Source organism: Thermus sp. CCB_US3_UF1 (assembly GCF_000236585.1).
Lineage (GTDB): Bacteria > Deinococcota > Deinococci > Deinococcales > Thermaceae > Thermus.
Map to the genome: position 1 here is coordinate 1,341,937 of NC_017278.1, position 434,620 is coordinate 1,776,556.

The window sequence follows — 434,620 nt, forward strand, 5'->3', positions numbered from 1 at the left end:
GGGGTTTGGGTTGTGGGGGTTAGGGCGCTTCGCATAGGCTTCCCTCCGCCGGCATTACCCGGATCAGGTTCCAAGGGTTGCTGGGAAGCACCCAGCTCTCAGCCCCTCCCTTGGGGCACCCCTAGCCTGTAAGGCCACTATAGCACGCCCATCCGGGAAAAAGGGTGGAGGGGCACAAAGACCATATACCCTTTACTTTCATGGGCTCAATGGTATACCATACCGGCCAATCCCCGGAGGGGGGAGAAGGAGAGGGCTATGGCAGGGCTTCCTGAGGTGGTGGAAGCGGAGATCCGGTACCTGGAGGCCATGATCGCCCGCCTCGAGGCGGGAGAGGCCGATCCAGAGGACTTCCGGGTCTACCGCCTGAAAAACGGCATCTACGGCATCCGGGGCCGCCCCGAGCACCACATGATCCGCATCAAGCTCCCCGTGGGGCGCATCACCCCCGAGGGGCTCAGGGTCCTGGCCGAGGTGGCGGAGCGGTACGCGGAAAACCGCCTGGCCCACGTGACCACTCGGCAGGCGGTGCAGCTCCACCACGTGCACCGCCGGGATGTGCCCCAGGTTCTGCGGATGGTGAACGCCGTGGGCCTCACCACCCGCGAGGCCTGCGGCCACTCCATCCGGGCCATCACCTGCTGCCCCTACGCGGGCGTCTCCCCGGAGGAGGCCTTTGACGTGACCCCTTACGCGGAGCAGGCCTACCGTTACTTCCTCCGCCACCCCGTGGGGCAGAACCTGCCCCGGAAGTTCAAGATTGCCTTTGAGGGGTGCGCCTCGGACCACGCCCGCACCCCCATCCACGACATCGGCGTGGTGGCCGCCCGGGAAGGAGGAAAACGGGGCTTCCGCATCTACGTGGGCGGGGGCCTGGGGGCTGCCCCCATGGGCGCGGAGCTCCTGGAGCCCTTTACCCCCGAGGAGGACCTCCTCCCCACCCTGCTGGCCATCATCCGCCTCTTTGACCGCTACGGGAACCGCAAGGTCCTCACCCAGGCCCGGCTCAAGTTCCTGGTGAAGAAATGGGGCATCGCCGCCTTCCGGGAGGCGGTGCGGGAGGAAAGGCGCGTGGTGAGGCTCACGGCGAGCGGGGCGGACCTCGAGGCCTGGACCCCGCCCCAAGACCCTCCCCCGCCCCGCCTGCCCAACCCCCCGCGGAAACCCTTTTCCTTTGCCCCTGGGTTTGATGCCTGGCGGCGCACCAACCTCTTCCGGCAGAAACAAGAAGGCTTTTACACCGTCACCGTCCGCCTGCCCCTGGGGGACATCACCCCTGAGGGGCTCAGGGCCCTGGCCGACCTGGCCGAAACCTACGCCGGGGAGGTGCGGAGCGCCATCAGCCAAAACCTCCTCCTGCGCCACGTTCCGGAGGAGGCCCTGGGCGGGCTTTACGAGGCCCTTTTGCAAGCGGGGCTTGCCCATGCGGACGCCCACACCCTCCTGGACATCACCCGCTGCCCCGGGGCCGACACCTGCAACCTGGCCCTCACCCGCTCCCGGGGCCTGGCCCAGGCCCTAGAGGAAAGGCTAAGGGCCCTTCCCCTGGCCCAGGACCCGGGGATAAAGGCGGTGAGCCTCAAGATCTCCGGCTGTCCCAACTCTTGCGGACAACACCACATCGCGGACATCGGCTTCTACGGCTCCAGCCGCAAGGTGGGGGAAAGGGAGGTGCCCCACTACGTCCTCCTCCTGGGGGGGCGCACCCGCGAGGGAGAAGCCCGTTTTGGCCAGGTGGTGGGCCGCATCCCCGCCCGCCGGGTCCCCGAGGCCGTGGAAAGGATCCTGCGGCGTTACCTGGAGGAGCGGGAAAACGGAGAAGGCTTCCAGGCCTACCTGGACCGGGTGAGGGTGGCCTCCTTCAAGGCTATATTGGAAGAGTTTCAGGAAGTTCCCCCTTACGAGGAGGCGCCCGAGTTCTACCAGGACCTCGGAGGGGAAGGGGAGGCCTTCAGCGTGCGGCTTGGGCGCGGGGAGTGCGCGGTATAGGGGGTGGGGATGCGCATCGCCTACGCCGGCTTGAGGCGGCAGGAGGAGTTTAAGGCCTTAGCCCAGAAGCTCGGCTTCACGCCCCTTCTCTTCCCCACCCAGGCCACGGAAAAGGTCCCCGTGCCCGAGTGGGAAGACCACCTCCTGGAACTCGGCAGGGGGGTGGACCTCTTCCTGGCCACCACCGGGGTGGGGGTGCGGGACCTCCTCCAGGGGGCGAAGACCCTGGGCCTGGACCTTAGGGGGCCCTTGGCCGAGGCCCACCGCCTGGCCCGGGGAGCCAAGGCGGCCCGGGTCCTGCGGGAGGAGGGCTTACCCCCCCAGGCCACCGGGGACGGGACGAGCCCAAGCCTCATCCCCCTCCTCCCCCAGGGGGCGGGCAAGGCAGCCCTGCAGCTTTACGGCAAACCCTTGCCCCTCCTGGAAACGGCCCTGAGGGAAAGAGGGTACCAGGTCCTTCCCCTCATGCCCTACCGCCACCTGCCAAACCCAGAGGGCATCCGGGCCCTGGAAGAGGGCATCCTCGAGGGCGCGGTGGAGGCCGTGGCCTTCGTGGCCGCCATCCAGGTGGAGTTTCTCTTTGAAGGGGCCGAAAACCCCAAGGCCCTCCAGGAGGCCCTGAACACCCGGGTGAAGGCCGTGGCCGTGGGCCGGGTCACCGCCGACGCCCTGAGGGAATGGGGGGTGAGGCCCTTCTACGTGGACGAGAAGGAACGGATGGGCAGCATGCTGCAAGGCTTCAGGAAGGCCTTGGAGGAGGAGCCATGGGCTACTTCCCCCTGATGCTGGACCTCCGCGGCAAGCCCGTCCTCCTCGTCGGCGGCGGGCCCGAGACGCCGCAAAAGCTCAGGGCCTTGCTGGAAGCCGGGGCCGAGGTCACCGTCCTGGCCCAGGAGGACCCGGGGGACCTCGAGGCCCTGGCCCAGGAGGGCCGCATCCGGTGGGTGCGGCGGGGCTACCGAAGGGGGGACCTGGAGGGCTTTTTCCTGGTGGTAAGCCACCCCAAGGACAAGGCCATCCACCCCGAGGTGCGGCGGGAAGCAGAGGAAAGGCGCATCTTCCTGGTGGCGGTGGACGACCCGGAAAACGCCAGCGCCATCCTCCCCGCGGTGCTGCGCCGGGGGGAGCTGGTGGTGGCCCTTTCCACCTCGGGGGCCGCCCCCGCCCTGGCGGTGCGCCTCAAGGAGCGGTTTGCCGCCCTTTTGCCCCTGGCTTACGGGGAACTCGTGGCCTACCTCCGCACCCTAAGGCCCAGGATCGCGCAAATCCCGGACTTTGAGGCGAGGAAACGGCTTTGGTACCGCATCGTGGACCAAGCCCTGGAAGCATTGGACCTAGACCCTAAGGAAGGCCTGCCCAAGGCCATGGCCAAGGCTGAAGCCGCCCTGGAGGAGGTATGGACAAGGTAAAGGCCGTCAAGACCCTGGTAGGGGAAGCCCTGGCCCAAAGCCAGAACCCCTGCTTCACCTGCAGCTTCCAGGCCGAGGACGTGGCGGTGCTCCACCTGCTTCTGGAGCTCAGGCCCGACATCCCCGTCCTTTTCCTGGACACCGGCTACCACTTCCCCGAGGTCTACGCCTACCGGGACGAGATGCAAAGGCGTCTGGGCTTCTGCCTGGTGAACCTCACTCCCGCCCTTTCCCGGGAGGAGCAAGAGCGCCGCTACGGCAACCTCTACCAGAGCGACCCCCACCGTTGCTGCCAAATCCGCAAGGTGGAGCCCCTTTTCCAGGCCCTGGAGGCCTACGACACCTGGTTCACGGGGCTGAGGCGGGAGCAATCCCCCACCCGGGCCCACCTCCAACCCCTGGAGGAGGCCCTTCTCCCCTCGGGCCACCGCCTCAAGAAGGTGAACCCCCTTTACGACTGGAGCCTTAAGGAGGTCTTCGCCTACCTGGCAGTGCAAGGCCTCCCCTACCTGCCCCTTTACGACCAGGGCTACCTCTCCATCGGCTGCGCCCCCTGCACGGCCAAGCCCCTGGACCCCAATGACCCCCGCTCGGGGCGTTGGGCAGGGAAGGGCAAGCTGGAGTGCGGCATCCACCTGCACGGGAAGGAGGGATAGATGGCCTTTCTTCTGGGCTTTCTCATCGCCTTCGCCATCGGGGTCACGGGGGTAGGGGCAGGCACCATCACCGCCCCCCTCCTCATCCTTCTCCTGGGGCTTCCCCCGGAGGTGGCTGTGGGCACGGCCCTCCTCTTCGGCTTCCTGGTGAAGGTACCCGCGGGTGGGGTTTACCTCCTGCGGCGACAGGTGGACGCCCAGGCCCTTTTCCGCCTCCTCCTCGGGGGGGTGCCGGGGGTGCTTTTGGGAAGCGTCCTCCTCACGGGCCTCAAGGGGGCCAAGGACCTCATCCTCCTGCTGGTGGGGCTCACCGTGGCGGTCTCGGCGGGGCTCGGGCTTTGGCGCAGCCTCAAGGGCAACCCCAGGGGTCAGGAAAGGCCCGGGCTACTGCCCCCTGGGGCCTTTGGCATCGGCCTCGAGGTGGGCTTCTCCTCTGCCGGGGCAGGGGCTTTGGGCACCCTTCTCCTCCTTTACGCCACCCGCCTTTCCCCCCAGAAGGTGGTGGGCACGGATCTCCTCTTCGGCCTGGTCCTGGCCCTGCTGGGCGGGGGGGTGCACCTCCTCCTGGGCCAGGTGGACCCCGGCCTCCTCCTCGGCCTGAGCGCGGGCGGGGTCCTGGGGGCGGGCGCGGGGGCCCTTTTCGCCACCTGGCTCCCCCGGGAACCCTTGCGGCTGGTCCTCCTCCTCTGGCTCCTTTTCATCGGCGGGCAGCTGGTCTACCGGGGGGTGGCCCATGGGTAGGGTCTACCTGGTGGGGGCCGGCCCTGGGGACCCGGAGCTCCTCACCCTCAAGGCCCTCCGCCTCCTCCGGGAAGCCCCGGTGGTCCTCCACGACCGCCTGGTGGACCCCCGCATCCTGGCCCTGGCCCGGGGGGAAAGGATCTACGTGGGCAAAGAGGAGGGGGAAAGCGAAAAACAGGAGGCCATCCACCGCCTCCTCCTGCGCTACGCCCGCACCCATCCCCTGGTGGTGCGGCTTAAGGGAGGAGACCCCCTGGTCTTTGGCCGGGGGGGAGAGGAGATCCTCTTCCTCCTGCGGCACGGGATCCCCGTGGAGGTGGTCCCCGGGGTGACCAGCCTCCTTGCCCCCTGCCTCCCCCTCACCCACCGGGGGATCGCCCACGGCTTCGCCGCCGTCTCTGGGGTCCTGGAAGGCGGGGGCTACCCCGACCTCAGGCCCTTCGCCCACGTCCCCACCCTGGTGGTCCTCATGGGGGTGAAGCGTCGAGCCTGGATCGCCCGGGAGCTCATCCGGCTGGGGCGCGACCCTAAGGAGCCCACCCTCTTCGTGGAGAAGGCCTCCACCCCCGAGGAGCGCCGGGTCCAGGCCGCCTTGGAGGAGGTGGCCCAAGACGGGGTGGAGGTGCGCTCCCCTGCCCTCTGGATCCTGGGGGAGGTGGCGCGGATCTTCGCCCAGGCCCCTGGGCCCCTGGTGGACCTGGAACAGGTTTTGGCCTAAAGGAGGCGGCCATGCGGGAAACCCTCTTGACCCTTACCATCGGCGAGGACGAGCGGCTGGACCTGGAGAACCTGGCAAGCGGGGCCTTCCACCCGGTGCGGGGCTTCATGACCCGGGAAGAGGCCCTCTCTGTGGCCTACGAGATGCGCCTGCCCACGGGGGAGGTCTGGAGCCTCCCCATCCTCCTGCAGAGCCGGGAAAAACCCAGGGTAGGCCCGGGGGACACCCTAGGCCTGGTCCACGGGAAGGAGGTGGTGGCCCTTGTCCACGTGGCCGAGGCCTACGCCCTGGACCTGGAGGCCCTGGCGCGGGAGGTGTTCGGCACAGAGAGCCCGGCCCACCCGGGGGTGGCCCGGTTTTATGCCAAGGGGCCCTACGCCCTAGGGGGGCAGGTGGAGGTGCTCAGGCCCCGGGAAAGGGGCCCCCTGGAAAAGACCCCGGAGGAGGTGCGGGCCTTCTTCCGGGAACGGGGCTGGGGGAAGGTGGTGGCCTTCCAGACCCGCAACGCCCCCCACCGGGCCCACGAGTACCTGATCCGCCTGGGTCTGGAGCTGGCCGACGGGGTCCTGGTCCACCCCATCCTGGGGGCCAAAAAGGCGGACGATTTCCCCACGGGAGTGATCCTCGAGGCCTACCAGGCCCTCTTGGAGGGCTTCCTTCCCCAGGAGCGGGTGGCCCTTTTCGGCCTGGCCACCCCCATGCGCTACGCCGGGCCCAAGGAGGCGGTCTTTCACGCCCTGGTGCGCAAGAACTTCGGGGCCACCCACTTCCTGGTAGGCCGGGACCACGCCGGGGTAGGGGACTTCTACGACCCCTACGCCGCCCACCGCATCTTTGACCGGCTCCCCCCCTTGGGCATAGAGATCCTGCGGGTGGGGGCCGTCTTCCACTGCCCCCTCTGCGGCGGCATCGCCTCGGAAAGGACCTGCCCCGAGGGGCACCGGGAGAAGCGGCTTTCCATCAGCATGACCCGGGTCCGCGCCCTCCTCCGGGCAGGCCAGGCCCCGCCCCCTGAGCTGGTGCGGCCCGAGCTTATTCCCATCCTGCAAAGAGGCCTTTAGGCCCGGGGCGGTGCCCCCATCTAGAGGCTCAGGTAGGCCTCCCGCACCCTTGGGTCCTGCAGGAGATTGGTGGCGCTCCCCTTCAGGACGATGCGCCCGTGCTCCATCACGTAAGCCCTACCCGCCACCTCCAGGCTCAGGGCCACGTTCTGCTCCACCAGGAGGACCCCCACCCCCTCCTCGGCCACCCGGCGCAGGGCCAAAAGCACCTCCTCGGCCAGCCGGGGCGAAAGGCCCAAGGAGGGTTCATCCACCAGAAGGATGCGGGGGAAGCCCATGAGGGCCCGGGCGATGGCCAGCATCTGCTGCTCCCCCCCGGAAAGGGTGCCGGCCAGCTGCCGCCTACGCTCGGCGAGGCGGGGAAAGAGGGCGTAGGCCCGGGCAAAGCCCTCCCCCTCCCGCCCTGGGGCCAGGAAGGCCGCCCCCAGGCGCAGGTTTTCCTCCACGCTCATGAGGGGGAAAAGCTGCCGCCCCTCGGGGACGTGGCCCAAGCCCAGCCGGGCCCGCCGGGCCGGGGAAAGGCCCTGGAGGTCCCTGCCATCCAGCTCCACCCTGCCCTTCCAGGGCTTAAGGAGCCCGGAGATGGTCCGGAGCAGGGTGGTCTTGCCCGCCCCATTGGCCCCCAGGAGGGCCACCAGCTCCCCCTCCTCCACCTCGAGGTCCACCCCGAAGAGGACCTGGGCCTTGGCGTAGCCCGACTCCAACCCTTCCACCCGCAGCCTCATGCCCGCCTCCCCAGGTAGGCCTCCCGCACCCGCTCCGCCTGGGCCACCGCCTCGTAAGGCCCCTCGGCGATCACCTCGCCGTAGTCCAGGACCACCACGCGGTCGGCCAGGGCCTTGACCACCGGCATCAGGTGCTCGATGAAGAGGATGGCCACCCCGCTTTCGCGGATGCGCCGCACCAGGGCGATGGCCTCCTCCGCCTCCTTGGGCCGCAGACCGGCCATGACCTCGTCCAGGAGGAGCACCTTGGGCCGGGTGGCCAGGGCCCGGGCCAGCTCCAGGCGCTTGTCCTCCAAAAGGGTCAGCTCCCCTGCCAGGGCCTCGGCCCGGGGGGCCAGGCCGGTCAGCTCCAGCACCCTTTCCACCCAGGCCTCCCCTTCCCGCCTCGAGGCGCCCGGCTTGCCAAAAAGGGCCCCCACCAGGAGGTTCTCCCGCACCGTGAGCTCCGGCAGGGGCTGGACGATCTGGAAGGCCCGGCCCAGGCCGCGGTGGGTGCGGGCCTCCGGGGGCAGGTGGGTGACCTCCTCCCCCTGGAGGAAAACCCCTCCCCCATCGGGCCTGAGGAGGCCAGAGATCACGTTCAAAAGGGTGCTCTTTCCCGCCCCGTTGGGGCCGATGACCGCCAGGATCTCCCCCTCCTCGAGGTGCAGGTGCACCGCCTTCAAGGCCCAAAGGCCCAGGAAGCGCTTGCTAACCCCCTTGACCTCCAGCAGCCTAGCCACGCCGCCCTCCCCAAAGGCCCAAGAGCCCACGGGGCAGGAAGAGGATGACCAGGACCAGGATGGCCCCGTAGACCACCAGGTACCCCTCCTTGATCCACAGGCGCAGGGCCTGCTCCAGCCCCACCAGGACCACCCCGCCCAGCAGGGGCCCTAAGGTGCTGTAAAGCCCCCCGAAGATGGGGATGACCAAGGCCTCCACCGCCCGGCCCAGGCTGAAGGCGTCGTAGGGGGAAAGGAAAAGGGCCTTCATGCCGTACACCCCCCCGGCCAGCCCCGCCACCAGGCTCCCCAGGAGGAGGGAAAGGAGCTTCACCCGCACCACCCGCACCCCCAGGACCCGGGCCACGGCCTCCGACTGGCGGGTGGCGGCCTGGGCCAGGCGGAAGGGGCTCCCCTCGGCCCAAAGGCTGAGGGCCACCGCCAGGAGGAAGGCCCCAAAGCCCAGGTAATAGGCGGCCAGGGGCCAAGCACCCCCAAAGGGCGGGGGCACGGGCAGGCCGATGGGCCCCCCGGTGAAGGCCAGGCGCAGGGTGAGGGTGCGCAGGACCTCGCTGAAGGCCAGGCTGGCGATGGCGAAGTAGAGGCCGTGGAGCCTTAAGGTAACGGCCCCCAGCACAAGGGCCCCGGCCCCGGCCAGCAAGGCCCCCAGGAGGAGGGCGGGGAGGGTCCCCAGCCCGGGGGCCAAAAGCCCGGCCCCATAGGCCCCAAGGCCGAAAAAGGCCCCGTGGGCCAAGGAAAGCTGCCCGGTGCGGGCCACCAGGTCCCAGGAGAGGGCCAAGGCGGTGAAGATGAGGACGAAGAAGCCCACGTCCAGGAGGAAGGCCCGCCACACCCCCAGGGGCAGGAAGGGCAGAAGGCCAAAGGCCAGGAGGAACCCTCCCACCGCCCAGCGCCGCGCCGATCCCCTCATACCCCCCTCCAGGCCCGGCCCACCAGGGCCAGGAAGAGCACCAGGAAAAAGACCGCCTCCACCCACCCTCCCCCGCCCGGGACATAGGTGCTCACCAGGGCCTCCGCCACGGCCAAGACCATGGCCGCCGGCACCACCCCCTTGAGGTTGCCTAGGCCCGCCAGGGCCACGATGGCGAAGGACTTCAGGGTGAAGAGGAAGCCCACGGAGGGGCTGGCGTAGAGCATCACCGAGAGCATCACCCCCGCCACCCCCGCCAAGGCGGCGGAAAGGCCAAAGGCCAGAAGGTAGACCCCATCGGCCTCAATCCCCAAAAGCCCCGGGGCCAGGCGGTTTTGCGCCACCGCCCGCACCGCCAGGCCCAGGCGGCTCCGGGTGAGGAAGAGCTGCAAGACCAGGAGCAAGGCCCCCGAGAGCAGGAAGGCCCCCAGGGGTACCGCCCCCAGGAAGAAGGGCCCCAGGGTCAGGGTGGTGGCCTGGTAGGGCGGGGCCACCACCCGGGTATCCGCGCCGAAGAGGAGGAGGGCCAGGTTCTGCAACAGGACGGAAAGGCCAAAGGTGAGGAGCATCTGGTTGAGCTCTGGGGCCCTGAGGACGGGGCGGATCAGGCCCCGATAGACCAGGGCCCCCACCAGGAAGGCGGCCAGGAAGGCCAGGCCCAGGGAGAGAAGGGGGTCCATCCCCTGGAAGGCGAAGAGCAGGTAGGAGAGGAAGGCCCCCAGCATGAGGAACTCCCCGTGGGCGAAGTTGACGATGCCCACCACCCCCAAGGAAAGGGCCAGGCCGGTGGCCACCAGGGCGTAGACCCCCGCCATGAGGAGGCCGTTGAGAAGGGTCTGGAAGAGGAGCTCCATGGTCTAGGGGGCCTCGGCCTCAGCGCAGGTAGTACTCCCCAGGGTAGCGAAGGGGCCGGGCGGCCTTTTCCTTGGGGAAGACCGGGCGGCGGGAGCCCTCGAGGTACTGGAACTGGAACCAGATCTCCGGTCCAAACCCCTGGTACTTGGTCCGGCCGGTGTCCGAGGGCTTAAAGGCCAGGGGGCCAAAGGGGGTATTCATGCGCAAGCCCGCCAGGGCCTGGGCGATCTGGTTCTTGTCCGTGCTCCCGGCTCGTTCCACCGCCAGGGCCAGGCTCTTGACGATGGTGTACCCCATGGGGGCCATGTACTCCTCCGTGACCTCCCCGTACTTCTTGCGGTAGGCCTCCACAAAGCGCCGGGACTCGGCGTTGGGCACGGTGGGCAGCCAGGCGGTCATGCCGGCCACGTCGTTGGAAAGGGGGTTTTTCTCAAAGCCGATGGGCCAGGAGGGCGGGGCCCCGTAGATGAGCTTAGGCCTGAGGCCCACCTGCCGGGCCTGGGTGGCGATGGGCAGGGCGTCCACGTCGTAGCCGATCCAGTAGAGGATATCGGGGGCGAAGGCGCGGAAGCGGGTGAGGATGGGGGTGAACTGCCCGCTGCCCGCCTTGTAGGGTTCCGCCTGGACCTGGTAGCCGAGCCGCTCCAGCTGCTGCTTGTACACCGCGATCCCTGCCGAGCCAAAGGGGCCGTCCTCGTAGAGGATGGCCACCTTCTTGGCCCCATGGTCCTTGGCCAGGGACTGGAAGAACTGCAAGGCGGCGGTCACGTTGTGGTAGTCCCAGGGGTGGTAGTGGAAGAAGAGGGGGTAGCCCTCAAAGGCCTGCTCCACCACGGAGCTGGCAGCCCCGATGCACAGGAAAAGGGGCCCGTACTGCTTCACCGGCCCGGAAAGGGCAAAGGTGACCCCGCTGGCCAGACCCCCGATCACCACGTCCACCTTGTCCACGGTCATCAGCTTGGTGAAGGCGGGGACCGCCTTGGCCGCGTCCGTGCCGTCGTCGGCCACCACCAGCTCCAGCCTCACCTTGCCCTGGGCGTTCACCTCGTCGGCGGCCAGCTGGATGCCGTTGAGGGCCGCCTTGCCCGACACCGCCGAGACCCCGGAGAGGGGGAGGATCACCCCCACCTTCAGGGAGGTTTGCGCCAGGGCCAGCCCCATGGCGAGGACCAAGAACCCGATTGCCTTTCGCATCTTCCGCCTCCTTTATTCCCTAGGGCCTTCCGCCCTCAGGTTCCTCTTCCGCCTCGTACAGCACCACCGCCTCCCCCTCGAGGACCCTCTCCCCCCGCTGGTTCTCGCAGAAGGTGTCCAAGGTGAGGACCACCCCTCCCTTTTCCCGCTCCCGCACCGCCTTGACCACCGCGGTGGCGGTGACGGTGTCCCCCAGGCGGGTGGGCTTGAGGAAGCGCAGGGTCTGGGAAAGGTAGATGGCCCCCCGGCCCGGGAGCTTGGTGCCGATGACCGTGGAGATCAGGCCCGCCACCAGGATCCCTTGGGCGATGCGGCCGCCAAAGCGGCTCCTTTGGGCGTAGACCTCGTCCACGTGCAGGGGGTTGGTGTCCCCCACCGCCCCCACGAAGAGGGCCACATGGGCCTCGGAGAGGGTCTGGGTATAGCTGGCCTTATCCCCCACCTGGAACCTCATGCCGCCACCTCCTTGAGGAACTCCCCCAGGATCTCCCGGAAAAGGCCAGGATTTTCCAGGTTCACCGAGTGGCCCACCCCTTCCAGCACCCGAAGCCTCCCCCGGGGAAAGAAGGCCGCCGTGGCCTCGGCCATGCCCCGGGTGACCAGGGGGTCCAGGGCGCCGTAGACCACCAGGACCGGTCCCGGATAGGGCCTCCCCAGGCGCCAGGCCGCCAGGGCCCGGGCGTTGCCCTGGAAGTGGGCGGGGTGCATCCCCTGGGCCTTGGCCACCAGCTCGGGGAACCAGGGGGGCCTCCGGGTGGGGGCCATGGCCGCCAGGGCCTGGGAAAGGGCCTCGCGGTTCTCCCGGTAGCTCTCCAGGATGGGGTAGTAGGCCTCCGGGGTCTCTAGGCCCGAGGGCGGGGCCGGGTTGACCAGGAGGAGGCCCCGGGTCCCTTCCGTGGCCGCCTCCATGACCACCGCCCCGCCCAGGGAATGGCCCACCAGGATGGCCCCTTCCGCCCCTTTTTCCCGCAGGAAGGCCCGCAGGGCCTCGGCATAGGCGGGGATGGAGGGGGAAAAGCCTTCAGGGGCCGGGCTCTCCCCAAAGCCGGGAAGGTCGGGGGCCAGGAGCCAGGCTCCTTCCGGGGGGTCTTCCAGAAGCTCCCGCCACCACTCCTTGCAGGCGAAGTTGCCGTGCACCAGGACCACCGGGACACCCTTTCCGCTTTCCAGATGGCTAAGCATACACCTCCTCCAGAAACTGCCGTACCGCCTGGGCGAAGGCCAGGGGCGCCTCGAGGGGGGCGGCGTGCCCCGCGGGCAGGGCCTCCAACCGCGCCCCCAGGGCCTGGGCCAGGGCCGCCGCGTACTCCCCGGGAAAAAGCAGGTCCTCCTCCCCGTAGAGCACCCGGGCGGGAAGGGCGAGGGAGGCCAGCCGTGGCCGCAGGTCCCCCAAGGAGAGAAAGCCCAGAAGGAGCCTTTCCTGGGCGGCCTCCGTGGGGGCCTGGGCCAGGAGGGGGGCTAGGCCCTCGGGGGTGAGGAGCTCGGGGTGGGCGTTGAGGAACCCCTTGCCGAAGACCCAGGGCAGGGCCACGCGGAGGCGCAAGGGGGTACCCCCCGCCCGCAGGGCCCAAAGCCAGCTTTCCGCCTTGGCCCGCAGGGCCGCATCCAGGTAGGGGGTGGTGCAGCATAGGACCAGGCCGCGGAAGCGGCCCGGGGCCTGGAGGGCCGCGGTGAGGGCCACCACCCCGCCGTTGGAAAGCCCCACCAGGACGGGGTTCTCCAGGCCAAGCCCCTCCAAGAGCTGGAGGAGGTCCTCGGCGTGCACCCCAGGGGTGTAGGGGCCATGGGGGGCCTCGCTCTCCCCCTGGCCCCGCATGTCGTAGCGGAGGAGGGTGTAGCCGGAAAGGTGGGGAACCACCGGGTCCCAGCTCTCCAGCCGCTGGAAGAGGCCGTTGAGGAGGACCACCCCCGGCCCCTCCCCTTCCAAGCGGTACCTAAGCCTGGCCATGCCCCTCCTCCCAAAGCCGCTTTAGGGCCTCCTTCTGCACCTTGCCGGGGCCGGTCTTGGGCAGGTCCTCCAGGATGACGAAGTGCTTGGGCACCTTGTAGGCGGCCAGCCGCTCCCGCAGGAAGGCCCGCAGGGCCTCGAGGTCCAAAGGGGCCCGCAGGGCCAAAAACGCCACCCCCACCTCCCCCCAGCGGGGGTCGGGCACCCCCACCACCGCCGCCTCCCGCACCGCCGGGTGGTCGTAGAGGACCCGTTCCACCTCCACCGGGTAGACGTTTTCCCCCCCGGAGATGAACATCTCCTTCCTGCGGCCCACGATGTAGAACCGCCCCCCCTCATCCCGGTAGGCCAGGTCCCCGGTCCTAAGCCAAAGCCGCTCCCCGTCGTAGACGAAGACCTTGGCGTTTTCTTCCGGGCGGCGGAAGTAGCCCTGCATGACCACCCCTCCCGAAAGCCAAAGCTCCCCCGCCTCCCCCAACCCGGCCTCCCCCCCCCTCTTCCCGCACCAGGCGGGCCCGGAGGTGGGGCATGGGCCGGCCCACGCTCTCGGGGTAGGCCTCGGCCTCCTCCAGCTCCAAGGTGAAGCAGTTGACGCCGCACTCCGTGAGGCCGTAGCCCTGCTTGAAGCGCACCCCCTTCCTGCGGAAGGCCTCCCGCACCGGGGCCGGGCAGGGGGCCCCCCCAGAGATGGCGAAGCGCACAAAGGAGAGGTCGGCCTCCCAGAAGCCTGGGGTTTCCAGGAGCATCTGGAACATGGTGGGCACCAGGAAGAGGAGGGTGGGCCGGTGGGCCCGGACCAGCTCCAGGTACTCCTCGGGGCGGAAGCGCTCCTGCAGGACCACGCTCCCCCCCAGGTAGAGAAGGGGGGTGGCCAGGGCGTTGAGGGCGGCGTGGAACATGGGGGTGGCCAGGATGTAGCGGTCCTCCCGGGAAAGCCCCCAGGCGAAGGCCGTCTGGATGGCGTTCAGAAGGAGCTGGCGGTAGGGCAGGAGGGCCCCCTTGGGCAGCCCAGTGGTCCCCCCGGTGAAGAGGAGGAGGGCGGGGTCCTCCAGGCCCACCCGGGTGGCCTCCGGGGCCTCCTCCCCCTCCAGGAGGGCCTCGAGGGGAAGGGCCTTGGGGTCCAGGGCCAAAGCGGCCTCCGCAAACCCTTCCCCATAGAAGAGCACCCGGGGCTCGGCGTAGGCGTGGAGGGCCTTGAGCTCGGGCAGGCTCAGGCGGTGGTTGAAGGGGGTGAGGATGTGGCCCAAAAGGGGCCCGGCGAAGAGGAGGTCCAGGTAAGCGGGGTGGTTCCAGGCGATGAGGCCCACCCGGTCCCCTTTCCCCACCCCAAGCCGCGCCAAAGCCCCAGCGGCCCGCCGCGCCCGCCCGTAGACCTCCCCGTAGGCGAGCCACCTTCCCCGGAACCAGACCGCGGGCCTTTCCGGATGGTAGCGGGCCAGCTGCCCCAGCCAGTTGGCCTCAAGCATAAAGCCCTCCTTCCAGGCGGAGGACGGCCGCCCCGTAGAAGTACCCCACCCCCGCCGCCGCCAGGGCCACCAGGCTCCCCTCCCGCAGCCGTCCCGCCTCCCAGGCCAGCTTGAGGGAGAGGATGGGGTCCAGCTGCCCCAGGTGGCCGAAACGCTCCAGGTACAGGCTCTGCTCCGGTCCCAGGCCCAGGCCCTCCAGGACCGCCCGGTGGGCGGAGCGCTTCATGTGGAGGAGGGCCAGGTAGTCCAGGTCGGCCTCGGCGTACCCCGCCTCGGCCAAGGCCTCCCGCACCACCTCCAGGAAAGTGGGGATGGAGGTGGCGTCCAGACGGGCCTTCATGAAGGCCGGATCCTCCACCCGCAGGCGGAACTCCCCTAGGGTTTCCGGCGTGAGGGGGGCGCGGGTACCCCCCACGGGCACCTTGACGGAGAGGGCCAGGCTGGGGTCCATGCGGTGGGCCAGGCCCAACACCCTAAGCCCCGGCCCCTCCCGGGTGAGGAGGATGGCCCCACCCCCCGCGGCCAGGTCGTAGAGGAAGCGGGTCTGGGGGTCCTGGTAGTCCACCAGGTCCCCGTTGCGGTACCCGCCGGCCACCAGCACCGCCCCCACCCCCTCCCGGGTGGCGAAAAGCCCCCGGGCCACCTCCAGGGCCCCCATGAGGGAGGCGCACTTCTGGTTGAGGTCCAGCCCCCTGGCCCCCATGGCCCCCACCTGAAGGGCCAGGTAGGGCGCCGTGGCCCAGACCGGGTAGTCCTTGTACTCCTCCACCATGGAAAGCACCCAGTCCACCCGCTCCCCCGGGAAGCCCGCGGCCTCCAGGGCGGCCTTGGCCGCCCAAGCCGCCATGGCCGCGGGGTGGTCCGAGGGGCCGGGCACGGGCTTTTGCACGATCCCCAGCTTCTCCACCACCACCTCCCGCGGCAGGCCGGAGCGCCGGGCGATCTCCTCCGCGTCCATGCGCCCTTCGGGCAGGTAAACCCCCAGGCTTCGCACGTACATCTGCCCTTACCCTAGCCCCCGGGCGTTACCCGGACGTTACACCCCCGTTCCCGCCCGCCCTGGGGCAGAATGGAGGCGTGCCCTACCCGGTGCCGCCCTCGAGGCTCCTCCCCCCGCGCACGGCCAAGGAGGTACGGCGTTCGCGCCCCTTGCGCCTCTTGGAAGAGGCCCTAAGCCATAGCCCTGGGGCCGTCCTGGCCGCCGGGGCCGGCTTTGGCAAGACCACCCTGGCCACCGAGGTGCCAGGGGTCTACCTCTCCCTGGCGGAGGAGGCCCAGGACCCCGCCGTCTTCCTCTGGCACCTCCTGGCCGCCTACCGCTCCCGGGCCCCGCTGGCCCAGGTGGAGGAACTCCTGGAGGCCGGGGCCTGGCCCAGGGCCCTGGAGGCCCTCCTCCAAGGGCTCAAGCCCCTCGGTCCCCACTTCCTGGTCCTGGACGAGGCCCACCGGGCGGAAAGCCCGGGAACCCTCAAGGTCCTCACCGGCCTCCTCCGCCTCCCCCACCTCCGCCTCCTCGTTCTCTCCCGCCGCACCACCCCCTTCGCCTTCCTCACGGTCCTGGGGGAACGGGAGCTGGCCTTCGACCCCGAGGAGGCCTGCCAGCTGGCCAAGGCCCTGGCCCCCGAGCTGCCCGCCTTTGAGGTGGAGCGGGCCCTTTCCCTGGTGAAGGGCTGGCCCTTGGGCCTGCGGGTGGTCCTCCTGGCCATGCGCCGGGGGCTCAAGCCCGAGCTGGCCCTGGAAAGCGGCGAGGGCCTCCTGGCCTACCTGGCCCACAGCCTGCCCCTAGAGGTGCTGGAGGTGGCCTCGAGGCTGGCCCTCCTGGGCGAGGTGGCCGAGGACCAAGGGGAGGCCCTCCTCCCCTACGCGGAGGACCTCCTCCTGGAGCGCCGGGAGGGGCGGCTGGTCTTCCACCCCTTGGTGCGCAGCGCCCTCAAGGGGCGGCTAGCCGCTTCCGAGGCCCGGGTGCTCCTCACCCAGGCCGCCGAGGAGGCCCTGGCCCGGGGCGAGGGGGTGCGGGCGGCGGAGTACCTCCTGGAGGCGGGGCGGGTGGGGCATGCCGCCGACCTCCTCCTGCGGCAAGGAAGGGCCTGGCTGGAACGCGGGCTCACCTACACCGTCTTGCGCCTTCTCGGCCACCTGCCGGAGGAGGTGCGCCGGGGCCGGCGGGGCCTCCTCCTCCTCGAGGCCGAGGCCCTGCGCCAGGCGGGCCGCTACGGGGAGGCGGAAGCCGCCTACCGCAAGGCCCTGGAGGCCGGGGAGGAACGGGCTTACCTGGGGCTGGTGCGGCTTTTCCTGGACACGGTGGAGCCCGCCCGGGCCAAGCCCTACCTGGAGGAGGCCCTAAAGCGCTTCCCCCAGGAGGGGAAGCCCCTCCTGGCGGAAAACCTCCTCAACGAGGGCCGCGCCGCCGAGGCCGCGGCCTTGGGCCTGGAGGGCCCCCGGCTCCTCCTCCGCCAGGGACGGCCCCAGGAGGCCTTGGCCCTCCTCCGGGAGGCCAAGGACCCGGGCCTCCACCGCCCCCCCCAGAACCACCGGGAGGGAAGCCTGCTCCGGGCCCTTCTGGAGTGCGTGGCGGGGGATGCGGAGGAAGGGCTGCGCTGGGCGGAACGGGGACGCTTGGAAGCCGAAGCCCTGGGAAGCCCCTTCGGCGTGAGCCTGGCCGAGGCCCGGCGGGGGCACGCCCTTTTAGCCCTCGGGCGATGGAAGGAGGCAGAGGAAGCCTATCGTGGGGCCCTGGCCTTGGCCGAGGGCGGGCCCGCCCGGCTCCAGGTGGAGGCCTTAGGGGGGCTGGCCGCCTTGGGGGCCCCCGGCGCCTTCGCGGAGATGGTGCGGCTAGCCCGGACCGCAGGGGACCTCTGGGTAGAGGGGTTTCTCACCCTCATGGTGGCCACGGCCCGCCTGCGGCAGGGGGAGGGCTTTCCCCTGCCCGCCCTCCCCCCCTTGGACCCCTTCCTCCAGGCCTTGGCGGAGGCCTATCCCTTCGGCGACGGCTGGGAGGGGCTTTTGCAGCGCTACCCCTTCCTGGAGGGGCGCACCCTTTTCGCCCCTCCCCTACCCCGGGTGCGCCGGGCCCTTTGGCGGCTGGGCCGGCTTTCCCTCCCCTACCATCCCGGGGTGCGGGTGGAGGTAAGGGCCCTGGGGGGCTTCGCCGTCTGGGTGGAGGGCCGGCCCGTGCGCTTCCGCCGGGAAAAGGCCCGGCTCCTTTTGGCCCTCCTCTCCGCCCGGGACTGGGAAAAGGAGGACCTCCTGGAGGCCCTGGATGTCTCCCCAGGGGAGTTCCGGGTGCTCTGGTGGGAGGTGCTCAACGCCCTGGAGCCGGGCAGGCCCCGGGGGGCGGAAGCCTACTTCCTCCGGGTGCGGCCCTACGGCCTCCGCCTCGAGGCCCCAGAGCTCTACCTGGACCTCCTGGACCCCCAAGCCCCCTTCGCCCCCCCCTACCGCGGCCTGGACCACCCTGCCCTGGACGAACGGGCCCAGGCCTACACCGAAGCCCGCCGGCACGCCCTCCTGCAAAGCCCCCGCCCCCAGGACTGGCTGGAGGCCTTGCGCCTGGACCCCCTGGAGGAGGAGGCCTGGGCCCGCCTGCAGGGCACCCCCTGGGCCGAGGAGGCCTCGCGCCTGCGGCAGGCCGCCCTGAGGGAGTTGGGGCTCTGAGGCTTGGCCTTGGCCCAGGAGGCCCTAGGCAGCCGGCCCGGTCTTTGGGGGTAAAAAGGGCCCCGCCCGCGGAAGTAAGGGCGGGCGGTCCTGGAGCTGGCGGGCCCGGAGGGATTCGAACCCCCGACCTACCGCTTAGAAGGCGGCTGCTCTGTCCCCTGAGCTACGGGCCCATGGACGAAGCCGGGGTGGGCTTCCACCCCGGCCCTCTTGGAGCGGGAGACGGGACTCGAACCCGCGACCCTCGGCTTGGAAGGCCGATGCTCTACCAACTGAGCTACTCCCGCGTGGTCGGGGCGGCCCGATTTGAACGGGCGACCCCCTGCTCCCAAAGCAGGTGCGCTACCGGCCTGCGCTACGCCCCGGGGCCAACGGCCACCCCAGAGGCCACGATAACACCTGCTTTCCAGAGGGTCAAGGCGTGCTATAATGGTCCTATGCATTTAGGTCCCGTGGAAATCCTCCTCATCCTCCTGATCATCCTGCTCCTCTTTGGGGCCAAAAAACTCCCCGAGCTGGCCCGGGGCATCGGCCAGTCGGCGCGGGAGTTTAAGAAGGGGCTCCAGGAAGGCGAGGAGAAAAGGGAAGAGCCTAAGGCCTAGGAACCTGGCCGGCCACGGGCATCCCCCCGGGGGCGTACAGGCGGTAGCCCGTGGGGCGCACGTAGGTGGCAAGGGCCAGTCCGTAGCGGCAGGCCAAGGCCACCGCAGGAAGGGTAGCCCCGGTACGGCTGGCCAGGAGGACCGCCCCCATGCCGATGGCCTTGGCGGCCATTTCCTGGCTTACCCGGCCGGTGGTGGCCACCAGGACCGGGGGCATAATCCCCTCCAGGAGCATGAAACCGGCCAGGCGGTCCACGGCGTTGTGGCGGCCAATATCCTCGTTCAGGTAGAGGAGGTGGCCGGAGAGGTCAAAAAGGGCAGCCCCGTGGATGCCCCGGGTCCGGGCGTAGCGGGCGGTGCCCTGGCGGAGCCGGGCCAGGAGGACTAGGGGAAGCTCGGGGTCCAGGGGCACCTGGGGCAGGGGGGCCAGCCGGGGCTCCCCGTAGCGGAGGCCGGCGGCGCAGCCGCTATCCCGCACCCCTAGGCCCCGCTGGGGGGCCTCGGGTAGGTCCACCAGGACCATCCCCTCCCCCACCCGCAGCCGCACCCCCTGGGGATGGGAAAGCGCCCCGCTCAGGAAAAGGTGGCCCACGGCCAGGTAAGCCTCGTCCCCCGGGGTGTAGCTGAAGGCCGACCAGGGCTCCCCATTGACCACCAGGACCAGGCGCCCCTCCTCGGGCAAGGGGAAGTCCTCGGGGTAAAAACCTCCCCCCTGGTAGCGCCACATGCCCCCACCATAGCCCTCCGCCGGAGCAGAGGAAAGCCCCAGGGGCACAAACCCCTGGGGCAAGGGGGCCTTTTTGCGGTCTAGAGCCGGCGCAGGACCTCCTCCGCCTCCTTATAGCCCGGCCTGAGCTTCAGGGCCTCCTGGCACTGGTAGCGGGCCCCTTCCTTGTCCCCCAGCTTCTCGTTGGCCAGGCAAAGGTGGTAGCGGTACTCGGCCCTCTTGGGCTCGAGGCGCACCGCCACCGTGAGGCGGCTCTTGGCCTTTTGGAAATCCCCCAGGGCCAGATAGACCTGGCCCAGGTAGCCGTAGGCGGCGGGGAAGCGCAAGGGGGCCAGGGCCACGGCGTTCTCCAGGGCCACCCCCGCCTCCTTGACCCGGTTCAGGAGGAGGTAAGCCTGCCCCAGGGTGTACCAGCCCTCGGCCTCGAGGGGCTTCCGCTTATGCCCCTCCTCCAAGACCTTGGCCGCCTCCTCGGCCCGGCCCTTGAGGAGGAGGGCCGAGGCGTAGCGCACCCGTAGGTCCGCATCCGTGGGGGCAAGCTGCAGGGCCCGGGCGTACTGCTCCAAGGCCTCGTCCAGCCGCCCCGCGGCCAGGTAGAGCTCGGCCAAGGCGGCGCGCACCTCCGGGGTGTCCTGCAGGCCCAAGGCCTTCTTAAAGGCCTCCTCCGCCCTGTCCATCTGCCCCAGGAAGGCGTAGACCATGCCCCGCTGGGCGAAGAGGGGGGCGTACCTGGGGTTCACCCGCTCCGCATCCCGCAGGACGGTAAGGGCCTGCTCCAGGAAGGCCCTTCCCTTTTCCCGGTCCTCCGCCGCCCGGTAAAGGGCCACGTAAGCCTCGGAGAGGACCATGTAGCCCCCGATGTACCGGGGGTTGCGGGCCACCAGGCCCTTGGCGTTCTCCAGGGCCGGGTTGAGAAGGCCCACCTTGAGCTGGGCCCGGGCCAGCCAGTACAGGGCGTCCGGGTCCTGGGGCCTCTCCTTGACGGTGCGTTCAAAGAGCTCCAAGGCCGCCTCGTAGCGGCCTAGGGCGTACAGCTGCACCCCCAGCTTCAGGGTGTCCTGGGCCGTGGGGGCCGAAGGGGGGGGTGGGGTCTGGGCCAGGGTGGGAACCGCCAGCAAGCTCAAGGCCAAGAGAAACCAGCGCATATCCTTCCTCCTACAGCACGAACCGCGTGAGATCCGGCGAGGCGAAGACCGAAGCCAACCGCTGCTCCACATAGGCCCGGGTAATCTCCACCCGGCCCAGGTCCGTCTGGAAGCTCACCTCCTCCAGCACCCTTTCCAGCACCGTGGCCAGCCTCCGCGCCCCGATGTCCTCTAGCTCCTGGTTGGCCCTGTGGGCCGCCTCGGCGATGGCCCAAAGGGCGTCCTCATGGAAGAAAAGCTCGGTGCCGTCGGCCCTAAGGAGTTCGGTGTACTGGCGGATGAGGGAGTTCTCGGGCTCTTTGAGGATGCGGAAAAACTCCCCTGGGCCCAAGGGGGAGAGCTCCACCCGGATGGGAAAGCGGCCCTGGAGCTCGGGGATCAGGTCCGAAGGCTTGGCCACGTGGAAGGCCCCGGCGGCGATGAAGAGAACGTGCTCCGTGGAGATGGGACCGATGCGGGTGGAGACCACCGTGCCCTCCACGATGGGCAGGAGGTCCCGTTGCACCCCCTCCCCGGAGACGTCGGGACCCACGGTGCCTTCCCGGCGGGCCACCTTGTCGATCTCGTCAATAAAGACGATCCCCTCCTCCTGGGCGCGGCGCCGGGCCTCTTCCTTCAGCTCCTCCTTGTCAATGAGGCGCTCGGCGTGCTGGTTCTTCAGCACCTCCCGGGCCTCCTTCACCGTCATCCGCTTGCGCACGGGGCGCTTGGGGAGGAGGCCCTTGAGCATCTCCCCCATGCCGCCCATGCCCTCGCCGCCCAGAACCCCCATGAAGGGCAAGGAGAGCTCCTCCTCCACCTGCACCTCCACCGAGAGGCTATCCAGGCGGCCCGAGCGCACCTCGGCCAGGGAGGCCCGGAGGAGGGTGGCCAGCTCCTCCTCGGCCAAGGCCAAGGCCCTGGCCTCCACCTGCTTCTTCATCTCCTCCAGCACCAGCTGGTAGCTGGCCTCGGCCAGGTCGCGCACGATGCTGTCCACGTCCCGGCCCACATAGCCCACCTCGGTGAACTTGGTGGCCTCCACCTTCACGAAGGGGGCCCCCGCCAGACGGGCCAGGCGGCGGGCGATCTCCGTCTTGCCCACCCCCGTGGGGCCGATCATGAGGATGTTCTTGGGGGTAACCTCCCGGGCCACCTCTGGGGGGAGTTTTCTGCGGCGGTAGCGGTTCCTCAGGGCCACCGCCACCGCCTTCTTGGCCTCTTCCTGGCCCACGATGTGCTTGGAAAGCTCGCGGACGATCTCTGCCGGCGTGAGGTTCATGCTTCTCCCAGGGTGAGGACGGTGATCTGGCCCGAGGTGTACAGGTCCACCTCGGCGGCGATGCGCAGGGCCTCCTCGGCGATGGCCTTGGCGGAAAGGCCGGAGTGGCGGTAGAGGGCCTTGGCCGCCGCCAGGGCATAAGGCCCCCCAGAGCCCACCGCCAGGAGGGGTTCCTCGGGGGTGATGACCTCCCCGCTTCCCGAAAGCAGGACCAGGCTGTCCCGGTCAGCGGCGAGGATCATGGCCTGCAGGTGGCGCAACACCCGGTCGGTGCGCCAAAGCTTGGCGGTCTCCACCGCCCCCTTGAGCAGGTTGCCCTTGGCCTCCTTGAGCTTCTCCTCAAAGCGCTCCAAAAGGGCCAGGGCATCGGCCACGCCACCGGCGAAGCCCACCAGGACCCCCTCCCCCACCTCCAGCTTGCGCACCTTCACCGCCCCCCGCTTGAGGACGGTCTGGCCGAAGGTGACCTGGCCATCCCCCGCCAAGGCGGTCACGCCGTCCTTGCGCACGGCCAGGATGGTGGTTCCATGGATCTCCACGCCGCCAAGATACCGCCTAGGCATGAGAACGGCGTTAGCCTAAGAGGGGCCGCGCACACTCCTAGGGTGCAGGCTCCCCTAGACTGAAAGGGTGAAGGCCAAGACCCTAGGCGAGCTGCGCCGTACCTACCCCCTGGAAAGGCTACGGCGCACGGTGAAGGAGGAGGCCCGGGAGAACCTCCGGGAGAAGCTCCGCCGGGGGGAGCGGCTTTTCCCCGGCATCCACGGTTACGAGGACACGGTGATCCCCGCCTTGGTCCAGGCCATCCTGGCCAAGCAGAACTTCATCCTCCTGGGTACCCGGGGCCAGGCCAAAAGCCGGATCCTGCGCAGCCTGGTCAGCCTCCTGGACGAAGCCATCCCCGCCCTGCCCACGGAGCTGCGCGACAACCCCCTTTCCCCCATCTCCCCTGAGGGGAAGCGGCTTTTGGAGGAGGCAGGGGACGAGGCCCCCATCGTCTGGGTGGAGCGGGAGGAGCGGTACGTGGAGAAGCTGGCCACCCCCGACACCACCGTGGCCGACCTCCTGGGGGACATGGACCCCATCAAGGCGGCCCGGCGGGGCACGGGCATGGCGGACCTGGAGAGCATCCACTTTGGCCTCCTGCCGCGGGCCAACCGGGGGATCTTCGCCGTGAACGAGCTGGCCGACCTGGCCCCCAAGGTCCAGGTGGCCCTGTTCAACATCCTCGAGGAAGGCGATGTCCAGATCCGCGGCTACCCCATCAGGCTGCCCCTGGACGTCTGGCTGGTCTTCACCGCCAACCCCCAGGACTACACCGCCCGGGGCCGGATCGTGACCCCCCTGAAGGACCGCATCGGCAGCGAGATCCGCACCCACTACCCGAGGAGCCTGGAAGAGGGCTTGCGCATCAGCGCCCAGGAGGCCTACGTGCCCCAAGGGGTCCTGGTGCCCGAGTGGGTGCGGCTTTCCGTGGAGGCGGTGGCCTTCGCCGCCCGGGAGGACCGCCGGGTGGACCAGACCGCCGGGGTTTCCCAGCGCCTGGCCATCAGCCTCCTGGAGCTGGTGGCGGCCTCGGCGGAAAGGCGGGCCCTTCTCCAGGGCCTCCGCCCCGTGGCCCGGCCCCTGGACCTCTACGCCGGCCTCCCCGCCATCACCGGCAAGCTGGAGCTGGAGTACGAGGGGGAGCTGCAGGGGGCGGAGCGGGTGGCCAAGGAGGTGGTGCAACGGGCCTTCGGCCTGGTCCTCCCCCGCTACCGCCTGAGGACCGAGCCCATCGTGGCCCACTTTGAGGCGGGCAACCTCCTCACCCTGCCCGAGGCGGGCCCCCAAGAAGCCCTGGAGGCCATGGCCGAGGTGCCGGGGCTCCTGGAGGCCGCCCGCACCCTGGCGGGGAGCGAGGAGGCCGAGCTCCTCCTTTCGGCGGGGGAGTTCATCCTGGAAGGCCTGGTGGGGCGGCGCAAACTCTCCCGGGGGGAGGCCAGCTACCAGGCCGCGGACCGGAGCCGGAGCTACGGCAACTAGGAGGGAGGCGTGAAGGCCATCCGCTACGCCCGCTACGAAGGAGGCCTGGAGGAGCTCAGCCCCGAGGAGATCCTCTCCCTCCTGGAGGACTTCCTCCTGGACTCGGGCTTCTCCGACCCCTTCCAGCGCTACGATCCCGACCCCGAGCGCCAGCCAACCCTGGAAGACCTCTATGACGCCCTCCTCCAGGCCCTGTTGCGCAACGAGCTGGTACCCGAGGACTGGCTACGGGAGGCCCGCTTCGCCGAGCGCAAGGAGGAAACCCGGCTCTACCAGGCCATCCAGCAGATGATCCAGAAGCTTAGGGAGGCCGGCTACCTGCGCCTTCCCGAGGAAGACCCCACCCAGCCCGCCTCCGGCGGGTACCGGGGGGAGGCTGGGGAAGCCCGCCTGGAACTCACGGAAAAGGCCTCGGACTTCCTGGGCCTGAAAAGCCTGCGGGAGCTTCTGGGGGCCCTAGGGCGCAACGCCCCCGGCCTCCACCCCACCCCCCACCACGCCCCGGGGGTGGAGAAGACGGGGGAAACCCGGCCCTGGGCCTGGGGGGACCCTTTGGAGCTCAACGTGCCGGAAACCCTGAAGAAGGCCGCGGCCAAGGGGCTGGCCCACCTAAGCCACGAGGACCTGATCATCGATCTGGCCGAGTACACCGCCAGCATGAGCACCGTGGTCCTCCTGGACTGCTCCCACTCCATGATCCTCTACGGGGAGGACCGCTTCACCCCGGCCAAGAAGGTGGCCCTGGCCCTGGCCCACCTCATCCGCACCCAGTACCCGGGGGACCGGGTGCGCTTCGTCCTCTTCCACGACACCGCGGAGGAGATCCCCTTGGCCAAGCTGCCCCTGGCCCAGGTGGGCCCCTACCACACCAACACCAAGGCCGGGCTGGAGCTGGCCCGGACCCTGCTGCGCAAGATGGGGGGGGAGATGAAGCAGATCATCCTCATCACCGACGGCAAGCCCTCGGCCCTCACCCTGCCCAGCGGGGAGGTCTACAAAAACGCCTGGGGCCTGGACCCCCTCATCCTGGCGGAAACCCTCAAGGAGGCCACCCTGGCCCGGCGGGAGGGGATCCCCATCCACACCTTCATGCTGGCCCGGGAGCCGGAACTTCTGGCCTTCGTGAAGAAGCTTTCCCAGATCACCCGGGGAAAGGCCTACCTGACCCACCCCCGGAACATCGGCAAGTACCTCCTCCTGGACTTCCTCAACAAGAAGGTCCGGGCCAACTGAAGCCATGGGCAAGGCCCCCCCACCCAAGACCGCCCTGGCCCTTCGGCTGAGCCTCCTGCTGGAAAGGCTGCGCCACCCTAGGCTCCACCCCAAACCCCCGCCGGCCCTGGTACGGGCCCACCTCGAGGCCCACACCCCCTTGCGCCTGGACCTCCCCTACTACGCCGCCCAAGGGGAAAAGGGGTATACCCTGGTGCCCTGGGACCCCTACATGGCGGAGGCGGAGGAAACCCTGGCCGGGCTGTAGGGGCCGTGTGCGCCCGTCACCCCTGGCGGCCTCGAGGGGTGCAAGACTAAGGGCATGGCCAGCTGGACAGGGCCCAAGGCTTTCCTCACCGGCCTCCTCCTGGCCCTCCCCTGGGGCCTGGCCCAGGAATGGCGCCTCACCCGCAGCCAAAGCCTCACCGCAGGCGGGGCCCAGGCCTGGCGTTACACCCTTTCCCCCACGGGCAAGGAAGCCCAGGCCCTCTGGCGCGCCCTCGCCCAGGGGTACCAGGCCCAGCTGCGCTCGGGGTACCGGGTGGACCTGGGCGCCTGGCGGACCTATTTCCTCGGGGGGAGGCTTAGGGTAGAGCCCCACTGCCCCAGGGTCAACGCCGCCTGCTTTTCCTTCATCGCCCTTCCCTGGGACAAGGCCCGGCTGGACCGGTTCCTTTTGGAGCTCTCCGCCCTCCTGGACCAGGCCCTGGCCCAGGCGCGGCACACGGGGGGCGTGGTGGTGCTGACGCGGCTTTTCCGCCTGGAGCTTTCCAAGGGAAGCCCACCCCCTTACCCGGCCACGCCCTCGGGATGGCGGCCCTAGGGCTAGACTAGGGGCATGGCCTGGGTGCAGCGGCGGACAAGGCGGCAAGGCCCGGCCAGGAGGCCTGGGCATCCCCAAAGGGCATGGGCTTGGACGTGAGGGGGCTCCATCTGGGCCTGGTGGCCTACCCGGGCCTGGGGGGAAGCGGCATCGTGGCCACGGAGCTGGCGGACCGGCTGGCCAGGGCCGGCCACCGGGTCTACCTTTTCGCCACGGAAAGGCCCTTCCGCCTGCCCAAGGAGAGCCCCGTGGCCTTCGTGCCCGTGGACCTGCCCTTCTACCCCGTCTTCCCGGGGCCGCTTTACACCCTTTCCCTGGCGGGGGTACTGGAACGGGAAGCGCAAAGGCTGGGGCTGGACCTGGTCCACACCCACTACGCCATCCCCCACGCCGCCGCCGCCTACCTGGCCTTTGGGGAAGGCTTTCCCCTGGTCCATACCCTGCACGGCACCGACGTTTCCGTCCTGGGCATGGACCCGGCCTTCCACGGCCCCACCCGCCGGGCCCTCATGGCGGCCCGGGCCACCACCGCGGTGAGCCGGGCCCTGGCCCTGGAGGCGGAGCGGGCCTTTGGCATAAGGCCGCGGGTCATCCACAACGCCGTGGACCCCGAGCGGTTTCGCCCGCGGCCCGAACGCAAGCGGCTTTACGCCGAGGAAGGGGAGTGGCTTTTGGTCCACGCCTCCAACTTCCGCCCCATCAAGCGGGTGCCGGACCTGGTAAGGGCCTTCGCCAAGGTGCGGCGCCGGGTAAGGGCGCGGCTCCTCCTCCTGGGCAAGGGGCCCGAGGAGGCGGAGGTCCGCCGGGTAGCGGAGGAGCTAGGGGTCTCCCCCTACGTGGCCTTCCACCCCCCCACCCCCCACCCCGAGGCGGTCCTGGGGGCGGCGGACCTCTTCCTCCTGGCCTCGGAGGAGGAGTCCTTTGGCCAGGCGGCCCTCGAGGCCCTGGCCTGCGGGGTGCCGGTGGTGGCCACCGCGGTGGGCGGGGTGACGGAGCTGGTGCGGCCCGAGGTGGGGCGGCTGGTGGAGCTGGGGGACCTGGAGGGCTTGGCCGAGGCGGTGCTGGAGCTCCTCTATAGCCCCGAGCGGGAACGGATGCGGCGGCGGGCCCGGGAGTACGCGATAGCCGAGTACCACCCGGACAAGATCACCGCCCAGTACCTCCAGGTGTACGAGGAAGCCCTAGGCTAGGCCCGGGCCACCACCTCCTTCTTGGCCTTCCGGGTGGAGCGCTTGGCCTTCGGGTGGGCGGCGCGGGCCTCGAGGGCCCCCAACCCCCCCACCAAGGCCAGGTCCAGCACCTCGTCCAGCCCTTCCACGAAGTGGAAGGTCATGTTCTGGCGCAGGGGCTTGGGGATGTCGGAGAGGTCGGGCTCGTTGGCCTTGGGGAGGATCACCTCGCGGATGCCGGCCCGCCTGGCCCCCAGGACCTTCTCCTTGACCCCGCCAATGGGCAAGACCCGGCCCGTGAGGGTGATCTCCCCGGTCATGGCGATGTCGTGGCGCACGGGCACCCCCGTGAGGGCGGAGACCAGGGCGCTTACCAGGGCCACCCCGGCGGAAGGCCCCTCCTTGGGAATGGCCCCCGCGGGCACGTGGATGTGGATGTCCGAGGCCTCAAACCGCTCCAGGGGGATGCCGAAGCGCTCGGCGTTCCGCTTGGCGTAGGAGAGGGCCGCCCGGGCCGACTCCTTCATCACGTCCCCCAGCTGCCCGGTGAGGATCAGGTTGCCCTTGCCGGGCATGACGCTCACCTCCACGAACATGATGTCCCCCCCCACCGGGGTGTAGTACATCCCCGTGGCCACCCCCACCTGGGGCTCCCGGGCCTCGGTCTCGGGGAGGTGGCGGGGCGGGCCCAGGTAGCGCTCCAGGTCCTTTTCCGTGATACGCACCCGCTTCTTGCCCTCCTCCAGGATCTGCCGCGCCGCCTTGCGCAACAGGGCCCCGATCTCCCGCTCCAGCTGCCGCACCCCCGCCTCCCGGGTGTAGTGGGTGATGAGGCGCATCAAGGCGGCTTCCGTCACCACCACCTGCCCCTCGGCAAGGCCCGTTTCCCGCATCTGCCGGGGCAGGAGGTAGCGCTTGGCGATCTCCAGCTTCTCCTGCTCAATGTAGCTGGTGAACTCGATGGCCTCCATCCGGTCCCAGAGGGGGGCGGGGATGTTCTGGGGGAAGTTGGCGGTGCAGATGAACATCACCTCGGAAAGGTCAAAGGGCACCCCCAGGTAGTGGTCCACAAACTCCTTGTTCTGGGCGGGGTCCAAGACCTCCAGGAGGGCCGCGGCCGGATCCCCCTGGTAGGAGATGCCCAGCTTGTCCACCTCGTCCAGGAGGAAGACGGGGTTCTTGGTGCCCGCCTGCCGCAGGCCCTGGATGATGCGGCCCGGCATGGCCCCGATGTAGGTGCGGCGGTGGCCCCGGATGTCGGACTCGTCCCTCACCCCGCCTAAGGAGATGCGCACGTACTTGCGGCCCAAGGCCTCGGCGATGCTCTTGGCGATGGAGGTCTTCCCCACCCCCGGGGGCCCCACGAAGAGGAGGATGGGGCCCTTGTTCACCTCCTCGGGAGGGATCTCCCCCCGCTTGGCCCGCTCCACCTTGAGCTTGCGCACCGCCAGGAACTCCAAGACCCGGTCCTTCACCTTATCCAGGCCGTAGTGGTCCCGCTCCAGGATCTCCTTGGCCCGGGCCAGGTCCAGGTTATCCTCGGTGCGCCGGTTCCAGGGAAGGTGGACGATCCAGTCCAGGTAGGTGCGGATGACGCTGGCCTCGGCGGAATCGGGGTGCATGCGGGCGAAGCGGTTGAGTTCCCGCTCCACCTCCTGGCGCACCACCGGGGGGAGGTCCAGCTCCTCCACCTTTTTGCGGAACTCCTCCACCTCCTCCGCCCCTTCCTCCCCGTGGAGCTCCCGCTGGATGGCCTTCATCTGCTCCCGGAGGAAGTATTCCCGTTGGTTGCGGTCAATCTCCTCCTTGACCTGCTGCTGGATGCGGCGCTGGGTTTCCACCAGGTCCAGCTCCGCCTGCAACAGGACCAGGACCCGCCGCAGCCGCTCGGCCACGTCGGCGGTTTCCAGGATCCTCTGCTTGTCCTCCAGGCGGAAGTCCATGTGGAAGGCGATGTAGTCGGCCAGCTGGCTGGGGTCCTCGAGGTTCAGGATGAACTGGGAGGCCTCGGGGGCCAGGTACTTCCCCTCCTTCAGGAGGGCTTGGAACTTGTCCTTGACCTCCCGCACCAGGGCCTTGACCAAGGTGGCCTCCCCTGGCAGGTCGGCCACCACCTCCCCCTTGGCCTCGAGGTGGTCGTGAAGGTCCAGCCACTCCTTCACCCGCACCCGGGCGAAGGCTTGGACCAGCACCTGGACGGAGCCGTCCGGGTTTTTGCGCATCTTGAGGATGTTGCAGGCGGTGCCCACCTCGTAGAGGTCGGAGGGCTTGGGGACCTCCACCTCCTTGTCCCGCTGGCTGACGATGAGGAGCACCCGCTCCCGCGCCAGGGCCTCGTCGATGGCCCGGATGGAGATGGGCCGGCTGGCGTCGATGGGCATGACCATGGTGGGGTAAATGACCGACCCCCGCACAGGGCAGACGGGCAAGGTTTCCGGCAGCATGGTTTCCCTCCTTTCGCTTCTTTCGTCCATATCTAAGCCTACCTTTATCAAGTTTACTGCGAAATCTTGTTTAGCGCAAAGGCCTAGAGCCCGGGCGTATGCTAAGGGGCATGCGCCGCCTCTTGGTCCTCTGCCTGCTGGCCCTTTCCCTAGCCCTGGCCCAGAAGAGCGGAGGCGGCGTGGGGGGCCGGCCCTACACCCCAAGCCCGCCCCCCATGTCCCCCGGACCCGCCCCCACCCTGCCCCTTCCCGGGCCTGCCTATCCGGGACCGGTGGTGGTCTACCCCGGCCCTGGGGGAAGCTTGGGCATTTTACCCGTCCTGGTCTTCTTCGGTCTGGTCCTGGTGGGCTTTTGGATGGTGCGGGGCCTGCGCCAGGCCGGGGAAGGGCCTGGGGCGAGCGCAGCCCGGCTCCGCCTAGCCCTCCTGGTCCGGCCCGAGGCGCAACGGGCCTTGCGCCGCCTGGCGGAGGAGGCGGAAACCACCACCGCCAAGGGTCTGGCGGACCTGGTGGACGAGGCCGCCCTCCTCCTCCTGCGGGAGGAGCCCGCCTGGCGCTTTGCCGACTACCAGGTGGTCCAAGGGGGCGAGGAGGAGGTCCTGGGCCGCTTCGACGCCTGGATGCTGGAGGAGCGGAGCAAGCACCGGGAAACCTTCCGCCACTTTGAGGGGAGGAAGCGGGTGGAGGAGGGCTACCAGGCCCAGCCGGAGCCAGGGGGGCGCTACCTGGTGGCCAGCCTCCTCCTGGCCGAACGCCGCCCCCTCGCCCCCAAGGGGCCCCTGACGCGGGCTGGGGTGCGGGAGGCCCTGTTGGACCTGGCGGGGAGCAGCCCCTTTAGCCTGCTCGCCGCCTATCTCTCCTGGACCCCGGAGCGAGAGGGGGAGGCCCTAACGGAGGAGGAACTCCTCCTCCTCTACCCAGGCCTTTCCAAGCTTTAAAAGCCCAGGGAGGAGGCGGCTTCCTTCAGGATCTCGGCGCTTCGCCTTAGGGCCTGGCGCTCCCCTTCGTCCAGGCTGGGGTAGACGGTGGCCTCCACCCCTTCCGCCCCCAGGATCCGCGGCAGGGAAAGGGCCACCTCCCCCACCCCCTCCACCCCAGGGGTGAAGACGCTCACGGTATAAACCCCCTTCTCGTCGGTGAGGATGGCCCGCACCAGCCGGGCCAGGCCGGCCCCGATGCCGTAGTAGGTGGCCCCCTTGCCGGCGATGATGCGGTAAGCCGCCCGGCGCACCCCCTCATCGATGCGCCGCAGGTCCTCTGGGGTAAGGGGGGTCCCCCGGGCCTCGGCGAAGGCCAGCAGGGGCACGCCCCCCACCTGGGCCCCCGAGAAGAGAAGGACCTCCGAATCCCCGTGCTCCCCCACCACGTAGGCGTGCACCGACTGGGGGGCCACCCGCAGGTGCTCGGCCAGGAGGGCGCGGAAGCGGGCGGTGTCCAGGATGGTACCCGAGCCCACCACCCGACCCGGGGGCAGGCCGGAAAGGCGGTAGGCCACCTGGGTCATCACGTCCACGGGGTTGGTGGCCACCAGCAAAATGGCCTCGGGGGCCACCTGGAGCACCCGGGGCACGATCTGGGCAAAGACCTGGGCGTTGCGGTCCAAGAGCTGGAGCCGGGTCTCCCCGGGCCGCTGGGCCACCCCGGCCGCCAGGACCACCACCCGGGCCCCCGCCAGCTCGGGGTAGCCCCCCGCCCGCACCCACACGGGGTGGGCGAAGGGGGTGGCGTGGAGGATGTCCTCGGCGTGGGCCCGGGCCAGGCTCTCGTCCAGGTCCACCAGCACCACCTCCCGCACCGCCCCCGTGAGGGCCATGGCGTAGGCGGCGGCGCTGCCCACAAAACCTGAGCCCACGATGCCGACCTTCATGGGTAGAGTATACCCGTGGTTCGCGTGGGCCGACGCACCCTCACCTTCATCCCGCCCCCGGAGGCGGTGGCCCTGGTGGGCGATTTCACCGACTGGGAGCGGAATCCCCTTCCCCTTACGGGCCCCCTTACCCTGGAGTTCCCCGAGGGGGCCTATGTGGAGTACGCCTTCCTGGACCGGGAGGGAAGGCCCTTTCCCGACCCCGACAACCCCGAACTGGCGGATAACCCCTGGTGGACCTATCCCCGGGCCGTGCGCCTCCCGGGGTTCCGCTACGAAGCCCCTCCCGAGCCCCAGGCGGAGCCCCGGGTGGAGCGGCACCGCCTGGGGGAGCGGCGCTTTTACGTGGCCCATACGGGGGAAAAGCCCAAGGCCACGGTGGTGGCCCAGGACGGGGTGGCCTTCTACCGCACCGCGGGCCTGCACAAGGTGGCCCAGGCCCTGCTGGAGGCGGGGGAGATCCCCCCTGTGCGCTTGGTCTTCGTGGAGCCCCTGGAGCGGAACCGGGAGTACCGCTTTTCCGAGGCCTATGAGGCCGAGTTCCACCGGGTGCTGGAGGCGGTGGAGGGGGCCTATGGGCCCCTAGGGGAGGTGGTCCTGGTGGGGGCCTCCTTGGGGGGGCTTTTCTCCTTGTGGCAGGCCTGGCGGCACCCCGGACGGTTCGCCAAGGTCCTGGCCCTCTCCCCCGCCCTCAAGGCCCACCCCGGAGGGCAGGACGCCTACCGGGACCAGGAGTGGCTCCTTCAGCGCTACGCCGAGGCCGAGGTCCTGCCCCGGGTCTACCTGGAGGTGGGCCTTCTGGAGTGGCTCCTAGGGCCAAACCGCCGCTTCGCCGCCCTTCTCGCCGACCGCAAGGCCCCCCACGCCTACCGGGAAAGGCCCTCGGGGCACAACTGGGTGACCTGGAAGCAGGCCCTGGCCCCAGGGCTTCGCTACCTGTTGGGGGAGGCGTGAGCGAGGGGGTGCTGGTCTCCTTTCCGTGGCGGCCCTCGAGGCCCTCCTCTCCGGGGACAACGCCATGGTCCTGGCGGTGATGGTCCGCCCCTTGCCCCCAGCCTTGCGGCGCAAGGCCCTCCTCTACGGGGTGTTGGGGGCCTACCTCCTCCGGGGCCTGGCCCTCCTTTTCGCCGTCTACCTGGTCCCGCTCTGGTGGGTCCAGGTCCTGGGGGGGCTTTACCTCCTCTACCTGATGCGCCAGCACTTCCGGGACCAGGGGGCCAAGGCCCCACCCAGGGCCCAGGCCCATGGGTTCTGGCGGGTGGTCCTTCTCCTCAACCTGGTGGACCTGGCCTTCGCCGTGGACTCCATCCTGGCGGTGGTGGCCTTCTCCCAGGAGTTCCTCTGGGTCTTCCTCGGGGTCGCCCTGGGCGTCCTCTTCATCCGCCTCCTGGCGGGCTCGGTGGTGGCCTGGATGGAGGGCCACCCCGGACTGGAACGGGTGGCCTACGCCCTGGTGGGCTGGGCGGGGCTCAAGCTCCTCCTGGAAGGGGAAAACGCCCTGGCCCACCTCCTCCACCGGGCTGACCTGGCCTTCCACCTGCCCAAGCCCCTCTTTTGGGCGGGGACCCTCCTCATCCTCGTGGGAGGCGGCTTCCTCGCCTTGCGCAGGCATGCCTAGGGACTGGGACGCCTTCTACCGCAGGGCCCCTACGCCGGGGCCTCCCGCCTTCGTGGTGCGGGCCTTTGGCCCCTTTCTGCCCCCAGGGAGGGTGCTGGACCTGGCGGGAGGGCTTGGGCGCAACGCCCGCTACTTCCGGGAGCGGGGCCACCTGGTGGTGCTGGTGGAGCGGAGCCGGGAGGCCCTGCGCCAGCTCGCCGGCACCCCGGGCCTCACCCTCCTGGAGGCCGACCTCGAGGCCCCAGGGGCCCTGGCCCACCTCCCCCCGGGCCCCTTTGCCGGGATCGTCCTGAGCTACTACGTGAACCGCCCCCTCCTCCAGGCCCTCCCGCCCCTCCTGGCCCCCGGGGGGCTCCTGCTGGTGGAAGGGTTTAGCCGCCGGGAGGCCGAGAGGCGGGGCCGGCCGGAAAGCCCCTTTTACTGGGAGCCATGGGAACTCCTCACCCCTCCCTTGGGCCTGGCCCTCCGGGCCTTCGGGGAGGGGTGGATGGAGGGCTACCGGGCCTTCGCCGTCTACGGCAAGCCCTAGGCCTTGAGGGAGCGGGCCACCAGCTCGGCCAGGTCCAGCACCTCCGGGGGGGCTTGGTCCTGGGCCACCTCCACGTTCATCATGGCCATGCAGAAGGGGCAACCCGTGGCGATCACCTCGGCCCCAGTGGCCTTCAGCTCCCGGTAACGGTTCTCGGAAACCCGCATGGCCCCGGGTTCCTCCTCCTTCCAGAACTGGGCCCCACCCGCCCCGCAGCAGAAGCTTCCCTCCCGGTTCCGCGGGGGCTCGGCCAGCTTCAGGCCCACCCCCTTCAGCACCTCCCGGGGGGCCTCGTAGACGCCGTTATGCCGGCCCAGGTAGCAGGGATCGTGGAAGACCACCTTGCGGGTCTCCTCCGAAACCCTTAGCCGGCCCGTGCGCAGGAGCTCGGCGATGAACTCCGAGTGGTGCACCACCCGGTAGGACCCGCCGAAGGCCTGGTACTCGTTGCCCAGGGTGTGGAAGCAGTGGGGGCAGGTGGTGACGATGGTCTTGGGGGCCACCCCGTTCAGGGTTTCCACGTTTTCCGTGGCCAGCTGGAAGAACAGGTACTCGTTCCCCGCACGCCGGGCGGCATCCCCGGTGCACTTCTCCCGCCTGCCCAGCACCGCCCAGTCCACCCCGGCGGCGTTCAGGATCTCCACCATGCTCCGGGCGATCCTCTGGGCCCGGGGGTCGTAGCTGGGGGCGCAGCCCACCCAGTAGAGGACCTCGGGGTGGGGCTTCTCCTCCACCGTGGGCACGGCCAGCCCCTCGGCCCAGTCCAGGCGCTTGTCCTGGCCGATGCCCCAGGGGTTGCCGGAGCGCTCCATGCCGCGGAAGGCGTTGTTCAGCTCCTGGGGGAACTCCCCTTCCATGAGCACCTTGGCCCGGCGCACGTCCAGGATGTGGAGCATCTGCTCGTTGCCCACGGGGCAGACCTCCACGCAGGCCATGCAGGTGGTGCAGGCCCAAAGGGCCTCCTCGTTGAGGGCGAAGTCCATGAGGGGCCTGGGGCTTTCCGCCCCGCCGGCAAAGGCGGGAAGGATATCGTTCAGCTCGTAGCGCTCGGAGATGAGGATGGCCGCGGGGGAAAGGGCCTTGCCCGTGGTGTAGGCCGGGCAGACCTCCTGGCAGCGGTTGCACATGATACAGGCGTAGGCATCCAAAAGCCGTTTCCAGGAAAGGTCTTCCAGCTTCTCCGCCCCGAATTTCTCCTCCTCCTTCTCGAGGTCCAGGGGCAGGAGCGCCCCGGGCTTTTCGCTGCGGAAGGCCAGGTTGATGGGCCCCATCAGGAGGTGGATGTGCTTGGAGCGGGGGAAGTAGGGCAGGAAGAGGAGGATGGAGCCCAAGGCACCCCACCAGAAGAAGTGCTCCAGGAAGACCAGGGTCCCCGGGGAAGCCCCGGCCAAGGCCCCGGCCAGCAGGCTGGCCACGGGCTGGAAGGGATCCGGCTCGGTCTGGGCCAGGTGGGCGGACTTGGAGAGGAGGCGGCTGCCCACGTGGAAGGTGATGAAGGCCCCCACGATGGCCGAGTCCCGGGGAATGCCCTGGCGGACCCGCTCGTGCAGGGGCACCTTGGGGTTCCAGGTGAAGTCGTGGGGGGCGGCCAGGTAACGGCGCACCATCAGGCCCAGGATCCCCACCAGGATGGCCGCGGTGAGGAGATCCGCCACCAGATTGTAAGGGTTCCAAAGCCCCCCTCGGGCGTGCAGGGGGAAGAAGCCCTCCAGGAGGTCCACCAGGTTGACCAGGAGGTAGTAGACGAAGCCGTAAAACACGAAGGCGTGCAGGAGGGAAACCAAGGGCCTGCGCTTGAAGACGGTCTTCTGGGTCAGGGTGAGCCAGATGGCCCGGCCTATCCGCTCCGGCAAGCGGTCAAAGCGGTCCTCGGGCCGGCCGCGGCGGATGGCCAAGTAGACGCGGCGGAAGCCGGTGTAGGCGAAGTAAAGGCTTCCCGCCATGAGCAGGATGAAGAGGATTTTTTCCGGTAGGGTCAGCATGGATGCGCCCTCCTTATACTCGGTAAAAGTTTACCCCACTTCCCCACCCAAGCAAGAGCGTACAATGGCCCCTTGTGGAAACCGTAGCCCTGGCCGTTCTGCTCCTATTTGGGCTTCTCAACCTCTACGCCTTCCACCGCTTCCGCAAGCCCCTCCTTCCCCTCGTCCTGGCCCTTTTCCTGAGCTTCTTCGTCTTCTTCCTTTCCCCGGCCCTGGGGCTTCTGGTCTTCCTGGTGGGCCAGACCCTGGCCTTTTACGCCGCCGGGAAGAGGTGAAAGCTGAGGAGGGCCACCAAGGCCCCCAGGAGGGCCCCCACCAGGACCTCGAGGTAGGTGTGGCCCAGAAGCTCTTTCAGGGGCTCAGGGGCCGGGCCCTTCTCCAGCACCTTCTGCAATTCCTGCACCAGCTGGTTCAGGAGCTGGGCGTGGAGCCCCGCGGCCCGGCGGATGCCGGTGGCGTCGTACATGACGATCAGGGCGAAGACCGCGGCCACGGCGAAAAGGGAGGAGCCAAAACCCTCCTCCAGCCCCACCCCTATGGCCAGGGCGCTCACCGTGGCCGAGTGGGAGCTGGGCATCCCCCCGGTTTCCAGGAAGCGCTCCCATTGAAAGCGGCCCTCGAGGACGTAGTAGATGAAAAGCTTCAGGGTCTGGGCCAGGAAGTTGGCCAGGAGGGCTGTCCAGAAGATCTGGTTAGCGAGGAGGTCCATGCCGCCTGCGGATCGCCGCCTTTACCGTGTTGGCCATGAGCATGGCCACGGTCATGGGCCCCACGCCCCCCGGGACCGGGGTGAGGGCGGAAGCCACCTCCGCCACCTCGGGGTGCACGTCCCCCACCAGCCTGCCCTCCACCCGGTTCACCCCCACGTCCACCACCACGGCCCCGGGGCGGACCCAGTCCTTGCGCACCAGGTGGGGACGGCCCACGGCCACCACCAGCACCTCGGCCCGGCGGGCCACCTGGGGCAGGTCCTGGGTACGGGAATGGGCCACGGTCACCGTGGCGTCCTCCCGCAGGAGGAGGCCGGCTAGGGGTTTGCCCACGATGTTGGAGCGGCCGATGACCACCACCTCCTTCCCCCGAAGCCCCACCCCATGGTGCTGCAGGAGGCGGAGGATCCCCAAGGGGGTGCAGGGGAAAAGCCCCTCCCCCCCGCTCCATAACTGGCCCACGTTCACCGGGTGAAACCCGTCCACGTCCTTGGCGGGGGAGATGGCCTCCAAGACCCGTTCCGCCCGGATGTGGGGCGGCAAGGGCAGCTGGACCAGGATCCCGTCCACCTCCGGGTCCTGGTTCAGCTCCCCAATGCGCTCCAGAAGGGCCTCTTCCGGCGTGTCCTCGGGGTAGACCTCCACCTGGCTCCTAAGCCCCAGCTCCCGGGCCCTTTTGTCCTTCAGGCGTACGTAGGAAACCGAAGCCGGGTCCTCCCCCAGGCGGATCACCCGCAGGGAGGGCACGAAGGAGAGGGCCTTCAGGGTCTCGCGGAGCTCGCGGTAGACGGCCTCCGCCACCTCGTGGCCGGAAAGGGTGCGGGCCAAGGTCATCTCAGGCCTCCTTGGGTACGGTGGTCAACTCCCCCTCCTGGATGCGCCGGAAAAGGCGCCCCAGGACCCCGTTCACAAAAGCCCCCGAGTGTTCCCCGCCGTAGCGGTTGGCGATCTTCACCGCCACCTCGATGAGGGGGGCGAAGGGGGTGGGCTCGTAGAGCATCTCGTAGGCGGCCAGGCGCAGCACGGTGAGGTCGGTCTTGGACATCTGGCCAAAGTCCCAGCCCTCCACCGTCTCCCTAAGCGCCCGGTCCACCTCCTCCTGGCGGGCCTTATAGCCTTCCAGAAGCCGCCTGGCGAAGGCCACCCCTTCCTCGTCCAAGGGGTCGCCGTAGGGGTCATCCTCCCCGCCCATCTCCTCCAGGGTGTGGCGGAAGGCCTCCTCCAGGGGCACGCCCCCTTGGGTGTGGGCGAAGAGGGCCCGCATGGCCAGCTCCCGGGCGCGCCTAAGCATGGGCCTCCTTGCGGTACTCCACCTGGGCCACGGTGAGGTTCACCGCCCGCACCTTTTCCCCGGTGGCCAGGAAAAGGGCCTCGGCCACCGCCTTTTGCACCGCCTGGGCCAGCTCGGGGATGGCCACCCCGTAGTCCACGGAAAGGAGCAGGTCCACGGCGAGGCCCTCGGGGGTCCGCTCCACCTTGATGGGTTTGGCGCGCCGGAACACCTCCCCCAGGGAGCGGGGGGCGGTTTCCAGAAGGCGCACGCCCTCGAGGCCCGAAAGGGCATGGGCCACCAGGCCCTCGAGGGCGTGGTCGCTGATCTCATAGTCCACCATCACACGCCCAGTCTACAACTCCATGCGCCGGGCCACGAAGTTGGTGTAGACCGCCCCCCGGCGGAAGAAGGCGTTTTGCAGGACCTTCTGGTGGAAGGGGATGGTGGTCTTGAGCCCCGGCCCCTCGATCACCGTCTCGGAAAGGGCCCGCTCCATCCGCCGTATGGCCTCCTCCCGGGTGGGGGCCCAGGCGATGACCTTGGCGATGAGGCTGTCGTAGTGGGGCGGGATCTGGTAGCCCGCGTAGAGGTGGCTGTCCACCCGGATGCCGGGGCCACCCGGGAAAAGCAGGGTCTCCACCTTGCCGATGGAGGGCCTAAAGCCCTTCTCTGGGTCCTCGGCGTTGATGCGCACCTCAATGGCGTGGCCCCGGACCCCGATATCCTCCTGCTTGAGCCAAAGCTTCTCCCCCTGGGCGATGCGGAACTGGGCCTGGACCAGGTCCACGCCGGTGATCATCTCCGTGATGGGGTGCTCCACCTGGATGCGGGTGTTCATCTCGATGAAGTAGAAGTTCCCCTCCTTGTCCACCAAGAACTCCAGGGTGCCCGCGGACACGTAGCCCACGTGCCGGGCCAGGCGGGCCGCGGCCTCGGCGATGGCCTTGCGGGTTTCCAAGGGGAGGACGCTGGGGGCTTCCTCCAAGAGCTTCTGGTGCCGCCTTTGGATGGAGCAGTCCCGCTCCCAAAGGTGGATGACGTTCTCCCCATCCCCCAGGACCTGGATCTCGATGTGCTTGGGCTCCTCAATGTACTTCTCCAGGTAGACCGCGGGGTTGCCAAAGGCGGCCCGGGCCTCCTCCTGGGCCTGCTGGATGGCCCGCTCCAACTCCTCCTCGGTGTGCACCACCCGCATCCCCCGGCCCCCACCCCCGGCGGAAGCCTTGAGGATCACGGGGTAGCCGATCTCCGCGGCCGCCCGCTTGGCCTCCTCCACGCCCTGAAGCTCGTCCGTGCCCGGCACCGTGGGCACCCCGGCCTCCCGGGCCACCTTCCGGGCCGTGGCCTTGTCGCCCAGGGCCCGCATGTTCTCCGGGGTAGGACCGATGAAGGTGATGCCGTGCTCGCGGCACATCTCGGCGAAGGTGGCGTTTTCCGCCAGGAAGCCGTAGCCGGGGTGGATGGCGTCCGCCCCGGTCACGATGGCCGCGGAAAGGAGGTTGGGGATGTTGAGGTAGCTCTGCCCCGAAGGGGGCGGCCCGATGCAGATGGCCTCGTCCGCCAGGAGGACGGGCAGGCTCTTCTCGTCGGCGGTGGAGTGGGCCACCACGGTTTTGAGGCCCAGTTCCTTGGCGGCCCGGATGATCCTGAGGGCGATCTCGCCGCGGTTGGCAATCAGGACCTTCCTCATAGGGGCTGGATCAGGAAGAGGGGCTGGCCGTACTCCACCGGCTCCCCGTTTTGCACCAGGATCTTCTTCACGACGCCCGAAACCTCGGACTCGATCTCGTTCATCAGCTTCATGGCCTCGATGATGCAAAGGACCTGGCCCTTCTCCACCCGGTCCCCCTCTTTGACGTAGGGGGGGGCATCGGGGGCTGGGGCGCGGTAGAAGGTGCCCACGATGGGGGCCTTGACCTCCACGCACCCGGCGCACTCCTCCTCGGCCCGCTCCCTCTTGGGGGGCTCGGCTGGGGCGGGGGGCGGGGCGGCCACCACCTGGGGCACGGCCACCACCTGGACCTCGCCCCCCCGGCGGACGGTGAGCTTGTAGTCGGGGGTTTCCAGGGTAAGCTCGTTCACCCCGTGCTCCACCAAAGCCTGCAGGATCTGTTTTAGCTCCTTGGGCGTCATAGGCCTACCTCGTGGCATAAAGCTTACCCCAAAAGCCAAAGGGCGGGGCTTCTTTGGACTTGGTAAAAACCAGGGGGCCCAGGCGCACCTGGGCCCCCTCGGTCCCTCCGCCTAGGCCCGGCCCACGTACTGGCCGGTGCGGGTATCCACCTTGATGACCTCCCCCGGCTCCACGAAGAGGGGCACCTGCACCACCGCCCCCGTTTCCAGGGTGGCGGGCTTGGAGCCGCCGGAAACCGTGTCCCCCCGGACCCCGGGCGGGGTGTCCACCACCTTGAGCTCCACCACCGTGGGCGGGGTGATCTTCAGGGGCCGGCCCTCGTACATGTCCCCCAGGACGGTCATGCCTTCCTTGAGGAAGCGGGCCGCCTCCACCTGGTCCTTGGGCAGGTGGAACTGCTCGTAGGTTTCCAGGTCCATGAAGACCAGGTCCTCCCCCTCGGCGTAGAGGTACTGGAGCTCCCGGGTCTCCACGTAAATGTCCTCCAGCTTTTCCCCGGAGTTGAAGGTGCGCTCAATGGTGGCCCCGGTTTCCAGGTTCTTGAACTTGGCCACCACCTTGGCGCCGCCGCGGCCGATCTTCTGGTGCTGGTACTCCACGCACTCCCACAGGCCGCCTTCCATCCTTACCTTGGTGCCGGGCCGTAGATCGGTCACGCTGATCATGCTGCCTCCTCGAGGTCCAGGACCTGGGGCCTGAGCCCTAAGAGGTCAATATACCGGAGGTAGTCCTCTTCCCCAAGCTCCCTCCCCGCCAGGGCCACCAAGAGGGCCTCCATAACGTTGGTGCCGAAGCTGCGCCCACCCAGGCGGGGGGTGGTGGTGATGAGCCGCTTAGCCCCCCGCGCCTTGAGGAAGGCCACGTCCTCGAGGGTGGTGGTGTTGGTGAGGACCGTCTTCCCCTCCATCCTCTCGGGCATGTACCGCTTCAGGTAGTGCCAGTCCCCCGCCACCACGTCGGCCCAGAGGTAGTAGCGGCTCCGCCAGTCCACCACCCGCTTCTCCTGCTCCTTCCCCGTGGGGTAGAGGAGGTGGAAGGGGAGCTGGGTGAGAAGGGGCAGGAGCAAAAAGGCCAGCTTCTGCAAGAAGGAGAGGCTATAGAGGGGAATGGGGAGGCCCAGGGCAAAGATAAAGTCCCCGTAGAGCACCCGGGCCCCGGCCTCGGCCAGGGCCTCGGCCAGGCCGAAGCGGTCCACAGCCGAGGGCAGGAGCACCCGGGTATCCTTCCAGGGAACCAGGCCGGCCAGCTCAGCCACCGCCCGACGCTCCAGGGTGTGCTTGAGGCCCGAGCCGTCCACCACCGGGGTCAGCCTGGCCGCCTTCTTGAGGCGCAGGGCGTCGCGGATGGCGTAGCGGCGTCCCCCTGCCCAGAGGTAGAGGTCTATCCCCCCCAGGCCGATGGCGTCCACCTTTCCGTCCAGCTCCCCGATGAGGGCCAGGGCCTTGGCGAAATCCCCATCCGTCCCCCGCCGCTCCAAGACCACCCGCTCCCCTAAAAGCTCCACCTCGGCCACGGAATCGCGGCGGCTGGAGCCTAGGGAGACCGAAACCACGCGCTTGGCCACGAGGGGCTATTTTAGCCCGAAAAAAAGGCCAAGGGCCAAGAAGAGGGCGGCGAGGAGGAAGAAGGGCCAGGCCTGGCGTACCCCCAGGAGGCGGGCCAGGAGGCCGAAGACCAGGCTGCCGAAGGCCAGGGCCAGGAAGAGGGCCTCGAGGTTGGCGAGAAACGCCCGCATACCCCCCTAGGCTAGCGCAACACCCGTCCCAAGAAGGCCAAGACCCGCTCGCGAAACCGCCTCTCGGCCTCCCCGCGGAAGAGGTGGCCCGCCGGGTAGCTGAAGCACTCCACGGGCTTGCCCAGGGCCTTGAGCCTCCGGCAGAGCTCCCAGGACCACTCCGGGGGAACCTGGGCGTCCTGGGTACCGTGGTGGACGCTAAAGGGCAAGGAGAGCTCCCCCAGGTAGGTCCAGGCCGAGGCCTGTTCCAGGACCTTAGGGGGCAAGGTCAAAAGCTCCCCTCCCCGCCTGCCCTGGGACCAGAAGCGGATCTGCTCCAGGTTCCGCCGCTCGTCCCCGCTCATGCTCCCGTAAAGGACCACCCCCTTTAGCCCCCGGTCCACCAGGGCCACCACCTGGGCCACCCCGCCCCCCATGGAGTGGCCAAACAGGGCGATGCGCGAGGGGTCGGCCTGGGGGAAGGCCCCTTGGCGCACCTCGGCCAGGAGGTGGAGCACGTCCACGGCGTAGGCGTGGCGCAGGCCCGAGGCCGGCTCCCCTTGGGATGGGGGGTGGCCCCGGTAGTTGGGGTGGAGGGCCAAAAAGCCCCGCTCCGCCAGGAAGTCGGCGTAGGGGGTGGTGTAGGCGAGGAGGCGGTAGCGGCTCGGCTCCACGTAGCCGTGGAGGACCACCACCACGGGAAAGGGCCCCCGGCCCTTGGGGAGGTTGGCGAAGCCGTGGACCCGGAGGCCGTCGGAAAGGTAGGAGAACTGGACCCGGGTGAAGCGAGGCCCCTCCCCAAGCCCCCGCTCCACCCGGAAGCCCCCTTCCCCGTACGTCCTGGTCCTCAGCTCGGGCAGGGTGAGGACCTGGGCCAGGGCGGGAAGGAGAAGAAGGCCGAGAAAGGCCAAGCCCCTTAGCCCCATGGCCCAAGCTTAGGGGACCGCCCTCGGTCTAGGTGTGCTCCCGCACCAACCAGCCCGCCTGCAAGCCCTTGAGGCCGATGGCGTGGTAGACCAGCTGGGCCGCGGTCATCTCCGCGTGGAACTGGCCGTTGGGGGAAAGCTCCACAAAGTCCATCCCCACCACCTCCTTCTCGGCGAAGACCGCCTCGAGGAGGTCCACGGCCTGGCGGTAGGAAAGCCCCCCGGGCAGAGGGGTGCCCACGCTGGGCATCACCGAGGGGTCCAAGGCGTCAAAGTCAAAGCTGATGTAGACCCGCCTTCCCAAAGCGGCCAGGATCTCCCTAAGGGGCAGCCCTTCCCGGTGGAGGCGGTGGGCCGGGAAGAGGGCCACCCCCCTTTCCCGCACCAGGGCCAAGGAGTCCCGGTCCATGGCCCGGATCCCCACCTGCACCAGTTGGAAGCCCTCCCCCAAAAGGCGGTGGAAGGGGGAGGCGTGGGAGTAGGCCGAGCCCTGCCACTCGGGGTAGAGGTCCCCGTGGGCGTCAATGTGCAGGAGGGAAAACTCCCCCAAGGCCTCCCGGTGGGCCTGGACCAGGGGATGGACGATGGAGTGGTCCCCCCCTAGGCTCACCAGGAACTTTCCCGCCCGCAGGTGGCGCAGGGCCTCCTCCCGGATGAGGGCGTGGCTTTCCTGGGCAGACCCCGCCACCCAGGGAACGGGCTCGGCCCCGTGGATCCCCACAGCCTCCGGGGCCACCCCCAGCTCCAAGGAGAAGGGCTCCAGTTCCCGGCTGGCCAGGAGGATGGCCTCAGGGCCCCGCCTGGCCCCGGGAAGGAAGGAAAGGGAAAGGTCGTAGGGCACGGGCAGGACCACCACCCGCGCCTCCGCGTAAGGGGTATCGTGCTCGCCAAAAGGCAGGCGCATACCCCCCAAGCCTAGCAGAAGCCCGGCCTAGCGGCCCAGGAAGAAGAGCTCCAATAGGCGTAGAATGGCCAGGGTGCCCCGCTCAAAATCCCCGATGCGGATGTGCTCGTTGGGGCTATGGACCCGGCTTCCCGGGTACCCCACCCCCAGGCCCACCGCCGGGGCCTTGAGGTGGTGGAGGAAGGGGTGCATGGGACCCGAGCCCGCCATGTTGGGGTAGAGGACGGCCTTGCGCCCATGGGCCTCCTCCAAGGCCTTCCGGGCCAGGGCCACGAAGGGGTGGGAGAGGTCGGAGCGGGCCGGGCGCTCCCCCTTCTCCAAGACCACCACCTCCACGTCGTGGAAGCCCTGGGCCTCGAGGTGGCGCTTGAGGAGCCCAGGCACCTCCTCAGGGTCCTGCTCGGGCACCAGGCGGAAGTCCAGCTTGGCCCGGGCCTCGGCGGGCAGGACCGTCTTGGAACCCGGCCCGCCATAGCCCGCGTGGAAGCCGTTGAAGTTCACGCAGGGCTCGGTGTAAAGGCGCTGGTTGAACTCCAGGTTCCGGGCCCCACCCAGGAAGTCCCGCACCCCAAAGGCCTCCTTGAGGGCGGCGGACTCGTCGGGAATCTCCGCCAGCACCTCCATCTCCAAGGGGGTGAGGGGGCGGACCCGGTCGTAAAACCCTGGGATGAGGACCCGACCCTCCTCGTCCCGCAGGGAGGCCAGGGCCCGGCTCAGGCGGTAGATGGGGTTTTCCACCACCGCCCCGTAGGAGGAGTGGAGGTCAAAGGCAGCGGTACGCACCCTAAGCTCCAGGGCCACAATGCCCTTCAGGCCGGCGTAGAGGTAGGGACGGCCCTGGGCGTCCACCCCCCCCGCCTCCCAGAGGATGGCCTGGGCCTGAAGGCGGTGGGCCTGGGCGGCCACGTAGCCTTCCAGGTGGGGGCTACCCACCTCCTCCTCCCCCTCCACCACGAACTTCACCCGGGGGAGGAAGCCGTGCTTTTCTCGGAAAAGCCGCAGGGCCACCACCCGGGCCACCAGCTCCCCCTTGTCGTCGTGGACCCCCCGGCCGTACCAGGCCCCATCCCGCTCCGTGAGGGTGAAGGGATCCGTCTGCCAAAGCTCCAAGGGGTCTGGAGGCTGTACGTCGTAATGGTTGTAGAAGAGAAGGGTCTTCTCCCCCTCCCCCCCCTCGGCGTAGACCACCGGCGGCCCGTACCCCGGGTGGAGCTCGGCCTTCAGGCCCAAACCCTCCAGGACCTCGGCCACCTTGGCCGCCCCGGCCTCGAGGGCCCGGCCCTCGGCGCTCACCGTGGGCAGGGCCACCAGTTCCGCCAAAAGCCCCTTGGCCTCTTCCAAAAAGCCCGCCATGGTAGGATGAGCATACTATGGTGGAACCCTCCTTGGTCCTCTACGGGAGCCTGTACGAACGGGCCATGGACCTCCTGGAGGAAACCCTGCGGGAAACGGGAGCCCGCTACGGCCTCCTCATCGACCGCAAGGGCTTCGTCCTGGCCCATAAGGAGGCCCTATGGGCCCCCAAGCCCCCGCCCTTGGACTCCCTGGCCACCCTGGTGGCGGGCAACGCCGCCGCCACCCAGGCCCTGGCCAAGCTCCTGGGAGAGGTTCGCTTCCAGGAGCTGGTCCACCAGGGGGAGCGGATGGGCCTCTACGTGGATGAGGCCGGCGACCATGCCCTCCTCCTCCTGGTCTTTGACGAGAACGCCCCCTTGGGCAAGGTCAAGCTCTACGGCAAACGGGCCGCCGAGGCCCTGGCCCGGCTGGCCGAGGAGGCTTTAGCCAACCCGCCCAAACTCAACCTGGACACCCAGTACCGCGAGGAAGCCAAAGCCCTTCTGGACGAACTCTTCGGCAACTAGCATGAGCACCATCAACTTCGCCAACCGCGAGATCAACTTCAAGATCGTCTATTACGGACCAGGCCTTTCGGGGAAGACCACCAACCTAAAGTGGATCTACGGCAAAATCCCTGAGGGCCGCAAGGGGGAGATGGTCTCCTTGGCCACCGAGGACGAGCGCACCCTCTTCTTTGACTTCCTCCCCCTGGACCTGGGAGAGGTCAAGGGCTTCAAGACCCGCTTCCACCTCTACACGGTCCCCGGACAGGTCTTTTACAACGCCAGCCGCAAGCTCATCCTCCGGGGGGTGGACGGGATCGTCTTCGTGGCCGACTCCGCCCCGGGACGCTTGCGGGCCAACGCCGAGAGCATGCGCAACATGCGGGAGAACCTGGCCGAGTACGGCCTCAAGGTGGAGGACCTCCCCGTGGTCCTCCAGGTCAACAAGCGGGACCTGCCGGACGCCCTGCCCGTGGAAATGGTCCAGGCGGTGGTGGACCCCGAGCGCCGCTTTCCCCTCTTCGAGGCGGTGGCCACCGAGGGGAAAGGGGTGTTTGAAACCCTTAAGGAAGTGAGCCGCCTGGTCCTGGCCCGGGTGGGAAGCCAGGCCTAAAAGGCAGGCCTTCGGGCCGGGGGAAAAGTCCCCCGGCCTTTTTATACCCATCTGGGGTATATGAGAGGCCCTTAGAAAACGCCCGGGGTTAGGGACAAATGTACTTCATCCTTTTCCTCACCTTTGGCTAACATAACCCCCGTATACGGCAAACCGCCGTGAGGAGGGAAAGCTATGGAGGAAAAGCCGGTCGGTGCCATGGGAGTGATTGTGGTTCTCACCCTCACCATCCTGATCTTCTGGCTGGGGGTATACGCCATCTTCTTCGCAAGGGGGTAAGCCATGGTGGACGAACACAAGGCCCACAAAGCCATCCTCGCCTATGAAAAGGGTTGGTTGGCCTTCTCCTTGGCCATGGTCCTGGTCTTCATCGCCCTCATCGCCTACACCCTGGCCACCCACACCGCAGGGGTCATCCCCGCGGGCCAGCTGGAGCGGGTAGACCCCACCAAGGTGCGCACGGAAGGCCCCTGGGCGGACCCGGCCCAGGCGGTGGTGCAGACCGGCCCCAACCAGTACACGGTCCACGTCCTGGCCTACGCCTTCGGCTACCAGCCCAACCCCATTGAGGTGCCCAAGGGGGCGGAGATCATCTTCAAGATCACCAGCCCCGATGTCATCCACGGCTTCCACGTGGAGGGCACCAACATCAACGTGGAGGTTCTCCCCGGCGACGTCTCCACCGTGCGCTACACCTTCAAGAAGGCGGGCGAGTACCGCATCATCTGCAACCAGTACTGCGGCCTCGGCCATCAGAACATGTTCGGCAAGATCGTGGTGAAGGAGTGAGCCATGGCGGTGCGTGTAGCTGAAAGCCGCATTTATGAGGCCCATCCGGAGAAAAAGGCCACCCTCTACTTCCTGGTCCTGGGCTTCATCGCCGTCATCATCGGCAGCCTCTTCGGCCCCTTCCAGGCCCTGAACTACGGCAATGTGGACGCCTACCCCCTGCTGAAGCGCCTTCTGCCCTTCGTCCAGTCCTACTACCAGGGCCTGACCCTGCACGGGGTCCTGAACGCCATCGTCTTCACCCAGCTCTTCGCCCAGGCCATCATGGTCTACCTGCCCGCCCGGGAGCTGAACCTTAGGCCCAACATGGGCCTCCTGTGGCTCTCCTGGTGGATGGCCTTCATCGGCCTGGTGATGGCCGCCTTGCCCCTTCTGGCCAACGAGGCCACGGTCCTCTACACCTTCTACCCGCCCCTCCAGGGCCACTGGGCCTTCTACCTGGGGGCCAGCATCTTCGTCCTCTCCACCTGGGTGAGCATCTACATCGTCCTGGACCTGTGGCGGCGCTGGAGGGCCCAGAACCCCGGCAAGGTGACGCCCCTGGTCACCTACATGGCCGTGGTCTACTGGCTCATGTGGTTCATCGCCTCCATCGGGCTGGTGCTGGAGGCCGTCCTCTTCTTGCTCCCCTGGTCCTTCGGCCTCATCAAGGGCGTGGACCCCTTGATCGCCCGTACCCTCTTCTGGTGGACGGGCCACCCCATCGTCTACTTCTGGCTCCTTCCGGCCTACGCCATCATCTACGCCGTCCTGCCCAAGCAGGCGGGGGGGAAGTTGGTCTCCGACCCCATGGCCCGCCTGGCCTTCCTCCTCTTCCTCCTCCTCTCCACCCCGGTGGGCTTCCACCATCAGTTCGCCGACCCGGGCATCGACCCCACCTGGAAGATGATCCACTCCATCCTCACCATGTTCGTGGCGGTGCCCAGCCTCATGACCGCCTTCACCGTGGCCGCCAGCCTGGAGTTTGCCGGGAGGATGCGGGGAGGCAAGGGCCTGCTGGGCTGGATCAAGGCCCTGCCCTGGGATAACCCCGCCTTCGTGGCCCCGGTGCTGGGCCTCATCGGCTTCATCCCCGGCGGGGCGGGGGGGATAGTGAACGCCAGCTTCACCCTGGACTACGTTGTGCACAACACCATCTGGATCGCCGGCCACTTCCACCTGCAGGTAGCCAGCCTGGTGACCCTGACCGCCATGGGCTCCCTATGGTGGCTGATCCCCAACCTGACGGGCAAGCCCATCTCCGACGCCCAAAGGCGGCTTGGCCTGGGGGTGGTATGGCTCTGGTTCATCGGGATGATGGTCATGGCCCTAGGCCTCCACTGGCAGGGCCTCCTCAACGTGCCCCGGCGGGCCTACATCGCCCAGGTACCCGACGCCTACGCCCACAGCGCCCTCCCCATGGTCTTCAACATCCTGGCGGGCATCATCCTCCTGGTGGCCCTCCTCCTCTTCATCTACGGCCTCTTCAGCGTCCTGTTGGGCCGGGAGCGGAGGCCGGAGCTGGCCGAAGCCCCCGTGCCCTTCGCCGAGGTGCTTTCCGGGCCTGAGGACCAGCCCCTGGTCCGGGCCATGGACCGAATCGGCTTCTGGTTCGCCGTGGCGGTGATCCTGGTGGTCCTGTCCTACGGCCCCACCCTGGTCCAGCTCTTCAGTAACGTCAACCTGGTGCCTGGGTTGCGGCTCTGGTAAGGGGGCTTAGGCTCAAGGGCCGGGGCTTCCGGCCCTTGACCTTTTTCCGGGATAGGGGCAAGGCTATGGGGGTGGGCTTTGTCTCGGGCCGCGGCCTCCACGGGGTGGTGGGGCTAACCCTTCTCCCCTTTTTCCTTCAGTTCCTGGGCCTAGGGCTCGGCGGGGTGCTGGGCCAAGGGCTTTGCGGCAGCGCCTTAGGGGTTTCCGAGGTGGAAGCCGTGAGGTACGGCTTGGTGAGCGAGTACTACCTGTACGGCCAGCTCTTCCTGGCCCTTTTGGCCCTTAAGGTCACCTACGCCCTGGTCCTCATCAGCCTGCGCTTCATGTACCCGGAAAAGGACCCTCCCTTCGCCCCCCTGGTCTGGAGGGTGGGCGTGGGGCTTTCCGGGGTTTTCCTGGCCCTTTTCCTCCTCACCCGGACCCTGCCCCTCCCCTTCGCCACCCCCTTGGGGCCTGCCCTGCTTTCCCCGGCCCCCCTGGATCCCCTCTCCCTCCTCATGGTCCTTCCCGAGCCCGCCCTGCTTTGGCTTTACCTCCGCTACCGGCCATGAAGCTCTCCCCCCTGGTCTACCTGTTGGGCACGGTCAGTTTCCTCATGGACGTGGCCAGCGAGATGGTCTATCCCCTTCTGCCCCTCTTCCTGGCGAGCCTGGGAGCCGGCACCGGCACCATCGGGCTGGTGGAAGGGGTGGCGGAGGCCACGGCCAGCCTCTTCAAGGTGGTGGGGGGCAGGCTCTCTGACCGCATGGGGGCGCGGAAGCCCCTCCTCCTTTTGGGGTATGGCCTGCCGGGCCTCCTCCGCCCCCTCCTGGCCTTGGCCACCGGTCCTGGACAGGTTCTCCTCTACCGCTTCCTGGACCGGGTGGGCAAAGGCCTGCGCACCGCCCCCCGGGACGCCCTCCTGGCGGAGAGCGTCCCCCAGGAGGCCTTGGGCCGGGCCTACGGCCTGCACCGGGGCATGGACACCCTGGGGGCCACGGTGGGCCCCCTCCTGGCCTTCCTCCTCCTGCCCCACCTCGGGGTGCGGGGGGTGTTCTGGGCCTCGGCGGTACCCGCGCTTTTGGCCCTGTTGGTCCTCCTGGGGCTGCGGGAGGGGAGGCGGGCCTCCTCGAGGCCCACCCCCCTCCCCCCCCTCCGCCCCTCGGCCATGCCCCCCGCCTACCGCCGCTTCCTCCTGGTGTCCTCGGTGTTTGCCTTGGCCCTTTCCTCCAACGCCTTCCTCCTCCTGCGGCTGAAGGACCTAGGCCTTTCCGAAGGGGAGGTCACCCTGGCCTACACCGCCTACAACCTCCTGTATGCCCTCCTCTCCTACCCCCTGGGTAGCCTGGCCGACCGGATCGGCCTTCGGCGGGTGGTGGCCCTGGGGTTTGCCCTTTACGCCCTGGTCTACCTGGGCTTCGCCTGGGCCTATAGCCCCCTCTTGGGTGTGGCCTTTCTCCTGCTTTATGCCCTCTATTCCGCCGCCTTTGAGGGGGCAAGCCGGGCCTACCTGGCCACTTTGGTGCCCCAAGAGGCCAAGGCCAGCGCCATCGGGCTGTACCACACCGTGGTGGGGATCCTCCTCCTCCCCGCCAGCCTCCTCTTTGGCCTCCTCTGGGAGCACGGGAGCGCTCCCTTGGCCTTTGCCGCCGGGGCTGGCCTAGCCCTTTTGGCCCTCTTCCTCTTCCTCCTTGACGGGAAGAAGCCCCCGGCCTATCCTGGGTGAGGCCCCACGGGGCTTTGAGGAGGAAGGGGCAGAAAGCGCCTTCCCCCCTGACGGAGGAAAACATGCCCATCAGCAAGGAAGAGAAGCAGAAGGTCATTCAGGAGTTCGCCCGCTTCCCTGGGGACACAGGGAGCACCGAGGTGCAGGTGGCCCTCCTTACCCTGCGCATCAACCGGCTTTCCGAGCACCTGAAGGAGCACAAGCACGACCACCACTCCCACCGCGGCCTGCTGATGCTGGTGGGGCAAAGGCGGCGGCTTTTGCGTTACCTGGAGCGGGAAGACCCCGAGCGGTACCAGGCCCTGGTTGAGAAGCTGGGCCTTAGGAAGTAAACTAAGCTCAAGGTCGGGGGCGGGGCCGTGGGGCCCCGCCTTTCCTTTGAGGAGCGCCATGCCAGAAGCCACGCCCAATTCCCCCCAAGCCTTTCGGTACGAGACCCAGGTGGCCGGACGTCCCCTGGTCCTGGAAACCGGCAAGTACGCCAAACAAGCCTCGGGCGCCGTTTTGGTGCGCTATGGGGAAACCGTGGTCCTGGCCACGGCCCAAGCCTCGGAAACCCCCATTGAGGCCGACTTCCTCCCCCTTACCGTGGAGTTTGAGGAGCGGCACTACGCGGTGGGCAAGATCCCGGGAAGCTTCATGCGCCGGGAGGGGCGGCCTGGGGAGAAGGCCATCCTCTCCGCCCGGATGACCGACCGGCCCATCCGCCCCCTCTTCCCCAAGGGCTTCCGCCACGAGGTCCAGGTCATCGTCACCGTGCTCTCGGCGGACCAGAAAAACCCCCCGGACATCCTGGGGCCCACGGCGGCCAGCGCCGCCCTCCTCCTCTCCGACATCCCCTGGGAGGGCCCGGTGGCTGCGGTGCGGGTGGGGCTTATTGGGGGCCAGTTGGTCCTGAACCCCACCCTGCAGGAGCTGGAGGAAAGCGCCCTGGACCTGGTGGTGGCGGGAAGCCGGGAGGCCATCCTCATGGTGGAGGCGGGGGCCCAGGAGGTGGACGAGGAAACCCTGGTGCAGGCCCTGGAGTTCGCCCACCGGGAGATGCAGCCCATCCTGGACCTGCAGGAGGCCATGGCCCGGGCCCTGGGCAAGCCCAAGATGGCCTGGACCCCTCCGGAAACCCTCTCCGAGGAGGAGAAGGAAGCCTTCTACCGCCTGGCGGTGGCGCGGGGGCTTTCTCAGGTCCTGCAGACCGCCAGCAAAGGGGAAAGGAGCCGGGCCCTCGAGGCCTTTGCGGAAGCCCTCATCCTCGAGGCCCTGCCCAAGGGGGAGGACGGCACCCCCGAGGAGGCCAAAAAACCCCTCTACCAAAGCGCCTTCGGCGAGGTGGTGCGCCGGGAGCTCCGCCGCCTGGTGCTGGAGGAAGGGAAGCGGGCGGACGGACGGGGTCCTAGGGACCTGAGGCCCATCTGGATTGAGGTGGACGTCCTGCCCCGGGCCCACGGCTCGGCGGTCTTCACCCGGGGGGAGACCCAGGTGCTGGGCACGGTGACCCTGGGAACGGGCCGGGACGAGCAGATCATCGACGACCTGGGCATTGACGAGACGGAGAAGTTCCTGGTCCACTACAACTTCCCCCCCTTCTCCACCGGGGAGGTGAAGCGCCTCCGGGGGGTTTCCCGCCGGGAGGTGGGGCACGGCAACCTGGCCAAGCGGGCCCTGAAGGCGGTGATGCCCAAGGAGGCGGACTTCCCCTACACGGTGCGGGTGGTGGGGGATGTGCTGGAGTCCAACGGCTCCAGCTCCATGGCCACGGTCTGCGCCGGATGCCTGGCCCTGATGGACGCCGGAGTGCCCCTCAAGGCCCCCGTGGCCGGGGTGGCCATGGGGCTGGTGTGGGAAGGGGAACGGGCGGTGATCCTCACGGACATCCTGGGCCTCGAGGACGCCCTGGGGGACATGGACTTCAAGGTGGCGGGTAGCCGCAAGGGGGTCACCGCCTTGCAGATGGACAACAAGGTGGGGGGCCTTCCCCGGGAGGTGCTCAAGGAAGCCCTCCTCCAGGCCAAGGAGGCCCGCTTGCGGATCCTGGACCTGATGGAAAGCGTCCTCCCCGGCCCCCGGCCCGAGCTCAAGCCCCACGCCCCCCGCATCCTCTCCCTCAAGGTGCCCGTGGAGAAGATCGGCCTGGTCATCGGCCCCGGGGGCAAGAACGTGCGGGCCTTGGAGGAGCTTGGGGTGGAGGTGGACATCGAGGAAGACGGGACGGTGCGCATCTACTCCAGCGACATGGAGGCGGCCCAGAAGGCCAAAAAGCGCGTGGAGGAGCTCACCATGGAGGCCAAGGTGGGGGAGGTTTACGAGGGCACCGTCACCAAAATCACCCCCTTCGGGGCCTTCATCAGCCTCTTCCCCGGCACGGAAGGCCTCTTGCACATCAGCCAGATCGCCCCAGGCCGGGTGGAGCGGGTGGAGGACCACCTCAAGGTGGGGGACGTGATCAAGGTCAAGGTCCACCGCATTGACGAGCGGGGGAAGATCGACCTGATCCGCCCCGAGCTGGAGGGCAAGATCCCCCCCAGGCGGCGCGGCTAGCCCCCTGGGGGGTTCCCTAGGACGCATCCCGGCCCTACCGGGAAGATGGGAGGTTTATGGAAAACCAAGAACGTAAGCCCAGAAGGAGGCGGCGCCGCAAACCCCAGGAGGGGGCTTTGGGAGGGGGCCAGGACCTCCAGGACTTCGTGGAGATCATCCCCTTGGGGGGGATGGGGGAGATCGGCAAGAACATCACCGCCTTCCGCTACCGGGACGAAATCTTCGTGCTGGACGGGGGACTGGCCTTTCCCGACGAGGGGATGCCCGGGGTGGACCTCCTCATCCCCCGGGTGGACTACCTCCTGGAGCACCGCCACCTCATCAAGGCCTGGGTGCTCACCCACGGCCACGAGGACCACATCGGGGGCTTGCCCTTTCTCCTGCCCATGGTCTTCGGCAAGGAGAGCCCGGTGCCCATCTACGGGGCCCGGCTCACCCTGGGCCTCCTCAAGGGCAAGCTGGAGGAGTTCGGCCTACGGCCCGGGGCCTTCAACCTCAAGGAGGTCTCCCCCGACGACCGGATCCAGGTGGGGCGGTACTTCACCCTGGACCTCTTCCGCATGACCCACTCCATCCCCGACAACTCCGGGGTGGTCATCCGCACCCCCGTGGGCACCATCGTCCACACCGGGGACTTCAAGCTGGACCCCACGCCCATCGACGGCAAGGTCTCCCACCTGGCCAAGGTGGCCCAGGCCGGGGCGGAAGGGGTTTTGCTCCTCATCGCCGACGCCACCAACGCCGAGCGCCCCGGCTACACCCCAAGCGAGATGGAGATCGCCAAGGAGCTGGACCGGGTGATCGCCCGGGCCCCGGGGAGGGTTTTCGTCACCACCTTCGCCAGCCACATCCACCGCATCCAGTCGGTGATCTGGGCGGCGGAGAAGTACGGGCGCAAGGTGGCCATGGAGGGGCGGAGCATGCTGAAGTTCAGCCGCATCGCCCTGGACCTGGGCTACCTGAAGGTGAAGGACCGCCTTTACACCCTGGAGGAGGTCAAGGACCTCCCCGACCACCAGGTCCTGATCCTGGCCACGGGCAGCCAGGGCCAGCCCATGTCCGTCCTCTCCCGCCTGGCCTTTGAGGGGCACGCCAAGATGGCCATCAAGCCGGGGGACACGGTGATCCTCTCCTCCAGCCCCATCCCCGGGAACGAGGAGGCGGTGAACCGGGTCATCAACCGCCTCTACGCCCTGGGGGCCTACGTCCTCTACCCCCCCACCTACAAGGTCCACGCCTCCGGCCACGCCTCCCAGGAGGAGCTGAAGCTGATCCTCAACCTCACCACCCCCCGCTTCTTCCTCCCCTGGCACGGGGAGGTGCGCCACCAGACCAACCTCAAATGGCTGGCCGAGGGGATGAGCCGGCCCCCGGAGAAGACCCTGATCGGGGAGAACGGGGCCGTGTACCGGCTGAGCCGGAACGGCTTTGAGAAGGCGGGGGAGGTGGCCCATGGGGTGCTCTACGTGGATGGCCTGGGGGTGGGGGACATCACCGAGGAGATCCTGGCCGACCGCCGCCACATGGCCGAGGAGGGGCTGGTGGTCATCACCGCCTTGGCCGGCCAGGACCCGGTGGTGGAGGTGGTCTCCCGGGGCTTCGTGAAAGCGGGGGAGAAACTTTTGGGGGAGGTGCGCCGCATGGCCCTCGAGGCCCTACAAAACGGCGTGCGGGAGAAAAAGCCTCTGGAGCGCATCCGGGACGATATCTACTACCCGGTAAAGAAGTTTTTGAAAAAGGCCACGGGCCGCGACCCCATGATCCTGCCCGTGGTCATTGAGGGGTGAGCCATGTACAAGAGCCTGCTCCTGCCCACGGACGGCAGCGAGGCCGCGGAGAAGGGGGTAAGGGAGGGCCTCCGCCTGGCCAAGGCCCTGGGGGCCCGGGTGGCCTTCCTCCATGCCCTAGAACCCCTGGGGCCTAGGCTCCTCCTGGGACCGGAAACCCTCCCCTACTACCAGGCCCTCCTGGAGGATCTGCGCCGGGCGGGCCTCCAGGCCCTGGACCGGGCCACCCGCCTGGCCGAGGAACTGGGGGTGCCCTTTGAGGCCCACCTCCTGGAAGGGCGGGCGGCGGAGGCCATCCTCGAGGCCGCCCAGAGGCACGACCTTATCGTCATGGGCAGCCACGGGCGCACGGGCCTGGACCAGGTGCTCCTGGGCAGCGTGGCCCTGGAGGTGGTCCGCCGCTCGGCCAAGCCCGTCCTGGTGGTGCCTTACCGCAGGCTGTAAAGCCAGAGGAGGCCCAGGAGGTACAGGCCCAGAAGGGCCAGGGTGTCCCAGGAGAGGACCGCCAGCTTCCGCAGGGCCTGGTAGCTCATCCCCAGGAGGACCACCCCGTACATGGCCAAGGCCACCAGCACCGCCGCCAGGTGGCTTTCGTGGGCGGCAGGGAAGAAGGCCCCGGGGTAGAGGAGGTCGTCCCAGGCCAGGATGAGGGCGTTGAAGAGGTTGCTCCCCAGGAGGTTCCCCACCGCCAGGTCAAAGGCCCCCAGCCGGGCGGCGCTCAGGGTGACCGCCACCTCGGGCAAGGAGGTGACGGCCCCCACCAGGGCCGTGCCCACGAAGCTGGCCCCCAGGCCGGTCTCCTCCGCCAGGCGCTCGGCCAGGGTGGGCAGGAGGCTGGCCCCCAGGACCACCAAGGCGCCAAACCCCACGTACCCCCGCGCGGCCTGGGCCAGGGAGAGGCGCTCGTAAAGCCTTTCCAGCCGCTCCGCCTCCGCCTGGGGGCGCCGCCTCTCGTAGAGGAAGGTCAGGCGGGTGGCCAGGAGGTAAAGGGCCAGGGCCAAGGGGCTATACCACCCCACGGGGCCCCATACCGGCCCCCCCCAGAAGAGGGCCGCCCCCTGGAGGGAGAGGAAGAGGAGGGCAAAGCCCACCGCCAGGGCGTGCCCGGCGTGGAGCCGCCCCAAGAGGGGCACCCTTCCCCCCACGGCGTCCAGAAGGGAGAGGATGAGGAGGTTGAAGAGGGTGCTTCCCAGGACGTCGCCCACGGCGATGTCCACCAGGCCCTGCAGGGCGGCGCTGGTGCCGGTGAGGAGCTCGGGCAGGCTGGTGGTGGCCGCCACCAGGATGAGGCCCACCCAGGCCCGGCCCCAGCCCTTCTTCTCCGCTAGGGCGTCCCCGTAATAGGCCACCCGCTGGCCCGCCAGGACCACCAGGAGGGCCACGCCCAGGAAGGCCAGCCAGGTCATACCCGCTGGCGCAACAGCCTGAGGAGGTCAAAGCGGGAGATGATTCCCAAAGGCCTTTGTTCCTCGTCCACCACGGGGACGTGGTTGATGTCGTAGGCCAGCATCCGTTCCAGGACCTGGGCTAAGGGGTCCTCGAGGCCCACGGCGTGCACCGGGGCGCTCATGATCTCCTCCACCCGGGTGGACCGGGCCTCCTCCAAAAGGCGCTCCAGCCCCTCCCCGCCCAGGAAGCGCCCCAGGAGCATGGGGGCGCGGAAGGTGGAAAAGGGGATACCCCGCTCCTTGAGAAAGTCGCTTTCGGTCACGATGCCGGCCAAGCGCCCCTCCTTGTCCACCACCAGGACGCTCCCGATGCGCTTTTCCACCATGAGCCGGGCCACCTGGTCCAAGGTGGTGCCTAGGGGCACGGCCACCACCGGGCTCACCATGACCTCCTTGGCCTTCACCGCCGCACCTCCTTCCGCCATACTATCCGGTCCACCCCTTCCGCTATCCCCCAGGCGGCCAGGGCCAGGGCCAGGACCAGGGCCCAGGTCCACGGGGCCAGGGGAACGGCCTCCACCACCTGGGGGACCCCCGACCCCAGGAGGAGCTGGGCCAGGATGCCCAAGGCCACGGCCCCGTGCAGGTAGGGGTTGGGCTGGGGCATCAGGTGGGTGTGGCGGGCGGCGTAGGCGAAGAAAAGCTGGCCCACGGCCATGAAGTGGAAGGTGGCGCTGCGGGCGGCCTCGAGGCCCACCCACCCCGGCAGGAGGCCGAGGAGGAGAAGGGCGATCCCCGCCTTGACGCTCCCCGTGAGGAGGACAAAGCGCAGGGAAGGGGCATCCAAAAGGGGGCTTTCCTTGGGCCGGGGCGGGCGGCGCAAGACCCCGGGGTTCTGGTCCAAGGCCAGGGCCAGGGCGGGCAGGCCATCGGTCACCAGGTTGATCCAGAGGATCTGCACCGCGGTAAGGGGGAGAAGGAGGTGCCCCGCCGCGTCCCTAAGCCCCAGCCAGGCGGCGAAGACCATGCCCAGGGCCACCACCAGGACCTCGGAAAGGTTGGTGGAAAAGAGGAAGCGGATGAACTTCTGGATGTTCTCGTAGATGCTCCGCCCCTCCTCAATGGCGGCCACGATGGTGGCAAAGTTATCGTCCAGGAGGACCAGATCCGCCACCTCCCGGGAAACGTCGGAACCCCGCTGCCCCATGGCCACGCCCACGTCGGCCCGCTTGAGGGCGGGGGCGTCGTTCACCCCGTCCCCGGTGACCGCCACCACCTCCCCGGCCTTCTGGAAAGCCTCCACGATGCGCAGCTTGTCCTCGGGGCGCACCCGGGCGAAGACATCCACCTCCAGAAGCTCCTCGTCGGAAAGTCCGGCGATTTCCTCCCCCGTGGCCACCACCTCCGCGGGGATGCCCACGCGGCGGGCCACGGCCAAGGCGGTGGCCGGGTGGTCCCCGGTGATCATCACCACCCGCACCCCCGCCTCCTGCACCCGCCGCACCGCCTCCGGCACCTCGGGCCGGGGAGGGTCCAGGAGGAGGACCAGGCCCAAAAAGGCCAGCCCCTCCTCCCTTTCCCCTTCCCCAAAGGCCAAGGCCAGGACCCGGAAGCCCTTTTGGGCATGGGCCTCGGCCTCGGCCAGCCACCTGGCCCGCTCCTCCTCCCCCAGGGCCAGGCGGGGGATGAGGACCTCGGGAGCCCCCTTGAGGAAGCTCCCCTGGGGGGTGGTCACCCGCATGTACTTCCAGGCGCTGTCAAAGGGGCGCTCGGAAAGCCTGGGGTTTTCCGAGCGTACCCGGGCCACGTCCAGGCGTTCCGCGGCGTAGCGCAAGAGCCCAAGCTCCAAAGGGTCCCCGGCCCCCGTGGCCAGGTCGGCATCGTTGCAGAGGACCATGGCCAGGAGGGCCCCCTCGGGGTCCGGTCCCACCACCCCCTGCACCTCCATGCGGTTTTCCGTGAGGGTGCCCGTCTTGTCGGTGGCGATGACCGTCACGCTGCCCAGGGCCTCCACCGCGGCCAGGCGGCGCACCACGGCCTGGCGGCGGGCCATGCGCTCCACCCCCAGGGCCAGGGCCAGGGTGAGGACCGCGGGCAGGCCCTCGGGCACCGCGGCCACCCCCAGGGCCACGGCGAAAAGGATCACCTTGGCGGAAAACCCCTCCAGGAGAAAGCCCAGGAGGACCAGGACCAGGGCCAGGAGGATAACCCAGCGGGCCACCCGGTGGCCGAAGGCCTCCAGGCGCCGCTCCAAAGGGGTTTTCTCCTCCTCCATCTCGGCCAGAAGACCCGCGATCCGCCCCATGGCGCTCCGCAGGCCGGTGCGGGTAACCTGCAAAAGGGCGCGGCCCCGCACCAGCAGGGTGCCGGCGTAGACCTCGGCCCCCTCCTCCTTTTCCACGGGGACGCTTTCCCCGGTGAGGACGCTTTCGTCCACCAGGGCGGTTTGGGCCTCGAGGAGCACCCCGTCCGCCGGGACCCGGTCCCCGGCCTCCAGGCGCACCAGGTCCCCGGGCACGATCTCCCGACTCCTTAGGTGCTGGAAGCGCCCGTCCCGCAACACCCAGGCCATGGGCTCGGCCAGGGCCTTCAGGTGCTTGAGGGCCTCCTCGGAGCGCTTTTCCTGGAAAGCACCCAAGGTAGCGTTGAGGAGGAGGATGGCCAGGATGGCCAAGGACTCCAAGGGAAGACCCCTGGCGCCCTCCGCCAGCCACAGGCCCAGGTCCACGGCCAGGGCGAAGAGGAGAAGGTAGATGAGAGGGCTTTGGAACTGGCGCAGGAACTTTCGCCAGAAGGGCTCGGGGGGCTTTTCGGGCAGGGCGTTGGGACCGTACTCCCTAAGCCTCCGCCGCGCCTCTTCGGACGTGAGTCCCCGCATGGGCTACAGGATACCCCAAGGCGACGGGGGCCATTGTCCCGGAGAGGCGGGCGGGCCTATGATGGGGCCATGCTGCAGTACCCCGAGCTTCCCCTGGAAAGCCCCCTGGTGGACGCCGAGCTTCCCGACCCCCGGGGAGGGCGCTACCGCCTCTCCCAGTTCCAAGAGCCCCTCCTGGCCGTGGTCTTCATGTGCAACCACTGCCCCTACGTGAAGGGCTCCATCGCCGAGCTGGTGGCCCTGGCGGAGAGGTACCGGGGCCAGGTGGCCTTCGTGGGGATCAACGCCAACGACTACGAGAAGTACCCCGAGGACGCCCCGGACAAGATGGTGGCCTTCGCCCAAGCCCATGGCATCCCCTTCCCCTACCTCCTGGACGAGAGCCAGGAGGTGGCCAAGGCCTACCGGGCCCTGCGCACCCCCGAGGTCTTCCTCTTTGACGAGAGGCGCCTCCTGCGCTACCACGGTCGGGTGAACGACAGCCCCAAGGACCCCAGCCAGGTCCGAAGCCACGACCTCGAGGCGGCCATTGAGGCCCTCCTCCGCGGCGAGGAGCCGCCCCTCAAGGAGGCCCCGGCCATCGGCTGCACCATCAAGTGGCGCCCCGGCAACGAGCCCGAGGTGCGCATCGGCTGACCCCCGGCCCGCCTCCCCCGCCAGGAAGGGTATACTGGCGGGGGTTTTTGGAGGTTGCCCATGCGCGTCTTGGTCACGGGTGGAGCGGGGTTCATCGGCAGCCATATCGTGGACAGCCTGCTGGCCGAGGGGGTGGAGGTGGCCGTTTTGGACAACCTCTCCACCGGCAAGCGGGAAAACGTGCCCCAAGGGATCTACTTCTACAAGGTGGACCTGAGGGATCGGGAGGGGGTGGAGCGGGTCTTCCGCGAGTTCCGCCCCACCCACGTTTCCCACCAGGCGGCCCAGGCCTCGGTGAAGGTGAGCGTGGAAAACCCCTTCCTGGACTTTGAGGTGAACCTTTTAGGGGGGCTTCACCTCCTGGAGGCCTGCCGCAAATGGGGGGTGGAGAAGCTCCTTTTCGCCTCCACCGGCGGGGCCATCTACGGGGAGGTGCCGGAAGGAGAGGCGGCGGAGGAGACCTGGCCGCCCAAGCCCAAAAGCCCCTACGCCGCCAGCAAGGCCGGCTTTGAGGGATACCTCTCGGCCTACGGGCAGAACTACGGGCTCAAGTGGGTTTCCCTGCGCTACGCCAACGTCTACGGCCCCCGGCAGGACCCCCACGGGGAGGCAGGGGTGGTGGCCATCTTCGCCGAGCGGGTCCTGAAGGGGGAGGCCGTCACCCTTTACGCCCGCAAGACCCCCGGGGACGAGGGGTGCGTGCGGGACTACATCTACGTGGAAGACGTGGTGCGGGCCCACAACCTGGCCCTCAAGGGCCTCGAGGGGATCTACAACGTGGGCACCGGGGAGGGGCACACCACCTTGGAGGTCCTGGAGGGGGTGGCGGAGGCAGCCGGGAAGGCGCCCCTGGTCCACCCCGCCCCCCCGCGCCCGGGGGACCTGGAGCGGAGCGTCCTCTCCCCCCTCAAGCTCATGGCCCACGGCTGGCGGCCTGAGGTGGGTTTCAAGGAGGGGATCCGGCGCACGGTGGAATACTTCCGCGCCCGCCAGGATACCCCCTCGGCTTAGGGGGCCTTCGGGCCCTCCGGCACCGGGAGGCCCTGGACCAGGAAGCGCCGGGCCAGTCGCACCCGGGCGCGAAGGGCGTTTAGGGCCTTTCGCTCCTCCCGAAGCCGCCCTAAGGCCCTTTTCAGGGCCTCGGCCCGGGCCTTGGGCCCCACGCCCCCTAGGACCTCGCGGCGGGCGAAGAAGCCCTCGAGGCTCACCCAAAGGGCCAGCTCCCCCGCCTCCACCCCCAAGGCCCCGGGCTTAAGCCCGGGAAGGGCTTCTTGGACCCGGCGGTAGGCCTCCGCGAGGGGGACCCCCTTGCGCACCAGGAGGTCCACCGCCTCAGAGGCCAGGACCCCGGGGGTAAACCCCTCCAGGAGGAGCTCGGGGACAAAACGGCTCTCCTCCAAGGCCACCCGGGTTAGGGCCAAGGCCGCTTCCGCCTGCCCCAACACCTGGGCCAGGGGTTCCAGCACCCCGGTGGAGTGGTCGTTGAGGTCGGTGAAGGGAGTGTTGTGGTTGAGGTGGGCCAGGAGGCCAATCCCCCCCAGAAGGCCCGCGGCGTGGATGCGGGCGTGCTCCAGCACCACCGGGTTCCGCTTCTGGGGCATGAAGCTGGAACCCTGGGCCAGGCTTTCCCCCACCACGAAGCCTCCCCGCTCCGCCCAGAGGAGGAGATCCGTGAGGAAGCGGGAAAGGCTAGCCCCCAAGCCCGCCAAGGCCATGGCTAGCTCCAGGGCGTAGTCCCCGGCGGCCACCGCGTCCAGGGTGTTCTCCACGGGGCCGGCGAAGCCCAGAAGGGCGGCCAGCCGCTCCCGGCTCACCGGGTAGGGGCTTCCCGCCAGGGCGCTGGCCCCCAAGGGGGAACGGTCCAGGGTGCCCAGGGCCTGGAGGAGGCGCTGGTAGTCCCGCCCCAGAAGGGCCTCCACCCCCAGGAGGTAGTGGTCCAGGGTGGAGGGCTGGGCCGGTTGGTGGTGGGTGCGCAAGAGGATGGGCACCCCCCGGTGGGCCTCCGCCTGGCGCACCACCGCCCGCCTCAGGCGCCAGAAATCCCCCAGAACCGCCAGGACCCGGTCCTTGAGGTAGGCGCGGAACACCGTCAGGTCCAGGTCGTTGCGGGAAAGCCCCCGCCGCACCGCCCCCGCCACCTCCTCCCCCCAGTGCTCGGCCAGCTGGGCCTGGATGGAAAAAAAGACATCCTCCACCTCCCCGGTGAAGCTGGGCAGGGGCAGGGTGCGCAGCTCCCGCAGGGCGGCCACGGCCTCCCCAGCCCGAGGAACCCCCAGGCGGGCCAGCTCCAGGGCGTAGGCGGTGAGGGCATCAAAGAAGTGGGGCACTAGGGCCTCGCGGGCAAAGCGGTAGTGGCGGCCCAGGACGAAGCGGCGGTACACCCCGTGCCAGCGCATGCCTCCATCCTAGTTTGGGGACTTGCCGGGGCAAGGGTGGCGTGTTATCTTTGGCCCAAGCACAACCCGAAAGGAGGCTGCCATGAAACGCAGGGAGTTTTTGAAGAAGCTAGGCGTAGGTTCTTTGGCGGCGGTGGGGATGCCCTACATCGCCACCGCCCAGGCCAGGCCGGTGAAGCTGGCCACCCTCCTGCCCCTCACCGGCCCCTTCGCCTTCGCCGGCAACGCGGGACGGGAAGGCTTCGTGGACGGGGTGGACTACGTCAACGAGGTGCTGGGCGGCATCGGCGGAAGGCGACTGGAGCTCATCGTGGAGGACACGGGCTACGACGTGGCCCGGGGCACCGCGGCCTTCAACCGCGTGATCTCCCGCGAGCGGGCCGATGAGCTCCTTTTCGTCTACGGGGACTCCACCGGCCTCTCCAAGGCCCTGGCCCCGGAGATCGCCCGCATCGGCCTCCCCTACTCGGCCACCAGCTTCGCCAACGAGCTGGCCGACCCCAAGACCTACCCCACCATCTTCGTCTTCGGCCCCACCTACAACGACATGGTGGAGGCCCTGCTGCGGCAGATCCGCCTGCAGAAGGGCCGGGCCAAGATCGCCCTGGTCTACTCCAACACCGAGTTTGGCCGCGACCCCATCCCTTACGCCAAGGAACGGGCCAAGGCCTTGGGGATGGAGGTGGTCCACGAGGAGGTCACGCCCCCCGCCTTCACCGACGCTACCCCGGTGGTGCTGAACCTGCGCCGGGCCAACCCGGACTTCGTCATCCTCCAAGGCTACGCCCTCTCCGTGGAGCCCCTCATCCTGCGGGCGGCCCGGGAACAGGGCCTGCAGGCCCAGTTCATGGGCACCTACTACTCGGCGGAGCTGGCCCTCATCCAGCGGGCAGGGCCCGCAGCCGAGGGGTTCACCGTCACCTACCATAACGCCTACTGGTACGACACCCTGGTGCCCGCGGTGGACGAGATGCGCAAGTTCCGCCAGCGCAAGGGCCGGGACGCCTCCTACCGCCCCACCTACTACATGGGGAGCCTGGCGGTGGCCCTGGCCTTGGCCGAGGCCATGCGCCGGGCCGCGGCCGCGGGCAAGCTCACCCGGGCCGGGGTGGTGGAGTACCTGGAGAAGCTGGGGGACTACAACGGCCTCGGCCTGCAGCGGAGCTACGAGTTCGTGAACCACCGCCTGCCCTACACCAAGCTCTACCGGGCTAGCGTCAAGGACGGGCGCTTCAACGCCATCAGCGACTGGATCAAGCTGGCCTAGAAACCCCTCGCTCCCGGGCCGGCAGGGGCCGGCCCGGGGCTCACCGGAGGCAGCGTGTCCGACCTCTTGCCCTACCTGATTGGCGGCCTGGCCAACGGGGCCCTTTACGGCCTTCTGGCCCTGGGGTTCGTCCTCGTCTACCGGGCCACCAGCGTGGTGAACTTCGCCATCGGGGAGTTTCTTCTGGTGGGGGCCTACCTCACCTACTCCTTCGCCCTGTTCCTTCCCTTGGCCCTGGCCATCCTGGCCGCCTTGCCCCTGGCCTTCCTCTTCGGGGTCCTGGTGGAACGGGGGTTTGTCCGGCCCCTTCTGGGGCGGAACGTGGTGGCGGTGATCATGGCCACCATCGGCCTGGCCGCGGCCCTGGACGGAGGGGTGCAGCTCCTCTGGGGGCCCGACCTCAAGTACCTCTCGGGAAGCCTGCCGGACCTGGGCTTCCAGGCCGGGGGGGTCTTCGTCTCCTCCCGGGCGGTGTGGAACCTGCTCCTGGCCCTCTCCTTGGGCCTAGGCCTCCTTTGGCTCTTGCGCCGGAGCCGCTACGGCATCCTGGTGCGGGCCATTTCCGAGCGGGAGGTGGCCGCCTTGGCCCTGGGCATCCCCACCGCCCGCCTGCTGGCGGGGGTCTGGGGAATCTCCGCCCTTTTGGCCACCTTGGCCGGGGCCCTTTTGGCGGTGGCCAGCGGGGTAGGGCACAACCTGGTCTTCTTCGGCATGAAGGTCTTCCCCGTGGCCATCCTGGGGGGGCTGGACTCCGTGGGCGGGGCCCTCCTCGCCGGGTTTCTGCTGGGGGCCCTCGAGGCCCTCTCCCAACGCTACCTGGAGCCCTTCCTTCCCGGGTTCACCGAGGCCCTGCCCTTCCTGGTGGTCCTCCTGGTCCTCCTGGTGCGGCCCTACGGCCTTTTGGGCGAGCGGCAGATTGAGAGGGTCTGATGCTTTCCGTAGCCAACCTCAAGGTGGTCTACCGGGGGGTGATCCTGGCCCTGGACGGGGTCTCCCTGGAGGTGAGGGACGGGGAGGCGGTGGCCCTTCTGGGCCCCAACGGGGCGGGGAAAAGCTCCTTGGTGCGGGCCTTGGCCGGGCTTCTGCCCAAGTTTGAGGGACGGGTGCTGGACGGGCACATCCACCTCTTCGGCCAGGAAACCACCCACCTGGACCCGGTGCGCATCTCCCGCCTGGGCCTCACCGCCGTCCTCGAGGGCCGCCCCCTTTTCCGCTACCTCACGCCCGTGGAGAACCTGGTGGCCGCCGGCCACCGCCTCCCGCCAAGGGAGCTCAAGGAGGGCATGGAGGAGGTCTTCGCCCGCTTTCCCCGGCTCTACGAGCGCCGGCACGAGCAGGCGGGCTACCTCTCCGGGGGGGAGCAGCAGATGCTCCTTCTGGGCATGGCCCTCCTCACCCGGCCCAAGGTCCTGGTGGTGGACGAGCCCTCCTTGGGCCTGGCCCCCAGGCTGGTGGAAGAGGTGATGCGCACCCTGGATGCCCTGCGGCGGGAAAAGGGGCTCTCCCTCCTCCTGGTGGAGCAAAACGCCCGGGCCGCCCTAGCCGTGGTGGACCGGGTCTACGTGCTGGAGCGGGGCCGGGTGGTGTTTGAAGGGGACGCCAAGGCCGCCCAGGAGGACCAGGACGTGATGGAGTTCTACCTGGGCAAGGAGGAGGTGGGCTTCCGCCAGGCCCGGCGGTACCGCAGGCGGAAGCGCTGGGTCTAAAGGGGGACACATGGAACCAATCCTGGAAACCAGGAACCTCCACCTCTCCTTCAAGGGGGTCAAGGCCCTGACAGGGGTGGAGTTCGCCGTGCACAAAGGGGAGTTCTTCGCCGTCATCGGGCCCAACGGGGCGGGCAAGACCACCTTGCTCAACGTCCTTTCCGGGGTGTACGAGCCGGAGCGGGGGGAGGTCTTCTTCTTGGGGCAAAGCCTCAAGGGGAAAAGCCCCCAAGAAAGGGCCCGCATGGGCCTGGGACGCACCTTCCAGGGCCTGGAGATCTTCCGCGGGATGAGCGTCTTGGACAACGTGAAGCTGGGGGCGGAGCTGGCCCTGCCCGCCTACCCCCTGGCCCTTCCCCGGCGGGAACGGGAGGAAAGGCTCCGGGCCTGGGCCGAGGAGGTCCTGGACTACCTCCACCTTTCCCCCTTCCGCCACCTGCCCGCGGGGATGCTCCCCTACGGCCTGCAAAAGCGGGTGGAGGTGGCCCGGGCCTTGGCCGGGCGGCCCCAGCTCCTCCTCCTGGACGAGCCCATGGCCGGGCTTTCCCTGGAGGAAAAGCAGGACCTGGCCCGCTTCCTCCTGGACGCCCGAGAGGAGTGGGGTGTGACCCTGCTTTGGGTGGAGCACGACCTCCGGGCCGTTCTGGAGCTTTCCGACCGGGTCCTGGTCCTCTCCTACGGGGAAGCCCTCTACTACGGACCCCCCGAGGGGGTGCGCCGGGACCCCAAGGTGGTGGAAGCCTACCTGGGCCATGCGTGAGGGAAGATGAAAGGAACCCTGCTGGAACACCTGTACCGCCACGCCAAGGAGCGCCCCGAGGCCCCGGCCCTCCGGGTAAAGCGGCTTGGGGTGTGGCAGAAAACCTCCTGGAAGGACCTGCTGGACCGCGTCCTCCGCCTGGCGGGGGGCCTCCAGGCCCTGGGGCTCAAGGAGGGGGAGGTCCTGGCCATCCTGGGCCACAACGCCCCCGAGTGGGTGGAGGCCGAGCTGGCCGCCCAAGCCCTGGGGGCCTTGCCCATGGGCATCTACGCCGACGCCATGCCCGAGGAGGTGGGCTACTTCCTGGAGTTCACCGGGGCCAGGGGCATCGTGGTCTCCGACGAGGAGCAGCTGGATAAGGTCTACCCCCACCTGCACCTTTTGGACTTCGTCCTGGTGTGGGAGGAGGCGGGCATGACCCGGCACTTCCGCGGCAAGGTGCGGCGCTTCAGCGAGGCCCTGGGCGACCCCCGGGTGGGGGAGGAGGCCCTGAAGCGGCGCCGCCCCGAGGAAACCGCCCTCCTGGCCCCCACCTCGGGCACCACGGGCCGGAGCAAGCTGGCCATGCTCTCCCACCGCAACCTCCTGGCGGGGCACGAGGCCGTGGGCCGGGCCCTGGGCTTCCAGAAGGGGGCCTGGGTCTTCAGCTACCTCCCCCTGCCCTGGATCGGGGAGCAGATGCTCACCGTGGTGCAAAGCCTGGTGGAGGGCTCCACCGTCCATTTCCCCGAGGACCCCACCACCCTGCGGGAGGACCTGAAGGAGGTCCAGCCCGATTTCTTCCTGGCCCCGCCCAGGCTCTGGGAGGATATGGCCAGCCTCATCCAAAGCCGCATGGCCGACGCCGACTTCCTCAAGGCCTTCTTCTTTCGGGTGGGGATGGGCGCCCTGCTGGAGGGGGCGCAGCGGGAGTTCCGGGGGGAGAAGGTGGGCCTGTGGCTGGACCTCAAACGGGCCCTTTTCTACCCCCTCATCGCCCGGCCCCTGCGGGCCCGGCTGGGCCTGGCCGCTTGCCGCATTGCCGTCACCGGCGGGGCCCCCTTGGGGGGGGAGGTCTTCACCTTCTTCCGCGCCCTGGGCCTGGACATCCGCCAGGTCTACGGCCAGTCGGAAACCGCCGCCGCCACCACCGCCCACGCCACTGGGGACGCCCCCCCGGAGACCGTGGGCCCGCCCCTACCCGGAACCGAGGTTCGCCTGAGCGAGGAAGGGGAGATCCTGGTCCGGGGGCCCCAGGTCTTCCAGGGCTACTTCCGCCAGGAAAAGGCCACGGCGGAAAGCTTCACCGAGGATGGCTTCTTCCGCACGGGGGACGCCGGCTTCTTTGACGAGCGGGGCCACCTGGTGATCCTGGGCCGGGTGAAGGAGGTGGGGGCCCTTCTGGACGGCACCCGCTTCGCCCCGCAGTTCCTGGAAAACCGCCTCAAGTACTCCCCCTACATCCGCGAGGCCGTGGTCCTGGGCCACGGAAAGCCCTTCGTGAGCGCCCTCATTGAACTGGACCCGGAAAACGTGCAGAACTGGGCCCGCAAGCGGGGCATCCCCTTCACCACCTACCTCTCCCTCACCGAGCGCCCCGAGGTCAAGGCCCTCATCGCCGAGGAGATCCGCATGGTCAACCGGACCCTGCCCGAAAAGCTTCGCATCCAGCGCTTCGCCCTCTTGCCCAAGGAACTCCACCCCGACGACGAGGAGATCACCCGCACCCGCAAGGTGCGCCGCCAGGTGGTGGAAACCCGCTACGGCCCGGTGATCCAGGCCCTCTACGGGGAAGGGGGGCGGGTGGAGCTCACCCTGCCCATCCGCTACCTGGAGGGGGAAGGGCGGCTTTCCGCCAGCCTGGAAGTGCAGGAGGTGTGAGGTGTACGCCCTGGCCAAGCACCTGGCCGATGCCTTCAGCCGCCGCTACGCCCGGGCGGTGCGGGAAACCTACCGGGAGGACGAGGCCTACGCCAGCACCCCCCTGGGCCGGGTGGCCCTTTTCCTCTTCCTGGTCCTCCTCTTCCTCCTGCCCCTCTTCCTGGGGCCTTACCCCATGTACGTGGCCACCCTGGTGGGGATCGGGGCCCTTTCCGCCCTGGGCCTCCACCTCCTGGTGGGGGGGGCGGGGCAGATCTCCTTGGGGCATGCGGCCTTCATGGGGGTGGGGGCCTACGCCGCCAGCCACCTCTTCGGCCCCTTGGCCCCCTTGGGCATCCTGCTGGGCGGGGGGATCGCTGCCCTACTGGGGCTGGTCCTCGCCCTTCCCTCCTTGCGCATCAAGGGGGTCTACCTGGCCATCGCCACCTTAGCCTTCCAGTTCCTGGCGGACTACGTCTTCAAGAACTGGGAGGCGGTGACCGGGGGGATCCGGGGCCGCACCCTGCCACCGCCCGAGCTTTTGGGCCTTCCCTTGGACTCCCCAGAGCGGCTTTGGTACCTCCTCCTCCTCTTCGCCCTGCCCCTTTTCTTCTATGGCAAGCGCCTCCTCATGACCCGGGCCGGGCGGGCCTTCATGGCCGTGCGGGACAACGACCTCTCCGCCCGGGTGGCGGGGGTGGACCTCACCCGGGTGAAGCTTCTGGCCTTCGCCCTGTCCGCCTTTTACGCTGGGGTGGCCGGGGGGCTTTTGGCCCAGCTCTACAAGGCGGTGACCCCGGAGTACTTCCCCCTTTCCGTGAGCATCCAGTACCTGGCCATGGTGATCGTGGGCGGGGCGGGGACGGTCCTGGGGGCGGTGCTGGGGGCTTTCTTCGTCCTCCTCATCCCCGAGGTGCTCAACAGCTACGTGGGGGCCCTGGGCCCCCAGTACGCCGCCGCCCTGGCCGCCTGGCGCAACGTGATCTTCGGCCTCCTCATCCTCTTCTTCCTCATCCTCGAGCCCCTGGGGCTGGTGGGGCTATGGGGCCGGATCCGCAACTACTTCCGCACCTGGCCCCTGCCCTACTAGCGGTCCCAGTCCTTGAGGTGGCGCAGGGCCACGGGAAGCCCTACCCCAAGGCCAAAGAGGAGGTGGGGAAGGGCGTGGCCCAGGAGGGTGGAAAGCAGGGGCAGGGCCAGGGCCACGGCCAGGGCCGAGCGGTAGGGCCGGCGGGAAAGGAGGTAAAGGAGGGCGAAAAGGAGGAGGGCCAGGAGGAGGATCCGGGGGTCCACGGCCAGCAATACCCCCGCCCCCGTGGCCAGGGCCTTGCCCCCACGGAAAAGGAGCCAGGGGGAAAAAGCGTGCCCCCAGACCGCCCCCACCCCGCCCAGAAGCCCCCCCAGGGGGCTTCCCGCTGCCCCTTCCCCCAGGGCCACGGCCAGGAGGCCCTTGAAGAGGTCCAGGAAGAGGACCATGAGGCCGGGCACCGGGCCCAGAAGGCGGTAGGCGTTCAGGGCCCCAGGGTTGCCGGAGCCCTCCCTTAGGACGTTCCGCCCCCTTAGGGCCCCGAACCAGTAGGCCACGGGGAAGCTGCCCAGGAAGTAGCCGAGAAGGAGGGCCAGGAACATCAGAGGCTCTTGCGCACCTGTTCCTGGAGGCGGAGGAGAGCCGCCTCGAGGCCCCTAAGCCGCAAGGGGGTGAGGAGGTCCTCCAGCCCTGCCCCCCGGTAGAAGCCCGGAGGGACGGCCAGGACGGCCTCCGGAGGCTCCCCTTCCAGGCCCTCCTTGAGGAGGCCGGCAAAGGCCTTCACCGTGGGGGCCTCGTCGGGGACGAAGAAGTGGAGGCGCACCCTCCCCTCCTCCACCCAGGCCTTGAGGAAGAAGGGGGTCTGGCACTCGTGCACCCGCTCCAGCTCCACCTCCTTGGGAGGGGTGGGGACCTTTTTGGCGTAGTCCAGGAGGACCTGGGTCTTGAGCTCCTTGGGCATGGCCCGGAGGAGGTCCAAGGCCGCTTGGAGTTTGGGGGGAAGGGCCATGGCCAAAGCCTACCCTCCCTTGGCGGGAACCTGGGTGGGCCGGAGTTCCATTTCGCTCACCAAGGCCCTTTCCGGCATCTCCAGGGCGAAGAGGACCGCCTGGGCCACATCCTCTGGGGCGAGCTTCCAGGAAGCCCCGGGGGTGTTGCCGGCAAAGCCGGTGTCCACCGAGCCCGGAAGCAGGTTCACCACCCGCACCCCCTTCTCCCTCAGCTCCAGCAGGGCCGCCCCCATGAGGCCCAGGAGGCCGAACTTGCTGGCGTTGTAGGCCCCCCCGCCCTTGAAGGGGTGCTTGCCCGCCAGGCTGGCCACGTTCACCACCACCCCCCGGGAGGCCAGGAGGGCAGGCAGGGCCGCCTTGAGGCCCAGGAAGGGGCCTAAGAGGTTCACCTCCAAGACCTCGCGGAACTCGGCCTCGGAAAGCTCCTCCAGGGGCTTCATGATGCCGATGCCGGCGTTGTTCACCAGGGCGTCCAGCCGGCCAAAGGCCTCGAGGACCCGGGCCACCGCCCTTTCCCAGTCCCCCAGGCGGCGCACATCCCCGGGGAGGGGCAAGGCCCCTTCCCCCAGCTCCGCCGCCAGGGCACCAAGCCGCTCCCCATCCCGGGCCAGGAGGCCCACCCGGTAGCCGCGGGCGTGGAGGTGCCGGGCGATGGCCTCCCCGATCCCCCGGCTGGCACCCGAAACCAAGGCCACGCGCATGGCCCTACCTTACCCCAAACCGGGCCCGGATGTCGGAAAGGATCTCCCTTAGGCCGGCCTCGAGGTCCTCCAGGCTCCCCGTGTTCTCCAGGACCCAGGTGGCCCGCTTCCGCTTCTCCTCCTCGGGCATCTGGGCCCGCTCCCGGGCCAGGACCTCCTCCCGGGAAAGGCCCGAGCGGGCCATGGCCCGCTCCAGGCGCACCTCCAGGGGGGCGGCCACCAGGAGGGTCCCCGCCAGCCTCCCCTCCCACCCCTTTTCAAAGAGAAGGGGGATTTCCAGAAAGAGGAGGGGGGCCTCGAGGCGGGCCACCTCCTCCTCCAGGAGGCGGCGGATCTCGGGGTGGAGGACCGCCTCCAGGGCCTGTAGCCTCTTGGGGTCGGCGAAGACCTCCTGGGCCAGGGCCCTGCGGTCCAGCTCCTCCCCCCGGAAGGCCCCGGGGAAAAGGCGCTTCAGCTCCTCCTTCCGCCTCTCCCGCGCCCGTTCCGCCAGCCCATCCAGGTCCAGGACCGGGTAGCCCCAGGCCCGGAGGAAGCGGGCTACGGTGCTTTTGCCGCTGCCGATGTTCCCGGTGATGCCGATAATGATGGGGTGCTTCGCCTCATCGCCCATCTTGACTTCCCCTTTTATACCCCCAAGGGGGCCTACCCCGTGGGGGGCGCGGTGCGGGACCTTCTCCTCGGGCGGCGGCCCAAGGACCTGGACTTCGCCGCCCAAGACCCCTTGCGGGCCGCAGAGGAAGCCCAAAGGCGCCTGGGAGGAAGCCTTTTTCCCCTGGATGAGGCCCGGGGCCAGTACCGCCTGGTGGTGGGGAGCAGCACCCTGGACTTCGCCCCCGTGGAGGGCACCCTCGAGGAGGACCTGAGCCGGCGGGACTTCCGCCTCAACGCCCTGCTTTGGCGCCGGGGGCGGGTCTTCGGCCTGGCCGGGGTGGAGGAGGACCTGGCAAAACGCCTCCTCCGGCCCGTGGCCGAGGAAAACCTGTACCAGGACCACCTGCGGAGCCTTAGGGCCGTCCGCCTGGCGGCCACTTTGGGCCTGGGCCTGCCCCGGGCCACCCGGGAGGCCCTCCGCCGCCACGCCCGCTTTCTCCTTGCCCACCCCGAAGCCCTCCCCGCCCGGGAACGGGTGCGGGAGGAGCTGGCCCGCCTTCTCCTCTCCCCCCGGGCGGCCTGGGGGTTCCACACCTTAGGGGAAACCGGGCTCCTGGAGGTCTACCTGCCGGAACTCAAGCCCCTTTGGGGCCTGCACCAGGGCGGGGTGCACCACCTGGACGGCTGGCGGCACACCCTTTCCGTCCTCTTCCACCTGGGGTGGCTCTGGCCCGAAGCCCCCCTAAGGGCCCGCCTGGCCGCCCTCTACCACGATGTGGGCAAACCCCTGACCCGCCGCTTTGACCCCGAGGTGGGGCGGTTCCGCTTCCTGGGCCACGCCGAGGTGGGGGCGGAGGTGGCCCACGCCAGCCTCCTGTGGCTCCGCTTTCCCAAGGAGGTGGCCGAGGGGGTGCGGGAGCTGGTGCGCCGCCACATGGACCACCCCCCGGAAGAGGCCAGGGCCCTGCGCCGCTTTTACCTGCGGCGCAAGGGGCTTCTGCCCGACCTCCCCTACCTCATGGCCGCCGACCGCCTGGCCGCCCGGGGGGTGGAGGGGGAGGCCTGGACCCTTCTAGAGGACTACCAAGAGGCCCTGGCCGAACCCCTGCCCGAGCGCCCCCTCCTCTCCGGGGAGGAGGCCATGGCCCTCTTGGGGCTGAAGCCCGGGCCCGAGGTGGGCCAGGCCCTGGAGGCCCTCCTCCTGGCCCAGGCGGAAGGGCGGGTGCGGAACCGGGAGGAGGCGGCGGCTTTCCTCCTATATTGGAAAGGTGGAAGGGAAGCTACGGCTACGTGAACCCCAGATCGCCCGGGTGGAGGGGGGGTTCATCCTCACCGACCCTTACGGCGTCTTCCCGAAGCCCCTGGCCCTCACCGAGGGGGGGCTTTTCCTCCTCTCCCTGATGGAGGGGAGGACCCTGCGGGAGGTGCAGGAGGAGGTCTTCAGGGCCCATGGGGTCTTGGTGCCCATGGAGGAGCTGGAGGGCCTGGCCCGGGCCCTGGAGGAGGCGGGCCTTCTCCTCACCGAGGGGGTGGAGCAAAGGCTCAAGGAGGAGGAAGAAAAGCTCAAGCGGGAGCGGCCCATGCGCCTGGCGGGGATTTCCTACCCCGAAGGGGAGGGGGAAGCCCGGGCCTTTTTGGAAGCCTTCCGGGCCAGCTTCACCGGGGAAGGGGTAGGGGCCGAGGTCCTCCTCCTGCCCCACCTGGAGCCCAGCCGGGTGCCCGAGGCCTATGGGGCGGCCCTGGCGGCCCTGGAGAAGACCCCGCCCCCGGAACGGGTCTACCTGGTGGGGGTGGCCCACCGCCCCCTGAAGGAGCGGGCCGCGGCCCTGCCCGTGCCCTTCCAGACCCCCTTCGGCCCCGCCCTACCCGACCTGGAAGCCCTCCAGGCCCTGGACGCCCTCCTGCCCTTTGAGCTTTTCAATACCCCCCTGGCCTTCCGGGAGGAGCACAGCCTGGAACTGCCCCTTCTTTTCCTCAAGGGGGCCTACCCTGAAGCCCGGTTCCTTCCCCTTTTGGTGGGAAGGCGGAGCCCCGAGCTGGGGGAGGCCCTCAAGGTGGTCCTGCGGGACTACCCCGGGCTTTTGGTCCTGGCCGTGGACCTCTCCCACGTGGGGCCCCGCTTTGGGGACCCGCCCCTTTCCCGCTCCCTGGCCGAGGAGGCCCGGAAGCGGGACCTGGGCTTTCTGGAAGGGCTGGCCCAAGGGGAGCCCGAGGCAGCCCTGGCCCGCTTGGGGGCCAACCCCACCCGCCTAGACGCCACGGAGGTGGTGGCAAGCCTGGCCCCCCTCCTCAGGGGGCGCCGGGGGCAGGTGCTGGCCTACCGCCTGGACCTGGAAGCCGCCACCCTCTCCGCCGTGGGGGCGGGTACCCTGGCCTTCTAAAGGCCAGCCCCAAAACAAAAACAAACCGCGGCCCCCCAGGGGGCCGCTCTGCGTTTGGGGTACCGCAATCCCCTTACGGGGAAGCCACTTTTGCAACATCCGGTTCATCAGGCCGAGGGCCGCCACCATCCCGGAGCCGTCGCAATCCCCTTACGGGGAAGCCACTTTTGCAACCCATGAAGAAACTCAACTTGGCGGCCATCGTGTGTCGCAATCCCCTTACGGGGAAGCCACTTTTGCAACCCGGATGGTGGCTTCGCTACACCATCCAAAATGGAGGGGTCGCAATCCCCTTACGGGGAAGCCACTTTTGCAACGGCACGATACGCCCTCCTGCGGGGGGAGCGGGAGTGGTCGCAATCCCCTTACGGGGAAGCCACTTTTGCAACCCCGGTCCGACGGGGCATGTGGGCGAATACCACATCATGGTCGCAATCCCCTTACGGGGAAGCCACTTTTGCAACTAGTAGTGATGGTAGAGATAGGCAGGCGGATAAGGGAGCTGTCGCAATCCCCTTACGGGGAAGCCACTTTTGCAACCGGCGAGGTAAGGGTGGGGTCGTTTTCCGGCCCCACCGGCTAGTCGCAATCCCCTTACGGGGAAGCCACTTTTGCAACCGGCGCCTCCTCAAGGTCCCCCTTCCCCCCACGCGCTACGAGTCGCAATCCCCTTACGGGGAAGCCACTTTTGCAACAGGTAGGGGAGAAGGCCGGAAACCTGGAGGCTACGCCTGCCGTCGCAATCCCCTTACGGGGAAGCCACTTTTGCAACCTGTTCCACAGAAGAAGGGGGCCCCCGCTAAGGGGAAGGAGTCGCAATCCCCTTACGGGGAAGCCACTTTTGCAACTTGTCCACGCTCCTGAGCCTGGGATGGGGCCGGGGTGGGTCGCAATCCCCTTACGGGGAAGCCACTTTTGCAACCAAGGGCAAGCTGGGGTGGATCGTGAGAGGGAGGGCCTCGTCGCAATCCCCTTACGGGGAAGCCACTTTTGCAACGGTACCCCTCTCATAATCCCGTCCAGGACGGGGTTCTTAGAGGGGGGGTTTGTGAGAAAGATGAAGCTTGGAATATACACACGCCGTATAACGGGGGTTTTGCGGGGTTTGGGCCGTTGGCAAGCCGCAGGAGAAGGGGCCGATAAGAACTCTAAAGCGCATATTGCCCTTGGGTAAGGCAAGAACTGCTTGTCAAGATGCCCGCCTGGGCTTCCAGGCACCCCTATTCTACCACCTTACTGGAACGGTATACCAGGTACAAGTTTGCCCCTTCAGCTCCCTTTGGGACATCGCTTCGCTTTGGTAAAGCGAGAAAAGTGCCTGTTCCGTCAAAAAAGGCGTTTGGGTATAGCAACGAGCAAAAAGCAAAAGAAAAACCTCCTAGAGGCAAACTAGCAGGTTCAGGCGTAATTTTTCCGCTTAGCGCCGCCTGCGGCGCCGCTTAGGCCGGGTGGGCGCGGGCTCCGTCCGGCGCTCTTCCTTGGGCTGCCACTCCCCGAAGTACACGGTGTGCACCGTGGCCCGCTCCGGGCGGTCGTCCCGGTGTCGCTCCTTGGGCGGTCCTACCACCTTGCGCATGCCTACCTCCTTCCTCCCCCTCTTGGCGGGGGGTTGTTCCTTTGCGGGTCCCTCGGCGTAAGCGGGTTTTTCCTCTTCCCTGAAGGGCACAAAATCCACCTGCCGAAGCCTGGGGTTGGCCCCGGCCACCACCACCTCCAGCTCGTCCCCCAAGCGGATGCGCCGCCCCTTGGGGCCCAGAAGGGCCATGGCCTCCTCGCTGTAGGTGTAAGGCCCCAGGGCCTCGAGGCGCACCAGCCCCTCCACCCCGTTTTTCAGCATCACGAAAGCCCCAAAGCTGGCCACCCCCGTCACGTTGCCCGTGAAGCGCTGCCCCAGGTGCAGCTCGGCCCAGCGGGCCATGTAGTACTTGGTGAGCTCCCGCTCGGCGGCCTCGGCCTTGCGCTCCCTTTCGGAGGCGTGCTCGGCCACGCTGGGGAAAGTTTCCAGCCAGCGGGCCTTCTTGGCCGGGGTAAGGGTGCGCCTGAGGGCGGCCTTCAGCACCCGGTGCACCACCAGGTCTGGGTAGCGGCGGATGGGGCTGGTGAAGTGGAGGTAGTGCTCCATGGCCAGGCCGAAGTGGCCCAGGTTCTCGGCGGCGTAGCGGGCGAGGCGCAGGGAACGCAGGACCAACCCCGCCACCACCGGCTCCTCGGGCCGGCCCTTAGCCTCCAGCAACACCCCCTGCAGGGCCTTGGGGGAAAGCGCTTCCGGGAGGCTGTAGCCCAGCCGGGCCAGGGCCTGGCGGAGCTTGGCGTAGGCCTCCTCCAGGGGCTCCTCGTGCACGCGGAAGAGGGCGGGAAGGCCCTTCTTCACCAGATGTTCGGCCACGGCCCGGTTGGCAAGCAGCATGAGCTCCTCAATGAGGCTCCGGGCCCGGGGCTCCTGCTGGGGGATGAGGTGAAGGGTGCCGTCCTCCACCTCCACCTTCACCTCGGGGAAGCTGAAGTCTAGGGCCCCGGCCTCGAGGCGCTTTTGCCGCAGCCTGGCCGTGAGGTCCAGAAGGAGGGAGAGGTCCTCGGCCAAAAAGGCGTGCGCTTCGGGGAGGCCAAACCCCTCGGCGAAGGCCTCCACCTCGGTGTAGGTCAGGCGGGCCACGCTGCGGATGACCCCCTCAACGAAGCGCACCCGCTTCACCTTAAGGTCCTCCCCCAGCTCAAAGAGGGCGGAGAGCACCAGGCGGTCCTCCCCGGGCTTCAGGGAGCAGACGCCGTTGGAAAGGCGCTCGGGGAGCATGGGCAAGACCCTTCCCGGCAGGTAGACGCTGGTCCCCCGCAAGAAGGCCTCCTGGTCCAAGGGGCTTCCCTCCCGCACGTAGTGGGAAACGTCGGCGATGTGGACCCCTACGCGGAAGCCCTTGGGGAGGCGCTCAATGTGGATGGCGTCGTCAAAGTCCTTGGCGTCCACCCCGTCTATGGTGAAGACCCTAAGGGCGCGGAAGTCCTCCCGCCGCCCAAGCTCCTCCTCGGGGATTTCCAGGGGGATGGCCTCGGCCTCCTTCAGCACCTCCTCAGGGAAGGCGGCCCGCAGGCCGTACTTGGCGATGACCGCCTCGGTCTCCGTCTCCGGGGCCTCCCCCTTGCCCAGGTACTCCAGGAACTCCCCGTAGGGGCGCTTCCCGTAGTGGACCCGCACCAGGATGCGGCTTCCCCGCTCCAGGCCCTCCAGGCCCTCGGGAAGGAGCCTGAGCTCGGGCAGGCCGGGCTCGTCGGGGAGGAGGAGGGCGTAGCCCCGGCGGAAGTCCAGGGTGCCCACCACCCGTTCCCGGGCCCGCCGCACCACCCGCTCCACCGCGCCCCAGGGCCTCCCGTCCCGGCCTGGGGGCATGAGGCGGGCCTCCACCACGTCCTCGGGCCAGGCGTCTAGGGTGTAGCCCGGGGGGATGAAGAGGTCCCCCTCGGGGAGGCGTACGAAGCCGTACCCGTCCCGGTGGAGGCTGATGGGCCCCTGGACCTTGGCGGGGAGGAAGTACTGGCTCCCCTTTTTCTCCAGAAGGCCCTCCCGCACCAGGGCCTTCAGGTAGGCCTTGGCCTCCCGTTTCTCCAAGCCGAAGCGCCGGAGGATCTCCTCCAGGCGGTGGGGTTTGCCGGTCTTCTTGAAAAACTCCAGTAAGGTTTCCTGCATTCTATCCTAGAAGGCCTTCCAGGGCCTTCTCCGTGGCCTTCAGGCTTTCGGAGAAGGCGGAAAGGGCCTCGTCCGCGTGCTCCCGGCCAATGATCAGGGGGGGCTCGAGGCGCACCACCTTGGGGTTGTTGAGGCCAAAGGCGGTGATGACCCCCCTTTCGGCCAGCTCGGCCACCACCAGGGCCCCGATGTCGGCATCGGTGAACTCCACCCCCAGCATCAGCCCCCGGCCCCGCACCTCCTGGATGAGGGCGGGGTGCTCCCTTTGCAGGCCCTTCAGGCCCTCCATCAGGTAGCCCCCCACCTCCAGGGCCCGCTCGGGCAGGCGCTCCTCCAGGGTAACCTCAATGGCCGCCAGGGCCGCCGCCGCCGCCAGGGGGTTGCCGCCGAAGGTGGAGGAGTGGTAGAGGGGGTTGGTCTTGAAGACCTCAAAGATCTCCCGCCGGCCCACGCAGGCCCCGATGGGCATCACCCCGCCCCCCAGGGCCTTGGCCAGGGTCATGAGGTCGGGGGCCACCCCTTCCCAGTCCACGCCGAAAAGCTTCCCGGTGCGGCCCAGGCCGGTCTGCACCTCGTCGGCGATCATCAGGACGCCCCGCCTCCGGGTCAGCTCCCGCACCCCCCGGAGGTAGCCTTCCGGGGGCACCCGGATCCCCCCTTCCCCCTGGATGGGCTCCACGATCACCGCGGCGGTCTGGTCGTCTATGGCCGCCTCCAGGGCCTCGAGGTCCCCGTAGGGCACGGCCTTCACCCCGGGCAGGAGGGGCCGGGCGGGGTCCTGGTACTCGGGCTTGGGGGTAAGGGAAAGGGCCCCCATGGTCTTCCCGTGGAACCCCCCCTGGGTGGTGACGATCCCGGGCTTGCCCGTGTAGGCCCGGGCCAGCTTGATGGCCGCCTCCACCGCCTCGGCCCCGGAGTTGCCGAAGAAGACCATCTCCAGGCCCTCGGGGGTGATCTCGGCCAGCCTGGCCGCCAGCCGGGCCGTGGGCTCGGAGACCAGGACCCGGACGGACATGGGCATGCGGTCCAGCTGCCGCTTCACCGCCTCCACCACCTTGGGGTGGCGGTGGCCCAGGTTCAGGGTGCCGTAGAGGCCTAGGAAGTCCAGGTAGCGCTTGCCCGTGGTGTCCCAGACGTAGGGGCCTTCGGCGTGGGACTCCACCCGGTCCAGCCCCGTGAAGCGCAGAAGCCCAGCCAGCCCAGGGTTGACGTGGCGCTCAAAGAGGGTAAAGGGGTCCATGCCCACAATGCTACCCTAAGTGTAGCACGCTCAAGGCTCTGTAGAGGTCTTCCGGCATGCGCCCCGCCCGCCCCCCCACCTGGCAGAGGTGGCGGGTGCGCCCCTCGGCCAGAAGCACCCCCTCCCGCTCCACCCGGTAGGCGAAGCTCAGGTCCCGCCAGGAAAGCCCGGCTAGGCGGGTGCGCACCAGGACCTCCTCCCCGAAGCGGGCGGGGGCGCGGAAGGTGAGGGCCAGCTCCACCACGGGGAAGTACACCCCCCGGGCCTCCACGAGGTGGTAGGGCAGGCCCGCCTGCTCCAGGAAGTCCACCCGGGCGGCCTCGAGGTAGACGGGGTACACGGCGTGGTGGACCACCCCCATCTGGTCGGTTTCCGCGTAGCGGACCTTTATGCGGGTCAGGGTCTCCACGGCAGGAACTCCAGCTCAGGCAGGCGGCGCAGGCGCACCCGCCGGGCCAGGGCAGCAAGAAGCCGCCCCTTGGCGTGGCCCAGGGCCTGGAGGGCCTTCGCCTCCTCCTGGAAGGCCTCCACGTAGGCCGTGAGCACCCGGCCATCCGGGGAGAGGCGCACCGCCTCCACGGTGAGGAGGAAGAGCCTGGGGTCCTCCAGGCCCTGGATGGCCTCGGCCAGGGCCCGCTTTAGGCGTTCTTCCAGGTGGGCCCTTCCGTACATGCCCCAAGCTTACTCCCGGTCCAGGGCCGCCACCAGGTGGGCCAGCTCCTGGGCCAGGGCCTCGGCCCCCTCCTCGGCCTCCACCATGACCCGCACCACGGGCTCGGTGCCCGAGGGGCGGACGTTGACCCGGCCCCTTCCCCCAAGCCGGGCCTCCGCCTCCTCCAGGGCCTCCTTCAGCCGGGGGTGGGCCATGACCTTGGCCTTGTCGGCCACGCGCACGTTGAGGAGGACCTGGGGAAACATGGGCAGGGCCTGGTACCAGTCGGCCAGGTCCCCCCCCAGGGCCTTCAGGGCCTTGAGGGTGAGGAGGGCGGTGAGGAGGCCGTCCCCGGTGGTGTGGTGGCGGCGGAAGATCACGTGCCCCGAGGGCTCCCCGCCCAGGGAAAGGTCCTGCGCCTTGAGGGTTTCCAGGACGTACCGGTCCCCCACCGCCGCCCGGTGGAAGGCGATGCCCCGTTCCTTCAGGGCCACCTCGAGGCCCATGTTGCTCATCACCGTCCCCACCACGCCCCGCTCCCCGTAGGCCAAAGCGGCCAGGTAGAGGATATGGTCCCCATGGAAGAGGCGGCCCTTGCGGTCCAGGAACTGCACCCGGTCCCCGTCCCCGTCAAAGGCGATGCCCAGGTCCAGGCCCAGCTCCACCACAAAGCGGGCCAGGGCCTCAGGATGGGTGGAGCCGCACCCCTTGTTGATGTTCCGCCCGTCCGGGGTGTTGAAGAAGGCCATGACCTCGGCCCCCGCCCGCTGGAAGAGCTTGGGGCCCAGGCGGTAGGTGGCCCCGTGGGCCAGGTCCAGCCCCAGGCGCAGGCCCGTGAGGTCGGGGGCGTGGGCCAGGAGGAAGTCCAGGTACATGCGCTCGGCCTCGCGGAAATCCCCCACGGTGCCGATGCCCCGGGTGGGGTGGGCCTCCTCCAAGAGGGCCTCCACCTCCGCCTCGGCCTCGTCGGGGAGCTTCTCCCCCGTGGGGCCGAAGAACTTGATGCCGTTGTCCTGGTAGGGGTTGTGGCTGGCGGAGATCATGGCCCCGGCGGTGGCCCCCAGGGCCTTGGTGAGGTAGGCCACCCCGGGGGTGGGCAGGACCCCCAGGTGCTCCACCCGCACCCCTTGGGAGAGGAGGCCCGCCGCCAGGGCCGCTTCCAGGAGGTCCGAGGACTCGCGGGTGTCCTTGGCCAGGAGGACCACGGGCCTAGCCTCCTGCTTGCGGAAGTAGGCCCCCGCCGCCTGGCCCAGTTTCAGGACGAACTCTGGGGTGAGGGGGGGCTTCCCCGCCTCCCCCCGCACCCCGTCGGTGCCGAAGTAGCGCCTCATCCGCCGCACTATACCAGGCCAGCCCTAGCCCTTGGCGGCAAGCCAGTCCTCCCCTATCCCCACCTCCACCTCGAGGGGCACGGCCAGGGGCCAGACCCCCTCCATCACCTCCCGGGCCAGGCGGGCCACCTCCTCGGCCCGCTCCTTGGGGGCCTCCAAGAGGAGCTCGTCGTGGACCTGAAGGAGCATCCGGGCCCCCACCCCTGGCAGCAGGGGGAAGAGCCTCACCATGGCCAGCTTCATCAGGTCGGCGGCGGTGCCCTGCACGGGCATGTTGAAGGCCATGCGCTCCGCTGCCTCCCGCACGCTCTTCACCCGGGCGTTGAGGTCGGGGACGTAGCGCCTTCGGCCAAAAAGGGTTTCCACGTACCCGCGCCTCCGCCCTTCCTCCAGGGTCTTTTCAATCCAGGCCCGCACCTTGGGGTAGCTTTGGAAGTAGCGCTCAATGAAGGCCACCGCCTCCTCGTAGGGGATGGCCAGCTCCCCGGAAAGGCGGTGGGCGGACATGCCGTAGAGAACCCCGAAGTTGATGGTCTTGGCCGCCCGGCGCATGAGGGGGTCCACGGCCTCGGGGGGCACGCCGAACATCCAGCTGGCCGTCTGGGTGTGGATGTCCCGCCCCTCCTGGAAGACCCGGATCAGGTTCTCGTCCCCCGAGAGGTGGGCCAGGACCCTCAGCTCAATCTGGCTGTAGTCCAGGGCCACCAGGACCCAGCCCTCCTCGGCCACGAAGGCCCGGCGGATCCGCTGCCCCAAGGGGGTGCGCACGGGGATGTTCTGCAGGTTGGGGTCGGAGCTGGAAAGCCGCCCCGTGGCCGTGGCCGTCTGGTTGAAGCGGGTGTGCAGGCGGCCCGTCCTGGGGTGGACCAGGGCGGGGAGGGGGTCAATGTAGGTGCTCTTGAGCTTGGTGAGCTCCCGGTACTCCAGGATGCGGGCCACGATGGGGTGGGCCTCCCGCAAAAGCTCCAGGACCTGGGCGCTGGTGGAGCGCTTCCCCGTCTTCTCGGTCTTGCCGATGGCGGGGAGGCCCAGCTCGTCAAAGAGCACCTTTTCCAGTTGGTCGCGGGAGTTCAGGTTGAAGGGGTGGCCCGCCAGGCGGAAGACCTCCTCCTCCAGGCGGCGCACCTCCCCCTCCACCTCTAGGGCCAGGGCCTGCAGGTAGGCCACGTCCAGCCGGACCCCCGTGGCCTCCATCCGGGCCAGGACCCGGGAAAGGGGCTTTTCCACCTCCTCGTAAAGCCAGCGGAGCCTCTCCTCCCCCTCGAGGCGGGCCCAGAGGGCGGCCTGGAGCCTTTCGGCAAGGAGGGCCCGCTCCCCGGCCTCCTCCGCCCACTCCCCCCCGTAGCGGCGGGCCACCCCCTCGGGGGAGGTGTTGGAGGGGTCCAGGAGGTAGGCGAGGAGCATGGGGTCGTCCCCCGGGGGGATCTCCAGCCCCTCCCGCAGGGCCAACACCGCCAGGTCCTTGGCCAAAAGCCCCCGCACCTCCCCCAGGGCCCTCAGCCCCGCCAGGGCCTCCGGGGCCCGGTGGACCCGGCCCTCCTGGGCGGCGGCCAGGGCCAGGAGGTCGGCCCACATGGGCTCGGGGCGGGAAAGCACATAGCCCACGAACGCCCCTGGGGGCGGGGGCCAGGGGGCCTCCTCCGCGGCCTTGGGGCCTTCCAGGAGGCCGAACTCGTGGAGGAGGCTGCCGAACTCCAGCCGCTCCAAAAAGGCCCTAAGCCCCTCCCGGTCGGGCTCCCGCCGCCCGGCGAAGTCCACCTCTAGGGGCAGGTCGGTGCGCACCCGGGCAAGGTCCTGGGATAGCCTTAGGTCCTCCAGGTGGGCCTGGATCTTCTCCCGGATGGAGGGGGGCTTGACCCGGTCCAGGTTCTTAAGGAGGTTTTCCAGGCTTCCCCACTCCTGGAGGAGTTTGGCCGCGGTCTTCTCCCCGATGCCCTTGACCCCGGGGAGGTTGTCGGAAGGGTCGCCGGAGAGGGCGCGGTAGTCCACCCATTGCTCGGGGCGTAGACCGTACTTTTCCCAAAGCCACTGGGGGGTGATGGTGTGGCCTTCGGGGTGCAGGATGGAAACCCGCTCGGAAAGGAGCTGGTAGAGGTCCCGGTCGGCGGTGAGGATGCGCACCTCGTACCCCTCCCCCTCGGCCCGCCTGGCCAGGGTGGCCAGGACGTCGTCGGCCTCGTACCCGGGGACCTCGAGGCGCACCAGGCCCAGGAGGTCCACCAGCTCCTTGATGAGGGAAAGCTGCCGGGGAAAGTCCTCCGGGGTGGGGGCCCGCCCCGCCTTGTAGGCCCCGTAGGCCTGGTGGCGGAAGGAGGGGGCCTTGGCGTCAAAGACCACGATAACCCCATCCCCGTCCCCCTTAACCTCTTTGAGGGCCTTGAGGAGGGCCTTGGCGAAGCCATAAACCCCCTGCACCGGCTCCCCGCGGCTGGTGGTGAGGCCCTTAAGGGCGAAGAAGGTGCGGTAGGCCAGGTGGTGGCCGTCCACCAGGAGGATCCGGCCCTTGGGCGCGAAAAGGGGCAGCATCCCTCACATTCTACGGGCCTGGCCGCGGGTGGCCTCCCCCACGGCCCGCACCAGGGCCTCGGCCTGGGAATGGGGGACGAGGAAGGTGAGGAGCACCCCTTCGGGGGCGTAGGCCTCCGCCACCTCTAGGCCCCGCAGCACCCCGTAGGCCCGGCCCACCTGGGCAAAGGGCACCAGGAGGCGCACGGCCACCCGCTCCACCAGGGGCACCTTGGGGGCCTGCCGCAAGGCCTCCGCCGCCACCCCGGCGTAGGCCCGCACCAGCCCCCCGGCCCCCAGCTTGACCCCGCCGAAGTAGCGCACCACCAGGACCGCCACCCGGTCCAGGCTCTGGGCCTCTATGGCCTGCAGGACGGGCCGGCCCGCGGTGCCCGCGGGCTCGCCGTCGTCGCTAAAGCGGCTTCGAGGACCCAGCTTGTAGGCGTAGACGTTGTGGGTGGCCTCCGGCTTTCGGTGCCTTTGCAGGAAGGCCAGGGCCTCCTCCTCCGAGGCCACGGGGGCCACCTTGGCCAGGAAGCGGCTTTTCTGGATCAGCTTCTGGACCTCCCAAGGGGCGGCCAGGGTGAAGCGGGCCACGGCCTAGTCCTCCCCCAGGGCCTTCAGGGCCACCCGCTCCATCCCGGCAGCGTCGGGCAGGAGGCCGGTCCAGATGCGGAAGGCCAGGGCCCCCTGCCAGGCCAGCATGGGAAGCCCGGTCTGGACCTTCAGGCCCCGGGCCCTGGCCTCCCTGAGGAAGCGGGTCCACAAGGGGCGGTAGACCAGGTCCACCGCCGCCCCCTCCTGGGGGAAGAGCTCCGGGGGCAGGGGGGTGGCCTCGGGGTCTCCGAGGCCCACGGAGGTGGCGTTCACCAGGAGGCGGGCCTCTGGGGCCCGCTCCAGGGGGACCGCCTCCAGGCCAAGGGCTTCCGCCAGGGCCTGGGCCCTCTCCGGGGTGCGGTTCCAGACCCAGACCCTTAGCCCCGCCCCCTTGAGGGCGTAGGCCACGGCCCGGGCCGCCCCCCCCGCCCCCAGGACCAGGGCGGGGCCAACCAGGGGGATGCCCCCGGCCCGGAGGGCGGCCAGGAACCCTGGGGCGTCGGTGTTGAAGCCGAAGAGCCTGCCCTCCAGGGAGAGCACGGTGTTCACCGCCCCCATGGCCCGGGCCTCCGGGGCCACCCAGTCCAGAAGGGGCAGGGCCGCCTCCTTGAGGGGCAGGGTGAGGTTCACCCCGCGGAAGCCCTGCCGTACCTGGGCAAGCCGCTCGGGAAGGGCCTCCAAGGGGGTTTCCCAGGCCTCGTACCGCCCGGGAAGCCCCAGGCTCTCCAGGGCGTAGCGGTGCATGGCGGGGGAAAGGGAGTGGGCCACGGGATGGCCCAGCACGGCCAGGCGCAGCATCCTTTCCAGGATACCGTGCCCTAAGCCCCTCTTCCCCGGCAAAGCCTTATAGAATGAGGGCGGTGAAAAGGCTCCTCGCCCTCTGGTTCCTCCTGGCCCTGGCCTGGGGCAAGACCTACCTGGTCCCCATCCAGGGGGAGATTGACCCGGCCCTGGCGGTCTTTGTGGAACAGGCCCTCTCCCGGGCAGAACGGGAAGGGGCGAGCGCCGTGGCCTTCCTCATAGATACCCCGGGGGGCCGGGTGGACGCCGCCATCCGCATCTCCGACCGCATCCTCCAGACCCCCTTGCCCACCCTGGCCGTGGTGCAAAACGCCTTCTCCGCCGGGGCCCTGATTGCCCTTTCCTGCCGCCAGATCGCCATGCTGCCCGGCTCGGAGATCGGGGCGGCCCTGCCCGTGGTGGCCCCGCCCCTGGGCCAGCCCCAGGCGGCGGACCAGAAGGTGATCTCCGCCCTCAAGGGCAAGTTCCGCGCGGTGGCCGAGGCCCGGGGGCGGCCCGTGGAGCTGGCCGAGGCCATGGTGGACCCGGCCAAGGAGATCCCCGGCCTCTCGGCCAAGGGGGAGCCCCTCACCCTCTCCGCGGACAAGGCGGTGGAGCTCAAGGTGGCGGACTTCCGCGCGGCCAGCCTGCCCGAGGCCCTGCGCCAGGCGGGCCTGAGCCCGGAGACGGAGCGCCTCGAGCCCGGCCCCCGGGTCCAGGTGGCCCGTTTCCTCACCAGCTCCACCGTGGCCGGCCTCCTCCTGGCCCTGGGGCTTCTCCTCTTGCTCCTGGAGCTCTTCACCCCCGGCTTTGGGGTCATGGGGGCCCTGGGCTTGGCCTTCTTGGCCCTCTACTTCGCTGGGGGTTGGCTGGCGGGGCTTTCTGGGGCCTTTGAGCTCCTCCTCTTCTTCCTGGGGGTGGCCCTCCTGCTGGCCGAGGCCTTCCTCTTCCCCGGCTTCGGCCTGGCCGGGGCCCTGGGGGTGGGGGCCATCCTGGCCTCGGTCTACTTCACCTTTGGGGAGAACGCCCTGGTGGTGATCGCCATCGCGGTGATCGCCCTGGGCCTAGGGCTTCTTCTCGTTTTCCGCTTCCTGCCCAGGACCCGCCCGGCCAGGGCCTTGGTGCTGGAGAGCGCCATCTCCGAGCACGCCACGGAGGAGGCGGTGGCCGTGGGTTCGGTGGGCACCGCCCTCACCGACCTGAGGCCGGGGGGCGTGGCCCGCTTTGGCGGGCGGCGCGTGGACGTGGTGGCCAACCGGGGCTTCATCCCCAAGGGCACCCCCATCCGGGTGGTGGAGGTGCGGGGGCCCACGGTGCTGGTGGAGGCATTGGAGGAATAGGTATGGAAGGACTCGGTGTGCTCTTTTTGGCCTTTATCGTTCTCATCCTGGTGTTTCTCTTCTTCAGCTTCATCCCCGTGGGCCTGTGGATCTCCGCCTGGGCCGCGGGGGTGCGGGTACCCCTCCTGACCCTGGTGGCCATGCGCCTAAGGCGCGTCCCCCCGGCCAGGATCATCTACCCCCTCATCAAGGCCACCAAGGCCGGGCTGGACGTGCGGCTGGACCGCCTCGAGGCCCACTACCTGGCGGGGGGGAATGTGGACCGGGTGGTGGACGCCCTGATCGCCGCCGACAAGGCGGGCATCAAGCTCACCTTTGACCGGGCGGCGGCCATTGACCTGGCGGGGCGGGACGTGCTGGAAGCGGTGCGGGTTTCCGTGAACCCCAAGGTGATCCAGACCCCCATGGTGGCCGCGGTGGCCAAGGACGGGATCCAGCTTTTGGCCACGGCCCGGGTGACGGTGCGGGCCAACATCGACCGCCTGGTGGGCGGGGCCGGGGAGGAGACCATCATCGCCCGGGTAGGCGAGGGCATCGTGACCACCATCGGCTCCGCCCTCTCCCACAAGGAAGTGCTGGAAAACCCCGACCGCATCTCCAAAACGGTCCTGGAAAAGGGGCTGGACGCGGGCACCGCCTTTGAGATCCTTTCCGTGGACATCGCCGACGTGGACGTGGGCAAGAACATCGGGGCCCAGCTGCAGATCGACCAGGCGGAGGCCGACAAGAAGATCGCCCAGGCCAAGGCGGAGGAACGCCGGGCCATGGCCGTGGCCGCGGAGCAGGAAAACCGGGCCCTGGTGGAGGCCATGCGGGCCAAGCTGGTGGAGGCCCAGGCCCAGGTGCCCCTGGCCCTGGCCGAGGCCCTGCGGGAGGGGAACCTGGGGGTTATGGACTACTACCGCCTGAAGAACATCGAGGCCGACACGGACATGCGGGAGTCCATCAGCCGGGCGGCCAAGCCCGAGGGTGAGGAATGAGCCTGGACGACCTCCTGGGCCTCCTCTTCCTCCTCTTCTTCATCGTGATCCCCGCCCTTCAGGGCCTGACGCGGAAACCCCCCCCTGTCCCCCCGGGCTTCCCCGAGGACCTGCCCCCCCCCGAGGCCCCGCCCCGCCCCCGGCCCAAGGCCCGGCCCAAAGCCAAGCCCAAACCCGCCCCACCCCCTCCCCCACCCGCCCCAGGCCGGGAGGGGGATAGCCTGGAGCGGCTGCCAAGCCCAGAGCGGACCCCCCTCGAGGTCCGCTTCCGGGAAACGCCTCCCGAGGAAGCCCCTCCCAAGGCCCGGCGCAAGGGGCTGGTCCAAACAGACCGGGAAGGCCTCCTGAAAGGGGTGATATGGCACGAAATCCTGAAGAAGCCCAAAGGCTGGTAATCCCCCTGAAGCCCGAGGAAACCCTGGCCTTTTTGGGCCAGGCCGACCGCAACCTAAAAAAGCTCCGCAGCCTCCTGCGCGAGGCCTTTGGCGAAGGCCTGAAGCTGGTGGTGCGGGGGGAGGCGGTGGAGCTTTCCGGGGACAAGGAGGCGGTGGCGGTGGCGGAAAGGGCCATCCGCGACCTCTTGGCCCTCCTGCGCCAGGGGGCGGAGCTGGACGAGCCCACCCTGGAGCAGGCGGTGGGCCTGGCCCTCCAGGGGGAGGGGCTGTACCGGGCCACCACCCCGGAGACGGAGCTGGCCTTGCCCGGGCGGCTCCGCCCCAAGACCCCGGGGCAGAGGCGGTACGTGGAGGCCATCGCCGCCCACGACATCACCTTCGGCGTGGGCCCGGCGGGCACGGGCAAGACCTACCTGGCGGTGGCCATGGCCGTGAGCCACCTGCGCGCCCGCAAGGTGAAGCGCATCGTCCTCACCCGGCCCGCGGTGGAGGCGGGGGAGAAGCTGGGCTTCTTGCCCGGGGACATCCAGGCCAAGGTGGACCCCTACCTACGCCCCCTTTACGACGCCCTCTTTGACATGATCGACGCCGAGCGCTTTGAGCAGTACCTGCAGTCGGGCATCATCGAGGTGGCCCCCCTGGCCTTCATGCGGGGGCGGACCCTGAACGACGCCTTCATCATCCTGGATGAGGCCCAGAACACCACCCCGGAGCAGATGAAGATGTTCCTGACCCGCATGGGCTTCTCCTCCAAGATGGTCATCACCGGGGACGTGACCCAGATCGACCTGCCCAAGCACCAGAAATCCGGCCTCATTGAGGCCACAAGGATCCTCAAGGGCATTGAGGGGATCGCCTTCATCTACTTCAAGGAGTCGGACGTGGTGCGCCACCCCCTGGTGGCCCGCATCATCAAGGCCTACGAGGACGCCGAGCGTGGTGGAGATCGTAGCCAATAAGAGGCCCCCCCGGGGCCTAAGGCCCAGGCTCCGCCGGGCCCTCGCCGCCCTCATGGGCGAGCTCGGGGTGGGGGACAAGGCGGTCACGGTGATCCTCACGGGGGACCGCCGCCTTAGGGCCCTCAAGCGGGCCTGGTGGGGGGAGGACGAGGCCACGGACGTCCTCTCCTTCCCCCACTACGAGCCCGGGGACCCCTTCATCCCCCCCCACCTGGGGGACATCTGGATCAGCCTGGACACGGCCAAGAAGCAGGCGGAGGCCCGGGGGGCCTCCTTGGAGGAGGAGGTCCTGGTCTTGGCCGCCCACGGCCTCTTCCACCTCCTGGGCCACGACCACCAGAAGGAGGAGGATTGGGCCGGGTTCCACCGCGTCCAAGAGAGGATCCTCACCCTCTAAAGGGGGTGGTCCGCTCCTTCGGCTACGCCTGGGAAGGGGTGGTCTACGCCTGGCGGGTGCAGCGCAACTTCCGCCTCGAGGTCTACCTGGGCCTCCTGGCCCTGGGCCTCAGCCTTTGGCTTGGGGTGAGCCCGGTGCCCGTCCTCCTCCTCATCGCCCTGGTCCTTTCCCTGGAGCTCCTCAACACCGCCCTCGAGGCCCTAACCGACCTGGCGAGCCCCGTCTACCATCCCCTGGCCAAGCGGGCCAAGGACACCGCCGCAGCCGCCGTGCTCCTGGCCAGCCTCCTGGCCCTCCTGGTGGGCCTATACCTCTTCCTCCCCCCCCTGCTGGGCCGCCTTGGGCTAAGCTAGGGGCATGGACCACGAAGAACGGGAGATGATCCTGGAGCTCTTTCCAGGCACCTCCCCTGACCTCCTTCCCCTCGGGGAAATCCTCTACTACCGGGATGGGGAGGGCCGGGTGGTCATCCTGGAAAAGGGCCCCCCGGAACTCCGCCTGGAGCTGGAACCCCTCCCCGGCTCGGCCACCACCCCCCAGGTGTGCGAGGCTTGCCGCCGCCACCTTTCGGGAAGCGCCCTGGGCTTCTTCCGCCACCCCGTGGGGGGAAGGGCCCACCACCTCCGCTACCTGGTGCTCTGCCTGGACACCGCCTCCTGCGCCAGCCATGCCGAACCCGAACGTTTGAGGGAAATCCTCCTTCGGGGTATACTCACCTGAGAAGGGGGCCCTTGGGCCAAGGAGGTCGGCGTTGGCCGGCCTCCATGACTTACGAGGTGAGCTATGGCGCGCGAAGTGAAGCTGACCAAGGCCGGGTACGAACGGCTCATGAAGCAGCTGGAGCAGGAGCGGGAACGGCTGCAGCAGGCCACCCAGATCCTGCAGGAGCTCATGGAGTCCTCCGACGATTACGACGACTCGGGCCTGGAGGCAGCCAAGCAGGAAAAGGCCCGGATTGAGGCCCGGATTGACTCCCTGGAAGACGTCCTCTCCCGGGCGGTCATCCTGGAAGAGGCCACGGGCGAGGTCATCGGCCTGGGCTCGGTGGTGGAGCTGGAGGACCCCGTCACTGGGGAGCGCCTCTCCGTCCAGGTGGTCTCCCCGGCAGAGGCCAGCGTCCTGGAAGTCCCCATGAAGATCTCTGACGCCTCCCCCATGGGCAAGGCCCTCCTCGGCCACCGGGTGGGGGATGTCTTGTCCTTGGAAACCCCCAAGGGCAAGAAGGAATTCCGCGTGGTGGCCGTGCACGGTTAGCCTCCATGAACGAGCAGACGCGCCAACGTCTCCTGAACCTGGAAGCCCTGGTGGAAGAGGGCTTTGAGCCCTACCCCTACCGTTTCCCCAAAAGCCATAGCGCCCAGGAGATCCTCGCGGCCAAGGCCGGGGCCCCCCCGGAAACGGAATGGGCGGAGGAGGTGGCCCTGGCCGGGCGGATCGTGGCCCTCAGGCGCATGGGCAAGGTCACCTTCGCCCACCTCCTGGACGAGAGCGGCCGGATCCAGCTCTATTTCCAGAAGGACCTCACCCCCCGGTACGAGCTTCTAAAAAAGCTGGACGTGGGGGACATCCTGGGGGTCAAGGGCCCGGTGTTCACCACCAAAACCGGGGAGGTCACGGTCAAGGTCCTGTCCTGGACCCCCCTGGTAAAGGGCCTCCACCCCCTGCCCGACAAGTGGCACGGCATCAAGGACAAGGAGGTGCGCTACCGCCAGCGCTACCTGGACCTCATCGTCAACCCCGAGGTGCGGGAGGTCTTCCGCCGGCGCACCGCCATGGTGCGCTACATCCGCCGCTTCTTTGAGGAGCGGGGGTTTTTGGAGGTGGAGACGCCCATCCTCCAGCCCACCACGGGGGGAGCGGAGGCCCGGCCCTTCAAAACCTTTCACAACGCCCTGGACCACGAGTTCTACCTGCGCATCTCCTTGGAGCTTTACCTCAAGCGGCTCCTGGTGGGCGGGTTTGAGAAGGTCTTTGAGATCGGGCGCAACTTCCGCAACGAGGGCATTGATCACAACCACAACCCCGAGTTCACCATGCTGGAGGCCTACTGGGCCTACGCCGACTACCAGGACATGGCGGCGCTGGTGGAGGAGCTCCTTTCGGGTTTGGTCCTCCACCTCTTCGGCACCTACCAGGTGCCCTACCAGGGGCGGATCGTGGACTTCACCCCGCCCTTTAGGCGCATCTCCTTCGTGGAGGCCCTGAAGGAAAAGGCCGGCCTCTCCTTTGACCCCCTGGACCTCGAGCGCCTCCGCCTCTTCGCCGACGCCCACCACCCAGAGCTTTCCGGAGTGCCCAGCTACAAGCTCCTGGACAAGCTCTTTGGCCTCTACGTGGAACCCGAGCTCTGGAACCCCACCTTCGTCCTGGACTTCCCCCTGGCCATCAGCCCCCTGGCCAAGCGGCACCGGGAGAAGCCGGGCCTCACCGAGCGCTGGGACCTCTACGCTGCCGGGATGGAGCTGGCCCCGGCCTACTCCGAGCTCAACGACCCCCTGGACCAGCGGGAACGCTTCCTGGAACAGGCCAAGCGCCGCCGGGAGGGGGACGAGGAGGCCCCAGAGCCCGACGAGGACTTCCTCCTGGCCCTGGAGTACGGCATGCCCCCCGCCGCAGGCCTGGGCCTGGGCCTGGACCGCCTGGCCATGATCCTCACCGACCAGCCCTCCTTGCGGGATGTCCTCCTCTTCCCCCTCCTCAAGCCCAAGCGGGAGCTGGCGGAAGAAGAGGCCTAGGGTGGCAGCCCAAGCGGCCCGCCTGAGCCTTGGGGTGGCCCTCCTGGTCCTGGGGCTCAAGACCCTGGCCTACCTCCTCACGGGCTCCGTGGCCCTCCTCTCCGATGCCCTGGAGTCCACGGTGAACGTGGCCGCGGCCCTGGCGGCCCTGGCGGCCATCCGCTACGCCCAAAAGCCCCCGGACGACACCCACCCCTTCGGCCACTCCAAGGCCGAGTACTTTTCCGCGGTGCTGGAAGGGGTCCTGGTGGTGCTGGCCGCCCTCCTCATCGCCAAGGAAGCCCTGCCCAAGCTCCTCCGCCCTACCCCCCTGGAGGGCCTGGGCCCTGGTCTTCTGGTCAGCCTCCTGGCCTCGGGGGCGAACGGCCTCCTGGCCTACCACCTCATCCGGGAGGGGCGCCGCCACCGCTCCCCCGCCCTCACCGCCGACGGGTACCACGTCCTCTCCGACGTCCTGACCTCCGCAGGGGTCCTCCTGGGGATAGGCCTGGCCTGGCTCACGGGGTTCTGGGCCCTGGACCCCCTTTTGGCCCTGCTGGTGGCGGGGAACATCCTCCTCATGGGCTTCCGCCTGGTGCGCCACTCCGTGGGGGGGCTGATGGACGAGGGGCTTTCCCCAGAGGAGGTAGAGGGGATCCGGCGGGTGATCCAGGAGCGGCTTTCCGGGAGGGCCCTCGAGGTCCACGACCTCAAGACCCGCCGGGCCGGCCCCCGGACCTTCCTGGAGTTCCACCTGGTGGTCCCGGGGAGGATGAGCGTGGAGGAGGCCCACCGCCTCTGCGACGAGCTGGAAGGGGACCTGGAAAAGGCCTTCCCTGGCCTGGTGGTCACCATCCACGTGGAGCCGGAAAGCGAGCGCCAGCGCTGAACGGGGTATAACGCTCTTTTCCTCCCCCGCAAAAAAGCGTACACTGGGGACAAAGGGAGGGTCCATGCGCAAGAAGCACGACTGGCTCAGGGAGACGTACCGGAAGAGCCTGGAGAAGATGCCCGAAAGGCCCGTAGCCCACCGCACCCTTTCGGACATCGCCCCCGAACCCCTCTACACCCCCGAGGACATCGGGGTGCTGGACCCCGAGTACGAGGAGAAGCGGGGCTACCCGGGGGAGTACCCCTACACCCGGGGGGTCTACGGCTCCATGTACCGGTCCAAGCTCTGGACCATGCGCATGTTCGCCGGCTTCGGCACCGCCGAGCAGACCAACGAGCGCTTCAAAAAGCTCCTCAAGGCGGGCCAGACCGGGCTTTCCGTGGCCTTTGACCTCCCCACCCTCATGGGCTACGACTCCGACCACCCCCTTTCCAAGGGGGAGGTGGGCAAGTGCGGGGTAGCCGTCTCCAGCCTGGCGGACATGGAGGTCCTCTTTGACGGCATCAACCTGGAAGAGGTCACCACCTCCATGACCATCAATAGCCCCGCCAACGCCATCTGGGCCATGTACCTGGCGGTGGCCAAGAAACGGGGCTACGACTGGAAAAAACTGGGGGGCACCATCCAGAACGATATCCTCAAGGAGTTCATCGCCCAGAAGGAGTTCATCTTCCCCCCCGAGCCCAGCGTGAAGCTGGTCATCGACACCTTTGAATGGGGGCCCAAGAACGTTCCCAAGTGGAACTTCATCTCCGTCTCCGGCTACCACATCCGCGAGGCGGGGAGCACCGCGGTGCAGGAGCTGGCCTGGACCCTGGCGGATGGCTTTGAGTACGTGGAGGCCGCCCTCAAACGGGGCCTGGACGTGGACGAGTTCGCCCCCCGGATCAGCTTCTTCTTTGACGTGCACAACGATTTCTTTGAGGAGATCGCCAAGTTCCGCGCCGCCAGGCGCATCTGGGCCAAGGAGATGCGCCACCGCTACGGGGCCAAGAACCCGCAAAGCTGGATGCTCCGCACCCACGCCCAGACGGCGGGGGTTTCCCTCACCGCCCAACAACCTCTCAACAACATCGCCCGGGTGGCCATCCAGGCCCTGGCCGCGGTGCTAGGGGGCACCAACAGCCTGCACACCGACGCCTACGACGAGGCCCTGGCCCTGCCCACCGAGGAAAGCGCCACCATCGCCCTCAGGACGCAGCAGATCATCGCCTACGAAACCGGGGTCACCCACACCATTGACCCCCTGGCGGGGAGCTACTACGTGGAGTGGCTCACCGACGAGATGGAGCGCCAGGCCATGGCCATCATCGAGGAGATCCGCCGCATGGGTGGGGTGGTGCGGGCAATTGAGGAGGGGCTATGTACACGTCAAAACCTCCATAGGGCATAACCCCAAGGGACTTCCGCGCCTTCCTCCCCCTGCACCCCAGAGGGCAAGCGCCCAAAGGGTGAGCAGGTCCAGCCCCGCCCGGAAGAGGCTCTGTCCCAGCCTCCCGTGCTTCTTGGGCCTCACCGGACGCACCCGGTGCAGCACAAGCCCCGTCCGAAACGCCCACACGAAGGCCAGGCTCAAGGGGACCAAAAGCCGCGAAAGCCTCTCCCCCCGCGTCACGTGCGTGGCCTCCAGGTCAAATCCCCGCCCCTTCAGGGCCCCAAAGAGCCGCTCTATCCCCCACCTGAGCCCGTACACCTCCAGCACCCGGTGAGGGTCCAGGTCCGTAGCCACAATCAGCCACTCCCGGACCCCAAGGCGCAACCCCACCACCCACATGCGCCGCCCGTAGACCCAGTACCGCCGCCTGGGCACCCGGCTCTCTCCCACCTTCAGGGAGGCAAAGAGCTCCCAGGCCCGAGGGCCCGAGCCCAACCGCCACATCCGGGTGTTGGCCTTGATTCGGATGCACCGGGGGATGCCCTTCTCCTCCAGGTACCGGAACCACGCCTCCCCTATGAACTCCCGATCCGCCAGGAACCCCTCCACCCGGAGGTGGGGGAAGTGGGCCCTCAGGAAAGCCAAGGCCCTCTCCATCAGGGCGATGCGTTCGGGGGTGGAGGAGTTGCCGTCGTGGGGAAGGAAGCTCCAGAACAGGGGGACGGCCAGGCCTTGGTACAGGAAGGCCAGCATCAGGAGGTTGACCTTGCTCTTCCCCAGCTCCCACTCGGTCCGGTCCATGACCAGGAGGAGCCCTTGGGGTCGGAGGAGGGCGAAGATGAAGCGGGCATAGCCCTCCCCGTCCAGCCCCGGCCAGGCCAAGAACCGCTGGAACCTTCGGTAGGCGGAGCGGGGGTCAGGGCTGGCTATGGAGCCGAGGGAAAGAGCGAGTCTGGGGCCGCTTGTGGTGCGGGCGGTGACCAGAGCCATCACCAGGGCGGCCAGGAAGGTGAGGCGCCTGAGGTCGGCCTTCCAGTATCGCTTCAAGGCGTTGATGAGTGGGGTAAGCTGTTCCATGGGGACCACCTCCTATGGGTACCTGCCCATCCACGTGGGCGCAGGTCCATCCTAAAGGGGTGGTCCCACGTTTTGACGTGTACTGAGGAGGAGGGGTACTTCCTCCGGGAATTGGCCGAGGCCAGCTACCGCTACCAGCAGGAGGTGGAGCGCAAGGAGCGGATCATCGTGGGGGTGAACGCCTTCACCGACGAGATCCCCCTAAAAGTGCCTATCCAGCTGGTGGACCCAGAGGTGGAGCGGGTACAGGCGGAGCGCCTGGCCCGGGTGCGCCGGGAGCGGGACCCCAAGCGGGTGGAGGAGGCCCTCTCCGGCCTGCGCCGGGCAGCGGTGGAGGGGCAGAACACCATGCCCCACTTCGTGGAATGCGCCCTGGCCTACTGCACCCTGGGGGAGATGATGGACGTCTTGCGGGAAGTGTACGGGACCTACCAGGAACCAGCTTACGTCTGATCTGAATAGAATCGGGATATGGACAGGCGCATACGGGTGCTCATCGCTAAACCTGGGTTGGACGGCCACGACCGGGGGGCCAAGGTGGTGGCCCGGGCCCTAAGGGATGCGGGCATGGAGGTCATCTACACCGGGCTACGCCAGACCCCGGAGATGATCGTGTCCGCCGCCATCCAGGAGGATGTGGACGCCATCGGGCTTTCCATCCTCTCCGGGGCCCACATGCACTACTTCCGGGAGGTCAAGCGCCTCCTGGAAGAGCAGGGTGCCTCCGACATCCTCCTCTTCGGGGGGGGCATCATCCCCGACGAGGACGTGCCCAAGCTGAAGGACCTGGGGGTGGCCGCGGTCTTCGGCCCGGGGACCAGCACCCAGGAGATCGTGGACTTCCTCAAAGGGGCCGTCCCCGAGCGCTGGCGGGCCCAGGGGCTGGCCTAGGGGCTCCTCCCATGAAGGCCATCCAGCTCTACTACCCCCCCGCGTGGGCCCACTGCTACGGCTGCGGCTACCTCAACCCCATGGGCCTGCACCTGAAGACCTACTGGGACCCAAAGCGGAAGGAAAGCCAGACCCGGTTTACCCCCAGCCCCCACCACACCGCCATCCCCGGCTTTGTCTACGGGGGGCTTTTGGCCTCCTTGGTGGATTGCCACGCCACCGCCACCGCCGCCGCCGCCAAGGCGGATGCGGAGGGGATCTCCTTGGAGGAAAACCCCTTGCGCTTCGTCACCGCCAGCCTCAAGGTGGACTACCTCAAGCCCACTCCCTTGGGCCCGGAGCTCCTCCTCCTCGGGCGGGCCAAGGAGGTCAAGGGCAAAAAGGTGGTGGTGGAGGCGGAGCTCTACGCCCAAGGAACCCTCACCGTGCGGGGGGAGGCGGTGCTGGTGCAGATCAGCGAGGGTTTTGGTCAAGGAGGAAGCGCTCCAGGCGGCGGATAATCCCAGAAAGCGCCTCCGCCCGGGGGGAAGCCATCAGGACCAGCTCCAACCAGGCTTCCTCCAGGGTCCCTTTCACCTCCGCCCAGGCTTCCTTGGGAAAAGCCTGGCCCACCAGCAGGGCCTGCAGCTGGTCCCGCAGCTCCTGGTTCTCCTTCTTGAGGTAGCCCAGCTGCTGGCGCAGGTGGAAAACCTCCAGCTCTAGTTCCCGCAGCCGTGCCCTCAGGGGGCTTTCCTCCCAGTGCTTGCGGGCCAGCTCCTGCTGGATGCGGCGCTCCAACTCGTCATCCCAATGAAGCATGGTTCCAGCCTAGGCCTCCCCCAGGGAAAGCCGCGTGATCCTTGCACATCACCTAAAACTCAAAGAAGGCAGGGACGAACTCGTACCCCTCCCCTGCCCGGCGGATGCGCCCCACCGCGGGCCACGGGAAGTGGTAAGCGGTGACCAGGTGGCCTTCCTGGGCCACCTTCTGGAAAAGCCGGGCCCGGGTGCGCACCACCCCTTCCCGGTCCATGTCAAACCCCAGGTAGGCCTGGGGGAAGCGCAGGGAGAGGAGGTGGTGCCCGGCGGCGTCCCCGAAGACGAAGAGGCGCTGGTTCTGGGAGAGGACCTCGAGGCTCATGTGCCCCGGGGTATGGCCGAAGGAGGCCACCGCCCGCACCCCGGGGAGGATCTCCTCCCCGTCCTTCACGGGGCGGATGCGCTCCCGCAAGGGAACGAGGTTGCGGGTCACCGCCGGGGAAGGGTTTTTCAGCCAGTGGTCCAGGTCCACCTCCCCCATGAGGTGCTGGGCCCGGGGGAAAAGGGGCCTCCCCCCCTCGTCCACCAGGCCGCCGATGTGGTCGGGGTGGCCGTGGGTGAGGAAGACATGGGTGATCTCCTCCGGGGCGTACCCCGCCAGGGCCAGGTGCTCTAGAAGCCTCCCCCCCGAGGCCGCCCCCCGCCCCGTGTCCACCAGGAGCCGGGCCGTCCCCAGGTCCAGGAGGACGGGGTTGAAGTTGTTGCGGGTGGCCTCGGGGTTCAGAAAGTTTTCCAGAAGGGTCTGGCGGAAGCGGTCCTGCAGCTCAGGGTTCGCCCCCCAGTTGGGCAGGAGGGGCCCCGGGGCCGACTGGCCGTCGGAGAGGACCACCACCCCCACCTGGCCCAGGGCCAGGCGGTAAAACCCGCCCCCGTTCACCCCCCTAGGGGGGCGGCCCTGGGCCAGGCCCTGGCCCAGACCCCCTGCCAAAAGCCACACGCCCGTCCCCTTCAGAAAGGCCCTGCGTTCCATAGCCTACCCCCTTGGCCTCAAGGCTATTTCCCCAAGGGGCGGGGAAGTGTGCCTGGGCTTACCCGGGCCTCGAGGACCCGCTCCAGGAGGAAGAGGAGGAGGGCCAAGGCCAGGAGGTAGGGACGTAGGGGAAGGGCGGCCACCGGGGGCGGAGGGGACTCCCCTGGCCGCAGCAGCCGTCCCCCACTTCCCTCGGCCATGGCCCGGAGGACCGCCTCCCCGTCCCTCGGGGTCCACTCCCCCGGCAGGGGAAGGCTTAGGGGCAGGCGGCGCTTCCCGTCCAGGAGAACCCCCTCCGCCCGGGTCCAGGCCTCATACCGCCCGGGGCCCGCGGGCACCAAGGGCACCTCCTCCCCTCCGGCCAGGAGGAGGGGGCTTTCCCACCCCCCCAGGGCCACCACCCGCACCCCCTCCCCCTCGGGGTAGGCCTGGAGGGCCAGGGCCCGCCTGCCCCCCATGAGGTAGCGGGCCAGCCCCCCCAGGAAGGCCGCCGCCCCCTCCCAGTCCCGCCAGGAGCGGGAGAGGTCCGTGGCCAAGGCCGCCACCCGCCCCTCCCCCCGCTCCCCCAGGGCCAGGACCGCCCGCTCCCCGCTCTTAAGGAGGACCTCGGCCCAGGGCTCGGCCCGGGCGGGGAGGAGGAGGGCCAAGGGGGGAAAGGCCTGGCCCTGGACCAGGGGATGGGGGGCGGCCTGCAGGGGAAACCGCCCCTCCAGGCTTCCCCCCTGGAAGACCTCCTGCCCCTCCTTCAGGAAGAGGCGGGGGAGCTCCCTGGGGCTTGCCGCCCGGTAAAACCGCCCCCCGCCCCGCCGGGCCAGGGCCTCCAGGAAGGCGGCGTCCGCATCCTCCCCCAGGGCCAGGGCGCTCACCTCCAGCCCCGAGGCCCCGGCCAGGTCCAGGATGGGACCCTGGGGGTCGGAGATGAGGCCATCGGTGAGGACCAGCACCCCCTTCCGCTCCGCCGGCACCCCTTGCAAAAGGCGCACGGCCTCGCGAAAAGCCCCCCCCAGGACGGTGCCACCCCCTGCCCTCACGGAAAGGAGGAGGCTTTCCGCCTCCTTCTTGGCCTGGGCGGTCATGGGCCTGGGGGGGAAGAGGACCCGGTGGCCGGAGGAGAAGAGCACCACCCCCAGGTAGTCCTCGGGGGCCGCGGAGCGCACCAGCTCCAGCGCCCCCGCCACCGCCAGGGAGAGCTTCTCCCCCTCCATGCTCCCCGAGACGTCCAGGACCAGGACCAAGGCTGCCCCCTTGCGCCCCAGGGGCTTCAGGGGCAGGTCCTCGGGCAGGGCCCGGTCCCACCCCCCCAGGAAAAGCCCCCTAGGGGTGGCGGTGAAAAGAAGCCCCCCGCCCTGGCGCAGGAAGTCCCGGAGGGCTTCAGGAGCCCCTTCCGGCAGGTCCAACACCCCCAGGCCCACGGCCACCAGGTCGGCTTCCAGGGGCAGGCGGAAGGGGCCTTCCTCCACCGCAAACCCCTGGGCCTCGAGGTAGCGGGCCAGGGCCGGGTCCCCCAGGACCAGGGCCTTGCCCCGGTCCGCAGGGGCCAGGCGGGCCTCGGCCTGGCTCCTCCCCCACACCCCCTCGGCCACCGCCACCACCCGCGCCTCCCCGGTGAGGGGGAAGGTGTAGGTGAGGACCCGCCGCCCCGCCACCCGCAGGTTGCGGACCAGGGGCCCTCCAGGCCCTTCCACCCGGAGGCGGGCCTCCGTGGGCACCGGGGCCTCCAAGACCACCCCCACCCCCACGGTCTCCCCGTAAAGGGGGTAAGGCGGGGGCACCAGGCGCACGGCCACGTGGGGCCTTGGGGAAACAGGAAGAACGTCTAGGGGAAAGGGGGGAGCCAGAGGGGGAAAAAGCCCGTCGGAAACCAGGACCACCCGGGCGGGCCGCAGCCGCTCGGCCTCGCGGAAGGCCGCCCGCAGGTCCGTCCCCTCCCCCAGGTCCAGCCGGCGGGCGGTGGGGGTGGGAAGGCGCACCACCCGTTCGGCAAAGGCCAGGTACACCCCATCCCGGGGAAGGGTTCCCGCCAGGGCAAACACCCCTTCCCGGGCCGAGGGGGAGAAGTCCAGGAGGTAGACCACCCGCCCCCTTAGGGGCCATCTGGGGTCCAGGAAGGCCAGGAGGAGGAGAAGGAGGAGCCCCCCCCTCAGGACCCAAAGCATAGCCCCATGCTATCCCGGGCCCCTAGTCCATCCAGTGTCCCAGCTTCTCCTTCTTGGCCTGCAGGTAGCGCTCGTTGTGGGGGTTGTCCCCGGCCCGCAGGGGCACGCGCTCCACGATCTCTATGCCGAAACCGGAAAGGGCCTTGACCTTGCGGGGGTTATTGGTGAGGAGGCGCATCTTCCGCACCCCCAGGTCGTAGAGGATCTGCGCCCCCACCCCGTAGTCCCGCAGGTCCGGGGGGAAGCCCAGGGCCAGGTTGGCCTCCACGGTGTCCAGGCCCTGGTCCTGGAGGCGGTAGGCGCGGATCTTGTTGACGAGGCCGATCCCCCGCCCTTCCTGGCGCAGGTAGACCAAGACCCCCTTCCCCTCCCGGGCGATGCGCTCCAGGGCCAGGTCCCGCTGGAAGCCGCAGTCGCAGCGCAGGGAGTGCAGGGCATCCCCGGTGAGGCACTCGGAGTGCATGCGCACCAGCACCGGCTCCTCGGGGGCCCAGGAGCCCATGACCAAGGCGGCGTGCTCCTCCCCCGTAAGGGCATCCCGGTACCCCAGGATGCGAAACTCGCCGAAGCGGGTGGGCAGGAGGGCCTCCGCCTCCCGCCGCACGTAGAGATCCCCCTTCTCCAGGCGGTAGCGGATCAGGTCGGCGATGGTGCCCACCTTGAGGCCATGCCCCTCGGCGAAGGCCAGGAGGTCGGGCAGGCGGGCCATGGTGCCGTCTTCCTTGAGGATCTCAATCAGGCTCCCCACCGGGGTCAGCCCCGCCAGGCGCAGGAGGTCCACCGTGGCCTCGGTGTGGCCCGCGCGGCGCAAGACCCCCCCGGGCCGGGCCACCAGGGGGAAGATGTGCCCCGGGCGGCGGAAGTCCTGGGGGCCGGCCTCCGGATCGGCCAGGAGCCTTATGGTGGCCGCCCGCTCAAAGGCGGAGATCCCGGTGGTGGTCCCCCGGGCGTCCACGCTCACGGTGAACCGGGTACCCTGGGGATCCTGGTTCCGCTCCACCATGGGGGGGAGGTCCAGGGCCTTGGCCCTTTCCTCGGGCAGGGCCACGCAGAGAAGCCCCCGGCATTCCTTCAGCATGAAGTTCACCCACTCCGGGGTCACGTGCTCCGCGGCCATGATGAGGTCGCCCTCGTTCTCCCGGTCCTCGTCGTCCACCAGGATCACCGGGCGGCCCTGGCGAAGCTCTTCCAGAAGTTCTCCTATGCTGGCCAGTCCTGCCATCACTCCCCCCTCATGAGGCGCTCCAGGTAGCGGGCGATCAGGTCCACCTCCAGGTTCACCCGGTCCCCCGGGCGCAGGCGGCCCAGGTTGGTCACGCCAAGGGTGTGGGGGATGAGGGTGACGAAGAACCCCTCCCCCACTAGGCCCGCCACGGTGAGGGAAACCCCGTTCAGGGCCACGCTTCCCTTCTCGGCGATGTAGCGGGCGTACCCCTTGGGAGGGCGGAAATGGTAGTTTCTGGCCCCGGGCGCTTCCTCTACCCGGAGAAGGTCCGCCACCCCATCCACGTGCCCGGTGACGAAATGCCCCCCGAGCCGGTCCCCCACCTTGAGGGCCCGCTCCAGGTTGGGCCGGTGCCCCACCCGCCAGGTGGGGGCGGTGCGGGCCAGGGTTTCCTGGCTCAACTCCACCCAAAACCCCTCCCCGTCCACGGCCACCGCCGTGAGGCAGGCGCCGTCCACCGCCACCGAGTCCCCCACCTTCAGGTCAGAAAGCACCTCCCGTGCGGCGATGCGCACCCGCAAGAAAGGGCCTTCCTCCACCTCCACGATCTCGCCCGTTTCCTCAACCAGTCCCGTGAACACCTACACCTCCAGGTATCCTTCCAGCCAAAGGTCCTCGGAAAGCCACTGCCGGCGCACCAGGCGAAGCCTAAGGGCCTCGGCCATGCGCGCCCGCACCAGGCCCTCCAGCATCCCCCGCCCCTCCCCTAGGAGCTTGGGAGCCAGGAAGAGGGCCACCTTGTCCACCAGGCCCCGTTCCAGGAAGGCCCCGGCCACCCTGGGCCCCCCCTCCAGCAAAAGGCCATCCAGGCCCTCCTCCAGGAGGAAGGCCAAGGCGGCCTCGAGGCCCACCCGCCCCCCTTCCCGGGGGAGTTCCACCACCCTGGCCCCGGCCCGCTCCAGGGCGGAAAGCCGGGCCTTGGGGGCCCCCCTTCCCGCCAGGATGTAGACCCGGGCCTCCTCCCCCCGGGGGCCGGGGCGGAAAAGCCGGGCCGTGGGCGGGGTGCGGGCCTCGGTGTCCAGCACCACCTTGGCCGGATCCCTCAGGGGCGGGGGCTCCAGCATCCAGGGGAAGGGGCGGAAGTCGGGCTGGCGCACGGTGAGCTCGGGATCGTCCTGCAGGACGGTCCCTACCCCCACCACCACCGCGGGGAGCCACTGGCGGTAGGCCTGGGCCAGGCGGCGGCTCTCCTCCGAGGAAACGTAGCGGGCATCCCCAGAAAGGGCCGCCACCTTCCCGTCCAGGGTGAGGGCGGCCTTGAGGAGGACGAAGGGCCGTCCCTTGCGCTGGGCGGTAAAGAAGGCCTCGTTCTGCGCCCAGGCCTCCCCTTCCAAAAGCCCGGCCTCCACCTGCACCCCCGCCGCCCGCAGGCGCTCCAGGCCGCCTTTGGCCCGCGGGTTCTCGTCCCGGGCCGCCACCACCACCCGGGCCACGCCCGCCTGGAGCAGGGCCAGGGAACAAGGAGGGGTGCGGCCAAAGTGGTCGCAGGGCTCCAGGGTGAGGTAGGCCGTGGCCCCCCGGGCCAGCTCCCCCGCCTGGCGCAGGGCGAAGACCTCGGCGTGGGGCTCCCCCGCCCGGGGGTGGAACCCCTCGCCCACGATGCGGCCCTCCCGGACCAGCACCGCCCCCACCATGGGGTTGGGATGGGTGTGCCCCCGGGCCCTTTCCGCCAGCTGCAAGGCTCTACCGAGAAAACGCTCGTCCAGGTCTCGCAAACGGCCCTCCTTCTCCCATCCGGACTTTCACCGTCGGCCCCGGAGTTCCACCGGGTCGGGCCCCTGTAGGGCTTCGCGGGCTTTCACCGCCGGTGGGGACTTCCACCCCGCCCCGAAGGAGGTGCCCCTAGGCACCAAGTCCACTTTAGCAGCCCGGGCGGGGGAGGAATGTCCGAAGGGGTACGGAAAAAGGGAAAGGCGCCCCTCGGGGCGCCCTTTTGGTGGAGGTGGGGGGAGTTGAACCCCCGTCCGAAAGTCCCTACGGTGGGCCTCTACGCGCGTAGTCCGCGTTTGGGATGTCCCCTGGGCTTAGCCCGCGGACGGGCGGCCCAGGGTGAGCCCCGCGCGTGTTCGCCTCAGGCTACGGGGCCTGGCCTTCGGCTAGCCGGGTTTGGTGTCCCCGCGCTGGCGAGCCCCCGGCAGGGCTTCCAGGCGAGGTCGCGGGCGTTAAGCCGCGAGGGCGTAAGCAGGCTTGTTGGCCTTTATTCTTTTGCGGGTTTTTCCGGGGCCACCCGCACCCCGGCGCGCAGCCGCACCCTCGGCGACCCCCGTCGAGACCGTTCACCCCCATGGATTTGGGCCGGGATAGGACCGGCAACCTTGAGTCTACCAGGCTAAAGGGGTTGTGGTCAAGGGCCCCTCAGGTGTAGACTAGGGCCAGTGCTCCCAAGGGAGGGGGGTGGGTGTAAACCCACCCTTCCTTTGTGAAGGGAGGTGCGAAAGGTGCCTTTAGACCTTTGGCGGCTAGTGGAGGAAGCGGTGGAACCCTTGGACCTCGAGGTCCTGGAGGTCAAGGAGGCCCCGGGGGAGGTGTTGGTGCGCCTGGAACGCAAAGACGAGCGGCCCATCTCCGTGGCCGACCTGGAACGGGCCAGCCGGGCCATCGAGGCGGCCCTGGACCGGGAAGACCCCATCCCCGGCAGCTACCGCCTCCTGGTGGAGTCCCCCGGACCCAAGCGGCCCCTCTTCACCCGCCGCCACTTTGAGCGCTTCCAGGGCCTGAAGGCCAAGGTACCGGGCCCCGAGGGGTTCACCGGGAGGATCCTCCGCCTGGAGGGGGAGGAAGTGGTCTTCCAGGTGGGCCCTGAGGAGAAGCGCCTCAAGATCGGCACCTTCCGCGCCCAGCTGGCCGAATGGCCTGAGGAGCCAAGGTAGGAGGAAGCATGAACCGGGAGTTCATAGACGCCATGCAGCAACTGGCCCTGGAGCGCGGGGTCACCACGGACGAGGTTCTGGAGGCCTTTAAGGAAGCCCTACGCAAGGCCTACATCAAACGACAAAAGGGCTACCGCAAGGAGGAGATCGACGAGGGCAAGGGGCCCGTGGTGGACGTGTACATTGACCCCCAGACGGGGCGGATCGAGATGGTGGAGGTCCGCACCGTGGTGGAGAAGGTGGAGGACCCCGATAAGGAGATCGCCCTAGCCGAGGCCCTGCAGTACGACCCCGAGGTCCAGTTGGGCGACGAGATGGAGTTCCCCATTGACCCCGAGGCCCTCTCCCGCATGGCCATCCAGGACCTGCGCCAGATCCTCACCCAGCGCCTCAAGGAGTCCGAACGCAACCGCATCTACAACGAGTACAAGGACAAGGAAGGGCAGGTCCTCACCGGGGTGGTGACCCGGGTGGACAACCGGGGCAACGTCTTCGTGGAGCTGGGCCGGGGAGAGGCCTACCTGCCCAAAAGCGAGCAGATCCCCACGGAGAAGTACTACCCGGGCCAGCGCCTCAAGGTCTACCTGAAGAAGGTGGACCGCTCCGCCAAGGGCCCTTCCCTCATCGTGAGCCGGGCCCACGAGAGGCTTTTGGAACACCTCCTCAAGCAGGAGGTGCCGGAGATCGCCGAGGGCATCGTGGAGATCAAGGCCATCGCCCGCGAGCCGGGCCGCAGGAGCAAGGTGGCGGTGATGAGCCACAACCCCAACGTGGACCCCATCGGGGCCTGCATCGGCCACAAGGGGCAGCGCATCCAGGCGGTCTCCGCCGAGCTGGGCCGGGAGAAGGTGGACATCATCCAGTGGGCCAAAGACCCCAAAGACTTCATCCGCAACGCCCTTTCCCCCGCCCAGGTGGGCTCCATTGAGCTGGAACCCGAGGGCAAGAAAGCCCGGGTCAAGGTGACCAAGGACCAGCACTCCTTGGCCATCGGCACCGGGGGGCAGAACGTCCGCCTGGCCTCCAAGCTCACGGGCTACGACATCCACTTTGAGGAGGCGGAGATCTCCGACCTGGACGAGGCCATCCGCCGGGCCGCCCTGGAGGAGGCGGAGGCTCCCTCCCGGGCCAAGGAGGAGTTTGAGAAGCTCTTCAAGGACCTTTCGGAATGACGCGCCACGTCCCCTTGCGCATGTGCGTGGCCTGCCGCAAAAGGCGGCCCAAAGGGGAACTCTTGCGCATCCTCCTCACCCCCGAGGGGTTCCGCATGGACCCCACGGGCAAGCTTCCGGGCCGGGGGGCTTACGTCTGCCCCGACAACCCGGACTGCTGGACGGAAAAGAAACTTAGGCGCTTTGCTGGGGGCCGGGCCAAGGCCCTTGCCGAGGCCCTGGCCGCCCTCTTAGGAGGTCAGAATGGCCAAAATACGCATCTACCAGCTGGCTAAAGAGCTGGGCATGGAAAACGAAGAGCTCCTGGAGCTCCTTTCCCAGATGGGGGTTCCCTACAAATCCCACGCCTCCACCCTTTCCGAGGAGGACGCGGAGGCGGTGCGGGAACTCGTCCGGGAGCAACGGGGGCTGCAGGCAAGGCTGGCCGAGGAGGAGCGGAGGAAAAGCCTCCCCCGCCGCCCCCCGGTGGTGGTCATCATGGGCCACGTGGACCACGGCAAGACCACCCTCCTGGACTACCTGCGCAAAAGCCGCATCGCCGAGAAGGAGGCGGGAGGGATCACCCAGCACGTGGGCGCCTTTGAGGTGAAGACCCCCCAGGGCACCGTGGTCTTCATCGACACCCCGGGGCACGAGGCCTTCACCAGCATCCGGCAGCGGGGGGCCAGGGTGGCGGACATCGCCGTCATCGTCATCGCCGCCGACGACGGGATCATGCCCCAGACCGACGAGGCCATCGCCCACGCCAAGGCCGCCGGGGCCAAGATCCTCTTCGCCCTGAACAAGATGGACCTGCCCCAGGCCGACCCCGACCGGGTCAAGCGGCAGCTGATGGAGCGGGGGTTTGTCCCGGAGGAGTACGGGGGAGAGGCCATCGTGGTGCCCATCAGCGCCAAGACCGGGATGGGGGTGCAGGACCTCTTGGAGATGATCCTCCTCATCGCCGAGCTGGAGGACTACCGGGCGGACCCCAACGCCGAGCCCCGGGGGGTGGTCCTGGAGTCGCGGCTGGACAAGCAGGCGGGGATCATCGCCAACATCCTGGTCCAGGAGGGCACCTTCCGCGTGGGGGACTACGTGGTGGCTGGGGAGGTCTTGGGCCGCATCCGGGCCATGATGGATGCCGACGGCCAGCAGCGCAAGGAGGCGGGGCCGGGAAGCGCCGTTCAGGTCCTGGGCTTCCAGGAACTCCCCCACGCCGGGGATGTGGTGGAATGGGTGCCGGACCTCGAGGCCGCCAAGGAAATCACCGAGGAGCGCAAGGAGGAACGCCGGGCCAAGGAGGAGGCGGAAAGGGAGCGCCGCCCCAAGACCATGGCCGACCTCCTGAGGGCCTTGCAGGAGGAGGGGAAGAAGGAGGTAAACCTCATCCTGCGGGCGGATACCCAGGGTTCCTTGGAGGCCATCCAACATATCCTGGCTAAGGAGAGCACGGAGGAGGTGCAGATCAACGTCCTCCTGGCCCAGGTGGGGGCCCCCACGGAGTCGGACGTCCTCCTGGCCCAGACCTCGGGGGCGGCCATCCTGGCCTTCGGCGTGAACCCGGCGGGTTCGGTGAAGAAGGCCGCGGAGCAGAAGGGCGTCCTCCTCAAGACCTTCCGCATCATCTACGACCTCATCGACGAGGTACGGACCATGGTCAAGGGGCAAAGGGAGCCCCAGTACAAGGAGGAGGTCCTGGGCCGGGCCGAGGTGCGGGCCATCTTCCGCCTACCCGGGGGGAAGCAGGTGGCGGGGTGCATGGTCACCCAGGGCAAGGTCCCCCGGAGCGCCGAGGTGCGTGTCCTGCGCAAGGGGCAGGAGATCTGGAAGGGGCGCATCGCCAGCCTCAAGCGCTTCAAGGAGGACGTGCGGGAGGTGGCCCAGGGGTACGAGTGCGGGATCGGCCTGGAGGGGTTTGACGAGTTCCAGGAAGGGGACATCCTCGAGGCCTTCCAGATGGTGGAGATCCCGGCCTAGGAGGAAGAGTGGCTGGGGGGCGCATCCTCCCCTTTTGGGCCATCCTGGCCCTCCTCCTCCAAGGGGCAGCCCTCCCCACCCCCAAGGAGGAGAAGGGCGCGGGGTTCCTGGCCCATGCCCCCACCCTGGCCCTCAAGGAGGACCGGGGTAGCAAGGGGCCCCAACCCCTTTTCCTCCCTTCCCCCAAGCCCCCAGAAGGCCCGGCAAGGCCCGAAGAGCCCTCCCTTTCCCTCCCCCTCCTCCCCCCTCCCCCATGGCAAGCCCTTTACCTCCTCTACCGCCGCCTGCAGCTGGAGGGGGGCTAGGGCCCCTGCCCCATGCCCCGCACCGCGGGAAGGGGTGCGGGGTGGGGCAAGGGAGGCGCCTTCCCCGGCCTTAGGAACCCTTCTTTCCTCGGAGGAACCTGATGAACCGAAAGCTTTTCAACGGTCTCTTTCTGCTGGGGATCTTCCTGGCATCCCTCCTCTTCCTTTGGAAGCCCTGGGCTCCCACCGAACCCAAGGTCAAGCTGGGCCTGGACCTGAAAGGGGGCCTGCGCATCGTGCTGGAAGCGGCGGTGGATAACCCCACCCCCGACGACCTGGAAAAGGCCCGCACCGTCCTGGAAAACCGCATCAACGCCCTGGGGGTGGCCGAGCCCCTCATCCAGATCCAGGGGCAGAAGCGGATCGTGGTGGAGCTTCCCGGCCTCTCCCAGGCCGACCAGGACCGGGCCCTTAAGCTCATCGGCCAGCGGGCCGTCCTGGAGTTCCGCATCCTCAAGGAGGGGGCCACGGGCACCACCGTGGCCCAGATCAACCAGGCCCTGCGGGAAAACCCCCGCCTCAAGCGGGAGGACCTGGAAAAGGACCTGATCAAGCCCGAGGACCTGGGCCCTGCCCTCCTCACCGGCTCGGACCTGGCCGACGCCCGGGCGGTCTTTGACCAGTTTGGCCGCCCCCAGGTGGCCCTCACCTTCACCCCCGAAGGGGCCAGGAAGTTTGAGGAGGTCACCCGGGCCAACGTGGGCAAGCAGCTGGCCATCGTCCTAGACGGCAAGGTCTACACCGCCCCCGTGATCCGCCAGGCCATCAGCGGGGGGCAGGCGGTGATCGAGGGGCTTTCCGGCCTCGAGGAAGCCAGCGAGATCGCCCTGGTCCTGCGCTCTGGGGCCCTGCCCGTGCCGCTTCAGGTGGCGGAGATCCGGGCCATCGGCCCCACCCTGGGGCAGGACGCCATCCAGGCCGGCATCCGCTCGGCCCTCATCGGCACCTTGGCCATCTTCCTCCTCATCTTCGCCTACTACGGGGCAAGCCTGGGCCTGGTGGCCTCCTTGGGCCTCCTCTACACCGCGGTCCTGATCCTGGGCCTCCTCTCGGGCCTGGGGGCCACCCTGACCCTGCCTGGCATCGCCGGCCTGGTCCTCACCCTGGGCGCAGCGGTGGACGGAAACGTCCTCTCCTTTGAGAGGATCAAGGAGGAGCTGCGGGCGGGCAAGCGCTTCCGCCAGGCCATCCCCGAGGGCTTCAAGCACTCCACCCTCACCATCCTGGACGTGAACATCGCCCACCTCCTGGCCGCGGCGGCCCTGTACCAGTACGCCACCGGGCCGGTGCGGGGGTTCGCCGTGATCCTGGCCATCGGGGTGGTGGCCAGCGTCTTCTCCAACCTCATCTTCAGCCGCTACCTCCTGGAACGCCTGGCCGAGAGGGGGGAGATCCGCCCCCCCATGTGGCTGGTGGACCCCCGGTTCAACTTCATGGGGCCGGCCCGGTACATCACCGTGGCCACCCTGCTCCTGGCGGTGGCCGCGGCTGGGGTGGTCTTCACCAAGGGCTTCAACTACTCCATCGACTTCACGGGGGGGACGGCCTACACCCTGCGCACGGACCCCGAGGTGGGGGTGGACACCCTACGGCGCTTCCTGGAGGCCAAGGGCTTCCCCGCCAAGGAGGCGGTGATCACCGAGGTCCAGGCCCCCACCGCCGACCACAAGGAGTTCTCCCTAAAGCTCCCGCCCCTGACCGACGCCAAGCGCCTAGAGCTGGAAAGGCTCTTCGCCTCCGAGCTCAAGGCCACGGTCCTCACCTCGGAGACCGTGGGCCCGGCCATCGGGGCCGAACTTAGGCGGGACGCGGTGATGGCCGTGCTGGTGGGCCTGGGGCTCATCCTCATCTACGTGGCCTTCCGCTTTGACTGGACCTTCGGGGTGGCCAGCGTCCTGGCTGTGGCCCACGACGTGGCCATCGTGGCCGGGATGTACAGCCTCCTGGGGCTGGAGTTCTCCATCCCCACCATCGCCGCCCTCCTCACCATCGTGGGCTACTCCATCAACGACTCCATCGTGGTCTCCGACCGGATCCGGGAGAACCAGAAGCTCCTCCGGGGCCTGGCCTACCGGGAGCTGGTGAACCGCTCCATCAACCAGACCCTCTCCCGCACGGTGATGACCAGCCTCACCACCCTCTTGCCCATCCTGGCCCTCCTCTTCCTGGGGGGAAGCGTGCTCCGCGACTTCGCCCTGGCCATCTTCGTAGGCATCTTCGTGGGCACCTACAGCTCCATCTACGTGGTGAGCGCCCTGGTGGTCTTCTGGAAGGACCTGAGGAGGAAGGAGGCCAAGGGGGCGGCCTAAGGCCCCTCGCCCCACCCCGGGTCCCCACGGGGGCCCGGGGTTTGGGCTATGCTGGGGGCAAGGAGCGGCCATGGCGGTTTGGCCTTTGCCCCTGGTGGTGGGGCTTCTGGGCCTGGCCCTGGGCCAGCCCCTCCTGCTGGCCCGGGAGGAGGAGGTGCGCCTTCTCTGGGCGGGGGAAGTGGCCCGGGCGGCCCTGGAGGCCTTGGCCGAAGCCCCTTCCCCGGAGGCCCTGGCCGCCCTCGAGGAAGGCCTGGCCCTGCTGTCAGGACGCCTCGGCCCCTACCCCGGCCTCCTTTCCCGGCTGGAGGCCCTGGGGGCCGAGGCCCGCCGGGCAGGGGAGGAAGCCGGCGGGCTTCGGCCCCTCCTGCCCCAGGCCTTCTCCCTCCTGGAGGCGGTGCAGGAGGCCCTGGTTCCCCGGGTAGACCCCCCCTTGCGGGCCGGGCTCATGGCCCAGATGGCCCTGGGGGCGGAGGGGGTGGCGGCCCGCTACCGCGAAGGCTTCCTGTTGGGCAGGGAAGCCTACCGCCTGGGGTTTTTCCTCCTCTGGCGGCTCTGGATCCACGCGGACGCCCTCCGGCCCCACCTGCCCCCGGCGGCCTGGGGACGGGTGCGGGAGGGCCTAAGTCTCCTCCAGGGCCTCTACCCCAGCTCGGCCTTCCCCCCCTACTTCCGCGACCCCGAGGAGGCGCGGCAGGCGGCCTTGGACCTGGTCTACGCCCTGGAGGCCGGGCTGGGGGTGGACCTTCTCCCCCGCGACCCCCGGGCCAATCTGGCCTACCTGCTCGGGCTTGCGCAAAAGGCCTGCCAAGGACCCCAGGCCAGGGAGGGCTGGCAGGCCACCCGGCTCTTTTTCCACTCCCATCTCCTGCCGGTCCTGGGCGCCACCTTCCCTAGCCTGGCCGAGCCCCTGGCCCGGGCCCTGGGGAAGCCCTTCCCCGACTGCGGTCAGGTGTTCTCCTGGCTTCAGGAGGCCCTCGAGGCCCCCGGTTGGGAATAGGGGTAGACTTGGGCCTATGGGCAACCTGGCAGGAAAGACGGTCCTCGTCACGGGTGCGGGAAGCGGCATCGGCCTGGCCATGGCCCGGGCCTTCGCCCGGGAAGGGGCCAGGGTCCTGGTCCACGACGTGAGGGACGCCTCGAGGGTGGCGGAGGAACTGGGAGGGGTTTTCCTCCAAGCCGACCTCGCGGACCCGGAGGCGGTGGCCGCCCTGGGCCAGAAGGCCGCGGAGCTGGGGGCGGGGATCCTGGTCAACAACGCCGGTTTCCAGCACATTGACCCGGTGGAGGCCTTCCCCCTGGAGGTCTGGCAAAGGATGCTCCAGGTGATGCTCACCGCCCCCTTCCAGCTCATCCGGGCCCTCCTGCCGGGGATGAAGGCCAGGGGCTGGGGGCGGATCCTCAACATCGCCAGCGTCCACGGCCTGGTGGCCAGCCCCTACAAGAGCGCCTACATCGCTGCCAAGCACGGCCTCTTGGGCCTGACCAAGACCGTGGCCCTCGAGGCCGGCCCCTTCGGCGTCACCGTAAACGCCATCGCCCCCGCCTACGTGCGCACCCCCCTGGTGGAAAACCAGGTCCAGGACCAGGCCCGCACCCTGGGCCTCCCCCCGGAGGAGGTGGCGGCCAAGGTCTTCCTGGCCCAGGCAGCCATCCCCCGCCTCATTGAGCCCGAGGAGGTGGCCGAGCTGGCCCTCTTCCTGGCCTCGGAAAAGGCCAGCGCCATCACCGGGGCGGTCTTCCCCATTGACCTGGGCTGGACGGCCCGCTAACCCCGCACCGCCCGCAAAGGAAGGCCCTCTTCCCGGGCCCAGGCCTCCCAATCCCAGGCGGTCCTCTCCCGGAAAAAGGCAAGCAGCCGGGCGCAGGCCGGGTGTTCCGGGTCCCTCGGGCTAAAGGCCGAGGGGAGAAGCTCCTCTAGCCCCGCCTTCTGGCAGAACCGGGCCCAGAGGTGGGGCTCCAGGGCCGCCAGGGCCACCTCCCCCTCCCGGGCCGGGTAGACCCCGTAGCAAAGGACCGAGCCGTCCAGGAAGGGTAGGGGCGGGTAGGCGATGGCCTCCACCGCCTGGGAGAGGGCCACCTCGTAGACCCCGCCCCCCAGGAGAAGCCCCTTTAGGACGCTGAGGGCCAGGGCGTAGGCCCCCGCCAGGTCGGCGAACTGGAAGGCCCGCCAGGGGAAGCGGCCAAGGAGGCCGGCCTCCGCCAGGTAGGTGAGGTCGTGGCCGGGATCGGGGGTCTCGGGGTAGCCGCGCAGCCGGGCATAGACCAGCCGAGGGTTGGCCTCCAGAAGGACCTCCGGCCCCAAGCCTAGCCGCTCCATCACCCCCGGGCGGTTGGACTCCAGGAGGACCGCGGCTTCCCGGGCCAGCGCCAGGAGCCGGGCCCTCCCCTCCTCGGCCTTGAGGTCCAGGACCAGGACCTCCTTCTTGCCGTTCAGGAAGCGGTAGGCCTCTGGGGCCAGGGCGGCCAGGGGGTCGCCGCCTGGGGGCTCCACCTTGAGGACGGGAAGGCCCAGCTCGGCCAAAACCTTTCCCGCCAGGGGCCCGGGGAGGAGGCGGGTCAGGTCCAGGACCCTACCGGGGGGCCATGCGCAAGGCGCCATCCAGGCGGATCACCTCCCCGTTGAGCATGGGGTTTTCCAGCACGTGGAGGACCAGGCGGGCGTACTCCTCGGGGCGGCCCAGGCGCCGGGGAAAGGGCACCTGCTCCGCCAAAGAGGCCTTGGCTTTCTCGGGAAGCCCCTGGAGCAGAGGGGTGTCAAAGAGGCCCGGGGCCACGGTCACCACCCGGACCCCCCACTCCGCCAGCTCCCGGGCCAGGGGCAGGGTCAGGGCCGCCACGCCCCCCTTGCTAGCGGCGTAGGCCGCCTGGCCGATCTGCCCCTCAAAGGCGGCCACGCTGGCGGTGTTCACCACCACCCCCCGTTGCCCCTCGGCGTCCGGGGGGTTTTCCCGCATGCGCCAGGCGGCCAGGCGGACCACGTTGAAGGTCCCCACCAGGTTGACCTCCAGCACCCTACGGAAGCTTTCCAGGTCGTGGGGGCCTTCCCGCCCCAGGACCTTCTTGGCCAGGCCGATCCCGGCGGCGTTCACCACGGCGAAGGGGGGTTGGGGAAGGGCCTCGAGGGCCCGGAGCACATCCCCTTCCCGGGTCACGTCCCCCACGGCGTAGAGAAGCCCCTCGTCCCCCCCCTCCTTCAGGTCCAGGACCACCACCCGGTACCCCTTGGCCTTGAGGGCCAGGGCCGCCGCCCGCCCCAGCCCCGAGGCCCCGCCCGTCACCAAAGCGCTCCGCTCCATACTCCCCCCTAGATCCTTTGCAGCACCGTGGCCGTGGCCTGGCCGTGGCCGATGCACATCACCTGCAGGCCGAACTCCCCCCCGGTGCGCTCCAGCTCGTGGAGGAGTTTGGTCATGAGGATGGCCCCCGTGGCCCCCAAGGGGTGGCCGTGGGCGATGGCCCCCCCGTTGGGGTTCACCCGTTCCGGATCGGGGTTGAAGGCCCGGAGGAAGGCCAGGACCACGCTGGCAAAGGCCTCGTTGATCTCAATCACGTCCAGGTCCTTTAGGGAAAGCCCCGCCCGCGCCAGGGCCTTCTGGGTGGCGGGGATCACCTCCAGAAGCTGCAAGGTGGGGTCCCCCGCCACCACCACCCGGGCGCGGAAGCGGGCCCGGGGGCGGAGGCCCAGGGCCTCGGCCTTCTCCCTATCCCCCAGGAGGAGGGCCGCCGCCCCATCGGAGATCTGGCTGGCGTTCCCGGCGGTGACCACCCCGTTTTGGCGGAAGACGGGCTTGAGGGCCAGCATCCGCCCGTAGTCCGCATCGGGGCGGATGCCCTCGTCAAAATCCAGGAGAAAAGGACGCCCTTCGGCGTCCAGGCCCTCCAGGGGGACCATCTGGGCCCGGAAGCGGCCCTCCTGGGTGGCCTGGGCCGCCCGCCGGTGGGAGAGGTAGGCCCACCCGTCCAGCTCCTCCCGGCTAAGCCCATACCGCTCGGCGATGCGCTCGGCGCTCTCCCCCTGGTGGACCAGCTCGTGCCTCTGGAAGAGGGCAGGGTTCAGGGTGTGGAAGCCGCCCCCGATATCGGAGAACATGGGGGCCCGGGTCATGCTCTCCACCCCCCCGGCGATGGCGAAGTCCAGGTCCCCGGCGGCGATGGCCTGGGCGGCGAAGTGGACCGCCTGTTGGGAGGAACCGCACATGCGGTTCAGGGTCACCGCCGGCACCTCCCGGGGCAGGCGGGAGAGGAGGACCGCAAGCCGCCCCAGGTTGGCCCCCTGCTCCCCCGCTTGGGTCACGCACCCCGTGACCACGTCCCCCACCAGGGCGGGATCGATCCCCGTCCGCTCCAAGAGGGCGTCCAGGACCCGGGCGTAAAGGGCATCGGGCCGCCAGTCCCTCAGGGCCCCGTTCCGCTTGCCGATGGGCGTGCGCACCGCCTCGAGGATCACCGCCTCCCTCATGACCGCCTCCGCAAAAGCTCCCGCAACACGATGAGCCGCTGGATCTCCGAGGTCCCCTCATAGATCCGGAGGACCTTGGCGTCCCGGTAAAGCTTGGCCACGGGGTACTCCTCGCTGTAGCCGTTGCCCCCGAAGACCTGGACCGCCTCCGCCGCCCCCCGTTCCGCGGCCTCGGCCGCAAAGGCCTTGGCGGCGGCGGCCATGAAGGCGTTATCCTCCCCCCTTTCGGCCTGTTCGGCGGCCTTTCGGGCCAGGAGGCGGGCGGCCTCGAGGTCCACCGCCATCTCCGCCAGCTTGAACCCCACCCCCTGGTGTTCCACCAGGGGCCGGCCAAAGGCCTCCCGCAGGGTGGCGTAGGCCAGGGCCTCGTCCAGGGCCCGGCGCAAAAGCCCCACGGCCAAGGCCGCCACCATGGGCCGGGAGCGGTTGAAAACCCGCATGGCCAGCCGGAAGCCCTCCCGGGCGATCAGGCCCTCCTCGGGCACCAAGACCCCCTCCAGGGCCACCTCCGCCGCCGGGGAGGCCTTCTGGCCCAGCTTGGGCAAGGGCGGGCCCACCTCCACCCCCTCCCCCCGCTCCAGGAGGAAGGCGGCGATCCCCTCCCGGCCCTCGGCCACCCGGGCGAAGACCACGAAGAAGCGGGCCTCGGGGGCGTGGCTGATCCAGGTCTTGCGGCCCCAAAGGCGGTACCCCCCGGGCACCTTCTCCGCCCGGGTGCGCAGGGCGGCCACGTCCGAACCGGCGTGGGGCTCGGTGAGGGCGTAGGAGGCCACCTCCTCCCGAAGCCGGGGGAGGAAGCCCTGGGCGTAGGGGCTTCCCGAAAGGAGGAGGGCGTCGGCCACCAGATTGTTGAGGAGGAGGGCCGCCGCCAGGCCGGTACAGGCGTAGGCCAGCTCCTCGGCCACCCCCGTCAGGGCCACAGGGCCAAGCCCCACCCCGCCCAGCTCCTCCGGCACCAGCAAAACCGGGAAACCCAGCCGGGCCGCCTCCCGGAAAAGGGGCCAAGGGAAAACGGCCTCCCGGTCGTAGCGGCTGGCCTCGGGAAGAAGCCTCTCCCGGGCAAAGCGCCGGGCCAGCTCCTCCAAGGAACGGTCCAGGCTCAAGGGAACCTCCGAGGAAAGTTTACCCAGTCCAAGGCGGGGGCACAAGGGCCGGCTTGACTTTGCCCCCCATACCCCGGACGATGGGAAGGATGGCAGGCCACCTGATCCGCAACTTCTCCATCATCGCCCACGTGGACCACGGGAAGTCCACCCTGGCCGACCGCATCCTGCAGATGACCCATGCCGTGAGCGAGCGGGAGATGCGGGAGCAGTTTCTGGACTCCCTAGAACTGGAGCGGGAACGGGGGATCACCATCAAGGCCAGCGCAGTGCGGGTGAACTACCGGGCCAAGGACGGGCAGGAGTACATCTTCAACCTCATCGACACCCCCGGGCACGTGGACTTCACCTACGAGGTCTCCCGGGCCCTGGCGGCGGTGGAGGGGGTCTTGCTGGTGGTGGACGCCAGCCAAGGGGTGGAGGCCCAGACCATCGCCAACTTCTACCTGGCCCTGGAGCACGAGCACACCATCATCCCCGTGGTCAACAAGATTGACCTGCCCAACGCCCGCCCCCTCGAGGTGGCCCTGGAGGTGGAGGAGGTCCTGGGCCTCCCCGCCGACGAGGCCATCTTCGCCTCCGGCAAGACGGGGGAGGGGGTGGAGGCCATCCTGGAGGCCATCGTGGCCCGCATCCCACCCCCCAAAGGGGACCCCGCGGCCCCCTTGAAGGCCCTGATCTTTGACTCCCTCTACGACGCCTACCAGGGGGTGATCCCCTACCTGCGCCTCTTTGAGGGCCAGGTGCGGCCAGGGGACCGGATCCGGGTCTGGTCCACGGGGCGGGAGTTCACCGTGGACAAGGTGGGGGTCTTCACCCCCCAGGGCCTGGTGCCCAAGGAGGCCCTGGTGGCCGGGGAGGTGGGGTGGCTCACCGCCGCCATCCGCGACATCCACGACGTGCAGGTGGGGGATACCATCACCCTGGCCGAAAGGCCCACGGACGCCCCCTATCCTGGCTTCCGCCCGGCCAAGCCCGTGGTCTTCGCCGGGCTCTACCCGGTGGACTCTGGGGACTACGGCAAGCTCCGGGATGCCCTGGAGAAGCTGAAGCTGAACGACGCCGCCCTGGCCTTTGAGCCGGAAACCTCCTCCGCCTTGGGCTTCGGCTTCCGCTGTGGCTTCCTGGGGCTTTTGCACGCCGAGATCGTCCAGGAGCGCCTAGAAAGGGAGTTCGGCCTCTCCCTTATCGCCACCGCCCCCAGCGTGGTCTACCGGGTGCGGCTCAAGGGAGGGGAGGAGGTGGAGATCCACAACCCCGCGGACCTGCCCGACCCCACCCGGATAGAGGAGGTCCTCGAGCCCTACGTGAAGCTCACCATCTTCACCCCCGAGGAGTACGTGGGAAGCATCATGCAGTTGGTCCAGGAAAAGCGGGGCAGGCTACTGAACATGAACTACCTGCCGGGCTCGCAAAAGCGGGTGGAGCTGGTCTACGAGGCCCCCTTCGCCGAGATCCTCTACGATTTCCACGACCGCCTGAAAAGCCTTTCCCGGGGGTACGCCTCCATGGACTACGAGCAGATCGGCTACCAGCCCGGGGACCTGGTCAAGGTCAACGTGCTGGTGCACGGGGAGGTGGTGGACGCCCTCACCTTCATCGCCCACCGGGAAAAGGCCTACAGCCTGGCCCGGGCCATCGTGGACAAGCTGGCCGAGGTCATCCCCCGGCAGCTCTTTGAGGTGCCCATCCAGGCGGCCATCGGGGGCAAGATCATCGCCCGGGCCACGGTGAAGGCCCTGAGAAAGGACGTGCTGGCCAAGTGCTATGGCGGGGACGTCACCCGCAAGAAGAAGCTTTTGGAAAAGCAAAAAGAAGGCAAAAAGCGCCTGAAGGCCATCGGCAAGGTGGAGGTGCCCCAGGAGGCCTTCTTGGCGGTGCTCTCGGCGGGAAGGGATGAGCCTTAGAACCAGGCTGGCCCTGGTCATCGCCCTTTTGGCCTTTCTGCCCAACCTGGTCCTGGCCCTCACCTTGGGGATCCTGGGGGCGGGGTGGTGGCTTCCCCTCTTCCTCTGGCTCCTCCTCCTGGCCCTGGTATCCGGCCTGGTGGGCTACTTCCTGGCCCAGGGCCTCCTCCGCCCCCTGGAGGAGCTCACCCGGGCCCTGGCCTACCTCTCCCTGAAGGAGGGGCCGGTGAGCGAGCTACGGCTTCCCCGTCCCCAGGAGCCCCCACCCCAGGAGATCGCCCTCCTCCGGGATCGGTTTGAGGAGCTTTTGCAAAGGCTCCGGGGCCTCATGGAGGCCCGGGAGGCCTTCTACGGGGCCCTGGCCCACGACCTCAAGACCCCCCTCCTTTCCGCCATCCGCACCCTGGCCTACCTGGAGCGGGCGGACGGGCTGGGCAAGGAGCGCCGGGTGGAGCTCTTGCAGGGCCTAAAGGGGGAGCTGGCCGGGGCCCTGGAGCTTTTGGAAAACCTCCTGGCCCTCTCCCGCCTCGAGGCCCGCAGCCCCGCACGGGAAACCCTGAACCTGCGGGCCCTGGCGGAAGACCTCCTCCTGCGCTACCAGGAGGAGGCGAAGAGGCGGGGCTTGGCCCTGGAGGTGGAGGGGGCGGGGCTGGCCCGGGGGGAGCGGCTTTTGGTGGAAAGGGCCTTGGCCAACCTCCTGGACAACGCCCTGCGCCACGCCCGGAGCCGGGTGCGGATCCGGGTGGCGGAGGGGGCCTTGGCGGTGGAGGACGACGGGCCCGGGCTTCCCCTGCCCCTGGAGGCCCTGGCCCTGCCCTTCCGCCAAGGCTCGGGCAACCGGGGCCAGGCGGGGCTTGGCCTCTACACCGCCAAGCGGGTGGCCGAGGCCCACGGGGGAAGGCTTGGGGTGGAGGAAAGCCCCTTGGGCGGGGCCTGCTTGCGCCTGGAACTCTCCCCCGCCACCTCCTTCTAGTCCATCACCGGGGGGATCTGCCGCACCCAGAGGATGTAGGAGAGATACTCCAGGTACTCCAGGGGCTTGGCGGTGAGGGCCCGGTCCATCTCAATGCTCATCATGGCCTCGCCGCCCCGCTTCTTTCGGCTCACGGTGAGGTGGGCGATGTTCACCTCGTCGTCGGCCAGGATCCGGGCCACCCGGGCCACCACCCCCGGGGTGTCCACGTTGCGCACCACCAAGGTAGGGGCGGCCCCGGTGATGCGCACCTCAAACCCCTCCACGTCAAAGACCCGCACCAGCCCCCCGCCCAGGGAGCTCCCCGTCACCAAAAGGCGCTCCTTCTCTCCCTCCAGGGCCATGCGCACGGTGTTGGGGTGGACATCCCCAAGCTCCACCTCCCGGAAGACCACCTCCACCCCTTCCCTCTCGGCCAGGGCCAGGCTCTCCTTGAGCCTTTCGTCGTCGGGCCTCAGGCCCAGGATCCCCGCGGCCAGGGCCAGGTGGGTCCCATGCCCCTGGCCGGTCTTGGCGAAGGAGCCATGGAGGCCAAACTCCACCCGCTTGGGCTTTTCCCCCAAGAGGTGGCGGGCCAGGAGGGCCAGGCGGCAGGCGCCGGCGGTGTGGCTGGAAGAAGGTCCCACCATCACCGGCCCGATCATGTCTAGAAGACCCATGCCTGTAGAATAACGCCATGCGCGCGCTTTTGGCCGCCTTGGCCCTCCTCTCCGCCGCCTGGGCCCAGACCCTGGTGGTGCCCCCGGAGGTGCCGGCGGGCTCCCCCCTTACCCTCGAGGGCCAGAACCTCCCCCAAGGCCGCTTTCCCCTGGTGGTGGAGGGCCCCACGGGCCGCACCTCCTTGGAGGTGGAACCCCAAGGGGGAGGTTTCCGCCAGACCTTCGTCCCCCAAGCCCCAGGGGAGTACCGGGTGCGCCTCTCCCTGCCCTCGGGGCCCCTGGAAGCCCGCTTCGCCGCCCTGCCCCCCGTCCAGCCCGAGCTCACCCCCGAGGGCCTGCGCCTGCCCTGGGGGGTCCTTCCCCTGCCCGGGGGCTCCTGGCTGGGCCCCTTGGTGCAGGGGGAAAGGGTCTTCGTGGCCCAGGGGCTTTTGGTGGTGGAGGTGAGCCTCCGGAGCCAGGAGGTGGCCTACCACTTCGCCCCGGCCCGGGTGGTGGCCCTGCGCCCGGGGCCGGAGGCGGTGCTCCTGGGGGAGCGGGTGCTGCCCATCCCCTTCCCTCCCCTGCCCTTTGAGGGCACCGAGGCCGACCTAAGGGCCCTGGCCCCCCTCCTTCAGGCCCTAAACCCCCCCAAGCCCTGGCCCTACTTCGCCTACTGGACCCAAGACCCCAAGGAGCTCAGCCCCGAGGACCTCGCGGCCTACGGCCAGGACCTGAAGGCCCGGCAGCACCGCCCGGAGCTCTTCTTCGGCCAGCCCGGGGTGCGGCGCATGGCGGAGGCCTCGAGGGCCCTGCGGCAACAGGACCCCGCCAAGGCCCGCCTCCTGGCCCAGACCCTCCTGGAGCACACCCCCCTTTTCCCGGACTCCCTGGCCTTCTTCCAAGAAACCGCGGCCTTCCTGGAGGCCCAGGGCCAGCCCGCAGAGGCCCTGCGCTTCCGCGAGGCGGAGAAGGTGCTCCGCACCTGGCTTCCCCCTAACCTGAGCGCCCTCCCGACCACCCTAGGGGTCCTGGCCCTGGCCTACCTCCTCCTCCTGGCCTACCTCTTCCTCTTCTACCTCCCCGCCCAGCTCCGGGACCTTAGGGCCCTGGGCGGGTACCTGGGGGGCTTTCTGCGCCACCCCCTTCTGCGCCTAAGGCACCTGCACCTGGCCTACGCCAGCCTAGGGGAGCGCTTCCTGGCCCTTTTGCTCCTCTTGGCCCTCCTCAGCCTCCTCTTTTTGGCCGGGTTCCACCAACGGGTACGGCAAAGCCTTCTGGCCCCACCCCTGGACCAGGGCACCCTGCGCAGCGAGGCGGCCTTGGAGTGGCTGCGCCAACTCCCCCCCCTTCCCGAAAGCAAGGGCCTTTTGGGCTACGCCCTCCTGCCGCAAAACCCCAAGGAGGCCCAGGCCCTCCTGAAGGCCTCCCAAGCCCCCTTCGCCCTGGCCCTGCGGGGCGAGGAGGAGGCCCTGGCCCAGGCCTACCTGAGGGCCCCCCTGGCCGGGCCCATCCGCACCGCCTTGGGGCTGGGCGAGGACCCCTGGGGGGAACGGGAGGCTGGGCCCAGCCTGCGGGACCTCTACCTGGCCCTGTTGCGGGTGGAGCTGGCCCGCTTCCAGGAAGACCCCTGGAAGGCCTTCCTCAGCCTGCCCCTGCCCCTTCCGCAAGGGCTTAGGCCCTGGGCCTTTGCCGGCCTCCTTCTCCTCCTCCTTCTCCACCTACTGGCCTTCTTCCTCCCCCGGCGCAAGGGGGCGGTGCCCCCCTCCTGGGCCCTGGCGGTGCGGCTTTTCGTCCCAGGAAGCCTCGGCTTTTCCGCAGGGGTGGGCCTCCTCCTCCTCCTCCTGGCGGCCTATGGCCTCACCGGCCTCCTCCGGGGCCAAGGGCCCTGGCCCCTCCTCCTGGCCTACGGCCTCCACCTCTTGGCGGTAGTCTGGAGCCTAAGGAGGTCCCCGTGATCCTGCCCCCCATCCCCACCCCCTTTGACCGGCAAGGAAGGCTGGATCCTGCGGCCTTCCGGGAACTGGCCCAGGCCCTGGAGCCCCTGGTGGACGGGCTCCTCATCTACGGCTCCAACGGGGAAGGGGTCCACCTGTCCCCCGAGGAAAGGGCCCAGGGCCTCAGGGCCCTCTCGCCCAAGAAGCCCTTCTTGGTGGGCCTTATGGAGGAAACCCTGCCCCAGGCGGAACGGGCCCTCCTCGAGGCCCAGGAGGCCGGGGCCATGGCCCTCCTGGCCACCCCACCCCGGTACTACCACGGAAGCCTGGGGGAAGGCCTTCTCGCCTACTACCGGGCCCTGGCCGAGCGGATGCCCCTTTTCCTCTACCACGTGCCCCAGAACACCCGGGTGGACCTGCCCCTCCCCGCGGTGGAGGCCCTGGCGGCCCACCCCCAGATCCAGGGGATCAAGGACTCCAGCGGGGACCTGGGCCGCCTGGCCTTCTACCAGGCCCGCCTAAAGGGGTTTAGGGTCTTCACCGGCCACGCCCCCACCTTCCTGGGGGCCTTGGCCCTGGGAGCGGAGGGGGGCATCCTGGCCGCGGCCAACCTGGCCCCCCGGGCCTACCGGAGCCTTCTGGAGCACTTCCGGGCCGGGAGGATGGAAGAGGCACAAGCCCTGCAAAAGCGGCTTTTCCCCCTTGGAGACCTCCTCTCCAAGGGCGGGGTGCCCCTCCTCAAGCAGGCCCTGCGGCACCTGGGCCTGCCCGCGGGCTACCCCAGGCCCCCCTACCCCGGGGAAAGCCCCCTTTGGGGGGCCTTCCGGCCCCTGCTGGAGGAGCTCAAGGAGGAAGGATGGCTCTTGTGAGGCTCTTGTCCCTCTTCCTGCTGGGGTTGGCCGCCTGTGCCCCCCGGGTCCTGCCCCCTGAGGCCCGCCTCCAAGGGGCCGAGCTTCAGGGGCTTGCAACCCAGCCCTCCCCGGCCCTCCTCCTGGGCCTGCGGGTGGCCTTCCAGAACCCCAACCCCTTCCCCTTGCCCCTGGCCACCCTCGGCACCCGGCTCCGGGTGGGGGAGGTCACCGTGCCCCTAGAGCTCACCCTCCCCCCAGGGAGCACGGAGGCGGTTCTCCCCGTGCGCCTCACCCCCCAGGGAGCCCTGGCCACGGCCCAGGCCCTCCTCTCCCGGGAGGGGGTGGAGGTGGCCCTGGAGGGCCGCACCCTGGGCCAGGACCTCACCTTCTTCCGCACCCGCCTGGCCTTTCCCCTGGAGCCCCCAAGGGTGCGCCGGGCAGGGGTGAACCTCTTCCTGGAAAATCCCAACCCCTACCCCCTCCGGGCCGAAGGCCGGCTGGTCCTCCTGGGACAGACCCTGGCCGTGCGCCTGGAGCTTCCCGCCCGCGGGGAAGGCCGGCTTCAGGTGGTGGGCTTCCGCCCCGGGCTGGAAGGGGGCGGGGGCCGGCTGGAACTGGACCTCGAGGTGCCCGGCTTCTTCCGGCAGCGCCTGGTCCTTCCCCTCTAAAGCCGGAAGGCCAGGGGCAGAAGCTCGGAAAGCCGCCATACCACGTACCCCTCGGGGCCGTGGAGGAAGACCTCGGTTTCCGGGTGGCCGAACTCGGCCAGGACCTGGCGGCACCCCCCGCAAGGGGGGATGGGGCCCTTGGGGCTGTACACGTGCACCCGGTCCAAGCGCCTTTTCCCCGCCAGGACCATGGCCGCCACCGCGTTGCGCTCGGCACACTGGGCAAGGGGAAAGGCGGCGTTTTCCACGTTAACCCCCAGGAAGGCCTCCCCTTCTGCCTCCACCAAGGCCACCACGGGGAAACCCGAGTAGGGGGCGTAGGCCCGCTCCACGTGGGCCTGCAGGATCTCCCTAACCTTCTCCATGTTCCACCAACCGCTCCACGCGGACCCGCTCGATGCGGCGCTGGCTTGCGCTTTCCACCAGGAAGCGGAAGCCCTGCCACTCCACGCTCTCCCCCACCCCGGGGATGCGGCCAAACCGCTCGTAGAGGAAGCCGGAAAGGGTATCGTACTCCCCATCGGGCAGCTCCACCCCCAAGGCCTCGGAAACCTCGTCCACGGGGGTTTGCGCCTGGATGGAGAAGGAGCCGTCGGGCAGGCGGCGTATGGGGGCATCCTCGGGCTCGTCGGTCTCGTCGTAGATCTCCCCCACGATCTCCTCCATGACGTCCTCCAGGGTCACCAGGCCGGCCGTGCCCCCGAACTCGTCCACCACGATGGCCATGTGCACCTTGCGCCGGCGCAGCTCGCGCAGGAGGGTCCAGGCGTCCATGTTCTCGGGCACGAAGTAGGGGGGATGGGCGATGGAGGCCACGGTGCGCCCCTTGAGGTCCTCCTCGCAGTGGTAGTCCAATAGGTCCTTGGCGTAGGCCACCCCCACGATGTGGTCCACGCTCTCCCGGTAGACGGGCACCCGGCTATAGCGGTGCTCGCGGAAGAGGTGGAGGAACTCCTCCAGGGTGGCCTCGGCCTCGAGGGCCACCATCTCCACCCGGGGGGTCATGATCTCCCGCACCGGGGTTTCCTCCAGCTCCAGGATGGAGTGGATCATCTCCTCCTCCTGGGCCTCAATGGTCCCCGACTCCTCGGCCCCGGCCAGGATCAGCTTGAGCTCGTGCTCCGACACCAAGGGGGTATCCCGGGGCTCCAGGCCGAAGGCCCGGAGGAGCAGGCCGGAAACCAGGCTGAAGAAACGGCCCACGGGGTAGAGGAGGACGGAAAGGAGGTAGATGGGCCAGGCCGCCACCCGGGCCAGGGCCTCGGCGTGGTGCACGGCCAGGGACTTGGGGGTGATCTCCCCGAAGAAGAGGACCAGGAAGGTCATGAGCCCCGTGGCCAGCCCCACCCCCACCGAGCCGAAGGCGCGGGTGGCGAGGTCCGTCACCAGGGCGGTGGCGGCGATGTTGACCAGGTTGTTGCCCACCAGGATGGTGGTGAGGAAGCGGGTGATGTCCTTGGCCAGGAGGCGGAAAGGCCCCCCCTGGAGCTCGGAAAGCTCCCGCACCTTCCAGGGGTAAAGGGTGGTGAAGGCGGTTTCGCTGGCGGAGAAGAAGGCGGAAAGCCCCAGGAGCAGGACCAAAAGAAAAAGGTCCCCAGGGGCTGGGGCTTGGGCTTGGGCCAGGGCTAGGGAACCGAAGGGCAAGAGGAAGAGCCACCGACTGGGAGGTCTGTCCATATCACCTTCCGCCATTCTACACCATGGGGGAGTGTGGGCCGGCCTCCCCTTTTCCTTTGACGGGTCTGTATAGTTGAACCGTATGAATGGTCCCCCCGCCCCCCTGGTGGAAGAGCTTTCCCGGCTGGGCTACGCCCTGATGCGCCTCCTTTTGTCCCAGGCCAAGGAGGTCTTCGCCCGGGAGGGCCTATCCCTCCAGCAGGCGGAGGTGCTGAGGCTGGTCAAGGAGGGGGTTCTCCTCCCCTCCCGCCTGGCGGAGCACCTGGAGGTCCTGCCCTCCCAGGTCTCCCACCTCCTGGCCTCCCTGGAGGAGGCGGGCCTCCTGGAGCGGAGCCCGGACCTCGAGGACCGCCGGCGGGTCCACCTGCGCCTCACCCCCAAGGGGGAGGCGGTACAGGCCCGGATGCAGGCGGCCTGGCTCCAGGTCTTCGGCCAGCAACTCTCCCGGCTGAACCCCGAGGAGGTCCTCCTCTTCCGCGACCTCCTCAGGAAGCTCACGGAGGTGGGGCGTGGCTAGGCTTTGGGCCCTCGCTTTCCTCTTCCTCCCTGCCCTAGGGCAAAGCGCCCTAAGCCCGGTGCGGGACCATCCACTGGCCCGCCAGGCCCAAGCCCTCCTCCAGGCCGCGGAAAGCGCCCTCCAAGCCCAGGCCTCCCCCCTGGCCCTAAGCCTCCAGGGGAACTACGCCCGCCTGGGCTATGAGTGCACCCCCCAGGCCCTCTGCTCCAGCCTCCCCGCCACGGGGGGAAGCCTGACCCTGGCCCTGGTCCTCACCCCCTTCCCCTTGGGGGATACCGCCGACGGGGTGGAGCGGGCCCGCCTGGCCCTGAGGCGGGCCGAGCTGGGCTACCGCAAGGCCCTCACCGCCCTGCAGGCCCAGGCGGTGGCCGCCTGGGGGCGGTACCGGCAGGCCCTCCTGGCCCAGGCCCTGGCGGAAAAGGGGGTGGAGCTGGCAGAAAAGGCCCTGGAGGCGGCGCAAAGGCGCCAGGCCAACCCCAAGGAGCTGCGGGAGGCAGCGCTTTCCCTCAAGGAGGCGCAGGCCCGCCTGGAGGAGGCCCGGCGGGGCCTGGCCCTGGCCCGCAAGGGGGCGGAGGGCCTGGTGGACCCGGAAAGCCCCCTGCCCGAGATCCCCCCGCCCAAGGGGACCACCCCCTTGGCCGTGGAAGAGGCCCGGCTGGCCCTGGCCGAGGCCCAGATCGCCCGCCAGGCGGCTTGGCGCGCCCTCTGGCCCCAGCTACAGGCCAGCTACCTCCTTTACCCAAGCGGCAACGATACCCTAAGCCTAAGCCTCTCCAGCCGCACCCTGCAGCCCACCCTGGCCTACACCCGGCAAGACCCCGCCCGCCAGGCCACCCAGGTTCCCGGGGTGGGGAGCTACCGCACCGCCGAGGAGCTCAGGGTTTCCCTTTCCCTCACCCTCTCCCCGGGGCTTTTCGCCGCCCTGGAAGGGGCCGAGGCCCAGGTGCGCGGGGCGGCGGAGGCCCTGAGGGCGGCGGAGGCCCAGGCCCAGGTGCAAGGGGAAAGCCTCAGGTTAGCCCTCGAGGGCGCCCAGGCCAGCCTGGCCCTGGCGCAAGCCCGCCTCCAGTCGCAGGAGAAATCCCTGGAAGAGGCCAAGAGGCGGCTAGAGCTGGGGCTGGAAAGCCCCCTAGGCCTCCTCCAGGCCGAGCTCAGCCTCCTCCAAGCCCGGCTGGCCCTGGCGCAAGCGGAGAACGATCTCAGGAACCGGATCATGGAACTCTACCAGTTTTACGGCGAACTCTTACCGGAGGTATCCCCATGAACAAGGCCCTCATCGCCCTCCTTCTCCTGGCCCCAGCCCTGGCCCAACCCCTACCGGAGGCCCTCAAGAAGGCCCCGGGGGTGGGGGCGGTGGTCACCGCCCGGCTGGAATACGAAAGGGAACAGAAAAACCTGGCCCGCACCCTGCAAGACCCCTTGCGCACCCTCCTCGTGGAGCTCCAGGCCCGCCAGGCGGCGGCCCTGGCCGAGGCCCGGCTGAAGCGGGCCCTGGCCCAGGCGGAAAGCGAGATCGCCTCCGCCTACGCCCAGGCCCGGGAGGCGGCCCTGCAGCTGGCCCTGGCAGAGAAGGCCCAGGAGGTGGCCGAGCTGGGGCTGAGGGCTGCGGAGATCCGGGTGCGGGGAGGCGGGGCCACCCCCTTGGACCTCCTGGAGGCGCAAAACCGCCTGCTGGAGGCAAAGAAGAACCTGGAAGCGGCCAAGCGGGGCCAGGAAAGCGCCCTGGCGGCCTTGGCCAACCTGGTGGGTCCCTGGAAGCCGGAGCCCATCGGGGAGCTTCCCCCCTTGCCGGGAAGGGAAGTCCTGGAAACCCTCCTCAGGGAAAACGCCGACCTGTTGCAGCTCCGGCAGTCCCTAGAACTCCTCCGCTTCCAGCGGGGTCTCCTGGAGGAAAGCTTCACCCCCAAAAAGGACCTCGAGGCCCTGGAGGACCAGGCCAAGAGCCTGGAGGAGAACCTGAAGAACCTGGAGCGCTCCCTGCGGGTGGGCCTCGAGGCCCGCTGGAACCAGCTTTCCCCCCTGCTCCAGGGGGTGCGGGCGGCAGAGGAGGCCCTACGGGCGGCCAAGGAGCGGTACGGGGCGGAGGAAAAGCGCTTCCAGGCTGGCCTTTCCAGCCGCCTTACCCTCCTGCAGCAGGAGCTGGCCCTGAAGCAGGCCGAGCTCTCCTGGGAGCAGGCCAAGCACGCCTACCTGAAGGCCTACTACGGCCTCCTGGCCACGAGGTGAGGGATGAGGCGGCTTTGGTTGCTTTTCCCCCTCCTCCTCTTCGCCTGCGCCCCCCAAAAGGCCGAAACCCCGGCCCCTGAGGCCCAGGCCCCCCTGGCGGTCCAGGTGCGCACCCTCACCCCCAACCGGGGGACGCTGGAACGGGAGGTGCGGGCCTCGGCCACCCTGCAGGCGGAGCGGGACAGCCTAGTGGCTGCCGGGGCCTCCGGCCGGGTCCTGCGCACCCTCCCCCCGGGAAGCCGGGTGGGAAGGGGGGAAGGGGTGGTCTTCCTGGACCCCGCTCCCTTCCAAGAAGCCCTGGAGGCGGCCCGCCTCAACCTGCGCCAGGCCGAGGCCAACCTGGAGCGGGCGCAAAACCAGACCCAAGGAAGCCGGGCGGCCCTCCTGGCCCAGCTCCAAGGGGCGGAGGCTCAGCTGCAAAGGGCCAAGCGGCAGTACGAGGAAGGCAAGGCCCTCCTGGAGGCCGGGGCCCTGGCCCCCCTAGACCTCAAGGCCCTGGAGGCCCAGCTCCGCCAGGCGGAAAGCGCCTACCAAAACGCCAAGGAGGCCCTGGCCCGGCTGGAGCGGGCGGAGGACCTGCGCCTCTTGGCCCTCCAGGTGGAGGCGGCCCGGCTCCAGGTGCGCCAGGCGGAGCGGAACCTGAGGGAAAGCGTGGTGCGGGCCCCCTTTGCCGGGGAGGTGGTGGAGGTCTACGCCAAGGAAGGGGAGTTCCTAGGCACCGGCAGCCGCGCCTTCCGCCTGGCCACCACGGAGAACCTTCTGGCCAAGCTCTACCTGCCCCCGGAAAAGGCCCACGCCCTCACCCCGGAAACCCCCTTCACCCTACGGCAAAACGGCCAGGAAGCCCGGGCCCGCCTCCTGCGCAAGACCGACCTCCCCGGCCAGACCCGGCTGGTGGAGGTGGTCCTAAAGCCCGAAACCCCCCTCCTGCCCGGCCCCGCCGAGGCCCGCTACCGGGAGAAGGTAGCGGAAGGCCTCCTCCTACCCGCGGGGGCGGTGCGTTCCCAGGAGGGGCAGGCCGTGGTCTACCTGGCCGAAGGGGGGCGGGCCAAGGGGGTGGCGGTGCGCCTGGTGGCCCAGGAAGGGGGCAAGGCGGCGGTGGAAGGCCTCCCCGAAGGGGCCAAGGTGATCTTCCCCGTGCCGGAAGGCCTTAGGGACGGGGACCCCGTGGAGGTGCTCCCGTGAGGGAAAACCCCTTGGTGGCCTTCTTCGTAGAGCGCTTCGTCTTCGCCACCGCCATCTTCGTGGGCCTGGTGCTGGTGGGCCTCCTCCTGGGCCTGGGGCTTGGGGTGGAGCTCCTTCCCCGCTTCAGCGTCCCGGTGGTGGCGGTGTCCACCAGCTACCCCGGGGCAGGGCCCGAGGAGGTGGCGGAACAGGTTTCCAAGCCCCTGGAGGACGCCCTCTCCACCCTAAGCGGGGTGGACACCCTAGGTTCCAGCTCCACCGAGGGCTTCAGCCTGGTCTTTGTCCAGTTCCAGCAGGGGGTGGACGTGGACCGGGCGGCGGTGGAGGCCAGCCAGAAGGTGGCCGCGGCCCGGGCCCAACTGCCCAAGGACGCCTCCCCCCCGGTGGTGCAGAAGTTTGACCCCGCGGCCAGCCCCATCCTCTACCTGGCCCTCGAGGCCCCAGGGGAGGACCTCTCCAAGGTGCTGCGCTACGCCGAGCGCACCCTGAAGCCCAGGCTCCAGCTGGTGCCCGGGGTGGCGGACATCCGCCTGACCGGGGCCCCCAGGCGGGCCATCCGGGTCTACCTGGACCCCGACCGCCTCCAGGCCCTGGGCGTGGCCCCGGGGCAGGTGGTCCAGGCCCTTTCCGCCTCGGCCCTGAACCTGCCCCTGGGGAACCTCACGGAGGCGGAGCGCCGCCTGGTCTACACCCTGCGCGCCACCCCGGCCACGGCGGAGGAGGTGGCCGACCTCCTCCTGGACCCCTCCCGGGGCCTGCGGGTGCGGGACGTGGCCCGGGTGGAGGAAGGGGCCGAGGCCCCCACCACCCTGAACCGGGTCAATGGCCGCCCCGCCGTCCTCCTGGCCGTGGTCAAGACCCCGGACGCCAACGCCGTGGCCGTGGCCGACGGGGTCAAGCAAGCCCTGGCCCAGATCCAGCTCCCCCAGGGCTACCGGGCCGAGGTGGCCCTGGACTCCACCCGCTTCATCCGCGCCGCGGTGGAGGACACGGTGCGGGAGGCTTTTCTCGCCGCCCTGGCCGTTTCCTTGGTGGTCCTGGTCTTTCTGGGCAAGCTCAACTCCGTCTTCTCCGTCATCCTGGCCATCCCCATCACCCTTTCCGGGGCCATCCTCCTCTTTGGAGTCCTGGGCTTCACCTACAACCTCATCAGCCTCCTGGCCCTCACCGTGGCGGTGGGCATCGTGGTGGACGACTCCATCGTGGTGGCGGAGAACATTGACCGCTACCGCCGCCTGGGCTTCGGCCTGAAGGAGGCCGTGCTCCGGGGGGCCTCGGAGGTGAGCGTGGCGGTGGCGGCCGCCACCCTGAGCCTCCTGGCCGTCTTCCTGCCCATCAGCTTCCTCCCGGGGATCATCGGCCAGATCTTCCAGCAGTTTGGCCTGGGCATGGCCGCGGCCATCGCCGTGAGCTGGCTGGAGGCCCTCCTCTTCCTCACCGTACGCCTGGCCTACTTCCCCGACCCCGAGCCCCCAAGCCTTAGGGTTGCCCTCCAGGCCCTCCGCCTCCTGCCCCAGGACCTGGCCTGGGCCTACCGCAAGGGGTTCTACCGCCCCACGGGCCTCCTCCTGGGGGGCGTGGCCGCCTTCCTCCTCTACCGGCAGGGCCTTTCCTACCTCCTTCTCCTCCCCCTCTACCCCCTGGCCCTGGGTCTGGGGCGGTACCTGGGCCGCTTCCTCCTGGACCTGGCCGGGGCCCTCACCCGGGGGCTCCACGGGGCCGCGGAGGCGGGGATGGAGCGCCTCACCCAGGCCTACGCCCGAAGCCTGCGGCGGGTCCTGGGGCGGCCCGCCTGGGTGCTCGGGGTGGCGGGGCTGGCCTTCCTCTCCATCTTCCCCCTTCTTCCCCGGATCCCTTTCAACTTCACCCCCCGCTCCGACACCGGGGTCCTGACCGCCACCCTCCTCCTGCCCAAGGACACCCCCCTGGCCGTCTCCGACCGTGCAGCTAGGGTCCTGGAGGCTTACTTCCTGGCCCACCCCGCGGTGAGCCGGGTGGTGACCACGGTGGGGGCCAGCGCCACCGGGGGGGCCCAGGTGGGGGACCCTTCCCGGGTCCAGCTCCAGATCGTCCTCAAGCCCAAGGGGGAACGGGAGGACATCTTCGCCCTCACCGAGGCCTTCAACCGGGAAGGGAAGGCCTTGTTGCGGGACTTCCCTGGGGCCGACCTCCGGGTTTTGGCCCAGACGGGCCCCGAGGCCGGGGACGCGGACCTGCAGTTCTTCCTCACCAGCCCCGACCGGGCCCTATTGGAGAAGCGGGCGGAGGAGATCACCGCCCTCATCGCCCAGAAGCCCTACGTGCTCAACGTGAAGAGCACCCTCGAGGCCACCCAGCGGGAAAGGGTCTTCGTCCCCGACCCGGCGCGGCTTTCCGGCACCGGCCTCACCCCCGCCGACCTGGCCCAGGCCCTAAGGCTTTACCTCTCCGGCACCCAGGCGGCCACCGCCCGCCGGAGCGGGGAGGAGTTCCCCATCGTGGTCCAGGCCGACCCCTTGCGCCTAGGGGGCGAGGCTGACCTCCTCTCCCTCCCCGTCTACGCCCCGGCCCTGCAGGCCTTCCTGCCCCTTTCCAGCCTGGGCCGTTTCGTGGAGCGGCCCGGCCCCACCCTCATCTCCCGGCGCAACCAGGCCTACGCCGCCGGCATCAACCTCAACCTCAAGCCCGACGCCCCGGGCAGCTTCCAGATCCAGCAGGAGCTGGAGGCGGAGCTTAGGGAAAAGGGCCTCCTAGGGGATGGGGTGGAGCTGATCGCCACCGGCCTCGGCTCCTTCACGGGGGAGCTGGCCCGCTTGGCCCCCCTGGCCTTCGCCCTGGCCCTGGTCCTCAACTACCTGGTGATCGCCAGCCAGTTCAACGCCTGGCGCTACCCCCTTTACCTCCTCCTGCCCGTCCCCCTCTCCCTGGTGGGGGCCTTCTGGCTCACCTACCTCCTGGGAACGGGGCTGGACGTGATCAGCGTCCTAGGGGTGGTGATGCTCATCGGCCTGGTCACCAAGAACGCCATCCTCCTCCTGGACTTCGCCGTGAAGCGGATGGGGGAGATGCCCCTTAGAGAGGCCCTGGTGGAGGCGGCCCGGCTCCGCCTCCGCCCCATCCTCATGACCACCCTCACCGTGCTCATCATCAGCCTCCCCCTCCTCCTGGGCACCGGGGAGGGGGCCGAGTACCGCCGGCCCCTGGGGGTGATCATCCTGGGGGGCCTCCTCTCCTCCACCCTCCTCACCCTCTTCGTGGTCCCCGCGGCCTTCTTCGCCTTTGAGGGCCGTAAGGTTAAGGAGCCCGTCCTGAGGTAGACCATGGATGCCCGCAAACTCCTCCTCCTCTTCCTGGTGGCCGCCACCCTCCTGGCCGGGGGGGTGGTGGGGGTGGCCTTCTACTTCCTCCGGCCCCTGAGGGCCGAGCCCCTGGCCCAAGAAGCCCTAAGGAGGCCCGGCCTCCAGGTGCGGGAAGCCCCTTACGGGCTGGAGCTCTCCCCCAAGGCCCCCAAGGCCCTCCTGGCCTTCTACCCTGGGGCCCGGGTGGAGCCCTTGGCCTACGCCCCCGTCCTGGCCCCCGTGGCCGAGGCCGGCTACCTGGTGGTCCTCCTGCGGGTCCCCTCGGGCATCGCCCTCTTGGGCAAGGAGCGGGCCCTCGAGGCCAAGGCCGCCCACCCCGCCCTCCCCCTGGTGGTGGGCGGGCACAGCCTGGGTGGGGTGGCGGCCGCTGAGCTGGCTGCCCGGGAGAAGCTCCCCTTGATCCTCTTCGCCAGCTACCCGGAAGGGGACCTTTCGGGAGAAAGCCTGCCCACCTTGGCCCTTTACGGGGCCGAAGACGGCCTCCTGCCCCTGGCCGAGGCCCGGGAAAAGGCCAAGAGGCTCCCCGCCCAGGCCCGGGTGGTCTTTCTAGAAGGCCTGAACCACGCGGGCTTTGGGGCCTATGGCCCCCAGAAGGGGGACCGCCCCGCCCAAAGGCCCCGGGAGGCCCTCTGGCAAGAGATCGCCCAGGAGGTCCTCCTCTTCCTGGAAAGCCTGGGCTGGGACACCCCTCCCCCACCCCAGGCGGTACGCTAGCGCGCCCACGCACGCCTCCTGCGGGCCACGGGGGAAAACCTGGGGGAGGGCCTCGAGGGGCCATCCCCCTCCTGGCGGAAAAGGCCCAAGGAAGCCCTGCTGGAAACCCTGAAGATCGCCCGCCAGGCCCAGGCCAAAGCGGTTTTAGGCCACGCCACACCCCTGCTGGAAGTGTTATAGTGGGAAAGGCCGGGGCGGGCGCCCCCCCTCGGAACACTTCCCCCCAAAACCCGAAACCCATCGCCCTTTGCCCCCTGGGGGAAGGGAAAGGAGTCCGCATGAAGGATAGCTTCCAAACCCTCAAGACCCTAAAGACCGCAAGCGGCACCTACGGCTACATGGACCTCCAGGAGCTGGAGCGGAAGGGGATAGCGGAGGTTAGCCGCCTTCCCTTCTCCATCCGCGTCATGCTGGAAAGCCTCCTGCGCCACGAGGACGGCTACCAGGTTACCCGGGAGGACATAGAGGCCCTGGCCCGCTGGCAGCCGGAGCCGGGGGAGATCAACGTGCCCCTAAAGCTGGCGCGGGTCATCCTCCAGGACTTCACCGGGGTGCCGGCGGTGGTGGACCTGGCGGCCATGCGGGAAGCCATCGCCAAGCGGGGCGGGGACCCCAAGCGCATCAACCCCGTGGTGCCCGCCGACCTGGTCATCGACCACTCGGTGCAGGTGGACGCCTTCGGCACCGCCTACGCCTTCTTCTACAACGTGGAAAAGGAGTACGAGCGCAACCGGGAGCGCTACCTTCTCCTCAAGTGGGGGCAGGAGGCCTTGGAGAACTTCCGCGTGGTCCCCCCGGGGACGGGCATCGTCCACCAGGTCAACCTGGAGTACCTGGCCAAGGTGGTGATGACGGAAAAGCGGGACGGCCTCCTCCTGGCCTTCCCCGACAGCCTGGTGGGAACGGACAGCCACACCACCATGGTGAACGGCCTGGGCGTCCTGGGCTGGGGAGTAGGGGGCATCGAGGCCGAGGCGGTGATGCTGGGCCAGCCCTACTACATGCTGGCCCCCAAGGTGGTGGGCTTCAAGCTCTACGGGGAGCTTCCCGAAGGGGCCACGGCCACGGACCTGGTCCTCACCATCACCGAGATCCTGCGCAAGCATGGGGTGGTGGGCAAGTTCGTGGAGTTTTACGGCCCCGGCGTGGCCAAGCTCTCCCTGGCCGACCGGGCCACCATCGCCAACATGGCCCCCGAGTACGGGGCCACCATGGGCTTCTTCCCCGTGGACGAGGAAACCCTCAACTACCTCCGCCTCACCGGCCGGCCCGAGGAGCTTCTGGAGCTGGTGGAGGCCTACACCAAGGCGGTGGGCCTCTTCCGCACCCCCGAGGCTGAGGCCAAGGTGAAGTACTCCGAGCACCTGGAGCTGGACCTGTCCACGGTGGAGCCCTCCCTGGCCGGGCCCAAGCGGCCCCAGGACCGGGTGAGCCTGAAGGAGGTCAAGCGGAGCTTCCTGGCCCACCTCACCAAGCCGGTGAAGGAGCGGGGCTTTGGCCTGAGCGAGGACCAGCTGGGGAAGAAGGTGCTGGTGAAGCGCCAGGACGAGGAGTTTGAGCTCACCCACGGCTCGGTGGTCATCGCCGCCATCACCTCCTGCACCAACACCTCCAACCCCACGGTGATGCTGGGGGCGGGGCTTTTGGCCAAGAAGGCGGTGGAGGCGGGGCTGGACACCAAGCCCTGGGTGAAGAGCTCCCTGGCCCCCGGCTCCAAAGTGGTCACGGACTACCTCGAGGCCTCCGGCCTCCTCCCCTTCCTGGAGGCCCTCCGCTTCCACGTGGTGGGCTACGGGTGCACCACCTGCATCGGCAACTCCGGCCCCTTGCCCGAGGACATCGCCAAGGCGGTGGAGGAGGGGGACCTGGTGGTGGCCGCCGTCCTCTCGGGCAACCGCAACTTTGAGGGCCGGATCAACCCCCACGTGAAGGCCAACTACCTGGCCAGCCCCATGCTGGTGGTGGCCTACGCCCTGGCCGGGCGCATGGACATTGACTTCACCACGGAGCCCTTGGGCTATGACCCCAACGGCAAGCCCGTCTACCTCAAGGACATCTGGCCCTCCATGGAGGAGATCCAGGAGGCCATCCGGAAGACCCTGGACCCCGAGCTCTTCAAGAAGGAGTACGCCAAGGTCTTTGAGGGGGACGAGCGCTGGCAGGCCCTCCCGGCCCCCACGGGGGAGCTTTTCGGCTGGGATCCCGAGAGCACCTACATCCAGAACCCCCCCTTCTTTGAGGAGCTGGGCAAGACCCAGACCGGGGACATCCGGGGAGCCAGGGCGCTTTTGGTCCTGGGGGACTCGGTGACCACCGACCACATCTCCCCCGCCGGGGCCATCCCGGTGAAAAGCCCTGCCGGCCAGTATCTCATCAGCAAAGGGGTCAAGCCCGAGGACTTCAACTCCTACGGCTCCCGCCGGGGCAACCACGAGGTGATGATGCGGGGCACCTTTGCCAACATCCGCATCAAGAACCTCATGCTGGACGGGATTGAGGGGGGCTACGCCAAGAAGCTCCCCGAGGGGGAGGTGGACTTCGTCTACCACGTGGCCATGCGCTACAAGGCCGAGGGTACCCCCCTCTTGGTGATCGCCGGGAAGGAGTACGGCACCGGGAGCAGCCGCGACTGGGCCGCCAAGGGCACCTTCCTCCTGGGCATCAAGGCGGTCCTGGCGGAAAGCTTTGAGCGCATCCACCGCTCCAACCTGGTGGGCATGGGGGTCCTGCCCCTGGAGTTCCTGCCCGGGCAGAACCGGGAAACCCTGGGCCTCACCGGTTACGAGGTTTACGACATCCTGGGCCTCGAGGACCTCAAGCCGCGGAAGCAGGTGGAGGTGGTGGCCCGCAAGGAGGACGGAAGCGAGGTCCGCTTCCAGGCCATCGCCCGCCTGGATACCCCGGTGGAGGTGGACTACTACAAGAACGGGGGCATCCTGCAGACCGTTCTCCTGGAGATGTTGAAGGCGGAGAAGCCCGAGTAAACGGCATCCGCCCCCCCGAACCCCTAGGGGTTCGGGGGGGCGGCCTTGGGCTTACAGCCCAGCCCCGATCTCCAGCTGGGGGTTGGGGCGGCCCCCTTCCTCGGCCTCCCGGGCCTCGATCTTGCCCTTGATGCGCTTCAGGCGGAAGGTATCCTCCCGCTCCCGCTGCTCCAGCACCTGCTGGATGAAGCGGATCTGGCCGCGGATCCCGGGAATGACCACCTGCTCCAGGGCGTTGACCCGGCGGGTGGTCTTCTTGATCTCCTCCCCGAGCTTCTTCAGCCGGGTCTCGGTGTTGGCCACCCGGACCAGGGCCTCGGCGTAGCGGCGGAAGGCGCGGGCCGCCTCCAGGGTGTAGGCGGGCGTGCCCACGGGGGAAAGGAGGGCCCCGTCCGAGAAAGCGGCCCGCAGACGGGGCACTTTGCTCCCCCAGACGTTCTCCACCTCCGCCTCCACCCCCTCCAGGGACGGCACCCCCAGGGCGGCGGCGGCCACGCTCTCCGGGCCGTCAAAGGCCTGGGCCAGGAGAAGGGCCCCGTAGGCTTCCTGGGCCGCCTGGTTCAGGGCCTTGCGGGCCTCGAGGGCCTCCCGCACCAGGCCGAAGAACTCGGCCACCAGGGCGTCCCGCTTCTTCTTCAGGAGGTCCACCCCCTTCTGCGCCAGGCGCAACTGGCCGCGCCGTTGCAGAAGGTTCATGCGGGTGGGGCTGACCTGGCTCATGCGCCCTCCTTAGTCCAGCGCCTGGGGTGCGCCCCAGATCTCCTCCAGCTTCTGCCCGTAGTACTTGCCGATGTGGTCCTTGGAAATCCGTTTCAGCTCGCCCTGAGGGAGCATGGAAAGCAGGGCCCAGGCGATCTGCAAGCTCTCTTCAATGGAACGGTTCTGCTGCCCCTGGTTGATGAAGTGCCGCTCAAAGGCGTCGGCGAACTGCAGGTAGCGGCGGTCGTTCTCCGTGAGGGCGTCCTCGCCGATGATGGCCACCAGCTTGCGGATGTCCACCCCGTTGGCGTAGGCGGAGTAGAGCTGGTCGGAAACCTGCTTGTGGTCCTCCCGGGTCTTGCCCTTGCCCACGCCGTTGTTCATCAAGCGGGAAAGGGAGGGCAGGGGGTCAATGGGGGGGTAGATGCCCTTGCGGTGGAGCTCCCGGGAAAGCTGGATCTGCCCCTCGGTGATGTACCCGGTGAGGTCAGGGATGGGGTGGGTGCGGTCGTCGTCGGGCATGGAGAGGATGGGGATCTGGGTGACGGAACCCTTCTTCCCCACCACCACCCCGGCCCGCTCGTAGATGGTGGCCAGGTCGGTGTACATGTACCCGGGGTAGCCGCGGCGGCCCGGGATCTCCTCACGGCTGGCCCCGATCTCCCGCAGGGCCTCGCAGTAGTTGGTCATGTCCGTGAGGATCACCAGCACGTGGTAGTCGTGCTCAAAGGCCAGGTACTCGGCCACGGTGAGGGCCATCCGGGGCGTGAGGATGCGCTCAATGGTGGGGTCGTCCGCCTTGTTGAGGAAGAGAACGGAGCGGCTTAGGGCCCCGGTGCGCTCAAACTCCTGGATGAAGTAGGAGAGCTCCCGCTGGGTGATGCCCATGGCGGCGAAGACCACGGCGAAGGGCTCTTCCTCCTCCCCTTCCCCGGAGAGGTCGGGGCGGACCGTGGCCTGCCGGGCGATCTGGGCGGCGATCTCGTTGGCCGGGAGGCCCGAGCCGGAGAAGATGGGGAGCTTCTGCCCCCGCACCAGGGTGTTCATCACGTCAATGGTGGAGATCCCGGTCTGGATGAACTGCTCCGGCTTCTTCCGGGCCACGGGGTTCAGGGGCAGGCCCACGATGGGCAGCCGCTTCTCCGGGGTGATGGGGGGCAGGCCGTCAATCGGCTTGCCGATGCCGTTAAAGCGGCGGCCCAGCATCTCCTTGGAAACCCCCAGCCGGGCCACATCCTCCACCAGGCTGACGCTGGTGGTGGCCAGGTCCAGGCCCGTGGTCTCCTCAAAGACCTGGATGACCGCGTACTCCTCGGAAACCTCAATCACCTGGCCGCCCCGCACCCGGCCGGAGCCGTCCTTGATGTCCACGATGGCCCCGTAGGCCAGGTCCTTGGCGTTCTCCACGAAGAGGAGCGGCCCGGAGATGTAGGTGATGCCGGTATATTCCTTCTTCAGAAGGTCCATCGTTCCTCCCCTTTACGCCAGGGCTTTGAAGGCCCCATCCATCTCCCGCATGGCCTCTTCCAGGTAACGGGGGAAGTCCTCCTCGCCCACGTAGCGGGCGCGGCCGATGCGCTCAATGACCGGAAGGGCCAGGATCTCGTCAATGGACACCCCCCGCCGGATGGCGGCCTCGGCCTCCTTGTAGAGGGTGAGGATCATCTTCATGATCCCGTAGGCCTTGGCCATGGAGCAGTAGGCGTCCACCTCGTGGTAGGCGTTCTGCTGCAGGAAGTCCTCGCGGATGATGCGCCCCACCTCAATGACCAGGCGCTCGGCGTCCTGAAGGGCGTCGGGACCCACCAGCTGGACGATCTCCTGCAGGCCGGCCTCCCGCTGCAGGAGCTCGGAGATGGCGTCCCGCAGCTCGGGGTAATCGGGAGCCACGTGTTCCCGGTACCAGGGGTCCAGGGCCCCGGTGAAGAGGGAGTAGGAACCATTCCAGTTGATAGCCGGGAAGTGGCGGCGGAAGGCCAGGGAGGCATCCAGCCGCCAGAAGGCCCCCACGATGCGCAGGGTGGACTGGGTCACGGGCTCGGACATGTCCCCACCCGGCGGGGAGACGGCGCCCACGATGGTCACCGCCCCCTCCTCCCCCCCTAGGGTGATGACCTTACCGGAGCGCTCGTAGAAGGCGGCCAGGCGGGCGGCCAGGTAGGGAGGGTAGCCCTCTTCCGCAGGCATCTCCTCCAAGCGGCTGGAGATCTCCCGCAGGGCCTCGGCCCAGCGGCTGGTGGAGTCGGCCATGAGGGCCACGGAGAAGCCTTGGTCGCGGAAGTACTCGGCGATGGTCACCCCCACGTAGATGCTGGCCTCGCGGGCGGCCACGGGCATGTTGGAGGTGTTGGCGATGAGCACCGTGCGGTGCATGAGGGGGCCGCCGGTCTTGGGGTCGGTGAGCTCGGGGAACTCCACCAAGACATCGGTCATCTCGTTGCCCCGCTCCCCGCAGCCCACGTAGACCACCACGTCGGCGTTGGACCACTTGGCCAGGGACTGCTGGGTCACGGTCTTGCCGCTCCCGAAGGGACCGGGAATGGCGGCGGTGCCGCCCATGGCCACGGGGAAGAGCACGTCCAGGATGCGCATCCCCGTGAGGAAGGGGGTGTTGGGGTCCAGCTTGCGCTGCACCGGACGGGCCCGGCGCACCGGCCAGGTGTGGTACATCTTGAGCTCGGTGCCGTCCTCCAGGATCACCACCGGCTCCTCCACCGTGTACTCCCCGGCGGGCTTGACCTCCTTCACCCGGCCCCGCACGTCCGGGGGCACCAGGATCTTGTGGGTGAAGGCGAACTCGGGCACGGTGCCGAGGACCATACCCCCCCGCACCTCATCCCCCGGCTTCACCCTGGGGGTCCAGGCCCACTTCTTCTCCCGGTCTAGGGCGTGGACCACCACGCCGCGGGTGATGTAGATCCCGGTCTTCTCCTGGATGCGCTCCAGGGGACGCTGGATGCCATCGTAGATCCCGTTGAGCATCCCCGGACCCAGCTCCACCGCCAAGGGCAGCCCCGTGGAAACCACGGGCTCCCCCACCTTGAGCCCGGAGGTGTCCTCGTAGACCTGGACGAAGGCGGTGTCCCCGTCCAGGCGGATGATCTCCCCCACCAGGCCCTCGTGGCCTACCTTGCAGATGTCGTACATGCGGGCCCCGGTCATGCCTTTGGCGATCACCGCCGGGCCCGCGATCTTCTCAATCACGCCCTGGATCATCTTCCCTCCATCCTACAGCTTGATGTCAAAGCCGATGGTGCGGCGCACCAACTCCCGCATGTAGCCTTCCACGTCGGGGTTTTGGAAGGCCTCCCTCAGGCCGGCGATGGGCAGCAGCACGGGGAGGTCCTTGCCCCGCATGAGCTTTTCCACCGCCTTCTCCGGTTCGGGCAGAAGCCCCCCATCCACGGCCACCAAGGCGTACCCCCCCGCCTGCACCAGGCGCTCCAGCACCGCCTTGGCCTCCTCTGGGGAGAGGGCGGCGTGGGCCTCGAGGCCCGCCAGCCCAAACCCCTGGGCCGCCTCCGGATCGGCGATCACCGCGATCTTCATGGGCAGACCACCTCCTCCTCCACCTGGGCCCGGGGAAGGCCGAAGTAGGCCCGCCGCGCCAGAAGCCTAAGGCGCATGGCCTCCCACTCCCGCTCTTTCACGTAGGCCAGGACCAAACCCGCCCCCAAGGGGTCGGCCGCCCCCTTCCGGGACTCCTTGAGGAGGGTGCAGCGGAGGCGCTTTTCCAGTTCCTTCAGGTCCCGCACCCCGGAAAGGCCGGCAAAGGGCGTGCCCGCAAGCTCGTCCAAGACCGCATAGTCCCCCTCCAGGAGCCTGGCGAAACGCACCCGGTCCACGAAACGCCCCCCGCGGATGAAGACCCCCTCCAGGGGCACCTCCTGTCCCTGAAGCTTGAAGGCGGTGCGCAGGTTCTCCGCGTCCACCTCGAGAGCCAGGTAGTCCCGCAGGGCAGGCTCCTCCAGGACCTTGGCCGCCTTGGCCACGCCCTCAAAAAAGCGCTTGGCCAAAAGGGCCTCCACCCGGGCCAGGTCCTGGGTTTCCCGCAGCACGCCCCTCAGGGCCCGGGCCAGGGGATGGCCGGGGACAGAGAGGACCTGGGCCACGCCCGCCGCATCCTGGGCCTCGTAGGCCTGCTGCCAGAGGCCCTCCTTGAGGGTGCCGGGCAGGAGGAGCACCTCGGCGAAGGGGCGGCCCGTGCCCTTGGCCCTGAGGATGGCCTGCAGGTTGGTGAGGTCGTTCCTTAGGAGCAGAAGCCGCACCGCCTCCCGGGCCTCCCCGCTTGCCAGCCGGGGCAGGTCCCCCACCAGCCTGGCCTGGGCGCGGCCAATGGCCTGGTCCACATCGGGTAGGGCCTGGCCCGAGAGCTCCTGTCCGTAGACGCTTTCGGAAAGGAGGCGCAGGAAATCGGGGAAGGAGAGGTCCATGGCCTCCTGGAAAAAGCTTTCCTTCAGGAGGGTACCCCTCCGGGCCCGCACCCGGGCGTTCAGGTAGCCGAAATCGTCCGCCATGGCCTAGCCCCAAAGCGCCTGGGCCACCTGGGAGGAAAGGGCATCCCAAGCCCGCTCCAGGCGGCTTTCCAGGGCGTTTTCCACCTGGGCCTTACCCCCCTTGCCGAGCACCCGCACCCCCAGGCGCAAAGCCGGGTCGGGGCGCAGCTCCAGGCCCCGTTCCCGGGCCAGGGGCTCCAGGTGGGGTAGGTTCTCGGGGTGGGAAACCAAGGCCTCGGGCTCCGCCAGGGCGGCCAAGGCCTCTTCCGAGAGCTTCCTCAGGACCTCCGGCCACTCGGGCTTGCCCGGGAGGGCCCCAAGGGCCTCCCGCGCCTTGGCCTTCACCTGGGCCAGCACCTCCCCCTTGGCCTCGGTGCGGGCGGTGGCCAAGAGGAGTTCCCCAGCGCTTTCCGCCCGGCGGATGGCCGCCTGGAACTGGGCCTCAAGGGCCCGCTTCTTGCCTGCCAGGAGGGCTTCCGCCTTGGCCTTGGCCTCGGAACGCAGGGCCTCGGCCTTGGCCTTGGCCTCGCCCAAGAGGCCCTGGATCTCCGCCTCCACCTCCTGGCTCAGGATGGCTTCCAGTTTGGACATCGTCCCTCCTTGGGAAAAGGCCCCGCCCCCATAGGGGCAGGGCCCAAGAAGCCCATTAGAGCTTGCCGTTCAGGATGAAGGCGATGAGCAGGCCGAAGATCACCAGGGTCTCGGGCAGGAGCAGGAAGATCAGGGCGGTACCGAAGTTGCCCCGGTCCTCGGCGATGGCCCCCACGCCCGCCGCACCGATGCGGGCCTGGGCCACGCCGGTGCCAAGGGCGGCTAGGCCCACGGCCAGGCCCATGCCCACCGCGATGAGACCCCGGTCCAGACCCCCAGAGGCAGCCGCCTCCTCCGCCGCAAAGGCCAGCGCGCCAAAGACCGCCACCAGAACCAGAACCAAAAGCTTCTTCATCATCTTTCCCTCCCTATTGCGTCTCGCGGACGCTTTTGAACGGCCGGTAAGGCCTGCCGTTCTCCTCGTAGAAACCGAACTTGGTGAAGAACTCCACCCAGATGAGACGGATGGGCTGGAGCATGTGGCCCAAGGTGGTGAGGAGAAGGATGAGAAGGTGCAAGAGGGCCGCCACCGCCAAGCCCAGCAGGGTGCCGATGAGGCCCAGCTCCGCCATGGCGAAGCCCACATCGGTCAGGAGGCCCGCCAGGATGCCTCCTGCCGCCCCCACGGCATAGATACGGATGTGGGAGAGGATATGGCCCGCCTGGGTGAAGATCTCCGGGATCATGAGCCAGATGCGGCTCATGAGGACCGACAAGAAGAAGACCGCAAAGCCCAGGTACATGAGGGCCGTCAGCCAGCCCGCCTGGAGGTTACCCAGGTAGCCCGCCGCCAGGGCCAGGATGCCCACCAGCCCGCCCAAGTAGCCCACGCCTTCCCAGAAGTGGGCCATGTGGTGGTGCTTGAGGCCCAGGTAGGCCCTAAGGAGAAGCCCCCAGAAGACCATCACCACCCCGAAGGCCACGGAGAGGAGGATGAGGAGGTTGGCGGTCTTGGCGGTGTCAATGCGGTGGATGAGGATGGGGATGAGGCCGGGGTGCTCGGGGGTGCCGAAGACCCCCAGGTGCTCCAGGAAGGTGCCGAAGAACTCCCCATAGACCACCCCCCAGACCACGGTCCAGAAAACCATCCAGTTCAGGATATAGACCAACTTGGAGAGGACAGGGGGCTTAAGCTTGAGGGCAAAGAGGTCAATGACCAGGGGCTCGTTGCGCTTGACATAGCCCGAAAGCCAGCGCCCGAGGAGGAGGAACAAAAGGGCATACCCGATGTCCCCCACGATCATGCCGAACCAGAAGGGGAAGAAGATGGGGACCACCGGGGTAGGGTCCAGGGAGCCGTACTTGGGGGTGTTGAGGAAACTCACCAGGAGCTCAAAGGGCCGCACCCAGGGCGGGTTGTCCAGGGCCACCGGCACCCGGTCGGCCTCGTGGTGCTCGTCCACGGGCTCAAAGGCGTAAACCACCCCGTCCTTGTGCCGGGCCAGGGCCTCCTCCACCCGGCCCTTGGCCTTCACGGGCACGTATCCCAAGAGGGCGAAACCGAAGCGCCCCGAGGCCAACTCCTCCAGGGCCTTGAGCCGGGCCACCTCGTCCTTGGCCCGGGTCCAGAGGCTTTGCAGGGTGGAAGTGGCCTCGGCGGCCAAGCGGAAGAGGGCCTGCCGCACCTCGGAAAGCTCCCGGGGGGCAGCCTCGGCCCGCTCCTTGAGCCTTTGGGCCGCCTGGGAGAGGGGAAGTTCCCCGTAGGCCCCGGGGAGGCGGAGCTCGGCCATGCCCGCGCGGGAGAGGGCGGCCTTGGCCGCCTCCAGGTCCTTGCGGTGGACCACCAAGAGGGCGGCCAGGCCCTTGGCGTAAGCCTCGGTGGCCAGGAGGAAACGGTCCTCCAGGGCCCGCTTCAGGGCCTCCTCCACCAGGGGAAGCTCCTTTTCCGTGAGCAAGAAGGCCAGGACGCGGAAAAAGGGGCTCTGGTCCAGGCCCTGGGCCAAGGCGGCCAGCTTGCCCAAGGGCTCCAGGTAGGCCTGGGCCAGGGCCAGCTCCTCCTCCAGCTCCTGTTTCTGCCGGGAAAGCCCTTCGGCGTGGCCCTGGATGGGCGCAAGAGCCCTTTCCGCCGCCTCCAGCCCCTCCGGGAAGGGCCTTGCGGGCTCAGCTTCCCGACCCAGGAGGGCCAGGCTGTGCTCCGCCCCCGCGGCCACCGCCTCCCAGCGCCTCAGCTCTTCCCGCTCCCCGGGGGAGAGCCGGTACTCGGCAAGCTCCTCCACCCGGAGGGTTTCCAGGTGGACCACCCCTGCCCCCTGGAGGCTTTGGAGAAGCTCCTTGGCCCGGCCCTTGGGCCCAGCCAGGACCAGCTTCTCCATGGGGGCGATCACGGCACGACCTCCTTCAGGACCAGGGCCACGGCCTCCTCCAGGCGGGAGGCGGCCTTTTCCCGAACCCTTTCGGCCTCCGCCGCAGCCTGGGCCCGGTAACGGGCCAGGATGGCCTCGGTCTCCTTGGCCTCCTTGTCCCGGTGCTCCGCCTCCAGGGCTTTGGCCTTGGCCTCCGCCTCCGCCAGGAGGGCCTTGGCCTCGGCCTCCGCTTGGCGCACCAGGCCCGCGGCCTCCTCCTTGGCGGCCTCGAGGCGGGCAAGGAGCTCCCTCTCCTTCTCCGCTAGGGTCTTGATAAGTCCCAGGCCTCCCATTGCCCCTCCTATGTGAAAAGATGCGCAAAATGCGCCCGCCAGCTATGCTACCGACCCTTGGGGCATGCGTCAACCAACCCCGCCTAAGTATACTGAAGCGGTGAGGATTCTCGTCAACGAACGCGGGGCCGAGCGCCTCCTCTCCCGCCACCTCTGGGTCTTCCGCCGCGACGTGCTCTCGGGCCCGGACGAGCCCGGGCTTTTCCCCGTCTATTGGGGCAGGCGCTTCCTGGCCTTGGCCCTGTACAACCCCCAAAGCGACCTCACCGTGCGGGCCTACCGCTTCCGCCCTGCCCATGACCCGGCCCAGGCCCTTCTGGAAAACCTGGAACGGGCCCTCCTGCGGCGGCAAGAGGCCCTGGAACGGGAGCCGCAAGGGGGTTTCCGCCTGGCCCACGCCGAGGGGGACTTCCTGCCCGGGCTGGTGGTGGATTACTACGGCGGCCACATCGTGGTCCAGGCCACCGCCCACGCTTGGGAGGCCCTCCTCCCCGAGGTGGCCGCCCGGCTCAGGCCCCTGGCCCAAAGCCTCCTGGCCAAACACGACGCCAAGGCCCGCGCCCTGGAGGGCCTTCCCCTCTACGTGCGCCCCCTATGGGGCCAGGTGCCGGAGCGGGCCGTGGTGCAGGAGGGGAGGGTGCGCTACCTGGTGGACCTCCAGGAGGGCCAGAAGACCGGGGCTTACCTGGACCAGCGGGACAATCGCATCCTGATGGAAGGCTACAGGGGGGAACGGGCCCTGGATGTTTTCAGCTACGCCGGCGGGTTTGGCCTGCACCTGGCCCTGGGGTTCCGCGAGGTGGTGAGCGTGGACAGCTCCGCCGAGGCCCTGAAGCGGGCCGAGGAAAACGCCCGGCTCAACGGCCTGCCCCTCAAGACCGTCGAGGCCAATGCCTTTGACTACCTGCGGGAGCTGGAAAGGGCGGGGGAGCGGTTTGACCTCATCGTCCTGGACCCTCCGGCCTTCGCCAAGGGGCGGAAGGACCTGGAACGGGCCTACCGGGCCTACAAGGAGGTGAACCTCAGGGCCATCAAGCTCCTCAAGGAGGGAGGGCTTTTGGCCAGCGCCAGCTGCAGCCACCACCTGACCGAGGCCCTTTTCTACCAGATGCTCACCGAGGCGGCCCAGGACGCCCACCGGGCCCTCCGGGTGGTGGAGCGGCGGGGCCAGGGGTGGGACCACCCCATCCTCCTTACCCATCCGGAGACCCATTACCTGAAGTTCGCCCTGCTAGAAGTTCTTTGAGCCTCTCGGCCACCTCCCCGGGGTTGGGCAAGGGCAGGGGAAGGCACTCCCCGCTCCAGAGGAGCAGAAACAGGACCCGTCGCCCCCGGGAAAGGGGACCTGCGGGCCAGAACCCCTCCTCTACCCCCTGGATCTGGTCCAAGGGCAGGGTGCGGGATAGCCCCAAGGGGGGTTGGAGGTGGAGCCGGTCGGGAAAGAGGCGGAACCGCCACCCCCGCCCTAGCCGCCACCAGGGGTAGAGGAGGAAAAGGGCCAAGGGGGAAGCCTCCCCCACCAGGACCCCCAGGACAAGAAGGAGCACCCCGCCCCAGAAGGCCCAGGGGGCCAGTCCGGCAAAGGCCAGGTCCAAGAGGGGCATCCGCCCCATTATCCCACGGGGGCCAGGGGGTAGACTAAGGGGGTGGAGAAGGACCTCTTGGAAGCCCTGGGCCAGCACCTGGTGTGGCGCATTGGCCGGGCGGAGGAGGAGGAGGTGCTGGTGGTCCGGGTGGGCCTGGCCTCGGCCACGCCCCGCTTCCGGGAACTCCCCCGGCTGGTGAACATCCCCGATGCGGAGATCTCCCGCCTGGCCCAGGAGGGCCGGATACGGGTGGAATGGGTGGAAGGATGAAGGCCCGGCTCCGCCTCACCCTCAACGGACACCCCCCGGGGGACCTGCCCCTCGAGGCCCACTGGGAAAGGGACCGGCTCCAGGGCGTGCTGCGCCAGGAAAACCCGGTCCTGGGCGAGCTGGTCCTCCCCTTCGCCTGCCGGCTGGAAGGGGAACGGCTCCGTCCCCTCCCCCTACCCCCCCCTTGCCTGCGGCTGGAAGGCCGGGCCCGTCCGGTCCGGGAGGGCCTGGAACTGGACCTGGACTTGGAACTGGTCCTCCCCCCGGGGCGCACCTGGGGGGAACGGGCTTTCGCCCGGATCGTGGAAACCCTCTTCCTGCGCCACCTGGCAAGCGCCCTTTCCCCAAGGGCGGGCTCTCCGGTATAGTGCCCTCTAAAGGAGGTGCCTATGCTGGAGATCCGGTACCTGGGCCACTCGGCGGTCTGGCTTTCCGACGGCAAGACCAAGGTGGTCGTTGACCCCTTCCTCACGGGAAACCCCATGGCGGCCCTAGGGGTGGCGGAGGTACAGGCGGACCTGATCCTGGTCACCCACGCCCATGGGGACCACTTTGGCGACAGCGTGGCCCTTTCCAAAAAGGGCGGGGTGGTGGTCTCCACCTTTGAGATCGCCACCTATGCGGAAAAGCACGGGGCCAAGAGCGTGCCCATGAACCTCGGCGGCACCTACCGCTTCCCCGGAGGGTGGCTCAAGTGGGTCCCGGCCTGGCACTCCTCCAGCTTCCCCGACGGCACCTACGGGGGGATGCCCATGGGGGTGGTGGTGGAACTGGGAGGCAAGCGGGTCTACCACGCGGGGGACACCGCCCTCTTTTCCGACATGCGCCTGGTGGGAGAGATGGGCCTGGACCTGGCCTTCTTGCCCATCGGCGACCACTTCACCATGGGCCCGGAAGACGCCCTAAGGGCCCTGGAACTCCTGAGGCCCAAGGCGGTGGTGCCCATCCACTACAACACCTTCCCCCCCATCCAGCAAGACGGGGAGGCCTTCGCCCAAAAGGCCCAGGAAAAGGGCGTGGCCGGCCACGCCTTGAAGCCGGGAGGGGTCCTGGTCCTTGAGTAGCCTAAGGCGCAAAGACTTCCGCCTCCTCATGCTCCTGGGCCTGGGGCAGACCGCCCAAGTCTACCTGGCAGAAGGCCCCAAGGGGGAGCGGGTGGCCCTCAAGCTGCCCCGCAAGGAGGTGCGCCAGAACCCGAAGCTGGCCGAGCGCTTCGCCCGGGAGGTGGCCTTCGCCCTTTCCCTCAAGCATCCCCACCTGGTGCGGGGCCTCCACGGGGTGCCCGTGGGCGAGGAGGCCTTTTTGGCCCTGGAGTACCTGGAAGGGGGCACCCTGGAGGAGCGCCTCCTCCAGGGCCCCCTGCCCCGGGAGGAGGCGGTGAGGGCCCTCCTGGAGGTGGGAGAGGCCCTCCTTTTCCTCCACAGCAAGGGCCTCCTCCACCAGGACGTGAAGCCCTCCAACGTCTTCGTCACCCCTGAGGGGTACAAGCTGGGGGATCTGGGTACCCTGCGCCTCCTGGAGGACCGGAGTCCCGAGTACGCGGGAAGCCCCCACTACCTGGCCCCCGAGCTCTTCCTGGGTGGCCTGCCCACCCCCAAGAGCGAGGCCTACAGCTTCGGCGTCATGGCCTACGAGCTTCTCACGGGCCGCCGGCCCTTCCGGGGAGAGAGCCTCGAGGAGCTGAGGAACGCCCACCTCTTCCTCCCCCCACCCCCCACCCACCTCCCCCCGAGGCTGGACCGGGCCCTAAGGCGCCTCCTGGCCAAGCGCCCAGAGGAACGCTTGGACCTCAAGGAGTTCCTAGAGGTGCTGCGCTACCCCGAAGGCCCCCCTAAGGGGGAAAACCCACAAAAGCCCCGGCGGTTTCCCTTCTGGAGGAAATAGGTATGGAACCCGTCTGGTACCCCGATCCCCAAGCCGCCCAAGACACCCGGCTTTTCCGCTTCATGGCCTCCTTGGGCTTCCAGGACTACGAGGCCTTCTACCGCTACAGCGTGGAGGAGGCCGAGGACTTCTACCGCCGCTTCTTCGCCCAGCTGGACCTGCCCTGGCGCAGGCCCTACGCCCAGGTGCTGGAGGGAGGTTTCCCCTTCCCCCGGTTTTTCCCCGGGGGAAGGCTCAACCTGGTGGAGGCGGCCCTGCGCCACCCCGAGGACCGGCTGGCCCTCCTGCACGAGACGGAGGAAGGAGAGGTCCGCGCCCTCACCTACGGGGAGCTCAAGGCCGAGGTGGCCCGGGTGGCCGCGGGGCTCCGGGCCCTAGGGGTAGGGCGGGGGGAGCGGGTGGGGCTTTGGCTGCCCATGGGCCTCGAGGCCGCCGTCCTCCTCCTGGCCACCGCCTGGCTTGGGGCCATCGCCATCCCCATCTTCTCCGGCTATGCCGCCGAGGCCGCCGCCTTACGGCTAAGGGACGGGGAGGCCAGGCTCCTGGCGGTGCAGGACGGCTTCCACCGCCGGGGCAGGCGGGTGGAGCTCCTGGGGGAGGCCCGCAAGGCCCTGGGCCTCGCGGGGACCCCCAGCCTCCTGGTGGTCCGCCGCCTGGGCCTACCCCTCCAGCCGGGGGAGGCGGACTACGGGGCCCTGGCCGGGGAGGCCTTCCCCCCGGAGGAGATGGAGAGCATGGACCCCTTCATGCTCATCTACACCTCGGGGACCACGGGCCGGCCCAAGGGTACGGTCCACTACCACGCGGGCTTCCCCCTGAAGGCCGCCCTGGACCTGGCCCTCCTCTTTGACCTCCGGGAAGGGGACCGCCTCTTCTGGTTCACCGACCTGGGCTGGATGATGGGCCCCTGGGCCATCCTGGGAGGGCTCCTTTTGGGGGGGACGGTTTTCCTTTACGACGGGGCCCCCGACCACCCGGGGCCCGGGCGCCTGTGGCGGATGGTGGAGGCCCACCGCCTCACCCACCTGGGCCTCTCCCCCACCCTGGTGCGGGCCCTCCTTCCCTTGGGGGAGGAACCGGTGCGGGGCCACGACCTCTCCTCCTTGCGGGTCTTGGGCTCCACCGGGGAGCCCTGGAACCTCGAGGCCTACCTCTGGTTCTTCCGGGTGGTGGGGGAGGGGAAGCGGCCCATCGTCAACTACTCTGGGGGCACGGAGGTCTCGGGGGGGATCCTGGGGAACGTCCTCCTCAAACCCATCAAGCCCATGGGCTTCAACACCGCCGTTCCCGGCATGCGGGCCGCCGTCTTGGACGAGGCGGGCAGGCCGGTGGTGGGCCGGGTGGGGGAGCTGGCCGTCCTTGGGCCCTGGCCGGGGATGACCCGGGGCTTCTGGCGGGACGAGGCCCGCTACCTGGAGGCCTACTTCGCCAAGATCCCTGGGGTCTGGGTCCACGGGGACTTCGCCCTTATGGACGAGGAGGGGCATTTCTTCATCCTGGGCCGCTCCGACGACACCCTGAAGGTGGCGGGCAAGCGGGTGGGGCCAGCCGAGGTGGAGACCGCGGCCACCGGCCACCCCGCCCTTAGGGAGTGCGCCGCCATCGGCATCCCTCACCCCGTCAAGGGGGAGGCCATCGTTCTCTTCGCCGTGGTCAAGCCAGGGGTGGAACCCGGGCCCGAGCTGGCGGAGGCGGTGGCCGACCGGGTGGCCGAGGCCCTGGGGAAGCCCCTCAGGCCGGAGCGGGTCCTTTTCGTGCCCGACCTGCCCAAGACCCGCAACGCCAAGGTGATGCGCCGCCTGATCCGCGCCGCCTACCTGGGCCAGGACCCCGGGGACCTTTCCGCCCTGGAAAACCCCGAGGCGGTGGAGGCCATCCGGCGGGTGGCCCAAGGGGGTTAGGCCGGTGCGCCCCTGGGCCCTCCTCCTCCTGCTGGGCCTGGCCTGGGCCGCCCCCCTGGAGGAGGCGCGGGCCCTCTACGCCCGGGGAGAGGTGGGGGCGGCCCTGGAACGCCTCCTGCCCCTCCTGGAGGGGTATGACCCCCCGGAGGAGGCCCTCTTGCTGGCGGGCTTGGCCCAATACCGCCTGGGGCGCCTGGAGAAGGCCCTCTTCACCTTCAGCCGCCTGGTGGGCCTCCTGAAGGGCGGGGGCGAGGCCCTCTACGGCTTCGGCTTGGTCCTGAGGGCCCTAGGGGACCTCGAGGGGGCAAGAAGCGCCCTGGAGGGGGCGAGGAGGCAGGGCTACCCGGAGGCCGAGGCCATCCTGAAAACCCTCCCCCCACCCCTGCCCCCCAGCCCCAAGGCCCGGAAGGCCCCACCCCCCTTCGCCGCCCAAGAAGGGCGCTTCCTGGTGGGGGGGCAGCCCCTCCAGGTGCGGGGGGTGAACCTGGGGGTGGCCCTGCCGGGGCGTTTCCCCGCCGAGTTCCCCGAGGAAGAAGCCCTTTACCGGGCCTGGCTAGAGCTCCTCTCGGCCATGGGGGCCAACGCCGTACGCACCTATACCCTGCTGCCCCCAGCCTTCTACCGGGCCCTCCTGGGCCACAACCGCCTCCACCGGGCGCGCCCCCTCTACCTCTTCCAAGGGGTCTGGACGGAGCTACCCGAGGACGAGGGGTACACGGACTGGGAGGGCCCCTTTTTGGAGAAGTTCCTCCTGGAAGGCCGGGAGGTCCTGGACGCCCTCCACGGCCAGCTGCGCCGTTCGCCGCGCCCCGGGCACGCCCACGGGGACTACACCGCCGACGTCTCCCCTTGGACCCTGGGCCTCCTGGTGGGGCGGGAGTTTGAGCCCTACTCGGTGGAGGCCTACAACCGGCGCCACCCGGGCAAGGCCTACCGGGGGCGGTTTGTGGAAGCCGTCCCCGGGGCCAGCCCCTTCGCCGCCTACCTGGCCGAGGTCCTGGACCGCCTGGCCGCTTACGAGTGGGAGGCCTACGGGACGGTGCGCCCCTTGGGCTTCGTCAACTGGCCTACCCTGGACCCCCTCACCTGGCCCAGCGAGTCCAGCCTGTGGGAGGAGTACGCCCTGCGCCGGGCCCGGGGGGAGCGGGTGGACCCCCCGCGAAGCGGCCCCCTGCACGAGGAGGACACGGTTTCCCTGGACCCCACCCACCTGAGGCCCACCCCCGGCAGCCCGGTAAGCCTCTTCGCCGCCTACCACGTCTACCCCTACTACCCAGACTTCCTGGTCAACGAGCCGGGGCTGGCCCCGGAGCGCTACCGCCGCTACCTGGAAAGGTTGAAGGCCCACCACCACCCCATGCCCCTCCTCATCGCCGAGTTCGGCCTGCCCAGCAGCCGGGGGATCGCCCACTTCCATCCCCAGGGCCTCCACCACGGGGGGCACTCGGAAGAGGCCCAGGCGGAAGGGGTTTTACGGCTCTGGAAGGACATCGCCGGGCTGGACCTGGCGGGCGGCATGGTCTTCGCCCTCCTGGACGAGTGGTTCAAACGCAACTGGCTCTTCATGGCCTGGGAAAGCCCGGAGCGGGACCCCTTTTGGCATAACCTCCTGGACCCCGAGGAGAACTATGGCCTCCTGGCGGCCACGGCCCCAAGCCCCTTTCGCCTGGACGGGAAAGCCCAGGAATGGGAAGCGGTCCCCTTCCTCCTCCGGGAAGAGGGGCGCTTCCTCAAGGCCAAGGCCGACCCCGAGTACCTCTGGCTCCTCTACCGGGGCCCCCTGCCCCTCCGGCTCTACCTGGACACCGTACCCGGGGGGGTTCCGGTGGCCGAGGGCTTTGGGGCCGAGTTTCTGGTGGAGGTGGGCCTCGAGGGGGGCCGGCTTTGGGTGGAGCGGGGGTACTACCCCTTCCAGGAGCTGGACTACGGGCTTCCAGGCACCGCCTACCTGAGCTTCCGCGGGCCCAGCAAGCCCGGCACCGGCCCCCTGGTCCCCTTTCTTCTGGAGCCCAACCGCCGCCGCACGGGCCGGGACGGGGCCGAGTACCCTAGGGTGGTTTACGAGCTGGGCCAGCTGCGGGAGGGAAGGGACCCCGAGGGCCACCGCGACCCCACGGCGGACTACGTCCTGGGGGAAGGGGGCCTTCTGGAACTCCGCCTCCCCTGGGGGATGCTCCTCCTGGCCGACCCCAGCCAGCGCCTGGCCTGGTACGAGCCCAAGCCCATCCCCCTCGAGGGCCTCCGCCTCCTTTGGGAGGGGGGGCAACCGGTGGGCTTCTCCTGGCCCACCTGGGAAGAGCCCGCCTTTACCCTCCGGCTCAAGCCCCTCTACTTCCGCCTGAAAGGCTTCTGGGGAGAAGCTCCTTAAGGGGAAGGCCCAAGAACCGGGCGGCCAGGGCGAAGAAGCCCACCCCAAGGGCTCCGCCCAGAAGGAGGGGGGATAGGGCCTTCAGGGCCTGGGCGGCGGGCCAAAAGCCGGCCAGGACCAGCCCGGGCAAGGCCGCAAGAAGCCCCGCCCCAAAGGCCTTGAGGAGAAGGCCCGGCAGGAAGGGGGCCTCCACCCCTTCCCGCCGGAGAAGCCGCAGGTAGAGGGCAAGCCCCAGCCAGCCGGCCAAGGCCGTGGCCAGGTTGAGGAGGAATAGGCCCCCATCCCGCAAAAGCCAGTAGCCCAGGGTGTTGCTGAGGAAGACCACGGCGCTGGCCCAAACCGCCTCCCGCACCCGCCCCAAGGCGTAAAGCCCGCGGAGAAGAAGGGTGTTCACCCCCCAGGGGAGGACGGCCAGGCCCATGGCGGCCAGCACCTGGGCGCTGTAGGCCCGGTTCTCCGGGGTCAGGGGGCCGAAGAGGCCGAAGAGGAGGACCACCACGTAGGGGCTTAGCCCAAGGAGAAGCCCCCCCAGGAGGGCCAGGACCAGGCTCAAGCGCTTGAGGGGCGCCTCGAGGAACCGGGCAAGCTCCTCCCCCTTGAGGGCGCTCATCCGGGGAAAGAGGGCGATGGCGGGGGAGGTGGCGAAGAGGCCCAGGACCATCTGGAAGACCACCTCGGCGTTGTAAAACCCCGTGACCGCCGCCGGGGGGTAGCGGGTGAGGATGTTGGTGAGGACCAGGTTCAAAAACTGACGCAAGGAGGTGGTGAAGGCGAAAGGCCCCATGCGCAGGAGGGCTGGGGCAAAGGCCTGGTGCCAGCGCCACTCCAGGCGGAGGCCCCGCAGAAAGGGCAGCTGGATGGCGGCCTGCAAAAGCCCTCCCAGGGCCACGGAAAGCCCCAGGGCCGTGGGGTTCCCGGGAAAGAGGGCCATGAGGCCGATGGCCGCCAGGTTGAAGGCCACGGGGCCCAAGGCGTAGGGCAGGAAACGCTCTTCCGCCTGCAAAAGGGCGGAGAAAAGGGCGGCCAGGGAGATGCCGAGGAGGAAGGGGAGGAGAAGCCGGGTGAGGTAGACCACCTGGGCAAAGGCCTCCCCCTCCCGCAGGTGGCTTCCCGGGGCCACCAGAAGCCCCACCACCCAGGGGGCGAGGAGGTAGCCTAGGCCCAGGACCAGGAGGTTCACCCCCAGGAGGAAGGCGGCGAAGCGGCGGGCGAAGACCCGGGCCTCCTCCTCGGGCAAAGCCTTCAGAAGGGGGATGAGGGCGTTCTGCACCGCCCCTTCCGCCAGCAGCTCCCGGAGGAGGTTGGGCACCCGGTAGGCCACGTTGAAGGCGTCCTTGAGGGCATCGGGGAAAAGGGCGTTGAAGACCGCTTGGCGCAGGAGGCCCAAGACCCTCGAGGCCAGGGTGCCCCCCATGACCAGGAGGACCTTACGCAGCATGGCCCTCCAGAACCTCCTGGAAAACCTCTATAAAGTTTGCCTGGTTGACCACGGTAAGGCCGTGGAGGGCGGAAAGCTCCTTGGCCCGGGCCTTGTCCATGCCCAGAAGGACCAGGAAGCTCTCCCGGGCGGTAAGGCCGAGGACCTTTTTTAGCCCCGCATACTTGGCGATGTGGGCCTGGAAGTCCCCGGTCTTGGCCTCAAACCAGAAGAAGCGCTCCCCCACCCGCACCAGCACGTCCAGTTCCATGGCCTCCCCGCCCGGCAGGGTCACCTGGTACCCCACGGCCACCTCGTGGGGCAGGTTCTTGGAGCGCAGGAACTTGCGCAAGCGCTCGGCCACGTACCGCTCCAGCCAGCCTCCGGTGAGGAAGTTCTGCACAAAGCCCTCGGTGCTGGCCTTGGCCCGGATGCGCCGCTCCTCGTTTTTGTAGTGGTAGCTGGTGAGGAAAGCGTACTGCTTGAGCATGGTGCAGAACTGGGTGGAGTTGGCGATCTCCTCCTGGGTGGCCTCGGAAAGGGAAAGCTCAAACTGGCGCTTGGTGGAAAGGCTCTGCTTCAAGCGTTCGTATAGCTTCTCCAGGCTTGGGTAGCGGTCCCCCAAAAAAAGGGCCAGCCGGGTGAGAACCTTTTCCTTTTCTTCCTCCTCCTGGGGCTTCTTCACCACCTGGATGCCCAGGCCCTTAAGCCACTCCTCCAGGGAAAGGGCTTTGCGGGGCTTGGGGGGTTCTAGGGGCTTGGGGGCCTCGGAGGAAGGGGCCTGGGCCCCCTCCTTGAGGAGGCGCCACATCTCCTGGGCTAGGGCGAAAAACCGGGTCCGTACCGGGTCCTCGTTTCCCTCGAGGCCCGGAGGCAGCAGGCCCGAACGCAGGGTTTCCAGGAGCCAGGCCTCCAGGGCCTCGCGCAAGGCTTCCCGGGTGGCCTCGAGGTGGGGGGCTTCCACCCGAAGACCAAGCTCCGGAAGTTCGGCCACGAACCGCCCCGGCCCCAAGAGGTCGTAGCGGGCCTGGGCCATGGCCTTTTCCAAATAGCGGGTGAGAACGCCCACGGGCCCTAGCATAGCAGCCCAAACGCACAGGCCCCGGGTGGCCCGGGGCCCTTTGGTGCCGGGGACGGGACTCGAACCCGTACGGGGGTATCCCCCCAGCGGATTTTAAGTCCGCAGCGTCTACCGTTCCGCCACCCCGGCGGACGCTTCCCATGCTAACGAAAGGGGGCCTCCTCGCCAAGGCGTAGGGTGAGGTCTGCCCCCAAGACCGCCTCCCCGGAGATGCGGTAGGGCACCCCCAAGGCCCCTCCCAGGGCCTGGGCCAGGAACCCGGGGCCGTTTTCCAGGACCTCGGTACGGGCCGGGACCAGGTCTGAAGGGCGCCTGAGCACCCTAAGGCCCAAACGGTGGAGGCGCTCCCGGGCCCCTTCCGCCAGGGCCTCCTGGCCGGGGCCATAGACCAAGGCCACGGACCGCCCGGCAAGCCCCACCTCCCCCACCTGGACCCCCTCCCCGAAGTAGAGGGCCCGCACCTCCCTTAGGGCCTCCGGGTCCACCTGCCACCCTCCCCCGCCGAAATGGCCGGGGAGGAGAAGGCTCACCAGGACAGGACGCCTTAGGGCAAATCCCAAAAGCCTCCCCTTCTCCTCCCGGGTCAGGTCGGTCCTTACGTAAGGCTCCACCGCGGCCACCACCTGGGGAAGGCGCAAAAGCCCGGCGGGGGAAAAGATCTGGTCCTTAAGGGCATGGAAGAAGGCCTGTTGCCGCTGCACCCGGCCAATGTCCCCCAAAGCGTCCTTGCGGAAGCGCAGGTATCCCTCGGCCTGGAAGCCGTTCAAGACCTGGCACCCCGGCTCCAGGTGGATCTCCAGCCCCGCCGCCCGATCCCGGTAGCGCATGGGCTTCTCCACGCAAAGGCGCACCCCCCCTAGGGCCTCCACCCCCTTGCGGAGGGCTTCCGTGCTCACCACCAGGTAGCGTTCCGCCCGCACCCCAGTAGCCCGGGCCACGGCCTCCACCATGAGGTTCGGGCCGCCCAAGGGGCTATAGGCGTTCACCTTATGCCCGCCATACCCGGGAAGCTCCACCCAAAGGTCCCGGGGCACGGAGAGGACCGCCACCCGGTTCCTCCCCGGGTCTAGGCGTACCAGCAAGATGGTGTCCGCAAGCCCCCGGAAACGTTCAGGGGCCCGCCGGTGGTAGCCCAGGTACTCCGGGCTGGAACCGTAGACGAGGAGGGTCAGGGGCTCCCGCAGGCCCCCAGGGTGGGGCAGGGCCCCGTGGCGCACCGCAGGGCCCACGAGGGGGTAGGCCCAAAGGCCAAGGGCGATGAGGAAAAGGAGGGCCAAGGGCAAAAGGGCGCGCCGCACGGGGGCTTAGTGTACACCCCGCCAGGTGAGGCGGATTAGGGGAAGCAAAGGGTGGTGTTCGCCATCACCCGGTCCGCCCGCACCAGGCCGAAGCCATAGCCCGTATCGCGCCCAGGAGGGCCTAGGTCCTGGGCCGTGGCGGTTAGGCAAAGGCGGACCTGGTCGGGCGTGGGCCATTGACCCCGGAGTTCCCAGTACTGGGACAGGTACAGGGCCGCTATTCCGCTCACCACAGGGGCAGCCATGGAGGTGCCGCTCCAGAGGACATAGCCGTCTTGGTCGGATGCACCCCAAACACCCTCCCCTGGAGCCACCAGGTCTAACTCGGGTCCACAGTTGGAGAAACGGGACTTTTGGCGGGAAGCGTTCACCGAGCCCACGGCAAGGGTGCTTGGGGAGCTTGCGGGGTAAAGCAAACCCTCTCCACCGCCGTTGCCAGCAGCGGCTACCAGGACCACCCCCTGGCTGCGGGCCTGAACCAAGGCGCTCTCCAGAACCGGATCGGAAGCCGGGCCGCCCAGGGAAAGGTTGATCACCTTGGCACCCAGGGCCACCGCCTTATCCACCGCCTGGGCCACGTAGGAAGTGAGCATCTCGCCGTCTTCGGAACGGGCCGCCTTGAGGGGGAGGATCCTGCCCCCCCACGTGACCCCAGCCATGCCTTTGGCATTGTTGGTAGCGGCCCCCAGGATGGAGGCCACCGCTAGGCCATGGCCCCGCCCGGCAGGAAGAGGGATATCGTCCAGGGGGTCCGCATCCCCATCAGCCAGATCCAGGGTTTCCCCAGGGGGCAGATACCATCTGCCAGCCATGTCCTCGTGGGGCAAATACCCCGTGTCCACCACGGCGAGGATTAGGCTAGGATCGCCCGTGGAGGCGTTCCAAGCCGCCTCGAGGCCCACGAGGCCATTGAGCAGGGACTTTTGGCGATCCTCGTAATGGGGATCGTTAGGAAGGGCTAGGGGCCGGTATATGTAGTTGGGCTGCACCCACCTAGCCCCCGCTCGCAGAAGGGCCTGGGCCGTGGCGCGTTCCTGGCCCACGCGCGTTCGGACGCGGAAAAAGCTAGAGCCCACCTTTCCCAAGGGTTGAATCCCTTCCACTTGGGCTAAAAGGGCCTGGGGCGCCACGCCCCCAAAGAGCACCAGGAGCTCACCCAGGGCATAGGGGGAAGAAAAATCCCCAAGACCTTGAAGGCCAAGCAGGTCATGGCCTTGGGCAGAAAGGGCTTTGCCGCTGGCCCGGGGGGTACACCCCCCTTGGGGCGGTGGAGGCGGTGGGGCTTGGAAGCAAGCCGAGAGCACCAAGACACCGCCCAGGAGGAGCCCCAGAAGGGCCAAAGGCTTCATGCTTCCCACTTTACCCCCCAGAGGATGCCCCCGGCTTAAGCCTGGGCTAAGGTAGCCTCGAGGCGGGAGGCCAGCTTTTCCAGAAAGCCGAAGAACATGGGGCCGTAGTGGGCCAGCTCGTCCCCATCGGTGGCGGCCACAGGGAGGTCCCAGCCCCGGGCCGCCGCCAAGGCCCGGGCCTTCTCCAGGGGGTTCCTGCCCCAGGGTTTGGGCTCATAAAGGAAGAGGTCGGGCTTGCGCCTTTTCACCTCCTCCAGGTCGGGGACGAAGTAGGCCTGGGGCACGTCCAGGAAGATGGGCCTGAGGCCCAGGTGGAGAAGGGCCTGGGCGATGTAACTCCCCCGGCCCACGGTGATGGGCCCTCCCAGGTCCATCTCAAAGTAGACCCTCAGGCCAAACCGCCCCCTGAGGGCAGCGTAACGGAGGGCGAGCCCGTGGGCCAGGGCGTCCGCACGGTCCTCGAGGTCCAAAAGGTGCCCCAGGGTGGAGAGGTTTTCCAGGATCCCATACGGGCTTGTGGGCAAGGGCACGGCGTAGACGGGAAAGCCCTCCTCCTTAAGCCTTAAGGCCTGCTCCCGCTGCACCCCGGTGGAGAGGAGGACGAGGTCGGGGCTTAGGCGCCTTAGGAGCTCGGTGCGGGTCTTGGTGTAGGAGGAGAGCACGGGCAGGGAGAGCACCTGGGGGGGGCGGTGGCAGAAGGCGCTCCGGCCTATAAGCCTCTCCCCCACCCCCAGGGCGAAGAGGGCATCGGTGAGGTTGGGCGCCAGGCTTACCAGGCGCTCCAGGCGGTCGGGAAGCTCCAGGGGGCCTAGGAGTTCGTGGAGGATCTTCATTGCCTTAGGTCCAGGGAACGGGCATGCCCCTCCAGGCCCTCGGCCCGGGCCAGAACCGCCCCCTTGGCGGAAAGCTCCCGCACCGCCTTCTCCCCCAGGCCGATCACCGGGATCACCTTGAGAAAGTCCCGCACGGCCAAGCCCCCCTGGAAGCGGGCCGTGCCCGAGGTAGGCATCACGTGGCTGGGGCCGGCGATGTAGTCCCCCAGGGCCTCAGGGCTTCCCTCCCCCAGGAAGACCCCGCCGGCGTTTTGCACCTTGCCAAGCCAAGGCAAAGGGTCGGCGAGGGCCAGGCAGAGGTGCTCGGGGGCGTAGAGGTTGGCCAGGGCCAAGGCCTCCTCCAGGTCCTGGGTGAGAACCAGCCCCCCCCGCTCCAGGGCCTTCCGGGCCATCTCCGCCCGGGGGAGGTCCTGAAGCTGGCGGTAGAGCTCCGCCTCCACCCGCTCTAGGAGGGCCCTATCCGGGGAGAGGAGCCAGGGCTCGGAGTCGGGCCCGTGCTCCGCCTGGGCCAGGAGGTCGGCGGCAAGGAGCTTGGGCGAGGCGGAACCATCGGCCACCAGCATGGTCTCCGTGGGACCCGCCAGGCCGTCCAGGCCCACCACCCCGTAGACCTGGCGCTTGGCCGCCACCACGTAGGCGTTCCCGGGGCCCACGATCTTGTCCACCCGGGGCACGCGGGCGGTGCCGTAGGCCAGGGCGGCGATGGCCTGGGCCCCGCCCATGGCGAAAAGCCGGTCCGCCCCCGCCACCCAGGCCGCGGCCAGCACCCCGGGGTGGACCCTAGGGGGGCTGGCCACGATCACCTCCCCCACCCCGGCCACCTTGGCGGGAATCACGCTCATGAGGAGGCTGGAAAGAAGGGGGGCGCTTCCCCCGGGCACGTAGACCCCTACCCGGGCCAGGGGCCGCACCAGCTGGCCCAGGACCCCGGCCGCATCCGCCTTCAGGAAGCCGCCCTTGGCCTCCTCGCGGTAGAAGGCCTCAATGCGCTCCTTGGCGGTTTCCAGGGCATCCCGCAGGGCCTCGTCCAGGTCCTCGTAGGCCTGGCGCCAGGCGCGCTTGGGGATCTCCTCCACGGGGTGGCCGTCCAGGTCCAGGCTGAAGCGGTCCAAGGCGGCATCCCCTTCCGCCCGCACCGCCTCGAGGATGCCCCGCACCACCTCCTCCACCTTGGGGTCAAAAGAGAGCCCCCGCCGGGCGAAGCGCTCCCTCACCTCCTCCGCGCGGTAGATCATGCCTCCACTATACCCAGCGGCGGCGGCGCCTCACCTCCTCCACCCCTTCCAGCACGGCCTCAAACACGTGGTCCCCCACCTGCTGGGCCAGGCGCACGGGAAGGTCCTCTTCCAGCTGGACCAGGGTAAGCCCAGGGCGCAGGCGGTAGTGGCGGCGGAGGCGGCCTTCCACCTCGAGGTCGGAAAGCCGCTCCACGTAGGCCCGCCCCCCGGGCATGGGGAAGCGGGCCACCTCCCCGGGCAGGAGCTCTAGGCGGGGGAGGAAGAGGAGGAGGGAAAGGGGGTCGTGGTAGGGGGTGAGGTAGGGCAGGGCCAGGCTCTCCTTGCCCTGGGTGACCAGGACCACCCCCTCCACCTCCAGCCTTTCCACGGTGAAGAGGCGGGCCTCCCGGGCCTCCACCCGCTCGGAGAAGTAGAGGGAGTACCCCTCAGGGTCGGTTTCCGTCTGCCAGCGCTGCCGGGTCTTGGGCAAGGGCAGGTGCACCTCGGCGGTGAGGACGGCCCGCACACCCTTTCCCTGGGGCCGCACCTCCAGCCGACCCTCCCCCGCGGCCTCTCCGGCGAAAAAGTAGCGGTAGCGGTAGGTGGCGGGATGCTCCGTCATGGGCCTAGCGTACCTTGATGGTAAGGGGAGGGCCGGGCACCTCCAGGAGGTAGTCCACCGGGTCCCGCCCCGCCACCCGGATGCGCAGGCGGTACACCCCCGGGCGGTCAAACTCCACCCGGCCAGGGGCGGTGAGGAGGAGGGTTCCTGGGAGCATCCGAGAACCCTCGGGGGCTTCCAGGAGAACCACCTCGGCCTTCTCCGTGGGGGGGTCGGTGCGGAACTCCATCACATGGCCTTCCTGCGGTGCAGGCAGGGGGCGGAGGAGGAAAAGGCCAAGCCCCAAGAGGAGGAGCAGGGCCAAGAGCCCAAGCCCCACCCCACGCCGCCTCCTTGGGGAAGGGGGCTCCATCACGGGGAAAGGGGGCTCCTCCCTCTCCTCTATGCGGATGACGCGGGGGCGGCTGGGGGTCTTCTCCGGGGCAGGCCCTGGGGCCTCCTGGGGTTCGGGCACGGGTTCCACGGAAAGCTGCTTACGGGAAGGCGCGGGCGGGGAGGGCGGCTCGGGGGGAGGGGGGTTTTCTTCCTGGGAAGGTGGGGGGGCGAAGAGGGCCTCGAGGGGCACCTCCCCCCGCTCCACGCCCTCCACCCCCTGCCTTAGGGGAAAATCCGGCCAGCGCTCCCCCGCCAGGGCCCGGGCCAGGCCGGCCAGGGCCTTTTCCGGCTCCCCGGAAAGGGAGGCCAGCCCCACCCCCCCAAGCCACACCCGCTTGCCCTTCACCAGGCAGAGCTCCGGCAAGGGGGCGTAGGCCACCCCCTGGGCCTTCAGGGCCTGCAAGAGCCGGGCCATCTCCTTGAGCCAGAGTTCCAAGCGGCCAGGGTCCGCCACCCCCAGGTACTGGCTTAGGGGCACGGCCCCCAAGGGCCATTCCAGGATCCAGGCCTCCGGGGTGGCCTCCAGGAGGGGCAGGACCCCCTCCATGGCCACCGGGGACCCTTGGGCCCCTTTGAGGACCATCACCGGCATCCCGGTACGGGTGTCCTGGCCCTCGTAGACGGTAATGGTCCCAACATGGGCGAGAATACGCCGCAGCCAATAGGGCCCCAAAACCTCCATCCCCCCAAGTATACGCAGCTCCCGGTGAAGAGGCTTATAATCTGCCAAAGGTAGGGCCCTAAGGCCGGAAAGGAGCGGGGATGGAGTTCAAGATCACGCTGACCACGGAGGAGATCGTTCGGGGCTTGAAGCACTACCGCCGCATCGCCAAGCAGGACGTCCTCCGGGCGCCGGAAACGCCCAACCCGGAGGTCTTCCGCCGCCACGCCGAGGCCCGGCGCGAGGTCTATGCCAAGCTGGCCGAGGTGGCGGAGGCCGAGGGGCCGGAGGCCGTGGTCCAGTACGCCCTGGAACTCTACAAGTCCCTGCCCTTCGTGACCGGCACCCCGGAGGACCAGCACCCCGAGATCAAGGGCCAGGAAAACGCCCTGGAGAACTTCTTCCTCATGATCGGCCTGGACCCCAAGACCCGCCGGGAAGCCCGGAAGGCCAGGAAACCCCTGCAATGACCCTGGAGTTCTTGCGCGCCCAGGCCCAAAGCTGCACCGCGTGCCGCCTGGCCGAGGGCCGGACCCAGGTGGTCTTCGGGGAGGGGAACCCCGACGCCCAGCTCATGATCGTAGGGGAAGGCCCGGGGGAGGAGGAGGACAAAACGGGCCGCCCCTTCGTGGGCAAGGCGGGCCAGCTCCTGAACCGGATCCTCGAGGCCGCGGGTATCCCCCGGGAGGAGGTCTACATCGCCAACATCGTCAAGTGCCGCCCTCCCGGCAACCGCGCCCCACTTCCCGACGAGGCCAAGATCTGCACGGACAAGTGGCTCCTGAAGCAGATTGAGCTCATCGCCCCCCAGATCATCGTCCCCTTGGGGGCGGTGGCGGCGGAGTTTTTCCTGGGGGAGAAGGTCTCCATCACCAAGGTGCGGGGGCAGTGGTTTGCCTGGCACGGGATCCGGGTCTTCCCCATGTTCCACCCGGCCTACCTGCTGCGAAACCCCAGCCGGGCCCCTGGCAGCCCCAAGCACCTCACCTGGCTGGACATCCAGGAGGTGAAGCGGGTCCTCCTCACCCTCCCCCCCAAGGAGCGCCGCCAGGTCAAGGCCGTGAGCCAGGAGCCCCTTTTTTAGGTAGAATGCCCCCACCTCCGGGCCCGGCAAGACCCCTGGGGCTTACCGGGCCGGGGCGGGGATACCCTCTTCGCCCGCCAGGGTGGAAAAGGAGGCAAGGGTGAAGCGTCTTCTTTGGCTTCTGCTTCTGGCCTCGGGATGGGCCCTGGGGCAAAGGGAGGTCCGGGTGGTGGCCGCCTCCGACCTGCAGTACGCCCTGCCGGAGATCGCCCAGGCCTTCCAGGCGGAAAACCCCGGGGTGCAGGTCCGCCTGGCCTTCGGCTCCTCCGGTCGGCTTTACACCCAGCTCACCCAAGGCCTCGAGGCCGACCTCTTCTTCTCCGCGGAAAGCCTCTACCCCAGGCTCCTAGAGGAGCGGGGCCTGGCGGAGCGGGGAAGCCGCAGGCTCTACGCCCTGGGGCGCCTCGTGGTCTGGCTGGACCGGAGGCTGGGCTTGGAGCCCGGCCCCCAGGCCCTCAAGGACCCCCGGGTCACCCAGCTGGCCATCGCCAACCCCGTGCACGCCCCCTACGGCCGGGCCGCCATCACCCTCCTGGAGCGCTACGGCCTCCTGAAACGCCGGCCGGATGCCCCTATCCCCGGCCTGGCCAAACCCTTTGCCCAGCTGGCCTGGGCGGAAATCCCCTGGGAAAGCCTCACCCGGGGGGTGGAGGCCTACTGGGACGCCGAGCCCCTCCGCCGGGGCAAACCCCGGTTCGCCTTCGTCTACGGGGAGAACATCGCCCACGCCGCCCAGCTGGCCGTGGCGGCCACCCAGGCGGGGATCCTGGCCCTGCCCCTGGCGATCCACGAAAGCCTCTCCCGGCCCGGGGTGTTCTGGCTGGCCCCCATGGGCAGCCACCTCCTCCTGGAGCAAACCTACGTGGTCCTCAAGGGGCGGGCCCGGCCCGAGGTCCTGGCCTTCCACCGCTTCGTGGGAAGCCCTGAGGGCCGGGCCATCTTCCGGCGTTACGGCTTCCTCCTGCCGGGGGAGTAGATGCTGGCCCCCGAGTTCTGGACCGCCCTGGCCCTTTCCCTGAGGGTGGCCCTCCTTTCCTCCCTTCTCCTCCTCCTCTTGGGCATCCCCCTGGCCTGGCTCTTGGCCTTCCGCCCCTTCCCGGGCAAACCCCTGGTGGAGGCGGTGGTCCTCCTGCCCCTGGTCCTGCCCCCCACGGTCTTGGGGTTTTACCTCCTCCTCTTCCTGGGCCCCGAGGGGATCTGGACCCGGCTCACCGGGCTTTCCTGGGCCTTCCGCTTTGAGGGCCTGGTCCTGGCCAGCGTCCTCTTTAGCCTGCCCTTCGTCTTCACCGCCTACCGGGAGGCCTTCTTGTCCTTGGACCGGAACCTGCTGGAGGTGGCCCGCACCCTGGGAGCCCCCTGGTGGCGGGTCTGGGGCCAGATCATCCTCCCCTTGGTGTGGCCGGGCCTCCTCTCCGGGACCCTTTTGGGCTTCGCCCACACCCTGGGGGAGTTCGGGGTGGTGCTCATGGTGGGGGGGTCCATCCCGGGGAAGACCCAGATGGTGAGCATCTACCTCTACGACCTGGTGCAGGCCCTGCGCTTCGCGGAGGCCGAGGAGGCCTCCTGGGTCCTCCTGGGCCTGAGCCTGGCCATCCTGGTTTCGGTGCGGACCCTGGAAAGGAGGTGGCGGGCGTGGAGGTCCACTACCGGATAAGGCGGCCCATTCCCCTCGAGGCCCACTTCCAGATCCGGGGGTTCACCGTCCTCCTGGGGGAAAGCGGCGTGGGCAAGACCACCCTCCTCAAGGCCCTGGCCGGCCTGGTGCCCGCCGAAGGGGAGCCCTACCGGCACCTCCCCCCGGAAAGGCGGCCCATAGGCTACCTCCCTCAGGACCTGGCCCTCTTCCCCCACATGACCGCCTGGGAAAACGTGGCCTTTCCCCTAAAGGGCCCCGGGCGCAAGGAAAGGGCTTTGGCCCTCCTGGGCCGGGTGGGGCTTCTGGAACACGCGGAAAAGCGCCCCCAGGCCCTCTCCGGTGGCCAGCGCCAGCGGGTAGCCCTGGCCCGGGCCCTGGCCCGGGAACCGGAACTCCTCCTCCTGGACGAACCCACCAGCGCCCTAGACCCCCTCACCAAGGGCCAGGTGCTGGCCGAGCTGGTGGCCCTCATCCGCCGGGAAGGTGTCCCCGCCCTGGCCGTAAGCCACGACCCCGACCTGTCCCGGATGGCGGACTGGCTTGTGGTGATGGGGCGGGGGCGGATCCTGCAGGAAGGCCCCCCGGCGGAGGTCCTGGCCCGCCCCCAGGAGGTGGCGGTGGCCCGGCTTTTGGGCTACGAGAACCTCTTCCCCGTGAGGGTCCTCGAGGGAGGGGTGGAGCTCCAAGGGGTGGCCCTCCGCCTCCCCCTTCCCCCCTGGGCCGGGCCCGGGGGGCGGGCCTGGCTGGGGGTGCGGGCAGAGGAGGTCCTGGTGGTGCGGGAGGACCGCCCCCCACCCCCGGAAAACCTCCTGGAAGGGGTTCTGGAAAGCCTATACCCCGAGGGCCTGGCCTACCGGGGCCGCTTCCTGGGCCCTGTACCCCTTTCCCTCCTCCTGCCCCGGCACGTGCAGGAGCGCCTGCGCCTTGGCCCAGGCCAGAGGATCCGGGTGGTCCTCAAGCCCCGCTACCTGCACCTGATGCCGGGCCAGGCGGAGGATCTCCTCCCAGGCTAGGCCCAGCTTGTTGCGCAACCCCTTGAGGTGGAAACGGGCCCGGTGGGGGGGCATCCCCAGGCCCCGGGCCAAGGCCTTGGCCTCCGGGGGAACCCCCAGGCCCAGGGCCAGGAGCACCCCCACCTCCCCAGGCAGGAGGCGGAGGCCAAGCCGCCCCCTTAAGCCCTCGGCCAGGGTCTTAGGGTCATCCCGACGGGTGAGGAAGGCCAGCCGCTCCGGATCGTAAGCCCTAAGCCCTCCCGGGGTGCGCCAAAGGAGCACCTGGCCCCTTTCCCAAAAGGCCGGGTCCGCCAGGACCAGGCCCCTGCCGCTCTGCCAGGAAACCTTCCAGCCGTCTTGGCCCAACACGCCCGCCACCCGGGCGTACAACTCCAGATCCTGCGTCAAGACCACCGCTTGCACACGCACCCTCCTTTCGCCCAAAGCCTCTTCCTGCCTCGCTAGGCCAGGGCGAAAGGAGGGGCCCGGGGAACCAGGGCCCGGGAGAGGGCGGGGGGGTGGCCCGGGTGCCCCTCGGGCCGGACCCGGAGGACCTGGATGGGGGTAGGGGGTGCGGGGGCCTCGAGGGGAGGCAGGCCCGGGGCCACCTGCAAGCCGCAGAGGGGGGAGTGGTCCACCTCCCTTGCCTCCCCCGGGGCCTGGCAGAGGTCGGCGCGCAGGGAGGGGTTTTGCCGCTGCATCAGGTAAAGCTGCAGGGCTACCCCGGTGGAGGCCCCCAGGGTGAGGAAGAGGTAGAGGGCATAAAGAAACCACGCCCCCCGCCTTCCCATGGGACCCAGGATAACATCCCGCGCTAAAGTGAAGGGGTATGGCCGTCCGCGGCACCAAGGACCTTTTTGGCAAGGAGCTTAGGCTCCACCAGCACATCGTGGCCACCGCCCGCAGGGTGCTGGAGGCGGCGGGGGCCCTGGAGCTCCTGACCCCAGTGTTTGAGGAAACCCAGGTGTTTGAAAAGGGCGTAGGAGCCGCCACCGACATCGTCCGCAAGGAGATGTTCACCTTCCAGGACCGGGGCGGACGCTCCCTAACCTTGCGTCCCGAGGGCACCGCGGCCATGGTACGGGCCTACCTGGAACACGGGATGAAGGTCTGGGCCCAGCCCGTGCGCCTCTGGATGGCGGGGCCCATGTTCCGGGCGGAAAGGCCGCAAAGGGGCCGGTACCGCCAGTTCCACCAGGTAAACTACGAGGCCTTGGGCTCGGAAAGCCCCATCCTGGACGCCGAGGCCATCCTCCTCCTCTACGAGAGCCTGAAGGAACTGGGCCTAAGGCGGCTTTCCGTCAAGCTCTCCTCCGTGGGGGACCCAGAGGACCGCACCCGGTACAACGCCTACCTACGGGAATGCCTTTCCCCTTACCGGGCGGAGCTCTCCGAGGACTCGCAAGAACGCCTGGACCTGAACCCCATGCGCATCCTGGACTCCAAAAGCGAGAAGGACCAGGCCCTCCTCCGGGAGCTTGGGGTGAGGCCCATGCTGGACTTCCTGGGGGAGGAGGCGCGAGCCCACCTCCAAGCAGTGGAACGCCACCTGGAAAGGCTCTCCGTGCCCTACGAGCTGGAGCCCTCCCTGGTGCGGGGCCTGGACTACTACGTGCGCACCGCCTTTGAGGTGCACCACCAGGAGATCGGGGCCCAGTCGGCCCTGGGGGGTGGGGGGCGGTACGACGGGCTTTCCGAGCTCCTGGGGGGGCCTAGGGTACCCGGGGTGGGGTTTGCCTTCGGCGTGGAGCGGGTGGCCTTGGCCCTGGAGGCCGAGGGCTTCACCCTGGCCGAGGAGAGGGGGCCCGACCTCTACCTGGTCCCCCTGGTGGAGGAGGCGGTGGCCGAAGCCTTCTACCTGGCCGAGGCCCTGCGCCCCCGCCTGCGGGCCGAGTACGCCCTAAGCCCCAAGAAGCCGGGGAAAGGGGTGGAGGAGGCCCTGAAACGCCAGGCCGCCTTCGTGGGCTTCCTGGGCGAGGACGAGCTCAGGACGGGGGAAGTGACCCTCAAGCGCCTGGCCACCGGGGAACAGGTGCGCCTCCCCCAGGGGGAGGCCCTGGGGTTCTTGCTTTCCGCCTTGGCCTGAGCATCCGGTAAGATTTGGAGGATTATGCGCCGTACCCACTACGCCGGGAGTCTTAGGGCCGAGCACGCGGGGGAGGAGGTGGTTCTGGAGGGCTGGGTAAGCCGCCGCCGGGACCTGGGGGGGCTTATCTTCCTGGACCTCCGGGACCGGGAAGGGTTGGTCCAGCTGGTGGCCCACCCGGAAAGCCCCGCCTACCCCGTGGCGGAAAGGGTGCGCTCGGAGTGGGTGGTGCGGGCCAAGGGAGTGGTGCGCCTCCGCCCCGAGGCCAACCCGCGCCTGGCCACGGGGCAGGTGGAGGTGGCCCTCACCTCCTTGGAGGTGCTGGCCGAGGCCAAAACCCCTCCCTTCCCCCTGGACCCCGGCTGGCGGGGGGAGGAGGAAAAGGAAGCCTCGGAGGAGCTTCGGCTCAAGTACCGCTACCTGGACCTGCGCCGCAAGCGCATGCAGGAGAACCTGCGCCTGCGCCACCGGGTCATCAAGGCCATCTGGGACTTCCTGGACCGGGAAGGCTTTGTCCAGGTGGAAACCCCCTTCCTCACCAAAAGCACCCCGGAAGGGGCCCGGGACTTCCTGGTGCCCTACCGCCACCAGCCCGGCCTCTTCTACGCCCTGCCCCAGTCCCCCCAGCTCTTCAAGCAGATGCTGATGGTGGCGGGCCTGGACCGCTACTTCCAGATCGCCCGCTGCTTCCGCGACGAGGACCTGAGGGCCGACCGCCAGCCCGACTTCACCCAGATGGACCTGGAGATGAGCTTCGTGGAGGTGGAGGACGTCCTCTCCCTCAACGAGCGCCTCATGGCCCACGTGTTCCGCGAGGCCCTGGGGGTGGAGCTTGCCCTGCCCTTCCCCCGCCTCCCCTACGGGGAGGCCATGGAGCGGTACGGCTCGGACAAGCCCGATACCCGTTTTGGCCTCGAGCTCAAGGAGGTGGGGCACCTCTTCCGGGAAAGCGCCTTTGCCCCTTTCCGCCAGGCGGAACGGGTAAAGGCCCTGGTGGTGCCCCAGGCCCTTTCCCGCAAGGAGATCGCCGAACTGGAGGAGGTGGCCAAGCGCCACGGGGCGGGGGGGCTGGCCTGGGCCCGGGTGGAGGAGGGAGGGTTCTCCGGAAGCGTGGCCAAGTTCCTGGACTCCATCCGGGAAGCCCTGCTGGAAGCCCTGGGGGCCAAGGTGGGGGAAACCCTCCTCTTCGTGGCCGGCCCTTGGCGGAAGGCCGCGGAGGCCTTGGGCCAGGTGCGGCTCAGGCTGGCGGAGAGGCTGGCCCTTCCCCGGGAGGGCTTCCGCTTCCTCTGGGTGGTGGACTTTCCCCTTCTGGAGTGGGACGAGGAGCGGGGGGCCTGGACCTACATGCACCACCCCTTCACCCACCCCCACCCGGAGGACCTGCCCCTTTTGGACACCGAGCCGGGCCGGGTGCGGGCCCTGGCCTACGACCTGGTGCTCAACGGGACCGAGGTGGGCGGGGGGTCCATCCGCATCCACGACCCCCATCTCCAGGCCCGGATGTTCCGGGTCCTGGGCATCGGAGAGGAAGAGCAGCGGGAAAAGTTCGGCTTCTTCCTCGAGGCCCTGGAGTACGGGGCCCCGCCCCACGGGGGGATCGCCTGGGGGCTGGACCGCCTCCTGGCCCTGATGACGGGAAGCCCCTCCATCCGCGAGGTCATCGCCTTTCCCAAGAACAAGGAGGGCAAAGACCCCCTCACCGGGGCCCCAAGCCCCGTTTCCGAGGAGCAGCTTCGCGAGCTGGGCCTCAAGGTGGTCGGGCATGGCTAGGATCCCCTACGTGATCGTGGACGCCTTCGCCTCCACCCCAGGGGCGGGCAACCGGGTGGCCCTGGTCCTGGACGCCCGGGGGATGACGGCGGAGGAGATGCGGGCCACCGCCCGCCGCCTGGCCGAGCCGGAAACCGCCTTCGTCACCGAGCGGCAGGGCCAGGTCTTCGCCGTGCGCTTCTTTACCCCTTCGGGGGAGGTGGAGTTCTCCGGGCACGCCGCCGTGGCCTTGGGCCTGACCCTGGTGCGCCTGGGCCTGGCCCCCGAAGGAAGCCAAAGGCTTTACCTCCACACCCCCACGGAGGCCCTACCGGTGGAGATCCTCTACCAGGAGGGGGAGCCCAAGAAGGCCCTGGTGCGGGGCCCCGCCCCCCGCTTCCGCGACCTTCCCCCCTACCAGGCCCTGAAGGAGGCCCTCGAGGCCCTGGGCTCGGACGAGCGCTACCTGCACCGGGGCCTGCCCTACGGCGTGGCCTACACCGGGCTTTGGAGCCTTTTCGTCCCCCTGGTGGCCCCGGGAGTGGTGGACGCCCTGGAGCCGGAGATGAGGCTCCTGAGCGAGCTCTCCCGCCGCCTGGAGGTGGCCACGGTCCACGCCTACGCCCCCATGGGCCCCAGGAGCTTCTACGCCCGGGACTTTGCCCCCCTCCTCGGCATCCCCGAGGACCCGGTGACGGGCTCGGCCAACGCCGCCTTAGGGGCGCTCCTGGCCCGGGCCGGGGTGGTGCCCAGGCGGGAGGGCCGGGTGGCCCTCACCATCTACCAGGGGCACCGCCTGGGCAACCCGGGGGTGGTGGAGGTGGTGGTAGAGTATAGCCCCACGGGCCAGCCCTACGGGGTGCAGATCGGGGGGGAGGCGGCGGTGGTCCTCTCGGGCGAGCTCTGATGGTGCGGCTCCTCTTTGTGGACATAGACGGCACCCTGGTGGGCAAGGAAGGGGTGCCCCCTTGCGTCTGGCCCGCGGTGGAGGCGGTGCGAGAGAGGGGGATCCGGCTTGCCCTCCTCACCGGGCGGCCCGGAAGGGGGGAGGCCTTGGGCCTGGCCCGCCGGCTAGACCCCAAGGGCCTCCACGCCTTTGAGTCGGGGGCCGTGGTCCTGGCCCTGGCCCAAGACCCCCACGACCCCCCCGCCACCCCCCTCCTGGTGCAGGCCCTGCCCCAAGGGGCGGCGAAGGAGGCGGTGCGCCTGGCCCGCCGGCTTGGCCTTCCCCTGGAGGGCTACACCGCGGACGGGGGGTTTTACGTGGAGGGGGAAAGCCCCCTCCTCCTGGAGCACCAGCGGCTTTTGGGCCTCGAGGCGGAGGGAGCGGACCTCCTCGGCCTCCCAAGCCCCCTGGTCCGCCTCCAGGTTCTGGCCGGGCCCCAAGCCCCCTTGGGGGCCTTCCTGGAGGGCCTGCCCCCGGAACTGGAAGCCCACGTGGCGGAAAGCCCCAAGATGCCCGGGGTGCGCTTCGTCTCCCTCACGCAACGAGGGGTGAGCAAGCTTTCCGCCGCCCGCTTCGTGGCCGAGGCCTACGGCCTCAGCCTGGCGGAGTGCGGCATGGTGGGGGACGGGGAAAACGACCTGGAGGTGATCCGGGCCGTGGGCCTGGGGATAGCCATGGGCAACGCGCCCCAAAGCGTCCAGCGGGCCGCCAAGCGGGTGGTGGCCCCCGTGGAGGCCTGCGGCCTGGCCGAGGCCCTTCGCTCCCTCCTCGGGTAGACTCTTGGGGTATGCGGGTCTTCATCCACGAGATCGCCCAGTATGCGGGCCAGGAGGTGGAGCTTAGGGGCTGGCTTTACGGGAAGCGCTCCAAGGGCAAGATCCATTTCCTCATCCTGCGGGACGGAACAGGCTTCCTCCAGGCCACGGTGGTCAAGGGGGAGGTGCCGGAGGAGGTCTTCCGGCAGGCGGACCACCTGCCCCAGGAAACCGCCCTCAAGGCCTTCGGCCTGGTGCGGGAAGACCCCAGGGCCCCCGGGGGGTACGAGCTGGCCGTGCGGGGCCTCGAGGTGGTCTCCCTCCCCCAGGGGGAGTACCCCATCGGCCCCAAGGAGCACGGCATTGACTTCCTCATGGACCACCGCCACCTCTGGCTCCGCCACCGCCGCCCCTTCGCGGTGATGCGTATCCGGGACGAGCTGGAAAGGGCTATCCACGACTTCTTCGCTGAGCGGGGCTTCCTCCGCTTTGACGCCCCCATCCTCACCCCTAGCGCCGTGGAGGGCACCACGGACCTCTTTGAGGTGAACCTCTTTGACGGGGAGAAGGCCTACCTCTCCCAGTCCGGCCAGCTCTACGCCGAGGCCGGGGCCCTGGCCTACGGTAAGGTCTATACCTTCGGCCCCACCTTCCGCGCCGAGCGCTCCAAAACCCGGCGCCACCTCCTGGAGTTCTGGATGGTGGAGCCCGAGGTGGCCTTCATGACCCATGAGGAGAACATGGCCCTCCAGGAGGCCTTGGTGAGCTACCTGGTGGGCCGGGTCCTGGAAAGGCGGGCCAAGGAGCTGGAACTCTTGGAACGCGACCCCAAGGCCCTGGAGCCCGCAGCCCAAGGCCACTACCCCCGCCTCACCTACAAGGAGGCCGTGGCCCTGGTGAACCGCCTGCGGGAGAAGGACCCCGAAATCCCCCCCCTCCCCTATGGGGAGGACTTCGGCGCCCCCCACGAGGCCGCCCTCAGCCGCCAGTTTGACCGGCCCGTCTTTGTGGAACGTTACCCCGCCCGCATCAAGGCCTTCTACATGGAGCCCGACCCCGAGGACCCTGAGCTGGTCCTCAACGACGACCTCCTGGCCCCTGAGGGGTACGGGGAGATCATCGGGGGAAGCCAGAGGATCCACGACCTGGAGCGCCTGAGGCAGAAGATCCGGGAGTTCGGCCTGCCCGAGGAGGTCTACGGCTGGTACCTGGACCTCCGCCGCTTCGGCAGCGTCCCCCATGCGGGCTTCGGCCTGGGCCTGGAGCGCACCGTGGCTTGGATCTGCGGCCTGGCCCACGTGCGGGAGGCCATCCCCTTCCCCCGCATGTACACCCGCCTGCGCCCCTAGGCCCCCCTTTCCGGCCCCGGGGGTCCCCCGGGGCCTTGGCGTTCGGGATGGCCGAACCTCGAGGCCGGGGCTTGACAAACCCCGGGCTCCCATGTTCTCATGGACCCGTCAGGAAAACTTCATCCCCGCGTTCGGCGCTCAAGCCTCCCCCTTAGCCCCTTTGGAGGAAGGCCATGAAGGAAACCCGGAGAAGCTTCATCCGTAAGGTAGCCACCGGCGTAGCGGCCAGTGCCGCCTTCAGCCCCTTGGCCATCGCCCAGGCCCCCCGGTTCCGCTGGCGCATCCAGTCCGCTTGGGACGCGGGTACCGTGGGCTATACCCTCTTCCAGCGGTTCGCCGAGCGGGTCAAGGAGCTCACCGACGGCCAGATTGAGATCCAGACCTTCCCCGCCGGGGCGGTGGTGGGCACCTTTGACATGTTTGACGCGGTGAAGACCGGGGTCCTGGACGGGATGCACCCCTTCACCCTTTACTGGGCAGGGCGGATGCCGGTCACCGCCTTCCTCTCCTCCTACCCCTTGGGCCTGGACCGCCCGGACCAGTGGGAAACCTGGTACTACGCCCTAGGCGGCCTGGACCTGGCCCGCAGGGCCTTTGAGGAGCAGGGGCTTTTCTACGTGGGCCCAGTGCAGCACGACTACAACCTCATCCACTCCAAGAAACCCATCAAAAGTTTTGAGGACTTCAAGGGGGTAAAACTCCGGGTGCCCGGGGGTATGATAGCCGACGTTTTTTCTGCGGCCGGTGCAGCCACAGTTCTTTTGCCTGGCGGCGAGGTCTACCCCGCCCTGGAACGGGGGGTGATCGACGCCGCGGACTTCGTGGGCCCGGCGGTGAACTACAACCTGGGCTTCCACCAGGTGACCAAGTACATCATCATGGGCCCGCCGGAAACCCCCTGCATCCACCAGCCCGTGGACCTGGCGGACATCACCCTGAACCTCTCCCGCTGGCGGGCGGTGCCCAAGAACCTGCAGGAGCGGTTTGAGGCCGCGGTGCACGAGTGGAGCTGGATCCACTACGCCGGGATCCAGAAGGCCAACCTGGAAACCTGGCCCAAGTACAAGGCCGCCGGGGTGCAGATCATCCGCCTTACCACGGTGGACGTGCGCAAGTTCCGCCGGGTGGCCATCCCCATCTGGTTCAAGTGGGCCAAGCAGGACAAGTACGCCCGCGAGGCCTTTGCCAGCCAGCTGGAGTACATGAAGGCCCTGGGCTACGTGACCGATGCCGACGTGCGGGGGTTGAGCCTCTAGGGGACAGCTGTGAACACCCTCCTGCGCTTGGTGGGCCTCGTGGAGGCCATCAGCCTGTGGTCGGGCCGCCTGGCCGCCTGGCTGACCCTGGCCGCGGTCCTCATCCTGACGGTGGAAGTGGTGCGGCGCTACTTCTTCAACGCCCCCACCCAATGGGCCCATGAGGTTTCCACCTTGCTTTTCGGCCTCCTCTACGTCCTCACCGGGGCTTACGCCCTAAGGGAGCGGGCCCACGTGGGGGTGGACGTGTTCTACGCCCGGCTTTCCCGCAAAGGCAAAGCCCTGGTGAACCTTCTGGGCTTCGTCTTCCTGGCCCTTTTCGCGGGAACCCTTCTGGTCTACGGCTGGAAGTTCTTCCTGGCCTCCTGGCAGAACCGGGAGTTTTCCCTGGCCAACCAGGCCATCCCCATCTACCCCTTCAAGCTGGCCATCCCCCTAGGGGCGGCCTTGCTCCTCCTCCAGGGCCTGGCCAACCTGGTCCGCGACCTCTTGGTCCTCTTGGGCAAGGAGGAAGACCATGCCCATTGAAACCCTCACCTGGCTGATGTTCGGCAGCCTCTTCCTCCTCCTTCTCACCGGGTATCCCCTGGCCTTCCTGGTGGGGGGGGTGGCCGTGGGCTTCATCGCCTGGCTTTGGAGCCCCGAGGCCCTGGCCCTGGTGCCCCAGCGCATGTGGAACAACATGACCCAGTACCTGCTGGCGGCCATCCCCCTTTTCATCTTCATGGCCTCCATGCTGGAGAAATCGGGGCTCATTGAGGAGATCTTCGATGTGGCCTACAAGTGGCTGGGCCGGGTGCCGGGGGGGCTGGCGGTGGCCACGGTGGCCGCTTCCACGGTGCTGGCGGCCATGGTGGGGGTGATCGGGGCGGCGGTGGTCACCATGGCCCTGGTGGCCCTCCCCTCCATGCTGCGGCGGGGGTATAGCCCGGTGCTGGCCGCGGGCACGGTGATGGCCGGGGGTACCTTGGGCATCCTCATCCCCCCCAGCGTGCTGGCCATCATCTACGGCCTGGTGGCCAACCAGTCGGTGGGGGAGCTTTACCTGGGTTCGGTCCTGCCCGGACTGGTGCTTTCGGGGCTCTACATGCTCTTCTCCGTGGTCTACGCCCTGGTAAACCCCAAGGGGGCCCCCCGCATCCCCCCCGAAGAAGCCCCCTCTTGGCGGGAACGCTGGCGCGCCCTGCGGAGCATCTGGGCCCCCTTGGTCCTCATCTTCTTGGTTCTGGGCACCATCTTCCTGGGCCTGGCCGCCCCCACGGAGGCCGCGGCGGTGGGGGCCTTCGGAGCCATGGGGGTGGCCGCCCTCCACCGCAGGCTCAGCTGGAAGAACCTGCGCCTGGCCCTGGAGCAGACGGCCAAGGCCACGGCCATGGTCCTTTGGATCATCTTTGGGGCCAACGCCTTCGTGGCCTTCTACGTGGCCCAGGGGGGGGACCGCTACATCAGCGAGCTCCTCCTCAGCACGGGGCTTTCCCCCTGGGGGATCCTCATCCTCATGCAGCTCATCCTGATTATCCTGGGGATGTTCCTGGACTGGGTGGGGATCCTCCTCCTGGCGGTGCCGGTCTTCGTGCCCATCATCCGGCAGCTGGGCTTTGACCCCTTGTGGTTTGGGGTCCTCTACCTGGTCAACATGCAGATGTCCTTCCTCTCCCCGCCCTTCGGCTACGCCCTCTTCTACGTGCGGGGCGTGGCCCCCCAGATCCCCATGGGGGTCATCTACCGGGCCGCCCTCCCCTTTCTCCTCCTGCAGATCCTGGGGCTGGCCCTGGTCATGCTCTTCCCCGGCCTGGCCACCTGGCTGCCCAGCCTGGTCTACGGCAGGTGAGGGGCCTAAAGCCCGGCCAGCTCCAGGAAGTAGCGGTGGAGCCTGGGATCCGTCGTCAGCTCAGGGTGGAAGGCGCTGGCCAGGACCTTGCCCTGGCGCACCAGGACGGGAAGGCCATCCAGCTCTGCCAGCACCTCCACCCCCGGCCCCAGGCGGCGGAAAACGGGGGCGCGGATGAAGACGGCGTGGAAGGGCTCGGCAAACCCCCGGACGGGAAGCTCTTCCTCAAAGCTCTCCACCTGCCGCCCAAAAGCGTTCCGCTCCACGGCCACGTCCAGCACGCCCAGGCGGGGCTGCTCGGGGTAGCCCAGGATCTCCTTGGCCAGCCAGATGGCCCCGGCGCAGGTGCCGAAGACGGCCAAGGACCCCTCCTCCACCCGGCGGCGCACCTCCTCCTCAATCCCGTACTCCCGGGCCAGCTTGCCGATGGTGGTGGACTCCCCCCCGGGGACCACCAGGGCCTTTAGGCCCTCCAGGTGCGCCCTCTTCCGCACCTCTTGGGCCTCGAGGCCCAGGCGCCTGAGGGCTTCCTTGTGCTCGCGAAAATCCCCCTGTAAGGCCAGTACGCCGACCACGCCCCTCATCCTGGGCCTAGGGGGAAGGGCTGTCAAGGGCGGCGCGGACCAAGAGGAAGCCCAAAAGGCCCGCCAGCAAGGAGGCGGAAAGCACCCCCACCTTGGCCTGGTCCAAAAGCTCCCCGGAAAAGGCCAGGCCAGCGATGAAGAGGGCCATGGTGAAGCCAATGCCGGCCAGGAAGCCCACCCCCAGGAGGGCCCGGAAGCCCACCCCCTCGGGCAGGACCCCAAGGCCCAAGCGCAGGGCCAGCCAGGCCAAAAGCCCTACCCCCAAGGGTTTGCCCACGAGGAGGCCCAGGGCCACCCCCAGGGCCACAGGGCCGAGGGCGAGGCCGTTTAGGTCCACCCCGGCGTTGAAAAAGGCAAAGACGGGCAAGACCCCATAGGCCACCCAGGGGTGCAGGGTGTGCTCCAAGCGGTGCAAGGGGCTTTGCGCCTCCTTCACCGCCTCTTCCAGGGCCTCCAGCTCCCCTTCCAGGGCCTCGGCCTCCTCCGCCTGGGTGGCCCCTTGGAAGGGCCGGGCCCGCCTAAGGGGGATGGCCAGGGCCAGAAGCACCCCCGCCAGGGTGGCGTGCACCCCCGACTGGAGGACCAGGTACCAAAGGGGCAGGCCCAGGAGGAGGTAGGGCCAAAGCCACCGGACCCCCAGCCGGTTCAACCCCAAGGCCAGGGCCAGGACCAGGCCTGCCCCGGCCAGGTACCCCCCTTGGAGCCCCTCGGTGTAGAAGAGGGCGATGACCAGGACCGCCCCCAGGTCGTCCACGATGGCCAAGGCGGTGAGAAAGAGCTTGAGCCCCAAGGGAACCCGGGGCAAAAGGGCCAGAACCCCCAGGGCAAAGGCGATGTCCGTGGCCATGGGCACCCCCCAGCCCCGGGCCTCGGGGGGGGCGGGGTTGAGGAGGAGGTAGAGGGAAGCGGGCACCGCCATCCCCCCCAGGGCCGCGGCCACCGCCAGGCCCGCCCGTCTGGGCTCCCTGAGTTCCCCGGAAAGGAGCTCCCGCTTGAGCTCCAGGCCCACCAGGAGGAAGAAGAGGGCCATGAGGAGGTCGTTGACCCAAAGGAGAAGGGGCTTTTCCAGGGCGAAGGCGCCCACGCGAAAGCCCACGGGCACCTGCTGCAGGGCGAAATAGCCCGCCCCCCAAGGGGTGTTGGCCAGGAAAAAGACCAGCAGGGCCGCCGCGAAAAGGAGGATACCCCCCTTGGCCTCGCTGGCCAAAAACTGCTCCAGGAGGGGCGGATAGGGCCTGTGGGGCATGACGGGACTATACCCGCGCCAGGAGAAGCCGCAGGCTATTCAGGGTGACCAGGACCAGGGCCCCGTTGTCCGCCAGCACCGCCGGCCAGAGGCCGGTAATCCCCCAGAGGGTGGTGAGGAGAAAAACCCCCTTGAGCCCCACGGCCAGAAGGAGGTTCTGCCGCACCACCGCCAGGGTCTTTCGGCTCAGGCGGAAGGCCCGGGGCAGGGCGGAGAGGGAAAGGAGGCCCACGTCCGCAGCCCTTAGGGCGGCCTCGGTGCCCTCGAGGACCGCCAGGCCCACCGTGGCCCGGGCCAGGGCCGGGGCGTCGTTCACCCCATCCCCCACCATGGCCACCCCGCCTTGGGCGGCTAGGGCCTCCACCGCCCGGAGCTTGTCCACGGGGGAGAGGCCGGCCCGCACCTCCCCTTCCGCCAGGCCCAAGGCCCCTCCCAGGCCCAAGGCCGCCTCCTTGCGGTCCCCGGTGAGGAGGTGGAGCCTAAGCCCCAAGGCGCGGAGGGCCGCCAAGGCCTCCCGGGCTTCAGGCCGGGGAGCATCGCGAAAGGCCAGCAAGGCCAAGGCCTCCCCCTCCCGCACCAGGAGGGAAAGGCTATACCCCTCCCCCTCCAGGGCCCGCGCCTGGGCCTGGACCTCCGGGGGAAGGGGGAGGGCCTCAGGGCGCAAAAGCCCTATCGCCTTCCCCCCCACCCGGGCGAAGGCCCCCTGTCCCGGCTCCGTCCGGTGGCCTTCGGCGGGAAGGGGGTGCGGGCCCTCCGCCTCCCGCACCGCCCGGGCCAAGGGGTGGGCCGAGCCCTGGGCCACCGCCTTGGCCAGGGCCAAGGCCTCCGCCTCGGACACCCCCAGGGGCACCACCCGCACCAGGCGGGGCCGGCCCAGGGTGAGGGTGCCCGTCTTGTCCAGGGCCAGGTGCCGCACCCCCGCCAGGCGCTCCAAGGCCGCCCCGCTCTTGAAGAGCACCCCGGCCCTCGCCCCCCGGGCCACCCCGGCGGCGATGGCCGCGGGTACGCTCACCACCAAGGCGCAGGGACAAGCGATGAGGAGCAGGGCCAAGGCCTTGTAGAGATGGCCCAGGAAATCCCCCTGGAAAAGGGGCAGGAGGAAGGCCACCCCCGCGGCCAGAAGGAGGACCGCCGGGGTGTAGCGGCGGCTAAAGGCGTCCACCAGCCGCTCCGCCTGGCCCTTCCTGAGGAGGGCCTCCTCGGCCAGGCGTTCCATCTCCGCCAGAAAGCCCTCCTGGGGCAGGCGCTCCACCCGGAGGTCCAGGCTGCCCTCGGCCACCAGGCTTCCCCCCAAAACCCGCTCCCCTGGCCCCTTGGCCTGGGGCAAGGGCTCCCCGGTGAAGGCCCCCTCTTCCACCAGGGCTTCGCCGGCCAGGACCACCCCATCCGCCGGCACCCGTTCCCCCGGGGGCACCCGTACCCGGTCCCCTACCCTTAGGGCCTCGAGGGGCACCTCCTCCACCCCGGCCTCCCCCAGGCGGTAGGCCCGCCGGGGCAGGAGCTCCGATAAGGCGAAGAGGGCCTTGCGGGCCTGGGCCACGGAGTAGGCTTCCAACACCTCCCCCACCAGGAAGAGGAAAACCACCACCGCCGCCTCGGCGTGGGCGCCGATGAAGAGGGCCCCCAGGGTGGAGAGGCTTACCAGGGCCTGCATGCTGAAGGGGTTCTGCCGCACCCCCCGCAGGGCCTTGTGGGCCAGGGGCAAGACCCCCAGCAAGGCCGCGGCGGCGTAGGGCCAGGAACCCCAGGCAGGCAGGGCCCTGGAGAGGACCAAGGCCAGAAGGAGGGCCCCCCCCGAGGCCAAGGCCCAGGGCCAGGGCCCAGAAAGCCCCCGCGAAGCCGCCCCTTCCGGGCGCAGGCGGTAGCCCAAGGCGGCCACCCGTGCCTCGGCCTCCTTCACCGCTTCAGGGACGGCCAGGTGCAGGTAGGCCTTACCGCTTTGGAAACTCACCTCGGCCCGGACCACGCCGGGCACCCCACCCAAGGCCTTTTCCACCTTGCGGGCACAGTCGGCGCAGTCCAGCCCCTCCACCCGGTAGACGCGCACCCTGGGAGCCTCCATGCCCCCAGGGTAGCATCGTTTGAGCAAACGCTCAAGCGATTTCTTCCGCGTGCTCCAAAGCCCCCCGCAACAGGTGGGCCACGTGCTCGTCCGCCAGGCGGTAGTAGACCTGCTTGCCCTCCTTGCGGAAGGCCACCAGCCGGGCCTGGCGCAGGAGCCTAAGCTGGTGGCTCACCGCGGAAACGGAAACCCCCGCCAGCAGGGCCAGATCGCAGACGCAAAGCTCCCCCGCCTCCTTCAGGGCCAGAAGGAGGCGCATCCGGGTGGGGTCGGAAAGGGCCTTGAGGAGGGAGGCCGCCTCCCGAAGGACCGCCTCCTGGGGCAGGGCGGCCCGGGCAGCCTCCACCCGCTCGGGGTGGATCTCGTAGACCCCGCAGACCGCCCGGCTCCCCATCTCACCAGCCCCGCTTGGCCAGGCGCTCCTCCTCCCGTAAGGCCTCCAGGTTGATCCCCACCATGGGCTCGCCCAGGTCCTCGGAGACCTCGGCCAGGACCTCGGGGTCGTTGTAATGGGTCACGGCCCGCACGATGGCCCGGGCCCGCTTCTTGGGGTCCCCGGACTTGAAGATGCCCGAGCCCACGAAGACCCCGTCCATCCCCAGGTGCATCATGAGGGCGGCGTCGGCGGGGGTGGCGATGCCCCCGGCGGCGAAGTTCACCACGGGAAGCCGGCCATGTTGGTGGACCCACTTGACGAGCTCCAAGGGCGCCCCCACCTCCTTGGCGTAGGCCATGAGCTCGTCCTCCCGCAGGGCCTGGACGTAGCGGATCTGCTTCCACAGGGTGCGGGCGTGGCGCACCGCCTCCACCACGTTGCCGGTGCCCGCCTCCCCCTTGGTGCGGATCATGGCCGCCCCCTCGGCGATCCGCCTCAGGGCCTCCCCCAGGTCCCGGGCCCCGTTCACGAAGGGCACCTTGAACTTCCACTTGTCAATGTGGTGCTCCTCGTCGGCGGGGGTGAGGACCTCGGACTCGTCGATGAAGTCCACCCCGATGGCCTCGAGGATCATGGCCTCCACAAAGTGCCCGATCCGCACCTTGGCCATAACGGGAATGGACACCGCGGCCATGATCTCCTTGATGATCTTGGGGTCGGACATGCGGGCCACGCCGCCCTGGGCGCGGATGTCCGCGGGGACCCTCTCTAGGGCCATCACCGCCACCGCCCCCGCCCCCTCGGCGATCACCGCCTGCTCGGGGGTGGTCACGTCCATGATCACCCCGCCCTTGAACATCTCGGCGAAACCCGTCTTGATCTGGAAGGTTCCCTTCTCCATCCCGCCCTCCATCCTCAAGCTTACCGCCCCCCGGGTCAAGGAGGGGAAAGCACAAACCCCGGGGGCCCTGACCCCCGGGGGTTTCCCTTCCCTTAGGGCAGGTAGGCCAGGGGGTTGCGGACCACGCCCCCCACCCGCACCTCAAAGTGGAGGTGGGGCCCCGTGGACCAACCGCTGGAGCCCACGTAGCCGATGACCTCCCCCGCCTCCACCCACTCGCCGGCGCGCACGGCGATGCGGGACATGTGGGCGTAGAGGGTTTCCACCCCGCCCCCGTGGTCCAGCACCACGTGGAGGCCGTAGCCGTAAGCGCTCCACCCCGCCACCTGCACCTGGCCGCTTTTGGCCGCCACGACGGGGGTGCCGTAGGGGGCGGCCAGGTCTATCCCCGTGTGGTAGCGCTGGAAAGCCCCCCGCTGGCCGAAGTAGGTGGTGATGCGGAAGCCCGAGAGGGGCCAGCGCATCTCCCCCTCCTGGTAGCTGACCCGGCGCACCTGGGCCTTGGGGGCCTGGGCCCTTGGGCGGAGGGCCTGGCGCTGGGCCAAAGCCTGCTGCCGCCGCCTCTCCTCCGCCAGGCGCCTAAGCTCCTCCTGGCGTTTGCGCTCGGCCTCGAGGCGGGCCTGCCGCTCAGCCTCCTGCTTGGCCAGGAGGTTCTGGTAGGTGGTCCTGGCCTGGATCCCCGGCAGGAGGACCAGGTCCCCCGTGCGGAGTTCCGTAGGGTCTTCCACCCCATTGGCCCGGGCCACCCCCACGGGGGATAGGCCAAAACGAAGGGCCAGATCCACCAGGGTCTGGCCCTCGGGCAGGCTTACCAGAAGCCCCTTGGCCCCCTTGGGCACGTACAGGGTGCTTCCCGCCACCAGCCGATCCAGGCTTTCCAGGGTGGGATTGGCGGAAACCAGGTCCAACACGCTCACCCCAAAGCGTGCGGCCACGCTTTGCAGGGTATCCCCCGGGCGCACCCGGTAGGCCTCCACCCCAGGGGGCACCCGGCGAGGACGGTCCTCCTGGGCCACCAGCGGGATGAGGAGGCGCTGGCCCACCTGGAGCCGATCGGTCTTTAGGCCGCTGGACCACATGATGTGCCGCGGGTCCACGCCGTAGCGGGCGGCGATCCCCGCCAGGGTATCCCCCGGCCGCACCGCGTAGACCACCCAGCCCTTGCGCGCCGGAGGCTCCACCTCCACCGTGGCCTCCGGTAGGGGAAGGGGGCTAAGGATGCCCACCTTGGCGAACGCTAGGGCCGAAAGGGCCATATAAACCGCTAAAAATCCCCGCAACGTTCACCCCCTAAGAAATACTCCCCCAAACCTCCGGGGGGATTATACCAACCCCCAGGGGCCAAAGGGCAAGGGGCAAAAACCCCTGGGGGGCAGAAACCCGCCCCCCAGGGGAAAAACCGCCTCAGCGGGCCGCCAAGGAGGCCAGGAATTCCTTGTTGCTTTTGGTGCGGCCAAGCCGGGCCAGGAGCATCTCCATGGCCTCCGCCGGATCCATGTCCGCCAACACCTTGCGGAGCAGCCACATCTTGTGCACCACCTCCTCACCCAGAAGAAGCTCCTCCCGCCTGGTCCCCGACTTGAGGATGTCGATGGCCGGGAAGATGCGCCGCTCCTCCAGACGGCGGGAGAGGTGGAGCTCCATGTTGCCCGTGCCCTTGAACTCCTCAAAGATCACGTCGTCCATGCGGCTTCCCGTCTCCACCAAGGCGGTGGCCAGGATGGTGAGGCTCCCTCCCCCACGGATGTTCCGGGCTGCCCCCAGGAAGCGCTTGGGGAAGTAAAGGGCCGCGGAGTCCAGACCCCCGGAAAGGGTGCGCCCCGTGGGCGGGGTGACCAGGTTGTTGGCCCGGGCCAGGCGGGTGATGGAGTCCAGGAGGATCATCACGTGCCCTCCCTCCTCCACGATGCGCTTGGCCCGCTCGTGGACGAACTCCGCCACCCGGATGTGGTTCTGGGGTGGCTCGTCAAAGGTGCTGGCGATGACCTCGGCCCCCTGGACGCTTTCCCGGAAGTCCGTCACCTCCTCGGGCCGCTCGTCAATCAGGAGGACGATGACCTTGATGTCCGGCTCGTTCTTGAGGACGGCGTTGGCGATCTTCTTGAGCAGGGTGGTCTTCCCCGCCTTGGGCGGGGCCACGATGAGCCCCCGCTGCCCCCGGCCAATGGGGGCCAGGAGGTCAATCACCCGGGTGGAAAGCTCGTCCGGCGTGGTCTCCAGACGGATCTGCCGGTCGGGGAACTGGGGAATGAGCTCGTCAAAACGGGGGCGGTTCTTGGCGGCCTCGGGGTCCAGGTCGTTGACCGCCTCCACCTTGAGGAGGGTGCCGTAGCGCTCGTTCTCCCGGGGGGGGCGCACCCGGCCCACCACGTAGTCCCCGCTCCGCAGGGCGTACTGGCGGATGAGCCCAGCGGACACGATGGCCACCCGGGACTCCAGGTTGTAAAGGTTTTCCGTCAGGAAGCCATAGCCGTCGGGGCTTACCTCCAGGTACCCCTTGACCAGCTGGAGGCCCTCCCCTTGGGTCTGCCGTTCCAGGAGGGCCATAATCAGCTGGTCCTTCTTCATCCGCTTGTAGTTCTCAATGCCCGCCTCCTGGGCCAGGAGGTGGAGCTCCGGCAGGATTTTGGCCGAAAGCTCCTGGTAGGAAAGGGGCGTTTCCTGGATCTCTGTCTTCTTCCTCATGGCTTAACCTTCTCCCAATCTTCCATGAAGCGCTTGAGGCCAATGTCCGTGAGGGGGTGCCTGAGAAGCTGCTTGAACACCGCGTGGGGCATGGTGGCGATATCCGCCCCCAGGAGGGCCGCCTCGGTGACGTGGCGGGGGTGGCGGATGGAGGCGGCGATGACCTTGACAGGGAGGTCCTGGACCTGGATGAGCTCCGCGATCTCCCGCAAAAGCTCCCCTCCGTCCCAGGAGATGTCGTCCACCCGGCCCAGGAAGGGGGAAACGTACGCCGCCCCCGCTCGGGCCGCCAGGAGGGCTTGGTTGGCGGAGAAGATGAGGGTCATGTTGACCGGGATGCCCTCGGCAGCCAGGCGCTTGCAGGCCTTGAGCCCCTCCTCGGTGGTGGGCAGCTTGACCACGATGTGGGGATGGAGGGCAGCCAGCCGCTTGCCCTCCGCCACCATGGCCTCGGCCTGCAGGGCCGTCACCTCCGCGGAGACGGGACCGCCCGCCACCTCACAGATGGCCCGTAGGTGGGCGAAAAGCCCCTCCTCGCTCAGCCTCTCCCCCCGGGCGGCAAACTCCTTGGCCACCAGGGTAGGGTTGGTGGTCACCCCCGAGAGGACGCCCCATGCGGCGATCTCCCGTATCTCCTCCAGGTTGGCGGTATCCAGGTAAAGCTCCATGACGGCTCCTTTTGTGCGGGAAGAGGACCGGCTTAACCTGAGTCTAGCAGACGCCTGAAGGGCGTTGTCAAGCAAGGAGAAGGGCTGCTAGCATAGGCTTAGCCGCCAACGGGGGATTTTACCCCAGGGGGGCAAAGCTGTAAAGGCGAGGATGGGGAGAGTACCCCTTTCCAAGAGCCCTAAGCGAGCCGGGGAGGGTGGGAGCCCGGCGGTGAGGAAAGGCGGGAAGATCACCCCGGAGCCGCGGGAGGAAAAGGGCTAGCCCCTGAGTAATGCCCGCCGGGTGGCGCCCGTAATAGCGCCCAAAGGAGGGCCTGGAGGGTTGCTTCCAGGAAGCGCGGTGGTACCGCGGAAGCCTTGGGGCTTTCGTCCGCGCCCAAAGGGCGCGGGCGTTTTCTTAGGGAGGGATTTGGATGTTCAAGGAAGTCGGCGAGCCCAACTTTCCCCAGATGGAAGAGGAGATCCTGGCCTTCTGGAAGCGGGAGCGAATCTTTGAAAAGAGCGTGGAAAAGCGCAAGGGCCGCCCCCGCTACACCGTCTATGAAGGTCCCCCCACGGCCAACGGCATGCCCCACGTGGGGCACGCCCAGGCCAGGAGCTACAAGGACCTCTTCCCCCGGTACAAGACCATGCGGGGCTACTACGTGCCCCGGCGGGCCGGGTGGGACACCCACGGGCTTCCCGTGGAGCTGGAGGTGGAAAAGAAGCTGGGGCTGAAGAGCAAGCGGGAGATCGAGGCCTACGGCATCGCGCGCTTCAACGAGGCTTGCCGCCAGTCGGTCTTCACCTACGAGAAGGAGTGGGAGGCCTTCACCGAGCGTCTGGCCTACTGGGTGGACCTCAAGGGGGCCTACGCCACCCTTCACCCCACCTACATCGAAAGCCTTTGGTGGAGCCTCAAGAAGCTTTTTGACCGGGGCCTCCTTTACCGCGACCACAAGGTGGTCCCCTATTGCCCGCGCTGCGGCACCCCCCTTTCCTCCCACGAGCTTTCCTTGGGCTATAAGGAGATCCACGACCCCTCGGTCTACGTGCGCCTGCCCCTGAAGGACCCAGGGAAGCTGGGCCTGGAGCGGGCCAGCCTTCTCATCTGGACCACCACCCCCTGGACCCTGCCGGGGAACGTGGCCGCCGCGGTCCACCCCCGCTTCACCTACGCCGCCTTCCCGGTGGAGGGGGAGGCCCTGATCCTGGAGGAAAGCCTGGGGAAAAAGCTTCTGGGCGAGGCCACCCCCCTCAAGACCTTCTTGGGCCGGGAGCTGGAAGGCCTGGCCTACGAGCCCCCTTACCCCCAACCGGTGGAACGGGGCTACGTGGTGGTCCTGGCCGAGTATGTAAGCCGCGAGGACGGCACGGGCATCGTCCACCAGGCCCCGGCCTTCGGCGCCGAGGACCTGGAAACGGGCCGCCGCTACGGCCTGCCTCTCCTCAAAACTGTGGACGAGGAGGGAAAACTTCTGGTGGAGCCTTTTGGAGGCCTCTTCTTCCGCGAGGCCAACCGGGCCATTCTCAAGGACCTGCGGGCCCGGGGCCTCCTCTTCAAGGAGGAAAGCTACCTCCACAGCTACCCCCACTGCTGGCGGTGCTCCACCCCCCTGATGTACTACGCCACGGAGACGTGGTTCATCCGCAACACCCTCTTCAAGGAGGAACTCCTAAAGAAGAACGGGGAGATCCGCTGGGTGCCGCCCCACATCCGGGAGGGCCGGTACGGGGAGTGGCTCAGGAACCTGGTGGACTGGGCCCTAAGCCGCAACCGTTACTGGGGCACCCCCTTGCCCATCTGGGTCTGCGGGGCCTGCGGCAAGGAGGAGGCCATCGGCAGCTTCCAAGAACTCAGGGAGCGGGCCACGGCCCCCTTACCCGAGCCCTTTGACCCCCACCGCCCCCAGGTGGACGAGGTGGAGCTAAGGTGCGCCTGCGGGGGCACCATGCGCCGGGTGCCCTACGTGATTGACGTCTGGTACGACTCGGGGGCCATGCCCTTCGCCTCCTTGCACTACCCCTTTGAGAACCAGGAGGAGTTCCAAGAGGCTTTCCCCGCGGACTTCATCGCCGAGGGCATTGACCAAACCCGGGGTTGGTTCAACTCCTTGCACCAGCTTGGGGTGATGCTCTTCGGCTCCATCGCCTTCAAGAACGTCATCTGCCATGGCCTCATCCTGGACGAGAAGGGTCAGAAGATGTCCAAGTCCAAGGGGAACGTGGTGGACCCCTGGGACATCCTGCGGGAGTTTGGGGCCGACGCCCTTCGGTGGTACATCTACATCTCCGCTCCCCCGGAGGCCGACCGCCGTTTCGGGCCTAACCTGGTGCGGGAAACGGTGCGGGACTACTTCCTGACCCTTTGGAACGTGTACAGCTTCTTTGTCACCTACGCCAACCTGGACCAGCCCGACCTGAAAAACCCGCCCGCCCCCGAAGCGCGGCCCGAGCTGGACCGCTGGTTGCTAGCGCGGATGCAGGACCTGATCCAGAGGGTCACCGAGGCCCTCGAGGCCTACGACCCCACCACCAGCAGCCGGGCCATCCGGGACTTTGTGGTGGAGGACCTCTCCCAGTGGTACGTGCGCCGGGGAAGGCGGCGCTACTGGAAGAACGAGGACCCCCTGGACCGCGAGGCCGCCTACGCCACCCTCTACGAGGCCCTGGTGCTCATCGCCAAGCTCTCCGCCCCCTTTACCCCCTACCTGGCCGAGGTGCTCTGGCAGAACCTGGTACGCCCGGTATACCCCGAGGCGGAGGAGAGCGTCCACCTGGCCGACTGGCCCGAGGTGGACCCCGCCCGGGTGGACCAGGAGCTGGTGGCCAAGATGCGGGCGGTGCTCAAGGTGGTGGACCTGGCCCGCTCCGCCCGGGCGCAAAGCGGGGTGAAGACCCGCATTCCCCTGCCGCGGCTTTTGGTCACCGCCCCCACCTCCTTGGAGCGGGAGGGCTTACGGCACTTCGCCGCCGAGATTGCCGAGGAGCTCAACGTCAAGGAGGTGCGGGTTCTGGAACCAGGGGAGGCGGTCCTCTCCTACCGGGTCCTGCCCAACCTGCGCCTCCTGGGCAAGAAGTACGGCAAGCGGGTGCCGGGGATCCGCGAGGCCCTGCAGAAGGAGGCGGACAGGGTAGCCCGGCAGGTCCTAGCTGGGGAGAAGGTGCCCCTGGAAGTGGAAGGGGAAACCCTCCTCCTGGAGCCCGAGGAGGTCCTCTTGGAAGCCCAGGCCCCCGAGGGGTACCAGGCGGTGGAGAAGGAGGGGTACGTGGCGGCCCTGGAGGTCCGGGTCACGGAGGCGCTCCGCCTGGAAGGCCTGGCCCGGGACCTTCTGCGCCACCTGCAGCAGGCCCGGAAGGAGATGGGCCTTAGGGTTTCCGACCGCATCCGGGTGGGCTACCGGGCCGAGGGCGCCTACCGGGAGGCCCTGGAGCGGCACGGGGCCTGGATCGCGGGGGAGGCCCTGGCCGTGGCCCTCGAGGAAGGGCTTTTCCCCGGGTTCCAAAGCGGGCTGGAGGACGAGGAGGGTAAGGTGACCTTCGTTTTGGAAAAGGTTTCCAACCCCCTGGAGTCCGCCCCGAACGGGTAGCTTCCGCCTTCCCCAGGACCTCCTGACCTGCCTGCGCCACGCCTTTGGGTGCGGCCGCTTCCTTCCCCAAGGCCCGGGCCTAAAGGTCCGGGCCTGGTATAGTAAGCCCCATGCAGGACCTAAGGACCCTCCTCCAGGAGCTCGGCCTGGAGGCCCTCTACCTGACCCGTCCCGAGAACGTGCGCTACCTCTCCGACTTCCCCCACCCCGAGGACGCCCAGGTGCTCCTCACGGAGGAAGGGGCCTTCCTCCTCACCGACCCCCGCTACCCCGAGGCCGAACGGGAAAGCCGCCTCCCCGCCAAGGTGCTGCGGCGGGAGGAAAAGGAGGCCCTTCTTAGGGGGCTCAAAGGCCGGGTGGGGTTTGAGGCGGAACACCTCCCCTACGCCGCCTTGGAACGCCTAAAGGAACTCGCCCCCGTGGAATGGGTGCCCACCAAGGGGGTGGTGGAGCGGCTAAGGCTCAAGAAGACCCCAGAGGAGGTGGCGAGGATCCGCCAAGCCCAGGCCCTGGCCGAGGAGGCCCTGGCCTATGCCCTCTCCCTGCTGAAGCCCGGGGTGGAAGAACGGGAGGTGGCCCTCGAGGTGGAGTTCTTCCTGCGCAAGCGGGGGGCGGAAGGGGTGGCCTTCCCCCCCATCGTGGCCTCGGGGCCCCGGGGGGCCCTGCCCCACGCGGGGGCTTCCGCCAAGCGCCTGCAGGCGGGCGAACTGGTCACCCTGGACCTGGGGGCCAAGGTGGCGGGCTACCACTCCGACATGACCCGCACCGTGGCCCTGGGCCGGGTGGATGGGGAGCTCCGCCGGGCCTTTGACGCGGTTTTGGCTGCCCTGGAACGGAGCCTGGAAGCCCTAGGCCCCGGGGCCAACGCCAAGGCCCTGGACGCCCTGGCCCGGGAGGAGCTGGCCCGCTGGGGCTTTGAGCGCTACTTCGTCCACTCCTTGGGGCACGGGGTGGGCCTGGCGGTCCATGAGGGGCCTTCCCTCTCCCCCTACGCCGAGGAAACCCTGGAGCCCGGCATGGTGGTCACGGTGGAGCCCGGGGTCTACCTGCCCGGGGTGGGAGGGGTGCGCCTCGAGGAGCTGGTCCTCATCACCCCCACGGGCATGGAGCTCCTCTCCCGCTTCCCCCGGGGCTGGCAGGAGGTGTAGGGTGCGCGCCCTCCTCCCCTTCCTCCTCTCCGCCGCCCTGGCCCAGACCCACACCGTGCAAAAAGGGGATACCCTCTTCGCCATCGCCCGGGCCCACGGCCTAAGCGTGGCCGAGCTCAAACGCCTCAACGGCCTCACCTCCGACCGCATCTACCCCGGCCAGGTCCTCCAACTTGGGCCCAAGGCGGCCCAGGAGGCCACCCCCACCTCCCGCCGCGTCCAGGTGGGCCTGGCCGTCTGGTACGGCCCCGGCTTCCACGGCCGGCGCACGGCCAGCGGGGAGCGCTACGATATGCACGCCCTCACCGCCGCCCACCCCAGCCTCCCCTTCGGCACCCGGGTGCGGGTGACCAACCTGAAAAACGGCCGGAGCGTGGTGGTCCGCATCAACGACCGGGGACCCTTCGGCGGGCGGTACATCATTGACCTCTCCTACGCCGCCGCCAAGGCCATCGGCGCCCTTTCCGCCACCCGGGTGCGGGTGGAGGTCCTGGAGGACTAGGGTGCGCTACGGCTTCCACCTCTCCATCGCCGGGAAAAAGGGGGTAGCGGGGGTGGTGGAGGAGGCCCTGGCCCTGGGGCTTACCGCCTTCCAGATCTTCGCCAAAAGCCCCCGGAGCTGGAGGACGCGCCACCTCTCCCCCGCAGAGGTAGAGGCTTTCCGCGCCCTCCGGGACATGGCCGGGGAGCTCCCTGGGGTCATCCACGCCTCCTACCTGGTGAACCTGGGGGCGGAAGGGGAGCTTTGGGAAAAGAGCGTGATGAGCCTGGCCGACGATCTGGAAAAGGCCCGGCTCCTGGGCCTGGAGTACGTGGTGGTCCATCCCGGCTCCGGGGCCCCCGAGCGGGTGAAGGAGGGCCTCTCCAAGGCCCTGCGCCTCTCCGGGGTGCGGGAGCGGCCCACCCTTTTGGTGGAGAACACCGCTGGGGGTGGGGAAAAGGTAGGGGCACGGTTTGAGGAGCTGGCCTGGCTCCTCCAGGATACCCCCCTGGGGGTCTGCCTGGACACCTGCCACGCCTACGCCGCCGGCTACGATGTGGCCGGGGACCCCCAAGGGGTGTTGGCGGAGCTGGACCGGGTGGTGGGCCTGGAACGGGTGCCCGTGATCCACCTGAACGACTCGGTGGGCGGCCTGGGAAGCCGCGTGGACCACCACGCCCACCTGCGCCAAGGGCGGATCGGGGAAGGGCTAAAGGCCATCCTCCTGGACCCCCGCCTCAGGGAAAAGGTCTTCATCCTGGAAACCCCGAGAAGCCCGGAAGAGGATGCCTGGAACCTGGGGGTGCTCCGGGAATGGCTGGCCCCCTAGGGGCTACCCGAAGAAGAAGCCAAAAAAGACCCGGCGGGCAAAGCCCAACACCTCCTGGACGGGCCCCCGAAGCACGGTGAGGAGGAGGAGAAAGGAAAGCCAACTGTACCCCTCCAGCCGCCACAGCCAAGGATGCCAGCGGAGGGGCAGAAGGCTTTGCAGGATCTTGGCCCCGTCCAAAGGGGGGATGGGCAAGAGGTTGAAGACCGCGAGGACCAGGTTCACCGAGCTGGCGTAGAAGGCGGCCAGGGCCAGAAGGCCGAGGGGGGTCTTCCCCTCTCCCCCGAAGGTCAAGGCCACCCCCAAGGGGTCCAGGGCCAAGAGGCCCCTGACCAGCAGGGCCAGGAGCACGGCCAAGGCCAGGTTGAGGAGAATGCCGGCCACGGAAACCGCAAAAAGCCCCAGGCGGTAGGCGCGGAAGGCCGAGGGGTTGACGGGCACAGGCTTGGCCCAGCCGAAGCCCACCAGGAGGAGAAGGAGGGTACCCAAGGGGTCCAGGTGCCTCAAGGGGTTTAGGGTGAGGCGGCCCTGGGCCTTGGCGGTCCCATCGCCAAAGCGAAAGGCAGCGTAGGCATGGCCCCACTCGTGGAGGGCCAGGCTGAAGGCCAAGGCGGTGAAGGCCAGGAGGAAGGCCCCGGGGTCTTGCTGCAGGAGGGCGATCATAGGCCCATGGCCCGGTAGAGGAGGCCGAGAAGGCTAGCAAGGCCCTGCACCACCGCCCCGGTGACCCCGGTGTAGGAGAGGACCAGGAAGATGAGGAGAAAGCCGATGGGGCCATAGGCGGAAAGCTGGTCCAGGAAGCGCCGGGCCTCGTAGCCGCCCACGGCGTAAAGGGCCTTAGCCCCATCCAAGGGTGGCACGGGGAAGAGGTAGATGGCGGCATGGAGGAGCATGAGGCGCTGGGCTACCCCAAGGCCCTCCCCGAAGGGGTAGGGGAGGAAGCGGGCCAGAAGGCCATAAAAAAAAGCGGCCAGGAAAAAACCCAGGGGCCCCATCAGGGCCACGAAGGCCCCCTTGCGCCCAGGGAGGTGGGTGGGCACGGGCCGGGGCCAGCCAAAGCCCAGAAGGACCAGGAAGACCAGGCCCAAGGGCTCCAGGTGGACCCGCAGGTCCGCGGAGAGAAAGCCGTAGCGCCTGGGGGCGGTTTCCCCGTAGCGGTCGGCCAGGTAGGCCTGGAAGAGGTTGTGCAGCACGAGGCCCAGAAGGGCCAGGGCCAGGGCCACCAGGAAGACCGGAGGGTCAGCGAGGAGGGGAAAGAGTCCCATCGCCCACCAGTTTACGGGCTAAGGCCAGCTCCTCCTCAAAGGTCTTGACCTCGCCCCGGGCCCGGGCCTCCGCCACCCGGCGCAGGACCTCCCCCACCTGGGGCCCAGGCCTCATCCCCAGGCTGAGGAGGTCCCGTCCCATAAGGACCCGGCGTTTTTCCCTCAGCCAGGCTTCCTTTTCGGGGAAGAGGGCCAGGAAAGCCCCCCGGAGGGGCTCCCTCCCCAGGGCCTCCCGCTCCACCTCCTCCCCCCGGGCCGCCCGCAGGAGAAGGCCCAGGGCCTCCTGCAGGCGCTTGGGTATCCCCAGGGCCTGGGCCCGCTCCAGGGGAGCCTCCTGGAAATAGAGGAGGAGGAGGAGGCGGGCCTCGAGGAGAAGCCTTTCCGCCTGGGGTTCCTCCGGGGAGGGCCTAAGCCGCCCGAAGGGCTCGGCGGGAGGCAGGCGCAGGCCGTAAAGGGCCTGGAGGGCGGAAAGCTCCTGCAAAAGGCTAAGGGCCTGGTGGAAGGTGTCCTCCTCGAGGGTGAGGAGGAGTTCGTCCCGGAGGCGGCTTTGGCTTGCCGTCTTAAGGACCTCGGGAAGGAGGGCGGGCGGCAGGGCCTTGAGGGCCTCCTCGGCGAAGCGGAAGGCGAGCCGGGCGGCCAGACGCGCCCCCCGCACGATGCGGCTAGGGTCCTCCACGAAGGAAAGGGGGTGGAGGGGGCGGAGGAGGCGGGCCTCCAGGTCCCTAAGCCCCCCGTAGGGGTCCAAAAGCTCCCAGGCGGCCAGGGAGAGGGCCATGGCGTTCACGGTATAGTCCCGCCGCTCCAAGTCCTTGGCGATGGGGGCGGGGCGCACCTGGGGCAGGGCCCCGGGATAGGGGTAGACCTCCTCCCGGCTCTCCGCCAGGTCCACCACCAGGCCGAAGGAAAGCCGCACCCGCCCCGTGCCAAAGCCGTAGTGGAGGCCATAGCTCCCCCCGAAGCGCTCCGCCAAAAACCGGGCCACCTCCCCCACCCGCACCCCCGGCTCCAGCACCAAGTCCACGTCCGGCCCCGAGCGCCCTAGAAGGGCATCCCGCACCGCCCCCCCCACCAGGTACACCCCTTGGGGGAAGGCCTCCTTCAAGGCCAGGAGGACCCGCCTGGCCCCTTCGGGCAGGGCCTCGAGGATCCTCTCCCCCACGGGCTTCTCCCCCAAGGGGGCCTTGCGGTACAGGTCGGTGCGGGTGAAGATGCCAAGGAGCCGGTACCCTTCCCCCAGGGGCTCCCCCACCAGCACCCGGCCTCCCCCTTCCTTCAGGTAGGGTTCCATGCGGGAAAGGGGGGTTTCCGGGGGCAGGACCACCGCCCGGGCCAGGAAGCCCTCCACGGGGTGGTGGGCCAAGCCCAGCCGTTCCGCCTTCTTCAGGTCCCGCCGCCGGGCCAGGCCCAGAAGCCGCACCCCGCCCCCTTCCAAGGGCAGGGCCACGGGCATGGCCCCATACCCCCGTTCCTCCAAAAGCCTCAGGGCCTCCCCCACCGTGGTAGGGGCCAGGGTTTCCACGGGGGCGGTCATGACCTCTCGCAGGGTGGGTTCCGGGTCCAGGTAGCGGGGGAGGCTTTCCAAGAGGTGGCGCACCGCATGCCGCACCCCCCGCACCCGGGCGAAGGCCGCCCGCGGATGCCCCCCTCCCCCCACCTGGGAAAGCCACCGCCCCACGTCCAGCCGCGCCTTGCTCCGGGCTATGAGGAGCACCTCCCGCCCCAGGCGGAGCACCAGGAGGACCCCATCCGCCTCGTGGAGGTCCAGAAGGGTATGGGCCAGGGGGGCCAGGGCGGGCACGTACCCTTCCTCCTTGGCCCGGGCCAGGAGGAGGCGGAAGCCTTCCCGTTCCACCACCTGGGCGGTGCGCAAAAGGGCCCGCAGGACCGCCCGGGCCTCCTCCCCCAGGTGGGGCCGGACCCATTCCCGCACCCGGGGGATCTCGGCCCCCATCCGGGCCAGCTCCCAGGCCGCCTCCAGGTCCAGGGGGGTGGTGGAGGGGAAGCTAAACCCCCCGGTGTCCTCCCACAGGCCGGCGTAGGCCAAAGTGGCCTCCAGGGGGGTGAGGCCCAGCCCCCGCTCCCGCAACAGGGGGACGAGGAGGCTGACCGCAGCCCCCACCGGGGCCACCCTTCCCCCCACGGCGGGCACATCCCCGGGGGCAGGGGGGTGGTGGTCAAAGACCTGGCAGGGAACCCGGCCCACCAGGGCGCGGAAGGGGCCGATGCGCTCCGGGCGGGCATTATCCACCAGGATGAGCTCGGAAACCCGGTCCAGGGGCACCTCCGACGCGGGCACCAGGTCCAGGCGGTCCTCCAGGAGGGGCGCCAGGTCCTTCAGGGGGCCCTCGAGGCCCCCCACCAGGGCCAACAGGCTCCCGGGGAAAAGCTTCCCCGCCAGCACCATGGAACCCAGGGCGTCAAAGTCCAGGTTTTCGTGGGCCACCACCACCCGCACACCCCCAGCTTACTTGACGCCCCCAAAGGGCCTTGCTACACTCATCTTTGGCGCTTGGAGAGGTGCCCGAGCGGCTGAAGGGACACGACTGGAAATCGTGTAGGCGGGCTTAAACCTGCCTCGCGGGTTCGAATCCCGCCCTCTCCGCCAAGCCGCCCCGGCCTCAGGGCCGGGGGTTTTTCAGTTCCACCACCCTCCCCGTCCTCCTGGCCTCCTCGGCCAAGAAGGTGAGGCGATGGGCGTAAACCGCCTCGGCAAAAGGCTCCAGCACCTCCTCCGCCTCACCCTCCAGGGCCGCCAAAAACGCCCGCACCAGCCCTAGGTCCCCGCCCCCGTGCCCCGTGCGGATGGACCCCTCCCCCTCCCCCCCCACATCCACCACCCACTCCCCCTTCAGGTAGTGCCTCACCCTCAGCCGCCGCCCGTCCCCATGCACCTCCCCCTCCGTCCCAAACACCCGCGTCTCCCTAAACCGCATCCACGACAGCCCCTCCGCGTGCAGGCTCGCCGTCCGCCCGTCCCGGTATTCCAGCGCCACCACCTGGTGGTCCGCCACGTCGTTCCGCCCCAGGTACACGCACTCCCCGTACGGCCCCTCCCATAGGGCCCGCTCCAGCCCCTCCCGCGTCACCGGGTAGGCCACCACGTCCAAAGGCCAGCCCCGTTCCCCACGTTCGTAGGCCTCCAGGTAGATCCTCCGCGCAGAAAAAGGGCAGGCCCGCTCCACCCCCTCCGGGCAAGCCAGGCACCTCTCCCCCGCCCCCTCCGGCCTTCTCTCCGGGCGAAAGTGGTATAGCCCCCCAAAGGAGGCCACCCGCGCCACCTCCCCAGGCAGGAGAAAAAGCAACCAGTCCAGGTCGTGCACGCTCTTGGCCAGCAAAAAAGGGCTGGACTCCCCTTCCCTCCGCCAGTTCCCCCGCACAAAGCTGTGGGCAAAGTGCCAGTGCCCCACCGGTTCCAGGTGTTGCACCGAAACCGGCTCCCCAATCCCCCCCTCCGCCAACAGGGCCTTCAGGGCCTGGGCATATGGGGTATACCGCAGCACATGGGCCACCGCCACCATCCGCCCCGTGCGGGCCTTGGCCTCCGCCACCTCCGCCACCTCGGGCCAGGTGGGCGCGATGGGCTTCTCCAGGAGGAGGTGGTACCCCCGCTCCATCAGGGCCACCGCCGCCTCCTTGTGCAGCCGGTCCGGCAGGGCCACCACCGCCCCCTCCCCCATGGGAGGAGCCTCCACCGCCTCCCGCCAGTCGGCAAAGACCCGCTCCACCCCAAAGGCCCTCCTAAACGCCTCCCGCCTCTCTGGCCTCGGGTCGGCCACCCCCACGATCCGCGCCCCCAGGGAGGCGGCCAGCCGGGCGTAGGCCAGGCCCCGGTTTCCCCCGCCCAGGACCAGCAACCGCAAGGGCATGGCCTCATCATAGGGGGGCCTTTCGCTTAGGAAACAAAAGGCCCCCGGCCACGCTACCGGGGGGTGAAGCTTTGCCTGCCGGACTTGGTGGAGCGGAGGGGATTTGAACCCCTGACCTCCCGCTTGCAAGGCGGGTGCTCTCCCTCTGAGCTACCGCCCCAAGCCTAGGGGAGTATAGCGCAAACGGGGGGCTTACGCAAAGGGCCGGCGGGGCCTATAATCGGAGAGGTGTGCCGGACCAGCCCGCGGGTAGGGGAAGGTCCCGCGGGAAAGAGGCCGGCGCACAGGTAACGCCACGCCCAACCTTCCCCGAATGGGAGGAATATGCCGGTAAACATCAGCGTTAAGGAACTTCTGGAGGCGGGGGTCCACTTCGGCCACGAGCGCAAGCGCTGGAACCCCAAGTTTGGCCGCTACATCTACGCGGAGCGCAACGGCATCCACATCATTGATCTGCAGAAGACCATGGTGGAGCTGGAGCGGACCTTCCGCTTCCTCGAGGACCTGGCCATGCGCGGGGGCACCGTGCTCTTCGTGGGCACCAAGAAGCAGGCCCAGGACATCGTGCGCATGGAGGCGGACCGGGCGGGGATGCCCTACGTGAACCAGCGCTGGCTGGGTGGGATGCTCACCAACTTCAAGACCATCGCCCAGCGGGTGAACCGCCTGGAGGAGCTGGAGGCCCTCTTCGCCTCTGAGGACCTGCAGGAACGGCCCAAGAAGGAGCAGGTGCGCCTCAAGCACGAGTTGGAGCGTCTCCAGAAGTACCTCTCCGGCTTCCGGCGCCTGAAGCGCCTTCCCGACGCCATCTTTGTCGTGGACCCCACCAAGGAGGCCATCGCCGTGCGGGAGGCCCGGAAGCTCTTCATCCCCGTGATCGCCCTGGCCGACACCGACTCCGACCCCGACCTGGTGGACTACATCATTCCCGGCAACGACGACGCCATCCGCTCCATCCAACTCATCCTCTCCCGGGCAGCCGACCTCATCATCCAGGCCCGGGGCGGGGTGGTGGAGCCCTCCCCCTCCTACGCCCTAGTGGAGGAGGCGGAGCGCCAGGCCCAGGAGGAGACCGGGGAGTCCTACGGCGAGGACGAGGTGGAAGCATGAGCCAGACCGAACTCATCAAGAAGCTCCGCGAGGCCACGGGGGCCGGGATGATGGACGTGAAGAAGGCCCTCGAGGACGCTGGCTGGGACGAGGAAAAGGCAGTGCAGCTCCTCCGCGAGCGGGGGGCCATGAAGGCGGCCAAGAAGGCCGACCGGGAGGCGCGGGAAGGGGTCATCGGCCACTATGTCCACCACAACCAGCGGGTGGGGGTGCTGGTGGAGCTCAACTGCGAAACGGACTTCGTGGCCCGCAACGAGCTCTTCCAGAACCTGGCCCGGGACCTGGCCATGCACATCGCCATGATGAACCCCCGCTACCTCTCCGCCGAGGAGATCCCCGCCGAGGAGCTGGAGAAGGAACGGCAGATCTACATCCAGGCCGCCCTCAACGAGGGGAAGCCCCAGCCCATCGCCGAGAAGATCGCCGAGGGGCGGCTCAAGAAGTACTTGGAAGAGGTGGTCCTCCTGGAGCAGCCCTTCGTCAAGGACGACAAGGTCAAGGTCAAGGAGCTCCTCCAGCAGGCCATCGCCAAGATTGGGGAAAACATCGTGGTGCGGCGCTTCTGCCGCTTTGAGCTGGGAGCCTAAGCCATGAGGCCAGGCCGGGGCCCTACGGCAAAGGGGCCCCGGCTTTCCCTAAAGCCATGAAGTACAAACGCGTTCTCCTCAAGCTTTCCGGCGAGTTCCTCACCTCCAACGGCTTCGGCATAGAGCCCGAGGCCACCAAGGCCCTGGCCCGGGAGATCAAAGCCGCCTACGACACCGGGGTGCAGCTGGCCATCGTCATCGGGGCGGGGAACCTTTGGCGGGGGGCCCGCCAGGGGGTGGGGATGGACCGGGCCACCGCCGATTACATCGGCATGCTGGCCACCATCATGAACGCCCTGGCCCTCCAGGACGCCCTGGAAGCCCTGGGGGTGCCCACCCGGGTCCAGACCGCCCTCACCATCACCCAGGTGGCCGAGCCCTACATCCGCCGCCGGGCCCTGCGCCATCTGGAGAAGGAGCGCATCGTCATCTTCGGTGGGGGCACGGGCAACCCCTTTTTCTCCACCGACACCGCCGCCGCCCTACGGGCCCTGGAGGTGGGGGCCGAGGCGGTCCTCATGGCCAAAAACAAGGTGGACGGGGTCTACTCCGACGACCCCCGCAAGAACCCCAACGCCGTCCGCTTTGAGGAGCTTAGCTATCTGGAGGTGCTCAACCGCGGCCTCCAGGTCATGGACACCACCGCCATCACCCTGTGCATGGAGGCGGGCCTCCCCATCCTGGTCTTTGACATCTTCAAGCCGGGCGCCCTGGTGGGTATTATCCAGGGGGAAAAGGTGGGCACGCTGATCCACGGCTAAGCGCCCGAAAGGAGGGAGCATGAACCTAAAGGACCTCTACGCGGAAACCCGAAGCCACATGCAAAAGAGCCTCGAGGCCCTGGAGCACAACCTGGCCGGCCTGCGCACCGGGCGGGCCAACCCTGCCCTGCTCCTCCACCTCAAGGTGGAGTACTACGGCACCCACGTACCCCTGTCGCAGATCGCCACCGTGAGCGCCCCCGACGCCAGGACCCTGGTGGTGCAGTCCTGGGACCAGAACGCCCTCAAGGCCATTGAGAAGGCCATCCGCGACTCCGACCTGGGCCTGAACCCGGCCAACAAGGGGGATGCCCTCTACATCAACATCCCCCCCCTGACGGAGGAGAGGCGCAAGGAGCTGGTCAAGGCTGCCCGCCACATGGCCGAGGAGGGGCGGATCGCCATCCGCAACGTGCGCCGCGAGGCCCTGGAAAAGCTGAAGAAGCTGGCCAAGGAACTCCACCTCTCCGAGGACGACACCAAGCGAGCCGAGGCGGAGATCCAGAAGATCACCGACGAGTTCATCGCCAAGGCCGACGCCCTGGCGGAGAAGAAGGAGCAGGAGATCCTGGGCTAGTGCCCCCCACCCTGCTTCCAAGAGGAGGTGCGGGGTGAGGGGAAACCCAGAGGAGTTGCCTACCCGCGTGGCCTCCGCCCTGGTGGGGGCGGCCCTTCTCCTCTTTGTCCTTTGGGCCGGACTGCCTTTGGTCCTGCCCACCCTGGTCCTGGTGCTCTGGCTGGGAAGCCTGGAGCTGAAGGAGATGCTGGCCCGGCGGGGTATCGGCCTGAACCTGCCCTTCCTCTTCCTGGGAGGGGTGGGGCTTTTCCTCTTCTCCCTGCCCCAGCTGTACTGGCACTTCCCCCAGGTGCCCTGGCGGGAGGTGGGCCTGGGGCTTTTCGTCATGGCCAGCTTCAGCTACGAACTCCTCAAGGGGGCCGACCTTACCCGCTTCGCCTTCACCCTCCTGGCCTTCCTCTACCTGCCCTGGAGCCTGGGCTATGTCCTCCTCCTCAGGGAAACCCCCGACGGCGCCCTGGGGCTTTGGACCCTCAGCCTGCCCATTGTGGCCAGCTTCGCCACCGACATCGGGGCCTACTTCGTGGGGCGGGCCTGGGGCAAGAGGAAGCTGGCCCCGGAGATCAGCCCGGGGAAGACGGTGGAGGGGTCCATGGGGGGGATCCTGGTCAGCTTCCTGGCCCTGGTGGCCTACACGGGCCTGGTGCGGGAGGTTTTCCCCTTTGGCCTTCTGGAGCTTTGGTTTTTCAGCCTCCTCCTCTCCCTGGCCGCCCAGCTTGGGGACCTGGCGGAATCCATGCTGAAGCGGTACTGTGGGGTGAAGGACTCGGGACGGTTCCTGCCGGGGCACGGGGGGCTTTTGGACCGGATCGATAGCCTCCTCTTCACCCTGCCCCTCACCTACTACCTGGTGGTGCTCTTCACATGAAACGGGTCGTGATCCTCGGTTCCACGGGTTCCATTGGCCGGCAGGCCCTGGAGGTCTGCCGTTGGCGGGGTTACCGGGTGGTGGGCCTGGCGGCAGGGCGGAACCTGGAAGCCCTTTCCCAGCAGATCGCCGAGTGGCGGCCCGAACGGGTGGCGGCGGACGAAGCCCTCCACGGCGAGCTCAAGGCCCGCTTTCCCTGGCTCCGCCTGGCCTCCGCCGAGGAGGTGGCCGCCCTGGAGGCCGAGGTGGCCGTGGCCGCCATCCCGGGCCTGGCCGGCCTCTCCCCCACCCGGGTGGCGGCCCAGACGGGAAAACGCATCGCCCTGGCCAACAAGGAGGCCATGGTGGCCGCAGGCCCCCTTCTGTGGCAGGAGGTGGAAAGGGGCAAGGCGGAGGTCCTCCCCGTGGACTCGGAGCACTCCGCCCTTTTCCAGGCCCTTCTGGGCGAAAGGCGGGAGGATGTGGCCGAACTCATCCTCACCGCCAGCGGCGGGCCCTTCCTGCGGGAACCCCAGGACCTCTCCCAGGTCACCCCGGAGATGGCCCTGGCCCACCCCCGTTGGAGGATGGGGCCCAAGGTCACCGTGGACTCCGCCACCCTCTTCAACAAGGGCCTCGAGGTCCTGGAGGCCAAGGAACTCTTCCGCTTCCCCTTGGAAAGGGTCCGGGTGCTGGTCCACCCCCAGGCCTACGTGCACGGCCTGGTGCGTTTCGTGGACGGGAGCCTCAAGGCCCAGCTCGGGCCCACGGACATGCGCCTACCCATCCAGTACGCCCTCTCCTACCCCGAGCGGGGGGAAACCCCCTTGCGGGACCTGCCCATACCGGGGGTGTTGGAGTTCCTGGAGCCGGACCCCAAGCGCTTCCCCGCCCTGGAGGTGGCCTACGAGGCCGGCCGGCGGGGCGGGGTGGCCCAGGCGGCGGTCTCCGCCGCGGATGAGGTGGCGGTGGAGGCCTTCCTCCAGGGCCAGTTGCCCTTCCCCCGCATCGCGGAAGTGTTGGCCAAGGTCCTGGAAAGGACCCCGGACCTTCCCCTAACATGGGAGAACCTCTTCGCCGTGGACGCATGGGCCCGGGAGGAGGCCAAGAGGTGGGCATGAGCCTGCTGTGGTTTTTGATCATCATCGGGGTGAGCGTCTTCGTCCACGAGCTGGGGCACTACCTGGCCGCTCGGGTCCAGGGGGTCCGGGTTAAGGCCTTCAGCGTGGGTTTCGGCCCCGTGCTTTGGCGGCGGCAGGCCTGGGGGACGGAGTGGCGGCTTTCCGCCATCCCCTTGGGAGGGTACGCGGACATTGAGGGCCTCCTGCCCGAGGAGCGGGGCCGGGGGTACGACGCCCTTCCTTTCCCCGGCAAGCTCCTCATCATGGTGGCCGGGGTGGCGATGAACATCCTCCTGGCCTGGGGCCTCCTGGCCTACCTCTTCAGCGCCCAGGGGGTGCCGGAGGCCACAGGGCGGGCGGTGATCCTCGAGGTTCTCCCGGGTAGCGTGGCCGAAGCCGCGGGGCTTAGGGCCGGGGACATCCTCCTGGCCGTGGACGGAAAACCCCTTTCCACCCCCCAGGAGATCGAGCGGGTCAAGACCCCCGGGGAGCACACCCTCACCCTGCGCCGGGGGGCAGAGGAGGTGAGCCTGAGGCTGGCCTGGCGGGAAGGGATGGAGCGGCTCGGGGTGGTCTACCAGCCCGAGGTGGCTTACCGGAAGGTGGGCTTCGGGGAGGGCCTGGCCCTGGCCGCAAGCCGCACCCTGGCCTTCGGGCCCCAGATGGTCAAGGCCCTGGTGGGCGGGCTTTTCGGGGTCCTGACGGGCAACCCCAACAGCGGGGTCATGGGCCCGGTGGGCATCGTGGCGGAAACGGGCCGGGCAGCCCAGGAAGGCCTCTTCCGCCTGGTGGAGCTGGCCGCGGCCATCAACCTCTCCCTGGCCCTTTTCAACCTCCTGCCCATCCCCGCCCTGGACGGGGGGCGGATCCTCCTCCTCTTCCTCTCCCGGCTGGTGCGCATCCGCCCGGAGCAGGAGGCCATGGTCCACTACCTGGGCTTCCTCTTCCTCATCTTCCTGGTCCTCCTGGTCACCTTCCAGGACCTGCGCCGCCTCCTGGGGGGCTAGATGGAGGCCACGGTTCTCATCCCCGCTTACAACGAGGAGGCCACCTTGGCCCAGGTGGTGCGGGTGGCCAAGGAGGCTGGCCTCCCCGTGGTGGTGGCGGACGACGGCTCCCAGGACCGCACCGCCCAGGTGGCGGAAGGGGCCGGGGCCTTGGTGGTGCGCCTTCCCCAAAACCAGGGCAAGGGGGGGGCCATCGCCGCCGGGCTCAAGCGGGTGGCCACCCCCCTGGTCCTCCTCCTGGATGCGGACCTCTTGGGCCTCCAGCCCGAACACCTCCAGGCCCTCCTGGAACCCGTGGCCCGGGGGGAGGCGGAGATGACCGTAGGGGTCTTCCAGGGGGGAAGGCTCTCCACCGACCTGGCCATGCGCCTCACCCCCTTCCTTTCCGGGCAGAGGGCCTTGCGGACCGAGGCCCTGCGGGGTGTGCCTGGGCTTGCCGGGGCCCGGTACGACCTGGAACTCCTCCTCACCCGGCACGCCAAGCGGCAGGGCTGGCGGGTGCGCTACCTCCCCCTCCCCGGGGTAAGCCAGGTGATGAAGGAGGAAAAGCGGGGCCTCCTTCCCGGGCTTTGGCACCGCCTGCGCATGTACCGGGAGATCCTCCGCTACTACCTCAGGGCGCAGGCCTAAAGCGCAAAAGCTCCACCCAAGACCCCCCAGCCCGGTAGGCCACTACGCCCAAGCCCGGGACCAGGTAAAGCTCCTTGAGGTCGGTCCCGCCCCGTTCCGTGGTGTAGGCCACCCGCACCCGGTAGGCGTTGAAGGCCCCCGCCTTCACCCGTACCCCTTCCAGGCCCTCCACCCGGGCGGAAAGGGCCACCCGCTGGGCGCGGAAGCGGGCGCTTCCCCCCCAGGCGGCCCCCAGCTCCAGCCGGGCGGGGTAAAGGAGGAGGGGAGGCTCAAAGGGAAAGTACCCCTCGGGAAAGCCCACCCCCAGGAGGTATACCCCCTCTGGGGCCAGACGCAGGCGGTCCTCCCGGAAAAGCCGCTCCCCCTTGAGGTAACGCAAGCGGAACCCTTCCCCCATGGGGTGGAGGACCTGGAGGGTGCCGTCGGAATAGGCGTAGCTACCCCCCCCTGGGGGCAGGACCTGGGCCGAGGCCAGGGCCAGGACGAAGACCAGAAAAAGGAGGCCCCGCAAGGCGGCTACTCCACCTCCCCCAGCTCGTGCCCCCGCCGGGTGGCCGCCTCCACCGCCTCGTAGAAGGCGGCGCGGAGGGCGCGGGCCTCGAGGGCGTGGAGGCCGTGGATGGTGGTCCCCCCGGGGCTGGCCACCTCGTCCTTGAGCTGCCCAGGGTGCCGGTCCTTGAGGAGCTCCCCCGTGGCCGCCAGGGCCTCGGCCGCCAGGCGCAGGGCCAAGGCCCGGGGCATTCCCATCTTCACCCCGGCGTCCGCCAGGGCCTCGGCCACCACCGCCAGGTAGGCGGGGGCAGAGGCGGACATGGCGGTAAAGGGATCAAAAAGGTGCTCGGGAATCTCGTACACATCCCCCACGGTGGCAAAAAGGGCCCGGGCGAACTCCAAATCCCCTGCTTGCCGCGCCTCCCTAAGGGCGGTGAGGGCGGTGGAGCTTTCCCCGATGGCCGCGGCCACGTTGGGCATGGCCCGCACCACCCGGCGGTTATCCAGCCGGCGGGCCAAGACCGCGGTGGACACCCCCGCCATGATGGAGATGTACCCCACCCCGGGGAAAGCCGCGTCTGGGGCCAGATGGGGGAAGTCCCGGGGCTGGACGGCCAGGAGGATGCGCTCCGCCTCGGGCAGGTCCTTCCAGGCCAAAGGGCGGATGCCGAAGGCCTGGGCCAGCTCCCGGGTGCGCTCCGGGGTGCGCCCCACCACCCCCACCTCCTCCGGTCGTAAAAACCCCCGGCCCAAGGCCCCCTTGAGGATGCTGCGGCCCATCTTGCCCAGGCCCAGGAACACCAGCTTCATACACCAGAGTTTACCCTGCGCAGGCAGAGGTAATAAAACCCGTCCAAACCGCCCTGGGGGGCCACGTAGACCCCAACCCCCTCCTTGAGCACCGGCAACGGGCAGGGAACGGGTTCGGGGCGGAAATGGGGGTGCCGGGCCAAAAAAGCCCGGGCCACCCCTTCGCCCTCCTCCTCGGTGAGGCTGCAGACGGCATAGACCAGCCTTCCCCCTTCCTCGGTGGCCTGGGCCGCCGTCTCCAGGAGCCTGAGTTGGAGCTCGGCCATGCGGGCGGGGTCCCCAGGGGCAAGGCGGTAGCGCAGCTCCGGATGGGTACGGAAGGTCCCGGTACCGGTGCAGGGGGCATCCAGGAGGACCTTTGGGGCCTTTTGCGGCAGGGGAAGGGTGAGGTCCTGGGTACGGTAGGCCACCCGGAGGCCCAGCCTGGCCGCCGTCTTCCGCCCGGCCTCCTGCCGCTTGGGGTTCAGGTCGTAGGAGACCACCTCAGCCCCCTTGGCCGCCAGGTAAAAGGCCTTGAGGCCCGCCCCGCCGCAAAGGTCCAGGACCTTTTCCCCAGGCCTAGGGTCAAGGAGCTGCGCGGCCAAGAGGGAGGCGGGGTTTTGCGGCTGCAGGCCTTGGGCGGAAAAATCCGTCTTGGGCCCTTCCCAAAGGTAACTGTCGGGAAGGGGTCCCGGCTTCAGGCCGGCCACGGGCCGGTAGGCGGTGAGGAATAGGGGGGCAGGCTCGTTGAAGCCTTGGGCGAAGTCCAGGCCGCCGTAAAAACCCCGCCAGGCCTGGCAAAGCCATTCGGGCAGGGAAAGGCCCACGCACTCCGGGGCCTCCCGGGGCTGCAGGCGGCGCAGGACGGCGTTCACCAGGCCGGCCAAGCGGGGGGCCACCCCCTTGGCCTCTTCCACCCAGGGGCTTACCCGGGCGTGGTCCGGCTTGCCGAGAAGCCACTCCAAGGCTCCCAGGCGGAGGATCCAGCGCACCCCTGGGGGTAGATCCTGGGGTCGCTCCATCCAGGGCTCCAGGAGGAAGTCCAGAAGCCGCAGGCGCCGCAAGGCCCCGTAGACCAGGTGGGTGGTGTAGGCCTTGTCCCGCTCCGGCCAGTCCAGCCGGTCCAAGGCCCGGTCCAAAAGGAGCTGGGCCCTGCCCCCCCGGTCCACCTCCAGGAGAAGGGCCAGGGCCAAGGCCCTGGGGTTCTTCGCCTTCAAGACTCCAGGGGATGAGCCTTGATGCTGAACTTGAGGGCGGTTCGCTCCTCGTTCTCCAGGTCCAGCTTCACAAAGGCGGGCTTGACCACCAGGTCCAGGTTGTCGGGGGCGATGTAGCCGCGGGCGATGGCGATGGCCTTCACCGCCTGGTTGACCGCCTGGGGCCCGATGGCCTGCACCTCTACCTCCCCCTTGGTGCGCAAAAGCGCGGCGATGGCACCGGCCACGGAGTTGGGGCGGGACTTGGAAGAGACGCGCAACGTTTCCACTTTGACCTCCCGAAAGCTTTAGGCCACCCCGTCTTGAGGGAACATGGGCGGCTTCAGGCCCATGCTAGGGCAAAAGGAAGCCCAGCGCAACTAGGCGGCCTGAACCCGCTCCTCCAGCCCCTTGAGGAGGCTTTCCACGTTTTCCTGCATCAGCTTCTGCACCAGCTTCTGCAGAAGCCCGCCAAAGATGGGGATGGTGAGCTCGTAGGTGAGGGTGAGGACCACCCGGGTTCCCTCCCCTTCGGGCAGGAAGACCCAGGTACCCTCGTAACGGTCAAAATCCCCCTCGGGGGAGAAGAAGCGGTTTTTCAGGTTCTGGTCGTCCCACTCCTCCTCCTCCAGCCAGCGGACCTTCTTGCCCATGGCCACCGCCACCCATTCGCTCCGGGTACGGTTGCCCTCCTGGGCCAGGACCTTCAGGCTCTCCACCTCCTTCAGGTAGGGCTTGAGCCCCTCCAGGTCCTTGGCCAGGGCGTACACCTTCTTGGGGGAAGCTGGGATGAAGCGTTCCGCGCGCACCTCGGGCATGGGCTCTTTTTACCCGCTTTCCTCCTCCTTGGCAAGCCGGAAGGCCTCGAGGGCCACCCCCAGGGGAAAGCCCCGCCCCAAGAGAAAGCGCACCGCCTTGGCCTGGTCCTGGCGGCGGGGGTAGCGGCGAAGGGCCCTAAGGGCCGCCTGGAGCACCTCCTCCTCCCCGTAGGCGGCCAAGACCTCCTCGGCCACCTCCTCCGGCACCCCCCGGGCCCGGAGGAGGTGGCGGAGCTTGGCCGGGCCGTACTTGGGCCTCAGGGCCACCAGGGTTTCCGCCAGGGCCCGGTCGTCCAAATAGCCCAGTTCCTCCAGCCTCTTCAGAACCCCTTCGGCCTCGGACTCGGGGAAGCGGGCCAGGAGCTTCTCCCTAAGGCGCGCCCGGCTCAAGGCCCTCCGGGAGAGGAGCCTAAGGGCATAGGCCAAAGCCTCCCTGTCCACCCCTTTAGGGTACGCTAAGGCCCATGCGGGTCTTCGCCATCGCCGACCCCCACCTTTCCCGCGTCCACCCCAAGCCCATGACCGTGTTTGGACCCGCCTGGCATGGGCATCCCGAGGCCTTTTTCCGCGGCTGGCGGGAGGTGGTGGGGCCGGAGGACCTGGTGATCGTGCCCGGGGATATCTCCTGGGCCATGCGCCTTTCCGAGGCCCTCCCCGACCTCTTGGACCTGGCGGCCCTGCCGGGGACCAAGGTCCTCCTCAAGGGCAACCACGACTACTGGTGGCCCTCCATCAGCCGCCTGCGGGCGGTGTTGCCGCCAGGGATGTACGCCCTGCAAAACGACGCCCTGGTCTTCTCCGGGGTGGCGGTGGCCGGCACCCGGGGCTGGCAGTACCCGCCCCCTACCCCGGAGGACGCCAAGGTCTTTGCCCGGGAGGTGGAGCGGCTAAGGCTCTCCCTCAAGGACCTGGAGGGCAAGCCCTACCGCCACCTGATCGTGGCCTTCCACTTCCCCCCCTTCGGCCCGGGCGGGGAGGCCACGCCCCTTTTGGAGGTGGCGGCGGAAGCCAAGCCCGAGGCCATCGTCTACGGCCACCTGCACGGGGCCGACCCCGAGCGCCTCCCCCCAAGCTACCAGGGCATCCCCCTGCACCTGGTGGCCGCCGACGCCTTGGGTTTCCGGCCCAAGGCCCTCCTAGACGTATGATGGAGGGGTGATCACCGCCTTCGTCCTCATCCGCGCCCGGGGGGACCGCATCGCCGCCTTGGGCGAGGCCATGGCCGAGCTACCCCAGGTGGCCGAGGTCTACTCGGTGACGGGGCCCTTTGACCTGGTGGCCCTGCTGCGCCTGAAAGACCTGGAGGAGCTGGACGAGGCCGTCACCCAGGGGATCCTGGGCCTGGAGGGGGTGGAGCGCACGGAAACCCTCCTGGGCTTCCGCGCCTACCCCAAGCGCCTCCTGAACCAGGGCTTTTCCCTGGGCGAGGGATAGGGCCCTGTGCCCAGGCCCCTAGGCTTCCTCCTCGGGCTCCAAGGGGGGCTCCTCCTCCTGGGCGCCGGGGGGATGCTCCTCCTGGGCCTGCCCTTGGGGGGAGAGGCCCACCCCGTGCGCGACCCCCTGGTGGGCCTGGGGCTTTTGCTCCTCCTGGGAGGCCTCGAGGTCCTCTTCCGCCACCTCTTCCCCGCCTCCTTCCAGGAGGCCGAAAGGCTCCACCAGGCCCTGGGAAGGGCCTTGCGGGAAGCGGGCACCGGCCCCGAAGGCCTCCTTCTCCTGGCCCTCCTCTCCGGGGTGGCGGAGGAGGTCTTCTTCCGCGGGCTGCTGCAAAGCCTTCTGGTGGGCTGGTTGGGGCTTGGAGGGCTTTTCCTCCAGGCCCTCCTCTTCGCCCTCCTCCACCCCGCCCCCAGGCGGGCCTTCGCCTACCCCTTGTACACCGGCCTGGCGGGCCTCCTCCTGGGGGGAGCCTACCTCCTCACGGGAAGCCTTTTACCCGGTATCCTGGCCCACGTGGCCCACAACGCCCGGGGCTTTTACCAGCTTTGGCGGGGTTGAAAGCTTTTTCCATTATGGGGGATGGGCACGCCTTCGCCTAGGGCTTGCGGCACATTCTCCCCCCAGAACCTGCTACAATGGGGTTTAAGCTATCGGAACCCGCTCCTAGCCGGTATGAAGGAGGGCGTGCATGAACGAGCTGGAACGCATCCGGCGCCGCCAGGACCTCGAGGCCTACCGGGCCCTCAGCTGGGAGGGTTCCTTCGCCGACTACCTCCGCCTCCTCAAGGAGGACCCCAGGCCCCTCAGAACCAGCTTCCAGCGGGTCCACGACATGATCCTGGCCCAGGGGGTGGAGGAGCGCACCCTTTTCAAGGAGAAGCTCCTCCACTACCGCTTCTTTGACGACCCCTTTGAGGAGGGTAAGGACGCCATCTTCGGCCTGGACAAGCCCCTCATGCGCCTGGTGGCCACCCTGAAGGCCGCCGCCCACCGCCTGGGCCCCGAGCGGCGCATCCTCCTCCTCCACGGCCCCGTGGGCTCGGCCAAAAGCACCATCGCCCGGCTCCTCAAGAAGGGCCTGGAGGCCTACAGCCGCACCGAGGAAGGGAAGCTTTTCACCTTTTACTGGAAGACCCCCGAGGGCCCCCTCCCCTGCCCCATGCACGAGGAGCCCCTCCTCCTCCTGCCCCCGGCGTTCCGTAAGGAGTTCCTGGAGGAGTTGGCCAGGCTCCACCCCCGCTACCCCTACCCCCTCGAGGTGGAAGGGGACCTCTGCCCCGTCTGCCGCTTCCAGATGCGGGAGGCCCTGGCCCGCCACGGGGGGGACCTGGCCCGGGTCTTGGAAGAGGAGGTGGTGGTCAAGCGCCTGGTGCTTTCGGAAAAGGACCGGGTGGGCATCGGCACCTTCCAGCCCAAGGACGAGAAGAACCAGGACGCCACCGAGCTCACCGGGGACATCAACTACCGCAAGGTGGCCATCTACGGCTCCGACTCCGACCCCCGGGCCTTCAACTTTGACGGGGAGCTGAACATCGCCAACCGGGGCCTGGTGGAGTTCATTGAGATCCTGAAGCTGGACGTGGCCTTCCTCTACGACCTCCTCACCGCCAGCCAAGAGCACAAGATCAAGTCCAAGAAGTTCGCCCAGACGGACATTGACGAGATCATCCTGGGCCACACCAACGAGCCCGAGTACCGCAAGCTCCAGGCCAACGAGTACATGGAGGCCCTGCGGGACCGCACCATCAAGATCGATATCCCCTACATCCTCCGGGTCTCCGACGAGGTCAGGATCTACCAGCGGGACTTCGCCAAGGTGAGGGCCAAGCACATCGCCCCCCACACCCTGGAGATGGCCGCCACCTGGGCCGTCCTCACCCGCCTGGAACCCCCCAAGCGGGCCGGGCTTACCCTGATGCAGAAGCTGAAGCTCTACGATGGCCGCCTCCTTCCCGGCTGGACGGAAGAGGCGGTGCGGGAGCTCATGGCCGAGGCCAAGCGGGAGGGCCTGGAGGGGATCAGCCCCCGGTACATCCAGGACAAGATCTCCAACGTCCTGGTCACCTCCGAGGAGCCCTGCATCAACCCCTTCATGGTGATGAACGAGCTGGAAGAGGGGCTCAAGCACCACTCCCTCATCTCCGACGAGAAGACCAAGGAACGCTACAAGGCCCTGCTGCAGGAGGTTAAGGCCGAGTACGCCGAGATCGTGAAGAACGAGGTGCAGCGGGCCATCGCCGCCGACGAGGAGGCCCTCAACCGCCTCTTCCACAACTACCTGGACCACGTGAAGGCCTACGTCCTGGGGGAGAAGGTGAAAAACCCCTACACCGGCAGCCCCGAGCCCCCCAACGAGCGCCTCATGCGCTCGGTGGAGGAGCGGATCGAGATCCCCGAGTCCCGCAAGGACGATTTCCGTCGCGAGATCATGAACTACATCGGGGCCTTGGCCCTGGAGGGACGGCCTTTCACCTACAAGGACAACGACCGCCTGCGCCGGGCCCTGGAGCTCAAGCTCTTTGAGGACCAGAAGGACACCATCCGCCTTTCCGCCCTGGTCTCGGGGGTGGTGGACCCGGAGACCCAGGCCAAGATCGACGTGGTCAAGGCCCGGCTCATCCGGGACTATGGCTACTGCGAGCACTGCGCCGCCGGGGTCTTGGAGTTCGCCGCCTCCTTGTTCGCCCGGAGCGAGCGATGAGGCCCATTGAGCGCGACCTTCTCCGCTTCAAGGAGATCGTCCGGGGCGAGGTGAAAAAGCGGGCCCGGGAGTTCCTCACCCGGGAGGAGCTCTTCGGCCAGGTGGAGGGGCGGCTGGTCTCCATCCCCCTGCCCCAGCTGGAGCTCCCCAAGATCGTCCACGGGGAGCCCCTGGAGGAGGGGTTGGGCCTGGAAGGGGCAGGCTCGGAGGGCCTGGGGCCCGGGGGGCACGTGCCCGTGGCCGAGCTGGAGCTGGAGGAGTTCTTAGACCTCATGGGGGAGGCCCTGCGGCTTCCCCGGTTGAAGCCCAAGGGGGAAGGGGAGGTGACGGAGGAGGCCTGGCGCTACACCACCATCGCCCGTAAAGGGCCAAGGGGCCTGCGCCACGTGCGCCGCACCCTCAAGGCAAGCCTCCGCCGGGCCCTGGCCAGCGGGAGCTACCGCCCGGAGGACCCCAGGCTTTTCCCCGAGCCCGAGGACCTGCGCTACAAGGCCCCCAAAAGCCGCCCCCGGCCCCACGCCCAGGCGGTGATCCTCTTCGCCTTGGACGTTTCCGGCAGCATGCGGGAGGAGGAGCTGAGGCTGGTGAAGACCCTTTCCTTCTGGATCACCCTCTGGGTGCGGCGCCACTTCCCTCGCCTGGAGAGGCGCTACCTCCTGCACGACGCCGAGGCCTGGGAGGTTTCCGAGGAGGAGTTCTTCCGCGCCCGGGAGGGCGGGGGTACCCGGCTTTCCAGCGCCCTCCTCCTGGCCGAGGAGATCCTCAAGGCCTACCCCGAGGCCTTTTACAACCGCTACCTCTACCACTTCTCCGACGGGGAGAACTGGCAGGGGGACACCCCCTTGGCCCTCGAGGCCCTCAAGCGCCTCCTCCCCACCCTGGCCCTGTACGGCTACGCCCAGGTGCAGGGGCCCTACGGCCAGGGGCGCTTCCTGGAGGAAGTGCGGGAGGCCCTGGAAGGACGGGAGGGGTTCGCCGCCTTGGAGGTGCGGGGCCGGGAGGACCTGCCCCTGGCCCTGAGGCGGCTTCTAGGAGGCTAGCCGTGCGCCAGGAACTCCGCTACTGGGCCGAGAAGCTTCGGGAAAGAGCCCTGGAGGAGGGGCTTTCCTTCCCCCCGGTGCTCTTTGAGGAGGTGGGCCCCGAGGAGATGGCCATGCTGGCCGCCTACGGGGGCTTCCCCCGCCGCTACCCCCATTGGCGCTGGGGAAGCGAGTACCTGCGCTACCGGGAAACCTACCGCTACGGCCTCTCGCGGATCTACGAGCTGGTGGTGAACACGGAGCCCGTCCACGCCTACCTCCTCAGGGGCAACACCCTCCTGGCCCAGAAGGTGGTCATGGCCCACGTCTACGCCCACGCCGACTTTTTCCACCACAACCTGGCCTTCAAGCCCGTGCCCAAGGACATGCTGGACGAGATGGCCCACCACGCCGCCTTCGTGGAAAGGGCCATGGAGCGGCATGGGGCCCGGAGCGTGGAGGAGTTTCTGGACATGGCCCTCTCCCTGGAGAACCTGGTGGACCCCCACGCCCTCTACATCCAAAGGCCGGGGGCCGAGGAAGACGAGCCCTCCCCCGCACGCCTGCGGGTGCGCCCCTACCTGGACCCCTACGTGAACCCAGCCCCCGAGCCCCCCAAGGAGGCCGAGGAAGGGGCAAGCCCCAAGCCCCTCCCCCCCAGGCCCACCCGGGACATCCTGGGCTTTTTGGCCCAGCACGCCCCCCTGGCCCCCTGGCAGAAGGGCATCCTGGAGATCGTGCGGGAGGAAAGCCTCTACTACACGCCCCAGGCCGCCACCAAGGTCCTGAACGAGGGCTGGGCCACCTACTGGCACACCCGGCTCCTCCTCCCCCTCCTGGACCCGGAGGAGGCCCTGGAGTTCGCGGAGATGCAGGCCGGCCTCCTGGCCCCCCAGGGCTTCAACCCCTACCGCCTGGGGTACCTCCTCCTCAAGGAGGTGGAGGAGCGCTGGGACCTGGGGCGCTTCGGCCTCGAGTACGAGGCCTTGCCCCTGGGGGAGCGCCTCCGCTACGCCCGGCCCACGGGGGAGGGGCGGAAAAAGCTCTTCCAGGTGCGCACCATCTACACGGATCTGGCCTTCTTGGACGAGTTTTTGACCCCGGAGTTCGCCCTACGCCAGCGCCTGATCCCTCCTGAAGACCTCCCCCGGTTCGTTGAGGCCAAGCAGGCCCTCCTCTTCCGCCTCACCAACGGGGGTTATCCGGTGGTGGAGCTCCTGGACGCCAACTACGCCAACCGGGGGGAACTCCTCCTGCGCCACGCCTACGAGGGGGTGCCCCTGGACCTGAAAAAGACCAAGGCGGTGCTGGAGAACCTGCACCGCCTCTGGGGCCGCCCCGTGCACCTGGAAACCGTGGTGGGGGGGAAAGAGGTCCGGCTTTCCGCCGGAACCTAACGCAAGGCCCGCAGGTACCCGAGGAGAAGGGCCTCGGAAAGCTCCCCCAGGTGCCGGGCCACCAGCCGCCCCTCTCGGTCAAAGAAGTAGGTGGTGGGCAGGCCCTGGACCCCCAAGGCCTCGGAAAGCCGGCCCTCCGGGTCCAGGAGGACCCACTCCGGGGCCAGCCGCTCGGCCTCCAGGAAGCCCCGCACCACCGCCGGACCCTCCCCCTGGCTCACAAAGGCAAAGCGCACCTCGGGGTTTTCCTGGCTCACCCGCACCATCATGGGCAGTTCGCGGCGGCACGGGGGGCACCAGGTGGCCCAGGTGTTGAGGACCAGGGGCTTGCCCTGGAAGTCCCATAGGCGCACCGGCGTACCCCCCAAGGAGGCCAGGGTGAGGTCGGGAAGCCTCGTCTCCTGGGCCGCCCCGCCCCGGGTGAAAAGAACCCCCGCCAAGAGCCCAGCCGCCAGGGCCGCCACCCCGGCGTAGCGCCAAAGCCGCTTGGGCAGTACCATCAGCGTGTACCCTCCTGCCGTTAGGATACCCCAGACCGGGTCAAACCCCCCTTGCCAGACGTAGAGGACGGAAAGGGGGTCCTTGGCAAACACCCCCAGGTTCTCCAAGACAAACCCCAGCCGCGCCCCCAGAAGGCCCACCCCCACCGCGCCATGGGCCCAGGGGGAAAGCCTCCGGTCCACCCTCCGGGCCAAGACCTCGGCCACCCCCACCAGGGCCAAAAGGGCCAGGGCCACCTGGACCCTGACCCAGGGAAGGACGAAAGGACCCAGCTCCAAGGCCTCCATCAGCGGACCAGGGAGAAGCCCGCCCGCTCTATGGCCAATACCCCGCCTTCCACGTGGTAGAGGTTGGTGTAGCCCTTCTTCTTCAGATACTCCGCCGCCTGGCGGCTGCGGTTGCCGCTACGGCAGTAGAGGTAAACGGGCTTGTCCTTGGGCAACTGGTCAGCCCACTGGGCGATGGCCTCCACCGGGAGGTTGATGGCCCCCGGGACGTGTCCTTGGGCAAACTCCGCAGGGGTGCGCACGTCCACCACCACCGCCTCCGACCCCAGGGCCCCGTAGAGGGCCTGGGGGGTCACGTCCTGGTAGCTCCCCTTGGGCCCGCAGGCGAAGAGGAGGAGGGGGAGAAGGGCGAGGAGGGCGCGGCGGGTCATGGCTAGGCCTGCACCCCCACGGCCTTGCGGATGGCCTGGAGGAAGGCGGAAAGGGGCTGGGCCCCCAGGACCCGCTCCTTGCCGTGGTTGACGATGGTATCGGGCACCCCGTGGATGTGGTAGCGGTTGGAGAGCTCGGGGAACTCGTTGGCCTCCACCATCTCCCCAAAGACCTTGGGGGAGGCGTAGGCCATGCGGTGGGCGGTGCGCACCGCCTGCGGGCAGTAGGGGCAGGTGGGGGTGACGAAGACCTGGAGCACCACCTCCTCGGGGAGGCTATTCAGCTCCTGCACCACGTTCTCGGGGAGGCCGTGGCCGTCCCGGCCCAGCATCTCCAGGTCCTCCAGGAGGCTGGCGAACTCGTAGCCGGCGGGGATGCCCCGGTAGCGCAGGTTCAGGGCCTCCGAGCCCTTCTCCCGCAGGATCAGGGTGGGGGCCGCCTCCACCCGGTAGGCCTTGGCCTTCTCCTGGCCCTGGGGGGTGGCCAGGTCGTAGACCACCAGGTGGAGCTTGTCCGAAAGGGCCGCCAGCTCCTCCAGGAGCTGCTTGGTTTCCTTGCAGTAGAGGCAGGGTTCCTTGCCCGGGGCGATGAGGGTGGAGGTGTCGGTGAAGAGGACCATCTCCACGTCCCGCACCAGGCTAGAGAGCCGTTCCCGCACGATTTCCTGCTCCTTAGGTCCCAAAAGCGCCATGTTTTCCTCCCGGATACCCCCGTAGGGGTACATCCTTTCCCTACTATAGCAGAGGAGGTTTCGGACAGATAGAGAAGGGACTCACTATGGAACGGCCCGTTGACACCCCTACCCCCATGGGGTATATTGACCCCGTGGGGACAAAGGTCCCATCCTGGAGGTGAAGCCATGATCTTCCGACAGATCTACGAAGAAGGCCTGGCCCAGATGAGCTACCTTCTGGGTTGCGCCGCCACCGGGGAGGCCTTGGTGGTGGACCCCAAGCGGGACGTGGACACCTATTTGGAGCTGGCCGAGTCCCTGGGCCTGCGCATCACCGCCATCGCCGAAACCCACATCCACGCCGACTACCTCTCCGGGGCCCGGGAGCTGGCCCGGGCCACCGGGGCCACCCTGTACCTCTCTGACGAGGGGGATGAGAACTGGAAGTACCGGGGGCTGGAGGGCTTTAACCACGTCCTCCTCAAGGACGGGGACGAGTTCCGGGTGGGGAACATCCGGGTGAGGGCGGTGCACACCCCGGGCCACACCCCCGAGCACCTCTCCTTCCTGGTGGCCGACGGGGCGGTGACGGAGGAGCCCCTCCTCTTCCTCACCGGGGACTTCGTCTTCGTGGGGGATGTGGGCCGCCCGGACCTCCTGGAGGAGGCCGCCGGCATCAAGGGCACGGCGGAGCCGGGGGCCAGGCGGATGTTCCAAAGCCTCAAGGAGAAGTTCCTCACCCTCCCCGACCACGTGCAGGTCTGGCCCGGGCACGGGGCAGGAAGCGCCTGCGGCAAGGCCCTAGGGGCCCTTCCCGCCACCACCGTGGGCTACGAGCGGCGCCACGCCTGGTGGGCCGAGTACCTGGAGCGGGAGGATGAGGAAGGTTTCGTGAGGGCCCTTCTCCAGGGCCAGCCCGAGGCCCCCACCTACTTCAAGGAGATGAAGCGCATGAACCGGGATGGGATGCCCATCCTGGGCGGCATCCCCCACCCGGGCCGGCTCACCAAGGCCCAGTTTGAGCGCTACCTGCGCGAAGGGGCCATCCTGGTGGACACCCGGGACAAGTTCGCCTTCGCCGGGGGCCATCTCAAGGGGGCCATCAACATCCCCGCGGGGAAGAACTTCGCCACCTGGGCGGGCTGGCTTTTGCCCTATGACCGGCCCCTGGTCCTCCTGGCCCACCCCTCGGAGGTGGAAGCCCTGACCCGGGCCCTGATCCGCATCGGGCTGGACGAGGTGGTGGGGTATATCCCGAGCCTCCAGGGCTACGCCGACGGGGAGCTGGAAACCGTGCCCCAGATCACGGCCAAGGAGGCCAAGGCCCTGTGGGAGCGGGGCGAGGCGGTGGTCTTGGACGTGCGGGGCCGGGACGAGTACCTGGCCGGGCACATCCCCGGGGCCCTGAACCTCCACGCAGGGCGGGTTCTGGCCCACCTGGACAAGCTACCCAAGGCCAAGCCCCTGATCGTCCACTGCGTGGGCGGCGACCGCTCCAGCACCGCCATCTCCGCCCTTTTGGCCCACGGCTTCCAAAACGCCCTGAACCTCACCGGGGGAATCCGGGCCTGGCAGCAAGAGGGCTTCCCCGTGGCCAAGGGGGAGGAGCTAGTGGGCGCCTAGGGCCAGGCTCCCCTAAAGGAGGCATCCATGTACGAAACCCAAGTGAAGGACCTGACGCCCGAGGAGGCCAAGCGGCTTTACGACCAGGGGGTGACCTTCCTGGACGTGCGCGAGGTGGAGGAGTACGCCCAGGCCCGCATCCCTGGGGCGGGGCTTCTGCCCCTTTCCGAGTTCATGGCCCGCCACGGGGAGATCCCCAAGGATAGGCCCGTGGTTCTCTACTGCCGCACGGGAAACCGCTCCTGGCAGGCCGCGGCCTGGCTTACCGCCCAGGGGTACACGAACGTCTACAACCTGGACGGGGGAATTGTCCGCTGGTACCGGGCGGGGCTTCCCGTGGACACCACCCCCGTGGAGGTGGGTTACGGGGCCACCCCCTACCGGGAGGTGGGGCCCCTCGAGGCCAAGGGGCTCCTAGGGGAGGCCTTCGTGGTGGATGTGCGCGAGCCCTGGGAGTACGGGGAGGGCCACGTCCCGGGGGCGGTGAACATCCCCCTTTCCACCCTGCCCCAGCGGCTTGCCGAGCTCCCCCAGGACCGGCCCATCCTCCTCGTCTGCAACTCGGGGAACCGGAGCGGGGTGGCGGCGGACTTCCTGGTCCAGCAGGGCTTCCCCGGGGATAGGGTCTACAACCTGGAAGGCGGCACCTACGCCTGGATGGGCGCCGGGCTTCCCGTGGAGCGATGACCCTAGCCCTTTTCGGCGCTCTCCTCATCGGGCTTTCCCTGGGCCTTCTGGGCTCAGGGGGGTCCATCCTCACCGTGCCCGTCCTGGTCTACCTCCTGGGGGAGGCCCCCAAGCAGGCCATCGCGGAAAGCCTCCTCATCGTGGGGGGGATCGCCCTCCTGGGGGCCCTCCCCTATGCCCTTAGGGGCCTGGTGGACGGGCGGAACGTGCTCTTTTTCGGCCTGCCGGGGATGGCGGGGACCTACCTGGGGGCCTGGCTTTCCCGTTTCGTCTCCGGGGAGGTACAGCTTCTGGTCTTCGCCCTGGTCATGCTCCTCGCCGCCTACTTCATGGCCCGGCCCGCTCCCCTAGGGGCCCCTAAAGGGGAGCGCAAGGCCTGGAAGATCCTCCTGGATGGCCTGGCCGTGGGGGCCCTTACCGGTTTCGTGGGGGTGGGCGGGGGGTTCCTCATCGTCCCCGCCCTGGTCCTCCTGGGGGGGTTGCCCATGCACCTGGCGGTGGGCACCAGCCTCGTCATCATCGCCCTCAAGTCCTTCGCCGGCTTTTACAAGTACCTCCACCTCCTCCCCGCGTATGGGCTTTCCGTAAACTACGCCGTGGCCGGCCTTTTCATCCTGGTGGGCACCTTGGGGAGCCTCCTGGGCGGGCGGCTGGCGGTGCGCCTTCCCCAGGAGGGCCTCAAGCGGGGCTTTGCCCTCTTTCTGGTCCTCATGGGGGTCTTGATCGTGGCCCAGAGCCTTTCCGGGTAAACTCTGAGGGTGCCCTTCCGCACCCTCTTGGTCGTCCAAGCCCAGGTGAGGCTCGAGGCCTACCGCTCCCGGGAAGCCTTCCGGGAGCGGGTGTTTTCCCTGCTCGCCCCCCTGGAGGGGACGCCAGCCCCCAGGCTGGCCGCCTTCCCCGAACTCTTCGGCCTCCCCCTCCTCCTCCATCTGGAGGGGGAGGTCCGCCCCCTGGACCTCCTCAAGGACCCCCTCCTTCCCTGGCGGCGGGCCCGGAGGGCCTACGGGGTCTTCCGGGAGGTGATGGCCGAGGCCGCCCGGGCCCTGGGCACCTACCTCCTCGCCGGCACCCTCCTTGCCCCGCCCTACGAGGAGGAGCTTGCCCGGGGAAGGTTTTCCCGGAGCCCCTTCTTCCAAAACCTGGCCCTTTTCTATAACCCGCAAGGCCGCCTCCTGGCCCAGGTGCCCAAGATGGAACTCACCCCCCCGGAGCGGTGGCTCAAGCGGGGGGCTTTCGGCCCCCACCTGGTGGAAACCCAGGCCGGCCGGGTGGGCATCCTGATCTGCCTGGACGGCTTTCACGAAAAGCACCTCTCCCGCCTGGACGCCCTGGGGGCCGAGGTCCTCCTCCAGCCCTCGGCCAACCCCGCCCCCTGGGACCGCCCCTGGCCCCCCGACCCCAGCCGCCAGGAGGGGGAGGTCTGGCTGGCCTCGGCCAGGGAGAGGCTTTTGGGGAGGGAAAACCTGCGCTTCCTCCTCAACCCCATGCTGAACGGGAGCCTCCTGGGCCTTACCTTTGAGGGGCGAAGCGGCCTCTATGCCCCCGGAGAGGCCCTCCTCCTGGCCCCCTCTCCCCGGGGGGACGAGGCCTTAATCCTTTGCCCCTAGAGGCGTTCGGGGAAGAGCCGGATGGGGTAGGGGCGCATCAGGGCCTGGGCCAGCTTCTCCCAGGCCTTGTCCTTGACCTGAGCCTCCAGGGCTTCCTGCACCTCCTCCAGGGGCTTGCGGCCCGGGGGCCTCACCCCCTCCAGGAGGATGAGGTGGAAGCCGAACTCGGTGGCCACTGGGCCGGAAACCTCCCCGGGCCTAAGGGCCAAAAGGGCCTTTTCAAAGGGGGGGATGTAGGTGCCCTGGGGCTCGCAGCCCAGGCTTCCGCCCTGGTCCTTGGAACCCGGGTCCTGGGAAAGGGCCTGGGCCACCTGGGCGAAGGCCTCCCCCGCCTGCAGGCGGGAGAGGGCTTCCTTGGCGGCCTCGAGGGTGGGAAGGAGGATGTGGCGGGCGCAGTAGAGGGTGGGGTGGCGGTACTCCGGGGAAAGGAGCCACAGGGCCCTCAGGGCCGCCGGGGAAACCGCAAGCTTTTGGCGGTAGTGGGCCTCCAGGGCCTCCAGGGCCAGGGCCTCGGCCAAAAGGGCGCGGTAGGTGGCGAGGTCCGGCACCCCGGCGCTTTTCAGGGCCCCTTCCAGGGCCTCCGCGCTGGGGAAGGCCTCCTGCAGGGCCAGCACCCGGGCCTCCACCGCCCCCTCCTTGGGCCAGAAGCCCTTGGCCTTGGCCGCCAGGAGCAGGGCCCGCTCCTCCGCCAGGGCCTGGAGGTAAGGGGCACGGTAGGACTCCAGGAACTCCCGGGTTTCCTGGGTGTCGGGCAGGCCCAGCTGGCGCAGGGCGCTCCGGGCAAAAAGGCCAAAGCGCAGCTCAAACTGGGCCTTGGTGAGGGCCTCCGGGCCCACCTGGGCCACCACGGGGTCCTCCTGGGCCAAGGCGGGCAGGCTTAGGGCCAGGGCGAGGGCAAGGAAAAAGGCGCGCATGCCCCATGCTAGCATGGGGGGCGTGAACGACCTCATCCTCAAGGCGGCCCGGGGAGAGGCCACCCCCCGCCCCCCCGTCTGGTTCATGCGCCAGGCGGGGCGCTACCAGAAGGAGTACCAGGAGATCCGCAGGCGCTACACCCTGCCCGAGATCGTGGAAAACCCCGAGGTCTGCACCCAGGTCACCCTGCTGCCCGTGCGCCAACTGGGGGTGGACGCCGCCATCCTCTTCGCCGACATCACCACCCCCCTGCCCGGCATGGGGGTGGAGGTTTCCCTGGTGGAGGGGAAGGGGCCGGTGATCCACACCCCCATCCGGGACCAGAAGGGGGTGGAGGCCCTGAGGCCCTTGGTGCCGGAGGAAGGGGTGCCCTACGTGATGGAAAGCATCCGCCTCCTCAAGGCCGAACTCCAGGTGCCCCTCATCGGCTTCGCCGGGGCCCCCTTCACCCTGGCCAGCTACCTGGTGGAAGGGGGCCCAAGCCGCCACTTCCTGGAGGTGAAGGCCTTCATGTACCGGGAGGAGGCCCTGTGGCACCGCCTGATGGATAAGCTCACCCAGGCCATGGCCGCCTACCTCCGGGCCCAGGCGGAGGCGGGGGCCGACCTCCTCCAGGTCTTTGACTCCTGGGTGGGGGCCCTAAGCCCTGCCGACTACCGCCGCTACGTGAAGCCCCACATGGAAAGGCTCTTCCAGGCCCTGAAACCCCTGGGGGTTCCCGTCATCCACTTCGGGGTGGGCACCATGGGCCTCCTCCAGGAGATGCGCCAGGCCGGAGGGGATGTCCTGGGCCTGGACCACCACACCCCCCTCCCCTGGGCCCGGGAGGTCCTGGGCCCCACCCCGGTGCAGGGCAACCTGGACCCTGCGGTCCTCTTCGCCCCCAAGGAGGTGATCCGCCGGGAGGTGCGGCGCATCCTGGACGAAAACGCCGGCCGGCCCGGGCACATCTTCAACCTGGGCCACGGGATCCTGCCCAAGACCCCGGTGGAACACGTGCGGTACGTGGTAGAACTTTTGCAGGAGGAAGCGGCATGAACGTCCTCTTGATGGCCTACGGCACCCCTTACACCCCGGAGGAGATCGAGCCCTACTACACGGACATCCGCCGGGGAAGGCGCCCTTCGGAGGAACTCCTGGAGGAGCTGGAAGGGCGCTACGCCGCCATCGGCAAAAGCCCCCTGAACGAGATCACCCTGGCCCAGGCCGTAAGGCTCCAGGCCCTTTTGAACCTCGAGGCCCCCGCCTACCCCAAGCGCCTCCTGGGCCCCTTCGGCCCCCGCACCCCCCAGGGGCCGGCCCGGGTCTACGTGGGCACCAAGCACTGGCACCCCACCCTGGGGGAGGCGGTGGCCGCCATGCACGAGGACGGGGTGCGGCGGGCGGTGGCCATCGTGGCCGCCCCCCACTACTCCCTGAGGAGCGTGGCCGAGTACCAGGAGAAGGTGGAGGCGGCCCTCAAGGCCCTGCCCGAGCCCATAGACTTCGTCTGGGTGGAAAGCTACGAGGCCCATCCCGGCCTGATCGCCGCCTACGCCCGCCGGCTGGAGGAGGCCATCTGGCGGCTAAGGGACCCCAAGAGGGCCGCCTACATCTTCACCGCCCACTCCATTCCCCTTGCCGCCGTGGAGCGCGGGGACCCTTACCCCCGGCAGGTGGAGAGGACCGCGGAACTCATCGCCAAGCGCCTGGGCCTGCCCCGCCACCATGTGGCCTACCAGTCCGCGGGCCGGACCCCCGAGCCCTGGCTGGGGCCAGACATAAACGAGCTCCTGCGCCGGCTGCGGGAGGAGGGGTACGAGGAAGCGGTGGTCCAGGCGGTGGGCTTCCCCGCCGACCACCTGGAGGTCTACTACGACCTGGACCTCGAGGCCCAGGCCACGGCGGCGGAGGTGGGCCTTAGGCTCCTCCGCGCCCGGAGCCTGAACGCGGATCTGGACTACATCCAGGTCCTCAAGGACCTGGTGGAGGCAGCGTGGCTCAGGTAGCCGTGGTGGGCGGGGGCTGGGCGGGGCTGGCCGCCGCCTTGGCCCTCGAGGAGGCCGGGGCCGACTTCCTCCTCCTGGAAGCCTCCCCCCGCCTAGGGGGCAAGGTCTTCACCCACCGCAAGGACGGGTTCTTGGTGGAGGGGGGGCCGGACGCCAGCGTGCGCTACAAGCGGGAGGTCCTGGAGCTGGCCGGGCGCTTCGGCCTGGAGCCCCTAGGCACCCTGCCCGCCAAGCCCGCGGCCTACATCCTGCGCCGGGGCAGGGCTCACCCCCTTCCCGAGGGGCTCTTGCAGGTGGTGCCGGGGGACTTCCTGGGCCTCGTCCGCACCCCCTTGCTCTCCCTTGGGGGAAAGCTCCGGGCCCTTTACGACCTCCTCCTTCCCCGGGGGAGGAAGGAGGACGAAAGCCTAAGGGCGTTTGTGGAAAGGCGGCTGGGCCTCGAGGTCTACGAGGCCCTGGTCGCCCCCCTGGCGGGGGGGATCTACGGCGGGGAACCGGACGAGCTCTCCATGAGGGCCGCCTTCCCCCAGCTCCTGGCCCTAGAAGAGAAGCACCGCAGCCTCCTCCTGGGGGCCATGCGCGCGCGGCGGGCCCGCCCAAGCCGCGAGGGGGGCAGCCTCTTCTTCTCCTTCCGCGAGGGCCTGGGCGCCCTCACCGCCAGGATGGCCGCCCAGGTGGCGGAAAAGACCCTCCTCGCCACCCCGGTCCTGGGGGTGGAGCCCCTGGGGGGGCGCTACCGCCTCCACACCCCTAGGGGCACCCTGGAGGCCGAGGCCCTCATCCTGGCCACCCCGGCCCCGGTGGCCGGGGGCCTCCTCCGGCCCTTCCTCCCCCAGGCCACCGCCCTCCTCAAGGGGATCCCCCACATCCCCGCGGCCACGGCCAGCCTGGCCTTCCGGGAGGAGCTCCCGGTGGAGGGGCACGGCCTCCTCATGGCCAAGGGGGAAGGGTACCGGGTGCGGGGCTTCACCTGGACCCACCGGAAGTGGCCGGGAAGGGCCCCCGAGGGGTTCAGCCTGGTGCGGGCCTACTTCTCCGGGGAGGTGGCCCGGCTTTCCGAGGCCGAGCTGGTGCGGGTGGCCCTGGAGGACCTCCGCCGCCACCTGGGCCAGGAGGTGCGCCCCGAGCGCACCTTCGCCTTCCGCTTCCCCGAGGGGATGCCCGCCTACCGGGTGGGCCACCGGGAGCGGATCAGGGGGCTGGAGATGGCCCTCCTCCAGGCCCCGGGGGTCTTTTTGGCCGGGAACTACCTGGAAGGGGTGGGCCTGCCCGAAGTGGTGCGCTCGGGGCAAAGGGCGGCGGAAAGGGCCCTGGGCTACCTGGCCCTGGCCCCCAAGGCCGAAAGGCTCTAGGCAAGGGGCGGGTGCCCGGGGTAGGATGGCGCAAACATGGTCCTGCCCTACCCCCTGATCGCCGCGGGCTCCTTACTCCTGGGGCTTCTGGTAGGGCTTTTAGGCTATTCCGACCCCTATATCCTGCCCTGGTTCATGGTCTTCACCGCCACCACCGCCAGCCTGTACGGCCTGGGGTGGGGAGTCGTGGCCGCGGCCCTCAGCGCCCTCCTCCTCCTCCCCTTCCCTGGCTTCAGCCCCGTAGCCCTAGCCCTCCTCCTCCTCGCCGCCTACCTGGCCCACGACCTGGGAAGGAACCTGCGCCAGGCCCAGCACCGCGCCCGGGCCCTGGCCCAGGGGCAAAGGCTCCTGGCCGAGGCCCTGGAGGCCCTTCCCCAGGCGGAAAGCCGCCAGGCCCTCCTGCAAAGCCTCCCCGAGCGCCTGGCCGCCTTGGGGGAAGGGGGGCACGTGGGGGTCTGGGTGCCAAGCCCGGGGGGCTTCCGCCTCCTGGCCAGCGTCCCCCCCTTGGGCCTTTCGGAGATCCCAGAAAGGGGCCTCGTGGGCCGGGCCTTCCGCCAAGGGGAACCCGTGCACGTGCCCGACGTGCGCCAGGAACCCGCCTACCTGGGAGTCCCCGGCCACCAGGCCCTTGCCGAGCTCGCCCTCCCCCTGAAGCGGCGGGGGGAGCCGGTGGCCGTCCTCAACCTGGAACGGGCCCACCCCTTCGCCCCTGAGGAGGTGGAGGGGCTCATCCGCTTCGCCCAGGCGGTCAGCCTGCAACTGGACCGCCTGAGCGACCTGGAGGACCGCCGGCTCCTGGCGGAACTTTCCGAGCGCCTGCAAAGCGCTTCCCGCCTCGAGGAGGCCGGGCACAAGGCCTTGGCCCTGGTGGTCCAGGCCCTGGGGTTGGAGTCGGGGGCCCTTTGGGAGGTGCGGGGGGCGCGGATGGAGGCCCTGGCCTCCTTTGGCGTGGAGGAGGAAAGCCTAAAGGCGGTCCTCCGCCAGGGCCTCCCCTACGGGATGGGCCTGGCCTGGCAGGTCTACGAGACGGGAAGCCCCCTCTTCACCGCCCGCTACGCCGAGGAGGCCCGGGTGGTGCCGGCCCTCAAGGCCTTGGGCTGGCGTACCTTCGCCGCCTTGCCCGTGCCCTCCCCCAAGGCCCCCCGGAGCCGGCGGGTCCTGGTGGTGGGGCAGCGGGCGGAGCGGCTTTGGTGCAAAGGGGAGGTGGAACTCCTCCTCCTCATAAGCCGCACCTTGGGCCTGGGTCTGGAGCGCCTTTCCGAGCGGGCGCGGCACGAGGGGGTGAACCGCCTATTCCTGGAGCTTCTGGAAAACCCCCTGGAGGGGCTTTACTCCCGGGTCCTGGAGGAAGCCATCCGCCAGGTACCGGGCTCGGAGGTGGGAAGCCTTCTGGTGCTGGAGGAGGGGGTCTACCGCTACCAGGCGGCCCTGGGGTACGACCTGGAGGCCCTGGCCTCCGTGACCTTCACCCCAGAGGCCATGCTCCTGTGGTACGGAAAGGGCGAGGCCCAGGCCAAAGAGGGGGAGCCCCGGATCATGAGCCTGGAGGAGCGGGACATCCCCGAGGTGAGCCACCAGACCGCCCCTAAGGAGGTCATGGACACCGCTGGCCGGGCCTGGGAGATCCAGGCCAACCTCTGCCTCCCCATCCCCTATAAGGGGGAGGTCCTGGCCTACCTCAACCTGGACAACCTCCACGACCCCCGGGCCTTCGGCCCGGACTCCCTGGAGGCGGCCCGCTTCTTCGCCGCCCCCCTGGCCACCCTCCTGCACGAACGGCGCACCCGGAAGCTCCTGGAGGAGGCCGCCCTTACCGACCCCCTTACGGGCCTCGGGAACCGCCGGGCCTTTGACCGGGCCTTCCTGGAGGAGCTGAAGCGGGCCGAGCGCTACGGCTACCCCCTCTCCCTGGCCGTCTTGGACCTCAAGGGCTTCAAACAGGTAAACGACCGCCTGGGCCACGCCGCCGGCGACCTGGCCCTCCTCAAGGTGGCCGAGGCCCTCACCCGGGAAAGGCGCAACGGGGACCGCCTCTTCCGCTGGGGGGGGGACGAGTTCGCCGCCCTCTTCCCCCACACGGCCAAGGAAGGAGCCATCGCCGCCGCCTTCCGCTACGCCCGGGCCATTGAGGGGGTCTGCCTCCAGGGGCTCTGCCTGGGGGTGAGCATCGGGGTGGCCACCTACCCCGAGGACGGGGATGTCCCCGATGCCCTCCTCTCCGCCGCCGACACCCGCATGTACCAGGCCAAGGCCCAGGGGCTTGCCGTGGTGGCCTAAGTTTCCCGGAAGCGGTATACTAAACCCAGCCTCGCCATGGACGGCAGCCTGCCCCGGGCCCTTTTTCCCCTGCTCCGTCAGGGGCTTGGCGGGCTTCCCGATAGCCTGGAAGCGGTGGCCCGGGCCCTTTCCGCCCACCGGGCCTACCTCTTCCGCCTCGAGGCCCGGGGGAGCACGTGGTACGCCTCCCAGCTGGCGGAGTGGGCCGGGGAAGGGACCAGCCCCCAGATCCAAAACCCCGACCTCCAGGACCTGCCCATGGAGGAGGCAGGCTACGGCCGCTGGCTGGAAGCCTTCCTGCAGGACCAGGCCATAGGGGGCCCGGTGCGCACCTTCCCCCAGGCGGAGCGGCCCCTCCTCGAGGCCCAGGAGATCCAAAGCCTCCTGGTGGTGCCCATCCGGGTGGACGGCGCCCTTTGGGGCTTCCTGGGGGTGGACGACTGCCAGAGGGCCCGGGGCTTCACCCCGGAAGAGGAGACCCTTCTCCGGGTGATGGCCGAGGCCCTAGCCCGCACCCTGGAGCTTTGGGAAAGGACCCGCTGGCTGGGAAACCTGGTGGAAGCCTCCCCCTTCTACCTGGCCCGCCTAGGCCCAGAGGGCACCTTGCGCTACGCCAACCCCGCCCTAAGGCAGGCCTTCCCCCAGGGGCTTTCCCTGCCCGTGGAGGAAGCCCTGGCCCGCCCGGGCCGCCCCTGCACCCTCACCGCCCAGGGGGCGCGCGCGGTGGAGTGGACCCTGGTGGCCATCCCGGGGCCTGGGCCCAAGGCCCTGGAGGTCCTGGCCCTGGGGATAGACGTCTCCGAGCGGGAAGAGGCCCGCCTCCAGGAGGCCCGCTGGACCGCCTTCCGTCGCAACCTGCTAAGGGTCTACGAAACCCTGATGGCCGAGGGGCTTTCCGACTCCATCTTTGGCCTCATCCTCGAGGCCGCCTTGGACACCATCCCCAGCGCCCAGGCGGGGAGCGTCACCGTCCTCATGGAGGACGGGAGCTACCACTTCGTGGCCGCCAAGGGGTATGACCTCGAGGCCCTGCGCCAGGTGGCGCTCCGGCCCGAAGAACCCCTTTCCCTCACCGGCCACGCCGAGGCCCAGATCTTCACCTGGCGGGACCTCCAGCGCTTCAACGCCCGACTGGACCCAGAGCGCCGCCAGGTGATGGAGGAGGCGGGCCGGGTGGGCGAGATCCAGGCCATCCTCTCCGTGCCCGTCTACCTGGCCGGGGAACGGAAGGCCTTCTTGTACCTGGATAACCTGGAGCGGGAAGACGCCTTCGGCCCCTTGGACCTGGAGCTGGCCCAGGCCTTTGCCAGCCAGCTCGGCCTCCTCCTCAGGCGGCTGGAGCTGGAGGGGCAGCTAGAGCACCTGGCTTTCCACGACCCCCTTACGGGCCTGCCCAACCGCCTCTTCTTCCTGGAGAAGCTGGCCCAGGCCCTCAAGGAGGACCCCCGGAGCCTGGCCGTCCTTTACCTGGACCTGGACGGCCTCAAGCTGGTCAACGACCTGGACGGCCACGCCGCCGGGGACGAGGTGCTGCGGGCGGTGGCGGGGAGGCTCAGGGCCGTCCTCCGCCCCCGGGACCTGGTGGCCCGCCAGGGAGGGGACGAGTTCCTGGTCCTCCTCACCGGCCTCAAGGCCCCCGAGGAGGCGGTAGGGGTAGCGGAAAGGCTGCTGGAGGTGGTCCGCCTGCCCATCCCCGTGGGGGAGCGGGTCTACCACCTCACCACCTCCTTGGGCATCGCCCTGGGGGAGGCCGGCCTCTCCCCGGGGGAGGTTCTGCAACGGGCCGACCTGGCCCTCTACCGGGCCAAGGGGGAGGGGAAGGACCGGCTGAGCTTCTTTGAAGCCCACCTGCAGGAGGCCCTGCGCCGGGAGATGGGGCTCCTGGAAGCCCTGCGGGAGGACCTGGAAAGGGGCCAGGGGCTTTGGCTTGTCTACCAGCCCATCGTGGACCTGCAGACGGGCCAAAGGGTGGCCCTCGAGGCCCTCCTGCGCTGGCGGCTGGCCCCCCCCTCCGAGTTCATCCCCTTGGCCGAGCGCCACCGCCTCATGCTCCAGCTGGGGGCCTTCGTCCTGCGGCAGGCCTGCCGGGAAAGGGAGGGGCACGGCCTGCCCGTGCACGTGAACGTGAGCCCCCAGGAGCTCCTGGACCCCACCTACCCCCAGCGGGTGGCCGAGGTCCTGGAGGCAACGGGCTGCCCCCCCGAGGGGCTGGTCCTGGAGGTCACCGAGTCCACCCTCATCCCCGACGAGCGGGGGCGGGATGCCAGCCAAAGCCTCCAGATCCTGCGGGGCCTGGGGCTACGGGTCTACCTGGACGATTTCGGCTCCGGCCACTCCAGCCTGGAGCGCCTGGCCCACCTCCCCGTGGACGGGGTCAAGCTGGGCCAGGCCTTCACCCAGGCCCTGGGCACCCCCCCAGACCCCTCCTCCCCCGCCGCCCGGCTGGTGGGGGCGGTTTTGGCCCTGGCCCAGGCCCTGGGCCTCACCCCCATCGCCGAGGGCATTGAGGACGCCCGGGCTTTGGCCTACCTGAAGGCCCTGGGCTTCCCCCTGGGACAAGGGTACTTCTTGGGCCGGCCCGCCCCCCTCTACAATGGGGACCAGTGAGGCTAAGCAACCCCTGGAAAATCACCCTGGCCTACGCCCTCTTCTCCCTGGTCTGGATCCTGGGAAGCGACCGCCTCTTTTTGAGCCTCTTCCCCATGGCAGAAGAGCTCACCCGTTGGCAGACGGGCAAGGGCCTGGTCTTCGTCCTCCTTTCCTCCGGCTTCATCCACCTCCTGGCCAGCTTCCTGGAAAGGGCCCAGCGGCGGGCCGCCGAGGCCTTGGCGGCCTCGGAAAAGCGTTTCCGCGCCCTGGTGGAAAACGGCCGCGAGCTGGTCTACGTGGTGGACGCCCAGGGAAAGCTCCTCTACGCCTCCCCCAACGTGGCCCAGGTGCTGGGCTACGATCCCTTGGGCTACACCCGGGAAAGGCTATCTGCCCTGGACTTCGTCCACCCGGAAGACCGCCTCTACGCCGAGGCCGTGCTGGAGGACCTCCTCCGCCACCCCGGGGCCACCCGGGAGTACACCTTCCGCATCCTGGACGCCGCGGGCCAGGTCCGCCACGCCCGGGTCTGGGGCCGGAACCTCCTGGAAGACCCCGCGGTGGGGGGCATTGTGCTCAACGTGCGGGACGAAAGCGAGCTGGAAGAGGAGCGGGCCCGCCTGCAAGGGCTTTTGGAAGCCCTTCCCGGCCGGGTCTACCAGGCCTTTGTCCCCGAAGGGGCCGACCCCGCCTTCCTCCCCCTGCGCTACGCCTCCCCCCAGGCCCAGCGGATCCTGGGCTACCCGCCGGAAGAGCTCCAGGAAAACCCCCAGGCCTTCTACGCCCGGGTCCACCCCGAGGACCGGGCCCAGACCCAGGAGGTCTGCCGGCGGGCCGTGGCCCGGCCAGGGGAGGTGCAGAGCGTCACCTACCGCTTCTGGCACGGAAAGAAGCAGGCCTGGGTCTGGCTCCAGGACTCCCTGGTCTATGACCCCCTAAGCCGCCTCCTCACGGGATACGGGAGCGACGTGACCGAGCTGAAGGAGGCCGAGGCCCGCTTCCGCCTCCTCTTCCAAGCCCACCCCCTGCCCATGTGGGTCTACGACCGGGAAACCTACCGCTTCCTGGAGGTGAACGAGGCGGCGGTGGCCAAGTACGGCTACGCCCGGGAGGAGTTCCTCACCATGACCATTCTGGAAATCCGCCCAGAGCGGGAGCGGCTTAGGCTCCTGGAAAACCTGAGGCGGCCAAGACCTTCCCTGGAGCGCTCGGGCCCCTGGACCCACCGCCTCAAGGACGGGCGGGAGATCCAGGTGGAGATCCACTCCCACACCCTGGAGTACGCCGGCAGGCCGGCGGTCCTGGTGGCAGCCCTGGACATCACGGAAAAGCTCCAAGCCGAGGCCACCCGGAGGCTCTTGCAGGAGGCCCTCGAGGCCGCCCACGAGGCCGTGGTCCTCACCGACCGGGATGGCCGGATCGAGTGGGTAAACCCCGCCTTCACCCGCCTCACCGGCTACGCCCTGGAGGAGGCGCTAGGGCAAAACCCCCGCATCCTCAAGTCCGGGGTTCATCCCCGGGAGTTCTACCAGGAGATGTGGGCAACCATCCTGGCGGGACGGGTGTGGAACGGGGAGCTGGTGAACCGCCGCAAGGACGGCACCCTCTACGCCGAGCGCATGACCATCACCCCGGTGCGGATAGGGGGGGAGATCCGCCACTTCATCGCCATCAAGCGGGACGTTACCGAGGAAAGGGCCAAGGAGCAGGCCCTGAGGGAGTCCGAGGCCCTCTTCCGCACCCTGGCGGAAACCGCCCCCGCCCTGATCCTCCTTTGGCAAGGGGAAAGGCTCACCTTTGCCAACCAGGAGGCCCTGCGGATCACCGGGTACACCCTGGAGGAGCTGCAAAGCCGGCCCGTCTGGGAGTTCGTCCACCCCGCCGACCGGGAGATGGTGCGGGCCCGGGGCCAGGCCCGCATCCGGGGGGAAAATCCCCCAGGCCGCTACACCTTCCGCATCCAGACCAGGGCGGGGGAGGTGCGCTGGCTGGACTACTCCGCCGCCCGGGTAGCGGTCGGGGGGGAGCCTGCGGTTTTAGGCGTGGCCCTGGACATCACCGAGGCCAAGGAGCGGGAGCTTTCCCTGGAAGCCTTTGCCCGGCTGAGCCTGGCCCTGCGGCAGAGCGAGGAGCTGAAGGGGATGATGGAGCACGCCCTGGAGGCCATCCTGGGCAGCATGGAGGCCCCCGTGGGCAGCATCCTCCTTTACGACCAGGACACGGGCCGCCTGGAGGAGGCGGCCAGCCGGGGCTGGCTTCAGGGCATCCCCACCCCCCAGACCCTCACCGAGGGGAGCATGGTGGCCCGGGCCTTCCAGGGCGAGGTGGTGGTGAGCCCCGACCTGAAGGCCGACCCCCGGGTGCGGGAAGGGGCCAGGCCCCTCGTCCCCGAGGGCTGGAGCGGGACGGTGGTACCCATCCTGGCTGGCCGCGAGCCCATAGGGGCCCTCACCCTGGCCTGGCCCCACCCCCGGGTGCCCACCCCCGCCGAGGTGGAGCGGGCCCAGTTCCTGGCCGAGGCCCTGGGCAACGCCGTGCGCCGGGCCAGCCTGCGGCGCAAGCTGGCCAAACGGGTGGAGCACCTGGAGGCCTTGCGCCTCGTTGACCAGGCCATCCTGGCCTCCCTAGACTTTGGCCCAAGCCTAGAAATCCTCCTGGACCAGGTGGTCCGCACCCCCGTGGACGCCGTGGCCCTTTTCCTGTACAAACCCCAGGAAAAGGTCCTATACCTGCACGCCCACCGGGGCTTCCTCTCCCCCAAGGGCTCCCTGCCGGCCCGCATCCCCTTGGGCCAGGGCCACGTGGGCCGGGCCGCCCTCCTGGGGGAAAAGGTGGCGGTGGATGACCTCAGGCAAAACCCAGGGGCCAACCCCAGCTTCACCCTCGAGGAGGGGCTCCAGGCCGAGCGGGCCTACCCCCTCTTCGCCAAGGGCAGGCTCCTGGGGGTTCTGGCCCTCTTCACCCGCAGGCCCTGGGACCTCTCCCCCGAGGACGAGGAGTTCTTGGAGGCCCTGGCGGGCCAGGGGGCCGTGGCCCTGGACAACGCCCGCACCTTCCAGGAGCTGCTCAAAAGCCAGCGGGAACTAGAGGCCGCCTACGACCTCACCCTGTGGGGCTGGGCCAAGGCGGTGGAGCTCCGGGACCAGGAAACGGCGGGGCATACGGAGCGGGTAACCGAGCTCACCCTCCGCCTGGCCCGGGCCCTAGGGGTGCCCGAGGAGGACCTGGACGACCTAAGGCGGGGGGCCATCCTGCACGACGTGGGCAAGATCGGCATCCCCGACGCCATCCTGCGCAAGCCGGGCCCCCTCACGGAAGAGGAGTGGGCACTGATGAAAAAGCACCCCGTCTACGCCTACGAGTGGCTCTCCGGCATCCCCTTCCTGAAAAAGGCCCTGGAAATCCCCTACGGCCACCACGAGCGCTGGGACGGCTCGGGGTACCCCAGGGGCCTCAAGGGTTGGGAAATCCCCCTCGCGGCCCGCATCTTCGCCGTGGTGGACGTCTACGACGCCCTCACCTCCGACCGCCCCTACCGCCAGGCCTGGCCCAAGGAAAAGGCCCTGGCCTACCTCCAGGAGCAGGCGGGGAAACAGTTTGACCCGGAGGTGGTGCAGGCCTTTCTCCGGCTCATGGCCCTGGAGAGCGACTCCCCCCCTCATGGGGCAAAGTAGCCGCGGGCACCCTGCGCCGGGTCGGGTGGGGGAAAATGGCGGTATGGGAAAAGCCAGGGCCCTCCTCCTCCTGGTCCCCTTGGCCTTGGCCCTCTATGCCCTTTGGGGCCAAGGCCCTCCCTCCCTCTGGGCCGAGCCCGTCCAGGCCTCCCCCGAGGCCCTGCAGGAGGTCTACGCCAAGGCCCACCCCGCTGTGCTGCGCATTGAGGGCCCCGAGGGGGGACGGGGCACGGGCTTCTTTTACGCGGCCGGCCTGGTCCTCACCGCCTACCACGTGGTGGCCGAGGGAGGCCCCTTCACCCTGTTCCTGGCCGACCGGAGCCGGGTGGGGGCCCAGCTTTTGGGCTTCGCCGAGCCCCTGGACCTGGCCGTCCTGGCCACCCAGGCCAGGGCCCCGGCCCTCCTTCCCCTGGAAACGGCCAGGCGCCCCCAACCGGGGGAGGCCGTGCTCCACATCGGCAACGGGCGGAACCAGTTCATCGCCCCTCGGTATGGCCGCATTACCCGCCTCGAGGTGAGCCCCTCGGCCTTCCTGCCCCAAGGCCTGGTGGAAACCAGCCTCCCCCTGGCCCCGGGGGACTCGGGGGGGCCGGTCTTGGACGGGGAGGGGAAGGTCCTGGGGGTGGCGGTGGCCATCGGCCAGACCGAGGAGGGCTTCCGTAGCTTCTTCGCCCCCCTCCTGGGCCGGGCCGGGGTGGTGGCCGCCTTGGAGCGGGGGGAGCGGCGCTACTGGCCCTACCTAGGGCTGCGGGGCCCCAGGGCCCTCACCCCCGAGCTGGCCCGGGAGCTGGGCCTGCCCCCCGGAGGGGTGCTGGTGGGGGAGGTGGTTCCGGGCGGGGCGGCCCAGCGGGCGGGGCTCAGGGGCACGGAAAGCGGGGGGGTGCCCGACGTGATCCTGGCCGTGGACGGGACCCCGGTGCAAAGCTTTGAGGACCTCCTGAGGGAGGTGCGCAAGCGCCAGGTGGGGGAGAAGGTGCGCCTTACGGTCCGCCGCGGGGGGGAGGTCTTCCAGGTGGAGGCGGAGCTGGCCCCCTTCCCCGGGCGCTAGCCCAGCTCCCGGTAGGCCGGCACCCCGGGAAAACCCTCCGCCAGGAGGACGGCCCGGGCGATGGCCCGGGAAAGGGCGTCGGCGGCGTAGGCCCCCAGGCGCAGGAGGAGGAAGGGGTCCACCCCCCGCCCGTCCCCCAGGGCCAGGGCGAAGACCAGGTCCCCGTCCAGGGGGGTATGGGCCGGGCGCAGGGCCCGGGAGAGCCCGTCCTGGGCCATGATGGCCAGGCGCCGAGCCTGGGCCTTGGTGAGGGGGGCGTCCGTGGCCACCGCCGCCAGGGTGGTGTTCTGCCCCAGGAGAAAGGGGTAACGGTAGGTTTCCTCGCTGCCCCCATACCCCTCGAGGCGGGGCAGGAGGGCCCGTTCCCCGGGGGCCAGGAGCCCCTCGGCGTAAAGCCGGCCCGTCTTGGGGTCAAAGGGGCGGCCCAGGCTGTTCACCGCCACCAGGGCCGCCACCCGGAAGCCCTCCTCCAGGGCGTAGCCGGCAAAGCCCACCCCCCCCTTGACCCCGCCCGCCACCGCCCCTGTGCCCGCCCCCACGCTGCCCTCGGCCACCTCCCGCCCCGCGGCCAGGGCGGCCCGGTAGCCGGCCTCCGGGCCAGGCGGGCGGTGGAGGGCCCCCCGGCCCAGGTCGTAAAGGACCGCCCCAGGCACGATGGGCACAGGGCCTCCTGGGGTGGGAAACCCCTTGCCCCGCTCCCTCAGGTAGGCCACCACCCCCTCCGCCGCCGCCAGGCCGAAGGCGCTCCCCCCGGTGAGGAGGAGGGCGTGCACCCGCTCCACGGTGTTCTCTGGGGCCAGAAGGTCCGTCTCCCGGGTGCCCGGGGCCGCCCCCCGCACGTCCACCGCCCCGATGGCCCCCTCCTCCGCCAGGACCACGGTGCAGCCCGTGCGGGCCTCGAGGTCGGTGAAATGCCCCACCAAAAGGCCCTCGGGCAGGGCCTCGGCTCCCCAAAGGGCTTCCGCCATAAGGCCAGTATGGGGTAGCCTAGGGGGCAAGACAAGGAGGAACCCATGTGGGAGTACCTGGTCCACGGCGAGCCCACCCCTAGAACGAAAACCCTTCTAAAAGGCTTGGGCGAGGCCCTGGAGCGCCAGGGCTTCCGCCTGAACCCCGAGGCCGAGGCCCCCAACCTGGTCCTCAACGCCATCTCCCCCGAGAACCCCAAACCCTACCGCCGCCGGGCCCAGGCCACCTTCGTGGCCTCGGTGCTGGAGGTGCCCGACTACCCCCAAGACCCCTTGCGGGAGCTTTACCCCTACCTGGTCCGGGCCCTCTCCAACGTCCTCCTGGCCTATGCCCCGGGAAGGGGGGTGAAGTTCCTCACCCTGGAGCTTGGGCACTACGAGGAACCCGAGGGGGAGGGCTTCTACGAGCGGGTGGCCGAGCGCCTGAGGCCCATCGCCTGCAGCCGCCTGGTGATCCAGAACATCTTTGAGCCCGACCTGGAGCCCGAGCTCTGGCAGGGGGATGAGCTTACGCAAAGCCTCTACTGGGCAGGGAAAAAGCTCAAGGAATGGGACCTCCTCCCCGCCCCCTTCCCCATTGAGGAGATCCTGCCCCCCGAGGACCTGCGCCACGTGAAGCGGCTTTACGGCATTGGCGGCCTCTCCTACGGCAACCTCTCCGTGCGCAAGGACCAAAGGCGCTTCTGGATGTCGGCCAGCGGGGTGGACAAGGCCAACCTGCGGGAGATTGGCCGGGACATCCTGATGGTGAAGGACTACGACCCGGAGCGCAACGCCATCCTCCTCTCCGTCCCCCCGCACATAGAGCCCAGGCGGGTGAGCGTGGACGCCATCGAGCACTGGATGATCTACCGGGAACACCCCGGGGTGGGGGCCATCCTCCACGTGCACGCCTGGATGGAGGGGGTGCCCGCCACCCCCTTCAACTACCCCTGCGGCACCTACGAGCTGGCCCAGGCGGTGGCGGAGAAGGTGCGCCAGGCGGAGGATCCCACCCGGGCGGTGGTGGGGCTCAAGAACCACGGCCTCACCCTCACCGGGCGGAGCCTGGAGGAGATCCTGGAACGGATTGAGGGCAAGCTGATCCGCACCGTGCCCATGACATGAAGGCCCTCCTCTACACCCCTTCCCTCCCCCGCTTCTTCGCCGCCTGGGCCCTGGGCAAGCGCTTTCCCAAAGGGCTTCTCCCCCTGAGGCTGGCCGAACTCCCCTTGCCGGAACGGGAAGGCTTCCTGAGGGTGAGGGTGCGCCTAAGCGGGGTCTGCGGCTCGGACCTGGCCCTCCTCTACGGGAAAAGCCCCCCTAGCCTGGGCCCCTTCTTCTCCTTCCCCGCGGTGTTGGGGCACGAGATCCTGGGGGAGGCCGAGGGGAGCCTGGTGGCGGTCAACCCGCTCCTGGCCTGCGCCGACCGGGGGCTTCCCCCCTGCCCCCGGTGCCAGGAGGGGGAGGAGGGGCTTTGCCAGAACCTGGCCGAGGGGGCCCTGGCCCCGGGGATGCTGGGGTACAACCGCGACCTCCCCGGGGGCTGGGGGGAGTGGGTCCTGGCCAGGCCCGAGAGGCTCTACCCCATCCCCAAGGGCGTGCCCGAGGAGCGGGCGGTCCTGGCCGAGCCCCTGGCCGTGGTCCTCCGGGGCCTCCAGAGGCTCAGGCCCTGGCCGGAGGAGGTTCTGGTCCTGGGAATGGGCACCCTGGGCCTCCTGGCCTTGCGCCTTCTCAGGGCCCTAGGCTATGGGGGAAGGCTCTACGCCGTGGCCAAGTACCCCCACCAGGCGGAGCGGGCCCGGACCTTTGGGGCCGACGGGGTCTTCCTGGGGGCCAAGGAGGCCCTCCTGGCCCGGGCGAGGGGCTACCGCTACCTGGGCTTCACCGGGTACCGGGGGGGGTACGAGGCCGTGGTGGAGGCTTCGGGGAGCGGCAAGGGCTTCCGCGAGGCCCTGGGCCTGGCCCGGGAGGGGGGCAGGGTCCTCCTCCTGGGGGCTCCGGGGCTGGCCTGGGCCGACCTCTCCCCCTTCTGGTTCAAGGAGGTGGGCCTCCTGGGGAGCTACACCTACACCCGGGAGGAGTTTGCCCAGGCCGTGGCCCTGCTGCCGGAGCTGGGAGGCCTCGAGGGCCTGGTGGGCGGGGTCTACCCCCTTGGGGCCTGGCGGGAAGCCCTCTCCGCCCGGGGCAAGGCCCTCTTCCGGCCAAATGTGCCCTAGAGGGGGATGGCCTCCCACCCCCTGGGCTATACTCCCGGGAAACCGCCAGGGGGTGGGGGATGGCCTGGGACGAGGAACCCTTCCAAGAGGCCGGGGAAAAGCTTAGGACCCTGCTCAAGGAGGTCAAGCGGGTCATCGTGGGCCAGGACCACCTCCTGGAGAGGATGTTGGTGGCCCTCCTGGCCCGGGGCCACCTCCTCATCGAGGGGGTGCCGGGCCTGGCCAAGACCCTTGCCGTCAAGACCCTGGCCGAGGCCGTGGGGGGGAGCTTCAGGCGCATCCAGTTCACCCCGGACCTGGTGCCCGCCGACCTTCTGGGGACCCGGGTCTACAATCCCAAGGAGGGGGAGTTCCGCACCGAGCTGGGCCCCATCTTCGCCCACCTCCTCCTGGCGGACGAGATCAACCGCGCCCCGGCCAAGGTGCAGTCGGCCCTCCTCGAGGCCATGCAGGAACGCCAGGTCACCCTGGGACGGGAAACCTACCCCCTGCCCAAGCCCTTTTTGGTCCTGGCCACACAAAACCCCATCGAGAGCGAGGGCACCTACCCCCTGCCCGAGGCCCAGCTGGACCGCTTTCTCCTCAAGGTGGTGGTGGACTACCCCGCCTTCCACGAGGAGCTGGAGATCGTGCGCCGCATGACCACCGGGGAGGAGATCCGGGTGGAGAAGGTGCTAAGCCTGGAAGACCTCCTGGCCCTCTCCCGCCTGGCGGACCAGGTCTACGTCCACCCCAAGGTGGCCGAGCACGCCGTGGCCCTGGTCCAGGCCACCCGGGACCTGGGGCGGGCCGGGCTTAAGGACCTCAAGCCTTACGTGGCCTATGGGGCAAGCCCCCGGGCCTCCTTGGCCCTGGTGGGGGGGGCCAAGGCCTTAGCCCTCCTGCGGGGCCGGGCCCACGCCCTGCCCGAGGACGTGCGCGACCTCTTCCCCGACGCCCTGCGCCACCGCCTGGTCCTCTCCTACCAGGCCCTGGCCGAGGGCGTGGGCCCCGAAGCGGTCCTCCAGGCCGTGTTGGACCGCTTCCCACCCCCCTTCGTTCCCCTGCATGACCCCTATGGAGACGCCCGAAGCCCTCTTGGCCCGCCTGGAGCTTAAGGTGGTGCGTCCCCTGGATGGGTTCCTCTTCGGGGACTACCGGGGGGTGTTCTACGGCAAGAGCCTGGAGCTGGCGGAAATCTCCCCCTTTAGCCCGGGAGATGAGGCGGAGCGCATCGACTGGCCGGCCACCGCCCGCACGGGGGAGGTCCACGTGCGCCGCTACCGGGAGGAGCGGGAACTCACCCTCTGGCTCCTCCTGGACGGAAGCCCCTCCATGCGCTTCGGCTCCAGGAGGCGGGAAAAGTACGGCCTGGCCCTGGAGCTGGCCCTCTCCGTGGCCTACATCGCCCTGCGCCACGGGAACCGGGTGGGGGCCCTCCTTCCCTCCGGCCTCCTTCCCCCAAGGGGGGGTAAGGCCCAGGCCCTCCTCCTGGCCCGGGAGGCCTTAAGGCCCGGGCCCGCCCGGCCCCTGGGGGAAGCCTTGGACCTCCTGGGCCGGGTGGCCCGGAGGCGGAGCCTCCTCTTCCTCCTTTCCGACTTCTTGGACCCCTTTTACCCGCCCCTGGCCCGCCTGGCCGCCCGGCACGACACGGTGGCGGTCCTGGTAGAAGACCCCCTGGAGCGGGAACTCCCCGGGGGCGGGGTCCTGAGCTTCTACGACCCGGAAACCGGGGAGGAGGTGGAGGTGAACGCCCTGGACCCCCGGGTGCGGGAAGCCTACCGCCGGCGGGCCGAGGCCCACCGGCAGGCCCGCATGGGGGAGATCCGCAAGGCAGGGGCGGACCTTCTCCTGGCCTCCACGGAGGTGGACCTGGTCCCCCTGCTCCTCGGCTTCGTGGAAAGGAGGCGGAGATGGCCTTCCAAAGCCCCACGGGCCTCCTCCTAGGCCTCCTCCTCACCCTGGTTGGCCTCCTCCTCCTCTTCCTCCTGGAGCGGGGGGGAAGGAGGCGATTGGGCCGCCTCCTGGACCCGGCCTTCGCCCCCAGGCCCAGGCCCCTTCCCCTCCCCTACCTCCTCGCCCCCTTCCTCCTCCTCCTGGCCGCGGGCCGCCCCGAGGCCACCCTGCCCTGGCGGGAGAACCTCACCCAGGTGGTCCTGGTGGTGGACACCAGCCACTCCATGGCCGCGGACGACGAGCAGCCAAACCGCCTGGAGAAGGCCAAGGCCCTGGCGCAAAGGTTCCTCCAGGGCCTGGACCCTTCGGTGAAGGCGGGCCTGGTGAGCTTTGGCCCCCAGGCGGTCTTGGTCCTCTCCCCTTCCACCGACCGCGGCGCCCTCCTGGAGGCCCTAAAGGGCCTCAAGCCCGGGGGAAATAGCCCCTTGGGCCAGGGTCTCCTCCAGGCCAAGCGGGTCCTTAGGCCCGAGGGCCCCGAGCGGGACCTGCCCGAGGCCAGGCCCCCAGCCGCCCTCCTCCTCCTCTCCGACGGGGCGGCCAACGCGGGCCAAGACCCCTTGGAGGCGGCAGCGGAGCTGGCCCGGGTGGACCTCCCCATCTTCGTCCGCCCCCTGGGGGACCCTAGGGGAACGGTGAGCCGCATCGGGGAAGGGCTTTACTTCGTGCCCGCCGACCCTGGCCGCCTCCTGCGCCTGGCCCAGGCCACCGGGGGGCAGGTCCTCCAGGAGGACTTCCGAGCCCTCTACCGGGCCCTCAAGCCCCACCACGTCTGGCGCAGCCGTCCCCAGGAGCTGGCCCAGGCCCTGGTGGCGGCGGCCTTCCTCCTCCTGGGCTTCGGGGCTTACCGGGAGCTGGCCCTGGAAGGGAGGTGGCCGTGAGCCTCCTGGCCCCCGAAGCCCTAAGCCTTTTCCTCCTCCTGGCCTTTCTCCTCCTGGGCCTTTACCGCCGGCGGCCCAAGGCCCGCCTGCCCCACCCCCTGGCCCCCCTCCTTAAGGAGGCGGCCAAGGAGGCCCGTGGGCCCTTGGCCTGGGCTCCCACCCTGGCCTTCGCCCTAGGCCTAGGGCTCCTGGCCCTGGCGGCCTCGAGGCCCCTCCTGCCCTTACCCAGCCGGGCCAGCGCCCACGCCACCATCCTGGTCATCGACGTGAGCCGGAGCATGATGGCCACCGACCTGAAGCCCAACCGCCTCGAGGCGGCCAAGGAAGCCGCCCGGAGCTTCCTCAAGGAAGCGCCCCCGGCCCTGCGGGTGGGCCTGGTGGCCTTCAGCGGCCAGGCCCAGACCGTCCACCCCCCCACCCTGGACCGCAAGCGCCTTCTGGAAAGCCTCAACAGCCTGGAGTTTGGCCGCTCCACCGCCATCGGGGAGGGGATTCTGGAGGCTTTGAAGAACCTTAGGGAGGCTGGGGGCAAAGGGGATATCCTCCTTCTCACCGACGGGCGGAACCGCACCGGGGCCGACCCCCTGCAGGCGGCGGAGGAGGCCGCGGGCATGGGGGTGCGCATCTTCGCCGTGGGCGTGGGGGTGCCGGGCTGGACCCCGGGCCCCGAGGACCCGGTGACGGGGCTGGGGTTCTTCCCCGGAGCCTACGAGGTGGACGAGGAGCTCCTCTGGTCCTTGGCGGAGTTCACCGGGGGCAAGTACTTCCTGGTGGACTCGGAAGGGGAGCTGGCCGAACTGTACCGCAACCTGGCTCGGGAGGTGCGCCTGGGGATGGAGCCCGTGGAGGCCACGGGCCTCCTCGGGGTCCTGGGGGGGCTTCTGGCCCTCCTGGGGGTGGGGCTAAGGCGCTACCTCTCCCCCGCCTAGGAGCCGCCAAAGGGGTTGGGAACCGGCTCCACCGGGAAAAGCTCCCGCGGCTCCCCTCCGGGCATGGGGAGCATGCGGAAAAATTCCCCGTTGAGGAAGAGATAAACCTGGGGCTCGCAGGCCCCCTCCCCTTGGGGGAGCTGGACCGGCAGGGGTGGGAAGCCCCCCTCCCCACCCGGTTCCCGGGCCATCCAGGCCGCCCCGGCCCCCAGGAGCCCCCCTAGGGCCAGGCCCCATAGGAAGCCTTTCATGGCCTTAGGGTAGCAGGCCCGGCCCCTGGCCGTGGGAGGTGGGCTACCTTTGAGGCTAGGCCTTCCTCCTAGGCTAGGGGTATGCGCGCCCTAAGCCTCCTCCTCTTCCTGGGCTTCCTCAAGGCCCAGGCCCTGGCCCCGGGGGACAAGGCCCCCCTCCTGGAAGCCCGGGACAGCTACGGCCGCCCCGTGGACTTTAGGGGCAGCTACGTGGTCCTCTGGTTCTACCCCAAGGCCAAAAGCCCCGGCTGCACCGCCCAGGCCAAGCGCTACTCCGAGCTCCACGGGGAGTTCCAGCGCCTGGGGGTGCGGGTCTACGGGGTGAGCCACGACCCCGCCGCCGAGCAGTGCAACTTCGTTGAGCGCCTGGCCCTCAAGGGGGGGATGATCCCCGATCCCGAGGGCCGGCTGGCCCGGGCCTACGGGGTGCGGAACCTTTTCGGCTTTTACAGCCGGGATACCATCCTCCTCAACCCCGAGGGGCGCATCGAGCGGATCTGGCGGGGGGTGAATCCCTTCAAGGACGCGGACACCGTCCTGGCCTACCTCAAGGAACGCCTGCGCTAAAAGAGCCTCTCACCCAAGGGGCGTAAGATATAGGGCGTGTACGCCATCCGCGAGGGCTTGCGGCAGATCCTCCGCCACCCCACCAGCAGCCTGGCCACCTTCTTTACCGCCCTGGTCTCCTTCGCCCTCCTTTACTTCCTTGGCCTCCTCCTCTGGAACCTGGAACGGGTGGTGCAAAACCTGGAACGGGAGCTGGAGGTGGCAGCCTTTTTGCAAAAAGGGGCCAACGTGGAGGCCCTCCTGGGGGCGATCCAGGGCTGGCCCGAGGTGGGGGAGGTACGCCTCATCCGCCGGGAGGAGGCCTTGGCCCAGCTGATCCTGGACTACCCCTACCTGGCCGAGGCCAAGGACCTGGTGGAAAACCCCCTGCCCGACACCCTGCGCCTCAGGCTCAAAGAGCCCGAGGCGGTGCGGAGCGTGGCCGAGCGGCTCAAGGGGCTTTCCGGGGTGGAGGGGGTGGAGTACGGGGGGGAGCTCACGGAGCGCCTGGTGCGGGTCCTCTCGGGAAGCCGGCTGGCCATGATCCTTCTGGTGGGCCTCCTCCTCCTCAACACCTTCTTCAGCGTCATGGGCTCCATCCGCCTCTCCGTGGAAAGCCGCAAGGAAGCCCTGGCCATCATGCTCCTGGTGGGGGCCACCCGGCGCTTCATCCAAGGCCCCTTCATGGCCGAGGGCCTCATCCTCACCCTGGGGGCGGGGGGGGTGGCCGTGGCCTTCGGCGGCCTCGTTTACCGGGCCCTGGCCCAGGCGGTCCAGGGCCTTCTGCCCTTTTTGCCGGTGCTGGGCCCCGAAGACCTCCTAAGGACCGGGGGATTGGTCCTGGCCCTGGCGGGCCTCCTGGGGGCTGGGGGGGCTTTCGTGGCCAGCCGGGCCTACCTGAAGGAGGTGTAGGGTGCGGCCTTGGCTTTGGGGGCTCCTCCTCCTTTTCCTCCTGGGGCACGCCCAGGACCTGGGGGCCCAGGAACGAAAGGTGCGCTCCCTGGAGGAGCAGGTGGCCCAGGCCAGGCGCCTGGAAACCCAAAGCCAGGCGCGGATCCAGGCCCTGGACCGGGAGCTGGCCCGCCTCTCCCAAAGGGTGCAGGGGCTTTTGGCGGAGAAGGGCCGCCTCGAGGCCACCCTGGCCCGCCTGGAAAAGGAGCGCGCCGCCCTGCGTCAGGAGATCGCCCGCCTCCAAGGGGAGGTGCGCCGGACGGAGGGGCGGATCGCCAAGCTGGAGAAGGACCTGGAGGACCTGAAAGAGCGGCTGCGGGCCCTGCTGCAAAGCCTCCACCGGGAACAAGCCGGGCGCTACCTGCCCCTTCTTCGGGCCCAGTCCTTCACCGACCTGGCGGTGCGGGCCCGCTGGGTGGGGTACATCTCGGCCCAGGACGCGGCCCTGGTGCGCACCCTACAGGGCACCCTCAAGGCCCTCAAGGAGGAGCGGGAAAGGCTTTCCCTCCTCCTTGCCGACCTTTCCGCCAAGGAGCGCACCCTGGCGGAAACCCAGGCCTCCTTGGAGCGGGAGCGGCGGAGCCTCGAGGCCACCCTAAGCGCCCTGCGGCAGGAAGGGGAGGGCAAGCGGGCCCTTCTGCGGGAAGCTTTGGCGGAGCGGCAACGCCTCCAGGCCGAACTGGGCCGGCTGCAGGCCCAAATCCTCCAGGAACGGCAAAGGCTTCGGGAACTTAGGCGCCAGGAGGAAGAACGCCGGCGGCAGGAAGCGGCCCGCCGCCAGGCAGCCGCCCGCCCCACCCAGGTGGTGGTCCCGCCCCCGCCCCTCCCCGCCGCGGTGGGCCGGCTGGCCTTCCCCGTGCCCGGGGGACGGGTCCTGGTCCCTTACGGCCAGGAGGGCCCTTTCCAGGTGATCCAGGGCCCAGCCCCGGGAAGCCCGGTGCAGGCCGCCGCCGAAGGCTACGTGGCCGGCGTCCTCTACCTGCCCAACCTGGGCTACACGGTGATGCTGGTGCACACGGAAACCCTCTCCACCGTCTACACTAACCTGCAAGAACCCCTGGTGCGGGAGGGGGAAAAGGTGGCCCGGGGCCAGCTCTTGGGCTACACAGGGGGTGGCCTCCTCATCCGCCCCGAGGAGCTGGAGTTCCGGGTAGCGGTGCGGGTGGGGGAGGCCACCCGCTTCGTGGACCCCGAGGCCTACTACTAGGCCGGCTCAATCAGGCCGTAGTTCCCGTCCTTGCGGCGGTAGATGACGTTGATCTGATCGGTTTCCGCGTTGCGGAAGACGAAGAAATCGTGGCCCAAGGCCTCCATCTGGAAGGCGGCCTCCTCGGGGTCCATGGGCTTCATCTCAAAGCGCTTGACCCGCACGATCCGGGGGCCTTCCTCCTCCTCGGGCTTGCGCAGGGCCTCCAGGTCCCGCACCTCGGGGGGCGGGGGACCCTGGTAGGAGTGGCGCTTGCCGATGAAGCGGCGCTCCCGGTAGCGCTTGAGCTGGGTTTCCAGCCGGTCCACCATGCGGTCGATGGCCGCGTAGAGGTCGGGGTCCTCCTCCTCCACCCGGACCAGCCCCCCGGGGAGGTCCACCTGCACTTCCGCCTTGGCCTTGCGCTCCACGTGGGCGCTACCCGCCAGGGAGAGGACCACCTTGGCCATGAGCTCCCCGTTCTGGTAGCGGTCCAGGCGGGAGAGCTTCCTCTCCACGTAGTCCCGGATGGCGTCGGTGATCTCCAGATTGCGGCCGATGAGCTTGTAGACGTTCATGCGCCCTCCTTTCCGCCCCGGTCAGGGCTTTCCCTTACCCTTATGCTACCACCCTCCCCGGGACGCTCGTCCCGCACCACCTGCCCCGCCTTCAGGACCACCACCCGGGCGGGGTAAGCCTCCAGGAGCTCGCGGCTATGGGTGGCCACCACCACCGTGGCCCCCCGCTGGTGGGCCCCCTTGAGGATCTCCAGGACCTGCAGGGCGTTTTCCGGGTCCAGGTTGCCCGTGGGCTCGTCGGCTAGGATCACGGGGGGGTCCAGGAGGAGGGCCCGGGCCAGGGCCACCCGCTGGGCCTCCCCCACGGAAAGCTCCTCGGGGAAGGCCCGCTTCTTGTGGAAGAGGCCCACCCGGCGCAGGGCCAGGGTGATGCGCTCGGACCACTCCCTCCGCGGCACCCCCTGCACCTCCAGGACAAAGGCCAGGTTCTCCTCCACGGTCAGGTCGGGGAGGAGACGGTGGTCCTGGAAGACCATGCCGATCCGGCGGCGGTGCAGGGCCACCTGGTCCCCCCGCAGGTCCTTGAGGTTTTTCCCCGCCACGTACACCGCCCCTTGGGTGGGGAGGAGGCGGCGGAGGATGAGGGAGAGGAGGGTGGACTTCCCCGCCCCCGAGTGGCCCACCACGTAGACGAACTCCCCCTTCTTGACCTCGAGGCTCACGTTATAGAGGGCTTTGGTACCGGTGCGGGGGTACTCCAGGCCCACCCGGTGGAAGGCGATCATGCCCCCACTATAGGGGGCCCAGGGGCCAGGTGGGCCAGGGATTACGGTTTCTTCTCATGGAGAAGCGCTATAGTGGACTTCAGGTGAGGGAGAAGATGAAAAAAGGCGCGTGGTTCCTCGCGGGAATCGGGGTCTTCTTGGCCCTGGTCTACGCCCAGCTGCCCCGGCCCCAGGCGGAAGGCCTCCTGCAAAACCCCAACGGCCAGGCCCTCCTGGAGGTCTACCAAAGGATCCAACAGGACTACCTGGAGTCCCTGCCCCGGGACAGGCTCAACGCCCTCCTGGAAGGGGCCATCGGGGGCATGATCTCCGCCCTCAAGGACCCCTTTACCAGCTACTCCCCGCCCCAGCGGGCCAGCCTGCGCCAGGAGGACCTTCGGGGGGAGTTCTTCGGCATCGGGGCCACCCTAAGCCCCGCCAACCCCGACGGCACCGGGGCCAAGATCGAGGGGGTGATGAAGGGCCTGCCCGCCCAGCGGGCGGGGATGCGGGCGGGGGACGTGATCCTGGAGGTGGACGGCCAGGACGTGACCGCCCTCCCCCTGCAGGAGGTGGTGGCCCGGATCCGGGGCCGCGAGGGGACCAAGGTCACCATCAAGGTGCGCCGGGAGGGCACCCCTGCCCCCTTGGTCTTCGAGCTGGTGCGGGAGAAGGTGGAGATCATCTCGGTTTCCACCGGCAGGATCGGGGATGTGGGCTACATCGCCCTGGAAACCTTCGCCAACTTCAAAGTGGAGGACCAGCTCAAGAAGGCCATCGAGGACCTCAAGGCCCAGGGGATGAAGAAGCTCATCTTTGACCTGCGCGACAACGGGGGCGGCCTCCTGGACCAGGGGTGCGCCGTGGCCAGCGCCTTCCTGAAGGAAGGCCCCATCGTCTACACCCGCACCAAGAACCTCACCCGGGTCTGGTGTGAGGCCTCGGGCAGGCCCCTGTGGGACGGTCCCATGGTGGTCCTGGTCAACGGCAACTCCGCCTCCGCCAGCGAGATCGTGGCCGGGGCCCTGCAGGACTACGGCCGGGCCCGGGTGATCGGGGAGAAGACCTTCGGCAAGGGGGTGGGCCAGACCCCCTACACCCTGGCCAACGGCGGGGAGCTCACCCTGGTCACCTTTGAGTGGCTCACCCCTAAGCGCCGCGCCCTCAACAAGGAGGGCCTGAAGCCCGACCTGGAGGTGAAGGACACCCGCTTCCCCACCCCCTTCTCCGTCCAGGGGGCCGGGGCCCCGCCGGGAGCCGAGGTGACCCTGACCCTGAACGGCAAGACGGTGAAGGTGAAGGCGGACCAGGAGGGCAAGTTCAGCTACGCCGAGCCCCAGCGCCAGCGCCCCCTGCCCGAGGAGCGGGGCCAGGCGGTCTTGGACCTGGAAAATGACGCCATCCTGAAGCGGGCCCTGGAGGTGCTGAACGCCACCCGCTAGGGGGTAAGGAAGGGGGCCGGGGAAAATCCCGGCCCCTAGGTCATTTGACCAGGGCCCCTGGGGGGATCTCCCCCTCCACCGTGACCAGGGCGAGCCTGTCCCCCTCCTGGGCCGCCAGGATCATCCCTTGGCTTTCTACCCCCCGGAGCTTGGCGGGCTTGAGGTTGGCCACCAGGACCACCTTCTTGCCCACCAGCGCCTCGGGGCGGTACCACTGGGCGATGCCCGAGACCACGGTGCGCTCCTCCCCCCCCAGGGAAAGCCGCAGGACCAGAAGCCTTTCGGCGTTGGGGTGCCGCTCGGCGGCCACCACCTCCGCCACCCGCAGCTCCACCTTGGCGAAGTCCTCGAGGCCAATAAGCCGATCCTCCTCGCGCCCTTTCGTTTCCACTTTTCCTCCTTCCCGGGAAGGGACCTCCTTGGGGAAGAGCACCGGGGCCTCCTCCGGGATGGGCCCAGGGGTGGCCAAGCCCCAGCGCCCAGCCTCCTCCAGACCCACCTCCTCCTTCAGGCCCAAGGCCCGGCGGAGCTCGGCCATCTTGCCGGGCATGGCCGGGGTGAGGAGGATGGAGGCGATCCTCAGGCCCTCCAACACCCGGTAGAGCACGGCCTTGGCCCCTTCAGGGTCATTTTTCTGCACCTCCCAGGGGCGCTTCTCGTTGAGGTAGCGGTTCAGCCCCTTCACGTAGGCCATGACCTCCTCGAGGGCCAGGTGGAACCTGAGCTCCCGCACCAGGGGCCTAAGCTTGGCCAAGAGGGCGGTTCCCGCCTCCAGTTCCTCCCCCGGAACGGGCTCGGGGATCCGTCCCCCGGCAAAGCGCTGGAGCATGGCCCGGACCCGCTGTACCAGGTTCCCCAGGTCGTCGGCCAGGTCGGCTTCGTACCGGCCCCGAAGGGCCTCCTCGCTCACAGGGGTGTCCTGGCCGTAGGGGATCTCCCGCAAGAGGTAGTAGCGCAAGGCGTCCCGCCCGTACCGCTCCAGGAGGGCAAAGGGGTCCACCACGTTCCCCAGGGTCTTGCTCATCTTCCGCCCATCCGGGCCCAGCAAAAACCCCCCCACGTTGAGGTGGCGGTACATGGGGATCCCGGCCGCCTTGAGCATGGTGGGCCAGAAGACCGCGTGGGGCTTGAGGATATCCTTGCCGATCAGGTGCCAGGCCTGGGGCCAGAAGGTGGCGAAGGCCTCCCCCTCGGGGTAGCCCAGGGCGGACACGTAGTTGAGGAGGGCGTCAAACCAGACGTAGGTCACATGCTCCTCGTCCCAGGGCAGGGGGATGCCCCAGGGCACCCGGGCCCGGGGCCGGGAGATGGAAAGGTCCCCGATGGGTTCGGAGAGCATGGAAAGGACCTCGTTCCGGTAGCCCTCGGGCCGGATCAGGTCGGGACGGGTCTGGAGGTAATCGATGAGCCACTCCCGGTACCGCTCCATGCGGAAGAAGTAGTTCCCCTCCTTCCGCCTTTCCACGGGGCGGCCATGGATGGGGCAGAGGCCCTCCAAGAGCTCCTTTTCCGTGTAAAAGCGCTCGCAGCTCACGCAGTAAAGACCCTCGTACTCCCCGTAGTAGATATCCCCGGCCTCGTAGACCTTCTGCAACACCCTTTGCACCACCTGTTGGTGCCGCGCCTCGGTGGTGCGGATGAAATCGTCGTAGGCGATGCTCAAAAGGTCCCAGGCCCGGCGGAAGCGCTCGGATACCCGGTCCACGAAGGCCTTGGGGTCCTCCCCCGCCCGCTCCGCCGCCCGGAAGACCGTCTCCCCGTGCTCGTCGGTCCCGGTGAGGAAGAAGGTGCGGTAACCGTCCAGCCGGTGCCAGCGGGCCAGGAAGTCGGCCACCACCGTGGTGTAGGCGTGGCCCAGATGGGGCTCGGCGTTGACGTAGTAGATGGGGGTAGTGACGTAAAAGACCTTTTCCATGCCGCTCCTCCAAAAAAAACCGGGGCATGCGCCCCGGGCGGGGAAACCCTCCCCGCCCTAGGCCCGGGGCATGCCCTTCATGCCTAGAGTGTACACCTAGGGCAAAAGCTCCTCCACCCCCAAAGGCCCCGCCACCAGGGCCCGGGTGGCCAGGCCCAGAAAGAGGCCGGTTTCCACCACCCCGGGGATCTCCAGGAGGGCCTTGTGCAGGCCCCAGGGGTCCCCGATGGGGCCGAAGCGGCAGTCGGCGATCAGGTGGCCGCCATCGGTGAAGAAGACCTCGTCCCCATCCATGCGGAGCTCCGGCTCCCCCCCAAGCGCGGCGATGGCCCGTAGGGTGGCCCGGTAGCCGAAGGGGACGATCTCCACCGGCAAAGGCCCCCGGCCCAGGGTGGGGACCTTCTTGGTGTGGTCGGCGACGACCAGGAACTCCCGGGCCACGCTCTCCACGATCTTCTCCCGCAGGAGGGCCCCCCCCATCCCCTTGATGAGGGAGAGGTCGGGGGCGATCTCGTCCGCCCCGTCGATGGCCAGGTCCACCCCCTCGGGGGGAAGGTCCACCAGGGGGATCCCCTCCTTGCGGGCCAACTCCTCCGTGGCCCTGGAGGTGGCCACCCCCAGGACCCCCCTAAGCTCCCCCTCCCGCAGGCGGCGGGCCAGCTCGAGGACGGCGTAGCGGGCGGTGGAGCCGGTGCCTAAGCCCACCACCATCCCGTCCTGCACATAGGCCACCGCGGCGTGGGCCGCCTCCTTCTTGTAGCTCTCCAAGGGGCGTTCCATTAGCCTCCCCTCAGGGCCTTCAGGGCCTCCGCCACCTCCTCGGCGTGCCCCTCGGGGGAAACCTTCCGCCACACCTTGGCCACCTGGCCCTCCGGGTTGATGAGGAAGGTCTGGCGCAAGACCCCCTCGTACTCCTTGCCGTAGAGGTTTTTCTTCCCCCAGGCCCCGTAGGCCAGGATGGCCTGCCGCCCAGGATCGGCCAGGAGGGGAAAGTTCAGGCCGTACTTCTCGGCAAAGCGCCGGTGGCTTTCCACATCGTCGGCCGACACCCCCAGGACCACCGCCCCCAAGGCCCTTAGGTACCCCATGCGGTCGCGGAAACCGCAGGCCTCCTTGGTGCAGCCCGGGGTGTCGTCCTTGGGGTAGAAATAGAGGACCACCCACTGCCCCCGGTAGTCGGCCAGGCGGTGGATCCGGCCCTCCTGGTCGGGGAGGGCAAAGTCGGGCGCCAGGGTGCCTTCCATGGGGGGCATTATAGCTTGTAGCCCAAGCGGCGCAGGAGGTCCTGGCGCCAGGCCACCTCGGCCTCGTCCTCCACCCCCAGGGGCTTGAAGCCGTCCATCACCCCCAGGATGGCCCGCTGTTCCCCTTCTTCCGCCACCACCACCTTGAGGGGGTTGGCGGTGGCGGCATAGAGGCGCACCACCTCGGGGCAGGCCTTCACCGCATGGAGGACGTTGATGGGGTAAAACCCCTCCCCCAATACGATCAAAAAGGCGTGCCCACAGGCCAGGCGCTCCAGGTTCCTCACGGCCAGCCCCGTGAGCTCGGGGTCCGTGCCCGAGCGGCGGATGAGGCGCTTGCCGCTGGCCTCGGAAAAGGCCAGGCCAAACCTGATGCCGGGCACGGCGGTCACCAAGGCCTCGTGCAGGTCCTCCACGGTCTTGATGAAGTGGGCCTGGCCCAGGATCACGTTCACCCCCTCCGGCTTCTCTATGGGCACCAGCTGGAGTTCCATACCGCCATTCTACGTGGCCGGGGCTCCAGGTAGCCTAGCGGAAAGGGTGTAGCATGGGGAACATGGACGTTCTGGAGAAGGCCGTGAGGGGGGAAAGGCTTTCCGAGGCCGAGGTCCTGCACCTCTTCTACCTCCCCCTCCCCGAGCTGGCCGCCGCCGCCCACGAGGTGCGGCTGAGGAAAACCGACCCCGAGGTGGTCACCTTCCTCATTGACCGCAACATCAACTACACCAACGTCTGCACCGTGGCCTGCGCTTTTTGCGCCTTCTACCGCACCAAGCGGCAGAAGGACGCCTACACCCTGACCTACGAGGAGATCGCCCGCAAGGTGGAAGAGCTTTACCAGGTGGGGGGAAGGCGGATCCTCATGCAAGGCGGGGTGAACCCCGAGCTTCCCCTGGACTGGTACCTGGACCTCCTCCGCTACCTCAAAGGCCGCTTCCCCGACCTGCGCATCGACGCCTTCAGCCCCGAGGAGATCCTGGGCCTGGAGAGGCTCACGGGGCTGAAGGCCGAGGCCATCCTGGAAAGGCTCAAGGAGGCCGGCCTGGACGGGATGCCGGGCGCGGGGGCGGAGATCCTGGTGGACGAGGTGCGGCAAAAAGCGGCCCCGGCCCGCATCCGCAGTGCCGACTGGTACCGCATCGTGGACGCGGCCCAGGCCCTAGGGCTTTACACCCTGGCCAGCATGGTCATTGGGTTCGGGGAAGGCCCAAGGGAGCGCACGGCCCACCTCCTGGGGATCAGGGCCCAGCAGGATCGGGCCCTGGAACGTTACGGCAACGGCTTTGCCGCCTTCGCCCTTTGGACCCTGCAGGTGGAGCACACCCGCCTCAAGGGCAAGGCCCCGGGGGCCACGGCCCACGAGTACCTGAAGACCCTGAGCATCGCCCGGCTAGCCCTGGACAACTTTGCCCACTTCCAGGCCTCCTGGCCCACCCTGGGCTTCAAGGTGGCCCAGGCCGCCCTCTACTACGGGGCGGATGACTTTGGCAGCACCATGCTGGAGGAGAACGTGGTCTCGGCGGCAGGGGGGCACGGGCGCACCCACGCCACGGTGTGGGAGATCGTGCGGCACATCGTGGACGCGGGCTTCCGCCCGGCGGAGCGGGACCCCCTCTACCGCATCCTCCGCTACCCCGATCCGGAAACCATCCTCAAGGCCCCCGAGCCCCTGGAGCTACCCCTAGCCTAGGGCGCGGGGCTTCCCGGGGGGGGCCCAGGCCTAGGCGGGCTCCCTCCGGCAAAGGCCTTCAAGAACCTCCTCCAGGAGAGGGGCCAGGGGGCGATCCCCTTCCAGGGCCCGCACCAGGGCGCTTCCCACCACCACCCCGTCCGCCACCGCCGCCTGGGCCGCCGTGGAGCGGCCAGAAACCCCGAAGCCCACGGCCACAGGCAGGGGGGTCTTGGCCCGGATGCGCCGCACCAGGTCCCCCACCTCCTCGGGCAGGCGCTCCCGTTCCCCCGTGACCCCGGTGACGGAGACCGCGTAGACGAAGCCCGTGGCGTAGGCCACCACGGTCTCAATGCGGCGGTCGGTGGAGGTGGGGGCGAGGAGGAAGACGGTTTCCAGGCCGATCTCCTGGGCCAGGCGCACCAGGGCCGGGTCTTCGTCGGGGGGCAGGTCGGGGAGGATGAGGCCCGTGGCCCCGGCCTGGCGGAAAAGGCTAAAGAAGCGCTCCGGTCCCCAGGCCAGGATGGGGTTCAGGTAGGTCATGAGGAAGAGGGGCTTATCGGTGAGGGAACGCACCTCCCGAAAGAGCTCCAAAACCCCCTGGACGCTCATCCCCTTCTTCAGGGCCACCTCGCTGGCCCGCTGGATCACGGGGCCGTCCCCCAAGGGGTCGGAGTAGGGCAGGCCGATCTCCAGGAGGTCGGCGTAGGGGAGGACCTCCTCCACGGCCCTTAGGAAGCCCTCCCGGCTGGGGAAGCCGGCGGTGAGGTAGGGGATGAGGGCGGCCCGGCCTTGGGCCTTGGCCCGGGCAAAGGCTTCCTGCGTGGTCATAGCTCCCCCCCGAGAAGGCCCATCACCTCGGTCACGTCCTTATCCCCCCGGCCCGAGAGGTTGATGACCACGATCTGGTCCTTGTCCATCTCCGGCACCACCTTGGCGGCATGGGCGATGGCGTGGGCGGACTCCAGGGCGGGCAGGATGCCCTCGAGGCGGGCCAGGAGCTTGAAGCCCTCCAGGGCCTCCTCGTCGGTGACGCTGGCGTACTCGGCCAGGCCGGCGTCGGCGTAGTAGCTGTGCTCCGGCCCCACCCCCGGGTAGTCCAACCCAGCGGAAACGGAGTGGGCCGGGGTGATCTGGCCGTCGTGGTCGTAGAGAAGGTACATGTAGCTCCCGTGCAACACCCCCCGCTTCCCGGCGCCGATGCTGGCCGCGTGCCGGCCGCTGGCAAGCCCTTCCCCTGCGGCCTCCACCCCGATGAGGCGGGGCCTTTCCCCTTTGGGCAGGTAGGCGAAAGGGGCAAAGAGGCCGATGGCGTTGGACCCGCCGCCCACGGCGGCGATGAGGGCATCGGGGTAGCGGCCAAAGCGCCTGAGGCTTTCCTCCTTCACCTCCTCGCCGATGACGCTTTGGAAGTCCCGCACCATCCTGGGGTAGGGGTGGGGGCCCACCACCGAGCCCAGGATGTAGAAGGTGGAGCGCACGTGGGTGATCCAGTCGCGGATGGCCTCGTTGGTGGCGTCCTTGAGGGTGCGGCTACCCGAGGCCACGGGCCGTACCTCGGCCCCCAGGAGCTTCATGCGGAAGACGTTGAGGGCCTGGCGCCGCACGTCCTCCTCCCCCATGTAGACCACGCACTCCAGGCCAAAGAGGGCCGCCACCGTGGCCACGCTCACCCCGTGCTGGCCCGCCCCCGTTTCCGCCACCACCCGCCCCTTGCCCATGCGCTTGGCCAGGAGGGCCTGGCCCAGGGTGTTGTTGATCTTATGGGCCCCGGTGTGCAGGAGGTCTTCCCGCTTCAGGTACACCTGGGCCCCACCCCAGTACTCGGAAAGCCGCCGGGCGTGAAAAAGCGGGGTGGGACGGCCAGCGAAGTGCTTCAGGTAATGGTCCAGCTCCGCCAAAAAGCGAGGATCCTGCCTGGCCTCGAGGTAGGCGGCTTCCACCTCCTCCAGGGCCGGGATCAGGGTTTCGGGGACGTACCGCCCCCCGTAGGGGCCAAACCGCCCCCTGGCATCCGGCAGGGGAAAATCCGGCAAGGTTAGCATCTCCATTCTCCCTAAGGCGCCATGCGCCCCAAAGCCTTTCCATCCTAAGGCCTTCCCTCTTCACCCGCAAAGGCCAGGCCTTCGGTAGCGGCCATGCCTCCGCTTGAAGGCCCAGGGCGTCCTGACCCGCATACGCCTAGGGTAGAACCCCGGAAGCCCGAAGGCAAGTAGACTTGGGGGCATGGAACCCCCTAGCGCCATCCCCGTGCTGGACAAGGGCTTTGTGCGTCTGGTGGACGTCATGGGGGACGACCGGGCCGTGGTCCAGGCGGCCCGGGTGTCCTACGGCGAAGGGACCAAGACGGTGCGGGAGGATGCCGCCCTCATCGACTACCTCATGCGCCACCGCCACACCAGCCCCTTTGAGATGGTGGTGTTCAAGTTCCACGTCAAGGCCCCCCTCTTCGTGGCCCGGCAGTGGTTCCGCCACCGCACCGCAAGCGTCAACGAAGTTTCGGGGCGCTACTCGGTCCTCAAGGAGGAGTTTTACGAGCCCCAAGCCTGGCGAAAGCCTTCGGGGAAGAACAAGCAGGGTTCGGAAGGGGCGCTGGAAGACCCTGAAGCCACGGCCCTCCTCCAAGGGGTGGAAAAGGAGGCCTATCGGGCCTACCAGGCCCTCCTGGAACGGGGCATCGCCCGGGAGATGGCCAGGGTTGTCCTCCCCTTGGGGCTCTACACCGAGTTCTACTGGAAGCAGGACCTGCACAACCTCTTCGGATTCCTCAAGCTCCGCCTGGCCCCCGAGGCCCAGTGGGAGATCCGCGAATACGCCCGGGCGGTGGCCGAGCTGGTCAAGGCCCGGGTTCCCCTCTCGTGGCAAAGCTTTGAGGAGCACGTCCTCCTGGGGGCTAGCCTCTCCCGCACGGAACTCCAGGCCCTGAGGGGCCTCCTCACCCCTGAGGCCTACGAAAAGGCCCTTCTCGCCCTAGGGCTTTCCGGCTCCAGGCTCAAAGAGGCCCTGGAGAAGGTCTTCGGTCCCGGAGCCTAGGGCCAGGGCTTTGCCTGCGCGCTCCTCCAGGAGGCGGAAAAGCTCGGCCTCCGTAAGGATGGGCACCCCCAGGGCCCGGGCCTTTTCCAGCTTGCTCCCGGGCCCCTCCCCCACCACCAGGTAGCTGGTCTTGCGGCTCACGGAGTCCGTCACCTTGGCCCCCAGGCGGCGCAGGAGGGCCTTCACCTCCTCCCGGGGTTGGGAAAGCTCCCCGGTGAGGACGAAGGTCAGGCCCTTCAAGGCCTCCCCGCCGCCCTCCTTGGCCTCCATGACCACCCCGGCCTCCTTCAGGCGGCGCACCAGGTCCAAAAAGGCGGGATCGCGGAGGGTTTCCAGGATGCCCCTGGCGGTGAGCTCCCCCACCTCCTCCACCTCCATAAGCTCCTCCAAGGAGGCCTCGAGGAGCCGGTCCATCGTGCGGAAGCGGGCCGCCAGGTTGCGGGCCAGCACCTCCCCCACCCCGGGAAGCCCCAGGGCGTAGAGGAGGCGTTCCAGGCCCCGCCCCTTGCTCTCCTCGATCTGGCGGAGGAGGTTTTGCGCGCTCTTCTCCCCCATGCGCTCCAGGCCCACCAGGTCCTCCTTCCTTAGGCGGTAGAGGTCGGCCACGTCCTTGACCAGGCCCCTTTCCAGGAGCTTCTCTATGAGCTTCTCCCCCAGGCCGCCGATGTCCATGGCCTTGCGGGAAGCGTAGTGGCGGAGGGCCTCAAAGCGCTTGGCGGGGCACAAGGGGTTGGGGCAGCGGTGGACCTTCCCCTCCTTCTGCAGGCGGTGGCCGCACTCCGGACAGACCTCCGGCCAAAGGATGGGCTTCTCCTCCCCGGTGCGCCGTTCCTTGAGGACCCTTAGGACCTCGGGGATCACCCCGCCCGCCTTGTGCAGCAAAACCCAGTCCCCCACGCGGATGTCCAGCTCCTCAATGTAGCTTTCGTTGTGCAGGGTGACCCGGCTCACCTCGCTCCCTTCCAGGAAAACCGGCTCCAGGATCCCCACCGGGGTCACGCGGCCCGTGCGCCCCACCTGGAAGACCACCTGGAGAAGCCGGGTTTCCTTTTCCTCCGCGGGGAACTTATACGCGATGGCAAAGCGGGGAGAGCGGGCGGTGTAGCCGAGCTCCCGCCACAGGGAGAGGTCGTCCAGCTTCACCACCACCCCATCGGCCTCAAAGGGCAGGGCGCGCCGCCCTTGGAGCCAGTCCTGGTAGACCTCCTCCACCCCTTCCGCCCCCAGGGCGCGGGTGAAGCCGTGCTCCACGGGAAAGCCTTTTTCCCTAAGCCAATGGAGAAGCTCCAGCTGCGAGCGCAGGCCCGTCTCCTCCAGGCCCAGGCCCAGGGCATAGAAGGTGGCCCTCAGGCCCCTTCGGGCCGTGACCCGCGGGTCCTTTTGCCGCAGGGAGCCAGCAGCGGCGTTCCTGGGGTTCTTGAAGACCTTCTCCCCCTTTTCCTCCAGCTCCTCGTTGAGGCGGAGGAAGGCCTCGAGGGGCATGTAGACCTCCCCCCGGACCTCCAGGCGCTCCGGCACCCCCTTAAGCCGCCGCGGCAGGGTGGGGAGGGTGAGGAGGTTTTGCGTCACCTCCTCCCCCGTCTCCCCATCCCCCCGGGTGGCCCCGTAGACCAGAACCCCTTCCTCGTAATAGAGGTTCACGGAGAGCCCGTCCACCTTGTGCTCCACCGCGTAGAGGAAAGGCCCCTCCCGCCCCAGGGCCCGGGCGATGCGCTCCTCAAAGGCCTTGACCTCCTCCAGGCTGAAGGCGTTGTCCAGGGAGTACATCCGGGTGGGGTGGCGGACCGGGCGGAAGGTGGCCTCCAAAGGCCCTGCCCCCACCTGCTCCGTGGGGGAGTCGGGGGTTTTGAGCTCGGGGAAACGCGCCTCCAGCTCCTTAAGCTCCCGTAGCAGGCGGTCGTACTCCGCGTCGGAGATCTCTGGGTCATCCAGGACGTAGTAGCGGTAGTTGTGGTAGCGGATGAGGTCGCGCAGCTCATTGACCCGCTTGCGGGCGGCCTCGAGGGTCATGCCTTGAGTTTACTAGGCCGTGGATATAATACCCTTGGCGCATAGCCGTTGGAGGTGAAGATGAAACGTATCCTCGCGCTGGTAGCGGTAATGGCCCTGGGCCTCAGCCTGGCCCAGATCCGGGTGGGTATCGCCTTTGATGCCGGCGGCAAGTTTGACCGCTCCTTCAACCAGTCTGCCTGGGAAGGGGCCCAGAAGGCGGCCAAGGACTTCGGCGTCAGGCTCTTTGACTTTGAGCCCGCCGACCCCTCCCAGGTAGGCCAGGGCATCCGCACCTTCGCCGAAGAGGGCTTTGACCTGGTGATCGGGGTAGGCTTCGCCAACGAGCCCGCCATCACCGCCAACGCCAAGGAGTTCCCCAAGGTGAACTTCGCCGTGATCGACGCCGTGCCCGGGGAGGGGAAGCTTCCCAACGCCGTGGGCCTGGTCTTCCGCGAGCACGAGGGGAGCTTCCTGGTGGGGTACATCGCGGGCAAGCTGAGCCGCACCGGGGTGGTGGGCTTCATCGGGGGCATGGACATCCCCCTGATCCACAAGTTTGAGGCCGGCTTCCGCGCCGGGGCGGAGTACGCCTTCAAGGAGGACAAGATCCAGGGCAAGGTCCTGGTGGGCTACGTGGGCAATACCCCCGCCGCTTGGAACGACCCGGCCAAGGCCAAGGAGATCGCCGCCGCCCAGGTGCGCCAGGGGGCGGACATCATCTACGCCGCCGCCGGGGGCTCCGGCCTGGGGCTCATCGACTACGTGAAGCAGACCAAGTGCCTCAAGCAAGGGGGCGCCGTCCGCTTCGTGCGCAAGGCCGACCCCTACGCCAAGGTGACCAAGTACGCCGACTACACCAAGGCCTGCGGCACCGACGGCACCAAGGCCACCCCCCTCTTCTTCATCGGCGTGGACGCCAACCAGAACTACCTGGGCGACACCGACAACAACCCCGCCACCCTGAACCACGGCCTCACCTCCATGCTCAAGCGGGTGGACGTGGCCACCTACGAGGTCATCAAGAGCGTGGCGCAGAAGACCTTCAAGGGCGGGGTGCGGGAGTTCGGCCTGGTCAACAACGGGGTGGGCTACGCCCTGGACAAGTACAACAAGGCCCTGATCCCCGCAGCCGTGGTGAGCAAGCTGGAGGTGCTCAAGCGGCAGATCCTTAAGGGCCAGCTCAAGGTGCCCGAGAAGCGCTAAGGGTAAGCCCGCAAGGCCGGGGGAAGTGGGAAACCCCCGGCCTTTTTGTATACTCCGGGCGTGGAGAAGGCCCTGGTCCTCAAGGACATCACCAAGCGCTTCCCCCTGGTCCTGGCCAACGACCACATCTCCCTGGACCTGGCCTGGGGGGAGGTCCTGGCCCTGGTGGGGGAGAACGGGGCGGGCAAGTCCACCCTCATGAAGATCGTGTACGGCCTCCAACCCCCCGACCTGGGGGAGATTTGGGTGAACGGGAAGCCCTACCGGCCCAAAAGCCCCCTGGACGCCATCGCCCACGGCATCGGCATGGTCCACCAGCACTTCATGCTGGTGGAACCCTTCACGGTGCTGGAAAACCTGGTCCTGGGCCTGGAACCGGGAAGCCCCCTCTTTTTGAACCTGGAGGAAGCCCGGAAGCGGGCCACGGCCCTCATGGAGGAGCTGGGCTTCCAGGTCCCCCTGGACGAAAGGATCGAGAACCTGCCCGTGGGCCTACAGCAGCGGGTGGAGATCCTGAAGGCCCTCTACCGCCAGGCCAGGATCCTGATCCTGGACGAGCCCACCGCCGTCCTCACCCCCCAGGAGGCCGAGGAGCTCTTCCGCTTCCTGAGAGCCTACGTGGCCAAGGGCAACGCGGCCATCTTCATCAGCCACAAGCTGAAGGAGGTCCTCTCGGTCTCCGACCGGGTCACGGTGATCCGGGATGGGAGGGTGGTGGGCACGGTGCGCACCGCCGAGACCTCCCTCGAGGCCCTGGCCCGGATGATGGTGGGCCGGGAGGTGGTGTTGCGGGTGCACAAGGGTCCGGCCAGGCCGGGGGAGGTGGTGCTGGAGGTGGAGGGGTTTGCCGCCCCGCCCCGCCTCAAGGGGGTCAGCTTCCGGGTGCGGGCCGGGGAGATCGTGGGCATCGCCGGCGTGGAGGGAAACGGCCAGACGGAGCTGGTGGAGGCCCTGGCCGGCCTCCGTCCCCACCGGGGCGTGGCGCGCTACCTGGGGGAGCCCCTCCCCCCCCTAGCCCGGAAGGTGCGGGAAAAGGGGATAAGCCACATCCCCGAGGACCGGCACGCCCGGGGCCTGGTCCTGGACTTCTCCGTGCGGGAGAACGCCATCCTCGGGGACCAGCACCGCCCTCCTTTCCGGGGCTTCCTGGGCTTTCTGGACCCCAAGGCCACCGAAGCCCACGCCAAGAGCTTGGTGGAGGCCTTTGACGTCCGGCCCCGCTCCACGGAGCTCTCCGCGCGGCGCTTCTCCGGGGGAAACCAGCAGAAGATCGTGGTGGGGCGAGAGCTCCTGCGGGGACCCCGGCTCCTCATCGCCGCCCAGCCCACCCGGGGGGTGGACGTGGGGGCCATTGAGTTCATCCACCAGCGGCTGGTGGAGGCCCGGGACCGGGGACTGGCGGTGCTTTTGGTCTCCGCCGACCTCTCCGAGGTCTTAAGCCTCGCCGACCGCATCCTGGTCCTGTACGAGGGGCGGATCGTGGGGGAACTGACTCCCGAGGAGGCCACGGAGGAACGCCTGGGCCTCATGATGGCCGGCATCCCCGCCTAGGGTTCCCGGAACTCCCCCGCCACCTTGCCCAGGACCAGGACCTCCCCGGTCTTGAGGGCGTAGCGCACCCGCTCCCCCCGGACGTACCCCTTTTCCTCCCGGCTTTCCACGCCGCCGTAGAGGTAGGCGTACCCCTCCTTCTCCCGCAGGAGGGCCCGCTCCGCCTGGGTGGTCCGGCCGCCCTGGACGAGCTCCACCCCCCCGAGGAGCCAGAGGCGGTCCTCGTCCAGGAGGTAGCGGAGGCTTCCCGCTTTCCCCGAAAGGGGTTTCTCCCCCTCCCGGCGCACCTCGAGGGGGCCTTCCAAAAGGGCCTCCCCCGTGTCGTTCAGGTAGCGCAGGCGGCGCCCCTTTACCCAAACCCCCCCCTCGGCCACGGCCACCTCCCCGGGAAGGGGCTTCACCTCCAGGCGGCCCTCCGCCTCCAGGTACCGGGCCTCCCCCCCGGAGAGGAAAAGCTCCTCCCTTCCTCCCCGCTCCACCACCGCCAAGGGCCCCGAGGCCCGCACCGTCTCCCCCAGGCGCACCTCCACCCCCTTGGGGTCAAAGAGGACCAGGCGCAGGTACCGCTCGGCCTTGGCCTCCCCCGCCCGCCGCAGGCGCATGAGGTAGGGGGCTTCCTCCCGCAGGAGGTCGGGGTTATAGGCGGCCTCCACCCTCTCCCCCGGCTTCAGCCCCTCCTCCAAGGCGCTCCCCTCGTCCCGGAAAAAGGTACGCCCCCCCACCCGGACCCGGTCCTGGGCCAGGTCTTCCAGGACCCCCACCCAGAGGTCCCCGTAGTCGGCGTAGAAAAGGCTTTCCTCCTCCCCGCTCACCCAGGCCACCACCCGCTTCTCCTTGCGGGTGAGCTCCACCTCGGGGCGGAAGGTTTCCTGCCCCAAGGCCCAAAGGACGAGAAGAAGGGCAAGCCCTAGGGCCAGGCGAGCAGGAAAAGCCATGAGCCCCAGCCTCAGCGTTCGCCCAGTTTCCGGAACTCCTCCACCGGGAGGCGGAAGGCCCGGCCGTAGACCCGCACCTGGTGGCGGTTCACGTTGTGGAGGAGGGTGCTTCCGGAAAGCCTAAACCCCTCCTTTTTGTTCTCGCTCACCGCCGGCCTGCCCAAGACGATGGCCTCCCCGGTGGTGTCGTCGTAGTAGAGGCTCTCCCCCACCGTGACCAGGTCCCCGTCCACCAGGCGCACCCCACCGGTGGCGATGAGGCGTTTGGGGCCGGTGAGGCTCCGCACCTCCTTGGCCCGGATGACCAGGTCCCCGTCCCGGCGCTTGCGGGTGAGGACCACCTCCTTGGGGTCGGTAAAGACGGCGAGGCCCTTCTCCTCCTCGTAGTAGACGAAGCCTGCCCGTCCCTCCTGGTTGCCGCTTTTCAGGAGGGCGTTCTCACTGGTGGAGGTGTCGGTGTCCACCTGGAAGGCCATGCGGCTGGCCTCCACCTCCACCGGATCCTCTCCTGGCCGGGGCTCCTGGCGCATGCGGGCTGGCCCCAAAAGCTCCCCTTCCCCGGTCCTCTCCCGGTAGACCAGGGCCGGCCCCTGGGCCTCCACCCGGCCCCTTCGGACCGCCACCCCGCCCTCAAAGCGGGCCTCCCGCTCCCCTTCCGCCTCCTGCATGGTCTTGCCCTTGGGGGCGGTGAGGGTGGCCCTGGGGGCGCGGATCTCCAGGTCCTTGACCCGGCCCCGCACCTCCCCCTCAAAGGTCCAGGGGCCGTAGCGCAGGTCCCCGGAAAGCCTCCCCCCTTCCACCTGGATCACCCGCACCCCCGAAGCCGCCAAGGCCAAACCGATAAGGGAAAGCCAAACCGCTCGTCTCACGAACTCCCTCCTTCCACGGTACAAGGGCCAAAGGTTCCCCCAGCGGGGAACTCAAACCGGGGGGCTTGGGCCTCGAGGCGCTCCAGGGCGAAGTCGGAGCGGAAGGCCTGGGCCTCCCCGCGGAGGTTTGGGGCTTCAATGCGCACCCAAGGGGCGAAGAAGCCCTCCTTCTGGCGGATGAGGACCTCCCCCAGGCCGGGGGCGGAAAGTTCTAGGCGGTAACACCCCTTGAGGATCTCCGCCCGGGCATAGGGGGCCCGCAGGTTGTCCCCGGGCTCCACCGCCACCTCCGGGGCGAAAAGGCGCAGGTCCAGCCGGCCCTCCACCCACCGCTCCCCCAAAAGCCCCCCGCGGATGCGGAACATCCCCCCTTCCTCCACCATCTCCCGGGCCACGAAGCGCCACTCTACCCCCTCTTCCTCGGGGAAAAGGAGGAACTCCACCCCCATAAGGCGCACCGCCTCCGGTCTCAAAGAGGCCTCAGAACCCCGGTGCAAGAGGCTCAGGAAAGCAAGTCCTAAGACCAAGAAGAGGAGGAAGAGGAACCGCACCACGCTTCCACCTTATCCAGGAGGCCTTGAGAAAGATGACAAGAGCCGCTACCCCAGCACATCCCGCGGGTTGCCCCGCACCCGGAGGTTCACCCAGGTCTTGCGCAGGCGCAGGAGGGTCTTGAGGGGCCGGTAGAGGGGGCTGAGGGGCAGGGTGTAGACAGGAAAACGCACCCGCCTCCCGCCAAAGCCTTCCTTGAAGCGCCAGATACCCTCGGCGTGGCTCCCTTCCGGGGTGCGGGGCACGCCCCAGAGATCGTAGGTGTGGTAGCCCCGGCTTATGCCATGGCGGATGGCGGCCAGGTGCATGCCCATGGGGGCCTTGGCCTCGGGGTGGGCGCGGCTACTTCCCCCATAGAGGTAGTCCACCTTGCCGGCAAAGGCCACAAAAAGCCCTGCCGCCAAGGCCTCCCCCTCCTTGCGGGCCAGGGCGATGAAGGCCTCCCCTAGGGGCTGGTTCATCTCCCGAAGCACGGCCCGGTAGTAGTCCTCAGCGTGCTGCAGGAGCTTAGCCCGGCGGTTGGTTTCCGCAAACAAGCGGAAAAACTCCGGGAAAGCCCCCTCCCCCTCCACGGAAAGCTGGGTGCGCTTGAGGGCCAGGCGGGCGTTCCTCCGGTGCATTTCCTTCATGCCCCTAAGGAGGGCCTCCTCCCCCTGGGTAAGGTCCAGCCACAGGGAAAATCCGGGCTGGATGGGTTCCTCGGGCAAAAGACCGGGAAAGCCAGGGACTTCCTCCTCCGCCCCCAAACCCACCTCCGGCTCCAGGACCAGATGCGCGGCCCTTACCCCTCGGGCCAGGGCCCGGGCCACGGCGGGCAGGTCCTCTAAACGCCCCAGGGCTGGTCCCCTGGGGGCATAGGCCAGGCGCAACCCTCCCGGCAAAGGGCGCAGGAGGACCTGGGCCGCCCCGAGGGGGACCTCCCCCTGGTACACGGCCAGGCGCTTAGGGGTCCAGCCGGAAAGGCGCTTCACCTCCCCCCAGCCCCAGGACTGCAAGGCGCTGGTAATGGGAAAGGAGGCCACCAAACGGTTCCAGGCCTCGGGGTCGGGGATCTCTACAAGCTCAGGCACCCCCTAAGCGTACAGGGCCTGGGCCAGCTCTTCCAGAAGTTCCCCTTCCTCCAAGGGCAGGCGCATCTCCCGCAGGTAGGCCTGGAGAAGGGAGGCAAAACGGGGGTCCTGGACCTTGGCCGCCCGCTCCTTCAGGGGAACAAGGGGCCAGCCGTAGGCCAGGTGGCCCAACAGGTCAAAGAGGTCGTAGTCCCCGGGAAGGATGCGCCGCAAAAGGGCCTCGGTCCACCCCTTGGCCACCAGGTTCCCCAGGAGGGCCCGGCGGCTTCCCGTCTTGAGCCAAAGGGCGCGGAAGCGGGCCTCCTCCGGCAGGGCCTGGCGCAGGCGGGCCCCCACCTCCTCCAAGGAGGCCACCCGCTCCCCCGTGGGCAGCAGATACCCCTCCCGGGCCAAAAGGCCCTCTACCGCCTCCTTGAGGCGCCGCCCGGTAATGGGCTTCTCCAGGAAAAGATCCGCCCCCAGGGCGCGGCTTGGCCCCTCCAGCTCCCGGCCACCCCCGGTGAACATGATCACCGGAACCTTGGACAGACGGCGCACCGCCCGGATGCGCCCAAGAAGGGTCAGGCCGTCCATATCGGGCATCATGATGTCCAAGAGGATCAGGTCCGGGGTTTCCTGCCGCAGGTACTCCAAGGCGGCCTTGGCCGAGTCCGCCAGCACCACCTCGTGGCCCGAACCCGAGAGGACCACCTCCAAGAGGTGGCGGATGCGGGGGTCATCGTCCACCACGAGCAACCGCGCCACGAAGGCCATGCTACGCCAGCGGGTTTTTCCTGTCTATCGGCGGTGTACCATGAAGGGCATGAGGATCGCCTTCCAGGGCACGGAGGGGGCTTACAGCGAGGAGGCCCTCCTCAAGTCCTTCCCCGGGGCCATCCCCTTGGGCTTCCCCACCTTCCACCAGGTGTTTGAGGCGGTGGAAGGAGGGGAGGCGGACCTAGGGGTGGTGCCGGTGGAGAACACCACCGCCGGGAGCATCAACCAAACCTATGACCTCCTCCTGGAAAGCGACCTGCACGTGGTGGGGGAGATCGTCCACAAGGTGGAGCACTGCCTTCTGGCCCCCCCGGGCACCGCGCTCAAGGACCTTAAGGCAGTGAAGAGCCACCCCCAGGCCCTGGCCCAGTGCGACGGCTTCCTGGCCCGGATGCGCCTCACCCCCATCCCGGTCTACGACACCGCCGGGGCCGCCCGGGCCCTTTCCGAGCATCCCGAGCCCGGGGTGGGGGCCATCGCCAGCCGGCGGGCGGCGGAACTCTATGGCCTTCAGGTCCTGGCGGAGAACATCGAGGACTACCCCCACAACTACACCCGCTTCTTCGTCATCGGCCGGGAGGAAGCCCCCAAAGGCGAGGGGAGCCACAAGACCAGCATCGTCTTCGCCGTGCGCCACCGCCCTGGGGGGCTTTTAGAAGCCCTCCAGGTCTTCGCCGAGGCCGGGGTGAACCTCACCAAGCTGGAGTCCCGGCCCAGGCGGGACAAGCCGTTCAGCTACCTCTTCTACCTGGACCTGGAAGGCCACCTGGAGGACCCGGGGCCGGCCCAGGCCCTCCTAGGCCTCCTGCGGCGGGCCGCCTTCCTGAAGGTCTTGGGCTCCTACCCCGCCTACCGCAACGGGGCCTAGCCCGGGCGGACGTCCACCACCCGCTCCCCCGCGGCCTTCAGGCGCTCGGGCACCCCGGCCACGTCCTCCCCCACCACCCGGAGGACCAGGCGCTGGTAGCCCTCCAGATGGGCGGCGGTGGCGATGGAGACGATGTTGGCCGGCGGCACCGCCTGGGCCATCTGGGCCAGGGCCCCGGGCACATCGGGGATGTCCACGGTGAGGCGCAGGCCCCCAAGCCTCAAGCCCAGGACCTCGATGAAGGCCCGGAGCACGTCGGTTACGGTGATGATCCCCACCAGTCGCTCCCCTTCCATCACGGGAAGGCCGCCGATCTTTTTCTCCTCCATGAGGAGGGCGGCCTTCTCCAAGGGCTCCTCCGCCCCCACGGTGATCACGGGCTTGGCCATCACCTCCTGCACCGTGAGCTTGGAAAGGAGGTAGTTCATCTCCCAGACGGAGAGGGTGGTGGCCTTGGAGGGCATGGCGTCCTTCAGGTCCTTGTCGGTCACCAGGCCCAAAAGCTTCCCGTCCTTAACCACGGGCAGACGGCGGAAACGCTTCTGCTTCAACAGGTTGATGGCTTCCAATACCGGGGTATCCGGGGCCACGGTGAGGGGGTCTTGGGTCATCCAGTCCCTGACCAGCATGCTTTCACCTCCAAGCCTCAGTTTACCCCAGGTGACGGTGAACAATGTCCCCCGTCCAGGTTTTCTGGACGGGGGAGGAAAAGGAAGGTTAGCGCAGGTTAGCCCCGATCACCGTACGGCCAAAGTGGCCCGGGCCTCCAAAGGGGTAAAAGTACTCCCCGTCCAGGAAAAGGCCGGTGCGGGCATCCAGGAGGAACTCCACCCCCAAGGAGAGGTGGAGCCCCACCTCCCCTGCCCCGCCAAAGTACCCGGCCAGCCCGCCGCCGAAGTAAGGCCGGATCCCCCTAAGGTCCCGGTCCAGCTGGCCCAGATCGGGCTTGAAGAGAACCTCCCCCGCGGCCAGGACGTTGGGCCCGCCAGGGAAGAGGTCCACAAAACCCCGGAAGGCCAGGTTCCGCTCCAGGGGAGCCTCGAGGCCAAGGCCAAGCCCCGCCGGGGGCAGGGAAAGGCGGAAGGAAACCGCCCGCTGGGCCAAGGCCCCGGTACCCAAGGCCAGAAGCGCCAGAAGAAGCCAAGCTTTGCGCACACCCATCACCTCCTCCGGGGAGGATACCCCGCCCAGGGGCCAAGGGGAAGGGGGGTTTCTCTCACGCAGGCTTCACCGCAAGCCGTTAGGCTTTCCTCCATGAAGCGCTTTTCCCTGGCCGCCCTCCTCCTGGCCCTGGGGGCCCTCCTCACCCCCATGCTGGCCCAGAACAAGACCCTCTCCACCCGGGTGGGCTTCGTGGACGCCGACGCTCTGGTGCAGGCCCACCCCGACTACAAGAAGGTCCAGGACCTGCAGGCCCAGGCCCGCAAGGAGATCGCCCCCTTGGAGGAGAAGCTGAAACCCTTGAACCAGAAGATCGCCTCGGGGCAGGCCACGGCCAAGGAGCGGCAGGACTACGACGCCCTCCTCAAGACCTACCAGGACACGGTGAAGAAATGGCAGGACCGGCAGAACCCGGTGCTCAAGCCCATCCTGGAGGACGTGGACCAGGCCATCGCCAAGGTGGCCAAGGCCCAAGGCTTCGCCGTGGTCATGAGCCGGCAGGTGGCGGCCCAGTCGGGGCTGGTGGTCTACGCCGACGAGGACACCGACCTGACCCAGGCGGTCATCCGGGAGCTGAAGCGCTAGCCCCGCCCCACCCCCCGGGGGCCGCACCCCCGGGGGCTTTCTTTGCCCTTTCCAAGGGTTATAATCCTTCCGATGGCCAAGCGGAAAGCCGCGAAGCCCACGCGCAACCCCGATCTGGAAACCTCCGCCGCCTTGGCCGCGGGGGCGGGCTTCTTTCTCCTTTCCCCCCTGCTGCCCCTCCCCACCGGGGCCCTGGGGGCCTTCCTTAGGGAAAGGCTCTACGAGGCCCTGGGCCTGCCGGCTTACCTTCTTCCCTTGGGCCTTTTCCTCCTCGCCGGCGCCCTCTTCCGGCAAAAGCCCCTGAAACCCCTTCTGCGCCATCTCCTCTTCCTTTTCCTTCTGGCCTTTAGCCTCCTCCCCCTCCTGGGCCCCCTTTCCGGGCACCTGGGCCAGGGGGTGCGGGCCCACCTCACCGCCCAGGCCGGGGCCTTGGGCCTCCTCCTCCCCCTCCTCCTGGCCAGCCTGGTCCTGGACCTGTGGCGGGGGAAGCCGCCCCTGGCCCTTCTCCTCCAGGGGCTGCGCCTGGGGGTAGCGGGGGTGCGGCGGACCCGCTACCGGTTGAAGGCCCTCCTCCTCCGGAGGCAGATCGCCCACCTGGCCCGGCTTTATCCGGAGCACAAGGCCTTGGAGGCCTTGGCGCAAAGCCTCGCCCCGGAAGAACTCCCCGGGGTGGAGCAGGCCCTCAAGGCCTTCCTGGAGGAGCGGCTTGGGGAGGTAAAACGGCAGATGGAAGGGGACGCCAGGCCCCTGGAGCCCAGGCTAAAGGGCCTCTTGGAGGCCTTGAAGCACTCCCTCCCCGGGGAGGGCCCCCTGCGCCAGGCCCTGGAGGAACGGCGGGCAGCCCTTTTCCTCGAGGCCCAAGGGCTCCTGGCCCGGTACCAAAGCCTCTCCACCCCGCCCCGGCTGGGGAGGGGGCTCCCCGGCCTTCTCCAGGCCATGCGCCTAAGGGAGGAACGGAAGGCCCGCTGGGAAGCCCTGGCCGGCCTGGTGGCCGACCTGGAAGGGCGGCAGGAGGCCTTGGCGGCTTGGTTTCCCTTCCTCACCAAGCCCCAGGAGGCCCAGGCCGAGGCCCTGAGGGCCCTCCTCACCGGCACCCCACCGCCAAGCCCCAAGGAGGCCCCGGCCCCGGAACCCTTGGATCTGGACCTGGTCTTCCCCGAGCCGGAACCGGCACCCCCCAAAGCCGCCCCTCCCCCACCCCCCCAAGCCCCCACCCCCCGGGGTGCCGCCCTGGCCCTCCCCACCCCCGACCTCCTGGACCCGCCCGAGGCCAAGGGGGCCACCCGGGGCCTGGAGGAGGAGGCCGAGCGGCTCAAGCGGGCCATCGGGGAAACCCTGCGCCACTTTGGGGTGCAGGCCGAGGTGGTGGGCCACGCCCGCGGGCCCAGCGTGACCCGCTACGAGCTCCTCCCCGCCCCCGGGGAGAAGATCAGCCGCATCCAGAGCCTGCAGAACGACCTGGCCCGGGCCCTGGCCGTGGGGGCGGTGCGGGTGGAGGCCCCCATCCCGGGGAAGAACACCGTGGGCCTGGAGGTGCCCAACCCCAGGCGGGAGCTGGTGCGCTTTTCCGAGGCCGTCCTCTCCCCGGGCTTCCAAAACGCCAAGGCCCTCCTCCCCCTGGTTCTGGGAAAGAGCATTGAGGGGGAGATCTGGGTCAGGGACCTGGCCAAGATGCCCCACCTCCTCATCGCCGGCTCCACGGGAAGCGGCAAGAGCGTGGCCATCAACGTCCTCATCGCCAGCCTCCTCTTCAAGCACCTGCCCACCACCCTCCGCCTCCTCCTCATTGACCCCAAGATGGTGGAGCTCACCCCCTACGAGGGCATCCCCCACCTGGTGCGCCCGGTGGTCACGAGCCCCGAGGAGGCCGCCGGGGTCCTCCAGGGGGCGGTGGCCCACATGGAACGCCGCTACCGCCTCATGAGCCAGGTGGGGGCGCGGAACCTGGAGCAGTACAACGCCAAGATGGAAAGGGAGGGCGGGGAAACCCTTCCCTACCTGGTCATCGTGGTGGACGAGCTGGCGGACCTGATGATGACCGCCCCCAAGGAGGTGGAGGCGGCCATCCTCCGCCTGGCCCAGATGAGCCGGGCCACGGGGATGCACCTCATCCTGGCCACCCAGCGGCCCAGCGTGGACATCCTCACCTCCCTCATCAAGGTGAACATCCCCGCCCGCCTGGCCTTCGCCGTGGCCAGCGGCTTTGATTCCCGCACCATCCTGGACACCCAGGGGGCGGAGAAGCTCATCGGCCAGGGGGATGCCCTCTTCCTCCAGCCGGGCCTGCCCAAGCCGGTGCGCCTGCAGGTGCCCTACCTCTCCGAGGAGGAGGTGGCCCGCCTGAGCGGCTTCCTGCGGGGGCAGAGCCTCGAGGACCGCTTCGCCGAGCTGTACGGGGCCGACTTTGAGCCCCCCAAGGCCCCGGAAGGGGCTGGACCCGGGGAGGTGGACTTCTCCGACCCCCTCCTGCGCAAGGCGGCGGAGATCGTGGTGGAGGAGGGGTACGGCTCGGTAAGCCGCCTGCAGCGGCGGCTTTCCATCGGCCACGCCCGGGCCGGCAAGCTCATGGACGCCCTGGAGGCCATGGGCATCGTGGGGCCTTCCAAGGGCTCCAAGCCCCGGGAGGTCCTGGTCAGCAAGGAGCAGCTCAAGGACTTTTTCGGCTAAGGGTGTGCTAAGATGGCCCCTTGTGGAAACGGTGCCGGGCGGGCGCTGGGTAGCGGAGATCTACGGCTGCGATCTGGACGTGCTGGAAAACCCCAAGATGGTAGAGGCCGCCCTCCTGGACGCGGTGATGCGCCTGGGGGCCCCCAGGGGCTCGGCCCAGTCCGTGGTCTACAAGTTCCATCCCCAGGGCCTCTCCGCGGCGGTGGTGAGCCCGGTGGCGGCGGTGATGATCCACACCTGGCCCGAGGACAACGCCTCCGCCACCCTGGACCTCTACTTCTACCGGGACGGGGTGGACCCGGAGGAGGTGCTCAAGGGGCTCTCCCGGGCCTTCGGGGCCAAGGAGGAGTCGGCCTTCCGCTACTGGCGGGGGACGGAACACGCCATCAAGCGCCGGGCTTTCGGCGCCGGAGGAGGTTAGGCATGGACTACGGGATGTACTTCTTTGAGCACATCACCCCTTTTGAGACCATGGTGCGGCGCATGGAGCGGGTCATCGCTTCCGGCCGCACCCGGTACCAGGACTACTTCCTCTTCCAAACCCAGGGCTTCGGCAAGGTCCTGGTCCTGGACAAGGACGTGCAGAGCACAGAACGGGACGAGTACGTCTACCACGAAACCCTGGTCCACCCGGCCATGCTGGCCCACCCCGAGCCCAAGACCGTCCTCATCGTGGGGGGCGGGGAAGGGGCCACCCTCAGGGAGGTGCTGAAGCACCCCACGGTGGAACGGGCGGTCATGGTGGACATCGACGGGGAGCTGGTGGAGCTGGCCAAGGCCCACATGCCCGAGTGGCACCAAGGGGCCTTTGACGATCCCCGGAGCGTCCTGATCATTGAGGATGCCCGGGCTTACCTGGAGCGCACACAGGAAAGCTACGACGTGGTCCTCATTGACCTCACGGACCCCGTGGGGGAGGACAACCCCGCCCGCCTCCTCTACACGGTGGAGTTCTACCGCCTGGTGAAGGCCCACCTGAACCCCGGAGGGGTGATGGGCATGCAAGCGGGGATGATCATGCTCACCCACCACCGGGTCCACCCGGTGATCCACCGCACGGTGCGGGAGGCCTTCCGCTACGTGCGGAGCTACAAAAACCACATCCCCGGCTTCTTCCTCAACTTCGGCTTCCTCCTGGCCTCGGACGCCTTTGACCCCGCCGCCTTCTCCGAGGGGGTCCTCGAGGCCCGCATCCGGGAGCGTAACCTGCCCTTGCGCCACCTCTCCGCCCCCTACCTGGAGGCCATGTTCGTCCTGCCCAAGGACATCCAAGAGGCGGTGGAGCGGGAAACCCTGGTGTCCACCGACGCCAACCCCTTCTACCTCACCCCCGAGGGGGAGGCGCGCCAGGCCCCCTACCGGGGCTAAGGGCTTCTCACCTGGGACGTGGTAGAGTAGGCCCATGCAGCGCGCCATGGTTCTCGTAGGGGTGGGCCTGGCCCTCCTGTGCCTGGGCTGGATCCTCCTGGGCCCCAAGGGGAAGGCCGGGCTGGACCCCGCCCAGGGGGCCCGGTTTGCCCTGGGCCGGGAGGACGCCCCGGTGGTGGTGGTGGACTTCTCCAACTACCTCTGCCCCCATTGCCAGAACCACGCCCTCCAGGTCCTCCCCCGGATCAAGGCCGAGTACATCGACACGGGCAAGGTACGCTACCTCTTCCGCGATTTCCCCTTCCCCGGCCAGGCCGGCGTGATCCGGGCAGGGGAGGCCGCCGCCTGTGCCGCCGACCAGGGCCGCTACTACGAGTACCACGAGGTCCTCTTCCGGGCCGCCACCTCCTGGGGCAACCTGGAAGGCGCCGCCCTGGACCGCTACCTGGCCGACCTGGCCGGGCAGATGGGCCTGGACCAGGAAGCCTTTGCCGGGTGCCTGGCCTCGGGGCGGCACCGGGAAGGGGTCCTGGCCGACCAGAAGCTGGCCACCGACCTGGGCCTCACCGGCACCCCCACCTTCTTCGTCAACGGGGAGAAGTACGGGGGGTACATGGACTTCGCCAAGTGGAGGGAAGCCCTGGACAAGGCCCTGGCCGGCGGCGGAAAGTAATCCGGGCGGTGTAGGGCCAGGGGAAGCACACCCCTGGCCCTAGGCGTTTTCTTTGCTAGCCTTGGGGCATGGAAGCCCTCTGGGTGGCCTGCGCCTTCGCCCTGGGCCTCTTGGCCAACCGCCTGGGCCTGCCCCCCCTGGTGGGCTACCTGGGTGCGGGCTTCGCCCTGCGGGGGCTCGGCCTGGGAGAAACCGAGTTCCTGCGCCATGCGGCGGAGATAGGGGTCCTGCTCCTCCTCTTCAGCGTGGGGCTCAAGCTTCGCCTGCAGGACCTTCTGGAGGTCCGGGTTCTGGGGGCAGGGGGGCTACACCTCCTCCTCTTTGCCCTGGCCGCCCTGGCCCTGGTGGGCCACCCCCCCCTGGCCCTGGCCCTGGCCTTTTCCAGCACGGTTTTGGTGGCCAAGCTCCTGGAGGACAAAAAGGAGCTCACCACCTACCATGGCCGCCTGGCCGTGGGCATCCTGGTCCTGCAGGACCTGGTGGCCGTGGGCCTCCTCACCCTGTACGGGGGGGCAGGCGTGAGTCCCTGGGCCGCCTTCCTCCTCCTCTTCCCCCTCCTGCGCCGGGGGGTGGGGTGGCTTTTGGAAAAGAGCGGACACGAGGAGCTTTTGGTCCTTTTTGGCCTGGCCCTGGCCCTTCTGGGAGGGGAGGGGTTCCGGCAGGTGGGCCTCTCCCCGGAGCTGGGGGCCCTCCTCACGGGAACCCTGCTCTCCGGCCACCCCAAGGGGGCGGAGATGGGCAAGGCCCTGTGGAGCCTGAAGGAAGCCTTTTTGGTGGCCTTTTTCCTAGAGATTGGCCTGCGGGAGGGGCTAGGGGGGGTGGACGTGGCCGCGGTGGGGGGGTTGCTCCTCCTCTCCCTCCTCAAAACCCCCCTCTTCTTCGCCCTCTTCCTCCTCCTGGGCCTGCGGGCCCGCACGGGCTTCGTGGCGGGGCTCTACCTGGGCAACTACTCGGAGTTCGCCCTCATCGTGGGGGTGGTCCTGGAACGGGCAGGCTTCCTGCCCTTGGGCCTCACCACCTTGGCCCTGACCGTGGCCCTATCCATGGCCCTCTCCGCCCCGGTGGCCCGGTACAGCCATGTCCTCTACAAGCGGCTGGAGCCTTGGCTCCTGCGCCTGGAACGGAAGGGCCTCCACCCGGACCAGGAGCCCGAGCGCCTGGACGGGGCCACGGTCCTGGTGGTGGGGATGGGGCGTACCGGGGGGGCGGTCTACCGGGTGCTGGAGGGAGCCGGGGAGCGGCCCCTGGGCCTGGACGCCGACCCGGAGAAGGTGGAGCGGCACCGGGCCAAGGGGCGGCGGGTCCTTTACGGGGACGCCGAGGACCCGGAGCTTTGGGAGCGGCTGGACCTAAAGGGCCTCAAGGCCGTGGTCCTGGCCTTGCCGGACCTCGAGGCCAAGCTCCTGGCGGCCCGCTGGCTCAAGGAGCGGGGCTTTCCCGGGATCCTCGCGGCCACCAGCTTCCACCTGGAGGAGGACCCCGTGCTCCAGGGGGCGGGGGTCAACCTCCTCTTCCACCCCTTCCGCGAGGCAGGGGAGCGGCTGGCGGAGAGGGTGCTGGAGGCGGTGGCTATAATGGGTGAGGTGAGCCATGGCCGGTCATAGCAAGTGGGCACAGATCAAGCGCAAGAAGGCCGCCAACGACCTCAAGCGCGGCAAGATCATCTCCAAGCACCTGAGGGCCATCCAGGCCGCGGCCCGGGCCGGGGGAAGCCCCTACCCCGAGGCCAACGTCCAGCTCAGGAACGCCATTGAGGCCGCCCGGGCCGACGACGTGCCCATGGAGAACATCGAGCGCCTCCTGCAGAAGCTCCAAGGGGGCGGGGAAGGCGCCGAGCAGTACGAGGAGATCGTCTACGAGGGCTACGCCCCGGGTGGGGTGGCGGTCCTGGTCTACGCCCTCACGGACAACCGCAACCGCACCGCCGGGGAGGTACGCCACGTCTTCGGCAAGTACGGGGGCTCTTTGGGCACCTCGGGGAGCGTGGCCTGGCAGTTTGAGCGCAAGGGGGTCATCGTAGCCGAGAACAGCGAAAGGGCTCAGGAGGCGGCCATTGAGCTGGGCGCCCTGGACCTGGAGGAGGAAGGGGAAAGCCTCACCGTCTACACCGATCCCGCCGAGGCCTACCGCATGGCCGAGGCCCTGAAGGCCCGGGGGGTGGGGGTGGAGGCCGTGGAGGTGGTGCAACACCCCCAGAACACCGTGGCCCTCAGCCCCGAGGAGGCCGCCAAGGTCTTGCGGCTGGTGGAGGCCCTAGAGGACCTGGACGACGTGCAGCACGTCTACACCAACCTGGACCCCGCGAGCCTCCAGGTGGAGGCTTAGCCCCCGTGCGGGCTTTAGGCCCGCATGGGGTGGTATCACAACCGGTTTGCGCTGGGGTTCTGCGGGTGCTGCACCGGGTGGCGAGCCCCGGCCCCGCCGACTTTATGCTGGACGAGGTGATGCCCGATGAAGACGTTATGGACCCTCCTGGAGGGGCGCAGGGGCGAGTTCCTGCTGCTGGTGGCGGTTAGCAGCCTGGTGAGCGCGACCGAGGCCCTGCTCCATCCGTTGATGCTCAAGTGGCTCTTCGACGAGGCGGTGATCGCGCAAGACTTCCGGCGCTTCGCCCTCCTGGGATTCGCCTACCTCGCTGTGGGACTGGGCCTGATCGCTCTCTTCTGGGTCGCCTCCCTCTGGCAGAAGGCCCTTATCAACCAGGTGGTGCTTGATTTGGAGGGGCGGCTGCTGGCCCAGGCCCTGCGAATAGACTGGAAAGACTTCAGTCGTGAGGGAGCCGGGGCCTTTGTGAGCAGGGTTCACCGGGATGTCCTCGAGGGGCTGGCCCCTGCGATTTCCCTCTTGGTTGACCTAGCCCGCCAGGCCCTGGCGGCCCTAACCTTCCTGGGGGTGCTGCTGTACCTGTCGTGGCAGGCTACCCTGGCCCTGGCGATCCTGGTCCCGCCGCTATTGTGGGTCGCGCAGCGGGTTGGGACGGGGATTCGCCGGGCGACTGAGTACGAGCGGGAGTCGGAGGCCCGCTACCTCGAGGTCCTCTCCCAATCGCTAAAGGCCTTCCGGGCTCTACGCGGCCTACCCCGTCTTCTCAGCCCGACTCTGGCGGCCAACCGGGAGGCCCTGCGCGCCCACCTCGAAGACACCTACCGCAGCCACCGGCTGATGTGGGCCCAACAGGCCTGGAGCGACGTGTTCATGAACCTGGCCAACACGCTCGCGCTGGTCGTGGGCGGCTACTTCGTCCTGATCCGCGTGCTGAGCTTCGGCGGGTTCTTGGCCTTCGTCAACGCCTTTTGGCGGGCGGTGGACAACACCTTTTCCCTGTTGCGCCGGGTGCCCGAGTTCCACCGCTACGGGCAGATCCTCGAGCGCTTGCACGGACTGCTCTCCTCCGCACCCGACCCCTACGTGCAGCCGGCCGCCGAAGCCCGGCTCGAGGGGGTGCGGCTGGGCTACGCGGGCGGGGCCCCGCTGGAGCTGCCGCGGGTGGAAATCCGCCCGGGTGAGCGCGTGCTCCTCGTAGGGCCTAACGGCGTGGGCAAGACCACCCTGCTGCACGTGCTTTCTGGGTATCTAGCCCCCGAGAGGGGTAAGGTGGAGCGGCCCGCGCGGGTGGCCGCGCTCACCGCTCCCCCGGAACTGCCGCCCTTGACGGTACGCGAGCTAGTTCCCGACGCCGGGATCCGTAAGGAACTGGGGCTAGAGGGCCTGGAGGACCGCCGCCCGGAGGCCCTGTCCTCGGGGCAGCGGCAGAGGGCCGCCATCGGCGCCCTGCTTTGCGAAGAGGCCGACCTCTACCTTCTGGACGAGCCCTTGGCCAACCTGGACCTCGAGAGCCGCGAGGGGGTGCTCGATCTCATCCTGCGCCGGACCGCGGGAAAGGCCCTGGTCGTGGTACTGCACGGGGATGAGGCGTTGCACAGCCGCTTCGACCGGGTGGTGGAACTGGCGGGGCCGCAGGGGGTGGACTCCCGGTAGCGCCCGCCTTCACCCAGGCTTTAAAGCTGCGAACAACTCTCTACTCTCTACCGGGGCCCCCATACGGTCGCAAGACCGCATGGGGTGGCATAAGGCCTACCCCTTCTTGCGCTTCTTCTCCTCCCGCATGAGCCTTCGGCGCTCGGCCCGGGAAAGGCCGGGCTGGGGCGGTGGGGTGGTGGGGCGCTTCTTCTCCACGCCGAAGGGCCGGGCCTCCTCCTGGGGAGCGGGCACGGGCACGTAAGGAGCCTCCCGCACCGGGCGCACCGGCTCCGCCTCCACCTTGAGGCGGAAGAGGAACTTGGCCACCTCCCCCTTGATGAAGCCCACCATGTCGTTGAACAGGCGGGTGGCCTCGATCTTGTACTCCTGGAAGGGGTCCTTCTGACCATAGCCCCGGAGGAAGATGCCCTGGCGGAGCACGTCCAGGTTGTGCAGGTGCTCCTTCCAGGCGGAGTCCACCACGTTGAGGATGACGAAGCGCTCCACCGCCCGCATGAGGGGAGGGCTGAGCTCGGCCTCCCGGGCCTCGTAGGCCTTGAGGGCGGCTTCCACCAGGCGCTCCACCCCCTCCTCCGGCTTGAGCCGCCGCAACTCCTCAAAGGGGAAGTCCCCAAGCTGGGGCGCGGTGTCCAGGAGGCCGGCCTTCAGGCCCTCGAGGTCCCAGTCCTCGGGGTGCACCTGGGGGTTGAGGAAGTTCTCCGCCAGGCCCGCCACCGACTCCTCCACCATGCCCAAGGCGGCCTCCCGCACCTCCTCGTCCTTCCCCAGGAGGATGAGGCGGCGCTGGGCGTAGATCACCTCCCGCTGGCGGGCCATGACGTCGTCAAACTGCAAAAGCTGTTTGCGGATGGCGAAGTTGCGGTCCTCCACCCGCTTTTGCGCCCGCTCAATGGACCGGGTGACCATGGGGTGCTCAATGGGCTCAGAATCGTCAAAGCCCATGCGGTCCAGCATGGCGATGACCCGATCGGAGGCGAAAAGGCGCATGAGGTCGTCGTCAAAGCTCACGTAGAAACGGCTGCCCCCGGGGTCCCCCTGGCGGCCAGCGCGGCCACGGAGCTGGTTGTCAATGCGGCGGGACTCGTGCCGCTCCGTGCCCAGGATGAAAAGCCCTCCCAGGGCCCGCACCCGCTCCTCGTCGGCCTTGCACTCCTCGCGGATCTGGCGGATCCGTTCCAGGAGTTCCCCCCTGACGCCCAGCTCCTGGGCCAGGGCCTGGGCCTCCGCCTCCTGGCCGGCCACCATCTTCTTGATGAAGAGCTCCACCTTCCACTCGTAGCGGTCAAACCCTTCCTTTTCCAAGAGGGCCGCGGCCAGGTACTCGGGGTTCCCCCCCAGCTTGATGTCCGTACCCCGGCCCGCCATGTTGGTGGCGATGGTGACGGTTTTGGAGCGCCCCGCCTGGGCCACGATCTCCGCCTCTTTGGCGTGGTGCTTGGCGTTGAGCACCTGGTGGGGGATGCCCTGGCGGAGGACGCCCAGGGTGTGCACCGCCCGCTTCAGGCCCTCCCAGGCCGCCCGCAGGTTCCCCTTGGGGGGGATGAGTTCCTCAAAGGGGGCCAGGTCCTCGTCCTTGAGCTGGGTGGGCTTTTCCAGAAGCTTCCTCAGGCGCTCCCAGGCCTCCCCCGTCTGCTTGGCGCTGGCCTTCTTGAAAAGCTCCAGGCGCATCTCCAGGCGGGGCAGGTAGAGGCGGGGCTCCTTGAGCATCTGGGAAAGGCGCTCGGACTTTTCAATGCTGATGGTGCCCACCAAGACCGGCTGCCCCCGCTCGTACTTCTCGGCGATCTCCTCCACCACCGCGTAGAACTTCCCCTTCTCCGTGCGGTAGACCACGTCGGGGTGGTCCTGGCGGATCATGGGGCGGTTGGTGGGGACCACCACCACGTCCATGCCGTAGATCTCCTGGAACTCCTTCTCCTCGGTCTTGGCGGTGCCGGTCATGCCCGCCCGCTTCTCGTAGAGGCGGAAGAAGTTCTGGTAGGTGATGGTGGCCAGGGTCTGGTTCTCCCGCTCGATCCGGACCCCTTCCTTGGCCTCAATGGCCTGGTGCAACCCCTCCCCGTAGCGGCGCCCGGGCATGAGCCGGCCCGTGAACTCGTCCACGATGATGACCTGGCCGTCCTGGACGATGTAGTCCCGGTCCCGGTGGTAGAGGTCCTTGGCCCGGATGGCCTGGATGAGCATGTGGGCCAGCTCCATGTTTTCCGGGCTGAAAAGCCCCTCCACCCCAAGGAGCTTCTCCGCCTTGGCGATGCCCTGGAGGGTGAGGTGCACGGAGCGGTTTTTCTCCTCGATGGTGTAGTCCCCCGTGGGCTCCTTGCGCACCCCGGGCTCAGGGGGAAGGCCTCTTTCCAGCTTTTTGGCGATCTCGGCCATCTTGTAGTAGAGGTCGGTGGCCTTCTCCGCCGGGCCGGAGATGATGAGGGGGGTGCGGGCCTCGTCGATGAGGATGGAGTCCACCTCGTCGATGATGGCGTAGTGCAGGGGGGTATCGTGGCGGAGCACCAGCTGGTCTGGGCTGATGGCCATGTTGTCCCGCAGGTAGTCAAAGCCCAGCTCGGAGTTGGTCACGTAGGTGACGTCGCAGAGGTAGGCCCGGCGGCGCTCCTCCGGGGTGGAGGTGTGCTGGATGACCCCCACGCTGAGGCCGAGGCCCCGGTAGACGGGCCCCATCCACTCCGCGTCCCGCTTGGCCAGGTAGTCGTTCACCGTGACCACGTGGACGCCCTTGCCGGTGAGGGCGTTGAGGGCCACGGCCAAGGTGGCCACCAGGGTCTTCCCCTCCCCGGTCTTCATCTCGGCGATCTTGCCCTCGTGGAGGACCGCCCCGCCGATGAGCTGCACGTCAAAGTGGCGCATGCCCAGGTAGCGCTTGGCCGATTCCCGGGTGAGGGCGAAGGCCATGGGGAGAAGCTCCTCCAGGGAAGCACCCTGCTGGTGCTTCTCCTTGAGCTCCCGGTAGGCCGCGGCCAGGTCGGGGATCCGCTCCACCTCGGCCTCGAGGCGGTTGGTGGGCTCCACCACCTGCTTCTGGTAGCGGGCGATCTCCCGCTCGTTGTTGTCAAAAAGCTTCCGTATGAGGCCCAGCATCCTAGGGCCGATTGTACTCCCTGGGGATGAGAAACCCCTTTAGGCTTCCTCCAGGGGCCAGTAGGCGGTGGCCCCCAGGCCCAGGGGGCTTGGGGGAAGGCCCGCCCGGTAACGGCGCCAGGCGGCCAGGGCCACCATGGCTCCGTTGTCCTGGGAGAGGCCCCTGGGGGGGAAGTGGACCTGGAGGCCTGCCTGGCGGAAGCGTTCCTGAAGGGCTTGGTTGGCGGCCACCCCCCCGGCCACCAGGAGGACGCGGTGGCCGGTGTCCTCGGCCGCCCGCAGGACCACCTCGGCCAGGTGGAGGATGGCCGCCTCCTGGAAGCCCCGGGCCAGGGCGGGGGCAGGTAGGCCCTTCTCCACCAGCTGTAAGGCCCTGGTCTTGAGGCCGGAAAAGCTGAAATCGTACCCCTCCTGCCCCTTGAGGGGGACGGGGAAGGGGATGGCCTCCCCGGCCTCCCGCGCCAGGCGCTCGATCTCCGGCCCCCCGGGGAAACCGAGGCCCAGGAGGCGGGCCACCTTGTCAAAGGCCTCCCCGGCGGCATCGTCCCGGGTGGCCCCCAGGAGGCGGTACCGCCCCAGAGCCTGGACCTCAAAGAGGTGGGTATGCCCCCCGGAGGCCACCAGGGCCAGGAAGGGGGGCTCGAGGCCTTCGGGCCAAGCGGCAGCGATGTGGGCCTCCAGGTGGTGGATGGCGTAAAAGGGCCGCCCCAGGGCCCAGGCCAGGCCCTTGGCGAAGGCGTAGCCCACAAGTAGGGCCCCGATGAGGCCAGGCCCCCGGGTGGCCGCCACCAGGGAAAGGTCTTGGGGGCCGATGCCCGCCTCGGCCAGGGCCCTTTCGGCCAGGGGACGGATCACCTTCAGGTGCTCCCGGCTGGCCAGCTCCGGCACCACGCCGCCAAAGGCCTGGTGAAGGGCCACCTGGCTCGCCACCAGGTTCACCGCCACCCGGCCATCCTCCACCAGGCCCACCCCGGTGTCGTCGCAGGAGGTGTCTATGCCCAGCACCCACACCCTTCCACCCTACCAGGGCTAGGCTGGAGGGGAAGGTGCTCTGGCTTCTGCCCCCCATCCTGCTTCTGGTCTACCTCCTCTACCGGGCCCGCAGGCCCCGGCCCCGGCCCTGGGCGGGGGTGTGGCTGTGGCGGCGGGGAAGGCGGCGCCGCTTCCGCCCCAGGCCCGACCTCAGGCTCCTCCTCCTCCTCCTGGCCGCGGCCCTCCTGGTCCTGGCCCTGGAGGACCCTCCCTTGGGGCCCCCTCCCAGGGTCTTCGTGGTGGACGCCTCCGCTAGCATGGCCGCCCGGGAAGGGGGGAAGACCCGGCTGGACCTGGCCAAGGAAAGCCTCCTTCCCCTCCTGGAAAGGGCCCCGGAGGCGGTCCTGGTCCGGGCAGGGGAGAAGCCTTTGGCCTTTGGCCCCGCCCCTGGGGTCGCCCTCAGGGCCAGGCTCCTCGCCCTGGAGGCCGGGGATGCCCGGGCGGACCTGGAGGGGGCCATGGCCCTGGGGAGGAGGCTCCTCAAGGCCCCGGTGGTGGTGGCCACCGACGGCCCCCCGCCCCCCGGGGCCGAGGGGTACCTGGGGGTGGGCAGCCCCCAGGAGAACCTGGGGATCGTGGCGGTGGCGGGGGGGTTCCTGGCCCTGGGGAATAGCGCCCCAAGGCCCCTCCTGGCCCGGGTGGAGATCGGGGGCCAGGCCTACCAGCGGGAGGTGCCCGCCCGGGGGTATGCCCGCCTCGAGGGCCTCCCCTTAAGCTTCTCCGCCCGGGTCCTGAACGGGGGGGCCCTGGGGCTGGACGACGCCGCGAGCTTTGGCCTAAGGCGGCTTGGAGTGGAGGCCCCATCCCTCCCCGCCCTCACGCGCCTCCTGCGCCTCTTGGGGACGGTTCCGGGAGGGGAGGTGCGGGTGCGCATAGGGGTGCCCCAGGCCCCCCCCGAGGGGCCCACCCTCTTCTTCGCCCCCCAGGCGGGGGAGCCCCTTCCCGTCCTCCTCACCGCCCCCCACCCCCTCCTGGAGGGCGTGGCCCTCCTGGGGGAGCGCCTTCCCCCTCCCCCTCCTCCCCCCGCCCCCTGGCAGGCCCTGGCGGAGGGGGAGGACGGGCAGGGCCTCCTCTACTTCGCCGAAGGGGGGCTTTACCTGCCGCCCCTGGAGGCCATCCAGGACCGGCCCCTCTTCCCCGTCCTGGCCTACAACTTCCTCCGGCCCTACCGCGAGGCGCGCACCGGCCTCCTGGCCCCGGAGGAGACCCTCCTGCCCACCCCCCAGGCCAGCTTCCTGCCCCGGGAACCAGGGGGCGGGGGCCGGTGGCTGGCCCTCCTGGCCGCCTTGGTCCTCCTCCTGGAAGCCCTCCTCTGGCGGAAGCGGGAGGCGGCATAATGGGCCCATGCGCTTCCGCCCCTTTAGCGAACTGGACCTGGAGGCCCTGAACCGGGTGGCGGGCCACCGGCCCCTAAGCCCCGGGGCCGTGCGCCACTTCGCCCGCACCGGCCACTCCTTCCTGGCCGAGGAGGGGGAGGAACCCTTGGGCTTCGCCCTGGCCCAGGCGGTCTGGCAGGGGGAGGCCACCACCGTGCTGGTGGTGCGGATAGAGGGCATCTCCCAAGCGGTGCTGGAAGGCCTCCTGGCCGCGGTAGTGAAAAGCGCCTACGACGCTGGGGTCTACGAGGTGGCCCTCCACCTGGACCCGGGGCGCCGGGAGCTGGCGGAAGCCCTAAGGGCCCAGGGGTTTGCCGTGGGGCCTTTGGTCCTGGCGGTGCGGGTCCTGGGCAGCCGGGGCCTTAGGGGGGAGGCCCGGGGGGTTTTAGAATAGGGCTTATGAACCGCGTCCTCATCGGCATCCGGGGGGAGCCCACCCCCGAGGGCATGGAACGGATCCTGAAGGCCCTGCGGGGCCTAGAAGGCGTAGAGCAGGCGGAACCCACCGGGCCCGCCCAGGTCCTGGTGGCCTACGATCCCCAGGCCCTCACGGTCATGGACCTCATCCGCACCATTCGGGAAGAGGGCTTCCTGGCAGGCATGCTCTAGGGGGTAGACTGAGGGCCGAGGTGCCCCATGCTGGACTTCTACGCCCTGGAAGACCTCCTCACCCCGGAGGAGAAGGAGGTACAAAAGGCCGCCCGCCGCTTCCTGGAAAAGGAAGCCCTGCCCCACATCCGGGACTGGTGGGAGGAGGGGGTCTTCCCCACCCACCTGATCCCCCGCTTCGCCGAGCTGGGCTTCCTAGGCCCCACCCTGCCCCCGGAGTACGGGGGGGCGGGGGTGAGCAGCGCCGCCTACGGCCTCATCGCCTACGAGCTGGAGCGGGTGGACTCGGGCCTGAGGAGCTTTGTCAGCGTGCAAAGCTCCTTGGTCATGTACCCCATCTACGCCTACGGGAGCGAGGCGCAAAAGCGGGAGTTCCTCCCCAGGCTCGCCCGGGGAGAGCTGGTGGGCTGCTTCGGCCTCACCGAGCCCGATGGGGGGTCTGACCCCCAGGGCAACATGAAGACCCGGGCCCGCCGGGAAGGGGATACCTGGGTGCTCCAGGGCAGCAAGATGTGGATCACCAACGGCAACCTGGCCCATATCGCCATCATCTGGGCCAAGGACGAGGAGGGGCGGGTCCTGGGGTTCATCGTGCCCACGGACACCCCGGGCTTCCAGGCCCGGGAGGTGAAGCACAAGATGAGCCTCCGGGCCTCGGTGACCAGCGAGCTGATCCTGGATGGGGTGCGGGTACCCGAGGCCCTGCGCCTGCCCAAGGCGGAAGGCCTCAAAGCCCCCCTTTCCTGCCTCACCCAGGCCCGCTTCGGCATCGCCTGGGGGGTCTTGGGGGCCTTGGAGGCGGTCTACCGGGAAGCGGTGGAGTTCGCCAAAAGCCGCTCCACCTTTGGCGCGCCCATCGCGCAAAAGCAGCTGGTGCAGGCCAAGCTGGCGGAGATGCTCGCCTGGCACACGGAGGGGCTTCTCCTGGCCTGGCGGCTGGCCCGGCTCAAGGACGAGGGGAGGCTCACCCCGGCCCAGGTCTCCCTGGCCAAGCGGCAGAACGTCAGGAAGGCCCTCGAGGCCGCCCGGCTGGCCCGGGAGATCCTGGGGGGAAGCGGCATCACCCTGGAGTACCACGCCATCCGGCACATGCTCAACCTGGAAACCGTCTACACCTATGAGGGCACCCACGAGGTCCACACCCTGGTCCTAGGCCGGGAGGCCACGGGGCTGAACGCCTTCTGATGGTCATCGCCTTCACCGGCGACCCCTTTTTGGCCCGGGAGGCCCTCCTGGAGGAGGCCCGGCTCCGCGGGCTTTCCCGCTTCACCGAGCCCACCCCGGAGGCCCTGGCCGAGGCCCTCACCCCGGGGCTTTTCGGCGGGGCGGGGGCCATGCTGGACCTGAGGGAGGTGGGGGAAGGGGAGTGGAAGGCCCTGAAGCCCCTCCTGGAAGGGGTGCCGGAAGGGGTGCCCGTCCTCCTCCTGGACCCCAGGCCTACCCCTGCCCGGGCGGCCTTCTACCGGGGAAGGGAGCGGCGGGACTTCCCTACCCCCAGGGGCAAGGACCTCCTGCGCCACCTGGAGGGCCGGGCCAAGCGGCTTGGGCTTAAGCTGCCCGCGGGGGTGGTGCAGTACCTGGCCTCCCTGGAGGGGGACCTCGAGGCCCTGGAGCGGGAGCTGGAGAAGCTGGCCCTCCTCGCCCCTCCCCTCACCCTGGAGAAGGTGGAAAGGGTGGTGGCCCTAAGGCCCCCAGTGACGGGGTTTGACCTGGTGCGGGCCGCGCTGGAGGGGAACGCCCCCGAGGCCCTGCGCCGCCTCCAGCGCCTCAAGGAGGAGGGGGAGGAGCCCCTTAAGCTCCTTGGGGCCTTCGCCTGGCAGGTTGCCCTCCTGGCCCGGGCCTGGATGCTCCTGGGGGAAACCCCCAGGCCCAAGGAGGAGGACCTGGCCCGCCTCGAGGCCCACCCCTACGCCGCCAGGCGGGCCCTGGAGATGGCCCGGGGGCTGGGGAAGGAGGGGCTCCGCCAGGCCCTGGACACCCTGATCGCCGCCGAAAGGCGGGCCAAGGAGGGAAAGGACCCCTGGCTGGCCCTGGAAGGGGCGGTCCTGGCCCTGGCCGGCCTGTCCTTGACCCGCGGGTCAGGGCCTGGGTAGAGTGGGGCCATGCTCCCAACCGCAGGGGTGGAGGGGGTGCTGGCGCGGGCCCTGAAGGGCGGGGCTGACTTCGCCGAGGTCTACGCCGAGCGCTCCCGAAAGCGTCGGATGTCGGTCCGCTCCGGGAGGCTGGAGGAGGCCATCTCCGGCCTGGACTACGGGGTGGGGATCCGGCTTTTCTTCGGCACCGAGGTGGTCTACGCCTACACCAACGACCTCACGGAAGCGGGCCTGCAGGAGGCCCTGGAAACCCTCCTCAGGGCCAAGGGAACCCTGGGAAAGGTGGACGCCCGGGGCCAAGGGGGCCTGGACTTCCGCCGGCGCGCCCCCCAGGGCCTCCACACCCCCAAGGTGCCCCTAGGGGAGAAGGACAAGCGCTTCCGCCTGGAAAGGCTCTTGGAGGCCGAGGCCGGGGCCCGGCTGGCCCCGGAGATCAAGGAGGTGGAGGCGAGCCTCCTGGAGTGGGAGCAGGAGGTCCTCATCGCCAACACCGAGGGCACCTGGGCTGAAGAGAAGCGGGTCCGCACCCGGCTCTACGTGCTGGCCGTGGCCCAGGACGGGGCCGAGGTGCAGACCGGGATGAGCGCCCCGGGGAAGAGCGTGGGCCTGGAGCTCTTCGAGCTCTATCCGCCCAAGGAGGTGGGGGCCAAGGCCGCCCGCCAGGCCCTCACCAACCTGCGGGCCAAGCCTGCCCCGGCGGGCACCATGCCGGTGGTGGTGGGCCCCGGTTTCGGCGGGGTGATCTTCCACGAGGCCCTGGGCCATCTCCTGGAGACCACCAGCGTGGCCAAGAAGGCCAGCGTCCTCGCCGATCGGCTGGGGGAGGCCATCGCCAGCCCCGTGGTCACCTACATCGACGACGGCACCCTGCCCCACGCCTGGGGCTCCAGCGAGGTGGACGACGAGGGCCGGCCCACGGAGCGCACGGTGCTCATTGAAAAAGGGGTCCTCAGGGCCTACATGGTGGACCGCCTGGGCCACCTCCTCACGGGCTACCCCCTGACGGGCTCGGGCCGGAGGCAGGACTACACCTACGCCCCCACCTCCCGCATGCGCAACACCTTCCTGGCCCCTGGGGAGAGCGAGGTGGAGGACCTCTTCTCCGGGATCGAGTTCGGCCTCTACGCCAAGGAGATGGGGGGCGGCCAGGTGAAGCCGGGCTCGGGGGAGTACAACTTCGCCGTGCAGGAGGGCTACATCATCCGCAAGGGGCGTCTAGAGGAGCCCGTACGCGGGGCCATGCTGGTGGGCAAGGGGCCGGAAACCTTGAAGCGGGTGGTGGCCGTGGCCAAGGACTGGGAGAACGCCCCCGGCATGTGCGGCAGCCTCTCGGGGGCGGTGCCGGTGGAGGTGGGCCAGCCCCACATCCTGGTATCCGAGCTGGTGGTGGGAGGGCGGGCATGACCCTGGAGGAAGCCAAAGCCTACCTCTTAAGGCGGGCGCGGGAGATGGGCCTTTCGGCGGAGGTCCTCTTCCAGGAGGAACGGGAGCTTTCCCTGAGGGCCCAGCAAGGGGTCCTGGAGGAGATCAAGGAGGCCCGGCAGGGGGGCCTGGGCCTGCGGGTGGTGGCCGAGGGCCGGGTGGGCTACGCCTACACCGAGGAGCTCTCCCAGGAAGCCCTGGAGTGGGCCCTGGCCGAGGCCCGGGAAAACGCCCTCCTTTCCGGGAAGGAGGGCTTCCTCCCCGAGGGGAAGCCCTTGGGGCACCACGACCTCCTGGGCGAGGGGCTTTCCGCTCCCCTCGAGGCCAAGAAGGAAGCGGCCCTGGAACTGGAAAGGGCCCTCCGCAGCGATCCCCGCACCCAAAGCGTGATGATGGCCGGCTACCTGGAACGGGAGGCCCGGGTGGCCCTGGCCAGCACCCAGGGGGCCGAGGGGGGCTTCCGCACCGGCCTGGCCGCCCTGGGGGGAAGCTTCGTCCTGAAGGAGGGGGAAAGCCTTAAGCAGGGCTGGGACTTCAGGCCGGCCAAGGAGTTCCACGCCTTAGACCCCGGGCGCACCGCCTTGGAGCTGCGGGAGAAGACCGCGAGGCTCCTCGGGGCTAGGCCCCTGAGGACGGGACGGTACCGGGCCTACCTGGAGCCTAGGGCCATGGCGGGCCTCCTCCGGGTCTTCGCCGAGGCCCTTTCCGGCAAAAACGCCCTGGAGGGGAAAAGCCGCCTCCTGGGGCGGCTTGGGGAGCAGGTGGCCTCGGCGTGGGTAACCCTGGTGGACGACCCCACCCTGGAGAAGGGCCTGGCCTCCCGCCCCTTTGACGCCGAGGGCACCCCGGCCCGGCCCGTGACCCTCATTGAGCGGGGGGTCTTCCGGAGCTTCCTCCACAACAGCGAAACCGCCCGGGCCCTGGGGCAGGCCAACACCGGCCACGCCTTCCGCCGCTACCGCTCCACCCTGGACGTGGCCCCCAGCAACCTCTACCTCCTGCCCGTGGGCAACCTAAAGCTGGAAAGGGGCGTCCTCATCGCCGAGTTCATGGGCCTCCACGCCGGGGCCAACCCCGTGAGCCTGGACTTCTCCCTCCAGGCCCTGGGGCTTTGGGTGGAGGAGGGGGAGGTGCGCCATGCGGTGGAGAACTTCGCCGTAAGCGGCAACCTCCTGGAGTTATTCCAGGCCATTGAGGCCCTGGGGGAGGATCTGGACTGGGAGCTCATGGGTTCCGCCTATGGGAGCCCCACCGTGGCGGTGGCCGAGCTCTCCTTTGCCGGGGCATGAGGGTCCTCGTCACCCGCACCCTTCCGGGAAATGCCCTAGATAGGCTTCGGGAAAGGGGCCTCGAGGTGGAGGTCCACCAAGGCCTTTTCCTCCCCCGGGAGGAGCTTTTGCGCAAGGTCCAGGGGGTGGTGGGCCTCATCCCCACGGTGGAGGACCGCGTGGACGCCGAGGTCATGGACCGGGCGGGGCCGGGCCTCCGGGTGATCGCCTGCTACAGCGTGGGGGTGGACCACGTGGACCTGGAGGCGGCCAAGGCCCGGGGCATCCGGGTCACCCACACCCCCGGGGTCCTCACCGAGGCCACGGCCGACCTCACCCTGGCCCTCCTCCTGGCCGTGGCCCGCCGGCTGGTGGAAGGGGTGGAGCACGCCCGGGAGGGGCGCTGGCAGGCCTGGCACCCCGAGCTCCTCCTGGGGCTGGACCTGGGGGGGCTGACCTTGGGGATCGTGGGCATGGGCCGGATCGGCCAGGCCGTGGCCCAGAGGGCCCAGGCCTTCGGGATGCGGGTGGTCTACCACAGCCGCACCCCCAAGCCCCTCCCCTACCCCCACCTGGCCCTCGAGGCCCTCCTGGCCCAGGCGGATGTGGTGAGCCTCCACGCCCCTCTCACCCCGGAAACCCATAGGCTCATGAACCGGGAGCGCCTCTTCGCCATGAAGCCGGGGAGCATCCTCCTCAACACCGCCCGAGGGGGGCTGGTGGACACCGAGGCCCTGGTGGAGGCCCTCGAGGGCCACCTCTTTGGGGCCGGCTTGGACGTAACCGACCCCGAGCCCCTTCCCCCAGGCCACCCCCTCTACGCCCTGAAGAACGCGGTGATCACCCCCCACCTGGGCTCGGCGGGCAGGCGGACCCGGGAGCGCATGGCCGCCATGGCGGTGGACAACCTGCTGGCCGTCCTGGAAGGCCAAGAGCCGCCCAACCCGGTAGTATAGGCCCCATGAGCCTCCTCATCGGCTTCCTCGGCGGGGCCTTCGGCGGGCTGGTGGGCCTGGGCGGGGGCACGGTGATGATCCCCCTCATGGTGGGGGTGCTCCGGCTTTCCCAGCACAAGGCCCACGGCACCAGCCTGGTGGCGGTCTTCTTCACCGGCCTGGTGGGGGCCCTCACCTATGGCCTGCAGGGTTCCTTGGACGCCAAGGCCGCCTTCTTCCTGGCCCTCACCGCCGTCCTCACCGCCCGCCTGGGGGCCCGCTACGCCCACTCCCTCCCCGAAAGGAGCCTGAAGCGGGCCTTCGGCTGGTTTCTGGTGGGGGTGAGCCTCCTCCTCCTCCTTCGGCCCTACCTGGCCCCCCTGGGCCTGGTGCGGGGCGAGGTCCTGAAAGACCTCACCCTCCTCCTGGCTGGGGGCTTCACCGGCTTCCTCTCGGGAATGATGGGGGTGGGTGGGGGAACGGTCATGGTGCCGGCCATGGTCCTGCTCCTGGGCATCCCCCAGCACACGGCTCAGGGGACGAGCCTTCTCGCCATGGTGCCCGCCAGCCTCATGGGGGCTTACACCCACCTGCGCCTGGGCAACGTGGACACCGCCTTGGCCCCCGGCCTGGTCCCCGGGGTCTTGGTGGGCACCTTCTTGGGAGGGGAGGTGGCCCATTTCCTCCCCGAGGGGGCCTTGAGGGTGGTCTTCGCCGCGGTCCTCCTCTGGACGGGGTGGCGGTACCTGCGCCCCACAGCCGGGAAAAAGTGACTTGGATCCGGCCTGCCCAGACCCAAGCCCCTTCATAATGGGAAAAGAAAGGAGGTGGGCAGCCATGACCCGTTGGCAGGACTGGGTGAACCTTGTCCTGGGGGTATGGCTCATCCTCTCCCCGTGGCTCCTGGGCTTCAGCGGCACCGCGGCAGCCATGTGGAACGCGGTGATCCTAGGGGTGGCCGTGGGGCTCATGGCCCTCCTGCACCTCCGGGGCGGTCCCATGTGGGAGGAGTGGCTCAATGTCCTCCTGGGGGTGTGGCTCATCCTGTCCCCATGGCTCCTGGGGTTCAGCGGGCTGACGAACGCCACGTGGAACGCCATCCTCGTGGGCATCCTGGTGGGTGCCCTAGCCCTTAGCGTGGCCCGGGAGAGGCCCAAGGCCACCTGAAGCGACCCCCTTACCCGCCCAGGGCTTTCCTGGGCGGGGGTTCCCCCTTGCCTAACCTGGGCTTAGGGTGTAAGGTGGGGGTGGCCTTTAAACCGGTCCCGCGAGGCCGGAAAGGGGGAAACGTGAAGCGAGAACACGGAAGCCAAAGGCAAAAGGGTGCGGGGGTTCTGGCCCCCGCCTTTCTTTTGGAGGTGGGGCGTGCGCTTTAAGGCGGAGCTCTTGAACGCCGAGGAGATGCGCCGGGCCCTCTACCGCATCGCCCACGAGGTGGTGGAGGCCAACAAGGGCACGGAGGGGCTGGTCCTGGTGGGGATCCATACCCGGGGCATCCCCCTGGCGGGGCGCATCGCCCGCTACATCCGGGAGTTTGAGGGGCGGGAGGTGCCGGTGGGGATCCTGGACATCACCCTCTACCGGGACGACCTTTCCGAGATCGGCCTGAGGCCCCAGGTACGGGAAACCCGCATCCCCTTGGACCTCACAGGGAAGGCCGTGGTCCTGGTGGACGATGTCCTCTACACGGGGCGCACCGCCCGGGCCGCCCTGGATGCCCTCATGGACCTGGGCCGCCCCAAGCGCATCTACCTGGCGGTGCTCGTGGACCGGGGGCACCGGGAGCTTCCCATCCGGGCGGACTTCGTGGGCAAGAACGTGCCCACCGCCAGAAACGAGGTGGTGAAGGTCAAGGTGCAGGAGGTGGACGGGGAGGACCGGGTGGAGCTTTGGGAAAGGGAGGGGGCATGAGGCACCTCTTGGACTTCGGGGGATGGACGCGGCAGGAGGTGGAAAGCCTCCTGGACACGGCCAAGGTGATGGCCGAGGTGCTCCAGCGCCCGGTGAAGAAGGTGCCCGCCCTCCAGGGCTTCACCGTAGCCACGGTCTTCTTTGAGCCCTCCACCCGCACCCGCCTCTCCTTTGAGCTGGCGGCCCGGCGGATGTCCGCGGACGTGGTCTCCTTCACCGCCCAGACCAGCAGCCTGCAAAAGGGGGAAAGCTACAAGGATACCCTGCTGACCCTCGAGGCCATGGGGGTGGACGCCTACGTGATCCGGGCCGACGCCGCCGGGGTGCCCCACCAGGCCACCCGCTGGGTGAAGGGGGTGGTGGTGAACGGGGGGGATGGGCGCCGGGCCCACCCCACCCAGGCCCTCCTGGACGCCTACACCTTGCTGGAGGCCCTGGGGAGCTTGGAGGGCAAAAAGATCGCCATCGTGGGGGATATCCTCCACTCCCGGGTGGCCCGCTCCAACGCCGAACTCCTCCCCCTCCTGGGGGCGGAGGTCTGGTGCGCCGGCCCCCCCAGCCTCCTGCCCCAGGCCCTGCCCGGGGCGCGGCTTACCCCCAGCCTGGAAGAGGCCCTGGCCGAGGCGGACGCCGTGATGGTGCTCAGGCTGCAAAGGGAGCGGATGGAAGCCGGCCTGGTGAACCTCCAGGACTACATCGCCCACTACCAGGTCACCGAGGCCCGCCTGCGCCGGGCCAAGCCCCAAGCCCCCCTCCTCCACCCGGGCCCCATGAACCGGGACGTGGAGCTGGAGGGCACCCTGGCGGACTCGGAAAGGAGCCTGGTGGCGCGGCAGGTACAAAACGGCGTGGCCGTGCGCATGGCCGTGCTCTATCACCTCTTGGTGGGAAAGGAGCGGGCATGATCCTCATCAAGAACGTTCGCCTGGTGGACGCCCTAGGGGAACGGGGGCCTGCGGATGTCCTCATCGGGGAAGGCCGGATCCTCTCCTTGGAAGGGGGGGATGCCCCGCAGGTGGTGGAGGGCCGGGGGCTCTTCCTGGCCCCGGGGTTTTTGGACCTCCACGCCCACCTGCGGGAGCCGGGGGAGGAGGTGAAGGAGGACCTGGCCACGGGGCTTCAGGCCGCGGTCCGGGGCGGGTACACCGACCTCGTTTCCATGCCCAACACCAAGCCCCCCGTGGACACCCCGGAGGCGGTAGGGGCCCTTAAGGAGAAAGCGGCCCGCCTGGGCCTGGCCCGGCTCCACCCCGCAGCCGCCCTGACCCAGGGCCAGGAAGGCCTCCGCCTCACCGAGGCCGGCCTGCTAAAGGCCGCGGGGGCGGCCCTCCTCACCGACGATGGCCGGACCAACGAGGACGCGGGGGTACTGGCCCTAGGGCTCATCCAGGCCGCCCCCTTGGGCCTGCCCGTGGCGGTGCACGCCGAGGACGCCTCCTTGCGCCGGGGCGGGGTGATGAACGACGGGAGGTTGGCCGACCTCCTGGGCCTGCCGGGGAACCCCCCGGAGGCCGAGGCCGCCCGCATTGCCCGGGACCTCGAGGTCCTCCGCTACGCCCTGCGCCGCTCCCCGGTACCCCCCCGCCTCCACGTCCAGCACCTCTCCACCCGGCGGGGGCTGGAGCTCTTGCGGGAGGCCAAGCGGGCCGGGCTTCCCGTGACCGCCGAGGCCACCCCCCACCACCTCACCCTCACGGAAGAGGGCCTCCGTGGGTTCGATCCCCTTTTCAAGGTGGCCCCGCCCCTGCGCACCCAAGAAGACCGGGAAGCCCTCCTGGAGGGGCTTCTGGACGGTACCCTGGACGCCATCGCCACCGACCACGCCCCCCACACCCTGGCGGAAAAGGAGCAGGACCTTCTCCGGGCCCCCTTCGGCATCCCCAGCCTCGAGGTGGCCTTCCCCCTCCTCTACACCGAGCTCCACCAGAAGCGCGGCCTTCCCCTACCCCGGCTGGTGGCCCTCTTCACCGACGGGCCCCGGAAGGTCCTGGGCCTTCCCCCCCTGCACCTGGTGGAAGGGGCTGAGGCCAGCCTGGTCCTCCTCTCCCCCCAGGAAAGGCCCGTGGACCCCTCCCGCTTCGCCTCCAAGGCCCGCTTCTCCCCCTGGGCGGGGGCCCTCCTCGGGGGCTGGCCGGTGCTCACCCTGGTGGCGGGCCGGGTGGTGCACCAAGCCCTCGAGCCTTAAAATGAAAGGGTGCTGAAGAAGCTTTTGGAGGCAGACCAGCTGGGGCTGCGCCTGGAGTGGGTGGGCGGCCTCCCCTTGTGGGAGGCCCAGCCCACCTACCGCCACCAGAAGGCCGTGGACCGCATCCGGGCCAGCATCCGCCCCCAGGAAGGGTCGGGGTGCCCCTGCATCCACGTGGCCGATGTGTACATCCGCTTCCCCGATGGCTCCTACAAGCGGCCAGACATCGCCCTCTTCTGCCAGGAACCCCAGGAGCTGGACGAGGCCATCACCCTCCTGCCCGAGGCCGTGGTGGAGGTGGTAAGCCAGGGGTACGAGGCCAAGGACCTGGAGATCTCCCCCCGGTTTTACCTGACCCAGGGGGTGAAGGACGTGGTGGTCTTTGACCCCCATACCCTCCTGGTCCTCCACCTGCGCCAAGACCGGGCCTGGCGGGGGGTTTCCCCCGCGGAGCTCTCCCTCCTTTGCGGCTGCACCCTCACGGTCTAGGACCAGAGTTCCTCCAGACGCCCCACGCCCTCCGCCCGCAGAAGGCCGAGGAGGTCCAAAAGCACCCGGCGGGGAAAGAGGGGGCCCCCGTAGACGAAGCCCGTGTACACCTGGACCAGCCGGGCCCCCCGGCGAAGCCGCTCCCAGATGTCCCTGGCCCCCTCTATCCCCCCCACGCTCACCAGGGTCAGGCCGGGAACCTGGGCCAGGTGGCCGAGCACCTCCAAGGCCCTGGCCTTGAGGGGCCTTCCCGAAAGCCCCCCGGCCTCCTTGGCCCAGGGGCTTCGGAGGCCCTCGCGGCTTAGGGTGGTGTTCACCGCCACCAGGCCCTCCAGGCGGTGCTTCAAGGCCAAGGCCACCACCTGGTCCAGGGCCGGGGCCGGGAGGTCCGGGGCCACCTTGAGGAGGAGGGGCTTGGCCGTGGCGGGGCGCAGGCGAAAGAGGAGCTCATCCAAAAAGGGGGCTTCCTGCAGGGTCCTAAGCCCCGGGGTGTTGGGGGAACTGACGTTCAGGACCAAGTAGTCGCCATAGGGCTCCAAAAGGCGCAAGGCCAAGAGGTAGTCCTCCGCTGCCCTTTCCAAGGGGGTGTCCCGCCCCTTGCCCAGGTTCACACCCACGGGGAAGGGAAGGCCCCGCTCCCGGAAGCGCCTTAGGCGCTCCGCCGCCCGGGAAGCCCCCTCGTTGTTGAAGCCCATGCGGTTGATGAGGGCCCGGTCCTCCAGGAGGCGGAAGAGCCGGGGCCTGGGGTTTCCCCCCTGGGGATTGGGGGTGAGGGTACCCACCTCGGCGAAGCCAAAGCCCAGGGCCCACCAGGCGGCCAGGGCCTTGGCGTCCTTGTCCATCCCCGCCGCCAGGCCCAAGGGGTTGGGAAAGGTGAGGCCTAGGGCCCTTACCCGAAGCCTAGGGTCCTCCACGCGGAGAAGCCGGGCCGGGACCTCCAGGAGGGGTCCCCGGCCCGACCACCAGGCCAGAGCCTTGAGGACAAGCTCGTGGGCATACTCGGGATCCAGGGCAAAGAAAAGGCGGTGCATCCTTCCCATGCTATCCCCAGATGGGGTAGCATGCCCCCATGCGCCGCTTCGGGATGCTGGCCCTAGGGGTAACCCTCCTCGCCGCCTGCTCCTTCAACCTCACCGTTCCCTTGCCCGAGCAAAGGGTCCAGGTACCCTTGGCCGACAGCCAGGGTCGGGTGGTCTACCCCGCCCAAACCCTCTCCTTTCCCCCGCCAGGGGGGGTGGTGCGGAGGGCGGAGGTGCGGGGCACCCTCGAGGCTGACCAAGCCCTCAACGCCACCCTCGCCCTTTACGTCCGCCTCCAAGACCCAGGGGAGGACCCTAACTGCCTGGCCCTACGGGACCTAAATGGCGCCCCCTTGGGGTACGCCTGCCCCGTGGGCTCCGGGGACGAGAAGGTCGGGGAGGCAAGTTTTGCCGCCTCCAAGACCGCCCCCCTTGGCCTCCGGGGCGAGCAGCTCACCCAAGGGGTGCAGAGGGGGAAGCTCTGGCTAGGCCTTCAGGTCCAGGGTTTACCCTCGGGCCTCGTGGAGCTCCGCTTCAAGGACCTGAAGGCCATTCTGACCCTGGGCCTTTAGGCTTCTTTGTGCCCCAACTGCCAAGGGGGGGCGGGGGAAGCCGCTATGATAGGGTTTAGATGAAGGACGCTTTGCGCCTAGAACTCCCCGTTCTTCCCCTGCGGAACACCGTCATCCTCCCCCACACCACCACCGGGGTGGACGTGGGCCGCCCCAAGAGCAAGCGGGCGGTGGAGGAGGCCTTGAACGCCGACCGCTACCTGATCCTGGTGGCCCAGAAGGACCCCGAGGTGGACGATCCCGCCCCCGAAGACCTCCACGGGGTGGGCACCCTGGCCGTGGTCAAGCAGGCCATGCGCCTCCCCGACGGCACCCTCCAGGTGATGGTGGAGGCGAGAAACCGGGTGCGCCTTTCCGGCTACGTGGCGGCCCCTTACCTGCGGGCCCTGGGCGAGGTGCTGCCCGAGCCTCCCCTCGAGGACCCCAGCCTGGCCCGGGTGCTGGTGGGCGAGGTTCAGGAGGCTTTTGAGCGCTACCTGCAGAACCACAAAACCCTGCGCCTGGACCGCTACCAGCAGGAGGCGGTGAAAAGCACCCTGGACCCTGCGGTCCTGGCCGACCTGGTGGCCCACTACGCCACCTGGGGCCTCGAGGAGAAGCAAGACCTCCTGGAAACCCCCAGCGTGGAGGAACGGCTCAAGAAGGTCTTGGCCCTCCTCCTGCGCGACCTGGAGCGCTTTGACCTGGACAAGAAGATCGCCGCCCGGGTCAAGGAGCAGATGGACCAAAACCAGCGGGAGTACTACCTCCGGGAGCAGATGAAGGCCATCCAGAAGGAGCTCGGGGGCGGTGAGGACTTCCTCACGGAGATGGAGGAGCTCCGCGAGCGCATTGAGCAAAGGGGTCTCCCCCAGGGGGTGAAGGAAAAGGCCCTGAAGGAGCTCAAGCGCCTGGAGCGCATGCAGCCCGGTTCCCCCGAGGCCACCGTAAGCCGCACCTACCTGGACTGGCTCCTGGAGGTCCCCTGGACCGAGGCCGACCCCGAGGTCCTGGACATCGGCATCACCCGCCGGGTCCTGGACGAGGACCATTACGGCCTTAAGGACGTGAAGGAGCGCATCCTGGAGTACCTGGCGGTGCGCCAGCTCACCCAGGGGAAGGAGGTCAAGGGCCACGCCCCCATCCTCTGCTTCGTGGGCCCCCCAGGGGTGGGCAAGACCTCCTTGGGCAAGAGCATCGCCCGCAGCATGAACCGCAAGTTCCACCGCATCTCCTTAGGGGGGGTGCGGGACGAGGCGGAGATCCGGGGCCACCGGCGCACCTACATCGGGGCCCTGCCCGGCAAGATCATCCAGGGGATGCGGCAGGTGGGGGTGGTGAACCCGGTCTTCCTCCTGGACGAGATCGATAAGCTCTCCTCTGACTGGCGGGGGGACCCGGCCTCGGCCCTCTTGGAGGTCCTGGACCCCGAGCAGAACCACACCTTCACCGACCACTACCTGGACGTCCCCTACGACCTCTCCAAGGTCTTCTTCATCACCACCGCCAACACCCTAAGCACCATCCCCAGGCCCCTTCTGGATCGGATGGAGGTCATTGAGATCCCCGGATACACCCTGCCGGAGAAAAGGGCCATCGCCCGCCACTTCCGCTGGCCCTTCCAGGTGAGGGAGGCCGGGCTGGAAGGCCGCCTGGAGCTCACCGACCGGGCCATAGACCGCATCATCCAGGAGTACACCCGGGAAGCCGGGGTGCGGAACCTGGACCGGGAGCTCTCCAAAGTGGCCCGCAAGGCGGCCAAGGACTTCCTGGAAAGGCCCTGGGAGGGCGTGCGGGTGGTGGACGCCCAGGACCTCGAGGCCTACCTGGGGGTACCCAAGTACCGCCCTGACCGGGCGGAAAAGGCCCCCCAGGTGGGGGCAGCCCAGGGCCTGGCCTGGACCCCTTACGGGGGAGCCCTCCTCACCATCGAGGCCGTGGCCGTGCCCGGGACGGGCAAGGTCAACCTCACCGGCAACCTGGGGGAGGTCATGAAGGAGTCGGCCCACGCCGCCCTCACCTACCTCCGGGCCCACCGGGAGGCGTGGGGCCTGCCCGAGGGCTTCCACAAGGACCTTGACCTCCACATCCACGTGCCCGAAGGGGCCACCCCCAAGGACGGCCCCTCGGCGGGGATCACCATGGCCACCGCCCTGGCCAGCGCCCTCACCGGGAGGCCGGTGCGCATGGACATCGCCATGACCGGGGAGATCACCCTAAGGGGCAAGGTCCTGCCCATCGGCGGGGTCAAGGAAAAGCTCCTGGCCGCCCACCAGGCGGGCATCTTCCGCGTGGTCCTGCCCAAGGAAAACGAGCCCGAGCTCAAGGAGGTCCCGGAGGAGATCCTCAAGGACCTGGAGATCACCTTCGTGGAGGAGGTGGGGGAGGTCCTAAGGCTCCTCCTCCTGCCCCCCGCCCCGCCCCCCTTAGCCCCCACCGACCGGCCCCAGCCGGGGGCGGGGGCCTAGGGCAGCTCCTCCTTGCGGTTGGCGTTGAGGAAAACCTGTTGGCCAAAACGGGCCACCACCTCCTCGGCCGGGATGCAGGTGGCCCCCAGGGTTTCCATCACCCGCCTCAGGAGGAAATCCCCCTGCCGTATCTGGGCCTCCACCTGGGGCAGGCAGTCCTTGTGGTAGAGGGCCATGAGGGGCTCGAGGTGCCCTTCGGGGTTCCGGGCCACCACCACGGGGTAGGGGGAGGAACGGGCCCTCTCGTAGAGGAAATCCCAGTAGTCCCGGGTGAGGAAGGGGAGGTCCGTGGCCGCCACCGCCACCCAGGGGAAGCGGGCGTGGACCAGGGCGGCGTGGAGGCCGGAAAGGCTATCTGCCCCGGGGAGGAGGTCGGGGTAGACGGGAACCCCAAAGGCCTCGTAAGGGCGGTTGGCCACGATGAAGCGCTCCCCGGCCCCGGCCAGGCTCTCCAACACCCAGGCCAAAAGGGGCTTTCCCCGGTAGGGGTAAAGGGCCTTGTCCTCGCCAAACCGCCGGGAAAGCCCCCCGGCCAACACCGCCCCTGCGTACATGCCCCTTAGCCTAAGGCTTCCGCCAACCGCCCCGCCAGGAGGGGGGCGTAGAGGAAGCCCGTGGAGCCGAAGCCCGTGAGGGCGAAGCCGCCCTCCACGGCAAAAAGGTGGGGCGGGGCCAGGCGGAAGCGCACCCCCCGCCAGGCTGAGGCCACCTGGGGGCGGTAGCCCACCAGGGCCTCGGCCCCTGCCAGGAGCCACTCCACCTCCCCTTCCGTGGGGGGAGGGGCGTGGTGCGCCTCCTCATGGGGCAGGTAGCTTCCCCCCAGGGCGTTTCCCGCCAGGTAGACCCGGTAGCTGATGGCCCGGGGAAAGTAGTCCAAAAGGGTCAGGACCAGACCCGGGACATGCCTTCCCCAAAGGCCCAGCAGGTGGGCCCCGCGCCCGCCCCCGGCGTAGACCAAGACCCCGCCCCGCACCCTCCCGCCCCCCTCCAGGCGGAGGTAGGGGGGCTCCCAGGCCAGGACCTGGGCCCACACAAGGGGCACCCCCTGGGCCAAACGCTCCAGGAGGGGCCTGGGCTCCAGCCAAAAGGCCTCCTCCAGGAGAAGCCCCCCCTCCTCCCAGCGGTGCTTGAGGCCGCCAAGCCTTGAGGCCACCCCCGAACGCTCCCCCTCGGGCACGGGACGGTAGACCCCGAGGTGCAGGGGAACGAAGCGGGAGTAGAAGGCCAGGGCGGCCTCGAGGGCCCTCTCCCCCTCTGGGGCCAGGGTGAAGCGCCGCCCCCTCAGGGGGTTGACCAGGGCCACGGGGGGGCGGCTCGCCTCCCCCAGGCCTTGGGCCACCACCAAGACCTGGTGGCCCCGGTCCCTCAGGCGCTGGGCCAGGGAAAGCCCGGCCACCCCGGCCCCCAGGACCACCACCTCCGCTTCCCGCACGGCTAGAAGCGGTACCCCTCCCCCTCCCTCCGGCAAAGCCCCCGCCCCGCCAGGGCCTCCAAAACCTCCCGGGCCTCTGCCTCGGGCAGGTAGGGGGCCAGGTCCTCTGGGCGCAACACCCCACCCCGCCGCCAGGCCTCCTTCATGGCCAGGCGCTCCAGGGCCGCCCGGGAAGGCCCCCTACCCAGCACCCCCCCTTGCCAGCGCCCCACCCCCAGGTAGGCCCCCACGGCCAGGAGGAAGGCCAGGGCCAAGCCCCAAGGGGCGAAGCGGGAAGCCGCCCAGAGGAGGAGGAAAAGGGCCAAGGCCGCCGACAGGGGAAGGAGGGCCCGCATCCTCACCCCCTAGGCCACGGGCAGGGGGATAGGGGCGGGGGCTTCCGCCCCCACCACCTCGCCGAAGAGAAGGTGGGGGGTAGCCTGCTTGACCTCCACCCGGTACAGGCCGGGCATGGGGGCCTGGTGGGCGGGGAGGAGGACGGGGTGGTTCCCCCGGTCGTGCCCCTGCACGTACCCTTCCTCCTTGGCCGCCCCCCGGACCAGGACCTCCACGGTCTTCCCCACCCACGCCAGGTTGCGGCGGTAGCTCCACTCCTTCTGCTTCTCAATGAGGCGCTGTAGCCGTTCCACCTTCACCTCCCGGGGCAGGTCCTGGAAGTGCTTGTAGGCGGGGGTCCCAGGCCGGGGGGAGTAGATGAACATGTAGGCCTGGTCGTACCCCACCTCGTCGTAGAGGGAAAGGGTTTCCTGGAAGTCCTCCTCGGTTTCCCCGGGGAAGCCCACGATGATGTCGGTCGAGAGGACAACGTCGGGCAGGGCCTCGCGGATCCTATGGATGCGTTCCAGGTAATGGGCCCGGCGGTACTCCCGGGCCATGCGCTTCAGGACCCGGTCCGAGCCTGACTGCACCGGCAGGTGGATGTACCGGGTGATGGCCGGGGTTTCGGCAATGGCCTGGATGATGTCGTCGGTGAAGTTCACCGGGTGGCTGGTGAGGAAGCGCACCCGGGGGATGCCCATCCCCCCCACCATCCGCAGGAGCTCGGCGAAGCTGGGGAAGCCGGGCTGGTCCTTGCCGTAGGAGTTCACGTTCTGGCCCAGGAGGGTGATCTCCACGACCCCGGCGGCCTTGAGGGCCTCGATCTCCTTGAGGATCAGGTCCGGGTGCCGGGAGACCTCCGGACCCCGGGTGGTGGGCACGATGCAGTAGGTGCAGTGGTGGTTGCACCCCCGGATAATGGTCACGTGGGCGGAAAGGGCCCCCTTGGGAGGGGGGGGAATATAGTCCAGGACATCCTCCCGGAAGGTCAGGTCCCAGAAGCGCTCGTGGGCCTTCAAGGCCTCGGGCAAGGAGGTGAGGGCCCCTGGGCCCAGGAGGATATCCACCCCGAACTTGCGGGCCATCTGCTGCCCCTCATCCAGCTGGGCCAGGCAGCCCATCAGGCCCACCAGGAGGCCCCGGCGTTCCTTCTCCTTGCGCAGCTGGCCCAGGAGGGAGCGGACCTTCTCCACGGGCTTGCCCCGCACGGCGCAGGTGTTCACCAGGACGAAGTCCGCCTCCTCCACGCTCTCCACCAGCTCCCACCCCAGGCTCACCAGCTCGCTGGCCACCAGGTGGGAGTCGTACTCGTTCATCTGGCATCCGTAGGTGATGATGTGCGCGCGCATACGCCTCCAGGGGCGGCCGGGGGGATCCCGGGCCCCGTGCCCTTCAGTGTAGCAGGCCAAGGGGGAAGGCCCCAGCCCTCAGGGGGTTGGGGCCTTCCCGACACTGGTGGCGGCGGTGGGACTCGAACCCACGACACCACGATTATGAGTCGTGTGCTCTGACCACCTGAGCTACGCCGCCAAGGGGCCAGGCATTCCCATCTTAGGGGAGGGCCCCCTCTGGGTCAAGGCTCAAAGCCGATGTGCTCCATGAAGTCCGGCAGGATTTCCTCGGCGAAGAGGTCCAGGAAGGCCCGCACCGCCCCCAGGCTAACCCCGCCCGTGAGGTCCAGGTCCGCCTCCACCCAGGCTGCCCCCGAGGGGTCCAGGTAAGCCCGGCTAAGGCGGCGCTCCCGGTTCCAGGCGTTGAGGGTCTCCAGGTCGGGTGGCGCCTCCAAGGTAAAGCCCGCACCCAAGGTGAGGACCCCGCAGCGATCTTCCTGGCAGAAGTCCAGGGAAAGCCAGACCTTCTTGAGCCCGGCCATCTCCAGGCGAAACTCCCGCGGGCCCGTTTTCTCGTAGGGGATCTGGGCCTCCTGGAGAAGGCCCTCCGCTTCCTTCGGGGTCAGGCCCCGGACCACGCTCTGCCCCAGGGCCAGCCCCAAGGCCAACCATACCGCCAGAAATAGCCGCACGGGCCTCTCCTTTCCGTCCCCAAGTACAAGTAGAGTCTACACGATCCCCTGCTCGCGAAGAAGCCTACCCTGGCGGAAGCGCTCCGGGCGGAAGGGGGATAGGTCTAGGCTCTTAGCCCCCCCTAGGGCCACCTCCTCGGCCATGAGCCGGCCCACCATGGCCGCCTGCTGCACCCCGTGCCCCGAGAAACCCGCCGCCACCCAAAGCCCCTCCTCCACCGGGCCCAGGAGGGGGTTGTGGTCTGGGGTCACCTCGTAGTAACCCCACCAGCTGGCCCTCCGGTCCAGGGCCAGGCCCCCCAGAAAGGGGAAGCGGGCGAGGCCGGCCTCGAGGACCTGCTCCAGCCAGGTCCAGTCCATCCCCTCGCGGAACCCGGGGGGCTCCCCGGGGTTGGACCTGCCCAAAAGGACCCTCTCCCCTTCCGAGCGCAGGTAGAACCCCGTGGAGAGGTCAATCGTAAGGGGGAAGGCGTGGGGAAAAGGGGCAGGGGCCGTGGCGAAAAGCATGCGCCGCACCGGCCAGACCGGGAGCTCCAGGCCGAGCCGCCTCCCCACCTCCCCTGTCCAGGCCCCGGTGCAGAGGAGAAGGTAGGGGGCCTCGTACCGCCCCTTGGGGGTCTCCACCCACCACACCCCCCCCTCCCGCCGGGCCCCAAGGAGGGGTTCGGCGAAGCGCACCTCGGCCCCAAGCCGCACCGCCTGCCGCAGGTAGTAGGCCGTGGCCCCGTGGGGGTCCATCACCCCGTCCAGGGGGCCAAAGGTGGCGTAGGCCAGGCCCTCTTCCCGGAAGGGAACCAGGTCCTTGGCCTCGGCAAGGGAGAGCTTCCGCACCGGCACCCCTAGGGAGCGCTGGGTCCTTAGGGCCTCCTCCTGGGCCTCTGCCAAGGCCTCCGGCACCAGGAAGAGGTAGCCGATGGGGCGGTAGGCGGCCTCGGGGATCTCCCGGTACTCCAGGATGGAGCGGTAGGAGAGGAGGATGTTTAGGGGCTCGGAAAACTGCACCCTCACCCCCCCGGCGCTCCGCCCCGTGGAGCCCTGGGCGAAGGTGGCTTCCTTTTCCAGGACCAAAACCCTAAGCCCCCTTTCCGCCAAGCGGAAGGCGCAGGCCGCCCCCACGATCCCCGCCCCCACCACCAGGACATCCATGGGTTCCAGTGTAGTGTAGACTCGGGACGAAGGGCAGCAAGCCCCCAGGAGGTGGAGGATGTCCCTGATCACCACCCAAAGCGGAAAGAAGGTTTACCTCACCCCAGAAGGGAAGAAGCTCATCACCGTGATCCCTGGGGACGGCATCGGCCCCGAGTGCGTGGAGGCCACGCTCAAGATCCTCGAGGCGGCCAAAGCCCCCCTGGCCTACGAGGTGAGGGAAGCAGGGGCCGCGGTGTTCAAGCAAGGCCTGGAGTCCGGGGTGCCGCCGGAAACCATTGAGTCGGTGCGCAAGACCCGGGTGGTCCTGAAAGGGCCCCTGGAAACCCCCGTGGGTTACGGGGAAAAGAGCGCCAACGTCACCCTACGCAAGCTCTTTGAAACCTACGCCAACGTACGCCCGGTGCGGGAGTTCCCCAACGTCCCCACCCCCTACTCGGGCCGGGGGATTGACCTGGTGGTGGTGCGGGAAAACGTGGAGGACCTCTACGCCGCCATCGAGCACATGCAGACCCCCGGGGTGGCCCAGACCCTGAAGCTCGTTTCCCGTAAGGGGGCGGAAAAGGTGATCCGCTTGGCCTTTGAGCTGGCCCGCGCCGAGGGGCGCAAGAAGGTCCACTGCGCCACCAAGTCCAACATCATGAAGCTCACCGAGGGGACGATGAAGCGGGTCTTTGAGGAGGTGGCCCAGGAGTACCCCGAGATCGAGGCCCACCACATCATCGTGGACAACGCCGCCCACCAGCTGGTGAAGCGGCCAGAGCAGTTTGAGGTGATCGTCACCACCAACATGAACGGGGACATCCTCTCCGACCTCACCTCGGGGCTCATCGGCGGCCTGGGCTTCGCCCCCTCGGCCAACATCGGCCACGAGGTGGCCATCTTTGAAGCGGTGCACGGCTCGGCGCCCAAGTACGCCGGGAAGAACGTCATCAACCCCACCGCCGTCCTCCTTTCCGCGGTGATGATGCTGCGCTACCTGGAGGAGTTCGCCGTGGCCGACCTCATTGAGAACGCCCTCCTCTACACCCTCGAGGAGGGCAAGGTCCTCACGGGAGACGTGGTGGGCTACGACCGCGGGGCCAAGACCACGGAGTACACCGCGGCCATTATCCACAACCTCGGCCAGCGGCCCAAGACGGCCACGGTACGGGACTACCGCCCCATCCGCCTCCCCCCCTACGCCCCGGACCCCGTGGCCGTGCGGCCCCAGAGCCGCCGGGTGGTGGGGGTGGACGTGTTCGTGGAAACCCACCTCTACCCCGAGGCCCTGGGCCCCCTGCTGGAGGAGGCGGTGGCCGGCCTGCCCTTCCGCCTCAAGATGATCTCCAACCGCGGCACCCAGGTCTACCCGCCCACGGGCGGCCTTACCGACCTGGTGGACCACTACCGCTGCCGCTTCCTCTACACCGGGGAAGGGGAGGCCACGGACAGGGAGGTGCTGGACCTGGTAGCCCGGGTGGGGAACCGGGTGCGCTGGATGCACCTAGAAAAGCTCCAGGAGTTTGACGGGGTCCCCGGCTTCACCAAGGCCCAAGGGGAGAACTAAGTCCCCTGCCATGGGATAAGGTAAGGGGGTAGCTAGCCCGCCCCGCGGGCTGGAAAAGCTACGGTTCAAAGGAGGTCACCATGGCCTACAGGCATATCCGGATACCCGAAGACGGCGAGCGGATCTCCATCCAGAAGGGAAGCCTCCAGGTACCCGACCGGCCCATCATCGGCTTCATCGAAGGGGACGGCACCGGCCCCGATATCTGGAGAGCGGCCAAGCCTGTCTTGGACGCCGCGGTGGCCAAAGCCTACGGGGGCAAGCGCGCCATCGCCTGGGCGGAGATCTACGCCGGGGAGAAGGCCAACCAGGTCTACGGGGAGCCCATCTGGCTTCCCGAGGAAACCCTGGACTTTATCCGGGAATACCTGGTGGCCCTCAAGGGCCCCCTCACCACCCCGGTGGGCGGGGGGATCCGCTCCATCAACGTGGCCCTGCGGCAGGAACTGGACCTCTACGCCTGCGTGCGCCCCGTGCGCTGGTTCCAAGGGGTACCCAGCCCGGTCAAGCACCCGGAGCTGGTCAACATGGTCATCTTCCGGGAAAACACCGAGGACATCTACGCCGGGATCGAGTGGCCCGCGGGGAGTGAGGAGGCCAAAAAGGTCCTGGACTTTCTCCGGCGGGAGTTCCCCAAGGCCTACGCCAAGATCCGCTTCCCGGAAACCTCCGGGCTGGGCATCAAACCCGTTTCCCGGGAAGGCACGGAACGCCTGGTGGCCGCGGCCATCGACTACGCTATCAAGGAGGACCTGCCCAGCGTCACCTTGGTGCACAAGGGCAACATCATGAAGTTCACCGAGGGGGCCTTCCGCGAGTGGGGCTACGCCCTGGCCCGGGAGAGGTACGGGGCCACCCCCTTGGACGGCGGCCCCTGGCATGTCCTGAAAAACCCCCGCACGGGCCGGGATATCGTCATCAAGGACATGATCGCCGACAACTTCCTGCAACAGATCCTCCTAAGGCCCGACGAGTACTCGGTGATCGCCACCTTGAACCTGAACGGGGACTACATCTCCGACGCCCTGGCCGCCCAGGTGGGGGGTATCGGCATCGCCCCTGGGGCCAACATCAACTACCTGACGGGCCACGCGGTCTTTGAGGCCACCCACGGCACCGCTCCCAAGTACGCCGGCCAGGACAAGGTGAACCCCTCCAGCGTCATCCTCTCCGGGGAGATGATGCTCCGCTATCTGGGCTGGAACGAGGCCGCCGACCTCATCCTCCAGGCCATGGAGCGCACCATCGCCAAGGGGCTGGTGACCTACGATTTCCACCGCCTCCTGGTGGCCGAGGGCAAGCCCGCCACCCTGCTCAAGACCAGCGAGTTCGGCCAGGCCCTGATCCAGCACATGTAGGGGCCTAGACCAGGGCGAAACGGACCTCCAGGTTGGCCAGGTCCGCCTCCAGGAAGCGGAGGCGGGCCTCGGCGTTCAGGGGGAGGGGCTGGGAAAGGGCCACCTGGGCGGTGAGGCCCAGTTCCGTCAGGAGGAAGACCCCCTGCCCCCCCCGCCGTTCCACCAGGACCCCAGGGCCCTCGTAGCCCCCTTCCAGGAGGTAAAGGAGGGTCCAGTGGAGCTTGCTCTTGCGCTCCGCTTCCCGCACCAGGTCGGCCACCGCCTCCGCCGCCCCCACCCGCTCCAAAAGCGCCCCCTGGGAGAGGGGCTTTTCCCCCCTGAGCCAGGCCCGGAGCTGCTGGTGGGCCACCAGGTCCAGGTAGCGCCTTAGGGGGCTTGTCACCTGGGCGTAGAGGGGCAGGCCCAGGCCCCTATGGGGGGCGGGTACGGCCTTGAGCTGGGCCCGCTTTAGGGCCTTGCGCTGCTCCCACATGGCCGCTAAGCCCTCCCCCTCCATCCTCCGGCTGGGGGCTTCCTGGGTGGCAAAGGGGAAGGGCAGGCCTTCCCTCAGGGCCAGGTGGGCGGCGGCGTAGCCGGCAAGGAGCATGGCCTCCCGCACCCAGAGGCGGCTCTCGTAAGGGGGCAAGGGGGTGATGCGGATGGCCTCCCCCTCGAGGCGGACCTTCACCTCCGGCAGGGCGATGTCCAGGCCCCCCTGGGCCAGGCGCTTCCTCAGGAAGGCCTGGGCCAGCTCCTTGAGGGGCTTAAGGGCGGAAACCCCCAAGGCCTCCCCATAGGTGAGCCGCTCCACCCTCACCCAGCTGGGGTACACCCGCTCCTCCAGGACTTCCCCTTCCAGGGAAATCCAAAGCTCAAAGGTGAGGGCCGGGGAAACCTCCCTCAGGCCCAGGCCCAGGGCCTCCGTGGCCCCAGGGGGCAGCATGGGCACCGTGCCCTCGGGAAGGTAAAGGTTGGCCCCACGGCGCATGGCCTCCTGGTCCAAGGGGCTTCCCGGGGCCACCATGGCGGCCACGTCGGCCACATGCACCAGGAGGCGGAACCCTTCTTCGACCCGCTCGGCATAGACGGCATCGTCCGGGTCCTGGCTCCCCTCGTCGTCAATGGCGAAGGCCGGGAGGTGGGTGAGGTCCTCCCGCGCCTCCTCGGGAAGGGGGGGAAGGGGCAGGTCCGGAGGGGCCAGGGGAAGGCCAAGCCGCCTGGGGTGGGGGTTTTCCCGCCGCCACACCCCAAGGCGGAGGAGGAGGGCGTGGGCGGCCTCAGGGGTTTCCGGCCCGCCCAGGGCCTTTAGGACCCGGCTTTCCCGCCGCTCCCCTAGGGCCAGGGCCTCCACCTCGAGGAGGAGGGGGCGGTCTTCCTCCCTGGGCTTCCCTTCCCGGATCCGGGCTATCCCCTCCTGGAAGGCGCGCTCCCGGGCTTCCTTCTGCCGCTTGGCCTCTTGGAGGGCCCTTAGCTCCTCGGGGGTGCGGGCCCGCACCCCCTCCCCCTCCAGCACGAAGCGCTCCCCCTCCTGGGCCAGGAGGTAGGCCCCGTAGGCGGTCTCGGGGGTGTAGGCTCCGTAGACCAGCTCGGCCAGCTCCCTAAGGCTCACGGTCTGGCCCTGAAGGAGCTCCCAGGCGGCTTCGGCCTCCCCTTCGGGCACCTTAAGGTCCAGGCGGGCAGGGCCCGGGTGGAGGAAGAAGACGTCCTTGGGACGGACCCTTAGCTTTGCCCCCTCGGGAAGGGTCAACTCCAGCTTCTCTCCCCGTTCCTCGGCCAGGGCGGGCTTCCCTTTGTAGACGACGAGCGCGGCCACGCCCCTAAGGATAACGCCCTGCCGCTTTCCCTCACCTCCGCCAGGTGCCCGGGAGGCCCGAGAGGCTTTCCTCCAGCTGCCGCCACCCCCCCTGGCGCAGCATCTCCTCCAGCCTCCCTCCCCGTTCCACCGCCCCCACCACGCCGCCGAATACGGGGTCGCGCCAGAAGGTGCCGGTGTCAAAGGAGGCCTTGTAGGCCCGGAAGACCTCCCCGGTGCTGGGGTCGCGCACGTAGGTCTGGTCGGAGAGGAGGTTGGCCCAGCTCTGGCGCATCCAGGTGTTGAACTCCTGTTGCTCCCGCACCCAGCGGAGGACGCGCTCGGTTTCCTCTATGCTGGCCCGCCGGGCCCTTAGGGCCTCCCGCCAGGGCCATTCGGGGTGGGAGCGGATCCCGGCTTGGAAACCCAAGAAGACGGGGTTAGCCCGCGCCAGGGCCTCCGCCCGGCCCTCCTTGAGGTAAACCTCCCCCCGCCAGTCACAGTAGGCGCTGGAGGCCACCCATTGGGCTTCCCCCATGGAGGTGACCAAGCCCGCCACCATGGCCTGCCGCAGGAGGCCTCCCGAAGCAGCCTCCAGGGCGAAGGCGAACCGCTCCTGCTGGGGAAGGGGCACGGGAAGGCCTGCGGTCATGGAGGCCCAGTAGGCCTCGTGCAGCTCCTGGATGCGGCGGAAGACCCGGCCCGTGGGCTGGGGATAGGGCTCCGCCTTGCGGATCTGCCAGGGCCTGCCCGTCTCCTGCCGCCAAAGCTCCAGGAGAAACCGGGCCACCTCCTCCGGCCCCCTGGGGCAGAGGAAGCCCGCAAGCTGGGCCTTCTGGCCGTTCCACCCCAGGAGGGTGCTGGCATTGCCGCCAAAGCCCGTCTGCACGCCGTAGGCCAGGGCAAACACCCGCTCCTTGCGCAAGAAAACCCCCTCTCCCTGGAGGAGGTAGACCAGGTCCCGCACCGCCCCGGCGCTCTCCCCCACGGGCACCAGGCCGGCCTGGAAGGCGTACCCCTGGGGCACCTTGGCGTGGAAGGCCTCCATCCCCAGAAGGGGGTCCCGCACGGCCTGGACCCCGTAGGCCACCCGGGCCTCCTGGGGCAGGAACTCCAGGGAGCGCAGGGCGGAAAAAAGCCGCTTCCGGACCTCAAAAGAGGCGTCGGTGGGCAGGTAGGCGCTCACCAGGAGGAGGCTTTTGGCCCCGGGAAGAAGGAGGTGGGAAGCCTCGTAGCGGAGGCCGAGGAGGAAGGGGTCCTGGTAGGCGGGGGGAGGCAAGGCGGCCATCTCCTCCGCCAGAGGGAAGGGGTAGGAAAGCCCCTGGATCAGGAGGAGAAGCCCGCCTGGAACCTCCTTGAAGTGGTACCGGGCCCGGGCCTGGGCTACCCTTTGGGCCTCCTGGACCAGGAGGGCCACCGCCTCCCTGGGCCCCTTTAGGGGCATCCCCCGCACCAGGAGGAAGGCCTCGAGGTCCCCCAGCAAAAGGCCGTAGTCCCGCACGCGAAGGCTATAGTCCTGGGGCAGGAAAACCCTAAAGCCGTGCAGGGCATCCCGGTGGTCCTGTCCCCCTTGGGCCAGGGCCAGCCCCAGAAGGCATAGGCCACCCATAAGCCTGGCGAACCCTCCCATCACCTACCCCCACGAAAGCCGATCCAGTCCATAAAAGTCCGGAGGCTAAGCTCAAAGGTCTGCAGGAAGTTCCGTATGGCCGCGTCGGCCACACCCCCCGTTAGGTCCAAGTCCGCTTCCAGCACGGGATCCCCATCCTCGTCCAGATAGGAGCGGCTGAAGCGGTACCGGCGGTTCCATTCGTTGATCCGCTCTAGAGGAAGCCCATCTGGAAGGCCAAACACGGCGTAGAGCTGCAGGGAACTGCAGCCTCCCTCTGAGCAGTCCAAGAGGAGGAGCAAGGCCCTAACCTCTGCCATGCGCAGGGCGTAGTAGACCTGCCCCCCACGTTCTATCCTCTCATAGGTATACCCCCAGGCCTGCAGGAGCCCCTCCGCCTCCCGCGGCGCCAAAGCGGCACGAGGCCCTTGGGCCCAGGCAAGGCCCAGCCAGAAGGCCAGGAGCACCCACCCCACCTTCCCCGCCGCCCCGTTCCCCAACCCGCGCATCCCCATCCCTCCTTACCCCTACCTTAACCGGGGTGCCTTACACCTTCCTTACGCCCCCAGGCCGGGTATAGTGGCCCTCATGGAATGGGACCTCTCGGACCTCTACGCAGGCCCCCAGGACCCCAGGCTGGAAGCCGACCTGGAGGAAGCCCTGCGCCTCACGGAAACCCTTTCCCCGGAGGCCCTAGGCCAGCCCGAGGAGGCCGAGGCCCTTTTCCGGCGCTACGAGCTGGCCCTGGAGAAGGCCTACAAGCCCCTGAACTACGCCTCCTTGTACTTCGCCACCCGCACCCAGGACCCCGAGGCCAAGGCCCTTCTGGACCGGGTGCGGAACCGCTACACCGAGGTGAGAAACCGCCTGGTGCCCCTCGAGGTGGCCCTGCGCAAGCTCCCCGAGGCGGCCTTCCAGGCCCTATTGGAGGGCCCAGAGCTGGCCGACCTCCGCCACTTCCTTCTGCGGCAGCGGGCCTACGCCCCCCACACCCTCTCCGAGCGGGAGGAGGAGCTCCTCAACCTCAAGGGCCTGGTGGGCCGGAGCGCCTGGAGCCAGTTCTACACCGAGTACACGGGCCGCTTCCGCTTCCAGGTGGGGGGCAGGGAGCTCACGGAGATGGAGGTCCGGGCCCTCCGCCGCGACCCTGACCCCGCGGTGCGCCGGGAGGCCCACCGGGAGCTCTACGGGAAGCTGATGGCCGAAGCCCCCACCCTGGCCTCGGTCTTCAACGCGGTTTACCTGGACTACCTCCAGGACCTCCGCCTGAGGGGCTACCGCCACCCCTTGGAGCCCGTGGCCCTCAGGGACGAGGTGGAGGTAAGGGACATCGAGGCCCTCCTCGAGGCCACCCGGGAACACTATCCCCTGGTGGAGGCCTACTACCGCTGGAAGGCCAGGCGGCTTGGCCTACCCCAGGTGCCAAGCCAGGACCTCCTGGCCCCCTTGCGGAGGGAAAAGCCCAAGGTGCCCTTTGAGGAGGCGCGGGAGCTGGTCCTCACCGCCTTCCGCCGCTTCTCCCCCAGGGTGGAGGCCATCGCCCGGGAGTTCTTCGGGCGGCGCTGGCTGGACGTCTACCCCAGGCCGGGAAAACGGGGCGGGGCCTTCTGCAGCGGAGGGCTTCCCTCCACCCACCCCTACATCCTCCTCAACCACACGGACGACCTGGACGCGGCCCACACCCTGGCCCACGAGCTGGGGCACGGGGTGCACTTCTACCTGGCGCGGAAGCAGCGCCTCCTCAACTTCGGGGCCTCCACCCCCCTGGCGGAAACGGCCAGCGTCTTTGCGGAAATCCTCCTGGACGACCTGCTGATGGAAAGGCTTTCCGGGGAGGAAAAGGCCCTCCTCCTGGCCGAACGGGTGGAGGACGCCATCAACACCCTCTTCCGCCAGGTGATGTACACCTTCTTTGAGCGGCGGAGCCTCGAGGCCCGCCGGGAAGCCGCCCTCTCCCCCGAGGCCTTCCACGGCCTCTGGCAGGAGGAACAGGCGGCCCTCTACGGGGACGCCGTGGCCTGGACGGAGCTGGACCAGGCCGCCTGGGCGGGCATCCCCCACTTCGTCCACTACCGCTTCTACACCTACAGCTACGCCCTCGGATACCTGGTGGTCCTGGCCCTTTACGGGCGCTACCGGGAGGAGGGGGAGGCCTTCGTGCCCAAGTACCTCGAGGTCCTGGAGGCCGGGGAAAGCTCCAGCCCCAAGGAGATCCTGGCCCGGGCCGGGGTGGAACTCGGCTCCGAGGCCTTCTTCCGCTACGGCTTCGGGGTGATCCGCTCTTGGCTGGAAGCCCTCCCCTAGGGGAAAATGGGGGGATGGACCTCGTCTACCGCCCCGAACGCTACCCCTTCCTCACCCCGGACCTCCCCGGGGTAGGGGGCACCCTACGCCTCCTCCCCCAGGACTTCCAGGTGGAGGAGGTCCCCGCCTACTTACCCCAGGGCGAAGGGGAACACCTCTACCTCTTGCTGGAGAAGGAGGGCCTCACCACCCGCCAGGTCCTGGAGTTCCTGCGGGACCAGGTGGGGGTGCCGGAGAAGGAAATCGGGGTGGCCGGGCTCAAGGACAAGCACGCCCGCACCCGCCAGTGGTTCTCCATCCCCAAAAGGTACGAGGATGCCCTGTGCCTCCTGGAAGGGCTCCGGGGCGTGCGGCTTCTGGACGCGGGGCTCCACGCCAACAAGCTCCGCACCGGCCACCTCAAGGGCAACCGCTTCCGCATCCTCATCCGGGGAGGCGGGCCCAAGGAGCGGGCCGAGGCCATCCTGAGGGTCCTTCAGGCCAAGGGGGTACCCAACTACTACGGGCCCCAGCGCTTCGGCCTGGGGGGCCTGAACCCCGTGCGGGGGTACGAGCTGGTCAAGGGGGGCAAGGGCCGGGGAAGCCCCTGGCTCAAGCGCTTCCTGGTGGGAAGCCTGCAGAGCCTCCTCTTCAACGACTGGCTGGCCCTGCGCCTGGAACGGGGCCTCTACGACCGGGTGATCCCCGGGGACTGGGCCAAAAAGCACGCCACCGGCGGGGAGTTCCTGGTGGAGCGCCCGGAGGAGGCGGAAAGGGCCCTCCGCTTGGAGATCAGCGCCACCGGCCCCCTCTTCGGCAAGAAGTACCCCGAGGCCCAAGGCGAGGCCCGGGCCCTGGAGGACGAGGTCCTGGTCCGCTATGGCCTAAGGCGGGAGGACTTTGCCCTGCGCCGGGGGGCGAGGCGGCCCATCCGGGTTCCCTTGGAGGAATGGCGGGTGGAGGAAGCCCCCGAGGGGCTTTGGCTCAGCTTCTTCCTGCCCAAGGGCTCCTACGCCACCAGCCTTCTGCGGGAGGTGATGAAGGTGGAGGTGGACGCAGGGGATAGCCCGGAAGGCGAGGAGGGGGAGGGCTAGGCCCTCCCCCTCCGGGAACTTGCCCTAGAAGCGGTAGCCGAGCTTCATCTGGGCGGCCAAGGTCCCTCCGGCCAGGCCCAGGTCCCCGCCCAGGAACACGGGAGCCCCCAGAAGGGCCCTCAGGTCGTACTCAGCATCGGCGCGGAAGTACAGGTTGGGGCTGCTAAAGCCCGGGAAGGCCACCCCCAGGCCAACGCCCGCCCGCAGGCCCTCGGCCACGGGGTAGAGGTAACGGAAGAGGAAGGCCCCGTTGACCTTTCCGTCCACCGTGTAGGCCAGGTCCAAGGCCGGCCGCACCTCCCCAGCGGGGGGCTGGAAGAGGAGGCAGTGCCAAGACACCTCCAGGCCAAAGCCCTGGCTACCCCCCAAAACCGCCGCGGAGGGCTTCAACCCTTCCAGGGAAAGCTGGGCCATAGCCAGGCCCAAGGCCACCACCAACGCCAAAAGCTTCCTCATAACCCCACCTCCTAGGGGTCATGGTATCAGAGAGAGCCTACCTTGAACAAGGCTTCACTTAAGTTTTCCCCAGAAAAGACCGGGTAACCCCGCTCGGCCAGAACCCGCCCCACCGCCTCCCCCAAGCCCCGCACCAGGATGGGGGGCCGGCCCAGGTTGGCCATCACCAAAAAGGCCGCCACGTACTCCGCCAGCTCCTCAGGGGGCATGGGGGAACCCCCGGTGCGCCCGTACCCGGGGAGGTCCAGGAGGTAGAAGGTGTAGCCCGCAGGCAAGGGCTCGGGCCAGCAGGCCGCCTCCTCGGCCAGGAGGAGGACCGCAAGGCCCCTCCCCACCCGGTCAAAGACCAGGTTGAGCCCGTAGAGGTGCAGATAGCCCGTGCGCCTCATAGGGCCAGCCCTCCGGGCAGGGGGCGAAAGCTCTCCCCCAGAAGGAAGTCCGCCACCAGCTCCGCCACCTCCTCCGGGGCCTCCCACGGCGCCAGGTGGCCTGCCCCCTCCACGGTAAAGCGGAGGGCCTGCCCCTTGGCGAAGTCCGCCACCTCCTGGCCGTAAAGGGGCGGGGTGAGGGCGTCCAGGGCCCCTTGGACCACCAGGAGGCGGGCCCCGGTACCCCGGAGCCAGCGCCTTTGGTCTCCCAGGGCCCCCACCTCCGCCAACCAGGCCGCTATCCCCTCTGGGGAAAGGCCTTCCTTCCAAGCGGCCAAGATCTCCTCGCTCCCCACGGTGCGGGGGCCAAAGAGGAAGGCCCGGGCCACCCGGGCAAACCCCTCCACCCCGCCCGCCTCGAGGGCGAAGCGCAAGGCGGCCAGCTTGGCCGCAAGAAGGGGGTCCGTGCGCAGGATGGGGGAAAGGAGGGTGAGGCTTCGGGCCCCTTCCTGGAAGGCCGTGCGCAGGGCGGGTAGGGCCCCCTCGGCAAAGGCGATGAGGTGGAGCCCCTCCTCCGAGGGAAGGCCCTGCAAAAACCCCAGGCCCGAAGGGGGGGCCAGCCGCCCGGGAAAGACGCGCACCTCGCCCACGCCCCCCTTTATACTCCAGGGCATGGACCTGCAAAGCGTCCTCGGCCGGGAAACCCTGGACCAGACCCTGGGGGTGCGCTACCTGAAGCTCACCCCGGAGGAGGTGGTGGCCGAGCTTCCCGTGGGGCCCAAGGTGCACCAGCCCTTCGGCTTCCTCCACGGAGGGGCCACGGTGGCCTTGGCGGAAAGCGTGGCCAGCGTCGGGGGCTTCCTCAACTGCCCCCCGGGGCACGCCGCCTTTGGCCTGGAGATCAACTGCAACCACATCCGCAGGAAATCCTCCGGGACCATCCGGGCCGTGGGCCGGCCCCTCCACCGGGGCCGCACCACCCAGGTCTGGGAGGTCAAGGTCTACGACGAGGAGGAGCGCCTGGTGGCCGCAAGCCGCTGCACCCTGGCCGTGGTGCCCTTAGAACCAGCCCCGTAGCCAGCGGAGCCAGTTCTCCCCCAGGAAGCCCCCTCCCCCTAGCCCCCGGAGGTCCCGGTGGCGGTCCAGGCCTAGGGGGACGGCCTCGAGGCCAAACCCCCCGTCCCAGTCCGTGCCCAAGCCCACCCCTTCCGCCCCCAGGAGGGCCTCGGCCCGCGCCTTGTGCTGGAGGAAGGCGGCCAGGGGAAGCCGGGGCATCCCCCGCCTCCAGCCGGGGTGCAAAAAGGCGTTGTAGGGCACCAGGCCCACCACCCCACCCCGCTCCCGGAGGGCCAGAAGAAGGCCATAAGGGAGATGGCGGGGAGTGGGCACCAGGGCACGCAGGTTGGCGTGGGTGGCGCAGACGGGACCGGGGAAGGCCCTTAGGGCCTCCCAGGCCGCCGCCTCCGCCAGGTGGGAGAGGTCCAGGGCCATCTCCCAGGCGGCCATGGTCTCCAAAAGGGCCCTCCCCGCCTCGGTGAGGGGGGCCTCCTCGGCGTTGCCCCCGGCGTAGGGGTTGGCCGTGGCCCAGGTGAGGGAAAGGAGGCGCAACCCCCGCTCCCTCAGGGGCAGGAGGGCTTCCGGGGAGGCCAAGGCGTGGGCCCCTTCCAGGAGGAGGATGAGCCCGGGGACCCCGTCCTGGGGAAAGCGGGCCAGATGCCCTTCCAGGTCCTTTCCCTCCCGCAGGAGGCGGACCAGGCCCCGGGCCTCCCAGGCCTCGTAAAGGTGAAGCTGGGCCCAGACCTCCTCCTCCCAGTCCTCCCGCCCCCCCGCCCGGGGGTCGGCGAAAAGGGTGGCGAAGACCACAGCCACCCCCGCCTCCCTCAGGCTGGGCAGGCTCACCAGGGGGGTGTCGGGGTGGGGATCCTGGGCGCGAAGGGCCTCCAAGGGGAGGGTCAGGTCCCGGCCCAGGGCGCGGGCGTTATAGGCCAGGTCCAGGTGGGCGTCCACCATGACGGGCTCCATGGGGAAACTCTACAATGGGGGGCGTGCGGCCCGCCGAGCTTCCTCCCCTTCCCGAAACCCCCGGGGTCTACCTCTGGAAGCGGGGGGAGGAGGTCCTCTACGTGGGCAAGGCCAAGAACCTAAGGGCCCGGGTCCGGAGCTACTTCCACGCCGAGGGCAAGGCCCTGCGCATCGCCCAGGAGGCCACGGGGCTGGACTTCATCGCCACCCGGGACGAGGTGGAGGCCCTTCTCCTCGAGGCCAACCTCATCAAGGCCCACCGACCCCCCTACAACGTCCTCCTCAAGGACGACAAGCACTACCCCTTCCTCAAGCTTACCCAGGAGGCCTTCCCCACCCTCCTGGTGGTGCGGAGGGTGGAGGCGGACGGGGCCAAGTACTATGGCCCCTTTCCCGAGGCGGGGGCCCTAAGACGCATCAAGACCCTCATCGACCGCCTTTTCCCCTTGCGCAAGAACTCGGGCTACCCCATGAAGCGGCGGCGCTACCCCTGCCTGAACCACAGCATGGGGCGGTGCCTGGCCCCGTGCGTGGGCCTGGCCGACCCCGAGGCCTACGGGGAGGTGGTGCGCCAGGTGGAGGCGGTCTTGGAGGGCAAGGTGGACTGGCTTTTGGGCCAGCTGGAGGAAAGGATGCGCCAAGCCGCCCGCAGGCTGGAGTTTGAGCGGGCCGCGGAGATCCGCGACCAGATGGAGGCCCTGAAGGCCTTCTTCGCCACCCACCAGCAGGCCTTTGACCCCGGGATGGGGGACCTGGACTTCCTGGGCCTGGCCCGGGCGGGAGGCCTGGCCGTGGTCCAGCTCTACCAGGTGCGGGGGGGGCGGATCCTGGGGCGGATCAGCCGGGTGGTGGAGAAGGAGGAGGCCCAGGAGGAGGAGATCCTCTGGGCCTTCCTGCGGGACCACTACCTGGAGGCCTCCCCCCTCCCCCCCCTGATCCTCCTCCCCTTCCCCCTGGAGGACCTGGAGGGCTTGGCGGAACTCCTCCGCCGCCGGGCCGGGCGGAAGGTGGAGGTACGGGTGCCCAAGAAGGGGGAAAAGCTGAGGCTTCTGGAGCTGGCGGAGCGGAACGCCCGCCTGGCCCTGGAGAGCGAGCTCAAGCTCCGGGAGCGGCGGGGGGACCACCCGGCCCTCCAGGCCCTAAAGGACCTTCTAGGGCTTCCCGTGCGCCCTTTCCGCCTCGAGGCCTACGACATAAGCCACCTCCAGGGCCAGGCCCGGGTCTTCTCCCTGGCGGTCTTTGAGGGAGGGAGGCCCAAAAAGGCCGAGTACCGCCGCATGCGCCTCAGGGCGGGCAACGACGACTACCAGGCCATGGAGGAAGGGGTGTTCCGCCGCTTCACGGGAAGCCTCAAGGAAATGCCCCTCCCCGACCTCCTCCTCATCGACGGGGGCTTGGGCCAGGTGCGGGCAGCGGAAAGGGCCCTGGCGCGGGCGGGGCTGCGGCTACCCCTGGTGGGCCTGGCCAAGCGGGAGGAGGTGCTCATCACCCCGGAGGGGCGGGAGATCCGCCTCCCCCTCACCCACCCCGCCCTGAGGCTCCTCATCCACCTGCGGGACGAGGCCCACCAAAACGGCCTCCGCCAGCACCAAAAGGACCGGAGCCGGGAGCTTTTCAAGGTCCTGGAGGGCATCCCCGGCATCGGGGCGGCCCGGCGGCGGATGCTTTTGGAGCGCTACGGGGGGCTTGGGGCCCTCAAGGAAGCCCCCCTGGAGGAGCTGGCCCGCCTGCCGGGGATGACCCGGAAGGCGGCTGAGGCCCTCAAGGCGGCCCTTTCCCAGTCCGGAGGTCCCACCGGGTGAGGCCCGGCAAGGGCCTAGACCCTTCCAGGCCTCCGGTAGATCCCCCAGAACCCCACCGCCCCGCCGGGGTATGATGACCCCCTGATGGTGCGCCGCGCCCTGGAAGAGGCTATCCACCACGCCCTAAAGGAGATGGGCCTGGACCTAAGGCCCCGGGTGGCCAAGGCCCCCAAGGACAAGCCCGGGGACTACGGGGTTCCCCTTTTCGCCCTGGCCAAGGAGCTTAAACGCCCCCCCCAGGCCCTGGCCCTGGAGCTCAAAGACCGCCTGGACCTGCCCCCCTTCGTGGAGGAGGCCATCCCCGTGGGGGGGTACCTGAACTTCCGGATCCGCACGGAGGACCTGCTCCGGGAGGCCCTGCGCCCCAAAGCCCCCCTGCCCAAGCGGGAGGGTCTGGTGCTCATCGAGCACACCTCGGTGAACCCCAACAAGGAGCTCCACGTGGGCCACCTCAGGAACATCGCCCTGGGGGATGCCCTGGCCCGCATCCTGGCCTACGCCGGGCGGGAGGTCCTGGTCCTCAACTACATTGACGATACGGGCCGCCAGGCGGCGGAAACCCTCTTTGCCCTGAGGCACTACCGCCTGGCCTGGGACGGAAAGGAGAAGTACGACCACTTCGCGGGCCGGGCCTACGTGCGCTTGCACCAGGACCCGGAGTACGAGGCCCTCCAGGAAGGCATCGCCGAGGTCCTCCACGCCCTGGAGCGGGGGGAGTTGCGGGAGGAGGTGAACCGCATCCTCCTGGCCCAGATGGAGACCATGCGGGCCCTGAACGCCCACTACGACCTCCTGGTCTGGGAGTCGGACATCGTGCGGGCAGGGCTTTTGGGCAAGGCCCTGGAAATCCTGGAGAAGAGCCCCCACGTCTTCCGCCCCTCCGAGGGCAAGTACGCGGGGGCCCTGGTGATGGACGCCAGCCCCTTTATCCCGGGCCTCGAGGACCCCTACTTCGTCCTGGTCCGCTCCGGGGGCGCGGCCACCTACTACGCCAAGGACATCGCCTTTCAGTTCTGGAAGATGGGCCTTCTGGAGGGGCTACGCTTCCGTCCCTACGAAAACCCCCACTACCCCGGCCTGCGCACCAGCGCCCCCGAGGGGGAGGCCTATACCCCCAGGGCGCGGGAGACCATCAACGTCATCGACGTCCGCCAGAGCCACCCCCAGGCCCTGGTGCGGGCTGCCTTGGCCCTGGCGGGCCACCCCGAGCTGGCCCAGGGGGCCTTCCACCTGGCCTACGAAACCGTGCTCTTGGAAGGCCGGCAGATGTCGGGGCGCAAGGGCTTGGCGGTGAGCGTGGACGAGGTGCTGGAGGAGGCGAGCAAGCGGGCCCTTTCCATCGTCCAGGAGAAAAACCCCGCCCACCCCGCCAAGGAGGAGGCAGCCCGGATGGTGGCCCTGGGGGCCATCCGCTTCGCCATGGTGAAGACCGAGCCCAAAAAGCAGATCGACTTCCGCTACAGCGAGGCCCTTTCCTTTGAGGGGGACACCGGCCCCTACGTCCAGTACGCCCACGCCCGGGCCCACAGCATCCTGCGCAAGGCCGGAAGCCTAGGGGAAGGAGCCCCTTTGGACCTTGCCCAGGCCACCCCCTACGAGCGGGACCTGGCCCTCGCCCTCCTGGACTTTGAAGAGGCCGTCCTGGAAGCCGCCGAGGAGAAAACGCCCCACGTCCTGGCCCAGTACCTCTTGGACCTGGCCGCCGCCTGGAACGCCTACTACAACGCCAAGGAAGGGGGGCAGGCCGCCACCCCGGTCCTCACCGCCCCTAAGGGCCTCCGCGAGCTCCGCCTGGGCCTGGTGGGGAGCGTGCAGACCACGTTGCAGACGGGGCTTTCCCTCCTGGGCATCCCCGCCCCTGAGGTAATGTAAGGCCATGCGCCTCCTCTTCCTGGCCCTCTTCCTCCTCTTCGCCCTGGGGCAGCGCCTGGTCTCCCCCGAGGAGGTGGCCCGGAGCCAGGTGATCCAAAAGGCCCTGCCCGCGGTGGTGCGGGTCCAGGGCTCGCCCACCACCCCGGGGGGGGAACAGGTGGTGGGCACGGGGTTTTTCGTGAGCCCCTTCCGGGTGGTGACCAACTACCACGTGGTCCAGGACCTCGCCGACCTCACCGTGCGCCTCTCCGATGGGCGCACCTTCCCCGCCGAACCCTTCGCCGTGGACCCGGGGATCGATCTGGCCCTCCTCACCGTGCGGGGGGTCCAGGCCCCGGGGGTTCTCGGCTTCAGCAAGGTCCCCACGGCCAGCCTGCCCTTGGGGATGGGGGTGGTGCTGGTGGGCTTCCCCTACGGCCAAGGCCCCCTGGCCTCCTACGGCATCCTGGCCGGGGTGGGCCCCCTCGAGGTCCCCACCCCCGACCCCAGCGTGGGGGCCGAGGTGGGGGAGTACCTCTTCACCGATGCCCCCCTCACGGTGGGCAACTCGGGCAGCCCCCTCCTGAACCTGCAGGGGGAGGTGATCGGGGTGGTGGCCGACGTGGTGGGGGGCCCCTCCGGGGTGGGGGGGATTGGCGTGGCCATCCCCGCGGAGCTGGTGGCGCAAAGCGTCCAGGACCTGGAGCGCTTCGGCATCCCCCAGAGGGGGTGGCTGGGGGCCAGCCTGGTAAGCCTGGACGAGCTCCCCCCGGTCCTCCTGCGGGCGGTGGGCCTCACCACCACCCAAGGGGCCATGGTGGACCGGGTGGAGCCCGGGGGGCCGGCGGCCCGGGCGGGGCTGAGGGGGGCGCAAAGGGATGCCCAGGGGAGGCTGCTGGCCCTAGGGGACGTGATCCTGGCCATAAACGGCAAGGCGGTGAAGGACAAGGCCGAGGTGGTGCGGCTCATCGCCCGCTACCGCCCCGGGGACCGGGTCCGGCTCACCCTCTGGCGGGAGGGGAGGCGGCTGGAGGCCACCCTGACCCTGGTGGCCCGGCCCCGCCGGTAGGGGGTTTGGGGTTGCGGGAAAGGGGGGGCGCCGGTAAGGATATGGGGGTGTACATCGCCATTGAAGGCCCCATCGGCGCGGGCAAGACCACCCTGGCCAGGCTCCTCGCCCAACGCCTAGGGGCCGAGCCCCTCTTGGAGGTGGTGGAGGAAAACCCCTTCCTCCCCCTTTTCTACCAGGACCGGAAGCGCTACGCCTTCAAGGCCCAGGTCTTCTTCCTCCTCTCCCGCTACCGCCAGCTTTCCCGCCTGCGGGAACGGCCCCTCTTCGGGGGGGTGGTGGCGGACTACCTCTTTGACAAGGACGCCATCTTCGCCAGCCTCAACCTGGAAGGCCCAGAGTGGGACCTCTACCTGGAGCTTTACCGGGAGCTTTCCCTCAAGCTCCCCCCGCCCGACCTCACCGTCTACCTGAAGGCCCCCGTGCCTGTGCTTCTGGAGCGCATCCGCAAACGGGGGCGGCCCTTTGAGGAGGGGATGGACCCAGGGTACCTGGAAGCCCTATCCGAGGCCTATGAGCGCCACTTCGCCCGCTACCCCCACCCCCTTCTGGTCCTCCCCACCGAGGCCCTGGACTACAGCGTGGCGGGGCCGGACCAGGAAGAGGTGGTGGCGCGGGTGAAGGCCCACCTTTCCCTGGGCGTCTAGCCATGTACCTGGCCATCGCCGGCAACATCGGCAGCGGCAAGAGCACCCTCACCGCCCTCCTGGCGGAAACCTTTGGCCTTAAGCCCGTGTACGAGGCGGTGAGCGAGAACCCCTACCTGGAGGACTTCTACCGGGAGATGGGCACCTACGCCTTCCACTCCCAGGTCTTTTTTCTGGCCCGGAGGCTGCGCCAGCACCTCTTGGAGGTGAACGGGGCCCCACGGGTGGTCCAGGACCGCACCGTCTACGAGGACGCCTGGGTCTTCGCCCGGCACCTCCACCGGCAGGGGCACCTCTCGGAGCGGGACTGGCGGACCTACCTGGACCTTTTCCAGAGCGTTGCCCCAGCCCTCCGGAAACCCGACCTTCTCCTCTACTTGCGGGCCAGCCTTCCCACCCTGAAGGAACGGATCCGCAAGCGAGGGCGGCCCTTTGAACGGGCCATCCCCGAGGATTACCTCCTGGGCCTGGGGCAGCTTTACGAGGAGCTCATCGCCTCCTGGGACCTCTGCCCCGTGCACGTGGTGGAGGCGGATGCCCTAGACTTTGTGGAGAGGGCAGAGGACCGGAAGGCGCTCCTGGAGACCCTCCGCCCCCTAATCCGGCCATGACCCTAGAGGAACTCTTCGCCCCCTTTGGCCTCCCGGCCCCCCCGCTGGAGGTGCGGGGGCTGGCCCTGGACTCGAGGCGGGTGGAGCCCGGCTTCGTCTTCGTGGCCGCCCCCGGGGTCCCCCTTCCCCACCGCAAGCCCCTGGACGGGCACGATTTCATCCCCGAGGCCCTGGCCCGGGGGGCCATCGCCGTGGTGGGGGAAAGGGACCTCACCCTCCCCGTCCCCTACCTGAGGGTGGCGGATAGCCGCCTGGCCCTGGCCCAGCTGGCCCGGCGGTTTTACGGGGAACCCGACCGGAGGCTAGCCCTCCTGGGGGTTACGGCCTCCAAGGGGAAGAGCACCACGGCGAGCCTCCTCCACCACCTCCTGCAAGGGGCCGGGGTGGGTACGGCCCTCCTCTCCACCGTGGGCCTGCGGCTGGGGGAGGAAGCCCGCCCGCCCGTGGGCCACTTCACCACCCCCGAGGCCCCCGAGGTCTACGGCTTCCTGCGGGAGGCCGCGGATCGGGGACTTTCCGCGGCGGTCTTGGAGGTTTCCAGCCATGCCCTGGCCCTGAAGCGGGTGGAGGGTCTGGGCTACCGCATCGGGGTCTTCGTGAGCTTCTACCCCGACGACCACCTGGACCTGCACGGCACCCCTGAGGCCTACTTTGCCGCCAAGGCCCTCCTGGTGGCCCGGGCGGAGGTGGCCGTGCTGCACACAGGGCTACCCCACCTAGAAGGGCTGCGGTCCCGGCCCCATCTCCTGGTGGGGCCCGGGGGGGAGGTATGGGCCCAAGGGGTGCGGGAGGAGGAGGGGGGGGTGGGGTTCCGGCTCCACACCCCCTGGGGCCAGGGGGAGGTCTTCCTGCCCCTCCTCGGGACCTACAACGTGGACAACGCCCTGGCCGCCGCCGCCGCCGCCCTCCTCTACGGGGTTCCCCTGGAGGGGGTTCTCCAGGGCCTGGCCACCTTCCCCGGGGTTCCGGGGAGGATGGAGGTGGTACAAGGGCAACCTTTCCGCGTGGTCATTGACTTCGCCCACACCGGGAAGAGCCTCGAGGCCGCCCTTTCCACCCTGCGCCGCACCACCCGGGGCCGCCTCCTCCTGGTGGTGGGGGCGGCGGGGGAGCGGGACCCAAGGCGGCGGGAGGACATTGGCCGGGTGGCGGCCCGCCTGGCCGACCTCACCTTCTTCACCGAGGAGGACCACCGCGGGGAGCCCTTGGAGGCCATCCTGCAGGCCCTGGCCCAGGCCGCGGAACGGGAAGGCGGGCGCTACGCCCTGGTCCCCGACCGCCGGGAGGCCATCTTCCGGGCCCTGCGGGAAGCCCGCCCCGGGGACACCGTCCTCCTGGCGGGCAAGGGGCACGAACGCACCCTGGAACGGGGCGGGGAAGCCCTCCCCTGGGACGAGAAGGCCGTGGCCCAGGAAGCCCTAGCCTCCTTGGGCCTCGGCTAGCTCCCGGGCCCCGGGAAGGGGGGGACGGAGGGCGGAAAGCCAGGCGGCAAAGGCCCCCAGGCCCCGCCGGTACATGGCCTCTCGCTTCTCCTTCTTGCCCATGCGGCCCTCGAGGGGAGGGACCAGGCCCCAGTTGGCGTACATGGGCTGGAAACCCTCGGGGTTGGCCGTGGCCAGGTAGCGCACCAGCCCCCCCAGCATGCTCTCCTCCGGCGGGGCCACCGGGGAAAGGCCCAGGGCCCGCCGGGCGGCGTTGAGCCCGGCCAAAAAGCCGGTGGCGGCGCTTTCCAAATAGCCCTCCACCCCCGCCAGCACCCCGGCGGCGAAAAGCCCTTCCTGGGCCCGGAACTCCAGGGTCTCCCAAAGCAGCCTGGGCGCGTTCAGGTAGGTGTTGCGGTGCATCACCCCGTAGCGGACGATCTCCGCCCCTTCCAGCCCCGGGATCATCTGGATGAGGCGCTTCTGCTCCGGCCACTTGAGCCCGGTCTGGAAGCCCACCAGGCTCCACATCCGCCCCGCCTTGTCCTCCTGCCTCAGCTGGACCACGGCAAAAGGCTCCCGGCCCGTGCGGGGGTCTTTGAGGCCCACGGGCTTCATGGGGCCAAAGAGAAGGGTCTGGTACCCCCGCCGGGCCAGCTCCTCCACGGGCACGCAGGCCTCAAAGAACTCCAGCTTCTCCCAGTCATGGCCGAGGTGCTTTTCCGCCTGCAAAAGGGCCTGGTAGAAACGGCGGTACTCCTCCTCCGTCAGGGGGCAGTTGAGGTAGTCCGCGCTCTGGCCATAGCGGCCTGCGCGGAAGCACTTGCTCAGGTCAATGCTCTCGTAGAGGACGATGGGGCTTGCGGCGTCGTAGTAGGCCAGGAAGTGGTCGCCGAAACGGCGCCGCAAGGCCTCGGCCAGGGGCTCGGAGGTGAGGGGGCCCGTGGCCAAGACGGTGAGGCCCTCCGGAACCTCCGCCACCTCCTCCCGCACCACCTCCACCAGGGGGTGCTGGCCGAGCCTTTCCGTGATGAGGTGGCTGAAGGCCTCCCGGTCCACGGCCAAAGCCCCCCCAGCCGGAACCCGGGCCTCTTCCGCCGCCTCCATGACCAGGCTGCCCAGGAGGCGCATCTCCGCCTGGAGAAGCCCCTTGGCGTTGGCAGGACCCTCCCCGCCCAAGGAGTTGGAGCAGACGATCTCGGCAAACCCCCCCGTGCTGTGGGCAGGGGTCATGCGCAGGGGGCGCATCTCGTAGAGGCGCACGGGAATCCCTAGGCGCACCAGGGTCCAGGCGGCCTCGCTCCCCGCCAGGCCTGCCCCCACCACGTTCACCCGTTCCATCCTTTAGAGCTTACCACCCCGGAGGCAAAGGCAAAAGTGGCCTATAATGGCCCCCAAGGCGGCAGGTCCGCCCCCAGTATGAGCCTGGCCAAGCGCATCATCCCCTGCCTGGATGTCCACGCAGGCCGCGTGGTCAAGGGGGTAAACTTCGTGAACCTGAAGGATGCCGGCGACCCGGTGGAGGCGGCGGAAGCCTACAACGAGGCCGGGGCCGACGAGCTGGTCTTCCTGGACATCTCCGCCACCCACGAGGAACGGGCCATCCTCCTGGAGGTGGTGGCCCAGGTGGCCGAGCGGGTCTTCATCCCCCTCACCGTGGGCGGGGGGGTGCGCTCCCTGGAGGATGCCCGCAGCCTCCTCCTGGCCGGCGCGGACAAGGTGAGCGTGAACTCGGCGGCGGTGAAGCGGCCCGACCTCCTAAGGGAGCTCGCCGACCACTTCGGGGCCCAGGCGGTGGTCCTGGCCATCGACGCCCGCTGGCGGGGGGAGTTCCCCGAGGTGGTGATCGCCGGGGGCAGGGTGCCCACCGGCCTCCACGCGGTGGAGTGGGCGGTAAGGGGGGGGGAGCTGGGGGCCGGGGAGATCCTCCTCACCAGCATGGACCGGGACGGGACCAAGGAGGGGTACGACCTCAGGCTCACCCGCCTGGTGGCCGAGGCGGTGAACGTCCCGGTGATCGCCAGCGGGGGGGCAGGACGCGAGGAGCATTTCCTAGAAGTTTTCCAAGTTGGTGCGGAAGCGGCCCTGGCCGCCAGCGTCTTCCACTTCGGGGAGATCCCCATCCCCAGGCTCAAGGCCTTCCTGGCCCAACAGGGCCTCCCCGTGCGGCTAGACTAGAGGGCATGGACCTGAGCGGGGTGCGCTTTGACCCAGAAGGCCTGGTGCCGGTGGTGGTCCAGGACGCCAGGACCGGGGAGGTCCTCACCCTGGCCTACGCCAACCGGGAGGCCCTGGAGGAAACCCTAAGGACGGGGCAGAGCACCTTTTATAGCCGGAGCCGGGGCAGGCTTTGGCGCAAGGGGGAAACCTCGGGGAACACCCAGGAGGTGGTGGAGGTCCTCCTGGACTGCGACGGGGATGCGGTGGTCTACCGGGTGGTCCCCCGAGGCCCCGCCTGCCACACGGGGGAGCGCACCTGCTTCCACCACCCCCTCCTCCCCGGTAGGCCGAACCTGGGCTTGGTCCTGGGGCAGGTCTACGCCACCATTCAGGAACGCCTCCGGACCCTCCCCGAGGGGAGTTACGTGGCCAAGCTCCACCAGGGCGGTCTGGACCGCATCCTGAAAAAGATCGGGGAGGAGGCGGGGGAAGTGATCATCGCCGCCAAAAACGGCAACCCGGAGGAGGTGCGCTGGGAGGTGGCCGACCTCCTCTTCCACCTCCTTCTGGTCCTGGCGGAGCTGGGCCTTTCCCCGGAGGATCTGGCGGAAACCCTCTGGGCGCGGCACCAGCCCCCAAGGCCTTGAGGGGCTCGGCCCGGCCACCCCTTATGATGGAACCATGGAAATCGAGCGCCGTCTCGTGCTGGAGGTGGTCCGGGTCACGGAAAGGGCAGCCCTGGCGGCCAGCCGCTACGCCGGCAAGGGGGACAAGGAGGCCGTGGACGAGGCCGGCACCGAGGCCATGCGCCAGGTGCTCAACGAGCTACCCATCCGGGGCACGGTGGTGATCGGCGAGGGGGAGATGGACGAGGCCCCCATGCTCTACATCGGGGAGGTCCTGGGCCAAGGCGGGGTGGAGGTGGACATCGCCGTGGACCCGGTGGAGGGCACCACCACCGCGGCCAAGGGCCTGCCCAACGCCGTAACCGTGATCGCCATCAGCGAGAAGGGGGGGCTTTTCCACGCTCCCGACATGTACATGGAAAAGCTCATCGTCCCTCCCCCCGCCGCGGGCCTGGTGGACCTCACCTGGCCCGTCTCCGCCAACCTCAAGGCCCTGGCCTTGGCCCTGCAGCGGGCGGTGGAGGACCTGGTGGTGGTGGTCCTGGACCGCCCCCGGCACGAGCGGCTCATCCGCGAGATCCGGGAGGCGGGGGCCCGGGTCAAGCTCATCTCCGACGGGGACGTCATCGCCGCCCTGGCCGCCGCCATCCGGGGCACGGGGGTGCACGCGGTCATGGGCATCGGCGGGGCCCCGGAAGGGGTGTTGGCCGCAGCCGCCCTCAAGTGCCTGGGCGGGGAGATCCAGGCCCGCTTCGCCCCGCAAAACGAGGAGGAGCGGGCCCGGCTTAGGGCCATGGGCGGGGATGAGAACCGGGTGTACCGCACCGAGGACCTGGCCCCTGGGCGGGAGATCGTCTTCGCCGCCACCGGCATCACCGACGGGGATATCCTCCAGGGGGTGCGCTTCTTCGGCGGGGGGGCCAGGACCCATTCCATCGTCATGGGCCACGCCACCCGGATTGTGCGCTTTATAGACTCTATCCATCTTTTTGAAACGGGCGCCCGGGTGACCATCCGGGTATAGACTGGGGGCGTGCCCCGGCGCGCCTATGCCGAGGAGGAGGCCAACCGGCTGGCCCTGGACTTCTTCGGGGGAGACGCCCTAAGGGCCAGCGTCTTCCTGCGGCGCTACGCCCTAAGGGACCGGGAAGGGCGGCTTTTGGAGCCCACCCCGGAGGCCATGTGGCGCCGGTTGGCCCACCATGCGGCCCGGATGGACCGGGGGGCGGAGGGGAAGTACCTCTGGCTCTTCTCCGGGTTCCGCTTCGTCCCCGGGGGCAGGATCCTCTTTGGCCTCGGCCACTGGCGCCGGAGCACCCTCTTCAACTGCTACTTCATCCCCATCCGCGAGGACTCCGTAAGGGGGATCACCCGCTTCCTGGACGAGGCCGCCCGCACCTTCGCCTACGGGGGCGGGGTGGGCACCAACGCCGACGTCCTAAGGCCCCAGGGGGCCAAGGTGAGGAACGCGGGGGTGGAGAGCTCGGGGGCGGTAAGCTTCATGGAGCTTTTCTCCACCCTGGCCGGGGTCATGGGGGCCAGCGGGGGCCGGCGGGGGGCCCTCATGCTCACCTTCTCCGACACCCATCCTGAGCTCCTCGCCTTCATCCGGGCCAAAACCGACCCCGAGCGGCGGCGGGTGCGCCACGCCAACCTCTCCTTGCGGGCAAGCGACGCCTTCTTGGAAGCCGCCCAGGCCGACGAGCCCTGGACCCTATCCTTCACCACCCCCAGGGAGGAGATCCGCCGCACCCTGCGGGCCAAGGAGGTCTGGGAGGCCCTGGTGGAGGCGGCCTGGGCCAGCGCCGAGCCCGGCCTGCTCTTCTGGGACCGGGTGCGGACCTGGACCACGGCCCAGTACGGGGGCCTCGAGGTCCAGGGGGTGAACGTCTGCGGCGAGGTGCCCATGGAGCCCTACGGGGCCTGCAACCTGGGGAGCCTCAACCTGGCGGCCTTTGTGGAGGCCCCCTTTACGCCCCAGGCCCGGCTGGACGTGGGGGCCCTGGAGGAGGCCACCTTCTGGGCTGTGCGCTTCCTGGATGGGGTGGTGGACCTGGGACGGAACCGCCACCCCCTAAGGGCCCAGCGGGAAGCCTCCTTGCGGAGCCGGCGCATCGGCCTTGGGGTCATGGGCCTGGCCGACATGCTGGCCATGCTGGGCCTCCCCTACGGGAGCGAGGAGGCCAACCGCTTCGCCGAGGAGGTCCTCTGCCGCATCAAGGAAACCGCCTACCGGGCCAGCGCCCAGCTGGCCCGGGAACGGGGCCCCTTCCCCGCCTTTCAAGCCCAGGAGCACCGGAAAAGCCCCTTCATCCAAAGCCTGCCGGAAGACCTGCAAAGGGAGGTGGAAAAGGGCCTTAGAAACGCCGCCCTTCTCTCCATCGCCCCCACCGGCTCCATCTCCATCCTGGCCGGGGTCACGGGGGGGATTGAGCCCATCTTCGCCCTCACCTACCTGCGCCACGCCGGGGGGGAGGTGTTCCTGGCGGAACACCCCCTCCTCAAGCGCTACCGGGAGGCCACGGGGGGTGGCCTACCCAACTGGCCCACCGCCCACAGCGTGGACCCCTTTGGGCGGGTACGCCTGCAGGCGGCCTTGCAACGCCACGTGGACCAGAGCATCTCCTCCACGGTGAACCTGCCCCAGGACACCCCCAAGGAGGTGGTGGAAGCCCTTTTCCTCACCGCCTGGAAGGAGGGGTGCAAGGGGATCACGGTCTTCCGCGAGGGAAGCCGGGAGGAGGTCATGGAACCCCTGCCCCCGGTGGGGGTCTGCACCTTTTGCCAGACGGCATGATCCGCTACCGCCTGGCCACCAAGCCCTACCTCCCCTACCCTGGGGAGCGCCTGGCCCGAAGGAAGGGCCTGGGGGGAGAGTTTTACGAGCTCCGCCCCTACGCCCCGGGGGACGAGGTGCGTCGGGTCCACTGGCGGGCCTACGCCAAGACGGGCCGCCTCTATACCCGGGTGGAGACCGCCCCGGAGCGAAGCCGCTTCCGCCTCTTCCTGGACGATAGCGAGAGCATGGGCCTCCACGGCAAGGGGGCCTATGCGGCGGAGGTGGCGGACCTCCTCCTCCGCATCGCCCGCCAGGAGGACCCCCTGGCCCGGCTGGGGCGGGGCCGGCCCGGGAGGATCCCCCCCGGGCGGGGCGTCCTGGTCCTCCTCACGGACGGCCTGGACCCCCTGCCCTGGCCCCAGGTCCTGCCCCGGCGGGTGGTGCTGGTGCAGATCCTCTCCCCCTGGGAGCTAAGCCCTCCCCGGGAGGCGGCCCTCCTGAGGGATGTGGAAACCGGGGAAAGCCTCCCCGTGGGCCCAGAGGAGGTAGGGGCCTACCAGGAGGCCCTGGCGGAGCACCTCAAGGCCCTCCGCCTCCTGGCCCTCCTCCGGGGGCGGTACGCCCTCCTCCGGGTGGGGGAACCCCCCCTGCCCGCCCTCCTGCGGCAGGGGGTGTTGGAGCCCCTTTAGCCCTCGAGGCCCAGGGCCCTAAGCCGCTCCGCCGCCACCTTACCCCCCTCCCAGCCGGCCAGGCGCCAGTAGGTCCGCACCGCCTCCTGGAAGGCCGAAGGGTCCAGGCGGGCCTCCGGGTTCCCCCGGCGGAAGGGCTGGAAAAAGCGCCCGGGGAGCCGGTCCTCCTCGGGAGGGATTCCCTCCCGCAGGTTGAAAAGCCGGGCAAGCTGCAGGGTCCTCTCCCCCACCTGGAGCATCTCCTCCGGGGTAAGCCGCCAGCCGGTGGCGGCGTAGACCGCCTCCTGCCACTCCTCCGGGGTCCAGGGGACGAAATCGCACATCACCAGGCTGTTCACGAAGCCCCGCTCCCGGGTCTTGGTCCAGAGCATGCGCACCTTGTCCTCGGAAAGGTCCTCTATGGGCAGGGGCTGAAAGTCCTCCCCGTAGAAGCGGAGCTCCTTCAACCCCTTCCCCTCCTTGGCGAAGGCGGTGTCGTGGAGGTTGTGGTTGTGGTCCGCCCCCGTGGGGCTCACCGCATACCCCACCCCCAGGGCCCGCTTGAAGCGGGGATCGTGCATGGGCACCTCCTGCCCCTTCACGTGCATGGCCAGCTCGGGGTGGCCCAAGACCTCGGCCAGGCGCCTGGCCCCTTGGGCCAGGAGTTCCCCAAGCCGCCCCTCCCGGCGGGCCAGCTTCTCTATGGCGGCGATGAGGGCATCGGCGTGGCCAAAGCGCAGGCCCAGGCCCTCATCGTCCAAATAGCCCCGCTCCACCGCCTCCATGGCCGTAGCCACCGTGACCCCCACGCCGATCACGTCCAGGCCGTACTGGTTGCAGAGGGTGTTGGCCTTGGTCACGGCGTAGGGGTCGGTCACGCCGCAGGTGGAGCCCAAAGCCCCTAGGCCCTCGTACTCCGGCCCCCCGTACTCCGGGCGCACGTCGTACTTGCCCGTCCCCTCAATGCGCACCACCTGCTTGCAGCGGATGGCGCAGGCGTAGCAGGTGTCCCGGCCAATGCGGATGCCCAGGGCGTCTAGGCTGGTGCCGTCCAGGGCTTCGGCCCCTTCCAGGAAGCCATCCTGGAAGTTGTGGCTGGGTAGAACGCCGCGCAGGTTGAAGGGCTTCACCGTGCCCACGGTGCCCATGGTGACCATCCCCGCCGCCCGCTCCATCCGCTCCTTGGCCATGCGCCGGGCCAGCTCCTTGAGGAGGCCGGGGTCGTGGTAGGCGGGCAGGGTTTCCTTGCGGGCCCGGGCGGAGACGGCCTTGAGCCTCTTGGCTCCCATCACCGCCCCCAACCCCCCCCGGCCAGCGAAGTGGGCCAGGTCGTGGATCACGTTGGCGGTGAGGACGCGGTTCTCCCCGGCGATCCCGATCTGGGCCACCCGGGTATTGGCCCCGTGGGCCTCCTTGAGGAGGGCCTCCACCTCGAGGGGGTCCTTGCCCCAGAGGTGGGGGGCGGGGTGCAGGGCCACCTCCCCCCCCTCCACGTGGAGGTAGACGGGCTCGGCCGCCTGCCCCAGGACCACCAGGGCATCCAGGCCGGCGTTCTTGAGCTCTGCCCCGAAGAAGCCCCCGCCCTCCGCGTCCCCATACCCGCCGGTGAGGGGGCTCTTGGCGGCCACGGTGTTCCGGCCGGAGCCCGAGATGGGGGTACCGGTGAGGACCCCAGGGGCAAAGACCAGGGCGTTCTCCGGGCCCAAGGGGTCGGCCCCCGGGGGCACGTGCCTAAGGAGAAGGTAGGCGCTTAGGGCCCTTCCCCCCAGAAACCTCCGCCAAAACGCCTCGCCAAAACCCTCATACCAGATGCGCCCCGTGGACAGGTCCACGAAGGCCACGCGGTCATGGTAGCCCTTAGGCATAGCCCCATGCTATAAGATGCCCCCCGTGTGGACCCTCACCCTGGACACCGCCACCCCCTACCTGGCCCTGGGCCTCTTCCGCGGCGAGGAGGGCCTGGGGCGGGTGGTCCACCTGGGAAGGCGGCACGAGGAAGCCCTCTTTGACCTCCTGGAAGCCCTTTTGGCCGAGGTAGGGGCCAGGCGGGAGGAGATCGGCGCCCTGGTGCTGGGGGAAGGCCCCGGTTCCTACACCGGCCTGCGCATCGCCTTGGCGGCAGGGCTTGGAATCGCCCTGGCCCAAGGGGCCAGGGTCTACGGGGTGGGTTCCCTCCTCGCCGCCTGCTGGCCCTTCCTGGAGGAAGGGGGGCCGCCCCTTACCCCCCTCTTCACCGCCCGGAACGGCCTTTACTACGGGGCCACCTACGCCAAGCGGGAGGGGAAGCCCTTGGAGGTGAACCCCCCTAGGAAGCTACGGGCCGAGGAGCGGCCCAAGACGGGCCTCCTCCTGGACCCTCCCCCGGACCCCCGGGCCCTTTACGAGCTCCTCCCCTTCGCCCGGGAAGGGGTGGAGCCCCTCTACCTCTAGTCCGCCGCCACCCCCGGGAGGTTGGGCAGGCGGTACTGGTGGCTGGGAAGGGGTTCTTGGAAGGGAGCCCCGCGGAGCTTTTCCGCCATCAGGACCAGGTTTTCCCCGGCAATGCGGGCATCCTCCAGGAGCTCGGGGTTGGCCTTTAGGCCCTCCAAGCCCCTGCGGTGGGCGTAGACCAGGCCCAAGGGGGCAAGGACGAACCCCATGTAGGCCAGGGGAAGGAGCATCTGAGCAAGGGCTTGGCTGGCCCCCTCCTCCTCGGCCACCGCCAGGAGGGCCATGGGCTTGCCCAGGTTGAGGAGGCCCTGGTTCTCCATGGAGGTCATGCGCTCCAGAAGGGCCTTCATCCGGGCGGAAACGCTGAACCAGTAGACGGGGGTGGCGAAGACCACGGCATCCGCAGAAAGAAGCCGCTCCGCCACCTTGCCAAACCCATCCCAGGGCCCCTGGACGCAGGTTTCGGGGCCGCAGGAAGCGGGGTCCAGGGAGTAGTTCCCCGCGCACAGGGGGAAAGGATGCTTCACCAGGTCCAGGCGCTGGGTGGTAGCTCCCTTGCGCCTGGCCGCCTCCAGAACCTCGTCCAATAACGCCGCCGTAAACCCATCCGTCCGTGCCGATGCGTTGACGCCGAGCACGCGTAAGCCCATACCTATCACCCAAGCACTAAACCGGTTTTAGTATAGCACACGCACTTAGGGGCGGAAGGTCCCGGCGACAAACTCCCCCATCCCCTGGGCCCGCACGGGGTAGCCCAGGAGGGTTCCCTCCCCCACCACCGGCCCCTCCCAGTAGGCCACCCGGGTGGTGCGGGAGAGGATCTCCCCCTCCCGGAAGAGGGGGCGGAGGGCGAGGTCCAGGGAGGAGCCCTGGAGGCGCCAGCTTAGGGTGTAGGTGCGGCCGGAGGGGCTCTGCCAGGCCTCGAGGGCCTGGAAGGCCAGGTCCAGGGCCTCCACCCGCCCCAGGGGGTCCACCCGGCTCCCCAGGACCTGGACCACCCTTCCCTCCCGGTCCCGCACCTGGTAGGCCATGAGCTCGGAGCCGTCGGAAAGATGCAGGCCAAACCAGTCCCAGGTGGCGGTGAGGCCGGAAAGCTGCTCCCCCCATTGGTGGTCCAGCCAGGCCTCCCCCTGTACCGCCTGGCCCAGGACCCGGCCCTGGACCTCGGTCCGGGTGTAGGACTGGTAGTACATCCGCCCCGTTTCCGCCGTGCCCGAGTAGCCAGGGGGGTGGACCACCGGGGGCTTCAGGGGACGGAAGGCCAGCTCCACGGGGCCTGCCAGGAGGCGGAAGGCCTCCCCCTCACGGAAAAACCGCCAGCCCATGAGCTCCAGGCTGGGCCCCGCTTCCGCCCGGCCCCGGGGGGCAAAGAGGTCCTGGTCGGAAACCTCCAGGAAGCGCCTCTCCCCGGTGCGGAGGTCGGTGAGGGCCAGGTGGGCGGCGTGGAAGGCCCCAAAGAGGCTTCCCGGCAAGCCCAGGATGCGGTAGGAGGGGGGGGCATAGGCCTTGAAGAAGGCGAAGTGGAAAGCGTAGGGCTGGGCCCAGCCCGAGGCGTACCACCATTCCAGGGGAGCAGGCTTGGGGTCCCAGTCCCTGGGGTCAGGAAGCCTCTGCGGATCCACCCCCTGGAGGGCCGGAACGCAGGCGGCGAGGAGAAGGGGAAGAAACCAAGCCCTTCGCATACCCATCACCCTATCTACCTGGTATGGGTCAGATCCCGGTTCCAGGATACACTGGCGGGAAGGAGGGGGTTGTGACCGATACCCACGCCCACCTGGACTTCCTGGCCCCCGAGGAGCTGGAGGAGGTAAGGGCCCACCTGGGGGAGCTCCGCGCCGTCCTCACCCTGGGGGTGGACCCGGCCCGCTGGGGAAAGACCCTGGAGCTGGCCCAGGGCAATGTCTACGCCGCGGTGGGCCTCCACCCCACCAGCGCCCACCTCCTCTCCCCCGAGGTAGAGGAGGCCCTTGGGCACTACGCCCGCCATCCCCGGGTGCGGGCGGTGGGGGAGACGGGCCTGGACTACCACTGGACCCCGGAAACCCGGGCCGCCCAGTTCCGGGCCCTGGACTTCCAGGCCGCCCTGGCCCAGGCCCTCGGCCTCCCCCTGGTCCTCCACGTGCGGAGCCGGGACGGGAAGGCGGAGGAGGACCTGGCGGGCTGGCTCCTGGCCCACCGGCCCCCGCGGGTGGTGCTCCACGCCTTTTCCGGCCATCCGGCCCTGGTGGGGGCGGGGCTTGCGGTAGGGGCCTACTTCAGCTTCGCCGGCCCCCTCACCTACCGCAAAAACCAGGCCTTACGGGAGGTCCTCCGCCAGTTACCGCCAGACCGCCTCCTGGTAGAGACCGATACCCCCTTCCTCCCCCCGGAGCCCCACCGGGGAAAGCGGAACCGCCCCCATTACGTACGCCATACCCTGGCCAAGCTGGCGGAGGTCCTGGGGCTGGACTACGGGGAGGCCGAACGCCTCACCGATGGGAACGCTGAGGGCCTTTTCCGCTTTGCGGCTTGACCCAAGGGGGGGCATTCCCTAAACTTAGGGGCAACATGTGCCCTCGTTCCCTTAACAACGCCTAAACGGGGGGCAGGCAAGCCCCCCCGGTCCGCCATGGCCGGGGGGGCTTGGGGTTTAGAGGAGGGAGCATGCGCGTTCTGGTCAAAGACCTTAGGGCACACGTGGGCGAAGAGGTGGAGGTTTGGGGCTTCCTCCATTGGCGCAGGGACCTGGGGAAGGTCCAGTTCCTCCTCCTGCGGGACCGAAGCGGGGTGGTGCAGGTGGTGACGGGGGGGCAGAAACTCCCCCTTCCCGAGTCCTCCCTCCGGGTGCGGGGCCGGGTGGTGGAAAACGCCAAGGCCCCCGGGGGCCTCGAGGTCCAAGCCCAGGCCCTGGAGGTCCTCTCCCCCGCCCTAGAACCCACCCCGGTGGAGATCCCCAAGGAGGAATGGCGGGCCCATCCCGACACCCTCCTGGAGTACCGCTACGTCACCCTAAGGGGGGAGAAGGCCCGGGCCCCCCTCAAGGTCCAGGCCGCCTTGGTGCGGGGCTTCCGCCGCTACCTGGACCGGCAGGACTTCACGGAGATCTTCACCCCCAAGGTGGTCCGGGCCGGGGCCGAAGGGGGCTCGGGCCTCTTCGGGGTGGACTACTTTGAAAAGCGGGCCTACCTGGCCCAGTCCCCCCAGCTCTACAAGCAGATCATGGTGGGGGTGTTTGAACGGGTCTACGAGGTGGCCCCCGTGTGGCGCATGGAGGAGCACAACACCAGCCGCCACCTGAACGAGTACCTCTCCCTGGACGTGGAGATGGGCTTCATCGGGGGGGAAGAGGAGCTGATGCGCCTGGAAGAAGGCCTCCTCCAGGAGATGCTGGAGGAAGCCCTTTCCGCAGCCGGGAACGAGATCCGGCTCCTGGGGGCCGAGTGGCCCTCCTTCCCCCAGGACATCCCCCGCCTAACCCTGGCAGAGGCAAGGCGGATCCTCAGGGAAGAACTCGGCTACCCCGCGGGCCAGGACCTCTCCGAGGAGGCGGAGCGGCTTCTGGGGCAGTACGCCAAGGAGCGCTGGGGTACGGACTGGCTCTTCCTCACCCGCTACCCTCGGGCGGTGCGCCCCTTCTACACCTACCCCGAGCCCGACGGCACCACCCGCAGCTTTGACCTTCTCTTCCGCGGCCTGGAGATCACCTCCGGTGGGCAGCGCATCCACCGCTACGAGGAGCTTCTGGAAAGCCTAAAGGCCAAGGGGATGGACCCTGAGGGCTTCCGGGGCTACCTGGAGGTCTTCAAGTACGGCATGCCCCCCCACGGGGGCTTCGCCATCGGGGCGGAGCGGCTCACCCAAAAGCTCCTTGGCCTGCCCAACGTGCGCTACGCCCGGGCCTTCCCCCGGGACCGGCACCGGCTTACCCCATGAAAAAGCCCCATCGCGGCCTAAGCCGCGATGGGGCCCCAAGGCCCGCTAGAAGCGGTCAAAAAGGATGGCCCGCTTGACCTCCTCAATGAGCTGGGTCACGGGGATCTCCCGGGGGCAGGCCTCGGTGCAGTTGTAGGCGGTGCGGCACCGCCACACCCCGCTTCCCGAGCCCAGGGCCTGGAAGCGCTCCCGCTTCCCCCGGTCCCGGGAGTCAAAGAGGAAGCGGTGGGCCTGGACAATGGCCGCCGGGCCCAGGTAGGCGCCGTTGACCCAGAAGACGGGGCAGCTGGTGGTGCAGGAGGCGCAGAGGATGCACTTGGTGCCGTGGTCAAAGCGCTCCCGTTCCTCCGGGCTTTGCAGGCGCTCCCTTTGGGGAGGGGGTTCGTCGTTGATGAGGAAGGGCTTTACCGCCCGGTAGGCGGCGAAGAAGGGCTCCATATCCACGATGAGGTCCTTCTCCACCGGCAGGCCGCGGATGGGCTCCACGGTGATCACGTTCCCCAGGTCCTTCACCAGGGTCTTGCAGGCCAGGCGGTTCTTGCCGTTGATGAGCATGGCGTCGGAACCGCAGATGCCATGGCCGCAGCTCCTTCGGAAGGCCAGGGTGCCGTCTTGGTCCCACTTGACCTTGTGCAGAAGGTCCAGGACGCGGTCGGTGGGTTCCGCCTCCACCTGGTAGGTCTGCCAGCGGGGCTTTTGCTCCTTGGTGGGGTCAAAACGGAGGATCTTCAGGGTAACCTGCATGGGGCCTCCTAGTACGTGCGGGCCTTGGGCTCAAAGCGGCCCAGAACCACGGGCTTGTAGCGGAAGGCCACCTTGCCGTCTTTCACCTTGTAGGCCAGGGTGTGCTTGAGCCAGTTTTGGTCGTCCCGCTCCGGGTAGTCCTCCCGGGCGTGGGCCCCCCGGGACTCGGTGCGGTTCAGGGCGGAGTGCACCAGGGCCTCGGAGACCTCCAGAAGGTAGCCGAGCTCCAGGGCCTCTACCAGCTCGGTGTTGTAGGCGTCCCCCTTGTCCTCGAGGGAAACGTTCCGGTAGCGGTCCATGAGCTCCTTTAGGATCTCCACCTGCTTGGCCAGAAGCTCCCCAGTGCGGAAGACGGAGGCGTGGTCCATCATGGACTGCTGCAGCTCCGCCCGCAAGACGGCCACCTTCTCCTTGCCCGTGGAACGCTTCAGGCGCTCAATCCGCTCCCGGCTTTCCCCCAGGTGCTCCTCGGTGAGCTCGTGGTAATCGGCATCCTTGGCGAAGCGGGCGGCGTGGATGCCGGCGCGGCGGCCAAAGACCACCAGGTCCCCCAGGGAGTTGGTGCCCAGGCGGTTGGCCCCGTGCAGGCTCACGCAGGCCGCCTCCCCGGCGGCGTAGAGTCCGGGGACCACGGTGTTCTGCTCGTCCCGGATCACCTGGCCCCAGAGGGTGGTGGGGATGCCGCCCATGGCGTAGTGGGCGGTGGGCATTACGGGTACCGGCTCCTTCAGGGGGTCCACCCCCAGGTAGATGCGGCTGAACTCGGTGATGTCGGGCAGCTTCTTCTCAATGACCTCTGGGGGCAGGTGGGTGAGGTCCAAGAGGACGTGGTCCTTCTTGGGCCCCACGCCCCGGCCTTCCCGCACCTCCAGGTACATGGCCCGGGCCACCATGTCCCTGGGGGCCAGGTCCTTGATGGTGGGGGCGTAACGCTCCATGAACCGCTCCCCCAGGGCGTTGCGCAGGATCCCCCCCTCGCCCCGGGCCCCCTCGGTGAGGAGGATGCCCAAGGGGTAGAGGCCCGTGGGGTGGAACTGGTAGAACTCCATGTCCTCCAGGGGCAGACCCTTGCGGTAGAGGATGGCCTGCAGGTCCCCGGTGAGGGTGTAGGCGTTGGAGGTCACCTTGTAGATGCGGCCAAAGCCTCCCGAGGCGATGACGATGGCCTTGGCCTGGAAGAGGTGGAGCTCCCCGGTGGCCAGTTCCAAGGCCACCAGTCCCTTGGCCACCCCGTCCTCCAGGATCACGTCGGTGACGTGGAACTCGTTGTAAAAGGTGATCCCTGCCTTGACGCACTGCTGGTAGAGGGTCTGGAGGATCATGTGCCCGGTGCGGTCGGCGGCATGGGCCGCCCGGTGCACCGGGGCCTTGCCCCAGTCCTTGGTGTGGCCGCCAAAGCGGCGCTGGGCGATCTTGCCGTTGGGCAGGCGGTCAAAGGGAAGGCCCATGTGCTCCAGCTCAATGACCGCCTCGATCACCTCCTTGGCGAAGACCTCGGCGGCATCCTGGTCGGTGAGGTAGTCCCCCCCCTTGACCGTATCGAACATGTGCCATTCCCAATGGTCCTCCTCCACGTTGCCCAAGGCGGCCCCTATGCCCCCCTGGGCCGCTCCCGTATGGCTGCGGGTGGGGTAGAGCTTGCTCACCACCGCCACGTCCGCGCCTTCCCTGGCCGCATACAGGGCGGTGGCGAGGCCCGCCCCGCCCGCGCCCACCACGATCACCTCGTGCCTGTGCGCCATGCTACTTCACCCCAAAATCATGGTTGAAAAGGGAAAGGCTGCCCAAGAGGAAGAGGAAGCCGATGAGGCCGTAGGCCACCACCTTGGTCCAGAAGCGCTTGGCCGGGTCCCGCACCCAGTCGTCCAGAACGTAGCGGAGCCCGTTGGCCCCGTGCAGGAGGGCCAGGGCCAGGATGAGCCAGTCGTAGATCTTCCAGGTGGTCTGGGAAAGTCTCTGGGCCACGTAGTCGTAGTCAATCTTGTTGAGGTCCATGAGGATGGCGTTCATCCACATGTGGCCGATGAGCAAGAAGACCAAGACCACCCCGGAGATGCGCATGAAGACCCACCAGTAAAGCTCCAGGTTGGTGTTGGCCTCGAGCCTGGCCTCAGCATACCGCTTGGACTTAATCGCCATGGCTACCTCCCAGGATCCCGCCGCCGATCTTGACCAGGAAAGGCAGGTAAAAGAGGACAAAGAGCACCCAGACCCCGTACCAGAGCTGCCGCTGGTAGCGCACCCCCCAGGCGGTGAAGTCCATGAGGATGATCCTGAGGCCGTTGAACCCGTGGTAGAGCACGCCCGCAATGAGGACCAAAAGCCCCACCTGGAAGACCGGCTGGTGGTAGAACTTCATGAGGGCGTTGGACACCTCTGGGCCCCACATGGCGCTGGAAATGTTGGCCACGTGGAGCATCAGGAAAACCAGAATGCCCAAGCCCGAGAGCCGGTGCAGGTAAAACGCCCACTGCCCTTCTCTTCCCCGGTACATGGCACCTCCTTGCCGAAAGCCATCATACACCCTCCGCCCAGGGGCTTTGCGTCGGGAAGCCTACTTTCCCCCCCAAATACCCCCAGATGGTATCAAAAGGCCGAGCTGGAGGAGCCTTGCCCCAAGCCCCCCTCCCCCTTCCCCAGGGCCTTGGCCCCAGGGAGTCCCCCGGGGAGGGAACCTGGGATTTTCCGCCCGGGAACGAGGTATTGACAGGGGGGGGAGGGGGGGGCATAATGGGGGGCGTGCCGCAGGGGAATACCCCGGGGGGCACGGGAAGGAGGTGGCCATGGTGGAACTCTTCGGATTCGGTCCGCATCTGATGGTGGACGGGTACGACGCCAACCCGGCCAAACTCCGGGATGCCGAGCTGGTTCGCCGCGTCCTGGACGAGCTCCCCGAGGAGATGGAGATGACCAAGGTCCTTCCCCCCTTCGTCTACAGCTACGGGCCCGAGGGGGAGGAGGGGGTGACCGGGGTGGTGATCATCGCGGAAAGCCACATCGCCATCCACACCTTCCCCAAAAAGCGCTTCCTCTCCATTGATATCTTTTCCTGCAAGGCCTTCAACATGGCCCAGGTGCTGCGGAAGCTAACCGAGGTCTTTGAGATTGGGCGCTACGAGACCTACATGATCAACCGGGGCAAGGAGTTCCCCAAGGACCCGGAGCTGGCCCGCCAGATCGTCCTGGGCGAGCGGGAGTATCTGGAAGCCCGGGTGGGTTAGCCCTTCCTCCTCCCTTCTCCCCGGGCCAGCCCGGGGCTTTTCATTTGGGCTTCATGTTTCCTGCCTAGCCTTGGTAGAGGAGGCTAAGGTATGGTGCGCAAACTCTTGGTGTTTTTCCTCTTGACGCTTGGCGTAGTCTGGGCGCAAGGTTTCCGCGGCCTCTCCCTGGGCACCCCCTACCCGGAGATGGGGGTCCAGCCGGGGGAAAACGTCAACCTCACCCTCAACCTGAAAAACCACGGCCTGCCCCCAGGGGTGGTCCGCCTCTCCCTGGCCGAGGTGCCCCCGGGCTGGCAGGCCAGCCTCATCGGGGGTGGCCGCCTGGTGCGGGCGGTCTACCTGGCCCCCGACGGGGAAACCAGCCTCACCCTGCGCCTCCAGCCCCCCAAGGAGGTGAAGCCCGGCACCTACCGCTTCCTGGTGCGGGCAGAGGGGCTTGGGCAGGCGGCAAGCCTCCCCATCGCCCTGGTGGTGGGCCAGGGACTACCCCAGCGCCTGAGCCTCGAGGCCGAACTCCCCATCCTCAAGGGCCCGCCCACCAGCTCCTTCCGCTACCGGGTAACCCTGAAGAACGAGTCCGACCGCGACCTGCTGGTCTCCTTGGAGTACGAGGCCCCCAAGGGCTTCCAGGTCACCTTCACCCCTGCCTTCGCCAGCCAGCAGGTAACCAGCCTGCCCCTCAAGGCCGGGGAGAGCAAGGACCTGGACGTGGAGGTCTCCCTGCCCAAGGACACCAAGGCCGACACCTACGGCCTCACCGTGCGGGCCGCAGCCGGGGAGGCCAAGGCGGAGCTGGCCCTCACCCTCGAGGTCACGGGCCGCCCCGAGGTGCGCTTCACCACCAAGGAAGGCCGCCTCTCCGGCCAGGTAACCGCCGGACGGGAAAACCCGGTGAAGCTGGTGGTGAAAAACGAGGGGAGCGCCCCGGCCAAAAACCTCTCCTTCAGCGCCATGGAGCCCTCGGGCTGGGAGGTGAAGTTTGAGCCCGAGAAGCTGGAGGCCCTGGAGCCCGGCCAGGAGCAGGAGGTCACGGCCCGCATCAAGCCTGCCCCCAAGGCGGTGACCGGGGACTACATGGTGACGCTCTCCCTCTCCGGGGACGAGGGGGTTTCCGAGAGCCTGGACTACCGGGCCACGGTGGTGCGCTCCAGCCTCTGGGGCCTGGTGGGGATCGGCATCATGGCGGTGGCCCTCCTGGTCCTGGGCTTTGCCGTGAACCGCTTCGGCCGGAGGTAGCATGACGGTCATCCAAACCCAGGGCCTCACCAAGCGCTACGGCCGGGTGGTGGCCGTGGAGGACCTGAACCTTTCCGTGGAGGAGGGGGAGGTCTTTGGCCTCCTGGGCCCCAACGGCTCGGGGAAGACCACCACCATCCTCATGCTCCTGGGCCTCACCGAGCCCACGGCCGGGGAGGCCCGGGTCCTGGGCCTGGACCCCATGCGCCAGCCCCTCGAGGTCAAGGCCCGGGTGGGCTACCTCCCCGACCAGGTGGGCTTCTACGGGGAGCTCACCGCCTGGGAGAACCTGCGCTACACCACCCGGCTTCTGGGCCTTCCCGAGGCCGAGGCCAGGGCCCGGATCCAAGAGGTCCTGGAGCGAATGGGGCTTTGGGAGGTGAGGGAACGCCGGGTGGCCGCCTTCAGCCGGGGGATGCGCCAGCGCCTAGGCCTGGCCGAGGTTCTCCTGAAGCGGCCCAAGGTGGCCATCCTGGACGAACCCACCTTAGGCCTGGACCCGGAGGCGGCCCGGGAGTTTCTGGAGCTCATCAAGGGCCTGAAGGCCGAAGGGATCACCATCCTCCTCTCCAGCCACCTCCTCCACCAGGTGCAGGAGATCTGCGACCGGGTAGGGCTTTTTCACAAGGGGCGGCTGGCCCTCCTGGGCACGGTGGAGGAGCTTTCCCAGCGGGTCCTGGGGGGCGGGTACGAGATCCAGCTGGAGGCGAGCCCAGGCCTCGAGGCCTCCATAAGGGCCCTGGAGGGGGTGGCCCGGGTGGAGGCCGAGGGGGGCCGCTACCGGGTCTGGGCCACCCGAGACCTGCGGCCGGAGCTGGCCCAGGTGGCGGTGGCCCAGGGGAGCCTCTATAGCCTAACCCTCCGCCGCCCCAGCCTGGACGAGGTCTACGCCCACTACTTCCAGGAGGTGGCCCATGCGGCGTGAAGGTTCCCCCTGGACTGGGCTTTGGGCCGTCTTCTTCAAGGAGATGGCCGACCACCTCACGGGGCTGAGGATGCGGATCCTCGAGGGGCTGATCCTCCTTTCCGCCCTGGCCGCGGTCTATACCGGCACCCAGACCCTGCGCCAAACCGTGGGGGAGGACCCCTACCTCTACCTCAAGCTCCTCACCACCGCCCAGGATCCCCTGCCCTCCTTCGTGGGCTTCCTCTCCTTCTTCGTACCCCTGGCCGCCATCGCCTTGGCCTTTGACGCGGTGAACGGGGAGTACGCCCGGGGCACCCTTTCCCGCATCCTCTCCCAGCCCATCTACCGGGACGCCCTCCTCTTCGGCAAGTTCCTGGCGGGGCTCGGCACCCTGGCGGTCCTCCTCCTGGCCCTTTTCCTCCTGGTGGTGGGCCTCGGCCTTTTCACCCTAGGGGTTCCCCCAGAGGCCGAGGAGATGGCCCGGGCCTTCTTCTTCCTCCTGTCCACCCTGGCCTACGCCGGGGTGTGGCTGGCCCTGGGCCTCCTTTTCTCCGTCCTCTTCCGCCAGCCCGCCACCGCGGCCTTGGCGGCCATCGGGGTATGGCTTTTCTTCGCCGTCTTCTTCCCCATCCTCACCGACCTGGCCGCCAACGCCCTCCTCCTCCAGGCCGACCCCTTTGACCCGGAAAGCCAGCTGAGGCAGGCTAACCTGGCCCTTTGGATCTCCCGCCTTTCCCCCAACACCCTCTACGCGGAAGCCCTCACCGCCGTCCTCAACCCGGCGGTGCGCTCCCTGGGGCCCATCCTCATCACCCAGCTGGAGGGGGCCGTGCTGGGCACCCCTTTGCCCCTGGGCCAAAGCCTCCTCCTGGTCTGGCCCCAGCTCACGGGCCTCTTCGCCCTCTTCATCCTCCTTTTCACCCTGGCCTACGTGGTCTTCCAGCGGCAGGAGGTGCGGGCCTAAAGGCCCTGCCTAGGCCCAAGGCCTAGGCAGGGCCACCCCCTAGTCCTCCAGCCACTCGGTGGCGTAAGCGCTCGTCTTGGGGATGACGCAGAGGAACTCCACCGGTTCCTCCCCCTCGTTCACGTAGGCGTGGGGGGTATCCGGGGGGATGTAGACCGCCTGGCCCGCGGCCACCTCCTTGACCTCGTTCCCCAAGAAGACCTTCATGCGGCCGGAAAGCACGAACTGCTCGTGCTCAATGGTGGGGTGCTTGTGCTTGGGGATGCGGCCCCCGGGAAGGAGGGTGAACTTGCGGGTGATGAAGTGGGGCGCGCCGTCCTCGGGGCCGATGAGGACCTGGATGAAGGCCTTCTCCCCCCGCTCCACGGGGCGGGCCTCCACATGGGCCGCCTGCTTGACCACGGGCTTCATGCCGCCCATTGTAGCAGAAGCCCCTCCACCTCCTCGTCCGTCACCTCGCCAAAGTCCATGTAATAGGCCCCCACCGCGGCGAAATCGGGCGGGGTGGAGAGGGCCACCACCTCGGCCTGCCCCTTAAGCCTTTCCACCACCTCCGGGCTGGCCACGGGCACGGCCACCACCACCCGCCGGGGCCTTTCCGCCAAGACCACGCTCAAGGCGGCCTCCATGGTGGAACCGGTGGCGATGCCATCGTCCACCAAGACCACGTCCCGGCCCCCCAGGGGCACCTTGGCCCGCACCTTGCGGTAGCGCTCCGCCCGCTTGCGGAGAGTGTCCTTCTGCCGCGCCGCCTCCCGCTCCAGGTAGCTTTGGTCGGCGTGCTGCAGGGCGTAGGGCCGGAGGACCAGCTCCCCCTTCTCCCCCACGGCCCCCAGGGCGAACTCCGGGTTCCCCGGAGCGCCCACCTTGCGCACCAGGACCACGTCCAGTTCCCCCCCCAGACGCCTGGCCACCTCCTCGGCCACCACCACCCCTCCCCGGGGGATGCCCAAGACCACGGGACGCTCCAGGCCCAGGGGCACCAGGGCTTCAGCCAGGAGGGCTCCGGCATGCCGGCGGTCACGGAAGCGCATAGGAAACCTCCTCACCCATGCTACACCGGACCTTGGGGTTGAACGCGGTATAAAGTGTTTGGTAGCCTGAGGGGCAAAGGAGGTCAGCATGGCCGAAGTGCGTGCGAAACCTTGGCTTGCCCATTACGACCCAGGCGTGCCCGCGGAGATCCAGGTCCCCCCCATCCCCCTTTGGCGCCTCCTGGAGGAGAGCGCCCGCCGCTTCCCCCAGAACGTGGCCCTGGAGTTCCTGGGCAAGACCCTGACCTACGCCGAGCTTTGGGAAAAGTCCCGACGCTTTGCCGGGGGGCTCAAGGCCCTGGGGGTGAAGCCGGGGGACCGGGTGGCCATCATGCTACCCAACTCCCCCCAGTTCGTCATCGCCTTCTTCGGCACCCTGCTGGCCGGGGGGGTGGGGGTGAACGTCAACCCCCTGTACACGCCGAGGGAGCTAAGGCACCAGCTGAAGGACGCAGGGGCGGAAACCCTGGTCATCCTGGACCACCTTCTGCCCCGCTTTCTGGAGGTGGAGGGGGAAACCCCCGTGAAGCGCACCGTGGTCACCGGGATCAAGGACTTCCTCCCCTTCCCCAAAAACCTCCTCTACCCCTTGAAGGCCCGTAAGGACAAGCTCCCCTTGGGCTTTCCCAAGCGGCAGGGCTTCCATGCCTTCACCCGCCTCCTGCAGAGCGCCCCCGCCGAACCCCACCCCTCAGACCCCGAAGACCTGGCCCTTTTGCAGTACACCGGGGGCACCACGGGGATCTCCAAGGGGGCCATGCTCACCCACCGCAACCTGGTGGCCAACGTGCTGCAGATCGACGCCTGGGACCCCACCTCCAGGGAGCTCCTGGGCAAGGGGGTCATGCTGGGGGCCTTGCCCTTCTTCCACGTCTACGGCATGACCGTGGCCATGAACTACGGGCTTTTCTCTGGGTACAAGATCGTCCTCCTGCCCCGGCCAGAGATCAAGCCCATCGTGGAGGCCATTGAAAAGCACGGGGTCACCCACTTCCCCGGGGTGCCCACCCTCTACGTGGCCTTCAACAACTTCCCCGGGATTGAGGGGCGCAATGTCAAGAGCATCCGCATCTGCCTCTCGGGGGCGGCTCCCTTGCCGGTGGAGGTGGCCAAGCGCTTTGAGGAGATCACCGGGGCCCGGCTCATCGAGGGGTACGGCCTATCCGAGGCCAGCCCGGTCACCCACTCCAACCCCGTGGAGGGGGTGGTGAAGAAGGGCTCCATCGGCATGCCCCTGCCCAGCGTGGAGGCCAAGGTGGTGGACGAGGAGGGCAAGGAACTCCCCCCAGGCGAGGTGGGCGAACTCATCCTCAAAGGCCCCAACGTCATGAAAGGCTACTGGAACCGCCCAGAAGAGTCCCAAAAAACCCTCAAAGATGGCTGGCTCTTCACCGGCGACCTCGCCAAAATGGACCCCGATGGCTACTTCTACATCGTAGACCGCAAAAAAGACATGATCATCGCCGGCGGCTACAACATCTACCCCCGTGAAGTAGAAGAAGTCCTCTACCAGCACCCAGCCGTCCAAGAAGCCGCCGTCGTCGGCGTCCCAGACCCCTACCGCGGCGAAACCGTGGCCGCCTTCATCGTCCTCAAAAACGAGTACAAAGGCAAAGTCTCCGAAAAAGACATCGAAACCTTCTGCCGCCAAAACCTCGCCGCCTACAAGGTCCCCCGCATCCTCCAGTTCCGCGACACCCTACCCAAGTCCAGCGTGGGGAAGATCCTCAGGCGCGAGCTCCGGGAGGAGTTCGCCAAAGGACGAGGCTAGGAGCGCGCCCGGGCCACGGCTTCCCGGAAGGCCGCCACCGCCCCTTCCACCTCGGCCAGGGTGGTGAAGCGGCCCAGGGAGAAGCGCAAGGAGGCCTTGGCCTCCTCCGGGGAGCGGCCTAGGGCCAAGAGGACGTGGGAGGCCTCGAGGCTCCCCGCGGAACAAGCCGAGCCCGAGGAGGCCGCCACCCCCAGGAGGTCCAGGGCCAGGAGCAAAACCTCCCCGTCGGCCCCCTTCACGGTCACGTTGACCAGCTTGGGCAGGCGGCGCTCGGGGTGGCCGTTCAGCTCCACCCCCTCCACGGAGAGGAGCCCCTCTTCCAGGCGCCGCCGCAGGGCCAGAAGGCGGGGAGCCTCCTCAGGCAGGAGCCTCAGGGCTTTCTCCAAGGCCACCGCCATCCCGTGGGCCAAGACCGGGTTGGGCGTACCCCCCCGGCGTCCCCCCTCCTGCTTGCCCGGCACCAAGGGGACAAGGTCCACCCCCTGGCGCACCAGGAGGGCCCCGACGCCCTTGGGTCCGTAGAACTTGTGGGCGCTTAAGGAGACCAGGTCCGCCCCCACCTCCTCGGCCCGGAAGGGGACCTGGCCGATGGCCTGCACCGCATCCGTATGGAAGAGGGCCCCGTGGGCGTGGACCACCTGGGCGATCTCGTCCACCGGGTACAGGGTGCCCAGCTCGTTGTTGGCGGCCATGACGCTGACCAGCACGGTATCGGGGCGCAGGGCCTCCGCCACCTGCTCCGGGTAGACCAGGCCGAAGCGGTCGGGCTTAAGCCGGGTCACGGCGAAGCCCAGGCGTTCCAAAAGCCTCAAGGCCCCCAGGACCGCGGCGTGCTCCACCTCCGTGCTCACCACGTGCCCCCGCCCCTTGGCCAGGGCCACGCCCAGGAGGGCCAGGGCGTTGGCCTCGGAGCCCGAGGCGGTGAAGACCACCTCCCGGGGGCGCACCCCCAGGAGGGCGGCTATCCGCTCCCGCGCCCCCTCCAGGACCCGGCGGGCCTCCTGGCCGAAGCGGTGGACGCTGCTGGGGTTGCCAAAGGCCTCCTCCACCCCCCGCATGGCCTCCCGCACCTCGGGGTCCAGGGGGGTGGTGGCCGCGTGGTCCAGGTAAACCCTCATCCGGTGGGTTCCAACTGGATGAGGCGCTTAGCCTCAATGAGCTTCCGCTCCTCAATGAGGTCCTTCAGGGTGGTGCCCCCCAGGACCTGGCGCATGGCCAGGTCCACCCGCTTCCAGAGGAGCTCGGTGGAGCACTGCCCCACCTTGGCGCAGCTCTCCGGGTCCTCAATGCAGGAGACGGGGGCCAGGCTTCCCTCCAGGGCCTCCACCACCTCCAAGGCCGTGACCCGCTCCGGGGGCCGGGCCAGGCGGTACCCCCCCTTGGCCCCCCGCACGGAGCGGATGAACCCCGCGCGGCGCAGCTGGGCAGCGATCTGCTCCAGGTAGTGCTGGCTGATGCCCTGGGCCTCCGCCACCTCCTTCAGGGGCACAGCCTCGGGGGCCCGCAGGCCGATCTCCACCAGGGCACGCAGGCCATACTGGGCCTTTGTGGAAACCCACATGCCCCCAGTATACCCCTATTTGCCGCCTGGGAATAGGGTTTTTGTGAAGGCCAGGGCAAAGAAAAGGGCCTGCACCAGGACCACGCTGGCCCCGCTGGGCCAGTCCAGGAGGAAGGAGGCCAGGAGGCCAATGAGGGTGGAAAGGGCCGCGAGGAGAAGGGAGAGGAGGGTGAGGCCGGCAAAGGTGCGGGCAAGTAGGCGCGCCGCCGCCCCAGGGATGACCAGAAAGGCCGCCACCAGCAGGATGCCCACCACTTTGACCGCCAGGACCAAGGCCACGGCGATGAAGCCGGAAAGCAGGTAGTCGTGGCGCCCCACGGGGACCCGGTCGGCCAGGGCCAGCTCCCGATCCAGGGTGGCGTAGGCCAAAGGGCCCCAAAGGGGCAGGAGGAATAGGCCCAGGAGGAACACCAGGCCCAAGGCCCAAAGGTCGGCGGGCCCCACCGCCAGGAGGGAGCCGAAAAGGTAGCCCATGGCGTCCCCCACGTACCCCTTGGCCTTGGCCAGGAAGACCGCCCCCAGGGCCACGGAAAGGGCGAAGAAGACCCCGATGGCGGTGTCCTCGGAAAGCTCGGTCCGCTCCTTGACGAAGGTGATGGCCAGGGCCACCAAGAAGGTGAAGGGGAGGGCAAACCCAAGGGGTTCCCCCCGCAGGAAAAGCCCCAGGGCCACCCCGGCGAAGGCTGCGTGGGCCAGGCCATCCCCCAGGAAGGAAAGCCTCCGTTGCACCACCAAGGGCGAGAGGAGCCCGGAAAGGAGGCTGACCAGGAGCCCGGCCAGGAGGGCCCGCTGGAAGAAGGGGTAGGCCAGGGCTTCAAGCATGGCCGCCCCCCACGAAGAGGCCGTGGGCATGGCCCAGGTGGCCGAAAGCCTGGCGCAGGCATTCCTCGCTCAGGGCCCGCTCCGGGGGGCCAAAGCCCACCACCCGCCGGTTCAGGACCAGGACGTGGCTGGCGTGGTGGGCCGCCTCCCAGTCGTGGGTGATCATGAGGACCGTGGCCCTCGAGGCCTCCTGGTAGGCCTCCAGGTAGCGGTAGAGGTCCACCTCCCCCACCCGGTCCACCCCGGTGGCGGGCTCGTCCAGGAGGAGGATGCGCGGCCTGCGGATCAGGGCCCGGGCCAGGTAGACCCGCTGGAGCTGCCCTCCGGAAAGCCGGCCCAGAGGGCGCTCCGCCAACCCCTCGGCCCCCACCTGGGCCAGGGCCTCCAGGGCCTTTTGCCGCACCTCCCGGGAGAGGCGGAAGGGCCAGCGCCGCAGAAGCCCCGTGGCCACCAGCTCCAGGGCCAAGGCGGGAAAGGTGCGGTCAAAGGTCTTGAGCTGGGGCACGTAGCCGAACCAGAGGGGGTCAGCCTCCGCCGGGGACCGTCCAAAGACCCGGACCTCTCCCCGGAAGGCCACAAGACCCAGCACCGCCTTCAAGAGGGTGCTCTTCCCCGCCCCGTTGGGGCCTACGATGGCCACGAAGGCCCCCTCGGGCACCCGCAGGGCAACCTCCTCCAGGGCCCGGAACTCCCCGAAGCGTACGGAGAGGCCTTCCACCTCGAGGGCCCACATAAAAATAACGATACCGCATTATCATTTTATCGTCAAGGCAGGGGGAGAGCCCCCGCCCCCAGGGCTACATGAAGCGCTTCCGCCTCTTGTAGGCCTTGACCTCCTTGAAGCTCTTGCGCCCACCTCCCTTGGCCACCCCCAGGTAGAACTCCTGCACGTCGGGGTTCTCCAGGAGGTAGTCCCGGTCCCCCTCCAGCACGATCCGTCCCGTCTCCATGATGTAGCCGTAATGGGCGATGGAGAGGGCCACCCGGGCGTTTTGCTCCACCACCAGCACGGTAACCCCCTCCTCGGCGTTCACCCGGGCCACGATGTCAAAGATCTCCCGCACCAAGAGGGGGGCCAGGCCCAGGGAGGGCTCGTCCAGTAGGAGGAGCCGGGGCTTGGCCAGGAGGGCGCGGCCAATGGCGATCATCTGCTGCTCCCCCCCGGAGCAGTAGCCGGCCAGCCGATGCCTTAGGTCGGCCAGGCGGGGGAAGTAGCCGTAGATGCGGTCCAGCTCCTCCTTCAGCTGGCCTTCCCGCCGGGTCAGGGTGCCCACCCGCAGGTTCTCCTCCACCGTGAGGTGCTTGAAGACCCGGCGGCCCTCCAGCACCTGGACGATGCCCAGCTTCACGATCTCCTCCGGCGGGCGGTTGTGGATGGGCTCCCCCCGGTAGAGGATCTCCCCCCGCACCACCTCCCCGTCCTCGGGGATGAGGAGGCCGGAGATGGCCCGAAGGGTGGTGGTCTTCCCCGCCCCGTTGGGGCCCAAAAGGGCCGTGATCCGCCCCTCGGGCACCTTCAGGGAAACGCCCCGCAGGACCTGGATGATGTCGTGGTAGACCACCTCAATGTTGTTGACCAGGAGGAGGATGGGACCCAAATCTTCTGGACGCGTGGGGTTCAGGCTCATGGCGGCAAAGGGAGCCCGGGGGGATCTCCCCCCGGGCCAAGGGGGTTACTGGCCGTAGTGGACGCGGCGGAAGAGGGCGGAGGTGAAGGGCTCGGTGATGGGCACGAAGCGGCCGCCCTTGACCTCGAGGATCCGCAGGCCCTCGGCCCCGGTGCGCTCGCTCTTGGTGAAGTCCACCTCAATCCCCAGCTTGGTGGACACCGCCAGGCCCGGCTTGAAGGCGTTGGGCCCGTTCATGCCCACGATGGCCTGGTAGACGGTCTCGTTGGTCACCCGCTTGAAGCGCTCCTGGGCCCGGCGGATGGCCTCAACGGCGATGGCCGCGGCCAGCATGCCCGCGGTGTAGTTGTGGTTCTCCGCGTAGCTGGCGGGACGGCCAAACCGCGCCACCAGCTCCTTCTGCAGGCGCATGCCCGGGGTGTCGTCCTGGGGCGTGAAATAGGGGCTAGCCCAGAGGAAGCCCTCCGCCGCCTCCCCCGCCAGGGCGATGAGGTCCACCCCGCCGGTGTACACCGCCCCCAGGTGGCGGATCTTGCCGGAAAGGCCGAGCCTGCGGGTGTCCTTCAGGATGTTGGCCACGGGGCCGGCCACGTTCTGGTGGACCACAAACTCCACCCCCGCGGCCTCAAAGCGCCGGAGGAGGGCGGTGTTGTCCAGGTTGCCGCCACCCACCTCCTGGACGTCCACGATCTGCAGGCCCAGCTGCTGCGCCGCCTTCCTGGCGTCCTCCACCGGGGCCCGGCCAAAGGGGGAGGGGTGGACCACCAGGGCCACCTTGGCCCCTCGCTTCTGCTTGGCGATGTACTCCAGGAGGGCCACCACCTGCTCCGAGTAGGTGGAGACGGGGATGAAGAAGTAGTCCCCGTTGGGGGGGTCAATGAGGCCCACGTGGTTGGAGGCGGGCATGGTGACGATCTTCAGCTCCTGGACCAGGGCCTTCATCTGCAGCATGCCCCCCGTGCTGTAGCCCAGGTAGATGGGGATCTTGAAGCGGTCCACCGCCTCCTCAAAGAGGCGCTGCGTGGTGGCGTTGTCGTAGCGGTCGTCCCGTACCACGCAGTTCAGGACGATCCCCGGGATGGACCGGGCCATGTGCCGGCAGTAGTCCTCAATCCCCGCGCCATAGGGGGCCCCGGTCTCCGAGGTGGCCCCGGTAATGGCCCCGGACCAGAAGAGGGTCACCTGCTGCTGGCCCAAGGCCAACCCCAACGCCGCCAACACACCCAAGATAGCCTTTCGCATGCTCATCCCTCCCATTTGAGACCCCTAAGGGGGGGTCGCCTAGTACTTGAAGGGCCAGGTGCGGAAGTAGCTCCGCACGATGCGCCACCAGTTGTAGAGGCCTCGAGGCTCAAACATGAGGAAGAGGACGATGATGAGGCCGAAGGCCAGGGGGCGCAGGGCGCTGGCCACGTCCACCCCGGCCACGTTGAAGCCCAAGGCCTTGATGAGGTTGGACAGGGACTCCATGTTCACGTCCAAAAGGACCAGGAAAAGGGGGCCCAGGAAGCTGCCCACCAGGGTGCCCAGGCCCCCCACGATGGCCATGGCCAGGTACTTGACGGAGTGGGCGAAGACGTAGTCCTCAATGACCACCGCCCGGGAGAGGTAGGCGTAAAGCACCCCTGCCACCCCGGCATAAAAGGCCCCCAGGGCAAAGGCGAAGAGTTTGGTGCGCCCGGGGTCCATGCCCATGGCATCCGCCGCCCGGTCGTTGTCCCGCACGGCCACCAGGGCCCGGCCGTACTTGGTGCGGAGAAGGTTGCGGAAGAAAAGGGCCAGGAGGACCAAGGTGGCCAGGGAAACGTAGTACCAGAAGTGGAAGTGGTTGCGGAAGCCCGCCTCGTAGCCCAGAAAGCTGGCCCGGGGCATGTCCATGGCCCCGCCCTGTTTGAGGAGGGGCATGTGGCCCACGGTCCACTCAAAGACCACCTGGAAGGCCAAGGTGGCCAGGGCCAGGTAAAGGTGCTTGACCCTTAGGCTGGGGATCCCCACCAGAAAGCCGAAGAAGGCCGCCACCAGCCCCCCCAGGGGGATCACCAGCCAGAAAGGCAGGCCCTGGGGGGCGAGGAGGGCCGCGGTATAGGCTCCCACCCCCATGAAGGCCGCCTGGCCGATGTTGATGAGGCCGGCGTAGCCGGTGGTGATGTTGAGGCCCAGCACGGCCACGCTGTAGACCAGGATCAGGTCCAGGATGAAAACCTGGGTGCGGGAGAGAAGCTGGGGCAAAACGAGGAGGAAGCCCAGGAAAAGGAGGAGGGAAACCAACTCCCTATGGGTAGCGAAGAGGCTGGCGTCCTGGGGGTAACGGGTACGGTAGTTGCCGGTCTGTGCCCAGGGGTTTCTCATACGCGCTCAATCTCCTCCGTGCCAAAGAGGCCATGGGGCTTGAACCAAAGGACCAGAAGGAGGACTAGGAAGGGGAAGACATCCCGGGTGCCGCCTCCGGGGATATAGGGGTCCAAAAACCCAGCCGCCAGGTTCTCCAAGACCCCGATGAGGATCCCCGCCACCACCGCCCCGGGAATGGAGTCCAAGCCCCCCAGAATCACCACGGGGAAAACCCGCAGGCCGATGTGCACCAGGCCGTCCAGGTTGAGCCCGGCGATGGTGCCCACCATCACGCCTCCCGCCGCCGCGGAAAGCCCCGCCGCTGCCCAGGCCAGGGCGAAGACCTTGGCCACGGAAACCCCCAGGCTCATGGCGGCCATCTGGTCGTCGGCCACGCTGCGCATGGCCACCCCTAAGGTGGAGCGCTGGAAGAACCAGGTGAAGAGGAAGAGGAAGGCCACCGTGAGCCCCAGGGCCAGAAGCTGGGGGTAGGCGATCCGCGCCCCCAGGAAGACGATGCCTCCCTCGGGCAGGAAACGGGGGTAGCCGTAGCTCCCCGCCCCGTAGGGGGTGAGGTGCAGCAGGCCGTCCAGGAAGAAGGCCAGGCCAATGGTGGCCATGATGACGGAGATGATGGGCTGGCCCACCAGCCTCTTGAGGAAGACCCGCTCCAGAAGGTAGCCCACCAAGGCGGTGAAGGCCAGGGCCAGGAGGAAGGCCAAGACCACGGGAAGCTTCAGGACGCTTAGGAAGAAGTGGGCGGAGAAGGCCCCGATGGCGATCAGCTCCCCCTGGGCGAAGTTCACCACGCGGCTGGCCTTGTAGATGAGGACAAAGCCCAGGGCCACCAGGGCGTAGATGAGCCCCAGGACCACCCCGGAAACGAGAAGCTCCACCAGGAAACTCACGCCAACACCTCCGTCCCCAGATCCAAAACGGGCACCTGGGCCCGCACCCGCTGCACGGTACCGTCTTGGTAGCGGTACTCCGCCTCCACCTCCACCTCCTTGGTCCCGGAGTAAAGGGCCTCCACCAGGGGGGCATACTTTTTGGCGATGAGCCCCCGCCGCACCTTGCCCGTGCGGGTAAGCTCCTCGTCGTCTGCGTCTAGGAGCTTGTAGAGGAGGACAAAGCGGCGGATCTTTAGCTCCTCCGGGAGCTCCCCGTTCACCCGCTCCACCTCCTGGCGCACCAGGGCGGCCACCTCGGGCTTGAGGGAGAGGTCCAGGTAGGTGGTGTAGGCCAGGCCCCGGTCCTCCGCCCACTTGCCCACCGTCTGGGGATCAATGTTGATGAAGGCCGCCAAATAGGGCTTGCGGTCACCGAAGACCACGGCCTCCTTGATGTAGGGGGAGAACTTGAGCTTGTTCTCCACGAACTGGGGGCTGAAGGCCGTCCCCCCCTGGGTGCGCATCACGTCCGAGAGGCGGTCGATGACCACCAGGTGGCCATCCTCCGTGAGGTAGCCCGCATCCCCGGTGTGGAGCCAGCCGTCGCGGAAGGTTTCCGCCGTGGCCTCGGGCCTCTCCCAGTATCCGGCGCACACCGCATCCGAACGGCAGAGGATCTCCCCCTCCTCGCTGATGCGCACCTCGGTCCCCGGGATGGGCAGGCCCACGGTATCGTGGCGCACGTCCCCATCCCGGTGGACGAAGGCGATGCCGATGATCTCGGTCTGGCCGTAGATCTGCTTCAGGTTGACCCCGATGGCGTGGAAGAAACGGAAAACATCTGGACCCAGGGCCGCCCCACCGGTATAGGCCCGCCGCAGGCGCAAGAAGCCCAGCTGGTCCCGCAGGGGCTTGAAAAGCACCTGGTCCGCCAGCCAGTAGGCCAGGCGCAACCCTAGGGGCATGGGCTTTCCCCGCATGCGGTACTCCGCCGCCCGGTAGCCCACCCGGAGAAGGCGCTCGTAAACGAAGCGGTTGAAGGCGTAGCTTTCCGACATCCGCACCCAGATCTGGCTCTGGATGCTCTCCCACACCCTTGGGGGGCTGAACATCACGTGGGGGCCGATCTCCTTGAGGTCCTGCATGGCGGTTTCCACAGCCTCGGGGAAGTTCACGGCGAAGCCCCCGGTGAGGGCCATGGCCACCGACATCATCTGCTCCCCGATCCAGGCCAGGGGGAGGAAGGAGAGGTAGTCGTCGGTGGGGAGAAGGGGGTCCACCTCCTGCAGGGCCACCCCCATGTGGATCAGGTTGCGGTGGCGGAGCATGGCCGCCTTGGGCCGGCCCGTGGTGCCCGAGGTGGAGGAGAGGTGGCAGACCTCTTCGGGGCTGGCCGAGAGGAGAAGCTTCTCCACTGCCTCAGGGTGGCGCCTCCGGTGCTCCCGGCCCCGCTCCAATACCTCCTCAAAGGAGAGGAGCCAGGGGTCCCGGTAGCCCCGCATCCCCTTGGGGTCCTCGTAGATGACGTGGCGCACCTGGGGGATCTCGTTGCGGATCTCGTAAAGCTTGTCCACCTGCTCCTGGTCCTCGGCCACCACGATGCTGGCGCCGGTGTAGGTGAGCATGTAGGCGATCTCCGCGGGCAGGGAGCTCTGGTAGACCCCCACGCTGATGCCCCGGACCGCTTGGGCCCCAAGCTCGGCGTAGAGCCACTCGGGGATGTTGTCGGCGATGATGGCCAGGCGCTCCCCGGGGGCAAAGCCCAAGGAGAGGAGGCCGTGGGCGAAGAGAAGGACCTTCTCGTAGTACTCGGCGTAGGTGATCTCATTCCAGATACCGTAGTCCTTCTCCCGCAAGGCCACCCGGTCCCCTTCCTCCAAGGCCCGGCGGCGGAGGAGCTGGGGCAGGGTGTAGGCCTTCATCTCATAGGAGGGCCTTAAGGCCTTCACGCTCCCACCCCCATGTAGGCCTCCTGCACCCGGGGGTTTTTGGCCACCTCCTCCGGGGCGCCTTGGGCGATCACCTGGCCGAAGTCCAGAACGTAGACCCGGTCGGAGATGTCCATGACCACGGAGAGGTCGTGCTCAATGAGGATCACCGTGGTACCCTGGGCGCGGATTTCCAGGATGAAGCGGACCATGTCCTCCTTCTCCTCGAGGGTCATCCCCGCCATGGGCTCATCCAGGAGGAGGAGCTTGGGGGAAAGGGAAAGGGCCCGGGCCACCTCCACCCGTTTGCGCACCCCATAGGGGAGGTTCCCCACCAGGGCCTTGCGGTAGGGCTCCAGCTCCATGAAGTCAATGACCTCCTCCACCGCCCGGCGGTTCTCCACCTCCTTGGCCAGGGCCCGGCCGTAAAAGAAGCCCGCCTGGGCCAGGCCGTAGTCCAGGTAGGTGTGCCGGGCCAGGAGGAGGTTCTCCAGGACCGTGAGCCCGGAGAAGAGCTCAATGTTTTGGAAGGCGCGGGCGATGCCCCGCCGGGTCACCTCGTGGGGGCTGGCCCGGGTCAGGTCCCGGCCTTCAAAGAGAATCCGTCCTCGCTGGGGATGGTAAAAACCCGAGATCACGTTGAGGAGGCTGGTCTTCCCCGCCCCGTTGGGGCCGATGACGGAAACCAGCTCCCCAGCCTCCACCTGGAGGGATACCGCGGAGAGGGCGGCCACGCCGCCAAAGCTAAGGGTCACGTTCTCCACCAGAAGCTGGGCCACGGGTTCCTCCCTGACAACTGTTTGCCGGGAAGTATAAGGGGGAGCCGGGGGAAATGTCAACGTTATGCCGTCAAGGTGTAAAAAAACGTTAGACCCGGTACACCTCTTCTTGTGCTACACTCTTTAGGGTATCGGGGGCCAAGGCCCCAGGGAGGGAAATGGATGAAAAGGACCTGGCAACCCAACCGGAGGAAGCGGGCCAAGACCCACGGCTTCCGGGCCCGCATGAAGACCCCAGGCGGCAGGAAGGTGCTGAAGCGCCGGCGGCAGAAAGGGCGCTGGCGGCTCACGCCCAAGGTGAACGCCTAAAGGCAGGCCCCCCCATCCCGGGGGGCAAGCTTCTTTCCCTCAAAGGGGACCGGGCCTTCAGCCGGCTGCGCAAGGGGCAGGCGGGGCGGGGCCGGTTTGTGAGCGTCAAGTGGCTTCCCGGTCCGGAGCTGCGGGTGGGGATCGTGGTCTCCAAAAAGGTGGGGAAGGCGGTGGTGCGCAACCGAGTGAAGCGCCGTCTGCGGGAGATCCTCCGCCGCCTTCACCTGCCCAAGGCCCACCTCCTGGTGGTGGCCAACCCCGAGGCCCGGGAGGCCTCCTTCGCCGAGCTCTTCCAGGACGTGGTGCGGGCCCTGAGGAAAAGCCGCCTGGTACAATAGGCGGCGTGCGCAGGCTTCTCATCCTTCTGGTCCAGGCTTACCGCAGGTTCCTCTCCCCCCTCAAGCCCAAAACCTGCCGCTTCCACCCCACCTGCTCCGCCTACGCCCTCGAGGCCCTGGAGCGGCACGGGGCCCTTTGGGGCAGCTATCTGGCGGCACGGCGGATCCTCAAATGCCATCCCTTGCACCCGGGGGGCCTAGACCCGGTGCCCTCCGTCTTCCCGCCCAGGAAGGAGGGGGCACGATGAAACGGCTTTGGGCCCTTCTCCTCCTCCTCGTCCCCGCCTTGGCCCTCGAGGCCGGCTTTAAGGACCAGGACGTAAATGGGGACGGCACCCCGGAAAAGGTGGCCGTCACCAACCTCATGGACCTGGCCTTCAACGGGGAAGGCCAGATCGTGGGCTGGTACGTCAAGACCTACAAGGGCACGGCCTTTGGGGACTACACCCGGGCCCCGAACCTCTCGGGGAATGGACCCGTGGTGGCCACCGAGGGGTTCCGTCCCGAACGGGCGGAGTTCCTGGTGGAGGATGGCCGCCTCCTGGCCCGCTTCCAGGGGAAGGAAGGAAGCCTCACCTACCGCATTGAGCGGGGCCGGTACACGGTGAGCGTGGAGGCCAGCTTTCCCCTTTCCCTAAAGCTTTCGGCCCAAGGCACCCCCAAGGTGCTCCTGGAGGGGCAAAAGGAGGCCCTGCCTAGCGGGGAGGGAAGGGTCCGCTACCTGGCCTGGCAGACCCGGCCCAAGGCCGGCTACGCCCTGGTGGCCTTCGCCGAGGAGGCCCTCAGCGGCAAGCTGGTGGGCAAGGAGGGTACCCTCCAGCTTGCCCCGGGGAAACCCCTAAGGCTTTACGGGGGCCAAAACGAGCTGGTGCGCTTCCACGTGGAAGGCCTCCTGGGTCTTCCCGGCCTCTTCGCCCCCAACATCTGGGGCCAGCTCTCCCTGGGCCTCCTCTGGCTCATGGAAACCGCCTTCCGCTACACGGGAAGCTGGGGCCTGGCCATCCTCTTCCTCACCCTGGTGGTGCGCCTCCTCCTCTGGCCCCTCATGCACCAGCAGTTCAAGAGCATGGCGGAGCTACAGCGCCTCCAGCCCCTCATCCAGAAGATCAACGAGAAGTACAAGGACGACCCCAACAAGCGGGCGGAGGCCACCATGAAGCTCTACCAGGAGCACAAGGTCAACCCCGCCGCTGGCTGCCTGCCCCTTTTGATCCAGATGCCCATCCTCTTCATCCTCTGGAAGGTGATCGCCAACTACGAGTTCGGCCAGGGCCTCCTCTGGATCCCCGACCTGGCCCTGCCCGACCCCTTCTACGTCCTGCCCGCCCTCTACGTGGCCTCCACCTTCCTCTCCACCTGGCTTTCCGCCCATGGGAACAAAGACCTCATCCGCCAGAGCCTCTTCATGAACCTCATCTTCATCTTCCTGGTGCTGCAGTTCCCCTCCGGGGTCACCCTGTACTGGGTGCTCTCCAACCTCATCGGCCTGGTGCAGCAGTGGCTCATCAACCGGAGCCTGAAACCCCTGGCGGCGTAAACTTGAGGCATGGACGAGAAGAAAAAGAACATTGACGACCTCCTCTCCGACCTGGGGGTCTTGGAGGAAGCCCCGGTGGAGGTGGAGCTGAAAGAAGCGGGCAGGGAAGCCCGGCAAAAAACCCCCAAGGAGGTGCTGGAAGAATTCCTGGTGGGGCTTCTCCTCCGCCTGGACCCCGCCCATTACGTGGAGGTGCGCCAGGAAGGGAACCTCCTCCGGGCCGAGGTAAAAGGGGGGGATCTGGGCCGTTTCATCGGCAAGGAGGGGCGGACCCTGAAGGCCGCGGAGTACCTGGCGGGGGTGGTGCTGGCCAAACACTTTGGCGGGGCGTACCGGGTGGTGCTGGACGCCGCCGGCTACCGCAAGCGCCAGGAGGAAAGGATCCGCAAGCTGGCCGAGGAGGCCGCCCTCACCGTGGCCATGACCCGCGAGCCCCTGCACCTCCCCCCCATGCGCCCCTCGGAACGGCGCATCGTGCACATGCTCCTCAAAAACCACCCCCAGGTAACCACGGAAAGCCAAGGGGAGGGGGAGGAGCGGCACGTGGTGGTCTACCCCCGTGACGCGGCTTCTCCGGGAAGCCCAGGCCCGGCTTAAGGCGGCGGGCCTTCCCGAGGGGGAGGCCTGGGACCTCCTGGCCCTGGCCTCCGGGCTTTCCCGGCGGGACCTGCTTCTAGGCCTGGACAAGCCCCCGCCCCCGGGAACGGAGGCGCGGCTAGAAGGGCTCCTCGGGCGGCGGCTTTCCGGCTACCCCCTGCAGTACCTCCTGGGAGAGGTGGAGTTTTTCGGCCTGCCCCTGCGGGTGGAGGAAGGGGTCCTCATCCCCCGGCCGGAAACGGAGGGCCTGGTGGAGCTGGCCCTGGCCCTCCCCCTTCCCCCAACACCCCGCATCCTGGACGTGGGCACGGGCACCGGGGCCATCGCCCTAGCCCTGAAGGCCCACCTCCCCCAGGCCGAGGTCTACGCCACCGAGGTGGACGAAAGGGCCCTGGCCCTGGCCCGGGAAAACGCCCGGCGCCTGGGCCTTGAGGTGGATTTCCTCCATGCCCCCCTCACCGCGGGGATGGAGGGGCTGGACCTCCTGGTGTCCAACCCCCCTTACCTGCCCGAGGCCTACCGGCGGGTGGCCCCCCCTGAGCTGGCCTACGAGAACCCCTTGGCCCTCTACGCCGGCGAGGAAGGCCTGGCCGTGGCACGCCCTTTGGCCCTCGAGGGGGAAAGGGCCCTGAGGCCCGGGGGCTTTCTCCTCCTGGAGCTGGCCCCGGAAAACGTCCACCTCCTCGCCCAGGAGCTCCGGGAAAGGGGCTGGGAGGAGGTGGCGGTGCTACGGGACCTGGCGGGTCGGGATCGGTACCTCCGGGCCCGGCGGCCCGCCTAGGAGGGTGTAGTAGAGGAGGGGACGCTCCGCCGTCCAAAGGTCCTTGGCGGCCACCACCCCCACCCGCACCACCCCCTTGCGCCCCTGGAGGAGGGCCAGGCCCCGGGCCAGCTCCTCCGCGGAGGGGAAGGTGGCGTACTCCGGGGGGAAGCCGGCCTCGAGGAGGCGCCCCCGCACCTCCTGCCCCAGGGCCTCCAGGGCTTCCTGGTGGCGCGCCGGGGTGGAGAGGCGGAAGGTGCGGGCCGCCAGGACCTCCCCTTGGGCGAAGGCCTTGCGCTCGGGGTAGAACCGCACCCTCACCAGAAGCCGCCCCTCCCGGTAGCCCGCCCCTTCCAGCACAGCCAGGCCCGGCCCCGTGGCCCCGCCCAGGAGCTCGGCCCCGCGAAAACCCTGGAGGAGGGCCCGCCGCTCCGCCACCTGCTGCAAAAGGGCCTGCCCCTCCTCCTGGCCCAGCCGCACCTCCCCCAGGTAAAACCCCTGGGCCAGCCGGGCGAGGTTCTGGGCCAGCTGGCCCCGCTCCCCCTGCAAGGCCTCGGCCTGGGCCAAAAGGGAACGCACGCGCTCCTCCGTCTGCCGCAACTCCTGGCGCGAGCGGAGGAGGGCCTCCTTCAGGGAGACCACCTCCTGGGCCAGGGCCTGGCGCTGCCGCCGGGCCTCTTCCAGCTGGGCCTGGAGCAAGGCCAGGTCCCCTTCCAACCGCTGGCTTTCTCTAAGCAGGCGCTCCTTTTCCCCCTCCAGGCGCTTCGCTTCCCCCTGCAGGGCCCTCACCCGGGCCTCGAGGCCCGCAAGCTCCCGGGTGCGGTGGCCCAGTTCCCGGTTCTTCTCCGCAAGCAGCTGGGAAAGCGCCTCTTGGCCTTCCAAAAGCCGCTCCCTCTCCCGCAAAAGGGCCCGCCGCTCCCCCTGCAGGGCCGCCACCTGCCCTTCCAGGGCCTGGGCCTCGGCCTCCAGGCGCTTCCTCAGGGCTTCGGCCCCCTCCAGAGCCTCATAAAGCCTCTTCCGCTCAGCCCTGAGGGCGTTGAGCTCGGCCAGGGCCCGGGCGGTCTCCCCCTCCATGGCCTCCTTGGCCTTCAGGAGGACCTCCCGCTCCGAGCGCAGGCGGTCCCGCTCCTGGCGGACGGCCTCGGCCTCGAGGATCACCTCCCGCGCCTCGCGGAAGACCAGGAGAAAGCCCAGGTAGCTCAAAAGGGCAATCCCCACCCCGGTGGCCACGGCGATGAGGGTGGCGGTCTGCCGCGGGCGGAGGCCAAAGAGGCGGTAGTGGCGCTTCCCCGCCCACTTGGCCACCTTGTCCCCCAGGTAGGCCACCAGGGCGGAGAGGAGGAGGATGAGGGTGAGGAGGGCCCAGAAGGTCATCTAGAGCTCGTAGTCCTCGCCGAGGTAGTGGCGCCGCACCCCCTGGTCGCGGGCAAAGGTTTCCGGGTCGCCGTGGAAGAGGATCTCCCCGTCGTACATCACGTAGACCCGGTCGGTGATGGCCAGGGTTTCCCGCACCGCATGGTCGGTGATGAAGACCCCCACCCCCCGCCGTTCCCGGAGCTCGGCGATCACCTTCTGAATCTCCCGCACGTTCTTAGGGTCCACCCCGGTAAAGGGCTCGTCCAGAAGGATGAAGTCCGGGTCGGTGGCCAGGGCGCGGGCCATCTCCAGCCTCCGCCTTTCCCCCCCGGAAAGGGCGTAGGCCATGCGGTCCCTGAGGTGGTAGATGGCCAGTTCCTCCAGGAGGGCCTTGGCCTTCTCCAGGCGCTCCTTTGGGGCAAGGGGTTGGAATTCCAAAACAGCCAGGAGGTTTTCCAGCACCGTCATGCGGCGGAAGGCGCTGGGCTCCTGGGGCAGGTAGCCGAGGCCCAGGCGGGCCCGGCGGTACATGGGCAGGCGGCTCACCTCCTGGCCCTTGAGGAAGATGCGCCCTCCCGTGGGCCGGATGAAGCCCACCACCATGTAAAAGGTGGTGGTCTTGCCCGCGCCGTTGGGACCGAAGAGGGCCACGATCTCCCCTCGCTTCAAGTGGAGGTCCACCCCCTTCACCACCTCCTTGGGGCCGTAGCGTTTCCTGAGGCCTTGGGCCAGAAGCTCCCCGTCCATTATCCCCTAGCCTAAGGGGCTCCCTTTAGCCCCGGATGAGATAATGGGCGAGGTATGGTGGTGACCCGCATCGCCCCAAGCCCTACGGGGGACCCCCACGTGGGCACGGCCTATATCGCCCTTTTCAACTACGTCTGGGCCCGGAAAAACGGGGGCAGGTTCCTGGTGCGCATTGAGGATACGGACCGGGCTCGGTATGTGCCCGGGGCCGAGGAAAGGATCCTGGCGGCCCTCAGGTGGCTCGGCATCCCCTACGACGAGGGGCCGGATATCGGCGGGCCCCACGGCCCTTACCGGCAATCCGAGCGGCTTCCCCTGTACCGGCAATACGCCGAGGAACTCCTGCGGCGGGGCTGGGCCTACCGGGCCTTTGAAACCCCGGAGGAGCTGGAGCGGATCCGCCAGGAAAAGGGAGGCTACGATGGCCGGGCCCGCCACATTCCCCCGGAAGAGGCCGAGGCCCGGGCCAGGCGGGGGGAGCCCCACGTGATCCGCCTCAAGGTGCCCCGCCCCGGAACCACGGAGGTGCGGGACGAGCTCCGGGGAGTGGTGGTCTACGATAACGGGGAGATCCCCGACGTGGTCCTCCTCAAGTCGGACGGCTACCCCACCTACCACCTGGCCAACGTGGTGGACGACCACCTCATGGGGGTGACGGACGTGATCCGGGCGGAGGAGTGGCTGGTCTCCACCCCCATCCACGTCCTCCTCTACCGGGCCTTTGGCTGGGAAACCCCCAAGTTCTACCACATGCCCCTCCTGCGCAACCCCGACAAGACCAAGATCTCCAAGCGGAAAAGCCACACCTCCTTGGAGTGGTACAAGGCGGAGGGCTTCCTGCCCGAGGCCCTGCGCAACTACCTGGCCCTCATGGGCTTTTCCATGCCGGATGGGCGGGAGATCTTCTCCCTCGAGGAGCTCATCGCCGCCTTCACCTGGGAACGGGTCTCCCTGGGGGGGCCGGTCTTTGACCTGGACAAGCTGCGCTGGCTGAACGGGAAGTACATCCGCGAGGTCCTATCCCTGGAGGAGGTGGCGGAAAGGGTGAAGCCCTTCCTGGAGGAAAGGGGCCTTTCCTGGCCGGACGAGGCCTACCTGAGGCGGGCGGTGGAGCTCATGCGCCCCCGGTTTGACACCCTAAAAGAGCTTCCAGAAAAAGCCCCTTACCTCTTCCAGGAGGACTACCCTGTGACCGAAAAGGCCAGGGAAAAGCTCAGGGAGGGCCTGGATCTTCTGAAGGAGGTCCAACCCCTCCTGGAAGCCCAGGAGGCGTGGAGCGAGGCGGCCTTGGATACCCTCCTGCGGGGCTTCGCCCAAGCCAAGGGCCTGAAGCTGGGCCAGGTGGCCCAGCCCCTGCGGGCGGCCCTCACCGGCACCCTGGAAACCCCGGGGCTCTTTGAGATCATGACCCTCCTGGGCAAGGCCCGCACCCTGGCCCGGCTGGAGCGGGCCCTGGGGAAAGGCGCTTAGGGAAATCTCACGCAAGGGCGCTAGACTCGGGAGCGTGAAACGGCTTCTTCTCCTCCTCACCTTGCTACTGGGCGTGGCCAGCGCCCAAAGTGCCATTCAGATGCGCTTTGGCTACGGCGAAACCCTGGGCCTCACCTTTGGGGCCGGGGTAGAAAACCGCCTGCGGCAGAACCTGGTGGGCCGGCTGAGCGCGGAGATCGCCCCTGCCGCCCCCGGGGTGGCCCTGGAAGGGGCCCTCCTCTTTAAGCCCGACCTGGGCCAGTACGAGCCCAGCCTCTCGGGCCTTCTCCCCTACTTCGGCGGAGGCGTGGGGGCGGTGGTGGGGCCTAGGCCCACCGCTGGGGTAAGCTTCACCCTGGGCCTCGAGGGCCTCCTGGACCCCTACACTGGCCTTTTGGCCGAAAGCACCTACGTCTACGGCTTCGCCGACTTCCCCAAGGTCTGGCGCTTCACCCTCGGGGTAAACTTCCGCTGATGGGCTTCTTGGACCGCCTGAAGGCGGGGCTGGCCAAAACGCGGGAAAAACTCCTCGGGGCCATCCCCTGGGGCGCCAACCCCGAGGAGGTGCTGGAGGAGCTGGAGATGGCCCTCCTGGCCGCCGACGTGGGCCTGGCCGCCACCGAGGAGCTCCTTGCCCAAGTGCGGGCTTCGGGGCGCAAGGACCTCAAGGAGGCGGTGAAGGAAAAGCTGGTGGCCATGCTGGAGCCCGACCCGCGCCGGGCCACGCTGCGCAAGCTGGGCTTCCGCCCGCAAAACCCCAAGCCCGTGGAGCCCCAGGGGCACGTGGTCATGGTGGTGGGGGTCAACGGGGTGGGCAAGACCACCACCATCGCCAAGCTGGGCCGCCATTACCAGGAGCTGGGCAAAAAGGTGATGTTCTGCGCCGGGGACACCTTCCGCGCCGCCGGGGGCATGCAGCTTGCGGAGTGGGGCAAGCGCCTGGGCATCCCCGTCCTCCAGGGCGCGGAAGGGGCAGACCCCGCGGGTCTAGCCTTTGACGCCGCCCAGGCCCGCAAGGCGCGAGGGTACGACCTCCTTTTCGTGGACACCGCAGGCCGCCTGCACACCAAGCACAACCTCATGGAGGAGCTGAAAAAGGTCAAACGGGCCATCGGCAAAGCCGACCCTGGGGAACCTGGGGAGGTCTGGCTGGTGCTGGATGCGGTCACGGGGCAAAACGGCCTCGAGCAAGCCAAGAGGTTCCACGAGGCTGTGGGCCTTACCGGGGTAATCGTGACCAAGCTGGACGGCACCGCCAAGGGAGGGGTGTTGGTGCCCATCGTGCGCACCCTAGGGGTGCCCATCCGCTTCATCGGGGTAGGGGAAGGCCCGGAAGACCTGCAACCCTTTGACGCCGAGGCCTTTGTAGAGGCCCTTCTGGAAGCCTAATCCTCTTCTTTTTGCTCCCGCCAGGGACAGTGGCGGCACCCCGAGCCGCAACAGTAGCCCCGCTTGCGGTGGTAGGCCTCGGTGAAGACCACCCTCCCTTCCTCCCTGTAATAGTCCTCTCCTTCCTTCAGCTCTTCCTTCACAAGCTACAGTTTAGGGGTATGCTGGGGCCGATGAAGCGCGGCCCCCTCCTCCTCACCTTCGCTTGGATGGTGGCCCTGGTGGCCACCTTGGGAAGCCTGTACTACTCCGAGGTGCGCCTTTTCCTGCCCTGCGAGCTCTGCTGGTACCAGCGCATCTTCATGTATCCGCAGGCCATTTTGCTGGGCCTAGCCCTCTGGCGGCAGGACCTCAGCGTCTGGCCTTACGCCCTGGCCCTTTCCCTCATCGGGGGGGGCATCAGCACCCTCCACCTCCTGGAGCAGAAGTTTCCTGAGCTTTTCACCCTGGCCTGCAAACCGCCCGTGCCCTGCTCCGTGGAGTACATGCCCCAGTTTCCCATCCCCCTCCAGGCCCTTATCGCCTTCGTGCTGATTGCGGTCAGCATGGCCCTGCTGGCGAAAGAAGCGCGGGGGCGGTAAGGTGCTATGCTAGGGCTAGCGCCAGACTGTTTTGCTTCTCCCTCGAGGCGCGGGGGCATCTTGACAAGGTTTCCCGGAGTGCTTCCCTAAAAAGGACATAAAGGGGGGTGAGCTGGGATTTTTGCCGTCTGGGTCATGTGTAGTCCCCACACGCGTGGGGATGGAGGGTTGCCTCACTCTTGGCTGGAAGAGGAGGTCGCGTAGTCCCCACACGCGTGGGGATGGACCTTTGAGGACCCCACGGGGCGCGGCATACCCACCGTAGTCCCCACACGCGTGGGGATGGACCGGCACCCTTTGGCTAAACCGGATACCCTAGCCCCTCGAGGATCACCCGCACCCGCACGCCCAGAAGGTCCTCGGGGGCGTAGACCGCTTGCACCCGCTCCCATACCCCTCGGTCCGGGGGAACCAAGGCCACAAGGACGTGAAAGGGCTGCAGATGCTCTAGGGAAAGCCGGCCCCCGGCGTATAAGAGCAGATCCGCCCGCAAGGCCAGGGCCTGGACCTCCTCGGCGCGGGCCACCACCGGCCCCCTGGCCCGCTCGGGCAGGCGGGCCAGGAAGCTATCCCCCTCGGCGAAGGTGCTGGCCGCCACCGCCACCTGGGCCAAGGGCCTGAGGAAGGGCGCTAAGGCGGGCCGCAAGGGCCCAAGCCAAAGGGCCTTGGCCCCGGGGAAGTGCTGGCCCAAGAAACGCTCCAGGGCTACCCCTTCCGTGTACTGGCCCCAAAGCCCCTTGGCGCCAGGCACCGCCAGGTCCATGAGGCCAGCCGCCTGCGCCTCCGCCTCGAGGCGCACCCCCTCGGGCGGGGGCAGGGCCTCGGCCAGCACCGCACCCGCAAACCCCAGGGGCCAGAGGCAAGGAAGGGCAGCCCAGGGGTTCTCGGTTTCCACGGGATAAGGGAAAAGGGGCAGCTTGGCCGTGGTCACCTCGGCCACCAGGCGGTCAAAGAGGGGGCTGGGCTTTTTATAGAAAAAAACCAAGGGGCGGGGCTGATGGTAAGGGGGCCACATGGGCTTCCTCCTAAGCCGGGCGCAGGTCGGCGTACTTGAGGGAGAGGCGTTTTAACCCCACCCCGTCAAAGTGCACCGTTACCTCGTCCCCGCTGGCCGCCACCACCGTGCCCAGGCCAAAGCGGGGATGGACCACCTTTTCCCCACCGCGGAAGGCCCCAGGCTTGGCCCGGTGGGGAGGGGGAACGGGCTTGGGAGGGGGAAGGCGGTAGGGGTCATACTCCTCGTACAGCCCCTCTTCCACCTCCTCCAGGAAGCGGCTGGGACGGCTGGCTTCGGGCCGCCCGTAGACCTCCCGCTCCTCGGCATAGGAAAGGTAAAGCCGTTCCTGGGCCCGGGTTACCCCCACATAGAAGAGGCGGCGCTCCTCCTCCAGGCCCTCCAGGGTGCTCACCGAGGAGCGATGGGGCAGAAGCCCCTCCTCCACCCCCACCAGGAAGACCACGGGGAACTCCAGCCCCTTGGCGTTGTGCAGGGTCATGAGGGCCACCTTCCCCCCGGCCTCCCCCGGCTCCTCGGCCCGGGCGGTGAGGGCCACCTTGTCCAGGAAGTCCATGAGCCCCTCGGCCTCCCGGGCCGCCCGGAGGAGCTCCTCCACGTTTTCCAGGCGGTCCTCGAGGTCCTCGGGGTAGGCTTCCTTGAGGTAAGCGGGGTAGTCCGTGGCCTCCAGGAGATGGCGAAAGAAGGCCTCGGCTGGGCCGAAGGCGAGGTCCATGAGCTCCTCCATCAGGGCCAGGAAGTGGCGCAGGGGCTCGGGGCGGGGTAGGACCTGGGCCGCCACCTTCAAGGCCTCGTAGAGGGGAAGGCCCTTCTCCTGGGCAATAGCCTGCACCTTTTCCACGGTGGCTGGGCCGATACCCCGGGGAGGGGTGTTCAAAACGCGTTTCAGGCTCACCGCATCCAAAGGGTTCAGGGCCAGGCGGGCGTAGGCCAGAAGGTCCTTGACCTCCGCCCGTTCAAAGAAGCCCACCCCTCCCACCACCCGCGCCCCGATGCCCCGGCTGGCCAGGGCCTGCTCCAGGAGGCGGCTTTGGGCGTTGGTGCGGTAGAGGACCGCCACCCGGTCGTAAGGGGGGCCCAGGCGCAGCACCTCCTCGGCCACGAAGCGGGCCTCCTCCCGGGCATCCCGGGCGCGGAAGAGGCGCACGGGCTCCCCGCCAGACTTCACTGGACGCAGGGTCTTCTCCAGGCGCAGGGCGTTCTTCACGATAACGGCGTTGGCGAAGCGCAGGATGCGCTCCGTGGAGCGGTAGTTCTCCTCGAGGCGGTAGACCTTGGCCCCGGGAAAGTCCTCCGTAAACTGCAGGATGTTTTTGATGTCGGCGGCCCGGAAGGAGTAGATGCCCTGGTCCGGGTCCCCCACGGCCATCAGGTTGGCCTCCTCCCCCGCCAACAGCTTGGTGAGGCGATACTGGACGGGGCTTGTGTCCTGGTACTCGTCCACGTGGATGAAGCGGGCCCGCTTCCGCACCCGCTTGCGCACCTCCGGGTCCTCCTCCAGAAGCTTTAGGGCCAGGAGGAGGATATCGCCAAAGTCCAGGGCCCCCTGGGCCCAGAGGGCCTGCTGGTAGCGGTGGAGCACGTCCAAAAGCCGGCCCCGGGAAAGCCCAGCATAGTACTCAGGAAGGTCGGCCAAAAGCCTTTCCGGCGGCTCTCCGCGGTTCTTGGCCCGGTCCAACAGGGCCTTGATGGGCCCCGGCTTGGCCGATACCCCCAGTTCCTTCAGCACCTCCTTCAGGAGGGCCGTCTGGTCGTCCTCGTCGTAAACCACAAAGCCCGGCTTCAAGCCCACCCGCTCCCCATAGAACCTGAGGATGCGCAAGGCTGCGGCGTGGAAGGTGGAAACCCAAAGCTCCCCCGCCCCCTTGACCATGGCCTTGAGGCGCTCCCGCATCTCCTCGGCGGCCTTGTTGGTGAAGGTCACCGCCAGGATCTCCGAGGGGTACACCCCTCGCCGGGCCATCAGGTAGGCCACCCGGTGGACCACCGTGCGGGTCTTGCCGCTGCCCGCCCCCGCCACCACCAGGGCAGGGCCCTCAAAGTGCAAGACCGCCTGGCGCTGGGCCTCGTTCAGGGAGGAAAGCCAAGCCTCGTCCAGGGGTTTCCCCGACGGGAAAGCATCCACGGGGCCGAGTCTACCACGGGGTAGACTTTAGGGCATGGAGCTCTCCCCTACCCAAGACGGCTTCTTGGGCGAGATCGCCAAGGACTTCACCTTCGCCACCGTGGCCCGCCTGGCGGGAGGGGTGGCGGCGCGCCTGGCGGAAGAAGGCCTCCGCCGGGTGGTGGTGGCCCACGACACCCGTTTCCTGGCCAAGGAGATGGCGGAGGAGGCGGCAAGGGTCCTGGCGGGGGCGGGCCTGGAAACCCACCTCCTACAAGGCCCTGCCCCCTTCCCCCTCTTCGCCTTCGCCCTGGCGGAGAAGGAGGCGGCTGGGTTCTACCTGACGGCCAGCCGCAAGCCCGCCCCCTACCAGGGGGTCAAGCTCCGCCGCGGCCCCGGGAAGCCCCTCTCCCCCGAGGAGCTCTCCCTGCCCCCTTCCCCCCCGGAAGGACGGGGCTCCTTCGCCCTTTTGGACCTAAAGAAGCCCTACCTGGAACGCCTGGCCCAAAGCGCCGGCGAGATGGGGGAGAAGGGGGGCGTGGTCTACCTGGACGCCATGGGCGGAGCGGGCGGGGGTTTCCTGGCAGGGGCGTTTAAGCGCCTGGGCCTTGGGGCCGAGCTGCGGGAAATCCACCCCCTCCCCCATCCCCTCTTCTACGGGGTGGACCCCAACCCCGTGCCGGAAAACCTGAACACCCTAAGGGTTCTCCTCAAGGCCCTGGAACCCCCCGGGGTGGGCTTCGCCTTGGACGGGGATGCCGACCGGCTCGCGGTTTTCCTTCCCGGGGGGGAGATGCTTCCTTCGGAAGGGGTACTGGCCCACCTGCGGGAAGCCTCCGCCGGGCGGGAGGTACAGGGGGATGGGGAAGGGGGGTACCTCTTCCCCTGGCACCTGCCGGAAAAGGATGCCTTCCTGGCCGCCCTGCTCCTCCTGAAGGTGCTCCTATGAGGGAACTCCTCCCCGGCCTTTACCTGCTTCCCGTACCCATCCCCTACCCCTTGAAGACGGTGAACCTCTACCTCCTCAAGGGGGAAGGGGAGGTGGCCCTGGTGGACACCGCCTTGGGCACCAAGACCGCCCGGGGCACCCTGGAGCTTTACCTGGCCGAGCTGGGGCTTTGCTTCCAAGACGTCCGCACGGTCCTCCTCACCCACCACCACCCCGACCACTACGGCCTTGCGGGCTTCCTGGAAGGCCTGGGGGCTAAGGTCTACCTGCACGAGGAGGAGCTTGGGCGGGGGCATCGCTTCTGGCAGGAACCCGAGGCCTTTGAGGGGGCTTCCTGGCAGCTTTTCCTGGAGCACGGGACCCCCGAGGAGGCCCTTGGGGGCATCCGGGAAACCATGGCCAAGACCCGGGAAAGGGTCCACCCCCCAAAGAACCCCGTCCCCCTCCGGGAGGGGGAGGTCCTCGAGGTGGCCGGGAAGCGGCTTCGGGTGGTCTGGACCCCCGGGCACGCGGACGGGCACGTGGCCTTCTGGCTGGAAGAAGAGGGGGTTCTCCTGGCAGGGGATGCCCTTCTGGAAAGGGTTTCCCCCAACGTGGGCCTCTGGGCCTACACCCGGGAAAACCCCTTACGGGACTTCCTGGCCTCCTTGGAGCGCCTGGCGGGCCTCCCCGCCCAGGTGGCTTACGCCGGCCACTTTGGCCCCATCCCCCAGGTGGGCAAGCGGGCCCAGGAGCTAGCCCTTCACCACCAGGAGCGCCTCGAGGCCCTCCTCCGCCACCTGGAAGGGCCCGAAACCGCGTGGGAACTTTCCCTCAAGCTCTTCCCCCAGGAGCTGGACGCCGCAGGCAGGCGCTTCGCCTTTGCCGAAACCCTGGCCCACCTAGAGTACCTGCGCCACGAGGGGCAGGTGGGACGGGAAGGCCCCCCCTACCGGTACTTCCGGGCCTAAAGACCCTTGCCGGGTAGACCTTCCAGGAGTAAACTTTGACCCGGTTCAAGGAGGTGCCATGCATCCTTGGTACGCCCACTACGACCCCGGGGTTCCCCAGGAGGCCCCCAAGCCCTGGCTTCTCACCGAGCTCCTTCGGGAAAACGCCCGCCGCTACCCAGAAAAGGTAGCCTTGGAGTTCTTGGGGCGAAGTATTTCCTACCAACGCCTCTGGCGCCAGGTGGAAGCCTTCGCCAGGGGTTTACAAGAGGCCGGCCTAGAGCCGGGGGAGCGGGTGGCCATCATGCTGCCCAACTCCCCCCAGTTCGTCATCGCCTTCTTCGGCACCCTGCTGGCCGGGGGAGTGGCGGTGAACACCAACCCCATGTACACCCCCCGGGAGCTGCGCCACCAGCTCCTGGACTCAGGGGCCAAAGCCCTGGTCATCCTGGACCTCCTCCTGCCCCGGTACCAGGAGGTGAAGGCCGAGGCCCCGGTAGAGGTCCTGGTGCGCACCGGGATCCAGGACTACTTGCCCTTCCCCAAGAACCTCCTCTACCCCCTGACGCTCAAGCGGAAGGGCCAGTGGCCCAAGGAGCTGGAAGGCATCCCTTGGCGCGCCTTCCTCAAGGCCTGGAAGCCGGAGCCCGTGGCCTTGGACCTGGATGACTTGGCCCTTTTGCAGTACACCGGGGGCACCACGGGGGTGGCCAAGGGGGCCATGCTCACCCACCGCAACCTCTCCACCAACGCCCTGCAGGTGCGGGCCTGGATCCCCGATTTCCGCGAGGGGGAAGAGGTGGTCCTGGGGGCCATTCCCTTCTTCCACGTCTACGGCATGACCGTAGCCATGAACCTGGCCCTGCTGGGAGCGGCCAAGCTGGTCCTCTTGCCCCGGCCGGAGATCAAGCCCATCGTGGAGGCCATTGAAAAGCACGGGGTCACCCTCTTCCCTGGGGTGCCCACCCTCTACGTAGCCTTCAACAACTTCCCCGGGATTGAGGGGAGGAGCCTGAAGAGCATCCGCGCCTGCATCTCGGGCTCAGCCCCCTTGCCCCTCGAGGTGGCGGAGCGCTTTGAGAAGCTGACCGGGGCCAAGCTGGTGGAAGGCTACGGCCTCACCGAGGCCAGCCCCGTCACCCATTGCAACCCCCTCTACGGCCCCCGCAAGCTGGGAAGCGTGGGCCTTCCCTTCCCCGGGGTGGAGGCCAAGGTGGTGGACGAGGAGGGCAAGGAACTCCCCCCAGGCGAGGTGGGCGAACTCATCCTCAAAGGCCCCAACGTCATGAAAGGCTACTGGAACCGCCCAGAAGAGTCCCAAAAAACCCTCAAAGATGGCTGGCTCTTCACCGGCGACCTCGCCAAAATGGACCCCGATGGCTACTTCTACATCGTAGACCGCAAAAAAGACATGATCATCGCCGGCGGCTACAACATCTACCCCCGTGAAGTAGAAGAAGTCCTCTACCAGCACCCAGCCGTCCAAGAAGCCGCCGTCGTCGGCGTCCCAGACCCCTACCGCGGCGAAACCGTGGCCGCCTTCATCGTCCTCAAAGACGAGTACAAAGGCAAAGTCTCCGAAAAAGACATCGAAACCTTCTGCCGCCAAAACCTCGCCGCCTACAAGGTCCCCCGCATCCTCCAGTTCCGCGACACCCTACCCAAGTCCAGCGTGGGGAAGATCCTGAAGCGGGAGCTAGCCAAGGAGGTGCCCCGCCGGGCCTGAGCCGGCCTTGGACCCCACCCCCAGGGGCCCTCCACCCCGGGGGCCGCTTTACATTTCCTTGCTCAAGTTATATGCTTAAGGCAAAGGGGGTGAAGGTATGAGCGCCACTGGCCTGGAGGTGTTTGACACCACCTTACACAAAACGCATGCCTGGCTGAAGGCCATCATGGAGGCCTTGGGCCTCGAGGACCGGCACCGGGCCTACATGGCCCTGCGGGCGGTGCTCCATGCCCTGCGGGACCGCCTGCCCGTGGAAGAGGTGGCCCAGCTGGGGGCCGAGCTGCCCATGCTGGTCCGGGGGCTTTACTACGAGGGCTGGGACCCCACGGGCAAACCCCTGAAGGAACGCCACAAGGAGGAGTTTCTGGCCCACGTGGCCCGGGAGCTCCGGACCCCTTCCGGCCCAGCCCTGGACCCAGAGGCCGCGGCCCGGGCCGTGTTCCAGGTCCTGGCGCAAAAGGTAAGCGAGGGAGAGATCCGGGACGTGCAAAACCTTTTGCCCAAGGAGCTGCGCGAGCTCTGGCCCCGTTAGTCCAGCACGAAGCGGTCCTCGGTTTCGTGCAGGCGCACCCGGTGGACGATGCGCTGGTCCTGGCCCCCCTCTCCGGTCATGGCCACCACGGTCACGTAGGGCCGCAAGGGGCTTCTTAGCACCTTCTTGGTGAGGGTTTCCTCCACCTGGAAGATGCCGGCGGAGTTGTTCATGGTCACCTGGATCTCCACCGGCACCTTTTCCCCCTTGAGGATGCGCACCTCGTCCACCGCCAAGGCGCTGATGGAGTGGATGTCTATGCTCCCCAGGGCAAAGGCCTTGCGGCCCCGGCCCTTGGTGATATCGGTGCCGTCGGCCACGGCGGTCACCCCCGCCTCCACCGTGAGGGGTTCGGGGTTCAGGTCGTGGCTGTGGATGCCGTGGAGGATGAGGGCGCGAAGGGCCGTCCTTTGCTCGGGGTCCGGGTAGATCTTCTCCAGAATGCGGTTGAGGATGGGAAGGGCCAGGGTAACGCCGAAGGCCTCGTGGTGTTCCCGGTGCACCTGGTTGCCCAGGTCGTGGAGCATGGTGGAGAGGAGGACCACCACGTAGGCATCCTCCAGCTCCCCCGCCCCAGACTCCAGGGTGTCCAGCCGTACCCCCGCCTCGGCCAGAAGGCCGAGGATGGCCACGCTGGCCGCCCCGGTGAGGAGGGCGTGGACCCGGCCATGGTCGTTGTAGCCCAGCTTGCGCATGGTGAGGTAGTTGGCCATGTTCCAGCCTGCCCGGGCCTCCGGGTCCTGGATGAGAAGCTCATAGGCCCTTAGAGCCTTGGGAAAGGCCCTAAGGCGCTCGCGGATGGCCTGGTCCGCCTCCGCGTAGAGTTTGGCCTTGGGGCTGGCAACGTGGACCACGCGTTCTCCCGTCATGGGCAACCTTTACTTTACACAAAAAGAAAGGGGCCTTAGGGGGCTAGGCCCCCCTATTCCAAGCCCTTTTACTCGCCCTTGAAGTTAGGGGGGCGTTTTTCCAAAAAGGCCCGCACCCCCTCCTTCATGTCCTCCGTGGCTGAGGCGTAACCGAAGAGGTCGGCCTCGATCTCCAAGGCCTCGGCCAGGTCCAGGCCTTCGCCCCGCACCACGCTCTCCTTGGCCAAGGCCAGGGCGATGGGGGCGTTCTTGAGGATCTTCTGGGCCAGCTTTTTGGCCTCCTCCAGGGCGTCCTCCCCTACCTGGTTCACCAGGCCCAGGGCCAAGGCCTCCTCCGCGGGCACGTGCCGCCCGGTGAAGATGAGGTCCAAGGCCCGGCCCCGCCCGATGAGGCGGGGCAGGCGCTGGGTGCCCCCAAAGCCGGGGATGAGGCCCAGGCCCACCTCGGGCAGGCCCAGCTTGGCCTCCTTGGAGGCCACCCGCAGGTCACAGGCCAGGGCCAGTTCCAGCCCCCCGCCCAGGGCGTACCCGTGGATGGCGGCGATGGTGGGCACCGGCAGGGCGGCGATCTCGGCAAAGACCTGCTGGCCCAAGAGGGCGTACTCCCGGGCCATGAAGGGGTCCTTGAGGGCGGCGATCTCCTTAAGGTCCGCCCCGGCGGCAAAGGCCTTGCCCTCCCCGGTGAAGATGACCACCCGGGCCTCGGGGTCTTGGTGGATCACCTCGGTCACCTCGGCCAGCTCCTGGAGCAGGTCCTGGGAGAGGGCGTTGAGGGCCTCGGGGCGCTTCAGCGTGACCAAGGCGATGCCGCCTTCCACCTCGTAGGCCAGGTGCTCAAACTCGGGTATCTCCAGGATGAACTCGTGCTCGTGCTCGTGGGCCATGGCTTACACCTCCAAGAGGGCCTCGAGGGCCACCTCCACCATACGCCTCACCCCCTCGGCCAGCACCTCTGGGGGGGCCAGCTCCGGGTCGCCGATGCGGTTGGAAACCGTCAGGAGGGCCCCGGCCTTCACCCCCCGGAGCTTGCCGATGAGGAAGAGGGCGCTGGCTTCCATCTCAAAGGCCAACACCCCGTAGCGGGCCCAGGCCTTGGCCCCTTCCGGGGTGGTGGCGTAAAAGGCGTCCTCCGTGGCCACCAGGCCCACGTGGTGGGGGTACCCCTTCTTGCGGGCTTGGTCCCAGAGGGCGCGAAAGAGCTCGGGATCGGGCAGGGGCGCGTAGGGACGGCCCTCCAGGTACTGCCGGGTAGCCCCGTCCAGGGGCACCGCCCCTTGGGCCACCACCAGGTCCCCAGGGGCCAAGGCCCCGTCCACCGCCCCACAGGTGCCCACCCGAAGGAGCACCCGGGCCCCCAGGCTCACCAGCTCCTCGGCCACGATGCTGGCCGAGGGTGCCCCCATGCCCGTGGTCTGCACGGAAACCCGTACCCCTCGGTAGCGGCCCGTATACCCCAGAAGGCCCCGGTAGGAGGTGTACTGGACGGGATCCTCCAGGAAGGTTTTGGCGATCCACTCCGCCCGCCCAGGGTCCCCGGGCAGGAGGACCCGCTCCGCCACCTCCCCCGGCTGGCCCCGCACGTGGATGGGACTCATACCGCCCCATCTTACCCCATACCCCCTAAAGCTTCAGGGCGGGGAACCCCTCCACCAGGGCCTCGTCGTGGGTGGCCAGGACCAAGGCCGCCCCCACCTCCTGGGCCAGCTCCTGGAGGAGGCGGAGCACCTCTCGGGCCTGGCGGCGGTCCAGGCTGGCCGTGGGCTCGTCCGCCAGGAGGAGGCGGGGCCTGAGGTAAAGGGCCCGGGCCACCGCTACCCGCTGGCGCTCCCCTCCGGAAAGCCTCTGGGGCAGGAAATGGGCCCGCCCCCCTAGGCCTAGCCGCCCCAAGAGGGCCAGGGCCCATCCCCGGTCCACCCGTCCTGCCAGGTAGCCGGGGGCGAGAACGTTCTCCAGGGCCGTGAGCTCGGGAAAGAGGAAGTGGTGCTGGAAGACCAGGCCCAAAAAGCTCAGGCGCCGCCGGGCCAAGGCCCCTTGGGATAAGCCCCGGAGGGGCTCGCCTTCCCAGTACACCTCCCCCTCCTGCAGGGGCAAAAGCCCGGCCAGGAGATGGAGCAAGGTGGTCTTGCCGCTTCCCGAAGGGCCCAGCACCGCCAAGGCCTCCCCCGGGGCAAGGCGGAAGGAAAGGTGGCGGAAGAGGAAACCATTCCCGTAGGCGAAGCCCAGGTCCTCCACCTGCAACACCGGCCGCACCCCCCCATCCTCTAGGCAAAGGATGAAGGTTCGGTTAGAGTAGGGCCGATGCCCGGCAACCCCCTGTTCCAGGACCTAACCCCGGAGGAGGAGGCCTTGGCCCGCACCTACTTCCAATCCCTGGCCTACCCCAAGGGGAAGCACGTCTTTCGGCAGGGGGACCTGGGGCAGAGCCTGTACCTGGTGGCGGAGGGACGGGTGCGCCTTTACCGCACCCACCTGGGGGGACAGGAGAAGACCCTGGGCCTCGTGGGGAAGGGAGGGGTCTTCGGGGAGATGAGCCTCCTGGACGGGGGGGAGCGGAGCGCCAGCGCCGTGGCCGAGGAGGACACCCTCCTCCTGGCCCTGCACCGCGAGGCCTACCTGGCCCTGATCCGCCGGGTTCCCCTTCTGGCCCACAACCTGGCCCGCATCCTGGCCCACCGGCTGCGGGAGCTCAACGTGGAGCTGGACCTTCTGGCCTTTGAGGAGGCGGAAAGCCGGGTGGCCTACGCCCTCCTCAAGCTCCTGCGGCTAGGTCACGGACCCCGGCTTCGCCTGCGCCACCAGGACCTGGCCGCCCTGGCCGGGGCCAGCCGGGAAACGGTCACCCGGGTGCTCCACGGGTTCAAACAGCGGGGCCTCCTCCGCCTCGCCCCGGGGGAGGTGGAGGTGCTGGACCCGGGACTCCTGGAGGAGGTGGCCTTCGGTCTGGCCTAAGCCCCCAAGGAGGTCGTGCGCGTGCGCCTGAAGGTGGATGTCCTGCCCACAGAGGAGCTGGTCTACCCGGATGTGGTCCTGGTGGTGGACGTGATCCGCGCCACCACCACCGCCGCTTGCCTCTTGGAGGCGGGGGCGGAGGCCCTGTACCTGGTAGCGGGCCTGGAGGCCGCCCGGGCCTTCAAGGACGAGGACGTGGTCCTGGCGGGGGAGGTGGGGGGGCTGAGGCCCCCGGGGTTTGACCTGGGCAACTCCCCCCGGGAGGCCCTCGAGGCCCCCGTGGGGGGCAAGGTGGTGGTCATGAGCACCACCAACGGCACCAAGGCCGCCCACGCCGCCGCCAGGACCGCCAAGCACGTCCTCCTGGCCTCCCTCTACAACGCCCACGCCGCCGCCAGGCTGGCCCGGGAGCTGGCCACGGAGGAGGTAGCCATCCTCTGCGCCGGCAAGGAGGGACGGGTGGGGCTGGACGACCTCTACACCGCCGGGGTGCTGGCGGAGTACCTGGGCCTGCTGGGGGAGGTGGAGCCCGAGGACGGGGCCCGCATCGCCCTGGCCGTCAAGCGGGCCTACCAGGACCCCCTGGAGGCCCTTTCCCTTTCCGCCGCCGCCCTGGCCCTGAAGGGGGTGGGCCTCGAGGGGGACGTGCCCTTCTGCGCCCAGGTGGCCAGGAGCGCCGCCGTCCCCCTGCTTACGGGCCGGGTGGGGGAGGCCCTTATCTTCAAGCGGGCCCTTCCCGGGCAAGGGATCTAACCCGACTCCGCCAATAGCCCATGGAAGCGGCGGATGGCAAGGATCCCCTTCTCCAGGTTCACCAGGTCAAACTTCTCGTTGGGGGCGTGGAGGTTGTCGTCGTTGAGGCCCAGGCCGAGGAGGACCACCGGCGCCCCCAAGGCCTCCTGGAGTTCCGCCACCACGGGGATGGTCCCTCCCTCCCGGGCGTAGACGGGAGGCCGCCCCCAGACCTCCTCCAGGGCCCGGGCCATGAGGCGCATGGGGGGGCTTTGGGGGTCGGTGAGGACGGGCTTACCCCCGTGGAGCCGCCGGACCTCCATCCGGTACCCCGGAGGGCAGAGGGCCTTCAGGTAGGCCTCGGCCAGGTCCGCCACCTCCTCGGGGTCCTGGTCCGGCACCAGGCGCATGGAGAGCTTCAGTCCGGCCTCGGCGGGGATCACCGTCTTGGAACCCTCCCCCTGGTAGCCGCCGAAGATGCCGTTGGGGTCCAGGGTGGGCCGGGCCCAAAGCCGCTCCAAGGGGGAGTACCCCTCCTCCCCGGGCAGGACCTCCACCCCCAGCTCCCCCTTTAGGGCCTCCTCGTCCAAGGGGGGCCAGAGGCGCTTCTCCTCCTCGGAAACGGGACGCACCCGGTCGTAGAAGCCGGGGATCAGGACCCTCCCCGTGGTCCCGTCCTTGAGGCGGGCCAGGATCCAGCCCAGGGCCTGGATGGGGTTAGGGGCCACCCCGCCGAAGGCCCCGGAGTGAAGGTCCCGCCGGGCCCCCTGGAGGCGCACCTCCAGGTAGCAAAGCCCCCGCAGGCCGTAGGTCAGGGTGGGGGTGTGGGGGGCGAACATGGCCCCGTCCGAAACCAGGACCACATCGGCCCGAAGCTTCTCCCGGTGGGCCCGCACGAAGGGAAGGAGGTGGGGGCTGCCGATCTCCTCCTCCCCTTCCACCAAAAACTTCAGGTTCACCCGGGCCTCCAGCCCCTCCAGGGCCGCCACGTGGGCCCAGAGCTGCCCCTTGTCGTCCGAGGCCCCTCGGGCGTAGACCCTACCCTCCCGCACCGTGGGGGAGAAGGGGGGGCTTTCCCAAAGCTCCAGGGGGTCGGGGGGCTGGACGTCGTAATGGCCGTAGACCAGGACCGTGGGGGCCTCGGGGTCCAGGAGGCGCTCGGCGTAGAGGATGGGGTGGAGGGGGGTTTCGTGGAGCTCGGACCGAAAGCCCAGGACCTCCAGCCGTTCCTTAAGCCAAAGGGCCGCCCGGCGGACGTCCTTCTGGTGGCGGGGGTCGGTGGATACCGAGGGGATGGAGAGGAACTCCAGCAGGGGCTCTAGCGCGCTCACGCCCCCATGCTACCCTCTTCGGCCAGGGTGCCCCCCTCCAGGAGGAGGAGCCTAAGCCGGGCCACCTCCCGCTCAAAGCGGGCCTGGAGGGCCTCGAGCTCGGAACGCAGCCGCATGATCTCCTCCACCCCCGCCAGGTTCACCCCAAGCTCCTGCGTCAGGCGCCGGATCTCCCTCAGCCGCTCAATGTCCCGCTCCGAGTAAAGCCGCGTCTTCCCCCCAGACCGCTTCGGCTTAATAAGCCCCTTCCGCTCGTAAAGCCGCAGGGTCTGCGGGTGCATCTCCACCAGCTCCGCCGCCACCGAGATCACGTACACCGGACGGTCCTTGTCCATGGTCTTTAGCCCCTCCCGCTAAAGCCTCCTAACCCTTCTCATTATAGAGTAGGGGTGAAGCCCAAGCGCAAGGAAGCTCTCCGGGCGGCCTCGAGGACCCTGGGGGCCAGGGCATGGGCCGCCTGGGGGGAAAGGCGGCTGGCCGGGGCGGAGAGGGAAAGGGCCGCCACCACCTCCCCCCCGGGGCCGAAGACGGGGGCGGCCACGCACCGCACCCCCAGCTCCTTTTCCTCGTTGTCCAGGGCGTAGCCCTGGCGCCGAACCCTCTCCAACTCCCTTAGAAGGTCCTCCCGGCGGGTCAGGGTGAAGGGGGTATAGGGGGTGAGGGGAAGCCCCTCGGGCACCCCGCGGTAGGCCAGGAGGACCTTGCCTACCCCCGTGGCGTGCAGGGGGGCACGGGAGCCGGGGGCGGTGAAGAGGCGGACCAGCTTGGTTCCCTCCGCCTGGTCCAGGTACAGGGCCTCCATCCCCGCCGGCACCGCCAGGTTCACGCTCTCCCCGGTTTCCGCTGCCAGGGCCTCCATCTCGGGCCGAACCGCCTGCAGCAGGCTCTTCCTGAGATAGGCTTGGCCCACGGCGAAGGCCCGGGGGCCTACCCGGTACACCCCCTCTACCTCCTCCACGAAGCCCAGGCGGACCAGGGCCTGGAGGAGGCGGTACAGGGTGCTCTTGGAAAGCCCCGTCCTCCTGGCCAGGGGGGAAAGCCCCCCCTCCCCCAGTTCCGCCAGGGCCTCCAGCACCTTTAGGCCCCGCTCCAGGGTTTTCACCTCCCCAGCTCCCCGTTCCCTGGGCCTCGGCATGAATCCCAAGCTAGCATCTCCCAAGGTGTTTTTCAACAGACGAAAAACCATTTCGTCCCTTGACAAATCCCGCCGGCCTCCCGTAGGCTCAGGCCACCATGAAAGGCGTGGAGATCACCAAGGACCATCCCCTCCTCCAGGAGGTGCTCACCGAGGAGGCCCTGGGCTTCGTGGTGGCCTTGCAGCGGGAGTTCAACCCCGTGCGCAAGGCGCTTTTAGAGCGGCGCCAGGCCCTTTGGGAAAGGTATAGGGCCGGGGAGAAGCCCGACTTCCTCCCGGAGACGGCCTTCGTGCGGGGAGGAAGCTGGCAGGTGGCCGAGGCCCCAAAGGACCTCAATGACCGCCGGGTGGAGATCACCGGCCCCGTGGACCGGAAGATGATCGTGAACGCCCTGAACTCGGGGGCCAAGGTCTTCATGGCCGACTTTGAGGACGCCCTCTCCCCCACCTGGGACAACGTCATCCAGGGGCAGAAGAACCTGATGGACGCCGTCCGCCGCCAGATTGATTTCGTCTCCCCCGAGGGGAAGGCCTACCGCCTCAAGGAGGAGGTAGCCACCCTGGTGGTTCGCCCCCGGGGGTGGCACCTGGTGGAAAAGCATGTCCGGGTAGACGGGGAGCCCATCTCCGCCAGCCTCTTTGACTTCGGCCTTTACTTCTTCCACAACGCCCACGAGCTGGTCCGAAGGGGCAGCGGGCCCTACTTCTACCTGCCCAAAATGGAAAGCCACCTCGAGGCCCGCCTCTGGAACCAGGTCTTCAACTTCGCCCAGGACTACGTGGGCCTCCCCCGGGGGACCATCCGGGCCACCGTCCTCATTGAGACCATCCTGGCGGCCTTTGAGATGGAGGAGATCCTCTACGAGCTCAAGGAACACGCCGCCGGGCTCAACGCGGGCCGCTGGGACTACATCTTCAGCTGCATCAAGAAGTTCGCCACCACCGCCCCCATCTTCCCCGACCGGGCCCAGGTGACCATGACCGTGCCCTTCATGAAGGCCTACACCGAGCTCCTGGTCAAGTCCTGCCACATCCACGGGGCCCACGCCATCGGGGGGATGGCGGCCTTTATCCCCTCCCGCAAGGACCCCGAGGTGAACGAGCGGGCCTTCCAGCAGGTGCGGGCCGACAAGGAGCGGGAAGCGGGCCAGGGGTTTGACGGCACCTGGGTGGCCCACCCCGACCTGGTGCCCGTGGCCATGGAGGTCTTTGACCGCCACCTGGGGGATAGGCCCCACCAGAAGCACGTGAAGCGGGAGGAGGTGCAAGTGACGGCCCAGGACCTCCTGGACTTCCACGTGCCCGGGGGCAAGGTGACGGAGGCCGGCCTTAGGAACAACATCTCCGTGGCCCTGCAGTACCTCAACCAGTGGCTTTTGGGCAACGGGGCCGCCGCCATCTTCAACCTCATGGAGGACGCGGCCACCGCCGAGATCTCCCGGGCCCAGCTCTGGCAGTGGGTCCACCGGGGGGCCACCCTGGAGGATGGCCGCACGGTCACCCCCGAGCTTTACCAGAAGGTCAAGGAGGAGGAGCTGGAGAAGCTGGGGGGAAGGGAGGTGGGCCGCTACAAGGAGGCGGAGGAGATCCTGGACAGGCTGGTCCTCTCGGAGACCTTCGTGGAGTTCCTCACCCTGGTGGCCTACGAGTACATTGACTAGAACCCCAAGGGAATAGCCCCCTTGCCGTAGAGTAGAACCATGGGATTTCTGGAGGAGCTAAGGGCCCTTTTCCCCCCGGGCAGGGTTCTCACCCAGGGGGCGGCCCTGGCCCCCTATGAGTCCGACGCCCTCACCGCCTACCGCCAGCGCCCCCTGGCGGTGGTCCTCCCCGAAAGGAAGGAGGAGGTGGTCCAGACCGTGCGGCTTTGCCACCGCTACGGGGTCCCCTTCGTGGCCCGGGGAAGCGGCACCAGCCTTTCGGGGGGGTCCCTGCCCGTGGAGGGGGGGATCGTCCTGGCCCTCAACCGCATGAACCGCATCCTGCGCCTGGACCCCCAGGCCATGGTGGCCGTGGTGGAACCCGGGGTGGTGAACCTGGAGGTCTCCCGCCAGGCCGCCCCCTTCGGCCTCTACTACGCCCCCGACCCTTCCAGCCAGCCCGTCTCCACCCTAGGGGGGAACGTGGCCTTCAACTCCGGGGGGGCCCACTGCCTGAAGTACGGCATGACCGCCAACCACGTGTTGGGCCTCGAGGTGGTCACCCCCGAAGGGGAGGTGGTGCGGCTGGGCGGGGAAGGCCTGGAGGGGGTGGGGCCCGACCTCCACGGCTTCTTTGTGGGCACGGAGGGGCTTTTGGGGGTGGCGGTGGAGATCACCTTAAGGCTCCTCCCCAAGCCCGAGGCCTACCACACCCTTCTCGCCGCCTACGGGAGCCTGGAAGGGGCCGGGGAGGCGGTGAGCCTGGTCATCCGGCGGGGCCTCCTCCCGGGGGCCATGGAGATCATGGACCGCCTAGCCATTGAGGCGGCGGAGGCCGCGGTCCAGGCCGGCTACCCCAAGGCGGAAGCCCTCCTCATCGTGGAACTGGAAGGCCCTAAGGAGGAGGTGGCCGAGGAGGCCCTGGTCCTGGAGGAGGTGATCCGGGAAAGCGGGGCCCTGGAGGTGCGGGTGGCCGGAAGCGAGGCCGAGCGCCAAGCCATCTGGAAGGGCAGGAAGGCAGCCTTCAGCGCCGTGGGCCGCCTCTCCCCCGACTACCTGGTCCAGGACGGGGTGGTGCCCCGAAGCCGCCTGGCGGAGGCCTTGAGGGAGATCGGCCGGCTCTCCCAGGCCTACGGCCTGCGGGTGGCCAACGTCTTCCACGCCGGGGATGGCAACCTCCACCCCCTGGTCCTCTACGACGGCAAGAAACCCGGGGAGCTGGAAAGGGCCGAGGCCCTGGCCGGGGAGATCCTGCGGCTTTGCGTGCGGCTTGGGGGCTCCCTTACCGGGGAGCACGGCATCGGGGTGGAGAAGAAGGGGTACATGCCCGAGATGTTCGCTCCGGAGGACCTCCTGGCCATGGAAGGGGTCAAGAAGGCCCTGGACCCCAAGGGCCTGGCCAACCGGGGCAAGGTCTTGCCGGAGGTGGCCCGTGCCGGAGGTTAGGGCGACCAGCGTGGCCGAGGTCCAGGAGGCCGTGCGCCTCTACCCGCGCCTGAGGCCCAGAGGCGGGGGGAGCAAGCCCGCCCTCTCCACCCCCCGGGAGGGGGAGGTGGGGCTGGACCTCTCGGGGCTAAGGGGCCTCCTGGAGTACACCCCAGAGGAGTTCGTCTTCACCGCCTACGCGGGCACACCCCTTTCCGAGGTGGAGGAGGCCCTGAAGGCCCACGGCCAGTACCTCCCCTTCCACCCGCCCCTGAAGGGCAGGGGGGCCACCCTAGGGGGCACGGTGGCCAGCGGGCTTTCCGGCCCCATGCGCTACCGCTTCGGCGGGCTGCGGGACTTCCTCCTGGGGGTGCGGTTTGTGGACGGGGAGGGCCGGCTGGTCCGGGGTGGGGGCAAGGTGGTGAAAAACGCCGCCGGCTTTCCCTTCCACCGCCTCATGGTGGGGTCCTTGGGGGCCTTTGGGGTGGTGGTGGAGCTCTCCTTCAAGGTCTTCCCCTACCCCCGGGTCACCCGCACCCTCCGGGTGCGTCTGGGAAGCCTAGGGGAAGCCCTTGCCGCCCTGGAGCGCCTGCGAAGCCTCCCCCTGGACCTCCTGGCCCTAGACCTCCTCCCCCCCGCCACCCTGGAGGTGCGCCTGGGGGGCTTCCCAAGGAGCGTGGAGGCCCGCCTGAAAGGTATTCAGGAACTCCTGGGCCAGGAGGGGGAGGTGCTGGAGGAAGACGAGGCCCATTGGGAGGCGGTGCGGGACCTGGCCTTCCTGGAGGAAAGCCCTGTCTGGGTCAAGGTGCCGGCGGGCCTAGGGCGCCTTCCCGAGCTGGAAACCCTTCCCCTAGAGAGGCGGCGCTACCTCGCTGGGGGAGAGCTCCTCTATGCGGGAACCGACCCTGAGGGCCTGAAGGCCTTGCGGCAGCGGGGCCTGCCCCACCTGGTCCTCCGGGGGGCGGAAGAACCCCTCTTTCCCCCACCCCCCCAAGGCTTCTTCGCCAGGGTCAAGGGGGCCCTGGACCCCCTGGGCCGCTTTCCCTTAGGGTGAGAGCATGCAGCACCGGATCCCCGTGGAAACCCTGGGCCCGGAAGGGGAGGTGATGGCCCACGCCATCGAGGCCTGCGTCCACTGCGGCTTCTGCCTCCCCACCTGCCCCACCTACCTGGTCCTGCAGGAGGAGATGGACTCCCCCCGGGGGCGGATCTTCCTCATGAAGGAGGTCCTAGAGGGGAACCTGGGGCTGGAGGAGGCCCTCCCCTACCTGGACCGCTGCCTGGCCTGCCAAGCCTGCGTCACCGCCTGTCCAAGCGGCGTCCCCTACGGCGAACTCATCGCCGCCTTCCGCCTCCACACCGAGGGAAAGCGGCACCGCTACCCCCTGGAACGGGCGTACCGCCTGGCCCTCCTCCGCACCCTCCCCTATCCCGGGCGCTTCCGCCCTCTGGCGGAGCTGGGGGCAAGGCTCAAGCCCCTCCTCCAACCCCTCCCCCTCCCCAAGCCCCTCAAGGCCCCTCTGGAACTCCTCCCCCCCCGCCTGGAACGGGAGGAAGGCTACGCCGAGGTCTACCCCGCCAAGGGGGAGAGGAAGGCCCGGGTGGGCCTCCTCTTGGGATGCGCCCAGAGGGTTCTGCGGCCCTCCATCAACCGGGCCACCATAAAAGTTCTCCAGGAAAATGGCCTGGAGGTCCTGGCGGTGCGGGAACAGGTCTGCTGCGGAGCCCTGAACCTCCACGCCGGGGACAAGGAGGGGGCCAGGGCCTTGGCCCGGCAGAACCTACGGGCCTTTCGGGAGGTGGATTTCGTGGTGACCAACGCCGCCGGCTGCGGCTCGGGGATGAAGGAGTACCCCCTCCTCTTCCTGGGGGAGGCCGAGGAGGAGGAGGCGCGGCACCTGGCCGCCAAGGTGAAGGACCTGACCGCCATCCTGGCGGAGGTGGGCTTCACCCCGCCCCCACCCCCCAAGAAGCCCCTGCGGGTGGCCTACCACGACGCCTGCCATCTGGCCCACGCCCAAGGGGTGCGGGAGGCCCCAAGGCGGCTTCTGAAAGCGGCGGGGGTGGAGGTCCTGGAGCCCCGGGAGTGGGAGATCTGCTGCGGCAGCGCCGGCACCTACAACCTCTTCCAGCCAGGGATCGCCGAGGCCCTGGGGCGGCGGAAGGCGGAGAACCTTATGGCCACCCAGCCCCACCTGGTGGTCACGGGCAACATCGGCTGCCTGACCCAGATCCAGGCCTACCTGGACCCCCGCATCCCCATCCTCCACACCGCCGAGCTCCTCGCCCTCCTCTACGAGGGCCAGGCGGAAAACCTCCCCGCATGAGGGCGGCCTTCCTCAAGGAAGCCTTCCTGCAGGCCCTTAAGGCCACCCACCCCGGGGCGCTCACCGCCAAGGCCCTTCCCCCAAGAAAGCCCGACCTCATCCTGGCCGTGGGCAAGGCGGGGGCCGCCATGCTCCGCGCCGCCTTGGACCGCTACGGGGAGGTGCCCTACCACCTCACCCTGCCCAAGGGGCAGGAGGCCTTGGGCCTAAAGGCGGTCCAGGCCGGCCACCCCCTGCCCGATGGGGAAAGCCAAAGGGCCGCGGAGGAGGTGCTGGACCTCCTGAAAGGCCTCTCCCCCAAGGGCCGGGTCCTGGCCCTCCTCTCGGGCGGGGGAAGCGCCCTCTGGTGCGCCCCCTTGGGGATCAACCTGGAGGAGATGCGAAAGCTCACCCAAGCCCTCCTCCAGAGCGGGGCCAGCATCGCCGAGATCAACGCCGTGCGCAAACACCTCTCCCGCCTCAAGGGGGGGCGGGCCCTCCTGGCCACCCGGGCCCGGGTCCAGGCCCTCCTCCTCTCCGACGTGCCCGGGGACGACCCCAGCGTGATCGCCTCGGGCCCCTTCCACCCCGACCCCAGCACCTACCGGGAGGCCCTGGCCGTCCTGGACCGCTATGGCCTGGACTTTCCCGGGGCCAGGCGGGTGCTGGAGGCCGGGGCCAGGGGGGAGATCCCCGAAACCCTCAAGCCTGGGGACCCGGCCACCCGCCGGCTCCGCTGGCGCCTGGCCGGGGCCAACCTGGACCTCCTCAAGGCCGCCCGGGACTTCCTGCGGGGGGAAGGGTACAGGGAAGTCATCCTCTCCGACCGCTTCGGGGGGGAAGCGAGGGGCCTCGCCCGCTTCCACGCCGAGCTGGTGGCCACCATCCGCGCCCACGGGCTGCCCTTCCGCAAGCCCCTTTTCCTGCTCTCCGGGGGGGAGGCCCAGGTGAGGGTGCGGGGCGGGGGCCTGGGGGGGCGGAACCTGGAGTTTCTCCTGGCCCTCTACGCCTACCTCCAGGAACCCCTCTACGCCCTGGCCGCGGACTCCGACGGGCTGGACGGCCCCTCAGGGGTGGCCGGGGCCCTCCTCACCCCGGAGGTCTGGGGCCTGGGCCTGGACCCACAGCCCTTCCTGGCGGAAAACGATAGCCTAGGCTTCTTCGCCCGGGCCGGAACCCTCCTCACCCTGGGCCCCACCGGCACCAACCTCAACGATTTCCGCCTCCTCTTTGTAAACTAGAGGGATGTCCCTGGTGGCTAGCCTTTACGTCCACGTCCCCTTCTGCCCTACCCTTTGCCCCTACTGCGACTTCCACGTGGTGCGCCGGGCCCCGGGGTGGGTGGAGGCCTACCTGAAGCGCCTGGCCGAGGAGGCCCAGGCCCTTTTTGCCCAGCACCCCGGGCCCCTTAGGACCCTCTACCTGGGGGGCGGCACCCCCAGCTACCTGCGGGAAAGGGAGCTCCTCGCCCTCTTCCAGGCCTTACCCTGGTCCCTGGCCCCGGGGGCGGAGGTAACCCTGGAGGCCAACCCGGGCACCCTGAACCGAAAGCGGCTCGCCCTCCTCCGGGCCCTGGGGGTCAACCGCCTTTCCTTGGGGGTGCAGAGCTTCCAGGACCCTGTCCTCCGCTTTCTGGGCCGGGCCCACGGGCGCAAAGGGGCCCTTAGGGCGGTGGAGGAGGCCTTGGCGGCAGGCTTTCGCGTCTCCTTGGACCTCATCCTGGGCCTGCCCATGCAGGACGTGGAGAGGGACCTCGAGGAGGCCGCGGCCCTAGGGGTGGGGCACGTCTCCGCCTACACCCTGCAGGTGGAAAAGGGTACCCCCTTCGCCCTCCTGGGCCTAGGCGAGGACCCCGAGCGGGCCGCCTGGGCCATGGAGCGGGCAGCCGAGGTCCTGGGCCAGGCGGGCCTGGAGCGCTACGAGGTTTCCAACTTCGCCCGGCCAGGGGAGGAGGCGGCCCACAACCTGGTCTACTGGCGCAACGGCTTCTGGCTGGCCCTGGGGCCCAGGGCCACGGGCCAGTACCCGGACGGGGCCCCTGGGGTCTACGCCCTTCGCCGCACCCACCCGCCCCTGCCCCGCTGGCTCCAGGGGGAAGCCCCCGAGGAGGAGGCCATCTCCCCCCTGGGGCACGCCAAGGAAAGCCTGATGCTGGGCCTCCGCCTGCGGGAAGGGGTGGACCTGGAGGAGGTGGCCCGAAGGAGCGGGCTTCCTCTCCCTTCCCTCCTGCAGGAGGCCGTTTCCCAACTGGTCCAGGAGGGCTTCCTGGAGGCCGCGGGGCCCCGGATCCGCCCCACCCCCAAGGCCTTCCCCCTCCTTCACCGGGTGGTGCTCCGCCTCTGGGAGGCCCTTGACCCCCTCGAGGCCCCAGGCTAAACTTTGACTCAGTTCAAGGAGGAAGCCATGGACCTCACCGCATTGGGGAAAGAGGTACTAAAGGCCCAGCCTTTCAGCCAGCTTCTGGGGGTGGAACTCCTTTGAGCCCAGGAGGGGGAGGTGGCCTTCGCCCTCCCGGTACGCCCCGAGTTCCTCCAGCACCTGGGGGTGGTGCACGGCGGGGTCATCGCCGCCTTGCTGGATAACGCCCTCACCTTCGCCGGGGGCACGGCCCTAGGCCCCCAGGTCCTCACCGTGGAGTTCAAGGTGAACTTCCTGCGCCCGGCGCAAGGAGGGCGGCTTGTGGCCAAGGGCCGGGTGGTCCACGCCGGAAAGCGCCTGGCCGTGGTCCAAGGGGAGGTGGCCAGCGAGGGGGAACCCGGGCCCATCGCCCTGGGCCAGGGGACCATCCGCAAGGTCTAAGCCAAGGCCAAGGCGGCCCGGGCCCGGTCGGCCAGGGCGAAGAAGCGCTCCTTGGTGAGGGGGATCTTGCCCGTCACCAGCCCCTTGCCGGGCTCGTAGTGGGCGTGGAGGTGGATGTGGGCCCGGGGCAGGCGGAGGCCGATGCGCTTGAGCTGGGCATGGCGGGGGGAGACATCAGCCAGGAGAAAGGGCTCGCCCAGGGCGTCGGAAAGGGAAGCGGTCATGATGGTGGTGGGCAGGTCATAGGGGCGCTCCATGCGGTAGATGAAGTCGGGGAAGTCCGCCTCCTTTTCAAAACGCACCCCCTTTTCCCGGGCGTACTCCCGCATCCAGGAGAGAAGCTCCACCCAGGCCTCGTAGAGTTCCCGATCGTGGGAAGCGCTCATGGCTTGAGTATACCCGTAGGCCCCTGGGACAAAGGCCAGGGTGCTACAATGACCCTAACCCCTACCTCCCCAAAGCCCTATGGCCACATCCGCCCGCCTATACCTGTTGGACGAACCCCACGCCCTCTGGGAGGGCTGCCCCTACCCTCTTCCCCCTTCGCGGCCGGGACAGCTTCTGCTCTTCCTAGCCTACCGGGGGGAGTGGGTGGCGCGGGAAACCCTGGCGGGCCTTCTCTGGCCTGAGATCCCCGAGGAAGAGGCGCGCCACAACCTGCGGGTGGCCCTGCACCGGGCCAGGTCCCTGCCCTGGGCCCAGGCCGTGGAGGTCAACCGGGAACAGGTGCGCTTCGTCCTGGTTACGGATGTGGCCGAGTTTCGCGCCGCTTTGGGACGGGGGGATTGGGAGGAAGCCGTGCGCATCCACCGCAGGCCCTTCCTTATGGATTTTCCCCTGCGGGAAGCCCCGGCCCTGGAGGACTGGGCCTCCCTCGAGCGCCAAAGCCTCCTCGAGGCCTGGCAGTACGCCGCCAAACGCAGGGCCCAAGAGCTGGAGGAAGCCGGGGAAGCCGAGGAGGCAAGCCGGCTGCTCCTGGAGGTGCTGCGGCACGATCTTCTGGCCGAGGATGTCCTGCAGGCCTACCTGCGGGCAGCCCAGATGGCCGGGCAGCGCGAGGCCGCCCTCAAGGTCTACGACCGCTTTCGGCGCGAACTTGGGGAGGGTTTGGGCCTCGAGCCCGCCAGGGTTACCCAGGAGCTGGCCCAGGCCCTCCGGCAAACCCAACCCCTGGCTGCCCCCGCCTCCCCCCGCCTTACCTTCCCCCTGGGGCTCCTCCACCCGCCGCGGATGGTGGGGCGAGAGGAGGAGCTGACCGCCTTGCGCCGGGCCCGCTTCGCCCTGGTGAGCGGGGAAGCCGGGGTGGGCAAGACCCGCCTCCTCCTGGAGAGCTTCCCCGAAGCTCCCCGTCTCCGGTGCCTCGAGGGCCTGGAAAACCTGCCCTGGCACCCCATCCTGGTCCACCTAAGGCGGCATCTGGACAAGCTCCCCGACCTCGGCCCCTACCGGGAAGACCTGGCCCGGCTGTTGCCCGAAGCCTTCCCCGGCCTAACCCCGCCCCCTCCCGAGCCCGGGAGCAGCAAACCCCGCTTGCTGGAAGCCCTGGCTCGGAGCCTGGCCTCTGCAGAAAGGCTTCTCTTCGATGACCTCCAATGGGCCGACGAGAATACCCTGGAACTGCTCCTCTACCTCCTGGAACGGGGCCAACCCTGGATCGGGACCTACCGGCCCCAGGAGGTAGGCCCCGCCCTAAAGCGGACCCTGGAAGCCCTGCACGCCCACGGGGTGGAAACCGTGGTCCTAAAGCCCCTGGAGGCCGATGCGGTACATGCTCTCCTGGCCGACCTCACGGGAGCGGAGGAGGGCCCACCCTTGTTCTCCCGTTGGCTCCGGGGGAAGACCGGGGGCAACCCCTTTTTCGCCCTGGAGGTCCTCAAGACCCTCTTTGAGGGCGGGGTGTTGCGGGAGGAAGGAGGTCGCTGGCGCACCCCCCTGGACGAGGTTACCCGCGACTACACCGAGCTCCAAGTACCCCCCAAGGTGGCCGGGGTAGTGGCCCGCAGGCTGGGGCGGCTTTCCCCCGAAGCCCTGCGCACCCTCCAGGCGGCCAGCACCCTGGGGGAAGGTTTCTCCCCCCAGGTGTTGGCCCCCATGGCGGGGCTTTCGGAATGGGCGGTCATGGAGGGGTTGGAAGAGGCCGAGCAGGCGGGGATCGTGGCCGGAAACGGCTTCGTGCACGACCTCTTCCGCCAGAGCATCTACCAGGGCCTCTCCCAAGCCCGGCGCCAGTTCCTGCACGCCCAGGCAGCCCAGAGCCTCCAGGGCCAGGCCCCACCCCAGGTGGTGGCCGAACACTGGTTCCAGGCCGGGGCCCACGGCGAAGCGGCGCACAACTGGCTGGTGGCGGCCAGAGCGTACCTGAAAAGTTCCCTGCCCGAGGAAGCGGCGAGGGTGCTGGAGCGGGCTTACCCCCACGCCCAAGGCCTCGAGGGGCCGGAGATGGCCGCCCACCTGGCCCGCAGCTACCGGGAGCTGGGCCAGTACGCCCAAGCGCAACGATGGATCCAGGAGGCCCTGCGCCACCCCTCCCCACGTTGGCAGGCGGATGCCCTCGTGGAGCAGACCTGGGTCCTCCTGGGGGAAGGCCGGCTGGAGGAGGCGGCCAAAGTGCTGCAGGAGGCCCAGGAGATCCAGGCCAGGCTGGAGCCTGAACCCCTGGAGGAGGGCTCCTTGGAGCTGGCCCTGGCCAAACTGCGCTCCAATCTAGCCTTCCGCCAAGGCCAGTTCACCGCTTCCTGCCAGACCTTGGAACCCCTGGCGGCCCGGCTGCGGACCCAAGGCCCCTCCCTGGCCCTGGCGGGAATCCTGGTCAGCCTGGGGAGCAGCTACGACCACCTGGGCCAGGAAACCCAGGCCATCGCCACCCTGGAGGAGGCGCTTCAGGTAGCCCAGAAGGTGGGCGCCCGCTACTACCTGGTGGACGGGGCCAACAACCTCCTGGGGTGCCTGATACGCCAGGGGCGTTGCGAAGAAGGTCTTGCCCAGGCGAAGGCCGCCCTGGCCCTGGGCGAGTACGAGGGCACCGCCTTCTTGCGCAACAACCTGGCCGTGGCCTATCTCTCCCTGGAGCAGGAAAAAGAAGCGCTGGCCCTCTTTGAGGCCAACGCCCACGGGGCTCCGGACGCCATGCTGCGGGTTCTAGCCTGGGCGCGGCTAGCCGAACTCTACCCCCGCCACGGGTTGGCCGGCGCGGTGGAACATGCCCTGGACCAGGCCTTGGAGACCGCCCTGGGCATGGACCTCCAGGCCGTTCCCGTACGCTTCCTCCTGGCCCTCCTGCGCTGGGGAACCGAGGCCCAGCTTCGGCGGGCCGTCCCCCTCCTGCAGGAAGGGGTGGCGGAAACCCTGCCCCCACCCTGGCGGGAGGCGTACCTCGAGGCCCTGGCCCAACGCGGCCTCCCCCCTTCCTCCCCCTGAGGCGCTGGTGTAACGGGGCCAGCCTACCCTGAGCCCCATGACCCCTAAGCTGCGCCGGAGTTTCCTGGTGCGAGTGTACACCGCCCCTGGCCCGGACGGCGTTCCCCGCTGCTCGTACCGCGTCCACGACCTGAAGACCGGTCGGGAGGTGGAGTTTGCCACCTGGGAGGAGCTGCAGGCTTACCTGCAGCGCCGCTGGCCAGGCCGGCTGCGCTGAGACGCTGGTGTAACGCGGGGCTTCTACAGTGGCCTAAGAAGGCATTGCTCGCAGATTTTGGAGGGAAACACAGCCGAGGAGGAACCCATGAAACCGCGTACTCAGGCACCGATGGTTCGCTTTCGCCAGTACTGGCTGGCCCTGGCCTTGCTGGGGCTCCTGCTGAGCTGCGCCCAGCCCAGCCCGCCCCCGCCGCAGGTGGTGCGGGTGGAGGTTGCCCCGGGGGGCCTGTTGCTCACCCGCCCGGGGGAGAGCCAGCCCCTGAGCGCCAGGGCCTACGATGCCCAGGGCAAGGAAGTCAAGGCCAACTTTACCTATAGCTCCAGCAACCCCGCCGTGGCCAGCGTCACCCCGGAGGGGCGGGTCACGGCCCAGGCCGACCTGGGTTCGGCCCGGGTGGTGGTGCAGGCCGGGCAGGCTAGGGCCGAGGTGGGGGTGATGGTAGCCCAGCCGGTGGCGGGGGCCACGCTGGTCTCGGATAGCCAGGTTGTCCGCATCGAAGGCACCGACCCCAACGCTCCCTTCAAGGTGGGCTACCGCTATGTGGTCACCCTGGAAGGGGTGGATCCTCCGGCCGTGGGGAGCGTACTGATGAGCCAGGGCAGCCTGCCGGTGGCGGGAAGGGTGGTGGAGGCCCGGCAGAGCGGGAGCCAGACCCTGGTCACCCTCGAGCTGGTGCCGCTGGGGGAGCTTCTCACCCGGTATCGCCTCGAGGAGACCTTCAACCTGGCTCACCTTCCGGCTGTTGTGCCCGACAGCGTGGGTTCGAACTTCGATGTGACCCCCAAAGGCAACGGCCAGTACACCCTCCGGCTCAAGCCCGGTAGGGTGATCCGCACCACCGCCCGCCCCGCCGGCAGCGTGCGGCCCATGCGGGAGTTCGAGGTAGGCCCCCTGGAGTGCGAAACCGAGTTGAGCCTCGTGGACCTTTCGGTGGACGAGGTGGAGGTCGAAGTAGACCTGTCCTCCATCGGCTTTGAACTCCTGTGGACCGAGGCAAACAAGAAGTTGTTGATGGTAGGCAGTCCCAAGGCCAAGCTGGCTTTCAATCCCTCCCTGGCGGCGGCCCTGGAGGGCAGCCTGGAGTGCAAGCTGGAGTTCTTTCAGATACCCTTGCCGGTGCCAAGCGTCCTCTCGGCGATAGCGCGCCTGTACATTCCCGTGGGGGCAGGTTTTGAGATAAGCGGCAAAGTGCCGGTCGCGGGCGTGGGGTTCGAGTCCAGCACGGAGTACCTCCTGGAGCTGCGGGCCGGGGTGGAGTGCACCCCCACCTGTTCCTTTGCCCGCCGGTTTGAGCGGAGGGAGACCCAAGCCGAGTTCAAGTGGGTTCTGCCCCGGGAGATACCCCGTGGCCTTAAGGTGGAAGCCGAGGCCAGCGGGTTCCTGTTCGCCACCATCAACACCGGGTTACAGGCCCACATCACCAACACCGGCAAAATCTTCGGTGTCCGGATAAGCGACTTCGAGTTCTTCGTGGCCAAGGCGGCCTTGAAGCTCGATGGAAAGCTGGCCTCGGAGGAAACCCAGGTGCGCGACCCCGAGTTTGCCGCAAAATATGGCCTTTCCCTCGAACTGAGCCTGAAGACCGGCAAGGACCTGCAAGAGGCCCTGGAGGCCTTGGAGATCCTGGTTACGGCGATAAACCTCAAGTTCCCCTTTGAGCTGGGCTCCTCCCCCACGGCCACCACCCTCACCGCCGACCGCAACAGCTTCCGATTCGGCGACGAGGTGCGCTTCCGGGTAAAGCTGGATAATACCGAGTTCCCCGTTCTGGGCTACCAGGTGGAGGCGGTGCGCGTCTACCGCAACACCGGCACCCCCGAGAACCCCGTGCTGGTGCTGGCCAACCAGGCCACGGCCTCCCCCGGCCAGACCGAGTTCGAGATTCCCTGGGTGGCCACAGAGGATGGCCAGGTGGTGGAGGGCAGCGGCGAGCGCACCCGGCACCACTTTGTGGCCTTCGTCAAGACCAAGCCGCTGGACACGCGCCTCGAGCTGGGCGGCATCAAATCCTTTACCGGAGCCCGAGGTGAGCTGGACCCCACCTTCGGCTCAGGGGGGAAGGTGACCACGGATTTGGGCTCGAGCTTTGACGGAGCCCATGCCCTGGTCCTCCAGCCCGACGGCAAGCTGGTGGCGGCGGGGTATAGCTCTAACGCCTTGGGACTCGCCGACTTCGCCCTGGTGCGCTACAACCCGGATGGCAGCCTGGACACCTCCTTCGGCAGCGGGGGCAAGGTGACCACGGAGGTGGTCCAAGGCGATGACAAAGCCTACGCCCTGGTTCTCCAGCCCGACGGCAAGCTGGTGGCGGCGGGGTATAGCAGCGAGGGCCTCGGCGACTTCGCCCTGGTGCGCTACAATCCGGATGGCAGCCTGGACCCCTCCTTCGGCACCGGGGGCAAGGTGACCACGAATTTTCACTTTGACGTAGCCCACGCCCTGGTTCTCCAGCCCGACGGCAAGCTGGTTGCGGCGGGGTGGAGCCAGATTGGCAGCAACTCTTACTTCGCCCTGGTGCGCTACAACCCGGATGGCACCCTGGACACCTCCTTCGGCAACGGAGGTAAGGTGACCACGGAGGTGGGCTCGAGCAGTGACGGAGCCAATGCCCTGGTTCTCCAGCCCGACGGCAAGCTGGTGGCAGCGGGGTATAGCCGGAACGCCGCGGGCGACTACGACGTCGCCATGGTGCGCTACAACCCGGATGGCAGCCTGGACACCTCCTTTGGCAGCAGGGGGAAGGTAATAACGCCGGTCTTTTCGACCTTTGGAAGCGCCCTGGTTCTCCAGCCCGACGGCAAGCTGGTGGCAGCGGGGTTTAGCACGAACTCCGCGGGCAACGATGACTTCGCCCTGGTGCGCTACAATCCGGATGGCAGCTTGGACAGGTCGTTCGGCACCGGGGGCAAGGTGACCACGGATTTGGGCCTCCCCCGTGACATAGTCCACTCCCTGGTCCTCCAGCCCGACGGCAGGCTGGTGGCAGCGGGGTCAAGTAACAACGACTTCGCCCTGGTGCGCTACAACCCGGATGGCAGCCTGGACCCCTCCTTCGGCATCGGAGGGAAAGTGACCACGGCGGTGGGCTCGAGCTATGACATAGCCCATGCCCTGGTCCTCCAGCCCGACGGCAGGCTGGTGGCGGCGGGGCGGAGCCGGAACGCCTCGGGCAACTCCGACTTCGCCCTGGTGCGCTACCGCTAACTGGGGCACGGACATCGGAGGTATTTATGTGCCAAGAGAATCGGACACCCCGGCTATCCATCCCCTCCTGGGCTGCCACCGCAGGCTGGCTGCTCCTCTGCCTGGCTTTTGCGCCCCATGCGCTGGGCCAGGAGATGCGGGTCGAGACGGTCAGCTACAAAAACGGCGACCTCGAGCTGCGTGCCTTCCTCTACCGCCCCCCAGGCCCAGGGCCGTACCCCGCCATCGTCTACAACCACGGCAGCGAGAAGAACCTGGCCTACATTGACCGGCTGGCGGTGCCCTTTGTGCGGCAGGGCTACGTGTTCTTTGCCCCCAACCGCCGGGGCCACGGCCGCTCACCTGGCACCTACATCCTGGACGTGCTGGGCACGCTGCGCGGGGCGGAGTGGAGCCAGGCCCTGGTGCGGCTGCACGAGGAACAGCTCTCCGACCAGCTCGCCGGGGTGGCCTACCTGAAGAACCTGCCCTTCGTGGACTCAGGCCGCATCGGGGTGTATGGATGGTCGTTCGGGGGCATCCAAACCCTGCTGGCCGCCGAGCGCTCCGAGAGCGGCTACAAGGCGGCGGTAAGCTGCGCGGGGGCCGCGCAAACCTGGCCGGCTTCGCCCGACCTGCGGGCCCGCCTCTCGGAGGCCGCCCAAAAAGCGGCGGTGCCCCTCTTCTTGCTGCAGGCCCAGAACGACCACTCTCTGGCGGCCATCGAGGGCCTATCGGAGGTGCTCCGCCGGAGCGGGAAGCCCCACCAGTCCAGGGTGTACCCCGCTTTTGGCACCACCCCCCAACAGGGGCACGAGTTCTGTATCCAGGGAAGCGAGATTTGGGGGCCGGAGGTGTTTGCCTTTTTTGCCCAGCACCTTCGCTGAGGCCACAGCCCACCAGCCCCGGCCTTCGTTCTGGTGGCCCCGCCCCTAGGGCGGGGTTTTCTCTTGAGACGCTGGTGTAACGCGGGGCTTCTACAGTGGCCCTCGAGGCTCCCCCAATCCAGACCGGGGCAGCCCTCAAGAGGAGGACGTATGCGGCACAGGATTCTCTGGAGCATTGGGGTGGTTCTGGTGCTGCTCGGCGGTTGCGGCAACCGCACCGAGGCACCCGAAACCAACCCCCAGGTATTCGTGGGCGAGGTTTCGGGTACGGATGCACTCATCGCCTTGGTTGTGGGAGAAAAAGGCGTACTGGCCTACGTTTGCCAGGGGGCAAACAGCTGGGACAACACCACCTACGGCGGCTACACCGGCTGGTTCCACGGCTTGGCCAGGGGAAAGCAATTGGACCCCATGACCTCCGCCAGTGGCCACGTTCTCTCGGGGCAGATCGCCGACCAGACGGCCAGGGGAACCCTCACCCTGGCCAACGGATACATCCTGAACTGGACCGCCGAGAAGGTGCGTTCCGGCACCGGCGCTGGGCTTTACAGCCTGGAGGAAAACGGGATGCTCACGGGGTTGATCGTCACCAACGCTGGGAAGATGGCGGGGGCTTCGCGCCTCAACACCGGCGACGCCAGCAGCCTCTCGGCCCCGGTGCAGGTCGTCACCGCCCCTAGCAGCACCAACACCTCCCCTACGGTGAGCGTTACCTTCCCCAACCTGGGTACCCGCGACCTCAACCTGACCCCCGTAGACCTGCTGCGTCATATGGTTGTTCCCGATAGCCCCACCATTATCGTTCTCCTTCACGGGGCCACCGCCCGAACCCCGCTGGACAACCCCCGGGTTGACGGCGTGCCGGGCACCCGCAAACACGCCCGCCACTTCTGGACCTACCCCTTCGTGGCCGCCCTCTTGGGGGCCGACCCCAGCAAAAATGCCCCGCTGGTCACGCTCGAGGGCACCGACATCACCGGAAGTGCCTTCCTGAACGTGGGGCTAACCCTACCGGGCCAGGGCACCGACCAGGTGCCCGCCTCCGACCAGTGCACCCTGGGCGACATGGCCACCGCCGAGCGCTACACTCGAGGCCAGACCACTCCCCCTAAGCTCACCGTACTGCTCGGCCACCGGGATGCCAAGGACAGCCTGGTGGAGCAGGCCATGTACGCCGTGGACCAGATTTACGCCTGCGTCACCCTGTTCGAGCAAACCTTCCGCCGCAAACCCAAGCTGCTCTTCGTGGCCCAGAGCTGGGGCGGTCTGATCACCCGCTTTATCCTGTCCAACCCCACCCGGGCCTCCCTGCAGGCCATCACCAGCCCCACCTCCCTTCGCTTTCCCACCGACAACGCCCGCTACGACACCGGTGACCTTTCCACCCGGGTCAAGATGGACTACCTGCGCAACCTCACCTACTACGCCGTCACCATGGCCACGCCTCACCAAGGGGTGCGCATCATAGACCGGGCCAGGGAAGTGGTTCAGGTCGTGGGCATGCTCCGGGGTACCCTCGCCGCCGCAGATCGGGAACAAGAAAACCTGCTCAACGCCTGGCGCAATGCGGTGAGCCTGCTTCTCAACCTTCCCCCTGCCGATGCCCTCCGGGCCGAGCCGGTGGTGGCGGCCCTGGCCTGGTTTGAACAGTTCGCCGAAAGCACGTTTGCCATCAACCGGGTCTGGGCCGAGAGTCACACCGGGCTATGGGTAGCCCTGAATACCGGGCCGCTGCACCCCAGCCGGGCCATCCGCACCAACCAATCGCCCATCGTAGGCGCCAAGAACCAGCTCATTCCCATATACGCCTTCGGCGCCCGCAACCCCGGCAGCACCGTGGCCGACACCCTCAACCTAGGCCAGATTCCCGGCGACTTTCAGGCCCTGGGCAGCCTGCAAAAAGGCGCCACCAAGCAGAGCTGGGTTATACAGGCCATCGGCGGGGATTTCGTCTACCGCTTCTTGGATCTGAGCACCGGCCCCCGCACCCCCTTTGCGGGTTTTGCCAACCAGCTTGACCGCACCGAGCGGGTGGATGCCATCGCCCTGCTGCGTACCGCCCTGGATTCGGTAGCTCCCCAACTCAACCTTTTCTTCCGCGCCCAGTTTGGGAGCGACTCGGCCAGCCTGCTGCGCTTCATGCTGGAGCAACTTCGGGTGCCAAGCACCTCGCTGGTGCCCATCTTCCTCAATCAGGGGTTCACGGTTGACCTGGGCGGCAGCGTGCAGTTGCCGGTACCCCGGCTTTCCTGCCAGGGCCGGAACATCACCCTGGACTATGGCCCGCTGGTCATTGCCCTGGTAAGCCACTACGGCAGCTTACAGCAGGCCGCCAGCGCCCTGGCCTCGCTCAGCTTCCCTGCTCTGCTCAGTGCCCTAAACAGTCTGGGTGGAGATTTCAGCGGCCTGGCCACCAATCTTTCCACCTGGATGACTCAGACCCTGAACACCCTACAAAACCTTCCTGTTGCGTGTGTTAATCCGGCCAACTGGACGCTCTCCTGGCCCCTGACCAGTGTCCCGGCCCCCAGGGCTGTTCCTACCGGCGTGCCGGTGAGCGACCGGGTGATTGACAACGACGGCCTTGCCGAGTTCGACTCGGCCATGGGCTTCCGGCTGGGCACCTCCATCAACGAGTTCTTTGACCACACCCGCACCGACTTTGTGGTGGACAACAAGCCCCTGCCCGGCTCCTGGTACCGCCGCTACCGCAGCGATTTGGAGCAGTTAAACCACGACACCATGCGAGAAGAGGCGGGCCGATTTGTCTGGACGGACATCCTTTCGCGCAATCCCGGCCCCTTGCCCAGTGAACAGGGCGACCTAAGCGTTTACCCCCAGTAAAGGTGTCTTTCGGTGGCAAAGGATGAGGGCCCCGGCGTGATGCCGGGGCCTTTCCCTTTGGTGGGCGCGAGTGGACTTGAACCACCGACCCCTACCGTGTCAAGTTAGCTCTGCACCCCCATTTCACCCCCACTTAAAACACGACAAACGGCATACACACGGCAAAAACCGGTCGTGTCAAGAGTTATGTGTAAGAGTCTGTGTACGGGGGGCATACCGCTCCTGAAGCATCTTCTCCAGCACCTCCTTCACCTCCGAGAACCCCTTTAGTTTCCGTTCTGCCCACCTCCCTTCCTGCCTCTCCGACTCCAGGTAAAGAAGCTTGTACACCGCCTCTTCCTTAGGAAACTTGTGGTCCCGCACCTTCGTCCCCCGCCGCACTTCCCGGATAAACCGCTCCATCAGGTTGGTGCTCCGCAGGTACGGCCAAAGCACCTTGGGGTACCCGTAGAACCGCAGGAAGGCCCCCGAATCCTGTACCCAAAGCCCCACCACCCCCGGGTACCGCGAACCCCAGGCGGCCTTCACCTCCTCCAAGGCCCCAAGAGCTTCTTCCCGGCTCTCCGCCCCGTACACCCGCCTCAGGTCCTCCGCCAGCAGGCCCCGGTCCCGCGCCCGCACCTGGGACAGGCTCCACCGCACCCCGTGCACCACGCACCGCTGCCATTCCGCCTGAGGGTAGACCCTGCGGATCGCTTCAGGAAGCCCGGGCAGCCCGTCGGTGATGAAGAGCAATACCCGCCGCAGGCCCCGCTGCCAAAGCTCCCCCAGGACCCCCTCCCATCCCAGGGCGCTCTCCGTGGGCAACAGCCAAAACCCCAGGACCCGCCTCTCCCCATTAGGGGCGATGCCCAGGGCCACATACACGCTTTCCCGTACGATCCCTTCTCCTTCCCTGAAGACCTTTAGGGAAAGCCCGTCCAGGTAGACGAAGGCCATCTCCTCGGGCAAAGGCCGGGTGCGGAAGGCTCCTGCCGCCTCCAGGACCTCGTCCGTCAGGGCGCTCAGGGTCTCGTGGGAGTAGCGGTGGCCTAAGAGCAGGCTCAGTATCTCGGCCGCCTTGCGCTGACTGACCCCGGCGGCGTAAAGGGCTACCGCCACTTCCCCCACGTCCACCAGGCGGCGGACGTAGGGCTTAAGGAAAGCCGGGTAATACCGAGATTCCCGATCCCTAGGGACCTTCAGGTCCACCTGGCCGAAGGTGGTCTCCAGCTTGCGGGGGTAGTAGCCGTTCCTGCGGCCTCCGTGCACCTGCAAGAAGGCCGTCCGGTCCAGCTCCAGAACCGTCTGCAGAACCTCGGCTACTGTCTCCCGCACCGCTTCCCTCAGCAAGATCCGCAAGGTATCCTGGTCCACGGGGCACCTCCTCGTGCTAAGGTGTGCCCCCCTATTAAACACGGACCCTTACACATAAATCCTTACACGACCCAAAAACCCGCACGAACGCTCACCAAAACGGAACCAATAAACCCCCGCACCCCCTCTCCATTGAGGGTAGATTGAGGGTAAGACGAGAATGCCGTCCAGGACAACACTCTTACGGCGTTTTTTCTTGTCATTTGGCAAGGGGGGGCTAAACTTAGGACGTGGGGTGCGAGGAGGTTTGGGAGAAGGTTTGGAAGGTTCTTGAGGAGCAGGGGGAGAAAGGAAGGGCGTTGGGCGTTCTGGTTCTGATTGGGTTTGACCTGGATGCCCGGAATATTGGTGAGGTTCGCCGGGTCATCCGCGAGGTGGCTCAACATCTCGCCTTTTCCTTTCCCTCCGAGGCTTTGGATCAATTAGCGGAAGCCTTGTGGGACTGCCCGGAGTTCCTGGAAATTCTCACGGAAATAGAAGACGCGCCTTCTCCCCTCCTCAACCGCCTCGCCACGCACCCTGACCCCCACGTGCGGGCCAAGGTCTGCGGCCACCCTAACGCCAGCCCCGATACCCTCCGCCAGCTCTACCAACAACCAGACCTCCCCGCTTGGTGCCTCCAAGCCCTCGCCAACAACCCCAACACCCCAAGGGATACCCTCCAAAAAATCGCCCACGATTGGAAAATCCCCGAAGCCCTTACCCGCCTCCAAGACCCCTAAACCCCCTCCCTTTCTTGCCAAGTGGTAGAATCCGAGGTATGGCGGCGGAGGTTCGTAGCAAAGTGGGCGAGGTTTTGCGTCAGCGGCGGAAGGAGCTGGGGTTGACGCTGGGGCAGGTAGCCCAGGCGTTGGGGACTTCAGACGGGTATGTGTGGAAGCTAGAGCAGGGGCTTATCAATCTGGGGAACGTGCCTTACCACCGTTTGGTGGCCTTGATGAAGGTGTTTCGCTGGAGCCCCGAGGAGTTTGCCCAAGCCACCGGGGTCAAGGTGCCGGGGTTCACGGCGGAAGGTGTTCCCGGGGCGCCCCCGGTGCCTCTCCTCAAGGTCCCGTTGGTGGGGGCAGGGGCGGGCGCTGAAGCCCCGGCGTCAACCGAAGAGCCTGTAGAGTACCTGATCCTTGGCTTGCCGGAAGTGGAGGTGGACCCGAAGGATCTCAGGGCTTTGGCCTACAAGGATGGGTTTGTGGTGTACCGGGAGGGCGAGGAGCCCGAGCACGGCAAGCTGGCGGTAGCGGTGTCCAAGGAAGGCCAAAAGGTCCGCTATCCCGTGCGGTTCCTCGGGCTCAACACCCGCAAGAGCTTTGTGGTGGAAACCCTGGGGTGCCCCTCGGAAACCCGGGTCCTGGAAAAGACCGAGTGGGCGCTTCACCGAGTAGTGGGCCAGGTCAAGCTGGAGGACTAAAGGGGGAAAACCGGCGTTCGCCACAGGTCAGGCTAGGGTTGTAGGAGAAAAAGAGCCCATGGAAGAGCACAAAGGTACACCAGCGGATGCGGGCCAGGTAGCCCTAAGGTAGCCGCCAAGAGCTCCGGGAAGACCACCAGACTTTGCGCGAAGACGTTAAGCGGGAACTGAGCGAGCTGAAGCAAGAACTCAGGGAAGTCCGGTCCGATGTGAACAGCCGCATACAGCAAAGCCAAAACATTCTCCTTATCGCCCTCGGGATAGCCACACTCTGCTCGCCGCCTTCTCCCTGATGCAACGCTAAACCCACGCGCATGGAGAGACGACGGTCGTTTTTGGCCCCCCCTACCTTACATGGCATCTAGAGCTCCGTCGGCCCACTCCTGTTTCACCCTTCTAGGTGCCCTTCCAGGGGGAGGTATTCCAGTTGCACGCTAGCGCCCTTAGCGTAGACACCTTCCTCCGTGGGAACCAGGACAAGAACGGTGTAGCCCTCTCTGGCGGAAGTTTCCACGAGATCGGGGAGGACCTTTCGCACCCATCCCCGGATGGGCTCCTCCAGGTTGGGGAGCATGTTGTAGAGGGCAAGCTCCAGCTCCTCCGGGGTTTCGCCCCAAAGGACCAAGCCAGGGCCCCTTGCTCCCGTTTCCATCCGAAGCTCCGCCAGCATCTGGTCCGTTAAAGCGTCTAAGGTCATCATGTCCTACCCCCTATCGTAAAACCGAAACCCCCGTCCGAGGTCGGACGGGGGAAAACCACCGGGTCGCCGCTAGTCGGCGAACCCGGCAAGCTCAGTCCTCAGGTAATCCACCAGCTCTACCGCAAACTCCGGGGTAGCCCCGGCGATCACCTGTGCGCCCTCAACGGTCGTGTAAGGATTTATGTGTAAGGGTCCGTGTTTAATAGGGGGGCACACCTTAGCACGAGGAGGTGCCCCGTGGACCAGGATACCTTGCGGATCTTGCTGAGGGAAGCGGTGCGGGAGACAGTAGCCGAGGTTCTGCAGACGGTTCTGGAGCTGGACCGGACGGCCTTCTTGCAGGTGCACGGAGGCCGCAGGAACGGCTACTACCCCCGCAAGCTGGAGACCACCTTCGGCCAGGTGGACCTGAAGGTCCCTAGGGATCGGGAATCTCGGTATTACCCGGCTTTCCTTAAGCCCTACGTCCGCCGCCTGGTGGACGTGGGGGAAGTGGCGGTAGCCCTTTACGCCGCCGGGGTCAGTCAGCGCAAGGCGGCCGAGATACTGAGCCTGCTCTTAGGCCACCGCTACTCCCACGAGACCCTGAGCGCCCTGACGGACGAGGTCCTGGAGGCGGCAGGAGCCTTCCGCACCCGGCCTTTGCCCGAGGAGATGGCCTTCGTCTACCTGGACGGGCTTTCCCTAAAGGTCTTCAGGGAAGGAGAAGGGATCGTACGGGAAAGCGTGTATGTGGCCCTGGGCATCGCCCCTAATGGGGAGAGGCGGGTCCTGGGGTTTTGGCTGTTGCCCACGGAGAGCGCCCTGGGATGGGAGGGGGTCCTGGGGGAGCTTTGGCAGCGGGGCCTGCGGCGGGTATTGCTCTTCATCACCGACGGGCTGCCCGGGCTTCCTGAAGCGATCCGCAGGGTCTACCCTCAGGCGGAATGGCAGCGGTGCGTGGTGCACGGGGTGCGGTGGAGCCTGTCCCAGGTGCGGGCGCGGGACCGGGGCCTGCTGGCGGAGGACCTGAGGCGGGTGTACGGGGCGGAGAGCCGGGAAGAAGCTCTTGGGGCCTTGGAGGAGGTGAAGGCCGCCTGGGGTTCGCGGTACCCGGGGGTGGTGGGGCTTTGGGTACAGGATTCGGGGGCCTTCCTGCGGTTCTACGGGTACCCCAAGGTGCTTTGGCCGTACCTGCGGAGCACCAACCTGATGGAGCGGTTTATCCGGGAAGTGCGGCGGGGGACGAAGGTGCGGGACCACAAGTTTCCTAAGGAAGAGGCGGTGTACAAGCTTCTTTACCTGGAGTCGGAGAGGCAGGAAGGGAGGTGGGCAGAACGGAAACTAAAGGGGTTCTCGGAGGTGAAGGAGGTGCTGGAGAAGATGCTTCAGGAGCGGTATGCCCCCCGTACACAGACTCTTACACATAACTCTTGACACGACCCCCTCAACCGAAGCCCCCTCCATCAGGGCCTCCACGAAGGCGACACCGGTGTCGCCAAAGAGCAATTTCACCTCTTCCAGCACAGACTTCACTTTAGCCCGCAAGAGGAGTGCGTCATAGTCCATCTCCTCCGCGGGCTCCACCCCCACCTCCCGCATAAGGTCGGTGGAAAGGTGCCCAGCCGCCTCCAGGGCCTCCCGCAACTCCTTGGGAAGACCTGCCTCCTTCGCCGCTTCCTCCGGGGTCTTCTCCTTGAGAAGCCCGAAGTAGCGGCGAATGGCCTTCGCTTCCCGGTGGGAAAGCTTGAACACCCCCACTTCCTGGGCCCGAAGCTCTGCCAAGCGCTTGCGAATCTCAGGCACGAGGAAGACCAAGGGGTTCAGCTTGCCCGCCTTGAGGCGCTTGGCGATCTTTACCCCCTCAGTCAGACCCCAGGAATAGGCGTATTCGGGGTCCTTGAACCCCATCAACGCCACCTCCCAGGCGACGATGGGCTGGAGGAGGCGGATCACCTTGAACTCCCAACCCCAACCCTTCCTCTTCTCCTGCCACACCTCCTTTACCTCGGCAAAGGTGAAGGGCTTGGAAAAGCGCAGAACGGTCGCGACAACCCCCCACCAACCCCCTTCCCTCTTGAACCGGGACCCCTTGGAAACCCCAAGGGCCCAGTAAAGCTCAGAGGGGTTATACACATCCACCTCCAGGATCCACTCGTCCAGAATGGAGAGTGCATCTCCCTGGAGGTCTCGGAAGTACGCCAAATCCACCTCCTCCGCGTCCGGGTCCACGGAGGAGATGAGGGCCTTTACCACCCAGGGATCCACCCTGGTTTGGTGGGCCCAACCTTCCCTCTCCTCCTCTTCTTCCTCCCTCTTCTCCTCTTCGTACCACCTCCTCAACTCCCGGATTGCGACCGCAATCCGGGGTTCGGGGGCCTCCAGGTCCTCCCAGCGGTCCCCAGGAAGGAGCCTTGCCTGCCCCCAGGGGAGTTTCACGGTGTTCTTCTGAGCTTCCTTGGTGAGGATCTTGGCAACTCTAGCAAGTACCATCTTCCTCGCCTTGGAAGCCAGAGAGCCCACCAGGTAAACCTTCTCCCCCTTCGCCACCCTGTAGGCGGCGGCCCACAGGGCTTTCTGGGAGAGGCCAGTTCCCCCAACCCGGAAAACCCCCTCCTTCACACCCTTGGGTGAGGTGGAAACCACCACCACCCGCTCCGCCACCTCGGGAGCGAGAGAGAGCCTCACCTCTTGCCTCTCTTGCTTCCCTTGCCAGTTCCTCTGCCTCGCGAGCCGCCGGGTGGCCTCTTCCAGGGCCATGAGAACCACCCGGGCCTCGGGGGAGTTATCCCCCCTAATCGCCCACCCGCCCCCGACCCAGGCAGCGTGGGCGTCCCTGAGGAACTCCTCCTTCTCCGTGGGGTTGGCACGGAGAAGGACCCCCAGCGTCGCCAGGGCCTCCTCAGGCGTCCGGGGGGACCGCCCGAGGGCCTCCACCACCTTCGCAATCCACCTTTCCGCTCCCATAGGGCCTTCATTATACCACGGTAGTAGAGTAGACAAGGGCGGATTTGCGGTGTATAGTGAAAGTGCCACCACCTTTACCACCTCTTCCGCCCATAGTGCCTTCCGGGGTCCTTCGGGGCCCCGAAAGGTTTCTTTACGGACGTAGTGTTTCTGGGGCGCTAGTTATACGAGGCGGGGGGTTTAGTATCCTAAGCTCGTGCCCTTCTTGCTTATCGGGTTGCTCGTCGTGGTCGTGTCAAGAGTTATGTGTAAGAGTCTGTGTACGGGGGGCATACCGCTCCTGAAGCATCTTCTCCAGCACCTCCTTCACCTCCGAGAACCCCTTTAGTTTCCGTTCTGCCCACCTCCCTTCCTGCCTCTCCGACTCCAGGTAAAGAAGCTTGTACACCGCCTCTTCCTTAGGAAACTTGTGGTCCCGCACCTTCGTCCCCCGCCGCACTTCCCGGATAAACCGCTCCATCAGGTTGGTGCTCCGCAGGTACGGCCAAAGCACCTTGGGGTACCCGTAGAACCGCAGGAAGGCCCCCGAATCCTGTACCCAAAGCCCCACCACCCCCGGGTACCGCGAACCCCAGGCGGCCTTCACCTCCTCCAAGGCCCCAAGAGCTTCTTCCCGGCTCTCCGCCCCGTACACCCGCCTCAGGTCCTCCGCCAGCAGGCCCCGGTCCCGCGCCCGCACCTGGGACAGGCTCCACCGCACCCCGTGCACCACGCACCGCTGCCATTCCGCCTGAGGGTAGACCCTGCGGATCGCTTCAGGAAGCCCGGGCAGCCCGTCGGTGATGAAGAGCAATACCCGCCGCAGGCCCCGCTGCCAAAGCTCCCCCAGGACCCCCTCCCATCCCAGGGCGCTCTCCGTGGGCAACAGCCAAAACCCCAGGACCCGCCTCTCCCCATTAGGGGCGATGCCCAGGGCCACATACACGCTTTCCCGTACGATCCCTTCTCCTTCCCTGAAGACCTTTAGGGAAAGCCCGTCCAGGTAGACGAAGGCCATCTCCTCGGGCAAAGGCCGGGTGCGGAAGGCTCCTGCCGCCTCCAGGACCTCGTCCGTCAGGGCGCTCAGGGTCTCGTGGGAGTAGCGGTGGCCTAAGAGCAGGCTCAGTATCTCGGCCGCCTTGCGCTGACTGACCCCGGCGGCGTAAAGGGCTACCGCCACTTCCCCCACGTCCACCAGGCGGCGGACGTAGGGCTTAAGGAAAGCCGGGTAATACCGAGATTCCCGATCCCTAGGGACCTTCAGGTCCACCTGGCCGAAGGTGGTCTCCAGCTTGCGGGGGTAGTAGCCGTTCCTGCGGCCTCCGTGCACCTGCAAGAAGGCCGTCCGGTCCAGCTCCAGAACCGTCTGCAGAACCTCGGCTACTGTCTCCCGCACCGCTTCCCTCAGCAAGATCCGCAAGGTATCCTGGTCCACGGGGCACCTCCTCGTGCTAAGGTGTGCCCCCCTATTAAACACGGACCCCTCAGTACACGTCAAAACGTGGGACCACCCCTTTAGGATGGACCTGCGCCCACGTGGATGGGCAGGTACCCATAGGAGGTGGTCCCCATGGAACAGCTTACCCCACTCATCAACGCCTTGAAGCGATACTGGAAGGCCGACCTCAGGCGCCTCACCTTCCTGGCCGCCCTGGTGATGGCTCTGGTCACCGCCCGCACCACAAGCGGCCCCAGACTCGCTCTTTCCCTCGGCTCCATAGCCAGCCCTGACCCCCGCTCCGCCTACCGAAGGTTCCAGCGGTTCTTGGCCTGGCCGGGGCTGGACGGGGAGGGCTATGCCCGCTTCATCTTCGCCCTCCTCCGACCCCAAGGGCTCCTCCTGGTCATGGACCGGACCGAGTGGGAGCTGGGGAAGAGCAAGGTCAACCTCCTGATGCTGGCCTTCCTGTACCAAGGCCTGGCCGTCCCCCTGTTCTGGAGCTTCCTTCCCCACGACGGCAACTCCTCCACCCCCGAACGCATCGCCCTGATGGAGAGGGCCTTGGCTTTCCTGAGGGCCCACTTCCCCCACCTCCGGGTGGAGGGGTTCCTGGCGGATCGGGAGTTCATAGGGGAGGCGTGGTTCCGGTACCTGGAGGAGAAGGGCATCCCCCGGTGCATCCGAATCAAGGCCAACACCCGGATGTGGCGGTTGGGCTCGGGCCCTCGGGCCTGGGAGCTCTTTGCCTCCCTGAAGGTGGGAGAGAGCCGGGTGCCCAGGCGGCGGTACTGGGTCTACGGGCGGCGCATGTGGGTGGTGGGGTTGCGCCTTGGGGTCCGGGAGTGGCTGATTGTGGCTACGGACCTGGACCCTCACCGGGTGCTGGAGGTGTACGGGCTCAGGTGGGGGATAGAGCGGCTCTTTGGGGCCCTGAAGGGGCGGGGATTTGACCTGGAGGCCACGCACGTGACGCGGGGGGAGAGGCTTTCGCGGCTTTTGGTCCCCTTGAGCCTGGCCTTCGTGTGGGCGTTTCGGACGGGGCTTGTGCTGCACCGGGTGCGTCCGGTGAGGCCCAAGAAGCACGGGAGGCTGGGACAGAGCCTCTTCCGGGCGGGGCTGGACCTGCTCACCCTTTGGGCGCTTGCCCTCTGGGGTGCAGGGGGAGGAAGGCGCGGAAGTCCCTTGGGGTTATGCCCTATGGAGGTTTTGACGTGTACATAGCACGGACCCTTACACATAAATCCTTACACGACCCCGGCTTCTGGTGGACCTCTACCTGCTGAGGCGCCTGCCTCCCCTTGAGGCCAACGTGGGGAAGCGCCTGGTGAAAAGCTCCAAGCTCTACCTGCGGGACAGCGGTCTGGTCCACGCCCTGCTGGGGATCCAAAGCCTCGAGGACCTCCTGGCCCATCCAGTGGTGGGCGGAAGCTACGAGGGCTTTGTGGTGGAGAACCTGGTCCGGGTCCTGCCCGATGGGGGAGAGGCCTTCTTCTACCGCACCCGGGCGGGGGCCATCTGGCTTGCGAGGAAGCGGCGGAAGATCAGGTCATAAAGCCGCCCGTGGGCCTCGGAAAGGGGCAGGGCCTGGAAAAGCCCTGCCTCCTCCAGGTCCTCGGGCCAGAGGGGGCGGGTGGGGCGGATGGCCTCGTGGGCGCCGCCCTCCCCCCAGGGCCGGGGGCGGGCGTACTCCGGGCCGAAGCGGGCCTCGATGAGCCTCCGGGCCAAGGCCATGCCCTCCGGGGCCACCCGGGTGGCGTCGGTGCGGTGGTAGGTGATGAGGCCCGCCTCAAAGAGGTCCTGGGCCAGGGCCATGGCCTCCGGCACGCGGAACCCCTCCCGGGAGGCGTCGGCGAGGAGGGCGTCCGTGGTGTAGGGGGGAAGGGGGTTTTGCTCCCGCTCTGCCTCCTCCAGGACCTCCAGGAGGAGGACCCTCTCCCTGACCTCGTCGGGAAAGCGTAAGGCAAGGCCCCGAAGGGCCACCTCGGTGAAGGGCAGGCGGGTTCGGGCCTCCCGCTCCCGGGCGATGACCCAGCCCAGGACCGGCGTCTGGACGCGCCCGGCGGAGAGGCCCCGGCGGCCAAGAAGCCTTTGCAGGTCCTCCGAGAGGGCGAAGCCGACCCAGCGGTCGGCGATCCTGCGGACCATCTGGGCCTCCACCAGGTCCTCCTTCACCTCCTGGGGATGCCTCAGGGCCTCGAGGAAGGCCCGGGGGGTGACGGCGTGGAACTCGCCCCGCACCACCTCCCTCCCGAAGGCGCGGAGGGCGAGGTAGACGTCATAGGCGATCTTCTCCCCTTCGGTGTCGGGGTCGGTGGCGAGGAGGAAGTCCTGGGCCTCCAGGGCCAGGCTCCTTAGCGCCTGGAGGGCCCGGTCGCGGTCGGGCTGGCTCTCCGTCCCGTCGGGGCACAAGGGGTCCGGGACGCTCCCCTCGGGGCAGGCCCGCAAGGGGTGTAGGCGGGGGCCGTCTCCACCCCGTAAAGCCCGCCCCGGAGGGCGAGGTCGGTGACGTGGCCCCGGGTGGCGGTGACCACCAGGTACCCCTCCTCGGCGAGGGCCTCGTAGACCACGAGGCCGGGGAGGTAGCGGCGCATGGGCCGGCCGAAGAAGCCGGCCAGGGTGCGGGCCTTGTTGGGCGACTCCACCACCACCACCCGCTCGGGCAGGGCAAGGCTACCCCGCTCCCCCGGGCGAGCCGTTCCCGGTCCTCGTCCACGCGCTTCAAGAGGGCCTCGAGGTCCGCCTCGGCCACGGGGAGAGGCGGCGCCTCCAGGAGGTAGCCGAGCCGGCGCACGAGGGCGGTGAAGGCCTTCCTGTCCTCGGCGAGGAGGAGGGCGAGGCCCTGGGTGAGCCCCGCCGGGGTGAGGCGGCTCGTCCGCCCCGAGGCCTGGAGGTAGCCGGTGACGTCGGCGAAGACCAGGACGGGCTTTTCCCCCACGAAGGTGAGCCCCACCTCGGGGCTTTCCGCCACGCGGGCGCGGAAGGCGGGGTCGGCGAGCCGCTCCAGGAGGGCTTCTCGCAGGGGGGCGACCTCCTTCTCCTGGAGCCCGGGCCTCCTGGCGAGGCTTCGGACCAGGGCCTTAAGCCTTGGGTCCTCCAGGAGGGGCAAAAGGGCAGGGGGTTGCGCCAGGAGGCGAACCCCACGAGGAGGTCTGCCTCGCCCCGCCGGAAGGCCTCGAGCGCCTCGGGCTCCAGATAGGCCTTGGCCCTGAGGCCCCGGGCCCGGAGGAAGCGGGCGAGGTCCAGGGCGGCCTCCTTCGGCAGGTCCCCGGGGAGGAAGAAAAGCCCCCCCTTTCCAAGCCGCCCCGCCCACTCCGCCCCCCTGGCCCAGAGTTCCTCCTGGGAGAGCCCGAAGGCCTCCTCGTAGAGGTCGGCTACCTTGCGCAGGGCGAAGCTCGGCGTGCCCACCTCAAAGCCCAAAAGCTCGCGGAAGAGGTGGACCCGCGGCGAGTGCGGCCTTGCGGTGGCGCTCGCCACGGCGAGGACCCCCCGGGCCTTCCCCCTCAGCCTTTCGGCCCTCCGCTCGGCCTCCTCAGGGTGCCTCCTCCGGAGCCGGATGAGGGCGAGGCCCTTCTCCACGTCCTCGGGGGCGAAGCCCAGAAGCCCCAGGACCCGGTCCACGTTCCGCGCCGACTTGAGGAGGCTGGCCACATCGTCCACGAAGAGGAAGTCCACGGGCCGGGGGAGCCGGGCGTGGTTTTTGTGGAGGAAGGCCACGGTGAAGAGGCCGATGGGGCGGCCGCCCTCGAGGAGGGCTTCCTTCTCCCGGGGCTTCCCGGTGTAGGCGGCGAAGGGGGCGCCCAGGGCCCGAAGCCGCTCCGCCGCCTGGGCCACGAGGAGGCGGGTGGGGAAGACGAGGTAGCTCCGCCGCCCCTCCCTGGCAAGCCAGCTGGCGGTGAGGAGGCCGAAGGTGGTCTTGCCGATCCCCGTGGGGGCGAGCATGGCGAAGGAGCGCCCCTGCACCACCCGCGCGGCCCAGGCCCGCTGCCGCGGCCAGGGCGGGGCGCCCACCTGGGCCGTAAAGAAGCGGGTCCAGTCGGCGAGGGCCTTTTCCTGGGCGGCGAAATGGGCGAGCGCCCCGGGGAGGGGAGGCTTTTGGGGGTCCGGCTGGCAGCGGGCGCAGGCAAGCCCCGCAGCGAGGCGCTCGCTTTCCGCCTCGCCGCCGCAGTTTGGGCAGTAGGCGGCGTAGCGCGTCGGGATCACGGCCCCATCCTAACCCGAAAAGCCCTGGGCCCCTCGGCGAAGGGCACGGGCCGGCGGTGGCCGGGGAGGAAGGCGAGCTCCTTTTGCGCCAGGTCCTGGAGACGGGGACCGAGGTCTTGCAGATCCTGCTGGACGCCGACCAGGGCCATGCCCAGGGGGCGTACTCTGCGGCCTTCTTTCGGGAACACGGCGGCCGCAAGAACGGCCACTACCCCCGTAGGCTGGAAACCGCCTTCGGCCAGGTGGCCCTTCGGGGCGGCGAACTTCAGGAAGCGCTTGTTGAGGTCCACCTCGCCAAAGAGGGAGAGCCCCGGTACCTGCTCCACGGGCAGGTGGCGCTTGTGCTCGGGGGTTTCCAGGACGATGGTGTTGGCCATCCCGCCAAGCCTTCCCGAGGAGAAGGCGTAGACCGGCTTAACCATCCCCTTCTTCCACGAAGTGGAGCTCAAAGTAGGCGCACCCCGAGCAGGCTGGGATCCTCTTGGGGGGTGGAGGGGTGGGCCTTTACAAGAGCGCCCGAAGGGCCTCCTCCTTGCGCATCCCGTGGGCCAGGGCATGGGGCGGGCTTTTCCGGTAGCGCTGGGCCTCGTGGAAGCCCTGTGCCTCCAGGTCCTGGTAGAGGCTTCCCCCCAGGGCCACGTCCCTTCCCTGGAGGCCCTTTTCCGCCGCATACCGGGCCAGGAAAGGTTCTTGGGTGTCCCGCTCGGGGCTCACCCCCGGAGCCTCGGGTGGGACCCCTCCCCGAAGCAGGCGGGATCGGTATCCCCGCCCCCCGGGAGGCGGAAAGGATCCGCTCCAGCCTCTCCGGGGGTTAGGGGGACGTGGGCGAGGCCCCTATGGGAGAGGGCCTTTAGGTGGGGCTAAAAAACGCCCCGAAGAACCTTCGGGCCAGGGAGGATCTGGGTGGCCCCGCCGATAAGGCGCATGGACCCCGCAGCACAACCCCAAGGTCCCTAGCCACCGGAATGGACCAGGTAGCGGAAGCCCAAAGGCGGGATCTCCACCTGGTTCCGGTAGGTGCGCCCCTCGAGGGGGTCCCGCCAGCCCCCCGGGGGCAGGGGCAGGGGGGTGGCCTCGAGGCCGCTATTGAAGGCCGCTAACACCTCGCCTTCTCCCGGCTCCCCGCGGAAGAAGGCGAGCAGGTGGCCTTCCCCCAGATACCCCCGGAAGACCGCGCTCCTCAGGGCGGGGAGCTCCCGGCGCAGCCAGGCCAGCCCTTGGTAAAAGGCCAGGGTCTCCCCGCGGCACCGGTCCCACTGAAAGGGGTACCGTTGGAGGTCGTACGGGGGCTTATCGGGTTTCTCCCCGGTAAAGCCGCACTCGTCCCCCTGGAAGGTCACCGGGACCCCGGGGAGGGCGTAGAGGAGTGCTGCGGCCAACCGCTGCCGGGCCCGGGCCTCGGAGCTTGGGACGTCCCCTAGGCCCCCGCCCCCCACCTCGGTGAGGAGCCGGGCGGTGTCGTGGGAGCTGATCAGGTTGAAGCCCATGCCGGCCACGGCCTCGGGGTAGAGGGCGTAGGTCCGGGAGAGGTCGGCCAAGGCCCGCCTCCCGTTGTAAAGGGCCAGGCTTCCCCCCTTGGCGAAGCGCAACAGGATGTCCCGGCCGATGGCGTAGTTCATCAGGGAGTCAAACTCGTCTCCCTGGAGCCAGCTTGTATCGCGCTGCCAGATCTCGCCCACCAGGTAGGCCTCGGGCTTGAGCCCCTTGAGTTCGGTCCGGAGGGCCTTGAAGAAGCCGTGGGCATCCAGGAGATCCCCGGGCACGTCCACCCGCACGCCGTCAAAGCCGAAGCGCAGCCAGTACTTGGCGACCTCTAGGAGGTAGCGCCGGACCCCCGGGTTGGCGGTGTTGAGCTTCGGCAGGTTCCCCAGGCCCCACCAGCCCTCGTAGGCCTGGCCGTCCCCCGGCGTGAAGGGCCAGCGCTTGATGAAGTACCAGTTCCAGTAGGGGGAAGCCGGCCCCCGCCGGACCACGTCCTGGAAGGCCCAGAAGCCCAGGCCGGTGTGGTTGGGTACGAAGTCAAAGATGACCCGCATTCCCCGGCGGTAGGCCTCCTCCAAAAGTTTCTTCAGGAGGGTCTTGTCGCCGAACTTGGGCGAGACCTCGAGGTGGTCGTGGGTGTCGTAACCGTGGGCCGAGCCCGAGTCAAAGAGGGGGTTGAAGTAGATCAGGCGCACCCCCAGGGCCTCGAGGTGGGGAAGCTTGGCCAGGACGCCCCCGAAGTACTGGTGGCAGCAGTGGTGCACGCTGGGCGGGTCGGTCCAGCCCGAGAGGTGGGGTCCCATCTCTCCCGAGCGCTGCCAGACCAGGTTGAACCGGTACTCATCGGTCTCCAGGGCCTTGGCGTCGTTGCTGGGGTCGCCGTTGAAGAAGCGCTCCGGGAAGATCTGGTAGCCCACCCCTTCCCCTACCCAGGGCACCTCGGCAAAGGGGTGCGCAGGGGGGGTAAAGGGGCCAAAGACCTCTTCCCGGCCGTCTTGGGTCTGGACCCGGATGCGGTACGCCCCGATCCCAGGCGCCACCGCCACGCGCCACACCTCGGTTCCCGGGAAAAAGAGCTGGCGGTGCATGGGGAACCGCTCCCCGCCCGCCTCCAGCCAGGCCTTGGCGACCGCCCCTTCGGCGGCGCTAAAGCGAAGGGAAAGCTTCCCGTCCGCCAGGGAGAGGTAGCGGGCCTCCTTGGGGTCATGGGCGAACTCCAGGGCCACCGGCCCGCCCGGGGCTACTGGGGCCTGGACCACGATCACCGCGTTCTGGCCGCCGAAGCCGTCGTCCACACAACCTGCGGCCGTGGGGTCCACCATTGGGGTGCCGAAGGTGGGGTCGTGGCACATGTCCTTGGGCCACTGGCCGTTGATAAAGAACTTGTACTGGTACTCGCCTGGTTCCAGATCCAAGGTTATCGTCCAGGAGCCGTCCTCCTTCTTCATGGGGGTCTCGCCCCAGCCGTTGAACGAGCCCCTGAGGCTCACTGTCCGCACCTCCAACCCCGGGGGCGGGGTGTAGCGGAAGGTGACCGGCACCCCCAAGGCCCAGCCGAGGACCGCTACCAGCGCCAGGATTCGCCGCATATTCCCTCCTGTAAAAGCGCTTCCATACTACCCCAAACTGGGGAAAGCCTCAGCTCAGAGCCGCGAAAAAGCTTGTACACCCCTTCTCCGGAGGAGAGGCCGGTGAAGGGCTAGACGTGCGGGGGGATGTGAACGTGGTGTAGAATGGCTTATATGGTGAAAAAGGTCCACTCCACCACACTAACGGTTGATGCCCAGGGAAGGGTGCTCCTCCCGAGCCCCTTGCGCCGGGCCTTGGGCCTTAGGCCGGGGACCCGGTTGGTGGCCTTGGTGGAGGAGGGTCGCCTGGTGCTGGAACCTTGGGAACGGGTGGAGGAAGCGCTTTGGGAGGAGCTTTCCGACATCAAGGAAAGCCTTACCGAGGAGCTTTTGCGGGAACGGCGCTTGGAGGCCGAGCGGGATGCCTGAGGAAAAACTTCTGGACGCTTCCGCCTTGCTCGCCTACCTGCAAAGGGAGTCCGGCTTCGAGGTGGTGCGCCAGGCCTTGCGTGAGGGGGCGGCCATCAGCGCAGTGAACCTGGCCGAGGTGGTGGGCAAGCTCAAGGGTAGAGGAAAAGACGCGGACCGGATTGTGGCCAGACTGCTGGCGATGGGCCTCGAGGTGGTGCCCTTCACCTTGGAGGAAGCCCTCGAGGCGGGTGCCCTGGATCCCTTGACCCGCCCCTTGGGGTTTTCCCTTGGGGACCGGGCCTGCTTGGCCACGGGGAAGGTGCGGGGCTTGGAGATCCTCACCACAGACCGGGCCTGGAGCCAGATCCCGGGCGTGCGGATACGGGTGGTGCGCTAAGCTCAGGGGGCCGGATCAAACACCTCCCTCATGACCCAGCTGGAGGCGGCCACGGGAAGTCTTTTCCCCAAGGCGCCCCAGTGGGGCAACTACCTGGACATCTGGCGCGTCCTGCCCTTCTTTCACTACTTGAAAAACTCCTTCCTGGTCTGCTCCCTGACCACGGCCTTCGCCCTGGCCGTGGCCACCTTCGCCGGGTACGCCCTCGCCCGGTTCCGCTTCCCCGGAGCGGAGCTTTTTGGGGGAAGCGTCCTCGTGACCCAGGTGATCCCCGGAATCCTCTTCCTGATCCCCATCTACATCATGTACATCTACGTGCAGAACTGGGTCCGCTCCGCTTTGGGCCTCGAGGTGCGCCTCGTGGGCAGCTACGGGGGGCTTGTCTTCACCTACACCGCCTTCTTCGTTCCCCTGAGCATCTGGATCCTCAGGGGCTTCTTCGCCTCCATTCCCAAGGAGCTGGAGGAGGCGGCCATGGTGGACGGGGCCACGCCCTTCCAGGCCTTCCACCGGGTGATCCTGCCCCTGGCCCTCCCGGGCCTCGCGGCCACGGCCGTCTACATCTTCCTCACCGCCTGGGACGAGCTCCTCTTCGCCCAGGTCCTCACCACCGAGGCCACCGCCACCATTCCCGTGGGCATCCGCAACTTCGTGGGCAACTACCAGAACCGCTACGACCTGGTCATGGCCGCCGCCACGGTGGCCACGCTGCCCGTCCTCGTCCTCTTCTTCTTCGCGCAGCGCCAGCTCATCCAAGGCCTCACCGCCGGGTCGGTGAAGGGCTAGGCGTTGGGAGGAGGAACGCGCATGGCCGAGAACGCCGAAAAGTTTCTGTGGGGGGTAGCCACCAGCGCCTACCAGATCGAGGGGGCCACCCAGGAGGACGGGCGGGGGCCTTCCATCTGGGACACCTTCGCCCGCCGCCCGGGGGCCATCCGGGACGGAAGCACAGGGGAGCCCGCCTGCGACCACTACCACCGCTACGAGGAGGACATTGCCCTTATGCAATCCCTCGGGGTGGGGGTCTATCGCTTCTCCGTGGCCTGGCCTCGGATCCTCCCCGAGGGCCGGGGGCGGATCAACCCCAAGGGCCTCGCCTTTTACGACCGCCTGGTGGACCGGCTTCTCGCGGCGGGGATCACGCCCTTCCTCACCCTCTACCACTGGGACCTGCCCCAGGCGTCGAGGACCGGGGCGGTTGGCGGAGCCGGGAGACCGCCTTCGCCTTCGCCGAGTACGCCGAGGCGGTGGCCCGGGCCCTCGCCGACCGGGTGCCCTTCCTCGCCACCCTGAACGAGCCCTGGTGCTCGGCCTTCCTCGGGCACTGGACGGGGGAACACGCCCCCGGCCTCAGGAACCTGGAGGCGGCCCTTCGCGCCGCCCACCACCTCCTCCTGGGGCACGGCCTCGCCGTGGAGGCCTTGAGGGCCGCGGGGGCGAAGCGGGTGGGGATCGTCCTCAACTTCGCCCCGGTGTACGGCGAGGACCCCGAGGCGGTGGACGTGGCTGACCGCTACCACAACCGCTACTTCCTGGACCCCATCCTGGGCAGGGGGTATCCCGAAAGCCCCTTTCAAGACCCCCCGCCCACTCCCAACCTCTCCCGTGACCTGGAGCTCGTCGCAAGGCCCCTGGACTTCCTAGGGGTGAACTACTACGCCCCCGTCCGCGTGGCCCCGGGGACGGGGCCTTTGCCCGTGCGCTACCTTCCCCCGGAGGGGCCGGTCACGGCCATGGGGTGGGAGGTCTACCCCGAGGGGCTTTACCACCTCTTGAAGCACCTCGGCCGGGAGGTGCCCTGGCCCCTTTACATCACGGAAAACGGGGCCGCCTACCCCGACCTCTGGACGGGAGAGGCCGTCGTGGAGGACCCCGAGCGGGTGGCCTACCTCGAGGCCCACGTGGAGGCCGCCTGGCGGGCCCTCTTCACCCTTTACGCCACCGCCACCCCCTTTGACCGGCCCTGGGAGGCCCGTTACCTCCTGGAGCCCACGGGCTTCGTCCCTTACCGCCTCTTCACCCGTTTCATGCGCCAGTTCGCCGTCTACACCCGGGAGCGGTACCGGGGAGGGAGGTCGTGTCAAGAGTTATGTGTAAGAGTCTGTGTACGGGGGGCATACCGCTCCTGAAGCATCTTCTCCAGCACCTCCTTCACCTCCGAGAACCCCTTTAGTTTCCGTTCTGCCCACCTCCCTTCCTGCCTCTCCGACTCCAGGTAAAGAAGCTTGTACACCGCCTCTTCCTTAGGAAACTTGTGGTCCCGCACCTTCGTCCCCCGCCGCACTTCCCGGATAAACCGCTCCATCAGGTTGGTGCTCCGCAGGTACGGCCAAAGCACCTTGGGGTACCCGTAGAACCGCAGGAAGGCCCCCGAATCCTGTACCCAAAGCCCCACCACCCCCGGGTACCGCGAACCCCAGGCGGCCTTCACCTCCTCCAAGGCCCCAAGAGCTTCTTCCCGGCTCTCCGCCCCGTACACCCGCCTCAGGTCCTCCGCCAGCAGGCCCCGGTCCCGCGCCCGCACCTGGGACAGGCTCCACCGCACCCCGTGCACCACGCACCGCTGCCATTCCGCCTGAGGGTAGACCCTGCGGATCGCTTCAGGAAGCCCGGGCAGCCCGTCGGTGATGAAGAGCAATACCCGCCGCAGGCCCCGCTGCCAAAGCTCCCCCAGGACCCCCTCCCATCCCAGGGCGCTCTCCGTGGGCAACAGCCAAAACCCCAGGACCCGCCTCTCCCCATTAGGGGCGATGCCCAGGGCCACATACACGCTTTCCCGTACGATCCCTTCTCCTTCCCTGAAGACCTTTAGGGAAAGCCCGTCCAGGTAGACGAAGGCCATCTCCTCGGGCAAAGGCCGGGTGCGGAAGGCTCCTGCCGCCTCCAGGACCTCGTCCGTCAGGGCGCTCAGGGTCTCGTGGGAGTAGCGGTGGCCTAAGAGCAGGCTCAGTATCTCGGCCGCCTTGCGCTGACTGACCCCGGCGGCGTAAAGGGCTACCGCCACTTCCCCCACGTCCACCAGGCGGCGGACGTAGGGCTTAAGGAAAGCCGGGTAATACCGAGATTCCCGATCCCTAGGGACCTTCAGGTCCACCTGGCCGAAGGTGGTCTCCAGCTTGCGGGGGTAGTAGCCGTTCCTGCGGCCTCCGTGCACCTGCAAGAAGGCCGTCCGGTCCAGCTCCAGAACCGTCTGCAGAACCTCGGCTACTGTCTCCCGCACCGCTTCCCTCAGCAAGATCCGCAAGGTATCCTGGTCCACGGGGCACCTCCTCGTGCTAAGGTGTGCCCCCCTATTAAACACGGACCCTTACACATAAATCCTTACACGACCGGGAGGGAGGGAGTTCTACTTCGCGGGGGGGATTGAGGACCTAGCCCGCTTCCACGGGTACCTCCGGGACCGCAACCTCCTCACCAAGCGCCTCTTCCGCCCCCCAGAGGGCCTGGTGGCCTACGAGGTCCCCCTCCTGGAGGTCCCCGAGGAGGCGAAGGCCCTCCTGGCGGAGGTGCGGAGGCGGCTCAAGGCGGCGGCCTACCGGGCCCCCCAGGAGGAGCGGGGGATCGTCATGGCCCAGCGCACCCTCCTCTCCCGGGCCATCCTGGAGAGGATCAAGCTGAGGGCGGCCCTTCCCCTGGTGGCCGGCCTCCTGGAGGAGGGGTGGCACGTCCTGCTCTTCGTCCAGTACCGCTCGGACAAGACCCTGGACCTCACGAGCCCCGAGGCGGTGGAGGCCTTCCTCCAGGACGCCGAGGAGAGGGGGCTCAAGGGGGCCCTCCACCGCCACCTGGCCCCGGCCCTGAAGGGCCTCGGGCTCACCCTCCCCTCCCCCGTGGCGATGGTCCGGGAGGCCTTCGGAGGGCTGGGAGAGGACCTCGCCTTCTACACCGGGGCGGAGACGGGAAGCGCCCTCAGGAGGACCAAGGCGGCCTGGGACGAGGGGAGGGTGCGCCTCCTCCTGGCCACCGCGGGCAAGGGGGGTGTGGGCCTCTCCTTCCACGACACCACGGGGAAGAGACCTACGGCCCAGATCGTCCTCACCCTGCCCTGGACGGCCACGGGGCTGGACCAGGTCCTGGGCCGGGTGGTGCGCCTTGGAATGAAGAGCCCCGTGCGGATCCTCTTCCCTGCGGCCCCGGTGCCCTTTGAGCAGCAGCTTGCGGCCACGGTGGCCCAGAGCCTGAGGACCCTGGGGTACGCGGTGCGAGGGGGCGAGGGGGTGGTGCCGGAGCGGGTGGTGGAGGCCTTCCTCTACGACCTGGCGGCGGTGGACCTGATGGGCTTCCTCAGGCTTTTAGAGGCGGAGGAAAGCCTGTCCAAGGCCCCCCGGGAGGAGGAGGCCTCTTCCCTGGAGGTGCCGCTTCCGCCCTCGGGGTGAAGGGGAGCCTAAAACTGTAGGGTGAAGGGGGTCCCGGAGGCCTCCAGGGAGTAGACCCCTTCCCTTCGGGGGTGCCCTTTCCAGCTCTTTTGGTGGGGGGCCCGGGCTCAAGCTACCCGGCCCAGAGCCGTGGGCACCAGGTCCCTCCCACCACCACAAACTGAGGGGATACGCCCAAACCCCCACGCCAAAGCGGCTCAGGAATCCTCCCGCCGTTTTCCCGAGACTCCGTTCCCCCTCCGCCCATCTGCGCCCTTCCAAGGTAGTGTTACCCCCCACCCCCATGGGTAGGGCCGGTCCACCCGGGCCTCAGGGGAGGGTCAGCCTTGCGGGAAACAAGCTTAGCGATAAGACCAAGCCCTCTTCGCACCGGCTAGGAGGCTCTCCCCATGGCCTCTACCTCCTCCAGGCGCCTGGGATGGAGCGGGCCAAGGGCGAAGAGGTAGAAGGCCAGGAAGGAGGCCAGGGCCACCCGCAAGGGCAGGGTCACGCCGATCCCCCCCAGGACCCCCGAGAGGGTTCCCCCTAAGGCGCCCGCCCCGTAGATCAGGGCCCGCAGGGCGGCCAGGCTCCCCGCCAGGGCCTCCTCGGGCAGCAACCACCCCCGCACGGCCCGCAGGTGGACGCCCGTGACCCCGACGGCAAACCCATAGAGCAGGCCCCCCGCGAGGAAAGGAGGGAACGGAAGGGCCAGGAGGAGGAGGGCCCTCACCGGGTCTCCCCGGTCCAGCCGGGGGCTCAGGAGGAGCAAAGGGCCTAGGGTGAAGTACCCGAGGGCAGCGAAGAGGCCTACCCAGAAGGCCTCCCCCGTGCGGGCCACCTCCAGGCTCAAGGCGCTGAAGCCCAGGGCGGCCCCCAGGTCGCCCAGGGCCTCGGAAAGAAAGGCCAGTTTCCAGACCGGGTTCAAGCCTCTAGAGCGAACCCTTCCACCATCCAGATGACCCCACCTGTAATGGAGCAGGCATGGCAAAGGGGCGCACGTACACCCGCCGCGTCCGGCCGCCGACCCTGACCTCTTGCACCTCCTTGAGCATCGCCATTCACCCCCTTACGGGTTAGCCCCAGAGTAGCAGCAGGGGAATACCGCCCGTGGAGCCCAGGAGGGCCTCACCCACGCCCCTCGGCGTCACCACGAGGGGAGAGAACCCTTTGGGAGAGGCGGAGGAGAGGGGGAAAGAGAAGGGAGGCCAGGAGGAAAACGCTCCCAAAGGCCACGAAGGCCCCCCTGGGCCCCAGGAGGTCCCCAAGCCCCCCGCCCAAGGGGGAGCCCAGGACCCGGGCCGTCTGGGTGAGGACGTTGACGTAGGCAAAGAGGCCCACCAGGGTCTCCGGGGGGGCAAGCCGCTGGAGGAAGGTCCGGAAGGCGATCCGGGCCACGGAAACCCCCGCCCCCGAGACCAAAGACCCGAGGAGGAGGTGGGGGTAAGGGAGGAGGCCGTTCCCCAGGTTGCCCAGGCCCAGGAGGCCAAGCCCCCCGAGGAGGCCAAGGACCGGGGGGAGGGAGACGCGGGTAAGGGCCTGGGCCACAAGGAAGCCCCCCAGGCTAAAGCCCGCCCAGGCGATACCTAGCCCCTCGGGCCGCTTGAGGTCGTGGAAGAGAAGAGCGGTGAGGACCCCGCCCCCCGTGAGGGCCAGGGCAGGGAGAAGGGCAGGTAGAGCAACGGGGAGGAGAACACCCAAGGGTACACCCCCAAAGGCCTTCCGCCTCCCTTCGGAAGGGCCTAGGGGAGGAGGGGCCTTCAGGCCCAGGAGGAGGACCAGGGCCACCCCCAGAGGAAGGGCGAAGAGGGGAAGGGCGTAGGGCCCCAGGCGGTCCACGGCAAAGCCCCCTATGAGGGGGGCCAGGACCAGGCCCAAGGTATTGGCCATTTCCCAGCGGGCGTTGGCCTGGGACAGGGCCTCCTTAGGGAAGAGGCGGGGCAGGGCGCTTCCCAGTAAAACGCCGTAGATGGCCAGAGCAGCCGTAAGGAAGAGGAAGAGGGCGAGCAAGGCGGCGTAAAGGAGAAGAAAGGTGCTAAGGCCAGGGCTTCCCAGGGCGAGGAGGGCCGCTACCCCAAGGCCAAAGGCGAGGAGGCGGAGCACCATTTGGGGCCTGGTCTCAAGCCAGGATTGGAGGAGAAAGGGGGTCAGGATGCTCGCTAAGGCTTGAACCAGGGTGAGGACCGAAGTTTGTAGCCCCGAGGCTCCCGCTTCCAGGAACCGCCATAGGCCCGCCACCACCAGGCCCTGGCCGGTCAGGGTTAGAAGGAAGGCGAGGAGGAAGAAGGAGAAGGTACCCGAGGGCGGAGTTAAATCCTTAGCCATGCTGGGACGCTGAGCCATCAGCTAGAGGGATTTCGCTGGTGTAATTGGGGATAGTCCGAATGTCCACGGCATCAAAGAAGTTCGGTTGAACAGGTATTTTCCGTAGCTCTTGCAGTAGAGGCGAATTCTCCCAAATGTCGGCTAAAGTGCTCGTTAGAAGGTTGCCGAAGAACGAATACCTGGGCCGCCACTCACGCAATTTGGCAGAAACGTAGACATTACCCCTCGGATCTACGCGAAGAGCACGATTACCCCTAGAGGTAAGCCATATCTGATCGCGGGCCGGGTTTTCCGATCTAAGTTCTCTAGAAAGCTTATACCACAGCCTTTGGTGGGGCTTAATCGCACCTAATCTAACCATGTCCATGTATTCCCCTACAGCGAAGTCCCACTCTTCCTGGCTAAGAACGAGATGATTCAAGCTTGCCCCGCGCCCTGCGGGATACATGGGCGCAATCCCATACATAGCGTTGTTTTGTGTTGCGATTTCACCTATCTTTCTAATCTCAGTGTAGTTCTTCTTGTGAACTACCGTGAAGACAGCCAGAGGGATACCGGCTTTGGCAATGAGACTTATCTGCCGCAAGGTAGTCTTAAATCCCCCCTTACCCCGAAGCAAATCGTGGCTATCCGGACTAGATCCGTCTAAAGTGGTACCCACGAAGTTCAGATTTTTTGTGGACGCAATCTTATCTAAGTCGCTATCTCGCAACACGGACAAGTCGGTGTTAACTTGAACGCTAAACCCTAGCTCGTCCGCTAGGCGGATGATCTCCAATCCATCTGGCCTACTCAGTGGATCACCTCCTGTGAATTCAAGGTAGAAGACCCCTTCCTTTCTTATGGAATCCAAGATATATCCCCACTCATCGAAAGTCAGCTCTTCCCGAAGAGGTATTTTGGGTTCAGGGCCGGATTCGTATGCACAGTATGCACAACGCCTATAGCACCTATTCGTGAGCTCGATTTCCATGGATAGAGGCCTATAGTACCGGTCATCGGAGAAGTGTTGATCGTCTAGGAACAAAGCTTTAGATTCCAGCCCTTCTTGAGAAGGGCGAAGGTATCCCTCGGCAATCAAGTAAAGGATTAAATGCCCCGCTGCCTCTACAAATCCCTTGGTAATTTCACTTAAGCCTCCTTCTTTGAGAACTTGCTTGAGGGCCAGCGATGGCCTAGTAGCAACTACAAAGGATCTAACAAGGTCGAAGGCTTCCTGATTGAGAAAAATGCCCCTCTTAAAGCCGTAGAGTATTCCCCCGAACCGCTCTCTGCGTAGGACAACGCTAGCGTCGCTGGCAAGGACAAGGGGCACGTCTTCGACCCAAAGCCTTTCGTATTCCGAGCCTAATCCTTCTTCGAGGTCCTCCTCGTAAGCCAATATAAAATTGCCTGTATCAATGGCAACCATCAGGAAATCATGCTGCTGGCCTACGACCTTTGGAAGTTGTAAACCCCTCTCGTGCATTTCTTCCACCCCCTTACGGGTTAGCCCCAGGGTAGCAGGGGGGAGGTTACGTCCAGGTTACGTGGAAGCTCTTCCCAACGATGGCCCCTGCGTAACCTCGCGTAACCTTGGACTCCCCGCGTAACCTCCCCCTTGGCACCCTGGAAGCATGAGGCACAGGTGGCCTTGGGTTCTCCTCGTGGGATGGCTTCTCCTGGCCCTTCTAAGAGGCCCTGGTCCCGCCCCTTCCCTGGCCTGCTGGAGTCCCGACTGCTTCCCTCCCGGTTCACACCCCGTACTCCCGGCGAAGCCGCTCCACCCGGGCCCGGGCGATGGGGTAGCGGGGATCCTCGGGGGATAGCCCCTCCAGGAGGGCCTCCCAAACCTCCAGGTCCTCCCCCAAGCGCTCTGCGAGGAGGAAGAGGGCCTCCTGGTCCCCCGAGGCCAGCACCGCCCGGCGCAGGGTCTCCTCCAGTTCTAGGCGGAGCGCCTCCACCCCCGGGGCCTGGCTCCAGGGGAGGAGGGGGCCCTGGTAAAGGGCAAGGGCCTGTTCCAGGTCTCTCCCGGAAAGGGCCCTGAGAAAGGCCAAAAGGTCCGAGGGAGGAGGGTCTTCCAGACGGTAGGGGGCGCAGGAGATCCGGAAGCCCTTGGCCCGCAGGCGGTGGAGGAGGGTCTTCAAGGCCCCTAGGTTGGGTTCCCCGTAGAGGGCCTCCGCCAGGGCTTCTCCCGATATGCCCTTCTCGTGGGCAAGGAGGAGGGCCAGCGCCTCCGTGCCCCTAGGCCCTAAGGAGGGTAGGGGACCTCCGTCAAGGAGGCGGAGGGAGGTCTCCTCCCCTCGGCCCAGCAGGAAGGCCCGGGCCTCGGGGCGGAGGGCGGGGGCCAGGCGGGGGGCCAGTGGGGCCTCTACCTCCGCCCCCAGGGCCCTGAGGCGGGCCTCGGCCAGGAGGGCGTAGAGGGCCCCGTCCTCCCGGAGGAGGCCGTGGGCGGAGAGGAGGAGATCCCTGGCCGCCTCCCCCCCTTCCAGGAGCCCCTGGGCCAGGAGGAGGAAGCCCTGGGACCACCCCGCCTGGGGGCCGGCCTGGGCCGCTTCCAGGAGGAGCCGGGCCCTAAGGGGTTCCAGGGCCAAGGCCCCAAGGACCAGGAAGCTCGGGAGGCTGCCCGGGCCCAGGAGGGGAAGGAGGCCCTGGAGGAGGGTCCGGGCCCGCCGGGGCTGGCCCCGGAGGAGGTGGGCCAGGGCCAGGGTGTGCCCGGCCAGGAGGCGCACCCCGGGCAGCTCGTGGAGCAGGAACTCCTCCCCCTCTTCCAGGACCTCGGGGAGGGGAAGGGCGCCGAAGAAGAGCTCCAGGCGGAGGTGGTGGAGCCGGGTCCAGGGGGAAGGGGCCTTGAGGCGGGCCAAGGCGGCATGGGCCAGGGCCTCGGGACGGCCCAGGCGCTCCAGGACCACCGCCAGGGCCAGGTGGAGCCGGGCCTCCGCCTGGGAGTTCCCCCGGAAGCGGTGGAGGGCCTCCTCCAGGGCCACCGCCCCTTCCCTCGGGGGCAGGGCGAGGCCCAGGTGGTAGAGGGTGAGGGGGGTCTGGGCCCTCCGGGCGGCCTCCAGGGCCAGGGCCCGGTACCCTCCCCAGTCCCCCTTGCGGCCCTCCAGGAAGCCCAGGAGGGCCAGGCGCTCCGCCTCGGGGAGGCCTTCTTGGGGGGTTTGGAGGAGGGCCAGGGCCTCCCGGTCCTTTCCCCCCTCCAGGAGGCGGAGGGCGATGGGGAGGCGGGATGGGTCCATAGGACCAGCCTAACGGCCCGCCCCAGGGCCCGCGGGCCATGGGCACCCGTACCCCCTACCTATGCCAGCTCCCTGCACGGCCCCTTGCGCCCCGGAGCTATTCGTCAAAGCCCAGGGCCCGGAGGTAGCGCTTCACCAGGTAGTAGGGCTTGCGGGCCAGGTAGTCCTTGCCCTGCTCCACCCGCAAGACCCAGTGGGGCCGGAGGCCCAGCATCCGGGCGAACCGGGTGGCGGAGACTCCCAGGGTCTCCCGCCTGCGCTTGAGCTCGGCGATGAACTCCTCATCAAAGAGGAGTTCCTCCGTGATCTTGACCTTGCCCTCGAACTTTCCTCCCATGGCGTTCTCCCCCTTCTCCTTGGTCCTGTGACGACTCCTCGGACTGAAGTCCGAGGCTTCTCGGTTCCCAAGATACGGGCTTCGCCCGTGACCACGGGACGGCCCACGCCGTACCCATCCCCGAAGGCCCCGTCCAGGCCCTTGCCAGAACATTCAGCGCGGCGGCCACATCCCGATGCAGGGGAGTCCCACAACCCGGACAGGTAAATTCCCTCACCCAGAGGGGACGCTTTTCCCGGTGGCCGCACACTGGACAGTCCTGGCTTGTATGTTGGGGGTCTACCCCCACGACCCGCCTACCAGCTTCTTCCGCTTTGTAGGCGAGGATTTGGAGAAACTGCGCCCAACCCGCATCCAGAACTCCTTTGGATAGACGGGAGCGGGATAGGGCTTGGATGTTCAGATTCTCGTGAACGATGGTTCCATAGGTATTGACCAGCCTCCTTGCAATTTTATGGTGGAAGTCTTTGCGCTGGTTGGCGATTTTGCGGTGCAGCTTGGCAACCCGCTTTCTGGCCTTCTCGCGACGACGGCTGCCCCGCTTCTTGCGGGCAAGGCTGCGCTGTGCGGCGGCGAGTTTGGCTTGCGCCTTGTGGAGGTACCGGGGGGCCTCGACCATCTCCCCGTCGGAGGTGACGAGGAAGTGGGGGTTGGTGCCCAGGTCTATCCCGATGGCCCGGTTGTTGGAGGGAAGGGGCTTGGGGTCCACCTCGCAGACGAAGACGATGTACCACTCTTCCCCCTCCCTTTTGACCGTGGCGGTCTTCGGTTTCCCCTCCAGAGGACGGTGGAACTTGCACTTGACCGAGCCGATGCCGTACAACAGTACCCGACCCTTTTGAACCTTGACTCCTGTTTTATCCGCTTGGGGGAAGGTGAAGGAGTCGTAGCGCCCCTGCCCCTTGAAGCGGGGATAGCCCGCTTTCCCCTTGGCCTTAAGCCGTCGGAAGAAGCCCTGGAAGGCTTTGTCCACCCGCTCGATGACGTTCTGCAAGACCTGGGAATGAATGCGCTTGTACTCCGGCAGCTCGGCCCGTATCTCGGGCAGATACCTCTTCTGTTCGTAGAAGCCGACAGTCCTCCCGCCCTTCTTGTAGGCATCTCTACGCTCCTGCAAGGCGGCGTTGTACAGGCTGCGGCACAGCGCAAGGGTGCGCTCCAGGTCTTTTTGCTGGGGCCGGGTGGGGTAGAGTCGGTACTTGAACGCCTTATGCATCGTCTACCTGATGCTTGCGCTGCTCCTGGATGTAGCGCTCGATCACCTGGCGCGGTCGTGTAAGGATTTATGTGTAAGGGTCCGTGTTTAATAGGGGGGCACACCTTAGCACGAGGAGGTGCCCCGTGGACCAGGATACCTTGCGGATCTTGCTGAGGGAAGCGGTGCGGGAGACAGTAGCCGAGGTTCTGCAGACGGTTCTGGAGCTGGACCGGACGGCCTTCTTGCAGGTGCACGGAGGCCGCAGGAACGGCTACTACCCCCGCAAGCTGGAGACCACCTTCGGCCAGGTGGACCTGAAGGTCCCTAGGGATCGGGAATCTCGGTATTACCCGGCTTTCCTTAAGCCCTACGTCCGCCGCCTGGTGGACGTGGGGGAAGTGGCGGTAGCCCTTTACGCCGCCGGGGTCAGTCAGCGCAAGGCGGCCGAGATACTGAGCCTGCTCTTAGGCCACCGCTACTCCCACGAGACCCTGAGCGCCCTGACGGACGAGGTCCTGGAGGCGGCAGGAGCCTTCCGCACCCGGCCTTTGCCCGAGGAGATGGCCTTCGTCTACCTGGACGGGCTTTCCCTAAAGGTCTTCAGGGAAGGAGAAGGGATCGTACGGGAAAGCGTGTATGTGGCCCTGGGCATCGCCCCTAATGGGGAGAGGCGGGTCCTGGGGTTTTGGCTGTTGCCCACGGAGAGCGCCCTGGGATGGGAGGGGGTCCTGGGGGAGCTTTGGCAGCGGGGCCTGCGGCGGGTATTGCTCTTCATCACCGACGGGCTGCCCGGGCTTCCTGAAGCGATCCGCAGGGTCTACCCTCAGGCGGAATGGCAGCGGTGCGTGGTGCACGGGGTGCGGTGGAGCCTGTCCCAGGTGCGGGCGCGGGACCGGGGCCTGCTGGCGGAGGACCTGAGGCGGGTGTACGGGGCGGAGAGCCGGGAAGAAGCTCTTGGGGCCTTGGAGGAGGTGAAGGCCGCCTGGGGTTCGCGGTACCCGGGGGTGGTGGGGCTTTGGGTACAGGATTCGGGGGCCTTCCTGCGGTTCTACGGGTACCCCAAGGTGCTTTGGCCGTACCTGCGGAGCACCAACCTGATGGAGCGGTTTATCCGGGAAGTGCGGCGGGGGACGAAGGTGCGGGACCACAAGTTTCCTAAGGAAGAGGCGGTGTACAAGCTTCTTTACCTGGAGTCGGAGAGGCAGGAAGGGAGGTGGGCAGAGAGGAGGAACTGGCTAAGATCCTGGAAGCCGCCCGGCAACACCGCCTCTTCCCCCTCTTCTACCTCGCCGCCGCCTTCGGCCTCCGAAGAGGCGAGGTCCTCGGCCTCACCTGGCCCGACATAGACCTGGAAAAGGGCGAGCTCCACATACGCCGCGCCCTCGTCAAAGACCTCGCGTCTAACAAGCCCATCCTGACGGGTACCAAAACCCCCACCTCCAACCGCACCATCCCCCTCACCGAAGAAGCCATCGCCATCCTGGAAGAACACCGCCAGCGCCTCATAGACGACGGCCTCTACCAACCCAACGGCCTCGTCTTCCCTTCCCTCTCCGGTACCCCCATCCGCCCGGAAAACCTCAAACGGGCCTGGAAATCCATCCTCAACAAGGCCGGGGTGAAGTACGCCCGCCTCCACGACCTCCGGGGGACCTTCCTCACCCGGGTCATCCGCCAAACCGGGAACCCCAAACTCGCCGCCGCCCTAGCAGGCCACAAAACCCTCTCCACCACCCTCAAGCACTACACCCACATCTCCCAAGAAGAACTCAAATCCACCCTCCGCTCCCTTCAGGTCTTGCCAAAGGATAAGGACCCCGAAGACAATTGAGGGTAGATTGAGGGTAAACCTAAGCGAAAACCCCGGGATGGAACCCGGGGTTTTCATCGTCCTTAAGCCTGGTGGGCGCGAGTGGACTTGAACCACCGACCCCTACCGTGTCAAGGTAGTGCTCTGGCCACCTGAGCTACGCGCCCTTGCCTTTGGAGGCGCCGGCCGGATTCGAACCGGCGAATGGAGGTTTTGCAGACCTCTGCCTTACCCCTTGGCTACGGCGCCAAGCCGTAAGGTAGCATAGCACGCAGGGAAAATGCCTGTCAAGAAAGCCCATCCGCAAGGGAAAGTGCTATGATGCCAAGCAATGGCTGAGGTCTTCGTGCGCCTGCGGCGGGGCCGCTGGCCCTTTTCCAAGGGGCTTTTGTTGGAAGCCTTGCTGCCGCTTGGGGTGCCCCTCGAGGCCGCCCAGGCCCTGGCCCACACCGTGGAGGAGCGGCTCAAGGAGGAAGGGCGGAAGGAGGTCACCCCTAGGCTCCTGCGCCAGGTCTTCCTGGAAGAGGCGGCCAAGGCCTTGGGAGGCGAGCTTGCCGCCAAGCTGGCCCACCAGACCCTCCCCTTTGAGGAGATCCTGGTACTGGACGGCAAAAGGCGCCGCCCCTTCTCCAAGGGCCTCCTGGCGCAAAGCCTGGAGGAGGCGGGGCTTTCCCTGAAGGAGGCCCACGCCCTGGCCAAGGCGGTGGAACGCCACCTGCGGGAAGAGGGGGTACGGCAGATCTCCGCCCGCCGCCTAGAAGGCGTGGTGGCCCAGGAGGTGGGCCGGGCCAAGGGGGAGGCGGCGGCCCGGCGTTACCTGGAGCGCCGGGCCTTCGCCGGGGAGCTCTTCGTGGAAGAGGAAGAAGGCGAGCCAAGGATGCCCTTCTCCAAAGGCATCCTGGCCCAGTCCCTCATGGGGATCGGCCTCTCCCCCGAACAGGCCTACCGCCTGGCCCGGGAGATGGAGGGGGAGCTCAGGCGGGGGGAGCGGGTGGTGCGGCGCTCCGAACTGCGGGATCGGGTTTACCAGGCCCTTCTCAAGGAGGCGGGGGAGGAGGTGGCCCGGCGCTACCTTCTGCTCCGCCGCTTGCGGCGGCGGGCCCGGCCGGTGCACATCCTGATCGGGGGGGTCACGGGGGTGGGGAAAAGCGTGCTGGCCTCGGCCCTGGCCTACCGGCTGGGCATCACCCACATCGTGCCCTCGGATGCGGTGCGGGAGGTGTTCCGCGCCTCCCTCTCCAAAGACCTCCTCCCCACCCTGCACCTCTCCACCTTTGAGGCCTGGAAGGCCCTCCTGCCCCAGCTCACCGAGGAAGGGCACGAGGCCCGGGTTCTCCGGGGCTTCCTGGACCAGGTAGCCCGGGTGGCGGTGGGGCTTAGGGCCATCCAGGAGCGGAGCGCCCTCGAGGGGACCTCCATCGTCCTGGAAGGGGTGCACGTGGTGCCCCGCTACCTGGACCACCCCTACCGGGACAAGGTCCTCACCGTGCCCATGCTCCTGGTACTGCAGGACGAAAGGCTCCACCGGGACCGCTTCCTTCTCCGCGACCGGGAAACCGGCCACGCCCGCCCCCAGGACAAGTACCTGGCCCACTTCGCCGAGATCCGCCTCATCCAGGAACACCTCCTCCTTTGGGCCCAGGAGGAGGGCATCCCCGTGATCCCCGGGGAGGACCTGGACGAGGCGGTGGAAAAGGCCCTGGAGGTGCTGGTGGCCTACCTCGAGGCCCAGGGCATCCAGGAGGCGGCCCATGCTTGAGGCCCTAGGCTTCCTCCTGGTCCTGGGCCTGACCTTTCGCCTGGAAAAGCGCCTGCCCCTCGCCGTCCTCGGGGTCTGGCTCAACCTTCTCTGGTTCGTCTACCAAAACGAGCTGGGCTCGGGGTGGCTGGCCTACCTGCGGGGCCTGGGGGCGGGAATCTTTCTGGCGGCGGGCTACGGCAGGCCGGGCCTGGCCTGGGCCCTCACCCCCTGGCCCCTCCTCCTCTACCTGCGCCTGGACCTTCAGGAGCTTGCCTTCTACCTCCCCTCCCTGGGGGAGGGAATGCTCCTGGGGGCCCTCCTCTACCTGGCGGGCCTCCGCAAGCGGTAGAGGAGGTAGGGCAGGCCTACCCCTAAAACGCCACCGGCGAGGAAGGGTAGGGGGTGGCCGAAGAGGAGCTGCAGGAGGAAAAGGAGGGCGTAAAGCCCGGCGAAGAAGGGCACCGGGAAGGGCCTTTCCCCGTAGGCCACGGCCATGGCGCTCACAAAGAGCCCCACCGCCAGGGCCATCCCCTCCTGGTTGGGGCGGAGGAAGAGGAAAAAGGCGTAGGCCGCCACCCCCAGGAGGGCCAGGGCTTGGGCCAGGCGGTTGGGCTCCATCAGTCGCGGACGAAGCGCCTTACCAGGAGCTGGGAGAGGACCAAGGCTACCCCGCCCCAGGCCACCTGGGGCTCCCGGCCCCCAAAGCCCATGAAGGCGGAGAAAACCCCCGCAGCCAGGAAGTAGGGCACGTACCTGGGGTTCACCGTAAGCCCCAGGACGAAGGCCACCAAAAACCCCGCCGCCCCCGGGGGGAGGCTGGCCCCCAGGGCCAGGAAGAGGAGCATGAGGGCGATGGTGATGGCCCCAGCCAGGTAGTAGGCCCCGGGGAAGGGCTCCTTGCGCTTCTTACGCAGGTCCTTGGCCTCGGACATGGCCCAAGCTTATCACAGGAGGCCCGCGGCCTCGGCCACCGCCGAAAGGGTGGCGGGCACGGGGGGAGCAAGCCTGGCCACCCTTTCCGCCGTGGCCGGGTCCTTGAGGCCGTGGCCGGTGAGGGTGAGGACCACCTGGCTTCCCGCCTCCAGGGCCCCTTCCCTCAGGAGCTTCCAGACCCCGGCCATGGCCGCGGCGCTGGCGGGCTCCACGAAGATCCCCTCCACCTCGGCCAGGTAGCGGTAGGCGGCCAGGATCTCCTCGTCGCTGACCGCCTCAATCCGCCCTCCCGACTCCTCCTTGGCCCGCAGGGCCCCTTCCCAGCTGGCGGGGTGGCCGATGCGGATGGCCGTGGCCAGGGTCTCCGGCCTCTCCACCGGACGGCCCAGGACCAAAGGGGCGGCCCCTGCGGCCTGGAAGCCCAGCATCCGGGGCAGGCGGCTGGCCTTGCCCAGGGCGTGGTACTCCTTGTACCCCATCCAGTGGGCGGTGATGTTCCCCGCGTTCCCCACGGGCAGGGCGTGGTAGTGGGGGGCATCCCCCAGCTCGTCCACCACCTCAAAGGCCAGGGTCTTCTGCCCCTCCAGGCGGTAGGGGTTCAGGGAGTTGACCAGGGCCACGGGGTAGGCCTCGGTGAGGGCCTTGGTGAGGGCCAGGGCCTGGTCAAAGTTCCCCTCCACCTGGACGATGCGGGCCCCGTGGACCAGGCTCTGGGCCACCTTGCCCAGGGCCACGTACCCCGCGGGGAGGACCACGATGGCCCCGATCCCCGCCCGGGCGGCGTAGGCGGCGGCGCTGGCGGCGGTGTTCCCCGTGCTGGCCGCCGCCACGGCCTTGGCCCCCGCCTCCACCGCCTTGGAGACCGCCAGGGTCATCCCTCGGTCCTTGAAGCTCCCCGTGGGGTTCAGGCCCTCCAGCTTGGCGAAGAGCCTTACCCCTTGCCGCCTGGCCTCCTCGGGGCCCTTCAGGGGGACCAGGGGGGTGGAACCCTCCAGGAGGGAGACCACCGGGGTACCGGAGGAAACCGGTAGGTGGGCGCGGTAACGCTCCATCAGGGGCAGGCGCATGGGAATATGCTTTTCCCTTTCCCCCCCAAGCGTCAAGGCACCCCGGGGAAGGGGCTGCCCTCGGCCAAGGGCGGCCTGGGGGCAGGGGCAGGCAGGTGGCCGGGGGAGCCGGCAAGGAGGCGGAAGAGGTCCGCAAGGAGGCCGCTGGCCGTGGCCCCACCCCCCGCCCCCGGGCCGGTGACGAGGGCCTCCCCCAGGGGATGGGCGCGCACCCAAAGGGCATTCCCCCGGGCTTGGGCCAGGGGGTGGTCCTGGGGGATGCGCCTGGGGGCCACGGCGGCCCGCCACCGACCCCCTTCCCCATAGAGGCTTGCCACCAGGCGCACCCTTTCCCCTTGGGCCTCCGCCCTTTTCAAGACCTCCGGGGTGAGGCGGGTGATGCCCTGGACCTCCACCTGGGTTAGGGGGAAGCCCGGGTCCACCAGGAGCCGGGCCAGGAGGGTGAGCTTGTGGGCGGCATCGGTTCCCTCCACGTCCAGGCTGGGGTCGGCCTCGGCGTAGCCCAGGCGTTGGGCCTCGGCCAGGGCCTCCCCGTAGGTCCGCCCCTTTTCCATCTCCTGGAGGATGTAGAGGGTGGTGCCGTTGAGGATGCCGTGGAGCTCCAGAAGCCGGCTCCCCCTTAGGGTTTCCAAAAAGGAGAGGGCGGGGGTGCCGGCCATGACGCTGGCCTCGTGGTAGATGAGCCCCTCCTCGGCGAAGGGGCGTAAGGCCTCCCAGGCCTCGGCCAAGAGGGCCTTGTTGGCGGTGATGAGGGGAATGCCGGCCTCCAGGGCAGGCCGCACCAGGCCCAGGGGCACCTCCACCCCGCCCAAGGCCTCCACCACCACGTCGGCCTCCGAGAGGTCAAAGGGCCTGGAGCGCAGGAGGCTTTCGGGGATGGCCCGGGGCTTGTCCAGGCTGCGCACCAGCACCCCGAGGAACTCCGGGGCAAACCCCAGGGCGTGGAAGTCAGGGAGGCGTTCCTGGACCAGGGCGTAAAAGGCCCCCCCCACGGTGCCGCCCCCCAGGAGGGCGATGCGTAAGGGCTCCATGGGGGGATTATAGGCTAAGGGCATGGACCCTGGGGCCCTCCTGGAGGAGGCGGCAAGGGCGCGGGGCCTGGGGGTGGCCTGGGCCCCCCTGGAGGGCCTCGAGGCCCAGGAGGCCCGCTTCCGGGCCTGGCTGGCGGCAGGCCGGCACGGGGGGATGGCTTACCTGGAGGCGCGGGTAGAGGAGCGCTTCCGCCCCCGCCTTCGCTTCCCTTGGGCGCGAAGCGCCCTCCTCCTCTTCGCCCCCTACGCCTACCCCGACCCCGGGGTGCCCCCAGGGGGCCTCAGGGTGGGCCGGGTGGCCCGCTACGCCTGGGTGCGGGACTACCACCGCCTCCTGGGGGAGGAGGTCCGGCACCTGGAGGCCCTGGCCCGGGGCCTCGGGCTGGAGGCCAAGGGCTACGTGGACCACGGGCCCCTTCCCGAGCGGACCCTGGCCGCCCTATCGGGGGCGGGATGGATTGGGCGGAGCGGCTACTTCCTCTCCCCAGGCCTAGGGGTCCACGCCTTCATCGGGGTCCTCCTCACCCCCCTGGAGGTGGAGCCTCCTCCCCTCCACCCCGGGCGGTGCGGCCGCTGCGCCCGCTGCCTTCCCGCCTGCCCCACAGGGGCCCTCCTGGGGGACGGGACCCTGGAGGCCCGGCGGTGCGTGAGCTACCTCACCGTGGAGCACAAGGGCTTCCTCCCCCCAGCCCTCTGGCCGGGGATAGGGGAGTGGCTCTTAGGGTGTGACCTCTGCGGGGAGGTCTGCCCCTGGGGGCGTTTCGGCAAGGCCTGGGCGGGCTTCCGCCCCGAGCCGGAGCTGGCCCATCCGGACCTGGGGGAGTTTTTCCGCCTTTCCGGGCGGGCCTTTTGGCGCAAGTACGGGGACACGGCCTTCGCCCGGCCTGGCCGGGCCCGGATGGCCCGGAACGCCCTCATTGTCCTGAGCAACCTGGGCCTGGGAGAGGGCCTCATGGCCGAGGCGGCCCGGGACCCAAGCCCCCTGGTGCGGCGCACCGCCCTCCACGCCCTCTTCCGGGCGGGGAAGGGGGTGGAGGGGTTCCTGGAGGACCCAGACCTGAGGCAGGAGGCCAAGGCCCTCCTAGAGGGCGGCGAAGCGGCCCGTGCGGTAGACCCGCTCCAGGGCCCGGGGGAGGTCCCAGGCCCTTAGGTCAAAAAGGAGGCGGCCCAGATCGTAGGGCACCTTGAGGAAGCGGGCCTCGAGGGTGTCCGTGTCCAGGACCAGGGCGTCGGCCCCGGGTTCCCCGGAAAGGCTCAGGCCCACGCTCCCGGGGTCGGCCAGAAGGCCCGTCCCCACCCGGCGGGCCAGGGGCAGGTGCCGCCCCCCGAGGAGGAGGACCTGGGCCCCGTAGCGCTCCAGGAGGGCCAAAAACTCCTTGGCTGGGCCCAGGAGGTCGGGGTGCTCCTCGGGGCGGCCGGGCTTGCCGTGGAAGCCCACCAGGCGCTTATCCCCGTAGGTGCGGCGGTGGGAAAGGCGTAAGGAACGAAGGTAAGCGAGCTCCTTTTCGGAAAGCCGGGAGCGGGTCCACTCCAAGGTGGCCTTGCCCAGCCCCTCGGGAAGCGGGACGGGCAGGGGGTAGGCCACCCGCAGGTCCCAGGCCCCGGCGATGGCGGGAAGCCCTTCCCGCCAGAGGAGGGCGATGACCTCCTTGGGGTGGGGGCCGTAGCCCACCAGGTCCCCCAGGACCAGGACCTCGTCCACGCCCTCGGCCCTGAGGGCCTCCAGGGCGGCCTCGAGGGCGGGCAGGTTGGCGTGGATATCGGAGAGAACCCCCAGGCGCATGCACCCATTCTGCCATCCTTTCCCCCAAGGGCCTGGGCAATCTGGACCCAAGCCCGTATGGTAAGGGGGTGCAGGCCTTGGCCCTGGGCCTTCTCCTGGCCCTGACCCTTCCCCCCTTTCCCCTGGGCCCCCTGGCCCCCCTGGTCCTGGTGCCCCTTCTCCGGGGAGGCTTCCGCAAGGGGTTCTGGGCCGGGCTAGGGTTTTGGGGCCTCCACCTGGCCTGGCTTCCCCAAAGCTTCGCGGTCCTGTTCGGCCCCTGGGGGGCGGTGCCCTTCCTCCCCCTGGTCCTCCTCAAGGCCCTCACCTTTGGCCTCCTCTTCGCCCTCACCCCCACGCCCCTCCTGCGGGTGGGGGGCTGGGTGGTCCTGGAGTGGCTCACGGAGCAGGGGGAGCTGGCCTTCCCCTGGGGGCTTTTGGGGTACGCCCTCCTCGAGGCCCCGGGGAGGGTTTTGGCCGCCTGGGGCGGGGTCTACCTCCTCTCCCTCCTGGTCCTCCTTCTGGCCTTGGGCCTTTCCCAAAGGCGCTACTGGCTCCTTTTGCCCTGGGCCCTCCTCTGGCTTTGGCCCCTGCCGGAAACCCCAGCCCCCGAGCGGGCCCTCCTGGTGCAGGGCAACGTCAACCCCCTGGCCAAGGTCCAGGGGGACCTGGGGGAGGCGGTCTACCCCCGGCTCACCGCCCAGGGCCTGGCCCGCCACCCCGAGGCCAGCCTGGTGGTCTGGCCGGAGACCGCGGTCTGGACCCTTCCCCAAGGCATAGAGGGGGTCCTGGGGGGGCGGCCCCTGGTCACGGGGCTCAACCTCTACGGCCCCAACCGGGCCGTCCTCTACCAAGAGGAAAGGGTCCTGGCCCAGTACGATAAGGTGCGCCTGGTGCCCTTCGGGGAACGCTTTCCCTTCCGCGAGGCCTTGGGCGGGGTCTACGCCTTCTTCTTCCGCGCCCTGGGCCTGGGGGAGCTGGCCGACCGGACCCCGGGGAGCCGGGTGGCCCCCTTGGGCCCCTACGGGGCCATGATCTGCTACGAGTCCGTCTTCCCCTCCACCGCCCGGGCCTTGGTGCGGGAAGGGGCAGGGGTGCTGGTCCTCCTCACCAACGACGCCTGGTACGGTCCCTCCTTCGGCGGGCGGCAGCACTTTGCCCTGGGGCGGCTGCGGGCAGTGGAGACGGGGCGCTGGCTCCTGAGGGCCGGGAACGACGGCATCACCGCCAGCATTGACCCCCTGGGCCGGGTGGTGGCGGCCATCCCCGCGCAGCGGGAGGGCTACCTCCTGGCCCCCTTCGCCTTCCGGGAAGGGCTTACCCCTTACGCCCGCTATGGGGACTGGGCGGTGGGGCTGGCGTTGACGCTTGCCCTCCTGGGCCTTATCCTTAGGGTGCGCCCGCCGGGGTGGCGGAACCGGTAGACGCGGCAGACTCAAAATCTGTTGCCCGACGAGGGCGTGCGGGTTCGAGTCCCGCCCCCGGCACCAAGGAGGCCCCGCAAGGGGCCCTTAGCCTTTGTCCCATAGGGCCAGGAGGTAGCCCTCCGTGGCCTCGAGGCGGGGCGGGCTTCCCAAGGCCTTTTGGAAAAGCTCCTGGAGGCCCTCAGGAGAAAACCGCCGCCCTAGGGGCGGGCCCACCTCCTCCTCCCGGTAGGGCCACTCCAGCACGGCCACCCTGCGGGCCACCCGGGCCGCCTCCCGGAGGGCGGGAAGGGGGTCCAGGTGGTGGAGGGAGAGGCCGAAAAAGGCCAGGTCAAAGCTGGCCTCGGGAAAGGGCAGGGCCTCGGCCCGCCCTTCCACGAAGCGGGCCCCCTTGACCTTGGCCCGGGCCACCTCCAGGCGGTCGGCCCGGGGGTCCAGGCCCACGGTGAAAAGCCCCAGGGCGGCGAAGGCCTCGGCGAAGACCCCGGTGCCGGTGCCCAGGTCCAGGGCGCTCTTGGCGAAGAAGCCCTCAAGGGCCTTCTTTGCGATCTCCCCAGGGGGAAAGCGCTGGAGGCGCTCGGGGCGGCGGAAGGGGTCTTGGGCCTGGCAGGCGTTGGTGAGGAGGGCCCAAAGGACCAGGGGCCCCTCGGCGCCCGCGGCCAGAAAAGCCTCCTTCAGGGCTTGGAAGACGCCTTCTGCCTCCCCGGAAACCTCGGAGTGGGTGGGAAAAACGCGGAGGTCCAGCCCGCCCTTCTCCAGGGCGGAAAGGGCCTTCTCCACCGCCCGGTAATCCCCCTGCAGGAGGGGGTAAAGGGCCAAGAGGGCCTTCACCGCCATCGTCCCAAGTATAGGGCCGGGCGGTTGCCCGCCCGCCTACCCGCCCGGTCGGCCTCGGGGAAAGGGGGTGGGGCCTCCGGAGCCAGGTAGACCGCCCCCCCTTCCGCCTCGGGGGGGCCCAGGAGGGCGTGGAGGTCCTCCCGGGAGAGGAAGCGGGCCCCTTTCCAGGGCAGGACCCCCTTTTCCCCCAACCGGCGGTACAGGGCCGCCCAGGGGGAGAGGGCCTCGAGGATCCCCACCACCAGGGCCCCTCCCGGCCTCCGCACCCGCTTGGCCTCGGCCAGGACCCGCTCCACGTCCTCCACGAACTCCAAGACGGTGAAGAGGAGGACCAGGTCAAACGCACCCTCGGGGAAGGGCAGGGCCTCGCCCCTGGCCGCCACCCACTCCGCCTCCGGCACCCGCTTGCGCCCTACCCGGAGCATGGCGGAAGAGGGCTCCACCCCCACCTTTTTCGGGTAGGGAAGCCGCCCAAGCCAGTACCCCGTCCCCGCCCCCACCTCCAAAAGGCTCTCCCCAAAGGGGAGAAGCCCCTTCAGGGCCCGCTCCTCCTCCCCGATGACGTAGGCCCCCAAGGGGGTCTGGTACCAGGCCTCGTAGGCCTCGGCCAGGCCGGCAAAAGGGTCCTCCATGCCCCTAGCCTAACCGTACCACCACCCCTTCGTCGGGGCGCAGGAGGAGGCGGCCCGCCACCCCTTCCTCCCGGTCCAGGTGGGTGGAGAGGACCACCCGCCCCTCCCGGGGAAGCTCCAGGGCCTTCTCCCGGTCGGTGAGGTTTAGGGCCACGAGCCAGCCCTCCCCCCGGAGGTAGGCGTAGACCCCGCCCCCGGCCCGGTAGGTGCGGTAGGCCCCGTAGAGGAGCTCCGGTTCCTTCCTCAGGGCGATGAGGCGGCGGACCAGGTGGAGGGGGGAGCGGGGGTCTTTCTCCTGGGCGGCCACGTTGCGCTCCCGCCAGTCGGGGTTCAGGGGCAGCCAGGGCTCGCGGGTGGAGAAGCCGGCGAAGGGGGTGTCGTCCCAGGGCATGGGGGTACGCTCGGGGTCCCGCCCGGGGGGCAGGCCGTGCTCCCCCTTGCGGTCCTTCTGCCTTAGGGCCGCGGGGTCCTGCACCTTGTCCGGGGGGATTTCCCCGTTGGGCAGGGCCAGCTCGTCCCCGTAGTACCAGGTGGGGGTACCCCGCAGGGTGAAGAGGAGGGTGGCCGCCACCCGGGCCTGGGCCTCCCCCAGCCTCGAGGCCAGCCGGGGCTGGTCGTGGTTGCCCAGGACCCAGTTGGGCCAGTCCCAAGGGGTGAGGAGGCTTTCGTACTCCTCCACGATGCGGGCCAGGTTCTCTGGCCGCCAGTCCGCAAGGCCACGGAAGATGAGGTGGAAGTTGAAGGGCAGGTGGCAACCCGCCTGGTAGTAGCGCACCAGCTGGGGGTAGGGCAGGTAGATCTCCCCCACCATCACCCGCTCCCGGCCAGGCTGGGAAAACTCATCCAGGACGTAGCGCATCTCCCGCACGTAGGCGTAGGTTTCCGGCTGGTCCTCGGTGTAGAGGTGGAGGTGGCGCCCCCGGTCGTACATCCCGGGGCGCCAGTCGGGGTTGCCGGGCTCGTCCCGCAGCAGGAGGTCCTCGGCCAGGAGCCAGAGGACATCCACCCTGAACCCGTCCACCCCCCGCCGGAGCCAGAAGCGCATGGCCTCATACACGGCCTCCCGCACCTCGGGGTTGCGCCAGTTGAGGTCGGGCTGCTCGGGGAGGAACTGGTGCAGGTAGTACTGGCCCGTCTTCTCGTCGTAGGTCCAGGCCGGTCCCCCGAAGAAGCTCTGCCAGTTGTTGGGGGGGCCACCCCCCGGGGCCGGGTCGGCCCAGACGTACCAGTTGCGCTTGGGGTTGTCCCGCGAGCTTCGGGACTCCAGGAACCAGGGGTGCTGGTCGGAGGTGTGGTTGGGGACCAGGTCGATGAGGACCCTTAGCCCCAGGGCGTGGGCCTCCTGGAGGAGGCGGTCAAAGTCCTCCAGGGTGCCGAAGATGGGGTCCACATCGGTGTAGTCGGCCACGTCGTAGCCGAAGTCCTTCATGGGGCTCTTGTAGAAGGGGGAAAGCCAGAGGGCATCCACCCCCAGGGCCTTCAGGTAAGGAAGCCGCCGCCGAACCCCTTCCAGGTCCCCGATGCCGTCCCCGTTGCTGTCCTGGAAGCTCCGGGGGTAGATCTGGTAGATCACCGCCTCCTTCCACCACATGCCCCGAGTTTACCCCGGCGGGGCCGGGGGTGGAAGCTCTTCCAGAAGCTGAAACCTGGCCACCCGCTTCCGCTTGAGCCAGAGAGGGAAAGGGGCCCTGGGACCCGTACCGCCACCTCCTCCTCGGTTTCCCCGTGGCGGGCCAGGAAGAAGACCCGGTAGAGCCCGCCCCCCTCGTGGCGGTACAGGCCGGGCTTAACCGGCTCGGACGGGCGTGGCCTGGGGGTGGAACTGGGCCTCCTCGGGGAGGAGGCGGCGCTTTTTGCCCCGGCGGTAGACCGCATCCCACATGCGGCAGAAGGCGCAGACCGCCCCCGTGGTGGGGTACCCGCAGCGCTGGCACTGGGAGAGGGGCACCTCCCCGGGGGCTTGCAGGTGGGGCTGTATCCTTTCCAGAAAGCCCTCGAGGAAGCGCAGCTTGGCCCCAGGCATCTCCGCCTCCACCCGGTTCAGGGCCTCCTTGTAGAGGAGGCTCTTGGCCCCCTTGGCGTTGGGGCATTCCTCGTGCAGGTAGCGGATGCCGCGGAGGAGGGTGTAGGAGAGGACCTCCCGCTCGCTGAAGCGGTAAAAGGGCTTGACCCGGGCGGCCAGGCCGGGCCTTTCCGGCAAAACCGGCCCCTGGCGGGCCAGGGCATCCTCTTGGGGGTTGAGGAGGTTGCCGAAAAGGACCGCGGCCTCGTCGTCCAGGTTGTGCCCCGTGGCCACGGCGCGGAACCCCTCCTCCACCGCCACCTGGTTGAGGATGTAGCGCTTGGAAAGCCCGCAGGCGGAGCAGGCCACCCGGCCAGAAAGCTCGGCCAATTCCGGCACGCCGAAGCCGTAGGCCTCCCTCAGGTCCACCACCAGAAGCTCCAGGCCCCGCTCCCGGGCAAAGGCCTGGGTGACCTCGAGGCTCCGCTCGGAATAGGCGCCAATGCCGAGCTGGATGTGGAGCCCCACCGCCTGGTACCCCAGGCGGTGGAGGACATCCCACAGGGCCAAGGAGTCCTTCCCCCCGGAAACGGCCACCAGGACCCGTTCCCCGGGGGTGAGCATCCGGTGGCGGCGGATGGCCCTTTCCGTTTCCTTCACGAACCAGTCCAGGTAGTGGGCCTTGCACAAGGCCAGGCCCCGGCCCCTAAGCTCCACCTGGGCCTTTTCCCCGCAGACCTTGCAGACCATGCCTAGCCCCCGGAGATGGCGGAGAGGACCTCCAAGGTGTCCTCCTCCCCCACCCGCGCGTCCAGGGTGAGAAGCTCCTCCCCCCGCACGGCCACCACGGTTTCCGGGTTCAGGCCCAGCTCCAAGAGGACTTCCCTCAGGGAACGGTTCCCGCGAACCTCCACCTCCTTGCGCTCGGGCAGCCTAAGGATCACCTTCACCCCGCTAGTGTAGCAGGTAGGAGCCCACCAGCTCCATGAGCCTCCCCAGGGTGAGGCGGTTGCGCTTCTCGATCTCGGGCCGGCGGGGGATGGGGGGGTAGGGGTCGGGCGGGTCGTGGAGGGTGGGGGTGAGGGGCTGGCCAAGCCTGGCCTCCCAGGCCCTAAGCCACTCCTCGGGGAGGCGCTCCGGCAGGGGCAGGCCGTGGAAGACGTGGTAGAGCAGGGTCCAGACCCGCACCGTGGCGTCCAGGCTGTACCCGCCCCCAAGGGTAAAGAGGACCCTCCCCCCGGCGAAGGCCTCGGCGTACTCCAGGATGAGGGGGAAAAGCCGGGCGTAGGCCCGGGTGGTGAGGAGGAGGTCGGCCAGGGGGTCCAGGTAATGGGCATCCGCCCCCGCCTGCACCACCAGGACATCGGGCCGGAAGGCCTTAAGGGCCCAGGGGAGGAGGGCCTCAAAGACCTCCAGGTAGCTCTCGTCCTCGGTGAAGGGTTCCAGGGGCAGGTTGAGCTTCCTCCCCACCCCCTCCCCCCGGCCTATCTCGTGCACGTGCCCGGTACCGGGAAAAAGGTAGCGGCCAGACTCGTGGAGGCTTAGGGTGAGCACCTCCCCCTCCTCGTAATGGATCCACTGCACCCCGTCCCCGTGGTGCACGTCGATGTCCAGGTAGGCCACCCGCAGCCCGGCCCGGCTAAGGTGGCGGATGGCTACGGAAAGGTCGTTGTACACGCAAAAGCCCGAGGCCCGGTCGTACTGGGCGTGGTGCAGCCCCCCTCCCAGCTGCAACACCCGCTTCTCCCCGGAGAGGATCCGCCTCGCCCCCTCGAGGGTCCCCCCCACCAGGATCCGCGCCGCCCGGTCCATGCCGGGGAAGACCGGGGTGTCGGAGGTGCCCAGGCCGTAGTGGTCCAGATCGGGCACCCTCTCCCCCCGGCTTGCCGCCTCCACCCGGCGCACCAGGCGCTCGGAGTGAACGCTTAGGATCTCCTCCCGCGTGGCCTCCGGGGGCGGCACGGGCTCCCGCCACGCCCCCAGGGCCTGGAGCAGGGAAAGGAGCATCTCCAGGCGCAGGGGGCTAAAAGGGTGCTCCGGCCCGAAGTTGTACAGGCGGTACTCGTCCCGGTAGATCACCATGGCTTCTTGGGCGGCCAGAGCACGGCAAAACCCTGCTGGCGGAGCCCCTCGGCCAGCAGGTGGGTTTCCAGGGTGTTCACCCGCACCACCGCCCGGACGAAATCCCCGTCCTCGGGATAGGAAAGGAGGGAGTGGATGTTCACCCCCCGCCCCGCCAGGAAGCCCGTAAGGCGGGCCAGCTCCCCCACCCGGTCGGGCAGGCGCACCTCCAGCCGCCCCGAGGGCTCCGTGACCCCGGTGAGCTTGAGGAGGGCATCCAGGAGGTCAATCCCCGTGACGATGCCGAGGAGCACCCCGTCCTCCAGCACCGGCAAGGAGCCGATCTTCCGCTCCCGCATCACCCGGGCCGCCTCCTCCACCGGGTCCAGGGGATGGGCGGTAACCACCTCCCGGGTCATCACCTCCTCCACCCGGGTGCACCCCGGGCAGGGACCCTGGGGGTTGAGGTGGCTGGTGGCCAGGCGGATGTCCCGGTCGGTGAGGATGCCCACCAGCCTGCCTCCTTCCATCACGGGCAGGTGGCGGATGCCCTTCTCCAGGAGGAGCCTGTAGGCCTCCTCCAGGGTCCACTCCGGCCCCACGGTGATCACCGGGGCGTGCATCACGTCCTTGACCAGCATGGAAAAAGTATACCCCCCACAAGGGGGGGCTTGGCCTTCCGCAAAAGCCCTAGAGGATATCGTCCCGGATGCAGGCCTTGAAGTGCCCCGGGGCCACCTCCTTGAGCTCGGGAACCACCTGGGCGCACTCGGGCAGGGCGTAGCGGCAACGGGTACGGAACACGCAGCCCGAAGGGGGGTTGATGGGGGAAGGGATATCCCCCTGGAGCACGATGCGCTCCCGCTTCACCGTGGGGTCGGGGATGGGCACCGCGGAGAGAAGGGCCTCGGTGTAGGGGTGCTTGGGGTTGCGGTAGAGCTCCCGGGCGGAGGCCAGCTCCATCACCTTGCCCAGGTACATCACCGCCACCCGGTCGGAGATGTACTCCACCACCGCCAGGTCGTGGGCGATGAAGAGGAGGGTGAGCCCCAGCTCCTCCTTGAGGTCCTGGAGGAGGTTCACCACCTGGGCCTGGATGGAGACGTCCAGGGCGGAAACCGGCTCGTCGGCCACGATGAACTCCGGGGCCACGGCCAGAGCCCGGGCGATGCCGATGCGCTGCCGCTGCCCACCGGAGAACTCGTGGGGGTAGCGGCGCATATGGTCCGGGGAGAGGCCCACGAGCTTAAGAAGCTCCGCCACCCGCTCCGTGCGCTCCTCGGGCGTTTTGCCGATCCCGTGGATGACCAGGGGCTCGGCGATGATGTCCCCCACGGTCATCCGGGGGTTCAAGGAGCTAAAGGGGTCCTGGAAGATGATCTGCATGCGGCGGCGGTAGGGCCTGAGCTTGTCCTTGGGCAGGTCGGTGATGTCCTGGCCGTCAAAGAGGATGCGCCCACCCGTGGGCTCAATGAGGCGGAGGAGGGTGCGGCCCACCGTGGTCTTGCCGCTTCCCGACTCCCCCACCAGGCCCAGCACCTCCCCCTTCCGGATGGCGAAGGACACCCCGTCCACCGCCTTCACGCTCCCCACCACCCGGGAGAGGACCCCGCCCCGGATGGGGAAGTGCTTCTTCAGGTCCCTGACCTCCAGGAGGACGTGGTTTTCCTTCATGCCCTAACCTCCCGGATCTCCCGCCAGCGCGCGCACCGCACCTGGCGGCCATCCCCCGTATCCTCCAAGGGGGGGACCTCCCGGTCGCAAAGCCCTTCCGCGTAGTGCTTGCAGCGGGGGTGGAAGGCGCACCCCGAGGGGAGGTAGAGGGGGTTGGGCACGTTGCCGGGAATGGCCTCGAGGCGCTCCTTGTGCTCCGCCGCTAAGTCCAGCCGGGGAACGGAGTGGAGGAGCCCCCGGGTATAGGGGTGGAGGGGCTCCTTGAAAAGGGGGACCACGTCAGCTTGCTCCACGGCCCGCCCCGCGTACATCACCACCACCCGGTCGGCCATCTCCGCCACCACCCCCAGGTTGTGGGTGATGAAGAGGATGCTCATGCCGATCTCCTCCTGGAGCTTCTTCATCAGCTCCAGGATCTGCGCCTGAATGGTCACGTCCAAGGCTGTGGTGGGCTCGTCGGCGATGAGCAAGGAGGGGTTGCAGGAGAGGGCCATGGCGATCATCACCCGCTGGCGCATCCCCCCCGACATCTGGTGGGGGTAGTTGGCCAGGCGCTTCTTGGGCTCGGGGATCCCCACCAGGTCCAGCATGTGGGCCGCCAGCTCCAGGGCCTCCTTGCGGCTTTTCCCCTGGTGGAGCATGATGGCCTCGGCGATCTGATCCCCCACCGTGTAGACCGGGTTCAAGGAGGTCATGGGCTCTTGGAAGATCATGGCGATGTCGTTGCCCCGGATCCGCCGCATCTCCGCCTCGGAGAGCTTGGTCAGGTCCCGTAGCTGACCGTCCTTGCCCCGGAAAAGGATCTCCCCGCCCACGATCCGCCCGGGGGGGGTGGGGATGAGGCGCATGATGGCCAGGGAGGTCACGCTCTTCCCCGAGCCCGACTCGCCCACCACCGCCAGGGTCTCCCCTTTGTCCACGTGGAAGGACACCCCGTCCACCGCCTTCACCACGCCGTCATCGGTGAAGAAGTGGACCTTGAGGTCTCTCACCTCCAGTAGCCGCTTTTCGTCCATGCGCACTCCTTCGGGCACTGCCCCTAAACACCTCACCCGTTATACGCCATACCCAGTCAAAAGAGAAGAGCCTACTGCCTCCGCCTGGGGTCCAAGGCATCCCGAAGGCCATCCCCCAGGAAGTTCCAGGAGAGGACGGAAAGGAAGATGAAAAACCCCGGCCAGAGAACCCAGGGGCGGTCGGTAAAGGAAGCGAAGCCGCCTTGCTGGGCCGCCTGGAGGAGAAGCCCCCAGCTGGTGTAGGGCTCGGTCACACCCAGACCCAGGAAGGAGAGGCCGCTCTCCCCCAGGATGAACCCGGGGATGGTGAGGGAAAGGCTCACGATCACGTAACTGGCCGTGGCCGGAAGGACGTGCCGGCCGATGATGCGGCCGTCTGAGGCCCCTAGGGCCCGGGCTGCCTGCACGTAGTCCATCTCCCGTACGGAAAGCACGATCCCCCGCACCACCCGGGCCAGACCGCCCCAGCCGATGAAGCCCAGAAGGCCCACCACCAGGTAAAAGGTGAGGAGGGGGTCGATGTTGGTGGGGAAGACTGCCCGCAAGGAGATGAGGAGGAAGAGGCTGGGAATGGCGGCGATGATCTCCACCGTGCGCATGATGAGGTCATCGGGGTCCAGGCGTAGGGGCTCCCGGAAGACCCGCCGGAGGATGAGGAAGGCCGACCCCATCCCTAGGGCCAGCACCACCCCGTCCACCAGGTAGGAGAAAACCCCTTCCCCAGGGCTCAGGCGCACAAAAGACCAGGCGAGGAAAAGGGCGCCAGCTCCCACCGCCAGCCAAAGGAGAAGGCTC

424 protein-coding genes, 11 tRNA genes, 1 other RNA gene, 6 pseudogenes, 2 CRISPR repeat arrays and 2 riboswitches (1 of these 446 cut by a window edge) are annotated in these 434,620 nt (G+C 68.7%); of the genes and pseudogenes, 233 read left to right on the forward strand and 209 right to left on the reverse strand.

What is annotated here, in order from left to right; genetic code table 11:
- Positions 1-23: 23 nt before the first annotated feature.
- A riboswitch (TPP riboswitch) is annotated at positions 24-133 on the reverse strand.
- A gap of 125 nt (positions 134-258) precedes the next feature.
- Genes TCCBUS3UF1_RS06640 through TCCBUS3UF1_RS06670 form a run of 7 tightly spaced genes read left to right on the forward strand, consistent with a single transcriptional unit; the run spans position 259 to position 6,574 of the window.
- On the forward strand, positions 259-1,989 hold the full coding sequence (locus TCCBUS3UF1_RS06640) for a nitrite/sulfite reductase (protein ID WP_014515747.1): 1,731 nt from the start codon (positions 259-261) through the stop codon (positions 1,987-1,989).
- A 9-nt stretch (positions 1,990-1,998) separates the two neighbouring features.
- Complete coding sequence (locus TCCBUS3UF1_RS06645; protein ID WP_014515748.1) at positions 1,999-2,772, forward strand: uroporphyrinogen-III synthase; 774 nt, start codon at positions 1,999-2,001, stop codon at positions 2,770-2,772.
- The gene (locus TCCBUS3UF1_RS06650) at positions 2,754-3,398 is read left to right on the forward strand and encodes a bifunctional precorrin-2 dehydrogenase/sirohydrochlorin ferrochelatase (RefSeq protein WP_014515749.1); all 645 of its coding nucleotides are present in this window, start codon (positions 2,754-2,756) and stop codon (positions 3,396-3,398) included. The genes TCCBUS3UF1_RS06645 and TCCBUS3UF1_RS06650 overlap by 19 nt, the downstream gene beginning before the upstream one ends.
- Positions 3,386-4,054: a phosphoadenylyl-sulfate reductase gene (locus TCCBUS3UF1_RS06655; RefSeq protein WP_014515750.1), complete on the forward strand. Its 669-nt coding sequence runs from the start codon at positions 3,386-3,388 to the stop codon at positions 4,052-4,054. Before TCCBUS3UF1_RS06650 ends, TCCBUS3UF1_RS06655 begins: the two co-directional genes overlap by 13 nt.
- Complete coding sequence (locus TCCBUS3UF1_RS06660; RefSeq protein ID WP_014515751.1) at positions 4,055-4,795, forward strand: sulfite exporter TauE/SafE family protein; 741 nt, start codon at positions 4,055-4,057, stop codon at positions 4,793-4,795. It abuts the gene before it with no gap.
- Positions 4,788-5,513 carry a uroporphyrinogen-III C-methyltransferase gene (cobA, locus tag TCCBUS3UF1_RS06665; RefSeq protein WP_014515752.1) on the forward strand — a complete coding sequence of 242 codons (726 nt, stop codon included), beginning with the start codon at positions 4,788-4,790 and terminating at the stop codon, positions 5,511-5,513. Before TCCBUS3UF1_RS06660 ends, cobA begins: the two co-directional genes overlap by 8 nt.
- 11 nt (positions 5,514-5,524) lie before the next feature.
- On the forward strand, positions 5,525-6,574 hold the full coding sequence (locus TCCBUS3UF1_RS06670) for a sulfate adenylyltransferase (RefSeq protein ID WP_014515753.1): 1,050 nt from the start codon (positions 5,525-5,527) through the stop codon (positions 6,572-6,574).
- 20 nt (positions 6,575-6,594) lie between these two features.
- Here the strand turns inward: TCCBUS3UF1_RS06670 and TCCBUS3UF1_RS06675 are convergent, their stop codons facing one another.
- The 10 genes and pseudogenes from TCCBUS3UF1_RS06675 to TCCBUS3UF1_RS06720 form a co-directional block, all read right to left on the reverse strand.
- Positions 6,595-7,299: an ABC transporter ATP-binding protein gene (locus TCCBUS3UF1_RS06675; protein WP_014515754.1), complete on the reverse strand. Its 705-nt coding sequence runs from the start codon at positions 7,297-7,299 to the stop codon at positions 6,595-6,597.
- Positions 7,296-8,021, reverse strand: coding sequence for an ABC transporter ATP-binding protein (locus tag TCCBUS3UF1_RS06680; RefSeq protein ID WP_014515755.1), 726 nt, complete (start codon positions 8,019-8,021; stop codon positions 7,296-7,298). Before TCCBUS3UF1_RS06680 ends, TCCBUS3UF1_RS06675 begins: the two co-directional genes overlap by 4 nt.
- Complete coding sequence (locus TCCBUS3UF1_RS06685) at positions 8,014-8,931, reverse strand: branched-chain amino acid ABC transporter permease (RefSeq protein ID WP_014515756.1); 918 nt, start codon at positions 8,929-8,931, stop codon at positions 8,014-8,016. Before TCCBUS3UF1_RS06685 ends, TCCBUS3UF1_RS06680 begins: the two co-directional genes overlap by 8 nt.
- Complete coding sequence (locus TCCBUS3UF1_RS06690) at positions 8,928-9,785, reverse strand: branched-chain amino acid ABC transporter permease (protein WP_014515757.1); 858 nt, start codon at positions 9,783-9,785, stop codon at positions 8,928-8,930. The genes TCCBUS3UF1_RS06685 and TCCBUS3UF1_RS06690 overlap by 4 nt, the downstream gene beginning before the upstream one ends.
- Positions 9,786-9,804: 19 nt before the next feature.
- A complete protein-coding gene (locus TCCBUS3UF1_RS06695) occupies positions 9,805-10,980 on the reverse strand; it encodes an ABC transporter substrate-binding protein (protein WP_014515758.1) in 1,176 nt (391 codons plus the stop codon).
- Between the two features lie 19 nt (positions 10,981-10,999).
- Positions 11,000-11,434 (reverse strand): MaoC family dehydratase, encoded by a 435-nt coding sequence (locus TCCBUS3UF1_RS06700; RefSeq protein ID WP_014515759.1) that lies wholly within the window; start codon positions 11,432-11,434, stop codon positions 11,000-11,002.
- On the reverse strand, positions 11,431-12,162 hold the full coding sequence (locus tag TCCBUS3UF1_RS06705; protein ID WP_014515760.1) for an alpha/beta fold hydrolase: 732 nt from the start codon (positions 12,160-12,162) through the stop codon (positions 11,431-11,433). Before TCCBUS3UF1_RS06705 ends, TCCBUS3UF1_RS06700 begins: the two co-directional genes overlap by 4 nt.
- Entirely contained in the window at positions 12,155-12,928 is a 774-nt protein-coding gene (locus tag TCCBUS3UF1_RS06710) for an alpha/beta fold hydrolase (RefSeq protein ID WP_014515761.1), read from the reverse strand. Before TCCBUS3UF1_RS06710 ends, TCCBUS3UF1_RS06705 begins: the two co-directional genes overlap by 8 nt.
- A pseudogene (locus TCCBUS3UF1_RS06715) lies at positions 12,915-14,394 on the reverse strand (class I adenylate-forming enzyme family protein). Before TCCBUS3UF1_RS06715 ends, TCCBUS3UF1_RS06710 begins: the two are co-directional and overlap by 14 nt.
- Positions 14,387-15,394: a 3-oxoacyl-ACP synthase gene (locus TCCBUS3UF1_RS06720; protein ID WP_014515763.1), complete on the reverse strand. Its 1,008-nt coding sequence runs from the start codon at positions 15,392-15,394 to the stop codon at positions 14,387-14,389. The pseudogene TCCBUS3UF1_RS06715 and the gene TCCBUS3UF1_RS06720 overlap by 8 nt, the downstream one beginning before the upstream one ends.
- 77 nt (positions 15,395-15,471) lie before the next feature.
- On the opposite strand from TCCBUS3UF1_RS06720, the gene TCCBUS3UF1_RS11805 reads away from it, so the two are divergent.
- Positions 15,472-18,048, forward strand: coding sequence for a tetratricopeptide repeat protein (locus TCCBUS3UF1_RS11805; RefSeq protein ID WP_014515764.1), 2,577 nt, complete (start codon positions 15,472-15,474; stop codon positions 18,046-18,048).
- Positions 18,049-18,145: 97 nt separating this feature from the next.
- Here the strand turns inward: TCCBUS3UF1_RS11805 and TCCBUS3UF1_RS06730 are convergent.
- From TCCBUS3UF1_RS06730 to TCCBUS3UF1_RS06740, 3 genes are all read right to left on the reverse strand, one after another.
- Positions 18,146-18,221: transfer RNA gene (locus TCCBUS3UF1_RS06730), tRNA-Arg, on the reverse strand.
- Positions 18,222-18,259: 38 nt separating this feature from the next.
- Positions 18,260-18,335, reverse strand: a tRNA-Gly gene (locus tag TCCBUS3UF1_RS06735).
- Position 18,336: 1 nt separating this feature from the next.
- Positions 18,337-18,413: transfer RNA gene (locus TCCBUS3UF1_RS06740), tRNA-Pro, on the reverse strand.
- Positions 18,414-18,485: 72 nt separating this feature from the next.
- Here TCCBUS3UF1_RS06740 and tatA point away from each other — a divergent pair.
- On the forward strand, positions 18,486-18,650 hold the full coding sequence (gene tatA / locus TCCBUS3UF1_RS06745; RefSeq protein ID WP_041433809.1) for a twin-arginine translocase TatA/TatE family subunit: 165 nt from the start codon (positions 18,486-18,488) through the stop codon (positions 18,648-18,650).
- Here the strand turns inward: tatA and TCCBUS3UF1_RS06750 are convergent.
- The 4 genes from TCCBUS3UF1_RS06750 to hslV all read right to left on the reverse strand — a co-directional run bounded on the left by TCCBUS3UF1_RS06750 (position 18,640) and on the right by hslV (position 22,346).
- The gene (locus TCCBUS3UF1_RS06750; protein WP_041433810.1) at positions 18,640-19,377 is read right to left on the reverse strand and encodes a formate dehydrogenase accessory sulfurtransferase FdhD; all 738 of its coding nucleotides are present in this window, start codon (positions 19,375-19,377) and stop codon (positions 18,640-18,642) included. The genes tatA and TCCBUS3UF1_RS06750 overlap by 11 nt on opposite strands.
- Positions 19,378-19,457: 80 nt before the next feature.
- Complete coding sequence (locus tag TCCBUS3UF1_RS06755; protein ID WP_014515767.1) at positions 19,458-20,522, reverse strand: tetratricopeptide repeat protein; 1,065 nt, start codon at positions 20,520-20,522, stop codon at positions 19,458-19,460.
- A 10-nt stretch (positions 20,523-20,532) separates the two neighbouring features.
- Positions 20,533-21,783 carry an ATP-dependent protease ATPase subunit HslU gene (locus tag TCCBUS3UF1_RS06760; protein WP_014515768.1) on the reverse strand — a complete coding sequence of 417 codons (1,251 nt, stop codon included), beginning with the start codon at positions 21,781-21,783 and terminating at the stop codon, positions 20,533-20,535.
- On the reverse strand, positions 21,780-22,346 hold the full coding sequence (gene hslV, locus TCCBUS3UF1_RS06765) for an ATP-dependent protease subunit HslV (protein ID WP_155983274.1): 567 nt from the start codon (positions 22,344-22,346) through the stop codon (positions 21,780-21,782). The genes TCCBUS3UF1_RS06760 and hslV overlap by 4 nt, the downstream gene beginning before the upstream one ends.
- A 67-nt stretch (positions 22,347-22,413) precedes the next feature.
- On the opposite strand from hslV, the gene TCCBUS3UF1_RS06770 reads away from it, so the two are divergent.
- The 5 genes from TCCBUS3UF1_RS06770 (at position 22,414) to bshA (ending at position 27,033) form a co-directional block, all read left to right on the forward strand.
- On the forward strand, positions 22,414-23,808 hold the full coding sequence (locus TCCBUS3UF1_RS06770) for a sigma 54-interacting transcriptional regulator (protein WP_014515770.1): 1,395 nt from the start codon (positions 22,414-22,416) through the stop codon (positions 23,806-23,808).
- A 9-nt stretch (positions 23,809-23,817) separates the two neighbouring features.
- Positions 23,818-25,041 carry a VWA domain-containing protein gene (locus TCCBUS3UF1_RS06775; protein ID WP_014515771.1) on the forward strand — a complete coding sequence of 408 codons (1,224 nt, stop codon included), beginning with the start codon at positions 23,818-23,820 and terminating at the stop codon, positions 25,039-25,041.
- A 4-nt stretch (positions 25,042-25,045) separates the two neighbouring features.
- Positions 25,046-25,288: a hypothetical protein gene (locus tag TCCBUS3UF1_RS06780; RefSeq protein ID WP_014515772.1), complete on the forward strand. Its 243-nt coding sequence runs from the start codon at positions 25,046-25,048 to the stop codon at positions 25,286-25,288.
- A gap of 54 nt (positions 25,289-25,342) precedes the next feature.
- Positions 25,343-25,843, forward strand: a complete 501-nt coding sequence (locus TCCBUS3UF1_RS06785) for a hypothetical protein (RefSeq protein WP_014515773.1) — start codon at positions 25,343-25,345, stop codon at positions 25,841-25,843.
- A gap of 83 nt (positions 25,844-25,926) precedes the next feature.
- Complete coding sequence (gene bshA / locus TCCBUS3UF1_RS06790) at positions 25,927-27,033, forward strand: N-acetyl-alpha-D-glucosaminyl L-malate synthase BshA (protein ID WP_014515774.1); 1,107 nt, start codon at positions 25,927-25,929, stop codon at positions 27,031-27,033.
- Here the strand turns inward: bshA and lon (TCCBUS3UF1_RS06795) are convergent.
- Positions 27,030-29,456, reverse strand: coding sequence for an endopeptidase La (gene lon, locus TCCBUS3UF1_RS06795; protein WP_041433995.1), 2,427 nt, complete (start codon positions 29,454-29,456; stop codon positions 27,030-27,032). The genes bshA and lon (TCCBUS3UF1_RS06795) overlap by 4 nt on opposite strands.
- Before the next feature lie 98 nt (positions 29,457-29,554).
- Here lon (TCCBUS3UF1_RS06795) and TCCBUS3UF1_RS06800 point away from each other — a divergent pair, with 98 nt between their 5' ends.
- The gene (locus tag TCCBUS3UF1_RS06800; RefSeq protein ID WP_014515776.1) at positions 29,555-30,394 is read left to right on the forward strand and encodes a DUF1517 domain-containing protein; all 840 of its coding nucleotides are present in this window, start codon (positions 29,555-29,557) and stop codon (positions 30,392-30,394) included.
- Here the strand turns inward: TCCBUS3UF1_RS06800 and TCCBUS3UF1_RS06805 are convergent.
- Positions 30,391-31,323 carry an L-lactate dehydrogenase gene (locus TCCBUS3UF1_RS06805; RefSeq protein WP_041433811.1) on the reverse strand — a complete coding sequence of 311 codons (933 nt, stop codon included), beginning with the start codon at positions 31,321-31,323 and terminating at the stop codon, positions 30,391-30,393. The two genes, TCCBUS3UF1_RS06800 and TCCBUS3UF1_RS06805, sit on opposite strands and share 4 nt — an antisense overlap.
- 15 nt (positions 31,324-31,338) lie before the next feature.
- Between TCCBUS3UF1_RS06805 and TCCBUS3UF1_RS06810 the strand changes: the two genes are divergently transcribed.
- The 3 genes from TCCBUS3UF1_RS06810 (at position 31,339) to TCCBUS3UF1_RS06820 (ending at position 33,470) form a co-directional block, all read left to right on the forward strand.
- Positions 31,339-32,277 (forward strand): alpha/beta hydrolase-fold protein, encoded by a 939-nt coding sequence (locus TCCBUS3UF1_RS06810; RefSeq protein WP_041433812.1) that lies wholly within the window; start codon positions 31,339-31,341, stop codon positions 32,275-32,277.
- A 64-nt stretch (positions 32,278-32,341) separates the two neighbouring features.
- Entirely contained in the window at positions 32,342-32,941 is a 600-nt protein-coding gene (locus TCCBUS3UF1_RS06815; RefSeq protein ID WP_231291438.1) for a hypothetical protein, read from the forward strand.
- Entirely contained in the window at positions 32,934-33,470 is a 537-nt protein-coding gene (locus tag TCCBUS3UF1_RS06820; RefSeq protein ID WP_014515780.1) for a bifunctional 2-polyprenyl-6-hydroxyphenol methylase/3-demethylubiquinol 3-O-methyltransferase UbiG, read from the forward strand. Before TCCBUS3UF1_RS06815 ends, TCCBUS3UF1_RS06820 begins: the two co-directional genes overlap by 8 nt.
- Here the strand turns inward: TCCBUS3UF1_RS06820 and TCCBUS3UF1_RS06825 are convergent.
- Entirely contained in the window at positions 33,467-35,452 is a 1,986-nt protein-coding gene (locus TCCBUS3UF1_RS06825) for a (Fe-S)-binding protein (protein ID WP_014515781.1), read from the reverse strand. The two genes, TCCBUS3UF1_RS06820 and TCCBUS3UF1_RS06825, sit on opposite strands and share 4 nt — an antisense overlap.
- A 74-nt stretch (positions 35,453-35,526) precedes the next feature.
- On the opposite strand from TCCBUS3UF1_RS06825, the gene TCCBUS3UF1_RS06830 reads away from it, so the two are divergent.
- Positions 35,527-35,727: a hypothetical protein gene (locus TCCBUS3UF1_RS06830; RefSeq protein WP_014515782.1), complete on the forward strand. Its 201-nt coding sequence runs from the start codon at positions 35,527-35,529 to the stop codon at positions 35,725-35,727.
- On the opposite strand, the gene TCCBUS3UF1_RS06835 is transcribed toward TCCBUS3UF1_RS06830, so the two are convergent.
- The 12 genes from TCCBUS3UF1_RS06835 to TCCBUS3UF1_RS06885 all read right to left on the reverse strand — a co-directional run bounded on the left by TCCBUS3UF1_RS06835 (position 35,706) and on the right by TCCBUS3UF1_RS06885 (position 44,466).
- Entirely contained in the window at positions 35,706-36,161 is a 456-nt protein-coding gene (locus TCCBUS3UF1_RS06835; protein WP_014515783.1) for a divergent PAP2 family protein, read from the reverse strand. The genes TCCBUS3UF1_RS06830 and TCCBUS3UF1_RS06835 overlap by 22 nt on opposite strands.
- On the reverse strand, positions 36,145-36,996 hold the full coding sequence (locus TCCBUS3UF1_RS06840; RefSeq protein ID WP_014515784.1) for a bifunctional 5,10-methylenetetrahydrofolate dehydrogenase/5,10-methenyltetrahydrofolate cyclohydrolase: 852 nt from the start codon (positions 36,994-36,996) through the stop codon (positions 36,145-36,147). The genes TCCBUS3UF1_RS06835 and TCCBUS3UF1_RS06840 overlap by 17 nt, the downstream gene beginning before the upstream one ends.
- 1 nt (position 36,997) lies before the next feature.
- Positions 36,998-37,453: a transcription antitermination factor NusB gene (nusB, locus tag TCCBUS3UF1_RS06845; protein ID WP_014515785.1), complete on the reverse strand. Its 456-nt coding sequence runs from the start codon at positions 37,451-37,453 to the stop codon at positions 36,998-37,000.
- A complete protein-coding gene (locus TCCBUS3UF1_RS06850) occupies positions 37,446-37,775 on the reverse strand; it encodes an Asp23/Gls24 family envelope stress response protein (protein WP_014515786.1) in 330 nt (109 codons plus the stop codon). The genes nusB and TCCBUS3UF1_RS06850 overlap by 8 nt, the downstream gene beginning before the upstream one ends.
- Before the next feature lie 12 nt (positions 37,776-37,787).
- Positions 37,788-39,125 (reverse strand): acetyl-CoA carboxylase biotin carboxylase subunit, encoded by a 1,338-nt coding sequence (gene accC / locus TCCBUS3UF1_RS06855; RefSeq protein ID WP_014515787.1) that lies wholly within the window; start codon positions 39,123-39,125, stop codon positions 37,788-37,790.
- Positions 39,122-39,568 carry an acetyl-CoA carboxylase biotin carboxyl carrier protein gene (gene accB / locus TCCBUS3UF1_RS06860; protein ID WP_014515788.1) on the reverse strand — a complete coding sequence of 149 codons (447 nt, stop codon included), beginning with the start codon at positions 39,566-39,568 and terminating at the stop codon, positions 39,122-39,124. Before accB ends, accC begins: the two co-directional genes overlap by 4 nt.
- A gap of 111 nt (positions 39,569-39,679) precedes the next feature.
- Positions 39,680-40,234: an elongation factor P gene (gene efp / locus TCCBUS3UF1_RS06865; protein WP_014515789.1), complete on the reverse strand. Its 555-nt coding sequence runs from the start codon at positions 40,232-40,234 to the stop codon at positions 39,680-39,682.
- The gene (locus TCCBUS3UF1_RS06870; RefSeq protein ID WP_014515790.1) at positions 40,231-41,133 is read right to left on the reverse strand and encodes a hypothetical protein; all 903 of its coding nucleotides are present in this window, start codon (positions 41,131-41,133) and stop codon (positions 40,231-40,233) included. Before TCCBUS3UF1_RS06870 ends, efp begins: the two co-directional genes overlap by 4 nt.
- Before the next feature lie 6 nt (positions 41,134-41,139).
- The gene (locus TCCBUS3UF1_RS11890) at positions 41,140-41,304 is read right to left on the reverse strand and encodes a hypothetical protein (RefSeq protein ID WP_014515791.1); all 165 of its coding nucleotides are present in this window, start codon (positions 41,302-41,304) and stop codon (positions 41,140-41,142) included.
- A gap of 11 nt (positions 41,305-41,315) precedes the next feature.
- Entirely contained in the window at positions 41,316-42,209 is an 894-nt protein-coding gene (locus TCCBUS3UF1_RS06875) for a S9 family peptidase (RefSeq protein ID WP_014515792.1), read from the reverse strand.
- Positions 42,210-42,237: 28 nt separating this feature from the next.
- On the reverse strand, positions 42,238-43,113 hold the full coding sequence (gene speB, locus TCCBUS3UF1_RS06880; RefSeq protein ID WP_014515793.1) for an agmatinase: 876 nt from the start codon (positions 43,111-43,113) through the stop codon (positions 42,238-42,240).
- Between the two features lie 27 nt (positions 43,114-43,140).
- Complete coding sequence (locus tag TCCBUS3UF1_RS06885) at positions 43,141-44,466, reverse strand: M20/M25/M40 family metallo-hydrolase (protein WP_014515794.1); 1,326 nt, start codon at positions 44,464-44,466, stop codon at positions 43,141-43,143.
- Positions 44,467-44,483: 17 nt separating this feature from the next.
- Between TCCBUS3UF1_RS06885 and TCCBUS3UF1_RS06890 the strand changes: the two genes are divergently transcribed.
- The 11 genes from TCCBUS3UF1_RS06890 (at position 44,484) to TCCBUS3UF1_RS06940 (ending at position 54,516) form a co-directional block, all read left to right on the forward strand.
- Positions 44,484-44,975 (forward strand): roadblock/LC7 domain-containing protein, encoded by a 492-nt coding sequence (locus tag TCCBUS3UF1_RS06890; RefSeq protein WP_014515795.1) that lies wholly within the window; start codon positions 44,484-44,486, stop codon positions 44,973-44,975.
- Between the two features lies 1 nt (position 44,976).
- The gene (locus tag TCCBUS3UF1_RS06895) at positions 44,977-45,567 is read left to right on the forward strand and encodes an ATP/GTP-binding protein (RefSeq protein ID WP_014515796.1); all 591 of its coding nucleotides are present in this window, start codon (positions 44,977-44,979) and stop codon (positions 45,565-45,567) included.
- 174 nt (positions 45,568-45,741) lie between these two features.
- Positions 45,742-45,846, forward strand: a complete 105-nt coding sequence (locus TCCBUS3UF1_RS06900) for a cytochrome c oxidase subunit 2A (RefSeq protein WP_041433813.1) — start codon at positions 45,742-45,744, stop codon at positions 45,844-45,846.
- A 3-nt stretch (positions 45,847-45,849) separates the two neighbouring features.
- Positions 45,850-46,356: a cupredoxin domain-containing protein gene (locus TCCBUS3UF1_RS06905; RefSeq protein ID WP_014515798.1), complete on the forward strand. Its 507-nt coding sequence runs from the start codon at positions 45,850-45,852 to the stop codon at positions 46,354-46,356.
- A 3-nt stretch (positions 46,357-46,359) separates the two neighbouring features.
- Positions 46,360-48,045: a b(o/a)3-type cytochrome-c oxidase subunit 1 gene (locus TCCBUS3UF1_RS06910; protein ID WP_014515799.1), complete on the forward strand. Its 1,686-nt coding sequence runs from the start codon at positions 46,360-46,362 to the stop codon at positions 48,043-48,045.
- A gap of 65 nt (positions 48,046-48,110) precedes the next feature.
- A complete protein-coding gene (locus TCCBUS3UF1_RS06915) occupies positions 48,111-48,596 on the forward strand; it encodes a hypothetical protein (RefSeq protein ID WP_014515800.1) in 486 nt (161 codons plus the stop codon).
- Positions 48,593-49,750 (forward strand): MFS transporter, encoded by a 1,158-nt coding sequence (locus TCCBUS3UF1_RS06920; RefSeq protein WP_014515801.1) that lies wholly within the window; start codon positions 48,593-48,595, stop codon positions 49,748-49,750. Before TCCBUS3UF1_RS06915 ends, TCCBUS3UF1_RS06920 begins: the two co-directional genes overlap by 4 nt.
- Positions 49,751-49,812: 62 nt before the next feature.
- Positions 49,813-50,082, forward strand: a complete 270-nt coding sequence (gene rpsO / locus TCCBUS3UF1_RS06925) for a 30S ribosomal protein S15 (RefSeq protein ID WP_041433998.1) — start codon at positions 49,813-49,815, stop codon at positions 50,080-50,082.
- Positions 50,083-50,140: 58 nt separating this feature from the next.
- A complete protein-coding gene (gene pnp, locus TCCBUS3UF1_RS06930) occupies positions 50,141-52,285 on the forward strand; it encodes a polyribonucleotide nucleotidyltransferase (protein WP_014515803.1) in 2,145 nt (714 codons plus the stop codon).
- Between the two features lie 56 nt (positions 52,286-52,341).
- Positions 52,342-54,072, forward strand: coding sequence for a ribonuclease J (locus TCCBUS3UF1_RS06935; RefSeq protein ID WP_014515804.1), 1,731 nt, complete (start codon positions 52,342-52,344; stop codon positions 54,070-54,072).
- Positions 54,073-54,075: 3 nt separating this feature from the next.
- On the forward strand, positions 54,076-54,516 hold the full coding sequence (locus TCCBUS3UF1_RS06940; RefSeq protein WP_014515805.1) for a universal stress protein: 441 nt from the start codon (positions 54,076-54,078) through the stop codon (positions 54,514-54,516).
- Here TCCBUS3UF1_RS06940 and TCCBUS3UF1_RS06945 read toward each other — a convergent pair.
- The 3 genes from TCCBUS3UF1_RS06945 to TCCBUS3UF1_RS06955 are packed head-to-tail and all read right to left on the reverse strand — an operon-like array spanning position 54,501 to position 58,338.
- Positions 54,501-55,478, reverse strand: coding sequence for a sodium:calcium antiporter (locus TCCBUS3UF1_RS06945; protein WP_014515806.1), 978 nt, complete (start codon positions 55,476-55,478; stop codon positions 54,501-54,503). The two genes, TCCBUS3UF1_RS06940 and TCCBUS3UF1_RS06945, sit on opposite strands and share 16 nt — an antisense overlap.
- The gene (locus TCCBUS3UF1_RS06950) at positions 55,475-55,924 is read right to left on the reverse strand and encodes a CBS domain-containing protein (protein ID WP_014515807.1); all 450 of its coding nucleotides are present in this window, start codon (positions 55,922-55,924) and stop codon (positions 55,475-55,477) included. The genes TCCBUS3UF1_RS06945 and TCCBUS3UF1_RS06950 overlap by 4 nt, the downstream gene beginning before the upstream one ends.
- The gene (locus tag TCCBUS3UF1_RS06955) at positions 55,921-58,338 is read right to left on the reverse strand and encodes a cation-transporting P-type ATPase (protein ID WP_014515808.1); all 2,418 of its coding nucleotides are present in this window, start codon (positions 58,336-58,338) and stop codon (positions 55,921-55,923) included. The genes TCCBUS3UF1_RS06950 and TCCBUS3UF1_RS06955 overlap by 4 nt, the downstream gene beginning before the upstream one ends.
- A gap of 69 nt (positions 58,339-58,407) precedes the next feature.
- Here TCCBUS3UF1_RS06955 and TCCBUS3UF1_RS06960 point away from each other — a divergent pair, with 69 nt between their 5' ends.
- Both TCCBUS3UF1_RS06960 and TCCBUS3UF1_RS06965 read left to right on the forward strand, forming a co-directional pair.
- Entirely contained in the window at positions 58,408-58,974 is a 567-nt protein-coding gene (locus TCCBUS3UF1_RS06960) for a thioredoxin family protein (protein WP_014515809.1), read from the forward strand.
- A 60-nt stretch (positions 58,975-59,034) separates the two neighbouring features.
- Positions 59,035-59,985, forward strand: a complete 951-nt coding sequence (locus TCCBUS3UF1_RS06965) for an NAD-dependent epimerase/dehydratase family protein (RefSeq protein WP_014515810.1) — start codon at positions 59,035-59,037, stop codon at positions 59,983-59,985.
- On the opposite strand, the gene TCCBUS3UF1_RS06970 is transcribed toward TCCBUS3UF1_RS06965, so the two are convergent.
- Positions 59,982-61,370, reverse strand: a complete 1,389-nt coding sequence (locus tag TCCBUS3UF1_RS06970) for a lyase family protein (protein WP_014515811.1) — start codon at positions 61,368-61,370, stop codon at positions 59,982-59,984. The genes TCCBUS3UF1_RS06965 and TCCBUS3UF1_RS06970 overlap by 4 nt on opposite strands.
- 82 nt (positions 61,371-61,452) lie before the next feature.
- Between TCCBUS3UF1_RS06970 and TCCBUS3UF1_RS06975 the strand changes: the two genes are divergently transcribed.
- The 6 genes from TCCBUS3UF1_RS06975 to TCCBUS3UF1_RS07000 are packed head-to-tail and all read left to right on the forward strand — an operon-like array spanning position 61,453 to position 68,032.
- The gene (locus TCCBUS3UF1_RS06975; protein ID WP_014515812.1) at positions 61,453-62,637 is read left to right on the forward strand and encodes an ABC transporter substrate-binding protein; all 1,185 of its coding nucleotides are present in this window, start codon (positions 61,453-61,455) and stop codon (positions 62,635-62,637) included.
- Between the two features lie 54 nt (positions 62,638-62,691).
- A complete protein-coding gene (locus TCCBUS3UF1_RS06980; RefSeq protein ID WP_014515813.1) occupies positions 62,692-63,567 on the forward strand; it encodes a branched-chain amino acid ABC transporter permease in 876 nt (291 codons plus the stop codon).
- A complete protein-coding gene (locus tag TCCBUS3UF1_RS06985; RefSeq protein ID WP_014515814.1) occupies positions 63,567-64,343 on the forward strand; it encodes an ABC transporter ATP-binding protein in 777 nt (258 codons plus the stop codon). The genes TCCBUS3UF1_RS06980 and TCCBUS3UF1_RS06985 overlap by 1 nt, the downstream gene beginning before the upstream one ends.
- A gap of 10 nt (positions 64,344-64,353) precedes the next feature.
- Positions 64,354-65,103 carry an ABC transporter ATP-binding protein gene (locus TCCBUS3UF1_RS06990; protein ID WP_014515815.1) on the forward strand — a complete coding sequence of 250 codons (750 nt, stop codon included), beginning with the start codon at positions 64,354-64,356 and terminating at the stop codon, positions 65,101-65,103.
- A gap of 6 nt (positions 65,104-65,109) precedes the next feature.
- The gene (locus TCCBUS3UF1_RS06995; RefSeq protein WP_014515816.1) at positions 65,110-66,963 is read left to right on the forward strand and encodes an AMP-binding protein; all 1,854 of its coding nucleotides are present in this window, start codon (positions 65,110-65,112) and stop codon (positions 66,961-66,963) included.
- A gap of 1 nt (position 66,964) precedes the next feature.
- Positions 66,965-68,032: a branched-chain amino acid ABC transporter permease gene (locus TCCBUS3UF1_RS07000; protein WP_014515817.1), complete on the forward strand. Its 1,068-nt coding sequence runs from the start codon at positions 66,965-66,967 to the stop codon at positions 68,030-68,032.
- Here the strand turns inward: TCCBUS3UF1_RS07000 and TCCBUS3UF1_RS07005 are convergent.
- The 4 genes from TCCBUS3UF1_RS07005 to coaE are packed head-to-tail and all read right to left on the reverse strand — an operon-like array spanning position 68,029 to position 70,290.
- On the reverse strand, positions 68,029-68,571 hold the full coding sequence (locus TCCBUS3UF1_RS07005; protein ID WP_014515818.1) for a glycerol-3-phosphate acyltransferase: 543 nt from the start codon (positions 68,569-68,571) through the stop codon (positions 68,029-68,031). The genes TCCBUS3UF1_RS07000 and TCCBUS3UF1_RS07005 overlap by 4 nt on opposite strands.
- Positions 68,571-68,978, reverse strand: a complete 408-nt coding sequence (locus tag TCCBUS3UF1_RS07010) for a SufE family protein (RefSeq protein WP_041433999.1) — start codon at positions 68,976-68,978, stop codon at positions 68,571-68,573. Before TCCBUS3UF1_RS07010 ends, TCCBUS3UF1_RS07005 begins: the two co-directional genes overlap by 1 nt.
- A gap of 9 nt (positions 68,979-68,987) precedes the next feature.
- The gene (locus tag TCCBUS3UF1_RS07015; protein WP_014515820.1) at positions 68,988-69,680 is read right to left on the reverse strand and encodes an SDR family oxidoreductase; all 693 of its coding nucleotides are present in this window, start codon (positions 69,678-69,680) and stop codon (positions 68,988-68,990) included.
- A 4-nt stretch (positions 69,681-69,684) separates the two neighbouring features.
- The gene (gene coaE, locus TCCBUS3UF1_RS07020; protein WP_014515821.1) at positions 69,685-70,290 is read right to left on the reverse strand and encodes a dephospho-CoA kinase; all 606 of its coding nucleotides are present in this window, start codon (positions 70,288-70,290) and stop codon (positions 69,685-69,687) included.
- Here coaE and TCCBUS3UF1_RS07025 point away from each other — a divergent pair.
- Positions 70,270-71,565 (forward strand): HDIG domain-containing metalloprotein, encoded by a 1,296-nt coding sequence (locus TCCBUS3UF1_RS07025; protein ID WP_014515822.1) that lies wholly within the window; start codon positions 70,270-70,272, stop codon positions 71,563-71,565. The two genes, coaE and TCCBUS3UF1_RS07025, sit on opposite strands and share 21 nt — an antisense overlap.
- Entirely contained in the window at positions 71,540-72,652 is a 1,113-nt protein-coding gene (amrB, locus tag TCCBUS3UF1_RS07030) for an AmmeMemoRadiSam system protein B (RefSeq protein WP_014515823.1), read from the forward strand. Before TCCBUS3UF1_RS07025 ends, amrB begins: the two co-directional genes overlap by 26 nt.
- Before the next feature lie 61 nt (positions 72,653-72,713).
- Positions 72,714-73,649: a CRISPR direct-repeat array (repeat unit 36 nt; unit sequence GTCGCAATCCCCTTACGGGGAAGCCACTTTTGCAAC).
- A 420-nt stretch (positions 73,650-74,069) separates the two neighbouring features.
- Here amrB and rnr read toward each other — a convergent pair.
- From rnr to aroE, 8 genes are read right to left on the reverse strand one after another with little or no spacing between them, the layout of a single operon-like run.
- Positions 74,070-76,331: a ribonuclease R gene (gene rnr / locus TCCBUS3UF1_RS07035; RefSeq protein ID WP_014515824.1), complete on the reverse strand. Its 2,262-nt coding sequence runs from the start codon at positions 76,329-76,331 to the stop codon at positions 74,070-74,072.
- A gap of 1 nt (position 76,332) precedes the next feature.
- Entirely contained in the window at positions 76,333-77,577 is a 1,245-nt protein-coding gene (locus tag TCCBUS3UF1_RS07040; protein ID WP_014515825.1) for an aspartate aminotransferase family protein, read from the reverse strand.
- 4 nt (positions 77,578-77,581) lie between these two features.
- Positions 77,582-77,980 carry a thioesterase family protein gene (locus TCCBUS3UF1_RS07045; RefSeq protein ID WP_014515826.1) on the reverse strand — a complete coding sequence of 133 codons (399 nt, stop codon included), beginning with the start codon at positions 77,978-77,980 and terminating at the stop codon, positions 77,582-77,584.
- Positions 77,968-78,243, reverse strand: coding sequence for a ribosome-binding factor A (locus tag TCCBUS3UF1_RS07050; RefSeq protein WP_014515827.1), 276 nt, complete (start codon positions 78,241-78,243; stop codon positions 77,968-77,970). Before TCCBUS3UF1_RS07050 ends, TCCBUS3UF1_RS07045 begins: the two co-directional genes overlap by 13 nt.
- A 9-nt stretch (positions 78,244-78,252) precedes the next feature.
- Complete coding sequence (gene glmM / locus TCCBUS3UF1_RS07055; protein WP_014515828.1) at positions 78,253-79,554, reverse strand: phosphoglucosamine mutase; 1,302 nt, start codon at positions 79,552-79,554, stop codon at positions 78,253-78,255.
- Between the two features lie 24 nt (positions 79,555-79,578).
- Positions 79,579-82,080 carry a DNA polymerase I gene (gene polA / locus TCCBUS3UF1_RS07060; protein WP_014515829.1) on the reverse strand — a complete coding sequence of 834 codons (2,502 nt, stop codon included), beginning with the start codon at positions 82,078-82,080 and terminating at the stop codon, positions 79,579-79,581.
- Positions 82,081-82,083: 3 nt separating this feature from the next.
- Positions 82,084-82,656 carry a YigZ family protein gene (locus TCCBUS3UF1_RS07065; RefSeq protein WP_014515830.1) on the reverse strand — a complete coding sequence of 191 codons (573 nt, stop codon included), beginning with the start codon at positions 82,654-82,656 and terminating at the stop codon, positions 82,084-82,086.
- 3 nt (positions 82,657-82,659) lie between these two features.
- Complete coding sequence (gene aroE / locus TCCBUS3UF1_RS07070) at positions 82,660-83,454, reverse strand: shikimate dehydrogenase (protein ID WP_041434001.1); 795 nt, start codon at positions 83,452-83,454, stop codon at positions 82,660-82,662.
- 53 nt (positions 83,455-83,507) lie between these two features.
- Here aroE and TCCBUS3UF1_RS07075 point away from each other — a divergent pair, with 53 nt between their 5' ends.
- From TCCBUS3UF1_RS07075 to TCCBUS3UF1_RS07125, 11 genes and pseudogenes are all read left to right on the forward strand, one after another.
- Positions 83,508-84,776, forward strand: coding sequence for a nodulation protein NfeD (locus tag TCCBUS3UF1_RS07075; RefSeq protein WP_155983275.1), 1,269 nt, complete (start codon positions 83,508-83,510; stop codon positions 84,774-84,776).
- A gap of 2 nt (positions 84,777-84,778) precedes the next feature.
- Positions 84,779-85,756 carry a flotillin-like protein FloA gene (gene floA, locus TCCBUS3UF1_RS07080; protein ID WP_014515833.1) on the forward strand — a complete coding sequence of 326 codons (978 nt, stop codon included), beginning with the start codon at positions 84,779-84,781 and terminating at the stop codon, positions 85,754-85,756.
- Positions 85,753-86,151, forward strand: coding sequence for a hypothetical protein (locus tag TCCBUS3UF1_RS07085; RefSeq protein ID WP_014515834.1), 399 nt, complete (start codon positions 85,753-85,755; stop codon positions 86,149-86,151). Before floA ends, TCCBUS3UF1_RS07085 begins: the two co-directional genes overlap by 4 nt.
- Entirely contained in the window at positions 86,115-87,110 is a 996-nt protein-coding gene (locus tag TCCBUS3UF1_RS07090; RefSeq protein WP_014515835.1) for a PhoH family protein, read from the forward strand. The genes TCCBUS3UF1_RS07085 and TCCBUS3UF1_RS07090 overlap by 37 nt, the downstream gene beginning before the upstream one ends.
- Complete coding sequence (gene ybeY, locus TCCBUS3UF1_RS07095) at positions 87,088-87,507, forward strand: rRNA maturation RNase YbeY (protein WP_014515836.1); 420 nt, start codon at positions 87,088-87,090, stop codon at positions 87,505-87,507. The genes TCCBUS3UF1_RS07090 and ybeY overlap by 23 nt, the downstream gene beginning before the upstream one ends.
- Positions 87,462-87,860 carry a diacylglycerol kinase gene (locus TCCBUS3UF1_RS07100; protein ID WP_155983276.1) on the forward strand — a complete coding sequence of 133 codons (399 nt, stop codon included), beginning with the start codon at positions 87,462-87,464 and terminating at the stop codon, positions 87,858-87,860. The genes ybeY and TCCBUS3UF1_RS07100 overlap by 46 nt, the downstream gene beginning before the upstream one ends.
- Before the next feature lie 4 nt (positions 87,861-87,864).
- The gene (locus TCCBUS3UF1_RS07105; RefSeq protein WP_014515838.1) at positions 87,865-88,227 is read left to right on the forward strand and encodes a hypothetical protein; all 363 of its coding nucleotides are present in this window, start codon (positions 87,865-87,867) and stop codon (positions 88,225-88,227) included.
- A 63-nt stretch (positions 88,228-88,290) separates the two neighbouring features.
- Complete coding sequence (locus TCCBUS3UF1_RS07110) at positions 88,291-88,761, forward strand: GreA/GreB family elongation factor (protein WP_041433815.1); 471 nt, start codon at positions 88,291-88,293, stop codon at positions 88,759-88,761.
- A 5-nt stretch (positions 88,762-88,766) separates the two neighbouring features.
- Entirely contained in the window at positions 88,767-90,242 is a 1,476-nt protein-coding gene (lysS, locus tag TCCBUS3UF1_RS07115) for a lysine--tRNA ligase (RefSeq protein ID WP_014515840.1), read from the forward strand.
- Position 90,243: 1 nt separating this feature from the next.
- Positions 90,244-91,110 (forward strand): cation diffusion facilitator family transporter, encoded by an 867-nt coding sequence (locus TCCBUS3UF1_RS07120; protein WP_014515841.1) that lies wholly within the window; start codon positions 90,244-90,246, stop codon positions 91,108-91,110.
- A 64-nt stretch (positions 91,111-91,174) separates the two neighbouring features.
- Positions 91,175-92,488: pseudogene (locus tag TCCBUS3UF1_RS07125) on the forward strand (methylmalonyl-CoA mutase); the annotation flags it as partial.
- On the opposite strand, the gene TCCBUS3UF1_RS07130 reads toward TCCBUS3UF1_RS07125, so the two are convergent.
- Positions 92,474-93,565 carry an IS4 family transposase gene (locus TCCBUS3UF1_RS07130; protein ID WP_014514485.1) on the reverse strand — a complete coding sequence of 364 codons (1,092 nt, stop codon included), beginning with the start codon at positions 93,563-93,565 and terminating at the stop codon, positions 92,474-92,476. The pseudogene TCCBUS3UF1_RS07125 and the gene TCCBUS3UF1_RS07130 overlap by 15 nt on opposite strands.
- Positions 93,566-93,652: 87 nt before the next feature.
- Here TCCBUS3UF1_RS07130 and TCCBUS3UF1_RS07135 point away from each other — a divergent pair.
- From TCCBUS3UF1_RS07135 to TCCBUS3UF1_RS07145, 3 genes and pseudogenes are all read left to right on the forward strand, one after another.
- Positions 93,653-94,018: pseudogene (locus TCCBUS3UF1_RS07135) on the forward strand (methylmalonyl-CoA mutase family protein); the annotation flags it as partial.
- Positions 94,019-94,036: 18 nt separating this feature from the next.
- Positions 94,037-94,456 (forward strand): cobalamin B12-binding domain-containing protein, encoded by a 420-nt coding sequence (locus TCCBUS3UF1_RS07140; protein WP_041433817.1) that lies wholly within the window; start codon positions 94,037-94,039, stop codon positions 94,454-94,456.
- An 11-nt stretch (positions 94,457-94,467) separates the two neighbouring features.
- Complete coding sequence (locus TCCBUS3UF1_RS07145; RefSeq protein WP_014515845.1) at positions 94,468-94,956, forward strand: PaaI family thioesterase; 489 nt, start codon at positions 94,468-94,470, stop codon at positions 94,954-94,956.
- Here the strand turns inward: TCCBUS3UF1_RS07145 and TCCBUS3UF1_RS07150 are convergent.
- From TCCBUS3UF1_RS07150 to ssrA, 7 genes are all read right to left on the reverse strand, one after another.
- Positions 94,910-95,254: a hypothetical protein gene (locus TCCBUS3UF1_RS07150; protein ID WP_014515846.1), complete on the reverse strand. Its 345-nt coding sequence runs from the start codon at positions 95,252-95,254 to the stop codon at positions 94,910-94,912. The genes TCCBUS3UF1_RS07145 and TCCBUS3UF1_RS07150 overlap by 47 nt on opposite strands.
- Positions 95,255-95,306: 52 nt before the next feature.
- Entirely contained in the window at positions 95,307-96,224 is a 918-nt protein-coding gene (locus tag TCCBUS3UF1_RS07155; protein ID WP_014515847.1) for an MBL fold metallo-hydrolase, read from the reverse strand.
- 23 nt (positions 96,225-96,247) lie between these two features.
- The gene (locus TCCBUS3UF1_RS07160; RefSeq protein ID WP_014515848.1) at positions 96,248-98,380 is read right to left on the reverse strand and encodes a vWA domain-containing protein; all 2,133 of its coding nucleotides are present in this window, start codon (positions 98,378-98,380) and stop codon (positions 96,248-96,250) included.
- Between the two features lie 22 nt (positions 98,381-98,402).
- Positions 98,403-99,602, reverse strand: a complete 1,200-nt coding sequence (locus tag TCCBUS3UF1_RS07165; protein ID WP_014515849.1) for a bifunctional 3,4-dihydroxy-2-butanone-4-phosphate synthase/GTP cyclohydrolase II — start codon at positions 99,600-99,602, stop codon at positions 98,403-98,405.
- Positions 99,602-100,186, reverse strand: coding sequence for a riboflavin synthase (locus TCCBUS3UF1_RS07170; protein WP_014515850.1), 585 nt, complete (start codon positions 100,184-100,186; stop codon positions 99,602-99,604). Before TCCBUS3UF1_RS07170 ends, TCCBUS3UF1_RS07165 begins: the two co-directional genes overlap by 1 nt.
- Positions 100,187-101,320, reverse strand: a complete 1,134-nt coding sequence (gene ribD, locus TCCBUS3UF1_RS07175) for a bifunctional diaminohydroxyphosphoribosylaminopyrimidine deaminase/5-amino-6-(5-phosphoribosylamino)uracil reductase RibD (RefSeq protein ID WP_014515851.1) — start codon at positions 101,318-101,320, stop codon at positions 100,187-100,189.
- 3 nt (positions 101,321-101,323) lie between these two features.
- Positions 101,324-101,444: riboswitch (FMN riboswitch) on the reverse strand.
- 95 nt (positions 101,445-101,539) lie between these two features.
- Positions 101,540-101,889, reverse strand: a transfer-messenger RNA (tmRNA) gene (gene ssrA / locus TCCBUS3UF1_RS11610).
- Positions 101,890-102,043: 154 nt separating this feature from the next.
- Here ssrA and rimP point away from each other — a divergent pair.
- The 8 genes from rimP (at position 102,044) to TCCBUS3UF1_RS07215 (ending at position 109,989) form a co-directional block, all read left to right on the forward strand.
- The gene (gene rimP / locus TCCBUS3UF1_RS07180; RefSeq protein ID WP_014515852.1) at positions 102,044-102,475 is read left to right on the forward strand and encodes a ribosome maturation factor RimP; all 432 of its coding nucleotides are present in this window, start codon (positions 102,044-102,046) and stop codon (positions 102,473-102,475) included.
- Between the two features lie 8 nt (positions 102,476-102,483).
- On the forward strand, positions 102,484-103,647 hold the full coding sequence (gene nusA, locus TCCBUS3UF1_RS07185) for a transcription termination factor NusA (RefSeq protein WP_014515853.1): 1,164 nt from the start codon (positions 102,484-102,486) through the stop codon (positions 103,645-103,647).
- Positions 103,644-103,922, forward strand: a complete 279-nt coding sequence (locus tag TCCBUS3UF1_RS07190) for a YlxR family protein (RefSeq protein WP_014515854.1) — start codon at positions 103,644-103,646, stop codon at positions 103,920-103,922. Before nusA ends, TCCBUS3UF1_RS07190 begins: the two co-directional genes overlap by 4 nt.
- The gene (infB, locus tag TCCBUS3UF1_RS07195) at positions 103,891-105,606 is read left to right on the forward strand and encodes a translation initiation factor IF-2 (RefSeq protein ID WP_014515855.1); all 1,716 of its coding nucleotides are present in this window, start codon (positions 103,891-103,893) and stop codon (positions 105,604-105,606) included. Before TCCBUS3UF1_RS07190 ends, infB begins: the two co-directional genes overlap by 32 nt.
- An 8-nt stretch (positions 105,607-105,614) precedes the next feature.
- Positions 105,615-105,911, forward strand: a complete 297-nt coding sequence (locus tag TCCBUS3UF1_RS07200; RefSeq protein ID WP_014515856.1) for a hypothetical protein — start codon at positions 105,615-105,617, stop codon at positions 105,909-105,911.
- 101 nt (positions 105,912-106,012) lie between these two features.
- Positions 106,013-108,220, forward strand: coding sequence for a protein translocase subunit SecD (gene secD, locus TCCBUS3UF1_RS07205; protein ID WP_014515857.1), 2,208 nt, complete (start codon positions 106,013-106,015; stop codon positions 108,218-108,220).
- Positions 108,221-108,290: 70 nt separating this feature from the next.
- A complete protein-coding gene (locus TCCBUS3UF1_RS07210; RefSeq protein WP_014515858.1) occupies positions 108,291-109,217 on the forward strand; it encodes a hypothetical protein in 927 nt (308 codons plus the stop codon).
- Positions 109,218-109,233: 16 nt separating this feature from the next.
- A complete protein-coding gene (locus TCCBUS3UF1_RS07215) occupies positions 109,234-109,989 on the forward strand; it encodes a 3-hydroxybutyrate dehydrogenase (protein ID WP_014515859.1) in 756 nt (251 codons plus the stop codon).
- Here the strand turns inward: TCCBUS3UF1_RS07215 and TCCBUS3UF1_RS07220 are convergent.
- From TCCBUS3UF1_RS07220 to TCCBUS3UF1_RS07235, 4 genes are read right to left on the reverse strand one after another with little or no spacing between them, the layout of a single operon-like run.
- A complete protein-coding gene (locus TCCBUS3UF1_RS07220; RefSeq protein WP_014515860.1) occupies positions 109,986-110,819 on the reverse strand; it encodes a CoA transferase in 834 nt (277 codons plus the stop codon). The genes TCCBUS3UF1_RS07215 and TCCBUS3UF1_RS07220 overlap by 4 nt on opposite strands.
- Positions 110,791-111,516 carry an SDR family NAD(P)-dependent oxidoreductase gene (locus TCCBUS3UF1_RS07225; protein ID WP_014515861.1) on the reverse strand — a complete coding sequence of 242 codons (726 nt, stop codon included), beginning with the start codon at positions 111,514-111,516 and terminating at the stop codon, positions 110,791-110,793. The genes TCCBUS3UF1_RS07220 and TCCBUS3UF1_RS07225 overlap by 29 nt, the downstream gene beginning before the upstream one ends.
- Positions 111,517-111,524: 8 nt before the next feature.
- Entirely contained in the window at positions 111,525-112,679 is a 1,155-nt protein-coding gene (locus TCCBUS3UF1_RS07230; RefSeq protein WP_014515862.1) for a thiolase family protein, read from the reverse strand.
- A complete protein-coding gene (locus tag TCCBUS3UF1_RS07235) occupies positions 112,676-113,782 on the reverse strand; it encodes an acyl-CoA dehydrogenase family protein (protein WP_014515863.1) in 1,107 nt (368 codons plus the stop codon). Before TCCBUS3UF1_RS07235 ends, TCCBUS3UF1_RS07230 begins: the two co-directional genes overlap by 4 nt.
- Positions 113,783-113,862: 80 nt before the next feature.
- Between TCCBUS3UF1_RS07235 and lepA the strand changes: the two genes are divergently transcribed.
- Together lepA and TCCBUS3UF1_RS07245 are read left to right on the forward strand one after the other, a co-directional pair.
- Complete coding sequence (lepA, locus tag TCCBUS3UF1_RS07240) at positions 113,863-115,689, forward strand: translation elongation factor 4 (protein ID WP_155983277.1); 1,827 nt, start codon at positions 113,863-113,865, stop codon at positions 115,687-115,689.
- Entirely contained in the window at positions 115,679-116,662 is a 984-nt protein-coding gene (locus TCCBUS3UF1_RS07245; RefSeq protein ID WP_014515865.1) for a sensor histidine kinase KdpD, read from the forward strand. The genes lepA and TCCBUS3UF1_RS07245 overlap by 11 nt, the downstream gene beginning before the upstream one ends.
- Here the strand turns inward: TCCBUS3UF1_RS07245 and sdaAB are convergent.
- Entirely contained in the window at positions 116,659-117,321 is a 663-nt protein-coding gene (gene sdaAB / locus TCCBUS3UF1_RS07250; RefSeq protein ID WP_014515866.1) for an L-serine ammonia-lyase, iron-sulfur-dependent subunit beta, read from the reverse strand. The genes TCCBUS3UF1_RS07245 and sdaAB overlap by 4 nt on opposite strands.
- A 17-nt stretch (positions 117,322-117,338) precedes the next feature.
- Here sdaAB and TCCBUS3UF1_RS07255 point away from each other — a divergent pair, with 17 nt between their 5' ends.
- The 3 genes from TCCBUS3UF1_RS07255 to TCCBUS3UF1_RS07265 are packed head-to-tail and all read left to right on the forward strand — an operon-like array spanning position 117,339 to position 120,753.
- Complete coding sequence (locus TCCBUS3UF1_RS07255; protein ID WP_014515867.1) at positions 117,339-119,255, forward strand: hypothetical protein; 1,917 nt, start codon at positions 117,339-117,341, stop codon at positions 119,253-119,255.
- Positions 119,252-120,103 (forward strand): dihydrodipicolinate synthase family protein, encoded by an 852-nt coding sequence (locus TCCBUS3UF1_RS07260; RefSeq protein WP_014515868.1) that lies wholly within the window; start codon positions 119,252-119,254, stop codon positions 120,101-120,103. The genes TCCBUS3UF1_RS07255 and TCCBUS3UF1_RS07260 overlap by 4 nt, the downstream gene beginning before the upstream one ends.
- Positions 120,091-120,753: a hypothetical protein gene (locus TCCBUS3UF1_RS07265; protein ID WP_014515869.1), complete on the forward strand. Its 663-nt coding sequence runs from the start codon at positions 120,091-120,093 to the stop codon at positions 120,751-120,753. Before TCCBUS3UF1_RS07260 ends, TCCBUS3UF1_RS07265 begins: the two co-directional genes overlap by 13 nt.
- Here TCCBUS3UF1_RS07265 and cdd read toward each other — a convergent pair.
- The gene (gene cdd / locus TCCBUS3UF1_RS07270) at positions 120,750-121,118 is read right to left on the reverse strand and encodes a cytidine deaminase (RefSeq protein WP_014515870.1); all 369 of its coding nucleotides are present in this window, start codon (positions 121,116-121,118) and stop codon (positions 120,750-120,752) included. The two genes, TCCBUS3UF1_RS07265 and cdd, sit on opposite strands and share 4 nt — an antisense overlap.
- Positions 121,105-122,430 (reverse strand): hemolysin family protein, encoded by a 1,326-nt coding sequence (locus TCCBUS3UF1_RS07275; protein ID WP_014515871.1) that lies wholly within the window; start codon positions 122,428-122,430, stop codon positions 121,105-121,107. Before TCCBUS3UF1_RS07275 ends, cdd begins: the two co-directional genes overlap by 14 nt.
- Before the next feature lie 82 nt (positions 122,431-122,512).
- On the opposite strand from TCCBUS3UF1_RS07275, the gene TCCBUS3UF1_RS07280 reads away from it, so the two are divergent.
- The 7 genes from TCCBUS3UF1_RS07280 to acnA all read left to right on the forward strand — a co-directional run bounded on the left by TCCBUS3UF1_RS07280 (position 122,513) and on the right by acnA (position 133,391).
- A complete protein-coding gene (locus TCCBUS3UF1_RS07280) occupies positions 122,513-122,947 on the forward strand; it encodes a MarR family winged helix-turn-helix transcriptional regulator (RefSeq protein WP_014515872.1) in 435 nt (144 codons plus the stop codon).
- Entirely contained in the window at positions 122,940-124,208 is a 1,269-nt protein-coding gene (locus tag TCCBUS3UF1_RS07285; protein WP_014515873.1) for a TolC family protein, read from the forward strand. The genes TCCBUS3UF1_RS07280 and TCCBUS3UF1_RS07285 overlap by 8 nt, the downstream gene beginning before the upstream one ends.
- On the forward strand, positions 124,205-125,170 hold the full coding sequence (locus TCCBUS3UF1_RS07290; protein WP_014515874.1) for a TolC family protein: 966 nt from the start codon (positions 124,205-124,207) through the stop codon (positions 125,168-125,170). Before TCCBUS3UF1_RS07285 ends, TCCBUS3UF1_RS07290 begins: the two co-directional genes overlap by 4 nt.
- Positions 125,171-125,173: 3 nt before the next feature.
- Positions 125,174-126,355, forward strand: coding sequence for an efflux RND transporter periplasmic adaptor subunit (locus TCCBUS3UF1_RS07295; RefSeq protein ID WP_014515875.1), 1,182 nt, complete (start codon positions 125,174-125,176; stop codon positions 126,353-126,355).
- The gene (locus TCCBUS3UF1_RS07300; protein WP_014515876.1) at positions 126,352-129,651 is read left to right on the forward strand and encodes an efflux RND transporter permease subunit; all 3,300 of its coding nucleotides are present in this window, start codon (positions 126,352-126,354) and stop codon (positions 129,649-129,651) included. The genes TCCBUS3UF1_RS07295 and TCCBUS3UF1_RS07300 overlap by 4 nt, the downstream gene beginning before the upstream one ends.
- Before the next feature lie 3 nt (positions 129,652-129,654).
- The gene (locus tag TCCBUS3UF1_RS07305) at positions 129,655-130,407 is read left to right on the forward strand and encodes an alpha/beta hydrolase (RefSeq protein ID WP_014515877.1); all 753 of its coding nucleotides are present in this window, start codon (positions 129,655-129,657) and stop codon (positions 130,405-130,407) included.
- A gap of 278 nt (positions 130,408-130,685) precedes the next feature.
- On the forward strand, positions 130,686-133,391 hold the full coding sequence (acnA, locus tag TCCBUS3UF1_RS07310; protein ID WP_041433819.1) for an aconitate hydratase AcnA: 2,706 nt from the start codon (positions 130,686-130,688) through the stop codon (positions 133,389-133,391).
- A gap of 51 nt (positions 133,392-133,442) precedes the next feature.
- Here the strand turns inward: acnA and atpD are convergent, their stop codons facing one another.
- Genes atpD through TCCBUS3UF1_RS07355 form a run of 9 tightly spaced genes read right to left on the reverse strand, consistent with a single transcriptional unit; the run spans position 133,443 to position 141,812 of the window.
- Positions 133,443-134,111 (reverse strand): V-type ATP synthase subunit D, encoded by a 669-nt coding sequence (gene atpD / locus TCCBUS3UF1_RS07315; RefSeq protein WP_014515879.1) that lies wholly within the window; start codon positions 134,109-134,111, stop codon positions 133,443-133,445.
- A 9-nt stretch (positions 134,112-134,120) separates the two neighbouring features.
- A complete protein-coding gene (locus TCCBUS3UF1_RS07320; protein WP_014515880.1) occupies positions 134,121-135,557 on the reverse strand; it encodes a V-type ATP synthase subunit B in 1,437 nt (478 codons plus the stop codon).
- Between the two features lie 12 nt (positions 135,558-135,569).
- Positions 135,570-137,306 carry a V-type ATP synthase subunit A gene (locus TCCBUS3UF1_RS07325; RefSeq protein ID WP_014515881.1) on the reverse strand — a complete coding sequence of 579 codons (1,737 nt, stop codon included), beginning with the start codon at positions 137,304-137,306 and terminating at the stop codon, positions 135,570-135,572.
- 12 nt (positions 137,307-137,318) lie between these two features.
- Positions 137,319-137,633, reverse strand: coding sequence for a V-type ATP synthase subunit F (locus TCCBUS3UF1_RS07330; protein WP_196793737.1), 315 nt, complete (start codon positions 137,631-137,633; stop codon positions 137,319-137,321).
- 2 nt (positions 137,634-137,635) lie between these two features.
- Entirely contained in the window at positions 137,636-138,607 is a 972-nt protein-coding gene (locus tag TCCBUS3UF1_RS07335; protein ID WP_014515883.1) for a V-type ATPase subunit, read from the reverse strand.
- 3 nt (positions 138,608-138,610) lie between these two features.
- Positions 138,611-139,177: a V-type ATP synthase subunit E gene (locus tag TCCBUS3UF1_RS07340; protein WP_014515884.1), complete on the reverse strand. Its 567-nt coding sequence runs from the start codon at positions 139,175-139,177 to the stop codon at positions 138,611-138,613.
- Between the two features lie 55 nt (positions 139,178-139,232).
- Positions 139,233-139,532, reverse strand: coding sequence for an ATP synthase subunit K (locus tag TCCBUS3UF1_RS07345; protein WP_041434004.1), 300 nt, complete (start codon positions 139,530-139,532; stop codon positions 139,233-139,235).
- A gap of 13 nt (positions 139,533-139,545) precedes the next feature.
- A complete protein-coding gene (locus TCCBUS3UF1_RS07350) occupies positions 139,546-141,501 on the reverse strand; it encodes a V-type ATP synthase subunit I (RefSeq protein WP_014515886.1) in 1,956 nt (651 codons plus the stop codon).
- The gene (locus TCCBUS3UF1_RS07355; protein ID WP_014515887.1) at positions 141,498-141,812 is read right to left on the reverse strand and encodes a V-type ATPase subunit subunit G family protein; all 315 of its coding nucleotides are present in this window, start codon (positions 141,810-141,812) and stop codon (positions 141,498-141,500) included. The genes TCCBUS3UF1_RS07350 and TCCBUS3UF1_RS07355 overlap by 4 nt, the downstream gene beginning before the upstream one ends.
- 100 nt (positions 141,813-141,912) lie before the next feature.
- On the opposite strand from TCCBUS3UF1_RS07355, the gene TCCBUS3UF1_RS07360 reads away from it, so the two are divergent.
- On the forward strand, positions 141,913-143,058 hold the full coding sequence (locus TCCBUS3UF1_RS07360) for a class I SAM-dependent rRNA methyltransferase (RefSeq protein ID WP_014515888.1): 1,146 nt from the start codon (positions 141,913-141,915) through the stop codon (positions 143,056-143,058).
- Here TCCBUS3UF1_RS07360 and TCCBUS3UF1_RS07365 read toward each other — a convergent pair.
- Positions 143,006-143,416, reverse strand: coding sequence for a hypothetical protein (locus TCCBUS3UF1_RS07365; protein WP_041433820.1), 411 nt, complete (start codon positions 143,414-143,416; stop codon positions 143,006-143,008). The genes TCCBUS3UF1_RS07360 and TCCBUS3UF1_RS07365 overlap by 53 nt on opposite strands.
- A gap of 42 nt (positions 143,417-143,458) precedes the next feature.
- Between TCCBUS3UF1_RS07365 and TCCBUS3UF1_RS07370 the strand changes: the two genes are divergently transcribed.
- From TCCBUS3UF1_RS07370 to TCCBUS3UF1_RS07395, 6 genes are read left to right on the forward strand one after another with little or no spacing between them, the layout of a single operon-like run.
- A complete protein-coding gene (locus TCCBUS3UF1_RS07370; RefSeq protein WP_014515889.1) occupies positions 143,459-143,668 on the forward strand; it encodes a DUF3248 domain-containing protein in 210 nt (69 codons plus the stop codon).
- Complete coding sequence (locus tag TCCBUS3UF1_RS07375; RefSeq protein ID WP_041433821.1) at positions 143,665-144,036, forward strand: DUF3809 family protein; 372 nt, start codon at positions 143,665-143,667, stop codon at positions 144,034-144,036. The genes TCCBUS3UF1_RS07370 and TCCBUS3UF1_RS07375 overlap by 4 nt, the downstream gene beginning before the upstream one ends.
- A gap of 21 nt (positions 144,037-144,057) precedes the next feature.
- Positions 144,058-144,732, forward strand: coding sequence for a metal-dependent hydrolase (locus TCCBUS3UF1_RS07380; protein ID WP_014515891.1), 675 nt, complete (start codon positions 144,058-144,060; stop codon positions 144,730-144,732).
- Complete coding sequence (locus TCCBUS3UF1_RS07385) at positions 144,725-145,552, forward strand: serine/threonine-protein kinase (protein ID WP_014515892.1); 828 nt, start codon at positions 144,725-144,727, stop codon at positions 145,550-145,552. The genes TCCBUS3UF1_RS07380 and TCCBUS3UF1_RS07385 overlap by 8 nt, the downstream gene beginning before the upstream one ends.
- A gap of 2 nt (positions 145,553-145,554) precedes the next feature.
- A complete protein-coding gene (locus tag TCCBUS3UF1_RS07390; RefSeq protein ID WP_014515893.1) occupies positions 145,555-147,453 on the forward strand; it encodes an AMP-binding protein in 1,899 nt (632 codons plus the stop codon).
- 4 nt (positions 147,454-147,457) lie between these two features.
- The gene (locus tag TCCBUS3UF1_RS07395) at positions 147,458-149,821 is read left to right on the forward strand and encodes a hypothetical protein (RefSeq protein ID WP_014515894.1); all 2,364 of its coding nucleotides are present in this window, start codon (positions 147,458-147,460) and stop codon (positions 149,819-149,821) included.
- On the opposite strand, the gene murJ is transcribed toward TCCBUS3UF1_RS07395, so the two are convergent.
- From murJ to TCCBUS3UF1_RS07440, 9 genes are all read right to left on the reverse strand, one after another.
- On the reverse strand, positions 149,772-151,259 hold the full coding sequence (gene murJ / locus TCCBUS3UF1_RS07400; RefSeq protein ID WP_014515895.1) for a murein biosynthesis integral membrane protein MurJ: 1,488 nt from the start codon (positions 151,257-151,259) through the stop codon (positions 149,772-149,774). The genes TCCBUS3UF1_RS07395 and murJ overlap by 50 nt on opposite strands.
- Positions 151,249-152,319, reverse strand: a complete 1,071-nt coding sequence (locus TCCBUS3UF1_RS07405) for a hypothetical protein (RefSeq protein WP_014515896.1) — start codon at positions 152,317-152,319, stop codon at positions 151,249-151,251. The genes murJ and TCCBUS3UF1_RS07405 overlap by 11 nt, the downstream gene beginning before the upstream one ends.
- 41 nt (positions 152,320-152,360) lie before the next feature.
- A tRNA-Leu gene (locus tag TCCBUS3UF1_RS07410) sits at positions 152,361-152,448 on the reverse strand.
- Positions 152,449-152,462: 14 nt separating this feature from the next.
- Complete coding sequence (locus TCCBUS3UF1_RS07415; protein ID WP_014515897.1) at positions 152,463-153,617, reverse strand: LCP family protein; 1,155 nt, start codon at positions 153,615-153,617, stop codon at positions 152,463-152,465.
- A 35-nt stretch (positions 153,618-153,652) separates the two neighbouring features.
- Positions 153,653-154,660 carry a S8 family serine peptidase gene (locus tag TCCBUS3UF1_RS07420; RefSeq protein WP_231291386.1) on the reverse strand — a complete coding sequence of 336 codons (1,008 nt, stop codon included), beginning with the start codon at positions 154,658-154,660 and terminating at the stop codon, positions 153,653-153,655.
- A gap of 341 nt (positions 154,661-155,001) precedes the next feature.
- Entirely contained in the window at positions 155,002-155,799 is a 798-nt protein-coding gene (locus TCCBUS3UF1_RS07425) for a helical backbone metal receptor (RefSeq protein WP_014515899.1), read from the reverse strand.
- Positions 155,796-157,034: a histidinol dehydrogenase gene (hisD, locus tag TCCBUS3UF1_RS07430; protein WP_014515900.1), complete on the reverse strand. Its 1,239-nt coding sequence runs from the start codon at positions 157,032-157,034 to the stop codon at positions 155,796-155,798. The genes TCCBUS3UF1_RS07425 and hisD overlap by 4 nt, the downstream gene beginning before the upstream one ends.
- 7 nt (positions 157,035-157,041) lie before the next feature.
- Positions 157,042-157,638 carry a hypothetical protein gene (locus tag TCCBUS3UF1_RS07435; protein ID WP_014515901.1) on the reverse strand — a complete coding sequence of 199 codons (597 nt, stop codon included), beginning with the start codon at positions 157,636-157,638 and terminating at the stop codon, positions 157,042-157,044.
- Between the two features lie 4 nt (positions 157,639-157,642).
- Complete coding sequence (locus TCCBUS3UF1_RS07440; protein WP_041433823.1) at positions 157,643-158,695, reverse strand: hypothetical protein; 1,053 nt, start codon at positions 158,693-158,695, stop codon at positions 157,643-157,645.
- Positions 158,696-158,775: 80 nt separating this feature from the next.
- On the opposite strand from TCCBUS3UF1_RS07440, the gene TCCBUS3UF1_RS07445 reads away from it, so the two are divergent.
- From TCCBUS3UF1_RS07445 to TCCBUS3UF1_RS07465, 5 genes are all read left to right on the forward strand, one after another.
- Positions 158,776-159,144, forward strand: a complete 369-nt coding sequence (locus TCCBUS3UF1_RS07445; protein ID WP_014515903.1) for a hypothetical protein — start codon at positions 158,776-158,778, stop codon at positions 159,142-159,144.
- On the forward strand, positions 159,141-159,758 hold the full coding sequence (locus TCCBUS3UF1_RS07450; protein ID WP_014515904.1) for a uracil-DNA glycosylase: 618 nt from the start codon (positions 159,141-159,143) through the stop codon (positions 159,756-159,758). Before TCCBUS3UF1_RS07445 ends, TCCBUS3UF1_RS07450 begins: the two co-directional genes overlap by 4 nt.
- Positions 159,759-159,858: 100 nt before the next feature.
- Positions 159,859-160,734, forward strand: coding sequence for a molybdate ABC transporter substrate-binding protein (gene modA / locus TCCBUS3UF1_RS07455; protein WP_014515905.1), 876 nt, complete (start codon positions 159,859-159,861; stop codon positions 160,732-160,734).
- Between the two features lie 3 nt (positions 160,735-160,737).
- Positions 160,738-161,412, forward strand: a complete 675-nt coding sequence (gene modB / locus TCCBUS3UF1_RS07460) for a molybdate ABC transporter permease subunit (RefSeq protein WP_041434005.1) — start codon at positions 160,738-160,740, stop codon at positions 161,410-161,412.
- The gene (locus tag TCCBUS3UF1_RS07465; RefSeq protein ID WP_155983279.1) at positions 161,382-162,407 is read left to right on the forward strand and encodes an ABC transporter ATP-binding protein; all 1,026 of its coding nucleotides are present in this window, start codon (positions 161,382-161,384) and stop codon (positions 162,405-162,407) included. Before modB ends, TCCBUS3UF1_RS07465 begins: the two co-directional genes overlap by 31 nt.
- A 440-nt stretch (positions 162,408-162,847) precedes the next feature.
- Here the strand turns inward: TCCBUS3UF1_RS07465 and TCCBUS3UF1_RS07470 are convergent, their stop codons facing one another.
- Positions 162,848-163,177, reverse strand: a complete 330-nt coding sequence (locus tag TCCBUS3UF1_RS07470) for a hypothetical protein (RefSeq protein WP_014515908.1) — start codon at positions 163,175-163,177, stop codon at positions 162,848-162,850.
- A 38-nt stretch (positions 163,178-163,215) separates the two neighbouring features.
- Here TCCBUS3UF1_RS07470 and hisS point away from each other — a divergent pair, with 38 nt between their 5' ends.
- The 8 genes from hisS to TCCBUS3UF1_RS07510 all read left to right on the forward strand — a co-directional run bounded on the left by hisS (position 163,216) and on the right by TCCBUS3UF1_RS07510 (position 172,358).
- Positions 163,216-164,472, forward strand: a complete 1,257-nt coding sequence (hisS, locus tag TCCBUS3UF1_RS07475) for a histidine--tRNA ligase (protein WP_014515909.1) — start codon at positions 163,216-163,218, stop codon at positions 164,470-164,472.
- Between the two features lie 24 nt (positions 164,473-164,496).
- A complete protein-coding gene (gene aspS, locus TCCBUS3UF1_RS07480; RefSeq protein WP_014515910.1) occupies positions 164,497-166,242 on the forward strand; it encodes an aspartate--tRNA ligase in 1,746 nt (581 codons plus the stop codon).
- Entirely contained in the window at positions 166,235-167,128 is an 894-nt protein-coding gene (locus TCCBUS3UF1_RS07485; protein WP_014515911.1) for a PhzF family phenazine biosynthesis protein, read from the forward strand. Before aspS (TCCBUS3UF1_RS07480) ends, TCCBUS3UF1_RS07485 begins: the two co-directional genes overlap by 8 nt.
- On the forward strand, positions 167,128-167,943 hold the full coding sequence (locus TCCBUS3UF1_RS07490; RefSeq protein ID WP_014515912.1) for an HAD family hydrolase: 816 nt from the start codon (positions 167,128-167,130) through the stop codon (positions 167,941-167,943). The genes TCCBUS3UF1_RS07485 and TCCBUS3UF1_RS07490 overlap by 1 nt, the downstream gene beginning before the upstream one ends.
- Positions 167,944-167,954: 11 nt before the next feature.
- The gene (gene asnS, locus TCCBUS3UF1_RS07495) at positions 167,955-169,271 is read left to right on the forward strand and encodes an asparagine--tRNA ligase (protein WP_014515913.1); all 1,317 of its coding nucleotides are present in this window, start codon (positions 167,955-167,957) and stop codon (positions 169,269-169,271) included.
- A gap of 173 nt (positions 169,272-169,444) precedes the next feature.
- Positions 169,445-170,527, forward strand: a complete 1,083-nt coding sequence (dctP, locus tag TCCBUS3UF1_RS07500) for a TRAP transporter substrate-binding protein DctP (protein WP_014515914.1) — start codon at positions 169,445-169,447, stop codon at positions 170,525-170,527.
- Between the two features lie 9 nt (positions 170,528-170,536).
- Positions 170,537-171,055 carry a TRAP transporter small permease subunit gene (locus TCCBUS3UF1_RS07505; RefSeq protein ID WP_014515915.1) on the forward strand — a complete coding sequence of 173 codons (519 nt, stop codon included), beginning with the start codon at positions 170,537-170,539 and terminating at the stop codon, positions 171,053-171,055.
- Positions 171,045-172,358 carry a TRAP transporter large permease subunit gene (locus TCCBUS3UF1_RS07510; protein WP_014515916.1) on the forward strand — a complete coding sequence of 438 codons (1,314 nt, stop codon included), beginning with the start codon at positions 171,045-171,047 and terminating at the stop codon, positions 172,356-172,358. Before TCCBUS3UF1_RS07505 ends, TCCBUS3UF1_RS07510 begins: the two co-directional genes overlap by 11 nt.
- Before the next feature lie 5 nt (positions 172,359-172,363).
- Here the strand turns inward: TCCBUS3UF1_RS07510 and pdxT are convergent, their stop codons facing one another.
- The 8 genes from pdxT to fsa all read right to left on the reverse strand — a co-directional run bounded on the left by pdxT (position 172,364) and on the right by fsa (position 180,880).
- Positions 172,364-172,942 (reverse strand): pyridoxal 5'-phosphate synthase glutaminase subunit PdxT, encoded by a 579-nt coding sequence (gene pdxT / locus TCCBUS3UF1_RS07515; RefSeq protein ID WP_041433824.1) that lies wholly within the window; start codon positions 172,940-172,942, stop codon positions 172,364-172,366.
- Positions 172,943-172,949: 7 nt separating this feature from the next.
- Positions 172,950-174,188 carry a Na+/H+ antiporter NhaA gene (nhaA, locus tag TCCBUS3UF1_RS07520; protein ID WP_014515918.1) on the reverse strand — a complete coding sequence of 413 codons (1,239 nt, stop codon included), beginning with the start codon at positions 174,186-174,188 and terminating at the stop codon, positions 172,950-172,952.
- A gap of 7 nt (positions 174,189-174,195) precedes the next feature.
- Positions 174,196-176,250, reverse strand: a complete 2,055-nt coding sequence (locus tag TCCBUS3UF1_RS07525) for a cation-translocating P-type ATPase (RefSeq protein ID WP_041433825.1) — start codon at positions 176,248-176,250, stop codon at positions 174,196-174,198.
- A 31-nt stretch (positions 176,251-176,281) separates the two neighbouring features.
- Positions 176,282-176,644 carry a helix-turn-helix transcriptional regulator gene (locus TCCBUS3UF1_RS07530; RefSeq protein ID WP_014515920.1) on the reverse strand — a complete coding sequence of 121 codons (363 nt, stop codon included), beginning with the start codon at positions 176,642-176,644 and terminating at the stop codon, positions 176,282-176,284.
- A gap of 1 nt (position 176,645) precedes the next feature.
- On the reverse strand, positions 176,646-177,527 hold the full coding sequence (pdxS, locus tag TCCBUS3UF1_RS07535; protein ID WP_014515921.1) for a pyridoxal 5'-phosphate synthase lyase subunit PdxS: 882 nt from the start codon (positions 177,525-177,527) through the stop codon (positions 176,646-176,648).
- 92 nt (positions 177,528-177,619) lie between these two features.
- Positions 177,620-178,783 (reverse strand): peptidoglycan DD-metalloendopeptidase family protein, encoded by a 1,164-nt coding sequence (locus TCCBUS3UF1_RS07540; RefSeq protein ID WP_014515922.1) that lies wholly within the window; start codon positions 178,781-178,783, stop codon positions 177,620-177,622.
- A 148-nt stretch (positions 178,784-178,931) separates the two neighbouring features.
- Positions 178,932-180,212: a transcription termination factor Rho gene (gene rho / locus TCCBUS3UF1_RS07545; RefSeq protein WP_014515923.1), complete on the reverse strand. Its 1,281-nt coding sequence runs from the start codon at positions 180,210-180,212 to the stop codon at positions 178,932-178,934.
- Positions 180,209-180,880 carry a fructose-6-phosphate aldolase gene (gene fsa / locus TCCBUS3UF1_RS07550; protein WP_014515924.1) on the reverse strand — a complete coding sequence of 224 codons (672 nt, stop codon included), beginning with the start codon at positions 180,878-180,880 and terminating at the stop codon, positions 180,209-180,211. The genes rho and fsa overlap by 4 nt, the downstream gene beginning before the upstream one ends.
- 413 nt (positions 180,881-181,293) lie before the next feature.
- On the opposite strand from fsa, the gene ileS reads away from it, so the two are divergent.
- The 4 genes from ileS to nfo all read left to right on the forward strand — a co-directional run bounded on the left by ileS (position 181,294) and on the right by nfo (position 186,907).
- Positions 181,294-184,449 (forward strand): isoleucine--tRNA ligase, encoded by a 3,156-nt coding sequence (gene ileS, locus TCCBUS3UF1_RS07555; RefSeq protein WP_014515925.1) that lies wholly within the window; start codon positions 181,294-181,296, stop codon positions 184,447-184,449.
- A gap of 110 nt (positions 184,450-184,559) precedes the next feature.
- A complete protein-coding gene (locus TCCBUS3UF1_RS07560; protein WP_014515926.1) occupies positions 184,560-185,597 on the forward strand; it encodes a Xaa-Pro peptidase family protein in 1,038 nt (345 codons plus the stop codon).
- A gap of 1 nt (position 185,598) precedes the next feature.
- On the forward strand, positions 185,599-186,099 hold the full coding sequence (locus TCCBUS3UF1_RS07565; RefSeq protein WP_014515927.1) for a septal ring lytic transglycosylase RlpA family protein: 501 nt from the start codon (positions 185,599-185,601) through the stop codon (positions 186,097-186,099).
- Position 186,100: 1 nt separating this feature from the next.
- A complete protein-coding gene (gene nfo / locus TCCBUS3UF1_RS07570; protein WP_014515928.1) occupies positions 186,101-186,907 on the forward strand; it encodes an endonuclease IV in 807 nt (268 codons plus the stop codon).
- A 3-nt stretch (positions 186,908-186,910) separates the two neighbouring features.
- On the opposite strand, the gene TCCBUS3UF1_RS07575 is transcribed toward nfo, so the two are convergent.
- The 3 genes from TCCBUS3UF1_RS07575 to TCCBUS3UF1_RS07585 are packed head-to-tail and all read right to left on the reverse strand — an operon-like array spanning position 186,911 to position 190,627.
- Positions 186,911-187,570 carry a site-2 protease family protein gene (locus tag TCCBUS3UF1_RS07575; protein WP_014515929.1) on the reverse strand — a complete coding sequence of 220 codons (660 nt, stop codon included), beginning with the start codon at positions 187,568-187,570 and terminating at the stop codon, positions 186,911-186,913.
- On the reverse strand, positions 187,567-188,172 hold the full coding sequence (locus TCCBUS3UF1_RS07580) for a membrane protein (protein ID WP_014515930.1): 606 nt from the start codon (positions 188,170-188,172) through the stop codon (positions 187,567-187,569). The genes TCCBUS3UF1_RS07575 and TCCBUS3UF1_RS07580 overlap by 4 nt, the downstream gene beginning before the upstream one ends.
- Positions 188,147-190,627, reverse strand: a complete 2,481-nt coding sequence (locus TCCBUS3UF1_RS07585) for a CBS domain-containing protein (RefSeq protein WP_041433826.1) — start codon at positions 190,625-190,627, stop codon at positions 188,147-188,149. Before TCCBUS3UF1_RS07585 ends, TCCBUS3UF1_RS07580 begins: the two co-directional genes overlap by 26 nt.
- Positions 190,628-190,683: 56 nt before the next feature.
- Here TCCBUS3UF1_RS07585 and TCCBUS3UF1_RS07590 point away from each other — a divergent pair.
- A tRNA-Ser gene (locus TCCBUS3UF1_RS07590) sits at positions 190,684-190,777 on the forward strand.
- Between the two features lie 13 nt (positions 190,778-190,790).
- On the opposite strand, the gene TCCBUS3UF1_RS07595 is transcribed toward TCCBUS3UF1_RS07590, so the two are convergent.
- Together TCCBUS3UF1_RS07595 and TCCBUS3UF1_RS07600 are read right to left on the reverse strand one after the other, a co-directional pair.
- On the reverse strand, positions 190,791-192,038 hold the full coding sequence (locus TCCBUS3UF1_RS07595; RefSeq protein ID WP_014515932.1) for a Gfo/Idh/MocA family protein: 1,248 nt from the start codon (positions 192,036-192,038) through the stop codon (positions 190,791-190,793).
- A gap of 85 nt (positions 192,039-192,123) precedes the next feature.
- Positions 192,124-192,198, reverse strand: a tRNA-Ala gene (locus TCCBUS3UF1_RS07600).
- A 164-nt stretch (positions 192,199-192,362) separates the two neighbouring features.
- Here TCCBUS3UF1_RS07600 and rpsB point away from each other — a divergent pair.
- Genes rpsB through TCCBUS3UF1_RS07640 form a run of 8 tightly spaced genes read left to right on the forward strand, consistent with a single transcriptional unit; the run spans position 192,363 to position 198,678 of the window.
- On the forward strand, positions 192,363-193,148 hold the full coding sequence (gene rpsB / locus TCCBUS3UF1_RS07605; protein WP_014515933.1) for a 30S ribosomal protein S2: 786 nt from the start codon (positions 192,363-192,365) through the stop codon (positions 193,146-193,148).
- Positions 193,145-193,735 carry a translation elongation factor Ts gene (gene tsf / locus TCCBUS3UF1_RS07610; RefSeq protein ID WP_014515934.1) on the forward strand — a complete coding sequence of 197 codons (591 nt, stop codon included), beginning with the start codon at positions 193,145-193,147 and terminating at the stop codon, positions 193,733-193,735. Before rpsB ends, tsf begins: the two co-directional genes overlap by 4 nt.
- Before the next feature lie 56 nt (positions 193,736-193,791).
- Positions 193,792-194,496, forward strand: a complete 705-nt coding sequence (gene pyrH, locus TCCBUS3UF1_RS07615; RefSeq protein WP_014515935.1) for a UMP kinase — start codon at positions 193,792-193,794, stop codon at positions 194,494-194,496.
- A gap of 19 nt (positions 194,497-194,515) precedes the next feature.
- Positions 194,516-195,073: a ribosome recycling factor gene (gene frr / locus TCCBUS3UF1_RS07620; protein WP_014515936.1), complete on the forward strand. Its 558-nt coding sequence runs from the start codon at positions 194,516-194,518 to the stop codon at positions 195,071-195,073.
- A 34-nt stretch (positions 195,074-195,107) separates the two neighbouring features.
- Positions 195,108-195,941: a phosphatidate cytidylyltransferase gene (locus tag TCCBUS3UF1_RS07625; RefSeq protein ID WP_014515937.1), complete on the forward strand. Its 834-nt coding sequence runs from the start codon at positions 195,108-195,110 to the stop codon at positions 195,939-195,941.
- Entirely contained in the window at positions 195,938-197,041 is a 1,104-nt protein-coding gene (dxr, locus tag TCCBUS3UF1_RS07630) for a 1-deoxy-D-xylulose-5-phosphate reductoisomerase (protein ID WP_041433827.1), read from the forward strand. Before TCCBUS3UF1_RS07625 ends, dxr begins: the two co-directional genes overlap by 4 nt.
- On the forward strand, positions 197,038-198,048 hold the full coding sequence (locus tag TCCBUS3UF1_RS07635) for an RIP metalloprotease (protein ID WP_041433828.1): 1,011 nt from the start codon (positions 197,038-197,040) through the stop codon (positions 198,046-198,048). The genes dxr and TCCBUS3UF1_RS07635 overlap by 4 nt, the downstream gene beginning before the upstream one ends.
- A complete protein-coding gene (locus TCCBUS3UF1_RS07640) occupies positions 198,049-198,678 on the forward strand; it encodes a glycosyltransferase family 2 protein (protein ID WP_014515940.1) in 630 nt (209 codons plus the stop codon).
- Here the strand turns inward: TCCBUS3UF1_RS07640 and TCCBUS3UF1_RS07645 are convergent.
- The 6 genes from TCCBUS3UF1_RS07645 to TCCBUS3UF1_RS07670 form a co-directional block, all read right to left on the reverse strand.
- A complete protein-coding gene (locus TCCBUS3UF1_RS07645) occupies positions 198,662-199,189 on the reverse strand; it encodes a hypothetical protein (protein WP_014515941.1) in 528 nt (175 codons plus the stop codon). The two genes, TCCBUS3UF1_RS07640 and TCCBUS3UF1_RS07645, sit on opposite strands and share 17 nt — an antisense overlap.
- Before the next feature lie 5 nt (positions 199,190-199,194).
- The gene (proC, locus tag TCCBUS3UF1_RS07650; protein ID WP_041433829.1) at positions 199,195-199,980 is read right to left on the reverse strand and encodes a pyrroline-5-carboxylate reductase; all 786 of its coding nucleotides are present in this window, start codon (positions 199,978-199,980) and stop codon (positions 199,195-199,197) included.
- Entirely contained in the window at positions 199,977-201,176 is a 1,200-nt protein-coding gene (locus tag TCCBUS3UF1_RS07655) for an RsmB/NOP family class I SAM-dependent RNA methyltransferase (RefSeq protein ID WP_014515943.1), read from the reverse strand. Before TCCBUS3UF1_RS07655 ends, proC begins: the two co-directional genes overlap by 4 nt.
- Positions 201,173-201,445 carry a stage V sporulation protein S gene (locus TCCBUS3UF1_RS07660; RefSeq protein WP_014515944.1) on the reverse strand — a complete coding sequence of 91 codons (273 nt, stop codon included), beginning with the start codon at positions 201,443-201,445 and terminating at the stop codon, positions 201,173-201,175. The genes TCCBUS3UF1_RS07655 and TCCBUS3UF1_RS07660 overlap by 4 nt, the downstream gene beginning before the upstream one ends.
- A 90-nt stretch (positions 201,446-201,535) precedes the next feature.
- A complete protein-coding gene (locus TCCBUS3UF1_RS07665; protein ID WP_014515945.1) occupies positions 201,536-201,973 on the reverse strand; it encodes a type II toxin-antitoxin system RatA family toxin in 438 nt (145 codons plus the stop codon).
- A 9-nt stretch (positions 201,974-201,982) separates the two neighbouring features.
- Positions 201,983-202,414: a regulatory protein RecX gene (locus tag TCCBUS3UF1_RS07670; protein ID WP_014515946.1), complete on the reverse strand. Its 432-nt coding sequence runs from the start codon at positions 202,412-202,414 to the stop codon at positions 201,983-201,985.
- Between the two features lie 23 nt (positions 202,415-202,437).
- On the opposite strand from TCCBUS3UF1_RS07670, the gene TCCBUS3UF1_RS07675 reads away from it, so the two are divergent.
- The 6 genes from TCCBUS3UF1_RS07675 to TCCBUS3UF1_RS07700 all read left to right on the forward strand — a co-directional run bounded on the left by TCCBUS3UF1_RS07675 (position 202,438) and on the right by TCCBUS3UF1_RS07700 (position 208,524).
- Positions 202,438-203,121 carry a metallophosphoesterase gene (locus tag TCCBUS3UF1_RS07675; protein ID WP_014515947.1) on the forward strand — a complete coding sequence of 228 codons (684 nt, stop codon included), beginning with the start codon at positions 202,438-202,440 and terminating at the stop codon, positions 203,119-203,121.
- A gap of 7 nt (positions 203,122-203,128) precedes the next feature.
- On the forward strand, positions 203,129-203,407 hold the full coding sequence (locus tag TCCBUS3UF1_RS07680) for an Lrp/AsnC family transcriptional regulator (protein WP_014515948.1): 279 nt from the start codon (positions 203,129-203,131) through the stop codon (positions 203,405-203,407).
- Positions 203,408-203,413: 6 nt separating this feature from the next.
- Entirely contained in the window at positions 203,414-203,965 is a 552-nt protein-coding gene (locus TCCBUS3UF1_RS07685) for a type II CAAX prenyl endopeptidase Rce1 family protein (RefSeq protein WP_014515949.1), read from the forward strand.
- 130 nt (positions 203,966-204,095) lie between these two features.
- The gene (locus tag TCCBUS3UF1_RS07690; RefSeq protein WP_014515950.1) at positions 204,096-206,108 is read left to right on the forward strand and encodes a PrkA family serine protein kinase; all 2,013 of its coding nucleotides are present in this window, start codon (positions 204,096-204,098) and stop codon (positions 206,106-206,108) included.
- Positions 206,105-207,148: a DUF444 family protein gene (locus tag TCCBUS3UF1_RS07695; RefSeq protein WP_014515951.1), complete on the forward strand. Its 1,044-nt coding sequence runs from the start codon at positions 206,105-206,107 to the stop codon at positions 207,146-207,148. Before TCCBUS3UF1_RS07690 ends, TCCBUS3UF1_RS07695 begins: the two co-directional genes overlap by 4 nt.
- Positions 207,149-207,150: 2 nt before the next feature.
- A complete protein-coding gene (locus tag TCCBUS3UF1_RS07700) occupies positions 207,151-208,524 on the forward strand; it encodes a SpoVR family protein (protein WP_014515952.1) in 1,374 nt (457 codons plus the stop codon).
- Here the strand turns inward: TCCBUS3UF1_RS07700 and TCCBUS3UF1_RS07705 are convergent.
- The 3 genes from TCCBUS3UF1_RS07705 to TCCBUS3UF1_RS07715 are packed head-to-tail and all read right to left on the reverse strand — an operon-like array spanning position 208,521 to position 210,375.
- Positions 208,521-209,312, reverse strand: coding sequence for a TlpA disulfide reductase family protein (locus TCCBUS3UF1_RS07705; protein ID WP_014515953.1), 792 nt, complete (start codon positions 209,310-209,312; stop codon positions 208,521-208,523). The genes TCCBUS3UF1_RS07700 and TCCBUS3UF1_RS07705 overlap by 4 nt on opposite strands.
- Positions 209,312-209,683, reverse strand: coding sequence for a rhodanese-like domain-containing protein (locus TCCBUS3UF1_RS07710; protein WP_014515954.1), 372 nt, complete (start codon positions 209,681-209,683; stop codon positions 209,312-209,314). Before TCCBUS3UF1_RS07710 ends, TCCBUS3UF1_RS07705 begins: the two co-directional genes overlap by 1 nt.
- Positions 209,684-209,685: 2 nt before the next feature.
- Positions 209,686-210,375, reverse strand: a complete 690-nt coding sequence (locus TCCBUS3UF1_RS07715) for a thioredoxin family protein (RefSeq protein ID WP_081477246.1) — start codon at positions 210,373-210,375, stop codon at positions 209,686-209,688.
- A gap of 168 nt (positions 210,376-210,543) precedes the next feature.
- On the opposite strand from TCCBUS3UF1_RS07715, the gene TCCBUS3UF1_RS07720 reads away from it, so the two are divergent.
- From TCCBUS3UF1_RS07720 to TCCBUS3UF1_RS07735, 4 genes are read left to right on the forward strand one after another with little or no spacing between them, the layout of a single operon-like run.
- The gene (locus tag TCCBUS3UF1_RS07720) at positions 210,544-211,980 is read left to right on the forward strand and encodes a rhodanese-like domain-containing protein (RefSeq protein ID WP_014515956.1); all 1,437 of its coding nucleotides are present in this window, start codon (positions 210,544-210,546) and stop codon (positions 211,978-211,980) included.
- Between the two features lie 27 nt (positions 211,981-212,007).
- Positions 212,008-212,667, forward strand: coding sequence for a rhodanese-like domain-containing protein (locus TCCBUS3UF1_RS07725; protein WP_014515957.1), 660 nt, complete (start codon positions 212,008-212,010; stop codon positions 212,665-212,667).
- Positions 212,664-213,416: a sulfite exporter TauE/SafE family protein gene (locus tag TCCBUS3UF1_RS07730; protein ID WP_014515958.1), complete on the forward strand. Its 753-nt coding sequence runs from the start codon at positions 212,664-212,666 to the stop codon at positions 213,414-213,416. Before TCCBUS3UF1_RS07725 ends, TCCBUS3UF1_RS07730 begins: the two co-directional genes overlap by 4 nt.
- A 9-nt stretch (positions 213,417-213,425) precedes the next feature.
- Positions 213,426-214,274: a nitrilase-related carbon-nitrogen hydrolase gene (locus TCCBUS3UF1_RS07735; protein WP_014515959.1), complete on the forward strand. Its 849-nt coding sequence runs from the start codon at positions 213,426-213,428 to the stop codon at positions 214,272-214,274.
- Here the strand turns inward: TCCBUS3UF1_RS07735 and TCCBUS3UF1_RS07740 are convergent.
- Positions 214,271-215,188: a peptidylprolyl isomerase gene (locus TCCBUS3UF1_RS07740; protein ID WP_014515960.1), complete on the reverse strand. Its 918-nt coding sequence runs from the start codon at positions 215,186-215,188 to the stop codon at positions 214,271-214,273. The genes TCCBUS3UF1_RS07735 and TCCBUS3UF1_RS07740 overlap by 4 nt on opposite strands.
- A 13-nt stretch (positions 215,189-215,201) precedes the next feature.
- On the opposite strand from TCCBUS3UF1_RS07740, the gene hemE reads away from it, so the two are divergent.
- From hemE to TCCBUS3UF1_RS07775, 7 genes are read left to right on the forward strand one after another with little or no spacing between them, the layout of a single operon-like run.
- The gene (hemE, locus tag TCCBUS3UF1_RS07745; protein WP_041434006.1) at positions 215,202-216,227 is read left to right on the forward strand and encodes a uroporphyrinogen decarboxylase; all 1,026 of its coding nucleotides are present in this window, start codon (positions 215,202-215,204) and stop codon (positions 216,225-216,227) included.
- Positions 216,224-217,177, forward strand: a complete 954-nt coding sequence (gene hemH / locus TCCBUS3UF1_RS07750; protein ID WP_014515962.1) for a ferrochelatase — start codon at positions 216,224-216,226, stop codon at positions 217,175-217,177. Before hemE ends, hemH begins: the two co-directional genes overlap by 4 nt.
- Positions 217,165-218,529, forward strand: a complete 1,365-nt coding sequence (gene hemG, locus TCCBUS3UF1_RS07755) for a protoporphyrinogen oxidase (RefSeq protein ID WP_014515963.1) — start codon at positions 217,165-217,167, stop codon at positions 218,527-218,529. The genes hemH and hemG overlap by 13 nt, the downstream gene beginning before the upstream one ends.
- Before the next feature lie 36 nt (positions 218,530-218,565).
- Entirely contained in the window at positions 218,566-220,806 is a 2,241-nt protein-coding gene (locus TCCBUS3UF1_RS07760) for a diguanylate cyclase (protein ID WP_014515964.1), read from the forward strand.
- A gap of 36 nt (positions 220,807-220,842) precedes the next feature.
- Positions 220,843-223,413 carry an EAL domain-containing protein gene (locus TCCBUS3UF1_RS12355; RefSeq protein ID WP_014515965.1) on the forward strand — a complete coding sequence of 857 codons (2,571 nt, stop codon included), beginning with the start codon at positions 220,843-220,845 and terminating at the stop codon, positions 223,411-223,413.
- A complete protein-coding gene (locus tag TCCBUS3UF1_RS07770) occupies positions 223,410-227,069 on the forward strand; it encodes a PAS domain S-box protein (RefSeq protein WP_014515966.1) in 3,660 nt (1,219 codons plus the stop codon). The genes TCCBUS3UF1_RS12355 and TCCBUS3UF1_RS07770 overlap by 4 nt, the downstream gene beginning before the upstream one ends.
- 43 nt (positions 227,070-227,112) lie before the next feature.
- Complete coding sequence (locus tag TCCBUS3UF1_RS07775) at positions 227,113-228,117, forward strand: S1C family serine protease (protein ID WP_014515967.1); 1,005 nt, start codon at positions 227,113-227,115, stop codon at positions 228,115-228,117.
- On the opposite strand, the gene TCCBUS3UF1_RS07780 is transcribed toward TCCBUS3UF1_RS07775, so the two are convergent.
- Entirely contained in the window at positions 228,114-229,085 is a 972-nt protein-coding gene (locus TCCBUS3UF1_RS07780) for a P1 family peptidase (RefSeq protein ID WP_014515968.1), read from the reverse strand. The two genes, TCCBUS3UF1_RS07775 and TCCBUS3UF1_RS07780, sit on opposite strands and share 4 nt — an antisense overlap.
- 45 nt (positions 229,086-229,130) lie before the next feature.
- Here TCCBUS3UF1_RS07780 and TCCBUS3UF1_RS07785 point away from each other — a divergent pair, with 45 nt between their 5' ends.
- Genes TCCBUS3UF1_RS07785 through TCCBUS3UF1_RS07810 form a run of 6 tightly spaced genes read left to right on the forward strand, consistent with a single transcriptional unit; the run spans position 229,131 to position 235,025 of the window.
- Positions 229,131-230,192: a class II aldolase/adducin family protein gene (locus tag TCCBUS3UF1_RS07785; protein ID WP_014515969.1), complete on the forward strand. Its 1,062-nt coding sequence runs from the start codon at positions 229,131-229,133 to the stop codon at positions 230,190-230,192.
- Positions 230,189-231,283 (forward strand): zinc-binding dehydrogenase, encoded by a 1,095-nt coding sequence (locus TCCBUS3UF1_RS07790; RefSeq protein WP_014515970.1) that lies wholly within the window; start codon positions 230,189-230,191, stop codon positions 231,281-231,283. The genes TCCBUS3UF1_RS07785 and TCCBUS3UF1_RS07790 overlap by 4 nt, the downstream gene beginning before the upstream one ends.
- A 59-nt stretch (positions 231,284-231,342) precedes the next feature.
- Positions 231,343-232,380 carry a MoxR family ATPase gene (locus TCCBUS3UF1_RS07795; RefSeq protein WP_014515971.1) on the forward strand — a complete coding sequence of 346 codons (1,038 nt, stop codon included), beginning with the start codon at positions 231,343-231,345 and terminating at the stop codon, positions 232,378-232,380.
- Positions 232,340-233,209, forward strand: a complete 870-nt coding sequence (locus TCCBUS3UF1_RS12360; RefSeq protein WP_041433830.1) for a DUF58 domain-containing protein — start codon at positions 232,340-232,342, stop codon at positions 233,207-233,209. Before TCCBUS3UF1_RS07795 ends, TCCBUS3UF1_RS12360 begins: the two co-directional genes overlap by 41 nt.
- The gene (locus tag TCCBUS3UF1_RS12365; protein ID WP_014515973.1) at positions 233,176-234,096 is read left to right on the forward strand and encodes a VWA domain-containing protein; all 921 of its coding nucleotides are present in this window, start codon (positions 233,176-233,178) and stop codon (positions 234,094-234,096) included. The genes TCCBUS3UF1_RS12360 and TCCBUS3UF1_RS12365 overlap by 34 nt, the downstream gene beginning before the upstream one ends.
- Positions 234,093-235,025 (forward strand): VWA domain-containing protein, encoded by a 933-nt coding sequence (locus tag TCCBUS3UF1_RS07810; RefSeq protein WP_014515974.1) that lies wholly within the window; start codon positions 234,093-234,095, stop codon positions 235,023-235,025. The genes TCCBUS3UF1_RS12365 and TCCBUS3UF1_RS07810 overlap by 4 nt, the downstream gene beginning before the upstream one ends.
- Here the strand turns inward: TCCBUS3UF1_RS07810 and TCCBUS3UF1_RS07815 are convergent.
- The gene (locus tag TCCBUS3UF1_RS07815) at positions 235,022-235,276 is read right to left on the reverse strand and encodes a hypothetical protein (protein WP_014515975.1); all 255 of its coding nucleotides are present in this window, start codon (positions 235,274-235,276) and stop codon (positions 235,022-235,024) included. The genes TCCBUS3UF1_RS07810 and TCCBUS3UF1_RS07815 overlap by 4 nt on opposite strands.
- Before the next feature lie 81 nt (positions 235,277-235,357).
- Between TCCBUS3UF1_RS07815 and TCCBUS3UF1_RS07820 the strand changes: the two genes are divergently transcribed.
- Genes TCCBUS3UF1_RS07820 through TCCBUS3UF1_RS07830 form a run of 3 tightly spaced genes read left to right on the forward strand, consistent with a single transcriptional unit; the run spans position 235,358 to position 237,980 of the window.
- On the forward strand, positions 235,358-235,843 hold the full coding sequence (locus TCCBUS3UF1_RS07820) for a peroxiredoxin (RefSeq protein WP_014515976.1): 486 nt from the start codon (positions 235,358-235,360) through the stop codon (positions 235,841-235,843).
- Positions 235,844-235,879: 36 nt separating this feature from the next.
- Positions 235,880-236,734, forward strand: coding sequence for an ABC transporter permease (locus TCCBUS3UF1_RS07825; protein WP_014515977.1), 855 nt, complete (start codon positions 235,880-235,882; stop codon positions 236,732-236,734).
- Position 236,735: 1 nt separating this feature from the next.
- Positions 236,736-237,980, forward strand: coding sequence for a murein hydrolase activator EnvC (locus TCCBUS3UF1_RS07830; RefSeq protein WP_014515978.1), 1,245 nt, complete (start codon positions 236,736-236,738; stop codon positions 237,978-237,980).
- Here the strand turns inward: TCCBUS3UF1_RS07830 and hpf are convergent.
- Positions 237,977-238,537 (reverse strand): ribosome hibernation-promoting factor, HPF/YfiA family, encoded by a 561-nt coding sequence (gene hpf / locus TCCBUS3UF1_RS07835; protein ID WP_014515979.1) that lies wholly within the window; start codon positions 238,535-238,537, stop codon positions 237,977-237,979. The two genes, TCCBUS3UF1_RS07830 and hpf, sit on opposite strands and share 4 nt — an antisense overlap.
- On the reverse strand, positions 238,534-239,262 hold the full coding sequence (gene ftsE, locus TCCBUS3UF1_RS07840) for a cell division ATP-binding protein FtsE (protein WP_014515980.1): 729 nt from the start codon (positions 239,260-239,262) through the stop codon (positions 238,534-238,536). Before ftsE ends, hpf begins: the two co-directional genes overlap by 4 nt.
- Before the next feature lie 95 nt (positions 239,263-239,357).
- Here ftsE and TCCBUS3UF1_RS07845 point away from each other — a divergent pair, with 95 nt between their 5' ends.
- Positions 239,358-240,683: a S41 family peptidase gene (locus TCCBUS3UF1_RS07845; protein WP_041434008.1), complete on the forward strand. Its 1,326-nt coding sequence runs from the start codon at positions 239,358-239,360 to the stop codon at positions 240,681-240,683.
- 40 nt (positions 240,684-240,723) lie between these two features.
- Here the strand turns inward: TCCBUS3UF1_RS07845 and metG are convergent, their stop codons facing one another.
- The 4 genes from metG to TCCBUS3UF1_RS07865 all read right to left on the reverse strand — a co-directional run bounded on the left by metG (position 240,724) and on the right by TCCBUS3UF1_RS07865 (position 244,336).
- Entirely contained in the window at positions 240,724-242,598 is a 1,875-nt protein-coding gene (metG, locus tag TCCBUS3UF1_RS07850) for a methionine--tRNA ligase (RefSeq protein ID WP_014515982.1), read from the reverse strand.
- Between the two features lie 96 nt (positions 242,599-242,694).
- On the reverse strand, positions 242,695-243,378 hold the full coding sequence (gene rpiA / locus TCCBUS3UF1_RS07855) for a ribose-5-phosphate isomerase RpiA (RefSeq protein WP_014515983.1): 684 nt from the start codon (positions 243,376-243,378) through the stop codon (positions 242,695-242,697).
- Positions 243,378-243,851, reverse strand: a complete 474-nt coding sequence (gene bcp / locus TCCBUS3UF1_RS07860; RefSeq protein WP_155983282.1) for a thioredoxin-dependent thiol peroxidase — start codon at positions 243,849-243,851, stop codon at positions 243,378-243,380. Before bcp ends, rpiA begins: the two co-directional genes overlap by 1 nt.
- Entirely contained in the window at positions 243,851-244,336 is a 486-nt protein-coding gene (locus tag TCCBUS3UF1_RS07865) for an adenosine-specific kinase (RefSeq protein ID WP_014515985.1), read from the reverse strand. The genes bcp and TCCBUS3UF1_RS07865 overlap by 1 nt, the downstream gene beginning before the upstream one ends.
- A gap of 53 nt (positions 244,337-244,389) precedes the next feature.
- Between TCCBUS3UF1_RS07865 and mqnC the strand changes: the two genes are divergently transcribed.
- Entirely contained in the window at positions 244,390-245,532 is a 1,143-nt protein-coding gene (gene mqnC, locus TCCBUS3UF1_RS07870) for a cyclic dehypoxanthinyl futalosine synthase (protein WP_014515986.1), read from the forward strand.
- 30 nt (positions 245,533-245,562) lie between these two features.
- Here mqnC and trpA read toward each other — a convergent pair whose 3' ends face one another.
- Together trpA and trpB are read right to left on the reverse strand one after the other, a co-directional pair.
- Positions 245,563-246,342 (reverse strand): tryptophan synthase subunit alpha, encoded by a 780-nt coding sequence (trpA, locus tag TCCBUS3UF1_RS07875; RefSeq protein WP_014515987.1) that lies wholly within the window; start codon positions 246,340-246,342, stop codon positions 245,563-245,565.
- Positions 246,339-247,556, reverse strand: a complete 1,218-nt coding sequence (gene trpB / locus TCCBUS3UF1_RS07880; RefSeq protein WP_041434010.1) for a tryptophan synthase subunit beta — start codon at positions 247,554-247,556, stop codon at positions 246,339-246,341. The genes trpA and trpB overlap by 4 nt, the downstream gene beginning before the upstream one ends.
- 181 nt (positions 247,557-247,737) lie before the next feature.
- On the opposite strand from trpB, the gene thyX reads away from it, so the two are divergent.
- Complete coding sequence (thyX, locus tag TCCBUS3UF1_RS07885) at positions 247,738-248,544, forward strand: FAD-dependent thymidylate synthase (RefSeq protein ID WP_041433831.1); 807 nt, start codon at positions 247,738-247,740, stop codon at positions 248,542-248,544.
- On the opposite strand, the gene ligA is transcribed toward thyX, so the two are convergent.
- Positions 248,482-250,554 (reverse strand): NAD-dependent DNA ligase LigA, encoded by a 2,073-nt coding sequence (gene ligA / locus TCCBUS3UF1_RS07890; RefSeq protein ID WP_014515990.1) that lies wholly within the window; start codon positions 250,552-250,554, stop codon positions 248,482-248,484. The genes thyX and ligA overlap by 63 nt on opposite strands.
- 60 nt (positions 250,555-250,614) lie before the next feature.
- Here ligA and TCCBUS3UF1_RS07895 point away from each other — a divergent pair, with 60 nt between their 5' ends.
- Positions 250,615-251,739, forward strand: coding sequence for a BMP family protein (locus tag TCCBUS3UF1_RS07895; protein WP_041433832.1), 1,125 nt, complete (start codon positions 250,615-250,617; stop codon positions 251,737-251,739).
- Between the two features lie 60 nt (positions 251,740-251,799).
- On the forward strand, positions 251,800-253,290 hold the full coding sequence (locus TCCBUS3UF1_RS07900; protein ID WP_014515992.1) for an ABC transporter ATP-binding protein: 1,491 nt from the start codon (positions 251,800-251,802) through the stop codon (positions 253,288-253,290).
- Here the strand turns inward: TCCBUS3UF1_RS07900 and TCCBUS3UF1_RS07905 are convergent.
- Genes TCCBUS3UF1_RS07905 through TCCBUS3UF1_RS07925 form a run of 5 tightly spaced genes read right to left on the reverse strand, consistent with a single transcriptional unit; the run spans position 253,287 to position 257,469 of the window.
- Positions 253,287-254,225 carry a hypothetical protein gene (locus tag TCCBUS3UF1_RS07905; protein WP_014515993.1) on the reverse strand — a complete coding sequence of 313 codons (939 nt, stop codon included), beginning with the start codon at positions 254,223-254,225 and terminating at the stop codon, positions 253,287-253,289. The two genes, TCCBUS3UF1_RS07900 and TCCBUS3UF1_RS07905, sit on opposite strands and share 4 nt — an antisense overlap.
- Before the next feature lie 11 nt (positions 254,226-254,236).
- On the reverse strand, positions 254,237-255,094 hold the full coding sequence (locus TCCBUS3UF1_RS07910) for an LptA/OstA family protein (protein WP_014515994.1): 858 nt from the start codon (positions 255,092-255,094) through the stop codon (positions 254,237-254,239).
- The gene (locus TCCBUS3UF1_RS07915; protein ID WP_014515995.1) at positions 255,091-255,648 is read right to left on the reverse strand and encodes a hypothetical protein; all 558 of its coding nucleotides are present in this window, start codon (positions 255,646-255,648) and stop codon (positions 255,091-255,093) included. The genes TCCBUS3UF1_RS07910 and TCCBUS3UF1_RS07915 overlap by 4 nt, the downstream gene beginning before the upstream one ends.
- A 45-nt stretch (positions 255,649-255,693) precedes the next feature.
- Entirely contained in the window at positions 255,694-256,716 is a 1,023-nt protein-coding gene (locus tag TCCBUS3UF1_RS07920) for a peptidoglycan bridge formation glycyltransferase FemA/FemB family protein (RefSeq protein ID WP_014515996.1), read from the reverse strand.
- A 3-nt stretch (positions 256,717-256,719) separates the two neighbouring features.
- Positions 256,720-257,469, reverse strand: a complete 750-nt coding sequence (locus TCCBUS3UF1_RS07925) for a response regulator (RefSeq protein WP_041433833.1) — start codon at positions 257,467-257,469, stop codon at positions 256,720-256,722.
- A 49-nt stretch (positions 257,470-257,518) separates the two neighbouring features.
- Here TCCBUS3UF1_RS07925 and pheA point away from each other — a divergent pair, with 49 nt between their 5' ends.
- On the forward strand, positions 257,519-258,340 hold the full coding sequence (pheA, locus tag TCCBUS3UF1_RS07930) for a prephenate dehydratase (RefSeq protein ID WP_041433834.1): 822 nt from the start codon (positions 257,519-257,521) through the stop codon (positions 258,338-258,340).
- Here the strand turns inward: pheA and TCCBUS3UF1_RS07935 are convergent.
- Together TCCBUS3UF1_RS07935 and TCCBUS3UF1_RS07940 are read right to left on the reverse strand one after the other, a co-directional pair.
- Positions 258,337-258,969, reverse strand: coding sequence for a CBS and ACT domain-containing protein (locus tag TCCBUS3UF1_RS07935; RefSeq protein WP_014515999.1), 633 nt, complete (start codon positions 258,967-258,969; stop codon positions 258,337-258,339). The two genes, pheA and TCCBUS3UF1_RS07935, sit on opposite strands and share 4 nt — an antisense overlap.
- Before the next feature lie 88 nt (positions 258,970-259,057).
- Complete coding sequence (locus TCCBUS3UF1_RS07940; RefSeq protein ID WP_014516000.1) at positions 259,058-259,495, reverse strand: hypothetical protein; 438 nt, start codon at positions 259,493-259,495, stop codon at positions 259,058-259,060.
- A 99-nt stretch (positions 259,496-259,594) separates the two neighbouring features.
- Here TCCBUS3UF1_RS07940 and TCCBUS3UF1_RS07945 point away from each other — a divergent pair, with 99 nt between their 5' ends.
- From TCCBUS3UF1_RS07945 to TCCBUS3UF1_RS07980, 8 genes are all read left to right on the forward strand, one after another.
- Positions 259,595-260,086, forward strand: a complete 492-nt coding sequence (locus tag TCCBUS3UF1_RS07945) for an OmpH family outer membrane protein (RefSeq protein ID WP_014516001.1) — start codon at positions 259,595-259,597, stop codon at positions 260,084-260,086.
- 72 nt (positions 260,087-260,158) lie between these two features.
- Positions 260,159-262,753 carry a DNA translocase FtsK gene (locus TCCBUS3UF1_RS07950; RefSeq protein WP_014516002.1) on the forward strand — a complete coding sequence of 865 codons (2,595 nt, stop codon included), beginning with the start codon at positions 260,159-260,161 and terminating at the stop codon, positions 262,751-262,753.
- 22 nt (positions 262,754-262,775) lie between these two features.
- Positions 262,776-263,174, forward strand: coding sequence for an S-adenosylmethionine decarboxylase (gene speD / locus TCCBUS3UF1_RS07955; RefSeq protein WP_014516003.1), 399 nt, complete (start codon positions 262,776-262,778; stop codon positions 263,172-263,174).
- A gap of 2 nt (positions 263,175-263,176) precedes the next feature.
- A complete protein-coding gene (gene speE, locus TCCBUS3UF1_RS07960; RefSeq protein WP_014516004.1) occupies positions 263,177-264,121 on the forward strand; it encodes a polyamine aminopropyltransferase in 945 nt (314 codons plus the stop codon).
- Positions 264,122-264,155: 34 nt separating this feature from the next.
- On the forward strand, positions 264,156-264,794 hold the full coding sequence (locus TCCBUS3UF1_RS07965) for a DsbA family protein (protein ID WP_014516005.1): 639 nt from the start codon (positions 264,156-264,158) through the stop codon (positions 264,792-264,794).
- A gap of 68 nt (positions 264,795-264,862) precedes the next feature.
- Entirely contained in the window at positions 264,863-266,398 is a 1,536-nt protein-coding gene (locus TCCBUS3UF1_RS07970) for a cation:proton antiporter family protein (protein ID WP_014516006.1), read from the forward strand.
- Positions 266,385-267,119 (forward strand): YebC/PmpR family DNA-binding transcriptional regulator, encoded by a 735-nt coding sequence (locus TCCBUS3UF1_RS07975; protein WP_014516007.1) that lies wholly within the window; start codon positions 266,385-266,387, stop codon positions 267,117-267,119. The genes TCCBUS3UF1_RS07970 and TCCBUS3UF1_RS07975 overlap by 14 nt, the downstream gene beginning before the upstream one ends.
- Positions 267,120-267,245: 126 nt before the next feature.
- Positions 267,246-268,772, forward strand: coding sequence for an ABC transporter ATP-binding protein (locus TCCBUS3UF1_RS07980; RefSeq protein WP_014516008.1), 1,527 nt, complete (start codon positions 267,246-267,248; stop codon positions 268,770-268,772).
- 96 nt (positions 268,773-268,868) lie between these two features.
- Here the strand turns inward: TCCBUS3UF1_RS07980 and secA are convergent, their stop codons facing one another.
- Positions 268,869-271,865, reverse strand: coding sequence for a preprotein translocase subunit SecA (gene secA, locus TCCBUS3UF1_RS07985; RefSeq protein WP_014516009.1), 2,997 nt, complete (start codon positions 271,863-271,865; stop codon positions 268,869-268,871).
- A 39-nt stretch (positions 271,866-271,904) separates the two neighbouring features.
- Complete coding sequence (gene tsaD, locus TCCBUS3UF1_RS07990; protein ID WP_041433835.1) at positions 271,905-272,876, reverse strand: tRNA (adenosine(37)-N6)-threonylcarbamoyltransferase complex transferase subunit TsaD; 972 nt, start codon at positions 272,874-272,876, stop codon at positions 271,905-271,907.
- A 35-nt stretch (positions 272,877-272,911) separates the two neighbouring features.
- Between tsaD and TCCBUS3UF1_RS07995 the strand changes: the two genes are divergently transcribed.
- From TCCBUS3UF1_RS07995 to TCCBUS3UF1_RS08060, 14 genes are all read left to right on the forward strand, one after another.
- The gene (locus TCCBUS3UF1_RS07995; RefSeq protein ID WP_014516011.1) at positions 272,912-274,234 is read left to right on the forward strand and encodes a VWA domain-containing protein; all 1,323 of its coding nucleotides are present in this window, start codon (positions 272,912-272,914) and stop codon (positions 274,232-274,234) included.
- A gap of 7 nt (positions 274,235-274,241) precedes the next feature.
- A complete protein-coding gene (locus TCCBUS3UF1_RS08000) occupies positions 274,242-274,667 on the forward strand; it encodes a DUF1999 family protein (protein WP_014516012.1) in 426 nt (141 codons plus the stop codon).
- A gap of 5 nt (positions 274,668-274,672) precedes the next feature.
- Positions 274,673-274,882: a hypothetical protein gene (locus TCCBUS3UF1_RS08005; RefSeq protein WP_014516013.1), complete on the forward strand. Its 210-nt coding sequence runs from the start codon at positions 274,673-274,675 to the stop codon at positions 274,880-274,882.
- A gap of 27 nt (positions 274,883-274,909) precedes the next feature.
- Positions 274,910-276,067 carry an acyl-CoA dehydrogenase family protein gene (locus TCCBUS3UF1_RS08010; RefSeq protein ID WP_014516014.1) on the forward strand — a complete coding sequence of 386 codons (1,158 nt, stop codon included), beginning with the start codon at positions 274,910-274,912 and terminating at the stop codon, positions 276,065-276,067.
- Positions 276,067-276,975: a DNA polymerase III subunit delta gene (holA, locus tag TCCBUS3UF1_RS08015; protein ID WP_014516015.1), complete on the forward strand. Its 909-nt coding sequence runs from the start codon at positions 276,067-276,069 to the stop codon at positions 276,973-276,975. The genes TCCBUS3UF1_RS08010 and holA overlap by 1 nt, the downstream gene beginning before the upstream one ends.
- Before the next feature lie 9 nt (positions 276,976-276,984).
- Positions 276,985-278,379 (forward strand): TldD/PmbA family protein, encoded by a 1,395-nt coding sequence (locus TCCBUS3UF1_RS08020; RefSeq protein WP_014516016.1) that lies wholly within the window; start codon positions 276,985-276,987, stop codon positions 278,377-278,379.
- A complete protein-coding gene (locus TCCBUS3UF1_RS08025) occupies positions 278,376-279,686 on the forward strand; it encodes a TldD/PmbA family protein (RefSeq protein WP_014516017.1) in 1,311 nt (436 codons plus the stop codon). The genes TCCBUS3UF1_RS08020 and TCCBUS3UF1_RS08025 overlap by 4 nt, the downstream gene beginning before the upstream one ends.
- Positions 279,683-280,621, forward strand: coding sequence for a D-glycerate dehydrogenase (locus TCCBUS3UF1_RS08030; RefSeq protein WP_014516018.1), 939 nt, complete (start codon positions 279,683-279,685; stop codon positions 280,619-280,621). The genes TCCBUS3UF1_RS08025 and TCCBUS3UF1_RS08030 overlap by 4 nt, the downstream gene beginning before the upstream one ends.
- A gap of 5 nt (positions 280,622-280,626) precedes the next feature.
- Complete coding sequence (locus TCCBUS3UF1_RS08035; RefSeq protein ID WP_014516019.1) at positions 280,627-281,373, forward strand: sulfite exporter TauE/SafE family protein; 747 nt, start codon at positions 280,627-280,629, stop codon at positions 281,371-281,373.
- A gap of 64 nt (positions 281,374-281,437) precedes the next feature.
- A complete protein-coding gene (locus tag TCCBUS3UF1_RS08040) occupies positions 281,438-281,767 on the forward strand; it encodes an SPW repeat protein (RefSeq protein WP_014516020.1) in 330 nt (109 codons plus the stop codon).
- A 198-nt stretch (positions 281,768-281,965) separates the two neighbouring features.
- Complete coding sequence (gene pyrR, locus TCCBUS3UF1_RS08045) at positions 281,966-282,511, forward strand: bifunctional pyr operon transcriptional regulator/uracil phosphoribosyltransferase PyrR (protein ID WP_014516022.1); 546 nt, start codon at positions 281,966-281,968, stop codon at positions 282,509-282,511.
- Positions 282,508-283,416, forward strand: coding sequence for an aspartate carbamoyltransferase catalytic subunit (locus TCCBUS3UF1_RS08050; protein WP_014516023.1), 909 nt, complete (start codon positions 282,508-282,510; stop codon positions 283,414-283,416). The genes pyrR and TCCBUS3UF1_RS08050 overlap by 4 nt, the downstream gene beginning before the upstream one ends.
- Positions 283,413-284,696: a dihydroorotase gene (locus tag TCCBUS3UF1_RS08055; RefSeq protein ID WP_014516024.1), complete on the forward strand. Its 1,284-nt coding sequence runs from the start codon at positions 283,413-283,415 to the stop codon at positions 284,694-284,696. Before TCCBUS3UF1_RS08050 ends, TCCBUS3UF1_RS08055 begins: the two co-directional genes overlap by 4 nt.
- A 9-nt stretch (positions 284,697-284,705) precedes the next feature.
- On the forward strand, positions 284,706-285,185 hold the full coding sequence (locus tag TCCBUS3UF1_RS08060) for a Uma2 family endonuclease (RefSeq protein ID WP_014516025.1): 480 nt from the start codon (positions 284,706-284,708) through the stop codon (positions 285,183-285,185).
- Here TCCBUS3UF1_RS08060 and TCCBUS3UF1_RS08065 read toward each other — a convergent pair.
- Entirely contained in the window at positions 285,182-286,216 is a 1,035-nt protein-coding gene (locus TCCBUS3UF1_RS08065; RefSeq protein WP_041433836.1) for a quinone-dependent dihydroorotate dehydrogenase, read from the reverse strand. The genes TCCBUS3UF1_RS08060 and TCCBUS3UF1_RS08065 overlap by 4 nt on opposite strands.
- Before the next feature lie 38 nt (positions 286,217-286,254).
- On the opposite strand from TCCBUS3UF1_RS08065, the gene TCCBUS3UF1_RS08070 reads away from it, so the two are divergent.
- Positions 286,255-286,776, forward strand: a complete 522-nt coding sequence (locus TCCBUS3UF1_RS08070) for a hypothetical protein (protein ID WP_014516027.1) — start codon at positions 286,255-286,257, stop codon at positions 286,774-286,776.
- Positions 286,777-286,835: 59 nt separating this feature from the next.
- Positions 286,836-289,223, forward strand: coding sequence for an endopeptidase La (lon, locus tag TCCBUS3UF1_RS08075; protein WP_014516028.1), 2,388 nt, complete (start codon positions 286,836-286,838; stop codon positions 289,221-289,223).
- Here the strand turns inward: lon (TCCBUS3UF1_RS08075) and TCCBUS3UF1_RS08080 are convergent.
- The 7 genes from TCCBUS3UF1_RS08080 to TCCBUS3UF1_RS08110 all read right to left on the reverse strand — a co-directional run bounded on the left by TCCBUS3UF1_RS08080 (position 289,220) and on the right by TCCBUS3UF1_RS08110 (position 294,142).
- Positions 289,220-289,777, reverse strand: coding sequence for a molybdenum cofactor guanylyltransferase (locus TCCBUS3UF1_RS08080; protein WP_014516029.1), 558 nt, complete (start codon positions 289,775-289,777; stop codon positions 289,220-289,222). The two genes, lon (TCCBUS3UF1_RS08075) and TCCBUS3UF1_RS08080, sit on opposite strands and share 4 nt — an antisense overlap.
- A gap of 5 nt (positions 289,778-289,782) precedes the next feature.
- Entirely contained in the window at positions 289,783-290,655 is an 873-nt protein-coding gene (locus TCCBUS3UF1_RS08085) for an FAD-dependent oxidoreductase (protein WP_014516030.1), read from the reverse strand.
- Positions 290,656-290,657: 2 nt separating this feature from the next.
- Positions 290,658-290,990, reverse strand: a complete 333-nt coding sequence (locus TCCBUS3UF1_RS08090) for a hypothetical protein (RefSeq protein WP_014516031.1) — start codon at positions 290,988-290,990, stop codon at positions 290,658-290,660.
- A 9-nt stretch (positions 290,991-290,999) separates the two neighbouring features.
- A complete protein-coding gene (gene miaB / locus TCCBUS3UF1_RS08095) occupies positions 291,000-292,322 on the reverse strand; it encodes a tRNA (N6-isopentenyl adenosine(37)-C2)-methylthiotransferase MiaB (protein ID WP_014516032.1) in 1,323 nt (440 codons plus the stop codon).
- A 104-nt stretch (positions 292,323-292,426) separates the two neighbouring features.
- Positions 292,427-292,503 (reverse strand) — tRNA-Met (locus TCCBUS3UF1_RS08100).
- A 43-nt stretch (positions 292,504-292,546) separates the two neighbouring features.
- Complete coding sequence (locus TCCBUS3UF1_RS08105; protein ID WP_014516033.1) at positions 292,547-292,996, reverse strand: YbjN domain-containing protein; 450 nt, start codon at positions 292,994-292,996, stop codon at positions 292,547-292,549.
- A gap of 36 nt (positions 292,997-293,032) precedes the next feature.
- Positions 293,033-294,142 (reverse strand): FAD-binding oxidoreductase, encoded by a 1,110-nt coding sequence (locus tag TCCBUS3UF1_RS08110; RefSeq protein ID WP_014516034.1) that lies wholly within the window; start codon positions 294,140-294,142, stop codon positions 293,033-293,035.
- Positions 294,143-294,200: 58 nt separating this feature from the next.
- Between TCCBUS3UF1_RS08110 and TCCBUS3UF1_RS08115 the strand changes: the two genes are divergently transcribed.
- Both TCCBUS3UF1_RS08115 and icd read left to right on the forward strand, forming a co-directional pair.
- Entirely contained in the window at positions 294,201-295,691 is a 1,491-nt protein-coding gene (locus TCCBUS3UF1_RS08115; protein WP_014516035.1) for an NADP-dependent isocitrate dehydrogenase, read from the forward strand.
- Between the two features lie 80 nt (positions 295,692-295,771).
- Complete coding sequence (icd, locus tag TCCBUS3UF1_RS08120; protein WP_014516036.1) at positions 295,772-297,049, forward strand: NADP-dependent isocitrate dehydrogenase; 1,278 nt, start codon at positions 295,772-295,774, stop codon at positions 297,047-297,049.
- A 4-nt stretch (positions 297,050-297,053) separates the two neighbouring features.
- Here the strand turns inward: icd and TCCBUS3UF1_RS08125 are convergent, their stop codons facing one another.
- From TCCBUS3UF1_RS08125 to TCCBUS3UF1_RS08135, 3 genes are read right to left on the reverse strand one after another with little or no spacing between them, the layout of a single operon-like run.
- Entirely contained in the window at positions 297,054-298,841 is a 1,788-nt protein-coding gene (locus TCCBUS3UF1_RS08125; RefSeq protein WP_014516037.1) for an RNB domain-containing ribonuclease, read from the reverse strand.
- Between the two features lie 31 nt (positions 298,842-298,872).
- Entirely contained in the window at positions 298,873-300,429 is a 1,557-nt protein-coding gene (locus tag TCCBUS3UF1_RS08130) for a hypothetical protein (RefSeq protein ID WP_155983284.1), read from the reverse strand.
- A gap of 20 nt (positions 300,430-300,449) precedes the next feature.
- Positions 300,450-300,938 carry a YbjN domain-containing protein gene (locus TCCBUS3UF1_RS08135; RefSeq protein ID WP_014516039.1) on the reverse strand — a complete coding sequence of 163 codons (489 nt, stop codon included), beginning with the start codon at positions 300,936-300,938 and terminating at the stop codon, positions 300,450-300,452.
- 79 nt (positions 300,939-301,017) lie between these two features.
- On the opposite strand from TCCBUS3UF1_RS08135, the gene TCCBUS3UF1_RS08140 reads away from it, so the two are divergent.
- Complete coding sequence (locus tag TCCBUS3UF1_RS08140) at positions 301,018-302,733, forward strand: M3 family oligoendopeptidase (protein ID WP_041433837.1); 1,716 nt, start codon at positions 301,018-301,020, stop codon at positions 302,731-302,733.
- Positions 302,734-302,747: 14 nt separating this feature from the next.
- A complete protein-coding gene (truD, locus tag TCCBUS3UF1_RS08145; RefSeq protein ID WP_014516041.1) occupies positions 302,748-303,806 on the forward strand; it encodes a tRNA pseudouridine(13) synthase TruD in 1,059 nt (352 codons plus the stop codon).
- 24 nt (positions 303,807-303,830) lie between these two features.
- Here the strand turns inward: truD and TCCBUS3UF1_RS08150 are convergent, their stop codons facing one another.
- Genes TCCBUS3UF1_RS08150 through TCCBUS3UF1_RS08160 form a run of 3 tightly spaced genes read right to left on the reverse strand, consistent with a single transcriptional unit; the run spans position 303,831 to position 305,280 of the window.
- Positions 303,831-304,262: a hypothetical protein gene (locus TCCBUS3UF1_RS08150; RefSeq protein ID WP_014516042.1), complete on the reverse strand. Its 432-nt coding sequence runs from the start codon at positions 304,260-304,262 to the stop codon at positions 303,831-303,833.
- A gap of 26 nt (positions 304,263-304,288) precedes the next feature.
- Positions 304,289-304,651, reverse strand: a complete 363-nt coding sequence (locus TCCBUS3UF1_RS08155; protein ID WP_014516043.1) for an alpha/beta fold hydrolase — start codon at positions 304,649-304,651, stop codon at positions 304,289-304,291.
- Complete coding sequence (locus tag TCCBUS3UF1_RS08160) at positions 304,648-305,280, reverse strand: alpha/beta fold hydrolase (protein ID WP_041433838.1); 633 nt, start codon at positions 305,278-305,280, stop codon at positions 304,648-304,650. Before TCCBUS3UF1_RS08160 ends, TCCBUS3UF1_RS08155 begins: the two co-directional genes overlap by 4 nt.
- Positions 305,281-305,302: 22 nt before the next feature.
- On the opposite strand from TCCBUS3UF1_RS08160, the gene TCCBUS3UF1_RS08165 reads away from it, so the two are divergent.
- Positions 305,303-305,707 (forward strand): PaaI family thioesterase, encoded by a 405-nt coding sequence (locus TCCBUS3UF1_RS08165; RefSeq protein WP_014516045.1) that lies wholly within the window; start codon positions 305,303-305,305, stop codon positions 305,705-305,707.
- On the opposite strand, the gene TCCBUS3UF1_RS08170 is transcribed toward TCCBUS3UF1_RS08165, so the two are convergent.
- Positions 305,690-306,652 carry a dipeptidase gene (locus TCCBUS3UF1_RS08170; protein WP_041433839.1) on the reverse strand — a complete coding sequence of 321 codons (963 nt, stop codon included), beginning with the start codon at positions 306,650-306,652 and terminating at the stop codon, positions 305,690-305,692. The two genes, TCCBUS3UF1_RS08165 and TCCBUS3UF1_RS08170, sit on opposite strands and share 18 nt — an antisense overlap.
- 14 nt (positions 306,653-306,666) lie before the next feature.
- Between TCCBUS3UF1_RS08170 and uvrC the strand changes: the two genes are divergently transcribed.
- The 6 genes from uvrC (at position 306,667) to TCCBUS3UF1_RS08200 (ending at position 314,074) form a co-directional block, all read left to right on the forward strand.
- Positions 306,667-308,454: an excinuclease ABC subunit UvrC gene (uvrC, locus tag TCCBUS3UF1_RS08175; RefSeq protein ID WP_014516047.1), complete on the forward strand. Its 1,788-nt coding sequence runs from the start codon at positions 306,667-306,669 to the stop codon at positions 308,452-308,454.
- A gap of 84 nt (positions 308,455-308,538) precedes the next feature.
- Positions 308,539-310,326, forward strand: a complete 1,788-nt coding sequence (locus TCCBUS3UF1_RS08180; RefSeq protein ID WP_014516048.1) for an arginine--tRNA ligase — start codon at positions 308,539-308,541, stop codon at positions 310,324-310,326.
- Between the two features lie 4 nt (positions 310,327-310,330).
- Positions 310,331-311,374 (forward strand): S1C family serine protease, encoded by a 1,044-nt coding sequence (locus TCCBUS3UF1_RS08185; protein ID WP_014516049.1) that lies wholly within the window; start codon positions 310,331-310,333, stop codon positions 311,372-311,374.
- Positions 311,375-311,421: 47 nt separating this feature from the next.
- A complete protein-coding gene (locus TCCBUS3UF1_RS08190; RefSeq protein ID WP_041434014.1) occupies positions 311,422-312,021 on the forward strand; it encodes a deoxynucleoside kinase in 600 nt (199 codons plus the stop codon).
- Positions 312,022-312,023: 2 nt separating this feature from the next.
- Positions 312,024-312,632, forward strand: a complete 609-nt coding sequence (locus TCCBUS3UF1_RS08195) for a deoxynucleoside kinase (protein ID WP_014516051.1) — start codon at positions 312,024-312,026, stop codon at positions 312,630-312,632.
- Positions 312,629-314,074, forward strand: a complete 1,446-nt coding sequence (locus TCCBUS3UF1_RS08200) for a Mur ligase family protein (protein ID WP_014516052.1) — start codon at positions 312,629-312,631, stop codon at positions 314,072-314,074. The genes TCCBUS3UF1_RS08195 and TCCBUS3UF1_RS08200 overlap by 4 nt, the downstream gene beginning before the upstream one ends.
- Here the strand turns inward: TCCBUS3UF1_RS08200 and trmFO are convergent.
- Positions 314,051-315,394, reverse strand: coding sequence for a methylenetetrahydrofolate--tRNA-(uracil(54)-C(5))-methyltransferase (FADH(2)-oxidizing) TrmFO (gene trmFO, locus TCCBUS3UF1_RS08205; RefSeq protein ID WP_041433840.1), 1,344 nt, complete (start codon positions 315,392-315,394; stop codon positions 314,051-314,053). The genes TCCBUS3UF1_RS08200 and trmFO overlap by 24 nt on opposite strands.
- A 78-nt stretch (positions 315,395-315,472) precedes the next feature.
- On the opposite strand from trmFO, the gene hisF reads away from it, so the two are divergent.
- Genes hisF through TCCBUS3UF1_RS08230 form a run of 5 tightly spaced genes read left to right on the forward strand, consistent with a single transcriptional unit; the run spans position 315,473 to position 320,307 of the window.
- Positions 315,473-316,231, forward strand: a complete 759-nt coding sequence (gene hisF, locus TCCBUS3UF1_RS08210) for an imidazole glycerol phosphate synthase subunit HisF (protein WP_014516054.1) — start codon at positions 315,473-315,475, stop codon at positions 316,229-316,231.
- A gap of 5 nt (positions 316,232-316,236) precedes the next feature.
- Positions 316,237-316,860, forward strand: a complete 624-nt coding sequence (hisIE, locus tag TCCBUS3UF1_RS08215) for a bifunctional phosphoribosyl-AMP cyclohydrolase/phosphoribosyl-ATP diphosphatase HisIE (RefSeq protein WP_014516055.1) — start codon at positions 316,237-316,239, stop codon at positions 316,858-316,860.
- Between the two features lie 34 nt (positions 316,861-316,894).
- Positions 316,895-317,863 carry a class II fructose-bisphosphatase gene (glpX, locus tag TCCBUS3UF1_RS08220; protein ID WP_041433841.1) on the forward strand — a complete coding sequence of 323 codons (969 nt, stop codon included), beginning with the start codon at positions 316,895-316,897 and terminating at the stop codon, positions 317,861-317,863.
- Between the two features lie 9 nt (positions 317,864-317,872).
- Positions 317,873-319,636, forward strand: a complete 1,764-nt coding sequence (locus TCCBUS3UF1_RS08225; RefSeq protein ID WP_014516057.1) for an adenosylcobalamin-dependent ribonucleoside-diphosphate reductase — start codon at positions 317,873-317,875, stop codon at positions 319,634-319,636.
- Positions 319,633-320,307 carry a DUF58 domain-containing protein gene (locus TCCBUS3UF1_RS08230; protein ID WP_041433842.1) on the forward strand — a complete coding sequence of 225 codons (675 nt, stop codon included), beginning with the start codon at positions 319,633-319,635 and terminating at the stop codon, positions 320,305-320,307. Before TCCBUS3UF1_RS08225 ends, TCCBUS3UF1_RS08230 begins: the two co-directional genes overlap by 4 nt.
- Here the strand turns inward: TCCBUS3UF1_RS08230 and TCCBUS3UF1_RS08235 are convergent.
- Positions 320,304-322,151, reverse strand: coding sequence for an aldehyde ferredoxin oxidoreductase family protein (locus tag TCCBUS3UF1_RS08235; RefSeq protein ID WP_014516059.1), 1,848 nt, complete (start codon positions 322,149-322,151; stop codon positions 320,304-320,306). The genes TCCBUS3UF1_RS08230 and TCCBUS3UF1_RS08235 overlap by 4 nt on opposite strands.
- Before the next feature lie 16 nt (positions 322,152-322,167).
- Between TCCBUS3UF1_RS08235 and tsaB the strand changes: the two genes are divergently transcribed.
- Positions 322,168-322,716, forward strand: coding sequence for a tRNA (adenosine(37)-N6)-threonylcarbamoyltransferase complex dimerization subunit type 1 TsaB (gene tsaB, locus TCCBUS3UF1_RS08240; protein WP_155983286.1), 549 nt, complete (start codon positions 322,168-322,170; stop codon positions 322,714-322,716).
- On the opposite strand, the gene TCCBUS3UF1_RS08245 is transcribed toward tsaB, so the two are convergent.
- Together TCCBUS3UF1_RS08245 and TCCBUS3UF1_RS08250 are read right to left on the reverse strand one after the other, a co-directional pair.
- Positions 322,713-323,366, reverse strand: a complete 654-nt coding sequence (locus TCCBUS3UF1_RS08245; RefSeq protein ID WP_041433843.1) for a flavodoxin family protein — start codon at positions 323,364-323,366, stop codon at positions 322,713-322,715. The two genes, tsaB and TCCBUS3UF1_RS08245, sit on opposite strands and share 4 nt — an antisense overlap.
- 45 nt (positions 323,367-323,411) lie before the next feature.
- Entirely contained in the window at positions 323,412-324,398 is a 987-nt protein-coding gene (locus TCCBUS3UF1_RS08250) for a lipocalin family protein (protein ID WP_014516062.1), read from the reverse strand.
- A 71-nt stretch (positions 324,399-324,469) separates the two neighbouring features.
- On the opposite strand from TCCBUS3UF1_RS08250, the gene TCCBUS3UF1_RS08255 reads away from it, so the two are divergent.
- Both TCCBUS3UF1_RS08255 and aspS (TCCBUS3UF1_RS08260) read left to right on the forward strand, forming a co-directional pair.
- Complete coding sequence (locus TCCBUS3UF1_RS08255) at positions 324,470-325,228, forward strand: TatD family hydrolase (protein ID WP_014516063.1); 759 nt, start codon at positions 324,470-324,472, stop codon at positions 325,226-325,228.
- A gap of 131 nt (positions 325,229-325,359) precedes the next feature.
- Positions 325,360-326,628 (forward strand): aspartate--tRNA(Asn) ligase, encoded by a 1,269-nt coding sequence (aspS, locus tag TCCBUS3UF1_RS08260; protein WP_014516064.1) that lies wholly within the window; start codon positions 325,360-325,362, stop codon positions 326,626-326,628.
- 45 nt (positions 326,629-326,673) lie between these two features.
- On the opposite strand, the gene TCCBUS3UF1_RS08265 is transcribed toward aspS (TCCBUS3UF1_RS08260), so the two are convergent.
- Genes TCCBUS3UF1_RS08265 through sdhC form a run of 4 tightly spaced genes read right to left on the reverse strand, consistent with a single transcriptional unit; the run spans position 326,674 to position 329,866 of the window.
- A complete protein-coding gene (locus tag TCCBUS3UF1_RS08265) occupies positions 326,674-327,372 on the reverse strand; it encodes a succinate dehydrogenase iron-sulfur subunit (protein ID WP_014516065.1) in 699 nt (232 codons plus the stop codon).
- 8 nt (positions 327,373-327,380) lie between these two features.
- Positions 327,381-329,114, reverse strand: coding sequence for a succinate dehydrogenase flavoprotein subunit (gene sdhA, locus TCCBUS3UF1_RS08270; protein ID WP_014516066.1), 1,734 nt, complete (start codon positions 329,112-329,114; stop codon positions 327,381-327,383).
- A gap of 1 nt (position 329,115) precedes the next feature.
- Positions 329,116-329,511, reverse strand: a complete 396-nt coding sequence (locus TCCBUS3UF1_RS08275; protein WP_014516067.1) for a succinate dehydrogenase hydrophobic membrane anchor subunit — start codon at positions 329,509-329,511, stop codon at positions 329,116-329,118.
- Positions 329,501-329,866: a succinate dehydrogenase, cytochrome b556 subunit gene (gene sdhC / locus TCCBUS3UF1_RS08280; RefSeq protein WP_014516068.1), complete on the reverse strand. Its 366-nt coding sequence runs from the start codon at positions 329,864-329,866 to the stop codon at positions 329,501-329,503. Before sdhC ends, TCCBUS3UF1_RS08275 begins: the two co-directional genes overlap by 11 nt.
- 289 nt (positions 329,867-330,155) lie before the next feature.
- Between sdhC and speD (TCCBUS3UF1_RS08285) the strand changes: the two genes are divergently transcribed.
- The 4 genes from speD (TCCBUS3UF1_RS08285) to TCCBUS3UF1_RS08300 all read left to right on the forward strand — a co-directional run bounded on the left by speD (TCCBUS3UF1_RS08285) (position 330,156) and on the right by TCCBUS3UF1_RS08300 (position 333,700).
- A complete protein-coding gene (gene speD / locus TCCBUS3UF1_RS08285; protein ID WP_014516070.1) occupies positions 330,156-330,593 on the forward strand; it encodes an adenosylmethionine decarboxylase in 438 nt (145 codons plus the stop codon).
- 90 nt (positions 330,594-330,683) lie between these two features.
- Entirely contained in the window at positions 330,684-331,829 is a 1,146-nt protein-coding gene (locus TCCBUS3UF1_RS08290; protein WP_014516071.1) for an NEW3 domain-containing protein, read from the forward strand.
- A gap of 1 nt (position 331,830) precedes the next feature.
- Entirely contained in the window at positions 331,831-332,754 is a 924-nt protein-coding gene (locus TCCBUS3UF1_RS08295) for an ABC transporter ATP-binding protein (protein WP_014516072.1), read from the forward strand.
- Complete coding sequence (locus tag TCCBUS3UF1_RS08300) at positions 332,744-333,700, forward strand: ABC transporter permease (protein WP_014516073.1); 957 nt, start codon at positions 332,744-332,746, stop codon at positions 333,698-333,700. The genes TCCBUS3UF1_RS08295 and TCCBUS3UF1_RS08300 overlap by 11 nt, the downstream gene beginning before the upstream one ends.
- Positions 333,701-333,739: 39 nt before the next feature.
- Here the strand turns inward: TCCBUS3UF1_RS08300 and TCCBUS3UF1_RS08305 are convergent, their stop codons facing one another.
- Positions 333,740-334,120 (reverse strand): cupin domain-containing protein, encoded by a 381-nt coding sequence (locus TCCBUS3UF1_RS08305; protein ID WP_014516074.1) that lies wholly within the window; start codon positions 334,118-334,120, stop codon positions 333,740-333,742.
- A complete protein-coding gene (locus tag TCCBUS3UF1_RS08310; protein WP_014516075.1) occupies positions 334,108-334,734 on the reverse strand; it encodes a phosphoribosyltransferase in 627 nt (208 codons plus the stop codon). The genes TCCBUS3UF1_RS08305 and TCCBUS3UF1_RS08310 overlap by 13 nt, the downstream gene beginning before the upstream one ends.
- 88 nt (positions 334,735-334,822) lie before the next feature.
- Between TCCBUS3UF1_RS08310 and TCCBUS3UF1_RS08315 the strand changes: the two genes are divergently transcribed.
- Complete coding sequence (locus tag TCCBUS3UF1_RS08315; RefSeq protein ID WP_014516076.1) at positions 334,823-336,505, forward strand: long-chain fatty acid--CoA ligase; 1,683 nt, start codon at positions 334,823-334,825, stop codon at positions 336,503-336,505.
- Here TCCBUS3UF1_RS08315 and TCCBUS3UF1_RS08320 read toward each other — a convergent pair.
- From TCCBUS3UF1_RS08320 to TCCBUS3UF1_RS08365, 10 genes are all read right to left on the reverse strand, one after another.
- Positions 336,502-337,623, reverse strand: coding sequence for a cysteine desulfurase family protein (locus tag TCCBUS3UF1_RS08320; protein ID WP_014516077.1), 1,122 nt, complete (start codon positions 337,621-337,623; stop codon positions 336,502-336,504). The genes TCCBUS3UF1_RS08315 and TCCBUS3UF1_RS08320 overlap by 4 nt on opposite strands.
- A complete protein-coding gene (locus tag TCCBUS3UF1_RS08325) occupies positions 337,620-338,066 on the reverse strand; it encodes an Rrf2 family transcriptional regulator (RefSeq protein ID WP_014516078.1) in 447 nt (148 codons plus the stop codon). The genes TCCBUS3UF1_RS08320 and TCCBUS3UF1_RS08325 overlap by 4 nt, the downstream gene beginning before the upstream one ends.
- Before the next feature lie 15 nt (positions 338,067-338,081).
- A complete protein-coding gene (locus TCCBUS3UF1_RS08330) occupies positions 338,082-338,888 on the reverse strand; it encodes a metal ABC transporter permease (RefSeq protein ID WP_014516079.1) in 807 nt (268 codons plus the stop codon).
- Positions 338,881-339,621 (reverse strand): metal ABC transporter ATP-binding protein, encoded by a 741-nt coding sequence (locus TCCBUS3UF1_RS08335; RefSeq protein WP_014516080.1) that lies wholly within the window; start codon positions 339,619-339,621, stop codon positions 338,881-338,883. Before TCCBUS3UF1_RS08335 ends, TCCBUS3UF1_RS08330 begins: the two co-directional genes overlap by 8 nt.
- 64 nt (positions 339,622-339,685) lie before the next feature.
- Entirely contained in the window at positions 339,686-340,516 is an 831-nt protein-coding gene (locus tag TCCBUS3UF1_RS08340; protein WP_014516081.1) for an ABC transporter ATP-binding protein, read from the reverse strand.
- 45 nt (positions 340,517-340,561) lie between these two features.
- A complete protein-coding gene (locus TCCBUS3UF1_RS08345) occupies positions 340,562-341,758 on the reverse strand; it encodes an ABC transporter substrate-binding protein (RefSeq protein ID WP_014516082.1) in 1,197 nt (398 codons plus the stop codon).
- 39 nt (positions 341,759-341,797) lie between these two features.
- Complete coding sequence (locus TCCBUS3UF1_RS08350; protein WP_014516083.1) at positions 341,798-342,865, reverse strand: branched-chain amino acid ABC transporter permease; 1,068 nt, start codon at positions 342,863-342,865, stop codon at positions 341,798-341,800.
- Complete coding sequence (locus TCCBUS3UF1_RS08355; protein ID WP_014516084.1) at positions 342,862-343,755, reverse strand: branched-chain amino acid ABC transporter permease; 894 nt, start codon at positions 343,753-343,755, stop codon at positions 342,862-342,864. The genes TCCBUS3UF1_RS08350 and TCCBUS3UF1_RS08355 overlap by 4 nt, the downstream gene beginning before the upstream one ends.
- Positions 343,752-345,686, reverse strand: coding sequence for a long-chain fatty acid--CoA ligase (locus tag TCCBUS3UF1_RS08360; protein WP_014516085.1), 1,935 nt, complete (start codon positions 345,684-345,686; stop codon positions 343,752-343,754). The genes TCCBUS3UF1_RS08355 and TCCBUS3UF1_RS08360 overlap by 4 nt, the downstream gene beginning before the upstream one ends.
- Positions 345,683-346,444, reverse strand: coding sequence for an ABC transporter ATP-binding protein (locus tag TCCBUS3UF1_RS08365; protein WP_014516086.1), 762 nt, complete (start codon positions 346,442-346,444; stop codon positions 345,683-345,685). Before TCCBUS3UF1_RS08365 ends, TCCBUS3UF1_RS08360 begins: the two co-directional genes overlap by 4 nt.
- Before the next feature lie 162 nt (positions 346,445-346,606).
- Between TCCBUS3UF1_RS08365 and rpmH the strand changes: the two genes are divergently transcribed.
- The 6 genes from rpmH (at position 346,607) to prmC (ending at position 350,006) form a co-directional block, all read left to right on the forward strand.
- Positions 346,607-346,753, forward strand: a complete 147-nt coding sequence (gene rpmH, locus TCCBUS3UF1_RS11615; RefSeq protein ID WP_014516087.1) for a 50S ribosomal protein L34 — start codon at positions 346,607-346,609, stop codon at positions 346,751-346,753.
- A 65-nt stretch (positions 346,754-346,818) separates the two neighbouring features.
- Positions 346,819-347,091: a ribonuclease P protein component gene (gene rnpA, locus TCCBUS3UF1_RS08370; RefSeq protein ID WP_231291442.1), complete on the forward strand. Its 273-nt coding sequence runs from the start codon at positions 346,819-346,821 to the stop codon at positions 347,089-347,091.
- A gap of 5 nt (positions 347,092-347,096) precedes the next feature.
- Positions 347,097-347,339 (forward strand): membrane protein insertion efficiency factor YidD, encoded by a 243-nt coding sequence (gene yidD / locus TCCBUS3UF1_RS08375; protein WP_014516089.1) that lies wholly within the window; start codon positions 347,097-347,099, stop codon positions 347,337-347,339.
- Positions 347,336-348,628, forward strand: a complete 1,293-nt coding sequence (locus TCCBUS3UF1_RS08380) for a YidC/Oxa1 family membrane protein insertase (protein WP_014516090.1) — start codon at positions 347,336-347,338, stop codon at positions 348,626-348,628. The genes yidD and TCCBUS3UF1_RS08380 overlap by 4 nt, the downstream gene beginning before the upstream one ends.
- Before the next feature lie 9 nt (positions 348,629-348,637).
- Positions 348,638-349,225 (forward strand): R3H domain-containing nucleic acid-binding protein, encoded by a 588-nt coding sequence (locus tag TCCBUS3UF1_RS08385; protein ID WP_014516091.1) that lies wholly within the window; start codon positions 348,638-348,640, stop codon positions 349,223-349,225.
- The gene (gene prmC / locus TCCBUS3UF1_RS08390; protein WP_041433845.1) at positions 349,188-350,006 is read left to right on the forward strand and encodes a peptide chain release factor N(5)-glutamine methyltransferase; all 819 of its coding nucleotides are present in this window, start codon (positions 349,188-349,190) and stop codon (positions 350,004-350,006) included. The genes TCCBUS3UF1_RS08385 and prmC overlap by 38 nt, the downstream gene beginning before the upstream one ends.
- Here the strand turns inward: prmC and TCCBUS3UF1_RS08395 are convergent.
- Together TCCBUS3UF1_RS08395 and lptB are read right to left on the reverse strand one after the other, a co-directional pair.
- On the reverse strand, positions 349,953-351,359 hold the full coding sequence (locus tag TCCBUS3UF1_RS08395) for a DUF3084 domain-containing protein (RefSeq protein ID WP_014516092.1): 1,407 nt from the start codon (positions 351,357-351,359) through the stop codon (positions 349,953-349,955). The two genes, prmC and TCCBUS3UF1_RS08395, sit on opposite strands and share 54 nt — an antisense overlap.
- Positions 351,360-352,088 (reverse strand): LPS export ABC transporter ATP-binding protein, encoded by a 729-nt coding sequence (gene lptB / locus TCCBUS3UF1_RS08400; protein WP_014516093.1) that lies wholly within the window; start codon positions 352,086-352,088, stop codon positions 351,360-351,362. It lies immediately after the preceding gene.
- A 54-nt stretch (positions 352,089-352,142) separates the two neighbouring features.
- Between lptB and gltX the strand changes: the two genes are divergently transcribed.
- The 3 genes from gltX to ftsY are packed head-to-tail and all read left to right on the forward strand — an operon-like array spanning position 352,143 to position 354,947.
- Positions 352,143-353,558 carry a glutamate--tRNA ligase gene (gene gltX, locus TCCBUS3UF1_RS08405; RefSeq protein WP_014516094.1) on the forward strand — a complete coding sequence of 472 codons (1,416 nt, stop codon included), beginning with the start codon at positions 352,143-352,145 and terminating at the stop codon, positions 353,556-353,558.
- Positions 353,559-353,592: 34 nt separating this feature from the next.
- A complete protein-coding gene (locus TCCBUS3UF1_RS08410; protein ID WP_014516095.1) occupies positions 353,593-354,033 on the forward strand; it encodes a hypothetical protein in 441 nt (146 codons plus the stop codon).
- On the forward strand, positions 354,033-354,947 hold the full coding sequence (gene ftsY / locus TCCBUS3UF1_RS08415; RefSeq protein WP_014516096.1) for a signal recognition particle-docking protein FtsY: 915 nt from the start codon (positions 354,033-354,035) through the stop codon (positions 354,945-354,947). Before TCCBUS3UF1_RS08410 ends, ftsY begins: the two co-directional genes overlap by 1 nt.
- On the opposite strand, the gene TCCBUS3UF1_RS11895 is transcribed toward ftsY, so the two are convergent.
- The gene (locus tag TCCBUS3UF1_RS11895; protein ID WP_014516097.1) at positions 354,944-355,090 is read right to left on the reverse strand and encodes a DUF5522 domain-containing protein; all 147 of its coding nucleotides are present in this window, start codon (positions 355,088-355,090) and stop codon (positions 354,944-354,946) included. The genes ftsY and TCCBUS3UF1_RS11895 overlap by 4 nt on opposite strands.
- Positions 355,091-355,120: 30 nt before the next feature.
- Between TCCBUS3UF1_RS11895 and TCCBUS3UF1_RS08420 the strand changes: the two genes are divergently transcribed.
- On the forward strand, positions 355,121-355,528 hold the full coding sequence (locus TCCBUS3UF1_RS08420) for a disulfide oxidoreductase (RefSeq protein ID WP_041434017.1): 408 nt from the start codon (positions 355,121-355,123) through the stop codon (positions 355,526-355,528).
- Positions 355,529-355,667: 139 nt separating this feature from the next.
- Positions 355,668-355,815: direct repeats of the CRISPR family, unit length 26 nt; unit sequence GTAGTCCCCACACGCGTGGGGATGGA.
- Between the two features lie 14 nt (positions 355,816-355,829).
- On the opposite strand, the gene TCCBUS3UF1_RS08425 is transcribed toward TCCBUS3UF1_RS08420, so the two are convergent.
- Positions 355,830-356,543 carry a hypothetical protein gene (locus TCCBUS3UF1_RS08425; protein WP_014516099.1) on the reverse strand — a complete coding sequence of 238 codons (714 nt, stop codon included), beginning with the start codon at positions 356,541-356,543 and terminating at the stop codon, positions 355,830-355,832.
- A gap of 10 nt (positions 356,544-356,553) precedes the next feature.
- Positions 356,554-358,668, reverse strand: coding sequence for an ATP-dependent helicase (locus tag TCCBUS3UF1_RS08430; RefSeq protein WP_014516100.1), 2,115 nt, complete (start codon positions 358,666-358,668; stop codon positions 356,554-356,556).
- Between the two features lie 34 nt (positions 358,669-358,702).
- On the opposite strand from TCCBUS3UF1_RS08430, the gene TCCBUS3UF1_RS08435 reads away from it, so the two are divergent.
- From TCCBUS3UF1_RS08435 to TCCBUS3UF1_RS08450, 4 genes are all read left to right on the forward strand, one after another.
- Positions 358,703-359,596: a phosphoglucomutase gene (locus TCCBUS3UF1_RS08435; protein ID WP_014516101.1), complete on the forward strand. Its 894-nt coding sequence runs from the start codon at positions 358,703-358,705 to the stop codon at positions 359,594-359,596.
- Positions 359,593-360,546: an MBL fold metallo-hydrolase gene (locus TCCBUS3UF1_RS08440; protein WP_014516102.1), complete on the forward strand. Its 954-nt coding sequence runs from the start codon at positions 359,593-359,595 to the stop codon at positions 360,544-360,546. Before TCCBUS3UF1_RS08435 ends, TCCBUS3UF1_RS08440 begins: the two co-directional genes overlap by 4 nt.
- 58 nt (positions 360,547-360,604) lie before the next feature.
- Positions 360,605-362,251, forward strand: a complete 1,647-nt coding sequence (locus TCCBUS3UF1_RS08445) for a long-chain fatty acid--CoA ligase (RefSeq protein WP_014516103.1) — start codon at positions 360,605-360,607, stop codon at positions 362,249-362,251.
- Positions 362,252-362,348: 97 nt separating this feature from the next.
- Positions 362,349-362,783, forward strand: a complete 435-nt coding sequence (locus tag TCCBUS3UF1_RS08450) for a DUF2267 domain-containing protein (protein ID WP_014516104.1) — start codon at positions 362,349-362,351, stop codon at positions 362,781-362,783.
- On the opposite strand, the gene TCCBUS3UF1_RS08455 is transcribed toward TCCBUS3UF1_RS08450, so the two are convergent.
- The 4 genes from TCCBUS3UF1_RS08455 to TCCBUS3UF1_RS08470 form a co-directional block, all read right to left on the reverse strand.
- On the reverse strand, positions 362,780-363,652 hold the full coding sequence (locus TCCBUS3UF1_RS08455; RefSeq protein WP_014516105.1) for a phosphohydrolase: 873 nt from the start codon (positions 363,650-363,652) through the stop codon (positions 362,780-362,782). The two genes, TCCBUS3UF1_RS08450 and TCCBUS3UF1_RS08455, sit on opposite strands and share 4 nt — an antisense overlap.
- Before the next feature lie 68 nt (positions 363,653-363,720).
- Positions 363,721-364,536: an enoyl-CoA hydratase/isomerase family protein gene (locus tag TCCBUS3UF1_RS08460; RefSeq protein ID WP_014516106.1), complete on the reverse strand. Its 816-nt coding sequence runs from the start codon at positions 364,534-364,536 to the stop codon at positions 363,721-363,723.
- Between the two features lie 3 nt (positions 364,537-364,539).
- Entirely contained in the window at positions 364,540-365,247 is a 708-nt protein-coding gene (locus TCCBUS3UF1_RS08465) for a purine-nucleoside phosphorylase (protein ID WP_014516107.1), read from the reverse strand.
- Positions 365,248-365,272: 25 nt separating this feature from the next.
- Positions 365,273-365,902: an ABC transporter ATP-binding protein gene (locus TCCBUS3UF1_RS08470; protein WP_014516108.1), complete on the reverse strand. Its 630-nt coding sequence runs from the start codon at positions 365,900-365,902 to the stop codon at positions 365,273-365,275.
- Between the two features lie 48 nt (positions 365,903-365,950).
- On the opposite strand from TCCBUS3UF1_RS08470, the gene TCCBUS3UF1_RS08475 reads away from it, so the two are divergent.
- On the forward strand, positions 365,951-366,601 hold the full coding sequence (locus TCCBUS3UF1_RS08475; RefSeq protein ID WP_014516109.1) for a Crp/Fnr family transcriptional regulator: 651 nt from the start codon (positions 365,951-365,953) through the stop codon (positions 366,599-366,601).
- A gap of 21 nt (positions 366,602-366,622) precedes the next feature.
- Positions 366,623-367,354, forward strand: coding sequence for a 2-phosphosulfolactate phosphatase (locus tag TCCBUS3UF1_RS08480; protein WP_014516110.1), 732 nt, complete (start codon positions 366,623-366,625; stop codon positions 367,352-367,354).
- Here TCCBUS3UF1_RS08480 and TCCBUS3UF1_RS08485 read toward each other — a convergent pair.
- The 3 genes and pseudogenes from TCCBUS3UF1_RS08485 to TCCBUS3UF1_RS08495 all read right to left on the reverse strand — a co-directional run bounded on the left by TCCBUS3UF1_RS08485 (position 367,351) and on the right by TCCBUS3UF1_RS08495 (position 369,799).
- A complete protein-coding gene (locus TCCBUS3UF1_RS08485; RefSeq protein ID WP_014516111.1) occupies positions 367,351-368,664 on the reverse strand; it encodes a dipeptidase in 1,314 nt (437 codons plus the stop codon). The two genes, TCCBUS3UF1_RS08480 and TCCBUS3UF1_RS08485, sit on opposite strands and share 4 nt — an antisense overlap.
- Positions 368,661-369,005, reverse strand: a pseudogene (locus tag TCCBUS3UF1_RS08490) (heat shock protein transcriptional repressor HspR); the annotation flags it as partial. The gene TCCBUS3UF1_RS08485 and the pseudogene TCCBUS3UF1_RS08490, both read right to left, overlap by 4 nt.
- 35 nt (positions 369,006-369,040) lie before the next feature.
- The gene (locus tag TCCBUS3UF1_RS08495) at positions 369,041-369,799 is read right to left on the reverse strand and encodes an IclR family transcriptional regulator (RefSeq protein ID WP_041433846.1); all 759 of its coding nucleotides are present in this window, start codon (positions 369,797-369,799) and stop codon (positions 369,041-369,043) included.
- Positions 369,800-369,897: 98 nt separating this feature from the next.
- On the opposite strand from TCCBUS3UF1_RS08495, the gene aceB reads away from it, so the two are divergent.
- The 7 genes from aceB to TCCBUS3UF1_RS08530 all read left to right on the forward strand — a co-directional run bounded on the left by aceB (position 369,898) and on the right by TCCBUS3UF1_RS08530 (position 377,969).
- The gene (gene aceB, locus TCCBUS3UF1_RS08500; protein WP_014516114.1) at positions 369,898-371,460 is read left to right on the forward strand and encodes a malate synthase A; all 1,563 of its coding nucleotides are present in this window, start codon (positions 369,898-369,900) and stop codon (positions 371,458-371,460) included.
- 39 nt (positions 371,461-371,499) lie between these two features.
- Positions 371,500-372,885: an FAD-linked oxidase C-terminal domain-containing protein gene (locus TCCBUS3UF1_RS08505; protein WP_014516115.1), complete on the forward strand. Its 1,386-nt coding sequence runs from the start codon at positions 371,500-371,502 to the stop codon at positions 372,883-372,885.
- Complete coding sequence (locus TCCBUS3UF1_RS08510; RefSeq protein WP_041433847.1) at positions 372,872-373,918, forward strand: FAD-binding protein; 1,047 nt, start codon at positions 372,872-372,874, stop codon at positions 373,916-373,918. Before TCCBUS3UF1_RS08505 ends, TCCBUS3UF1_RS08510 begins: the two co-directional genes overlap by 14 nt.
- Positions 373,919-373,922: 4 nt before the next feature.
- Positions 373,923-375,191 (forward strand): (Fe-S)-binding protein, encoded by a 1,269-nt coding sequence (locus tag TCCBUS3UF1_RS08515; RefSeq protein ID WP_014516117.1) that lies wholly within the window; start codon positions 373,923-373,925, stop codon positions 375,189-375,191.
- A complete protein-coding gene (locus tag TCCBUS3UF1_RS08520; RefSeq protein WP_014516118.1) occupies positions 375,188-376,411 on the forward strand; it encodes a glycerate kinase in 1,224 nt (407 codons plus the stop codon). The genes TCCBUS3UF1_RS08515 and TCCBUS3UF1_RS08520 overlap by 4 nt, the downstream gene beginning before the upstream one ends.
- 13 nt (positions 376,412-376,424) lie before the next feature.
- A complete protein-coding gene (gene hemW, locus TCCBUS3UF1_RS08525; protein WP_041434020.1) occupies positions 376,425-377,546 on the forward strand; it encodes a radical SAM family heme chaperone HemW in 1,122 nt (373 codons plus the stop codon).
- Positions 377,547-377,666: 120 nt separating this feature from the next.
- Positions 377,667-377,969, forward strand: a complete 303-nt coding sequence (locus TCCBUS3UF1_RS08530; RefSeq protein ID WP_231291388.1) for a PaaI family thioesterase — start codon at positions 377,667-377,669, stop codon at positions 377,967-377,969.
- On the opposite strand, the gene TCCBUS3UF1_RS08535 is transcribed toward TCCBUS3UF1_RS08530, so the two are convergent.
- Entirely contained in the window at positions 377,966-378,355 is a 390-nt protein-coding gene (locus TCCBUS3UF1_RS08535; protein WP_014516122.1) for an NADH-quinone oxidoreductase subunit 15, read from the reverse strand. The two genes, TCCBUS3UF1_RS08530 and TCCBUS3UF1_RS08535, sit on opposite strands and share 4 nt — an antisense overlap.
- A gap of 79 nt (positions 378,356-378,434) precedes the next feature.
- On the opposite strand from TCCBUS3UF1_RS08535, the gene TCCBUS3UF1_RS08540 reads away from it, so the two are divergent.
- The 5 genes from TCCBUS3UF1_RS08540 (at position 378,435) to TCCBUS3UF1_RS08560 (ending at position 388,520) form a co-directional block, all read left to right on the forward strand.
- On the forward strand, positions 378,435-381,386 hold the full coding sequence (locus TCCBUS3UF1_RS08540) for an AAA family ATPase (RefSeq protein WP_014516123.1): 2,952 nt from the start codon (positions 378,435-378,437) through the stop codon (positions 381,384-381,386).
- Between the two features lie 37 nt (positions 381,387-381,423).
- A complete protein-coding gene (locus tag TCCBUS3UF1_RS08545) occupies positions 381,424-381,603 on the forward strand; it encodes a hypothetical protein (protein ID WP_041433848.1) in 180 nt (59 codons plus the stop codon).
- Positions 381,604-381,690: 87 nt separating this feature from the next.
- Complete coding sequence (locus tag TCCBUS3UF1_RS11485; protein ID WP_081477229.1) at positions 381,691-384,810, forward strand: hypothetical protein; 3,120 nt, start codon at positions 381,691-381,693, stop codon at positions 384,808-384,810.
- 134 nt (positions 384,811-384,944) lie between these two features.
- Positions 384,945-385,676, forward strand: a complete 732-nt coding sequence (locus TCCBUS3UF1_RS08555; RefSeq protein WP_014516125.1) for a S9 family peptidase — start codon at positions 384,945-384,947, stop codon at positions 385,674-385,676.
- 150 nt (positions 385,677-385,826) lie between these two features.
- Positions 385,827-388,520, forward strand: a complete 2,694-nt coding sequence (locus TCCBUS3UF1_RS08560) for a hypothetical protein (RefSeq protein ID WP_014516126.1) — start codon at positions 385,827-385,829, stop codon at positions 388,518-388,520.
- Between the two features lie 58 nt (positions 388,521-388,578).
- Here TCCBUS3UF1_RS08560 and TCCBUS3UF1_RS08565 read toward each other — a convergent pair.
- Positions 388,579-388,650: transfer RNA gene (locus TCCBUS3UF1_RS08565), tRNA-Leu, on the reverse strand.
- 47 nt (positions 388,651-388,697) lie between these two features.
- Positions 388,698-389,918, reverse strand: a complete 1,221-nt coding sequence (locus TCCBUS3UF1_RS08570) for an IS256-like element ISTth4 family transposase (RefSeq protein WP_014514494.1) — start codon at positions 389,916-389,918, stop codon at positions 388,698-388,700.
- Positions 389,919-390,175: 257 nt separating this feature from the next.
- Here TCCBUS3UF1_RS08570 and TCCBUS3UF1_RS08575 point away from each other — a divergent pair, with 257 nt between their 5' ends.
- The 3 genes and pseudogenes from TCCBUS3UF1_RS08575 to TCCBUS3UF1_RS12155 all read left to right on the forward strand — a co-directional run bounded on the left by TCCBUS3UF1_RS08575 (position 390,176) and on the right by TCCBUS3UF1_RS12155 (position 391,281).
- Entirely contained in the window at positions 390,176-390,598 is a 423-nt protein-coding gene (locus TCCBUS3UF1_RS08575; RefSeq protein ID WP_155983288.1) for a hypothetical protein, read from the forward strand.
- Between the two features lie 38 nt (positions 390,599-390,636).
- A pseudogene (locus tag TCCBUS3UF1_RS12150) lies at positions 390,637-390,789 on the forward strand (helix-turn-helix domain-containing protein); the annotation flags it as partial.
- 228 nt (positions 390,790-391,017) lie between these two features.
- Positions 391,018-391,281: a hypothetical protein gene (locus tag TCCBUS3UF1_RS12155; RefSeq protein ID WP_231291449.1), complete on the forward strand. Its 264-nt coding sequence runs from the start codon at positions 391,018-391,020 to the stop codon at positions 391,279-391,281.
- Positions 391,282-391,669: 388 nt separating this feature from the next.
- On the opposite strand, the gene TCCBUS3UF1_RS08585 is transcribed toward TCCBUS3UF1_RS12155, so the two are convergent.
- Complete coding sequence (locus TCCBUS3UF1_RS08585) at positions 391,670-391,981, reverse strand: hypothetical protein (protein WP_014516129.1); 312 nt, start codon at positions 391,979-391,981, stop codon at positions 391,670-391,672.
- Between the two features lie 195 nt (positions 391,982-392,176).
- Between TCCBUS3UF1_RS08585 and TCCBUS3UF1_RS11620 the strand changes: the two genes are divergently transcribed.
- A complete protein-coding gene (locus tag TCCBUS3UF1_RS11620; RefSeq protein ID WP_014514494.1) occupies positions 392,177-393,397 on the forward strand; it encodes an IS256-like element ISTth4 family transposase in 1,221 nt (406 codons plus the stop codon).
- Here the strand turns inward: TCCBUS3UF1_RS11620 and TCCBUS3UF1_RS11810 are convergent.
- Both TCCBUS3UF1_RS11810 and TCCBUS3UF1_RS08595 read right to left on the reverse strand, forming a co-directional pair.
- Positions 393,305-394,927, reverse strand: coding sequence for a hypothetical protein (locus TCCBUS3UF1_RS11810; protein WP_041433850.1), 1,623 nt, complete (start codon positions 394,925-394,927; stop codon positions 393,305-393,307). The genes TCCBUS3UF1_RS11620 and TCCBUS3UF1_RS11810 overlap by 93 nt on opposite strands.
- A gap of 235 nt (positions 394,928-395,162) precedes the next feature.
- Positions 395,163-396,383 carry an IS256-like element ISTth4 family transposase gene (locus TCCBUS3UF1_RS08595; protein ID WP_014514494.1) on the reverse strand — a complete coding sequence of 407 codons (1,221 nt, stop codon included), beginning with the start codon at positions 396,381-396,383 and terminating at the stop codon, positions 395,163-395,165.
- A gap of 93 nt (positions 396,384-396,476) precedes the next feature.
- On the opposite strand from TCCBUS3UF1_RS08595, the gene TCCBUS3UF1_RS08600 reads away from it, so the two are divergent.
- Both TCCBUS3UF1_RS08600 and TCCBUS3UF1_RS08605 read left to right on the forward strand, forming a co-directional pair.
- Positions 396,477-397,568 carry an IS4 family transposase gene (locus TCCBUS3UF1_RS08600; RefSeq protein WP_014514485.1) on the forward strand — a complete coding sequence of 364 codons (1,092 nt, stop codon included), beginning with the start codon at positions 396,477-396,479 and terminating at the stop codon, positions 397,566-397,568.
- Between the two features lie 43 nt (positions 397,569-397,611).
- Positions 397,612-397,899: a DUF4143 domain-containing protein gene (locus TCCBUS3UF1_RS08605; protein WP_041433851.1), complete on the forward strand. Its 288-nt coding sequence runs from the start codon at positions 397,612-397,614 to the stop codon at positions 397,897-397,899.
- Here TCCBUS3UF1_RS08605 and TCCBUS3UF1_RS12160 read toward each other — a convergent pair.
- From TCCBUS3UF1_RS12160 to TCCBUS3UF1_RS08635, 6 genes are all read right to left on the reverse strand, one after another.
- Positions 397,839-398,756: a DNA topoisomerase gene (locus tag TCCBUS3UF1_RS12160; RefSeq protein WP_255344581.1), complete on the reverse strand. Its 918-nt coding sequence runs from the start codon at positions 398,754-398,756 to the stop codon at positions 397,839-397,841. The genes TCCBUS3UF1_RS08605 and TCCBUS3UF1_RS12160 overlap by 61 nt on opposite strands.
- Positions 398,699-398,998, reverse strand: a complete 300-nt coding sequence (locus TCCBUS3UF1_RS12165; RefSeq protein ID WP_255344582.1) for a toprim domain-containing protein — start codon at positions 398,996-398,998, stop codon at positions 398,699-398,701. The genes TCCBUS3UF1_RS12160 and TCCBUS3UF1_RS12165 overlap by 58 nt, the downstream gene beginning before the upstream one ends.
- Before the next feature lie 67 nt (positions 398,999-399,065).
- Entirely contained in the window at positions 399,066-400,547 is a 1,482-nt protein-coding gene (locus tag TCCBUS3UF1_RS12170; RefSeq protein WP_014516130.1) for a DEAD/DEAH box helicase, read from the reverse strand.
- Positions 400,544-400,969: a hypothetical protein gene (locus TCCBUS3UF1_RS12445; protein ID WP_014516131.1), complete on the reverse strand. Its 426-nt coding sequence runs from the start codon at positions 400,967-400,969 to the stop codon at positions 400,544-400,546. The genes TCCBUS3UF1_RS12170 and TCCBUS3UF1_RS12445 overlap by 4 nt, the downstream gene beginning before the upstream one ends.
- An 82-nt stretch (positions 400,970-401,051) precedes the next feature.
- Positions 401,052-401,261, reverse strand: a complete 210-nt coding sequence (locus TCCBUS3UF1_RS11495; protein WP_014516132.1) for a peptidase C26 — start codon at positions 401,259-401,261, stop codon at positions 401,052-401,054.
- Positions 401,262-401,500: 239 nt separating this feature from the next.
- Positions 401,501-403,618, reverse strand: a complete 2,118-nt coding sequence (locus TCCBUS3UF1_RS08635; RefSeq protein ID WP_014516133.1) for an alpha-amylase family glycosyl hydrolase — start codon at positions 403,616-403,618, stop codon at positions 401,501-401,503.
- Between the two features lie 153 nt (positions 403,619-403,771).
- On the opposite strand from TCCBUS3UF1_RS08635, the gene TCCBUS3UF1_RS08640 reads away from it, so the two are divergent.
- The 4 genes and pseudogenes from TCCBUS3UF1_RS08640 to TCCBUS3UF1_RS08655 all read left to right on the forward strand — a co-directional run bounded on the left by TCCBUS3UF1_RS08640 (position 403,772) and on the right by TCCBUS3UF1_RS08655 (position 406,534).
- Positions 403,772-404,026, forward strand: a complete 255-nt coding sequence (locus TCCBUS3UF1_RS08640; RefSeq protein WP_014516134.1) for an AbrB/MazE/SpoVT family DNA-binding domain-containing protein — start codon at positions 403,772-403,774, stop codon at positions 404,024-404,026.
- Positions 404,019-404,405 carry a type II toxin-antitoxin system VapC family toxin gene (locus TCCBUS3UF1_RS08645; RefSeq protein WP_014516135.1) on the forward strand — a complete coding sequence of 129 codons (387 nt, stop codon included), beginning with the start codon at positions 404,019-404,021 and terminating at the stop codon, positions 404,403-404,405. The genes TCCBUS3UF1_RS08640 and TCCBUS3UF1_RS08645 overlap by 8 nt, the downstream gene beginning before the upstream one ends.
- Before the next feature lie 30 nt (positions 404,406-404,435).
- Positions 404,436-405,191, forward strand: a complete 756-nt coding sequence (locus TCCBUS3UF1_RS08650; RefSeq protein WP_014516136.1) for a carbohydrate ABC transporter permease — start codon at positions 404,436-404,438, stop codon at positions 405,189-405,191.
- Between the two features lie 21 nt (positions 405,192-405,212).
- Positions 405,213-406,534: pseudogene (locus TCCBUS3UF1_RS08655) on the forward strand (GH1 family beta-glucosidase).
- On the opposite strand, the gene TCCBUS3UF1_RS08660 reads toward TCCBUS3UF1_RS08655, so the two are convergent.
- Complete coding sequence (locus tag TCCBUS3UF1_RS08660; protein ID WP_014514494.1) at positions 406,486-407,706, reverse strand: IS256-like element ISTth4 family transposase; 1,221 nt, start codon at positions 407,704-407,706, stop codon at positions 406,486-406,488. The pseudogene TCCBUS3UF1_RS08655 and the gene TCCBUS3UF1_RS08660 overlap by 49 nt on opposite strands.
- Before the next feature lie 145 nt (positions 407,707-407,851).
- Here TCCBUS3UF1_RS08660 and TCCBUS3UF1_RS08665 point away from each other — a divergent pair, with 145 nt between their 5' ends.
- Positions 407,852-408,781, forward strand: coding sequence for a hypothetical protein (locus tag TCCBUS3UF1_RS08665; protein WP_014516138.1), 930 nt, complete (start codon positions 407,852-407,854; stop codon positions 408,779-408,781).
- 373 nt (positions 408,782-409,154) lie between these two features.
- Here TCCBUS3UF1_RS08665 and TCCBUS3UF1_RS08670 read toward each other — a convergent pair whose 3' ends face one another.
- From TCCBUS3UF1_RS08670 to TCCBUS3UF1_RS11635, 6 genes are all read right to left on the reverse strand, one after another.
- Positions 409,155-409,688 (reverse strand): hypothetical protein, encoded by a 534-nt coding sequence (locus tag TCCBUS3UF1_RS08670; protein WP_014516139.1) that lies wholly within the window; start codon positions 409,686-409,688, stop codon positions 409,155-409,157.
- Positions 409,689-409,888: 200 nt separating this feature from the next.
- Positions 409,889-411,085 (reverse strand): MFS transporter, encoded by a 1,197-nt coding sequence (locus tag TCCBUS3UF1_RS08675; RefSeq protein WP_003043751.1) that lies wholly within the window; start codon positions 411,083-411,085, stop codon positions 409,889-409,891.
- Positions 411,078-412,553: a radical SAM protein gene (locus tag TCCBUS3UF1_RS11630; protein WP_014632236.1), complete on the reverse strand. Its 1,476-nt coding sequence runs from the start codon at positions 412,551-412,553 to the stop codon at positions 411,078-411,080. Before TCCBUS3UF1_RS11630 ends, TCCBUS3UF1_RS08675 begins: the two co-directional genes overlap by 8 nt.
- A 265-nt stretch (positions 412,554-412,818) precedes the next feature.
- Positions 412,819-414,303 (reverse strand): hypothetical protein, encoded by a 1,485-nt coding sequence (locus TCCBUS3UF1_RS08680; protein ID WP_014516140.1) that lies wholly within the window; start codon positions 414,301-414,303, stop codon positions 412,819-412,821.
- Positions 414,304-414,400: 97 nt separating this feature from the next.
- The gene (locus TCCBUS3UF1_RS08685) at positions 414,401-414,640 is read right to left on the reverse strand and encodes a helix-turn-helix transcriptional regulator (protein WP_014516141.1); all 240 of its coding nucleotides are present in this window, start codon (positions 414,638-414,640) and stop codon (positions 414,401-414,403) included.
- On the reverse strand, positions 414,588-415,856 hold the full coding sequence (locus TCCBUS3UF1_RS11635) for a transposase (RefSeq protein ID WP_231291389.1): 1,269 nt from the start codon (positions 415,854-415,856) through the stop codon (positions 414,588-414,590). Before TCCBUS3UF1_RS11635 ends, TCCBUS3UF1_RS08685 begins: the two co-directional genes overlap by 53 nt.
- 83 nt (positions 415,857-415,939) lie before the next feature.
- Between TCCBUS3UF1_RS11635 and TCCBUS3UF1_RS08695 the strand changes: the two genes are divergently transcribed.
- Both TCCBUS3UF1_RS08695 and TCCBUS3UF1_RS11640 read left to right on the forward strand, forming a co-directional pair.
- Positions 415,940-417,184, forward strand: coding sequence for an IS256 family transposase (locus tag TCCBUS3UF1_RS08695; RefSeq protein WP_014516142.1), 1,245 nt, complete (start codon positions 415,940-415,942; stop codon positions 417,182-417,184).
- Entirely contained in the window at positions 417,082-417,669 is a 588-nt protein-coding gene (locus TCCBUS3UF1_RS11640; protein WP_369791727.1) for a site-specific integrase, read from the forward strand. Before TCCBUS3UF1_RS08695 ends, TCCBUS3UF1_RS11640 begins: the two co-directional genes overlap by 103 nt.
- 69 nt (positions 417,670-417,738) lie before the next feature.
- On the opposite strand, the gene TCCBUS3UF1_RS08700 is transcribed toward TCCBUS3UF1_RS11640, so the two are convergent.
- Positions 417,739-417,815 (reverse strand) — tRNA-Val (locus TCCBUS3UF1_RS08700).
- A 7-nt stretch (positions 417,816-417,822) separates the two neighbouring features.
- A tRNA-Cys gene (locus tag TCCBUS3UF1_RS08705) sits at positions 417,823-417,897 on the reverse strand.
- Between the two features lie 82 nt (positions 417,898-417,979).
- On the opposite strand from TCCBUS3UF1_RS08705, the gene TCCBUS3UF1_RS08710 reads away from it, so the two are divergent.
- Both TCCBUS3UF1_RS08710 and TCCBUS3UF1_RS08715 read left to right on the forward strand, forming a co-directional pair.
- Positions 417,980-419,407 carry an ATP cone domain-containing protein gene (locus TCCBUS3UF1_RS08710; protein ID WP_014516144.1) on the forward strand — a complete coding sequence of 476 codons (1,428 nt, stop codon included), beginning with the start codon at positions 417,980-417,982 and terminating at the stop codon, positions 419,405-419,407.
- Complete coding sequence (locus tag TCCBUS3UF1_RS08715) at positions 419,400-419,738, forward strand: hypothetical protein (protein ID WP_014516145.1); 339 nt, start codon at positions 419,400-419,402, stop codon at positions 419,736-419,738. Before TCCBUS3UF1_RS08710 ends, TCCBUS3UF1_RS08715 begins: the two co-directional genes overlap by 8 nt.
- On the opposite strand, the gene TCCBUS3UF1_RS08720 is transcribed toward TCCBUS3UF1_RS08715, so the two are convergent.
- Genes TCCBUS3UF1_RS08720 through TCCBUS3UF1_RS08735 form a run of 4 tightly spaced genes read right to left on the reverse strand, consistent with a single transcriptional unit; the run spans position 419,711 to position 422,420 of the window.
- Positions 419,711-420,007, reverse strand: coding sequence for a hypothetical protein (locus TCCBUS3UF1_RS08720; protein ID WP_014516146.1), 297 nt, complete (start codon positions 420,005-420,007; stop codon positions 419,711-419,713). The genes TCCBUS3UF1_RS08715 and TCCBUS3UF1_RS08720 overlap by 28 nt on opposite strands.
- Positions 420,007-420,321 carry a hypothetical protein gene (locus TCCBUS3UF1_RS08725; protein ID WP_014516147.1) on the reverse strand — a complete coding sequence of 105 codons (315 nt, stop codon included), beginning with the start codon at positions 420,319-420,321 and terminating at the stop codon, positions 420,007-420,009. Before TCCBUS3UF1_RS08725 ends, TCCBUS3UF1_RS08720 begins: the two co-directional genes overlap by 1 nt.
- A gap of 12 nt (positions 420,322-420,333) precedes the next feature.
- On the reverse strand, positions 420,334-421,389 hold the full coding sequence (gene thrC / locus TCCBUS3UF1_RS08730; RefSeq protein WP_041433855.1) for a threonine synthase: 1,056 nt from the start codon (positions 421,387-421,389) through the stop codon (positions 420,334-420,336).
- A gap of 32 nt (positions 421,390-421,421) precedes the next feature.
- Positions 421,422-422,420 carry a homoserine dehydrogenase gene (locus tag TCCBUS3UF1_RS08735; RefSeq protein WP_041434026.1) on the reverse strand — a complete coding sequence of 333 codons (999 nt, stop codon included), beginning with the start codon at positions 422,418-422,420 and terminating at the stop codon, positions 421,422-421,424.
- Positions 422,421-422,442: 22 nt separating this feature from the next.
- Here TCCBUS3UF1_RS08735 and queG point away from each other — a divergent pair, with 22 nt between their 5' ends.
- Complete coding sequence (queG, locus tag TCCBUS3UF1_RS08740) at positions 422,443-423,570, forward strand: tRNA epoxyqueuosine(34) reductase QueG (protein ID WP_014516150.1); 1,128 nt, start codon at positions 422,443-422,445, stop codon at positions 423,568-423,570.
- Here the strand turns inward: queG and TCCBUS3UF1_RS08745 are convergent.
- Positions 423,502-424,203 carry a metallophosphoesterase gene (locus TCCBUS3UF1_RS08745; RefSeq protein ID WP_041433856.1) on the reverse strand — a complete coding sequence of 234 codons (702 nt, stop codon included), beginning with the start codon at positions 424,201-424,203 and terminating at the stop codon, positions 423,502-423,504. The two genes, queG and TCCBUS3UF1_RS08745, sit on opposite strands and share 69 nt — an antisense overlap.
- A 68-nt stretch (positions 424,204-424,271) precedes the next feature.
- Here TCCBUS3UF1_RS08745 and lnt point away from each other — a divergent pair, with 68 nt between their 5' ends.
- Both lnt and TCCBUS3UF1_RS08760 read left to right on the forward strand, forming a co-directional pair.
- The gene (gene lnt, locus TCCBUS3UF1_RS11645; RefSeq protein ID WP_014516151.1) at positions 424,272-425,603 is read left to right on the forward strand and encodes an apolipoprotein N-acyltransferase; all 1,332 of its coding nucleotides are present in this window, start codon (positions 424,272-424,274) and stop codon (positions 425,601-425,603) included.
- Positions 425,582-425,669: transfer RNA gene (locus TCCBUS3UF1_RS08760), tRNA-Leu, on the forward strand. Before lnt ends, TCCBUS3UF1_RS08760 begins: the two co-directional genes overlap by 22 nt.
- A 21-nt stretch (positions 425,670-425,690) precedes the next feature.
- Here TCCBUS3UF1_RS08760 and TCCBUS3UF1_RS08765 read toward each other — a convergent pair.
- From TCCBUS3UF1_RS08765 to TCCBUS3UF1_RS08810, 10 genes are all read right to left on the reverse strand, one after another.
- Positions 425,691-426,440, reverse strand: a complete 750-nt coding sequence (locus tag TCCBUS3UF1_RS08765) for a methyltransferase domain-containing protein (protein ID WP_014516152.1) — start codon at positions 426,438-426,440, stop codon at positions 425,691-425,693.
- A complete protein-coding gene (locus TCCBUS3UF1_RS08770) occupies positions 426,431-427,072 on the reverse strand; it encodes a class I SAM-dependent methyltransferase (protein WP_014516153.1) in 642 nt (213 codons plus the stop codon). Before TCCBUS3UF1_RS08770 ends, TCCBUS3UF1_RS08765 begins: the two co-directional genes overlap by 10 nt.
- A gap of 4 nt (positions 427,073-427,076) precedes the next feature.
- Positions 427,077-428,663: an alpha-amylase family glycosyl hydrolase gene (locus TCCBUS3UF1_RS08775; RefSeq protein ID WP_014516154.1), complete on the reverse strand. Its 1,587-nt coding sequence runs from the start codon at positions 428,661-428,663 to the stop codon at positions 427,077-427,079.
- 195 nt (positions 428,664-428,858) lie between these two features.
- Positions 428,859-429,824 (reverse strand): ATP-binding protein, encoded by a 966-nt coding sequence (locus TCCBUS3UF1_RS08780; RefSeq protein ID WP_014516155.1) that lies wholly within the window; start codon positions 429,822-429,824, stop codon positions 428,859-428,861.
- Positions 429,825-429,826: 2 nt separating this feature from the next.
- Positions 429,827-430,024 carry a MoaD/ThiS family protein gene (locus TCCBUS3UF1_RS08785; protein ID WP_014516156.1) on the reverse strand — a complete coding sequence of 66 codons (198 nt, stop codon included), beginning with the start codon at positions 430,022-430,024 and terminating at the stop codon, positions 429,827-429,829.
- Positions 430,025-430,028: 4 nt separating this feature from the next.
- The gene (locus TCCBUS3UF1_RS08790) at positions 430,029-431,156 is read right to left on the reverse strand and encodes an acetoin utilization protein AcuC (protein WP_041433859.1); all 1,128 of its coding nucleotides are present in this window, start codon (positions 431,154-431,156) and stop codon (positions 430,029-430,031) included.
- Positions 431,150-431,776: a CBS and ACT domain-containing protein gene (locus TCCBUS3UF1_RS08795; protein ID WP_014516158.1), complete on the reverse strand. Its 627-nt coding sequence runs from the start codon at positions 431,774-431,776 to the stop codon at positions 431,150-431,152. The genes TCCBUS3UF1_RS08790 and TCCBUS3UF1_RS08795 overlap by 7 nt, the downstream gene beginning before the upstream one ends.
- Before the next feature lie 49 nt (positions 431,777-431,825).
- Positions 431,826-432,809: an ABC transporter ATP-binding protein gene (locus TCCBUS3UF1_RS08800; RefSeq protein ID WP_014516159.1), complete on the reverse strand. Its 984-nt coding sequence runs from the start codon at positions 432,807-432,809 to the stop codon at positions 431,826-431,828.
- On the reverse strand, positions 432,806-433,825 hold the full coding sequence (locus TCCBUS3UF1_RS08805) for an ABC transporter ATP-binding protein (RefSeq protein WP_014516160.1): 1,020 nt from the start codon (positions 433,823-433,825) through the stop codon (positions 432,806-432,808). Before TCCBUS3UF1_RS08805 ends, TCCBUS3UF1_RS08800 begins: the two co-directional genes overlap by 4 nt.
- Before the next feature lie 71 nt (positions 433,826-433,896).
- Positions 433,897-434,620: the 3' portion of an ABC transporter permease gene (locus TCCBUS3UF1_RS08810; protein WP_041434027.1), read on the reverse strand. 626 nt of this gene lie beyond the right edge of the window; 724 of the gene's 1,350 nt are visible here — the last part of the coding sequence; the start codon falls outside the window, past its right edge — the gene reads right to left on this strand; the stop codon is at positions 433,897-433,899.

Excerpts from the sequence above, each read along its gene's own strand:
- TCCBUS3UF1_RS07665 (WP_014515945.1), bottom strand. The coding sequence starts at position 201,973 with ATGCCCGAGGTGCGCGCGGAACGCTTCATCCCAGCTTCCCCCAAGAAG.
- TCCBUS3UF1_RS07925 (WP_041433833.1), bottom strand. The coding sequence starts at position 257,469 with ATGGCCTTCGTGGCGCGGTTGCTCGTGGTGGACGATGACCCCCGCATC.
- TCCBUS3UF1_RS06850 (WP_014515786.1), bottom strand. The coding sequence starts at position 37,775 with ATGGTGGACTATGAGATCAGCGACCACGCCCTCGAGGGCCTGGTGGCC.
- TCCBUS3UF1_RS06710 (WP_014515761.1), bottom strand. The coding sequence starts at position 12,928 with ATGGCCAGGCTTAGGTACCGCTTGGAAGGGGAGGGGCCGGGGGTGGTC.
- TCCBUS3UF1_RS06750 (WP_041433810.1), bottom strand. The coding sequence starts at position 19,377 with ATGTGGCGCTACCAGGGGGGAGGTTTTTACCCCGAGGACTTCCCCTTG.
- miaB (WP_014516032.1), bottom strand. The coding sequence starts at position 292,322 with ATGCGCGCGCACATCATCACCTACGGATGCCAGATGAACGAGTACGAC.
- TCCBUS3UF1_RS08080 (WP_014516029.1), bottom strand. The coding sequence starts at position 289,777 with ATGTACGCAGGGGCGGTGTTGGCCGGGGGGCTTTCCCGGCGGTTTGGC.
- TCCBUS3UF1_RS08115 (WP_014516035.1), top strand. The coding sequence starts at position 294,201 with ATGTCCCTGATCACCACCCAAAGCGGAAAGAAGGTTTACCTCACCCCA.
- TCCBUS3UF1_RS06820 (WP_014515780.1), top strand. The coding sequence starts at position 32,934 with ATGCCTAGGGACTGGGACGCCTTCTACCGCAGGGCCCCTACGCCGGGG.
- rnr (WP_014515824.1), bottom strand. The coding sequence starts at position 76,331 with ATGCAGGAAACCTTACTGGAGTTTTTCAAGAAGACCGGCAAACCCCAC.
- TCCBUS3UF1_RS08140 (WP_041433837.1), top strand. The coding sequence starts at position 301,018 with ATGGAATGGGACCTCTCGGACCTCTACGCAGGCCCCCAGGACCCCAGG.
- TCCBUS3UF1_RS07380 (WP_014515891.1), top strand. The coding sequence starts at position 144,058 with ATGCTGGAGATCCGGTACCTGGGCCACTCGGCGGTCTGGCTTTCCGAC.
- TCCBUS3UF1_RS06915 (WP_014515800.1), top strand. The coding sequence starts at position 48,111 with ATGGGGGTGGGCTTTGTCTCGGGCCGCGGCCTCCACGGGGTGGTGGGG.
- TCCBUS3UF1_RS06705 (WP_014515760.1), bottom strand. The coding sequence starts at position 12,162 with ATGCTTAGCCATCTGGAAAGCGGAAAGGGTGTCCCGGTGGTCCTGGTG.
- TCCBUS3UF1_RS08305 (WP_014516074.1), bottom strand. The coding sequence starts at position 334,120 with ATGGGCGGCATGAAGCCCGTGGTCAAGCAGGCGGCCCATGTGGAGGCC.
- TCCBUS3UF1_RS07075 (WP_155983275.1), top strand. The coding sequence starts at position 83,508 with ATGAGGGCGGTGAAAAGGCTCCTCGCCCTCTGGTTCCTCCTGGCCCTG.
- TCCBUS3UF1_RS08445 (WP_014516103.1), top strand. The coding sequence starts at position 360,605 with ATGCATCCTTGGTACGCCCACTACGACCCCGGGGTTCCCCAGGAGGCC.
- TCCBUS3UF1_RS08800 (WP_014516159.1), bottom strand. The coding sequence starts at position 432,809 with ATGAAGGAAAACCACGTCCTCCTGGAGGTCAGGGACCTGAAGAAGCAC.
- TCCBUS3UF1_RS07390 (WP_014515893.1), top strand. The coding sequence starts at position 145,555 with ATGGAACCCGTCTGGTACCCCGATCCCCAAGCCGCCCAAGACACCCGG.
- TCCBUS3UF1_RS07215 (WP_014515859.1), top strand. The coding sequence starts at position 109,234 with ATGGGCAACCTGGCAGGAAAGACGGTCCTCGTCACGGGTGCGGGAAGC.
- TCCBUS3UF1_RS07790 (WP_014515970.1), top strand. The coding sequence starts at position 230,189 with ATGAAGGCCCTCCTCTACACCCCTTCCCTCCCCCGCTTCTTCGCCGCC.
- speE (WP_014516004.1), top strand. The coding sequence starts at position 263,177 with ATGGACTACGGGATGTACTTCTTTGAGCACATCACCCCTTTTGAGACC.
- TCCBUS3UF1_RS07905 (WP_014515993.1), bottom strand. The coding sequence starts at position 254,225 with ATGGCTTTTCCTGCTCGCCTGGCCCTAGGGCTTGCCCTTCTTCTCGTC.
- icd (WP_014516036.1), top strand. The coding sequence starts at position 295,772 with ATGGCCTACAGGCATATCCGGATACCCGAAGACGGCGAGCGGATCTCC.
- TCCBUS3UF1_RS11485 (WP_081477229.1), top strand. The coding sequence starts at position 381,691 with ATGAAACCGCGTACTCAGGCACCGATGGTTCGCTTTCGCCAGTACTGG.
- TCCBUS3UF1_RS07305 (WP_014515877.1), top strand. The coding sequence starts at position 129,655 with ATGGATGCCCGCAAACTCCTCCTCCTCTTCCTGGTGGCCGCCACCCTC.
- TCCBUS3UF1_RS07255 (WP_014515867.1), top strand. The coding sequence starts at position 117,339 with ATGCGCGCGCTTTTGGCCGCCTTGGCCCTCCTCTCCGCCGCCTGGGCC.
- TCCBUS3UF1_RS08465 (WP_014516107.1), bottom strand. The coding sequence starts at position 365,247 with ATGAGTCCCATCCACGTGCGGGGCCAGCCGGGGGAGGTGGCGGAGCGG.
- TCCBUS3UF1_RS07450 (WP_014515904.1), top strand. The coding sequence starts at position 159,141 with ATGACCCTGGAGTTCTTGCGCGCCCAGGCCCAAAGCTGCACCGCGTGC.
- TCCBUS3UF1_RS06700 (WP_014515759.1), bottom strand. The coding sequence starts at position 11,434 with ATGAGGTTCCAGGTGGGGGATAAGGCCAGCTATACCCAGACCCTCTCC.
- TCCBUS3UF1_RS06935 (WP_014515804.1), top strand. The coding sequence starts at position 52,342 with ATGGAAAACCAAGAACGTAAGCCCAGAAGGAGGCGGCGCCGCAAACCC.
- tsaB (WP_155983286.1), top strand. The coding sequence starts at position 322,168 with ATGCCCCCCGTGTGGACCCTCACCCTGGACACCGCCACCCCCTACCTG.
- TCCBUS3UF1_RS08090 (WP_014516031.1), bottom strand. The coding sequence starts at position 290,990 with ATGCGGGCCCTCCTTCCCCTGTCGGCGGCCTTGGCCCTTTTCCTCCTC.
- TCCBUS3UF1_RS11890 (WP_014515791.1), bottom strand. The coding sequence starts at position 41,304 with ATGCGGGCGTTTCTCGCCAACCTCGAGGCCCTCTTCCTGGCCCTGGCC.
- nhaA (WP_014515918.1), bottom strand. The coding sequence starts at position 174,188 with ATGCCCCACAGGCCCTATCCGCCCCTCCTGGAGCAGTTTTTGGCCAGC.
- TCCBUS3UF1_RS08350 (WP_014516083.1), bottom strand. The coding sequence starts at position 342,865 with ATGAGAAACCCCTGGGCACAGACCGGCAACTACCGTACCCGTTACCCC.
- rpmH (WP_014516087.1), top strand. The coding sequence starts at position 346,607 with ATGAAAAGGACCTGGCAACCCAACCGGAGGAAGCGGGCCAAGACCCAC.
- aspS (WP_014515910.1), top strand. The coding sequence starts at position 164,497 with ATGCGCCGTACCCACTACGCCGGGAGTCTTAGGGCCGAGCACGCGGGG.
- TCCBUS3UF1_RS08380 (WP_014516090.1), top strand. The coding sequence starts at position 347,336 with ATGAAACGGCTTTGGGCCCTTCTCCTCCTCCTCGTCCCCGCCTTGGCC.
- TCCBUS3UF1_RS08330 (WP_014516079.1), bottom strand. The coding sequence starts at position 338,888 with ATGCTTGAAGCCCTGGCCTACCCCTTCTTCCAGCGGGCCCTCCTGGCC.
- accC (WP_014515787.1), bottom strand. The coding sequence starts at position 39,125 with ATGAGGAAGGTCCTGATTGCCAACCGCGGCGAGATCGCCCTCAGGATC.
- TCCBUS3UF1_RS06990 (WP_014515815.1), top strand. The coding sequence starts at position 64,354 with ATGGAACCAATCCTGGAAACCAGGAACCTCCACCTCTCCTTCAAGGGG.
- TCCBUS3UF1_RS07345 (WP_041434004.1), bottom strand. The coding sequence starts at position 139,532 with ATGAAGAAGCTTTTGGTTCTGGTTCTGGTGGCGGTCTTTGGCGCGCTG.
- TCCBUS3UF1_RS07715 (WP_081477246.1), bottom strand. The coding sequence starts at position 210,375 with ATGGCGCTTTTGGGACCTAAGGAGCAGGAAATCGTGCGGGAACGGCTC.
- TCCBUS3UF1_RS07220 (WP_014515860.1), bottom strand. The coding sequence starts at position 110,819 with ATGGCGCCTTGCGCATGGCCCCCCGGTAGGGTCCTGGACCTGACCCGC.
- TCCBUS3UF1_RS06640 (WP_014515747.1), top strand. The coding sequence starts at position 259 with ATGGCAGGGCTTCCTGAGGTGGTGGAAGCGGAGATCCGGTACCTGGAG.
- hemH (WP_014515962.1), top strand. The coding sequence starts at position 216,224 with ATGAACGTCCTCTTGATGGCCTACGGCACCCCTTACACCCCGGAGGAG.
- TCCBUS3UF1_RS07710 (WP_014515954.1), bottom strand. The coding sequence starts at position 209,683 with ATGACCCGCCGCGCCCTCCTCGCCCTTCTCCCCCTCCTCCTCTTCGCC.
- lysS (WP_014515840.1), top strand. The coding sequence starts at position 88,767 with ATGAACGAGCAGACGCGCCAACGTCTCCTGAACCTGGAAGCCCTGGTG.
- TCCBUS3UF1_RS08235 (WP_014516059.1), bottom strand. The coding sequence starts at position 322,151 with ATGCCTAAGGGCTACCATGACCGCGTGGCCTTCGTGGACCTGTCCACG.
- TCCBUS3UF1_RS08795 (WP_014516158.1), bottom strand. The coding sequence starts at position 431,776 with ATGCTGGTCAAGGACGTGATGCACGCCCCGGTGATCACCGTGGGGCCG.
- asnS (WP_014515913.1), top strand. The coding sequence starts at position 167,955 with ATGCGGGTCTTCATCCACGAGATCGCCCAGTATGCGGGCCAGGAGGTG.
- TCCBUS3UF1_RS06890 (WP_014515795.1), top strand. The coding sequence starts at position 44,484 with ATGGTGGAACCCTCCTTGGTCCTCTACGGGAGCCTGTACGAACGGGCC.
- TCCBUS3UF1_RS07225 (WP_014515861.1), bottom strand. The coding sequence starts at position 111,516 with ATGGAGCGGAGCGCTTTGGTGACGGGCGGGGCCTCGGGGCTGGGGCGG.
- TCCBUS3UF1_RS08385 (WP_014516091.1), top strand. The coding sequence starts at position 348,638 with ATGGACGAGAAGAAAAAGAACATTGACGACCTCCTCTCCGACCTGGGG.
- TCCBUS3UF1_RS06800 (WP_014515776.1), top strand. The coding sequence starts at position 29,555 with ATGCTAAGGGGCATGCGCCGCCTCTTGGTCCTCTGCCTGCTGGCCCTT.
- TCCBUS3UF1_RS06975 (WP_014515812.1), top strand. The coding sequence starts at position 61,453 with ATGAAACGCAGGGAGTTTTTGAAGAAGCTAGGCGTAGGTTCTTTGGCG.
- coaE (WP_014515821.1), bottom strand. The coding sequence starts at position 70,290 with ATGGGCGATGAGGCGAAGCACCCCATCATTATCGGCATCACCGGGAAC.
- TCCBUS3UF1_RS07280 (WP_014515872.1), top strand. The coding sequence starts at position 122,513 with ATGAATGGTCCCCCCGCCCCCCTGGTGGAAGAGCTTTCCCGGCTGGGC.
- aceB (WP_014516114.1), top strand. The coding sequence starts at position 369,898 with ATGAAAGGCGTGGAGATCACCAAGGACCATCCCCTCCTCCAGGAGGTG.
- TCCBUS3UF1_RS08335 (WP_014516080.1), bottom strand. The coding sequence starts at position 339,621 with ATGTGGGCCCTCGAGGTGGAAGGCCTCTCCGTACGCTTCGGGGAGTTC.
- pheA (WP_041433834.1), top strand. The coding sequence starts at position 257,519 with ATGAGGATCGCCTTCCAGGGCACGGAGGGGGCTTACAGCGAGGAGGCC.
- TCCBUS3UF1_RS07970 (WP_014516006.1), top strand. The coding sequence starts at position 264,863 with ATGGAAGCCCTCTGGGTGGCCTGCGCCTTCGCCCTGGGCCTCTTGGCC.
- murJ (WP_014515895.1), bottom strand. The coding sequence starts at position 151,259 with ATGCTGCGTAAGGTCCTCCTGGTCATGGGGGGCACCCTGGCCTCGAGG.
- polA (WP_014515829.1), bottom strand. The coding sequence starts at position 82,080 with ATGCTGCCCCTTTTCGCGCCCAAGGGCCGGATCCTCCTGGTGGACGGC.
- trpA (WP_014515987.1), bottom strand. The coding sequence starts at position 246,342 with ATGACCACGCAGGAAGCCTTTGCCCGGGCCAAGGCCCAAGGCCGGGCC.
- TCCBUS3UF1_RS08450 (WP_014516104.1), top strand. The coding sequence starts at position 362,349 with ATGAGCGCCACTGGCCTGGAGGTGTTTGACACCACCTTACACAAAACG.
- TCCBUS3UF1_RS08340 (WP_014516081.1), bottom strand. The coding sequence starts at position 340,516 with ATGAGCCTGAACCCCACGCGTCCAGAAGATTTGGGTCCCATCCTCCTC.
- dxr (WP_041433827.1), top strand. The coding sequence starts at position 195,938 with ATGAAACGGGTCGTGATCCTCGGTTCCACGGGTTCCATTGGCCGGCAG.
- TCCBUS3UF1_RS08345 (WP_014516082.1), bottom strand. The coding sequence starts at position 341,758 with ATGCGAAAGGCTATCTTGGGTGTGTTGGCGGCGTTGGGGTTGGCCTTG.
- TCCBUS3UF1_RS08290 (WP_014516071.1), top strand. The coding sequence starts at position 330,684 with ATGGTGCGCAAACTCTTGGTGTTTTTCCTCTTGACGCTTGGCGTAGTC.
- floA (WP_014515833.1), top strand. The coding sequence starts at position 84,779 with ATGGAAGGACTCGGTGTGCTCTTTTTGGCCTTTATCGTTCTCATCCTG.
- TCCBUS3UF1_RS07050 (WP_014515827.1), bottom strand. The coding sequence starts at position 78,243 with ATGTACGGAAGGGCCCACCTGGAAGAACGCCTAAAGCGGGCCCTGGCC.
- aspS (WP_014516064.1), top strand. The coding sequence starts at position 325,360 with ATGCGCGTTCTGGTCAAAGACCTTAGGGCACACGTGGGCGAAGAGGTG.
- thyX (WP_041433831.1), top strand. The coding sequence starts at position 247,738 with ATGGAACCCCCTAGCGCCATCCCCGTGCTGGACAAGGGCTTTGTGCGT.
- TCCBUS3UF1_RS07435 (WP_014515901.1), bottom strand. The coding sequence starts at position 157,638 with ATGACGGAGCATCCCGCCACCTACCGCTACCGCTACTTTTTCGCCGGA.
- TCCBUS3UF1_RS08805 (WP_014516160.1), bottom strand. The coding sequence starts at position 433,825 with ATGGACGAAAAGCGGCTACTGGAGGTGAGAGACCTCAAGGTCCACTTC.
- TCCBUS3UF1_RS07530 (WP_014515920.1), bottom strand. The coding sequence starts at position 176,644 with ATGGGGAGCCGGGCGGTCTGCGGGGTCTACGAGATCCACCCCGAGCGG.
- TCCBUS3UF1_RS07740 (WP_014515960.1), bottom strand. The coding sequence starts at position 215,188 with ATGCGCGCCTTTTTCCTTGCCCTCGCCCTGGCCCTAAGCCTGCCCGCC.
- TCCBUS3UF1_RS08425 (WP_014516099.1), bottom strand. The coding sequence starts at position 356,543 with ATGTGGCCCCCTTACCATCAGCCCCGCCCCTTGGTTTTTTTCTATAAA.
- TCCBUS3UF1_RS06985 (WP_014515814.1), top strand. The coding sequence starts at position 63,567 with ATGCTTTCCGTAGCCAACCTCAAGGTGGTCTACCGGGGGGTGATCCTG.
- trpB (WP_041434010.1), bottom strand. The coding sequence starts at position 247,556 with ATGCTAACCTTGCCGGATTTTCCCCTGCCGGATGCCAGGGGGCGGTTT.
- TCCBUS3UF1_RS08675 (WP_003043751.1), bottom strand. The coding sequence starts at position 411,085 with ATGGCTAAGGATTTAACTCCGCCCTCGGGTACCTTCTCCTTCTTCCTC.
- TCCBUS3UF1_RS07760 (WP_014515964.1), top strand. The coding sequence starts at position 218,566 with ATGGTCCTGCCCTACCCCCTGATCGCCGCGGGCTCCTTACTCCTGGGG.
- hisS (WP_014515909.1), top strand. The coding sequence starts at position 163,216 with ATGGCCGTCCGCGGCACCAAGGACCTTTTTGGCAAGGAGCTTAGGCTC.
- TCCBUS3UF1_RS08645 (WP_014516135.1), top strand. The coding sequence starts at position 404,019 with ATGCCTGAGGAAAAACTTCTGGACGCTTCCGCCTTGCTCGCCTACCTG.
- TCCBUS3UF1_RS06835 (WP_014515783.1), bottom strand. The coding sequence starts at position 36,161 with ATGGACCTCCTCGCTAACCAGATCTTCTGGACAGCCCTCCTGGCCAAC.
- lptB (WP_014516093.1), bottom strand. The coding sequence starts at position 352,088 with ATGGACGGGGAGCTTCTGGCCCAAGGCCTCAGGAAACGCTACGGCCCC.
- TCCBUS3UF1_RS08555 (WP_014516125.1), top strand. The coding sequence starts at position 384,945 with ATGCGGGTCGAGACGGTCAGCTACAAAAACGGCGACCTCGAGCTGCGT.
- TCCBUS3UF1_RS08650 (WP_014516136.1), top strand. The coding sequence starts at position 404,436 with ATGACCCAGCTGGAGGCGGCCACGGGAAGTCTTTTCCCCAAGGCGCCC.
- TCCBUS3UF1_RS07340 (WP_014515884.1), bottom strand. The coding sequence starts at position 139,177 with ATGTCCAAACTGGAAGCCATCCTGAGCCAGGAGGTGGAGGCGGAGATC.
- truD (WP_014516041.1), top strand. The coding sequence starts at position 302,748 with ATGGACCTCGTCTACCGCCCCGAACGCTACCCCTTCCTCACCCCGGAC.
- TCCBUS3UF1_RS07865 (WP_014515985.1), bottom strand. The coding sequence starts at position 244,336 with ATGGAACTCCAGCTGGTGCCCATAGAGAAGCCGGAGGGGGTGAACGTG.
- TCCBUS3UF1_RS07010 (WP_041433999.1), bottom strand. The coding sequence starts at position 68,978 with ATGGCCCTTCCCCCCAAACTCCAAGCGGCCTTGGACCTCCTCCGGGCC.
- fsa (WP_014515924.1), bottom strand. The coding sequence starts at position 180,880 with ATGGAGCTTTACCTGGATACCGCCAACCTGGAGGAGATACGGGAGATC.
- TCCBUS3UF1_RS08200 (WP_014516052.1), top strand. The coding sequence starts at position 312,629 with ATGACCCTAGAGGAACTCTTCGCCCCCTTTGGCCTCCCGGCCCCCCCG.
- TCCBUS3UF1_RS08020 (WP_014516016.1), top strand. The coding sequence starts at position 276,985 with ATGCTCCCAACCGCAGGGGTGGAGGGGGTGCTGGCGCGGGCCCTGAAG.
- TCCBUS3UF1_RS08040 (WP_014516020.1), top strand. The coding sequence starts at position 281,438 with ATGACCCGTTGGCAGGACTGGGTGAACCTTGTCCTGGGGGTATGGCTC.
- TCCBUS3UF1_RS07690 (WP_014515950.1), top strand. The coding sequence starts at position 204,096 with ATGAACGAGCTGGAACGCATCCGGCGCCGCCAGGACCTCGAGGCCTAC.
- TCCBUS3UF1_RS08780 (WP_014516155.1), bottom strand. The coding sequence starts at position 429,824 with ATGGTCTGCAAGGTCTGCGGGGAAAAGGCCCAGGTGGAGCTTAGGGGC.
- TCCBUS3UF1_RS07150 (WP_014515846.1), bottom strand. The coding sequence starts at position 95,254 with ATGCTTCATTGGGATGACGAGTTGGAGCGCCGCATCCAGCAGGAGCTG.
- nusA (WP_014515853.1), top strand. The coding sequence starts at position 102,484 with ATGAACCGGGAGTTCATAGACGCCATGCAGCAACTGGCCCTGGAGCGC.
- mqnC (WP_014515986.1), top strand. The coding sequence starts at position 244,390 with ATGGGGAACATGGACGTTCTGGAGAAGGCCGTGAGGGGGGAAAGGCTT.
- proC (WP_041433829.1), bottom strand. The coding sequence starts at position 199,980 with ATGAAGCTGGTGTTCCTGGGCCTGGGCAAGATGGGCCGCAGCATCCTC.
- TCCBUS3UF1_RS06760 (WP_014515768.1), bottom strand. The coding sequence starts at position 21,783 with ATGAACCTCACGCCGGCAGAGATCGTCCGCGAGCTTTCCAAGCACATC.
- TCCBUS3UF1_RS08725 (WP_014516147.1), bottom strand. The coding sequence starts at position 420,321 with ATGTCCGAGGCCAAGGACCTGCGTAAGAAGCGCAAGGAGCCCTTCCCC.
- TCCBUS3UF1_RS07375 (WP_041433821.1), top strand. The coding sequence starts at position 143,665 with ATGAAGGCCCGGCTCCGCCTCACCCTCAACGGACACCCCCCGGGGGAC.
- TCCBUS3UF1_RS07015 (WP_014515820.1), bottom strand. The coding sequence starts at position 69,680 with ATGCGCGTGGCCTTGGTTTCGGGTGCCAGCCGGGGGATCGGGGAGGCC.
- TCCBUS3UF1_RS06955 (WP_014515808.1), bottom strand. The coding sequence starts at position 58,338 with ATGCGGGGACTCACGTCCGAAGAGGCGCGGCGGAGGCTTAGGGAGTAC.
- bcp (WP_155983282.1), bottom strand. The coding sequence starts at position 243,851 with ATGCCCCCCATGGAAGGCACCCTGGCGCCCGACTTTGCCCTCCCCGAC.
- frr (WP_014515936.1), top strand. The coding sequence starts at position 194,516 with ATGAACCTAAAGGACCTCTACGCGGAAACCCGAAGCCACATGCAAAAG.
- holA (WP_014516015.1), top strand. The coding sequence starts at position 276,067 with ATGGTCATCGCCTTCACCGGCGACCCCTTTTTGGCCCGGGAGGCCCTC.
- TCCBUS3UF1_RS08505 (WP_014516115.1), top strand. The coding sequence starts at position 371,500 with ATGGGATTTCTGGAGGAGCTAAGGGCCCTTTTCCCCCCGGGCAGGGTT.
- TCCBUS3UF1_RS07845 (WP_041434008.1), top strand. The coding sequence starts at position 239,358 with ATGAAAAAAGGCGCGTGGTTCCTCGCGGGAATCGGGGTCTTCTTGGCC.
- glpX (WP_041433841.1), top strand. The coding sequence starts at position 316,895 with ATGGAAATCGAGCGCCGTCTCGTGCTGGAGGTGGTCCGGGTCACGGAA.
- efp (WP_014515789.1), bottom strand. The coding sequence starts at position 40,234 with ATGATCAGCGTGACCGATCTACGGCCCGGCACCAAGGTAAGGATGGAA.
- TCCBUS3UF1_RS08790 (WP_041433859.1), bottom strand. The coding sequence starts at position 431,156 with ATGGTGATCTACCGGGACGAGTACCGCCTGTACAACTTCGGGCCGGAG.
- TCCBUS3UF1_RS06670 (WP_014515753.1), top strand. The coding sequence starts at position 5,525 with ATGCGGGAAACCCTCTTGACCCTTACCATCGGCGAGGACGAGCGGCTG.
- nusB (WP_014515785.1), bottom strand. The coding sequence starts at position 37,453 with ATGCTTAGGCGCGCCCGGGAGCTGGCCATGCGGGCCCTCTTCGCCCAC.
- lon (WP_014516028.1), top strand. The coding sequence starts at position 286,836 with ATGAAGGACGCTTTGCGCCTAGAACTCCCCGTTCTTCCCCTGCGGAAC.
- TCCBUS3UF1_RS07090 (WP_014515835.1), top strand. The coding sequence starts at position 86,115 with ATGGCACGAAATCCTGAAGAAGCCCAAAGGCTGGTAATCCCCCTGAAG.
- TCCBUS3UF1_RS08475 (WP_014516109.1), top strand. The coding sequence starts at position 365,951 with ATGCCCGGCAACCCCCTGTTCCAGGACCTAACCCCGGAGGAGGAGGCC.
- TCCBUS3UF1_RS07110 (WP_041433815.1), top strand. The coding sequence starts at position 88,291 with ATGGCGCGCGAAGTGAAGCTGACCAAGGCCGGGTACGAACGGCTCATG.
- cobA (WP_014515752.1), top strand. The coding sequence starts at position 4,788 with ATGGGTAGGGTCTACCTGGTGGGGGCCGGCCCTGGGGACCCGGAGCTC.
- TCCBUS3UF1_RS08065 (WP_041433836.1), bottom strand. The coding sequence starts at position 286,216 with ATGCACCGCCTTTTCTTTGCCCTGGATCCCGAGTATGCCCACGAGCTT.
- TCCBUS3UF1_RS08150 (WP_014516042.1), bottom strand. The coding sequence starts at position 304,262 with ATGAGGAAGCTTTTGGCGTTGGTGGTGGCCTTGGGCCTGGCTATGGCC.
- accB (WP_014515788.1), bottom strand. The coding sequence starts at position 39,568 with ATGACGCCCAAGGAGCTAAAACAGATCCTGCAGGCTTTGGTGGAGCAC.
- TCCBUS3UF1_RS06685 (WP_014515756.1), bottom strand. The coding sequence starts at position 8,931 with ATGAGGGGATCGGCGCGGCGCTGGGCGGTGGGAGGGTTCCTCCTGGCC.
- TCCBUS3UF1_RS06920 (WP_014515801.1), top strand. The coding sequence starts at position 48,593 with ATGAAGCTCTCCCCCCTGGTCTACCTGTTGGGCACGGTCAGTTTCCTC.
- TCCBUS3UF1_RS08025 (WP_014516017.1), top strand. The coding sequence starts at position 278,376 with ATGACCCTGGAGGAAGCCAAAGCCTACCTCTTAAGGCGGGCGCGGGAG.
- TCCBUS3UF1_RS07230 (WP_014515862.1), bottom strand. The coding sequence starts at position 112,679 with ATGAGGGAGGCGGTGATCCTCGAGGCGGTGCGCACGCCCATCGGCAAG.
- TCCBUS3UF1_RS08230 (WP_041433842.1), top strand. The coding sequence starts at position 319,633 with ATGATCCGCTACCGCCTGGCCACCAAGCCCTACCTCCCCTACCCTGGG.
- TCCBUS3UF1_RS08185 (WP_014516049.1), top strand. The coding sequence starts at position 310,331 with ATGCGCCTCCTCTTCCTGGCCCTCTTCCTCCTCTTCGCCCTGGGGCAG.
- TCCBUS3UF1_RS08715 (WP_014516145.1), top strand. The coding sequence starts at position 419,400 with ATGCTTGAGGCCCTAGGCTTCCTCCTGGTCCTGGGCCTGACCTTTCGC.
- rho (WP_014515923.1), bottom strand. The coding sequence starts at position 180,212 with ATGAGGAAGAAGACAGAGATCCAGGAAACGCCCCTTTCCTACCAGGAG.
- TCCBUS3UF1_RS07975 (WP_014516007.1), top strand. The coding sequence starts at position 266,385 with ATGGCCGGTCATAGCAAGTGGGCACAGATCAAGCGCAAGAAGGCCGCC.
- TCCBUS3UF1_RS07695 (WP_014515951.1), top strand. The coding sequence starts at position 206,105 with ATGAGGCCCATTGAGCGCGACCTTCTCCGCTTCAAGGAGATCGTCCGG.
- TCCBUS3UF1_RS07295 (WP_014515875.1), top strand. The coding sequence starts at position 125,174 with ATGAGGCGGCTTTGGTTGCTTTTCCCCCTCCTCCTCTTCGCCTGCGCC.
- TCCBUS3UF1_RS06650 (WP_014515749.1), top strand. The coding sequence starts at position 2,754 with ATGGGCTACTTCCCCCTGATGCTGGACCTCCGCGGCAAGCCCGTCCTC.
- TCCBUS3UF1_RS08000 (WP_014516012.1), top strand. The coding sequence starts at position 274,242 with ATGCGCTTCCGCCCCTTTAGCGAACTGGACCTGGAGGCCCTGAACCGG.
- TCCBUS3UF1_RS07320 (WP_014515880.1), bottom strand. The coding sequence starts at position 135,557 with ATGGACCTTCTGAAGAAGGAATATACCGGCATCACCTACATCTCCGGG.
- TCCBUS3UF1_RS08170 (WP_041433839.1), bottom strand. The coding sequence starts at position 306,652 with ATGGAGCCCGTCATGGTGGACGCCCACCTGGACCTGGCCTATAACGCC.
- TCCBUS3UF1_RS06940 (WP_014515805.1), top strand. The coding sequence starts at position 54,076 with ATGTACAAGAGCCTGCTCCTGCCCACGGACGGCAGCGAGGCCGCGGAG.
- acnA (WP_041433819.1), top strand. The coding sequence starts at position 130,686 with ATGAAGGATAGCTTCCAAACCCTCAAGACCCTAAAGACCGCAAGCGGC.
- TCCBUS3UF1_RS06675 (WP_014515754.1), bottom strand. The coding sequence starts at position 7,299 with ATGAGGCTGCGGGTGGAAGGGTTGGAGTCGGGCTACGCCAAGGCCCAG.
- TCCBUS3UF1_RS08520 (WP_014516118.1), top strand. The coding sequence starts at position 375,188 with ATGAGGGCGGCCTTCCTCAAGGAAGCCTTCCTGCAGGCCCTTAAGGCC.
- uvrC (WP_014516047.1), top strand. The coding sequence starts at position 306,667 with ATGGGGGGCGTGCGGCCCGCCGAGCTTCCTCCCCTTCCCGAAACCCCC.
- TCCBUS3UF1_RS07490 (WP_014515912.1), top strand. The coding sequence starts at position 167,128 with ATGGTGCGGCTCCTCTTTGTGGACATAGACGGCACCCTGGTGGGCAAG.
- TCCBUS3UF1_RS08710 (WP_014516144.1), top strand. The coding sequence starts at position 417,980 with ATGGCTGAGGTCTTCGTGCGCCTGCGGCGGGGCCGCTGGCCCTTTTCC.
- TCCBUS3UF1_RS08585 (WP_014516129.1), bottom strand. The coding sequence starts at position 391,981 with ATGATGACCTTAGACGCTTTAACGGACCAGATGCTGGCGGAGCTTCGG.
- hisIE (WP_014516055.1), top strand. The coding sequence starts at position 316,237 with ATGGACCTGAGCGGGGTGCGCTTTGACCCAGAAGGCCTGGTGCCGGTG.
- ileS (WP_014515925.1), top strand. The coding sequence starts at position 181,294 with ATGTTCAAGGAAGTCGGCGAGCCCAACTTTCCCCAGATGGAAGAGGAG.
- TCCBUS3UF1_RS12355 (WP_014515965.1), top strand. The coding sequence starts at position 220,843 with ATGGACGGCAGCCTGCCCCGGGCCCTTTTTCCCCTGCTCCGTCAGGGG.
- TCCBUS3UF1_RS07560 (WP_014515926.1), top strand. The coding sequence starts at position 184,560 with ATGCAGGACCTAAGGACCCTCCTCCAGGAGCTCGGCCTGGAGGCCCTC.
- TCCBUS3UF1_RS07245 (WP_014515865.1), top strand. The coding sequence starts at position 115,679 with ATGAGCCTTAGAACCAGGCTGGCCCTGGTCATCGCCCTTTTGGCCTTT.
- TCCBUS3UF1_RS08325 (WP_014516078.1), bottom strand. The coding sequence starts at position 338,066 with ATGTGGGTTTCCACAAAGGCCCAGTATGGCCTGCGTGCCCTGGTGGAG.
- TCCBUS3UF1_RS07725 (WP_014515957.1), top strand. The coding sequence starts at position 212,008 with ATGTACGAAACCCAAGTGAAGGACCTGACGCCCGAGGAGGCCAAGCGG.
- TCCBUS3UF1_RS06875 (WP_014515792.1), bottom strand. The coding sequence starts at position 42,209 with ATGGGGCTAAGGGGCTTGGCCTTTCTCGGCCTTCTTCTCCTTCCCGCC.
- dctP (WP_014515914.1), top strand. The coding sequence starts at position 169,445 with ATGAAGGAAACCCGGAGAAGCTTCATCCGTAAGGTAGCCACCGGCGTA.
- TCCBUS3UF1_RS07365 (WP_041433820.1), bottom strand. The coding sequence starts at position 143,416 with ATGCCCCTCTTGGACCTGGCCTTTGCCGGACTGGCCCCCTGGGCCTTC.
- TCCBUS3UF1_RS07145 (WP_014515845.1), top strand. The coding sequence starts at position 94,468 with ATGAAGGCCATCCAGCTCTACTACCCCCCCGCGTGGGCCCACTGCTAC.
- TCCBUS3UF1_RS08110 (WP_014516034.1), bottom strand. The coding sequence starts at position 294,142 with ATGGATGTCCTGGTGGTGGGGGCGGGGATCGTGGGGGCGGCCTGCGCC.
- TCCBUS3UF1_RS08635 (WP_014516133.1), bottom strand. The coding sequence starts at position 403,618 with ATGCGGCGAATCCTGGCGCTGGTAGCGGTCCTCGGCTGGGCCTTGGGG.
- pyrH (WP_014515935.1), top strand. The coding sequence starts at position 193,792 with ATGAAGTACAAACGCGTTCTCCTCAAGCTTTCCGGCGAGTTCCTCACC.
- TCCBUS3UF1_RS08540 (WP_014516123.1), top strand. The coding sequence starts at position 378,435 with ATGGCCACATCCGCCCGCCTATACCTGTTGGACGAACCCCACGCCCTC.
- TCCBUS3UF1_RS08680 (WP_014516140.1), bottom strand. The coding sequence starts at position 414,303 with ATGGACCCATCCCGCCTCCCCATCGCCCTCCGCCTCCTGGAGGGGGGA.
- TCCBUS3UF1_RS08070 (WP_014516027.1), top strand. The coding sequence starts at position 286,255 with ATGCGCCGCTTCGGGATGCTGGCCCTAGGGGTAACCCTCCTCGCCGCC.
- TCCBUS3UF1_RS08245 (WP_041433843.1), bottom strand. The coding sequence starts at position 323,366 with ATGGGCTTACGCGTGCTCGGCGTCAACGCATCGGCACGGACGGATGGG.
- lon (WP_041433995.1), bottom strand. The coding sequence starts at position 29,456 with ATGCTGCCGGAAACCTTGCCCGTCTGCCCTGTGCGGGGGTCGGTCATT.
- TCCBUS3UF1_RS06755 (WP_014515767.1), bottom strand. The coding sequence starts at position 20,522 with ATGCGCTGGTTTCTCTTGGCCTTGAGCTTGCTGGCGGTTCCCACCCTG.
- TCCBUS3UF1_RS07290 (WP_014515874.1), top strand. The coding sequence starts at position 124,205 with ATGAACAAGGCCCTCATCGCCCTCCTTCTCCTGGCCCCAGCCCTGGCC.
- TCCBUS3UF1_RS12365 (WP_014515973.1), top strand. The coding sequence starts at position 233,176 with ATGGCCTTCCAAAGCCCCACGGGCCTCCTCCTAGGCCTCCTCCTCACC.
- TCCBUS3UF1_RS08035 (WP_014516019.1), top strand. The coding sequence starts at position 280,627 with ATGAGCCTCCTCATCGGCTTCCTCGGCGGGGCCTTCGGCGGGCTGGTG.
- sdaAB (WP_014515866.1), bottom strand. The coding sequence starts at position 117,321 with ATGGGTCTTCTAGACATGATCGGGCCGGTGATGGTGGGACCTTCTTCC.
- TCCBUS3UF1_RS08460 (WP_014516106.1), bottom strand. The coding sequence starts at position 364,536 with ATGGCCCACGAGCACGAGCACGAGTTCATCCTGGAGATACCCGAGTTT.
- TCCBUS3UF1_RS06905 (WP_014515798.1), top strand. The coding sequence starts at position 45,850 with ATGGTGGACGAACACAAGGCCCACAAAGCCATCCTCGCCTATGAAAAG.
- pnp (WP_014515803.1), top strand. The coding sequence starts at position 50,141 with ATGCCAGAAGCCACGCCCAATTCCCCCCAAGCCTTTCGGTACGAGACC.
- gltX (WP_014516094.1), top strand. The coding sequence starts at position 352,143 with ATGGTGGTGACCCGCATCGCCCCAAGCCCTACGGGGGACCCCCACGTG.
- pdxS (WP_014515921.1), bottom strand. The coding sequence starts at position 177,527 with ATGGAGAAGGGAACCTTCCAGATCAAGACGGGTTTCGCCGAGATGTTC.
- TCCBUS3UF1_RS07140 (WP_041433817.1), top strand. The coding sequence starts at position 94,037 with ATGGACAGGCGCATACGGGTGCTCATCGCTAAACCTGGGTTGGACGGC.
- TCCBUS3UF1_RS06945 (WP_014515806.1), bottom strand. The coding sequence starts at position 55,478 with ATGACCTGGCTGGCCTTCCTGGGCGTGGCCCTCCTGGTGGTCCTGGCG.
- TCCBUS3UF1_RS07405 (WP_014515896.1), bottom strand. The coding sequence starts at position 152,319 with ATGCTAGGGCCCGTGGGCGTTCTCACCCGCTATTTGGAAAAGGCCATG.
- sdhA (WP_014516066.1), bottom strand. The coding sequence starts at position 329,114 with ATGGCGCACAGGCACGAGGTGATCGTGGTGGGCGCGGGCGGGGCGGGC.
- TCCBUS3UF1_RS07085 (WP_014515834.1), top strand. The coding sequence starts at position 85,753 with ATGAGCCTGGACGACCTCCTGGGCCTCCTCTTCCTCCTCTTCTTCATC.
- TCCBUS3UF1_RS08600 (WP_014514485.1), top strand. The coding sequence starts at position 396,477 with ATGGAACAGCTTACCCCACTCATCAACGCCTTGAAGCGATACTGGAAG.
- TCCBUS3UF1_RS07980 (WP_014516008.1), top strand. The coding sequence starts at position 267,246 with ATGAAGACGTTATGGACCCTCCTGGAGGGGCGCAGGGGCGAGTTCCTG.
- TCCBUS3UF1_RS07130 (WP_014514485.1), bottom strand. The coding sequence starts at position 93,565 with ATGGAACAGCTTACCCCACTCATCAACGCCTTGAAGCGATACTGGAAG.
- TCCBUS3UF1_RS06825 (WP_014515781.1), bottom strand. The coding sequence starts at position 35,452 with ATGCTGACCCTACCGGAAAAAATCCTCTTCATCCTGCTCATGGCGGGA.
- TCCBUS3UF1_RS07190 (WP_014515854.1), top strand. The coding sequence starts at position 103,644 with ATGACGCGCCACGTCCCCTTGCGCATGTGCGTGGCCTGCCGCAAAAGG.
- TCCBUS3UF1_RS07950 (WP_014516002.1), top strand. The coding sequence starts at position 260,159 with ATGGCCAAGCGGAAAGCCGCGAAGCCCACGCGCAACCCCGATCTGGAA.
- TCCBUS3UF1_RS08165 (WP_014516045.1), top strand. The coding sequence starts at position 305,303 with ATGGACCTGCAAAGCGTCCTCGGCCGGGAAACCCTGGACCAGACCCTG.
- TCCBUS3UF1_RS07470 (WP_014515908.1), bottom strand. The coding sequence starts at position 163,177 with ATGGGAAGGCGGGGGGCGTGGTTTCTTTATGCCCTCTACCTCTTCCTC.
- TCCBUS3UF1_RS12360 (WP_041433830.1), top strand. The coding sequence starts at position 232,340 with ATGGAGACGCCCGAAGCCCTCTTGGCCCGCCTGGAGCTTAAGGTGGTG.
- TCCBUS3UF1_RS07160 (WP_014515848.1), bottom strand. The coding sequence starts at position 98,380 with ATGCTTTGGGTCCTGAGGGGGGGGCTCCTCCTTCTCCTCCTCCTGGCC.
- TCCBUS3UF1_RS07595 (WP_014515932.1), bottom strand. The coding sequence starts at position 192,038 with ATGCCCTTGCGGTTGCTGGTCCTGGGCGGGGGAAACCGGGGCCTGGCC.
- TCCBUS3UF1_RS07795 (WP_014515971.1), top strand. The coding sequence starts at position 231,343 with ATGGCCTGGGACGAGGAACCCTTCCAAGAGGCCGGGGAAAAGCTTAGG.
- sdhC (WP_014516068.1), bottom strand. The coding sequence starts at position 329,866 with ATGTACCGGGGAAGAGAAGGGCAGTGGGCGTTTTACCTGCACCGGCTC.
- TCCBUS3UF1_RS06895 (WP_014515796.1), top strand. The coding sequence starts at position 44,977 with ATGAGCACCATCAACTTCGCCAACCGCGAGATCAACTTCAAGATCGTC.
- TCCBUS3UF1_RS07485 (WP_014515911.1), top strand. The coding sequence starts at position 166,235 with ATGGCTAGGATCCCCTACGTGATCGTGGACGCCTTCGCCTCCACCCCA.
- rpsB (WP_014515933.1), top strand. The coding sequence starts at position 192,363 with ATGCCGGTAAACATCAGCGTTAAGGAACTTCTGGAGGCGGGGGTCCAC.
- TCCBUS3UF1_RS08535 (WP_014516122.1), bottom strand. The coding sequence starts at position 378,355 with ATGAGCGCTTCCCACGATCGGGAACTCTACGAGGCCTGGGTGGAGCTT.
- TCCBUS3UF1_RS07675 (WP_014515947.1), top strand. The coding sequence starts at position 202,438 with ATGCGGGTCTTCGCCATCGCCGACCCCCACCTTTCCCGCGTCCACCCC.
- TCCBUS3UF1_RS08050 (WP_014516023.1), top strand. The coding sequence starts at position 282,508 with ATGAGGCACCTCTTGGACTTCGGGGGATGGACGCGGCAGGAGGTGGAA.
- TCCBUS3UF1_RS07935 (WP_014515999.1), bottom strand. The coding sequence starts at position 258,969 with ATGCTGGTCAGGGACTGGATGACCCAAGACCCCCTCACCGTGGCCCCG.
- hemE (WP_041434006.1), top strand. The coding sequence starts at position 215,202 with ATGGGGGGCGTGAACGACCTCATCCTCAAGGCGGCCCGGGGAGAGGCC.
- TCCBUS3UF1_RS06660 (WP_014515751.1), top strand. The coding sequence starts at position 4,055 with ATGGCCTTTCTTCTGGGCTTTCTCATCGCCTTCGCCATCGGGGTCACG.
- TCCBUS3UF1_RS08560 (WP_014516126.1), top strand. The coding sequence starts at position 385,827 with ATGCGGCACAGGATTCTCTGGAGCATTGGGGTGGTTCTGGTGCTGCTC.
- TCCBUS3UF1_RS08495 (WP_041433846.1), bottom strand. The coding sequence starts at position 369,799 with ATGCCGAGGCCCAGGGAACGGGGAGCTGGGGAGGTGAAAACCCTGGAG.
- TCCBUS3UF1_RS08275 (WP_014516067.1), bottom strand. The coding sequence starts at position 329,511 with ATGGCGATTAAGTCCAAGCGGTATGCTGAGGCCAGGCTCGAGGCCAAC.
- TCCBUS3UF1_RS07265 (WP_014515869.1), top strand. The coding sequence starts at position 120,091 with ATGGCTCTTGTGAGGCTCTTGTCCCTCTTCCTGCTGGGGTTGGCCGCC.
- TCCBUS3UF1_RS07105 (WP_014515838.1), top strand. The coding sequence starts at position 87,865 with ATGGACCACGAAGAACGGGAGATGATCCTGGAGCTCTTTCCAGGCACC.
- TCCBUS3UF1_RS12445 (WP_014516131.1), bottom strand. The coding sequence starts at position 400,969 with ATGGTTAAGCCGGTCTACGCCTTCTCCTCGGGAAGGCTTGGCGGGATG.
- TCCBUS3UF1_RS08250 (WP_014516062.1), bottom strand. The coding sequence starts at position 324,398 with ATGCGAAGGGCTTGGTTTCTTCCCCTTCTCCTCGCCGCCTGCGTTCCG.
- TCCBUS3UF1_RS07355 (WP_014515887.1), bottom strand. The coding sequence starts at position 141,812 with ATGGGAGGCCTGGGACTTATCAAGACCCTAGCGGAGAAGGAGAGGGAG.
- TCCBUS3UF1_RS07705 (WP_014515953.1), bottom strand. The coding sequence starts at position 209,312 with ATGGAGGCCTTGGAGCTGGGTCCTTTCGTCCTTCCCTGGGTCAGGGTC.
- bshA (WP_014515774.1), top strand. The coding sequence starts at position 25,927 with ATGGGCTTGGACGTGAGGGGGCTCCATCTGGGCCTGGTGGCCTACCCG.
- TCCBUS3UF1_RS08295 (WP_014516072.1), top strand. The coding sequence starts at position 331,831 with ATGACGGTCATCCAAACCCAGGGCCTCACCAAGCGCTACGGCCGGGTG.
- TCCBUS3UF1_RS08685 (WP_014516141.1), bottom strand. The coding sequence starts at position 414,640 with ATGGGAGGAAAGTTCGAGGGCAAGGTCAAGATCACGGAGGAACTCCTC.
- hisF (WP_014516054.1), top strand. The coding sequence starts at position 315,473 with ATGAGCCTGGCCAAGCGCATCATCCCCTGCCTGGATGTCCACGCAGGC.
- TCCBUS3UF1_RS07575 (WP_014515929.1), bottom strand. The coding sequence starts at position 187,570 with ATGATCGCCCTCCTGCAGCAAGACCCCGGGGCCTTCCTCCTGGCCTTC.
- thrC (WP_041433855.1), bottom strand. The coding sequence starts at position 421,389 with ATGCGCCTGCCCCTGATGGAGCGTTACCGCGCCCACCTACCGGTTTCC.
- TCCBUS3UF1_RS08300 (WP_014516073.1), top strand. The coding sequence starts at position 332,744 with ATGCGGCGTGAAGGTTCCCCCTGGACTGGGCTTTGGGCCGTCTTCTTC.
- TCCBUS3UF1_RS07640 (WP_014515940.1), top strand. The coding sequence starts at position 198,049 with ATGGAGGCCACGGTTCTCATCCCCGCTTACAACGAGGAGGCCACCTTG.
- TCCBUS3UF1_RS08515 (WP_014516117.1), top strand. The coding sequence starts at position 373,923 with ATGCAGCACCGGATCCCCGTGGAAACCCTGGGCCCGGAAGGGGAGGTG.
- TCCBUS3UF1_RS08420 (WP_041434017.1), top strand. The coding sequence starts at position 355,121 with ATGAAGCGCGGCCCCCTCCTCCTCACCTTCGCTTGGATGGTGGCCCTG.
- rpsO (WP_041433998.1), top strand. The coding sequence starts at position 49,813 with ATGCCCATCAGCAAGGAAGAGAAGCAGAAGGTCATTCAGGAGTTCGCC.
- secD (WP_014515857.1), top strand. The coding sequence starts at position 106,013 with ATGAACCGAAAGCTTTTCAACGGTCTCTTTCTGCTGGGGATCTTCCTG.
- TCCBUS3UF1_RS07720 (WP_014515956.1), top strand. The coding sequence starts at position 210,544 with ATGATCTTCCGACAGATCTACGAAGAAGGCCTGGCCCAGATGAGCTAC.
- TCCBUS3UF1_RS07580 (WP_014515930.1), bottom strand. The coding sequence starts at position 188,172 with ATGGGACTCTTTCCCCTCCTCGCTGACCCTCCGGTCTTCCTGGTGGCC.
- TCCBUS3UF1_RS06805 (WP_041433811.1), bottom strand. The coding sequence starts at position 31,323 with ATGAAGGTCGGCATCGTGGGCTCAGGTTTTGTGGGCAGCGCCGCCGCC.
- TCCBUS3UF1_RS07775 (WP_014515967.1), top strand. The coding sequence starts at position 227,113 with ATGGGAAAAGCCAGGGCCCTCCTCCTCCTGGTCCCCTTGGCCTTGGCC.
- hslV (WP_155983274.1), bottom strand. The coding sequence starts at position 22,346 with ATGCCTAGGCGGTATCTTGGCGGCGTGGAGATCCATGGAACCACCATC.
- TCCBUS3UF1_RS07325 (WP_014515881.1), bottom strand. The coding sequence starts at position 137,306 with ATGATCCAGGGCGTGATTGAGAAGATCGCGGGCCCGGCGGTGATCGCC.
- cdd (WP_014515870.1), bottom strand. The coding sequence starts at position 121,118 with ATGGAGAAGGTTAGGGAGATCCTGCAGGCCCACGTGGAGCGGGCCTAC.
- TCCBUS3UF1_RS08005 (WP_014516013.1), top strand. The coding sequence starts at position 274,673 with ATGAACCGCGTCCTCATCGGCATCCGGGGGGAGCCCACCCCCGAGGGC.
- TCCBUS3UF1_RS07780 (WP_014515968.1), bottom strand. The coding sequence starts at position 229,085 with ATGGCGGAAGCCCTTTGGGGAGCCGAGGCCCTGCCCGAGGGCCTTTTG.
- infB (WP_014515855.1), top strand. The coding sequence starts at position 103,891 with ATGGCCAAAATACGCATCTACCAGCTGGCTAAAGAGCTGGGCATGGAA.
- TCCBUS3UF1_RS07335 (WP_014515883.1), bottom strand. The coding sequence starts at position 138,607 with ATGGCGGACGATTTCGGCTACCTGAACGCCCGGGTGCGGGCCCGGAGG.
- TCCBUS3UF1_RS08265 (WP_014516065.1), bottom strand. The coding sequence starts at position 327,372 with ATGCAGGTTACCCTGAAGATCCTCCGTTTTGACCCCACCAAGGAGCAA.
- TCCBUS3UF1_RS06780 (WP_014515772.1), top strand. The coding sequence starts at position 25,046 with ATGGGCAAGGCCCCCCCACCCAAGACCGCCCTGGCCCTTCGGCTGAGC.
- TCCBUS3UF1_RS08315 (WP_014516076.1), top strand. The coding sequence starts at position 334,823 with ATGGCCGAAGTGCGTGCGAAACCTTGGCTTGCCCATTACGACCCAGGC.
- TCCBUS3UF1_RS07425 (WP_014515899.1), bottom strand. The coding sequence starts at position 155,799 with ATGAAGATCCTCCACGAACTCCTAGGCCCCCTGGAGCTTCCCGACCGC.
- TCCBUS3UF1_RS08320 (WP_014516077.1), bottom strand. The coding sequence starts at position 337,623 with ATGAGGGTTTACCTGGACCACGCGGCCACCACCCCCCTGGACCCCGAG.
- atpD (WP_014515879.1), bottom strand. The coding sequence starts at position 134,111 with ATGAGCCAGGTCAGCCCCACCCGCATGAACCTTCTGCAACGGCGCGGC.
- TCCBUS3UF1_RS08055 (WP_014516024.1), top strand. The coding sequence starts at position 283,413 with ATGATCCTCATCAAGAACGTTCGCCTGGTGGACGCCCTAGGGGAACGG.
- TCCBUS3UF1_RS06840 (WP_014515784.1), bottom strand. The coding sequence starts at position 36,996 with ATGACCTTGGCCCGCACCCTTTCCGGCCACGAGGTGGCGGAGGCCGTC.
- secA (WP_014516009.1), bottom strand. The coding sequence starts at position 271,865 with ATGCTGGGCCTCATACGGAAGCTTTTTGACAACAACGAGCGGGAGATC.
- trmFO (WP_041433840.1), bottom strand. The coding sequence starts at position 315,394 with ATGGAACGGGTGAACGTGGTGGGGGCAGGCCTGGCGGGGAGCGAGGCC.
- TCCBUS3UF1_RS08435 (WP_014516101.1), top strand. The coding sequence starts at position 358,703 with ATGGAGCTCTCCCCTACCCAAGACGGCTTCTTGGGCGAGATCGCCAAG.
- TCCBUS3UF1_RS08455 (WP_014516105.1), bottom strand. The coding sequence starts at position 363,652 with ATGACGGGAGAACGCGTGGTCCACGTTGCCAGCCCCAAGGCCAAACTC.
- TCCBUS3UF1_RS07510 (WP_014515916.1), top strand. The coding sequence starts at position 171,045 with ATGCCCATTGAAACCCTCACCTGGCTGATGTTCGGCAGCCTCTTCCTC.
- TCCBUS3UF1_RS06970 (WP_014515811.1), bottom strand. The coding sequence starts at position 61,370 with ATGCGCTGGCACGGGGTGTACCGCCGCTTCGTCCTGGGCCGCCACTAC.
- TCCBUS3UF1_RS07730 (WP_014515958.1), top strand. The coding sequence starts at position 212,664 with ATGACCCTAGCCCTTTTCGGCGCTCTCCTCATCGGGCTTTCCCTGGGC.
- TCCBUS3UF1_RS11630 (WP_014632236.1), bottom strand. The coding sequence starts at position 412,553 with ATGCACGAGAGGGGTTTACAACTTCCAAAGGTCGTAGGCCAGCAGCAT.
- tsf (WP_014515934.1), top strand. The coding sequence starts at position 193,145 with ATGAGCCAGACCGAACTCATCAAGAAGCTCCGCGAGGCCACGGGGGCC.
- TCCBUS3UF1_RS07820 (WP_014515976.1), top strand. The coding sequence starts at position 235,358 with ATGCGCGCCCTAAGCCTCCTCCTCTTCCTGGGCTTCCTCAAGGCCCAG.
- TCCBUS3UF1_RS06645 (WP_014515748.1), top strand. The coding sequence starts at position 1,999 with ATGCGCATCGCCTACGCCGGCTTGAGGCGGCAGGAGGAGTTTAAGGCC.
- pdxT (WP_041433824.1), bottom strand. The coding sequence starts at position 172,942 with ATGAGGGGCGTGGTCGGCGTACTGGCCTTACAGGGGGATTTTCGCGAG.
- TCCBUS3UF1_RS08135 (WP_014516039.1), bottom strand. The coding sequence starts at position 300,938 with ATGCGCGGGTTGGGGAACGGGGCGGCGGGGAAGGTGGGGTGGGTGCTC.
- TCCBUS3UF1_RS06695 (WP_014515758.1), bottom strand. The coding sequence starts at position 10,980 with ATGCGAAAGGCAATCGGGTTCTTGGTCCTCGCCATGGGGCTGGCCCTG.
- TCCBUS3UF1_RS07445 (WP_014515903.1), top strand. The coding sequence starts at position 158,776 with ATGGAGTTCAAGATCACGCTGACCACGGAGGAGATCGTTCGGGGCTTG.
- TCCBUS3UF1_RS08195 (WP_014516051.1), top strand. The coding sequence starts at position 312,024 with ATGTACCTGGCCATCGCCGGCAACATCGGCAGCGGCAAGAGCACCCTC.
- TCCBUS3UF1_RS08720 (WP_014516146.1), bottom strand. The coding sequence starts at position 420,007 with ATGGAGCCCAACCGCCTGGCCCAAGCCCTGGCCCTCCTGGGGGTGGCG.
- TCCBUS3UF1_RS07635 (WP_041433828.1), top strand. The coding sequence starts at position 197,038 with ATGAGCCTGCTGTGGTTTTTGATCATCATCGGGGTGAGCGTCTTCGTC.
- TCCBUS3UF1_RS11810 (WP_041433850.1), bottom strand. The coding sequence starts at position 394,927 with ATGGGAGCGGAAAGGTGGATTGCGAAGGTGGTGGAGGCCCTCGGGCGG.
- TCCBUS3UF1_RS07005 (WP_014515818.1), bottom strand. The coding sequence starts at position 68,571 with ATGTTCCTGGCCCTCCTTCTCGGCTACTTCCTGGGCAGCTTCCCCGTG.
- ftsY (WP_014516096.1), top strand. The coding sequence starts at position 354,033 with ATGGGCTTCTTGGACCGCCTGAAGGCGGGGCTGGCCAAAACGCGGGAA.
- TCCBUS3UF1_RS08180 (WP_014516048.1), top strand. The coding sequence starts at position 308,539 with ATGGTGCGCCGCGCCCTGGAAGAGGCTATCCACCACGCCCTAAAGGAG.
- queG (WP_014516150.1), top strand. The coding sequence starts at position 422,443 with ATGGACCCTGGGGCCCTCCTGGAGGAGGCGGCAAGGGCGCGGGGCCTG.
- TCCBUS3UF1_RS08010 (WP_014516014.1), top strand. The coding sequence starts at position 274,910 with ATGCTGGACTTCTACGCCCTGGAAGACCTCCTCACCCCGGAGGAGAAG.
- TCCBUS3UF1_RS06900 (WP_041433813.1), top strand. The coding sequence starts at position 45,742 with ATGGAGGAAAAGCCGGTCGGTGCCATGGGAGTGATTGTGGTTCTCACC.
- TCCBUS3UF1_RS08545 (WP_041433848.1), top strand. The coding sequence starts at position 381,424 with ATGACCCCTAAGCTGCGCCGGAGTTTCCTGGTGCGAGTGTACACCGCC.
- TCCBUS3UF1_RS08130 (WP_155983284.1), bottom strand. The coding sequence starts at position 300,429 with ATGGGTGGCCTATGCCTTCTGGGGCTGGCCCTGGCCCAAGGGGGACAG.
- TCCBUS3UF1_RS07785 (WP_014515969.1), top strand. The coding sequence starts at position 229,131 with ATGTGGGAGTACCTGGTCCACGGCGAGCCCACCCCTAGAACGAAAACC.
- hpf (WP_014515979.1), bottom strand. The coding sequence starts at position 238,537 with ATGAACGTCTACAAGCTCATCGGCCGCAATCTGGAGATCACCGACGCC.
- metG (WP_014515982.1), bottom strand. The coding sequence starts at position 242,598 with ATGGAAAAGGTCTTTTACGTCACTACCCCCATCTACTACGTCAACGCC.
- TCCBUS3UF1_RS07895 (WP_041433832.1), top strand. The coding sequence starts at position 250,615 with ATGAAACGTATCCTCGCGCTGGTAGCGGTAATGGCCCTGGGCCTCAGC.
- TCCBUS3UF1_RS06655 (WP_014515750.1), top strand. The coding sequence starts at position 3,386 with ATGGACAAGGTAAAGGCCGTCAAGACCCTGGTAGGGGAAGCCCTGGCC.
- TCCBUS3UF1_RS08735 (WP_041434026.1), bottom strand. The coding sequence starts at position 422,420 with ATGGAGCCCTTACGCATCGCCCTCCTGGGGGGCGGCACCGTGGGGGGG.
- TCCBUS3UF1_RS06885 (WP_014515794.1), bottom strand. The coding sequence starts at position 44,466 with ATGGCGGGCTTTTTGGAAGAGGCCAAGGGGCTTTTGGCGGAACTGGTG.
- TCCBUS3UF1_RS08775 (WP_014516154.1), bottom strand. The coding sequence starts at position 428,663 with ATGTGGTGGAAGGAGGCGGTGATCTACCAGATCTACCCCCGGAGCTTC.
- TCCBUS3UF1_RS07275 (WP_014515871.1), bottom strand. The coding sequence starts at position 122,430 with ATGGACAGACCTCCCAGTCGGTGGCTCTTCCTCTTGCCCTTCGGTTCC.
- ligA (WP_014515990.1), bottom strand. The coding sequence starts at position 250,554 with ATGACCCTCGAGGCCGCCCGCAAGCGGGTCAATGAGCTGCGCGACCTC.
- TCCBUS3UF1_RS07165 (WP_014515849.1), bottom strand. The coding sequence starts at position 99,602 with ATGGCAGGACTGGCCAGCATAGGAGAACTTCTGGAAGAGCTTCGCCAG.
- TCCBUS3UF1_RS07440 (WP_041433823.1), bottom strand. The coding sequence starts at position 158,695 with ATGGAGGTTTTGGGGCCCTATTGGCTGCGGCGTATTCTCGCCCATGTT.
- ftsE (WP_014515980.1), bottom strand. The coding sequence starts at position 239,262 with ATGATCGCCTTCCACCGGGTGGGCCTGGAGTACCCCCGCACCGGTACC.
- TCCBUS3UF1_RS07525 (WP_041433825.1), bottom strand. The coding sequence starts at position 176,250 with ATGGAGGCTCCCAGGGTGCGCGTCTACCGGGTGGAGGGGCTGGACTGC.
- TCCBUS3UF1_RS06910 (WP_014515799.1), top strand. The coding sequence starts at position 46,360 with ATGGCGGTGCGTGTAGCTGAAAGCCGCATTTATGAGGCCCATCCGGAG.
- speD (WP_014516070.1), top strand. The coding sequence starts at position 330,156 with ATGGTGGAACTCTTCGGATTCGGTCCGCATCTGATGGTGGACGGGTAC.
- TCCBUS3UF1_RS06815 (WP_231291438.1), top strand. The coding sequence starts at position 32,342 with ATGGTCCTGGCGGTGATGGTCCGCCCCTTGCCCCCAGCCTTGCGGCGC.
- TCCBUS3UF1_RS08440 (WP_014516102.1), top strand. The coding sequence starts at position 359,593 with ATGAGGGAACTCCTCCCCGGCCTTTACCTGCTTCCCGTACCCATCCCC.
- TCCBUS3UF1_RS08395 (WP_014516092.1), bottom strand. The coding sequence starts at position 351,359 with ATGACCTTCTGGGCCCTCCTCACCCTCATCCTCCTCCTCTCCGCCCTG.
- TCCBUS3UF1_RS08770 (WP_014516153.1), bottom strand. The coding sequence starts at position 427,072 with ATGGAGGACCCTTTTGCCGGCCTGGCCGAGGCCTACGAGGCCTGGTAC.
- TCCBUS3UF1_RS08640 (WP_014516134.1), top strand. The coding sequence starts at position 403,772 with ATGGTGAAAAAGGTCCACTCCACCACACTAACGGTTGATGCCCAGGGA.
- TCCBUS3UF1_RS06995 (WP_014515816.1), top strand. The coding sequence starts at position 65,110 with ATGAAAGGAACCCTGCTGGAACACCTGTACCGCCACGCCAAGGAGCGC.
- TCCBUS3UF1_RS07965 (WP_014516005.1), top strand. The coding sequence starts at position 264,156 with ATGCAGCGCGCCATGGTTCTCGTAGGGGTGGGCCTGGCCCTCCTGTGC.
- TCCBUS3UF1_RS06690 (WP_014515757.1), bottom strand. The coding sequence starts at position 9,785 with ATGGAGCTCCTCTTCCAGACCCTTCTCAACGGCCTCCTCATGGCGGGG.
- TCCBUS3UF1_RS08155 (WP_014516043.1), bottom strand. The coding sequence starts at position 304,651 with ATGAGGCGCACGGGCTATCTGCACCTCTACGGGCTCAACCTGGTCTTT.
- TCCBUS3UF1_RS07815 (WP_014515975.1), bottom strand. The coding sequence starts at position 235,276 with ATGAAAGGCTTCCTATGGGGCCTGGCCCTAGGGGGGCTCCTGGGGGCC.
- TCCBUS3UF1_RS08745 (WP_041433856.1), bottom strand. The coding sequence starts at position 424,203 with ATGCGCCTGGGGGTTCTCTCCGATATCCACGCCAACCTGCCCGCCCTC.
- TCCBUS3UF1_RS08310 (WP_014516075.1), bottom strand. The coding sequence starts at position 334,734 with ATGCGCTTCCGTGACCGCCGGCATGCCGGAGCCCTCCTGGCTGAAGCC.
- TCCBUS3UF1_RS06960 (WP_014515809.1), top strand. The coding sequence starts at position 58,408 with ATGCTGCAGTACCCCGAGCTTCCCCTGGAAAGCCCCCTGGTGGACGCC.
- aroE (WP_041434001.1), bottom strand. The coding sequence starts at position 83,454 with ATGCTGCGCCTGGCCGTGCTGGGCCATCCCGTGGCCCACTCCCTTTCC.
- tatA (WP_041433809.1), top strand. The coding sequence starts at position 18,486 with ATGCATTTAGGTCCCGTGGAAATCCTCCTCATCCTCCTGATCATCCTG.
- lepA (WP_155983277.1), top strand. The coding sequence starts at position 113,863 with ATGGGAAGGATGGCAGGCCACCTGATCCGCAACTTCTCCATCATCGCC.
- TCCBUS3UF1_RS07210 (WP_014515858.1), top strand. The coding sequence starts at position 108,291 with ATGGCGGTTTGGCCTTTGCCCCTGGTGGTGGGGCTTCTGGGCCTGGCC.
- glmM (WP_014515828.1), bottom strand. The coding sequence starts at position 79,554 with ATGAGGCGCTACTTCGGCACCGACGGGGTGCGGGGGGAGGCGGGGAAG.
- TCCBUS3UF1_RS08030 (WP_014516018.1), top strand. The coding sequence starts at position 279,683 with ATGAGGGTCCTCGTCACCCGCACCCTTCCGGGAAATGCCCTAGATAGG.
- TCCBUS3UF1_RS08765 (WP_014516152.1), bottom strand. The coding sequence starts at position 426,440 with ATGGCGGTGAAGGCCCTCTTGGCCCTTTACCCCCTCCTGCAGGGGGAT.
- rpiA (WP_014515983.1), bottom strand. The coding sequence starts at position 243,378 with ATGGAACGCCCCTTGGAGAGCTACAAGAAGGAGGCGGCCCACGCCGCG.
- TCCBUS3UF1_RS06965 (WP_014515810.1), top strand. The coding sequence starts at position 59,035 with ATGCGCGTCTTGGTCACGGGTGGAGCGGGGTTCATCGGCAGCCATATC.
- TCCBUS3UF1_RS07945 (WP_014516001.1), top strand. The coding sequence starts at position 259,595 with ATGAAGCGCTTTTCCCTGGCCGCCCTCCTCCTGGCCCTGGGGGCCCTC.
- speB (WP_014515793.1), bottom strand. The coding sequence starts at position 43,113 with ATGCGCCTGCCTTTTGGCGAGCACGATACCCCTTACGCGGAGGCGCGG.
- TCCBUS3UF1_RS07540 (WP_014515922.1), bottom strand. The coding sequence starts at position 178,783 with ATGGCCCTTTCGGCCCTAGCGTTCGCCAAGGTGGGCATCCTTAGCCCC.
- TCCBUS3UF1_RS06785 (WP_014515773.1), top strand. The coding sequence starts at position 25,343 with ATGGCCAGCTGGACAGGGCCCAAGGCTTTCCTCACCGGCCTCCTCCTG.
- TCCBUS3UF1_RS06720 (WP_014515763.1), bottom strand. The coding sequence starts at position 15,394 with ATGTACGTGCGAAGCCTGGGGGTTTACCTGCCCGAAGGGCGCATGGAC.
- TCCBUS3UF1_RS11635 (WP_231291389.1), bottom strand. The coding sequence starts at position 415,856 with ATGCATAAGGCGTTCAAGTACCGACTCTACCCCACCCGGCCCCAGCAA.
- hisD (WP_014515900.1), bottom strand. The coding sequence starts at position 157,034 with ATGATCTACCGCGCGGAGGAGGTGAGGGAGCGCTTCGCCCGGCGGGGG.
- TCCBUS3UF1_RS07155 (WP_014515847.1), bottom strand. The coding sequence starts at position 96,224 with ATGGAACGCAGGGCCTTTCTGAAGGGGACGGGCGTGTGGCTTTTGGCA.